The 451,473-nt window shown below is 59.1% G+C and carries 453 protein-coding genes, 8 tRNA genes, 1 other RNA gene, 13 pseudogenes and 2 riboswitches (2 of these 477 only partly in view); of the genes and pseudogenes, 203 read left to right on the top strand and 272 right to left on the bottom strand.

Annotated features, from left to right (window positions below):
• From ABQ278_RS06710 to ABQ278_RS06695, 4 genes and pseudogenes are all read right to left on the bottom strand, one after another.
• Nucleotides 1-177 (bottom strand): annotated as a pseudogene (locus tag ABQ278_RS06710) (DUF3422 family protein) (its annotated part extends 663 nt beyond the left edge of the window); the annotation flags it as partial.
• A 153-nt stretch (nt 178-330) separates the two neighbouring features.
• Nucleotides 331-1,347: a cupin-like domain-containing protein gene (locus ABQ278_RS06705; RefSeq protein ID WP_349321789.1), complete on the bottom strand. Its 1,017-nt coding sequence runs from the start codon at nt 1,345-1,347 to the stop codon at nt 331-333.
• Between the two features lies 1 nt (nt 1,348).
• Nucleotides 1,349-2,149, bottom strand: a complete 801-nt coding sequence (locus ABQ278_RS06700; protein ID WP_349321788.1) for a GDSL-type esterase/lipase family protein — start codon at nt 2,147-2,149, stop codon at nt 1,349-1,351.
• A 17-nt stretch (nt 2,150-2,166) separates the two neighbouring features.
• Nucleotides 2,167-4,563: a glycoside hydrolase family 3 N-terminal domain-containing protein gene (locus ABQ278_RS06695; protein WP_349321787.1), complete on the bottom strand. Its 2,397-nt coding sequence runs from the start codon at nt 4,561-4,563 to the stop codon at nt 2,167-2,169.
• A gap of 179 nt (nt 4,564-4,742) precedes the next feature.
• Between ABQ278_RS06695 and ABQ278_RS06690 the strand changes: the two genes are divergently transcribed.
• The 3 genes from ABQ278_RS06690 to ABQ278_RS06680 are packed head-to-tail and all read left to right on the top strand — an operon-like array spanning nt 4,743 to nt 8,087.
• A complete protein-coding gene (locus tag ABQ278_RS06690; RefSeq protein ID WP_349321786.1) occupies nt 4,743-5,819 on the top strand; it encodes an endo-1,4-beta-xylanase in 1,077 nt (358 codons plus the stop codon).
• Between the two features lie 4 nt (nt 5,820-5,823).
• On the top strand, nt 5,824-7,491 hold the full coding sequence (locus ABQ278_RS06685) for a family 43 glycosylhydrolase (RefSeq protein ID WP_349321785.1): 1,668 nt from the start codon (nt 5,824-5,826) through the stop codon (nt 7,489-7,491).
• Between the two features lie 44 nt (nt 7,492-7,535).
• On the top strand, nt 7,536-8,087 hold the full coding sequence (locus ABQ278_RS06680; protein ID WP_349321784.1) for a hypothetical protein: 552 nt from the start codon (nt 7,536-7,538) through the stop codon (nt 8,085-8,087).
• A gap of 13 nt (nt 8,088-8,100) precedes the next feature.
• Here the strand turns inward: ABQ278_RS06680 and ABQ278_RS06675 are convergent, their stop codons facing one another.
• From ABQ278_RS06675 to ABQ278_RS06665, 3 genes are all read right to left on the bottom strand, one after another.
• On the bottom strand, nt 8,101-10,215 hold the full coding sequence (locus tag ABQ278_RS06675; RefSeq protein ID WP_349321783.1) for an exo-alpha-sialidase: 2,115 nt from the start codon (nt 10,213-10,215) through the stop codon (nt 8,101-8,103).
• A gap of 142 nt (nt 10,216-10,357) precedes the next feature.
• Complete coding sequence (locus tag ABQ278_RS06670) at nt 10,358-11,014, bottom strand: OmpW family outer membrane protein (protein ID WP_349321782.1); 657 nt, start codon at nt 11,012-11,014, stop codon at nt 10,358-10,360.
• Between the two features lie 101 nt (nt 11,015-11,115).
• Nucleotides 11,116-11,442, bottom strand: a complete 327-nt coding sequence (locus ABQ278_RS06665; protein WP_349321781.1) for a metalloregulator ArsR/SmtB family transcription factor — start codon at nt 11,440-11,442, stop codon at nt 11,116-11,118.
• A 96-nt stretch (nt 11,443-11,538) separates the two neighbouring features.
• On the opposite strand from ABQ278_RS06665, the gene ABQ278_RS06660 reads away from it, so the two are divergent.
• From ABQ278_RS06660 to ABQ278_RS06650, 3 genes are read left to right on the top strand one after another with little or no spacing between them, the layout of a single operon-like run.
• Entirely contained in the window at nt 11,539-12,159 is a 621-nt protein-coding gene (locus ABQ278_RS06660) for a DUF4166 domain-containing protein (RefSeq protein WP_349321780.1), read from the top strand.
• Nucleotides 12,160-12,200: 41 nt separating this feature from the next.
• Nucleotides 12,201-12,521: a rhodanese-like domain-containing protein gene (locus tag ABQ278_RS06655; RefSeq protein WP_349321779.1), complete on the top strand. Its 321-nt coding sequence runs from the start codon at nt 12,201-12,203 to the stop codon at nt 12,519-12,521.
• A 56-nt stretch (nt 12,522-12,577) separates the two neighbouring features.
• Nucleotides 12,578-13,750: a cellulase family glycosylhydrolase gene (locus ABQ278_RS06650; RefSeq protein WP_349321778.1), complete on the top strand. Its 1,173-nt coding sequence runs from the start codon at nt 12,578-12,580 to the stop codon at nt 13,748-13,750.
• Between the two features lie 10 nt (nt 13,751-13,760).
• Here the strand turns inward: ABQ278_RS06650 and ABQ278_RS06645 are convergent, their stop codons facing one another.
• Complete coding sequence (locus ABQ278_RS06645) at nt 13,761-14,024, bottom strand: hypothetical protein (RefSeq protein ID WP_349321777.1); 264 nt, start codon at nt 14,022-14,024, stop codon at nt 13,761-13,763.
• Nucleotides 14,025-14,256: 232 nt separating this feature from the next.
• Between ABQ278_RS06645 and ABQ278_RS06640 the strand changes: the two genes are divergently transcribed.
• The 3 genes from ABQ278_RS06640 to ABQ278_RS06630 all read left to right on the top strand — a co-directional run bounded on the left by ABQ278_RS06640 (nt 14,257) and on the right by ABQ278_RS06630 (nt 17,002).
• A complete protein-coding gene (locus tag ABQ278_RS06640; RefSeq protein WP_349321776.1) occupies nt 14,257-14,970 on the top strand; it encodes a hypothetical protein in 714 nt (237 codons plus the stop codon).
• Between the two features lie 86 nt (nt 14,971-15,056).
• Nucleotides 15,057-16,394: a M48 family metalloprotease gene (locus ABQ278_RS06635; protein WP_349321775.1), complete on the top strand. Its 1,338-nt coding sequence runs from the start codon at nt 15,057-15,059 to the stop codon at nt 16,392-16,394.
• Entirely contained in the window at nt 16,391-17,002 is a 612-nt protein-coding gene (locus ABQ278_RS06630) for a hypothetical protein (RefSeq protein WP_349321774.1), read from the top strand. Before ABQ278_RS06635 ends, ABQ278_RS06630 begins: the two co-directional genes overlap by 4 nt.
• Before the next feature lie 72 nt (nt 17,003-17,074).
• Here the strand turns inward: ABQ278_RS06630 and ABQ278_RS06625 are convergent, their stop codons facing one another.
• Nucleotides 17,075-18,256, bottom strand: a complete 1,182-nt coding sequence (locus ABQ278_RS06625; protein WP_349321773.1) for a hypothetical protein — start codon at nt 18,254-18,256, stop codon at nt 17,075-17,077.
• Between the two features lie 213 nt (nt 18,257-18,469).
• Here ABQ278_RS06625 and ABQ278_RS06620 point away from each other — a divergent pair, with 213 nt between their 5' ends.
• From ABQ278_RS06620 to ABQ278_RS06605, 4 genes are read left to right on the top strand one after another with little or no spacing between them, the layout of a single operon-like run.
• Nucleotides 18,470-18,859 carry a hypothetical protein gene (locus ABQ278_RS06620; protein ID WP_349321772.1) on the top strand — a complete coding sequence of 130 codons (390 nt, stop codon included), beginning with the start codon at nt 18,470-18,472 and terminating at the stop codon, nt 18,857-18,859.
• Entirely contained in the window at nt 18,856-19,068 is a 213-nt protein-coding gene (locus ABQ278_RS06615) for a helix-turn-helix transcriptional regulator (RefSeq protein WP_349321771.1), read from the top strand. Before ABQ278_RS06620 ends, ABQ278_RS06615 begins: the two co-directional genes overlap by 4 nt.
• A 26-nt stretch (nt 19,069-19,094) precedes the next feature.
• Complete coding sequence (locus ABQ278_RS06610; RefSeq protein WP_349321770.1) at nt 19,095-19,277, top strand: hypothetical protein; 183 nt, start codon at nt 19,095-19,097, stop codon at nt 19,275-19,277.
• Between the two features lie 11 nt (nt 19,278-19,288).
• Nucleotides 19,289-20,200, top strand: a complete 912-nt coding sequence (locus ABQ278_RS06605; RefSeq protein ID WP_349321769.1) for an alpha/beta hydrolase — start codon at nt 19,289-19,291, stop codon at nt 20,198-20,200.
• Here ABQ278_RS06605 and ABQ278_RS06600 read toward each other — a convergent pair whose 3' ends face one another.
• Nucleotides 20,201-20,641, bottom strand: coding sequence for a GNAT family N-acetyltransferase (locus tag ABQ278_RS06600; protein WP_349321768.1), 441 nt, complete (start codon nt 20,639-20,641; stop codon nt 20,201-20,203).
• A 151-nt stretch (nt 20,642-20,792) separates the two neighbouring features.
• Between ABQ278_RS06600 and ABQ278_RS06595 the strand changes: the two genes are divergently transcribed.
• Entirely contained in the window at nt 20,793-22,280 is a 1,488-nt protein-coding gene (locus ABQ278_RS06595; RefSeq protein ID WP_349321767.1) for a catalase, read from the top strand.
• Between the two features lie 41 nt (nt 22,281-22,321).
• Here the strand turns inward: ABQ278_RS06595 and ABQ278_RS06590 are convergent, their stop codons facing one another.
• The 3 genes from ABQ278_RS06590 to ABQ278_RS06580 all read right to left on the bottom strand — a co-directional run bounded on the left by ABQ278_RS06590 (nt 22,322) and on the right by ABQ278_RS06580 (nt 23,893).
• Nucleotides 22,322-23,122: a hypothetical protein gene (locus ABQ278_RS06590; protein ID WP_349321766.1), complete on the bottom strand. Its 801-nt coding sequence runs from the start codon at nt 23,120-23,122 to the stop codon at nt 22,322-22,324.
• A gap of 8 nt (nt 23,123-23,130) precedes the next feature.
• Nucleotides 23,131-23,364 carry an alkylphosphonate utilization protein gene (locus ABQ278_RS06585; protein ID WP_018083646.1) on the bottom strand — a complete coding sequence of 78 codons (234 nt, stop codon included), beginning with the start codon at nt 23,362-23,364 and terminating at the stop codon, nt 23,131-23,133.
• Between the two features lie 61 nt (nt 23,365-23,425).
• Nucleotides 23,426-23,893, bottom strand: coding sequence for a hypothetical protein (locus tag ABQ278_RS06580; protein ID WP_349321765.1), 468 nt, complete (start codon nt 23,891-23,893; stop codon nt 23,426-23,428).
• Nucleotides 23,894-24,062: 169 nt separating this feature from the next.
• Here ABQ278_RS06580 and ABQ278_RS06575 point away from each other — a divergent pair, with 169 nt between their 5' ends.
• From ABQ278_RS06575 to ABQ278_RS06565, 3 genes are all read left to right on the top strand, one after another.
• A complete protein-coding gene (locus ABQ278_RS06575; protein WP_349321764.1) occupies nt 24,063-24,497 on the top strand; it encodes a GNAT family N-acetyltransferase in 435 nt (144 codons plus the stop codon).
• 66 nt (nt 24,498-24,563) lie between these two features.
• Nucleotides 24,564-24,648: transfer RNA gene (locus ABQ278_RS06570), tRNA-Leu, on the top strand.
• Nucleotides 24,649-24,829: 181 nt separating this feature from the next.
• Nucleotides 24,830-26,143 (top strand): integrase arm-type DNA-binding domain-containing protein, encoded by a 1,314-nt coding sequence (locus tag ABQ278_RS06565; protein ID WP_349321763.1) that lies wholly within the window; start codon nt 24,830-24,832, stop codon nt 26,141-26,143.
• Nucleotides 26,144-26,270: 127 nt separating this feature from the next.
• Here ABQ278_RS06565 and ABQ278_RS06560 read toward each other — a convergent pair whose 3' ends face one another.
• Entirely contained in the window at nt 26,271-26,543 is a 273-nt protein-coding gene (locus ABQ278_RS06560) for a hypothetical protein (RefSeq protein ID WP_349321762.1), read from the bottom strand.
• 11 nt (nt 26,544-26,554) lie between these two features.
• Between ABQ278_RS06560 and ABQ278_RS06555 the strand changes: the two genes are divergently transcribed.
• The gene (locus tag ABQ278_RS06555; RefSeq protein ID WP_349321761.1) at nt 26,555-26,800 is read left to right on the top strand and encodes a hypothetical protein; all 246 of its coding nucleotides are present in this window, start codon (nt 26,555-26,557) and stop codon (nt 26,798-26,800) included.
• Nucleotides 26,801-27,056: 256 nt separating this feature from the next.
• Nucleotides 27,057-27,335 (top strand): excisionase family DNA-binding protein, encoded by a 279-nt coding sequence (locus ABQ278_RS06550; protein ID WP_349321760.1) that lies wholly within the window; start codon nt 27,057-27,059, stop codon nt 27,333-27,335.
• Nucleotides 27,336-27,500: 165 nt separating this feature from the next.
• On the opposite strand, the gene ABQ278_RS06545 is transcribed toward ABQ278_RS06550, so the two are convergent.
• Together ABQ278_RS06545 and ABQ278_RS06540 are read right to left on the bottom strand one after the other, a co-directional pair.
• Nucleotides 27,501-28,379: a sigma-70 family RNA polymerase sigma factor gene (locus ABQ278_RS06545; protein WP_349321759.1), complete on the bottom strand. Its 879-nt coding sequence runs from the start codon at nt 28,377-28,379 to the stop codon at nt 27,501-27,503.
• 450 nt (nt 28,380-28,829) lie between these two features.
• Nucleotides 28,830-29,480 (bottom strand): HAD-IA family hydrolase, encoded by a 651-nt coding sequence (locus ABQ278_RS06540; protein ID WP_349321758.1) that lies wholly within the window; start codon nt 29,478-29,480, stop codon nt 28,830-28,832.
• A gap of 63 nt (nt 29,481-29,543) precedes the next feature.
• On the opposite strand from ABQ278_RS06540, the gene ABQ278_RS06535 reads away from it, so the two are divergent.
• Nucleotides 29,544-30,077 (top strand): hypothetical protein, encoded by a 534-nt coding sequence (locus ABQ278_RS06535; protein ID WP_349321757.1) that lies wholly within the window; start codon nt 29,544-29,546, stop codon nt 30,075-30,077.
• 228 nt (nt 30,078-30,305) lie between these two features.
• Here the strand turns inward: ABQ278_RS06535 and ABQ278_RS06530 are convergent, their stop codons facing one another.
• The 10 genes from ABQ278_RS06530 to ABQ278_RS06485 all read right to left on the bottom strand — a co-directional run bounded on the left by ABQ278_RS06530 (nt 30,306) and on the right by ABQ278_RS06485 (nt 43,576).
• Nucleotides 30,306-31,268: a hypothetical protein gene (locus ABQ278_RS06530; protein WP_349321756.1), complete on the bottom strand. Its 963-nt coding sequence runs from the start codon at nt 31,266-31,268 to the stop codon at nt 30,306-30,308.
• Nucleotides 31,268-32,812 (bottom strand): restriction endonuclease subunit S, encoded by a 1,545-nt coding sequence (locus ABQ278_RS06525; protein ID WP_349321755.1) that lies wholly within the window; start codon nt 32,810-32,812, stop codon nt 31,268-31,270. The genes ABQ278_RS06530 and ABQ278_RS06525 overlap by 1 nt, the downstream gene beginning before the upstream one ends.
• The gene (locus ABQ278_RS06520; protein ID WP_349321754.1) at nt 32,809-34,269 is read right to left on the bottom strand and encodes an N-6 DNA methylase; all 1,461 of its coding nucleotides are present in this window, start codon (nt 34,267-34,269) and stop codon (nt 32,809-32,811) included. The genes ABQ278_RS06525 and ABQ278_RS06520 overlap by 4 nt, the downstream gene beginning before the upstream one ends.
• The gene (locus ABQ278_RS06515; protein ID WP_349321753.1) at nt 34,270-34,908 is read right to left on the bottom strand and encodes a hypothetical protein; all 639 of its coding nucleotides are present in this window, start codon (nt 34,906-34,908) and stop codon (nt 34,270-34,272) included.
• Nucleotides 34,909-34,921: 13 nt separating this feature from the next.
• The gene (hsdR, locus tag ABQ278_RS06510) at nt 34,922-36,511 is read right to left on the bottom strand and encodes a type I restriction-modification system endonuclease (RefSeq protein ID WP_349322118.1); all 1,590 of its coding nucleotides are present in this window, start codon (nt 36,509-36,511) and stop codon (nt 34,922-34,924) included.
• Between the two features lie 10 nt (nt 36,512-36,521).
• On the bottom strand, nt 36,522-38,318 hold the full coding sequence (gene hsdR, locus ABQ278_RS06505; protein WP_349321752.1) for a type I restriction-modification system endonuclease: 1,797 nt from the start codon (nt 38,316-38,318) through the stop codon (nt 36,522-36,524).
• Nucleotides 38,319-38,932: 614 nt separating this feature from the next.
• Complete coding sequence (locus ABQ278_RS06500) at nt 38,933-40,216, bottom strand: hemolysin family protein (RefSeq protein ID WP_349321751.1); 1,284 nt, start codon at nt 40,214-40,216, stop codon at nt 38,933-38,935.
• A gap of 269 nt (nt 40,217-40,485) precedes the next feature.
• Nucleotides 40,486-41,100, bottom strand: a complete 615-nt coding sequence (locus tag ABQ278_RS06495; RefSeq protein ID WP_349321750.1) for a hypothetical protein — start codon at nt 41,098-41,100, stop codon at nt 40,486-40,488.
• A 153-nt stretch (nt 41,101-41,253) separates the two neighbouring features.
• Nucleotides 41,254-42,117: an S-formylglutathione hydrolase gene (gene fghA / locus ABQ278_RS06490; RefSeq protein WP_349321749.1), complete on the bottom strand. Its 864-nt coding sequence runs from the start codon at nt 42,115-42,117 to the stop codon at nt 41,254-41,256.
• Between the two features lie 349 nt (nt 42,118-42,466).
• Nucleotides 42,467-43,576, bottom strand: coding sequence for an S-(hydroxymethyl)glutathione dehydrogenase/class III alcohol dehydrogenase (locus ABQ278_RS06485; RefSeq protein ID WP_349321748.1), 1,110 nt, complete (start codon nt 43,574-43,576; stop codon nt 42,467-42,469).
• A 225-nt stretch (nt 43,577-43,801) separates the two neighbouring features.
• Between ABQ278_RS06485 and ABQ278_RS06480 the strand changes: the two genes are divergently transcribed.
• From ABQ278_RS06480 to ABQ278_RS06460, 5 genes are all read left to right on the top strand, one after another.
• A complete protein-coding gene (locus ABQ278_RS06480) occupies nt 43,802-45,475 on the top strand; it encodes a methyl-accepting chemotaxis protein (RefSeq protein WP_349321747.1) in 1,674 nt (557 codons plus the stop codon).
• 196 nt (nt 45,476-45,671) lie between these two features.
• Nucleotides 45,672-48,017 (top strand): glycoside hydrolase family 31 protein, encoded by a 2,346-nt coding sequence (locus tag ABQ278_RS06475; RefSeq protein WP_349321746.1) that lies wholly within the window; start codon nt 45,672-45,674, stop codon nt 48,015-48,017.
• 19 nt (nt 48,018-48,036) lie between these two features.
• On the top strand, nt 48,037-49,557 hold the full coding sequence (locus tag ABQ278_RS06470) for a carboxylesterase family protein (protein ID WP_349321745.1): 1,521 nt from the start codon (nt 48,037-48,039) through the stop codon (nt 49,555-49,557).
• A 105-nt stretch (nt 49,558-49,662) separates the two neighbouring features.
• A complete protein-coding gene (locus tag ABQ278_RS06465) occupies nt 49,663-51,714 on the top strand; it encodes a phosphocholine-specific phospholipase C (RefSeq protein WP_349321744.1) in 2,052 nt (683 codons plus the stop codon).
• A 27-nt stretch (nt 51,715-51,741) separates the two neighbouring features.
• Nucleotides 51,742-53,184: a glycosyltransferase family 39 protein gene (locus tag ABQ278_RS06460; RefSeq protein ID WP_349321743.1), complete on the top strand. Its 1,443-nt coding sequence runs from the start codon at nt 51,742-51,744 to the stop codon at nt 53,182-53,184.
• 32 nt (nt 53,185-53,216) lie between these two features.
• Here the strand turns inward: ABQ278_RS06460 and ABQ278_RS06455 are convergent, their stop codons facing one another.
• On the bottom strand, nt 53,217-53,651 hold the full coding sequence (locus tag ABQ278_RS06455) for an OsmC family protein (RefSeq protein ID WP_349321742.1): 435 nt from the start codon (nt 53,649-53,651) through the stop codon (nt 53,217-53,219).
• Between the two features lie 138 nt (nt 53,652-53,789).
• On the opposite strand from ABQ278_RS06455, the gene ABQ278_RS06450 reads away from it, so the two are divergent.
• On the top strand, nt 53,790-55,046 hold the full coding sequence (locus tag ABQ278_RS06450) for an MFS transporter (protein ID WP_349321741.1): 1,257 nt from the start codon (nt 53,790-53,792) through the stop codon (nt 55,044-55,046).
• 110 nt (nt 55,047-55,156) lie between these two features.
• Here ABQ278_RS06450 and ABQ278_RS06445 read toward each other — a convergent pair whose 3' ends face one another.
• The 4 genes from ABQ278_RS06445 to ABQ278_RS06430 all read right to left on the bottom strand — a co-directional run bounded on the left by ABQ278_RS06445 (nt 55,157) and on the right by ABQ278_RS06430 (nt 58,770).
• Complete coding sequence (locus ABQ278_RS06445; RefSeq protein WP_018081520.1) at nt 55,157-55,732, bottom strand: YSC84-related protein; 576 nt, start codon at nt 55,730-55,732, stop codon at nt 55,157-55,159.
• Between the two features lie 128 nt (nt 55,733-55,860).
• Entirely contained in the window at nt 55,861-56,991 is a 1,131-nt protein-coding gene (lldD, locus tag ABQ278_RS06440) for an FMN-dependent L-lactate dehydrogenase LldD (protein ID WP_349321740.1), read from the bottom strand.
• The gene (locus ABQ278_RS06435) at nt 56,988-57,815 is read right to left on the bottom strand and encodes a kinase (protein ID WP_349322117.1); all 828 of its coding nucleotides are present in this window, start codon (nt 57,813-57,815) and stop codon (nt 56,988-56,990) included. The genes lldD and ABQ278_RS06435 overlap by 4 nt, the downstream gene beginning before the upstream one ends.
• A complete protein-coding gene (locus ABQ278_RS06430) occupies nt 57,799-58,770 on the bottom strand; it encodes a D-glycerate dehydrogenase (RefSeq protein WP_349321739.1) in 972 nt (323 codons plus the stop codon). The genes ABQ278_RS06435 and ABQ278_RS06430 overlap by 17 nt, the downstream gene beginning before the upstream one ends.
• A 181-nt stretch (nt 58,771-58,951) precedes the next feature.
• Between ABQ278_RS06430 and ABQ278_RS06425 the strand changes: the two genes are divergently transcribed.
• Both ABQ278_RS06425 and ABQ278_RS06420 read left to right on the top strand, forming a co-directional pair.
• Nucleotides 58,952-60,628: an alkaline phosphatase D family protein gene (locus ABQ278_RS06425; RefSeq protein ID WP_349321738.1), complete on the top strand. Its 1,677-nt coding sequence runs from the start codon at nt 58,952-58,954 to the stop codon at nt 60,626-60,628.
• Nucleotides 60,629-60,675: 47 nt separating this feature from the next.
• Nucleotides 60,676-61,374: an SDR family NAD(P)-dependent oxidoreductase gene (locus tag ABQ278_RS06420; RefSeq protein ID WP_349321737.1), complete on the top strand. Its 699-nt coding sequence runs from the start codon at nt 60,676-60,678 to the stop codon at nt 61,372-61,374.
• Here ABQ278_RS06420 and ABQ278_RS06415 read toward each other — a convergent pair whose 3' ends face one another.
• The 3 genes from ABQ278_RS06415 to ABQ278_RS06405 are packed head-to-tail and all read right to left on the bottom strand — an operon-like array spanning nt 61,375 to nt 62,659.
• Nucleotides 61,375-61,995 (bottom strand): pseudouridine synthase, encoded by a 621-nt coding sequence (locus ABQ278_RS06415; protein ID WP_349321736.1) that lies wholly within the window; start codon nt 61,993-61,995, stop codon nt 61,375-61,377.
• Between the two features lie 13 nt (nt 61,996-62,008).
• On the bottom strand, nt 62,009-62,287 hold the full coding sequence (locus tag ABQ278_RS06410; protein WP_018081528.1) for a hypothetical protein: 279 nt from the start codon (nt 62,285-62,287) through the stop codon (nt 62,009-62,011).
• A 15-nt stretch (nt 62,288-62,302) separates the two neighbouring features.
• Nucleotides 62,303-62,659 carry a DUF1304 domain-containing protein gene (locus tag ABQ278_RS06405; protein ID WP_349321735.1) on the bottom strand — a complete coding sequence of 119 codons (357 nt, stop codon included), beginning with the start codon at nt 62,657-62,659 and terminating at the stop codon, nt 62,303-62,305.
• A gap of 96 nt (nt 62,660-62,755) precedes the next feature.
• Here ABQ278_RS06405 and ABQ278_RS06400 point away from each other — a divergent pair, with 96 nt between their 5' ends.
• Entirely contained in the window at nt 62,756-63,301 is a 546-nt protein-coding gene (locus ABQ278_RS06400) for a glutathione peroxidase (protein ID WP_349321734.1), read from the top strand.
• On the opposite strand, the gene ABQ278_RS06395 is transcribed toward ABQ278_RS06400, so the two are convergent.
• Nucleotides 63,298-64,461 (bottom strand): HAMP domain-containing sensor histidine kinase, encoded by a 1,164-nt coding sequence (locus ABQ278_RS06395; protein ID WP_349321733.1) that lies wholly within the window; start codon nt 64,459-64,461, stop codon nt 63,298-63,300. The genes ABQ278_RS06400 and ABQ278_RS06395 overlap by 4 nt on opposite strands.
• Before the next feature lie 211 nt (nt 64,462-64,672).
• Between ABQ278_RS06395 and ypfH the strand changes: the two genes are divergently transcribed.
• The 6 genes from ypfH (at nt 64,673) to mutL (ending at nt 72,374) form a co-directional block, all read left to right on the top strand.
• Entirely contained in the window at nt 64,673-65,305 is a 633-nt protein-coding gene (ypfH, locus tag ABQ278_RS06390) for an esterase (protein WP_349321732.1), read from the top strand.
• Nucleotides 65,306-65,425: 120 nt separating this feature from the next.
• On the top strand, nt 65,426-67,573 hold the full coding sequence (locus ABQ278_RS06385; RefSeq protein WP_349321731.1) for a TonB-dependent siderophore receptor: 2,148 nt from the start codon (nt 65,426-65,428) through the stop codon (nt 67,571-67,573).
• Nucleotides 67,574-67,827: 254 nt separating this feature from the next.
• Nucleotides 67,828-68,658, top strand: coding sequence for a hypothetical protein (locus ABQ278_RS06380; RefSeq protein WP_349321730.1), 831 nt, complete (start codon nt 67,828-67,830; stop codon nt 68,656-68,658).
• Nucleotides 68,659-68,943: 285 nt separating this feature from the next.
• Entirely contained in the window at nt 68,944-69,978 is a 1,035-nt protein-coding gene (locus tag ABQ278_RS06375; RefSeq protein WP_349321729.1) for an IS110 family transposase, read from the top strand.
• A gap of 9 nt (nt 69,979-69,987) precedes the next feature.
• Nucleotides 69,988-70,416 (top strand): pyridoxamine 5'-phosphate oxidase family protein, encoded by a 429-nt coding sequence (locus ABQ278_RS06370; protein WP_349321728.1) that lies wholly within the window; start codon nt 69,988-69,990, stop codon nt 70,414-70,416.
• Nucleotides 70,417-70,487: 71 nt separating this feature from the next.
• Nucleotides 70,488-72,374 (top strand): DNA mismatch repair endonuclease MutL, encoded by a 1,887-nt coding sequence (gene mutL / locus ABQ278_RS06365; protein WP_349321727.1) that lies wholly within the window; start codon nt 70,488-70,490, stop codon nt 72,372-72,374.
• A gap of 105 nt (nt 72,375-72,479) precedes the next feature.
• On the opposite strand, the gene ABQ278_RS06360 is transcribed toward mutL, so the two are convergent.
• The 3 genes from ABQ278_RS06360 to ABQ278_RS06350 form a co-directional block, all read right to left on the bottom strand.
• Nucleotides 72,480-72,629, bottom strand: coding sequence for a hypothetical protein (locus ABQ278_RS06360; protein WP_164468325.1), 150 nt, complete (start codon nt 72,627-72,629; stop codon nt 72,480-72,482).
• 204 nt (nt 72,630-72,833) lie between these two features.
• Nucleotides 72,834-73,409: a 16S rRNA (guanine(966)-N(2))-methyltransferase RsmD gene (rsmD, locus tag ABQ278_RS06355; protein WP_349321726.1), complete on the bottom strand. Its 576-nt coding sequence runs from the start codon at nt 73,407-73,409 to the stop codon at nt 72,834-72,836.
• Nucleotides 73,410-73,420: 11 nt separating this feature from the next.
• Nucleotides 73,421-75,673, bottom strand: coding sequence for a pseudouridine synthase (locus tag ABQ278_RS06350; protein WP_349321725.1), 2,253 nt, complete (start codon nt 75,671-75,673; stop codon nt 73,421-73,423).
• A 56-nt stretch (nt 75,674-75,729) separates the two neighbouring features.
• On the opposite strand from ABQ278_RS06350, the gene tadA reads away from it, so the two are divergent.
• Nucleotides 75,730-76,191, top strand: a complete 462-nt coding sequence (gene tadA / locus ABQ278_RS06345) for a tRNA adenosine(34) deaminase TadA (protein ID WP_349321724.1) — start codon at nt 75,730-75,732, stop codon at nt 76,189-76,191.
• Nucleotides 76,192-76,248: 57 nt separating this feature from the next.
• Complete coding sequence (locus tag ABQ278_RS06340; RefSeq protein WP_349321723.1) at nt 76,249-77,121, top strand: mechanosensitive ion channel family protein; 873 nt, start codon at nt 76,249-76,251, stop codon at nt 77,119-77,121.
• Here ABQ278_RS06340 and ABQ278_RS06335 read toward each other — a convergent pair whose 3' ends face one another.
• The 5 genes from ABQ278_RS06335 to ABQ278_RS06315 form a co-directional block, all read right to left on the bottom strand.
• Nucleotides 77,122-77,775: a hypothetical protein gene (locus ABQ278_RS06335; protein WP_349321722.1), complete on the bottom strand. Its 654-nt coding sequence runs from the start codon at nt 77,773-77,775 to the stop codon at nt 77,122-77,124. It abuts the gene before it with no gap.
• A gap of 99 nt (nt 77,776-77,874) precedes the next feature.
• Entirely contained in the window at nt 77,875-78,834 is a 960-nt protein-coding gene (locus ABQ278_RS06330) for an acetyl-CoA carboxylase carboxyltransferase subunit alpha (RefSeq protein ID WP_349321721.1), read from the bottom strand.
• 95 nt (nt 78,835-78,929) lie between these two features.
• The gene (locus tag ABQ278_RS06325; RefSeq protein ID WP_349321720.1) at nt 78,930-79,292 is read right to left on the bottom strand and encodes a type II toxin-antitoxin system VapC family toxin; all 363 of its coding nucleotides are present in this window, start codon (nt 79,290-79,292) and stop codon (nt 78,930-78,932) included.
• An 8-nt stretch (nt 79,293-79,300) separates the two neighbouring features.
• Nucleotides 79,301-79,492, bottom strand: a complete 192-nt coding sequence (locus tag ABQ278_RS06320; protein WP_349321719.1) for a type II toxin-antitoxin system VapB family antitoxin — start codon at nt 79,490-79,492, stop codon at nt 79,301-79,303.
• A gap of 49 nt (nt 79,493-79,541) precedes the next feature.
• On the bottom strand, nt 79,542-80,483 hold the full coding sequence (locus ABQ278_RS06315) for a tyrosine recombinase (RefSeq protein WP_349321718.1): 942 nt from the start codon (nt 80,481-80,483) through the stop codon (nt 79,542-79,544).
• 78 nt (nt 80,484-80,561) lie between these two features.
• Between ABQ278_RS06315 and ABQ278_RS06310 the strand changes: the two genes are divergently transcribed.
• From ABQ278_RS06310 to ABQ278_RS06295, 4 genes and pseudogenes are all read left to right on the top strand, one after another.
• Nucleotides 80,562-81,143, top strand: coding sequence for a shikimate kinase (locus ABQ278_RS06310; protein WP_349321717.1), 582 nt, complete (start codon nt 80,562-80,564; stop codon nt 81,141-81,143).
• A pseudogene (aroB, locus tag ABQ278_RS06305) lies at nt 81,140-82,280 on the top strand (3-dehydroquinate synthase). The gene ABQ278_RS06310 and the pseudogene aroB overlap by 4 nt, the downstream one beginning before the upstream one ends.
• Before the next feature lie 12 nt (nt 82,281-82,292).
• Complete coding sequence (locus ABQ278_RS06300) at nt 82,293-83,561, top strand: HlyC/CorC family transporter (protein WP_349321716.1); 1,269 nt, start codon at nt 82,293-82,295, stop codon at nt 83,559-83,561.
• Nucleotides 83,491-83,980, top strand: a pseudogene (locus tag ABQ278_RS06295) (GxxExxY protein). Before ABQ278_RS06300 ends, ABQ278_RS06295 begins: the two are co-directional and overlap by 71 nt.
• A 65-nt stretch (nt 83,981-84,045) precedes the next feature.
• Here the strand turns inward: ABQ278_RS06295 and ABQ278_RS06290 are convergent.
• Together ABQ278_RS06290 and ABQ278_RS06285 are read right to left on the bottom strand one after the other, a co-directional pair.
• A complete protein-coding gene (locus ABQ278_RS06290; RefSeq protein WP_349321715.1) occupies nt 84,046-87,168 on the bottom strand; it encodes an efflux RND transporter permease subunit in 3,123 nt (1,040 codons plus the stop codon).
• Between the two features lies 1 nt (nt 87,169).
• Nucleotides 87,170-88,288: an efflux RND transporter periplasmic adaptor subunit gene (locus ABQ278_RS06285; protein ID WP_349321714.1), complete on the bottom strand. Its 1,119-nt coding sequence runs from the start codon at nt 88,286-88,288 to the stop codon at nt 87,170-87,172.
• Nucleotides 88,289-88,607: 319 nt separating this feature from the next.
• On the opposite strand from ABQ278_RS06285, the gene ABQ278_RS06280 reads away from it, so the two are divergent.
• A complete protein-coding gene (locus ABQ278_RS06280) occupies nt 88,608-89,459 on the top strand; it encodes a neutral zinc metallopeptidase (protein WP_349321713.1) in 852 nt (283 codons plus the stop codon).
• 112 nt (nt 89,460-89,571) lie between these two features.
• A complete protein-coding gene (locus tag ABQ278_RS06275; protein ID WP_349321712.1) occupies nt 89,572-90,039 on the top strand; it encodes a YaiI/YqxD family protein in 468 nt (155 codons plus the stop codon).
• Here ABQ278_RS06275 and ABQ278_RS06270 read toward each other — a convergent pair.
• Entirely contained in the window at nt 90,036-91,343 is a 1,308-nt protein-coding gene (locus ABQ278_RS06270; RefSeq protein ID WP_349321711.1) for a hypothetical protein, read from the bottom strand. The genes ABQ278_RS06275 and ABQ278_RS06270 overlap by 4 nt on opposite strands.
• A gap of 226 nt (nt 91,344-91,569) precedes the next feature.
• On the opposite strand from ABQ278_RS06270, the gene ABQ278_RS06265 reads away from it, so the two are divergent.
• The 3 genes from ABQ278_RS06265 (at nt 91,570) to ABQ278_RS06255 (ending at nt 93,875) form a co-directional block, all read left to right on the top strand.
• Nucleotides 91,570-92,463, top strand: coding sequence for a DUF2336 domain-containing protein (locus ABQ278_RS06265; protein ID WP_349321710.1), 894 nt, complete (start codon nt 91,570-91,572; stop codon nt 92,461-92,463).
• 66 nt (nt 92,464-92,529) lie between these two features.
• Nucleotides 92,530-93,288, top strand: coding sequence for an NAD kinase (locus ABQ278_RS06260; RefSeq protein ID WP_349322116.1), 759 nt, complete (start codon nt 92,530-92,532; stop codon nt 93,286-93,288).
• A gap of 89 nt (nt 93,289-93,377) precedes the next feature.
• Nucleotides 93,378-93,875, top strand: coding sequence for an Hpt domain-containing protein (locus tag ABQ278_RS06255; RefSeq protein ID WP_349322115.1), 498 nt, complete (start codon nt 93,378-93,380; stop codon nt 93,873-93,875).
• Nucleotides 93,876-94,035: 160 nt separating this feature from the next.
• On the opposite strand, the gene ABQ278_RS06250 is transcribed toward ABQ278_RS06255, so the two are convergent.
• Nucleotides 94,036-95,220: a DUF2336 domain-containing protein gene (locus tag ABQ278_RS06250; RefSeq protein WP_349321709.1), complete on the bottom strand. Its 1,185-nt coding sequence runs from the start codon at nt 95,218-95,220 to the stop codon at nt 94,036-94,038.
• A gap of 252 nt (nt 95,221-95,472) precedes the next feature.
• Here ABQ278_RS06250 and ABQ278_RS06245 point away from each other — a divergent pair, with 252 nt between their 5' ends.
• Nucleotides 95,473-97,329: a HAMP domain-containing sensor histidine kinase gene (locus ABQ278_RS06245; protein WP_349321708.1), complete on the top strand. Its 1,857-nt coding sequence runs from the start codon at nt 95,473-95,475 to the stop codon at nt 97,327-97,329.
• Between the two features lie 6 nt (nt 97,330-97,335).
• Here the strand turns inward: ABQ278_RS06245 and ABQ278_RS06240 are convergent, their stop codons facing one another.
• From ABQ278_RS06240 to ABQ278_RS06150, 19 genes and pseudogenes are all read right to left on the bottom strand, one after another.
• A complete protein-coding gene (locus ABQ278_RS06240) occupies nt 97,336-98,265 on the bottom strand; it encodes a transglycosylase SLT domain-containing protein (RefSeq protein ID WP_349321707.1) in 930 nt (309 codons plus the stop codon).
• A gap of 61 nt (nt 98,266-98,326) precedes the next feature.
• Entirely contained in the window at nt 98,327-99,373 is a 1,047-nt protein-coding gene (locus ABQ278_RS06235; RefSeq protein ID WP_349321706.1) for an FAD-binding oxidoreductase, read from the bottom strand.
• 87 nt (nt 99,374-99,460) lie between these two features.
• Nucleotides 99,461-99,537 (bottom strand) — tRNA-His (locus tag ABQ278_RS06230).
• A gap of 97 nt (nt 99,538-99,634) precedes the next feature.
• Entirely contained in the window at nt 99,635-100,396 is a 762-nt protein-coding gene (locus ABQ278_RS06225; protein ID WP_349321705.1) for a M48 family metallopeptidase, read from the bottom strand.
• A 140-nt stretch (nt 100,397-100,536) separates the two neighbouring features.
• On the bottom strand, nt 100,537-101,235 hold the full coding sequence (locus tag ABQ278_RS06220) for a hypothetical protein (protein ID WP_349321704.1): 699 nt from the start codon (nt 101,233-101,235) through the stop codon (nt 100,537-100,539).
• A gap of 258 nt (nt 101,236-101,493) precedes the next feature.
• Entirely contained in the window at nt 101,494-101,943 is a 450-nt protein-coding gene (locus tag ABQ278_RS06215) for a TonB family protein (RefSeq protein ID WP_349321703.1), read from the bottom strand.
• A 270-nt stretch (nt 101,944-102,213) separates the two neighbouring features.
• Nucleotides 102,214-102,648, bottom strand: a complete 435-nt coding sequence (locus tag ABQ278_RS06210) for a biopolymer transporter ExbD (protein ID WP_349321702.1) — start codon at nt 102,646-102,648, stop codon at nt 102,214-102,216.
• Nucleotides 102,649-102,653: 5 nt separating this feature from the next.
• Nucleotides 102,654-103,535 (bottom strand): MotA/TolQ/ExbB proton channel family protein, encoded by an 882-nt coding sequence (locus ABQ278_RS06205; RefSeq protein WP_349321701.1) that lies wholly within the window; start codon nt 103,533-103,535, stop codon nt 102,654-102,656.
• A 642-nt stretch (nt 103,536-104,177) separates the two neighbouring features.
• Entirely contained in the window at nt 104,178-104,858 is a 681-nt protein-coding gene (locus tag ABQ278_RS06200) for a response regulator (protein ID WP_349321700.1), read from the bottom strand.
• Nucleotides 104,855-107,578, bottom strand: coding sequence for a sensor histidine kinase KdpD (locus ABQ278_RS06195; RefSeq protein WP_349321699.1), 2,724 nt, complete (start codon nt 107,576-107,578; stop codon nt 104,855-104,857). Before ABQ278_RS06195 ends, ABQ278_RS06200 begins: the two co-directional genes overlap by 4 nt.
• Nucleotides 107,575-108,162 carry a potassium-transporting ATPase subunit KdpC gene (gene kdpC, locus ABQ278_RS06190; RefSeq protein ID WP_349321698.1) on the bottom strand — a complete coding sequence of 196 codons (588 nt, stop codon included), beginning with the start codon at nt 108,160-108,162 and terminating at the stop codon, nt 107,575-107,577. The genes ABQ278_RS06195 and kdpC overlap by 4 nt, the downstream gene beginning before the upstream one ends.
• Before the next feature lie 74 nt (nt 108,163-108,236).
• Nucleotides 108,237-110,328 (bottom strand): annotated as a pseudogene (gene kdpB, locus ABQ278_RS06185) (potassium-transporting ATPase subunit KdpB).
• A gap of 4 nt (nt 110,329-110,332) precedes the next feature.
• On the bottom strand, nt 110,333-112,063 hold the full coding sequence (gene kdpA, locus ABQ278_RS06180) for a potassium-transporting ATPase subunit KdpA (RefSeq protein ID WP_349321697.1): 1,731 nt from the start codon (nt 112,061-112,063) through the stop codon (nt 110,333-110,335).
• 12 nt (nt 112,064-112,075) lie between these two features.
• A complete protein-coding gene (gene kdpF / locus ABQ278_RS06175; RefSeq protein WP_018081574.1) occupies nt 112,076-112,168 on the bottom strand; it encodes a K(+)-transporting ATPase subunit F in 93 nt (30 codons plus the stop codon).
• 225 nt (nt 112,169-112,393) lie between these two features.
• On the bottom strand, nt 112,394-112,516 hold the full coding sequence (locus ABQ278_RS06170; protein WP_349322114.1) for a hypothetical protein: 123 nt from the start codon (nt 112,514-112,516) through the stop codon (nt 112,394-112,396).
• Between the two features lie 61 nt (nt 112,517-112,577).
• Nucleotides 112,578-113,648, bottom strand: a pseudogene (locus ABQ278_RS06165) (gluconate:H+ symporter); the annotation flags it as partial.
• 361 nt (nt 113,649-114,009) lie between these two features.
• Nucleotides 114,010-116,994, bottom strand: a complete 2,985-nt coding sequence (locus tag ABQ278_RS06160; RefSeq protein WP_349321696.1) for a TonB-dependent receptor domain-containing protein — start codon at nt 116,992-116,994, stop codon at nt 114,010-114,012.
• A gap of 417 nt (nt 116,995-117,411) precedes the next feature.
• Nucleotides 117,412-119,025, bottom strand: a complete 1,614-nt coding sequence (locus ABQ278_RS06155; RefSeq protein ID WP_349321695.1) for a glycoside hydrolase family 43 protein — start codon at nt 119,023-119,025, stop codon at nt 117,412-117,414.
• The gene (locus ABQ278_RS06150) at nt 119,022-120,287 is read right to left on the bottom strand and encodes an MFS transporter (protein WP_349321694.1); all 1,266 of its coding nucleotides are present in this window, start codon (nt 120,285-120,287) and stop codon (nt 119,022-119,024) included. Before ABQ278_RS06150 ends, ABQ278_RS06155 begins: the two co-directional genes overlap by 4 nt.
• Before the next feature lie 498 nt (nt 120,288-120,785).
• Here ABQ278_RS06150 and ABQ278_RS06145 point away from each other — a divergent pair, with 498 nt between their 5' ends.
• Nucleotides 120,786-121,571 (top strand): FadR/GntR family transcriptional regulator, encoded by a 786-nt coding sequence (locus tag ABQ278_RS06145; protein WP_349321693.1) that lies wholly within the window; start codon nt 120,786-120,788, stop codon nt 121,569-121,571.
• Between the two features lie 230 nt (nt 121,572-121,801).
• On the opposite strand, the gene ABQ278_RS06140 is transcribed toward ABQ278_RS06145, so the two are convergent.
• Nucleotides 121,802-122,752 (bottom strand): LacI family DNA-binding transcriptional regulator, encoded by a 951-nt coding sequence (locus ABQ278_RS06140; protein WP_349321692.1) that lies wholly within the window; start codon nt 122,750-122,752, stop codon nt 121,802-121,804.
• Nucleotides 122,753-123,236: 484 nt separating this feature from the next.
• Between ABQ278_RS06140 and ABQ278_RS06135 the strand changes: the two genes are divergently transcribed.
• The 10 genes and pseudogenes from ABQ278_RS06135 to ABQ278_RS06090 all read left to right on the top strand — a co-directional run bounded on the left by ABQ278_RS06135 (nt 123,237) and on the right by ABQ278_RS06090 (nt 140,131).
• A complete protein-coding gene (locus tag ABQ278_RS06135) occupies nt 123,237-126,317 on the top strand; it encodes a TonB-dependent receptor domain-containing protein (protein WP_349321691.1) in 3,081 nt (1,026 codons plus the stop codon).
• Nucleotides 126,318-126,576: 259 nt separating this feature from the next.
• Nucleotides 126,577-128,103 (top strand): tryptophan halogenase family protein, encoded by a 1,527-nt coding sequence (locus tag ABQ278_RS06130; RefSeq protein ID WP_349321690.1) that lies wholly within the window; start codon nt 126,577-126,579, stop codon nt 128,101-128,103.
• A gap of 89 nt (nt 128,104-128,192) precedes the next feature.
• Entirely contained in the window at nt 128,193-129,704 is a 1,512-nt protein-coding gene (locus ABQ278_RS06125) for a glucoamylase family protein (protein ID WP_349321689.1), read from the top strand.
• Nucleotides 129,705-129,763: 59 nt separating this feature from the next.
• Complete coding sequence (locus ABQ278_RS06120) at nt 129,764-130,471, top strand: alpha/beta hydrolase-fold protein (RefSeq protein WP_349321688.1); 708 nt, start codon at nt 129,764-129,766, stop codon at nt 130,469-130,471.
• 14 nt (nt 130,472-130,485) lie between these two features.
• The gene (locus tag ABQ278_RS06115) at nt 130,486-132,756 is read left to right on the top strand and encodes a glycoside hydrolase family 3 N-terminal domain-containing protein (protein ID WP_349321687.1); all 2,271 of its coding nucleotides are present in this window, start codon (nt 130,486-130,488) and stop codon (nt 132,754-132,756) included.
• A gap of 79 nt (nt 132,757-132,835) precedes the next feature.
• A pseudogene (locus ABQ278_RS06110) lies at nt 132,836-134,164 on the top strand (glycoside hydrolase family 3 N-terminal domain-containing protein); the annotation flags it as partial.
• A gap of 148 nt (nt 134,165-134,312) precedes the next feature.
• Entirely contained in the window at nt 134,313-135,104 is a 792-nt protein-coding gene (locus tag ABQ278_RS06105) for a glycoside hydrolase family 3 C-terminal domain-containing protein (RefSeq protein WP_349321686.1), read from the top strand.
• 2 nt (nt 135,105-135,106) lie between these two features.
• Nucleotides 135,107-136,951 carry a family 43 glycosylhydrolase gene (locus ABQ278_RS06100; RefSeq protein ID WP_349321685.1) on the top strand — a complete coding sequence of 615 codons (1,845 nt, stop codon included), beginning with the start codon at nt 135,107-135,109 and terminating at the stop codon, nt 136,949-136,951.
• Nucleotides 136,952-138,355: 1,404 nt separating this feature from the next.
• Nucleotides 138,356-138,619: a hypothetical protein gene (locus ABQ278_RS06095; RefSeq protein ID WP_349321684.1), complete on the top strand. Its 264-nt coding sequence runs from the start codon at nt 138,356-138,358 to the stop codon at nt 138,617-138,619.
• A gap of 207 nt (nt 138,620-138,826) precedes the next feature.
• A complete protein-coding gene (locus ABQ278_RS06090) occupies nt 138,827-140,131 on the top strand; it encodes a DNA cytosine methyltransferase (protein WP_349321683.1) in 1,305 nt (434 codons plus the stop codon).
• Here ABQ278_RS06090 and ABQ278_RS06085 read toward each other — a convergent pair.
• The 7 genes from ABQ278_RS06085 to ABQ278_RS06055 all read right to left on the bottom strand — a co-directional run bounded on the left by ABQ278_RS06085 (nt 140,066) and on the right by ABQ278_RS06055 (nt 148,108).
• Complete coding sequence (locus ABQ278_RS06085) at nt 140,066-141,028, bottom strand: hypothetical protein (protein ID WP_349321682.1); 963 nt, start codon at nt 141,026-141,028, stop codon at nt 140,066-140,068. The genes ABQ278_RS06090 and ABQ278_RS06085 overlap by 66 nt on opposite strands.
• On the bottom strand, nt 141,025-143,382 hold the full coding sequence (locus ABQ278_RS06080) for an ATP-binding protein (RefSeq protein ID WP_349321681.1): 2,358 nt from the start codon (nt 143,380-143,382) through the stop codon (nt 141,025-141,027). Before ABQ278_RS06080 ends, ABQ278_RS06085 begins: the two co-directional genes overlap by 4 nt.
• 354 nt (nt 143,383-143,736) lie before the next feature.
• Nucleotides 143,737-145,338, bottom strand: a complete 1,602-nt coding sequence (locus ABQ278_RS06075) for a hypothetical protein (RefSeq protein ID WP_349321680.1) — start codon at nt 145,336-145,338, stop codon at nt 143,737-143,739.
• Nucleotides 145,339-145,683: 345 nt separating this feature from the next.
• Entirely contained in the window at nt 145,684-145,893 is a 210-nt protein-coding gene (locus ABQ278_RS06070) for an AlpA family phage regulatory protein (RefSeq protein WP_349322113.1), read from the bottom strand.
• A 221-nt stretch (nt 145,894-146,114) separates the two neighbouring features.
• Nucleotides 146,115-147,056: a HEPN domain-containing protein gene (locus ABQ278_RS06065; protein WP_349321679.1), complete on the bottom strand. Its 942-nt coding sequence runs from the start codon at nt 147,054-147,056 to the stop codon at nt 146,115-146,117.
• 442 nt (nt 147,057-147,498) lie between these two features.
• Nucleotides 147,499-147,762 carry a conjugal transfer protein TraD gene (locus tag ABQ278_RS06060; RefSeq protein ID WP_349321678.1) on the bottom strand — a complete coding sequence of 88 codons (264 nt, stop codon included), beginning with the start codon at nt 147,760-147,762 and terminating at the stop codon, nt 147,499-147,501.
• A 16-nt stretch (nt 147,763-147,778) separates the two neighbouring features.
• Nucleotides 147,779-148,108: a conjugal transfer protein TraD gene (locus ABQ278_RS06055; protein WP_349321677.1), complete on the bottom strand. Its 330-nt coding sequence runs from the start codon at nt 148,106-148,108 to the stop codon at nt 147,779-147,781.
• A gap of 171 nt (nt 148,109-148,279) precedes the next feature.
• On the opposite strand from ABQ278_RS06055, the gene traA reads away from it, so the two are divergent.
• A complete protein-coding gene (traA, locus tag ABQ278_RS06050; RefSeq protein ID WP_349321676.1) occupies nt 148,280-151,204 on the top strand; it encodes a Ti-type conjugative transfer relaxase TraA in 2,925 nt (974 codons plus the stop codon).
• Between the two features lie 16 nt (nt 151,205-151,220).
• The gene (locus ABQ278_RS06045) at nt 151,221-151,907 is read left to right on the top strand and encodes a DUF6118 family protein (protein WP_349321675.1); all 687 of its coding nucleotides are present in this window, start codon (nt 151,221-151,223) and stop codon (nt 151,905-151,907) included.
• A gap of 243 nt (nt 151,908-152,150) precedes the next feature.
• On the opposite strand, the gene ABQ278_RS06040 is transcribed toward ABQ278_RS06045, so the two are convergent.
• Nucleotides 152,151-152,411 (bottom strand): hypothetical protein, encoded by a 261-nt coding sequence (locus ABQ278_RS06040; protein WP_349321674.1) that lies wholly within the window; start codon nt 152,409-152,411, stop codon nt 152,151-152,153.
• A gap of 158 nt (nt 152,412-152,569) precedes the next feature.
• On the opposite strand from ABQ278_RS06040, the gene ABQ278_RS06035 reads away from it, so the two are divergent.
• Together ABQ278_RS06035 and ABQ278_RS06030 are read left to right on the top strand one after the other, a co-directional pair.
• Nucleotides 152,570-153,043 carry a DUF4760 domain-containing protein gene (locus tag ABQ278_RS06035; RefSeq protein WP_349321673.1) on the top strand — a complete coding sequence of 158 codons (474 nt, stop codon included), beginning with the start codon at nt 152,570-152,572 and terminating at the stop codon, nt 153,041-153,043.
• A complete protein-coding gene (locus tag ABQ278_RS06030; protein WP_349321672.1) occupies nt 153,040-153,522 on the top strand; it encodes a hypothetical protein in 483 nt (160 codons plus the stop codon). The genes ABQ278_RS06035 and ABQ278_RS06030 overlap by 4 nt, the downstream gene beginning before the upstream one ends.
• A 246-nt stretch (nt 153,523-153,768) precedes the next feature.
• Here ABQ278_RS06030 and ABQ278_RS06025 read toward each other — a convergent pair whose 3' ends face one another.
• Nucleotides 153,769-154,875, bottom strand: coding sequence for a hypothetical protein (locus ABQ278_RS06025; protein ID WP_349321671.1), 1,107 nt, complete (start codon nt 154,873-154,875; stop codon nt 153,769-153,771).
• A 447-nt stretch (nt 154,876-155,322) separates the two neighbouring features.
• Nucleotides 155,323-156,219 (bottom strand): GH25 family lysozyme, encoded by an 897-nt coding sequence (locus tag ABQ278_RS06020; RefSeq protein ID WP_349321670.1) that lies wholly within the window; start codon nt 156,217-156,219, stop codon nt 155,323-155,325.
• Between the two features lie 113 nt (nt 156,220-156,332).
• On the opposite strand from ABQ278_RS06020, the gene ABQ278_RS06015 reads away from it, so the two are divergent.
• The gene (locus tag ABQ278_RS06015) at nt 156,333-158,195 is read left to right on the top strand and encodes a caspase family protein (RefSeq protein WP_349321669.1); all 1,863 of its coding nucleotides are present in this window, start codon (nt 156,333-156,335) and stop codon (nt 158,193-158,195) included.
• A 131-nt stretch (nt 158,196-158,326) separates the two neighbouring features.
• Here ABQ278_RS06015 and ABQ278_RS06010 read toward each other — a convergent pair whose 3' ends face one another.
• The 11 genes from ABQ278_RS06010 to ABQ278_RS05960 form a co-directional block, all read right to left on the bottom strand.
• Nucleotides 158,327-159,541, bottom strand: coding sequence for an integrase arm-type DNA-binding domain-containing protein (locus ABQ278_RS06010; RefSeq protein WP_349321668.1), 1,215 nt, complete (start codon nt 159,539-159,541; stop codon nt 158,327-158,329).
• A gap of 161 nt (nt 159,542-159,702) precedes the next feature.
• Nucleotides 159,703-159,778: transfer RNA gene (locus ABQ278_RS06005), tRNA-Phe, on the bottom strand.
• 108 nt (nt 159,779-159,886) lie between these two features.
• On the bottom strand, nt 159,887-160,123 hold the full coding sequence (yacG, locus tag ABQ278_RS06000; RefSeq protein WP_349321667.1) for a DNA gyrase inhibitor YacG: 237 nt from the start codon (nt 160,121-160,123) through the stop codon (nt 159,887-159,889).
• Nucleotides 160,120-161,127 (bottom strand): ribonuclease E/G, encoded by a 1,008-nt coding sequence (locus ABQ278_RS05995; RefSeq protein ID WP_349321666.1) that lies wholly within the window; start codon nt 161,125-161,127, stop codon nt 160,120-160,122. The genes yacG and ABQ278_RS05995 overlap by 4 nt, the downstream gene beginning before the upstream one ends.
• On the bottom strand, nt 161,124-161,723 hold the full coding sequence (locus ABQ278_RS05990; protein ID WP_349322112.1) for a Maf family nucleotide pyrophosphatase: 600 nt from the start codon (nt 161,721-161,723) through the stop codon (nt 161,124-161,126). The genes ABQ278_RS05995 and ABQ278_RS05990 overlap by 4 nt, the downstream gene beginning before the upstream one ends.
• A 7-nt stretch (nt 161,724-161,730) precedes the next feature.
• Nucleotides 161,731-161,952, bottom strand: a complete 222-nt coding sequence (gene infA / locus ABQ278_RS05985) for a translation initiation factor IF-1 (protein ID WP_018081608.1) — start codon at nt 161,950-161,952, stop codon at nt 161,731-161,733.
• A 168-nt stretch (nt 161,953-162,120) separates the two neighbouring features.
• Entirely contained in the window at nt 162,121-162,639 is a 519-nt protein-coding gene (locus ABQ278_RS05980; protein ID WP_349321665.1) for a porin family protein, read from the bottom strand.
• A gap of 300 nt (nt 162,640-162,939) precedes the next feature.
• Nucleotides 162,940-163,404, bottom strand: a complete 465-nt coding sequence (locus tag ABQ278_RS05975) for a UPF0262 family protein (protein ID WP_349321664.1) — start codon at nt 163,402-163,404, stop codon at nt 162,940-162,942.
• Between the two features lie 83 nt (nt 163,405-163,487).
• Nucleotides 163,488-163,946: a DUF2948 family protein gene (locus tag ABQ278_RS05970; protein WP_349321663.1), complete on the bottom strand. Its 459-nt coding sequence runs from the start codon at nt 163,944-163,946 to the stop codon at nt 163,488-163,490.
• Nucleotides 163,947-165,239, bottom strand: coding sequence for a UDP-N-acetylglucosamine 1-carboxyvinyltransferase (gene murA / locus ABQ278_RS05965; protein WP_349321662.1), 1,293 nt, complete (start codon nt 165,237-165,239; stop codon nt 163,947-163,949). It lies immediately after the preceding gene.
• 90 nt (nt 165,240-165,329) lie between these two features.
• Nucleotides 165,330-165,521 (bottom strand): hypothetical protein, encoded by a 192-nt coding sequence (locus tag ABQ278_RS05960; protein ID WP_349321661.1) that lies wholly within the window; start codon nt 165,519-165,521, stop codon nt 165,330-165,332.
• A gap of 158 nt (nt 165,522-165,679) precedes the next feature.
• On the opposite strand from ABQ278_RS05960, the gene ABQ278_RS05955 reads away from it, so the two are divergent.
• Nucleotides 165,680-165,755, top strand: a tRNA-Thr gene (locus ABQ278_RS05955).
• 86 nt (nt 165,756-165,841) lie between these two features.
• Here the strand turns inward: ABQ278_RS05955 and ABQ278_RS05950 are convergent.
• Together ABQ278_RS05950 and ABQ278_RS05945 are read right to left on the bottom strand one after the other, a co-directional pair.
• Nucleotides 165,842-166,306, bottom strand: a complete 465-nt coding sequence (locus ABQ278_RS05950) for a D-Ala-D-Ala carboxypeptidase family metallohydrolase (RefSeq protein ID WP_349321660.1) — start codon at nt 166,304-166,306, stop codon at nt 165,842-165,844.
• A gap of 1 nt (nt 166,307) precedes the next feature.
• Complete coding sequence (locus tag ABQ278_RS05945; protein WP_349321659.1) at nt 166,308-167,129, bottom strand: hypothetical protein; 822 nt, start codon at nt 167,127-167,129, stop codon at nt 166,308-166,310.
• A gap of 48 nt (nt 167,130-167,177) precedes the next feature.
• On the opposite strand from ABQ278_RS05945, the gene ABQ278_RS05940 reads away from it, so the two are divergent.
• Complete coding sequence (locus ABQ278_RS05940) at nt 167,178-168,215, top strand: IS110 family transposase (RefSeq protein ID WP_349321658.1); 1,038 nt, start codon at nt 167,178-167,180, stop codon at nt 168,213-168,215.
• Between the two features lie 235 nt (nt 168,216-168,450).
• Here ABQ278_RS05940 and ABQ278_RS05935 read toward each other — a convergent pair whose 3' ends face one another.
• Nucleotides 168,451-168,891, bottom strand: a complete 441-nt coding sequence (locus tag ABQ278_RS05935; RefSeq protein WP_349321657.1) for a DUF2793 domain-containing protein — start codon at nt 168,889-168,891, stop codon at nt 168,451-168,453.
• Between the two features lie 121 nt (nt 168,892-169,012).
• A complete protein-coding gene (locus tag ABQ278_RS05930; protein ID WP_349321656.1) occupies nt 169,013-169,522 on the bottom strand; it encodes a DUF4112 domain-containing protein in 510 nt (169 codons plus the stop codon).
• A 93-nt stretch (nt 169,523-169,615) separates the two neighbouring features.
• On the opposite strand from ABQ278_RS05930, the gene ABQ278_RS05925 reads away from it, so the two are divergent.
• Complete coding sequence (locus tag ABQ278_RS05925) at nt 169,616-170,560, top strand: endonuclease/exonuclease/phosphatase family protein (RefSeq protein WP_349321655.1); 945 nt, start codon at nt 169,616-169,618, stop codon at nt 170,558-170,560.
• Here the strand turns inward: ABQ278_RS05925 and ABQ278_RS05920 are convergent.
• The 5 genes from ABQ278_RS05920 to ABQ278_RS05900 form a co-directional block, all read right to left on the bottom strand.
• On the bottom strand, nt 170,535-171,089 hold the full coding sequence (locus ABQ278_RS05920; protein WP_349321654.1) for a hypothetical protein: 555 nt from the start codon (nt 171,087-171,089) through the stop codon (nt 170,535-170,537). The two genes, ABQ278_RS05925 and ABQ278_RS05920, sit on opposite strands and share 26 nt — an antisense overlap.
• 147 nt (nt 171,090-171,236) lie before the next feature.
• On the bottom strand, nt 171,237-172,085 hold the full coding sequence (gene rlmJ, locus ABQ278_RS05915) for a 23S rRNA (adenine(2030)-N(6))-methyltransferase RlmJ (protein ID WP_349321653.1): 849 nt from the start codon (nt 172,083-172,085) through the stop codon (nt 171,237-171,239).
• A 94-nt stretch (nt 172,086-172,179) separates the two neighbouring features.
• Nucleotides 172,180-173,073 carry a class I SAM-dependent methyltransferase gene (locus tag ABQ278_RS05910; RefSeq protein ID WP_349321652.1) on the bottom strand — a complete coding sequence of 298 codons (894 nt, stop codon included), beginning with the start codon at nt 173,071-173,073 and terminating at the stop codon, nt 172,180-172,182.
• A 29-nt stretch (nt 173,074-173,102) separates the two neighbouring features.
• Nucleotides 173,103-173,459: an MmcQ/YjbR family DNA-binding protein gene (locus ABQ278_RS05905; protein ID WP_349321651.1), complete on the bottom strand. Its 357-nt coding sequence runs from the start codon at nt 173,457-173,459 to the stop codon at nt 173,103-173,105.
• 14 nt (nt 173,460-173,473) lie between these two features.
• Nucleotides 173,474-175,144 carry a homoserine dehydrogenase gene (locus ABQ278_RS05900; RefSeq protein WP_349321650.1) on the bottom strand — a complete coding sequence of 557 codons (1,671 nt, stop codon included), beginning with the start codon at nt 175,142-175,144 and terminating at the stop codon, nt 173,474-173,476.
• A 156-nt stretch (nt 175,145-175,300) separates the two neighbouring features.
• Between ABQ278_RS05900 and ABQ278_RS05895 the strand changes: the two genes are divergently transcribed.
• The 3 genes from ABQ278_RS05895 to ABQ278_RS05885 are packed head-to-tail and all read left to right on the top strand — an operon-like array spanning nt 175,301 to nt 177,255.
• Nucleotides 175,301-175,981, top strand: a complete 681-nt coding sequence (locus ABQ278_RS05895) for an acyl carrier protein (protein ID WP_349321649.1) — start codon at nt 175,301-175,303, stop codon at nt 175,979-175,981.
• 26 nt (nt 175,982-176,007) lie between these two features.
• Nucleotides 176,008-176,922 (top strand): DMT family transporter, encoded by a 915-nt coding sequence (locus ABQ278_RS05890; RefSeq protein WP_349321648.1) that lies wholly within the window; start codon nt 176,008-176,010, stop codon nt 176,920-176,922.
• 12 nt (nt 176,923-176,934) lie between these two features.
• Complete coding sequence (locus ABQ278_RS05885) at nt 176,935-177,255, top strand: DUF6968 family protein (protein WP_349321647.1); 321 nt, start codon at nt 176,935-176,937, stop codon at nt 177,253-177,255.
• Between the two features lie 4 nt (nt 177,256-177,259).
• Here the strand turns inward: ABQ278_RS05885 and ABQ278_RS05880 are convergent, their stop codons facing one another.
• Nucleotides 177,260-178,123, bottom strand: coding sequence for a DMT family transporter (locus ABQ278_RS05880; RefSeq protein ID WP_349321646.1), 864 nt, complete (start codon nt 178,121-178,123; stop codon nt 177,260-177,262).
• A 109-nt stretch (nt 178,124-178,232) separates the two neighbouring features.
• On the opposite strand from ABQ278_RS05880, the gene ABQ278_RS05875 reads away from it, so the two are divergent.
• The 4 genes from ABQ278_RS05875 (at nt 178,233) to ABQ278_RS05860 (ending at nt 182,923) form a co-directional block, all read left to right on the top strand.
• Nucleotides 178,233-179,633, top strand: a complete 1,401-nt coding sequence (locus ABQ278_RS05875) for a PLP-dependent aminotransferase family protein (RefSeq protein ID WP_349321645.1) — start codon at nt 178,233-178,235, stop codon at nt 179,631-179,633.
• 47 nt (nt 179,634-179,680) lie between these two features.
• Nucleotides 179,681-179,787, top strand: a riboswitch (SAM riboswitch).
• 70 nt (nt 179,788-179,857) lie between these two features.
• Nucleotides 179,858-180,841: a homoserine O-succinyltransferase gene (locus tag ABQ278_RS05870; protein WP_349321644.1), complete on the top strand. Its 984-nt coding sequence runs from the start codon at nt 179,858-179,860 to the stop codon at nt 180,839-180,841.
• A gap of 1 nt (nt 180,842) precedes the next feature.
• The gene (gene metB, locus ABQ278_RS05865; protein ID WP_349321643.1) at nt 180,843-182,012 is read left to right on the top strand and encodes a cystathionine gamma-synthase; all 1,170 of its coding nucleotides are present in this window, start codon (nt 180,843-180,845) and stop codon (nt 182,010-182,012) included.
• A 35-nt stretch (nt 182,013-182,047) separates the two neighbouring features.
• Entirely contained in the window at nt 182,048-182,923 is an 876-nt protein-coding gene (locus ABQ278_RS05860) for a TIM barrel protein (RefSeq protein WP_349321642.1), read from the top strand.
• On the opposite strand, the gene ABQ278_RS05855 is transcribed toward ABQ278_RS05860, so the two are convergent.
• Nucleotides 182,920-183,345, bottom strand: coding sequence for an organic hydroperoxide resistance protein (locus ABQ278_RS05855; protein WP_349321641.1), 426 nt, complete (start codon nt 183,343-183,345; stop codon nt 182,920-182,922). The genes ABQ278_RS05860 and ABQ278_RS05855 overlap by 4 nt on opposite strands.
• 103 nt (nt 183,346-183,448) lie before the next feature.
• On the opposite strand from ABQ278_RS05855, the gene ABQ278_RS05850 reads away from it, so the two are divergent.
• From ABQ278_RS05850 to ABQ278_RS05840, 3 genes are all read left to right on the top strand, one after another.
• Nucleotides 183,449-183,892: a MarR family transcriptional regulator gene (locus tag ABQ278_RS05850; RefSeq protein ID WP_349321640.1), complete on the top strand. Its 444-nt coding sequence runs from the start codon at nt 183,449-183,451 to the stop codon at nt 183,890-183,892.
• 116 nt (nt 183,893-184,008) lie between these two features.
• Nucleotides 184,009-185,589, top strand: a complete 1,581-nt coding sequence (locus ABQ278_RS05845) for an alpha-L-arabinofuranosidase C-terminal domain-containing protein (protein ID WP_349321639.1) — start codon at nt 184,009-184,011, stop codon at nt 185,587-185,589.
• Between the two features lie 270 nt (nt 185,590-185,859).
• Nucleotides 185,860-186,447 (top strand): hypothetical protein, encoded by a 588-nt coding sequence (locus ABQ278_RS05840; RefSeq protein ID WP_349321638.1) that lies wholly within the window; start codon nt 185,860-185,862, stop codon nt 186,445-186,447.
• Between the two features lie 203 nt (nt 186,448-186,650).
• On the opposite strand, the gene ABQ278_RS05835 is transcribed toward ABQ278_RS05840, so the two are convergent.
• From ABQ278_RS05835 to ung, 4 genes are all read right to left on the bottom strand, one after another.
• Nucleotides 186,651-187,559, bottom strand: coding sequence for a DUF1080 domain-containing protein (locus ABQ278_RS05835; RefSeq protein ID WP_349321637.1), 909 nt, complete (start codon nt 187,557-187,559; stop codon nt 186,651-186,653).
• A gap of 20 nt (nt 187,560-187,579) precedes the next feature.
• Nucleotides 187,580-188,389, bottom strand: coding sequence for a PhzF family phenazine biosynthesis protein (locus tag ABQ278_RS05830; protein WP_349321636.1), 810 nt, complete (start codon nt 188,387-188,389; stop codon nt 187,580-187,582).
• A 122-nt stretch (nt 188,390-188,511) separates the two neighbouring features.
• Complete coding sequence (locus ABQ278_RS05825; RefSeq protein ID WP_349321635.1) at nt 188,512-189,156, bottom strand: DUF3617 family protein; 645 nt, start codon at nt 189,154-189,156, stop codon at nt 188,512-188,514.
• Between the two features lie 187 nt (nt 189,157-189,343).
• Complete coding sequence (ung, locus tag ABQ278_RS05820) at nt 189,344-190,036, bottom strand: uracil-DNA glycosylase (RefSeq protein ID WP_349321634.1); 693 nt, start codon at nt 190,034-190,036, stop codon at nt 189,344-189,346.
• Between the two features lie 258 nt (nt 190,037-190,294).
• On the opposite strand from ung, the gene ABQ278_RS05815 reads away from it, so the two are divergent.
• Together ABQ278_RS05815 and ABQ278_RS05810 are read left to right on the top strand one after the other, a co-directional pair.
• Nucleotides 190,295-191,821 carry a S10 family serine carboxypeptidase-like protein gene (locus tag ABQ278_RS05815; protein WP_349321633.1) on the top strand — a complete coding sequence of 509 codons (1,527 nt, stop codon included), beginning with the start codon at nt 190,295-190,297 and terminating at the stop codon, nt 191,819-191,821.
• Nucleotides 191,822-191,830: 9 nt separating this feature from the next.
• Nucleotides 191,831-193,768 carry a CocE/NonD family hydrolase gene (locus ABQ278_RS05810; protein ID WP_349321632.1) on the top strand — a complete coding sequence of 646 codons (1,938 nt, stop codon included), beginning with the start codon at nt 191,831-191,833 and terminating at the stop codon, nt 193,766-193,768.
• Here ABQ278_RS05810 and ABQ278_RS05805 read toward each other — a convergent pair.
• Nucleotides 193,736-194,548, bottom strand: coding sequence for a YafY family protein (locus ABQ278_RS05805; RefSeq protein WP_349321631.1), 813 nt, complete (start codon nt 194,546-194,548; stop codon nt 193,736-193,738). The genes ABQ278_RS05810 and ABQ278_RS05805 overlap by 33 nt on opposite strands.
• A gap of 152 nt (nt 194,549-194,700) precedes the next feature.
• Here ABQ278_RS05805 and ABQ278_RS05800 point away from each other — a divergent pair, with 152 nt between their 5' ends.
• The 4 genes from ABQ278_RS05800 (at nt 194,701) to ABQ278_RS05785 (ending at nt 199,142) form a co-directional block, all read left to right on the top strand.
• Nucleotides 194,701-195,306, top strand: a complete 606-nt coding sequence (locus ABQ278_RS05800; protein ID WP_349321630.1) for a TetR/AcrR family transcriptional regulator — start codon at nt 194,701-194,703, stop codon at nt 195,304-195,306.
• Nucleotides 195,307-195,421: 115 nt separating this feature from the next.
• On the top strand, nt 195,422-196,309 hold the full coding sequence (gene prpB / locus ABQ278_RS05795) for a methylisocitrate lyase (protein WP_349321629.1): 888 nt from the start codon (nt 195,422-195,424) through the stop codon (nt 196,307-196,309).
• A 20-nt stretch (nt 196,310-196,329) separates the two neighbouring features.
• Nucleotides 196,330-197,484, top strand: a complete 1,155-nt coding sequence (gene prpC, locus ABQ278_RS05790; RefSeq protein WP_349321628.1) for a 2-methylcitrate synthase — start codon at nt 196,330-196,332, stop codon at nt 197,482-197,484.
• A 206-nt stretch (nt 197,485-197,690) separates the two neighbouring features.
• Nucleotides 197,691-199,142, top strand: a complete 1,452-nt coding sequence (locus ABQ278_RS05785; protein WP_349321627.1) for a bifunctional 2-methylcitrate dehydratase/aconitate hydratase — start codon at nt 197,691-197,693, stop codon at nt 199,140-199,142.
• Between the two features lie 10 nt (nt 199,143-199,152).
• On the opposite strand, the gene ABQ278_RS05780 is transcribed toward ABQ278_RS05785, so the two are convergent.
• Nucleotides 199,153-199,650 (bottom strand): CAP domain-containing protein, encoded by a 498-nt coding sequence (locus ABQ278_RS05780; RefSeq protein ID WP_349321626.1) that lies wholly within the window; start codon nt 199,648-199,650, stop codon nt 199,153-199,155.
• A gap of 167 nt (nt 199,651-199,817) precedes the next feature.
• On the opposite strand from ABQ278_RS05780, the gene ABQ278_RS05775 reads away from it, so the two are divergent.
• Entirely contained in the window at nt 199,818-200,249 is a 432-nt protein-coding gene (locus ABQ278_RS05775; protein WP_349321625.1) for a GNAT family N-acetyltransferase, read from the top strand.
• 104 nt (nt 200,250-200,353) lie between these two features.
• A complete protein-coding gene (locus ABQ278_RS05770) occupies nt 200,354-200,659 on the top strand; it encodes a hypothetical protein (protein WP_349321624.1) in 306 nt (101 codons plus the stop codon).
• 13 nt (nt 200,660-200,672) lie between these two features.
• On the opposite strand, the gene mmsB is transcribed toward ABQ278_RS05770, so the two are convergent.
• From mmsB to ABQ278_RS05745, 5 genes are read right to left on the bottom strand one after another with little or no spacing between them, the layout of a single operon-like run.
• Complete coding sequence (mmsB, locus tag ABQ278_RS05765; RefSeq protein ID WP_349321623.1) at nt 200,673-201,551, bottom strand: 3-hydroxyisobutyrate dehydrogenase; 879 nt, start codon at nt 201,549-201,551, stop codon at nt 200,673-200,675.
• Nucleotides 201,548-202,576: an enoyl-CoA hydratase/isomerase family protein gene (locus ABQ278_RS05760; protein WP_349321622.1), complete on the bottom strand. Its 1,029-nt coding sequence runs from the start codon at nt 202,574-202,576 to the stop codon at nt 201,548-201,550. Before ABQ278_RS05760 ends, mmsB begins: the two co-directional genes overlap by 4 nt.
• The gene (locus ABQ278_RS05755; protein WP_349321621.1) at nt 202,576-203,700 is read right to left on the bottom strand and encodes an acyl-CoA dehydrogenase family protein; all 1,125 of its coding nucleotides are present in this window, start codon (nt 203,698-203,700) and stop codon (nt 202,576-202,578) included. The genes ABQ278_RS05760 and ABQ278_RS05755 overlap by 1 nt, the downstream gene beginning before the upstream one ends.
• A 35-nt stretch (nt 203,701-203,735) precedes the next feature.
• Nucleotides 203,736-204,800 carry a Glu/Leu/Phe/Val dehydrogenase dimerization domain-containing protein gene (locus tag ABQ278_RS05750; RefSeq protein WP_349321620.1) on the bottom strand — a complete coding sequence of 355 codons (1,065 nt, stop codon included), beginning with the start codon at nt 204,798-204,800 and terminating at the stop codon, nt 203,736-203,738.
• Nucleotides 204,793-208,188 carry an indolepyruvate ferredoxin oxidoreductase family protein gene (locus tag ABQ278_RS05745; protein ID WP_349321619.1) on the bottom strand — a complete coding sequence of 1,132 codons (3,396 nt, stop codon included), beginning with the start codon at nt 208,186-208,188 and terminating at the stop codon, nt 204,793-204,795. Before ABQ278_RS05745 ends, ABQ278_RS05750 begins: the two co-directional genes overlap by 8 nt.
• Nucleotides 208,189-208,406: 218 nt before the next feature.
• Between ABQ278_RS05745 and ABQ278_RS05740 the strand changes: the two genes are divergently transcribed.
• Together ABQ278_RS05740 and ABQ278_RS05735 are read left to right on the top strand one after the other, a co-directional pair.
• Complete coding sequence (locus ABQ278_RS05740) at nt 208,407-208,826, top strand: Lrp/AsnC family transcriptional regulator (RefSeq protein WP_349321618.1); 420 nt, start codon at nt 208,407-208,409, stop codon at nt 208,824-208,826.
• A 91-nt stretch (nt 208,827-208,917) separates the two neighbouring features.
• The gene (locus ABQ278_RS05735; protein WP_349321617.1) at nt 208,918-209,382 is read left to right on the top strand and encodes an META domain-containing protein; all 465 of its coding nucleotides are present in this window, start codon (nt 208,918-208,920) and stop codon (nt 209,380-209,382) included.
• Here ABQ278_RS05735 and ABQ278_RS05730 read toward each other — a convergent pair.
• Nucleotides 209,379-209,612: a BolA family transcriptional regulator gene (locus ABQ278_RS05730; RefSeq protein WP_349321616.1), complete on the bottom strand. Its 234-nt coding sequence runs from the start codon at nt 209,610-209,612 to the stop codon at nt 209,379-209,381. The two genes, ABQ278_RS05735 and ABQ278_RS05730, sit on opposite strands and share 4 nt — an antisense overlap.
• Before the next feature lie 388 nt (nt 209,613-210,000).
• Here ABQ278_RS05730 and ABQ278_RS05725 point away from each other — a divergent pair, with 388 nt between their 5' ends.
• The 5 genes from ABQ278_RS05725 (at nt 210,001) to ABQ278_RS05705 (ending at nt 214,187) form a co-directional block, all read left to right on the top strand.
• Nucleotides 210,001-211,608, top strand: coding sequence for a porin (locus ABQ278_RS05725; protein ID WP_349321615.1), 1,608 nt, complete (start codon nt 210,001-210,003; stop codon nt 211,606-211,608).
• Between the two features lie 72 nt (nt 211,609-211,680).
• Nucleotides 211,681-212,430, top strand: coding sequence for a molybdate ABC transporter substrate-binding protein (modA, locus tag ABQ278_RS05720; RefSeq protein WP_349321614.1), 750 nt, complete (start codon nt 211,681-211,683; stop codon nt 212,428-212,430).
• Nucleotides 212,427-212,789, top strand: a complete 363-nt coding sequence (locus tag ABQ278_RS05715; protein ID WP_018081664.1) for a VOC family protein — start codon at nt 212,427-212,429, stop codon at nt 212,787-212,789. The genes modA and ABQ278_RS05715 overlap by 4 nt, the downstream gene beginning before the upstream one ends.
• Complete coding sequence (gene modB / locus ABQ278_RS05710; protein ID WP_349321613.1) at nt 212,786-213,463, top strand: molybdate ABC transporter permease subunit; 678 nt, start codon at nt 212,786-212,788, stop codon at nt 213,461-213,463. The genes ABQ278_RS05715 and modB overlap by 4 nt, the downstream gene beginning before the upstream one ends.
• Nucleotides 213,453-214,187 (top strand): ATP-binding cassette domain-containing protein, encoded by a 735-nt coding sequence (locus ABQ278_RS05705; RefSeq protein ID WP_349321612.1) that lies wholly within the window; start codon nt 213,453-213,455, stop codon nt 214,185-214,187. The genes modB and ABQ278_RS05705 overlap by 11 nt, the downstream gene beginning before the upstream one ends.
• A 119-nt stretch (nt 214,188-214,306) precedes the next feature.
• Here ABQ278_RS05705 and ABQ278_RS05700 read toward each other — a convergent pair whose 3' ends face one another.
• Entirely contained in the window at nt 214,307-214,963 is a 657-nt protein-coding gene (locus tag ABQ278_RS05700; RefSeq protein WP_349321611.1) for a peptidoglycan DD-metalloendopeptidase family protein, read from the bottom strand.
• Between the two features lie 55 nt (nt 214,964-215,018).
• Here ABQ278_RS05700 and ABQ278_RS05695 point away from each other — a divergent pair, with 55 nt between their 5' ends.
• Nucleotides 215,019-215,780 carry a pseudouridine synthase gene (locus ABQ278_RS05695; protein ID WP_349321610.1) on the top strand — a complete coding sequence of 254 codons (762 nt, stop codon included), beginning with the start codon at nt 215,019-215,021 and terminating at the stop codon, nt 215,778-215,780.
• Here ABQ278_RS05695 and ABQ278_RS05690 read toward each other — a convergent pair.
• Complete coding sequence (locus tag ABQ278_RS05690) at nt 215,770-216,357, bottom strand: alpha-ketoglutarate-dependent dioxygenase AlkB (protein WP_349321609.1); 588 nt, start codon at nt 216,355-216,357, stop codon at nt 215,770-215,772. The two genes, ABQ278_RS05695 and ABQ278_RS05690, sit on opposite strands and share 11 nt — an antisense overlap.
• Nucleotides 216,358-216,507: 150 nt before the next feature.
• Between ABQ278_RS05690 and ABQ278_RS05685 the strand changes: the two genes are divergently transcribed.
• Entirely contained in the window at nt 216,508-217,281 is a 774-nt protein-coding gene (locus ABQ278_RS05685; protein ID WP_349321608.1) for a class II glutamine amidotransferase, read from the top strand.
• Between the two features lie 112 nt (nt 217,282-217,393).
• Here the strand turns inward: ABQ278_RS05685 and ABQ278_RS05680 are convergent, their stop codons facing one another.
• From ABQ278_RS05680 to ABQ278_RS05670, 3 genes are all read right to left on the bottom strand, one after another.
• Complete coding sequence (locus tag ABQ278_RS05680) at nt 217,394-218,752, bottom strand: IS1182 family transposase (protein ID WP_349321607.1); 1,359 nt, start codon at nt 218,750-218,752, stop codon at nt 217,394-217,396.
• A gap of 130 nt (nt 218,753-218,882) precedes the next feature.
• A complete protein-coding gene (locus ABQ278_RS05675) occupies nt 218,883-220,037 on the bottom strand; it encodes an alpha/beta hydrolase (RefSeq protein WP_349321606.1) in 1,155 nt (384 codons plus the stop codon).
• 87 nt (nt 220,038-220,124) lie between these two features.
• Nucleotides 220,125-221,663, bottom strand: a complete 1,539-nt coding sequence (locus tag ABQ278_RS05670) for a DHA2 family efflux MFS transporter permease subunit (RefSeq protein ID WP_349321605.1) — start codon at nt 221,661-221,663, stop codon at nt 220,125-220,127.
• Nucleotides 221,664-221,948: 285 nt separating this feature from the next.
• Here ABQ278_RS05670 and ABQ278_RS05665 point away from each other — a divergent pair, with 285 nt between their 5' ends.
• Nucleotides 221,949-222,503, top strand: a complete 555-nt coding sequence (locus ABQ278_RS05665; protein ID WP_349321604.1) for a TetR/AcrR family transcriptional regulator — start codon at nt 221,949-221,951, stop codon at nt 222,501-222,503.
• A gap of 97 nt (nt 222,504-222,600) precedes the next feature.
• Here the strand turns inward: ABQ278_RS05665 and ABQ278_RS05660 are convergent.
• Nucleotides 222,601-222,677: transfer RNA gene (locus ABQ278_RS05660), tRNA-Arg, on the bottom strand.
• A gap of 208 nt (nt 222,678-222,885) precedes the next feature.
• Between ABQ278_RS05660 and ABQ278_RS05655 the strand changes: the two genes are divergently transcribed.
• The 4 genes from ABQ278_RS05655 to ABQ278_RS05640 are packed head-to-tail and all read left to right on the top strand — an operon-like array spanning nt 222,886 to nt 226,045.
• Nucleotides 222,886-224,658 carry a gamma-glutamyltransferase family protein gene (locus ABQ278_RS05655; protein WP_349321603.1) on the top strand — a complete coding sequence of 591 codons (1,773 nt, stop codon included), beginning with the start codon at nt 222,886-222,888 and terminating at the stop codon, nt 224,656-224,658.
• 10 nt (nt 224,659-224,668) lie between these two features.
• Nucleotides 224,669-225,355, top strand: a complete 687-nt coding sequence (locus ABQ278_RS05650) for an NAD-dependent deacylase (RefSeq protein ID WP_349321602.1) — start codon at nt 224,669-224,671, stop codon at nt 225,353-225,355.
• 58 nt (nt 225,356-225,413) lie between these two features.
• Nucleotides 225,414-225,701, top strand: a complete 288-nt coding sequence (locus ABQ278_RS05645; protein WP_349321601.1) for a CopG family transcriptional regulator — start codon at nt 225,414-225,416, stop codon at nt 225,699-225,701.
• On the top strand, nt 225,701-226,045 hold the full coding sequence (locus tag ABQ278_RS05640; protein WP_349321600.1) for a type II toxin-antitoxin system RelE/ParE family toxin: 345 nt from the start codon (nt 225,701-225,703) through the stop codon (nt 226,043-226,045). The genes ABQ278_RS05645 and ABQ278_RS05640 overlap by 1 nt, the downstream gene beginning before the upstream one ends.
• Here the strand turns inward: ABQ278_RS05640 and ABQ278_RS05635 are convergent.
• On the bottom strand, nt 226,032-226,553 hold the full coding sequence (locus tag ABQ278_RS05635) for a hypothetical protein (protein ID WP_349321599.1): 522 nt from the start codon (nt 226,551-226,553) through the stop codon (nt 226,032-226,034). The two genes, ABQ278_RS05640 and ABQ278_RS05635, sit on opposite strands and share 14 nt — an antisense overlap.
• Before the next feature lie 17 nt (nt 226,554-226,570).
• Nucleotides 226,571-228,163 (bottom strand): HAMP domain-containing sensor histidine kinase, encoded by a 1,593-nt coding sequence (locus ABQ278_RS05630; RefSeq protein ID WP_349321598.1) that lies wholly within the window; start codon nt 228,161-228,163, stop codon nt 226,571-226,573.
• 161 nt (nt 228,164-228,324) lie between these two features.
• Between ABQ278_RS05630 and rpmH the strand changes: the two genes are divergently transcribed.
• The 5 genes and pseudogenes from rpmH to yihA all read left to right on the top strand — a co-directional run bounded on the left by rpmH (nt 228,325) and on the right by yihA (nt 231,491).
• Nucleotides 228,325-228,465 carry a 50S ribosomal protein L34 gene (rpmH, locus tag ABQ278_RS05625; RefSeq protein ID WP_018080783.1) on the top strand — a complete coding sequence of 47 codons (141 nt, stop codon included), beginning with the start codon at nt 228,325-228,327 and terminating at the stop codon, nt 228,463-228,465.
• A 93-nt stretch (nt 228,466-228,558) separates the two neighbouring features.
• Nucleotides 228,559-228,966, top strand: a complete 408-nt coding sequence (gene rnpA / locus ABQ278_RS05620; protein ID WP_349321597.1) for a ribonuclease P protein component — start codon at nt 228,559-228,561, stop codon at nt 228,964-228,966.
• Nucleotides 228,963-230,117 (top strand): annotated as a pseudogene (gene yidC, locus ABQ278_RS05615) (membrane protein insertase YidC); the annotation flags it as partial. The gene rnpA and the pseudogene yidC (ABQ278_RS05615), both read left to right, overlap by 4 nt.
• A complete protein-coding gene (gene yidC / locus ABQ278_RS05610) occupies nt 230,086-230,832 on the top strand; it encodes a membrane protein insertase YidC (protein WP_349321596.1) in 747 nt (248 codons plus the stop codon). The pseudogene yidC (ABQ278_RS05615) and the gene yidC (ABQ278_RS05610), both read left to right, overlap by 32 nt.
• Nucleotides 230,829-231,491 (top strand): ribosome biogenesis GTP-binding protein YihA/YsxC, encoded by a 663-nt coding sequence (yihA, locus tag ABQ278_RS05605; RefSeq protein ID WP_349321595.1) that lies wholly within the window; start codon nt 230,829-230,831, stop codon nt 231,489-231,491. The genes yidC (ABQ278_RS05610) and yihA overlap by 4 nt, the downstream gene beginning before the upstream one ends.
• Nucleotides 231,492-231,545: 54 nt before the next feature.
• On the opposite strand, the gene ABQ278_RS05600 is transcribed toward yihA, so the two are convergent.
• Nucleotides 231,546-231,863, bottom strand: a complete 318-nt coding sequence (locus tag ABQ278_RS05600; RefSeq protein ID WP_349321594.1) for an endonuclease domain-containing protein — start codon at nt 231,861-231,863, stop codon at nt 231,546-231,548.
• A 147-nt stretch (nt 231,864-232,010) separates the two neighbouring features.
• Here ABQ278_RS05600 and ABQ278_RS05595 point away from each other — a divergent pair, with 147 nt between their 5' ends.
• The 7 genes from ABQ278_RS05595 to ABQ278_RS05565 all read left to right on the top strand — a co-directional run bounded on the left by ABQ278_RS05595 (nt 232,011) and on the right by ABQ278_RS05565 (nt 236,820).
• A complete protein-coding gene (locus ABQ278_RS05595; RefSeq protein ID WP_349321593.1) occupies nt 232,011-232,613 on the top strand; it encodes a hypothetical protein in 603 nt (200 codons plus the stop codon).
• A 112-nt stretch (nt 232,614-232,725) separates the two neighbouring features.
• Nucleotides 232,726-233,670, top strand: coding sequence for an acetylglutamate kinase (gene argB / locus ABQ278_RS05590; protein WP_349321592.1), 945 nt, complete (start codon nt 232,726-232,728; stop codon nt 233,668-233,670).
• A gap of 156 nt (nt 233,671-233,826) precedes the next feature.
• The gene (locus ABQ278_RS05585; RefSeq protein ID WP_349321591.1) at nt 233,827-234,474 is read left to right on the top strand and encodes a pyrimidine 5'-nucleotidase; all 648 of its coding nucleotides are present in this window, start codon (nt 233,827-233,829) and stop codon (nt 234,472-234,474) included.
• Between the two features lie 89 nt (nt 234,475-234,563).
• On the top strand, nt 234,564-234,914 hold the full coding sequence (locus ABQ278_RS05580) for a hypothetical protein (RefSeq protein WP_349321590.1): 351 nt from the start codon (nt 234,564-234,566) through the stop codon (nt 234,912-234,914).
• Entirely contained in the window at nt 234,914-235,750 is an 837-nt protein-coding gene (locus ABQ278_RS05575) for a DUF2145 domain-containing protein (protein ID WP_349321589.1), read from the top strand. Before ABQ278_RS05580 ends, ABQ278_RS05575 begins: the two co-directional genes overlap by 1 nt.
• A 68-nt stretch (nt 235,751-235,818) precedes the next feature.
• On the top strand, nt 235,819-236,676 hold the full coding sequence (gene dapD / locus ABQ278_RS05570) for a 2,3,4,5-tetrahydropyridine-2,6-dicarboxylate N-succinyltransferase (protein ID WP_018080793.1): 858 nt from the start codon (nt 235,819-235,821) through the stop codon (nt 236,674-236,676).
• 69 nt (nt 236,677-236,745) lie between these two features.
• Nucleotides 236,746-236,820, top strand: a tRNA-Glu gene (locus tag ABQ278_RS05565).
• Nucleotides 236,821-236,978: 158 nt separating this feature from the next.
• On the opposite strand, the gene ABQ278_RS05560 is transcribed toward ABQ278_RS05565, so the two are convergent.
• The 3 genes from ABQ278_RS05560 to clpB all read right to left on the bottom strand — a co-directional run bounded on the left by ABQ278_RS05560 (nt 236,979) and on the right by clpB (nt 240,342).
• Nucleotides 236,979-237,161: a hypothetical protein gene (locus tag ABQ278_RS05560; RefSeq protein WP_349321588.1), complete on the bottom strand. Its 183-nt coding sequence runs from the start codon at nt 237,159-237,161 to the stop codon at nt 236,979-236,981.
• 7 nt (nt 237,162-237,168) lie between these two features.
• Nucleotides 237,169-237,588, bottom strand: a complete 420-nt coding sequence (locus tag ABQ278_RS05555) for a YiiX/YebB-like N1pC/P60 family cysteine hydrolase (RefSeq protein ID WP_349321587.1) — start codon at nt 237,586-237,588, stop codon at nt 237,169-237,171.
• Nucleotides 237,589-237,759: 171 nt separating this feature from the next.
• Nucleotides 237,760-240,342: an ATP-dependent chaperone ClpB gene (gene clpB, locus ABQ278_RS05550; RefSeq protein ID WP_349321586.1), complete on the bottom strand. Its 2,583-nt coding sequence runs from the start codon at nt 240,340-240,342 to the stop codon at nt 237,760-237,762.
• A 174-nt stretch (nt 240,343-240,516) separates the two neighbouring features.
• Here clpB and ABQ278_RS05545 point away from each other — a divergent pair, with 174 nt between their 5' ends.
• Together ABQ278_RS05545 and ABQ278_RS05540 are read left to right on the top strand one after the other, a co-directional pair.
• Nucleotides 240,517-240,777 carry a hypothetical protein gene (locus ABQ278_RS05545; RefSeq protein WP_349321585.1) on the top strand — a complete coding sequence of 87 codons (261 nt, stop codon included), beginning with the start codon at nt 240,517-240,519 and terminating at the stop codon, nt 240,775-240,777.
• On the top strand, nt 240,774-241,625 hold the full coding sequence (locus ABQ278_RS05540; protein WP_349321584.1) for an SDR family oxidoreductase: 852 nt from the start codon (nt 240,774-240,776) through the stop codon (nt 241,623-241,625). Before ABQ278_RS05545 ends, ABQ278_RS05540 begins: the two co-directional genes overlap by 4 nt.
• A 3-nt stretch (nt 241,626-241,628) precedes the next feature.
• Here ABQ278_RS05540 and ABQ278_RS05535 read toward each other — a convergent pair whose 3' ends face one another.
• Both ABQ278_RS05535 and ABQ278_RS05530 read right to left on the bottom strand, forming a co-directional pair.
• The gene (locus ABQ278_RS05535) at nt 241,629-242,510 is read right to left on the bottom strand and encodes a hypothetical protein (RefSeq protein ID WP_349321583.1); all 882 of its coding nucleotides are present in this window, start codon (nt 242,508-242,510) and stop codon (nt 241,629-241,631) included.
• Nucleotides 242,507-243,274 carry an alpha/beta hydrolase gene (locus ABQ278_RS05530; RefSeq protein ID WP_349321582.1) on the bottom strand — a complete coding sequence of 256 codons (768 nt, stop codon included), beginning with the start codon at nt 243,272-243,274 and terminating at the stop codon, nt 242,507-242,509. The genes ABQ278_RS05535 and ABQ278_RS05530 overlap by 4 nt, the downstream gene beginning before the upstream one ends.
• Before the next feature lie 41 nt (nt 243,275-243,315).
• Here ABQ278_RS05530 and ABQ278_RS05525 point away from each other — a divergent pair, with 41 nt between their 5' ends.
• The 3 genes from ABQ278_RS05525 (at nt 243,316) to ABQ278_RS05515 (ending at nt 245,573) form a co-directional block, all read left to right on the top strand.
• Nucleotides 243,316-244,500 (top strand): glycosyltransferase family 4 protein, encoded by a 1,185-nt coding sequence (locus ABQ278_RS05525; protein ID WP_349321581.1) that lies wholly within the window; start codon nt 243,316-243,318, stop codon nt 244,498-244,500.
• A 131-nt stretch (nt 244,501-244,631) separates the two neighbouring features.
• Entirely contained in the window at nt 244,632-245,153 is a 522-nt protein-coding gene (gene infC, locus ABQ278_RS05520; RefSeq protein WP_026172629.1) for a translation initiation factor IF-3, read from the top strand.
• A gap of 69 nt (nt 245,154-245,222) precedes the next feature.
• Nucleotides 245,223-245,573 carry a cupin domain-containing protein gene (locus ABQ278_RS05515; RefSeq protein ID WP_349321580.1) on the top strand — a complete coding sequence of 117 codons (351 nt, stop codon included), beginning with the start codon at nt 245,223-245,225 and terminating at the stop codon, nt 245,571-245,573.
• Here the strand turns inward: ABQ278_RS05515 and ABQ278_RS05510 are convergent.
• Nucleotides 245,560-246,453 carry a DMT family transporter gene (locus ABQ278_RS05510; protein WP_349321579.1) on the bottom strand — a complete coding sequence of 298 codons (894 nt, stop codon included), beginning with the start codon at nt 246,451-246,453 and terminating at the stop codon, nt 245,560-245,562. The genes ABQ278_RS05515 and ABQ278_RS05510 overlap by 14 nt on opposite strands.
• A 116-nt stretch (nt 246,454-246,569) precedes the next feature.
• The gene (locus tag ABQ278_RS05505) at nt 246,570-247,862 is read right to left on the bottom strand and encodes a DNA-directed DNA polymerase (protein WP_349321578.1); all 1,293 of its coding nucleotides are present in this window, start codon (nt 247,860-247,862) and stop codon (nt 246,570-246,572) included.
• A gap of 109 nt (nt 247,863-247,971) precedes the next feature.
• Between ABQ278_RS05505 and ABQ278_RS05500 the strand changes: the two genes are divergently transcribed.
• Entirely contained in the window at nt 247,972-249,309 is a 1,338-nt protein-coding gene (locus ABQ278_RS05500) for an MFS transporter (RefSeq protein WP_349321577.1), read from the top strand.
• Complete coding sequence (locus tag ABQ278_RS05495) at nt 249,302-249,961, top strand: hypothetical protein (RefSeq protein WP_349321576.1); 660 nt, start codon at nt 249,302-249,304, stop codon at nt 249,959-249,961. Before ABQ278_RS05500 ends, ABQ278_RS05495 begins: the two co-directional genes overlap by 8 nt.
• 2 nt (nt 249,962-249,963) lie before the next feature.
• Here ABQ278_RS05495 and ABQ278_RS05490 read toward each other — a convergent pair whose 3' ends face one another.
• The gene (locus ABQ278_RS05490; protein ID WP_349321575.1) at nt 249,964-250,434 is read right to left on the bottom strand and encodes a GFA family protein; all 471 of its coding nucleotides are present in this window, start codon (nt 250,432-250,434) and stop codon (nt 249,964-249,966) included.
• 164 nt (nt 250,435-250,598) lie between these two features.
• Between ABQ278_RS05490 and rpmI the strand changes: the two genes are divergently transcribed.
• The 9 genes and pseudogenes from rpmI to ABQ278_RS05445 all read left to right on the top strand — a co-directional run bounded on the left by rpmI (nt 250,599) and on the right by ABQ278_RS05445 (nt 258,803).
• Nucleotides 250,599-250,796, top strand: coding sequence for a 50S ribosomal protein L35 (gene rpmI, locus ABQ278_RS05485; protein WP_018080810.1), 198 nt, complete (start codon nt 250,599-250,601; stop codon nt 250,794-250,796).
• 15 nt (nt 250,797-250,811) lie between these two features.
• Nucleotides 250,812-251,171 (top strand): 50S ribosomal protein L20, encoded by a 360-nt coding sequence (gene rplT, locus ABQ278_RS05480; RefSeq protein WP_018080811.1) that lies wholly within the window; start codon nt 250,812-250,814, stop codon nt 251,169-251,171.
• A gap of 135 nt (nt 251,172-251,306) precedes the next feature.
• A complete protein-coding gene (pheS, locus tag ABQ278_RS05475) occupies nt 251,307-252,380 on the top strand; it encodes a phenylalanine--tRNA ligase subunit alpha (protein WP_349321574.1) in 1,074 nt (357 codons plus the stop codon).
• 17 nt (nt 252,381-252,397) lie between these two features.
• The gene (locus tag ABQ278_RS05470; RefSeq protein ID WP_349321573.1) at nt 252,398-252,637 is read left to right on the top strand and encodes a hypothetical protein; all 240 of its coding nucleotides are present in this window, start codon (nt 252,398-252,400) and stop codon (nt 252,635-252,637) included.
• A gap of 83 nt (nt 252,638-252,720) precedes the next feature.
• Nucleotides 252,721-255,120, top strand: a complete 2,400-nt coding sequence (gene pheT, locus ABQ278_RS05465; protein WP_349321572.1) for a phenylalanine--tRNA ligase subunit beta — start codon at nt 252,721-252,723, stop codon at nt 255,118-255,120.
• A 146-nt stretch (nt 255,121-255,266) separates the two neighbouring features.
• A pseudogene (locus tag ABQ278_RS05460) lies at nt 255,267-256,538 on the top strand (DUF1800 family protein); the annotation flags it as partial.
• A gap of 52 nt (nt 256,539-256,590) precedes the next feature.
• The gene (locus ABQ278_RS05455) at nt 256,591-257,076 is read left to right on the top strand and encodes a DUF1800 family protein (RefSeq protein ID WP_349321571.1); all 486 of its coding nucleotides are present in this window, start codon (nt 256,591-256,593) and stop codon (nt 257,074-257,076) included.
• Nucleotides 257,077-257,086: 10 nt separating this feature from the next.
• Nucleotides 257,087-258,520: a DUF1501 domain-containing protein gene (locus ABQ278_RS05450; RefSeq protein ID WP_349321570.1), complete on the top strand. Its 1,434-nt coding sequence runs from the start codon at nt 257,087-257,089 to the stop codon at nt 258,518-258,520.
• A 67-nt stretch (nt 258,521-258,587) separates the two neighbouring features.
• Nucleotides 258,588-258,803, top strand: coding sequence for a flagellar basal body rod C-terminal domain-containing protein (locus ABQ278_RS05445; protein ID WP_349321569.1), 216 nt, complete (start codon nt 258,588-258,590; stop codon nt 258,801-258,803).
• Between the two features lie 117 nt (nt 258,804-258,920).
• Here ABQ278_RS05445 and ABQ278_RS05440 read toward each other — a convergent pair whose 3' ends face one another.
• The 4 genes from ABQ278_RS05440 to ABQ278_RS05425 form a co-directional block, all read right to left on the bottom strand.
• A complete protein-coding gene (locus tag ABQ278_RS05440) occupies nt 258,921-259,634 on the bottom strand; it encodes a cell cycle transcriptional regulator TrcR (protein WP_349321568.1) in 714 nt (237 codons plus the stop codon).
• Between the two features lie 166 nt (nt 259,635-259,800).
• Nucleotides 259,801-261,429, bottom strand: coding sequence for an ABC-F family ATP-binding cassette domain-containing protein (locus ABQ278_RS05435; protein ID WP_349321567.1), 1,629 nt, complete (start codon nt 261,427-261,429; stop codon nt 259,801-259,803).
• A 154-nt stretch (nt 261,430-261,583) separates the two neighbouring features.
• Nucleotides 261,584-261,724, bottom strand: coding sequence for a hypothetical protein (locus ABQ278_RS05430; RefSeq protein ID WP_349321566.1), 141 nt, complete (start codon nt 261,722-261,724; stop codon nt 261,584-261,586).
• A gap of 35 nt (nt 261,725-261,759) precedes the next feature.
• Nucleotides 261,760-262,767: an NAD(P)H-quinone oxidoreductase gene (locus tag ABQ278_RS05425; RefSeq protein WP_349321565.1), complete on the bottom strand. Its 1,008-nt coding sequence runs from the start codon at nt 262,765-262,767 to the stop codon at nt 261,760-261,762.
• 100 nt (nt 262,768-262,867) lie between these two features.
• Between ABQ278_RS05425 and ABQ278_RS05420 the strand changes: the two genes are divergently transcribed.
• The 4 genes from ABQ278_RS05420 (at nt 262,868) to hisN (ending at nt 265,483) form a co-directional block, all read left to right on the top strand.
• Complete coding sequence (locus ABQ278_RS05420; RefSeq protein ID WP_349321564.1) at nt 262,868-263,083, top strand: DUF1192 domain-containing protein; 216 nt, start codon at nt 262,868-262,870, stop codon at nt 263,081-263,083.
• 148 nt (nt 263,084-263,231) lie between these two features.
• Entirely contained in the window at nt 263,232-263,765 is a 534-nt protein-coding gene (locus ABQ278_RS05415; protein WP_018080821.1) for a DUF1465 family protein, read from the top strand.
• 221 nt (nt 263,766-263,986) lie between these two features.
• Nucleotides 263,987-264,370 carry a helix-turn-helix domain-containing protein gene (locus tag ABQ278_RS05410; RefSeq protein WP_018080822.1) on the top strand — a complete coding sequence of 128 codons (384 nt, stop codon included), beginning with the start codon at nt 263,987-263,989 and terminating at the stop codon, nt 264,368-264,370.
• 288 nt (nt 264,371-264,658) lie between these two features.
• Nucleotides 264,659-265,483: a histidinol-phosphatase gene (hisN, locus tag ABQ278_RS05405; protein ID WP_349322111.1), complete on the top strand. Its 825-nt coding sequence runs from the start codon at nt 264,659-264,661 to the stop codon at nt 265,481-265,483.
• 25 nt (nt 265,484-265,508) lie between these two features.
• On the opposite strand, the gene ABQ278_RS05400 is transcribed toward hisN, so the two are convergent.
• From ABQ278_RS05400 to ABQ278_RS05380, 5 genes are all read right to left on the bottom strand, one after another.
• On the bottom strand, nt 265,509-266,675 hold the full coding sequence (locus ABQ278_RS05400; protein WP_349321563.1) for an alpha/beta hydrolase: 1,167 nt from the start codon (nt 266,673-266,675) through the stop codon (nt 265,509-265,511).
• A gap of 16 nt (nt 266,676-266,691) precedes the next feature.
• Entirely contained in the window at nt 266,692-267,624 is a 933-nt protein-coding gene (locus tag ABQ278_RS05395) for a methyltransferase (protein WP_349321562.1), read from the bottom strand.
• Between the two features lie 161 nt (nt 267,625-267,785).
• A complete protein-coding gene (gene bfr / locus ABQ278_RS05390) occupies nt 267,786-268,271 on the bottom strand; it encodes a bacterioferritin (RefSeq protein ID WP_349321561.1) in 486 nt (161 codons plus the stop codon).
• A 144-nt stretch (nt 268,272-268,415) separates the two neighbouring features.
• The gene (locus tag ABQ278_RS05385) at nt 268,416-268,601 is read right to left on the bottom strand and encodes a (2Fe-2S)-binding protein (RefSeq protein ID WP_349322110.1); all 186 of its coding nucleotides are present in this window, start codon (nt 268,599-268,601) and stop codon (nt 268,416-268,418) included.
• Nucleotides 268,602-268,730: 129 nt separating this feature from the next.
• Nucleotides 268,731-269,432, bottom strand: coding sequence for a glycine zipper 2TM domain-containing protein (locus tag ABQ278_RS05380; RefSeq protein WP_349321560.1), 702 nt, complete (start codon nt 269,430-269,432; stop codon nt 268,731-268,733).
• Between the two features lie 200 nt (nt 269,433-269,632).
• Here ABQ278_RS05380 and thiE point away from each other — a divergent pair, with 200 nt between their 5' ends.
• The 4 genes and pseudogenes from thiE to ABQ278_RS05360 all read left to right on the top strand — a co-directional run.
• Entirely contained in the window at nt 269,633-270,259 is a 627-nt protein-coding gene (thiE, locus tag ABQ278_RS05375) for a thiamine phosphate synthase (protein ID WP_349322109.1), read from the top strand.
• 205 nt (nt 270,260-270,464) lie between these two features.
• Nucleotides 270,465-271,814, top strand: a complete 1,350-nt coding sequence (locus ABQ278_RS05370; RefSeq protein ID WP_349321559.1) for an IS1182 family transposase — start codon at nt 270,465-270,467, stop codon at nt 271,812-271,814.
• A 96-nt stretch (nt 271,815-271,910) separates the two neighbouring features.
• Nucleotides 271,911-272,323 (top strand): annotated as a pseudogene (locus ABQ278_RS05365) (transposase); the annotation flags it as partial.
• 65 nt (nt 272,324-272,388) lie between these two features.
• Nucleotides 272,389-273,152, top strand: a pseudogene (locus ABQ278_RS05360) (IS630 family transposase); the annotation flags it as partial.
• Between the two features lie 101 nt (nt 273,153-273,253).
• On the opposite strand, the gene ABQ278_RS05355 reads toward ABQ278_RS05360, so the two are convergent.
• Complete coding sequence (locus tag ABQ278_RS05355; protein WP_349321558.1) at nt 273,254-273,934, bottom strand: hypothetical protein; 681 nt, start codon at nt 273,932-273,934, stop codon at nt 273,254-273,256.
• A gap of 66 nt (nt 273,935-274,000) precedes the next feature.
• On the bottom strand, nt 274,001-276,304 hold the full coding sequence (metE, locus tag ABQ278_RS05350) for a 5-methyltetrahydropteroyltriglutamate--homocysteine S-methyltransferase (RefSeq protein WP_349321557.1): 2,304 nt from the start codon (nt 276,302-276,304) through the stop codon (nt 274,001-274,003).
• A gap of 97 nt (nt 276,305-276,401) precedes the next feature.
• A riboswitch (cobalamin riboswitch) is annotated at nt 276,402-276,612 on the bottom strand.
• A 148-nt stretch (nt 276,613-276,760) separates the two neighbouring features.
• Between metE and ABQ278_RS05345 the strand changes: the two genes are divergently transcribed.
• From ABQ278_RS05345 to ABQ278_RS05330, 4 genes are all read left to right on the top strand, one after another.
• The gene (locus tag ABQ278_RS05345; protein WP_349321556.1) at nt 276,761-277,885 is read left to right on the top strand and encodes an acyltransferase; all 1,125 of its coding nucleotides are present in this window, start codon (nt 276,761-276,763) and stop codon (nt 277,883-277,885) included.
• Between the two features lie 179 nt (nt 277,886-278,064).
• Nucleotides 278,065-278,631: an elongation factor P gene (efp, locus tag ABQ278_RS05340; protein ID WP_018080833.1), complete on the top strand. Its 567-nt coding sequence runs from the start codon at nt 278,065-278,067 to the stop codon at nt 278,629-278,631.
• A 113-nt stretch (nt 278,632-278,744) separates the two neighbouring features.
• Entirely contained in the window at nt 278,745-279,545 is an 801-nt protein-coding gene (locus tag ABQ278_RS05335; RefSeq protein ID WP_349321555.1) for an inositol monophosphatase family protein, read from the top strand.
• 112 nt (nt 279,546-279,657) lie between these two features.
• A complete protein-coding gene (locus ABQ278_RS05330) occupies nt 279,658-280,608 on the top strand; it encodes an SMP-30/gluconolactonase/LRE family protein (RefSeq protein WP_349321554.1) in 951 nt (316 codons plus the stop codon).
• On the opposite strand, the gene ABQ278_RS05325 is transcribed toward ABQ278_RS05330, so the two are convergent.
• The 3 genes from ABQ278_RS05325 to ABQ278_RS05315 form a co-directional block, all read right to left on the bottom strand.
• Nucleotides 280,605-281,042 carry an SRPBCC domain-containing protein gene (locus ABQ278_RS05325; RefSeq protein ID WP_349321553.1) on the bottom strand — a complete coding sequence of 146 codons (438 nt, stop codon included), beginning with the start codon at nt 281,040-281,042 and terminating at the stop codon, nt 280,605-280,607. The genes ABQ278_RS05330 and ABQ278_RS05325 overlap by 4 nt on opposite strands.
• Nucleotides 281,032-281,370 carry a helix-turn-helix transcriptional regulator gene (locus tag ABQ278_RS05320; protein WP_035423247.1) on the bottom strand — a complete coding sequence of 113 codons (339 nt, stop codon included), beginning with the start codon at nt 281,368-281,370 and terminating at the stop codon, nt 281,032-281,034. The genes ABQ278_RS05325 and ABQ278_RS05320 overlap by 11 nt, the downstream gene beginning before the upstream one ends.
• Before the next feature lie 132 nt (nt 281,371-281,502).
• A complete protein-coding gene (locus tag ABQ278_RS05315; protein WP_349321552.1) occupies nt 281,503-283,353 on the bottom strand; it encodes an ABC transporter transmembrane domain-containing protein in 1,851 nt (616 codons plus the stop codon).
• A 139-nt stretch (nt 283,354-283,492) separates the two neighbouring features.
• Here ABQ278_RS05315 and rpmE point away from each other — a divergent pair, with 139 nt between their 5' ends.
• The 5 genes from rpmE to ABQ278_RS05290 all read left to right on the top strand — a co-directional run bounded on the left by rpmE (nt 283,493) and on the right by ABQ278_RS05290 (nt 286,160).
• Nucleotides 283,493-283,717, top strand: coding sequence for a 50S ribosomal protein L31 (rpmE, locus tag ABQ278_RS05310; protein ID WP_018080839.1), 225 nt, complete (start codon nt 283,493-283,495; stop codon nt 283,715-283,717).
• 133 nt (nt 283,718-283,850) lie between these two features.
• Complete coding sequence (locus ABQ278_RS05305; RefSeq protein WP_349321551.1) at nt 283,851-284,264, top strand: hypothetical protein; 414 nt, start codon at nt 283,851-283,853, stop codon at nt 284,262-284,264.
• Nucleotides 284,265-284,268: 4 nt separating this feature from the next.
• Nucleotides 284,269-285,162 (top strand): DUF3445 domain-containing protein, encoded by an 894-nt coding sequence (locus ABQ278_RS05300; RefSeq protein ID WP_349321550.1) that lies wholly within the window; start codon nt 284,269-284,271, stop codon nt 285,160-285,162.
• A gap of 60 nt (nt 285,163-285,222) precedes the next feature.
• Complete coding sequence (locus ABQ278_RS05295; protein ID WP_349321549.1) at nt 285,223-285,687, top strand: hypothetical protein; 465 nt, start codon at nt 285,223-285,225, stop codon at nt 285,685-285,687.
• 89 nt (nt 285,688-285,776) lie between these two features.
• On the top strand, nt 285,777-286,160 hold the full coding sequence (locus tag ABQ278_RS05290; protein WP_349321548.1) for a hypothetical protein: 384 nt from the start codon (nt 285,777-285,779) through the stop codon (nt 286,158-286,160).
• 68 nt (nt 286,161-286,228) lie between these two features.
• Here ABQ278_RS05290 and ABQ278_RS05285 read toward each other — a convergent pair whose 3' ends face one another.
• The 7 genes from ABQ278_RS05285 to flgB form a co-directional block, all read right to left on the bottom strand.
• On the bottom strand, nt 286,229-288,394 hold the full coding sequence (locus ABQ278_RS05285) for a cell cycle histidine kinase CckA (RefSeq protein ID WP_349321547.1): 2,166 nt from the start codon (nt 288,392-288,394) through the stop codon (nt 286,229-286,231).
• A gap of 198 nt (nt 288,395-288,592) precedes the next feature.
• A complete protein-coding gene (flhB, locus tag ABQ278_RS05280; protein WP_349321546.1) occupies nt 288,593-289,669 on the bottom strand; it encodes a flagellar biosynthesis protein FlhB in 1,077 nt (358 codons plus the stop codon).
• A 3-nt stretch (nt 289,670-289,672) separates the two neighbouring features.
• A complete protein-coding gene (locus tag ABQ278_RS05275; RefSeq protein ID WP_349321545.1) occupies nt 289,673-290,503 on the bottom strand; it encodes a flagellar biosynthetic protein FliR in 831 nt (276 codons plus the stop codon).
• Nucleotides 290,504-290,505: 2 nt separating this feature from the next.
• Entirely contained in the window at nt 290,506-290,769 is a 264-nt protein-coding gene (fliQ, locus tag ABQ278_RS05270; RefSeq protein WP_023447319.1) for a flagellar biosynthesis protein FliQ, read from the bottom strand.
• Nucleotides 290,770-291,111: 342 nt separating this feature from the next.
• Complete coding sequence (gene fliE / locus ABQ278_RS05265; RefSeq protein ID WP_349321544.1) at nt 291,112-291,423, bottom strand: flagellar hook-basal body complex protein FliE; 312 nt, start codon at nt 291,421-291,423, stop codon at nt 291,112-291,114.
• Between the two features lie 11 nt (nt 291,424-291,434).
• Entirely contained in the window at nt 291,435-291,860 is a 426-nt protein-coding gene (flgC, locus tag ABQ278_RS05260; protein WP_349321543.1) for a flagellar basal body rod protein FlgC, read from the bottom strand.
• 11 nt (nt 291,861-291,871) lie between these two features.
• Nucleotides 291,872-292,288, bottom strand: a complete 417-nt coding sequence (flgB, locus tag ABQ278_RS05255) for a flagellar basal body rod protein FlgB (RefSeq protein ID WP_349321542.1) — start codon at nt 292,286-292,288, stop codon at nt 291,872-291,874.
• A 148-nt stretch (nt 292,289-292,436) separates the two neighbouring features.
• Between flgB and ABQ278_RS05250 the strand changes: the two genes are divergently transcribed.
• From ABQ278_RS05250 to ABQ278_RS05240, 3 genes are read left to right on the top strand one after another with little or no spacing between them, the layout of a single operon-like run.
• Nucleotides 292,437-292,769: a flagellar biosynthetic protein FliO gene (locus tag ABQ278_RS05250; RefSeq protein ID WP_349321541.1), complete on the top strand. Its 333-nt coding sequence runs from the start codon at nt 292,437-292,439 to the stop codon at nt 292,767-292,769.
• Between the two features lie 58 nt (nt 292,770-292,827).
• Nucleotides 292,828-293,577, top strand: a complete 750-nt coding sequence (gene fliP, locus ABQ278_RS05245) for a flagellar type III secretion system pore protein FliP (protein ID WP_349322108.1) — start codon at nt 292,828-292,830, stop codon at nt 293,575-293,577.
• Nucleotides 293,578-293,931 (top strand): hypothetical protein, encoded by a 354-nt coding sequence (locus tag ABQ278_RS05240; RefSeq protein WP_349321540.1) that lies wholly within the window; start codon nt 293,578-293,580, stop codon nt 293,929-293,931.
• A 94-nt stretch (nt 293,932-294,025) separates the two neighbouring features.
• Here the strand turns inward: ABQ278_RS05240 and ABQ278_RS05235 are convergent, their stop codons facing one another.
• The 6 genes from ABQ278_RS05235 to ABQ278_RS05210 all read right to left on the bottom strand — a co-directional run bounded on the left by ABQ278_RS05235 (nt 294,026) and on the right by ABQ278_RS05210 (nt 301,986).
• Complete coding sequence (locus ABQ278_RS05235; RefSeq protein ID WP_349321539.1) at nt 294,026-294,898, bottom strand: SPFH domain-containing protein; 873 nt, start codon at nt 294,896-294,898, stop codon at nt 294,026-294,028.
• A 413-nt stretch (nt 294,899-295,311) separates the two neighbouring features.
• Nucleotides 295,312-298,392: a tetratricopeptide repeat protein gene (locus tag ABQ278_RS05230; protein WP_349321538.1), complete on the bottom strand. Its 3,081-nt coding sequence runs from the start codon at nt 298,390-298,392 to the stop codon at nt 295,312-295,314.
• 68 nt (nt 298,393-298,460) lie between these two features.
• Complete coding sequence (locus ABQ278_RS05225) at nt 298,461-299,327, bottom strand: magnesium transporter MgtE N-terminal domain-containing protein (RefSeq protein ID WP_349321537.1); 867 nt, start codon at nt 299,325-299,327, stop codon at nt 298,461-298,463.
• 15 nt (nt 299,328-299,342) lie between these two features.
• Complete coding sequence (locus ABQ278_RS05220) at nt 299,343-300,065, bottom strand: DUF6468 domain-containing protein (protein ID WP_349321536.1); 723 nt, start codon at nt 300,063-300,065, stop codon at nt 299,343-299,345.
• A gap of 9 nt (nt 300,066-300,074) precedes the next feature.
• On the bottom strand, nt 300,075-301,250 hold the full coding sequence (fliM, locus tag ABQ278_RS05215; RefSeq protein WP_349321535.1) for a flagellar motor switch protein FliM: 1,176 nt from the start codon (nt 301,248-301,250) through the stop codon (nt 300,075-300,077).
• A gap of 52 nt (nt 301,251-301,302) precedes the next feature.
• A complete protein-coding gene (locus ABQ278_RS05210) occupies nt 301,303-301,986 on the bottom strand; it encodes a flagellar basal body-associated FliL family protein (protein ID WP_349321534.1) in 684 nt (227 codons plus the stop codon).
• A gap of 351 nt (nt 301,987-302,337) precedes the next feature.
• Here ABQ278_RS05210 and flgF point away from each other — a divergent pair, with 351 nt between their 5' ends.
• From flgF to ABQ278_RS05180, 6 genes are all read left to right on the top strand, one after another.
• On the top strand, nt 302,338-303,087 hold the full coding sequence (flgF, locus tag ABQ278_RS05205) for a flagellar basal-body rod protein FlgF (RefSeq protein WP_349321533.1): 750 nt from the start codon (nt 302,338-302,340) through the stop codon (nt 303,085-303,087).
• Between the two features lie 146 nt (nt 303,088-303,233).
• Nucleotides 303,234-304,031, top strand: coding sequence for a flagellar basal-body rod protein FlgG (gene flgG / locus ABQ278_RS05200; protein WP_349321532.1), 798 nt, complete (start codon nt 303,234-303,236; stop codon nt 304,029-304,031).
• A gap of 4 nt (nt 304,032-304,035) precedes the next feature.
• Nucleotides 304,036-304,656, top strand: a complete 621-nt coding sequence (locus ABQ278_RS05195) for a flagella basal body P-ring formation protein FlgA (RefSeq protein WP_349321531.1) — start codon at nt 304,036-304,038, stop codon at nt 304,654-304,656.
• 14 nt (nt 304,657-304,670) lie between these two features.
• Entirely contained in the window at nt 304,671-305,408 is a 738-nt protein-coding gene (flgH, locus tag ABQ278_RS05190; RefSeq protein WP_349321530.1) for a flagellar basal body L-ring protein FlgH, read from the top strand.
• Between the two features lie 187 nt (nt 305,409-305,595).
• Nucleotides 305,596-306,651, top strand: coding sequence for a hypothetical protein (locus ABQ278_RS05185; RefSeq protein ID WP_349321529.1), 1,056 nt, complete (start codon nt 305,596-305,598; stop codon nt 306,649-306,651).
• A complete protein-coding gene (locus ABQ278_RS05180; RefSeq protein ID WP_349322107.1) occupies nt 306,536-306,904 on the top strand; it encodes an O-antigen ligase family protein in 369 nt (122 codons plus the stop codon). Before ABQ278_RS05185 ends, ABQ278_RS05180 begins: the two co-directional genes overlap by 116 nt.
• On the opposite strand, the gene ABQ278_RS05175 is transcribed toward ABQ278_RS05180, so the two are convergent.
• From ABQ278_RS05175 to ABQ278_RS05165, 3 genes are read right to left on the bottom strand one after another with little or no spacing between them, the layout of a single operon-like run.
• Entirely contained in the window at nt 306,901-307,971 is a 1,071-nt protein-coding gene (locus ABQ278_RS05175) for a quinone-dependent dihydroorotate dehydrogenase (RefSeq protein WP_349322106.1), read from the bottom strand. The two genes, ABQ278_RS05180 and ABQ278_RS05175, sit on opposite strands and share 4 nt — an antisense overlap.
• Nucleotides 307,971-308,459 (bottom strand): histidine phosphatase family protein, encoded by a 489-nt coding sequence (locus ABQ278_RS05170; protein WP_349321528.1) that lies wholly within the window; start codon nt 308,457-308,459, stop codon nt 307,971-307,973. The genes ABQ278_RS05175 and ABQ278_RS05170 overlap by 1 nt, the downstream gene beginning before the upstream one ends.
• Before the next feature lie 51 nt (nt 308,460-308,510).
• Nucleotides 308,511-309,269 carry a methyltransferase domain-containing protein gene (locus tag ABQ278_RS05165; protein WP_349321527.1) on the bottom strand — a complete coding sequence of 253 codons (759 nt, stop codon included), beginning with the start codon at nt 309,267-309,269 and terminating at the stop codon, nt 308,511-308,513.
• Nucleotides 309,270-309,357: 88 nt separating this feature from the next.
• Here ABQ278_RS05165 and ABQ278_RS05160 point away from each other — a divergent pair.
• Nucleotides 309,358-309,849, top strand: a pseudogene (locus ABQ278_RS05160) (MBL fold metallo-hydrolase); the annotation flags it as partial.
• Entirely contained in the window at nt 309,810-310,106 is a 297-nt protein-coding gene (locus ABQ278_RS05155) for a hydroxyacylglutathione hydrolase C-terminal domain-containing protein (RefSeq protein WP_349322105.1), read from the top strand. The pseudogene ABQ278_RS05160 and the gene ABQ278_RS05155, both read left to right, overlap by 40 nt.
• On the opposite strand, the gene ABQ278_RS05150 is transcribed toward ABQ278_RS05155, so the two are convergent.
• The 3 genes from ABQ278_RS05150 to ABQ278_RS05140 form a co-directional block, all read right to left on the bottom strand.
• On the bottom strand, nt 310,103-310,897 hold the full coding sequence (locus tag ABQ278_RS05150; protein ID WP_349321526.1) for a DUF4908 domain-containing protein: 795 nt from the start codon (nt 310,895-310,897) through the stop codon (nt 310,103-310,105). The genes ABQ278_RS05155 and ABQ278_RS05150 overlap by 4 nt on opposite strands.
• Nucleotides 310,898-311,141: 244 nt before the next feature.
• A complete protein-coding gene (gene phbB, locus ABQ278_RS05145; protein ID WP_349321525.1) occupies nt 311,142-311,864 on the bottom strand; it encodes an acetoacetyl-CoA reductase in 723 nt (240 codons plus the stop codon).
• A 26-nt stretch (nt 311,865-311,890) separates the two neighbouring features.
• Entirely contained in the window at nt 311,891-313,072 is a 1,182-nt protein-coding gene (locus ABQ278_RS05140; protein WP_349321524.1) for an acetyl-CoA C-acetyltransferase, read from the bottom strand.
• Nucleotides 313,073-313,499: 427 nt separating this feature from the next.
• On the opposite strand from ABQ278_RS05140, the gene phaR reads away from it, so the two are divergent.
• The 4 genes from phaR to map all read left to right on the top strand — a co-directional run bounded on the left by phaR (nt 313,500) and on the right by map (nt 315,709).
• Nucleotides 313,500-314,135, top strand: coding sequence for a polyhydroxyalkanoate synthesis repressor PhaR (phaR, locus tag ABQ278_RS05135; protein ID WP_349321523.1), 636 nt, complete (start codon nt 313,500-313,502; stop codon nt 314,133-314,135).
• Between the two features lie 81 nt (nt 314,136-314,216).
• Nucleotides 314,217-314,486: a hypothetical protein gene (locus ABQ278_RS05130; protein ID WP_349321522.1), complete on the top strand. Its 270-nt coding sequence runs from the start codon at nt 314,217-314,219 to the stop codon at nt 314,484-314,486.
• Nucleotides 314,487-314,732: 246 nt separating this feature from the next.
• Nucleotides 314,733-314,945 carry a ParD-like family protein gene (locus tag ABQ278_RS05125; protein ID WP_349321521.1) on the top strand — a complete coding sequence of 71 codons (213 nt, stop codon included), beginning with the start codon at nt 314,733-314,735 and terminating at the stop codon, nt 314,943-314,945.
• Complete coding sequence (gene map, locus ABQ278_RS05120; protein WP_349321520.1) at nt 314,942-315,709, top strand: type I methionyl aminopeptidase; 768 nt, start codon at nt 314,942-314,944, stop codon at nt 315,707-315,709. Before ABQ278_RS05125 ends, map begins: the two co-directional genes overlap by 4 nt.
• Nucleotides 315,710-315,771: 62 nt before the next feature.
• Here the strand turns inward: map and ABQ278_RS05115 are convergent, their stop codons facing one another.
• Both ABQ278_RS05115 and ABQ278_RS05110 read right to left on the bottom strand, forming a co-directional pair.
• Nucleotides 315,772-316,290: a hypothetical protein gene (locus ABQ278_RS05115; RefSeq protein WP_349321519.1), complete on the bottom strand. Its 519-nt coding sequence runs from the start codon at nt 316,288-316,290 to the stop codon at nt 315,772-315,774.
• Nucleotides 316,291-316,313: 23 nt separating this feature from the next.
• Nucleotides 316,314-317,045: a glycosyltransferase family 2 protein gene (locus ABQ278_RS05110; RefSeq protein WP_349321518.1), complete on the bottom strand. Its 732-nt coding sequence runs from the start codon at nt 317,043-317,045 to the stop codon at nt 316,314-316,316.
• 126 nt (nt 317,046-317,171) lie between these two features.
• Between ABQ278_RS05110 and ABQ278_RS05105 the strand changes: the two genes are divergently transcribed.
• Nucleotides 317,172-318,890 (top strand): glycosyltransferase family 39 protein, encoded by a 1,719-nt coding sequence (locus ABQ278_RS05105; protein WP_349321517.1) that lies wholly within the window; start codon nt 317,172-317,174, stop codon nt 318,888-318,890.
• A 6-nt stretch (nt 318,891-318,896) separates the two neighbouring features.
• Here ABQ278_RS05105 and ABQ278_RS05100 read toward each other — a convergent pair whose 3' ends face one another.
• From ABQ278_RS05100 to cysS, 6 genes and pseudogenes are all read right to left on the bottom strand, one after another.
• Complete coding sequence (locus ABQ278_RS05100) at nt 318,897-319,907, bottom strand: glycosyltransferase family 2 protein (protein ID WP_349321516.1); 1,011 nt, start codon at nt 319,905-319,907, stop codon at nt 318,897-318,899.
• Nucleotides 319,904-321,839: pseudogene (thrS, locus tag ABQ278_RS05095) on the bottom strand (threonine--tRNA ligase). Before thrS ends, ABQ278_RS05100 begins: the two are co-directional and overlap by 4 nt.
• A gap of 141 nt (nt 321,840-321,980) precedes the next feature.
• Nucleotides 321,981-322,220 (bottom strand): membrane protein insertion efficiency factor YidD, encoded by a 240-nt coding sequence (gene yidD, locus ABQ278_RS05090; protein WP_349321515.1) that lies wholly within the window; start codon nt 322,218-322,220, stop codon nt 321,981-321,983.
• Between the two features lie 128 nt (nt 322,221-322,348).
• On the bottom strand, nt 322,349-322,771 hold the full coding sequence (locus ABQ278_RS05085) for an iron-sulfur cluster assembly scaffold protein (protein WP_349321514.1): 423 nt from the start codon (nt 322,769-322,771) through the stop codon (nt 322,349-322,351).
• Between the two features lie 39 nt (nt 322,772-322,810).
• Complete coding sequence (locus tag ABQ278_RS05080; RefSeq protein ID WP_349321513.1) at nt 322,811-323,368, bottom strand: SRPBCC domain-containing protein; 558 nt, start codon at nt 323,366-323,368, stop codon at nt 322,811-322,813.
• Nucleotides 323,368-324,801: a cysteine--tRNA ligase gene (gene cysS, locus ABQ278_RS05075; protein ID WP_349321512.1), complete on the bottom strand. Its 1,434-nt coding sequence runs from the start codon at nt 324,799-324,801 to the stop codon at nt 323,368-323,370. Before cysS ends, ABQ278_RS05080 begins: the two co-directional genes overlap by 1 nt.
• A 308-nt stretch (nt 324,802-325,109) precedes the next feature.
• Here cysS and folE point away from each other — a divergent pair, with 308 nt between their 5' ends.
• From folE to rpoH, 5 genes are all read left to right on the top strand, one after another.
• On the top strand, nt 325,110-325,766 hold the full coding sequence (gene folE, locus ABQ278_RS05070; protein ID WP_349321511.1) for a GTP cyclohydrolase I FolE: 657 nt from the start codon (nt 325,110-325,112) through the stop codon (nt 325,764-325,766).
• A 158-nt stretch (nt 325,767-325,924) separates the two neighbouring features.
• On the top strand, nt 325,925-326,362 hold the full coding sequence (locus ABQ278_RS05065) for a biopolymer transporter ExbD (RefSeq protein ID WP_349321510.1): 438 nt from the start codon (nt 325,925-325,927) through the stop codon (nt 326,360-326,362).
• A 287-nt stretch (nt 326,363-326,649) separates the two neighbouring features.
• Nucleotides 326,650-327,096 carry a biopolymer transporter ExbD gene (locus tag ABQ278_RS05060; protein ID WP_349321509.1) on the top strand — a complete coding sequence of 149 codons (447 nt, stop codon included), beginning with the start codon at nt 326,650-326,652 and terminating at the stop codon, nt 327,094-327,096.
• A gap of 92 nt (nt 327,097-327,188) precedes the next feature.
• Nucleotides 327,189-328,235 carry an RluA family pseudouridine synthase gene (locus ABQ278_RS05055; protein WP_349321508.1) on the top strand — a complete coding sequence of 349 codons (1,047 nt, stop codon included), beginning with the start codon at nt 327,189-327,191 and terminating at the stop codon, nt 328,233-328,235.
• Between the two features lie 318 nt (nt 328,236-328,553).
• Nucleotides 328,554-329,564: an RNA polymerase sigma factor RpoH gene (gene rpoH / locus ABQ278_RS05050; RefSeq protein ID WP_349321507.1), complete on the top strand. Its 1,011-nt coding sequence runs from the start codon at nt 328,554-328,556 to the stop codon at nt 329,562-329,564.
• Nucleotides 329,565-329,613: 49 nt separating this feature from the next.
• On the opposite strand, the gene ABQ278_RS05045 is transcribed toward rpoH, so the two are convergent.
• The 5 genes from ABQ278_RS05045 to ABQ278_RS05025 form a co-directional block, all read right to left on the bottom strand.
• Entirely contained in the window at nt 329,614-330,294 is a 681-nt protein-coding gene (locus ABQ278_RS05045) for a DUF6445 family protein (protein ID WP_349321506.1), read from the bottom strand.
• A 79-nt stretch (nt 330,295-330,373) separates the two neighbouring features.
• Entirely contained in the window at nt 330,374-331,171 is a 798-nt protein-coding gene (locus tag ABQ278_RS05040; RefSeq protein WP_349321505.1) for a response regulator, read from the bottom strand.
• 134 nt (nt 331,172-331,305) lie between these two features.
• Nucleotides 331,306-332,595 carry an adenylosuccinate synthase gene (locus ABQ278_RS05035; RefSeq protein WP_349321504.1) on the bottom strand — a complete coding sequence of 430 codons (1,290 nt, stop codon included), beginning with the start codon at nt 332,593-332,595 and terminating at the stop codon, nt 331,306-331,308.
• A gap of 169 nt (nt 332,596-332,764) precedes the next feature.
• Nucleotides 332,765-333,172: a DUF559 domain-containing protein gene (locus ABQ278_RS05030; RefSeq protein ID WP_349321503.1), complete on the bottom strand. Its 408-nt coding sequence runs from the start codon at nt 333,170-333,172 to the stop codon at nt 332,765-332,767.
• 68 nt (nt 333,173-333,240) lie between these two features.
• Nucleotides 333,241-334,428, bottom strand: a complete 1,188-nt coding sequence (locus ABQ278_RS05025) for a phosphoserine transaminase (protein WP_349321502.1) — start codon at nt 334,426-334,428, stop codon at nt 333,241-333,243.
• Nucleotides 334,429-334,730: 302 nt separating this feature from the next.
• Between ABQ278_RS05025 and ABQ278_RS05020 the strand changes: the two genes are divergently transcribed.
• Both ABQ278_RS05020 and ABQ278_RS05015 read left to right on the top strand, forming a co-directional pair.
• Nucleotides 334,731-335,135, top strand: coding sequence for a hypothetical protein (locus ABQ278_RS05020; RefSeq protein WP_349321501.1), 405 nt, complete (start codon nt 334,731-334,733; stop codon nt 335,133-335,135).
• A gap of 346 nt (nt 335,136-335,481) precedes the next feature.
• A complete protein-coding gene (locus ABQ278_RS05015; RefSeq protein ID WP_349321500.1) occupies nt 335,482-335,880 on the top strand; it encodes a hypothetical protein in 399 nt (132 codons plus the stop codon).
• On the opposite strand, the gene thiD is transcribed toward ABQ278_RS05015, so the two are convergent.
• The gene (gene thiD, locus ABQ278_RS05010; protein ID WP_349321499.1) at nt 335,881-336,660 is read right to left on the bottom strand and encodes a bifunctional hydroxymethylpyrimidine kinase/phosphomethylpyrimidine kinase; all 780 of its coding nucleotides are present in this window, start codon (nt 336,658-336,660) and stop codon (nt 335,881-335,883) included.
• Between the two features lie 106 nt (nt 336,661-336,766).
• Here thiD and ABQ278_RS05005 point away from each other — a divergent pair, with 106 nt between their 5' ends.
• The 12 genes from ABQ278_RS05005 to ABQ278_RS04950 all read left to right on the top strand — a co-directional run bounded on the left by ABQ278_RS05005 (nt 336,767) and on the right by ABQ278_RS04950 (nt 346,076).
• On the top strand, nt 336,767-337,027 hold the full coding sequence (locus ABQ278_RS05005; protein WP_349321498.1) for a DUF1653 domain-containing protein: 261 nt from the start codon (nt 336,767-336,769) through the stop codon (nt 337,025-337,027).
• Complete coding sequence (locus tag ABQ278_RS05000) at nt 337,024-337,377, top strand: hypothetical protein (RefSeq protein WP_349321497.1); 354 nt, start codon at nt 337,024-337,026, stop codon at nt 337,375-337,377. The genes ABQ278_RS05005 and ABQ278_RS05000 overlap by 4 nt, the downstream gene beginning before the upstream one ends.
• Before the next feature lie 310 nt (nt 337,378-337,687).
• Nucleotides 337,688-338,212 (top strand): YcxB family protein, encoded by a 525-nt coding sequence (locus ABQ278_RS04995; protein WP_349321496.1) that lies wholly within the window; start codon nt 337,688-337,690, stop codon nt 338,210-338,212.
• Between the two features lie 81 nt (nt 338,213-338,293).
• Nucleotides 338,294-338,596 carry a YerC/YecD family TrpR-related protein gene (locus ABQ278_RS04990; protein WP_349321495.1) on the top strand — a complete coding sequence of 101 codons (303 nt, stop codon included), beginning with the start codon at nt 338,294-338,296 and terminating at the stop codon, nt 338,594-338,596.
• 79 nt (nt 338,597-338,675) lie between these two features.
• The gene (gene hisG, locus ABQ278_RS04985; protein WP_349321494.1) at nt 338,676-339,557 is read left to right on the top strand and encodes an ATP phosphoribosyltransferase; all 882 of its coding nucleotides are present in this window, start codon (nt 338,676-338,678) and stop codon (nt 339,555-339,557) included.
• A 172-nt stretch (nt 339,558-339,729) separates the two neighbouring features.
• Nucleotides 339,730-341,028, top strand: coding sequence for a histidinol dehydrogenase (gene hisD / locus ABQ278_RS04980; RefSeq protein WP_349321493.1), 1,299 nt, complete (start codon nt 339,730-339,732; stop codon nt 341,026-341,028).
• A 1-nt stretch (nt 341,029) separates the two neighbouring features.
• A complete protein-coding gene (gene hisB / locus ABQ278_RS04975; RefSeq protein ID WP_349321492.1) occupies nt 341,030-342,514 on the top strand; it encodes an imidazoleglycerol-phosphate dehydratase HisB in 1,485 nt (494 codons plus the stop codon).
• Between the two features lie 166 nt (nt 342,515-342,680).
• The gene (hisH, locus tag ABQ278_RS04970) at nt 342,681-343,274 is read left to right on the top strand and encodes an imidazole glycerol phosphate synthase subunit HisH (RefSeq protein ID WP_349321491.1); all 594 of its coding nucleotides are present in this window, start codon (nt 342,681-342,683) and stop codon (nt 343,272-343,274) included.
• Nucleotides 343,271-344,002, top strand: coding sequence for a 1-(5-phosphoribosyl)-5-[(5-phosphoribosylamino)methylideneamino]imidazole-4-carboxamide isomerase (gene hisA, locus ABQ278_RS04965; protein ID WP_349321490.1), 732 nt, complete (start codon nt 343,271-343,273; stop codon nt 344,000-344,002). Before hisH ends, hisA begins: the two co-directional genes overlap by 4 nt.
• Before the next feature lie 5 nt (nt 344,003-344,007).
• Nucleotides 344,008-344,775 carry an imidazole glycerol phosphate synthase subunit HisF gene (hisF, locus tag ABQ278_RS04960; RefSeq protein WP_349321489.1) on the top strand — a complete coding sequence of 256 codons (768 nt, stop codon included), beginning with the start codon at nt 344,008-344,010 and terminating at the stop codon, nt 344,773-344,775.
• A gap of 80 nt (nt 344,776-344,855) precedes the next feature.
• Nucleotides 344,856-345,500, top strand: coding sequence for a bifunctional phosphoribosyl-AMP cyclohydrolase/phosphoribosyl-ATP diphosphatase HisIE (gene hisIE, locus ABQ278_RS04955; protein ID WP_349321488.1), 645 nt, complete (start codon nt 344,856-344,858; stop codon nt 345,498-345,500).
• Between the two features lie 57 nt (nt 345,501-345,557).
• On the top strand, nt 345,558-346,076 hold the full coding sequence (locus ABQ278_RS04950) for a DUF805 domain-containing protein (protein ID WP_349321487.1): 519 nt from the start codon (nt 345,558-345,560) through the stop codon (nt 346,074-346,076).
• Between the two features lie 138 nt (nt 346,077-346,214).
• On the opposite strand, the pseudogene ABQ278_RS04945 reads toward ABQ278_RS04950, so the two are convergent.
• Nucleotides 346,215-347,340: pseudogene (locus ABQ278_RS04945) on the bottom strand (IS5 family transposase).
• A 170-nt stretch (nt 347,341-347,510) separates the two neighbouring features.
• On the opposite strand from ABQ278_RS04945, the gene ABQ278_RS04940 reads away from it, so the two are divergent.
• The 4 genes from ABQ278_RS04940 to dgcA all read left to right on the top strand — a co-directional run bounded on the left by ABQ278_RS04940 (nt 347,511) and on the right by dgcA (nt 352,171).
• A complete protein-coding gene (locus ABQ278_RS04940; protein ID WP_349321486.1) occupies nt 347,511-347,963 on the top strand; it encodes a DUF805 domain-containing protein in 453 nt (150 codons plus the stop codon).
• A gap of 100 nt (nt 347,964-348,063) precedes the next feature.
• Nucleotides 348,064-348,249, top strand: a complete 186-nt coding sequence (locus ABQ278_RS04935; protein ID WP_349321485.1) for a hypothetical protein — start codon at nt 348,064-348,066, stop codon at nt 348,247-348,249.
• A 173-nt stretch (nt 348,250-348,422) separates the two neighbouring features.
• A complete protein-coding gene (locus ABQ278_RS04930) occupies nt 348,423-351,194 on the top strand; it encodes a tipN (protein WP_349321484.1) in 2,772 nt (923 codons plus the stop codon).
• The gene (gene dgcA, locus ABQ278_RS04925; protein ID WP_349321483.1) at nt 351,194-352,171 is read left to right on the top strand and encodes an N-acetyl-D-Glu racemase DgcA; all 978 of its coding nucleotides are present in this window, start codon (nt 351,194-351,196) and stop codon (nt 352,169-352,171) included. Before ABQ278_RS04930 ends, dgcA begins: the two co-directional genes overlap by 1 nt.
• On the opposite strand, the gene ABQ278_RS04920 is transcribed toward dgcA, so the two are convergent.
• The gene (locus tag ABQ278_RS04920; protein WP_349321482.1) at nt 352,168-353,382 is read right to left on the bottom strand and encodes an MFS transporter; all 1,215 of its coding nucleotides are present in this window, start codon (nt 353,380-353,382) and stop codon (nt 352,168-352,170) included. The genes dgcA and ABQ278_RS04920 overlap by 4 nt on opposite strands.
• A 50-nt stretch (nt 353,383-353,432) precedes the next feature.
• Between ABQ278_RS04920 and pip the strand changes: the two genes are divergently transcribed.
• A complete protein-coding gene (gene pip, locus ABQ278_RS04915) occupies nt 353,433-354,428 on the top strand; it encodes a prolyl aminopeptidase (RefSeq protein WP_349322104.1) in 996 nt (331 codons plus the stop codon).
• 124 nt (nt 354,429-354,552) lie between these two features.
• On the opposite strand, the gene ABQ278_RS04910 is transcribed toward pip, so the two are convergent.
• The 6 genes from ABQ278_RS04910 to murC form a co-directional block, all read right to left on the bottom strand.
• Nucleotides 354,553-354,870, bottom strand: coding sequence for a hypothetical protein (locus tag ABQ278_RS04910; RefSeq protein ID WP_349321481.1), 318 nt, complete (start codon nt 354,868-354,870; stop codon nt 354,553-354,555).
• On the bottom strand, nt 354,867-355,706 hold the full coding sequence (gene folP, locus ABQ278_RS04905) for a dihydropteroate synthase (RefSeq protein WP_349321480.1): 840 nt from the start codon (nt 355,704-355,706) through the stop codon (nt 354,867-354,869). The genes ABQ278_RS04910 and folP overlap by 4 nt, the downstream gene beginning before the upstream one ends.
• Nucleotides 355,707-355,947: 241 nt before the next feature.
• On the bottom strand, nt 355,948-356,856 hold the full coding sequence (gene murB, locus ABQ278_RS04900; protein ID WP_349321479.1) for a UDP-N-acetylmuramate dehydrogenase: 909 nt from the start codon (nt 356,854-356,856) through the stop codon (nt 355,948-355,950).
• 40 nt (nt 356,857-356,896) lie between these two features.
• A complete protein-coding gene (locus ABQ278_RS04895) occupies nt 356,897-357,202 on the bottom strand; it encodes a hypothetical protein (protein WP_349321478.1) in 306 nt (101 codons plus the stop codon).
• A gap of 18 nt (nt 357,203-357,220) precedes the next feature.
• A complete protein-coding gene (locus ABQ278_RS04890; RefSeq protein ID WP_349321477.1) occupies nt 357,221-357,985 on the bottom strand; it encodes an acyltransferase in 765 nt (254 codons plus the stop codon).
• An 81-nt stretch (nt 357,986-358,066) separates the two neighbouring features.
• Nucleotides 358,067-359,506: a UDP-N-acetylmuramate--L-alanine ligase gene (gene murC / locus ABQ278_RS04885; RefSeq protein ID WP_349321476.1), complete on the bottom strand. Its 1,440-nt coding sequence runs from the start codon at nt 359,504-359,506 to the stop codon at nt 358,067-358,069.
• Nucleotides 359,507-359,644: 138 nt separating this feature from the next.
• Here murC and ABQ278_RS04880 point away from each other — a divergent pair, with 138 nt between their 5' ends.
• Both ABQ278_RS04880 and ABQ278_RS04875 read left to right on the top strand, forming a co-directional pair.
• Nucleotides 359,645-359,875 (top strand): hypothetical protein, encoded by a 231-nt coding sequence (locus ABQ278_RS04880; protein WP_349321475.1) that lies wholly within the window; start codon nt 359,645-359,647, stop codon nt 359,873-359,875.
• Complete coding sequence (locus tag ABQ278_RS04875; RefSeq protein ID WP_349321474.1) at nt 359,868-360,131, top strand: type II toxin-antitoxin system RelE/ParE family toxin; 264 nt, start codon at nt 359,868-359,870, stop codon at nt 360,129-360,131. The genes ABQ278_RS04880 and ABQ278_RS04875 overlap by 8 nt, the downstream gene beginning before the upstream one ends.
• Nucleotides 360,132-360,154: 23 nt before the next feature.
• On the opposite strand, the gene ABQ278_RS04870 is transcribed toward ABQ278_RS04875, so the two are convergent.
• From ABQ278_RS04870 to murF, 7 genes are all read right to left on the bottom strand, one after another.
• Nucleotides 360,155-361,225, bottom strand: a complete 1,071-nt coding sequence (locus ABQ278_RS04870; RefSeq protein ID WP_349321473.1) for an AI-2E family transporter — start codon at nt 361,223-361,225, stop codon at nt 360,155-360,157.
• Nucleotides 361,222-362,280, bottom strand: coding sequence for an undecaprenyldiphospho-muramoylpentapeptide beta-N-acetylglucosaminyltransferase (gene murG, locus ABQ278_RS04865; RefSeq protein WP_349322103.1), 1,059 nt, complete (start codon nt 362,278-362,280; stop codon nt 361,222-361,224). The genes ABQ278_RS04870 and murG overlap by 4 nt, the downstream gene beginning before the upstream one ends.
• Nucleotides 362,281-362,450: 170 nt before the next feature.
• Nucleotides 362,451-363,554 carry a putative peptidoglycan glycosyltransferase FtsW gene (locus ABQ278_RS04860; RefSeq protein WP_349322102.1) on the bottom strand — a complete coding sequence of 368 codons (1,104 nt, stop codon included), beginning with the start codon at nt 363,552-363,554 and terminating at the stop codon, nt 362,451-362,453.
• Nucleotides 363,555-363,863: 309 nt separating this feature from the next.
• The gene (locus tag ABQ278_RS04855) at nt 363,864-365,837 is read right to left on the bottom strand and encodes a methyl-accepting chemotaxis protein (protein WP_349321472.1); all 1,974 of its coding nucleotides are present in this window, start codon (nt 365,835-365,837) and stop codon (nt 363,864-363,866) included.
• 288 nt (nt 365,838-366,125) lie between these two features.
• Nucleotides 366,126-367,529: a UDP-N-acetylmuramoyl-L-alanine--D-glutamate ligase gene (murD, locus tag ABQ278_RS04850; RefSeq protein ID WP_349321471.1), complete on the bottom strand. Its 1,404-nt coding sequence runs from the start codon at nt 367,527-367,529 to the stop codon at nt 366,126-366,128.
• Nucleotides 367,530-367,541: 12 nt separating this feature from the next.
• Nucleotides 367,542-368,654: a phospho-N-acetylmuramoyl-pentapeptide-transferase gene (mraY, locus tag ABQ278_RS04845; protein ID WP_349321470.1), complete on the bottom strand. Its 1,113-nt coding sequence runs from the start codon at nt 368,652-368,654 to the stop codon at nt 367,542-367,544.
• Nucleotides 368,655-368,693: 39 nt separating this feature from the next.
• Nucleotides 368,694-370,091 (bottom strand): UDP-N-acetylmuramoyl-tripeptide--D-alanyl-D-alanine ligase, encoded by a 1,398-nt coding sequence (murF, locus tag ABQ278_RS04840; RefSeq protein ID WP_349321469.1) that lies wholly within the window; start codon nt 370,089-370,091, stop codon nt 368,694-368,696.
• A gap of 188 nt (nt 370,092-370,279) precedes the next feature.
• Between murF and ABQ278_RS04835 the strand changes: the two genes are divergently transcribed.
• Nucleotides 370,280-370,552, top strand: a complete 273-nt coding sequence (locus ABQ278_RS04835; RefSeq protein WP_349321468.1) for a hypothetical protein — start codon at nt 370,280-370,282, stop codon at nt 370,550-370,552.
• A gap of 8 nt (nt 370,553-370,560) precedes the next feature.
• Here the strand turns inward: ABQ278_RS04835 and ABQ278_RS04830 are convergent, their stop codons facing one another.
• From ABQ278_RS04830 to ABQ278_RS04805, 6 genes are all read right to left on the bottom strand, one after another.
• Nucleotides 370,561-371,988: a hypothetical protein gene (locus ABQ278_RS04830; protein WP_349321467.1), complete on the bottom strand. Its 1,428-nt coding sequence runs from the start codon at nt 371,986-371,988 to the stop codon at nt 370,561-370,563.
• Between the two features lie 173 nt (nt 371,989-372,161).
• Nucleotides 372,162-373,619, bottom strand: coding sequence for a UDP-N-acetylmuramoyl-L-alanyl-D-glutamate--2,6-diaminopimelate ligase (locus ABQ278_RS04825; protein ID WP_349321466.1), 1,458 nt, complete (start codon nt 373,617-373,619; stop codon nt 372,162-372,164).
• Nucleotides 373,619-375,373, bottom strand: a complete 1,755-nt coding sequence (locus ABQ278_RS04820) for a penicillin-binding protein 2 (protein ID WP_349321465.1) — start codon at nt 375,371-375,373, stop codon at nt 373,619-373,621. Before ABQ278_RS04820 ends, ABQ278_RS04825 begins: the two co-directional genes overlap by 1 nt.
• Nucleotides 375,373-375,810 (bottom strand): septum formation inhibitor MinC, encoded by a 438-nt coding sequence (locus ABQ278_RS04815; protein ID WP_349321464.1) that lies wholly within the window; start codon nt 375,808-375,810, stop codon nt 375,373-375,375. Before ABQ278_RS04815 ends, ABQ278_RS04820 begins: the two co-directional genes overlap by 1 nt.
• Before the next feature lie 8 nt (nt 375,811-375,818).
• Nucleotides 375,819-376,793, bottom strand: a complete 975-nt coding sequence (gene rsmH / locus ABQ278_RS04810) for a 16S rRNA (cytosine(1402)-N(4))-methyltransferase RsmH (protein ID WP_349321463.1) — start codon at nt 376,791-376,793, stop codon at nt 375,819-375,821.
• Between the two features lie 96 nt (nt 376,794-376,889).
• Complete coding sequence (locus tag ABQ278_RS04805) at nt 376,890-377,249, bottom strand: division/cell wall cluster transcriptional repressor MraZ (RefSeq protein WP_349321462.1); 360 nt, start codon at nt 377,247-377,249, stop codon at nt 376,890-376,892.
• A gap of 495 nt (nt 377,250-377,744) precedes the next feature.
• Between ABQ278_RS04805 and ABQ278_RS04800 the strand changes: the two genes are divergently transcribed.
• Together ABQ278_RS04800 and ABQ278_RS04795 are read left to right on the top strand one after the other, a co-directional pair.
• On the top strand, nt 377,745-378,788 hold the full coding sequence (locus ABQ278_RS04800) for a hypothetical protein (RefSeq protein WP_349321461.1): 1,044 nt from the start codon (nt 377,745-377,747) through the stop codon (nt 378,786-378,788).
• Between the two features lie 46 nt (nt 378,789-378,834).
• A tRNA-Cys gene (locus tag ABQ278_RS04795) sits at nt 378,835-378,908 on the top strand.
• Nucleotides 378,909-379,030: 122 nt separating this feature from the next.
• On the opposite strand, the gene ABQ278_RS04790 is transcribed toward ABQ278_RS04795, so the two are convergent.
• From ABQ278_RS04790 to ABQ278_RS04520, 55 genes are all read right to left on the bottom strand, one after another.
• Entirely contained in the window at nt 379,031-380,284 is a 1,254-nt protein-coding gene (locus ABQ278_RS04790; RefSeq protein ID WP_349321047.1) for an IS110 family transposase, read from the bottom strand.
• Nucleotides 380,285-380,632: 348 nt separating this feature from the next.
• Nucleotides 380,633-382,243 (bottom strand): hypothetical protein, encoded by a 1,611-nt coding sequence (locus ABQ278_RS04785; protein WP_349321460.1) that lies wholly within the window; start codon nt 382,241-382,243, stop codon nt 380,633-380,635.
• A 4-nt stretch (nt 382,244-382,247) separates the two neighbouring features.
• Nucleotides 382,248-382,715 carry a hypothetical protein gene (locus ABQ278_RS04780; RefSeq protein WP_349321459.1) on the bottom strand — a complete coding sequence of 156 codons (468 nt, stop codon included), beginning with the start codon at nt 382,713-382,715 and terminating at the stop codon, nt 382,248-382,250.
• A 40-nt stretch (nt 382,716-382,755) separates the two neighbouring features.
• Nucleotides 382,756-383,484, bottom strand: a complete 729-nt coding sequence (locus ABQ278_RS04775) for a hypothetical protein (RefSeq protein ID WP_349321458.1) — start codon at nt 383,482-383,484, stop codon at nt 382,756-382,758.
• 3 nt (nt 383,485-383,487) lie between these two features.
• On the bottom strand, nt 383,488-384,081 hold the full coding sequence (locus ABQ278_RS04770; RefSeq protein ID WP_349321457.1) for a putative phage tail protein: 594 nt from the start codon (nt 384,079-384,081) through the stop codon (nt 383,488-383,490).
• A complete protein-coding gene (locus tag ABQ278_RS04765; protein WP_349321456.1) occupies nt 384,081-385,136 on the bottom strand; it encodes a baseplate J/gp47 family protein in 1,056 nt (351 codons plus the stop codon). The genes ABQ278_RS04770 and ABQ278_RS04765 overlap by 1 nt, the downstream gene beginning before the upstream one ends.
• Nucleotides 385,133-385,594, bottom strand: coding sequence for a phage GP46 family protein (locus ABQ278_RS04760; RefSeq protein WP_349321455.1), 462 nt, complete (start codon nt 385,592-385,594; stop codon nt 385,133-385,135). Before ABQ278_RS04760 ends, ABQ278_RS04765 begins: the two co-directional genes overlap by 4 nt.
• A complete protein-coding gene (locus ABQ278_RS04755; protein ID WP_349321454.1) occupies nt 385,591-386,148 on the bottom strand; it encodes a phage baseplate assembly protein V in 558 nt (185 codons plus the stop codon). The genes ABQ278_RS04760 and ABQ278_RS04755 overlap by 4 nt, the downstream gene beginning before the upstream one ends.
• Nucleotides 386,145-387,239 carry a phage baseplate assembly protein gene (locus ABQ278_RS04750; protein WP_349321453.1) on the bottom strand — a complete coding sequence of 365 codons (1,095 nt, stop codon included), beginning with the start codon at nt 387,237-387,239 and terminating at the stop codon, nt 386,145-386,147. Before ABQ278_RS04750 ends, ABQ278_RS04755 begins: the two co-directional genes overlap by 4 nt.
• On the bottom strand, nt 387,232-388,455 hold the full coding sequence (locus ABQ278_RS04745; RefSeq protein ID WP_349321452.1) for a DNA circularization N-terminal domain-containing protein: 1,224 nt from the start codon (nt 388,453-388,455) through the stop codon (nt 387,232-387,234). Before ABQ278_RS04745 ends, ABQ278_RS04750 begins: the two co-directional genes overlap by 8 nt.
• The gene (locus ABQ278_RS04740; RefSeq protein WP_349321451.1) at nt 388,455-390,227 is read right to left on the bottom strand and encodes a tape measure protein; all 1,773 of its coding nucleotides are present in this window, start codon (nt 390,225-390,227) and stop codon (nt 388,455-388,457) included. The genes ABQ278_RS04745 and ABQ278_RS04740 overlap by 1 nt, the downstream gene beginning before the upstream one ends.
• A gap of 105 nt (nt 390,228-390,332) precedes the next feature.
• A complete protein-coding gene (locus tag ABQ278_RS04735; protein WP_349321450.1) occupies nt 390,333-390,644 on the bottom strand; it encodes a hypothetical protein in 312 nt (103 codons plus the stop codon).
• Nucleotides 390,644-391,003: a phage tail tube protein gene (locus ABQ278_RS04730; protein ID WP_349321449.1), complete on the bottom strand. Its 360-nt coding sequence runs from the start codon at nt 391,001-391,003 to the stop codon at nt 390,644-390,646. Before ABQ278_RS04730 ends, ABQ278_RS04735 begins: the two co-directional genes overlap by 1 nt.
• 11 nt (nt 391,004-391,014) lie before the next feature.
• A complete protein-coding gene (locus ABQ278_RS04725) occupies nt 391,015-392,493 on the bottom strand; it encodes a phage tail sheath subtilisin-like domain-containing protein (protein WP_349321448.1) in 1,479 nt (492 codons plus the stop codon).
• 3 nt (nt 392,494-392,496) lie between these two features.
• Nucleotides 392,497-392,721 (bottom strand): DUF2635 domain-containing protein, encoded by a 225-nt coding sequence (locus ABQ278_RS04720; protein WP_349321447.1) that lies wholly within the window; start codon nt 392,719-392,721, stop codon nt 392,497-392,499.
• Between the two features lie 12 nt (nt 392,722-392,733).
• Complete coding sequence (locus ABQ278_RS04715; protein ID WP_349321446.1) at nt 392,734-393,324, bottom strand: phage protein Gp37; 591 nt, start codon at nt 393,322-393,324, stop codon at nt 392,734-392,736.
• Entirely contained in the window at nt 393,321-393,818 is a 498-nt protein-coding gene (locus tag ABQ278_RS04710; protein WP_349321445.1) for a phage virion morphogenesis protein, read from the bottom strand. The genes ABQ278_RS04715 and ABQ278_RS04710 overlap by 4 nt, the downstream gene beginning before the upstream one ends.
• A complete protein-coding gene (locus tag ABQ278_RS04705; protein WP_349321444.1) occupies nt 393,818-394,243 on the bottom strand; it encodes a DUF1320 domain-containing protein in 426 nt (141 codons plus the stop codon). Before ABQ278_RS04705 ends, ABQ278_RS04710 begins: the two co-directional genes overlap by 1 nt.
• Before the next feature lie 72 nt (nt 394,244-394,315).
• On the bottom strand, nt 394,316-394,570 hold the full coding sequence (locus tag ABQ278_RS04700; protein ID WP_349321443.1) for a hypothetical protein: 255 nt from the start codon (nt 394,568-394,570) through the stop codon (nt 394,316-394,318).
• Between the two features lie 72 nt (nt 394,571-394,642).
• Complete coding sequence (locus ABQ278_RS04695) at nt 394,643-395,263, bottom strand: hypothetical protein (RefSeq protein WP_349321442.1); 621 nt, start codon at nt 395,261-395,263, stop codon at nt 394,643-394,645.
• Nucleotides 395,264-395,273: 10 nt separating this feature from the next.
• Nucleotides 395,274-396,089 carry a Mu-like prophage major head subunit gpT family protein gene (locus ABQ278_RS04690; RefSeq protein ID WP_349322101.1) on the bottom strand — a complete coding sequence of 272 codons (816 nt, stop codon included), beginning with the start codon at nt 396,087-396,089 and terminating at the stop codon, nt 395,274-395,276.
• Nucleotides 396,090-396,170: 81 nt separating this feature from the next.
• The gene (locus tag ABQ278_RS04685) at nt 396,171-396,617 is read right to left on the bottom strand and encodes a hypothetical protein (protein WP_349321441.1); all 447 of its coding nucleotides are present in this window, start codon (nt 396,615-396,617) and stop codon (nt 396,171-396,173) included.
• Nucleotides 396,614-397,714 (bottom strand): phage protease, encoded by a 1,101-nt coding sequence (locus ABQ278_RS04680; protein ID WP_349321440.1) that lies wholly within the window; start codon nt 397,712-397,714, stop codon nt 396,614-396,616. The genes ABQ278_RS04685 and ABQ278_RS04680 overlap by 4 nt, the downstream gene beginning before the upstream one ends.
• 118 nt (nt 397,715-397,832) lie before the next feature.
• Nucleotides 397,833-398,942: a phage minor head protein gene (locus ABQ278_RS04675; RefSeq protein WP_349321439.1), complete on the bottom strand. Its 1,110-nt coding sequence runs from the start codon at nt 398,940-398,942 to the stop codon at nt 397,833-397,835.
• Nucleotides 398,943-398,950: 8 nt separating this feature from the next.
• Entirely contained in the window at nt 398,951-399,907 is a 957-nt protein-coding gene (locus ABQ278_RS04670) for a LamG-like jellyroll fold domain-containing protein (protein ID WP_349321438.1), read from the bottom strand.
• Between the two features lie 13 nt (nt 399,908-399,920).
• A complete protein-coding gene (locus ABQ278_RS04665) occupies nt 399,921-401,942 on the bottom strand; it encodes a hypothetical protein (RefSeq protein WP_349321437.1) in 2,022 nt (673 codons plus the stop codon).
• A gap of 4 nt (nt 401,943-401,946) precedes the next feature.
• Entirely contained in the window at nt 401,947-404,205 is a 2,259-nt protein-coding gene (locus tag ABQ278_RS04660) for a DUF935 family protein (RefSeq protein ID WP_349321436.1), read from the bottom strand.
• On the bottom strand, nt 404,205-405,695 hold the full coding sequence (locus ABQ278_RS04655) for a hypothetical protein (RefSeq protein ID WP_349321435.1): 1,491 nt from the start codon (nt 405,693-405,695) through the stop codon (nt 404,205-404,207). Before ABQ278_RS04655 ends, ABQ278_RS04660 begins: the two co-directional genes overlap by 1 nt.
• On the bottom strand, nt 405,692-405,862 hold the full coding sequence (locus tag ABQ278_RS04650) for a phage protein Gp27 family protein (RefSeq protein WP_349322100.1): 171 nt from the start codon (nt 405,860-405,862) through the stop codon (nt 405,692-405,694). The genes ABQ278_RS04655 and ABQ278_RS04650 overlap by 4 nt, the downstream gene beginning before the upstream one ends.
• Nucleotides 405,813-406,277: a phage protein Gp27 family protein gene (locus ABQ278_RS04645; protein ID WP_349321434.1), complete on the bottom strand. Its 465-nt coding sequence runs from the start codon at nt 406,275-406,277 to the stop codon at nt 405,813-405,815. The genes ABQ278_RS04650 and ABQ278_RS04645 overlap by 50 nt, the downstream gene beginning before the upstream one ends.
• 3 nt (nt 406,278-406,280) lie before the next feature.
• Entirely contained in the window at nt 406,281-406,583 is a 303-nt protein-coding gene (locus tag ABQ278_RS04640; protein ID WP_349321433.1) for a hypothetical protein, read from the bottom strand.
• Nucleotides 406,580-406,948, bottom strand: a complete 369-nt coding sequence (locus ABQ278_RS04635; RefSeq protein ID WP_349321432.1) for a hypothetical protein — start codon at nt 406,946-406,948, stop codon at nt 406,580-406,582. Before ABQ278_RS04635 ends, ABQ278_RS04640 begins: the two co-directional genes overlap by 4 nt.
• Nucleotides 406,948-407,184, bottom strand: a complete 237-nt coding sequence (locus ABQ278_RS04630) for a TraR/DksA C4-type zinc finger protein (RefSeq protein WP_349321431.1) — start codon at nt 407,182-407,184, stop codon at nt 406,948-406,950. The genes ABQ278_RS04635 and ABQ278_RS04630 overlap by 1 nt, the downstream gene beginning before the upstream one ends.
• The gene (locus ABQ278_RS04625) at nt 407,177-407,413 is read right to left on the bottom strand and encodes a hypothetical protein (protein ID WP_349321430.1); all 237 of its coding nucleotides are present in this window, start codon (nt 407,411-407,413) and stop codon (nt 407,177-407,179) included. Before ABQ278_RS04625 ends, ABQ278_RS04630 begins: the two co-directional genes overlap by 8 nt.
• Entirely contained in the window at nt 407,403-407,900 is a 498-nt protein-coding gene (locus tag ABQ278_RS04620) for a hypothetical protein (RefSeq protein ID WP_349321429.1), read from the bottom strand. The genes ABQ278_RS04625 and ABQ278_RS04620 overlap by 11 nt, the downstream gene beginning before the upstream one ends.
• 75 nt (nt 407,901-407,975) lie before the next feature.
• Nucleotides 407,976-408,233: a hypothetical protein gene (locus ABQ278_RS04615; RefSeq protein WP_349321428.1), complete on the bottom strand. Its 258-nt coding sequence runs from the start codon at nt 408,231-408,233 to the stop codon at nt 407,976-407,978.
• Nucleotides 408,226-408,861, bottom strand: a complete 636-nt coding sequence (locus ABQ278_RS04610) for a glycosyl hydrolase 108 family protein (protein ID WP_349321427.1) — start codon at nt 408,859-408,861, stop codon at nt 408,226-408,228. Before ABQ278_RS04610 ends, ABQ278_RS04615 begins: the two co-directional genes overlap by 8 nt.
• A gap of 48 nt (nt 408,862-408,909) precedes the next feature.
• Nucleotides 408,910-409,101: a hypothetical protein gene (locus ABQ278_RS04605; protein WP_349321426.1), complete on the bottom strand. Its 192-nt coding sequence runs from the start codon at nt 409,099-409,101 to the stop codon at nt 408,910-408,912.
• The gene (locus tag ABQ278_RS04600; RefSeq protein WP_349321425.1) at nt 409,101-409,460 is read right to left on the bottom strand and encodes a hypothetical protein; all 360 of its coding nucleotides are present in this window, start codon (nt 409,458-409,460) and stop codon (nt 409,101-409,103) included. The genes ABQ278_RS04605 and ABQ278_RS04600 overlap by 1 nt, the downstream gene beginning before the upstream one ends.
• A complete protein-coding gene (locus ABQ278_RS04595; RefSeq protein WP_349321424.1) occupies nt 409,453-409,695 on the bottom strand; it encodes a hypothetical protein in 243 nt (80 codons plus the stop codon). The genes ABQ278_RS04600 and ABQ278_RS04595 overlap by 8 nt, the downstream gene beginning before the upstream one ends.
• A gap of 2 nt (nt 409,696-409,697) precedes the next feature.
• Nucleotides 409,698-410,216 carry a regulatory protein GemA gene (locus ABQ278_RS04590; RefSeq protein ID WP_349321423.1) on the bottom strand — a complete coding sequence of 173 codons (519 nt, stop codon included), beginning with the start codon at nt 410,214-410,216 and terminating at the stop codon, nt 409,698-409,700.
• Entirely contained in the window at nt 410,213-410,452 is a 240-nt protein-coding gene (locus tag ABQ278_RS04585) for a hypothetical protein (protein ID WP_349321422.1), read from the bottom strand. Before ABQ278_RS04585 ends, ABQ278_RS04590 begins: the two co-directional genes overlap by 4 nt.
• Nucleotides 410,453-410,566: 114 nt before the next feature.
• Complete coding sequence (locus ABQ278_RS04580; protein ID WP_349321421.1) at nt 410,567-410,809, bottom strand: hypothetical protein; 243 nt, start codon at nt 410,807-410,809, stop codon at nt 410,567-410,569.
• Nucleotides 410,806-410,961, bottom strand: a complete 156-nt coding sequence (locus tag ABQ278_RS04575) for a hypothetical protein (RefSeq protein ID WP_349321420.1) — start codon at nt 410,959-410,961, stop codon at nt 410,806-410,808. The genes ABQ278_RS04580 and ABQ278_RS04575 overlap by 4 nt, the downstream gene beginning before the upstream one ends.
• Nucleotides 410,958-411,680: a DUF3164 family protein gene (locus tag ABQ278_RS04570; RefSeq protein ID WP_349321419.1), complete on the bottom strand. Its 723-nt coding sequence runs from the start codon at nt 411,678-411,680 to the stop codon at nt 410,958-410,960. The genes ABQ278_RS04575 and ABQ278_RS04570 overlap by 4 nt, the downstream gene beginning before the upstream one ends.
• A 4-nt stretch (nt 411,681-411,684) precedes the next feature.
• Nucleotides 411,685-412,119 (bottom strand): hypothetical protein, encoded by a 435-nt coding sequence (locus ABQ278_RS04565; protein WP_349321418.1) that lies wholly within the window; start codon nt 412,117-412,119, stop codon nt 411,685-411,687.
• Nucleotides 412,116-412,433 (bottom strand): hypothetical protein, encoded by a 318-nt coding sequence (locus tag ABQ278_RS04560; protein WP_349321417.1) that lies wholly within the window; start codon nt 412,431-412,433, stop codon nt 412,116-412,118. Before ABQ278_RS04560 ends, ABQ278_RS04565 begins: the two co-directional genes overlap by 4 nt.
• Before the next feature lie 71 nt (nt 412,434-412,504).
• A complete protein-coding gene (locus tag ABQ278_RS04555) occupies nt 412,505-413,080 on the bottom strand; it encodes an AAA family ATPase (RefSeq protein ID WP_349321416.1) in 576 nt (191 codons plus the stop codon).
• Nucleotides 413,081-413,164: 84 nt separating this feature from the next.
• Complete coding sequence (locus tag ABQ278_RS04550) at nt 413,165-415,114, bottom strand: transposase domain-containing protein (protein WP_349321415.1); 1,950 nt, start codon at nt 415,112-415,114, stop codon at nt 413,165-413,167.
• Between the two features lie 101 nt (nt 415,115-415,215).
• Nucleotides 415,216-415,545: a hypothetical protein gene (locus tag ABQ278_RS04545; protein WP_349321414.1), complete on the bottom strand. Its 330-nt coding sequence runs from the start codon at nt 415,543-415,545 to the stop codon at nt 415,216-415,218.
• Nucleotides 415,542-416,015, bottom strand: a complete 474-nt coding sequence (locus ABQ278_RS04540) for a hypothetical protein (protein ID WP_349321413.1) — start codon at nt 416,013-416,015, stop codon at nt 415,542-415,544. Before ABQ278_RS04540 ends, ABQ278_RS04545 begins: the two co-directional genes overlap by 4 nt.
• On the bottom strand, nt 416,008-416,391 hold the full coding sequence (locus ABQ278_RS04535; protein WP_349321412.1) for a helix-turn-helix domain-containing protein: 384 nt from the start codon (nt 416,389-416,391) through the stop codon (nt 416,008-416,010). The genes ABQ278_RS04540 and ABQ278_RS04535 overlap by 8 nt, the downstream gene beginning before the upstream one ends.
• A complete protein-coding gene (locus ABQ278_RS04530) occupies nt 416,391-417,440 on the bottom strand; it encodes a DNA-binding domain-containing protein (RefSeq protein WP_349321411.1) in 1,050 nt (349 codons plus the stop codon). Before ABQ278_RS04530 ends, ABQ278_RS04535 begins: the two co-directional genes overlap by 1 nt.
• A gap of 82 nt (nt 417,441-417,522) precedes the next feature.
• Entirely contained in the window at nt 417,523-418,551 is a 1,029-nt protein-coding gene (locus tag ABQ278_RS04525; RefSeq protein ID WP_349321410.1) for a ParB/RepB/Spo0J family partition protein, read from the bottom strand.
• A gap of 2 nt (nt 418,552-418,553) precedes the next feature.
• A complete protein-coding gene (locus ABQ278_RS04520; protein WP_349321409.1) occupies nt 418,554-418,850 on the bottom strand; it encodes a hypothetical protein in 297 nt (98 codons plus the stop codon).
• Here ABQ278_RS04520 and ABQ278_RS04515 point away from each other — a divergent pair.
• From ABQ278_RS04515 to ABQ278_RS04505, 3 genes are all read left to right on the top strand, one after another.
• On the top strand, nt 418,836-419,561 hold the full coding sequence (locus ABQ278_RS04515; RefSeq protein ID WP_349321408.1) for a S24 family peptidase: 726 nt from the start codon (nt 418,836-418,838) through the stop codon (nt 419,559-419,561). The two genes, ABQ278_RS04520 and ABQ278_RS04515, sit on opposite strands and share 15 nt — an antisense overlap.
• A 422-nt stretch (nt 419,562-419,983) precedes the next feature.
• Complete coding sequence (locus tag ABQ278_RS04510; RefSeq protein ID WP_349321407.1) at nt 419,984-420,769, top strand: DUF4352 domain-containing protein; 786 nt, start codon at nt 419,984-419,986, stop codon at nt 420,767-420,769.
• Between the two features lie 58 nt (nt 420,770-420,827).
• Nucleotides 420,828-421,382, top strand: a complete 555-nt coding sequence (locus tag ABQ278_RS04505) for a hypothetical protein (RefSeq protein ID WP_349321406.1) — start codon at nt 420,828-420,830, stop codon at nt 421,380-421,382.
• A gap of 643 nt (nt 421,383-422,025) precedes the next feature.
• Here the strand turns inward: ABQ278_RS04505 and rnpB are convergent.
• The 6 genes from rnpB to ABQ278_RS04475 all read right to left on the bottom strand — a co-directional run bounded on the left by rnpB (nt 422,026) and on the right by ABQ278_RS04475 (nt 425,422).
• Nucleotides 422,026-422,408, bottom strand: an RNA gene (gene rnpB, locus ABQ278_RS04500) — RNase P RNA component class A.
• Between the two features lie 110 nt (nt 422,409-422,518).
• Nucleotides 422,519-422,878, bottom strand: a complete 360-nt coding sequence (locus ABQ278_RS04495; RefSeq protein WP_349321405.1) for a hypothetical protein — start codon at nt 422,876-422,878, stop codon at nt 422,519-422,521.
• A gap of 52 nt (nt 422,879-422,930) precedes the next feature.
• A complete protein-coding gene (locus ABQ278_RS04490; protein ID WP_349321404.1) occupies nt 422,931-423,395 on the bottom strand; it encodes a L,D-transpeptidase family protein in 465 nt (154 codons plus the stop codon).
• Nucleotides 423,395-424,144, bottom strand: coding sequence for an N-acetylmuramoyl-L-alanine amidase (locus tag ABQ278_RS04485; protein WP_349321403.1), 750 nt, complete (start codon nt 424,142-424,144; stop codon nt 423,395-423,397). Before ABQ278_RS04485 ends, ABQ278_RS04490 begins: the two co-directional genes overlap by 1 nt.
• A 93-nt stretch (nt 424,145-424,237) precedes the next feature.
• Nucleotides 424,238-424,555 carry a hypothetical protein gene (locus tag ABQ278_RS04480; RefSeq protein WP_349321402.1) on the bottom strand — a complete coding sequence of 106 codons (318 nt, stop codon included), beginning with the start codon at nt 424,553-424,555 and terminating at the stop codon, nt 424,238-424,240.
• Nucleotides 424,556-424,741: 186 nt separating this feature from the next.
• Entirely contained in the window at nt 424,742-425,422 is a 681-nt protein-coding gene (locus tag ABQ278_RS04475) for a TerB family tellurite resistance protein (RefSeq protein WP_349321401.1), read from the bottom strand.
• Nucleotides 425,423-425,647: 225 nt separating this feature from the next.
• On the opposite strand from ABQ278_RS04475, the gene ABQ278_RS04470 reads away from it, so the two are divergent.
• A complete protein-coding gene (locus ABQ278_RS04470; RefSeq protein WP_349321400.1) occupies nt 425,648-426,547 on the top strand; it encodes a hypothetical protein in 900 nt (299 codons plus the stop codon).
• Between the two features lie 146 nt (nt 426,548-426,693).
• Nucleotides 426,694-426,879, top strand: a complete 186-nt coding sequence (locus ABQ278_RS04465) for a hypothetical protein (RefSeq protein WP_349321399.1) — start codon at nt 426,694-426,696, stop codon at nt 426,877-426,879.
• Here the strand turns inward: ABQ278_RS04465 and ABQ278_RS04460 are convergent, their stop codons facing one another.
• The 10 genes from ABQ278_RS04460 to ABQ278_RS04415 form a co-directional block, all read right to left on the bottom strand.
• On the bottom strand, nt 426,880-427,164 hold the full coding sequence (locus ABQ278_RS04460) for a type II toxin-antitoxin system RelE/ParE family toxin (RefSeq protein ID WP_349321398.1): 285 nt from the start codon (nt 427,162-427,164) through the stop codon (nt 426,880-426,882).
• Nucleotides 427,161-427,394, bottom strand: a complete 234-nt coding sequence (locus ABQ278_RS04455; protein ID WP_349321397.1) for a ribbon-helix-helix domain-containing protein — start codon at nt 427,392-427,394, stop codon at nt 427,161-427,163. The genes ABQ278_RS04460 and ABQ278_RS04455 overlap by 4 nt, the downstream gene beginning before the upstream one ends.
• 68 nt (nt 427,395-427,462) lie before the next feature.
• Entirely contained in the window at nt 427,463-430,123 is a 2,661-nt protein-coding gene (metH, locus tag ABQ278_RS04450; protein WP_349321396.1) for a methionine synthase, read from the bottom strand.
• Nucleotides 430,120-430,512 carry a DUF4259 domain-containing protein gene (locus ABQ278_RS04445; RefSeq protein ID WP_349321395.1) on the bottom strand — a complete coding sequence of 131 codons (393 nt, stop codon included), beginning with the start codon at nt 430,510-430,512 and terminating at the stop codon, nt 430,120-430,122. Before ABQ278_RS04445 ends, metH begins: the two co-directional genes overlap by 4 nt.
• Nucleotides 430,512-431,501: an ATP-grasp domain-containing protein gene (locus tag ABQ278_RS04440; RefSeq protein ID WP_349321394.1), complete on the bottom strand. Its 990-nt coding sequence runs from the start codon at nt 431,499-431,501 to the stop codon at nt 430,512-430,514. Before ABQ278_RS04440 ends, ABQ278_RS04445 begins: the two co-directional genes overlap by 1 nt.
• A gap of 97 nt (nt 431,502-431,598) precedes the next feature.
• Nucleotides 431,599-432,276, bottom strand: coding sequence for a type 1 glutamine amidotransferase domain-containing protein (locus ABQ278_RS04435; protein ID WP_349321393.1), 678 nt, complete (start codon nt 432,274-432,276; stop codon nt 431,599-431,601).
• Nucleotides 432,277-432,336: 60 nt separating this feature from the next.
• Complete coding sequence (locus tag ABQ278_RS04430) at nt 432,337-433,401, bottom strand: homocysteine S-methyltransferase family protein (RefSeq protein WP_349321392.1); 1,065 nt, start codon at nt 433,399-433,401, stop codon at nt 432,337-432,339.
• Complete coding sequence (bla, locus tag ABQ278_RS04425; RefSeq protein ID WP_349321391.1) at nt 433,398-434,276, bottom strand: subclass B3 metallo-beta-lactamase; 879 nt, start codon at nt 434,274-434,276, stop codon at nt 433,398-433,400. Before bla ends, ABQ278_RS04430 begins: the two co-directional genes overlap by 4 nt.
• A complete protein-coding gene (gene metF, locus ABQ278_RS04420) occupies nt 434,273-435,190 on the bottom strand; it encodes a methylenetetrahydrofolate reductase [NAD(P)H] (RefSeq protein WP_349321390.1) in 918 nt (305 codons plus the stop codon). Before metF ends, bla begins: the two co-directional genes overlap by 4 nt.
• Before the next feature lie 37 nt (nt 435,191-435,227).
• Nucleotides 435,228-436,199 (bottom strand): metalloregulator ArsR/SmtB family transcription factor, encoded by a 972-nt coding sequence (locus ABQ278_RS04415; RefSeq protein WP_349321389.1) that lies wholly within the window; start codon nt 436,197-436,199, stop codon nt 435,228-435,230.
• Between the two features lie 135 nt (nt 436,200-436,334).
• On the opposite strand from ABQ278_RS04415, the gene ABQ278_RS04410 reads away from it, so the two are divergent.
• The 6 genes from ABQ278_RS04410 (at nt 436,335) to ABQ278_RS04385 (ending at nt 441,491) form a co-directional block, all read left to right on the top strand.
• A complete protein-coding gene (locus tag ABQ278_RS04410; protein ID WP_349321388.1) occupies nt 436,335-436,697 on the top strand; it encodes a DUF983 domain-containing protein in 363 nt (120 codons plus the stop codon).
• Between the two features lie 59 nt (nt 436,698-436,756).
• Entirely contained in the window at nt 436,757-438,040 is a 1,284-nt protein-coding gene (locus tag ABQ278_RS04405) for a M20/M25/M40 family metallo-hydrolase (RefSeq protein ID WP_349321387.1), read from the top strand.
• Between the two features lie 91 nt (nt 438,041-438,131).
• A complete protein-coding gene (locus tag ABQ278_RS04400) occupies nt 438,132-439,043 on the top strand; it encodes an SIMPL domain-containing protein (protein WP_349321386.1) in 912 nt (303 codons plus the stop codon).
• A gap of 75 nt (nt 439,044-439,118) precedes the next feature.
• Nucleotides 439,119-440,297: a patatin-like phospholipase family protein gene (locus ABQ278_RS04395; protein ID WP_349321385.1), complete on the top strand. Its 1,179-nt coding sequence runs from the start codon at nt 439,119-439,121 to the stop codon at nt 440,295-440,297.
• A 130-nt stretch (nt 440,298-440,427) separates the two neighbouring features.
• A complete protein-coding gene (locus ABQ278_RS04390) occupies nt 440,428-441,240 on the top strand; it encodes a tetratricopeptide repeat protein (RefSeq protein ID WP_349321384.1) in 813 nt (270 codons plus the stop codon).
• 176 nt (nt 441,241-441,416) lie between these two features.
• Nucleotides 441,417-441,491 (top strand) — tRNA-Val (locus tag ABQ278_RS04385).
• Between the two features lie 166 nt (nt 441,492-441,657).
• On the opposite strand, the gene ABQ278_RS04380 is transcribed toward ABQ278_RS04385, so the two are convergent.
• On the bottom strand, nt 441,658-442,014 hold the full coding sequence (locus ABQ278_RS04380) for a response regulator (RefSeq protein ID WP_026172656.1): 357 nt from the start codon (nt 442,012-442,014) through the stop codon (nt 441,658-441,660).
• 131 nt (nt 442,015-442,145) lie between these two features.
• Here ABQ278_RS04380 and ABQ278_RS04375 point away from each other — a divergent pair, with 131 nt between their 5' ends.
• Nucleotides 442,146-443,042: an N-formylglutamate amidohydrolase gene (locus ABQ278_RS04375; protein WP_349321383.1), complete on the top strand. Its 897-nt coding sequence runs from the start codon at nt 442,146-442,148 to the stop codon at nt 443,040-443,042.
• Between the two features lie 237 nt (nt 443,043-443,279).
• Here ABQ278_RS04375 and ABQ278_RS04370 read toward each other — a convergent pair whose 3' ends face one another.
• The gene (locus ABQ278_RS04370; protein ID WP_349321382.1) at nt 443,280-444,104 is read right to left on the bottom strand and encodes a DUF599 family protein; all 825 of its coding nucleotides are present in this window, start codon (nt 444,102-444,104) and stop codon (nt 443,280-443,282) included.
• Nucleotides 444,105-444,275: 171 nt separating this feature from the next.
• Here ABQ278_RS04370 and ppa point away from each other — a divergent pair, with 171 nt between their 5' ends.
• On the top strand, nt 444,276-444,812 hold the full coding sequence (gene ppa, locus ABQ278_RS04365) for an inorganic diphosphatase (RefSeq protein WP_018080968.1): 537 nt from the start codon (nt 444,276-444,278) through the stop codon (nt 444,810-444,812).
• A 465-nt stretch (nt 444,813-445,277) separates the two neighbouring features.
• Entirely contained in the window at nt 445,278-445,553 is a 276-nt protein-coding gene (locus ABQ278_RS04360; protein ID WP_349321381.1) for a hypothetical protein, read from the top strand.
• A gap of 68 nt (nt 445,554-445,621) precedes the next feature.
• Here the strand turns inward: ABQ278_RS04360 and ABQ278_RS04355 are convergent, their stop codons facing one another.
• From ABQ278_RS04355 to ABQ278_RS04345, 3 genes are all read right to left on the bottom strand, one after another.
• Nucleotides 445,622-445,801, bottom strand: coding sequence for a DUF1508 domain-containing protein (locus tag ABQ278_RS04355; protein WP_018080970.1), 180 nt, complete (start codon nt 445,799-445,801; stop codon nt 445,622-445,624).
• 90 nt (nt 445,802-445,891) lie between these two features.
• Nucleotides 445,892-446,761: a tetratricopeptide repeat protein gene (locus ABQ278_RS04350; RefSeq protein ID WP_349321380.1), complete on the bottom strand. Its 870-nt coding sequence runs from the start codon at nt 446,759-446,761 to the stop codon at nt 445,892-445,894.
• A gap of 29 nt (nt 446,762-446,790) precedes the next feature.
• Nucleotides 446,791-450,150 carry a transglutaminase family protein gene (locus ABQ278_RS04345; RefSeq protein ID WP_349321379.1) on the bottom strand — a complete coding sequence of 1,120 codons (3,360 nt, stop codon included), beginning with the start codon at nt 450,148-450,150 and terminating at the stop codon, nt 446,791-446,793.
• Nucleotides 450,151-450,408: 258 nt separating this feature from the next.
• On the opposite strand from ABQ278_RS04345, the gene ABQ278_RS04340 reads away from it, so the two are divergent.
• Nucleotides 450,409-451,473 carry the 5' portion of a class II glutamine amidotransferase gene (locus tag ABQ278_RS04340; RefSeq protein ID WP_349321378.1) on the top strand. It continues 828 nt past the right edge of the window, so the window shows 1,065 of its 1,893 coding nt (coding positions 1-1,065); it begins with the start codon at nt 450,409-450,411; its stop codon lies beyond the right edge, outside the window.

Here is a 451,473-nt window from a genome sequence, read left to right as displayed (position 1 = left end):
CTCCCAGATGCTGCCGTGGGTTTCGCCGATTCGCGCCAGCCGCCAGCGATCTGCCTCGCCCGGCTCAAGGCTGTCGATCCACGCGGTCTCGGCCTCACGCTGGTCGTCCGGCACCAGATAGACCCAACTGCGCACAGCGACGGGCGTCTTGTAGATGGGCAGGCTGCGCTCGTGCATCAGGTCACTGAGCGTGCGTCTCAGATTGTGGTCGCTGGGGGACATCATGATCAGGCCGTGACAGGTTTATAATTGCGGTTAACATAGCAAGGTTCGCTTATCTGCGTCATCACTTCCCGCTTCCAATTCTGACACTTATCCGAGGCGTAATCTTTACAGCCTCAGCGTCGTCTTGATCAGACCGCGCAGACGCTCACGTAAAGCCTTGGTCATCTTACCGAACGCATAGCGTCCGCTTTCGGGCAGGTGCGCCGCCGCTGCTTCAGGATCATCGAAGACATAGCGCTGCATGACCTTCTGCCAGAATTGCTTTTCGGCCGACGGCAGATCGCGCACGGCCAGTATCGCGGCGTAAAGCGCGCCAACCGGCGATACCCAGTCCGTCATATTGCTGTTCCACCAGTAATTGACGAGGACATTGAAGCCGGTCTGCGACTGGACGTGGTGCCACCAGGCATAGGGGATGAAGATGGCGTCGCCCGGTTCGAGATCACCGTATTGCGCATGCTTCAGCGCCTCTTCCAAAAGCGGGTAGCGCTCGAAATCCGGCTCCTCGATCGCGGCCATGCTGACCGGGATATTGCCAGGCGCGAAGTCAAACGGGCCCGGATAGAGATTGTCGATCTGTTCTGGTGGGAACAGGGTGAAGCGACGTTTGCCGGCCACCAGACAGGCGATATTGTGCGACGGATCGAAATGGGTCTGGGTGCGAACCTTGTTCCCCACCCACATCTTGGCGCCGAAGGTCGGACTGACCAGATCCATCGGGTTGGCGCGGTCAAAAGCCGGCATCAGTGATGTGAGTGGAATGGCCTGCGCATAGAGCGTCACCATATCCTCGCGCTCGCCATTTTCCAGCAGCCAGCCCAGCAGGTTGCTGATACGATTGCGATCACCCATGAAGTTATAGCCGGACAACTCGTCATTGTAGAAAAACCGCCCCTGCTTTGTCGCCGACAGCACGCTGATATTGACCATTTGTCCGGTCGTATCCATGGCCGAGATGTACTCTGCCACCGCGCGGTTGGAGGTTTGCGCCGCCTTGACCGCTGGCCACTCGGCGACCAGCCCCTTCATGATGACAGGCTTGCCGCCCGGAAATATCTCATTTTCAAAACGTGCGCGGTCGATCCCCTCGATGACAGGGAGTTGCTGGGTGATGAGACTCATATCAGGCCAGCGCGGCAGCGATGGCGGCCAGGGTATAGGGTGCCATGGTGGCGTAGGCGCGCGCGTTCGGGTGGACGCCATCACCGCCGAAATCCGGGCGCAAGGCACCGGCCTCGGTGGCCAGGGCGGGCCAGTAATCGACATAGGTATAGCCCTGCGATGCGCACACCGACTTGATCCACGCATTGAGCGCCACGAACTTTTCGTGCGGATTGCCGACTTCCGGCCGCCAAGGGAAATGATCGGCCGGCGGCACCGAGGCCATGATGACCTTGATGCCATAGATGGTGGCGAGATTGGCCATGGCCTGCAAGTTATTGGTGGTCGCCACCGGATCGTAAGGGTCCTGGTTTTGCGCCACGTCATTGGTGCCGGCCATGATGTGCACGGCCTTGGGGCGTAGCGCCACCACGTCAGCCATAAAACGGACGAGCATCTGCGCGCTCACCTGGCCGCCGATGCCGCGCCCGATCAGACCGTTATCGCCATAGAAGGCGCCGGACTGGCCCGGCCAGCCGTCGGTGATGGAATCGCCCATCATGACGACCTTGCGCTGCGCTTCCGGCAGATTGACGGTATCGGCATTGGCCTGACGGTAACGGCGCATCTGGGCCCAGTCCTGACCGACCGGCTGGACGGTCAGGGTCTTGGGATCATGATAATCCTGCAAGGCGGCCTGGATCGCCTGCGCCTCCGCCGTATCCTGCCCCTTGTTCTGGGCCGATGCCGCCGAAGCCAGGCCAAGCGCAGCCGTGCCCGCCAGAGCGCCGGTCAACAGATGGCGCCGTTTGATATCCGTCATGTCACTATCCCGCCCGTTTAGATGACGGTGAGAGTCGCCGTCTTCAGGTCGACACTATTCGGTCCTGCGGAGATCGTAAAGGTGCCGGGTTCGACAACGCGCTGCATATCCATGTTGTAGAATTGCAGGTCAGCCGGGGTGATGTCGAAACTGACCGTCTGGCGCTCACCCGGACTGAGGGTGATGCGCTTGAAACGCTTGAGTTCCTTGACCGGACGGGTGACCGACGAAATATCATCGCGGATATAAAGCTGCACCACTTCGTCGCCCTTGACCTTGCCGGTATTGGCGACGTCGATCGAGACCGTGACGGTCTCCGTCGTGGCGATGCTGGCCTTGGCCAGTTTGGGCGCCGAGATATCGAAGGTAGTGTAGCTCAGGCCGTAACCGAAGGGGAACAGCGGCGAGGTTTCGCCATCGAGATAGCCGCGGCGGGCCGTTGGCTTGTGATTGTAGAAGACGGGAAGCTGGCCGACGCCGCGGGCGATCGAGACCGGCAGCTTGCCGCCCGGATTGGCGCGACCGAACAGGATGTCGGCGGCAGCCCAGCCGGTTTCCTGGCCCATATACCAGCCCTCGACCAGCGCATCGGCCTTTTCATTGAGCAGGTTGACCGACAAAGGACGGCCATTGAGCAGGAAGACCACGGTCGGCTTTTTCAGCGCGAAGATGGCGGCGGCCAGATCGTTCTGGCGGCCCATCAGGTCGAGCGAATCGCGGTCGCCCAGGTGGTTGTCGGCCCAGGCTTCGCGCGAAGTCTGTTCGTTATCACCCAGCACCAAAAGGATGGTGTCCGCCGACTTGGCGGCTTCCACGGCGTCGGCGATGAGCTTGTCATTGACCGAATCCGGCGTGAAATTGATGACGTCCTGGCCCCAGATGCGTTGCTCGGTGATGCGCACGCCTTCGCTGTAGGCGACTTCGAAACCGGCCTTCTTGCCCTCGGCGGTGACGCCTTCGAGGATCGAGACGACATGGCGCGGCACGTCGGAATAGCCACCGATCGGCGTGTCCTTGGCGTGGGTGCCGAGCACCAAAAGCTTGCCGACCTTTTTCGCATCAAGCGGCAGTACGCCATTGTTTTTCAGCAGCACCACCGACCTGGTGGCGGCCTCATGCGCCAGGGCCACAGCGTCCGGCGTGGCGGTCAGGGCGTCGGCCTTCTTGGCGTCGACATACGGATTTTCAAACAGGCCCGACTGGAACTTCATTTCCAGAATACGGTGCACCACCGCATTGATCTCGTCCTCGCTGATGCGGCCGGCCTTCACCAGCTCGATCAGTTGGCCATAGGTCTGATTGTCCGGCGTTTCGATATCGACCCCGGCCTTGAAGGCGCGATAGGCCGCCTCGGTGACATTGGGCACCAGCTTGTGGCGCGAGATCATTTCGTTGATGGCGAAATAGTCGGAGACGGTGACGCCCTTGAAGCCCCACTCATCGCGCAGGATGGTGGTCAGGAGCCACTTGTTGGCGTGGCTCGGCACGCCGTCGATTTCGTTATACGACGGCATGACGGCGCGAATCTGGGTTTCCTTGACGATCTTTTCGAACGGAGGGAAGAAGTCTTCGCGCAGGGTGCGCTCGCTGACCTCAGCCGGCCCGACATTGGTGCCGTTTTCCGGCTGGCCGTGGCCGGTCATGTGTTTCAGGGTGGCGAACACCTTGTCCTTGGCCAGGGGCAGGGTCTCGCCCTGGAAGCCGATAACAGCCGCCTTACCCATTTCGCCGCAGAGATACGGATCTTCGCCATAGGTTTCCTCGATACGGCCCCAGCGCGGTTCGCGGGCGACATCGACCACCGGCGCCAGCGCGAAATTGGCGCCGCGCGCGCGCATTTCACGGGCCGCCACCGAGAAGATCTTGGTGGCCATGGACGGATCGAAAGACGAGGCCAGACCGATGGCCTGCGGGAACGAGGTGGCGTCCTTGGCGACATAGCCGTGCAGCGCTTCTTCGTGCATGATCATCGGGATGCCGAGGCGGGTCTCTTCGATGGCCCACTTCTGCATGGCATTGACGTGACTGGCGGTGTTGAAGGCGTTGCGGTTGCCCATGGCGCCGGAATCACCCGCGCCGGTCGTGGTGGCCAGGCCCTGCTGGTCGGAGGGGCGCGCCACCATGCCGAGGCCGTTCGGATAGACCTTCGACGCCTTGGCGGGATCGAACTTGCCGGTTGCGTCCTGAATATCGCCCTTTTTCTGCCAGACGCACAGGAGCTGCGCCACCTTTTCTTCCAGCGTCATCCGACCGAGCAGATCGGCAACGCGGGCATCGATGGTAAGGCTGGCGTCCTTATAGGGCAGCGTCTCTTTCTTCGCCTTGGCGGCCATGGCCGTTCCGGCGACAGCGCTCAGGGCCAGGGTTGAGGCGCCGAACAGGCGGCGTGTCAGGACGGGGGTCTTCAGCTTCATGGTATCGTTTCCCTGTTTCTACTCGGCCACCGGCCGATATCGGCGTGGCGGCCAACCCGCGCTTGACGGCGGAATTGAACGATGACACTGTTAGCGCTAACAGAATAAAATTCAACAGGGAAAATACCATGAGTTAAAATCTGTCGCGACGGGCGGCCCTGAGTCTTGGCGCCGCCACTGTGGCTGCCGGAGCCCTTGCCGGCAGCGCCCTCCCCGCCACCGCTGCCGATACCGCCACATCCCTCAAGGATTTGGCCGCTGCCAAGGGGCTGCGTTTCGGCACCGCCATTGGCATGCGGATGCTGGCCGATCCGCGCGTGCGTGAACTCGTTGTCCGTGAGTGCAATATCATCGTACCGGAAAACGAGCTGAAGCTTTACGTCACCCACAATAACGGCCCGACCGAATACAACTTCAAGCCGGCCGATGACTTGCTGGCTTTCGCCGAATCCCATCACATCGCCATGCGCGGACACAATCTGTTCTGGGCGCGCGACGAATACACCCCGCAATGGCTGAAAAGCTACGATTTCGGCTCGAAACCCAAGGTGGCCGCCGAAAAGCTGCTGCGCGACTATATCGCCAAGGTGGCCGAGCATTATGGCGAACGCCTGAACTCTTGGGATGTCGTCAATGAGACGATCGACCCCAAGACCGGCGAGGTGCGTGAAAACGCCTTCTCGCGCGTGCTCGGCATGGACACCCTGCGCATCGCCTTTGAGGCCGCGCGCGAATACATGCCAAAGACGCAACTGGTCTATAATGACTATATGAGCTGGGAAGCCGGCAACGAGAACCACCGCAAGGGCGTGCTCAAGCTGCTGCACTGGTTCCGCGACAACAAGGTACCGATCGATGCGCTGGGTGTGCAGTCCCATATCGGCAACGGTTATGATCTGCTCGGCGGCCAGGTCAATGCGTGGAAAGAGTTCCTCGATGAAACGGTGGCGCTCGATCTCGATCTGCTGATCACTGAGTTCGACGTCGACGACCAGACCATCCCGACCGGCGATATTGAGCAGCGCGACGCCATCGTCGCTACGGTCGGCCGCATCTATCTCGACCAGATGCTGAGCTACAAGCAGACCAAGGACGTGATCTTCTGGGGCATGCCCGATCAGTACAACTGGTTGCAGGGTTTCACCCCGCGCGCCGACAAGCTGCCACTGCGTCCGACGCCCTACGACGCCGATTTCAAGCCCAAACCCCTGCGCGAAGCGATCGCACAGGCCTTCAAAAACGCATCGGCAAGGTAACATCATGAAAACTCTGCTGCCAGCCCTCACCTTGCTCCTCGGCCTGTCCGGATGTGCCACCCTGCCCGCCACCGCACCGGCCGGACAGGCGGTCTTTTCTGCCATCACGCTCGATAGCCAGCGCACTGACCTGAACAAAAGTGCCACGCCGGTTTATGAAAACCCGATCCTGCCGGGCTTCTATCCCGACCCCTCGATCACCCGTGTCGATAACGACTATTACCTGATCAATTCGACCTTTGCCTACTATCCCGGCATTCCGGTCTTCCACTCACGTGATCTCGTGCACTGGCGGCAGATCGGCAACGCCATCGACCGTCCGGACATGCTCGATTTCTCCGGCCTGGCCACGTCGCGCGGCGTCTTCGCGCCCGCTATCAGCCATCACAACGGCCTGTTCTACATCATCAACACCTGCGTCGACTGCAAGGGCAATTTCGTCATCACGGCGAAGGACCCGGCCGGTCCGTGGTCCGATCCGGTGTGGCTGCCGTTTGGCGGCATCGATCCGTCGATCTTCTGGGACGATGACGGCAAGGCCTGGATCGTCTGGAACGACGGCCCCGAAGGTCAGCCGCTCTACGACGGTCACCGCGCCCTGTGGCTGCAACAGTTCGATCCGGCCACGCGTCAGATGGTCGGCGAGAAGCGCGTCCTGGTCAATGGCGGCGTCGATATCTCGAAAAAGCCTGTATGGATCGAGGGGCCGCACATCTACAAGAAGGACGGTCACTATTACCTGATGGCGGCCGAAGGCGGCACCTCGGTCAATCACTCCGAAGTCATCCTGCGCGCCGACAAGGTCACCGGCCCTTACCTGCCCTTTGCCGGCAATCCGATCCTGACCCAGCGCGAACTCGATCCGGCACGCGCCAACCCCGTCACGTCGGCGGGCCATGCCGATCTGGTCGATACGCCCGATGGCAAGTGGTATGCTGTCTTCCTCGCCACCCAGCCCTATGAGGGCGATCTCTACAATACCGGCCGAGAAACCTTCATGCTGCCGGTCGAATGGAAAGACGGCTGGCCCATCATCCTGCCGCACGGCCAGCCGATCTCGCGCACCGTCGCCTTGCCTGACCTGCCCGGCCAGCTCAAGGAATTGCACTACACCGGCTATTCGCATCACTTCGGCTACAGCTACGACTCCCGCACGCCGCTCGACTGGCTGCAGATCCGCACCCCCAAGACGCCTTTCCTGACCGTGAACCATGCCGAGACGGTCGCCTTACGCGCCCTGCCCGAAGCGGTGGGTGACAAGACCTCGCACCCGGCCTTTATCGGCCTGCGCCAGCGTCACGCCAACGCCGCCTTCACCACCACGGTCAGCTATCAGCCGACCGCAGAAGGCGATCGCGCCGGCATCATGGCCGTGCAAAACGATGACTTCTACGTCTTTTTCGGACTGGCCATGCGCGACGGCAAGCCGGTGCTGGAGGTGACGCGACGCTCAGGCCCCAATGATCCGCGCGATGGCGTTGTGGTGGCGTCGATCCCCGCCCCCGCCGGCGCCGTCAAGCTCAAGGTCGAGATCAAGGGCGGCACGGCAAGCTTCACCAGCGGTTCGACCATGGTGGCGAAAGACGTCGATGTGACAAATCTGTCAACAGCGAAGGCCGGCGGCTTTGTCGGCACGCTGATCGGCCTCTATGCCTATGGAAAAGCACCATAATTCATGTAAGCTCCCTGAAAATAAAGACGATCAGGGAGACTATCATGAATCGACGCCACCTGCTCAGGGGGGCTTGCGCCCTCATCTGCGCGCCCGCCAGCCTTTTGACCCTGCCCGCTTTGGCCCAGGACGACGATATTGCCAAGAAGCTGATCAACGATCCCGGCGGCTGGAATGTTTACGGCACCGCCCAGACCAACAAGCGCATCAAGGATGCCAAGGTCCAGGGCGGGGCTGCGCTGGAAATCAAAATCCCCGGCAACAGCGGCAATCCCTGGGACGCGGCGGCCGAAAGCCAGATCACCGGCCAGATCAGCAAGGGCGACAAGCTCGTCGTCGCCGTGTGGATGCGCGCCAAGACCGACGGCAACACGCCCGCCAATCTGACGCTGCGCCTTCAGATCAGTTCACCTCCCTATGCCTCCTTTGGTGAAAAGCCGGTCAGCGTCGGGGCTGACTGGCAAATGCAGGTCATGGAAGTCACCGCCAGCGAAGACCATGCGCCCAAGACCTCCGGCCTGAGCGTCCATCTCAACACCGGCAAGCAGACCATCTATCTCGGCCCGGCGTTTATTCTCAACATGGGCGCAACGTAAAAAACTGGCGACCTTAGTTGCCTTTCCCGACCATGACGCCGCGCCCGTCCGGCGCGACATAAAGCGTGCCGTATTCGCGCGGATCACCGGCGATGGCGCGCATCTGGCCAAAGCGGTGCGCATCATCATTGATGCGCACCCAGGTGACGCCGGCATCGTCGGAACGCCACAGGCCTTCCTCGCCCTTCACCTTACCCCACAGAAAAACCGCCGGATAATCCGCGCCGGGCGCGGCCTTGCCAAACGTCACCTGCCAGGCGACATCGACACCGGGCACCGGCTTTTGGTTATGATAAAGTGCGGCCGGGGTGGCCAGCCATAGATCGCCTTCGCGGCCCGGCACGGCGCGCAATTGCCCGCCGCCAGCCGCCACCGTAAACAGAGGCGCGAACGATGCCCCGCTATCGCGGCTGACCAAAACCGTCCCCGTGCCGCGGTCATAGGCGTAAAATACCGCGTCATTGACCTTGTCGGCGATGGCTTCCAGATCGCGCGACGGCTTGGGCCAGCCGGTCGAGAGCGTCCAGGTCTTGCCGAGGTCGTGCGAATACCAGGCGCCTTCATTTTCCGGCACCCAGACAAGAGCGCCGGCCTGACTGGAGATGGCGATCTTTCCGGCACGATGGGCGTGCCAGTCCGGCGTGTCGAGCGGCTTTGGCGCGGCAATGGGCGTCCAGCTTTCGGCGCCATCGAGCGAAATATAGCCGCGCGTATCCTCGGAATCGACGCTGCGCACGATAATGTTCGGCTTCAGGGCGGCAAAGGCGACCGACTGATTGGTCTTGTTGGTCGGCGAGAAAAGCCCGTGCGACGGTGTCTTCGTCAGGTCGGTAAAGGCCGAGCCAGCGACATCACCCGCCGCCATCAGCACCTTCGGCCCTGCGGAAGGACTTTCCAGACCAAGAATAACGGTTTCTTCGAGATTATTGTTTTCAAAGGTGAAATCGACCTTCTGCTGACGCGCCAGATTATCGAGATTTTGCGTCATCCAGACGCCATAACCGGTGCCGTAGAGCAGTTCTTTCGGATTGAACGGATTGATCTTCACCCCATCCATCCAGTGCCCCATATTCTGGCGGGCTACTGCGTCTTCATCATGCCCCCCCATATAGTCGCGCAGCCACGGATGGGTTTGGCTGTGATGCACGGCCTGCGGCCCGACTGGTGTCCAGCGCGCGCCGCCATCCGTGCTGATGTAGAGGTCGTCACCGCTGCCGCTGTAGCGATCCGACGTCGAGACGATCAGCGTGCCCTGCGGCGACAGATCGAGACCGGAATAGCCGAAGGGCGCTTCCTTCGATGGCTTTGCCGGCGTGATGTCGCGCCACGTATCACCCGTCAGCTTCCACACCGCGCCATCGGTGACGCCATGCGGGCCGAGATTGTCGCTGAAAGTGGCATAGAGGACGCCGTCGTTACTCAGCGCCATCTGGTGCGGGATCATCTTCGGCGAACCCGGCACGGCGGCAAAGGTATGGCCGCCATCGCTGCTGCGGTAAAGCCCCTCGCCGACCTCGCCTGAGCCGATATAGAGTGTCTTGCCGGAGACCAGCATGGTCGTGACTGATTTTTGCGCATAGCTCGTGCGCGTAAAGCTGACGCCGCGATCATGGCTGACCCACAGCCCGTCCTGATTCGTGCCGAGCCAGAGCGTGTCGCTGTCAGACGGATCGACCTGCAAGCGCTCGCCCGTGCCACGCCCCATGGCATTGCCGCCAAGCTTGAACGGCAGGCGCGTGATGCTCCAGGTCGCGCCCTGATCTTTGGAACGCACCACGGCACCATTGGGGACGCGCGCATTCAGATAAAGCCCGCAGGTGGCGTAAAGACGCTCCGGCTTCTGCGGGTCAACGGCCATGGTCATGACGCCCATGCAGTCCCAGTCGTCCTTGCCGAAACCGTCCATCAGCGGAACCCAGCGCTTACCGGCATAGTCGAAACGGTACATGCCGCCGACATCGGTGCGGGTATAAAGGATACCGGCTTTTTTCGGATGGTAGAGGAAGCCATCGACGAAGCCCCCGCCCTGAAAGGGTATGGTCTTCCACTCATAGGGCCGGGCATTGGCCGCGCCACCTGCAGCGATCAAAACCGACAGAATACCTGCGAAAAGGTGCTTCCCCATCATGTCCTGCTCCCTGACCATTATCGTTGTTCAGGGCATGTTAGCGATACCGTCACAATTTGCCATATAAAAAGGTGCTTCACCCATAAAAAAACGGCGGCCTGCTCGAACAGGGCCGCCGCAGTCTGAGGGACTTTAAAACGGGTTAGAAGCGATAGGCGATACCGGCGGACGCCACGATGGGATCAAGATCGACCTTGGAGACCAGAGCGCCGTCATTGATGCGGGCGTCGGTGTTATAGAAGACCTTCTTGACGTCGAGATTGAGCGACCAGGGGCCTTTCAGCGCCACATCGACACCGGCCTGTACCGCCGTGCCCAGACCGCTCTTCAGGCGCACCTTGAAGCCGTTCTGATCCTTGCCACCGTACCAGTTCATATAGTTGACGCCGGCGCCGACATAGGGGCTGACCTTACCGGCCGGATTGAAGTGATATTGCAGGGTCACCACCGGCGGCAACACCCAGGTTTCGTGCACTTCGACGTCGGTAGACGGCCCAACGGCCTTGATCTGGTGCTTCGAGGTGCCAAGAATGCCTTCGACCGCGATGTGATCGGTGAAGAAATAGCTGAAGCCGAGCGTCGGCACGGTGCTGTTGTTGACATCGACGTTCAGGCCGGAATCAACGCCCGCCGCCGTCTTGATGTCGCCGCTTTCGTCCGGCGCCACCGTGGTGATGCGGGCGGCGACAATGATGGTGCCCTTTTGCTTCGGCTTGAAATCGGCCGCGTGGCCTGCGCCTGCGCCGGCGGCCAGCGCCAGAATACCAAGGCCTGCGAGTGTTTTCAGAATATGTGTCATGACAGCCATTCTCCTTCTTTGCTGAGGTGATGGCGATCATATATCCACAAATTTTCTATGGGTAACCTGCGCATTCTGACGCGCGTCAGGCTGTCGCAGGTCTAATCCTGATCGCTCTTCGCCTTGGCGGCGCTTTCCTCGCGCAAGGGTTTGCGCGTCGGGCAAACCTCCTGCAGGTAGCCATCGAGCGAATTGACGATATGCTCTTCCACGATGCTGTAATGGATAAACTTGCCCTTCTTGACGCTGGAGATCAGGCCGGCGTTTTCGAGGATGCTCAGGTGCTTGGAGAGCGACGGCTTGGCCATGTCGAAGCGCTCGGCGATTTCCCCCGCCGTCATGGTCGATTTCGACAGATAGGCCAGGATCTTGAGCCGTGGCTCGGAGGCCATGGCCGCGAAGATTTTAGCCGCTTGTACCGCACGCATTACATTTAGCCTATTGACGAATTGTTTTTGACATTATAACGATTAGATTATTAGCTAAATGTAATTCAATTCGCAGAAAAAGTCAAGGGTACGCGGATGTTGGCGGTACGCAAAAGCCAGGTTTTACAGGATGAGGAAGGCCTTTTGCCAAGGCTTCTGGGGAACGCATGGCGACGCCTGCATCCATCGGTCCAGGCGCGCTTTGCCCACGAACCGGAACACCCCATCCTTTATGAGGGCGTGATGGAGACGGTCCATTGCTCGCGCGCCGGCTGGCTGTTCGCGCAACTGACCCGCCTGATCGGCAATCCGCTGACATCCCGTCGCGGCCAAAAGGTGCCGATGCAGGTGCGCCTTACCCGGCGCGAAGGCGGCGGGGTTTGGTGGCAGCGCACCTATGGCTTTGCCCGCCCCTTCACGGTGGTTTCCGCCAAGCGCGAAAACGCCCGGGGCCAGCTTTGCGAATATGTCGGGCTCGGGTTCGGCATGCGGTTGCGCGCCTATGAGAAGGACGGCGCCCTGCATTTCACAAGCGAGCGCTATTTCTGGGAACTCGCCGGTGTGCAAATCCCCTTGCCGCACTGGCTGTCACCGGGTGAAACCCATGTTAGCCACACCGATCTTGGCGGCGGCGACTTCCGCTTCACCATCGCCATGGATCACCGCCAGCTCGGCCGCACCTTTTACCAGACCGGCATCTTCCGTCAGGTGCTCTAAGGTGCCATATGTGGCCGAACTCACTCTGAATGGCCCATTCCATGTCCACACCGATCCGCAATATGACGCCTGAAGAGGTCAGCGCCGCCCTGAGCAACGATGACATCCTGCTGATCGATGTGCGTGAACCGCATGAGTTCGCCGACGCCCGCATCGAAGGCGCGGTCAACTATCCGCTGTCGACGCTCGATCCCGCAGCCCTGCCCTCAGCCGATGGCAAGTATGTCGTGCTGTCGTGCGCCGGCGGCGTCCGTTCTGTGACGGCGGCCCATGCCTGTCAGGCGGCGGGCATCGATATCCACGACCACCTCGCCGGCGGCCTGCGCGCCTGGGTGATGGCGGGCCTGCCGGTCGAGCGCTAGGCTCTGGTATTCGGCCGGCGTTTGCGGCACTCTCTCTTAAAAAAGGGAGCCCGATCATGAAACGCCTTATCGCCGCGGCCGCGCTGGCCCTTGGCCTCGCCACGCCGGTCTGTTCCGCCGATCTGATCACCTTCTGGGACACGCCGCAATATGGCGGCAACAGCTTCCCCGACGAGGCCTATTTCCGCGCGCTCAAAGCGACTGGCGCCACGTGGGTGCGACTGACCTTTTCCAAATGGAAGGGGGAAGGCAGGGATTTCCTGATCGGCAATGCCGACGCCTATAAGGGTATGCCTGCCGGCGATCTGGCCAGGCTGATCAAGTGTCTGGATGCGGCCCAGGCGGCCGGCATCAAGGTCGTGGTCGTGCCGCTCTCACTGCCCGGCGATCGCTGGAGCCAGCAGAATGAGGGCAAGATGGACGACCGCCTGTGGAAGGATCGCGCCTATTGGGATCAGTCGGCCGCGTTCTGGCGGGATCTGGCGATGGCGCTGAAAGATCATCCGGCCATGGCGGGCTATAACCTGATCAACGAGCCAACACCGGAAAAGGGCATGGGGCTCGATGAACAGGCGACGCCGGAGGTCCGTCAGGCCTGGTATGCCAAATATAAGGGCACGACGCATGACCTGCCGGGCTTTTACGAACAAGTCATCAAGGCGGTGCGCGCGGTCGATACGGTGACACCGGTCATGGTCGATGGCGGCTGGTACGCCAATGCCGGCAGCTTCAGCTACTGGCCGTCAAAACTGAGCGACGACAAGGTGCTCTACGCTTTTCATATGTACGAACCCTACGAGGCGACCAGTTCGCCCAATCTGAAACGCAAGCCGCAACTGCGATATCCTGGCGTTGAATCGTGGATGGGGGCGGAAAAGGTGACGTGGAACAAGGCGGTGATGACGCGCTTCCTCGCCGTGCCGTTTGACTGGGCAAAAACGCATGATGTGCCAGTGAATCGCATGGTGGCGGCGGAATTCGGCTGCGTGCGGCAATGGGTCGATTGCGGCGCCTATATGAATGACGTGCTCGATACGCTCAACGGTTACAGGGCACACTGGGCCTTTTACGGTTACCGCGAGGACGGCTGGGACGCCATGGATTACGAACTGGCGCCGAGTGTGACGCAGGGCCAGTTTTATTATCTGCGCGAACAGGGTAAGGCCGATCAGCTCAAACGCAACCCGCATCCGCTGCTTGATGTGATTACGTCGCACATGAAGAAATAGGCTTAAGAGCCTAAGCATAGCGTAAGGTTTGCGGTCCGACCATCCTGATCGTCACCGGCGTAAACAGGCCGAACGATACTGTGCCATTGCAGTGGAAGTTCGAGCAACTGAACGCCCATTCGATCAGATCGAGATACATCGCCCCGACCCTGGCTTCATTGACCAGTTGACGCACCAACTCCTCACGCTGGCGCCGGCATTTGTCGCACGTGATCATGATGCGCGTATCCTGAGGCAGATCCTTAAGCTGCGTATCACAAAACCACGAAGACATAGGCCACCTCCACAAAGAATGTTCTCATTTTGTTCCAGGGCATCATCAAAGTCAAGCTGCACTTTCAGAGTGTCCACTGTTCCTCAGCAAGGGTGCATAAGGCATTGTGTCAAATCTGAAATAATCCTGCTTGCCGGAATTTTCCGAACGCGATATGAGTGTTCAAAATCGTTTTTGCATTGCTTGGTTGTATGTATTGAAAACGATTTATTGATTTTAGGGGGGAACTTCCATGAACCGTATCATTACGGTGAGCCTGCTTGCGCTCGCCATTTCGTCTGCCACACTGGCGCCTGCCATGGCTGAGGCACCCGTCAACTACGTCAAGATTGCCAAGCCAGAGGTCGGAACGCCGGTTCTGCTGGTTCAGCCGGAAGTGTCTCTGGCCTTGCTTACGGCCGGCGGTTCTCAAGACCCCAAGGAAGAGTGGTCCCAATCGGCGCGCAAGTTCATCGGCGAGAGCCTGAACACTGTGCTATCGAACCGCAAGTACAAGACCTCAACCATCGATCTGACCACCTATGAAGACCCGCGCGCGCTCCAGATTTTGAAGCTGAACGATGCCGTCATCAATTCGATCGCGCTCAACCAGATCATCACCTACAAGATGCCGACCAAGGTGGGCTTCGACTGGACGCTCGGTGACGGCGTCACCACGCTGGTGCCGGCCGATGCCACCGCCGATGCGCCGCCGGCCTACGCCCTGTTCGTCCGCGTCAAAGGGAGCTATTCGAGCGGCGGCCGCGCCGCTATGATGATCGGCATGGCCGCTCTGGGCGCCGCCATCCCCATGGGCGGCCAGACCATTCAGGCCTCGCTGATCGATCTCAAATCCGGCAAGGTGGTGTGGTACAATTTCATGGGTGTCGCAGCCGGCACCGATATCCGCACAGCCGAAGGCGCCGCCTCCGCCGTCAATACCCTGACCGCCAACCTGCCGCTGTAAGGCCGACATCATGTCAGCTTTAAAAACGATGCGGGCGGCGCTTCTGTCGACAGTGGCCCTGTCGATAGCGTTACCGTGCGTGACGCATGCCCAGGATGCGACACCGCTCATCGCCGATCTCGGCAGCGATTCGCCTGAGCGCATCCCCGGCCAGAAACCCGATCCCAAGAACTCTCGAAGGCGGTGTCTGGGCGGAAACGGCCAAGGTCGAACATGACGCGAAGACCTCGGGGGAGCGCAATACCGATCCGGCGCTTCAGGCCTATGTCGGCAACGTTGTCTCCCGCGTCGCCGGACCGTTTTCCGGCGATGTTCGGCTCTATGTCATGGACCGGCCGTTCTTTAACGCCAGCATGGCCTCCAACGGCTATACGGAAGTCTGGACCGGCCTGCTGCTGCGCTGTGAAACCGAGGACGATCTCGCCTTCGTTGTCGGACACGAGGCCGGCCACTTCCGTCATTCGCACGTTATGCGCCAATATCAGGCCATGAAAAACGGCCAGAACGCCGCCCTCGCCGCCACCATCCTGATCAGCGCCGTCGCCCTTGGCGCCTCGCTCAATGCCAACTCCTATTCAGCCATCCGCGACATCAACAATGTCACCAGCGGGCTGGTCAACCTGACCTATCTCGGCACCATCGCTGCACTGATGAACTATTCGCGCGACATGGAAGCTCAGGCCGACGCCTACGGCATGATCTACTCCAAACAGGCCGGCTATTTCGTCGGCGGTAACGGCGATCTGTGGCAGGAACGCCTGAACGAAACCGCCGCCTCGGACTATGAGAAGGTGCGCCGTTCGCCATCGCGCATCAATGTGTTTGGCAACCACCCGCTCGAAGTCGATCGCATCATCGCCCTAAATGCGCGCGACAAGACGCTCAACGGCGGCAAGGCCAGCCTGCGCACCGAAGCCGAGGCCAGGGCCGCGCGCACCGCCTATCGTGACCATATCCGCCCCTGGCTTGGGGCCTGGCTGAAAGACGATCTGCGCCGTCAGGATTACGGCCAGACGCTGTATCTTGTTGATCGCCTCAGCATCGACGGTCAGGATCTGGGCCTGCTCAACTTCTACAAGGGTGAGGCCCTGCGCCTGCGTGACAAGAACGGCGCCGATGGCCCCGACATGGAAAACGCTATCACCGCCTACAGGACCGCTTTGCAAAGTGCCGATGCGCCCAAGGAAACCTGGCGTCAACTCGGCGATGTTTACCGCCACTTCAATATGAATACCGAAGCGGTCGACGCTTTCAAACACTATGTCACGCTGGCGCCTGACGCACAGGACGGCTGGATGGTGCAGGACCAGATCGACACCCTGTCGAAAGACCTGCATCCCGCGCCCGACGTTCAGCCAACGCAATCACCGCCCGACGCGCCACCGCCCGTACCGGCCACACCATCTTCAGGGGGAACCACATGACCATCAAGACGCTTTTAAAACTGGGCGCTTCCGCCGCCCTCACTGCCACGCTGCTCACAGCCTGCGCCTCGGCGCCGCCACTTGTGCCCGCGGGCAATTTCGCTGTCGCCGGCGCCTACAATATCAAGCTCGACCGCAACTGGGCCGATGTCAGCAAGCTGTTCTATCGCCGTGCGCCCAAGGTGCGGATCCTGTCGATCGACTGCATCCTGCTCAACCGTCTCTACGTATCAGAAGGCCTGGGTGCCGCCGATCCACTGATGGTCAGCGTCACACAAGGTGACACGGCCAACCATCCGGCGCCGCGCGGCAAGTCGGGTATGTCGCTGTCCGAGCAGATGGAATTCGTAGCCTCTTCAGTTGCCGAACTCGATTATCAGAAGGTCGAGACACGTAATCCCCAGCCTGTCAGCATCGGCGGCAATAAGGGCGTGCGCTTCGAATTCACCGCCCGCACCACCGATGGCCTCAACATGCGCGGCTTAGCCCAGGCGGTTTCCGATAAGGGCCTGAGCTACTACATCGTCTATATCGCGCCGGAAGAGCACTATTACGACGCCACCCTGGCCAATGTGAAGTCAGTCATGGACAGCCCCAAGCTCCCGTAAACCACCATCTCGCATAAAGAAAAGCGCGCCGATCAGACCGACCGGCGCGCTTTTGTTGTATCAGGAGATTGTCTAGATCTTGAGGAAGATCTTCCTGAGATAGAAGGGCAGCACCACCAGCCAGCACACCATCAGCACGCCGAAGGCGAACAGGAAGGACATCAGGTAAGGATCGCTGATCACGCTGTGCATCCAGGCCGTGATCATGCGGGCCAGACCGGTGACATCGAGGAAGACCGAGAACAGCCAGGCAAAGACGTAGGCCAGGATGGCGTTGGTGCCGAAAACACGGATCGGCATGGCCCACGTCACATAGCCGAGACGGTCCATGACCAGCATCAGGAGGGACAGCAGCATCAGGGCCAAACCACTCGTCAACACTGCGAAGGACGAGGTCCACAGGTTCTTGATGATGGGGATCTGCGCATCCAGGGCCAGCGCGCACAGCACCAGGATCAGGCCCGCCAACGCCACGCCGCCGACCGCCCTGGCAGGCGTCTGTTTCTGGATGAACAGGCCAATCAGGATGCCGGCGAGGATATTGAACACCGCAGGTAAGGTGGAGAGCAGGCCTTCGGGATCATAGACCACCTGCCCGGCTTCATTCTTGCCGCCTTGATAGAGGTGCTGGATACCGGGGATGATGCGGTCGATATAGGACGGCCACGCGCCTTCCGGATCGAAGCGATTGACGCCAAAGCCCGGCACCGGCACCAGCTTCATCAGCAGGGCATAACCCAGCACCAGACCGATGGCCCAGAAGGCCAGAGGCCGGGCGTGCAGCACCAGCTTGCCGTTTTCGACATGACTGTGCAGGAACACCAGTCCGGCCGCCAGAGCGTAGCACAGCCCAATACGCTGCAACACGCCGGGGATGCGCCAGTGGGCAAAGTCGAAGTTCGGCAGCAGGTTGAGGAACAGACCGATCCCGATCAGGATGGCAGCGCGGCGCAGCACATGCGCGGCCATGGCCGGTTTGCCACCTTCGCCCATGCGGCGGTTCATCGAAAGCGTCATCGAGATACCGACGCAGACCAGAAAGCCGGGGAACACCAGATCGGTCATGGTGAAGCCATGCCAGGCGGCGTGTTCAAAGGGCGGCCAGATATGCGACCAGTCGCCGGCATTATTGGCCAGCAGCATGCCGATGATGAACAAGCCGCGCAGGATATCCAGCGCTTCGAAGCGCGGGGACTTGGGCGTCACCACGACCGGGGCCGGCCTCTTTTCAAACTTAAGTATCTCGGCAGCCATGAAGCCCCCCTGTTGTTTTCAGCCGACACTCTCACAGCTTGACGCCCGTGCCAAGCGCGCCCGGCTTTCATCCACATGATGCCCCAGACCGCGGCCTAAAAAAAATGTCAGGTCAGGCTTACATTTTTGCCAATGTCAGGTTGACATTACATTTTTACGATGTAAGGTCAGCCTTACACCGGTGCCGTATCAACTCAATCTGGAATCCGACACATGAACCTGAAATCTCCCGCCGCCCGTTACAGTTTGGGCATGGCCATCTGGATGGTGCTCTATGTAGCCGCCCTGTTTGGCTCCATTCTGCTGATCAAGGCGCAAAACCCCACCGGCCCTTTGCTATATGGCCTTGCCGTCCTGCCCGCCCTGCCTATCGGCGGCACCATCCTGACATTCCTCGACTATATCGAGCGGGTGGATGAATATCTGCGCGCCATGCTGGTCAAGCGCTTCATCATCTCCACCGGCCTGACCCTGTTTCTCTGCACAGCCTGGGGCTTTATGGAAGAAAACGCCGGCGCCCACCATTTCTCGCTCTATCTCGTTTATCCGCTGTTCTGGGCCCTGTTCGGCCTGACAAGCCTGATCATGAGGCAGGCAGCATGAAACAAAACCTGCGTGAGTTGCGTACCCTCAAAGGCCTGACCCAGGCCGACCTCGCCACCCAGCTCGGCGTTTCCCGGCAAGCCGTCATCGCTCTGGAAACCGACAAGCACTCGCCGTCACTGGACCTGGCCTACAAGATATCGAGCGTCTTTGACCTGCCGGTTGAAGCCGTCTTCGAGAACCCGTACCGCCCGTCCCAGGGCGACTAAACCTCTCACCGAAAAGGCATTTTCCCATGTCCCTGCGCATCCCCATGGAGCGTATCAGCCCTCTTGCGCTCTGTTTACAGGCCTTACGCTCCGTCATCTGCGGCGCCGTTATCCTTATCGCCTTTTTCAGCCTCGTTCAGACGGATCCCGATCAGACATCTGTCGCCACAGCCTTGCGGGACGGAATTCACGCCGCCCTCAACCTTTAAGGACCATCACCATGCTCATGCCCTTCTGCGGCAAGCCCGCCCGTTATGTCGCCATCATCGTCGCTGTCGTGGTCGCCATCTGCGTCGCCGTCAGCCAGTCAAAGGCCGCCACGCCTTATCCTGATGCCGCCTCGGCGCGCTTCTCGGTCAGCGTCACCGGCAGCGGCCCCGACATCATCCTGATTCCCGGTCTCGCCTCATCGGCGGCGGTCTGGGACGGCACGGTGGTCCACCTGAAAGATCACTACCGCCTGCACGTTCTCAATCTGGCCGGTTTCGCCGGTGAACCGGCCGGCGCCAATGCCACGGGCGATGTGCTCGCCCCCTCGGTCGCGGCGCTCGATGCCTACATCAAGGCCAACCACCTGCAAAAGCCGGTCGTGATCGGCCATTCGCTCGGCGGCCTGATGACCCTGATGCTGGCGAAAGCCCATCCGGAAGACGCCAGCAGGCTCGTCATCGTCGACGCCCTGCCCTATGTCGGCGTCATCTTCAATCCGGCCGCCACGGTGGATATGCTGAAACCCACAGCGACCGCCCTGCGCAACGGCATGATCAGCACACCGGTCGAGGTTTTCAAAAGCCAGCAAAGCCAGACGGCGCAAAGCATGGTTACATCAACCGCCGATCAGGCCCGGGTGCTCGACTGGTCCATGACCTCCGATCGCCGCGTCCTCGCCCAGAGCTTTTACGACGACCTGATGATCGACCTGCGTCCCGATCTGGCCGCCATCACCACGCCAGCCACGCTGCTCTATCCCGTCAGTGCCGGTCAGAACGCCGAGGCCACCGACGCCATCTACAGAAGCAACTATGCGGCCAAACCGGCCATGACCTTTATCCGTATCGACAACAGCCGCCACTTCATCATGCTTGATCAGCCCGAAGCCTTTTATCAGGCGCTGGATGGCGCGCTGAAATAATCACAGATCGCGGCGGAACTGGATAAAGTCGGTCTTCGTCGCCACCTTTTCATACAGCGCCTGAGCGGTTGTATTGGCCTCATCCGTGACCCAATAGAGCCGTTCGGCGCCTTTTTGCCGGGCGGCCTCCGCCACCGCGGCGATCAGCGCCTTCCCTACGCCCTTGCCGCGTCCGGCTTCATCGACGAACAGGTCTTCGAGATAACAATACCAGGCCCGCGCCCAGCTTGAGCGGTGCATCACATAGGTGGCGAAACCGATGACTGTGTCGCCTTCCTTCGCCACCAGCAGATTCAGGCTCTCCCCGTCATCGAGCGCGCGTGCGAAGGTCAGGTCGGTGATGTCGTCATCCAGCGCCTGTTTGTAGAAATCGAGATAGGCCCGCCACAAGGGCAACCAGGCCGCCTTGTCATTCTCTGTCGCTGCGCTGATCTGCATCATTCCCCCCACATCATTATTGTTCAAGACCATAAGGCCAGCTTATGCAAAATAAAAATACAATCAATTTTTCTTTGGCCGCGCTGCCGTTTAACCTGAGGTCATGACGGCGCTTTCCTTGCCATCTTAAACGCCACTTCAGGGGAGACAATCCATGTCCGAACAAAAATGCCCTTTCCACCAAACCACGACAGCAGGCGCGCCGATCGCCGACAACCAGAACTCATTGACCGCCGGTCCGCGCGGTCCGGTGCTGCTGCAGGACTATCAACTGATCGAGAAGCTGGCGCACCAGAACCGTGAGCGCATTCCTGAGCGCGTGGTCCACGCCAAGGGCTGGGGCGCGCACGGCACCTTCACGGTCACCCACGACATTTCAAAGTACACCCGCGCCAGGATCTTTTCCGAGGTTGGCAAGCAGACGCAACTGATCACCCGCTTCTCGACCGTGGCCGGCGAACTGGGCGCAGCCGACGCCGAGCGCGACGTGCGCGGCTTCTCGGTGAAATTCTACACCGAGGAAGGCAACTGGGACATGGTCGGCAACAACACGCCGGTCTTCTTCATCCGTGATCCCTACAAATTCCCCGACTTCATCCATACCCAGAAGCGCCACCCGAAGACGCACCTGCGTTCGGCCACCGCCATGTGGGACTACTGGTCCTTAAGCCCGGAAGCCCTGCATCAGGTGACCATCCTGATGTCGGATCGCGGTATTCCGGTGTCTCCCATGCACATGGACGGTTTCGGCTCGCACACCTACAGCTTCATCAACGCTGACAATGAGCGCTTCTGGGTCAAGTTCCACTTCAAGACCCGCCAGGGCAAGGTCAATCACAGCAATGCCGAGGCGGCGAAGCTGATCGGTGAGACGCGCGAATCCTACCAGGAGGCTTTGTTCGGCGCCATCGAGGCGGGCAACTTCCCCAAGTGGGATCTGAAGGTGCAGATCATGCCGGAACTGGACGCCGACACGACGCGCTACAATCCGTTCGACCTGACCAAGGTGTGGCCGCACGCAGACTACCCGCTGATCCCGGTAGGGGTCATGGAGCTGAACCGCAATCCGGATAACTATTTCATGGACATCGAACAGGCGGCCTATTCGCCGAGCAATATCGTGCCCGGTATCGGTTTCTCACCCGACAAGGTGTTGCAGGCGCGTATCTTCGCCTATGCCGATGCCCACCGCTACCGCCTGGGCACGCACTACGAGGCCCTGCCGGTCAATGCGCCGAAGTGCCCGGTCAATCATTACCACGCCGATGGATCGATGCGCTTCTTCGACAACTTCAAAAACCCCGATGCCTATTACGAGCCCAACAGCTTCGGCGGTCCGGCACAGGCGCCGGAATACCGTGAACCGCCTTTGCGCATCTCCGGCGATGCCGATCGCTGGAACCACCGCGAGGACAATGACGACTACACGCAGGCTGGCAATCTGTTCCGGCTGTTCGATGCCGGTGAGCAGCAGCGCACCTGTGAGAATGTCGCAGGCTCTATGAAGGGCGTGCCGACCTTCATCATCGATCGGGCGCTGGTCCATTTCGACCGGATCGACCCGGCCTATGGCGCCGGCATCCGCAAGGCCCTTAGCCATGGCGGCGACGCCAAGGTGCAGGCCACCCGCGATCTGCCATAAGGATTATAGCCCTCTCCTGATGCAGGAGAGGGCTTTTCTAATCAGGCGCTTTCGATGCGCTGGGCTTTGGGAACGAAGGGCTTCATCACCATGGTGACGATGCGCATGGCCACCACGGCGACGATACCGAAACCCGCCAGCCACACCATGACAGGTTCGTGTTCGCGGTGCAGGTTGGCCATCAGGATCCAGAACAGAGCCCATACCAGCGCTATGGCATAGACCGAACTGCAGATCACCCAGACCATGTAACCGCCAAAGGCGATCAGGGCCACGAGGAACAGCGCCGACACCCACAGCTCCGTCGGGTCGAGCCCGATGCCGGTGCCCAGCATGGCCGAGGTGAAGTTGACGAAGGCCGCGGCCGTCAGCCAGCCGGTCACCAGCGCCAGAGGGCTGTAGATAAAGAGGCGTTCACGCCGGGTCAGACCGCCCAGCGCCTTGAGCTGCAACAGGCCATTGATGCCAAAGAACAGGCCGATGACGATCAGCGCCACGCTGATCCAGTCGATATCCATCACCGGCACCCAGATCTGCCATATGCAGTTGACCAGATAAACCCCGGCGATATTCCACCCCGTGGCCAGCAAAGCCGTGTCATGCCTCTGACGCGGCAGCACCTGCCAGATAGCGGCGACCAGACTGTAAAAATAGATAAAGCCCCAGATGATAAAGGCATATTTCCATGGCACCAGCGGGTGCCCCAGCACGGCTGAACGTATCTCTACCGCCTGGCCGATGCCGAGAAACTCAGTCAGCCGCGCCGTGGCAATCTGGCCGATGGCCAGAGCCAGCAAGACGATAGCCTGAAAAAGCCTGTGATGGCGCCCCGCCTTTTCCATGAGGTTCTTTAAGCCTTTTTGACAAATTCCGTGCGCAGCACCAGCCCCTTGACCTTGTCCGCGTTACATTCGATTTCATCCTCATCATAGGTCAGGCGGATGTTCTTGATCAGCGTGCCACGCTTGAGGGTCACGCCGCCGCTGCCCTTGACCTTCAGATCCTTGATCAGGGTAACGCTGTCGCCGTCATGCAGTTGCGTTCCGTTGGAGTCCTTGACTACCAGTTCGTCTTCGTCGGCCATAATATCTCTCGCATAGGGGTAAGACTTCCGCCCTACCCTATGCGAGGCCTTACGACAATCGTTAATCTTTACAATAGCCTTCATTGGCAGCCACGACGAGGCAATCCTTCTTTTCCGCCAGCCATTTCATGCCCGTGGCCTGACCATCGCCCTTGTGAATGACCAGCGGCGCCGCATCACGCACAATATGGATGCCGTCGCCTTCCAGCGTACCGGTGAAGGTGCGCGGACCGTCGAGATTGGTAATGATCACCTCATAGGTGGCGCCCGCCGGGGTCACGGTCAGGGACGTGCCTTCCGGCCCCGTCCACTTGCCGACATAGCCTGTGGCATCGACGCTGGCCATGGCACCGGCCACGGCTTGCGATGCGGCTTCGGCGGCGGTGATCGACATGGCGGCCGATTCGGAAGCCTGCGAGGCGGCCATCTGCGCTTCGCTTGGCTTTGGCGAACAGGCGCTGAGCGCCAAAACGGCTGCCAGGGCAGTCATCACGCTGGCCATAGCCGCCATTTTACCAAGGTTTTTCATCGTCTCTATCTCCGCTTGCAGGGCATTTGAGCCTCAGCTTTAGTGAGACCAATCTTATAAAGATATGCCCTGTGCAGGCCGTATTTGTAAATTGCTCATCATGGCATGGGCGCAACTTGCCAAGCCTATGGCACGGGCTTAGACACCTGATCTGTTCAAGGAAAATGCTATGGCAGTCACCATCCGTCACATCGCCCACGCCTCCCATGATTACGCCATGGCGGTCAATCTGCGCCGCGCCGTTTTACGCACGCCTTTGGGGCTCGATTTCACCTCGGCGCAACTGGCGGCCGAAGCGACCGACACGCATTTGGCCGCCTTTGAGGGGGAAGACCTAGTCGCCACCGTGGTGTTGTCGCCCTATGACGAAACAACGCTGAAACTTCGCCAGATGGCGGTCGATGACAGCCAGCGAGGCGCCGGTATCGGCCGGCACCTGCTCGCCGCCGCCGAAGCCTTTGCCGGGACGCAAGGCAAGTCGCGGATCACCTTGGCGGCACGCGTCACTGCGCAGGCTTTCTATGCCGCAAACGACTATGTGGCCGAGGGCGAGGTTTTCGAGGAGGTGACGATCCCGCATATCACCATGAGCAAGACTCTTTGATGTCTGAAGGCGGTTTTCGGGCTTGCACCCATGCGCGAAAGCCATTATCAAACCTCCTTCCTGCAGGCCCCTGTGGTGGAATTGGTAGACGCGCCGGATTCAAAATCCGGTTCCGCGAGGAGTGTCGGTTCGAGTCCGACCGGGGGCACCATTTGCAGTTTTTTGCATTCGCAAAAATCTTGAAAAACCTCTTAAAATCTGGTAGTTTATACGTGTAACAGGCCACGGCCGTCCACCCGTATCCGCCAGCATCCACCGTGATTTTGGGGGTATAATGGGGTATCGCCGCCCGACTGTCGCACGTATGTCGCTCATACGTTCCAGGAGGGAACATGGCTCTATCGGATATGACGGCGCGCTTGGCGAAGCCGGCAACTAAACCCTACAAGCTCTATGACGAACACGGTCTTTATCTCTTTGTGACGCCGGCTGGCGGCAAATTCTGGCGGCTGAAATACCGATGGCACGGTGTTGAAAAGTCGTTGTCCATGGGTTCGTATCCCGAGATCGGCCTGGATGAGGCGCGACAACGGCGGCACGACGCCCGCGTCCTCTTGGCTCACGGTGTCGATCCAAACGAGGAACGTAAGCGCCAGGAGAAGGCAAAAATTCTGGAGAAGAGCAGCACCTTGCGGGTGGTGGCTCTGGAATTTATCGAGAAAAAGCGCAAGGACGGCTTTTCAGAGAAGACCTTGTACAAAATGGCCTGGTTCTTTTCCCTTGTCGAAAAAGACCTTGGTGACCAGGCGCTGAACGATCTCATGCCATATGAGATACTCCAGGCCATTCGTAAGGTTGAAGAAAACGGACATTATGAGACGGCCAACCGCATAAGAGGCTTTATCGCGCGCGTATTCCGCTATGGAGTCCTTACGGGCAGAGCCGCAACCAATCCTGCGGCGGAGCTGGGCGAAGCGCTTATCAAGCCAAAGGTACGCCATCACGCGGCCATCATTGATCCAAGTGCGTTTGGTCAGCTCTTGCGGGATATTGACAATTACGGCGGATACATCGGCACTCGCCTTGCGCTCAGGCTAGCGCCTCATGTGTTCGTTCGTCCCGGCGAACTTCGCAGTGCTGAATGGACGGACGTGGACCGTGACAACAGCGTGTGGAAAATACCGTCTGAGAAAATGAAGATGCGGGAACCTCATTCCGTGCCCCTATCTCGCCAGTCGTTGGCAATTATCAATGAAGCACATGTCAGGTTCGGCAATTACAAACTGGTTTTTCCGGCGCGTAAGAGTTGGCGAAAGCCCATGTCCGACGCCACCTTGAACAAGGCTCTTCGGACGATGGGCTATCGTAACGAAGATATGGTGTCACATGGCTTCCGCAGCACAGCCAGCACACTCCTCAACGAATCAAGGCTGTGGGCACCCGAGACAATCGAACTGGCCCTGTCACATGTGGACGATAGTGTACGCGGCATCTATCAACGTAGCCAATTTTGGGATGAACGGGTGGAAATGGCCCAATGGTGGTCCGACTATCTCGATCACCTGCGCACGGGCATCGATATTCTTTCTCCCAAGCAGTTCGCGCAAAGGCAGCGAAAAGCGGCCTCTCGGCCCATCGAGCCAACGACCGGATATTCTTCAAACGTGACCATGCGAGTGAATTTCCCCGGGCAGAGCTATCGTTAAACGGCTAAGATGTCGGACAACAAAATTCCGCACCCGGATCATTTGAATACTACAGCAGCGGATCGCCACCAGCGTCAACTTCAAGACGCGTCCCTACGAGATACGATTTGTGCCTAAGAAAGCCAATTCAACGGGTCTGCAACTGGCGGATTTCGTTGCGCGTCCCGTCGGCCTGCACTGCCTGAAACCCGGCCAGGCCAACCGAGCTTTTGACGGCCTGAGAGGGAAAATCAAATTGCTGAAATTGTTTCCATAAACAAAAGGCCCCGGATAAACCGAGGCCAAATGCCGACTGGGAACTCCCTGTCCATGCAAGAGGAATAGCAAAAAAAGGCAAAAAAGCAATTCCGCTTTCGCAATTTGGCCGCCTGTTGAAATATACCGCTCCCTGTAGCGTCAAACAGTCCTCTGGTGAAAGAAGGCAAGGAAAACCATTTTGTGAATACGGACGTACTTTGCCAGGCGTATGAGGTGGCAGATCATTTGAACAATGTGTGCGGCGCACAAAATGTGGTGACAGGACACCTCAGTGAAAATGGAACGAAAAAGGTACGTAGTGAAGGCAAGATAAAGGCTCAACTCCCGTTTCGCGTAAGTCATTGTCTGCACATCGTTTATCAGGATTTAACAAAAAAATTAGGAGTTATTTCGCAGTAGTCGATTGTTTTTGTTAATTTAATTTACTTTTGCGCACCGCACAAAAAAATGTCTCCCAAAAGGGCTCCTGCAGGTCCCCGGCCTATGGTTGGCCGGACCTGCAAGAGCCCCGATAACGCGGTCTTTCGCCTCTCGAACCAATTTCGTCGGCATTCGCTAGGTGCGCCGCCTGACCTCATTTGGCGCTGCCTGTCCCTCCTGGGACTATCAGTGAAACCGGCTTGGCATGGTATTATCCGGCCAGGAGGGCTTCCACATGCCAGATACCAACGACAAGATTTCATACCGCATAGACGAGGCAGTGAAGGCGTCGGGCCTGGGCCGGTCATTCCTTTACGAGAGGATCGCCGAAGGGGCCTTGCGGTCGGTGAAGGTTGGCGGGCGGCGTCTGATCATGCGCCGGGACCTGTTGGAGTTTATCGACGGCGGGAATTCAGCGAAACCCGTCACGCCCGCAAACGTGCCCACGAAGCCCGACGTCACCGGGCTTCCAATGGGGACACAGCTCGAATTGCCGTTGAAGAAGCGTAGTTAAGCCTCACTCGTAATAGGGCCGCAGCAAAAGCGGCAGCCGACTCCCGACAGCGGTGCTAGACTCCGATTTCCACCTTACAGGAATCTCGATGCTGGCCGATCAGCTCTTAAACTTGCCAGACACGAAACGCCGCGATTGAGACGGTGACTGACGGCCATGCACCACCTATCGTTCATTCTGATCACGGATGGAAATGTCGGCGGCGCTGTCTTGGGTATACAGGATCGCGTTCAACCCCACCCCCACAGCGTCTGCCTCTAAATGTTTGTTGAGGGCGACCATGCCTCGCGTCAGGTGGATCTCTACCCCCTTCAAACTGATGCCCAGCCGCTTGGCGATTTCTGGTCCCGACAATCCCTGAACCTTCCGCATGATCATGACACGCCGACTTTTGGGGGGCAGCTTGTTCATCGCCGCCAACACACGACGCAAATGGTCCCTTTGTTCGGCTTCAACGTCCGGACCTGGCAGTTCGTCCTTCACATCGTCTTTGACATCGTCGCCGCGCGCTAAGGGCACCAGGCGGCTCTTGGCCAGAAAAGCATAGGCCGCATGGACGACCGATTTGCGAAGGTAGGCTTTCGGGTTCTCAATCGTGCGCCACCGGTCGCCTGCGAGAACCTGAGCATATACATCGTGGACCAGATCGCGCGCCGCGCCCTTAGAGCCGATCAGGTCTTTCGCCACGCTCAGGAGCAGATTTTCGTAAGGTGCCACCCGGTCGCGGAACCAGCAATCGACCTCGCGCAGCCAGCCTGGCCTTCGTGGCGCCCCGTCAGGTGTCTCCAGAAAATCCAGAAAGAAATACCTGTCGGCCACATCCAAGGCAGCCCCGATAAACGCTAAACGCCGCGGCCCGATTCGCATCGCGCCAGCCTCCATGGCCTCCAGCTCATCAAGCCTCAACCCCAAGGCATCGGCCAGCCACCGCTCAGACATCTGGAGCAAAATCCGCCGCGACCGCAATCGCGCACCGATGTGACGATCCAGCGCGCCAACAGCGCGGGCATTTATATAGAACTTTTCAAGTTGATCGATATCCATGGACAAACCCCGAAAGGCTCGTTCGCGGTGCGCCCCCGCATTTGAGCCTCCATTGATCCTGGTGATCGGGGAGTTCGTAACCGCACCTAGATACGGCCCTGTGACCTTTAGCCGGAGCCTGTTTTATACGTCACAGGCTCCCCAACCGCGTAGGTCAAGGAGGTGTGCCGGAATGGCCGACAACAACCATCTAGGAAAGGGGTTACGACGCCCCGGAGCCGCGCGTACGGCTCCGTCAACGACTATAGCGCGAACCGGTATGATATTCCAGTTTGATTTTTCAGCGCATTCGGCTTGGCGCCGATGCAGACATTGAACTGATGATGTATCGGTTTGCGATTTTTTGCCCCGAAGCGGACGTTGAAGCGGGGCCTATGCTCGATGGTGCAATAAGCAGCCGTTTTGAATATACTGGTCGCACGGCCATTCGGTGATAAAATTGCGACTAGCTTATGTGGCGAGAAACTGCGTTATCTCATCGTAAGATGTGGCAACAAACGTAGCGCCTGCTGCAATTAGCCGGTCTTTATGCCCGACCTTGATGTGACTTCCTGCAAGCAAGCCGATGACAGCCATATCCGCTGCCCTCGCCGCGATAACGCCTGCAACACTGTCCTCTATTACCAAGCAATCCGCCGGCTGCACTCCCATCTGGGAAGCGGCGTAGAGAAATATATCAGGAAATGGCTTTCCTCTATCGACTGATTCCGCGCTAAAAACATTCCGTGCAAACGTGTTACTCAAGCCCAGTACGTCAAGGCTGGTTTTTAATCGCACTGGCGAACTTGACGACGCGATGCAGTATTGCGTGTTTCCGAGGGTCTGCAGGAAACCGCCAAATCCTCGAACTTCTTTCAGGTCTGCGCTAAATGCTGACAGTGTCGATTGAGCTATCAGATCTGAAATTCCAGGAATGGTGCGCCCCAAGCGTACCTCTAAAAAGCTGACTACTTCTGACAGGCGCTTCCCAACAAATTTGTCGACTGCCTCATCTACCGTAAGGGTAATACCAAAATCGCCTGCAACATTCACCAAAACCATGCAGGCGAGTGACTTGCTATCGGCGATAACGCCATCAAAATCGAAGATGATTAGTTTCATAGTTGGAAATTGTGGTTGAAATAGCGTGGATTTGGAGTGTATCCGTTAAAGTGTCAGGGGGAAATGATGAAACTCAGATTTGAACAGAAGCTCGCAATTGCCAACACAATCGCTGAGCAAATCTTTCGTGAGCAGAGCTTAACGGCAAACCGGATGAATTGGAATCTGACGTTCCAAGGTTTTATGATTGCCGCATTCGCCCTAGTTGCCGCGGCCGAACTCACACAACCCGCCAGGATTTGGTTGGAAGTGGCAATATGTGTCGCGGGTAGTGTCGTTGCCGGGGTCACAATTGTCGGTATTCGTGCTGCACAAACCCAATCCTCTTACCTAAAAAATGAATTCAGAAGACAATTTATGCTGAATGAGTTTGTAAAGCCGGATTTTCCCTATCCCAGGCCGTTCTCGGCTGATCGAAATTCAAAGAACGCACGTTTTGTGTCGATTTCGATCCTTGGGGTGCTAATCCTGATGTGGGTTTCTCTCTTATCCGTCGTTGTCTATGAGCACTCAACAAGCCCGCGCCCAGTCTCGAACGCGATTTCAATCAAGACGACGGAATTGCAAACACACATAGAAATTCAAAAAACAAAATGACCGTACCAATTGGGTGTCCCTCGCGGTGAACTGTACCTTTAGGACGGCAAGGCACGCCGCCTAGGCTAGGACCGTCAATGTCGTCTTAGGGCCAAAACCAAAGGGGCGTCTTGGCGCCCATTGCGGTCATACCAATTTATTTCCCCCCCGAGCCCGAAACCGGACATAGACGACACCAAGCACCCTACTCTGCACTGCTGGATTAAATTCCGGGGGCAACGTCGGGTATTATGCGCGAAGGACTTCAACCAGGCGCTTGAACTCGGCGTCGTTGCTATCGCTTTTCCATCGGTTGAGGAACCGGCAAACGATCTGAAGATTTCCGCGTTCATAATGGCCGTCACTGTCGATCCGATCGAGCGAGGCCAGCAATTCAACGTCCTCATGAGAGCCCCGGAATTGCAATGGCAACCCGCTGATTGCGCAAAGCCCGTCTTGCGACTTGATAAGGGCCATTATGTATTCCTCCAATTCCAGAGGAGACATGCGCAGGTCTTTGTTTTTCAATATGCGCTCGACCGTCTGCCCATTGGAATTGGCAGTGGTCTTCAAAGCCGTCTGCACCATCTCATAGATCGACTTTTCCGTCGGATTTAATATTTTACCGGGGGACCGGCCGCCGCCTTGCTTGGTTTTCCATTCAGGCCGTGAGTGCCACACCGCCAAAGAGTTGCCATTTATCATGGCGCGTGCATAATCGGCATAGTCTGGGTTTAGTTGCTGGAGCGTGCTTTCGGTAATCAGGAAATCCTTCGCTTTGACGTGCATAGCGCTCCAGGCGAGACCGTTGCCGCTTTTCGTGGTCTTGGACCAAGGCAGAGCAGGCTTGTAACAGATGACGACTTCGCCACGCTCGCCAACGGGTTCCACCATAGTTTCAAAGGTGCCCGGCTGATCCGTCGAAACAGTCCACCAAATATCGTTACCGGCACGGTGAATCCAGATGTCATCTACACTCTCGGTAATGATGGTCATAAGATTGAACCACCGCGACGCCACGGCCTTAGGGGGAAAGATGCCCGCCCACGTTTTACGGGCCATACGTTGCGCGCAGTAACTTTCCCTGTCGTTCGCTAGCCAATAGCCGTGGTCTTCGACAGCGTTCATGGTGGCGATACAGGAACGCTTTAGACATGCGTCCCACGCATAGTTCTCGCGGCCAAAATTGGCGATGTAGACCTTGCCAACCATCAGGCCAATTTCCGCCGTCCCCGTTTAACGACCGGGGTTGAGGCGCGTTCGGCACGTATACGCTCCAGCAATACCGAGGCCGGTTCATCGTTCGGGTCCTGGGGGACCAATTCGCCACGAAAGGCTTTTGACAGGATGGCCTGATCCAGATGGTCGATCAGCTTGCGAGCGCTGGTAGCTTCGGAGGCCAAACGGTCGATCCACGCAAAGGCGGATTCGATGCGGCGGACAATTTCAATTTGTTCGCCATGGGATGGCAATGCTACCGGAGTGGATCGAATAGCTCCCATTGAGAGGGAGGGTTGCGCCACAGCCTTTGCCGATAAAAGCAGTAGGCTTTTGCCCGCATCTGACCGTAAAAAAAGTTCCAAATAGCGCGGCGAGACGGACTGAGTGTAGGGCCTAGCCATGCCGATGTTAGGCCCAAGGAAGAATTTATCGTTCTCTGGAACAAGCGCCACCTGTCCAGTTCCGGCCCCAACGAAGACAACAAGCAGTTCACCGCCCGTCAAAATAGAACGCTCTAAGTGAGCCACGCTACTTGATTGGATTTTTGAAAAATCTGTCGGTTTAAATCCATTCAATCCCGCATTTTCCGCTTTGATGACTTTCAGGTCACCTGTCGGATCATACTTCACATAATCCGTGTATTCGAACCCTGCCAACTTGGTCACGAAGGCAAAACATCCAATTTGAAGCCATTGCCATTCAGGGGGTAACGACCATAGCTGGGCGAATTGATCACTGCTAACAGGATCGGGGACAGTTAGCTCCCTTGGTTTCGTAACTTTTTGCCCGGCCCGTTTCTTGCTTTCGAAGGCTCTCATGGACTGAGACATAAATAAGAGCTTGTCGCTTTCGATTTGCTGCACGACCTTTTTGGCGTCGAGAACACAATCCGGATTTTCCTCGCGCCAACGCGAAGTCATCTGGCCCGAGAAGCAACGTGCCAGTATCGCCTGTTTGTATTTTTCGACAAGGCGGGGGACGTATTTAAGGTTGTCGCGGGCGCGTTTGGACTTGGCAGTCAGGCTGTCGATTTTGCTGACAATCCGTCTCTGCTCCAAAAAAGGGGCCAGCGGAAAGGCCATATCAGCAGCCCGCGCACCCGAAAGCTCTTTAAAAGTGGTGCCGCTGGATAGGCTCTCTGCGTATGCAGTTGACGCCAGAAGATAGTGCCGTGCGTATTCTGGGCTACTCTCTGCCACTAAAATGAAGCTTTTAAAGCCTTGATTGGTGCAAAGTTCATTTGACGCAATCGCACAATACCCTATGGGCGCACGTGAGCTAAACAGTACGGCGCCGGGGGGCAACAGTTTAGCCGCGCTTTCAGAAAATCCTTTCACGCTAAGACTTCGCCTACCCTTAGCGATATATGTACCCTTGTATCCGGTCAGGTCTGCCGGTGTTAGCCATGAGATGCCTTGGTCGTCGAAATTGCTTTCGTCGCCCGCAGAAGGTGTACCACCTCCAACGATAGTCGAAACTTCACCGAAGGTTGACCAGAGCCATGTTGGGGGCAAATCCCATCTTTGCTCACTCATTCCGCGACCTCGGGTACCGCCTCAAGCTCGGGCTCAAGCTCCTCGGACAGGGCCTCTATGTCCTCCAATGCGGCTTTGAGATGGCCGATGATCGCGGCGGCGATGTCGTCCGGTTCTATTAGGCCCTCCTCGCCTTCTTCTTCATCATCGCGCAGCCAAGAGATATCGAGATTGTCATTGCGTGCCGCGATTGTGGCACGGTCGAAACTACGCCAACGGCCTTCCTCGCCTTCGGCAACACGCGGCGAGAGACCGTTCGGATTTTGGCCATAGGCAAGTTCGAACGCCTTGAAGTCCGAAAGTGTTAGTGGCCGGGTCTTTCCAAAAGCAGGCATATTGGCGCGCAAATCATAGACCCAAACGGTCTTGGTGTTGGCTTTATCCGTGTTGCCTCGGCGCAAGAACAGGACATTGGTCTTGACGCCTTGGGCATAGAAGATGCCTGTGGGTAGACGCAGGATGGTGTGCAAATCGCACAGCTCCATGAGCCAGGTGCGCAGGCGTCGGCCCGTATTGTCTTCAAATAGCACGTTATCCGGCAAGACCACGGCCGCGCGTCCGCCCGGTTTCAGAGCGCGAACAATATGTTCCACAAAAGCCAACTGCTTATTGGAGGTGTCCGCCGTGATGGAAAAATCGTTGCGAGTTGGGCGCCCCCCGCCCTTCTTTGTACCAAAAGGTGGATTGGTCAGGATAAGGTCGGCCTTGTTCAGGGCCTCGCCATCTGGAGACAGGGTGTCCACACTGTCTACACCGCCCTCGATCCCGTGCAGAATGAGGTTCATCAGGCACAGGCGATGGGTGTCTGGCACAAGCTCCGCGCCTTCATAGGCATTATGGCGCTGGAAAAAGGCTTGCGCCTCATTGAGCTTATAGAGATCGTCGGTATTGGATTTGATATAGTGGTCCGCCGCGACCAGAAAGCCCCCGGTGCCTGCCGCCGGGTCTTGGATAACCTCACCCGGCTGCGGCTTCATCAAGCGCACGATGGCGTCAATCAGTGTTCGGGGCGTAAAGTATTGACCGGCACCAGACTTCTTGTCTTCGGCGTTCTTTTGCAGCAAGCCTTCGTACATATTGCCCAGGCCCTCTTCACGGGCTGAAAACCAATCAAGCTGGCTGATATTTGTCGTCAGCGTCTTGAGATTGGTCGGCTTACGCAGGCGGGTTTGTGCATCGGTAAAAATGGCGTGGATGATCGGGTCCTTGACCTCAGGCTTGCCCAGGTCAAGCAACAAGCGCTTGTAGTAGTCGAGTTGGTCTATGCCCTCGCGGTCGGCCAATTGCGCCCAGCGATAGGCTTCCGGCAGACGATCCTCGCGGCCTGTTTCCTCAAGCATTTTGAGAAACAAAAGGTAGGTGAGTTCGGTGACGTACTCATTGTAGGTCACGCCGTCATCGCGCAAGACGTGGCAAAGGCCCCAGAGCTTAGCAACGATATCGTTAGTGGCGGCCATTTACCAAACCTCCGTAAGGCTCTGCCCGTTATCAAGGTAGTACATATTAAAACCCAACTCATTAAATACCGTAGGCATCAGCCGTTTCATCTCGGACGATGCTAAAATTGCTATTTGCAAATCGCTTATCTTTCCCCTTCTCCTTCTTTGATTCACCCCCCTTTCTTTGATGAAATATGACCAAAAAATCATATCAACGCAGGATGAAACCACCCAATCGACACTTTTTGAATAACCCGCGATCCAATTCACACCAATCCCGTTGACTGGATCGAAAAGGAACCGCGCATTATTTTCATTGCATATTAAACAACTGCCAAAATACAAACCAGTGATGACGTTGCTGGTATTTGCAATGCGAATTGTATTTCTTAGAACTGTACGTGAAATGTCGTGCCCAACACTTCCTTGCAGACTATTTTCATCACCATGGGCAGCCAAATATATTGAGTTAAAACCTCCCTTTCGGACGATATTTTCAATATTTATTCTCAGTGAAACGGCATCACAAAACATATCATATCTAAATGAAAAAGGGTTGTCGGTAGCAAGACCGCATACACTTTCAAATAAATTTTTCACGCTATGGTTTCCGTCAGACCACCATCGCGCCTCTATTACTGCCAAGCCTGTATTCATTCGTCACTCGCCCCTATGCTACCGCCCAAAGTTCTTCATTGATCAGCGCAAGGATGTTTGCAATCTCGCCATTAAAAACCTTGTTCATACGATTGAAGCCGCCGTCCCTCACGAAGGGCTCCTTATCCAATGCTTCGCTATCCACGACAATCTCTTTGGCGACTTGTTCACCGATGCGCGTCAGCCAACGCTTTTGCGGCTCTGTCCAGGTCTTTGACGACATGATGCGCCGCATGGCAGCACGCACACGATCTTCATAGGGAATGAGCGGGTCGCCTAAGGCCGCCTGGCGAACAAACCCGATAATGGAGGCTGCGATATCTTCGTTTTTGCTGTCGGCCCACGCGCGCTTAAGATTGGTCTCCGAAAAGCCGCTTCGGTCCAGCGCCATCCGCAACTCTTTGAGATCAGCGCGCGTCAAGTCACGCGGGCGCTGCACCACCAGTTTCAGCGCGGCAATGGTGTTGAGATTGTCGCGAACAAAAGTCGAGAATGTATCGAGGTAATCTTCCGGCCTTTCTGAAGCGCCATAACCGCGCGTAACAGACACCAATTCGTCTTCGTGATTAGATATTGGCACATAGCGCGGGTTGTCTCCCTCTGACTGCCAATCGAGCACTGGTCCAACCGCCGGGTTATCCCGCAACCATTGCCGAAGTATCACTGGGTCTGCCTGTTGAAGCCTTTCAAGAGTGCGCTCAGGCGTTTCTCCGGTTTCGGCCTCAAAGCGCTCACGGGCTTCATCTGGCAGCCGAGACAGACGTCGACGAAGCTTGACGATTAGCTGGTCGCGAATGGTGTCGCGCTCAAGGTCGGTATCTACGGACAAATATTCTCGGACAAGCTGGTCAAAGCTGATCGCCGGATTGACCACGATAGGCCGCATGTCCGTCAAATCCTGTAGGTGCGGATACAGGTCAACCGGATCAAAGATCCTGAATACCTCTTTGCCAATCTCATCACACTTACGGGTTGCGCGCCCGATCATTTGTTCATAGAGAATGCGGCTGTTCACGCGGCGCAGGAAAACCAGGTTTGTTATCGACGGCACATCAATGCCGGTAGTCAGCAGTTCGACCGTCACCGCGATTTTCGGGTTGGTGTCGTTTCTGAACGAACGGATCAAGTCTTTCACCCGGTCCACGCTACCCGTAATCTTGCGAACGGCGGCATCGTCAATTTCGCCATAGGCTTCGGCAAAAGCCTCTTTGAGAAGGCGGACAACAATATCCGCATGTGCGTCGGTGACCGCAAAAATTAGGGTTTTTCCGGGCAACGCGGGATCGATATGGTTGGTAAGCTCTTCGGCAACGACGCGATTAAAGGATTCCGTAATGACCTGACGGTTGAACTTTTCGACAGCGAAATGAAATTCATCCGGTGCATTGATTAAATCCACCTCGCCTGTTTTCGTATTTATGACCTCAAGCTCTTCGCCCCTCTCAAAGGTGATTCCGGCACGGGTCAATGCGGTTTCAATACGGATAGGTGGCTCGTGGTCGATCAAGAAACCATCCACGACAGCTTCACGATAGGAATAGCGATAAACCGGCTCCCCAAATATCTCGGTGGTGTGAAGAGCGGGTGTCGCGGTGAGTCCGATCTTGACCGCATCAAAATAATCCAGGAACTCGTCGGTACTTGGAGATATAGTCGTCCTGGCTACGGAAACTCAGTTCTTCATTCGACATTTCACGGTCTAGCAGATAACCCCTGTGACATTCGTCAATGACCATGAGGTCATATTGATCGACGGCGGGGGTGTTGGCCGGATCGCCGGCGTACAGAACCCGCTTCACAAGGCCCTGTATCGTGCAAATATGCACCTTGGTCTCAAGCTCCGGGGTTGTATCCTCCAAGCCCTTCAGGCCGTATATGTCGGCAAAGGTCTTTCCAGACACAACCTTAGTGGTTGAAAACTCACCCTCAGTCTGCGTTCCCAATGCACTGCGATCCACTACAAAGCAAATTCGCTTGAACCGCTTGGCCGTTAGCAGTCGGTACAGCATGGCTATAGCCAGCTTAGTTTTACCGGTTCCCGTTGCCATGGCCACGAGCATCTCACGGCGACCAGCCGCCAAACCGGCTTCAACCGCACGAATGGCGCCTTCCTGATAGGGGCGCAGGGGAAAGCCAAAATCGAACGGCATGGATTTCAGTTCGGCATCAGCCTTGTCCTGCTCGATATCTAGCCAACCAACCAAGCCTTCCGGTGTCGGCCAATCAGGTAGAGCCCGCCGATGATTGGCGGTGCGGCGGGTATCACGAAACCAAATGCCACTCGCCGTCTGAATTTGGCGAAGAAAGGCGCGACCATTAGTGGCAAATACGAACGGAACGTGGTGGCCATCTGCCAAGCCCTCTACGCCGACAAAGTCATGACCGCTCTTAATGCCTTTGGAATATCGTTCCGCTTGATCTATCGAGGCTGACACATTGCGACTTTGGCGTTTAGCCTCAACAATTCCCAACAGGCTTGTGCCGACGAATAAGGCATAATCCGCAGGACCGCTTTGAGTCGGCCATTCGGCAATCGCCAAGTTGCGTCCCTTTGCAGGCCTGACACCTTGACTATAACGTATGCTTTTTGTGTCAGCTTCCCAGCCTCGTAGGGCTAGTTGCTGATCAATGAGTTCGCGGGTGGCCGCTTCATCTAGCTCAATGCGCGATGCAGCTTGTTCGCTGCGGTTAATAGCGTCGAGGCGTTCGGCTCGCTCTACGGGCGTTGCGTGCTCGGCCGCCGTTTGAATAGCCTGTAGCTGATCAGCTAAGGCCAGTTTTTGCGCCTCGCTTTCTTCCGCCAAAAGCTGCCATTGTTCCCGTTCGGCCGCTTCGCGCTTCAGACGGTCCTCTACCGTTTCACGAGCTTTTGCTTCGTCTTCAGCGCGCTGATGCGCCCGGGCGGCCGCGTCTTGAGTTTCGGCTACCTTTGCGCGCAACGCCTCTATTTCGGCCTTGAAAGGCTCCGAAGCGTCAACAGGCGGGGGCGGCGGAACAAATGGTCCGGGATCAAAACTCAGATCGCGCGAATAGACGCGATGATACCAGATCGCTAATTGCCTTGCGAATTTGAGAGCGCTTAGCGCTTCGGTATAGCCGCCTTTATTTTCGTGCGCAGCCACGTTGCCGAGACGCCGCAAAGCGTGAAAAATGTCAGCAGCCTCTTTGGGAATTATGCTGTCATAAGTTAGCCGGCGGAGCGTTTCCTCGAAGGTTTCCCGCGCGCCCTTGTATTGAGCATGTCGCGCAGCAATCAATTTTGCCATTAGTTCGGCAAATTGCCGCAACTTGAATATTGCGGTTGCTGGATCTTCCCGAAAATAGCGTTCAGACAGTGCCCCCAACGCTACAAGCCTAGCCTCATGCACCTGCAAGAAATCAAAATTTACTGAAGTCAGAGTTCCACCCATGCGCGAACCTACCATTTTTTGTTTTAATGCCAATACCCGCTTTCAAATTAGCTTGTCCTTGGCGTCCTGCTTTAACGAATTGGCCGGAGTACGCAGTCTCTGCGAAGTGGTTTCCGTTCTCGGAGGTTTAACCGACCCTAGGTTTCGCGGCTTGGGCGGATTTCCGAAGTCTCGTCATCCGGCATCGTTCGGTTAATTCAGTCCAAGATCTCAATTCTAGCGAAATTTACTACCCCAGACCCAATTGCCCAGCATCAGGCTCGGGCATCAGAAAATGCTTCCCATCCGCGCATGTCCATAGTAATCCATTTTCACTTGACAACATTCACATTTGAATTAAAAGTATAAAAACTTCGAGTCCAAAATTGTTTGGGGCATAGGCGGGGGCATCTCCAAATATCCACCAAGCACTCATCATCAGATTTCAGATGGTTATTCTTGATGTTGCTTCCCGACCGGGGGCACCAGGAGCACGTTCACGAATGTGCGTAAATGTTTGAAAAATCCTTTAAAATCTGATGTATTTAAGGCTGTGACGTTCACAGTTGCTCACCCCCGTTCGCCCGTATACGCGCGCTTTAGTATCCCACCCCAGCAAAGCGATCCCCCTCCCTTTAAGGGTTATGGAACAAAAGCTTGTCAATCCGGCGTTCGTCCATATCGACAATCTCGACCTTGAAACGACCGAGTGTGACGATCTCGCCTTCCTTGGGGAAGCGCGCCAGCTTGTGCAGGATCAGTCCCGCCACCGTATGATAGCCCGGGCCGATCTCGAAATCCTCGCCGACGACATCACCCAATTCGACCAGATCGGCGCGGCCATCGACCAGGAAGGAACCGTCTTCACGCCGCACAATCATCAGGCGTTCGTCGTCGTGGGCCTCGTTCAGATCACCGGCGATCATTTCCAGCAGGTCGGTCGGGGTCAGCACACCCTCAAAGCCGCCATACTCATTGACGACGAAGGCCATATGCAGGGGCAATTCCTTGAAAAGCTCCAGCGCCTGCAACAGCGAGGTGGTGAGCGGAATGAAGATCGGCTCCTGCACCAGCACCGTCAGATCGAGGACATGGCCGCCCAGCAGCGCATCGGCGATATCGCGCTTGTGCGCCACACCCACAGGTTCCTCCATATCCTGCCCGCGCGTCACCACGAAGCGCGAATAGGGACAGTCGCGGATCTGGCGGGAGATGGCGGCCGCGTTATCATCGAGCGACACGCGGTAGACCTCGGTGCGCGGCGTCATGGCCACGCGCACGGTGCGGTCGCCCAGGCGCATGATCTCGGTCATCATCTGCTTCTCACCGGGCTCGATCAGGCCGGCGCCCATGCCTTCGGCCAGGGTCAATTCGACCTCTTCCTGCGTGATCGCCTCGCCGCTTTGATCGCGGATGCCGAGCAGCCTCAGCACCAGCGAGGTCGAGCCGGTGAGCAGCGTCACGAAGGGCCCCAGCGCCACGGATAGCAGGTGCAGCGGCCGCGCCACCACGCTGGCGATGCGTTCGGGGAACAGCATGGCCAGCCGCTTGGGCACCAGTTCGCCGATGATCAGTGACAGATAGGTCAGGATAACGACGACGACGCCGGTGGAGATCACTTCGGAATAGGGCGCCAGCAGCGGGATGGGGTTGATCAGCTTGTCGAGTTCGCCCGCCACCGTGGCCTGACCATAGGCGCCGGCCAGAATACCGATCAGAGTGATGCCCACCTGCACGGCCGACAGGAAGCGATTGGGATCGTTCGACAGCTTGAGCGCTTCGGCGGCGCCCTTGTCACCGCGTTCGGCACGGCTCTGCAACTTGTTGCGCCTGGAGGACACCACGGCCAGTTCGGACATGGAGAAGATGCCGTTCAGCACCACAAGGAGCAGGACGACGGCACCGGCAAAGAGCAACATGAGGGGAAGAATCCAGACGAAGCCTTGTGCGGCCACGCTTGAACGTTAACGGCATTGCAGTTGCGGTGCAATGCAAACGCCCTGACATCTGCGTGATGAAAGGCAAGATTTTACCCCGGATAAGGCACGGATTCAGAGTAAGGCCTAAGGGCAAGGCCAGCCACTCTCCGTGACCGACGGCAAAGCCGTCATTCCCCCGTCGCCAGGTGAACCGCTTTTGGCGGTTAAGCCCTAAAATCCGTGCCTTATCCGTGGCTCAAATTTTACGATCAGGGCGGTCCCCGAAACGGCGGGCGCGAAGCTTGCGCTGATTTTGCCGCCGTGCGCCTTTGCAAGGCCAGATCCGCCCGCGCCGCTTCGATACCGTCAGTATAGTCGACATAGGTCACTTTGGACGTAACCGATGCCGCTTCGGCGGCGTCACCCAGGATCCCCGCCGGGGCTTCCTGAACGACAGCGATCTGCGGCGCCGGTGTTTCGGCCACTTTCTGTATCGGTTTAACAGGGCGGTTGTGATCCTGAGGGATTGTCGTTGTGGCGTTTTGGGCGGCATCCCACCATTGGCCGAGATCGCGGCGGCGCTTTTCGCCCCATTCCAGCGTGTTCGCCAGCGACACGCGAGCCTTGATGGCCTCGATCTCGTGGGTGGCGCGTTCGGCTTCGATCTTGCGCGGATCGGGGGCGTGGCGCTCGGCGCGGTCGCAGCGGCTGTAGAGACGCTCGATCACGGCGGCCACGCGCACGGCGCGCTCGACGCCCGGCATGTCTTCGGGATCATCCATGGCGGTGATTTTTAACAGCATCCGGTCGGCAAAGGCGCGCAAAAGCCCGCGCCGTTCCTCGGGTGAAAGCTGTTCCTGTGCTGTGCGGTCATCCAAAGCCATCCGGATAGAATGCACCGGGAAATAAGGGCGGGGATAGATTGGGGCTATCAGGATCGTGGCAAACTGCGCGATTGCTCCCAAAAAAACTAATTTAATTTGCCCTCGGCAGATAAATCAGCTTCATCGTCTTCTTCACTATAATTAAATTCGACATTACTTTGTATATGCCAACCGCTCGGCGTGGAAGGCGATATGGTCGTCGATAAAGCTCTGGATGAAGTAGTAGCTGTGATCATAGCCCTCATGATAGCGCATCATCAGCTTCTGACCCGCCGTGGCGGCCGCCTGTTCGAGCAGGTCCGGCATCAGTTGCGTTTCGAGATAAGGATCACTCAGCCCCTGATCGATCAGGATCGTATCGAACGGCAGGCCCTTGCCTTGCGATAGCAGGAGGGCGGCGTCATAAGGCTCCCAGGCCGTATGATCCTGCCCCAGATAGGCGGCCAGCGCCTTTTGCCCCCACGGCGCGCGGCTGCTCGAGGCAATCGGGGAAAAGGCCGAAACCGACCTGTAGAGATGCGGATGGTTCATGGCGAGGGTGAGCGCGCCATGCCCGCCCATGGAGTGACCGAAGATGCCGCGTCGCTTGGGGTCGGACGGGAAATTGGCCTCGATCGCCTCGATCAGATCATGGGTGATATAGGTTTCCATCTGGTAGTTCGGCTTCCACGGCGCTTGCGTGGCGTCGACATAGAAGCCGGCGCCCTGCCCCAGTTCGCCGGTGTTGTCATCGGCGGCGACCGCACCGCGCGGGCTGGTATCGGGCGCCACGATGACAAGCCCCAGTTCGGCGGCCTTGCGATAGGCGCCGGCTTTTTCGGTAAAGTTGCTGGCGTTGCACGTCAGGCCCGACAGCCAGTAGAGCGTGGCGAAAGGCGCGTCCGTGCGCTTTTCCGCCACATCGGGCACAAACACGCTGACGCTCATCGGCGTCTGCGTGGCGGGACTGTCATGGCGGATAAAATAGAGAATGCCGTCGTAGAGACGATGCTGAGCGACGAAGTCCACTGAATACATCCCAATCCCTGCTATGTTAGCCTCAGAACGAAGCGGATCATGACAGGGACGGGATAGGGTTTTCAGACGCTTTTCAGGCTGGAATCATAATTTCTGATAAAGACGAATACTTAGATTTCAATAATTGGCTCACAATACAATAACTGACGACCAACCTTTGCTTTCATAGTGTCCGGAAGGCAATCAGAATGAGCATAAATAATAACCTCGATATTTCGATCCTCTACAAAATCTTCATACTCAGAAAGACGTACAAAACTAATAGCCGCAGATTGCTCTATTTGAGATTTTAAAATGCCCGCTTCACACAAGCTACAGATGTAGTAGACGGAATCCGAGGTTATTTCCATCAGAAAACCACAACCGAACGGATGCTTTCGCCCTTGTGCATCAGGTCGAAGGCTTCGTTGATGCGTTCCAGCGGCAGGGTGTGGGTGATCATCGAGTCGATCTCGATCTTGCCGTCCATGTACCAGTCGACGATCTTCGGCACATCAGTGCGACCGCGCACGCCGCCAAAGGCCGAGCCCTTCCAGACGCGGCCCGTCACCAACTGGAACGGACGGGTGGAGATTTCCTTGCCGGCCTCGGCCACGCCGATGACGATGCTCTCGCCCCAGCCGCGGTGGCAGGCTTCGAGCGCCTGACGCATGACCGTGGTGTTGCCGGTGCAATCGAACGTGTAATCGGCGCCGCCACCGGTTAGCTCGACCAGATGGGCGACGATATCGCCGTCGATCTCTTTCGGATTGACGAAGTGGGTCATGCCGAAGCGCTCGCCCCATTCTTTCTTGGCGTTGTTGAGATCGACACCGATGATCTTGTCAGCACCGACCATTTTCAGGCCCTGAATGACATTGAGGCCGATGCCGCCGAGACCGAAGACGACCGCGTTGGCGCCAGGTTCGACCTGGGCGGTATTGGTCACCGCGCCGACGCCGGTGGTCACCCCGCAGCCGATATAGCAGGCCTTGTCGAACGGCGCGTCATCACGGATCTTGGCCAGGGCGATCTCCGGCAGGACGGTGTGGTTCGCGAAGGTGGAGCAGCCCATATAGTGATAGATCGGCTGGCCCTTGTAGGAGAAGCGCGTGGTGCCATCGGGCATCAGGCCCTTGCCTTGCGTGGCGCGGATGGCGGTGCACAGGTTGGTCTTGCGCGACAGGCAGGATTTGCACTGGCGGCATTCCGGCGTGTAAAGCGGGATGACGTGATCGCCCGGTTTCAGCGAGGTGACGCCCTCTCCGACCTCGATCACGATGCCGGCGCCTTCATGGCCCAGGATGACCGGAAAGATGCCTTCTGAGTCGAGACCATCGAGCGTGTAGGCGTCGGTGTGGCAGATGCCGGTGGCCTTGATCTCGACAAGCACTTCGCCATAGCGCGGCCCTTCCAGATCGACTTCGACGATTTCAAGTGGCTGATTGGCGGCAAAGGCGACGGCGGCGCGGGTCTTCATGGCAGGGCTCCTCAATTTGTGGTGCCTTTGTGCGAAGCTTTGCGTCGTTTGACAAGGCTTAAACGACACCCCAACCGCCTTTGATATGAGGCAAGCTCCTGATCCATGGCGATATTTTACCCCGCGCAACCCATCCGTCAGTCTTTTTACAGGATGCTTACAGTCCGTTAACCGAACAAGAGTAAAACCTGTTTATTATCAGATGGATAAGTATCGGAGTACCACATGACCATTAAGGCGCGTATTCTCGCTCTCGTCGCTTGCTTTGCTATCATGGCCGCAGCCGTCACCGGGCTGGGCCTGATGACGATCAATGATTACAATAAGATGCTGCAAACCGCCGACAAGGCGCAGGACAACGCCTATCGCGGTGAACACCTGAACCGCCTGGTCACCGCAGCGGTCATGGAATCGCGTGGCGTCTACATGGCCAAGGATACCAAGGAAGCGACCAAATATGCTGACGGTATTGACAAACAACTTGGTGACATCAGCGAGCTGATGACCGAATGGAAGGCCGGGCTGGCGCCGGGTGAACTGCCGGAATTCGCCGCTGTCGAGGGCAAGGCAAACGAGTTCATCAAGATTCGCCGCGAAACCGCGCGTCTGGGCCGTGAAGTATCGCCGGAAGCCGCCAGCGAACAGGGCAACAACGAGCCCAACCGGGCGAACCGCAAGGCCTTCCAGGCCACGATCGACGCCATGGTCAAGCATATCAAGGCCAATCTCGAAGTCTCCAAATCCGAGATGGAAGACTATAAGAACACCCGCGTGTGGCAATTCCTCCTGATCGCCGCCACCGGCATCATTGCCCTGATCGCCGCCTCCTTGTGGGTCGCTATCAAGTCGATCTCGCGCCCGCTCAATCATGTCGCCGAAAGCGTCATGCTGATCTCCGAAGGCGCCTACGATACGCAGGTGCCCGATGCCAAAGGCAAGGACGAGGTGTCGTCCCTGTGGCGCTCGATCCGTACCCTGCGCGACCGTGCCGCCGAAGGTGAGGTGCTCAAGGCGCACCAGCAGGAAGAAGACATGCGCATCGCCGACAATATGCGCAATGAACGCAACCGCATCGCCTCAGAGTTCGAACAGAGCATGGGCGACCTGGCCAAGCGCTTCGCCGTTTCCTCGCGCACCGTGGCTGAATTGGCCAGAGGCCTGAGCCATAACGCCGACGAAGCCTCCGCCCGCGTCAACTCCGTCAATACCGCCGCCATCGAGGCCGCCAACAACGTCCAGAGCGTCGCGGCCGCCACCGAGGAACTCTCGGCCAGCGTCAACGAAATCAACGAGCAGGTGACCCGCACATCGCAGGTCACGCAACTGGCCGTGGACGAAGCCGCCAAGACCGAGGCCGCCATCCAGACCCTGAGCACCGCCGCCCAGCAGATCGGCGAGGTCATCAACCTGATCCAGGCCATCGCCGCCCAGACCAACCTGCTGGCGCTCAACGCCACCATCGAGTCGGCGCGTGCCGGTGACGCCGGCAAGGGCTTCGCGGTCGTCGCCTCCGAGGTCAAGCAACTGGCCCAGCAAACTGCCAAGGCCACCGATGAGATCCGCAGCAAGATCGGTGAAATCCAGTCGGCCACCACCGAAACGGTGTCGAGCATCGACACCATCGTCCGGACGATCGAACAGATTGGCGGCCTGACCACCGCTATCGCCGCCTCGGTCGAGCAACAGGGCTACGCCACGCAGGAAATCGCCAGCAACACCAACCGTGCGGCTGACGGCACCCGCGAAGTGACCGGCCACATGACCGGCGTGGGCGATGCCGCCCAGCAGACCGGCGAAGCGGCGCAAGCCTTGCTCGGCCTGTCCTCCGATCTCGAACACCGCTCGGAAGACCTGCAAACCGAAGTGATGAGCTTTGTCGGCCGCCTGCGCGCCGCTTAAAGATCCTCTATAACCCTGAAAAAGCCCGGTCAGTTCTGCTGACCGGGCTTTTTTATAGCCTCTACTGTATGCCGCCAAGCGTGGGCAGCCTTATTTTCACATACATCAGATTTGTATGATTATTGGCCTTGACGATCCGCGCGCCAGGGCTTAGCCCTGAGTGAAAATGATAACGTTGTCATACAGAGAGATGTTCATGCGCCCGATTCTCAAGACCGCCTTTATGGGCCTGGTCTCCGCCCTAGCTCTGGCCACGGCCGTCCAGGCGGCCCCGATTGCCACCCTGGACCGCAACGGCGCCTGGGTTAGCGTCGAGGCCTACGGCCCCAACGTCATCCACGTCACCATCGCCGCCGACAAGGCCGAAGCGCTGAAAGGCCCCGGCTACGGCATCCTGGCCGATCACGCCGATAACGGCGCCTTCAAGCAGAGCAAGGACGCTGGCGGCGACCTCTTCGCCTCCAGCGGCCTGACCCTGCAGGTCAATCCCGCGCCGCCGGCGCGCACACCGAGCCAGGGCGAAAAGTATTTCGCCCCGTCGCTGGCCCCGGTCGGGCTGCTGATCAAAAACGCCAAAGGCGAGACCGTCCTGACCCTCAATAGCTGGGAAATGTCGCCGCATGAGGTGGCCGGTGAAAAGACCTATCAGGTCGGCGCCGCCTTTGCCGCGCCGGAAGGTGAGCACTATTACGGCATGGGGCAGAACCAGGAATCGCTGTCAGGCCTCGACCTGCGCGGCCGCGTGCTGGATTGCCAGCACTGGTATGACGCCCCGGCCGGCGAAACCGTCTGTGTGCCCTTCATGGTCTCGTCCAAAGGCTACGGCATCGTCTGGGACAACGCCTCGCAGACCCGCTTCATTGGCGGTGTCAATGGCAAGCTCGGCTTCCAGTCCAAGGTCGGCGAACGCGTGTCGTTCTTCGTTATCACTGGTTCGACGCCGGAAGAGATTTACGCAGGCTATGCCCGCCTGACCGGCAAGACGCCGATCCCGCCCAAGTCGGTGTTCGGCCTTATCCAGTCCAAGGCACGCTATGACAGCCAGGCGGAAATCCTGCGCGTGGCCACCACCTACCGTGACAAGAAGTACCCTCTCGACGTCATGGTCCTTGACTGGTTCTACTGGACGCGCATGGGCCAGATGGACATCAATCCGGCTGAATTCCCCGACCCGGACGCCATGAACAAGCAACTGCACGACATGGGCCTGCAGTCGATCGTCTCGATCTGGCCGCGTTACGAGACCTCGGGCCGTTACTTCAACGAACTCGACCACAAGGGTTTTCTGCTCAAGGACAAGGACGGCAAGACCGTCGATGGCCTGCCCTTCCGCTCTGACCGCACCGGCGGCCTGATCGATTCGACCAACCCTGAAGCGCGCAAGTGGTTCTGGGAGCACGCCCGCGACAACATCCTGTCGCACGGCTTCGATTATCCCTGGCTCGATGAGACCGAGCCCGACCTGGTGCCGGATGGTTTCCACTATTCGATCGGCACCGGCGACCGCTATCACAACCTGTTCCCGCTTGTTCACGTCGAGGGCGTGCAGCAGGGCATGCGCGAATGGAAACCGAACAAGCGCGCCCTGATCCTGTCGCGCGCCGCCTATCTCGGTTCACAGCGTACCGGCGCCCTGTTCTGGTCGTCCGACATCCAGCCGACCTGGGAAGCGCTCCAGCGCCAGATACCGACCGGCCTCAACATGACCGCGTCCGGCATCGCCTATTGGGGCAATGACATCGGCGGCTGGCAATGGCTGCCGCAGACCACCAGCTTCACCGGAACGCCGCTGCTCGATCCATCGGACGCGCGCGAAACCGTGGGCCAGAACAACGACTATCCGGAACTGTTCACGCGCTGGTTCCAGTACGGCACCTTCCTGCCGACCTTACGCCTGCACGGCGACAAGAAGCACACCGAAATCTGGGCCTTCGGCAAGCAGGCTGAGGCGATCCTGGCCGATTACGATCGCCTGCGCTACCGCCTGATCCCTTATCTCTACAGTTCCGCCAAGACGACCTACGACACCGGCGCACCGTTCATGCGCGCCCTGTGGATGGACTTCCCGAACGATCCGAACGTCGCTGATATCGGCACGCAATACATGTTCGGCCCGGCCTTCCTCGTCGCCCCTGTCACCAAACAGGGTCGAACGGAAAAGGACGTCTACCTGCCGGCCGGCACCGACTGGTACAACTACTGGACCAATGAAAAATTGACCGGCGGCCAGTGGGTCAAGGTGGCCGCGCCCATTAACCAGATTCCGGTGTTCGTCAGGGCCGGATCGATCGTGCCGGTGGGTTCGGATATCCAGTCGACCGCCACGAAACAGGCCATCACCGCGCTCAAGGTCTATCCCGGCAAGGACGGCGATTTCAGCCTCTACGACGACGATGGCGTGAGCTACGACTACGAAAAGGGCAAGGGCGCGGTGACCACCACCCTGCACTGGAATGACGCTACGCAAAGCCTGACCGCGACCGGTTCGGACAAGGCATTCGCCAAGTCAGCGCCCGGTCTGGTGCAGATCGTCGGCAAATAACAACGGCGGGAGGAACATCATGCGCGTACTGAACAGCCTTATCGTTCTTGGTGTCGCGCTGCTGGCGCTTCCCGCTTTTGCTCAAAAGGCGACCCCGCCGGTCTCAGTGACCGGCGGGCAGATATCCGGCACGGATACCGGCGAGGTGCGCACCTTCCTTGGCGTGCCCTTTGCCGCCCCGCCAGTGGGTGAATTGCGCTGGCGCGCGCCGCAAGCGGTCGTGCCTTGGAGCGGCGTGAGGGCAACCACGACGCTTTCGGCGGCCTGCGCTCCCAATGCGGACTGGCTGCCCAACCCCAAGAGCGAAGACTGCCTCTATCTCAATGTCTGGGCGCCAGAACAAGCCGATCGGGCAAAGGCCGAAAAGCTGCCGGTCATCGTCTGGATTCACGGCGGCGGCTATTATGGCGGCACAGCCGGTCAGCCCCTTTTCGATGGCGGCAACCTGGCCCGGCATGGCGCTGTTGTCGTCACCCTCAACTATCGACTCGGCATATTCGGCTTCTTCGCCCATCCGGAACTGACCGCAGAATTGCCCGATCAGTCTTCCGGCAACCAGGGCATCGAGGACCAGATCGCCGCTCTGCACTGGGTAAAGGACAATATCGCGGCCTTCGGTGGCGATCCCGAACGCGTCACCATCATGGGCGAATCCGCCGGAGGCGAATCCGTGGCGATCCTGGTCGCGTCACCGCTGGGCAAGGGGCTTTTCCAGCGTGCCATCGCTGAAAGCGGCAATGACGCCCTTCCCCTTGCCCCCAGCGAGAACGCGCACTTCGACCGCACCGCTGCCGAAGCCAAGGGGATGGCTTTTTCAAAGGCGGCCGGCGCGCACCACCTCTTCGACCTGCGCGCCATGAGCCTTGAGACCTTAGCGAAGCAGCCGTGGTCGCCGGTGCCGATCGTCGACGGGCATGTGCTGCATGAAGACCTGACCACGACCTATCAGAACCATCGCCAGAACGACGTCCCGATTCTGGTCGGCTGGAACGCAGAGGAAGGCAAGGACCTGGCGCCCGAAATCCTGGGCACCAGTGATTTTACAGCCGCCAACCATAGAGACCTGATGGCCCGGCTCCTCGGTCATGCGCCGACGGATGCCCTCTTGAAAACCTATCCCGGCGCCACCGATGCACAGGCCAGGGCCTCCATCAACCAGTTGACCAATGACTGGTGGGGCTGGCGGATGCAGTACTGGGCCAATCTGCAACGACAAAACAGTCATTCGAAATCTTACGTCTACTTCTTCGCCCATCGCCCGGCAGAACTGCCCAATTGCGGCTATGGCTGCGGCATAGGTCATGGGGCGGAAATCCAGTACGTCTTCGATCATCTCGATTGGGAACAACGTCCCTGGACGGCCGAAGACAGGCGTTTGGCCACTGAGCTATCCGACCGATGGGTAGCGTTTGCCGCGACCGGTGATCCAAACCGCAGGTCTTTGCCCGTCTGGACGGTGTTCGATGGCTCTAACGCTTCGATCTTCCGGATCGGCAGCGACACAGACAGGTTGCCAGATTTCGACCTCTTCATCCCTTAAGTTCGCCTGATGGCGCCGGCGTCTGCTTACCAGGGGCATGCAATTTCTGTCCGGCCTTGATAAAACCGTCACATTGCCCTGATACTCCCGGCGGATTAAAAAGGGATGCCCATGACCATCGACCGCCGCCGCTTTCTGCTCTCCGCGTCTCTGGCCGCCTCTCTGGGCAGCCTGCCCGCCTCGATCGCCCGCGCGCTCGATATTCCGGCGAAAAGCACCACCGGCACGATCATGGATGTCGAGCACATCGTGATCCTGACGCAGGAAAACCGCTCGTTCGATCACTATTTCGGCACGCTCAATGGTGTGCGCGGCTTTTCCGACCGCTTCCCGATCCCTACGGTGAACGGCACGGTGTGGTCGCAGCCCGATGAGCACGACAAGACGCACCTGATCGCGCCTTTCCGGCTCAATACGGTGCAGGACTTCAAATATATGCGTACCGATGGCACGCCGCACAGCTTCCCCGATGCGCAGGCCGCCTGGGATCTCGGCCGCCTGTCCAACTGGCCGCAGGCCAAGCACAATCACAGCCTGGGCTATTTCACGCGCGACGACATTCCCTTCCAGTTCGCCATGGCCGAAGCCTTCACGATCTGCGACGCCTATCACTGCGCGATCCATACCGGCACAAATTCGAACCGCCTGTTCATCTGGACCGGCACCAATGATCCTTCGGGCGCGCATCATGGCCCGGCGATCGACAACGGCTACGACAACCTGAAAAGCGATCCTCAGGGCCACGGCGGCTACACCTGGGTGACCTACCCGGAGCGCCTGACCTCGGCTGGCATAAGCTGGCAGGTCTATCAGGACATGGACGATAATTTCACCGACAACCCATTGGCCGGCTTCAAGCTTTACCGCATGGCCGACAAATCGAAATCGCCCGCGCTGGCCGAACTGGCGGCGCGATCCTTGCGCACCCGCGCGCTCGACAAGCTGAAAGACGACGTGCTGACGGAAAAGCTGCCGCAGGTGTCGTGGATCGTCGCCACCGCCGAGGGTTCGGAGCATCCGGGGCCGTCTTCGCCGGCGCAGGGCGCGGACTATACCGCCCGCGTGCTCGATGCCCTGACCGCCAATCCGGCGGTATGGGCCAAGACGGTCCTGCTGATCAATTTCGACGAGAACGACGGCTATTTCGACCATGTGCCGCCGCCGTCAGTGCCCGCCAAACTCGATGGCGTGCCCTATGGCGAGAGCCAGGTTGACACCGCCGGTGAATACCACAACGACAAAAACTGGAAGGACCGGCCCTATGGTCTTGGTCCGCGCGTGCCGCTCTATGTGATTTCGCCATGGAGCAAGGGCGGTTTCGTCAATTCGCAGGTCTTCGACCACACCTCGGTCATCCGCTTCCTTGAGGCGCGCTTCGGCGTTCACGAACCCAATATCAGCGCGTGGCGCCGTGCGGTCTGCGGCGACCTGACGACCTGCTTTGATTTCGCCAACCCAAACAGCGAAGCCTTCTTCCAGAAACTGCCCGAGACCGCCGCCACCGCCGAGCGCGCCCGCAAGCTCTCCGGCCAGCCCAAGCCACAGCCGCCCGAACAGATAAGCCCGCCGGTGCAGGAAAATGGCCAGCGCCGGGCGCGGCCCCTGCCCTACCGCTTTAACGTCCAGGTCAAACCATCCCCCATCGGCCACGGCATATCGCTCGAATTCGTCAATGACAGCATCGACACAGCGGTTGTTTTCCACGTCTATGACCGTAATGCTGTGAAAAACCCTCCCAAGCGCTATACAGTCAAGGCCAACGGTCAACTGTTTGCCACGATATCTGCGACGGATGACGGCAAGTTTGACTACGACATCCTAGGGCCAAATGGCTTTTACCGCCATTTCGCCGGAACGGGTGCTTGTCCGGTAACGATCGAGAGCGGCAAGGTTTTGTCCCTGCATGCGTTCGGTGGTGAGACGCTCACCGTTACAGTCACCGACAATGCTTACGGTCAGCCAGCGCAAAGCTTGACCACGGCGAAAGGCCTCAACGTCAACCTCATGGCCTTCGATCTGGCAGTCAGTGATGGCTGGTACGATATCACGCTTTCAGGTGACGGCTTCAGCCACCGTTTCGCCGGTCATATTGAAAACGGCCAACCGTCTATGACCGATCCGGCGCTCGGCGGGCCGGCCGTGATGAAACTTGTCTGAAACCACAAAACCGGCCAATAAGGGCGGATGACGCTGACAGCCCGCCTTCGCACTCTCCCCTACCTGCCCCTGCTGACCGGACTGATGGTCCTGCGGCTGGTGACGTCGTCACGCGCCGGTCTGGTGCCGGACGAGAGCTATTACTGGCTGTGGGCGCAGCATCCGGCGCTTGGCTATTACGATCACCCGCCCATGGTGGCGTGGTGGATCGCGGGCTTCACCGCCCTCGCCGATGTCGCCGTGCTGGTGCGCCTGCCGTTTATCTTAAGCTTCGTGGCCTTGAGCTGGCTGATGTACGATACGGCGAAGGTGTTGTTCAGCGCCTCCGTGGCGCGCCGCACCCTGCTGTGGCTCAATGCCTGCGTGCTCCTGAGTGTCGGTTCGGTCATCGCAACGCCCGATCCCCCGTCGGTGCTGATGTGGGCGTGCGGCCTGTGGGCGCTGGCGAAGCTGCATACCACCGGCAAGGGCTGGTGGTGGCTGGTGTTTGGCCTGTTCGCCGGTCTGGGTTTCGAGGCGAAATACACCAACCTGTTCCTTGGCGTCGGCGTCATCGCCTGGTTGGCGCTCGACAAGGATGCCCGCCGCCACCTGCTGACGCCGTGGCCGTATTTTGGCGGGCTGATCGCCGCGGCCGCCATGGCGCCCAACCTGATCTGGAACGCCCACCACAGCTGGATCACCTTCGCCAAGCAGTTCGGGCGCATCGAAGGCAGCCACTTCACCGCCAAATACCTGATCGAATTCCTGATTTCGCAGCCCTTGCTGATCAATCCGCTGATCTTCGTCTTCGTCGTCACCGGCGTCATGATGTGGTGGCGTAACCGCCATGACAGCCGCCTGACCCTCCTGATCGCCCTGCCCCTGCCCTTGCTGGCCTATATGCTGGTGCACGTCTTCCATGACCGCATCCAGGGCAACTGGCCGGCGCCGGTCTATCCCGGCCTGATCGTGCTGGCGGCGGCGGCCTCCGAGACCGTCACCGGCAAGTGGTTGCCGCGCCTGCGCGCGTGGTCGGCACCGTTCGGCATTGGTCTAAGCGTCATCGCGCTGATGTATCTGGCGCTGGGCAATCTGGGCCCCAGCCTTGCCGGCGCAGCGGGCCTCAGTCAGGGCTGGAAGCCGCTCACCGAGACAATCGTGGAAAAAGCGGCTAAGCTCGATGCCGACTGGATCGCCACCACCGATTACAACACACAGGGCGAACTGGCGCACGCCATGGGCGGCAACACCTTCTCACCGGTGCCGCTGGTCGAACGCGAACGTTATGGCTGGCCGACCTATGAAAATATCCTGTTCCGCAAACGCGCCCTCATCGTGGTCGATGCGTCACACAGCCCCGATCTGGCGAAGTGCTTCAACGACCTGACCGATCAGGGCACGGTTTCACGCCTGAAAAAGCCCGGCAAGAAGTCAGATTTCCGACTCTATACCGGGCGTCTCAAATATGTCGGCTGTAATCTGGATTAGGTTAGGGTAAGGGAATCCACAGATAAGCCTTCTTAAGCCAGGGTCGCCTCAAGCGTGATCGGCACCGATGACAGCGCCTTGGAGATCGGGCAATTGGCCTTGGCGCCGGCGGCGATAGCGTCGAACTGTTCCTGAGAAATACCGGGGATTTTCGCGGTCAGTTTCAGCGTGATGCCGGAGATGGCAAAGCCGCCTTCGGCCGGATCGAGCTTCACCGAGGCTTCGGTGTCGATGCTGTCAGCGGTGAAGCCAGCCGCGCCGAGCGCGAAGGCCAGCGCCATCGAGAAACAACCCGAATGGGCGGCGGCGATCAGTTCTTCCGGATTGGTGCCTGACTGGCCATCGGCGTTTTCAAAACGGAGCTTGAAGCTGTAGGGCTGGCTGTTCAGCACCTTGCTTTGCGTCGTCAGCGTGCCTTCGCCTTGCTGGCCATTGCCGGCCCAGTGCGCCTGTGCGGTACGGATCATGCGGAACTCTCCTGTTTGATGTGGGAAGACCTTTTTTTATCCCCCTTTGTGCGACAACTCAATGAAGCCCTGCCGCTTTTCCTTTGTCCGAAATGTCGGATACGCCTATGAAGGCGGTCTGATATGGGGAGACGGCATATGCCATCCGATACTGCACCCGCAAACGGGCGTTCTTTCACGCTCTTTCTGCTGATCATCGTCTATGCGCTGAACTTTCTCGACCGGCAGATCCTGAGCATCCTGAAAGAGCCGATCGCCGCCGAACTGCACCTCAATGATGCCCAGCTCGGCTGGATGGGCGGCCTCGCCTTTGGACTGCTTTACAGTGTGCTGGCTATACCCGTCGCCTGGCTCGCCGATCGCTATTCGCGCGTCACAATCATGGCCGCCTCTCTGGCCATCTGGTCGGGCTTCACGGCGCTCTGCGGACTGGCGACCTCGTTTCCGCAGATGTTTCTGGCGCGGATGGGCGTCGGTGTGGGCGAGGCCGGCGGCGTGCCCCCCGCCTACAGCCTGATCTCGGATATGTATCCGCAGAAGCAACGCGCCCGTGCCATGGCCGTCTATTCGCTGGCCATCCCGATCGGCAGCGCGGCCGGTATCCTGTTCGGCGGCCTAATGGCGGCGCAGGTCAACTGGCGCTGGGCGTTTCTCGTCATCGGCGGCATCGGCGTCCTGCTGGCGCCGGTGTTTCGGCTGCTGGTGAAAGAGCCGGTACGCGGCCGGTTCGATGCGCCGCGCGAGGGCCAGCTCAGCCTGATCGAGGTGGTCAGGCTGGCGGCCAGCAAGTCCAGTTTCTGGCTCATGGCCTTTGGCGCTTCCTTCGCCTCGCTGGTAGGATATGGCTTCCTCTACTGGTTCCCGACGTTTCTGGCGCGCAGCCTGCATATGGATATCGTCAGCCGCTCGCAGCTTTTCGCCGGCGCCTTTCTTATCAGTGGCATCATCGGAATCTTAAGCGGCGGCATACTGGCCGATAAGCTCGGCACGGCGCGCAAAGGCGCCTATCCGCTGGTTCCCGCCATTGCTTTTCTGTTGTCGGCACCGCTTTACGCCCTGTGTATCATGGCCAAGACCCCGCACGCCGCGTTTTTCCTGATACTGATCCCGCAGGCGCTGGGTCTGATGTGGTTCGGGCCTCTGCTGACGGCGGTCCAGCATCTGGCGCCGGCGTCCTCACGCGCGCTGATAGCGGCTTTGTTCCTGCTGATCACCAACCTGATCGGTCTCAGCGCCGGGCCGTACTTCTTCGGCAAGGTGTCGGAACTGCTCAAGCCGGAGTACGGCGCGGACTCGATCAAATGGGCCTTTGTGATCGGCCTTGGCTTCTATCTGGTGGCGGCAGTTCTGCTGCTTCTCGCCTCGCGCACGATAAAAAGGGACTGGGTGGACTAAATCGGCCTGTCCCTTCCAGCGCATTTTGGACCTAAGTCAAATAAAAAGAGCCCTTCGGTCAGGGGAAACCGAAGGGCTCATGAACAAGATCAGAAAGCTTAAGGGGAAAGCTATTGCTTGATCTTGGATATCTTGGTGCCTTCAATCGAGACACCGGCCATCAGGCCCTTTTGATCGAAGACGAAGGCATAGGCATCGTCTTTCAGGGTCGAGGTCGACAGATTGCGGGCCACGCCCTCGTCCACCACAACCACGGTCGGGCCCACGCCGATTTCAAGACCGGAGCTTTCCTTGAGGTATTTCACGGCGTTATCGGACATCAGGAAAACGGCGTAACCGTAGGACTGCGCGCCGGCCTGAAGGCCCCACGAACCGGAGAAGGAATTGTAATAGTCGGCCACGCCGCCATCGGCCAACAGTTCGCCTTCACCATAGGCGCCACCGAAGACCAAACCGGCCTTGACGATGCTGGGGAAGATCAGGATGGCCTTGGCGCGCGAACCGATCAGCTTGGCGGTCGGGTTGCCGGCATAAAGCGAGTTGAGCGCAGCTTGTGAGTCAGAATTAATATCGGCCTTGCTGGCGGCTTCCGCGACCTGCGGGGTGAGCGCGGGCACCATGGCGGTCGTGGTCAGGGCCAGGGCGAGCGTAAAGCCACTTGCGGTCAGTTTGGGAAACTTGAACATTATAGCACCTCAGATAACGGAGCATGATCGCCCGGTGAGTTCTATCTAGCGGCGTCACCCGTTGCGTTGCCATGCGGAGGCAACGGGCAAAACATCAGGATCATATAAGGTCGCTGGCAAACCTCGCCTCAGGCCAGCAGGTTGCGATTGATTTCCGCGATGGTCTTGACGCCCGTAAGCGCCATGGCCGTGCGCATTTCCTTCTCGATGAGGCCCAGCAGGTTGGTGACCCCCGCCTCGCCACCGGCGGCCAGCGCATAGATATAGGCGCGGCCCAGCAGAACGCCTTTGGCGCCGAGCGCCAGCATCCGCACCACGTCGAGCCCCGTACGGATACCGGAATCGGCCAGAAGCGTCAGGTCATCGCCCACCGCGTCGGCGATCGCCGGCAGGGCCTTGCACGTCGAGAGCGCGCCATCGAGCTGACGGCCGCCGTGATTCGACACCACAAGGCCGTCGGCGCCGAATGTCACCGCGTCCTTCGCGTCTTCCGGATCGAGAATGCCCTTGATGATCATCGGGCCTTTCCAGACGTCACGAATCCACTCCAGATCCTTCCACGAAATGCTCGGATCGAAATTGGCGCCCAGCCAGCCGATATAGTCCTCAAGCCCCGTGGCCTTGCCGAGATATGTCGACACATTGCCCAGATCGTGCGGCGTGCCGCGCAGGCCAACGTCATAGGCCCATTCCGGCTTGAAGATCGCCTGCACCATGCGGCGGATCGGCCCGAAATCACCGCTCATGCCCGAATGCTTATCGCGGTAGCGCGCGCCCGGCACCGGCATATCAACGGTAAAGACCAGCTTGGTGACGCCCAGGGCCTGCGCGCGTTCGAGCGCGTGCTTCATAAAGCCGCGGTCCTTCAGCACATAGAGCTGGAACCAGATATCGCAGCCTGACTTCTCAACAATTTCCTCAAGAGGGCATAGAGAAACCGTTGAAATGATATAGGGAATGTTCGCCTTCTTCGCGGCTTTCGCCACCTGCACTTCGCCGCGGCGCGCGTACATGCCGCCCAGTCCCACCGGCGCCAGCGCCACCGGCATCGCCATCTTTTCACCGAACAGCTCGGTCTCCAGCGACAGGTCGGCCACATCGCGCAACACGCGCTGACGCAGCGCCAGCGACGACAGGTCGCTGACATTGTTGCGCAGGGTCATCTCGGCATAGGAGCCACCGTCAAGATAATCAAACAGGAAGCGCGGCAGTTTGCGCCGGGCGGCTTCGCGGTAATCGGTGGCGGCGGAAATGATCATGGGACTCTCGATGCGGACGCAGGAACAAGACGTGTGGCTGACGTCATATGCCGCGCGGAATCAAGTTGCAAGGTCAGGTCGGCATAGGCGGGCATGGTGCGCAGAATATGACAGGTCAGGCGCTCGTAAGACTGGATGAAGCGCCCCACTGCTTCATCGCTCATAAGGTGCGTGCCGGTGCGCCCTTCGGCCTGCAAGCGGCGACGCAGGCTGTTTTCCTGTTCGATTCGCCAGTCGCGGACGATTGCGAAACCGGGTGCCGCCAGCAGCACCAGTTTGTCGATAGGGGCAAACAAGGTGGCGTAAGCGCCTTTCAGCGCTTCATTGACCGCACGCCGCCAGACGCCATTATCGCTGCGTTCCAGATCATTGACCGGCCTCGCCAGATCCTCGTCGGCCTGCGGACGCGCGCCCACACACCAGCCCTCGAAAATAATGAGGTCCGGCGCTGTTATCTCCGGCCATTGTTCTTCCGGCACGGGTGAGTCGGTCGCCTTGTCGAAGCGCGGCAGGCGCGTCGGCTCGCCGGACAGCAAGCCTTTGAAGGTACGCTCGCCCAGGGCGACATCGTGTGTGCCCGGCACGCCGCGCGTGGCGAACAGCGGAGAAATATCGACCGGACGGGCTTCGCGCGCCAGATAGAGATCATCGAGCGAGAGCAGCGCCACGGTCAGGCCCCTGGCTTTCAGACGGGCCTCAAGGCCTTCGCTCAATGTTGATTTTCCGGAACCTTGCGCCCCGCAGACGCCCAGCACGAGGGGTTTGCTGGCCGTTTCCAGCCAGTCCACCACCTGCGCGGCAACGAGATCAAGCAACCCGATCACGCACGGGCTGACCGGCAAAGAAAAGATCAACATTGACCGCCGCGCGCATGCCCATGGCCTCGCGCGTCTCGACCGTGGCGCTGCCAAGGTGTGGCAGCAGCACGGCGTTCGACAGGTCGAGCAAGGCCGGATGCACCACCGGCTCGGCCTCATAGACATCGAGCCCCGCCGCCCAGATCGTGCGGGCTTTCAGCGCTTCGGCCAGATCGGCCTCATGCACCACCGAGCCGCGCGCCGTATTGATCAGGATCGCGCTCGGCTTCATCAGCTTAAGCAGACGCGCGTCGACCATGTGCCTTGTCTCCGCCCCGCCCGGCGTATGCAGCGACAGGACATCGGCCTCAGCCGCCAATTGGTCGAGCGACGGCACATAACGGGCCTCCAGCGCGGCCTCGATATCAGCGGCGGCCTGATGGCGGCTGTAATAGGCGATCTTCATGCCGAGCGCGCTGGCGGCTTTGCGGGCGGTCGCCTGGGCGATGCGGCCAAAGCCGACCAGACCCAGCGTCTTGCCTTCCAGCGATTGTCCCATCAGCGCCGTCGTGCCCCAGCCCTTCCACGCACCGGCGCGCAACTGGCGCTCGCCCTCAGAGGCGCGGCGCGAGGTCATCAGCATCAGCATCAGGGCGATATCGGCCGTGGCCTCGGTCAGGACGTCGGGCGTATTGGACACAGTGATGCCGGCGGCCTTGGCGGCGGCGACATCGATATTCTCATAACCGGCGCCATAGTGGCCGATCATCTTCACGCGCGCCCCCGGCACGCCGAAGACGGCAGCATCCATCGGATCGCCCAGCGATGAACACAGACAGTCATACGCCGTCATCGCCTGCATCAGTTCGGCGTGCGTCAGGGGCTTGCCGGTGTCGTTGACGGTCGCGTCGTAGTGCGCCTGCATATAGGCCTGCGCACCGGTGGGCCAGGGACGGGTGATCAGGATCTTGGGACGAGTCATTAAGCGAATCTTTCGGTTTTTTAGTCTTTTAGCGCCTGTTAAATACCGGCGCACGCTTTTCCTGATGAAAGTGGCTATCGCGGCACGTTAAGGTTTTCGCGTAAAAACCGTCATTTAACTGCCAAACGGCTGTCATCAAATCCCCCTAAGCGCTGGTTTTATCGGAAACAGCGGGAGCCTAATGGGGATGGTCAGCCGCCGGAAAGTTATGTTCGCCGTGGGTACGGTCGCCGCCGTGCCCGCCCTTGGCGCCTCCGCGCTCCCGGAAACCCCCTCTCAGGTCCGGTTCGAGCATGGCGTGGCCTCCGGCGATCCCCTCATTGACGGCTTCATTCTGTGGACCCGCATCAGCGGCCTGGAACGCGGCGCAAATATCGCCTGGCAGATCGCCAGAGACGACAGCTTCAACACCGTAGTGGCCGAGGGCAAGGTCTACACCGACGCCGGCCGCGACTACACGGTCAAGGCCGATGTGCGCGGCCTGACACCCGACACCGACTATGTCTACCGCTTCCTCGCCGGCCCGATCCCCTCGCCGGTCGGCCGCACCCGCACCCTGCCGCTGGAAACCGACAAGGTGGTGCTGGCCGTGGCCTCCTGCGCCCTGCATCCCAACGGTTATTTCAACGCCTATCGCGCCATTGCCGACCTGCCGCGCGTCGATGCGGTCGTTCATCTCGGCGACTATATCTATGAATACGGCGCAGGCCTGACCGATTACGGTATGGGCAATGGCCGCATGCTGATGCGTCTGCCGGAGCCGGCGCACGAGATCGTCACCTTGGCGGATTACCGGATGCGCCACGCCCAGTACAAGCGCGATGAGGATTTACAGGCCGCCCATGCCCGCGCGCCATGGATTTGCGTCTTCGACGACCACGAGATCTGCAACAATCCATGGCGCGACGGCGCCGAAAACCACAATGCCGGCGAAGGTGACTGGGGCGTGCGCAAGGCGGCGGCGCTCAAGGCCTATTCGGAATGGATGCCGATCCGCGATCCGGAGCCCGGCCGCCTGCGCGAAGCCATCTATCGCAGCGTCCGCTTCGGCAAGCTGGCCGAACTGGTCATGCTGGAAAGCCGTCTGCTGGCGCGCACCAAGCAGCTCGATTACGCCGAAGACCTGACCTATATCGACGGCAAGCCCGACAAGACCGCTTTCCGCGCCAAGCTCAACGCGCCCGAACGCGAACTGCTGGGCGCAGAGCAGCGCCAGTGGCTGCAAAACACCCTGACCGCCTCGGTACATGACGGCGTGACCTGGCAGGTGCTGGGCAACCAGATCGTCATGGCCAAGGTCAATGGCCCGGATATCGTCAAGCGGCTCGGCCCTGATGCGATAGCAGCCCTGCGCAATCTGACCCCCGAAGGCGCGCGCCAGAAGCTCGACACCTTCGTGGCCCTGTTCGACAGCGCCGATCCCCTGCCGCTCAATCTTGATGGCTGGGACGGCTATCCAGCCGAACGCGAACGCGTCTACGCCATGATCAAGGCAGCCCAGGCCCGCACCGTGGTCGTCTCCGGTGACAGCCACTGCGCCTGGGCCAACCAGCTTCATGACGTGACCGGCCAGACCATGGCCGTTGAGCTCGGCGTCACGGCGATCAGCAGCCCGACACGCTGGTTAAATTCGTGGCTGCCAGACCTGCAACTGGCCGAGACGCTCGCCGATCAGAACACCGAGGTCGTGGCCGCCGATGACGCCTATAACGGCTTTGTCCGCCTGACCCTGACGCCCGATGAGATGACGGGCGAATGGATGTCGGTCAGCACGATCACCTCACGCACCTTTACCTGCTTCCCGCAGCGCCGCTTCTCGGCGAAGGCGAAGGATCTGCTGCTGAAGCCCGGCGCTTAACCGGAGCCAAAGATAATCCAAAAGCCCGGCGAAACCGTAAGAAGGGCATGAACACACCCCTGAACGGCAACGCGGTTATCATTGGCGCCAGTGGCGGTATCGGCAGTGCGCTGCTGGAAGCCCTTCGCGCGCAGGGCCATTATGATCTGTGTCTGGGCCTGTCCCGGCATTCCGATCCACCGCTCGATCTGACCGACGAAGCGAGCATCGCCAGCGCCGCGCAATGGGCGGCGTCGCAGGGCGATATCCGGCTGGTGATCGACGCCACCGGCTTTTTGCATGACGCATACTTCGAACCGGAAAAGAGCTGGCGGTCGCTCGATCCTGAGCATATGGCCAGATCGTTCGCGCTCAATGCCATCGGCCCCGCCCTGCTGATGAAGCACATCCTGCCTCTTTTGCCGCGTCAGGGGCGCGCCGTCTTCGCCACCCTGTCGGCGAAGGTCGGCAGTATCGGCGATAATGAACTGGGCGGCTGGTACAGCTACCGCGCCTCGAAAGCCGCGCTCAACCAGTTTGTCAAAACCGCCGCGATCGAATTGCGCCGGCGCGCGCCGCAAGCCGTCTGCGTGGCGCTTCATCCCGGCACGGTTCAGACCCACCTGTCGGCGCCTTTCCACAAGACCGGCCTGGACGTGCGACCTCCCCTCGATGCCGCCACACACCTGCTGGCGGTTATCGACGGTTTGAGCGCCGAACATACCGGTGGTTTCTATGATTATCGCGGCCAGTCCCTGCCGTGGTGATCAGAAAGGCGCCGCCGAATGGAAGTCTATGCGCGCGCCGCTGACGGGGTGCGGCAGGCTCAGGTGTTCGGCGTGGAGCAGCAGGCGCGGGCTCAGGGCTTCGATCTCCGGCGGCGCATAGAAATCATCGCCCAGAATCGGGTGACCGATCGCCATCATATGCACCCGCAACTGGTGCGTCCGCCCGGTGACGGGCTCCAGTTCGATCCGCGTTGTGCCCTCCGCGCGCCCGAGGATGCGGTAGCGTGTCAGCGAGGGCTTGCCGGTGGCGTGATCGACCATCTGGCGCGGGCGGTTGGGCCAGTCCTTGATCAGCGGCAGGTCGACCTCGCCATCCGCGCTGAGGTCACCCGCCACCACCGCGATGTAACGCTTGTCGACCTGCCGGTCAGCGAAGGCCTTTGAAAGCGTGCGGTGGACCTCTGGCCCACGCGCAAAGACCATCAGGCCGGACGTCGCCATATCGAGCCGGTGTACGGTCAGGACGTCAGGATAGAGGCTTTGCAGGCGCGTGATCAGGCAGTCCTTATGCTGCGGCAAGCGTCCGGGCACACTCAAAAGGCCCGCTGGTTTTTCCGCCACCAGCATATGATCGTCGACAAAGATGACGCTTTCAGACATGTCGTCGTTAAAGCTACAGACTAAGTCGATAGGCCTTGTCCGCCAGCGTGCTGTCTTCAAGCCGGGCGTCCGCGATGATCTTGAGCGCATCCTTGGCGCGACCGGATTCGATGATGCGGCGGCCTTCCCTGACGCGGGTGCGCGCGCCGGTCTGTTCGTAGCCCTGATCATCCATCAGGAACTGCATCGCGTCGAGATCGGAAATAGCTGCATCGCTGAACAGTTCGAAATTCTTGACGAAGCAGGACTTGCCGATGGATTGCAGGCTTTTGCTGAGTTGATGATCTTCCATGGTACGCGTCCTTGTTTACGGCAGATGGAGCAGTATCAGAGCCACCAGCGCAGGCAAGGCCTGAATGACGAGGATTGACTTTTTGACGGTAAAGCCGCCATAGAGCCCCGCGACGATCACGCAGCTCAGGAAGAAGACCTTGATATAGAAGCTGTCATGGCCAGCCAGCAGTCCCCAGACCAGGCCGGCGGCGAGGAAACCGTTATAAAGCCCCTGATTAGCCGCCAGCTTGGCGGATTCGGCGGCGAACTCCTTCGTCAGCCCGAAGGTCTTGCGACCGAACGGCGTCTGCCACAAAAACATCTCAAGAATGAGAAAGCCCAGATGCAGGACGGCGACGAGGCCGACGATAAGATTGGCGATGGTGTGCATGTCAGGCTTCCTTTGTTGTTGACAATAGGGTGCCTCCGCCCTTGCAAAAGCGCAAGGAAGAAAGCACTTAAAAGCCTACAGACGAAGGAGTGCCCCATGACCGACATCTATAACATCCCCCTGAAACGCATTGATGGTCGGCCGACCACGCTCGAAGCGTTCAAAGGCAAGGTGCTGCTGGCGGTGAATGTCGCGTCGAAGTGCGGCCTGACCCCGCAATATGAAGCGCTCGAAGCGCTCTATCGTGAAAAATCAGGCGAAGGGCTGGAGATTCTGGGCTTCCCCGCCAACAATTTCCTCTTCCAGGAGCCCGGAACTGACGAAGATATCGTCACTTTCTGCTCGACCACCTATGACGTCACCTTCCCCCTGTTCAGCAAGATCAGCGTCGTCGGCGCCGATAAGCACCCGCTCTATGATGTCTTCACCGAGGCCCGGCCGAACGCTGTCAGCGCCGGCCCGATGCGCGAACGTCTGGAAAAGTTCGGCATCCCGGTTAGTCCGGAAGGCGAAGTGCTGTGGAATTTCGAGAAGTTCCTGATCGGCAAAAACGGCGACGTGGTCGAGCGTTTCGCGCCCGACGTCACCGCCGATGATCCGCGCCTGGTTGCCGCGATAGAGCGCGAACTGGCGAAAACCTAACGCCGGAAATGGGCGCTGAAGGTCGTGCCGTCCGTCTCGGATGAGGTAACGCTGATCGTCCCGCCGTGGGCCGTGACGATTTCCTTGGAGATATAGAGCCCCAGGCCGAGATTGACCGACAAGGCGCCATGGCCGCTTTCGTCATCGGCGTGCGGTTCGACGCGCGTCAGCGAACTGAAGATCGTCACCATGTGCTCCGGCGAAATCGGTACGCCCTCATTATGCACCGACACCACCACTTCGCTTTCGAGCCCCTCGACCTTGATGGTCACCGGCGCGTCGGTAAATCCATACTGCACCGCATTGCCGATCAGGTTCGAGAAGACCTGACCGATGCGCGCGCGATCCCAGATCCCTTCAAGATCGCCTGTCATGTCCAGCGTAAATTGCCGATTGGGATGGATGGCCCGCGCCTCATCGACCAGCATCTTGCTGATATAGCCCATATCGACCGGCTCCTTGATCAGCGGCAGGCCTGATCCCAGACGCGCCCGCGTCAGGTCGAGCAGATTGGTGACGATATCCCCGGCGCGCGCCGTGGAATTGGCGATCTGCGACAGCAGCATGGTCTGACGCTCATTGAGATGGCCGATCTTCACCGCCAGTTGCGCCGACATGGAGATGGCGCTCAAGGGATTGCGCAGATCGTGGCTGAGGATGCCCAGGAAGAGATTACGCGACATTTCAAGCTTGACCGAATAGTCGCGGATAGATTCCGTCAGCGCCTGATCAACCGCCTCATTGAAGCGGATCATGTCCTTGACATCAACCGCCTGCATATCGCGGTCCATGCCCCAAAGTTTGAGCACACTGGCGCGCAGAGCCCGATATTCCGAGACCATCTGATCCATATTGAACCCGCCGGCGTGGCGCAGCGAGGCGTGCGTTTCGGCGGCACTCGGATAGAAGGTCCGCGGCTTTTCACCATGCGACTTTCTGATCTGCTCGGAATCCGTCTGGGTGGTTTCGATGTCCTCGACGATAAAGCCGAGAATTTGCCGGATATGATTGCGCAAGGCGAGCGGCGTCATGCTGCCGGCGGCCGGCACGAACGTCTTGGCGAAGTTTTCCCACTCAGCAATGATAGGCGCCGTATTCGCCCTGATAAACTCAGCCAGTCGCATGTGGTTTCCAGAAATTTTGAGAACGTCTTCAGTCATGATAATCCTGAAAGTTCGTTTTTAACCTAAGATATTTTCAATTTTTTACTAAATATGAGCAATATTTACAGTCAATAAAACTGCACAATCCGCCGATCAAAGGCCATCACGGCTCATCATTCGCACCTTATTACTGCGATAGATACTACAATATTTGATTCTTTATTTTACCGCTCAAATCACGGGTTGATGGAGCGATCATAAGCCATATATGAGCCTTATAACCCATTCCCTGCCTGTTCACACGCCGCCCTCACCGAAACACCTTGTATTGCTTTTTCATGGCGTTGGCGCCCTGCCGCAAAACATGGTGACGCTGGGCCAGGCCATCGCCGAGGCGGATCCGCAAGCCGCCGTGATCAGCGTCGCCTCACCTGATCCCTCAGAGACGGGCGGAGGCTTCCAGTGGTTTTCCGTGCGCGGCGTCACCGAGGACGACCGGCCGGCGCGCGTGGCCGCGGCTATCCCGGGCTTTATCGCCTGCGTGCAGGCCTGGCAGGCGAAAACCGGCGTCGACGCCCAGGCCACCACCCTGATCGGCTTTTCGCAAGGCGCCATCATGGCGCTGGAATCGACACAGCAGCCAGTGCCTGTCGCCAGCTGTGTCATCTCCCTGTCAGGCCGGTTCGCCGCGCCGCCACATGCCGTCCCCGCCTGCCCCATCCACCTGATCCATGGTGATGCCGACCCGATCATCGCTGCCGCCCATGCGCAGAGAGCCTATGATGACCTGATGGCGCTCGGCGCACATGTTACACTCGATATCCTGCCAAGGTTAGCGCACACAATAGATTCGGCGGCCACCCGCCTTGTCCTTGGCTATCTCAAACGACCTGCGGCATAAAGTCCACGCACGGACACTCCATGCGAATAGTTCGCATTGCCAGTTGACCCGCCCGCAACACCTGCTAAGAAGCGCGAATTGATAATTATTCGCATTCTTAATGTGCAGGAGTTTTCTGACATGACCGCCCTTCGTTCCAACCGCCTTCGCGTCTTGCTGACAGCCACATCGTTGTTCGCCATGATGGCTGCTGGCGCCGCCCACGCCGAAGCGCCGGCGGACGCCCCGGCCGACAGCGAAGCCAGGGAAGTCGTCGTCATCGGCAAGCGCGTGATCAAGGGCTCGGCCGGCGCCACGGGTCTCGACCTGTCCTTGCGCGAAACGCCGCAGTCGGTCACCATCGTCACCGCCGCGCAGATCAAAGACTTCGCCCTGACCGACGCCAACCAGCTTCTGGCCACGATCCCCGGCATCAATGTGGAGGCCGATGAAACCGACCGCACCTATTACAATTCGCGCGGCTTCGACATCATCAACTTCCAGGTCGACGGCGTCGGGCAGCCGCTCGACTGGGGCCTGCAGGTCGGTGCACTGGATACCGCCCTTTATGAGCGTATCGAAGCCATTCGTGGCGCCACCGGCATGCTGACCGGCACCGGCAACCCGTCGGCCACCATCAACTATATCCGCAAGCGCCCCACCAAGGCGTTTCAGGCCTCGGCCTCGGCCAGCTATGGTTCGTGGGACAACAAACGCGTCACCGCCGATGTGTCGGGGCCGCTGAATGAGAGCGGCACGGTCGCCGGACGCTTCGTCTACGCCAAGACCGACACGGATTCCTATCTTGACTATTACGGCGTCGACCGCAGCGTCTATTACGGCGTCCTGTCGTGGGATATCACACCGAAGCTGAAGGCCACCGCAGGTTATTCGCAGCAGGACAACCTGGCGGACGGCGTTACCTGGGGCGCCCTGCCCCTGACCTATTCCGATGGCACGCCGATCGACTATGATGTGTCGGCCACCTCGTCGGCGCCGTGGACCTATTGGAACACCCACGACCACCAGAGCTTTGGCGAACTGTCCTATGGCTTTGACAATGGCTGGACGATCAAGGGCATCTACACGCGCAAATCCTATGACGAAGACGCCAAGCTGCTGTATCCGTCGGGTACGCCCGATCCCGACACCGGCCTGGGCGTCGTCGCCTACAGCGGTATCTACCCGTCGATCATCAAGCAGGATATGTTTGATGTGGTGGCCAGCGGCAAGGTCAGCCTGTTCGGCCGTGAGCATCAGGTCGTGCTCGGGGCAAATTCCACCCACGCCGCCAGCTACAAGTGGGAGCGCTTCGCCGACCTGCTCAGCTACGCGCCGATTGTGGACGGTCACATCACGCCACCGGCGGAACCGACCTACCCTGATGCGTACCTGTCGGAACAGATCAAGACCGATACAACCCGCATCTATGGAGCCATCCATCTTAACTTGACCGACAAGCTGACAGGAATCGTTGGTTTTAATGCCGTCGATCTCAAGGCGATCGGCGCTTCCTATGGCGTTTCACAAGACCGCTCAGAAAACAAGATCAGCCCCTATGTTGGCGCTGTTTATGACGTTAATGAGCATGTTTCGCTCTACGCCAGCTATACCGACATTTTCGATCCGCAATCGCAAAGCGACGTCAATTTTATCCGCTTCAATGCCGCCACCGGCAAAAGCTACGAAGCTGGCATAAAATCGGAATGGCTCGATAATCGCCTTTACGCTACGGCGTCTGTCTTCAAGTCGGAACAATATGATCTGGCTGAGTTTACCGGCTACCTGCAAAATACGGATGCCAGTCTTCCCGGCTATACCACCAAGCCTGAGCTTGTTGGAAAGTCCTATTATACCGGCATCGACACCTTTGTTGAAGGCTATGAACTGGAAGTCGCCGGCAAGGTTACGCCGAACTGGGGCGTCAATGGCGGCTGGACCAGCCTGTCGATCAAAGACCGTGATGGCAACAATGTCCGCAACTATCTGCCGCGCCAGACGCTTAAACTCTCCACCACCTACAGCCTGCCGCAATACCGTGACATGAAGCTGGGTGCCTCCGTGCGCTGGCAGAGCGATGTGTCGACCACCAGCGCGGGCACGCTCTTCACCCAGGACGCCTATTCTGTCGTCGACCTGATGGGCAGCTTCCGCCTGACCGACCGTGTGCGTGCTTCGCTCAACCTCAAGAACGCTCTGGATGAAAAATATTTCGGCGGCCTGCAGTGGGATCAGGCCTTCTACGCCGCGCCTCGCAGCGTCATGGTCACGCTCGACTGGACCTACTAGGCCTATCAAAACTCCATAAATTAAGCCACCGCGTGAAACCTCATGCGGTGGCTTTTCACATTTAGCTTATGACTTCATTACAGGTTTCCGCCCTCTCCGACATTTCTAAAAAGCCCGCAGCCACCCTAACCTGACCTCACAAGTCAATTTCAGGAGGTTACGATGGGTAAAGGTATTCTGCTCTGGCTGCTGGGGGTTCCTATCCCCGTCATTATTCTGCTCGCGCTTGTTTTCCGTTGATCGGGGGCTATCACATGGCGCTCCCCGATCCCATCACCCATACCGACGGTCCTGATCTGGAATCGTCCAAATCCGGCATCCACTGGGGTTCGATCCTCGGTGGCGCCTTTGTCGCCGCCGCCATATCGCTGATCCTGCTGCCGCTCGGTTCGGCGCTCGGTTTCGCCTCCGTCTCGGTCTTCAACGCCACCAAAGCCAGCCTCGTCACCTTCACCGCCGGCTGGGCCATCTGGCTGGTCATCATGCAGTGGGTATCCTCCGGCATCGGCGGCTATATAGCCGGCCGTTTGCGCGTCAAATGGGCCGATACGCACAGCGATGAAGTCTTCTTCCGTGACACCGCGCACGGCTTTATCGCCTGGTCGGTCGCCACCGTCTTCACCCTGGGTCTGGCCGCCATCGTCGCCGCCGGTGCGCTCACTACCGGCGTTCAGGCCACGGCGACCGTCGCCGCCGGCGAGACCGACGAGGTCGGTTACTACACCGACAGCCTCTATCGCATCACGACCCCTTCGGCGACAACGCCAGCCGCCGATATCACCGCCGAAACGACGCGTATTCTCGTCAATGGCGCCAGAAACGGCTCCGTTCCCGCGGCTGACAGAGCCTATCTGTCATCTCAGGTCGCCGCCCGAACCGGCTTGTCGCAGGCTGAAGCGCAAGCCCGCATCAACACCACGCTGGCTGAGATCGACGCCGCGAAGCAAAAGGCTGCGCAGACCGCGGAAGCCGCCCGCAAAACCCTGGTCGCCTTCCATATCGGCCTGTTCCTTTCCCTGCTCATTGGCGCCTTTATCGCCAGCGTAGCGGCCGCCCTCGGCGGTAAACTTCGTGACCATTATTAGGAGACGGTATGAATTGATTTGCCAGCTTTGCTGGATCTGGGAAACTGCTTTCCAGGGTGGATAGGCGGCAGGGTGCATTGCTTGTTGAGTCCCCGCGAGCGCTGGCAACGGCGGGAGCGGGATCAGACCTCGTTTAGGAGACTGCCCGCCCCTGCCACTGAATGGCCGCCGTGAGGCTCACAGCTTAGTTTTACCAGAACTAACTGTGATGATCTCGAATAGGAGAATGGAGCCATCCTGCTGAAGCATCTACCCCAATCTGTATCACTCATACTGGAGATAATCATGACGCGTTATATCGGTGTAGACCTACATACAAATAGCCTGACTGCGTGTTTTTTACAAGACGGCGTGCCGGATCGCTTGCTCACGCTTCCGGTTCAAGGCGGGGGTCTTGAGCGCCTGATTTCTCAACTGGAGCCAGGTGATGAAGTGGGTGTTGAGGCCACGGGCAACTCGGCGCATTTCTGCAAGATGGTGTCCCCACACGTGAACCGTGTCGTGGTGATTGCGCCTTGGCAGTTCGAAGTCATCCGTCGCTCGGTAAAGAAAACCGACAAGCATGATGCCCGTGCCATCGCCTTCTTTTTGTCCAAGGACATGCTTCCCGAAGCGCGCTCAAGGGATGAGGGCCACATCGAGCTATCGTCACTTATCGCCACCCGTGAACAACTGGTCAGGCTGCGTGTCTCGTTGATCAACAAGGTTCATGGCATGTTTGTGCGCCATGGCTTGAAGGTGAGGCGCGAGGTTCTGACCACGAAGGTCGGCTTCGAACGGCACGTCGCAAGCCATACCTGGACCGCTATCGAACAAGTCGAGATCGATGTGATTGCTGGCCAGTTGGAGGCCCTTCGCGCGGGCGTGAAGCGCCTTGAAGCCGAGATCGCCGTCTTCGTCAAATCTCTACCGGGCTACGACAACATTATCAGCATCAAAGGCATCGGCCCCTTGTCGGCGGCAACGCTACTCACCCATATTGGCGATATCGCTGAGTTCAAAGATACGGGAAAGCTCGCCGCCTATTTTGGTATCGTGCCGCGCATCTCGCAGTCGAACGATAGCCTGCATAGCGGACATATTACCAAGCGCGGCAACAAGCTCGCCCGCAAAACGCTTGTCCAATGCTGCCTGATCGCGAAACGCTACAGTCCCTATTTCCATGAGTTTTATGAGCGTGTGAAGGCCTCACGCGGCTCAGGCAAGGCCATCATTGCCACGTCTCGCAAGCTCCTCAACACGATATTCCATACGCTTAAGAACAACTGGATCTTTGAAGATTTTACAAAATTCCAGATCCAAACTTGCAAACAATCATAGGAGATAGCGATGAGCCTTACGCTCGAAGAGATCAGCAAAACCATGCGCCATATCGATCTGTGCATGATGACGACCAAGACGGCCGATGGCGCCCTTGAATCCCGCCCGATGAGCAACAACAAACAGGTGGATTATGACGGCAACTCGTACTTCTTCGCCACGGCGGACAGTTCAGCGGCGCAGGAGATCGCGGCCGATCCACAGGTCAATATCGCCTTCACGCAACTCCCTTCCCTGATCAGCGGCGGCTTTTTCCTGTCGGTGACGGGCAAGGCCGAACTGATCGATGACAAGCCTTTGTTTGAAAAGCACTGGGTCAAGGATATCGAGGTGTGGTTCAAGGACGGTATTGATACGCCGGGCCTTCGCCTCATCAAGGTGAAGGCCAAGGTGTTGAAATACTGGCACAATTACGAAGAAGGCGAACTCTATCTCTGATCGCCTGTCCTTACGCCGATGAATCCCCAAGGCCTCCTGACATACGCATCGACTCCCGCTATATTCAGCCCATGCATATTCAGCGCCTGCCTCAAGACACCATCAACCGCATCGCCGCCGGCGAGGTCGTCGAACGCCCCGCCTCCGCCGTCAAGGAACTGGTCGAAAACGCTATCGACGCCGGCGCCCGCCAGATCGACATTCGTGCCGATCTGGGCGGGCTGTCGCGTATCCTGATCGAGGACAATGGCTCCGGCATGGGCGCGGAAGATCTGGAACTGGCGATCGAGCGCCACGCCACCTCCAAGCTCAAGCCGCAGGCCGACGGCACCTGGGATCTGCTCCATATCAAGACGCTCGGTTTCCGCGGCGAAGCCCTGCCCTCCATGGGATCGGTAGCGCGGCTCAACATCACCTCGCGGCCCCGCGATGGCGAGGCGCTCAACATCCGCGTCGATGGCGGCGCCATTTCGCCGATCCGTCCGGCGGCTTTCGGCGGCGACCACGGCACGCGCATCGAACTGACCGATCTGTTCTACGCCACACCGGCGCGTCTGAAGTTCATGAAATCCGAGCGCGCCGAGAACATGGCCATCGCCGAAGAGGTCAAGCGTCAGGCCATGGCGCATGAAAATGTCGGGTTTTTACTCGAACTCGACGGCAAGAAGCAACTCAAGCTCTTTGCCGAACAGGTCGGCTTCGAAGGCCGGCTCAGGCGCCTGTCGGCTTTGCTTGGCGCCGATTTTTCCGACAATGCCCTGCTGATTGATCAAATGCGCGAAGGCGTGCGGCTGACGGGCTATGCCGGCCTGCCGACCTTTTCACGCGGTAATGCGGCGCATCAGTATCTCTTCGTCAACAACCGGCCGGTGCGCGACAAACTGCTGACCGGGGCCCTGCGCGCGGCCTATGCCGATTTCCTGGCGCGCGACCGCCATCCGCTGGCGGCGCTGTTTGTCGAGATCGATCCCGAAGACCTCGATGTCAACGTCCATCCGGCCAAGACCGAGGTGCGCTTCCGTGATCCCAACCTGGTACGCGGCCTGATCATCGGTGCTCTGAAGCACGCCCTCGCTTCGGCCGGCCACCGCGCCGCCACCACGGTGGCGCACACCGCGCTCAGCGGTTTCCGCACCGATGTGCAGCCGCTGCTCGGCCTCAATCGCCCCTATAATCCGGTGTCGGCGTCGCAGATCGCTGCCGTGCGTCCCTATATGACGCCCTATATGCCGGATGAGGTGCCGTTTTCGCCGACCGCGCGCGTCGAGACGATGCCCCCGTCTTTTGACGCCTATCAGGGCGTGGCCGAATCCTATGCGCCGGTGATGGAAGCGCCACTCGACGCGCCCATTCCTTACGCCCCTACGCAGGCCGAAGCCTTCCCGCTTGGCGCGGCACGGGCGCAGATCCACGAAACCTATGTCATCGCCCAGACGGCCGATGGCCTGGTCATCGTCGATCAGCACGCCGCCCACGAACGCCTGGTCTATGAACAGATGAAGGTGGCCATGGCCGCCGGCAATGTGCAGAGCCAGAGCCTGCTCATCCCCGAAATCGTCGATCTGGAGCGCGAAGAGGTCAGCCGCCTGATGGCGCGGCGCGAAGATCTGCTGGTAATGGGACTGGGTGTCGAGGCCTTTGGCCCCACCAGTGTGCTGGTGCGCGATATCCCGACCCTGCTGGGCGATTGCGATATCGGCGGACTGGTGCGTGATCTGGTCGATGACCTGACCGAACACGGCGAACTGCTGGCGCTGAAGGAACGGATGGCGGAGATTTGCGGCGATCATGCCTGCCGCCACAGCGTGCGCTCGGGCCGCCGCCTCACCGCCGATGAGATGAACGCCCTGCTGCGCCAGATGGAAGCCACGCCGCATTCCGGCCAGTGCAACCACGGCCGCCCGACCTATGTCGAGTTAAAGCTCAAGGATATCGAGAAACTGTTCGGACGGCGCTAAAGCCGTCATAGATTAAGCGCAACACCTTACGGTCTTGCGCTTATCGTCTGTCAGCACTTGGCCATTAAAAAAGCCTGCAATCGCCGGATTGCAGACCCAAAAGGTTTAGTGTGTCAGATTGAGGATGATCAGGCCCAGGCCCATCACCACGCCCCAGACCTGAACGCTCAGGCCAGCCACCAGAAGCAGCTTCAAGCCGTCGGGACGACGCTTCGATGCCCGCGACTTCATGGCTTCTACAGTTTGAATTTCCATCACTTGACCCCTAATTTTAGCAATAGTTCTAACTGGCGATGAGCAATTTTTGTGCCTTGTTACCGGCCTTGCCTGTCTTTTACGCCTTGTTAAGGACATATTGTGGATAAGAGTTAAGAACCGTCAATAGAGAATTTTTAACGGTGCGTTAAATATACCACTTGGGCGTTCTTTATGGATTTTTTATGTAATGAATTCCGTAATTTACGGATTAAGAATTTTTTTCTTCAGAAATAAAACCTGCGCTGCGCCATAGGTTTTTTCGTTGATTTTTTGCCACACATCTGTGACAAAAACGTCCTCATCAGAGGCACGCTCGAACACGATCAGCGCGTCTTCCGTCAACCAGTTACCATCGATCAGAGCGGCCAAAGCCTTCTCCCCCAAGCCTTTGCGATAGGGCGGATCAAGGAAAACAAGATTGAAGGCCTCGGCTTGCGACCCAGGACGCAGCCCAAGCTGGGTGGCGTCCCGTCTGTGGACGCGGGTTGTGCCAAAAAGACCGAAGGTTTCGACATTGTCCCGGATTGCACCACGTGCCGCATCGTCGGTTTCGACAAACAGGCAGAAGCGTCCGCCGCGCGACATGGCTTCAAAACCGAGCGCGCCCGAACCGGCGAAGACATCGAGCACACGCGCGCCTTCGAGGTTGGGCGCCCAGTCGGCATGGGCCAGGATATTGAAAATAGCCTCGCGCGCACGGTCGGAAGTCGGGCGCGTGTTCTGCCCGTCCGGCGTAACGATCGTACGCCCTTTGAATTGACCACCGACTATGCGCAACGGCTTACCCCTTAGCTATCGCGGCGGGGCTTGAAGGGGGGACGACCCGCGGAAGGCTTGCCACCGGAAGGACGATCGCCAGACGGACGGCCCTTGAAGCCACCGCTGGACGGACGCTCACCCGAAGGCTTCCCCTTGTAACCACCGCCCGCAGCCCCGTCACGCGAGGCGTAAGGCTTTTTGAACGCCGGCTTGTCACCGGCAGGACGGTCACCATAGTCACGCTTGGGGCGATCGCTGTAGGCGCGTTCACCACCGGCATTGTCACGCGAAGCATAAGGCTTCTTGAACGCAGGCCTGTCGCCGGCCGGACGGTCACCGTAGTCACGCTTGGGGCGATCGCTGTAGGCGCGTTCACCACCGGCATTGTCACGCGAAGCATAAGGCTTCTTGAACGCTGGCCTGTCACCGGCCGGGCCGTCGCCGTAGTCGCGCTTCGGGCGATCATACGACTTGGCACCCTGCGGGCTGCCCTCACGGTTCGGCTTCATATAGGAGCGGCGCTCGCCCCCCTCGGCGCCTTCACGAGCGGCGTAGGGCTTCTTGAAGGCCGGGCGATCGCCTTGAGAACCTTCGTTCCGAGGACGATCACCGCGCGGCGCGAAATCACGCTTCGGACGTTCCTCGCGCGCGCCGCCGAACTCACGCTTGGCGCGTTCATAGGCGCCCGCCTCACCCGCCGGCACACCGTCATCGCTGCGCGCCGCATAGGGCTTCTTAAAGGCCGGCTTGTCGCCGTAGGATCTATTTTGCGGGCCATCTTGACGAGAATTGGCACCATAATCACGCTTCGGACGATCCTCGCGCGGCGCGCCGTAAGCCTTACGCTCACCACTGCCTTCAGGACGCGGCGTCCAGGCTTTCTTCTCTCCGCCCTCGGCGCGGTCACGACCTTCCGGACGCGGCTTCCACGTCTTTTCACCACCCCCGGCACCACCGAATTCGCGGCGCGGACGGAACTCGCGTTCCGCCGCCGGATTGCGGTCACGGGCCTCGCCGTCGCCTTCAAAGCGCGGACGCTGATCGAAATCGCGTTCCTTGAATTCACGCTTTTCGGCCACTTCACGCGGCGTCCAGGGCTTGTTGCCACCTGGCTTATCGCCAAACTTCTTGTCCCCGAACTTCTTGTCGCCGAACTTTTTGTCGCCATAGGCGGGCTTGTCACCAAAGCGCGGTTTCTCGGCGAAGCGATCACCACCGCCCCGACGACCGGCCGGCGCGGCGCCACGTTCGGCGCTGCGGCCAGGACGCGCCTGGGTTTGCGAGGCGCCTTCGACCGGCAGATTGCGCAGTTGCACCACATCGGCCAGCATTTCACGGATGACGCGCGGGCCGATTTCCTCGACATCGCCCGGCTCCAGATTGCCGAGCTGGAACGGACCATAGGCCAGGCGGATCAGGCGGTTGACCTTGAGACCGATCGATTCCAGCACACGGCGGACTTCGCGGTTCTTACCTTCGGTAATGGCAACCGTGATCCAGCAGTTGGCGCGGCCATCGGCCTTTTCCGCCATCTTGTCGAGCGTGGCTTCGATCGGGCCATAGATGACGCCTTCGACGGTCGTGCCGTCGCGCAAACTATCGAGACGGGCCTGCGTGGTGTGGCCGAGCGCACGGGCGCGATAGCGTCGCACCCAGCCGGCGGAGGGCAGTTCCAGCGCACGGGCCAATTCGCCGTCATTGGTCAGCAGCAGCAGACCTTCGGAGTTGAGATCGAGGCGGCCGACTTTCAGCACGCGCGGCAGATCGGCCGGCAGCTTGTCGAAAACGGTCGGGCGGCCTTCGGGGTCGCGTTCCGTGGTGACCAGACCGACAGGCTTGTGATAGCGCCACAGGCGGGTCGGTTCGGCGGCGCCGATCACCTGACCATCAACCGTGATGACATCCGTACCGGACACCAGCACAGCCGGGGTTTCCAGGATACGGCCATTGACGGCGATCTTGCCGAGGCCGATCAGGCGCTCGATTTCACGGCGTGACGCCAGACCGGCGCGCGCCAGAACCTTGGCGATACGCTCACCGGAACCGGCGGCATTGTCTTTCAGCGATTTGGCGGGCTTCTTCGGGCGCTCGGGCTTCTTGCCGGCGGCTTCGCGGGCATCACGCATTTCCTGCGGCATGTAACGGTGACCGTCAGCGATTTCCTGCATTTCCTTCGCGTGCTGCAATTCTTGCGGGGTCAGCTCACGGGGGGCTTCGGGTTCGAAATTGTCAGGCTGAGCTGCGGGTTCGTTACGCTCTCCAGCGTTACTGTCTTGGGTCACGGTCGATCTTTCTAAATTTGCTTGACGCCTGTGCGTTGGGCCGTCTTTAAGTCCGTATGACGCAAGACGATGAATCCTTCATGCAGGAGGCGCTGGAAAAAGCGCGCGAGGCGGCCTTGTCCGGTGAGGTGCCGATTGGCGCTTTAATCTTCGATCCGTCAAGTAAAACTGTGTTAGCGAGTGCAAGAAATTCGCCGATTGCGCTGAATGATCCGTGCGCCCACGCCGAAATACTGGCCTTGCGCGAGGCCGGCGCCAAACTTGGCAATTACCGTCTGACCGATTTGTGGCTCTACGTCACGCTAGAGCCCTGCGCCATGTGCGCCGGCGCCATCAGCCACGCCCGTATCGGCCGGCTGATCTATGGCGCGCCCGATGCCAAGGGCGGCGCCATAGAGCACGGGCCGAAATTCTTCGCCCAGCCGACTTGTCACTGGAAGCCCGAGGTGACCAGCGGTGTTCTGGCCGAAGACAGCGCCAGCCTGCTCAAGGCGTTTTTCAAGGCGCGGCGAAAATAGCTTCTCACCGGGGGGCTTTCTGCATTAAGAAAAGCCGGATCTGGTAAGAGGTGCCCTATGACAAAAACAAGCGGTTTCAATCTCGGCCCTTTGCAGCCGCTCGCCGATGAGGTCGTCCGCGAAGCCGGCATTGTGTGGGCGAAGCTCAGCGAACATCCCGACATGATGGCGAATATTGGCTGGGCGGCGCTGATCTTTGCCATTACCCTTGTGCTCTCCGGCATGGCGTCGGATGGGGTCAAGCGCGCCTCGCGCCGGCTCGTGCACAAGGATGGCGACCGAACCCTGCTGGAGTTTTTCTCGCAGGTGGTGCGCTGGCTGATCCTGGCCGTGGGGCTTGTGGCGGTGCTGAACCGGCTGGGCGTCCAGACCGCTTCGCTGCTGACCGTGCTGGGTGCCGCCTCGCTGGCGATTGGTCTGGCCTTGCAGGGCACGCTCGGCAATGTGGCCGCGGGCCTGATGATCCTGCTCAACAAGCCTTACCGCATCGGCGATACCGTCCATGTCGGTGAGATCAAGGGAACGGTGCATCGCCTCGGGCTGTTCGCCACCGAGATCAATACCGGCGATAATGTCCGGGTCTTCGTGCCCAACACCAAGGTGTTTTCAAACGAAATCTACAATATCAGCACCAATGCGGCGATGAAGATCGAACTGGCGTTTGAAGTCCACCGCGACAGCGACCTGCCGGCGGTGCTGGCCTTGCTGACCGATATCACCAACCGCCAGCCCAGCCGCCTGAGCCTGCATGAGCCGGTGGTCGGCTTTCAGGATTTCACCAGCAATGGCGTCATCGTCAAGGTGTTCATCTGGGTGCTGCCGGCGCAGGCTTTTAGCGCCCGCACCGCGCTGGTGCTCGATATCAAGAAGCATCTGGATGCGGCGGGGGTGGAAATTCCCTATCCGCACCAGATCGCGCTCAACAAGTAATCAGAACGTGTAGCGCAGGCCGAGTTCGACCACGGGATAGGTCTTGAAATCCTTGATATCGTCTTCAAGACTCTTCCGCTCGGTTTCCAGCGCCGCCTGAACTTCCGGCGTGTCGGCATAGATGCTGTAGGAGGTCAGGGTCACACGCGGGCTGTCCTGAAAATAGGCGCCGGCTTCCAGGTTGATCTCCACCTTGCCGATCGGCCAACGCGCACCGAGGCCAAGATAGGGCACGGTCTTGTCGAAGGTAGCGCGGCCTTGCAACGTCCCCACCTGGGCTTCGGTCAAGGGCACCCCGCCGACGATCACCGTTCCTTTGGCGCGGCCGGTGGCCACAACCTTGTTGTCGTTCTGATAGACGCCGGCGGTGACATAAAGCGGCCCGGTTTCGCTGAAGCGGTAATCGAGTTGCGCGCCGTAGGAGGCCAGTTTCAGGTCACCTTCATAACGGATATCGTCGGTGGTGTCGTCGTAACCAAAATTGGCGCCATTGGCGACGGCCCGCGCCGTGACGTGCGGGCTGAGCTTGACGCCAAACTCGACGCCACCGCCGAGTGTACCGGCGCGGACGCCGACAAAATCGGCTTCGACCGCGTGGGCGGCCGCTGGCGCCAGCGCCATGAGAGCTACGGTGGAAATGAGGAGGTGACGCATGATAAGCTTTCCGAGTGTGAATTTCGGTCAGCTATAGTAATGTCACCCTCTACCTCACAAGCCGATTCGGGTGCGAACAACATCAAGGGCGTGTAAGACTTAAATAAGGCCCTTGCGGCCGATATCATAGAAACGCTGGGCGCGCTGCTCGATCAGTTGATCCTCGGTGAGGAAACTCAGGGCCTGCAATTCGCTTTCCAGCACATCGCCCAGTCTCTCGATCATGTTTTCCGGATCGGAATGCGCGCCGCCGGCGGGCTCCTCCACGATGCGGTCGACAATGCCCATCTTGAGCAGGTCGGGCGCGGTGATCTTCATCTGGTCGGCGGCTTCCTTGGCGCGCGAACCATCGTGCCACAGGATCGAGGCCGCGCCTTCCGGCGAAATCACCGAATAGATCGAATGTTCGAGAATCAGAACGCGATTGGCGGCAGCCAGAGCGATGGCGCCTCCGGAACCGCCCTCGCCGGTCACCGTAGCGATCATCGGCACCTTGAGGATCAGGCCCTTTTCGGTCGAGCGCGCGATGGCCTCGGCCTGACCGCGTTCTTCGGCGCCAATGCCGGGATAGGCGCCGGCGGTATCAACAAAGGTAAGGACCGGCAGGCCGTATTGCTCAGCCATCTCCATCAGGCGGACCGCCTTGCGGTAACCTTCGGGGCGAGCCATGCCGAAATTGTGCTTCAGGCGCGTGTTGGTGTCGTGGCCCTTTTCATGGCCCATAACGACCACCGACTGACCGCGGAAACGACCGAGGCCACCGACAATCGCCTGGTCATCGCCAAATTTGCGATCGCCGCGCAGTTCGACGAAATCCTCGATCAAGCCGCCGATATAATCGACCAGATGCGGGCGCTCGGGGTGGCGCGCCACCATCGTCTTTTGCCACGGATCAAGGCGCGAATAGGTCTCACGGCGCAGCACCTCAGTGCGGTCACGCAGCGCGCGCAGTTCGACATCGAGGTTCGCACCGCCGCTTTGCGACAGTGAGGACAACTCTTCGATCTTGGCTTCCAGGTCCGCAATCGGACGTTCGAATTCGAGATAATGTCGCATCAATGTCGCTCTTAACTGGCCTGAACTGTGCGGGTGCACCGCATAAACCTAGGGGACAAGCGCTTTAACAGCAAGTGCGCTCAGGTCAAAGCGGATTTTTAGGCGGCCGCCAAACCTAATCGAACGGCGGTTTCGTGAAGATGCCGGTCACGTGTCCACAATATTGCGTCCTCTGTCAAAGCCGTAGATACCAGCAGGTGGGCATCGATCCAGCCAAAACCGAGACCAGACAGGCTATGAAGACGTATAAAGGTCATAACCTCATCATCCGCAGCCCGGATCGCTTGAGGCATATTTTGCATGGCGATTATGGTCGGGTGATGTGGGCGAAGGCTGCCGAGCGCTAACTCTCCGATCACAAACGCATGCCCCAAGACCTGCGTTTCATCCAACAGAAGCGCCATCCTGGCATTCGGCATGCGAAGATGATCAATCCAGACTGAAGTGTCCGCCAGTATCATGAAGAGACTTAAGCCGGGCGACGACGTGGTGCAGCAACAGCATCGGGCATACTGCCACCCAGCCGGGCAAGCCTACGTGATGCTTCACGCTCGACCAAGGCTTTCAAAGCCTCACGCAAAAGCGCGGACCTTTCCTTTATGCCGGTATATTCCTCGGCCCTGGCCATCAGCTCATCATCCAGAACCACAGTCGTACGCATGATGGAAACTCCCTCTAAGGCACAAATTTATCATCATTTGATGCTTAATTCAATGCCTCCCCTTGCCGGCGTATTGAGCCAGGGGGTGATGGCTCTCAACCACCTCGCGCAGGCGCTCGCCGGCCACATGGGTATAGATCTGGGTCGTTGAGATATCGGCATGGCCCAGCAGGGTCTGGACCGTGCGCAAATCAGCCCCGCCCTCCAGCAGGTGAGTCGCAAAAGCATGGCGCAAAACGTGTGGCGACACGCGGGCGCGGTCGATGCCGGCCTGATCAGCCGCCTCATCGAGCAATTGCCCAACCCGCCGGCGCGTCAGGTGGCCTTCGGCGCCGCGCGAGGCAAACAGGAACGGATTGGCCTGATCCTTCGACGGCAGGAAGGCACCGCGAATATCGAGATAGGCCTTGATGGCCAGCCGCGCCGAGGGATTGAGCGGCACCAGCCGTTCCACCCCGCCCTTGCCCTTGATAATCAGGAAGGCCGGATCGCGCTGCACCGCATCGAGCCGCAGACTGACCAGCTCGGAAATGCGCATGCCCGACGCATAGGCCATCTCGATCAGGCATTCGAGACGCGTCGCCTGATCCGGATTTTTCGCCTCGCAGGCCGTAATCAGGGCCTCCACCTCATCGCGCGACAAGATCTTAGGCAGGCTCAGGCCCTTTTTGGCGGCTGCGATCTTGCGGCTGGGATCAGCGCTGCTCAGGTTTTCCGCCACGCAGAAACGATAAAACTGCCGCACCGCCGAACGCTTGCGCTGTGTCGTGGCCGGCGACAGGCCGCGTTCGCTCAAAATCGTAAAATAGCGCGCCAGACCCGCCTCACCCAAACCAAGCAGGCCGGTGGGTGTCACCTCCAGCGTCTCGGCCAGATCACTCAGATCGCGGCCATAGGCCTCCAGCGTCGGTTTCGCCGCATTGCGCTCCACCGCCATCATCTGCAGGAACTGTTTTACCGGATCGAAACGGGCGTTCGTGGTCTTTGGCATAATGTTGGCGCCAACTCTCATAAGGTTTCACGTAATGACTCTGGCAAAGTCACCCTAATATCGTGTAAAGCAAACCCTATGACCGCCGAGCCTGAGCCTTCCGCGACTGATTCCAGTACGCGCCCCGTCTTTATCCTGCCGAAAACCGTTGCGCTGGTCGGCCTGATGGGCGTGGGCAAGACCACCATCGGCAAGCGCCTGGCCGATCATTTCGGCCTGCCCTTCGTCGATGCCGACGAGGAGATCGAAAAGGCCGCCGGCATGACCGTCGCCGACATCTTCGCCAACTATGGCGAGCAGGGCTTCCGTGACGGCGAGCAGCGCGTCATAGCCCGCCTGCTCGACGGCGAACCGCGTATTCTGGCCACCGGCGGCGGCGCCCTCACCCATCCGCTCACGCGCGAACGCCTGAAAGACAAGGCGATCACCCTGTGGCTGAAAACCGATCTCAAGGTGCTGGCCCGTCGCGTCGCCAACCGCCCGCACCGCCCCTTGCTCAAAGACCGCAACCCGATGGACGTCCTGAAAGAACACGTGAAAACCCGTTATCCCCTTTATGAAATGGCCGATGTGACGGTCGACACCGGCGATCAAAGCCACGTCAAATCGCTCGATCAGGTTTTGAGCGCCCTTCACGCATACGTCACAGGTGGACAATGAGCGCGTATCGCCGCATCCCGGTTTCGGGCGAAGGCTTCAAGCCCTATGACGTCATCGTCGGCGCCGGCCTGCTGGAAGACGCCGAAACGTGGGTCGGCCCGTTCCTCGTCAACAAGCGCGTGGTCATGGTCACCGATTCGAACGTCGGTCCGCTGCACGCCGACCGCATCTTGGCGCAGTTCGAAGCCGCCGGCCACAAGACGCACAAGATCGTGGTGCCGGCCGGCGAGGAAAGCAAATCCTATGACGGCCTGAAATTCGTCGTCGACGCCATGCTCGACTATGGCCTTGACCGCAAGGACGTGGTGATCGCGCTGGGCGGTGGCGTGATCGGCGATCTGACCGGCTTCGCCTGCGCCATCTATATGCGCGGCATCGACTTTATCCAGATCCCGACCACCGTTCTGGCCCAGGTCGAATTCGTCCGTCGGCGGCAAGACGGCCATCGACCACGAAAAGGGCAAGAACCTGATCGGCGCCTTCTGGCAGCCGCGCCTGGTGCTGTGCGATCTGGATATCCTCAAAACCCTGCCGGCGCGTGAAATCAAGTGCGGATACGCCGAGATCATCAAGTACGGTCTGCTCGGCGACAAAGTTTTCTTCGACTGGCTGGAAGCCCATGACAGCGACGTTCTGGCGCTTGAACCCGCCGCCATCCTGCACGCCGTGGCGCGCTCGGTCGAGATGAAGGCCGAGATCGTCGCCGCCGATGAACGTGAAGGCGGCCAACGCGCCCTGCTCAATCTGGGTCACACCTTCGGCCATGCGCTCGAAGCCGAGGTCGGTTTTGGCGATACCCTGCTGCATGGCGAGGCCGTCGCCATCGGCATGGCGCAGGCCTTCCGGTACAGTGCGCTGAATGGCGAATGCACCGAGGAAGAAGAGGCCCGCGCCGTCGCCGCCATCCGCCACGCCGGTCTACCGACGCGCATGTCCGACATTCGGAATGAACCTTTCGACGCCGACCGCCTGATCACCCACATGGGCCATGACAAAAAGGCCGAGGGCGGCACCCTGACCTTTGTTCTGGTCAGCGGTATCGGTCACGCCTTCGTCGCCAAGAAGGTCAGCGCCGAACTGATCGCCGAATTCCTCGTCCTCGACGGCGCCGTTTCTGCCGTTTCCGCGCCCGCTTAAAGGCCACATCCCATGCTGATCGCCGCGCTGATAACCCTCGTTCCGGTCCTGATCGTTATCCTGGGGGTGTCCGCCCTGTTCAGCGCCGGCGAAACCTCGCTGACCGCCGCGTCGCGCGGCCGGATGCACCAGCTTGAGCGCGACGGCGACAAGGCGGCCAAGCGCGTCAACAAGCTGCTGACCAATCAGGAAAAGATGATTGGCGCCATCCTGCTGCTGCAGAATGTGCTCAATATCGGCGCAGCCGCCATAGCCACCATCTCGATCGACCGCGCTATCCCCGGCCCCTGGGGCGCCGCCATCTCGACCGGTGTCATGACCGTGCTTGTGCTGGTGTTCGCCGAGGTGCTGCCGAAGACCCTGGCCATCATGCGCCCGGAAGATACCGCGCGCTTCATGTCACGGCCGGTTATGTGGATCGTGATCGCCTTTGGACCGGTGATCAATGCCGTGCAATGGTTTGTGCGCGCCGTGCTCGGCCTTTTTGGCGTCAAGCTCTCGATGGCGGTTGACGTTCTGGCGGCGCACGAAGAGATCCGCGGCGCGGTCGAATACCATCACGACGAAGGCGCCGTGCAGATCGACGATCGCAATATGTTCCGCGGCGTGCTCGATCTGGCAGAACTCGATGTTAGCCAGATCATGGTCCACCGCAAACAGATCGACATGATCGACGCCGATCTGACGACGGCCGAGATCATCGAGGCCGCGCTCAGTTTCAGCCATACCCGCCTGCCGCTCTACAAGGACAACACCGAAAACATCATCGGCGTGCTGCACGCCCGCGACCTGATGGCGGCGGTGGCGCGCTCCAGGGGCGATGTCAACAGCGTCGATGTCATGGCGATTATCCGCGAGCCGTGGTTCATCCCCGACACCACCAATCTGAAGGATCAGTTGGCGGCCTTCCTCAAGAAGAAGTCGCACTTCGCGCTGGTGGTTGATGAATACGGCGCCCTGCAGGGTCTGGTGACCCTGGAAGATATTCTGGAAGAGATCGTTGGCGAAATCGACGATGAGCACGATGCCGTGCTGACCTCACTGCGCAAGCAGGCCGATGGTTCGATCCACGTCGATGGCGATATGCCGATCCGCGATCTCAACCGCGCCATGGACTGGGATCTGCCGGACGACAACGCGGTGAGCGTGGCCGGACTGGTCATCCACGAGGCCCGCACCATTCCCGAACCCGGCCAGACCTTCATCTTCTATGGCCGCAAGTTCCAGATCATGCGCAAGCAACGCAATCAGATTATGGCGATCCGGATTTCGCCGGTTTGAGAGGACGAAGAGGATCACAGAAAGGTACGGAAAAAGACGGAAAGGCACGGAATTCTGTATGGATAAGCTCCTGTACGAAAATGAAGTTTTCCAGATACGCGGCGCCATATTTGAAGTTTATAAAGAAATGGGCTTCGGCTTTCTCGAACCTGTCTATCAGGAGTGTCTTGCCAAGGAATTCCAGCGTACAGACATACCTTTTGGCGCTCGCCTATAAAGGCGAGCCATTGGTTCAAACCTACCGTCCCGACTTCATCTGTTTTGATAAGATCATTGTCGAGCTCAAGGCCTGCGAAGCCATTGCTCCGCAGCACAAATTGCAAGTCTTAAACTATTTGCGTGGCCCCCATCTCAGACTTGGCTTGATTGTGAATTTCGGGTCGGCAGCGAAAGTGCAGATAGACTGCGTCATTCTCTAATTCCGTGTCTTTCCGTGATCCCCTAAAACAAAACCCGCCGGAGCGATCCGGCGGGCTTTCAGGTTTTAGAACCGGCCCTCATAATGACCTTTATCATCCGGCGTCGGCGGTTCAGGATCGTCCTTACCCTCGGCCCTAATATTGATGAACTTGCCAAAGAAGTTCGATGCCTTATCGACCAGTTCATAAGCCACAGGCACGAACAGCAACGACAGCAGGGTCGAGGTGATCAGGCCGCCGATCACGGCCACGGCCATCGGCTGACGGAAACTGTCAGACCCAACAGCCACCGGCAACATGCCGGCGCCCATGGCGACCGTGGTCATTACGATCGGACGCGCACGCTTGTGAGCTGATTCGATCAGGGCCTCAGCGCGCGACATGCCTTCCTTCATAGACATCATGGCGTATTCGACCAGCAGGATCGAGTTCTTCGCCGCGATGCCGGTGAGCATGATCAGGCCAATCAGGGATGGCATGGACATGCTCATGCGGCAGGCGATCAGGGCAATAAACGCCCCCCCGAAACATAGAGGCAAGGCCAGCAGGATGGTAATCGGGTGGCTGAACGAACCGAACAACAGCACCAGAACGACATACATCAGCAAGATGCCGGTCAGGATGGCGATGATAAAATTCGGAATCATTTCCGCGAAGTCTTCGTTGTTCGGATTGACCACGATGTGGACGCCCGGAATCTCGCCGGCCTTGATCTTCTTCATGATCGGAGTGGCCAGAACCGCCGCATCCGCGATCCCGTTAGGCACGCCGTTCAGATCGGCATTGACCGTGGCCGAACGGGTCCGGTCGATGCGGTTGATGGCGATAGGACCGGCGCCGAAGGTGATATCCGCCACCGCCGACAGCGGCACCGAGGTGCCATATTTGGTCGGCACCATCAGGGTTTCGAGATTGGTGACGTTCGTGCGGGCGTCTTCCTTGAGCAGGACACGGATCGGAATCTGGCGGTCGCCGTCATTATACTTGGCCAGGATCTGATCGATATCGCCCATGGTGGCGACGCGCGCAGCGGAAGAAATGGTGCTGGTGGATACTCCCATTAGCGCCGCCTGGTCAGGCTTAGGCGTGATGATGATTTCCGGACGCACCAGATTATCCGCCGAGTGGACGTTGGTGAGCGAAGGCAGGGCCGACATTTCGCGCAGCAGTTGCTGGGAGGTGGTCCGCAGCAGTTCTTCATTATCCGAAGCGAGGATATAGGCCACGCCGGTGCCGCCGCCGCCATCCTGCCCAAAACTGCTATGCAGGCCGGGATAATTTTTCAGCGTCTCGGAGAACTTCTGCTCGAACTGGGCCTGGGTCAGCTTGCGCTTACTCTTCGGCACCAGATTGATGGTGATCGTGGCGCTTTCCATATCTTCCGTCACATAGGTGCTGGAAACTTCCGGATGAGACTTGAGGTCGCCGAGGATGCGCTTCACCACTGCGTCGGTTTCCGCGAGCGTAGCCCCCGGCGTCAGTGACAGGCTCATCACCGAACGACTTTCGTCGCTGGCCGGGATGTTATCGCTCGGAATGGTGATCAGCATGCCCGCCGATCCGATGAAGAACAGGATCGAGCAGACAACGACCAGAATCTTGTGACGCAGGCAGAAGCGCAGCATCTTCAGATAACTCTTCATCCAGAAGGGTTCGTCATCCTTATGCTTGGTATTGGTACGCAGCAGATAGGCGCCCATCAGCGGTGTCAGGGTCCGCGCCACCACCAGCGAGAAGAAGACGCTGACGCACGAGGCGATAGCGAAACTCTTGAAGAACTGGCCAACGATGCCCGGCATGAAGCCCGTCGGGGCAAACACGGCGATCAGGGTTGCGGTGGTCGCCACGACGGCCAGGCCGATTTCGTCGGCAGCCTCAATGGCGGCCTGATAAGGCTTCTTGCCGGCGCGGATGTGCCGGACGATATTTTCGATTTCGACGATGGCGTCATCGACCAGAATACCGACCGTCAGCGACAGCGCCAGCAGCGTCACCACGTTGAACGACTGGTTGAAGATGTGCATGACAAAGAAGGTCGGCAGCAGCGACATCGGCATGGCGATGGCGGAGACGAACGTCGCCCGCCAGTCGCGCAGGAACAGCCAGACCACCAGCACGGCCAGGGCCGCACCGATCAGCAGGGCTTCCATCGACGTATCGAAACTGCGCTGCACCTCGTTGACGCTCGATGACACTTCCTCGATCTGCACGTTCGGGTTAGAGGCCTGCAAAGCCTTGATGGCTTCGCGGACGCCTTCGGCGACGTGGACTTCCGATGTGCCGCGGGTGCGCTGGACGCTGAAGCCGACGACCTCATTGCCATTGTGACGCGCCCGGACGCGGGGCTCGGACCAGGTGTCGGAGACGGTTGCGATATCGCCGAGACGGACCGTGCCGCCATTGGACAGGGTGATGCGCGTATCCGACAGTTGCTGGATACTGTCGGCGCCGCCAACGGTACGGATCGTCTGTTCTGCGCTGCCGGAATTAAAACGGCCGCCCGGCATGTTGACGTTGAACGAACGCAGTTGCTGGCTGACGTCGCCGGCGGTCACGCCCTGCGCCGCCAGTTTGGACGGATCGAGTTCGATGCGGATTTCACGATTGACGCCGCCATCGCGGGTCAGACCGGACACGCCCTTGACCGCCAGGGCCTTCTTGGCCACGTCGTTATCGACGTACCAGCTCAGGTCTTCCGGCGACATATTGGCGGCGCGAATGGTGTAGCTCAGCAGGGGCTGGCCTTGCGCGTTCTCGACGCGCGAGACGATGGGGTCCTGCACATCGGACGGCAGGTTGCCGCGCACGCCGGCCACGGCGTTGCGCACATCGTTGGTCGCTTTTTCAAGATCAACGTCAAGCTGGAAGGTCACCAGCGTCGTCGAGGCGCCTTCATTGACGACGGACTGGATATGGCGCACGCCGCCCAGGCCTGATACCGAATCCTCAACGATGCGCGTGACCTGATTTTGCAGTTCGGTCGGCGCCGCACCCGAACGGATAACCGTGACGACCACGATCGGGAAGTCGATATCCGGCCAGTTGTTGATGCGCAGTTGCTGGAAGCCCAGAATGCCGGCGACGGTCATCACCAGGAAGAAGACGAGCGTGGGGATGGGGTTGCGGATCGACCAGGAAGAAATCTGGAAGCCGCCCCCGCCTTGAGGTGAGGCTGCTTGAGATGACATCTTAGTGCTCTCCGCCGGTTTGCGCGGCCGTGGCCTTCACGCTATCGCCGTCGTTCAGGAAGCCGGCGCCCGTGGTGATGACGCGATCACCGACCGACACGCCATCACGAATGATGATGTCCTTGGTGGGCGTCGTAGGCCCAACGGTGACCTTGCGCAGATGGACCTTGTTGTCCGGACCGAGCAGATAGACCTGCGGCACGTTTTCGTTATAGACAATGGCGCTTTGCGGCACGAGCATGACGTTCTGCGCACCGGCATTGATGGTGCCGGAGGCGAACATGCCGGGACGCAGGCCCGATGACCACGGCACGCTGATGCGCGCATAGCCCAGGCGGGTGGACGGATCGACCATCGGCGTGACGATACGGACCGTGCCGCTGACCGGACCGGTCGACTGGCTGGTCACGGTGGCCGGGAGGCCGGCCGAAATGCCCTTGAGGTCGGTTTCGACGACTTCCATGTTCAGTTCGATGCGGCCATCACGGACAATTTTGAACAGTTCCGCGCCTTGCGAGATGTTCTGGCCGAGCACGGCGGTGCGATGGGTGATGATGCCGGAGACCGGCGCGCGCACGGTCGCCATATTGACCTGGGTCTGCGCCGTCTGCATGGCGGCCTCTGTGGTCAGCTTGGAGGCTTCGGCGTTATCGAGCGCCGAAGCCGACAGATAGCCCTGCTGGAACAGGGTCTGGGCGCGCTGATAGGCCTTGTTGGACTGGTTATAATTGGCCTGCGTCTGCTTGAGCTGGGCCTGCAGCAGCACATCGTTCATTTTCAGCAGGGGCTGCCCCTGCTTGACGGTCTGGCCTTCGTCGGCCAGAAGGGCGACGGCGGTCAGGCCACCGGTTTCGGCGCCGACAGCCACTTCCTGCCAGGCACTGACCGTACCGGTACCGCTAACAAGAACCGGCGCGTTATCATTGCGCACCACAGCGAAATTGACCACCGAGGCGTGGCCTGCCGCAGCATGAGCCGCCGACTTGCCATCCTTGGCCTCCCCCTTCTTGCCGGAACAGGCGCTGACGCCCAAAGCCATCACCAAAGTCGCCACCAAACCCGCCACCATCAACGGCGACCGGGTTTTTAAACCACCCGACACCCTGAAATCACCCGTCATGCCCATTGATCCTACTTTTATCGCTTCGCCCTTATGGGTCGAAAGTCGTTGTTTCTTACGCTTCACTCTGATGTGCTACCCGTTGTGAGTCAACGAATCGCTACATTACAAATCTTTCATCACGCGCACAGAACAAGGCGGATGCGCCCCGCACATTCCGCTACATATTTCGGTATAGCACAAATCGACAGAAAACTGTCAGTAGCCAAACAGCATCACCGCTTGAAAAGAAGGTTAACAGCGGTGATAAGCTTTTAAACCTAAGTGCAATTTTACAATATTGCCGTCAGGTTGAGATGAAAAGCTAAAGGAGAGCGCGATGAGATGGCAGATGGGGCGACGTGGCGGCGTTGAAGACCGTCGCGGGGGCGGAGGCGGCATGGGACCGGTCGCCGGCGGCGGCGGCGTCGTTCTGGTGGTCGTGGCCCTCATTGGTTATTTCGTTTTCGGCATCGATCCGCAGCAGATCATGAGCGCGGGCAACCAGATCGGCGGCTCGCAGCCGGTGGCGGAGAGCCAGGCCAGCACCGGCACGCCCTCCGATGAAGAGGGCCAGTTCGCCGACGTCATCCACACCTCGGCCAACGACACCTGGGCAGACCTCTTCAAGTCAGGTGGCGAGCGTTACCGCCCCTCCACCATCGTGCTCTATAATCAGGGCACCCAAACCGGTTGCGGCTATGGTGAGGCGGCCATGGGCCCCTTCTATTGCCCCGGCGACGAGAAGGTATATATCGACCTCGATTTCTTCCGCACCCTTGACGGCCAGCTTGGTGCGCCCGGCGATTTCGCCAAGGCCTATGTCATTGCCCACGAAGTGGGGCACCACGTCCAGAAGGTGCTCGGCACCAGCGACAAGGTGGCCCGCGAAGAACAGCGCCTGAGCAAGACCGGCGCCAACGCCCTCTCCGTCAAGCTCGAACTTCAGGCTGATTGCTACGCCGGTGTCTGGGCCAAACAGTCGAACGCCAAAAACAACTGGATCGAGGCCGGTGATATCGACGAAGCGCTCGGCGCCGCCACAGCAGTTGGCGATGACACCTTGCAGGAACGCGCCCAGGGCCGCGTCGTGCCCGATAGCTTCACGCATGGCTCGTCGGCCCAACGCGCGCAGTGGTTCAAGGCCGGTTTTGCCAGCGGCGATCCGAACTCATGTGATACTTTTTCTTGAGCTCAAGCGCCGCATGGCTTACGCGCAAACTTGCGCGGCGGCCAGTCGGCCTTGCCAAAGCGCGTAATTCACGCTTTGGAATTGTACAAGGTATTCAGTGTCTGCTTCTCCCATGATCCCTGACCTTCCCATGATCTATGTCGATGCCGACGCCTGTCCGGTCAAGGACGAGGCGATGCGCGTCGCCGCCCGCCACAAGCTCATTCTGACCATGGTCAGTAACGGCGGCATCCGCCCGTCACGCGATCCTCTGGTGCGGGTTTTCACCGTGGCCGAAGGGGCTGACGCCGCCGATGACTGGATCGTCGAACAGGCGCGCCCGAACGACATCGTGCTGACGGTTGATATTCCGCTGGCCGGTCGCGCGCTCGATAAGGGCTGTCATGTGCTGGGTTTTACCGGCAAGCCTTTCAGCCAGGAGAGCATCGGGATGGCGCTGGCCATGCGTTCGCTCAATCAGCACCTGCGTGAAACCGGCGAGAGCAAAGGCTATAATGCAGGCTTTAAGCCGGCGGATCGCTCGGCCTTCCTCAATGCGCTGGAAAACCTGATCGTCAAAGCTAAGAAGGTCGTCGCCTAACCGTCAACCACCTGTGACACGGGCGCTTTCGGCGACATCAGGGCGGCGGTCTTCATGCTGGCGTGGGTAACCCCGGCCAGACGCGCCACCGCCATCTGGCGGTAATTGTCGAAGCCCTGCACCATGCAGGCGCCCGCGGACAGCTTGGCCGCGGCGGCCAGACCGCTGAGGTAGTCGCGCATGCTGTCTTCATCACGCTTGCCCCCGTCGTATTCGATACAAACGCCCGACAAACCACATTTGGCCAGGGTGGCGATCATCTTGCGATCGGCACTGACCGAGCCCACCACCGTCATGCAGAAAGGCTTGATCATCGACACGATTTCAAGCACGCGGTGCGGCGGCACGCCATCGAGCCCACGCACCTCGAACAGGACTTTCAAACCCATTTCCGCGGCGGCCTTCTGAACCTCCAGCGTGATTTTCTGACGCGCGCGCGCCGAGGCGAAGGTCGAGAAAGCGGCTGGCACCACCATCATCATCTTGCGCTGCTCGGGCGTGCGCAGCTTCAGCAGCTTCAGGCCCTGGTCAATATTCATGATATCGACCATTTCACGCAGCCCCCAATCGAGATTGGACAGCGCCTTGCGATCCAGAAGCGTGTTGTCGGCGGCTTCCATCACCATTGCTTCCAGGCGATGACCGATCAGGATCATCTTTTTCATCTCGAACAACGGCTCGACCGAGCTGGCAACCTTGAGATTGCGCCCGCCGAAATTGAGGATGCTGGCCACCATCACCGGCCGCTGCCCGTTATTGGCATTAGCACCGTCGTCGGAAGCCCCGTGGCCGCGCGCTTTCAGCGGTCCATTATCGGCCGATTGCAGATCGAAAAAGGTCTTGAGATCGACTTTCAGCAAGGACAGGCGATCGACATCCTCGACCAGTACAGCATACAGCGGCACCTCAATGGCCGACATGTCACCCACGAAGAAATTACACAGTTCGTGCCACACCTCGGTCATGAACTGCGCGCCCTTACGTGAGCCCACCTCGGGTAAAATCCCCATCCACGAATCCTCATGGATAGGAATGCACCAGTTGGGTTCAGGGTGAACACGTTCAAAAGCGGTTTTTAGGTGGTCGAAGACCAGTTCGGCCTTGCTGTCCCACTTGGCGCCAAGGCGGACGATCAGGGTATCGAGCTTGAGCAGGAAGGCGTGACCGGTTGAATCAGCGTGGGTTTCACGCAGGCGTTCCACGATCACGACGGCATCGTCATGCTCCAGCATGAAGGGTTCGCGGCCATCGCGCAGCGGACCCGCAGACTGTGCCTTGAAGGCTTCCTGATGCAAATCGGACATGGATGCCCTTTTGGTTATGGGTACGCACTACCCGATCATCGTAAAGCTGTGCCATTGAGACAAGATTAACAGCCGCGCCTTTCGGGAACAAAAAAGCGTTACACTACCGTTACGTGCGGGCCGAGTATTATTAAGCAAGTGTTCACCCTGTCGGGGCAAAGTCGGCGCAAGCCTGTGATTCTGCAGCTTTGCCGGCTTCACCCTCTGATTGGAACCTGACACGCCCTTGCCCGCCCTGCCGCTTGCCCAAAAACCAGTTGTCACGACCGATGCGCCAAAGCCTGCGCGCCTGGCGGCGCCGCGCCCCGTGGCCGCCACCGGGCGTGACTTCCATATTGCCGGTGACAGCATCGTGGCGCGCAAGCCCTTGTGCGAGACGGCGGAAACCGAGCGCGTTCCGGGTGGCGACCTTATCCGCTGCGATGAGGATCTGGTGGTACGGCTGTGCCGCATGCCGGTCAATCTTGCCGCGCCGCTGCTGCGCGCCTCCCTGCCAAGCCTGACGCCGCAAGCCCTGCTGGCACTCATTGTCTCCACCGGCGAGGCGCACCATCTTCTGATCGCCAGCCGGCCCTACCTTGACTGGCGTGTCGTCAAGGCCTTGCTGCGCACCCAGTCGGACAAGGTGCTGATCGCCCTCACCAACAATCCCACGCTCGATTTCGACGATGACGATCAGGCCTTCATAGCCCGTCGCGCGCTTGAAAATCCGGCGGTGCGCGCCGCCGTTCTCGGCAACCAGGGCCTCATCTTCGCCAAGTCGTACCTCCGCCAGCAGCGCGGTGAAGATGTCAGCCACAGCAATCTCAAACTCATCGCCCTCTTGCGCGGTGGCGAAACGGCCGGCTTTGTGCGCGAACTGGCGCGGCGCCTGAGCTTCGATACCGCCACCCTTAGCCTGGCCCTGACCACCGCCTCGCCTGTACCTCTGGCGCTTGTCATGTGCGCCGCCGGCCTCGACCGCGCCCTTTTCCAGCACCTCCTGTCGCTGTGGCAAAAAGCATATGGCGGTGAACCCTATATGGCGGAAAGCCAGCGCGCCCTGATCCTGTCGGTTTTCAACCTGACGCCGGCCGCAGCCCGCCAGAAGTTAGCGGTGCTTATGAATTCGGCGCACTGATTTCCTTAGACTTATCCGCCTAAAACAGCGTAGATAGATGGAGAATCCAACCGAGCATCGGTGAATATGTCCCTACGCCTCGATTTCACCGCCTCCGATCGCCCCGAAGCGCAAGCCGCCTGCGCACGGCTGAAAGCGCTTTATGGCTCGGCCGCCAGTCCTGACGTTGTGGTGGCCCTGGGTGGCGATGGCTTCCTGCTGCAAACCGTCCACCGCTATCTGAAAGACCAGATTCCGATCTTCGGCATGAATCGCGGCAGCGTCGGCTTCCTGCTCAATGATTATGCCGAGGAGCGCCTGATGGAGCGCATCCTGAAAAGCGAGAGCACGCTGATCACACCGCTCAGCATGACCGCCCGCACCAGCGCCGGCACCGAACATACGGCCCTGGCCTTCAACGAAGTGTCGCTGCTGCGCCAGTCGCATCAGGGCGCCAAGCTGCGTATTATAATCGATGGCAAGGTGCGCCTTGATGAGCTGATATGCGATGGCGCCATGGTGGCCACCCCCGCCGGCTCGACCGCCTATAATCTCTCCGCCCACGGTCCGATCATCCCCCTCACCGCCAAGGCCCTGGCCCTGACGCCGATCAGCGCCTTCCGCCCCAGGCGCTGGCGCGGCGCCATCCTGCCCCATACAGCCAAGGTCCGCATCGAAGCGCTGGAAGCCGAAAAACGCCCGATCAGCGCGGCGGCCGACACCTTCGATGTGCGCGATGTCATCAGCGTCGATATCGCCGAAGCCGAAGACCTGAAGGCCACCCTCCTGTTCGATGCCGGCAACGGTTACGATGAGCGCGTGCTGGCGGAGCAATTCGTCAGCTAAAAAAGCCAGCGCATTAGCTGTTCTTAAATCACCTGCGTGTAGGATGGGCCTCACTTAATATCCGCGCAGAAGGTCTTTCCCGCATGTCCATGCCTGAAAAAGCTCAAATTATTCAAGTGCCGAACACGCTTCGCGCCAAGGTTGGCGGCCGTCTCGGCGCACTTGATAATGAAGCCATCGCCAAGGCCGAGGCCGCGCTGGCCGATCTTTCGACCCATTTTGAAACTTGGCTGATGGACGAGATCAAGAAGCTGGAAGACGTCCAGCTTGTGATCAAGGAAGAAGGCCTCAACCCGATCAACGCCGATCAGCTCTTCTATCGCGCCCACGACCTCAAGGGCTTGGGCACGACCTACGGCTTCCCGCTGATCACCCGCATTTCCGGCTCGCTGTGCAAGATGCTGGATGAAGAAGACAAGCGTGCCATTGCGCCGTGGAAACTGGTCGAGGCTCATATGGACGCCATCCGCGCCGTGGTGCGTGGCCAGATCAAAACCGAGGATCATCCGGTTGGCAAGGTTCTAACGGAAACACTGGAAGCTCGCGTCAAGGAGCACCTGGAAGCGCACAACCTGATGACGACGTGATCATCGGATAGCAGATACGAAAAAGGCGGCCCTCACCGGCCGCCTTTTTTATTGTCTCAAGTCCAGATCTTCTCAGATTGGCAAGGGCGCCATTCTTTCTGAAGAGAATACTAGCAAAATACGCGCGTTAGAAAAGCCGCGCGGAACTTGAGCTCATAAGTCAAGCGGCCTTGAGCATATCCGTACCCGACGCTTCGCTGACCCTGGTCCAGCGGCGGCCGCGGGAATCGCGATCAAGACGCTCATACAGATAGATCAGGTCTTCGCGTGGCGCGAAAGGCGCCTGCGTCAGAAAACGCTCGATCAGGCGCTCCTGCATACGCAGCGGATCGAGATGACCGGCTTCCGCCTGCAGACTGTGATAGATGTCGATCGCCATGCGGAAGGTCTGGAACATGCGGGCCGGCAGCCCGGCACGGTCATAGATGGCGCGCAGGCCGAGCGACCCGGCATCGTGCACCATCAGCCATGTGCGCTCATGCGGCACGCCGGACAACTCGGCCAGGGCATGTTCGAAGAAGCCCATATGGCCGCGCACCAGGGCGCGCAGGATAAGCGATGGCGTCAGGCGTTCCGAGGCCATGAGGTGGCGCGCCAGGCCTTGCGGATCGAAGCTGGCGCCAGCCTGATCGGCCATATCGACCGTGACGCGTTCCTGCGTGGCCGTGACGATTTCGATGGCCGTTTCCGGCTTGATGGCGTGATGCGAGATCAGTTGTTCGCGCAAGGCGGCGCTGACGATCGTCACCAGGCGTTCGCTCACCGATACCGGCAGAACCTTGCGATTGATCAGTACGCTATGCACCACTTCCGATGTGCCGAAGCGGTCCATGACGCGGTTCATGCCGCCATCGGAAAACCGGGCATTGTCATTGGCGCAGGCGATGACCACCGCTTCCTCGACGCCGTTATCGGCCAGCGACGCGGTGACAACTTCGGACAGTGTTTCGCGCTTGGCGATAGCGACCTGACGCACCGAACCGCCGGAGCGGATGATATCGGCAAGATCCTCATCGCTGAACAGCGGCGAATGCGTCAGCACCGGCACGGCGACCGTGACGACATCCTGCGCCAGCTTGAGCGCGACATCGTGGGGTAACAAGTCGGACGTCCGCAGGGTGACGGCCAGGGCGCGGCGCACCAGTTCGGCGGCGTCCTGTGCCAGCATACGGATGATTTCCTGCGCGGCCAAACGGTCGCTGTCCGTCAGGTCTCCGCGTTCCATGACGCGGCAGATCTTGTGGGTGGCGACGGCGCGATCATCGGCGTTGTCGCTGCGCACCATGCGCTGGATATCCGCCTCGGAAACGGCGGGGCGCTGAGTAAGGTTATAGCCTGACGTCATTCGGGCGAATCCTTGAAGAAGCTTAGAGAATCCTTGCGAATCCGGAACCTGTGAAGTGTCGCGCGGTAACCCTAACGAAACCTTTATTCGCTGCGTTATCCCTCTGTTTACCAACAAAATTAACCCGAAAATCCGCAATCAGCGTCGCACGACTCCCCTCAAGGTTGTTCTATTTTTCAAAAACGCATCAAAAATTTATATTCAGCCTCAGCGGGTAACCGTGCGGCAAGGTCTCTGTGCCATGGTGGCAGCATGAACAGTCCTCAGCGTACCCCAGCCGAACCCGCCTCGCCCTTGCCGCGCCACATCTCGCGCGACTCCGTCGTGCTCGATTACGGGCTGCTGGCCCAATGGCGGCTGTCGCCCTATGCTCTGGGCTTCTTCGGCATAGGCCTGCCCCTGTTCATCTGGGCGGCAGCACTCGCTGTTTCCGGCTGGCTTCTGGCCATATATCTGATGGTGTTTCTGATCAATTGGACGGTCTTCATGATCATGAAGAATCAGTCCGCCAAGCGGATGACCGCCACACAGATGCCGGATCCGGCGCTTCGCTATACCCTGATCCGCGAACGTCGCCTGCGTCAGGGCGCGGCCGGCGCGCTGTGGACGCTGACACTGCTGATGATATCCTTAAGCGTCAGCCTTAGCGGTCAGGGCCAGCATAACGAATTCATGCTGATGATCTGTGGCGGCGCGGCCGTCGGCGTCATCTTCTTCTGCGCGCCCGTCCTTCTTTTTCTTTTGATCCTGGGGCCCATCGCCGTCGCCGGCCCGATTTTTGCCATGTATCACCTTCACCCCGGCGGTGAACTGAGCCAATTCATGACCGGCGGCATGGCTCTGACCCTCGCCATGGGCTTTGTGCTCAACCGTCACATGCAGGAGCATTACCTGCTCCAGCATGGCCAGCTTGAAGCCGCCTCTGAGCGCGAATCCGCCCGCGCCGAAGCCCATGCGCTCAATGACGCCAAGATGGCCCTGATGGAAACCCTGTCACGCGAAGTCCGGACCGGCCTCACAGGCATCGAGCAAAACCTGCTGCAGGGCCTGACGCACCTGTCGCGCGCACCGGCGCCGCGCCAGTACGTCGATGCTGCTCTGAACGAGGTCGGCCACCTGCAATCGATCCTGGTTACCACACTCGATAACGATACCGCCGCCGCCGGACAGATCGAGATCGACGTCAGGCCGCTCGATATCGACCTGCTGGCCCAGCGCATGATCGGCCAGTTCGCCCCCCTGGCGCACAGCAAGGGGCTGAGCCTCAGCTATAACACATCCAGCCTGCCAGAAGGCACCCTGCCCGGCCTTAAGGGCGCCGCCCTGGGTGACGAACATCGTGTCGAGCAGATCCTGGCCCACCTGCTCAGCAACGCCCTGCTCTACACGCAACAAGGCCGCGTCGAACTCAAACTGCTGTTGCTGCCGGAAGGTTTCCTGCGCCTCGAAGTGGTCGATTCCGGCCCAGGCCTCAGCCCGGGCGAACTCGAACAGGCCTTTACACCCCATGCCCGCATCCTGCGCACCTCATCCGGTCAGTCGGGCGCCGGCCTGGGCCTTAGCCTGTCGCGTTCTTTGAGCGCCCTGATGGGCGGACGCACCGGCGCGGAAAGCACGCTCGATGTCGGCTCGAAATTCTGGCTCGACCTGCCTTACGATTCCAGGGCCGTGCCGCCACCGCGCCCCATCGCCTCGGACGATGCGCCAAGACCCGCTCATGATCACAGCCTGCGCGTCCTGCTGATTTCCAATGACAGTCTGCGCTCGGCACAACTGCGCGACTCGCTCGAACATCTCGGCCACAAGTGCCTGACCTCGACCTCTCGCGAGCGCGCGCTCACCCTGGCCAGGAAGGCGCCGATCGACGCCTGCCTGATCTCGACCGGCGCCCTTGATGTGCTGGAAGACGCCGATCATCGCGGGAATTTGGAGCGTTTCCTGAACAGCCTGCGCCAGACGCAGGAAGACGCCCGCCTCACTATCGTGGCCTTGCTGCCCGATGGCCAACAAGCCGAAGCCCTGCATGATCTGGGCGTGACCTCGCTGCTGATGCCGCTGAACCGTGAGGCCCTGTCACGCGCGCTGGCGCAAGCGCCTAGCCTGGCCTAAACCAGCTCAACCCAGAAGGTTCCCGAAGGCTTTCGCATAGGCGTTATCCGGGCTCTTGCTGTCCGTCCCCTCGTCCTCGCCCGGCCCGAAGGCGGCCATCAGTTGCGTGGCGAAGAGCATGCCCTTCTGGCCATCGTCGCTGCCGAACATCATGTCCAGTATGGCCTGATCCGAACGCACCTTTTCCATTCGCGACGCGATCATAAGACGCCCGTCATCCGTATCGACCGGCGCTGTCGCCGGCACCGCCATGGTGGCCGAATTGCCGGTTTTGGTCAGGTTGGCGACCACATCGCTGACATTCAGCGCACGACCGGCCTTATAGAAAATAGTGTGATTGGCCCGCGCCGCGGCCGGAAACAGGTTGGCAGCAATGGCTGTGGGTCGCTGCTGGCTGGCATTGATCAGGCTGGCGGCGCCAGCAGGGCCCAAAAAGTGCGCCGCGTAGAGTTCGCCCTGCGTCGGGTCACGGCCAATGCGGCCCTTGAGATAGGCGGCGTGGCCGGCGGTCAGTTCCGCCCCCATGACGGCGCTGGCCATCGCGTCATAGCGCAATCCCAGCACCTGTTTGCGCGCAGCCGGATCATTGACATGGTAGCGGCCATCGCGGCCCTTGGTGATCTGGTCGGCAAAGGCGCCATAGCCATGCTTGGCGCCATGCGTCTTGACCGTACTCAGCCAGGTCTGTTCGATGAACTGGAACAGACCCGCCGCCGACGAGGTCGGGGCCTTGGCGCCGGGATTGAGCGAGCTTTCGCGCGTCGCCGTCTTGACCAGATAGTTGAAATCAACCCCCGTAGCGTCGGCGGCGCGTTGCAGCGCCCCCATGACGCCGGTGCCGACACGCTCGGCGCCACGCGTGACCGTATCGGCGACCTGATCCATACGGTTCAGGAAGGTGGGCGACGGGGCATCTGTGGCAATAAACGTACGCATGATACAAACCTCACATAGGCAGATTTTGCCCCACACGTGGTTAATATGCGCTTAACTTTGGTTAAAAGCGGTCCGGGCGATAGATGCCTTCGTCGGGCGAGGGCCGGCCTTCGATCAGCGCCAGAATGATTTTGGCCGCGAACGGGGCGAAAATATAGCCGTTGCGCCGCATACCCGCGGCAACCAGCACGCCCGAGGCCGGGTCACGCCCGATCAGCGGCCAGCCGTCCGGCGTGGCGGCGCGGATGCCGGTTCGGGGAATGGCCGTTCCAATGTCAATGTTCATATCGGCAGCACGACCGATCAGAGTTTCGACCACATCAGGCTCGACGCGCAGGTCCGCCTGCCCCATCTGCATGGTCGCGCCAAACTTTGCAATTCGTCCGTAATCGGCAAGATAGCCCGTCGCTGAGCGCAAAACACCAAACCCGCCCTGCCCTTCGATATCGAGCAGATGCCCCTTGATGGGCGTAAGTGCCGAAAGCCCGGGGATGCTGTCAGCCAATCCCTTGCTGTCATAGCCAGCCGCCACAACAACCGCGTCGGCCGTCAGGATCTCGCCGCTATCAAGCCTTACCTGAACGGCCGAAACCTCTTTGACGCTCGCTCTCAGGCTTACACCGCCGAGCGTATCCAGATGAGTTGCCAGGGCTTCAAGCATTGGCCCGGCTTCCACCAGCCATTCATCATGGATACTGGTAGCGCTGGAAGCCTCCGGAATTGACTTCGCAAGGACTGAGGCATGGTTCGCGCCCATTGCGGTGAATGTATCCGCCGATGCGGCCGGCGTATCGCTGATATAGATTGCGTCGCCCGTCTGGGCCTTCACCAGGGTCTGTTGCAGCGCTTCCGGCCATAGCGCGTTAAGATCGAGCCAGGCGCCTTGAGCGTGCTTGAAACGTCGATAACTGAACTCCGGATCGGGATCATTCATCGCCTCCATGGCGGGCGCGATCATGCCGGCCGCTACCCCCGAAGCGGTCACCTCGATATCATCGCGCGTGATCAGCGTAACCTTGTGACCGGAAGCCCGAGCCGCCACGGCGATCGTCAGGCCGACAATGCCGCCACCGACGACGATCAGGGAATGAGAAGGGCTGTGGACCATGACTTCGACCTACGCGATTCCACTCTGTGGCGCCATGCGACACGACAGCTTTTTACGCGCTAAATTGTCCGGGAAAGGATCTTGTGATGGTACCGCCTCTCAGGCTTGAACTGAGGACCTCCGGTTCCACAAACCGGCGCTCTAACCAACTGAGCTAAGGCGGCAAACCATCACGAGGGGCATCCTCTAATATGGCCGTAGCCATGGATCAAGCCTAAAAGTATGAAATGGCGCAATTCTTGTGGATTTGCGCTACGCCACCTACTTGTAGCCCTTGGCGGCGATATAGTCCTGCAGGTCCTTGATCCGCGTCTTGTCCGACGGGTGAGTCGACAAGAGTTCCGGCGGCGCGCCAGAATTGAGCGCCATCATGTTCTGCCACACCTCGATAGCGGCGCTCGGACGATAACCGGCCTTGGCCACCAGATCGACACCGATACGGTCGGCTTCGGATTCATGCTTGCGCGAATAGGGCAACAGAAGGCCAAGCTGCGCGCCGAGGCCACCATAGCTGGAAATCGCCTTTTGCGTATTGCCCGAGGTCGCGCCTACCGCCGCACCGAGCACACCCTGCGCCGCCATCTGTTGCGACGCGCGCTCAGCGGCGTGCTTGCCCAGAACGTGCGCCGTTTCATGGCCGATCACGGCGGCGAGTTGGTCGTCATTCTTCACGACCTTGAACAGGCCAGTATTGATCCCGACCTTCTTGCCGGGAATGACAAAGGCATTGGGCTGATCATCCTGAAACAGCACATATTCCCAACCGCTGGCGCCAAGTCCTGACGCTGCGGCGATGCGCGCGCCTACAGTCTGGATACGCTTGTTGAGTACCGGGTCCTTCGAGACTTTCGCCGTCTTGAGCTGTTCCTGCCAGGCGGTCGCGGCGCTTTGCTCCAGAGCGACGTCATCGACCAGCAAAAATTGCGAGCGGCCAAGCGTCTGGTTGGTTTCACAGCCACTGAGGCTCAACCCGGCCGCCAGTACAATTATTCCTGAAGCCGACAATTTTCCGAAGCGTCCCATACTATTTCCCTAGCCCTCGACATACAGCGCAACCATGAACCGCGCTTTGTAAAATATATCACGTAAATAGGACACATTTCAGGCGGAGAAAAGCCCTCCGGATACGATCCGAAGGGCTTCTGCACGTCTCAAAGTCTTGCTTAGTTCAGCGACCATTTCACCGTTTGACGCAGCACAGAGCCGATTTTGATGTCGCCCTTGCTGGTATCAACGCGGCCCTTATCCTGAACCATGCTGACGGTGGCCTTGCCGAACCCGTAATTGCCGGGGATTTCCGACAGGGCCGAGCAACGCACACGGCCAGCGGCATCGAGCACGGTACATTCGACCGTGGCCGAGCCTTCGATTTCGTCATTGAGCGCACGCGGCGGATAATAGGCGCCCAGGGCATCGGCATTGGGGAAGCGCGACCAGCGTGCCGCCACATAGACAGGCTCATTCGAGACCACAGGACCTGGCAGGGTCGGCTCGACGGGCAGCGTTACAGGCCCAGGGGCTGTGGGCGTCTTGTTGACCACCGGATCGACCGGCAGGGTCTGAATATCATCCGGCGCCGCGGTGACCGGTGTGTGCGGCGTGACCGGGTTGTTATGGGCTGTGGTCGGGGTTGGCTTCGGCGGTTCGGGCCTGATCCGCTCCATGGTCATATCGATAGGCTTGTCGATCTTTGGCGATTCAAGGATCGGCGGCATACCGAAGGTTTGATTGAAGATACAGTACAGCAGCACCAGATGCAGCAGCACAGCAAACAACACACCCCAGTAGAAAGATGGCGGCAGTTTTTTAAGTTTCGGATTGTCAAATATAGGCGAGTGGTAGCCGTGGACAGCATCTGTCATAATAAATCTCCTCCATGATTATAGTATCACGCAGAAGGTTTTACAGCTTTCGCATCGGCACCAGCCGCCAACAATACAAAGCTGTACGCACCTGCATCAATGAGTAGCGTTTGATTACTTTTCTTGTCTTACTAGGAGCATACTACCATCTCCGCCTTCACGCAATTGACAAAATTGCGCCCTCCCCTTGCCTCTCAAATACAAAAAACGCTCCGGACCTGGGCCCGGAGCGTTTCTTTATAGGTCATGACGGATGGGTTAGCCCAACTGCCACTTGTAGGTAAACTTCTTACGATCGCCTTCTCTGAGTTCGCCACCGACCGAGCTAGGCTTGACCTTGGCATACTTGACGAAAAGCTTGACCGTAGCAGCACCAAAGCCGTAGCCCTTGGGGCTTTCGCTCAGGATGTTACAGCCCGTAACCCGACCGGCGGCGCTAACGGTGCAGTCGATCGTGACCGTACCTTCAACTTCGTCACTCGCGGCACGATCCGGATAGGAATTGGCCATTTGATCGGTGCCGGGATAGCTCCAGTCACCCGCCACGTAGCGAGGACCTGCAGCGACCACCGGAGGCGGCGTACCTGTGTTCATCACCGCGGGAGGTGCCGTATATTCCTGACGCTTTTCCTGCGGAACAGGTGGCACCGGGATGGGCGGCGGCGGCGTTACGCTTGGAATAGGCGGCGTCTCACGGGGCTGAACCACGGGAGGCGGCGGCATCTTCGTCGGCGGAGGCGGAGGTGGCGGCGGGGGTGGAGGCGGAGGCGGTGCGACCAAGTCGACATTCACCTTCTCATCCGTAAACTTAACTTCCTTCAGCTCAAAGCGCGTCTGGAGGAGGTAGTAACCCACGCCTATGTGGATAGCAGCGGCGACACCAACACCGACCCAGAGAGAGGCGGAAGCCTTCTTTTCGGGCGGATCAAGAATAGGGTCCCGTTTCCTATGGGGAGTTTCTTCCATAAATAGACCCTCTTACTTTGCGTCGTCTTCGCCCTGAAGAGCGACACTGTAGAAACCATTGTCCTGCAGCTTATTCATCACCTTCATAAACTCGGCGTAACGCGTTTGTTTATCAGCGCGGATGAAAATACGTTCTTCTTCGGGGTTACGTGCACCGACTGCCTTCTTGAGGTCATCCCCAAGGGCGTCGAGCGACGTAGGTTCGTTACCGATGAACACGCTGCCATCTTTTTGCAGCGATATATAAACCGGCTTCGGCGGATTCTGTATTGGCTTGGCGACGGCTTTTGGTAGCGTCACTTCTACCGACACAGTGGCGAGCGGCGCCGCCACCATGAAGATAATAAGCAAGACAAGCATAACGTCGACGAACGGGGTAACGTTGATTTCCGCGTTGGCTTCGACGTGAAACTTCGAGCCGCCACCACCTGATAGCTTGGCTCCCATATCGCTTACGCCCCTTTGTCGAGTTGACGCGACAGAGAGTTCATCAGTTCGGAGACGAATTGCTCTGAACGGGTGCCGTAGTTCGTGATGCTGGTGTTGAAGATGTTGTACATGACAACGGCCGGAATAGCGGCGATCAGACCCAGGCCGGTAGCCATAAGGGCTTCAGCGATACCCGGCGCCACAACGGCCAGGTTGGTCGTGTGCGACTGAGCGATACCGATGAAGGAGTTCATGATACCATAAACCGTACCGAACAGACCGATGAAGGGCGAGGTCGAACCGGTCGAAGCCAGGAAGGACAGACCACCCGAGAGACGCTTGGCCAGGCCGGTTTGAACAGCGGCAACCGAAGCTTCGGCGCGGTGAAGAACGGCGTCGCGGTGTTCGCCCGAGATCGACAGGCCGGCTTGCTTGGACAGTTGAATTTCTTCGGTGGCGACAGCGGCCATATCTGCCAGCGGGTTGCCTGCGAATTCGTCGGAGACAGCAATACGATTTATGTCAGCGATCGAACGGGCGCCACGATAGGCTTCCAGGAAGTTCGTGGTGACGCGGTTGAGGCTGGAGAAGTCCATCAGTTTCATGATGAGCAGAACCCACGAAATCACCGACAGAACAATCAGCAGCCCCATGACGAGCTTAACGACAACCGTCGCGCCCATGAACATGCTGACGAAGTCAACGTCGGCGGACGGCGCGTGGCCAGCGGCAGCGCTGGTTTCATCGGTAGCTTCAGCCGCAGGGGCAGTCGCTTCCGGGGCGGCAGCCGGGGCGGCAGCCGAGGTGGGCGCCGCAGCCGCTACGGCCATGGCGGGAGCGCTCATGAGAAGCGCGGCAGCGCCGAGCAGAGCAATGAGCGGATTAGATTTCTTATGTTCGAGCATTTTTCGCCAATTCCTGAATATGGACTTCACCCACCAAAGGGTTGACCAAGGACTAAAGGGGAAGCGTTTACCCCATGTTAAAAACAATAAGACCCAACTGAAAGTCTTGGCCAGGGCCCTCAACTTTCAACAAGCCTCTCATGCCTGAGCACAGCGCGCACAGAATCTAACGTCTGCATCACACGTGCTTCGGCACAAACTCAGCCAATATGAACCAGAATGGCTCAAAAGGCGACCGCTTTGTTACAGGCTGTTACACCCATGACGTAGCGGTTTGGGCCTAAATGATCCGGCTAATCCTAAAACGTCAAGGTGTCAGTTACAGACTTTTCACGACGGCGTGACTTATAAGGCGCATCGCTTAACAAAAGTGCCTCTAAAAGTTCAAACATGTCCGATAGTTAATGTTGCAAAGACGGAGCAAAAAAAAATACCTGCAGGTTAAAAAAAAATGCCCATGCCGCTGAAATAGCTGGGCAAAACGCCTGATAAGAGAATCTGAAACCGGTTTCGTTTGTTAAGATACCCGCATTTTCGTGTTAGCGCTCCCAAATATGACGCCAAAAGGCAAAATGAACGCCCGATAGCCCCGTGACGGACGTGATAACCACGCCCGTTTCGAATAACGCAGTTCGCAAGATTTCAGGGCTTTAGCCGGTAACCTATGCCTGGCTCCGTGACGATGAAGCGTGGATTGAGAGCATCGTCCTTCAGTTTTTCGCGCAGGTGCTGGGTGTGGATACGCAGATAGGTCTGGCTGTCCTGCGAATGCTTACCCCAGACTTCATTGAGAAGGGCGCCGTGGGTAAGCACCTTACCGGAATTACGCGCCAGAACCGCGAGCAACTTGTATTCGATCGGCGTCAGGTGGACATCCTCGCCATCCAGCCGCACCCGGCGCGCCGCCGCATCAATAGAGAGGCCGTCATATTCATAGGTGAAGGGCATATCGCCCTGCGGCCGGTTGGCGTGACGCAGCGCGACCTTGATGCGCGCGATCAGTTCGCCGGCTGAGAACGGCTTGGTCAGATAATCATCAGCGCCCCGTTCAAGCGCCTCGATCTTGTCACTCTCCTGCCCGCGCGCCGACAGCACGATGATCGGGATACGGCCCCATTCGCGCAGTTGGCGGATGATGTCCATGCCATCCATGTCGGGCAGGCCGAGATCGAGCAGGATCACATCCGGTGACTGCGAACTGGCCTTTTGCAGGCCCGCCTTGCCGGTTTCGGCTTCGATGACAGTCATGTCGTTGGCCCCCAGCGTCGTGCGCAGGAAACGGCGGATATCGTGCTCGTCTTCGATGGTCAGGATACGGGTCATAGGGCGCTTTCAGGCAGGTTGCCCTCAGGCAAGGCCGGGGCGATCGGAAGGGTAAAGATAAAGCTGGCGCCATGGCTGCCGGCATTTTGACCAAGCGTACGGTTGTTCTTGGCATAGATCATACCGCCATGCGCCTGCACAATACCCCGGCAGATGGCGAGGCCCAGGCCCGTACCGCCGGAGCGGTCCGAACGCAGCGTCTGTCCCTTCTGGAACTGCTCGAAGATGCGCGCTTCATCGCCGTCTTTCAGGCCGTCGCCATCGTCGGAAATGCGCACGCGCAGGCGGTCAGCGTCTTTTTCAACGTAAATATCGAGACGGCCATTATCTTGCGTATGTTGAAAGGCGTTTTCGAGCAGATTGATAAACACCTGCTCGATCAGGCCGCCATCGATCCTCACCATCGGCAGGTTGCCCGATATGTGTGTTCCGATCGTCCGGTTCTCTTTCGTGGCCTGCACCTGACCGAGCGCGGCACCGATGATTTCCTGGATCATATAGGGCTGGAAATTGAGCTTCATATGACCGGAGGTGATCGCCGCCATATCGAGCAGATTGCCAACGAATTTTTGCAGCCGCGTTAACTGGCTCCACAGCCCGGTCAGCTCATCCATCGCTTTGCGCGGCAGTTCCTTGCGCATCCGCAACAGCGTACTGACCGAATTGTTCATGACGGTGAGCGGCGTACGCAGATCGTGCGACAGCGACGACAGCAGCACATTGCGCAGTTTTTCATTTTCGGATTCGACCTTCGATTCCGCCGCCTCGTCCGAACGGCGCGCTCGCTGCAAGGCGCCGGCGATCAGGCTGGCGAAGGCCTCGAATTGCAGGATCTCCGCGCCGGTGAAAGAATGGCCGGCATCGCGCGACGTCAGGCCCAGCACGCCGAAGGCTTCCTTTTCCGCCAGCAGCGGCAGGTAAAGTCCTGTAGCCGAGGGCATGGTGTCGGTATCACGCCCCGCCATCAGGCCATTGGCCGACACCCAGTTGACCGCCCCCATCTCGCGCATATCGTTGGTGATGATACCTTGAGGATAGGGTTGCAGACCGGAGGGGGTGCGGACAAACACCGTCACATCGAGGCTGAAAGGGCCACTGAGATGACGAATCGCCACCTCGCAGATAGCATCGATACCGCGCACGGCCGACAGGCCGCGTGTCAGACCATAGAGGATTTGGGTTTCGCGTTCACGGTTGCTGACAAGGCGGGCATGGCGCGACAGCCGCGCCGTCAGCGAGCCCACCACCAGTGAGGTCACCAGCATGAAGGCGAAGGTGACGTAGTAATAACTGTCGTAGAAATTGAAGGTGTAATAAGGGTCAGTAAAGAAGAAGTTGAACGCCGGAATACTCAGCATCGACGCCAGTATCGATGGCCCCAATCCTAACCGCGCGGCCACGATGACCACGACGGTGAGGTAAATCATGGCCAGATTATTCGAGGGGGTCACATCTCGGAAAGGAAAAGCGATGGCGGTGCCGAGCGCCACACCCGCCACCGCCAGGCCATAGTCTAACGGTCGCGCCAGGAAGGGTCGGATGATCGCCCCCGCCGTCACAGATTCGCGGGTGTTGCCTGTCGCGCCATGCACGACGGTGATTTCGATGCCGTCGCTGGCCTCGATCAGGTGTTGCGCAAAGGTGCCGCGGAAGGGGCGCAGCCACCATTTGGGCCGGCGATAACCGACCACGATGCGCGTAAAGCCATTCTGCTGCGCATAGGCGAGAATATCCTCTGCCGGCCGCATACCGGACAGGCGCACGATCTGGGCACCCAGGTTTTCCGCCAGCCGCAGATATTGCTCGATGCGAGTCCGGCCCTTTTCATCGAGTTGTTCGTGGCGCTCGCTTTGCAGATAGACGGCGTACCACGGCGCCCTGCCCCGTGTCGCCATACGTTTGGCATGACGAATCAGGCGGGTGGAGAGCGGGTCAGGTCCGATCAAAAGCATGATCTTATGGCCGACCTGCGCTTCGTTTTGCCCCATGGCGGCATTCAGTTCGTCGCTCTGGGCGTCGACGCGCTCGGCGGTGCGGCGCAGCGCTATTTCACGCAGGGCCAGCAGGTTGCTCTTCTTGAAGAAATTTTCGGCGGCGCGTTTGTTGGCGCCTTCGGCGACATAGACCTTACCCTCGGCCAGACGCTTCAGGAGTTCATCGGACGGGGTATCGATCAGAGCGATCTCGTCGGCCGAATCGAAAATGGTGTCCGGCACCGTCTCCTTGACCCAGATGCCGGTCAGGCGCGCCACCTGATCATTGATGCTGTCCAGATGCTGCACATTGAGCGTGGTGTAGACATCAATGCCGTTATCGAGCAGCTCCTCGACATCCTGCCAGCGCTTGGGGTGGCGGGAGTTTGGCGCATTCGTGTGCGCAAACTCGTCCATCAGGATCAGCGATGGCCTGCGCGCCAGGGCGGCATCGAGATCGAACTCATGCACGGTAACGCCGCGATGGTCGATGGCCTGCAGCGGCAAAACCGGCAGGCCTTCGACCAGCGCTCTGGTTTCGGCGCGGCCATGGTGCTCGACGACGCCGATCATCACGTCGCGCCCTTCCGCCTGACGCCGGCGCGCCTCGGTCAGCATAGCGAAGGTCTTGCCAACGCCTGCCGACGATCCGAAGAAGATCTTCAGATGGCCGCGCGCACGCTCGCCCTCATCCTTGCCGATAAGGGCGAGCAGTTTGTCAGGGTCGGGTCTTATGTCGGGACTCACTTAAGCTTTCCATCAAGCCTCAGATTGAGCTCTAACACATTGACGCGCGGTTCGCCCAGAATGTTGAAGGTGCGGTTATAGGACGACTTGCGGATCAGAGCTTTCACCTGATCGTCGGTCATACCGCGCGCCTTCGCCACGCGGTCGACCTGATAGAGCGCCGCCGCCGGTGTGATGTCCGGATCGAGGCCGGAGCCGGACGCGGTGACCAGATCGACCGGGACCGGTGCGACATTGTCGGGATCGGCGGCCCTCAGCGCGGCGATGCGCGCCTTGACCGCATCTGTCAGCGCCGGATTGTTGACGCCGAGGTTGGAGCCGGAAGACCCGCCGGCGTTATAGGGCGCCGTGCCGGTGGCGGACAGGCGTCCCCAGACATATTGCGGCTGGTCGAAATTCTGTCCGATCAGGCGTGAGCCGATGACACGACCGCTTTCTTCGCGGATCAGGCTGCCTTCGGCCTGGCTTGTAAAACCGAAGTGCAGTATGCCGGTGGTCAAGAGCGGATAGCCGACACCCAGCAGGAGGGTGAGCAGGACCGTCAGGGTCAGGGCCGGCCGCAGGTTTGAAACGAGGGTTTTCATGTTTGAGGTTCCTTATGCCAGACCGCCGCGCTCAAGCAGCGCAGCGGTAGCGCAACTAAAATCTGTTGGAGTGGCTAAGCCAGGCCAACAGCCGCCAGCGCCATATCGATCAGCTTGATGCCGATAAAGGGCGCGATGATGCCACCGAGGCCATAGACGAACATATTGCGCGAGAGCATTTTGGCGGCCGGTTCGGCGCGGTATTTGACGCCTTTCAGGGCCAGAGGCACGAGCGCGATGATGATCAGGGCGTTGAAGATGACCGCTGCCAGGATGGCGCTTTGCGGCGAGGCCAGGTGCATCACATTGAGCGCGCCAAGCACCGGATAGGTGGTGGCAAACGCCGCCGGAATGATGGCGAAATACTTGGCCAGATCGTTGGCAATCGAGAAGGTCGTCAGCGAACCGCGCGTCATCAGGAGTTGCTTGCCGATCTCGACGATCTCGATCAGCTTGGTCGGATCAGAAGTCAAGATCGACCATATTGCCGGCTTCCTTCGCGGCCTGAGTGCCGGAATTCATCGCCACCGCCACGTCGGACTGGGCCAGCGCCGGGGCATCGTTGGTGCCATCTCCCACCATGGCGACCAGTTCGCCGCCCTCCTGCATCTGCCGGATATATTTAAGCTTGGTCTCCGGCGTCGCCTGGGCGAGGAAGTCATCGACACCCGCTTCGGAGGCGATGGCGGCGGCGGTCAGGGGATTGTCGCCGGTGATCATTACCGACTTGATGCCCATCTTGCGCAGGTCGGCCAGTCGCGCCTTTATGCCCGGCTTGACAATGTCCTTGAGGTAAACCACGCCCAGCACCTGATTGCCCTCGGCGACGGTCAGCGGGGTGCCGCCCTTGCGAGCGATATCTTCGATCTGGACGGTTACTTCGTGCGGTATGTGGCCACCTTTCAGGGCCACCAGCTTGGCAATGGCGTCACCGGCGCCTTTCAGGATATGACGTTCATTGATGACGATTCCCGACACGCGCTGTTCGGCGCTGAACGGAATGAACTCGGCCTTGAGCGACTGGATATCCTTGTCGGGCAGGCCAAACAACTTGCGCGCCAGCACCACGATGGAGCGGCCTTCCGGCGTTTCGTCGGCCAGCGATGACAGCTCGGCGGCTTCGGCCAGTTGTTGCTGGGTGACGCCAGGGCCAGCGAAGAACTCGACCGCCTGACGGTTGCCGAAGGTGATGGTGCCGGTCTTGTCAAGCAGCAGGACATTGACGTCGCCGGCGGCTTCGACGGCGCGGCCGGAGGTGGCGATGACATTGGCCTTGATCAGGCGCTGCATCCCCGAAATACCGATGGCTGACAGAAGCCCGCCGATGGTGGTCGGGATCAGGCAAACCAAAAGCGCGATCAGGACGGTAATCGTGATGACCGTACCGGAACCGGCGCGCTCGACGCCGAACAGAGAGAACGGCAGCAGGGTCGCGCAGACCAGCAGGAAGATGATGGTCAGCGCTGCCAGCAGGATCGACAAGGCGATCTCGTTCGGCGTTTTCTGGCGCTTGGCCAATTCGACCAGGCTGATCATGCGATCGAGGAAGCTTTCACCCGGATCGGAGGTGACGCGCACTACGATCCAGTCAGACAGCACGCGCGTGCCGCCGGTCACGGCATCGCGGTCGCCGCCCAATTCGCGGATGACAGGCGCCAACTCACCCGTCACGGCGCTTTCATCGACCGAGGCTATGCCTTCAATGACCTGACCGTCGGACGGCACGAAGTCACCGGCCTCGACAACGATGATATCGCCTTTGCGCAGGGTGTTGGCGGCGATCGACTGGAACTTGCTGCGATCCGTGCCCTTGACCAGCTTCTTGGCCGGCACATCGCGGCGCGATTTCTTGAGCGAGTCGGCCTGCGCCTTGCCCTTGCCTTCGGCAATAGCCTCGGCAAAGTTGGCGAACAGGAGCGTGAACCAAAGCCAGAAGGTGATCAGACCGACGAACCACAGGGGCTGGCCGCCACCGATCACGCTGTCGGGCTTGACGAGCATGACGGCGAAGATGCCGGTCGTGATGATCGAGCCCACGAACACCAGGAACATGACCGGGTTACGGGCCTGATAGACAGGATTGAGACGGAGGATTGAGTTCTTGAAGACGGAGCCGAGGTCGGCTCCCTCAAATAATCCAGTCTTTTTGGTTGATGTAGCGGACATGGGATTAGCCCTTGATCATATTGAAGTGTTCGACGACCGGGCCAAGCGCGAGCGTAGGCGCATAGGTCAGGACACCGACAATAAGGATGATGCCGACCAGGACCGCGATAAACAGCGGGGTATGGGTCGGCAGCGTGCCGGCAGACACAGGCACGGTCTTCTTAGCCGCCAGCGAACCGGCGATGGCCAGAACGGGGATGATGATGAAGAAACGGCCAAACAACATGCAGAGACCGAGCGCCGCATTGTAGAAGGGCGTGTTGGCACTGAGGCCGGCAAAAGCCGAGCCATTGTTGTTGGTGGCCGAGGTGAAGGCGTAAAGCACTTCGGAGAAGCCTTGCGCGCCGGGATTATAGATGCCCGCCTGCCCGTCCTTGCCCATGACCGCGATGGCGGTGCCGATGAGGACGAAAACGCATGGGGCCAGCATGGCGACCGACGCCATCTTGATCTCGAACGCCTGGATCTTCTTGCCGAGATATTCCGGCGTGCGCCCCACCATCAGGCCGGCAATGAATACCGACAGGATGACGAAGATCAGCATACCGTAGAGGCCTGAACCGACGCCACCGTAGATGACTTCGCCGAACTTCATCAGCAGCAGCGGTACGAAACCGCCCATGGGGGTAAAGCTGTCGTGCATGGCATTGACCGAGCCATTCGAGGCCGCTGTGGTGGCGGAGGCCCAAAGGGCCGAGTTGGTGATGCCAAAGCGCGTTTCCTTGCCTTCCATATTACCGCCGGATTGAACAGCACTGGCAACCTGATCGACATGCAGGGCATTGAAGTGCGGATTGCCCGATTGTTCGGCCGAGACGCACAGCAGCACCAGAGGCACGAAGATGATAGTCATGGCGGCCAGAACGGCGAAGCCCTGACGTTTGTCCTTCACCATCACACCAAAGGTATGGCAGCACGCCGCCGGAATCAGCAGGATGGCCAGCATTTCGAGGAAGTTGGTGAGAGGGGTCGGGTTCTCGAACGGATGGGCGGAGTTGGTGTTGAAGAAACCGCCGCCATTGGTGCCGAGCATCTTGATGGCTTCCTGGCTGGCCACCGGCCCCATGGCGAGGGTCTGGTCGGCGCCTTGCAGGCCGTGCGCGGTGACATAGGTGCCGAAATTCTGGATTACGCCTTGTGAGCCCAGAATGACGGCGAGAACCAGCGCCAGAGGCAGGAGCACATAGAGATTGGCGCGGACCATATCGACCCAGAAGTTGCCGATACCTGCGGCCGATTTGCGGGAAAGTCCGCGGATCAGCGCGATCATGACCGCCAGGCCGACGGCCGGGGTGACGAAGTTCTGCACGGTCAGGCCGACCATCTGGCTGAAATAGCTCATGACGGCTTCGCCGACATAGGATTGCCAGTTGGTGTTGGTGACGAAGCTGACGGCCGTATTGAACGACAGGTCCGGCGTCAGACCGGGCAGTTTCTGCGGGTTAAGCGGCAGCAGGTTCTGGAAGATGAGGATCAGGTAGAGAACAACAAAACTAAGCGCCGAAAAGACAAGCGTGGCGATGGCATAGTCTTTCCAGCTCATATCCTTATCGCGATCAATGCCGCTTAAGGCGTAGAAACCGTTTTCCAGCCAGCCGAGCACCGGCGACATAAAGGTCTTTTCACCCTGGAAAACCTTGGCCATGTAGCCGCCCAGCGGCACAACGCACGCCAGCAGCACGACCATATAGAGGGCAAGCTGCAACCAGCTATTGCCCGTGATAAATTGGGACATTGTCGTCTCGATTTAAGGGAAAATTTCGGGTTTGATGAGGGCGACCAGCAGGTAGCCCAGCAGGGCCACGACGATGACCCCGGCGCCGATATAGAGCGCGGTCATTGGCCGCTCTCCCGCAGGCGTTCGCACAGGCCCACAAAAAGGGCGCAGACGACGAAAAACGCCACCCCGCCCGCGAGATAGATAAAAGTCATGACGAAAGCCTCCTGGAGGTCTGATGGACTGCAGGTGCTTTAGACGCGATCACATATAGGTAGTGTATAAAGCCGGATCGGCCGCGTATAGATTTTGTATAGGTGTCACGCGCCCTGTGCGGGCCTTGTTATGTCATCCGACAAACTGGTTCAGCACGAGAACGCAGATCAATCCGACAATGCCCACGAGCCCCTCCATCAAGGTCCAGGTTCTGAGGGTGTCCTTGACCGACAGGCCGAAATATTCCTTGAACATCCAGAAACCCGAAGTCATTGACGTGGCTGAACATCAGGCTCCCTGCGCCTACGGCCAGAACCATCAGGTTCGGGTTGACGCCGGACGACGCCACCAGAGGCGCCACAAGCCCGGCCGCCGTCAGCCCAGCGACGGTCGCCGACCCCAGCGACACGCGGATGGCGCCCGCAATCAGCCAGCCCAGAACAAGAGGCGGCAGAGGCAGGGTCTGCATAACGCTGCCGAGCACCGCGCTCACGCCGCTGTCGATGAGGATTTGCTTAAGCGCCCCGGCGCCGGCAATAATGAGCAGGATCGGCGCGATTTCACGTAGCGCGCTCCCCGATTTTTCCATCAGGTGTCGGAACCCTGTTCCCCGGCACATGCCCAGGCTGAGACTGGCGACCATCACCGCAATCAGCATGACGAGGATAGGATGGCTGACAAAGGCGACAAGGGGTTTGTAAGCCTCCGCCACCAGCCCTGAATAGCTGAGCGCGGTCGCGCCGGACAACAGCACCACCGGCAGGAGGGCTGTGCCGAACGCATTGAAAGCGCTTGGCAGATCCTGATCGCTTACAGGAGGGCTTACGAACAATTCAGGCGGATGGGCGGCAATTTTCCCAACCGTCATGGCAAAGGCCGGCCCGGCGATCAGCACCGTCGGGATGCCCACAGCCAGACCGTAAAGCAACGTCAATCCCAGGTCGCCCCCCAGCATGGGCACGATGGCGGTGGGGGATGGGTGCGGCGGCAGGAAGCCGTGGGCCACCGACAGGCCAGCCATAAGCGGAATCGCGAGCCACACCAGGGACTTACCCGACTGCCTGCCGAGCGAGAAAACCAAAGGTGCCAGCAACACGAAGCCAACATTATAAAACAGGGGGATGCCAACCACAAAACCCGTCAGGGCCAGGGCAAGGCTCATGCGCGATGCGCCAAAGGCCTTGATCAGCACGGAGGCTATTTTTTGCGCCGCGCCGGAATCAGCAATCATTTTACCGAAAATGGCGCCCAGGGCCAAAAGCACGGCCAGCGACCCAAGCATTTCGCCAATGCCTTTTTCAATCGACTTGGGGATAGTGTCCAGGGGCATCTGCAAGAGTAGCGCTGCGCCAATCGACGCGATCACAAACGCCAGGAGCGGCTGCATCTTGCCCCACCCTATCATGGCAACAAGACTCAGGACCGCGATCACTACGGCCGTCAGTTGCCAGACCGTTCCTGAAGTGTCTGTGGTGATGGAGATGATCATTCAGGCGCTCGCTATTGGAAGTCCAGGACGTTGCAGGCGGTTTGTTTGAGTCGGCGGTAAAATGTCTGACAAGGGGTATGGCTTGATCAACGGCCACATGCCCCGATCGAGGTAATAACTTTCATGACGTACAAAAATATCTTGCGCTCCAGACTTTACGTCTGGAGCGGCAGTCAGACATCAAACAGAAAGGGCATGCTATCCGCTTGCCACATAAGGTCAATCTCCGCCGCGCGTTTGCGGCGGAGATCCATCCAGGCTAGAACGTGAAGCGCAAGCCGGCATGATAGAAACGGCCGACCGTATCGTAAAGTGCCGGGTTTACATCGAGACCTGTATTCGTCTGAGGCGATGGAACAGGCGCAACATCAAACATGTTATCGATCTTGAAATAGGCCACGACGCCTTTGCCAATATTGTAGGAGCCGGCAAGATCCACATAGGTTGCCCCTTTCATCGTGTTATTATCGATGGTCGGGTTGTTAGACGTCGAAACCGGGCAAGCCGTAGAGCAGACCACGTATTGGTTGCCATATACACCATCACTAAACCAGCGTTCCTGAAGCGTAAGGCTATAGGTGTCGGTCGTATAGCTTTGAACGAACAGGGCTTTCCAGTCAGGTGTCGCCCCCGTATTCTGCCCGGCCGATTGCGTGGCGACGGTGCCTGGCAAGCCGGGAGTGGTTGTGAAATCACGGACGTTGGTGGCCAGTCCCCGCAATACCAGACTGCCTTGAAGGCCCAGGGGCTGAGGCACCTGATAGCTGATTTCGTAATCAACACCACTTGTTCTGATAGAGGCGGCGTTGATGCTGCCCACATTGACGTAAGGGTTGGGGCCCGTCAGATCGAACGTGTCACAGGCGGCCGGGACGGAGCCGTCAAAGCAGTATTGCACCAGTTGGGTCGCATTCGGTCCGGAAGAGATCGCGTCGGTTACCTTGATATCATAATAGTCGATCGAGGCATTGAAACGCGGCGCCCAGGAAGGATTTGCCAGAACAACGCCGAAGTTGAAGTTTTGCGCAATTTCCGGCTTGAGGCTCGGGTTCGAGCCCGAGTTCTGCGATACACTCAGGGTCGTGTTGTTGAAGGGGTTTGTGAAGTTCGGCAGGTTGGTTGAGGTTGTAGGACCGAACAGATCATTCAGGTTAGGTGCCCTGACGTCCTGGGACCTGACGGTGCGGAATCGCAGTCCGCTGAAAGGCGTATCCCACGTAAATCCGACCTTCCAGGCCTCAGCGTTCCCGGCGGTGCTATATTTTTCCGCGCGACCGGCGGCGTTCATGTTGAGTTGGCCCAGCGCATCCGAATTGAGCAGCGGCACATTAAATTCGAGGAAAGCTTCAACGACATTGTAGCTGCCTGTGCCGTTGCGGTAATTGCCGGCATAGAAATTGCCGCCACTCGTGCTCAGCAAAGGATCAGCCGGATATTCGTCGTTGTAGGGACTGGTGGTGCCGTTACCGTAAGGGTCGGCCACGGCACGATACCATTCGCGACGCCCTTCTGCACCAAACGCCACCGAGACGGGGCCTGCCCACAGCGAGAACGGTTCACCCGACACGCTCACAGCGGCGACGTCCTGGGTTTGGACGGTGTGCTGAAAGGCGCCGACAGCCGGCTGGAGGTAAGCAATCGCCGATGCGCTTGGCGTCTGATTGCCAATCACATTGATCGGCTGGCAGCCATTGGCGCGCGCGACAGGATCGGCGCAAACAATGGCGCCATCAAGAGTGATAGCATTGATAGCCGCCGTAAAGCGGGCTTTCAGCAAGAGATTGTGGACATTGATATCCGACGTTTCCTTACCGTGGGTGTAATAGGCATCATAGTTCCATGTCGTTCCCAAGGCATCGAACTTGCCATCCGCCCCTATGACGAAGCGCTCCTGTTGACGCTGGGTATTGACCCGGATGCTCGGCAGGAACGGCGTCACCGTTCCCAGCTTGAAACTGGTGATGCTGTTCGAAGCACACTGGGCCGAGATGGAGGCCGGCACATACGGATTTGAACACTGTATGGTCAGGCCAGGCTCCGTAAAGCCTGGGTTGGGCTGGTTGTGCGTATCCACCTTGGCCATGTTGATGGTGAAATAGATCTCATTGTCCGCATCGAGATCAAAGGAGGTGCGGTTGTAGAAATTCGTACGAATGATGCCCGATTGAAGCGTAGCCCCCACCCCGACATTGGCAGAGGTATCCCCGCCGACGCAGAAGCCGACGTAGCACCCCGTGACGCCGCCCGCGGCATTTTTTTGTGGCACGCCGTTTGAGCCGTAGACGAAGTTGTAGGGATTGCCGTTCTGATCAAAGGCAATGCCCTGCAGGGGGCCCGACGTGATGAGGCCGTATTTGGAATAGGTGATCGATTGCGCATGATCCACCGATACAAATTGCGGCGACCCATTGTTGGTAATGCCCGTATTGACCAGGGTCGAGCTGCGATACCAGTCGCGGCCGTTGGCCGCCTTCTCGCCAAAGTCGCCGGCCGGAACACCATCTTCACGATGATATTCCAGGGCAAATTCGGTGTGCAGCCGCTTGTTCAGGAACGACTTGCCAAAAGCGACCTGGAACAGACCCTGCTTGTCATCGCCATAGGTCGTCTCGCCAATCTCGATATTACCCTTGAAGCCCTCGAAATGCTTTTCCGTGATGAAGTTGACTACTCCGCCGACGGCATCCGAGCCCCAGGACGCGGAGGCGCCACCATTGACAACATCAACGCGCTTGACCAGTAATTGCGGGAACAGGCTCACGTCTGGCGCACCCGTACCGATATTGGCCGCCACAACGCGTTGCCCATCGAGCAGGGTCAGCGTGCGGCTGACGCCGAGGCCACGCAGAGCAAAAGAGCTGAGCCCTTGCTGACCGCTCGACGTGCTGAACGTATTGGTGGCCACGCCGCTCGATCCCTGCAGCGACGGTAATTGCACGATCGTGGTGAAAATATTGGGCTGCGCCTGATTGGCGATATCGGTCGCACTGATGGATGTCGTTGGCGTGGGTGCCTTAAAACCACGCGATACGATGCGGGAGGCGGTTACGACAACGACCGTGCCGTCATCGGCTTTCGCGTCCGGCGCGGCAGCCGGGTCTGCCGCCTGAGCGTAGGCACAGCCGGTCGCCAGGGCAAGCGCCACAACCGAAGCCGAGGCAAATTGCAGCGAACGTTTCAGCAAATACTTGGACACCCCCGGCATTTCACGAACGGGATTCCTGGTTACATGTGTCTTTGTCATAGCGGTTTCCTTCCCTTTGCCTTTTTGGCCCTTTGCCTTTTGGCAATTTTCATTATCGGCGCGATGGCGGCTAACCGGTTCTTACGTCCAGCACACCACCAGTTTTACCGGGCATTATGTCTGACCATAACGAGGGTATTTTTGGAGTGCAACAGGCAATAGGACAGACATATCAAAATTGCCGTTACGTGGCGCATTTGCAACAAGGCCACCAAACAGCTCGTAAAGGTCGCCGCAAACAGATCAGACGACCCTAGAGTGAAGAAATTTACAATTTAATTCAATTAGTTGTTAGGATTCAAAACATACACTGAAGTGGACAAGCGCAAAGCTCACAAGCGCAGCCCGGCCCGACATCAAGCCACCACAATCCTCAATATAGGTAAGACATATTTTGCATTAAATCGATCAAGCAGCTTAAAGGTCTTGTGCCTGATAGCTAAACCCGTCGAAATCGGCCGGCAAACCTTCGCCGGACACGTCCTGACACGCCATCCCGACAAATGTACCGGTAAAATTCGGCAGATCTTGCGGTCCCGCTTCATCCGACAACTGGGACATGTCCAGCACCTGACCGAACCACGTCCAGGCGTCGTTATCCTCCTGGCGAAACCCGAAGCGCAGCCGTTCATTTTCAACCCTGGCCACAACCTCGACCGGGCCAGGCGCCAGGGGATAAAGGACAGGATCGGCGCGCATGCCTTCCGCCTCTGGCACACAGGACATAAGCCGCACATGTCGCCCGACACCCTCATCGTAGGTGACACAACAATAATGGTATTTGGCGGCATTATAATAAACGACCAGCCCGGCCGATTGCTGAAAATTCCGCGGCTCATACTCCAGCACCGTCGTCGCATCGAAACAAAAGTCCTGCACGCGGCGAGCCACAAGGGCCTGCTCGAAATGACTGCCCAGACTTTCACGCCCGTAAAGGCGCAAGAAGCCCGGCCGCTCCGTCAGAGTGAACAGCCGGTCCGGATAAGGCGACCGCAACCATTGAAATTCTGCCGGAAGATCGACAGCGTCAAAATCCTGCCGGACGCTGTCGGATTCGGCGGATACCGATACAGTTTCCGGACTTTGCGAGACCAACTCGGGCGTGCCCTTGCCATCACTGGTCTCCAGCCAGCCATCGTCGCGCCAGCGCATCGGCTGCAGGGCGGTTTCGCGCCCCATGACACAGTGACGCCGGCCAGGCAGCGGGCGTCCGCACAGATAGGCGATGAGCCAACTGCCATCCCTTGCCTGAACCAGATCACCATGCCCTGCCCTTTGCAACCCGCTCTGCGTCCGGCCGCGGCTTGTCAGGATCGGGCCGTGCGGACAGGTTTCGTAGGGGCCATAGATCTGACGTGACCTGGCCATAGTCACGGCGTGCCCCCAACCCGTCCCGCCCTCCGCGACGATCAGGTAGTACCAGCCGTCGCGCCGGAGTAAATGCGGCCCCTCGGTGAACCCCAGCGCCGTCCCTGCATAGATTATACGGCGCTCGCCCGTCAGCTTTTTTTCAGCCAAATTATAGGGCTGCAGCACGATACCGCCAAAATGTTGCCGGTCGGGACGATGGTCCCACAGCATGTTCAGCAGATAGGACTGGCCATCATCATCATGGAACAGGGACGGGTCAAATCCGCTGCTGTTGAGCAAAACAGGGTCCGACCATGGCCCCTCCACCGAACTGGCCGTGATCAGGAAGTTATGGAAGTCGCGCAACGCCAGCCCGTTGGCGCCGCTAACCGTGGTGCGCCCGTATCTCAGCACAACCGAATAGACGAGGTGGAAAAGACCGTTCGTATAGGTCAGGCACGGCGCCCAGATACCGCAACCGTCCGGCACGCCGCGTAAATCCAACTGGGAGGGACGCTGCAAAGGCCGGTTGACCAGACGCCAGTTCGCCAGGTCACGCGAATGGTGAATCTGAATGCCGGGAAACCATTCAAATGTGGAGGTGGCTATAAAATAGTCCTCCCCGACCCGCACAATGGAAGGGTCAGGATTGAAGCCCTTGAGAACAGGATTACGGATCATGCACCGGCCTCCGCGCTGGCCGGCCCTGGCTTGACCAAAATCCAGAGCACGGCGGCGCCCACAAGATCCAGTCCGCCAATCAGGATGAAAAACGGCGCATAACCGATCTTTGCAACGAGCAAGCCAATGGCCAGAGATATCAGCAGCGCGCCAAGATTGGCGGCGGTGCCGACCATGCCGGCGACCGTTGCGACCTCGCCGCGGGGAAACAGGTCCGAGGCCAGGGTAATCACGTTGACGGACAGGGTCTGGTGGGCAAAAGCGCCAACGCACAGCAGGGCAATCGCCATATAGGGGCTCGCCACATAGCCGACAAAGGGCACGCACGTCATCATGCACGCGCCAATCGTGAAGGCCCACCGCCGCGCGTTAATCAGGCTAACGCCCATGTTTTGAATCCATAAGGCCAGCGCCGGACCGAACAGGCAGCCCAGGTCCGCTGCGGCGAACGGCAGCCAGGCAAAAAGAGCAATATGCTTCAGATCAAAGCCGCGCACCGAACTCAGATAGAGCGGCACCCAGAAAACCAGTGTGCCCCACGTCGGATCGGCGAGAAAACGTGCAATCGCCATCCCCCAGAAATTTCGCTGCCTCATAATGCGCAGGGGCGACGGTCTTTGTGCGCGGGGCTCCAACTGGCTTTCCTGTCCGGCCTTTATGTAATCGTGTTCCGCCGCGGACAGCCGCTTATGCCGATCCGGCGATTGATAGCAGACATACCACAGTGCTGCCCAGACAAGCGCCAGTCCGCCGGAGATGATAAAAGCGGCCTGCCAATTGTATTGAAGAATGGCCCAGGCCACCAGCGGTGGCGCCAGCATGGAGCCAACCGACGCGCCAATATTGTATATCCCGCTCGCAAATCCGCGCTCCCTGGCCGGAAACCATTCCGCCACAACCTTCAGCCCGCCCGGCTGCGCGATTCCTTCGGCAAACCCCTGCAGACCGCGCAGAAGGGCCAAACCCTGCCAGTTGCCCGCCAGGGCATGCGCCATCGTGATAAGCCCCCACGCCACGGCGAACAGGGCCAGGCCCAGCTTTAGCTTCACGATATCCAGTATGTAACCCGCGATCGGCTGCAGCATGATGCCAAATTGAAAAACGCTGGTGATCACCCCGTAGTTTTTTTCTGTCATGTGTAACGCAACCATCATGGTTGGCGCGGCAACGCTGAGCGTACTTCGGGTCAGGTAGTTGATGATGGTCCCCAGCATGACCAGGCCTATGATTCCCCACCGGGTCATCCCTACGTATTTCGCCATTCCGCCTCCCCTAGGCCTTTGCGATGCCGGCAAGACACGGTCCGCATCCGGCTCAAAGCACGCCAGACAGAACCTCACCTCGATGTCGGAATTTTCGCCGCTTCCACTACTCTGTTTTCACTACGGCTAACACATTATGTCAGGCCTTATCAAGAGAGGCACATCAAGTTTTAAAAGCCTGAAGCTACACCACTGACAGCGTACACATCGCCCAGCCCCACAAGGACAGTGCCACAAGAGATGCACTTCTGATCGAAACGCTATATATTTATCAATAATTTATCGGCAAAATGAAGCGCCAATACCAAGCACCACATCAGGAGCAAGCGCAGACAATACCTAAAGCCGGACTTGAAACGACGCCACCTCCAGACTGGAAAAGCCTCATAAATGGTCTTACATAAAAAATGGCACACCCTAACGCTGCCCTCGCGCGGTCTTTTCATATCCATCAATCGAATATAGCGTAAGAGTTAAACGATGAAGAGAGAGCCACATATGTACAAGCCAGGCCGCGAACGGCTGGCAGCCGTCAACAAGGGGGACGGGCTGGAGTCAGGCAAACCGGGTGAATTGCACACGCAGTTAGCGCAAAAGCTGGGCATAGATATTCTCGGGCGGAAGTGGCTGCCGGGCGATATCCTGCCAAGCGAAGTCGACATCGCCAATACCTACGCGATTTCACGGCCAGCCGTGAGAGAGGCCATCAGAACGCTTGCGGCCAAGGGTATGGTTGAGCCGCGCCGCCGGCGTGGCACGTGCGTGACCGAGCGCGCGAAATGGAACATGCTGGACCCGGACGTGCTCAGTTGGATGTTTGCGTCGAAGCCCGACGAAACGCTTGTTAAAAACCTCTTTGAGATGCGCCTGATTCTGGAGCCGGCCGCCGCCCGGCTGGCGGCACAAAGACGAACCGAAGCGCACTTGGAAGCGATGTCGAACGCTTTGACGATCATGGGCCGGGAGACGCTTTTGACAGAGGTGGGCCTCCAGGCCGATATCGACTTCCACGCAGCGCTGATGGCAGCAGCAGGAAATGAACAGCTTGGCGCTTTAAACGCATCCATCGGCGCGACAGTCGCTCTGTCAAACCGCTACAAGATCGCACATGATATTTTGGGCCGCGATCCGGTGCCGGCACACAAGGCCGTATATGAAGCTATTCTGAACCGTGACGCAGAAGAGGCGCATTGGTGCATGCAATACCTCGTAAGACTGGCGGTTAAGGATCTGCTGCATATGGATGCGATCGAGGACTTGCGGGCAGAAACGATCATGCCATAACGCCCCAGCCTTGCCGCGGCATATTTAAAGATGTGCCGCCGCAGAAGCGGCATATAAGCGCCGCCAAAGTGTTCCTTTAAGGAATTCTCAACAAGCGGAGACTTGGCAAGAAAAAGTGTTGCTGAAGCCGAAATCTGCCGCCCCGGCTTATTGCCTTTGATCTGGCCACAACTCAGCCTCCGCAGGAGCCCCTTACAATCAGTTCGGTCTGCAGCCTTTCGGATGGAGAATTATGACCGGAAATCTGGCGCATGACCTTTGTCACGAGCAGATGACCAGCCTTGAGGACATCCTGACGAATGGTTGTAAGCGCCGGAACTCGAGAAACTTGCGACATCTATATCATCATAACCGACGACGGACACATCGTCGGGCACTTTTATACCGTGCGTGGCTAAGGCACGCATGGCACCAATGGCCAGCATATCCGACGCGGATACGATGCCGTCAAATTTCACGCCGCGATCTATCAGATCATTCACGGCTTCAAATCCCGAATCATAGACCAGCTTCGAGTGCTGTATCAGAGACGTGTCGAGTTCAACGCCATGGTTTGAAAGCGCGGCCTTGTAGCCCGCCAGGCGCTGTTCAATTTCAACCACATCGCAGGCGCCAAGAAAGGCGATGCGACGCCGCCCCAATCTCAACAAGTGGTTCGTAGCCCTCTGTCCGCCGAAGACATTATCCGTGCCAACCGAACAATAGGCCTGATCCTCAAGTTGCGCCCCCCAGACCGCGAGGGCCCGTCCCTGCCGGCTAAATTTGTTCAAGGCCTCATGATACTGGCTCTGTCCCAAAAAAATGAAACCTCCAGTCGGATGCGCCGCCATCAACTCAGCCAGGCCCTCAGCACTTCTGGGCACACGATGAGAGATCGAAAAATCGAAATGACGCTCTCGCATGGCGCTGCCAATACCGCCGAGCAGGCGCAACTGGAAAGGTTCCGCCATCTGGGTGCTGATAGCCGGAACCGCCATAACCACCGTAATCTGGGCCTGATCAGCGCCCTGCCGCCGTTTGATGTCGTAATTGCTTTCCTTTGCCAGCTTCAGAACGAGTTCACGCGTCTCCTCGCTAATCGCGGGATGGCGGGCCAGCGCTCTGGATACGGTGGATACGGATACGCCAGCCTGATGAGCTATCTGCTGTAATGTCACGGGGCGCGTGGCTTCTTTTTGCATACGTTTATGTACCTTACGCGGGCATTATCCGCAAATTACATTCAATTTATGCAAACTTTGCACTAAGGTCAAGCCCTTAGGGATTCAGCAGTGAGAGGGCGCTGAAAGACTGAAATTTAAGCAAGCCATTAATTAATAATAGCTTTAAAAACTTTATTCGGCATTTCTGGCGGGCAAATCCGGTAAAATGTCAAGCGGACGGATGTCTCAAAATTGCAACATGACGCAAATTTGCAGTGCAATGCGCGCAAGATGGCATTGCCTTCGTCATTAATAGTGATATTTTGCGGCACACTGCGACGCCTCGAACATAAAAGATCCCGACAGGGGAACCTGTGGGGACCGACCGAGTCGGAGCGGCCCGACAGAGCCAATAAAGTCGCAGTACGTCGGGCCCCTTATGAGCGCACGACGTTCAAAAAAATGACTTACCCGGAGGAAGTGGAACCAGATGAAACAAACAAGCAAAAAAACGATATCCAGCATGGCCAGACTAGGCAGTTCATTGGCAGTGCTTGCCATTGCGGCTGCACTAAGCGCGCCAACAATGGGCTGGGCGCAAACGGCTGGGTCCACCTTGCGCGGCACGGCGCCGGCGGGCGTGACCGTCGTGGCCACTGACGTGAATTCCGGCGCGGTGCGCCAGGCCAAGGCCAGCGCCGATGGCACCTATGTCATTGCAGGCCTCCCCTCGGGCAGCTACCATGTAACGGCGGGTGACGCTGAATCGGCTGACGTTTCGGTCGCCGTCGCCTCGGTGGCCGTTTATGACTTCGGGAATGGTAAGGGGGACGAGGCCGGCACGACGACGGTCACAATCACTGGCCGCCGTCCGAGCGTTGAAATGCGTTCGTCCCAGGTCAACCAACTCGTCAGTCTGCACGATATCCAGGCCTTGCCGCAGACCACGCGCAACTTCATGGAATTCGCCGACACAGTTCCGGGCGTGCAATTTTCCGTAAACGACCACAAGACCTCGCTGCGAGGCGGCGCCCAGTTGAGCTCCGCGGTCAACGTCTATATCGATGGCGTCTCCCAGAAGGACTTCGTCCAGGGCGGTTCCGGTTTTGCAGGCAGCGCCGGCGTGACAGGGTCGGGCGATCCGGGCAATCCGTTCCCGCAACTCGCCATTGGCGAATACAAGGTCGTCACCTCCAACTACAGCGCCGAATATGGCGATGCCGCCAGTGCGATTATCATTGCCCAGACCAAGTCGGGCGGCAACAAGTTCCACGGCGAGATTTTCGGCACCTACACCAACGAGAATTTACGCGCCAAGATGCCCTCTGAAAAGGCATCGGCCAGCAAAAAGGGGCGCGCGCCAAGTCAGGAGTACGGCCTTGCTTTCAGCGGCCCCATCATCAAGGACCGCATGCACTTTTTTGTCACCTGGGAACATAAGGACCTGTCGAACCAGGGAGACGTATATCCAGGCCCGGGAGTTTCATTGTCAGCGGCTCAGGCCTTGCTGCCCGCTGATGTATCGAGCCAGTACGGCCCTGTGACCAATCCCTTCACCGAAGATCTCTATTTCGGCAAACTCGACTTTGAACCCACGCCGAATGACCGGATTGAAGCCAGCTTCAACTATCGTCTGGAAGATATGTATACCGGTGGGAGCGGTCAAAACGCGAAATCGACCCAGGCGCCCTATACCAATGATGTCAAGCGTTCGGATATCCGCTGGCAGCACAGCACGGATCTGTGGGTCAACGAACTGCGCCTTTCCTATCAGGACACCAATGCCTCTACCTCGACGACAACCGGGTCACCGCAATTCGCTTACACCTACTATCCTAACCCATCGAACTTGAGCAATCCCGCCGCTGGCGCCGTTGGGCTGATCAATGTCGGCGGTCCGGGGTCAGGGGTCGGCAAGGTGAGCTCTCAGAAGGGCTTTACCATTGCCGACAATCTTACCTTCGCCAACTTCGAAGCCTACGGCAATCATACGATTAAGATGGGCGTCAGCTACGGCACCATCGATCTGTTCACGCAGGACGGCAGCTCCGATAAGTCCAATGCGACCTATTACTATGCCGTAACGGCGGATGGCGTGGCCGCAACGCCCTATCTCGTTCAGTATCCGAACATTGTGCCCGGCTATACCGATACCAGCGTCAGCACGACCGACAAGCAATTCAGCGCCTATATTCAGGACGACTGGCAGGTCAATGATCGCCTGGAACTCAATATCGGCCTGCGCTGGGATCACGAAGAAGTGCCGGCCTATCTGAACTATGTCACGCCGGAAGATGTTGTCGACGGTATTAACAGCCTGTTCCCAGGGACGTCTTTGACCTACAAGCAGGTTCTGGCTCTGCAGATCTCGGACGAGCCCGGCTCTCCCGGCATCAATCTCGACAACTATATCAGCACAGGCTCGAACCGTAAGGCGCCGAATAATTTTTCAACGCGTCTGGGCTTCTCCTATGATCTGACCGGTGATGGTCGTCGCATCCTCTTCGGTGGGTATGCCCGCTCCTATAACCGCAACGTGTTCAGTACCCTAGCCCTGGAAACCACCAAGGTGGCCCTGAACAACAACCCGCAGATTTACTTCCCCTCTGCGATCAATCAGGATGCGTTCGGTCCCTGCTTCACGGCCGCCGATGTCAATCCCGCCAACCACTGCTATGCCTGGGACCCGGCTTATCTGACACCGGAAGGTCTGGCCACCCTGCAAACGGATGCGTCTTCACATGAAGTGGATTTGCTGAACAACAACATCAAGACGCCGTATTCGGATCAGTTCAGCTTAGGGATTCGCAACACCCTGGGCGAATGGAATACGCAAGCCACCCTGTCCTATATCAAGAGCTACGATACGATTATAGGTCGCCTGGGCAACCGCTATTCGGATGGTTCCTACTTCCAGAATGGCAGCCAGTGGGGCGCCCAGGGCGTGCCAGGTGTTGGCGGGCTGATTCTGTGGGATAACGGCGGTGAAGACGAAAATCTGCAACTCGGTCTGGCAGCGCAAAAACCTTATACCAAGGAATCCGGCTGGAGCATGACCGTCTCCTATACCTATTCGGATGCCAAACAGAACAATGTCGCTGGTATCAACCCGTATTCGGTCGGCTACAACCAGTATCTGTTCGACTATCCGAATGTCAGCGATTACCCGCTGCTGGATTCCACGGCGGTGTCAAAGCATCGTCTGGTCATGACCTATACGCGCGATCTGCCGTGGGATATGTCGATGGCGGCCAAACTTTCACTGTCCACCCCGACATCGGCCATGCAGATTTATGGCTGCCAGACAGCCGGCGTATCCGTCTGTAACAGCTATGGCGGCAGCGTCCAGACCATCGTCAGCGAACGGCCCAAGGATACATTGGGGTACAAGGACATTGACCTGCAAATCTCGAAGAACTTCAAGCTGCCCAGCGGCGTTGACGGGTATGTGCGGGTTGACGTCCTGAACGTCTTCAACTGGGTCAACTACGATCCGAACTCGGTCTACTTCCCGAGCTATGGCGCCGCGCCTGTTTACACCAAGGACGGCCCGATCACAGGCTCGCCCTTCACGGTCAAGCTCTCGACCGGCGCGAAGTTCTAGGACCGCAGTTGGTTCGGGCATCTGCCTTCGTGCAGATGCCCGAACCAACACCCTGGCTTTTAGCGGCTAGAGCGCCCCTCTTTGACGGCGGCCAAGCGCGGCGATTTTTCGTTGTGCGCCCTAAAAGGTGGGCGAGTCCGCCCTTTTATACGCTCTCTGCTGGTGAGACGCAGAGTCTCGAACTATCATCCGCCGCATGGCGCTTTCACTTATGCCTAAGCGCTGACCATTTTTTCTCACTGCCTTCGTTGGATGTCCAATGCCTCTGCCTCAGCCCAAGCGTCCCATAAAAACGATCGCGGTTATCGGCGGCGGCACCGCAGGATGGATGAGCGCTGCGGCCATCTCCAAGTCCTTCGGGCGGAAGATCCAGGTCCAGCTCGTCGAATCCGAAGAGATAGGCCTGATTGGCGTTGGCGAAGCTACTGTCCCGCACATTTCAGCCTTCAACCGATTGTTGAACATTGATGAAGCCGAGTTCGTCCGCGAGACTCAAGGGACCTTCAAGCTTGGCATCCAATTCAAGGATTGGGGCAAGATAGGCGATTCCTATATCCACGGTTTCGGCACGATTGGCCGCGACCTGGGCTTAATGCCTTTCCATCAATATTGGCTGAAGGCACGTGCCGCCGGCAAGGCCAAGGACATCGGGCTGTATTCCCTCAATACGGTCGCCGCGCCACTGGGCAAGTTCATGGCACCGCCGCGCGATGCCCCCCCCCATTCGCCGTTGGCCGAGATCGCCTATGCTTATCATTTCGACGCGACCCTCTACGCACGCTTTTTACGCAAACGGGCGGAAGCCCAGGGTGTAACGCGTAAGGAAGGTAAGGTCGTAGCCGTCACGCAAAACAGCGAGAGCGGCTTTGTTGAGAGTGTAACTCTGGAGAACGGCGCGGCGATTGCGGCCGACCTGTTTATCGATTGCACCGGTTTCCGGGCCCTGCTGATCGAAGACACTCTGCAGGCGGGCTTCGAGGATTGGACACATTGGCTGCCCTGTGACCGCGCCCTGGCCGTGCCGTGCGAAAAGGTCGAGACGCCCACGCCCTACACACGCTCCACCGCGCGCAAGGCGGGGTGGCAATGGCGCATTCCATTGCAGCATCGTACCGGCAACGGTTATGTCTACAGCAGTCAGTTCATGAGCGATTCCGAAGCCGCCGATGTGCTGCTTCAGTCACTGGATGGTCGGCCGCTGGCCGATCCGAAAGCTATACGCTTTACAACCGGCAAGCGGCGAAAACTGTGGGATAAGAATGTTGTCGCGGTTGGGCTGGCCGGGGGCTTTATCGAGCCTTTGGAATCGACCGCCATTTTCCTCATTCAGTCCGGCATATCGCGATTGATGAGCCTCTTTCCCCACGCGGATTTCGAACCGGTGCTGCAGGAGACCTACAATGCGCAAATGCAGTTTGAGTATGAGCGGATCAGAGACTTTATAATCCTGCATTATCACGCCACGGAGCGGAGCGATTCCGAATTCTGGGATTACGTGCGGACCATGCCTGTTCCATCATCCTTGAAGGCATACATGGATCTGTTTGCCGCCGATGGTCAGTTCTTCCGGGAAGGTACGGAGTTATTTGGCTTAACCAGTTGGGTTCAGGTGATGTTGGGTCAGGGCCTAAGCCCGCGCAGCTATCACCCTGCGGTTGATTGGGTCAAGGACGACGACATGCTGTCCCTCATTGACCACGTGGAAAAGGTGGTGGCGTCAAATGTGGCGCTGATGCCAAGACACGAAGATTTCATCGCGCGCCACTGCGCAGCCCGCTCTGTCTAGCGCATCGGCAAAACACCCATGCGCGCACCTGCCCATCTGGAAAGCAAGACCATTCTTGCAGACGTCACCTTTTCGAGGAAGCGTTTCACATGACCCTTTACCCTCACCTTTCCCGACGCGCCTTGCTCCTTGGCGGCGCGACACTTGGCGCCTGCCTGAGCGCGGGGATGCCGTCTACCCCGCTGGCGCGGCCGCGTCAGCATGCACAGGCTCACGCAACTGATCTTGGGTTTAATCCGGTGCTGACCGATCTGCACCGGCGCACCTTCCACTGGTTCTGGGATACCGCCAACCCTGCCAACGGTATGGTGCCTGACGCCACGCCGGGCCCCGCCTTCGCCTCGATCGCGGCAATCGGCTTCGCCCTGACCGCCTACTGCATCGGCGTCAAAAGCGGCTATGTCACGCGTCAGGCCGCGGCGGCGCGCACGCTCACAACTCTGCGCACCTTGTGGAATCTGCCGCAAAGCCCCGAAGCCACCGGCGTCTCCGGCCACAAGGGATTTTTCTATCACTTCCTGCATATGGACAGCGGCCTGCGCTACGACCGCTGCGAGCTGTCTACTGTTGACAGCGCCATGCTGTTCCTTGGCGCGCTCACATCAGCAGCCTTCTTCGATGGTCCCGCCGCAGAAGAAGCCGAAATCCGCAAGCTGGGTCTCGCGCTTTACGAACGTGTCGACTGGCACTTCGTGGCCCATGACAATGGCTTGATCAGCATGGGCTGGCATCCCGAGCCCAACCTGCCGGATCATGATGCCCGCGGCCTGATAGAGCGGGACTGGAGCCGCTATAACGAAGGCATGATGGTCACCCTGCTGGCGCTGGGGTCACCCACGCATCCGGCGGGTGACTGGAACGCCTGGATGGAAACGATCGGCGGCACGTGGGGCCCGAATTTCGGTGAGCCGCATCTTGGTTTCTCGCCGATGTTCGGACACCAGTACTCGCACGTCTGGTTCGATTTCCGTGGCATCGCCGACACCTTCATGCGCGGTAAGGGCATTGATTATTTCATCAATTCACGCCGGGCCACCTATGCCCAGCGCAACTACGCCATCCAAAATCCGGGCGGCTTCAAGGACTATGGCGCCGATGTCTGGGGGCTGACGGCGTGCCGCGGGCCAGCCGATGTCGAACTAACGATTGGCAATCGCCAGGTATCGTTCCATGAATATGGAGCGCGCGGCCCCCAAACCGGTGATAACGAGTCCTTCGACGATGGCACCATCGCCCCGACGGCAGGCATAGCCTCAATCGCCTTCGCGCCGGACATCTGTATCCCGCTGATCCAGAGCCTGCGCAAGAAATACGGCTCTGATCTTTATGGCAAATACGGCTTTGCCGACGCCTTTAACCCGACCTTTCCGGCAAGCTATGAAACGCCCACCGGCCGGCATACGCGGCGCGCCGGATGGGTGGCCAAGGACTATCTTGGCATCGATCAGGGACCGATCCTGTGCATGCTGGAAAACCACCGCTCCGGCTTTGTGTGGGATCTGTTCAATCGAAGTTCGGTCACTGGCGAAATTGCCAAACGCGCCTTTAGAATCGCCGGTTTCGAAGCCGTGGCCCCCAACGGCCAGTGGCTAAGCGCATGATGACGAACAGGCGCACTTCGGATTCACATAAGGAGGCTGCTTGCGGGCAGTGTAAAGGGATGAGATTTTTTCTGCTGGCCTTGGCCGCTCTCGTGCTCACGGGATGCGCCACCACCTCGGGCGATATGCTGAAAAGCGGCGCCACGCCCCAAGTGGCCACGCTGCGCGACGGTTCCACCGTGCAATACATGGAATATATCCCGCCCAGTTATCACGGCGGCAAGGTGCCGGTGATTGTCTTCCTGCATGGCTCCGGCGAAGCGGGCAGCGATGTCACGCGCGTCATGGGGCCGGGGCCGTGGGCCTACGCCACCGCGCATCCGGACTTCCCGTTCATCATCCTGGCGCCGCAGCAACCGCGTGATGAGGAATGGGAGCCGAAGCGCCTGAAAGAGTGGCTCGATATCGCCGAGGCGCGCCTTCCGGCCGATAAACACCGCATCTACCTCACCGGCCTGTCGCTCGGCGGCGGCGGCGCGTGGGCCTGGGGTATGCACCAGCCGAGGCGCTTCGCCGCGATTGCGCCGGTCTCTGGCTATTCCAACGCGAAAACGCCCTGCGCCCTCAAGAACAATCACATCTGGGCCTTCCACGGCGAAGCCGACGATGTGGTGCCGATCACCGATGAGCGGCCGCTCGTCGATGCCGCCAAGATCTGCGGCGCCGATATTACCTACACTGTCTATCCCGATGGCAACCACAATGCCTGGGATGCCACCTATGCGAATCCGGCGCTCTACGCCTGGTTCCTCGACCATAAGAATTAAACAGGAGTACGCCCATGACCTCTTTTACCCCCTCCCGCCGCTTCTTCCTGCGTGGCGCGGCCGCTACCGCCGCCTTCCTGCCCGTGGTGGCGCCGGCGCTCGCCAGGGTGAAAAAGGTCGCTGATCCGTTTATCGAAAAGCTGATCGCCGGCATGACCCTGGAAGAAAAGGCCGGCCAGCTCAGCATCTATGGCGACACCACGCGTTTTGACGGGCCGCCGATCAACCCGACCTCAGCACAGGCGCAGGGCAAGGAAAAGGTCAAGGCCGATATTGCCGCAGGCCGCATGACCGGCCTGTTCAACGGCATCGGCGTGGCCGGCGGCCGCGAACTGCAACAGGTCGCTGTCGAACAGTCGCGCACCAAGATTCCGCTGATCTTCGCCGGCGACATCATCCACGGCGTCAAGACCGCCTTCCCGATCCCGCTCGGTGAATCGGCAAGCTGGGATACCGACCTGGCCATGCGCACGGCGCGCGCCGCCGCCCTTGAAGCCACCGCCAAGGGCCTGCACTGGACCTTCGCGCCCATGGTCGATGTGGCGCGTGATCAGCGCTGGGGCCGCGTCGCCGAAGGCGCTGGCGAGGATACCTATCTCGGCATCCAACTGGCCGTGGCGCGCGTGAAGGGCTTCCAGGGCGATGACCTCAAGGCTGAAACCTCCGTTCTGGCCTGCCCGAAGCATTTCGCCGCTTACGGCGCCGTGCAGGGCGGCATGGAATATAACACCGTCGATATCCCCGAAACCACCTTGCGCGAGATTCACCTGCCACCGTTCAAGGCCGCCTTTGACGCCGGCGCCATCACCACCATGTCCTCGTTCAACGATATCGCCGGCGTGCCCTCGACCGGCAGTCCGTATCTGCTGACCGATATCCTGCGCGGTGAGTGGGGCTTCAAAGGGCTGGTGGTTTCCGACTACACCTCGGAAGAAGAACTGATCCTGCACGGCTTTGCCGCCGATGGCGCCGACGCCACGGCGAAGTCGATCAAGGCCGGTTGCGATATCTCGATGCAGAGCGGGCTCTATATCAAGTACCTGCCCGAACTGGTGAAGGCCGGCAAGGTCAGCGAGGCGGTGGTCAATGAAGCGGTGCGCCGCGTGCTCTATGTCAAGAAGGCGCTGGGGCTGTTCGAGAATCCCTACCGTTCGCTCGATCTCAAGCGCGAGCAGAGCGACATCCGCCGGCCGGACACCATCGCCCTAGCGCGCGAAGCCGGCCGCAAGTCATGCGTGCTGCTGAAGAACGATGGCAACCTGCTGCCCCTGCCGAAATCCGGCAAAAAGATCGCCCTGATCGGTCCCTTCGGCAACGATAAAGAGAACTGCCCCGGTCCGTGGGCGGTCTTCCCCGACATCGCCTCGTGCGTCACCTGGGAGGCAGGTTTCCGCGCGGTGATCGGTGACGCCCTGACCGTGGTGAAGGGTTCGGACGTCGAGGCGCCGATCGAAGGCGGTATTGAAGCGGCGGTCAAGGCGGCCAAGGCGGCGGATATCGTTGTGCTGGCCATCGGTGAGGCCGGCAATATGTCGGGCGAGGCGCAATCGCGCGTCGATATCTCGGTGCCGGCGCCGCAACTGGCTTTGGCCGAGGCGATTGCAGCCACCGGCAAGCCGGTCGTCGTCCTGCTCAAGCATGGCCGTGCCCTGGCGCTAACGGGCGCGGTAAAGGACGCGCCGGCGATCCTCGCCACCTGGTTCCTTGGCTCGGAAGAAGGTAACGCCATCGCCGATATCGTCTTTGGCGATTATGCGCCGCAGGGCCGTCTGCCGGTCAGCTTCCCGCAGGCGTCAGGCCAGGAGCCCTTCTATTACAGCCACCGCATCACCGGCCGTCCCCAGATCAGCGAAGACAAGAACTTCAAGGCGCGTTACCGCGAAGTGACCAATGACGCGCTCTATCCCTTCGGCCACGGCCTCAGCTATTCGAGCGTCGCCTACGGCGTGACCACCGTTTCGGCCACGACGCTGAGCATGACCGGCACGATCAAGGTCAGCGCCACGGTCACCAATACCGGCGCGCGTCGTCTGCATGAGGTGGCGCAGCTCTATATCCACGATAAGGTGGCGAGCCTGGTCCAGCCCATCCGACTGCTGAAGGGCTTCCATCACCTCGATCTCGAACCGGGCCAGAGCGCCACGGTCGAATTCACCCTGACGCCGGCGGAACTGGCCTTCGTTCATCCGAACCTGAAACCCATGGCGGAAGCCGGCAAGTTCGACGTCTGGATCGCACCATCGGCTGTCGGCGGCACACCAGCGAGCTTTGACCTGAAAGCATAAGGCATGCCCCAATAATAACGTTACACAAGACGCTATTAAGTCGCTGTTTTTATGATTTTCTATTCAGAAAGCCCGAACGATGTCCCAGCCTCTTTCCCGACGCGCCTACATTAAGGGGGTGGCCTCGACGATAGCCATGGCCGGCGCAGCCTCAGCGTTTGCCCCCGCGATCGCGGCTGCGAAGGATGCTTTTGTCGAAAGCCTGATCGCCAGGATGTCGCTGGAAGACAAGGCCGGACAACTGAGCCTTTACAGCGACTCCGTTCGTACCGAAGCTGCCTTTTTCAATCCAACCATTGCCAGCGAGTCAAAGGACAAGGCGCTGGCCGATATTGCCGCCGGGAAAATCACCGGTCTGTTCAACGGTCGTGGCGTGGGCTTAAGCCGTGAGTTGCAAAAGGTGGCGGTGGAAAAATCGCCGCATGGCATTCCGCTAATCTTCGCGGCTGACATCATCCACGGCATGACAACCATCTTCCCGATCCCGATGGCCGAGGCCGCCAGCTTTGATCCGGAGTTGTCACGTCGCACCAATCGGGCAGCGGCGGTGGAGGCGACGGCCTCGGCCATTCATTGGACCTTTTCACCGGCGGTTGATGTGGTGCGCGACCAGCGTTGGGGGCGAGCGGCCGAGGCGGCGGGAGAAGACACCTGGCTGGCCTGCCGCTTTGCCGCCGCCCGTGTGCAGGGCTTTCAGGGGCCGGATCTGAAGGCTCAGGATTCGATGCTGGCCTGCCTGAAGCACTTCGCCGCCTATGGCGCGGTCGAAGCCGGCATGGATTACAATACGGTCGAGATTACCGAACCCACCCTGCGCCAGACGCACCTGCCACCTTTCCGGGCCGGTATCGATGCCGGCGCGCTGACGGTGATGAGCGCATTCAACGATATCGGCGGCGTGCCATCCACCGGCAATCGCAGGCTGCTGAGCGGAATCTTACGCGGCGAGATGGGCTTCAAGGGTTTTGTGGTCTCCGATTTCACCTCGGAAGAAGAACTGATCGCCCACGGTTTCGCCACCGATGGTCGTGACGCCGCGAAGAAGGCGATCCTGGCCGGCTGCGATATGTCGATGCAATCGGGCATCTACATGAAATACTTGCCGGATCTGGTGCGATCAGGCGAAGTGCCCGTCAAGGTACTGGATGAGGCTGTGCGCCGGGTATTGCACATCAAGAAGGCCATAGGCCTGTTTGATAATCCCTATAAGTCAATGGATGCGGCGCGAGAACATAACGCTATGCGCCGGCCCGAAACCATTGCCCTGGCGCGCGAGGCAGCGCGGCGCGCCTGCGTACTGCTGAAAAATGAGGGCGATGTGTTGCCGTTGAAAAAGTCTGGCCAGAAGGTAGCCTTGATCGGGCCACTGGCTTCGGATCAGAACCAGCTCAACGGTTATTGGGTGGTCTTTTCGGATACGAAAGACAGCGTCACGGTCGAGATGGCCATGCGGGGCGTGATCGGTAACCATCTGACCGTGGTACGCGGCTCGGATATCGAACTCACCGATCGCCGGCGGCATCGACGCAGCGATAAAGGCGGCCCGGGCGGCCGATGTGGTGGTGCTCTGCATCGGCGAAGGGCAGGAGATGTCGGGCGAGGCGCAATCACGCACCGAGATCACCGTGCCCGGGGCCCAAGTTGCGCTCGCCGAGGCTATAAAGGCAACGGGCAAGCCAATGGTGGTCTTGCTAAGTCATGGCCGTGCCCTTGCCCTGGAAGGCGCCATAAGAGACGCCGACGCCATCCTCTGCACCTGGTTCCTTGGGTCAGAGGCTGGAAACGGCATCGCCGATATTCTGTTTGGCGATTACAGCCCGTCGGGCCGCTTGCCATGCAGTTTCCCGCTGAAATCGGGACAGGAGCCGTTCTATTATAATCACCGCACCACCGGGCGCCCGCAGATCGGTGACGATGCCGGCTACCGTGCCCGCTGGCGCGATGCGCCGTTTGAACCGCTCTATCCCTTCGGCCACGGATTGGGCTATGGCAAGGTCAGTTATAGCGCCACGCAATTGAGCGCTGACGCGCTGCCGTGGTCTGGCAAGGTGACGGTATCGGCCGAGGTGAGCAATACCGGCGCGCGTCCGGTGCATGAGGTTGCGCAACTCTATATCCATGACCGCGTGGCCTCGATCACTCAGCCGGTGCGTTCTCTGAAGGGCATTCGCCACCTCGATCTGAAACCCGGCGAAACCCGCACCGTCAGTTTCGACCTTTCCCGCAGCGATCTCGCCTTTGTCGGGCCTGAGCTAAAATGGGAAGCTGAACCCGGTATGTTCGATATCTGGATTGCTCCATCCTCGGCCACCGGCGTGCCGGCAAAACTGACACTACTCAAGGCCTGACCATGAAAACGCTTGTCCTCACCGTTTCGCTTATGGCTTTAGCCACGGCGGCTCACGCTGAACAGACCACCTATGCCAATCCGGTCGATATCGATTACCGTTATAATTTCGAGCAGCAGAACGAGAGAATTTCCTATCGCACCGGCGCCGACCCGGCGGTGGTGCTCCACCAGGGGGCCTATTATCTGCTCCAGACCCTGGCCGATGGCTATTGGCGCTCGGAAGACCTGATCCACTGGAATTTCATTACGCCGTCGCGCTGGCCGTTCGAGAGCATTGTGGCGCCGGCGCTCGTGTCTGATGGCAAGACGCTCTACATCATGCAGTCGCATACCCGCCAGACGGCCCTGTTGAAGAGTGACGATCCGGCATCGGGCAAGCTCGATTTCTGGGTGCGCCGTACCCCGGCGGTGCCGACCGCCGTTGGCGAGGGGAAAGACGACAGCCACCTCGGACCGGATCAGGTGCAACCCAGCCCGTGGGATCCGGGCCTGTTCATCGACGATGATGGCAAGTGGTACATGTACTGGGGCTCGTCGAATATCTATCCCATCTACGGTATAGAAATGACACCGCAGCCCTTTGCCTACAAAGGCAAGCCGAACCGCTTTATTTATCTTCAGCCGGAAAAGCATGGCTGGGAGCGTTTTGGCCAGGATCATTCCGGCAAGCTGCCCAACGGCACGCCCATTGCCCCTTTCACCGAAGGGGCGTGGATGACCAAGGTCAATGGCAAATATTACCTGCAGTACGGTGCGCCGGGCACGGAATACAATGTCTATGGCAATGGCACCTATGTGGCCGATAAACCACTGGGGCCCTTCACCTATGCCGACTATAATCCGGTCGCCTACAAGCCGGGCGGCTTTGTGAATGGCGCCGGGCATGGCTCCACCTTCCAGGACAAGTACGGCAATTACTGGAATACCGGCACCCCGTGGCTGGGTTATAACTGGACCTTCGAGCGCCGCATCGACATGCTGCCAGCGAAATTCTATGCTGATGGCCAGATGGCGGTGTCGGCGCGTTTCGGCGACTTCCCGCATTATGTCCCGACTGCGAAGATAGACGACCCGGAAAAGCTGTTCACCGGCTGGATGCTGCTGTCCTACCGCAAGCCGGTGAGCGTGTCTTCGCAACACACGACGGTCGAAGGCCAGAACTTCGACTCGAAGAACGCTACCGACGAAAACCCCCGCAGCTTCTGGCTGGCGGCGGACAATAAACCCGGCCAGACCCTGACCGTCGATCTCGGTGCGGAAAAGACGGTGCGGGCCATACAGGTCAATTATGCCGACTACAAGTCGGGCCTCTATGCCGATAGCACCGATATCTACACCGAGTTCACGCTGGAAGCCTCAGCCAATGGGCGGACCTGGACAAAGGTCGCTGAAACTGAGCCGCCGCGCCGCGACCGGCCCAATGCCTATTTCGAGCTGCCCCAGCCCGTCAATGCGCGCTATATCCGTTATGTTCATGGTCATATAGGGGCGCCGAACCTGGCCATTGCCGACCTGCGCGTGTTCGGCAGTGCCGATGGCAAGGCACCTCGCAAACCCGCCGGTGTGATGGCGAAGCGCGATACCGATCAACGAAATGCCCATATTGTGTGGAAACCGGTGCCTGGCGCGGTCGGCTATAATGTCCGCTGGGGCATCCGACCGGACCGCCTTACCCTGACCTATCAACTCTTTGCGGAAGATGACGACACCGAATTCGGTGGCCGCCAGCATGGCAATCAACTGGATTTGCGCGCCCTCAATGTCGGCGTCGGCTATTATGTAGCGGTTGAAAGCTTCAACGAAAGCGGTGTGTCGACGCTAAGCCAGGTGATCAGCCTGCCTTAATATCCACGGACGTAAAGGTTTGAGGCCGCTATCGCTTGTCGCTTGAAACTCAGATCGACGCCCTTGCAAAGACCTTTTTAACCTCATCGCACCGCCCCATCGGCAAGTTTGTAATCCTTGTCTGAATTGGGCTTAGCTGCTTTGATTGTTTGGTCAAAGAGAGACATGTGGTTAGCGTCCAAGGCGTCCTCGGCATTACCCACAAATTGTACCCAAAAACCGGCGGATATTCTGGTATCTCATGGGACGCCACTATAAGTGGTTTGCTAGATTTTGGCTGATGTCTTGGGAGGGAGGAATGGTGCCTGGAGCCGGATTCAAAGCGATATACAAGAATTTGTTTTTATTGCATAAAATGCGCTTCAACTAGCTCCCTACCCGCACCTCAGCCCGCTTGCCGCAAAATTTAATCCACAGATTTAATTTGGCTCATTCTGCGGTTAATCACTTTACCTCGATGAGCTCCGTAGCAGCATCTGCACTCAAAGCTTCGTCATAATTTGGTTCAACCTCCACCGACAATTGCAACGTCAATATACTGACAGATACTTCAAGGATAAGCGTTTCTTAGAGCGTATTCTGCCGCCCCCGACTAAGATCAAACTGCCACCGCAGCGGCGAGATGAGCCCCCCTGCCTGAACAAGTCGCGACCGCAGCCAAGGCGCCTGCCACGCAGCGATACGATCGGTTAATGGAGACGCTAGGACAGAGGCTGGCCGCCAATACCAAAATGCCAGTTCGTGTGGAGGGCGATGAAACTCTTGGACACTAAGGTTAGGGTCCGCAAGGGGCCGGGGCTTACGATTTGCCACTCATCGCATCGCCACTTGGACTTAACCTCACTTATTTGGCCAGAGATATACCCAAGGGTATATCTACGGGACAATTTTCAAGGTAACTTACACCCACCAGATTCCACTACATCGAAAATTATGCTATGGATATGCCATGAGTATATCTTGAAGCGAAAAACTAAGGTTACTGCCAAGCCCGTGGCAGCAGCGGACCATAGAGACAACCCAGTACTCAAATGCGCTGGCATAGCGTCCCATCACGCTCAAAATACGTCGCCAATGACTGGCTGGAACGTCTGGGTTCAGGCGTGTTCAAACGTCCGAACGAAATTCTGGTCTGGACCGGCGCCCTTTATATCCTGCAAAAACAGCTTTGTTTGCAATTCGATGTGAGGCGACCGGGCGTCTGCAACGCCGGCTCAACAACATGGACCAAAGGGTATTTGGTCGTACTCATGACTGCTGCTAGCGCCCAGGCCAGGGTCTGTAAATAGGGCGAATACTTTACCAATTTGTATGTTCGGCGTACAAACTAACAGCCTGACTTTAAAAATTTCGCACTGCGTGATATTCTTCTACCCAACACGCCGACCTACCGAGGACATTGCCATGACCGTTGTTGTCGACATCGAGGACCGTCAGTACGACTACACTGATGAAGAAAAGGCAGCGCAAGTGGTTGCTGACTTCCAAGCGGAAACCGGACTTGGTGACGAATTTGTGATCGATCTTTGGAATAGTGATTCGACGCCACAGCGAAGCCTGCTGGAACAACGCATAATTGCCGCCGTTGATCTAAATGGCTCCGCGAAACGTGCCCAGGAAACAGTACCCGCAGGCATCACTTTATATTTAGAGACAGAAGAGGCTTGAGTCTCAAAAGAGGGACAGCTGCAAAATGTGGGCGGGCTTGCATTTAGTGACATTATTCGTTATTTATGGAACGAATAGTGAACGAAAACCGCTAAAGATCTATTTTTGCCTGCTCAAACGCGGCATGGTGGAAATTGTCAACTTATGGTAGCCTTGGGGGATTGTTAACCAACTTCGTCCAAGATCATCACTAAATTAGGGCGTTGCATGTTCGACAATTTAGACCGACCTGGAAATATTGCATGTGATGCGCCCACATTTGTCGACATCTTTGCTGGATGTGGCGGCCTTAGCCTTGGGCTAAAGCGAGCGGGATGGCGAGGCCTATTTGCGATCGAGAAGGATGCCTTTGCGTTCCAAACAATGTCCAGCAATTTTCCAGACAATGCTGGCTGGCGCTCATATGATTGGCCTGAGAGTATTGAACGGAAACCGTGGGATATAAACGAGCTGCTCACCCAAAAAAAGGACGCTTTAGATGAGCTGTCCCAAAGAGTAGACCTATTGGCTGGCGGTCCGCCCTGCCAAGGCTTTTCACATGCCGGGCGTCGCCGCCCTGAAGATCCCCGCAATCGTCTTTTTGAAGCCTATTTGGACTTGGTTGGAATCATTAAGCCGAAGATCGTTCTTATTGAAAACGTTCTGGGCTTCACCTCCGACTTCAACAATATCAAGGAAGGGAACATCAAGAACTTTGCCCAGGCACTGATTGATGCTCTTAGCACTGACTACAATACGGTTTTCTCGATTATCCGAGCTAGCGAATACGGTGTTCCCCAAAATCGAATGAGATTTTTCCTGATCGGAGTACGAAAGGAATGTGATTTGGGGGGCAACCTCGATGTTTTCTTTCAAAAGCTTGAAAAGGAAGCAGGCGGCTTCCTCGCCAGCAGAGGCCTTTCACGTACACCGTCTGCGAAGGACGCGCTTAGTGATCTCGAATTGACGTACAACGGGACGATCGCCTGCCCAGAGTGCAAAGGGTTCCGAGCATCAGATTACAAGGCTCCTCGGACGCCATATCAGCAAGCAATGCGGGATGGCCTTCGGGTCGCTCCTTCCGATATGCGACTTGCTCGTCACCGTCCGGAGATTGCAGCGCGATTTAAGGCGATAATCAAAGCTTGCCGTGATGACGGCACGATCAAATTATCTGCAAGCTCGATAATACGGACGGCGCACAATTTGAAGAAAATTGCGATCAGGGTTCTGGACCCTCTTGCTCCGGCGCCAACCATTACCAGCATGCCGGATGACCTTTTGCACTATTCCGAACCCCGGACGTTGACGGTACGAGAAAATGCACGTCTTCAATCTTTTCCTGATTGGTTTGAATTCAAAGGAAAATATACGACCGGAGGTCACATGAGGGCTCGTGAAGTGCCGCGCTTCACTCAGGTCGCAAATGCAATACCCCCGCTCTTGGCCGAGCAACTTGGTCTTGGCTTATTTCGCTTGCTGGGTCGCAACCCCTTCAACATAGGCGTGAAGAGCGAGACAAGCCTCCGTTAGTGCAAGCTTCTGTTTTAGCAATTTTGTTCTAAAATCCGTCATCCACTGCTCGGTTATCACTACGTCTGCATGTCCGCGCCGTATTGACCGTAAACTGATGGAGCCATCAGGTGCCTCTGAACCTTTTGCATGGGCTAAGGCGTTCCTATTATGAATTACGTCGTCGACAAAATCTGCCAGCGGGGAGGCGGCGAGGGGCACATTTTCCAAGCAACCGAGTACACGCTGGATTCCCTTATATCTCTGCATCGATGTGAAATAGGCGGGATTTGAAACCAAATCTAGTATGAGACCAGACTCAACGATTTTCTTCAATTCAGCCAGAGATTCTTCTGCTCCCGCAATCAACTTGTTCATAGTGCGCGTGGCCTTGCTTGCCATCTTTGCATCCCCAGACGAGAAGACTTTAAGCAAAATGTCCTCCATCATAACGTCCATGTCAGCAACTTCGGCCATTGCAATACCGCGCATGTGACTTACATCGACAACCTTACCAATCACGGTGTCAGCTAGTCCCCGTAGAGAACGCCCAAGATCATTCCGCTCGCCGATAAAAACGCTAGTGACTTTTTCACGCGCGAGTTCGTCGTAAAGATTTACATTGGGTTTGGATGAATAGAACAGAATGTCTGTAAAGCCCAATAGCGTCCGCATAGCGGCCGCTTGTTTCGCGCCGTTCGTGTCATCTCGACTTAGGTGATAGTCGATAGCCACAAGATCGAAATTGCGTCCTTCTTGCCGTGCAAGCTTCCGTAGCCCGGAGGGTGACAGGTCATTTGCGATCTGTGTATTCAAAACGAAACCTTTTCCGGCAAGATGATCCTTAAGAGATATAATTGACTGATTTATTGTAGTGGGATCGTCATCTACTACTAATAGGTTGAAATTTAGCCTCATTGAGCTATCCTTACAAGTATATTAGCACCATCTAGCTCAGCCGAATAAGCTTCTTCGTGGAGTTCAACGACCCCCTTTAGACTGCCGATCACTCGACGAATGTGGTGAAGGCCCAGCCCTGATCCGTCTGTACTAGTCACGCCCTTCTCGAACAATCGCTCTAGAGGTCTAATATTAGGCCACCCTAAGCCATCATCGGCGACGGCAACCATTAGTTCGGCCTTGGCCCCCTTTGAGACAGAAATCTCGAATCCAACGTTAGACGCGTTCGCTTTCTTCGAATTTGAAATGAAATTGTCGAGAACAATTCCAACCTCGATTGGCTTAAATTTCTTTGTGAATTCTCGGGCGTCAGAGGCCACATGAACACTCATGCCTTGAGGTGCCCAAAGCGTCGATATTGTTTCAATGTAATCAGAAATGTACAAAGCAAGATCTGCCTCGATTAGCGTGGACTGCTCTCGGTATCCGCCTTTGGTTGCGAAGCGGGCGGCTGTAAGGATCTGACTGTTTCGGTATGACGTACTTTCCAAAAAGTCGACCCAATCTTCCTTTGCGATTTCTCCATCAGCGCGCAGGCGAACCATCATACGCTCGACACCGTTTTGCACGTCGGCCGCATGAATGATAATTTGATGGTGTAGGTTCAGGATCGTGTCTTCGTCCAGGGACGAAGCGGCGACCAGAAAATCGTTGCGCTTTCTTTCGTCCGTAAGTTGCTCAACAGCGGCAGCTCTGGACGCTTCTGCCAGAACGGCTCGTTCTTCGGCGCGACGCTGCGCTTCACGTGCTTCCGCCTCAGCAATTCGCAGAGCGTAAATTCTAGCTTTTGCCGCATCCACTTGTGATAACAGCGTGGAATTGCCTGTTTCTTCGGCTAGAAGTTCAAGCGCCTTCAATGAGCCCTCAAACTCATCAGAGATGTCTTCGATGATTCGAACGATCTCAGGATTATATTCAACCAACTCAACGCCGCTGGTCGCGGCAAGACGCGAAATTAGCTTTGTAACTTTCGCGCTATTTTCATCCATCATTATCCGAGATGTGTCGTCCACCTCTTGGTCAAATTTATCCATCCAACTGATATCGACGACATATCGTTCTAATCTTTTGACGCACTTTTCCTTTATAAATTCTATTAATTCTCGGACCTGTGGGGTTTCTATTAAGCCCTGATTTCTACTCGTCGCTTCGTCAAAACCTGACACGCCCTTGATCTCGACGCGCCCAATTAAGTCTCGGCCGCCCAAGAAACGACGAACGCCCTGTTGCTTTCGTTGATTAAGAAGGAAGAAGTCGTCGTCAGGTGCGCCAATAGGGAATACTCGAAAACCATTTCGAAACAGAAATATCGATCCAAATTGAACCGACGGAAGGCCCATCCTGTTTGCAAATACTACTTTCGCGCTTCTATTGAGGTAATAGATATCAACATGAATGCAAGTCTCAGCCAATCCGGCGTAGGGATTCTCTTCGCGGATCTTATATATTAGCTTACCTCGGTCCTCCAAGGTGGTCGTAATAGTTTTGCCGTCATTTGACAGTGCAATTTGTATCGCCGTAGTACGTTCGCCGATGGCGTCCATGATGGCATTGCCAATAATGCCGTTGACCAGAAGCCGTTCAGGCTTTTTTCCAGCATTTTCCTTATTGTACTCAGCATCCCTTTCATCCGCCTCAAGTTCTGCCAACGCAACAATTTCAATCAGAAACGTGCGCGATGCGCCGGAAAATGGATCGATAAGTTTGGTCAGCTCTCGTTTTAACGACTGGAGTTTCGGCCTGTTCCATTCGCTTCGGAGATTTCTGATCTCCAGAACGGTCCCGGTCTCCCCGTCCAAGCTCTGTTTTGTCGCTGGTAGACGTGCCAGAGACGATGTCTCTACATGTATATTTGTGAACTCTTCCTTCGGGTTGACTTCAAAAAGTGTCCAATCAACTTCCACCACTTGGGCGCTTGCGCTGGAGGCTTTGCTCGTCAGAACTAGGCTAGAGCCTAAACGATCGCAAGAAAACCGACCCACTCCCTTCGCGCCCGCATATGCACGACTCCGTTCGCCGATGTGCTCCCGATAGTCGTCATCCTCAGTGCCTTCTTTTTTTGCAGAGTACGCTACAACCAACCATTTATTGAGGATGTCATTATCGGACATGCCCTTGCCATTGTCGCCAATTATAATCCTGTCTTCCTCAAAAGTAAGCCTGACGGATGTGGCGTGCGCGTCGAATGCGTTTTTGACCAATTCGAAAACGGCGACAAAATCATCGGTGATCAGGTCGCGTCCGATCAAGTCTTTTAGACCGGTGCTAACCCGGAACGATTTTTTTTCAGGTAATGCCACCGCTACCGCCATTTTGATTCCCCACTAAAATGGTCGCACGCGGAATCATAAATGGTCAAGGAAATTAATACCCTAGGTTGCTCGGGTGGGTTTGACGCCAAAAAACAACGGCCCGAACCGATTTTGATGCAAAGCAAACGACAATACAGTCGTTTCCTGACCGAGACCTTACTTCCAAGCAGTGCCCTAATCGACGAATTGTTATGAACGCAGATGGATTCACAGTCAAAACGATATAGCCTAATAAGGTCTTAGACACTAGCACGCTTGTCTGGGGGAATATTTGGGGGTACTTTCGCCCTCACGCTTTTTCAATAGAAAATTGATTCAATTGACTATTTTAAAGATCCGCGTCCTTTCATGGGCTTAGTAAAGACCGGCGCAAGTCGTTGGCACATCGGGCCTGCGTTTGTCAGCCATCGTTTCCAAAACAGCCCCTAATGCATTGGCGTCATCGGCGAGGTATGAGCTCGTAAAGAGATCCTTGTCCGCAAAGGCTGCGTAAGCCGGGTCCGAGAACACTCCAAAGCGGTGCTGCACCTTTTCGACCAACTGGGTCAGTAGCACCCCGTGCTCGGCCGGCTGCAACGCGATCTTCCCGCCAGCCATCGTTACTCCGGCTTTCCAAGCCTTGGCTAGACCAACCGTCGCGAACTTTGCCTGCTGATCAACGACATCCGCCTTGGCAATGGTCGCTAGCATCGATTGCCATCCGACCTTACAAAGCGCGCGAGCCTCTTCAGTCGTGCCTTGAGCTTTGTAGTCGGCAAACTGCAGATAGTCAGTCGTGCCGGGCGTCCCATTTGGTATCATGGCGAACGCTGACCATTTTTGCACAACCGAGTCACTGAGTGCATTCAGAGTGTTCATCGTGTTGACAGAGACACGGGTCGTAGTAGCTGTCTTGATGACTTGATTTAGTTGGGCTGGGGGAAGCGTCGGATCTTCCAGAGCCGCATCGATTTTTTCCGAAGTCTGCGCCCAAGTTTCGTAGGCATATTCGCCAACAATACCGTTCTGACCATGATTGATGACATTCACGGTAAAGTACGATTCGAGCGTATATGGCACCCGGATCATGCCTGGATTTACGGCTTCATTCTTAACTAGCTCCCTTCCTTGTTGCGGCACTTGCCCCTTGTAGCTCTTGCCGTCCGCCCAATAGAAAAGAGCCCCGGTATTTTGATCTAACCGCAGGTTATTCCAGATCATGGGCCTCTCACGATGCTGGACGCGTCTGTAAACGTACCGGCCTTCTGTAAAGGTTGGTGTGATTTGATCCTTTAGGTCGTCTGCGTTATCCAGCAACATCCTGTATTCGAACAGCACGTCGTCGCGATTTCCATCGAGCAAGCTGGTTCCCAGTGTGACAAGCGTATCATTGACTACTGAAGGGGCCACGTTGGCCTTTCCCAGTTCCGCCAAGCTTTTTAGCAAGGACTTTGTGGACGCACTGACCCTGTCCAACTCCAGCACGATGATCTGAATGCCGACTGGCCGGCCGTTATATTTGACCGGCCCGCTAATGGGTATATTGCTAAAATTCAGGTCCTGCCCCTCTTCGACATCGGAACTGTAATAGACGACCCGCGCCTTAGCCAGCGAAGGAGCCCCCTCCCGGTCATCTTTCAAGACATCGATAAAGTGGACATCTGCAACGTTGGCGGCCGTGTCCGCGAATTCGAAAGCGTTCACAAGAATTACAATTTCCCCGTTTTTTGGAGCGCCTAGTCGCTTAAAGCTCCGGCTTTCGGAAAATTGCGCAATAAGACCATGATCTAGTCTAATGGAGTAGACATCTCCTGGTTTCACAGGCGGTTGGCCGAGGGAAAAGTTCTTATCAGTCAAGCGCGAGGGAAGCATGAAAGAGCAATTGGGATCGTCGGAGACATTTTCCGCAAGCGGCTCTTCTTTCCAGCACTCGTCCATATGCGATGCTCTAAAGTTGAGTGCAGCCTGATGCTGCATGAACTCACTCTTACGATAATCAATCTTACCACTGTCATAGGTTGCGCACCCGGCCAATGATGAGACAACACAGGCAGTTAAAATTACTCCAAATCCGCGCATAATGCCCCCAAGACGTCAGAATTAATTGTTATGAAAACACAATCAGAAGTAAGCCACTTTAGGACTGCGAACGCAAGAACTCGCACGCAAAACTTGCATACCGTTGCCATCATGTAACGCCGTTGTCGGATATTGGGTGATTTTTCAGTCCGTTGCGACCCGAGAGTTTACGCGAACGTTCGAAACGCACTCACGTGAAGTCTAGGTTATCGGGCGCCACATCGGGAACAACGGGTCGGGTATTCATTTTCCGAGCTCCTGGAGATCATGCCAGCCAACCGGGTCCAAGATCCAGCGATTGACGCTCAATTCATGCCAACCGGCCCCATGGACGCTAATCTTCAGTTGCTGCGGAAATGTTCCCTCTGTGATCTTGCGATAGAGGCTCGAACGACTGAGACCCGTGCGGTCCAGAACGGTTTTCAATCGTATTATACGGTCGGCTTGGGACATCAATGGACTTCTCCAATTTCTCACCAGATGCGCAGATACCTGACAAGTAAATTGATAGAAATCTTGCGAAAATTCAAGATGGCGGAGAGCCTGCTTAGGGTGATAAGCCGCGAAAGTCTTCCAACGGGAATGAAAAGGATGCTGTAGCAAAGAATATACAATAATAGGAATGTTAACATTGTCGTGAAGCATTGTCCCACCACGTCCCAACATTCTACGGCTTACTTCAAATGGCTTGAGTTTAGCTGTGAAGGCTGAGTGTCCAGCCCGGCAAAATGTCGCTTACAGGCAACTTTGACCGCTTCCTGAAGCATCGACACACGCTCCACCAGCCAGTTCAACTCTTCATCGGTGACCTGGTAGTCGGAAGAATACCTGGCCTCAACGTAAGCCCTGCGCAGTCGATCGAACGCCTGGCGATGGAGGCGGCTTTCGGACGGCCATATGCCTCTCAGATGGTCGTCGAGATTTTCCGCTTGAGAGCGAAGGACAGAGATGCGGTGGCTCTTGGGACTATACAAAGTCATTGTGAGAAGCAGGCAGTGGTAAAGTGCCTCTACCGTTTGGTGAAGAAGAAAGGCAGCATGCTTCAATTCATCGTCGGCTAAGCTGTAATTGGCTAGCTGGAAATTGTACCCCGCTTTATGTATCCACTGGTCATAGTATGCCTTTGCCTCTACTTTTATTTCCGTCGGCGTCAGTGGCTTAGGCTTGGCTAACAGATGTCCCGGCGCGTCGTAAAGCAGGATGCCATCGCGGGCGATATCCGAGAAAAACGGTCGGCCTCTGGCCAACTGATCATTCACGTCATCGAGGCTGTGGACTATAAAGTTCACCGGCGTCTTGATATGCTGGGTGACGGTCAGTTCCTGGATGAAGTGCTGATCAGCCTTGTCCCAGTAGGTATGCAGGTCGGTGAAGTCCTGGCCATTGACCACCACCAACAGGTCGTAATCAGACCGGTAGCCGCTGAGGCGATCTTCGACCCAGTCGCCACGGGCATAGGAACCGAACAGAATGACCTTGAGGATGCGCCCGGCCTTGCGCTTTGCGGACAGCGCCGTCTTGGTCGCATCCTCAAACTCGTCGAACAGGATCTTCACCACGCGTTCGAGTTCGCGTCGTTTGGTATCCGGCAGGTGATCGAGTTTGTCGGTGTTCATGGCTGTCTCTGTGTTGGATTCTTTGTGCACCACTTCGCCTAATGGATCAATGCAGTGGTATTCCATTCCTGTGGTGCGGACGCATAACGCTAGCCGACGCCACCGAATAGACACCCAACCGTCAGGGCGCAAGCGCACACCGTGTCACAAGTTTCTTCGTCCAAGGGCTAACCGCAATTAGAGGCACCTGTATCCATTCTGACGCCGCGTCACCGTGACGCCCTGGCACAATGACATCACCATCTATCTTGTCATTCATTGTCCGTAAGCGGGCAGTCTCCCGCTTACGGACATGGTGGCCCCTTGTCGGGCTGGCTGGCGTGGGTCAAGCCCTTTACCGTCAGGCGGATTTACCGACCCTATCGGTAAATCCGGGGCTTGAGGCGCGACAGACGGCCCGGCACTTTGCAGGCAGTTTCCAAGAGACTGACCTGCCGCCCCTTCACCGTCGACGCCGCTCATAACGCCGATGCGCGTCACCTGCCCTCGCCGCAATCTCTTCCGCCTCGGTGTCAAAGGCTCGCTTTCCCGTTTTGCGCCAAACCTCGATATTGGCTGCCCCCTCCCCGCTCTTGAGCTTCGTGGCCAGGGTGAGGAACGCTCCGTACAGAACCGTGCGATCATCCATGGTCAGATCGTCGAGCTTCGCCTTGATGACCAAGCCACCGAGCTCGATCAGATGACGGGTCCGTTCGCGTCGCTTCATCACCCAATCCCGCGTGTCAGTTCTCGCCTGCTTTAAGTTCAAACGGTTGCGTAAGGCCGTCAGCTTCTGCTGTCGCCGCAGGGTTCGCTTCAGTCCCTCTCCCAGATTCTTCCGGTCCCCCTCCCCGAAAAAATGCCGCCCCGGTTTTGCGCAATCCCTCCTTCCGTTCAGCCTTGATGTCTTTCACCATGGCCAGCAATCCGCCCGCCAGTGTGTCGATGTCGAGCGCGTCGGCACCGGTCGCGATGACCAGCTCGCCCAGTTGTTTTACCTTTCTGTCCTTCAACGTTCTGGCGCGATCATTCAGTGCCTTCAGTTCCGCGTCGAAGTCCCTTGGTTTACGCATAGCCATCTCCTGCATTTGAGCTTGAGACCATTATAGGATAGGCTGCCTGGATATGCTCCAATGTTGCCGAGACCGGGTGAGACAGCCCGGTCCATCCCGAGATTTAATCTTGGGAGGGCGCGCTTATACGTCGTGCCGACGTAGGCTTTTCGGCGTAATTGGTATGTCGCCATGGCGATATATCATCTCTCCGTCAAAGTGATTTCCCGAGCGGCCGGATCCAGCGCCGTGGCGGCCGCCGCCTATCGATCGGCGGGCCGATTGTTTGACGAGCGGCTGGATCGCGCCCAGGACTTCACCAACAAGACCGGCGTCGTTCATTCCGAGGTCATGCTCCCCGACAACGCGCCGCCGGAATGGTCGGACCGTGAGCGGTTGTGGAATGACGTCGAAGCCTTCGAGAAACGCAAGGATGCCCAGCTCTCCCGTGAGGTCGAGTTTGCCATTCCGCGTGAGATGAACCAGTCACAAGGCATCGACCTGGCCCGCGACTTTGTCGAGCGTGAGTTTGTCGAACAGGGCATGATCGCCGACCTCAATGTGCATTGGGACATCGGCGCAGATGGCCAGGCCAAACCGCACGCCCACGTCATGCTGACCATGCGCGAGGTCAGCGAAGACGGCTTTGGACCCAAGGTGCGTGACTGGAACCGCGTTGAGCTGGTCGAGCACTGGCGTGAGACCTGGGCCGAGCATGTCAATCAGCGTCTTGCCGAGCTCGATATCGACGCCCGTATCGATCACCGTACACTCGAAGAGCAAGGCATCGACCTGGAGCCGCAAAGCAAGATCGGCGCAGCGGCACGCCGCATGGAAAGCCAAGGGCTTGAGGCCGAGCGCATCGAGGACCATGCCGATATCGCTTACCGCAATGGCGAGAGGATACTCGGCAACCCGAAGATTGCCTTGGACGCCATCACCCACACTCAGGCGACCTTCACCAAGCGTGACCTGGCCATGTTCGTGCACCGTCATTCCGACGGCGCCGATCAGTTCAACGCTGTCATGACCGCCGTACGGCAATCACCTGATCTGGTGGAATTGGGCAACGACGGGCGTGGCGATGAGCGCTTCACCAGCCGCGACATGATCGAGACCGAACAGCGTCTGCAACGGGCGGCGGACCTGATGAAGGCGCGCGAGCACCATCGCGTCTCAACAGCCAGCCGCGACATGGTGCTGGGGCGGGCCGAGGCGCGCGGGTTCACCCTATCAGGTGAACAGAATGCCGCATTGGCGCATGTCACAAAGGCCGACGGTCTTAGTGTCGTTGTCGGCTATGCCGGCACCGGCAAGAGCGCCATGTTGGGCATAGCAAGAGAGGCGTGGGAGGACGCCGGCTACACGGTCAGAGGGGCCGCCTTGTCCGGCATTGCCGCCGAGAACCTTGAGGCAGGTTCCGGCATTCCATCCCGCACCATCGCCAGCCTGGAGCATCAATGGGGCAAGGGCCGTGAGCTACTGACGTCGCGCGATGTCCTGGTGGTCGACGAAGCCGGCATGGTCGGCAGCCGCCAGATGGAACGCGTGCTGTCGGCCGCCGCCGAGGCCGGTGCTAAGGTCGTGCTGGTCGGTGATCCGGAACAGCTGCAAGCGATTGAAGCCGGCGCCGCTTTCCGCGCGATCCATGAGCGCCACGGCGGTGTTGAGATCACGCAGGTGCGCCGTCAGCACGAAGACTGGCAGCGCGACGCCACCCGCCATCTCGCCACGGGCCGGACGACGCAAGCTCTGCATGCCTATTATGATCACGGCCATGTCCATGAGGCGGAAACGCGCGAGGATGCCAGGCAGGAGCTGGTCGAGCGCTGGGACAAGGATCGGATTGATAACCCCGAAGCCTCACGGCTGATCCTCACGCACACCAATGACGAGGTGCAGGTCTTGAACGCCCTGGCGCGTGATCGGCTGAAAGCCAGAGGTGAATTAGGCGATGATGTAGAGATGAAGGTCGAGCGCGGCGATCGCACCTTTGCAGCCGGAGACCGAGTTCTGTTCCTCAAGAACGAACGCGGGCTTGATGAGCATGGTGGCGTCAAGAACGGCACCTTGGGGACGGCGGAAGTTGTTGATGTAAACCGAATGTCTGTGCGCCTCGACGATGGCCGGTCGGTAGCGTTTGATCTGAAGGACTACAACGCCATCGACCACGGCTACGCCGTCACCATCCACAAGTCCCAGGGCGTGACCATCGACCGTGTGCATGTCCTGGCGACACCGGGGCTTGATAGCCATTCGAGTTATGTCGCCCTCTCCCGCCATCGTTACAGTGTCGACCTGCACTATGGCCGCGACGACTTCGACGATCTGAACCGGCTTAGCCGTACCCTGTCGCTTGAGCGCTCGAAAGATATGGCACTGGACCACGACGGGGCCAAGGCCTTCGCTGAACGACGCGGCATAACTTTGCGCGAACGTGTGGTCGAGATCATCCGCCAGGTGCCGGAGAAGGTGCGCGGCATGTTTGATGGCCTGGACCTAGGGCAACGATCCAACACACCGCAACCAAAGCCGACCGATTACCGGGAAGACCGCGATGCTTTGCGCCGCAGCGCCATCCAGCGCCATGCCGGGGCGGTGCGCGATATCTTCCGTATGCACGACAAAGACCTGCCAGTTCTGCCACACCAGACCACGGCCCTTAAGAAGGCCCGTGAGGGATTGAGCGCCTTCGACAAGCACGCCGTCCACGACTTAGAGCGGGTCTATAGCGCTGATCCCTCCATGGCCAGCGAGGCCGCAAGCGGACGCACAAATCGATCCATCCAAACCCTGCGGTTGGAAGCGGAGATTAGGGCAGATCCGGTGAAACGCGCGGATCGCTTCGTCGATGACTGGACGCGGACGGATGCGCAACGGGTCGGTGCGGAACGGTCGGGCGACACCGCTACGGCCAACCGCCTGCGCGATCAGATGGGCGCCATGGCCAAGACCATAGAGCGCGATCCACAGATGGAGTCGCACCTGCGCAACCGCCGATCGGCCCTGGGCCTCAGTCGTAGCGGCTCCGGATGGGACATGGAGCGGAGCCTGTCGAGTGAGCTTGGCGCCAGCATCGGGTTTGCGCCTTCACGCGGCATCAGCATTGGCATGTAGCAGAAAGGAAACAGACATGACTGAGAATACAGAGCTTGAGCCGGAGCCAAAGTCGCCGACAGAGGCCTTCGATGACTTACGCCGCGAGGTAGCGTTGATGCGCAAAGTTATCGAGCGCATGGCCGACGACCAGCGCGCCGCGCCTGATTACAGCGAGACTTTGGGTATAATGGCAGATGGCCTGACAGTGGCGTCGACGTCATTGGACTGGCTGACACAGCGCCCCATCGTGAACACGACCGCTGAGCAAATCGCGCAAGAGATGAGCAAGGCCGGGAACCAGGCCCGGGCTGAAGACCAACGGACCATCGCGGATGCGGCTAAAGCCCTGAAGGACACGACTTATGATTTGTCGGCGTGGATTGCGGGCGCTCGAAAGGCCGACGACCAGGATCGAGAGGTTTTGCGGTTCAGCGCCGTTGCAGCGGGCGCGGGTGCTTTTGTTGCCATTATACTGACGATTGGATGCTTAAGGCTATTCCCCGAGCATGGCGCGGCTTGGCTTTTAGGTAAAGATCGATGGGAGGCTGGCCAGCAATTGATGGCATCTGCAAATCCTGAGCAGTGGGCGGCAATACAGCAAGCCGTCAACCTGGAACGCGACAACCATCAGTCAATCATTGATTGCCAAAAGAATGCTGAGCGTACAGGTCATGACCAGCGATGCCGTGTGACGGTGAAGGCATCGGCGAGTAAAAATTGATCGTAGAGTGTTTACCGTTCGGGTCACTTTATCGTACTTCATAGACCCCAACCTCGGTTGGACGGCTGCCGCTGATCCCCAAAAATTATCGGTCCTACGGCCTTCGCTTTGATATGAAACGGGCACTTGAGAGTGAACCAACGTTCAAGCATCGCGTAAATGCGGAGGAAGTGGCTCCAGCAATCGCCGCCCCGTAAAGGCGACACCGGATGGATGCTCGGCTCAAAGCTGGTGTCGGCCGGCTCAATCCGTTCCGACATCTGGACGGGTGTAGGGGCAGAATTGGCCCTTCGCAACATGATTTGCATCAAACCAGTATTCGGATGGTGGAGGGAGCGTCGAAACGCTCAAATTTATGCGCTGCGTATCCGATATTCCTTGATGGTGACCATAAAAAGCGATGGTCTCGACTTTAACATCCACACGCCTATCCCAGTTGCTGTCCATACGATGCTGCGACAACAGATAGAACAGCAGATTGATATCCAACGACATTGAGGCCACAGTAAGCTCCTGTACGATTTTAGACGGTCGCTTACAAAATTGGTCCTCAGCTTCACTCTCCCATGTGCAGCCATTTAACGTCATTTGCCTAAAAATCTGGCTATTGCCAGATCATCAATTTTATCGCAAAAGTTGAGGGATAAATGTGGGCGAACTTAATGGATATTTTTGAACTTCTTGGCGCGACTATTTCCATTGGGGGAACCTTGGCGTCCATGATCATTGCGTTGGTAGCATTGAGATTTACGCAAACCTTTTCTGCATGGCGCCAGGAACAACGCCTCGCAAAGACCGTAGATATCCTTACTCAGTATCGCGATATTCGAATATTTCCAATAGAGGTTTTTGCCGAATTAACGCCCGAACAGTTTTCGAGCTCCCACAATGAATTATCAACAAATATTTATAGAAGAAAAGCCATCGAATATTTAAATTCTATGGAATTTATCGCTCTTTTGATAAACAGCAAAGCAATAGATGAAGATATATGCTTTAAATTTATGCGACCAACAACAATATCATCGTTTAGCAGACTGCTCTCTTATATACTTTCCGCCAGAGAACACGCAAATAATTCTGATTTATATTCTGAGTTTGAAGAACTTGCAAGAAGATGGGGCGGAGATCGGTGATTTCGGATGCTGCGTTCAATGCAATTCAGAGTGAGATACAGCGACGCGGGTTGACCGAGGGTGTGCTTGGCGAAGCTTTGTCGCTATATCAAGCCAACCATAGCGATCTTCGCTCCTCAGATCCGTCTCTCAACGCACGAGAATTGGAACGCACGCTGCTGGTTCAGACTTCTATTAATAGCCTTGTCTCTGTTGCGGACAAGAATTTTCTGAATAACGCTCGTAAAGCTGTAAAACCAGATCAAATAAAAAATTCCCTATCCAGTTTTGGTTGGAATATTCTTATTGGCTTAATAACTAATTTTCTATTCCTCATAATTATGATTTCTATTTACCTAACTTCTCAAGATACCGCCCAAAGCCTATTCAAATCCTTGGGGGTGAACTTGGTGACAGATCCTAATTCAAAGACGGCCGTCTTGCCTGCTCAAAGCCCATCAGCCACTAATGTCGGCTCTTCTAGTGCCACAGTTAAATAAATATCGGACAATAGCTCCGATTGTCGCCCTCAACTCCCAATCATAACGGTTGGTGATTTCACATAGAGTGCATAGCGCGAAATCTGAAGAGTTTGCCGCCCTTCACTGTAGGTGATAGTCAACAATGACTGATTTAGATGAATGGACGGGGGGCAAGCGCTATTTCTCTGCCAGTCCAAAGCAATACAACTGGCGCAAAATCTTGATAATAAATAAGGGGGCGCTAAATTGGCATTTTGTTGCGCACTATTTTGGTCCACCAACGCGTATAAAAATGTCATTACCTGCCCGCGAAGTGACCGTAAAAGCACCGTCCGTTTCCCGCCCTAGCTTACATTTATTACCTTCCGGAGTTTCCGCCGCGGCAAACGAGGCATAGGCCTCTGGAGGTTTTGGAACGAGTGTATTCACGGTCGGGGGCGAAAAACGGACGTTAGATATCGGCACGTCCTGGCATTGGTCTACGTGCGCTCCGTAATAGGTATTTGAGTTTTTTAAGGACACAGGGTCTACGCCTACCGCCCCTTTGGGCAATTTGATCTGGCCGATATAGGTATTAACATCTTTGCCGTCTGCGCCTTTTTGGTAAGCAGACGCGTACCACCACTGACCATCTTGATCGGTATGGTTTTTCCAAAGTCTGAACGTGAATGCGCTGCCGGGCAGAAGCGATAGCGTTGCTGTGCAAGACCCCGACTTCCCGTCACCACCTTTACTGCACGTGGCCCCCTTAAACTCCAATGCATTGGGAACGGCAAAGACCGCCGCGTACTGATCGCCAGAAGTGTGGCGTAACGAAAGCGAGGAGTAGTTCTCCGGCAAGTCTGCCCATTGCCAGTGAAGCGATATTGTGTTCGATGACGAGGATTCCACAATAGAAATAGCCTGATCAACATTCCACACCGCGGAAGGTGGCGCTTTAAACTTCCAGTTTACGTACGAGGTCGCCCAAGACTGAACCACTTGAGTATGTGCCTTGCCATTATCTACGGCTGCGTGCATCTCGATTGGCACGGCCACAGGAATAATTCGGCTGGTTGTTTTGGTTGGCTGTACGAGTTTAACGTCCGGCTTCCTTTCTGACGAGCTCGCTGACTCAGCCGCAGCCTTGCGATTATCATTATTGGACTTCTCAGGATCCGACTTAGTGAAAAGCGCCGGAAATATCTCTGGCGACACGAAGATTAGGCACCCGGCAATAAACACCACAATCGCTGGCGGCGCCGAGATCTTCACCTTGACGCCCGGCAGCTCCATTTCATGGTCGGTCACAGTTCGCCGATGGAAAATAAACAGCCCCAAACCTACAAGCGCGATAAATGCGCCGAATGCCATTACCAGCTTATGGTCCATTATTGCCCCCGTGATCGATCCAAAGTAGCTTAATTTACGCTCTTGTCTATAGGTTGCCATTCGTCCCGGCTTTCCGAGCAACAGTTTCCCGTTTCAGAGCTTCATCTGGTCAGACTTCGAGGCGTGGCCTGGCACCACCTACATCTACTTCGTTGCGCCCATGTGCAGGACTCCCGGCAAACCCAGACGCGAACCTGCACCTGCTCTATCCGTCGCCGTTCTCCCACCGTCCAAACAGGCAGGTTACCGGGAATATGGATTATCTTTCAAGCGAACCTGATGCGATTGTATGCCCGGTTGATCGCATCCGTCGGTGACGGCCCTCCCGAAAATTCTCGACCTCGTCAAGACCCTATTCGAGGACGAATAAGTCACGGCGGGTGGAACCACAATACACTTAGACTGCAAGTATGATGTTGGCACGAAACCGGCTGGTGAATGGCTAGCTCAATTTGCGTCAGGCCACACGGGTACATCCTGCTCAAACGAGATGTTTGAGAAATCAGCATCCAAGAGCTTGTTTGCATCGAATCCCTGCTTTTCGACAGTAGCGATGCTTGTAAATTGCCAAGCCCGCACGGGATGCTTCGCCACAGACACTGGGTCTTTCTTCCGGTCCTGCTGCAAGTTGACATCGACAATCCAAATACCGACGTCCTGTAGTCTCTTGTCTTTTCCGACGTGCACATCCCACCAGGATTTTGCAGTATAGATCACTGGCGTCTTGCCTGTGAACTGTTTGACAGCCTCAACCCAGGCCGCTGCAACATCACCGGCCTTCCCCTTATTTTCAGGACAATCCCAGCGATCAGCAGTCTTGCTTCCATCTGCACAGGTACCCACATCCCATTCCATATCGAGGACTGGTACAAGATCGTCTTTTTTCAAGCCGCCGACGGATTTCAAATATCCTAGAAAATTCCCGGCCTGCGCCTGTCCATCTACCCCGGCACTTAGAAAATGATAGGCGCCGTGCCGGATACCGGCCGAGCGAGATGCCGACCAATGTGCGGAAAAAGTGCGGTCGCGATATACAGCACCTTGGCTAGCTTTTATGTAGGCAAACTTGACGCCAGACTTGGCTAGGGTTGGCCAAGTCACTGTGCCGTTGTGGTGTGACACGTCAACGCCATAAACCGCATCATTCGCATCGGCAGGGAACACAAAGGTGCTTTTCACCTGTTTATTGGCTTGTAAACCGCGCACCTCAAGGTCGTACTCAGCCAGTTGCTCTCTCGATTGATCGTCCATTAAATCCTGATACTGAACAGTTTGCGCGTGGGCGCCATAAGTCACTGACAAAATAGCACTTATGCATACACTCGCCCAAATATTGACCTTCATAGCAATCCCCAATCAGTTATTTCGAGAAAAGAAAACGTTGTTATATGCAACCAAAGAACGTATTAAACTCGCGTTAACCTTTCGTCAATGCTCAACCGGGGGCAAATCCGAACATGACTTTTCGCGCATGCCTTTGTGCTCTTTTCGCCATCGCCTTTATGCTTACTGACAGCGCCAGCGCCGACCCGGAACCAGACGCCGGCGCGTCTGAGTTGCTGGAGCCAAACCGGTTCGCACTCATTATCGGAGTTGGCCCAAAATACACGGAGTTGGGAAGCCTCCCAAGGCTGGAGAACTCCTGCAGCGAGGCTCACGCTGTAGCGGAAGCCTTAAGAGCGAACTATTGGACAGACGTGTTTGAACTACCTTGCGATGCCACGAATGATCAGATCTACGAAGCCATCCAGAAGTTTAAGGACAAGGTTAATTTGACACCGCGCGCTTTCGCTCTGATTTACTACACCGGCCATGGCATCCAGGCCGGCAATAAAAATTATATTTTCGGCGCGAATACCGATATCGACGCCGTCAAGCTAGCTGCCGAAGCCGTGGCGACAAAGCGGATCAGGTTTGATACGACCGACCCGGATACGCATCAGTACGTTCGAAACAGCGTCGATATCGCCGAGCCGTTTGCTCACCTGGAGAGCCCATACTCAAAATCTGTCATCATTCTGCTCGACGCGTGTCGAGACAATCCGATCGAGGAAGAGCTTCACAGAGTAGGGATAAAGGTGAGTTACCCGACAAAGGTCCAGAAGGATGCAGGGGTGAGCTACCTATTTTCCACTCAGGACGGCACGCCTTCACGAACAGGGGTGGGGAAAGAGTTGTCACCTTTTACAGCTGAATTGATCGCTACCCTGGATCAAATTCGAAATTCGCTCGCCATCTCCAAACCGGTAGACACCAACAACTTGATCGTGTTCGGTACGAAAGTAAAATCGAACGTATTGCGGCGAACAGGGTACCATCAAGATCCAGATTGGGTTAATCAAATAATTGATCCGCCAACCTACTGTATTCAGGGGTGTCCCAGTGCTCGCGCAGAATGGGATCAGAATGTCGCCGAGACGATCATTTTAGGCTTCGGCTCGACGGGCGCACCGCCATTGGCGCGGGCTACACGCGCTCATCCTAAACTCATGTATGTAAGCAATCCCTCCTCAAAACCAGTTGATGGGTCAGTGCGCCTGATCAAGTTGAACTTTCAAACAGCCCCGGCATCAATTCAACCAGTGAATAAAACGGCACCGCCCCATACTGAACCGAACGACATCAGTTTGCGGCCGATGAACTTTGACGTCTTCTGGTGTGACGGCGATCCAAGGTCCGCGGCCCGGAAAGATGAGGCCTTAAAGATTGGCCAGGGCCTCGTTGAACGGGCACGATCACCGTTCAGCTTATCTGGATATAGACTTGGTCTTGTCCGTGTTCGCTCCCTGCCAGCCGCAGTCAATGCCAAACCAGGCTATCGCCGGAGCGACACCGGAATCTTTGTTGATTCCAATAATCCGGCGGAAAAAGAATGGGCAACAATGGTTATGTCGGACGTCAACACGACTTTGAGACGTCATATCACCACAAAGCAAACGAAAGAATATGTCAGCATCGTCGTGTGCGAAGGTTACAAGGCCTCAGACACTCTGACCACAGTCTATATCCAAGTCGCAGTTAAAGACCAGACAATAGCGGCAGCACAAATTGGTGATAAAATCAGCGAAACACTTTCAGGGATTAAGGTCATCAGCGGTATTCAGGTGGTAGCAAATTCACCTGATGAGACGGTCGTGCGTTACTTCAACGCCGCACAAGCCACAAGCGCCCGGCAAGTGTCAACGGAACTGGAAGGCCTTTTGCTCCATCCGGTCAATGCAACTCTTATAAAGGGCTACAAGGGCGCACTAAAGGGTGTTCCTGTAATGGAGGTATGGTTCGGCAAAAACGACAAAGCTCTGAACTCGATCGTGAAGTGACAGCAGATGGCGCGGGTCTCATTTCACGCGGTCAACTTGGGTCTTTGTCTTTCGAGACGTTCTCCTTGTACCTCATTGTAAAATAAATTTTTTTATACGCGGGTACGTTACGTGCCGCCGCCCACCTTTGTTTAAGCGATCCGCCTTTTAGTTGAGTTTCCCTCGCGCAAACTGTCTAAATAATCTGACCACCATTGCGCCATAGCCACTCGCTCAGCCCAATATTGGCCCCGGTTGTAACTGCTTCGCACCTTGTTTTTGTCCTGATGCGCCAACGCGGCTTCAATCGCATCGGGCTGCCACTTCCCCGATTCATTCAACAAGGTGCTGGCTGTGCTTCTGAAGCCGTGGCCGGTCATTTCGTCCGATGTGTAACCAAGACGGCGTAGTGCAACGTTTATTGTATTTTCGGACATGGGGCGATCGCCCGTCCGAATTGACGGGAATACATATTTTTCCTCGCCCGTGATTTCACGGATCGCCAGCAAAATCGCCGTAGACTGTCGTGAAAGCGGGACAACGTGCTCTATTCCCATCTTCATCTTCGACGCCGGTATCCGCCAGCAGCACTTGTCAAAATCAAATTCGGGCCATTCTGCATGTCTGAGTTCACCAGGGCGCACAAAGACATGCGGAGACAAGCGAAGAGCTGCATGGGTCGTCATGTGCCCCTCAAAACCTTCGATGTCCCTCAAAAGCCCTCCCAGTCCTTCTGGCGTGAGGATAGCGGCGCGATGAACGACCTTAGGCGATTTTAGCGCACCGCCGACGTCCGCCGCAGGGTCAACCTTGGCGCGTGCCGTCCATATGGCAAATTTGAAAACGCGACTTGCGAAAGATCGCGCACGTTTTGCGCTCTCGTAATTGCCTCGTTTTTCAATTTTCTTCAGGGCCGAGACCACTTCATAGGGTTCAATTTGTGCAATCGGACGGCTCCCGAGGTCTTTCTCCAACAGCGAAGCCAACCAATTCGTTTTCTTTCTGGTCGCCTCGGCGATACCATCAGCTTCGAGTTTTTCGATATATTCTTTGGCGACACCCATGAACGTACTGTTCGCTAGGATTGAGGCTGCGATCGATTGCCGCTTGCGTTCGAAGCTCGGATCGACGCCCGTCGCAAGGACCTTTTTAGCCTCGTCGCGGCGCTCCCTTGCAGCCTTCAGACCGACGTCTGGATAGCTGCCCAGACTGAGCATTTTTTCTTTACCCATAAACCGGTAGCGAAACCGCCACAGTTTGCTCCCTGATTTAGAAATTATCAGGAACAAGGCGCCCCCATCGGCAAGTTTGTAATCCTTGTCTGAATTGGGCTTAGCTGCTTTGATTGTTAGATCGGAGAGAGACATGTGGGTAGCGTCCAAGGCGTCCTCGGCGCTACCCACAAATTGTACCCAAAAACCGTCGGATCTTCTGGGATCTCGTGGGACGCCACAGGACTGTTAAGCCCCACAATACCATATTTTATAAGGGTTTGCTAGATTTTGGGGGATGTCTTGGGAAGGGGGAATGGTGCCTGGAGCCGGATTCGAACCAGCGACACGCGGATTTTCAATCCGCTGCTCTACCAACTGAGCTATCCAGGCCTTCAAACGAGTAACTTTAAATCAGCGTCACCTCGGTCGGGAGGCAGGTCTATAGGTGAGCTAAATCGGCTTGTCCAGCCGAAAAAGGCAAGGATTTCCGAAAAATAGTCATTCATCCCCATCATCGTAGGGCAGATGCGGCGAAGTGGGCGCTGCGCCCTCGTCTTCCTCGCTGACGGTAAGGCCGCCGGCGCCATCAATCACGTAGTCGCCCTTCAGCCAATGGACCAGATCGACATCGGCGCAACGCTTTGAGCAGAAGGGGGCATAGCTGGGTGCGACGCTGACCACGCCTTCGATGGCCTCACCATAGGGCTTCTGGCAGCGGGTACATTTGCGGATCATACGATAACCTCGGACTTGGCGGCCGCTTCCAGACGCAGGATCGCCGATAGCGGATCATGGGAAGCCGCCAGCAGCGGACGGATAATATCTAGTGTGCCGACCGGCGCGCGCAAGGTCAGCAAGCGGCCAGGCTCGCTCTGTGCGCGCTTCACAGCCTCGCGCAGCAACCTGTGCGCGGCGCGCAAGCCCGGCTTTGCGTCCATTAGCGGACAGGCGCCCCACGGACGGACAAATTCGAGCGTGCCGAACTTGCCAACGGGGCCAATGATAAGGCGATCGGCCTCAGGCCCAAAACCGGATTGCAGAAGCTGGCGCAGACGATCGGCGTCATGGCGCTTGCCGATCAGGTCGATCACCACCAGACCTGCCAGACCGGACAGGCGCAGGCGGCGTGAGATATCGCTGGCCGCGCGTTCATTGCAGGCCTTGGCGAAGGCCTTGGGCGTGGCCATCCCCTCCCCACCGGCCGAATCGATATCACATGCGATCAGGGCGCGGGTGCGCTCGACGCTGAGGTAGCCGCCTTCGGACAAAGGGCCGGATGGATTGAGCGCCGCGTCTTCGGCCTCGCCCAGCGTATCCGGATCATCGACGGCTGCAACAGGCAGGTCACCGAAAGCGGCCGTGGCGCGGGCCAGCAGACGCTCTCTCAAACTCAGCACCGGCGACAGGCGGCGCGGTGAACCTTCAGCAGGCGCGAGCAGATTGGCGCGGGCCAGTTTGTCCTGGCGGGCCTCGGCGATGATGGTGACCTCAAGGGCGTCCCCTTCATTGAGCTTCGCCAGCGCCTCCTGCGGGGCATCCAGCACCGCTTCGGCGCCATCCGCAAGGGTCAGGAAAGCGACGCCGCCCGACTTGCTTTTCAGACGCGCTACCGAACGCACACCGAGCAGATTGAGCGCGGCGTCCTGGTCATAACCTTCGAGATAGATATGAGGCCGGCCATCAAGGCAGATGGCGCCGCGCGCCAGTCCGAAGCGGCTCTCGTGGTGGAGCGTAATCACGCCTTAAGACCCGCGCCTTCGAGCAGGCCAGAACCTTCGAGAAGACAGCGCGTCTCATAGAGGGGTAGTCCCATGACACCGGTATAGCTGCCGACCAGATGGGTGACAAAAGCTCCAGCGAGGCCCTGGATGGCGTAACCGCCCGCCTTACCGATGCCTTCGCAGCTGGCCAGATAGGCGGCTGTATCGGCGGCGCTGAGGCGTTTGAAGCTGATGCGCGTCTCGACCAGCCGTGATGACAGCTTGCCGGCCGGGTTCACCACCGCCACGCCGGTATAGACGCGGTGGCCACGGCCAGACAGCAGCTTGAGGCAGGCGGCCACATCCTCGGTGGTTTCGGCCTTATCGAGCACACGGCGGCCGACGCAGACCACCGTATCGGCGGCCAGCACAAAGCCAGGAGTCGAGCTGGCTACGGCCTGAGCTTTCGACACAGCGAGACGCAGCGCCAGTTGCGCTGGTGTTTCATCTTTAAGGGGAGATTCGTCAAGATCCGCCCCCACGATCTGATCAGGCACAAGCCCGATCAGAGCCAGAAGGTCGCGACGGCGCGGGCTGGCGCTGGCCAATATGAAAGGAACGCGCTCAGCCACGATATCAGGTTTACTTGAAGCGGTAGGTAATACGACCCTTGGTCAGGTCATAAGGCGTCATTTCGACCAGAATGCGGTCGCCGGCCAGCACGCGGATACGGTTCTTGCGCATCTTGCCCGCAGTGTGGGCGATAATTTCGTGGCCGCTTTCTTCCAGCTTCACGCGGAACGTCGCGTTGGGAAGCAGTTCGATCACAGTACCCGGAAATTCTAAAAGCTCTTCTTTTGCCATACGGCCTCTCTGTTGTGACGCGGCAGTCTCATAAAGACTCAAACGGCGTCAAAATATGCGATTGCGCCCTTTATACCCAAAGGCCAGATGTGGAAAGCCCTAAAACGAAAGCGCCCCTTGCCACAGGGGCAAGGGGCGCATGCGTTGAAGCGTTCCAGGGAGGGGGAACTAGAACTGCTTCACGAGGCTGAGGGTGGCCGTATCGGCGTTACCCTTGTCGCTTTGGAAATCCGAGCGCGTGTAGTCGGCGCGGACGGAATATTCCGGATTGATGTGGTACTGGCCACCGACACCGTATTCGAGGGCCGTACCCTGCTCGAACTTACCTGCCGAGGCCGGAGCCTTCAGGTCGGTGTCGGAAACGCCAACGCGACCAATCAGATCAAAGCTCGGCGAAACCGGCAGATAACCTACGCCGTAAACAGCGGCCTTGTTGGTCAGCTTGTACTTGTTGCCGGCAATCTTGTCGTCGTTGGTGCCGAAACTGGCTTCACCTTCAACGCCGAAGTGCGGGGTGATCTTGGTGCCGACGCGGGCATTGAGGCTGCCGAGATTGGCGCCGGTCTTGTCATTGTCGGTTTGCGAATAACCAACCGAACCGTACACCTTGCCGACCTCCTGAGCGGAAGCAGCAGTGCCGATTGCCAGAGTAGCGATAGCAGCGGTAGCGATAAGAAGGGTCTTCATAATATGTGCTCCAAAGTTTGAACTGGTCACGCATCGGGGAGGATGCGGGCCGACGATCATGTTGTCGTCTGGAGCTAATATGGTGATATGAACGGGCCTTCGTGAGGCGATTACGGGGTCTTTTTGAGGTCTTTGCGGCCGATTAAGGCCATATGAACACGGTCCGGCCCCGTATAAGGCGAACCGCGTTTTAATCGTCCGTATTCAGACGTAATTCAGCCCTATTGATGAACCAGCATGAATGACAAAAAAGTAATGAAAACATAATCCTAGGTAAAATGTGCCCAGCAGGGACTGATCTTAGCTGCGCACCAAGGCATTAACAAGCGTGAATAACCGCCGCCCTGTCTCGTGGTCAATAGCTACCTTGCCCTTAAGGCGCTCAGTCAAAAGCTCGGCACCTTCGTTATGGACACCGCGACGCCCCATATCGATCGACTCGATCTGCGCGGGCGTGGCATTTTTTAAGGCTTCGTAATAGCTCTCGCAGATCATGCGATAATCGCGCAGCATGGTTTTGAAGGGCGCCAGGGACAGCATGATCTTGCGGGCGAAGTCAGGGCCGGTAATATCGAAGACCAGCCGGTTGTCTTCCAGAGCCAGCCGCAGATCGAAGGGGCCTTCCGAACCGGCTTCGACGGCGCCTTCAGGCTCGAACCTGTTCTTCTCAATCAGATCAAACATCGCCACCTTGCGCTCGTGCTCGACCTGATCGGAAGGGGCGCTCAGAGAGGCTTCGTCGATATCGATACGGGCAAGGCGCATGGCATTTCTTTCAGGCAATTGGGCAGTCAGCTCAGAACGCAAAGGATGCGCGACTCACTCTGTTTTGGCAAGCGCCCTAAACCTCAGAGTTCGTGAAGCGGCGTGCTCTTGGCGCTGCGCGGCGCGGCCAGATCAAGCAGCAGGACATCGAGACACTCGACCTCAAGGCGGATATCCTTATCCGTCCCGCCGGCAAAGCGCAGCGTCAGGGCGAAGGCGGGCGCTTCCAGCGCTTCGGCGGATATATCGAGCAGGCTGAGCGCACCCTGGGTTTGCGTCAGATCGATGCCGCGCCGCTTAATGGCGGTGACATCGCTGATGCGCAGAACCGAGGGCGCTCGCAGGGGCATGGCACCACCGGCTTCATGGCAAAAGCAATTCATACGCAGGGTCAGATGGCGGCCCGTGGGGTCATAGGCAATATCGCCGACACGCAGGGCCGCATCCTGCACAAGGGCGGAGATAGCCGGCAGGTCATCTGCCTCATGCGCGATCAGGCGCAGAGGCTTGGCAGGCGCCTTACCTAGCCCGAAAAGTCCCATCTATTCGTCTTCCATGATGGGCTCATCACCCTTGAGACGCTTGATCACCGCGCCACAGGCCGACAGCTTGCCTTCGAGATTTTCAAAGCCACGATCCAGGTGATAAACGCGATTGACGATGGTTTCGCCACGCGCCGCCAATCCGGCGATCACGAGCGAAGCCGAGGCGCGCAGATCGGTCGCCATCACCTGTGCGCCACGCAGCTCGCTGACGCCGTGGACGCGCGCCTCATTGCCAGTGACGCGGATATCTGCGCCAAGACGGCCCAGTTCCGGCACGTGCATGAAGCGGTTCTCGAAGATGGTTTCGCGGATGACGCTCTCGCCCTCGGCCAGGGCCATCAGCGCCATGAATTGCGCCTGCAGGTCGGTGGCAAAACCGGGATAGACGTCGGTCGTGACATCAACGGGGCGTATCTTGCCCGAACGCCGGATAGTGACGGTATTATCGCCGCGCTCAACGTCGCAACCGGCTTCGACCAGCTTATCGAGCAGGATGGAAATAAGTTCGGGGCGTACCTTGGTCAGGCGTACTTCGCCGCCGGCCATGGCGCCGGCCACGGCATAGGTGCCGGCTTCGATACGATCGCAGATCACCGACCAGTCGGCGCCCTTGAGGCTGGTGACGCCTTCGATGACGAGGGTGCTGGTCCCTGCCCCGCTGACCTTGGCGCCCATGGCGTTCAGGCATTCGGCGAGATCAACAATTTCTGGCTCGCAGGCGGCGTTGTTCATCACGGTCGTGCCATGGGCCAGGACGGCGGCCATCAGGGCGTGCTCGGTGGCACCGACCGAAACGAAAGGAAACTCGATCTCAGCGCCTTTCAGGCCACGCGGTGCCTGGGCGAAGACATAGCCTTCGTGCATGTCGATATGGGCGCCAAGCGCTTCCAGCGCCTTCAGGTGCAGATCGACCGGGCGCGCGCCGATGGTGCAGCCGCCGGGCAAGGACACCTTGGCGTGGCCGGTGCGGGCGATCAGAGGCCCCAGCACATTGAAGGAGGCGCGCATCTGGCGCACCAGATCATAGGGTGCGAAGGACGAGGTGATTTCAGGCGTATGCAGCAAGGTCTGCGGACCGTCCGGCCCGTCCGATTCAGTAATCTGGGTGCCGAAGCGTTGCAGCAGGCGGCCGAGCAGGCGCGTATCGGCCAGACGCGGCATATTCGTCAGTCGCACGGGTTCGGAGGTCAGCAGCGACGCAGCCATCAGCTTGATGGCGGAGTTCTTAGCGCCTGAAACGGGGATGTCTCCGAAGAGCGGGTGGCCGCCCTCAATAGCAATGCGATCCATAATGTGTCCGTGAACTCGAAACCAATGTCCGCAAACTGCGGATAGGCGGTTCTACATGACATTAGGCCCTGCGCAACACCCCGTCCGTCTTTACACGTCGTTTTGAACCGGTTTTTCGGCAATATCAGCGTCGCTCCCGGTTGGTGACACGCTGGCCGGTGTGTTGGCGGCCTTCCGCCGGCGCAGGTTTTCACGCAAAGCCGCCTGCAAGCGCTCGGCCTTGATCTCGGCTTGCGTGCGCTGCATACGTTGGGCGGCGGGTTTTTCCGGGGTATCATTCATGACGGGATGACATTTCACTGCGACTTGCAGGCTCTGACTTAAGAAATCAGGGGATTAATTGCAAGCACGGCGATTTTTCGCGTTTGTTCGTCACTTTTCGCTTTGTCTTCTGCAAAACTTTGGCTATAGCCCCGCCCTCGGTTACTTTTTGTAGTCGGGCCGCGTTAGCTCAGTGGTAGAGCGCATCCTTGGTAAGGCTGAGGTCGAGAGTTCGAAGTCTCTCACGTGGCACCAGCGGGGCCCCTGTTTTAAAGACAGGGGCCCCGACCACTTTAAACCCTACATTTTTAGCTTTGGCTCAATCGACAAGGTGCTGTCGGTCAAGGATAGGACATCCATCTTGTCATGCCTCCAGTGTTGTAATCCCATTGCGCCGGACGGGTGCGCGGCGGGGTCAGCCGCCGGCGATCCAGGTGCAGAAAATTCGTGCCGTAGCCGAAACCGGTAAATCCCGCCGCCAGAGCTTCTTTGCGCAAGGCGCCGCGCGCCCTATCGCCCCAGCCGGCCACGTCGATATCGACCGCCAGAGCGACGCGATGCTGCGATAACGGCGCCCCGCCCACCGCCGCGTTATGCAAGGCGCGGCGTCGTGCTGAATTGATGCGTAAAGGCAAGCCGATCCTGACACGTACCGCTTCCAGCGCATCGAGAAAATCCGGGTCATGAAAATATTCACCACCACAGAATTTACCGCAACGGCAGGCCAGTTCGAGCGGCGTGAAATGCGGCCACACCCAGCGGTCAAGCTTGAAGGCCGAGGCTTTCGGATAAAGTCCCCGCTCCATATCAGCCCACCAGAAGCGCCGGCGCCGTGCCGGAAAGGGCGGTGTAGACCTGCGCGCTTTCATCGGCCGGCAAGGCGGCATAGGTGAAGGCGCGATAATAGCCGGTTACGGTCGCGGACGTCGCGGACGCCGAATCGTGCCCCATGGCGGCGCTCACGGCCATATTGACTGAGGGTGCTGCATTGAAAACCGCCGCCAGCCAATAGATGCCAGCGCCCAAGGGCTGCGAAATGGCCAGCGCCAACACGCCTGCCGTTGTGGTAGTCAGCGTGCCCGCGTCGACGACCAAGGCCCCCGGCTGCCCCTGATTATCGGCATAGATACCCAGGCGAACAGTACCGCTCGCCCCCGTCGTCACCCGCACATTCAGCGCCACTGTCAGATCATAGGGAACAGCCACCGGCACAACATAGAGCCGGTTGGCGGTCACCGCGGCATTACTGGTGGTCGTCATGCCGATAGGCCCGATGCGCTTGCCGCCTGCGCCGAGCGTGCTTTTCATCGGCCAGGCCGGCGGCTGAATGCCCCAGCGCGCTGAAATCCTGCCATTATCGGCGGCGGTCAGGGCGGTCGTCCACGCCGCACCATCGGGCGATACCTTGAGGCTCAGCGTGTTATCACCGAGCAGGCCTAGAATGGCCCGCGAGCTATAGCCCTTCTGGAGCAGGATCTGCGCCGTATCGCCATCGCTTTCCTTGTTGAGGCTAAGGCTGATATCGCCGCTGCCGCCCTCAGACGCCGGTTTGGCGCTTAGCAAGGCCGCCGCCCCTTTGACGGCCAGCACATTGTAAGCGATGGGGTGGACGCCCCCACTCGACGGCATCAAAGTGCCAGAATGGTCATTGGGGACCAAGCAAGAGAGGAAGCGTCCGTGGAAAAGTTTAACATTGTTGGTCTCGATTTGGCAAAGAATACGATCCAAGTTCATGTGGCGGATTTCAAGGGCGCCGTTCTGCTTCGTCGTAAGATTTCCCGCAGCCAGTTGCTTCCCTATCTTGCGGGCTTGGAGCGATGCATTGTCGCTATGGAAGCCTGCGCCGGCGCCCACTATTGGGGACGGGAGATCGCGAAGCTGGGACATGAAGTCCGCCTGCTTCCAGCCGTTTACGTCAAACCATTCGTAAAGCGACAGAAGAACGACGCGGCCGATGCCGAAGCCATTTGCGAGGCAGCGATGAGGCCGACCATGAGGTTCGTTGCAGTCAAGAGTGACATCAAGCAAGCGGCGTCCATGGTTTTCAAGGTCCGGGATTTGTTTGTCCGCCGGAAAACTCAGTTGATAAATGCTCTTCGAGGGCACATGGCTGAATTCGGGATTTACGTTCCTGCTGGTCCGGCCCACGTCGGCAGCTTGATCGCCAAGCTCGATGATCCGGCGTGCGACCTGCCAGAGCTGGCAAGGGCGACCTGCGCGCCTCTAGTTGAGATGTTGTGGCAGTTAAAAACCAAAATTAAACAGCTGGATGCGGAGATCGCACGCCGTGCCAAAGAAGATGATATCGCGAAGCGCCTGATGACCATTCCGGGGATAGGACCAGTCATCGCTACGGCCCATGAGGCGTTGGCTCCGCCTTCAGCGAGTTTTACAAAGGGCCGCGATTTTTCGGCATGGTTGGGACTGACGCCCAGGCAGAATTCTAAGGGTGGCAAGACGAAACTCGGTAAAACATCCAAGATGGGCCAACGAGATTTGCGCCGATTATTGATCATCGGCGCGGCATCCGTTGTCCGATGGGCTGCCCGCCATGGCGCTCCCGAGGGATCTTGGCTAAGCCGTATGTTGGGCAAAAAGCATCCCATGCTTATTACGGTTGCACTTGCCAATCGAACGGCTCGTATAGCCTGGGCGTTGATGACGAACGGTGGGATATACAGTGCCAATGGTCCATTGGGCGTCAGTACGAAATGAAATTTAGTCGGTGACATGGGCACATGATCAACGACTAAATAATGTGGGCAGGGTCAAAGGAGATTACGGACAAGCGGTCGACTAGACAGGTCAGGAGACTCAGGCGCCGGATGTGCACATCGAGTGCGGGTAAGCGTATTGGACCAGATCTGCGAACTTCCATAAGGGCCCGCGACGTATGAAGGTCGCATCTTGAGGCCGGACACACGTCAGCACCCGACCATATTGTTCATGATCAACAGAGATTTTGCTTGCATTTTAGGGGGCGTCCAAACACGTCCGGCGCGGTGCCGACGCCAAGACCCGTCAGGTTCGACAATTGCCGCAGAACGTCCTCAAACGGCGCCCAGCCTGTAGCGGTACGGATCAGGAAGATGTGCTCGTCGCGGATATGGACGATGGCACCCTCCGGAAAGATCACCACTTCCCAGGTGCCACCCTCCGCGCGCAGAAAACTGCCGGCCGTGAAAAGGCTCCAGAAGGCGCACGTCGGGCTGGTCGGCAGGATATAGCTGTCGCCATCAAGCGGACTTGCGGGTTGAGCGGCTGTGGTGCGGCTCATCACTTGCGCCTGCACCAGCGCTTCCAGCTTCATCAGCACGGCGTTCATGACGATGCGCTTCTGGGTGTGATCGCCGATCAGCGGCAAGGATAGTCTGGGGGTCGTTTCGCTCACGGCTCACCTTCGCTTTCAGGGTTAGCCCCGAAAGCATGAAGCACCCGAAGCGGAAGGGGATTATTTAAACTTTTTTTGCTCAAACGCCGCAAGGCCAGCCGCAACAGCGGCGGCGGGCTCGCTAACCCAGATAAACGATGCGCTTCTTGCCCTTGGTGACGCGCATATCAGCGACATGGTCCTGATGGCTGCCGTCGCGCATGGCGTCCGCAGCCTTGCCTTCAACATAGGTCGTCAGCTTGATGTCCTTCTGGATCAGGTGCGCGGCGTAAAGATGCCCCTGAAAGATGGCGTCAATACCGCCGGGTATAAGGCCGAGCAAGGCGCCGGCGCCGGGTATCATTTTCACCACATCCTCGACCGTTGTCAGGCCGCTGTCGATCAGCAGAATAACCACCGAGGTCGCCAGCGTGCCGGCGGTGACCCGCGCGCGCAGACCTTGCGTGAGGAGGATAAGCCCTGCCCCCACCGAATAGACCGTCGACAAACCGGGGATGGGCAGCAGCGCCAGTATACCATCGAGGCCGATGATATTGATCGGCCCAATGCCGATAATTCGGTCCGACAAGCGCTTGACCGTCTCGACCGTGTCATAGATACGACGGATATCGTCGTGTGTTTTTGCCAGCATGACCCTTGCCCCCCGAGACGAGACTATTTACCATATTTTTAAGGTGCGGTGCGAACGCCGTTCTTGTCAATACCGATTGGAAAACGCCGCCCGATGCGCCTGCTCAAGCTGTTGTGTTCGTTCCTGTGTATCTGTATCAGCCTGTCGGCCTTGATGGCGGCCAGTCTCTGCGTAACCAACTCTCATCATTCCTTTTTCTATCTGCTCGATATCTTCACCCTGCCCGTGCTATCCGCCACTTTGGTCGTCACCTTGGCCTTTTACTGGGCAAGGGAAAAATGGGCCGGGCATATCGGGTTGCTGGCTGTGCTGATCGGTCTGTGGGCGCTGGCGCCACAGGCCTTCATCTCGCAAAAACCCGCCGATAAAAGCGTGCCGCCGGTGAGGCTGATGTTCGCCAATCTCTACATCATGAACAAGACGCCGGAGCATTTGAAAATCTGGATCGATAAGGAGAAGCCGGACATCGTCGCCAATGTCGAAAACTTCCGCGGCGCCGCCGAGAACCTGACGCCGCTAATGAAAAGCCAGTACCCTTATCAATACAGACACCGCGACGCGGTCTTGTATTCGCGCTATCCCATTGCCGGTGATCGCCATGGAAAGACGCGCTACAGTTTCGATCAGGTCGATATCCAGACGCCGCAAGGCTTGCTGCATGTCGCCATAGTTCACCTGTGCCAGCCCAAGCCCCTAGATCATACCTGCCAGGTGTCACAAATGGCGCGGCTGCGCACGGACTTAAGGCCGGAACAAAACGCCAAAACCGTTATCGTCGGAGACTTCAACAGCGATCTCAGCGCCTATCTGCTGCAGGACTTCGCCCGCGAGCACAACTTCCGCCCGCTGGCGGCCCCGACCGGCACCTGGCCGGCCTTGCTGCCCGGCGTTTTCCGCATCGCCATTGATAACGCGTTCGCCGGTTCAGGTTTAAGCCTGCAAAGACGCAAGGTCGGGCCGGACAATGGCTCGGATCACCGGCCGATCGTCATCGATATCTACCCGGCGAAACTCAACCCTTCTTCACAGGCTTCCTGACCGCCGAAACCGCCTTGGCGATCGGCTTGGGCTCAACCTTCACCGTTTCTTTTGCAGCGCTCTCACTGGCCTTGACGGCTTCTTCAGCCGCCATCTTCAAACTGCCCGCTTCCACCACGACCGCATCGGCCACAGCCACCGGCGCCTCAATCACCCGGTCCAGCACGACCTCGGGCTCCGGCACGGCCTGAACCGCTTCGGCAACCGCTTCCTTGGCGGCTTCGACCACGGGCTCGGTCACGGCTTCAGCGGTCTTGACCGCCTCGTCCTGAAGGTTAGCCGCCGCCCCCCACACGCCATTAAAACCGGGCCACCTACCGGCCAGCGGCATATCCTTAAGCAGGCCTTCGCTCTTGGCGAGGTTTTGCGTCATTGCCCAGGCGCTCAGGCCAAAGCTCGATGCTGCCCAGAACGGCACCCACATCGGCGACAGCGCGCCCACCCAGAAGTTCATCACCTTCTCCGATGCCGCCTTCATCTCTTCGGGCGTGGCGACGGGCGGGAATTTCGGCGTTTGAAAATCGGTCATGCTCAACATCTCAGCCTCTGTTTGGTGCGGGTTAGAGTTTGCATTTACGCGCTTTTTGATCCGAAAAGTGCGTCACACTTTTCGGAAAGCGCTCTTATTGCAACGCAACATAACACATCGCGCCGAACTCGCCAATCAGGCGTATGATCACAATATCCTGACAACCGCCTTGCCGTCAGCCTCACCAAAAGTCCTGACCACGTCTTCGGAGATGGTTGTGAACACGGGCAGGAAACCGGCCGGCGGATTGATCGCCACCAGAGCGCAGCCATTCATCTTCATCGGGTTCCACAGCGAGCGCAGGCGCAATTCCGACACCAGAATTTCAGGCGCGCCCTCCAGATCGCCTTCGCTGACCTCGCGCTCCATATGGCGCAACCACGAATTGAAGGTCTCCAGATCCTTGAGCGGCAACCAGATCAGGAAGCGCGCCTCTGGCCGCAGGGTCAGGACGGCGTGGACCGTTTTGGTGATGCGGTCATAGTCGTCCGCCTTCTCAAACGGCGGATCGATCAGGTAAAACAAGTCCTTGTTGTCCTGCGCCGCCTCGACGGCGATAAAATAGCCATCGGCCTTGACCGCCTGACCGCGCGGCTCGATGCGCTCCTGTAACAGCTCAAAGTCATCGGGCCGCAGTTCGCAGCCGACATACTCATCCCCCGTGCGCTGGTGATCGAGCACAAGCGTCGGCGATCCCGGATAGATACCGACGCGGTCCTTGAAACCGGCCTTCAGGTTCTTCGCCCTGACATAATCAGCCAATGGCTTAAGGCTTTCCGGCACATCACGGCTCATCAGGTACTTGATGCCGGCCTCGGCCTCTTTCGAGCGCGAAAAGTCCGGATTGGAAAGGTCATAGTAGCCGGCGCCGGCATGGGTATCGACCACCATCAGCGGCTTGTCGTCCTTGCGCATCAGGCGCAGCAGGGTCAGGACCGCGGCGTGCTTGGCGAGATCGGCGAAATTTCCGGCGTGAAAACCGTGGCGATAATTCATGTACTGGACTTTGTTCTTTGAACCACATTGTGTTGGCGCTAACCCTTCGCGCCTTGAGCCCAGACTTCATCTTGAGTCCAGAGTTCATAACAGCCTAATCGCGCGCTTTCACCGCCAGGATCAAGAGAGATTGTCCCAGAAGTCCGGTTTTTTCGACAAAAGCATTGGGCAGGGGATAAACAACAAAGCGTTTCAGCCAGGTCAACGCCTTGTTCAGGCCTTGCGAAAAGTCATTACGCCCAAAGAGTTTCAACACAGCGCGCCGGCAGCCAAAGCTGATCGCCACGCCGTAAGGCGGTGGAGATCCGGTATAAAGCACCTTGAAACCGCAATCCTCGAACAGCTTCTTCAGGGTCGCAGCAGTGAACTGATTGACATGCTCCGGGAAGATCAGCGCTTTAGAGCCGGCGCCCAGGGTCAGCCGGTCCAGACTGTTGAAGTTCGGCACCACCATCAAACAGCCCGCTCCGACTTTGAGCCGCGTTTTCGCCGTTAGCAGAAAAGCTTTCGGATCGAGCATATGCTCCAGCACATCAAACAGACTAAGAAAACTGAGCGATTTGGCGTCAAATGCTTCCAGATCGCCGCCCTGCATCGGCACATCGAACAGCGCCTTAGCCGCCACGCGCGCCTTTTCGCTGATCTCGACACCCACCGCATCGAATCCGAGCATGGACAGCGCCTTGACCGTCGCCCCCTGCCCCGCGCCGAAATCGACCGCCTTGCCGGACCGCAACACCAGTGGAAAACGCTGTAGGAAGCCGCCGATCAGCGCGACCTTGTCGTTGATGGCGTTGGCATAGTCCTCCGCCACGGCTGATTCATAACTATAGACGGCGGCCTGATTGTAATAGGTGTTGAGATAGTCTTCGGTCGGGCGTGGCGACATGAAGACAAAGGCGCAGGCCTTGCAGCGCCGCGTCGTATAACCTTCTTCCAGCTTGTAAAGCGTATCGCCCTCGGCGGAGCCGCATAACGGACAAATCATGGATCACCTCAAGGTCAAGGTGAGGTGATTCAGCCCTTAAGCAAACCCAGCTCTCTTTGCGTCTTTTTCGGCAAGGCACGGGCTATGATGTCATAGGACGCGCGCACATGGTCCATAAGATCCGCATCGGCGATATCGGTCGCCTGAATCCACGTCATGCCACGCGAAGCCAGATAGGGCGCAGGGCGGCATCCCTCGGCATCGCTCAGAATTTCGAACCCGATCGGGGTCACCTTGAAACTGACCGATAACCCTGCGCCGTCATTCCAGCCGGCGATAGCAAACACCTTACCACCCACCTTCCAGACATCCGCCCCGCCCCACTGCACCACGTGGGTCGAGTGCGGCAAGGTCGCGCAGAAGGCGTTGAAGGCGGCGGTGTCCATCTTATGTCATGTCATTACTTCAGGGGCATCTCGCGGGCGATTTGCAGCGTATCGGCCAGCAGGGATTCCGAGGTTGGCCAGGCGCCGGCGCCCTTGCCCGTCACATACCAGGTCTCATCATTATCCAATTCGATGATGGCGCGGTTCTGTTCGCCACGGGCACCGACAAGATAATGATCGGCATCCAGCACTTCCAGCTTCATCGAGCCTTGCAGGCCTTCCGGCGTCGGGTAGGCGCGCGCCACATAGCGCAGGCCCTTGCCCGCAGGAATAACCAGCGAGTCCTCGGTGATCTGACCGACTTCAATATGCTTGGGCGACTGGCCGGGGAAGGCGATGTCGCGCAGCAGTTTCAGCTTGGCGCCGACATCGGTGCCGTCGAGATCGGCGGTCGAATCCGGCTCGGCGAAGCCCAGACGACGCGCTTCATCCATGGCGGCGTCGAAGGTCTTGCCGGCTTCGACCTGATCGATGACAAAGTTCGACGTGCCATTGAGCACGCCCGCCAGCGACTTGACCTTATGACCGGCGGCCACGGCGCGTTTGAGCGCCTCGATGATCGGTGCCCCGCCACCGACCGAGGCCGAATAGGTCAGCATAGCGCCCGAGGCCTTGGCGGCGGCACGCAGCTTGTCGGCCGATGCCGCCACAGCCTGCTTGTTGGCGCTGGTGACCGACACGCCGGCCTTCAGGAAGCCTTCGAGCAGTTCGGCCGAGGGCGATACGCCGGTGCCGATATCGACAAACACATCGACATCGTTACGCACGAAAGAACGCGCATCGGAGGTGAACTTGGCGGCCAGCGGATGATCGCGGCGCTTCGAGGCATCGCGCACAAGAATGCGGTCGACCTCGATCAGTTCCGGCCATTCCAGGCAGCGCTCGAGGAATTTCGAGCCGACGCCACCGGCGCCCATGACCGCGATGCGGATGGGCCGCTTGAGCACCGACGCCTTGCGATAGGCGGTCGTGGTGCCGAGTGTGGTTTCGTAACCCTTGGCAAGGCCCGCGACCTGTACCGTCAGGCCGTTATCGGCGGCGAAGCGCATGGCCTTGCCCTGCACCACCGGGAAGGCGATCTTGAGGGCTTCGTCCCAGCTTAAGGATTCGTAGGGTCGGACGGAATCGCCTACTGTGGCAGGATCGCCGTCATAAACCGCGTCCACATCCTTGATCAGGCGGGCATCGATGCCGAGCGCCTGGGCGATATAGACCGCCGTCAGGTCGGAACCGCCGCGGCCCATCAGCACCGGCTCGCCGGCAGCATTTTCCGCCACATAGCCCGGCACCACGACCAGATCGACCTTTTCCAGATCACCGGTCAGGACCTCAGCCCGGATCGACACCGGATTGGCGTTGAGGTGCTCACCCTCGGCGATCAGCCCGATCTCGTTGGCCGAGCGGAACTGCGTCACGATGCCCGAACGCTCGGCGGCCATGGCCAGCAGGGTGGCGGCGCGCATTTCGCCGGTCGCCACCAGATGCGGTGTGGCCGAAGACACCGAGGCCTGCGTGTAGCTGCCGGCCAGGCGCAAAAGCTGATCGGTCTGGCCTTTGAAGGCCGAGACCACGGCGATCACCTTGTGGGCGTCACGCACATAGCGATAGATTTCCGCCACAGCGCGTTGCAGAGCACTTTCGCTCGTGAGAACCGAACCACCAAATTTAATGACGAGGACAGACATAATTCACCCGTTTCAGACCAATTTGCACGGTCGCTATAAGACTTTGACGCCGGAGCCAAGAAAAAACGTCTTTAGCGTTAAGATTCTTGGCGTTGGTTTCGAGCGCAACCGTTTCGGCGGCTTGACAACAGCTCCCGCCGGGGATGTCCTGCCTCCATGCAGGAATATGCCAGGATCATTTACGACATAGATATGGACGATGATTTCATCGACGTTGTTATAGCAATCGAAGAGTCCCTCGGCGTTAAATTTCCTGATGAAGCTTTCGCGCACATTCACACCTTGGGTGAGTTGCATGATCTGATCTACCAGGAAGCTAAAAAACTTAACAGAGGCGGAAACAAGTGCGCGACCAGCATGAGTTTTTATCGACTTAAGGCCGCCATCCATCGCACCGGTTCACCTCGCAGACTTTCACCATCAACACCGTTGCGCACGTTGACCGACCTTGATTATAGAGCCGTCACGCACCGGCTCGGAGACTGGTCGGCACCAGAATTGTCGATAAGCGGTTTCGGCTGCCTGATGGCTGTGGCCCTTGCCTTGTTGATAAATGTCCCTGTGTTTTTCGCATTCGGTGGTTGGGCGTTTTTAACAGGCTTATTGAGCGCCATCTTTCTGCTTGCAATCGCCGCGCGCTTTTTCCCGGCCCGCTTGCCTGAGCAAAAGACGGTCGGCGAACTGGCTTCCAGTCTGGCGGCCAGAAACCTGCATCGGCTTGCCACAGAGGGCGCAGCCCTTACACCACAAACTGTCTGGAAGGCGATCACCCAGATCGTGGCCGATCAAATGGGCATTGAACCCAAACGCCTGTCCCGCAAATCCCGCTTTATCTGACAAGCACTTACCGTTATGAGCGGTTCATGCACAACCGTCCCGCCCTTCTGCAAGCATATGGCCTTCTGATCCTGACCAGCCTGATCTGGGCCGGCAACAGCGTGGCGGGCAAGATCGCCGCCGGGCATATCGATCCCATTCTGCTGACGGCCTTACGCTGGTCGATCGCGGCGCTGATCATCACTGCCTTGTCGATCAAACACCTGAAAGCTGACTGGCCGGTCATCGTCAAACACTGGCCGCTCCTGATGGCCTATGGCGTCAGCGGTTTCGCCCTGTTCAACATCTTCCTGTATTCGGCCCTGACCCAAACCAACGTCATCAATGTGATGATCGAACAGGCCGGCATCCCCTTCATTATCTTCCTCGGCAACTACCTGCTGCTCCGCACCCGCGCCACGGTAGCGCAACTGATCGGCTTTGCCCTCACCCTGTCCGGTGTTATCCTGACTGCAACCCATGGCGACATCGCCCAGTTGCTGCGCCTCCAGTTCAATATTGGCGATATCATGATGCTGCTGGCCGTGCTGATCTATGGCGGCTACTCGGTCAGCCTGAAATGGAAGCCCGTCATGCACTGGCAGAGCCTGCTGGCCATTCCCTGTATTGGCGCGGCCATCACGTGTGTGCCTGTCCTGATCTGGCGCTTCCTGACGCACCCCTTCCCCGCCCCCGACGCCACCGGCTGGGGCGTGGTCGTCTACGCCTCTGTCTTCGTGGCCCTGATCGCCTCAGCCACCTATATCGCCGGCATCGAGCGGATCGGCGCCAACCGCGCCGGACTGTTCATCAACCTGCTGCCGATCTTCGGTGTGTTTCTGGCGGTCATTATCCTGCGCGAACCGCTGCATACCTATCATCTGATCGCGCTTGGCCTGGTGAGCGCCGGCATCATCCTGTCGGAATGGAGCCGGCTCCGGCCAGCCAAGGCCACAACATAGAGAGGATCAAATATGCAAGCAGATCGCCTTGGAAAACCTCTGTTCACAAGAACCTACCACTATGGTGACGGGCGAAAACTCGTCGTCAGGATTTGGAATCCGAACAAGACCCAAGCCCCCATGTTCTGCTGGTATCAGATGGGTGACGGAAGCCTTCAGCGCGTCCCAGGCGTGGACCCGTTAGGCGCTCTTTTTACGGCCATGAGGGCCATAGAGATGCACCTTAGCTACATCCGGAAAAATACGGATAAAGAGCTTCATTGGAAAGGCGCGCTGCCTGAAGGCGAACTTGGCTTACCCACCTTCTATCCAAACGACGAAAAAAAGGATTGAAAGATCAAGACGCGAACCGCTTCGCCCCTGCCACGCAGGCCACGATGGCGATCATCACCCCAACCACAGCCCCTCCGATCGGCTCTTTCAGCAGACACGCCGCCAGTATCAGCGCCAGAAACGGCTGCAACAGTTGCAACTGACCCACAGCCGCGATCCCACCCATGGCCAGTCCGCGATACCAGAACATGAAACCGATCAGCATGGAAAACAGCGAGACATAGCCAAGGCTCAACCAGGCGGGCCAACCGATCACCGAAAAATCGGCCGGCTGTGTCATCAATCCCAGCACCAGCATGACCGGCGAGGCCACCAGCAGCGCCCAGCAGATGACCTGCCAGCCGCCCAGCCGGCGCGATAGCCGCGCGCCCTCGGCATAGCCGAAACCGCACACGGCGATAGCGGCCAGCATCAGCAGATCCCCCACCGGCGATACCGCGAAGCCTTGCGTCAGGGCGTAGATCACGATGCAGGAGCCACCTAAGCCCGAAAACAGCCAGAACAATCGCGGCGGATGCTTTTCGCCCAGCAGACTGGCGCACACCGCCGTCGAGATCGGCAGCAGACCGGTGAAGACGATCGAATGGACCGAATTGATGTGTTGCAGCGCCATGGCCGACAGCAGCGGAAAACCGACCACCACGCCCAGCGCCACCAGAATAAGCGACACAAGATCGCGCTTTTCCGGTCGCGCCGCACGGAACACCACCAGACAGACAGCCGCCAGCATGGCCGCGATCACCGCCCGCGCACTGGTCAGGAACAGAGGCGACATCACCTGCACCGCCACCTTCGTGGCCGGCAATGAGCCGCTAAAAGCCAGTATACCCAGCCCGCCATTGATCCATCCGATTGTCTTCTTATCCATCACAGCCTCACTGATACGAACCGGCTCTATGCAAAAGAAAGACTGGCCTTAACAGGCAAGGTCCAGTAAAATTTCATCAAACCGTTATGGTACGGAGACCAGTACAGTTATGAGCGCAACCGCCACCCTGACCACGCACGTCATGGACCAGATCCGTGACCGCATCACGCGCCAGCAATTGTCGCAAGGGTCGCGCCTGCCCTCGATCCGTGCCATGGCGGAGGCGCAGAAGGTCTCGAAATCCACCGTAGTCGAAGCCTATGACCGTCTGCTGGCCGAAGGCGTGATCGCCGCGCGGCGCGGTTCCGGCTTTTTCGTCGCCGCTTCTCACGCGCCTCTGGCCCTGGCTGACATAGGTCCGAAGCTAGATCTTCAGGTCGATCCTTTGTGGGTCTCGCGGCAATCCCTGGAAACCGAGACAGATTACCTCAAGCCTGGATGCGGCTGGCTGCCGGCGTCCTGGATGCCCGAGGATGACATCCGCCGATCTTTGCGCACACTTGCGCGCAGCAGCGCCACCAACCTCACCGAATACGCCACGCCGCTGGGCTATGCCTCCTTGCGGCAGTTGCTGTCCCGCCGTCTGTCCGAACACGGCATCGAAGCCGCGCCCGCTCAAATCATGGTGACCGGCTCTGGCACCCAGTCGATCGATCTGGTGTGCCGTTTCCTGCTCAGCCCCGGCGATACGGTGTTGGTCGACGATCCCTGCTATTTTAACTTTCTCGCCCTTCTGCGTGCTCACCGCGTCACCGTCGTGGGCGTGCCGGTAACGCCGAGCGGCCCCGACATCAATGCCTTCGCCGACGCCCTGATCACGCACAAACCACGCCTCTACATCACCAACAGCGCCCTGCATAACCCGACCGGCGCCACGCTTTCGCCTGTAACCGCCCATCGCCTGCTCAGGCTGGCGCAGGCGCACGACCTGCTGATTATCGAGGACGATATCTACGCCGATTTCGAGCATACGCCGGCGCCGCGCCTTGCGGCTTTCGACGGCCTTGAACGCGTCATTCATATCGGCAGTTTTTCCAAAACCCTCTCCGCCGCCGTGCGCTGCGGCTTCATCGCTGCGAAGCCTGAGTGGATCGCGCCACTGATCGATCTGAAAATCGCCACCACCTTCAGCCATGAACCTCTGGCGGCAGAACTGATCTACCACCTGCTAAGCAGCGGCCACTACCGTAAGCATATCGCCGATGTACGTGAAAAACTGGCGGTGCTGCGCCCGGTCGTGGCCGGCAAACTGGCGAAGATCGGTATACAGCCATGGCATATGCCGCAGGCCGGCATGTTGCTGTGGTGCCAGTTGCCGGAGGAGATCGATGCGTCCGAAGTGGCGCGGCTGGCACTGACTGAAAAGGTGGTTTTGGCGCCGGGCAATGCCTTCAGCCTGTCGCAGGGCGCGCGCAGCTTTATGCGGTTCAACATCGCCCAGATGCAGGACGCGCGCGTCTATGATACGCTTGAGCGGGCCATGAGCGAAAGCCATTCACTCACCTCTTGACGAAACTGACCTCTTGACGAAACTGGGGTTTTTCCGCATAAGCGAACCACTCATCGAGACCAGCCGAGGGAAAGGCCCGACGACGCTGGGGCAACCGCCAGATTTCTGGTATGGTGCCAACTCCTACAGGGCTCATTTCCCTGACAGATGAGACGGAAGCCCAACGCCCATGAGGCGTATTTTCCCGTCTGGTCCGGTGAGATTTTGTAGCGACCGGACACACCATGAATGCCCTAAATTTCAACGCGCCTGATCTGATCGGGACCGATATCACCGCCCCCCTGCCCGCTGATTTTCGCCTGCAAAGCGGCATGAAGCTCGAACAGGAAGATGTGGTGGCGCGGCTCTATGGCCCGAAGGATGCGCCCGTGGTTGTGGCCGCCGGCGGCATCTCGGCCGGTCGCGTGCTGTTCGCCAAGGAAGACGCTACCGATACCGCGCCCGGCTGGTGGGAAGGCGTCGCCGGCCCCGGCGAAGCGCTCGATCTGAACTGTTATCGCGTGCTATCCATCGAGTTCGCGCCGCGCCTGCCGGCCTCGCATATCTACACCATCACCACCCATGATCAGGCCAGGCTGGTGAAACTGCTGCTCGACCAGATCCATGTTGATAAGATCTATAGCTTCATCGGCGCTTCTTATGGCGCCATGATCGGCCTGGCCTTCGCCGAACTCTATCCCGATGCGGTCGAGCGCCTGTGCGTTATCTCGGCGGCGCACCGCGCACACCCCATGGCCACCGCCTTCCGCGGGCTGCAACGCCGCCTGTTGAAATTCGGCGCCGAAAACGGCAAGCCGGCCGAAGGGATTTCGCTGGCCCGCCAACTGGCCATGACGACCTATCGCTCAGACGCCGAATTTTCCGAGCGTTTCGACGGTCCGCCGCCCGCCATCGCCGGCGACAACTATGTTGTCTGCCAGTACCTGCGCGCCCGTGGCGACGCCTATTCCGCCACCGACGTCAACCGCTGGATCTCGATGTCGGACAGCCTCGACCGTCACCGCGTCGATCCGTCGAAGATCAAGGCCAAGGTGTTTCTTGCCGCCGTGCCGACCGACCGACTGGTGCCCTATGGCGACATGAAGCTGCTGGCGGAAACCCTGGCCGACAGCGTCTTCATCGACTTTCCCTCACTTTATGGCCACGATGCTTTCCTCAAGGAAATCAAACTCGTGTCTGATATCGTTCGCACCTCACTAGAAGTATAAAATGTCCAAAGACTATCTCAAAGACGCCAAGCTCGGCACCAAGGTCATCAATATCGGCATCGATTCCGATCCGGCGCATGGCGCGGTCATGCCGCCGATCTACCTGACGACCAACTACACCTTCGAGGGCTTCGGCAAGAAGCGTTCATATGACTATGCCCGCTCCGGCAACCCGACGCGCGAAATCATCGCCGAGGTCATCGCCGAGTTGGAAGGCGGCGTCGGCGCGGTCATGGTCGCCTCCGGTCTGGCAGCGCTCGATCTGCTGTGGCAAGATCTGCCCGGCAATAAGCGCGTTGTCGTGCCGCATGATTGCTACGGCGGCACCCAGCGCCTGCTCAATGCCCGCGCCAAACAAGGCCTGATCGATCTGGTCTATGTCGATCAGGGCGATGACGCGGCTATCGAAGCCGCCCTTTCCGAGCCAACCGCCCTGCTCCTCCTTGAAACGCCGTCCAACCCCTTGATGCGTCTGATCGATCTAGAAAAGCTTATCGCTATGGGCCACAAGGCTGGGGCGAAAGTGGCGGTCGATAACACCTTCCTGTCGCCCGCCCTGCAAAACCCGATCAAGTTCGGCGCCGATTTCGTTGTCCATTCGACAACCAAATATATCAACGGCCATTCCGATGTCATCGGCGGCGCGCTCGTCTGCACCACCCCCGAAGACGTCACCACCTATCGCTGGTGGGCCAACTGCGTCGGTGCTACGGCCGCACCGTTCGACAGCTACATGACCCTGCGCGGCGTCCGGACCCTGTTCGTCCGCATCCGCCAGCAACAACAATCAGCGCAGGCGATCGCCGAATATCTGGCCGGTCATGCCAAGGTCAAAGCCGTCCATTATCCCGGCCTGCCGTCGCATCCCCAACACGAACTGTCCAAAAAGCAGCAGGCCGGCCCCGGCGCCATGATGAGCTTTGAACTGGCCGGCGGTGTCGAAGCCGTGAAACAGTTGTTCGATGTCATCGACCTGTTCTCGCTAGCCGAATTGCTCGGCGGTATCGAAAGCCTGATCGTGCATCCGGCCTCGATGACCCATGCCGCCATGTCGCCGGCCGCCCTGGCGACCGCCGGCATCACCGATGGCCTCCTGCGTCTCAGCATTGGCCTGGAAGATTCCGAAGACCTGATCGCCGCCCTCGATCGTGGGCTGGCGCAAATCGCCTGATTGTCATAGACTTCCCTCAAACAAGGGAAACGCACATGACCAAAATGACACGTAGAATGGCGCTGCTGGCGGCCGGTATCACCGCCGCCGCCAGTGTGGCGCCTGCCAGCGCTAAAACAGACACCAAGGCGGCGCTGCGCCCCTTCGCCTGTAATCTCGACACCTGGTATAATGACGTGCCGTTCAACGAACGCTTTGCGCGCGCGGCGGCGGACGGATTTATCAATGTTGAATTCTGGCCCGTGCGGCGCGATGGCCTGGACGCCAGAAAGGCCCGCGCACTGCTCGATACCAACGGCCTGACGCTGACGCAATACGCACCGGCCGCCCCCAATTTTTCGGACCCGGGGCAGCACGACGCCCTGCAGGAGATGATCCGGCAGGCCATTAGCGATTCCGCCATCATGGGCAATAAGCAGATCACACTCGTCGGGCACCACATCGTGGACGGTATGACCCGCGAGGCCATGCTGGCCGGCTATACCGCAGGCCTGATGCGCATTGCGCCGCTGCTGGAACAGGCCGGCCTGATGGCGCTGGTCGAGCCCTTCAATACGGTCAACCACCTGGGGCACCTGCTCAACGGTTCGCGCCCGGCCACCGCCATGCTGCGCGCCGTCCATTCGCCGATGATCAAGCTGCAATGGGATTTTTATCATATGCAGCTTGAAGACGGCGACCTGATCGAAAAGTTCACCGCCGGCATCGATCAGGTCGGCTATGTTCAGTTGGGCGATGTGCCCGGTCGTCATCAGCCCGGCACCGGGGAGGTCAATCACGTCAACCTGCTCAAGGCCATCCGCGCCGCTGGCTATAAAGGCCCGATGGGTCTGGAATATTACCCCATCGACAATGACCACGGCCGCGCTGTCCGCGATGCCGTGGCCCTGTCGTTAGCGGCTAATCTTTAGATACGCGACAGCTTGACGTCGATATTGCCGCGCGTGGCGTTCGAGTACGGGCAGACCTGATGGGCGTCGGCGATCAGCTTGTCGGCGACGTCAGGCGCCAGGCCCGGCAGCGACACCTTCAGTTCCACCGCGATGCTGAAGCCGTGTGAAATCTTACCGATCGAAACGCTCGATTCGATGCTGGTATCGGCCGGCACAGCGATCTTCTGACCGGCGCCAACCGCCTTGAGCGCGCCAATGAAACAGGCGGCGTAGCCCATAGCGAACAGCTCTTCCGGATTGGTGCCCTCGCCGCCGGCGCCGCCCAGTTCCCGCGGCGTCGAAAGCTTCAGATCTTGATTGCCCGATGTGGCGGTGCCTTCGCGGCCGCCGGTGGCCTTGCCGTGTGCGGTGTACATCGGGGTGATGGTTTCGATGGTCATGATCAGTCTCCTTGATAAATTTCAATAATGCACAATTATATTGTACACAATTTGATGTCAAGAAGATTGTGCGCTATCTTTCTCAAAATTTTGCGAGTCACCCATGCCCGATACCTCCCCACCCGAACTCAAGCTCGAAAACCAGCTCTGCTTCTCCGTCTATTCGGCGGCGCACGCCTTTGCGCAGGCCTATAAACAGCACCTGGAGCCGATGGGCCTGACCTATCCGCAATATCTCGTCATGCTGCTGCTGTGGGATCAGGATGGTCGCTCGGTCAACGCCCTGGGGCAGCCCCTTCACCTCGATTCGGGCACCCTCACCCCCCTGCTCAAGCGCATGGAAAAGGCCGGCTTCGTGACGCGCCAGCGCGACGCCCATGATGAGCGCATCACCCGTATCTACCTGACACCACACGGAAAATCGTTACAAGACAAGGCCCGTGCCATTCCCGAAGCCCTGCTGTGCGCCTCGGGTTTAAACCTCGACAGCCTGTTCGACCTGCGCGACCAGTTAACAGAGGTCGGTCGAAGCCTGCGTGAAAAATAGCCGTACCTTCGCACCTCAAAAATAAGTCGGACTCTTAGAAAGCGGCCACTTGTCAGCCACATTCAATTGTCCTACAAAATCTCCAAACCCCAAAATGGGCCTTAGGGAGATCCACTATGCACCACCGCGCCATGTCACGGACCAAGTCCGTGGTCATTTCCTTGTCAGCCATGAGTTTACTGGCTTTTGGCTGGGCCCATGCCGCCACGCCGACCTCAAAGCTGACCGTGGACACCACCAAATCCGGCGCTGTGATTGATCGCCATATCTTCGGACAATTCGCTGAACACCTCGGCACCGGCATCTATGGCGGCATATGGGTCGGCACGGATTCCAAGATCCCCAATACCAACGGCATCCGCAACGACGTCGTGACCGCACTCAAGGCGATCAAGGTGCCGAACGTGCGCTGGCCCGGCGGTTGCTTCGCCGACGAATATCACTGGGAAAAAGGCATCGGCAAGGGCAAGCGCCCGGTCACGCTCAATTCCAACTGGGGCGGCGTGATCGAACCCAACACCTTCGGCACCGATGAGTTCATGGAATTCACCCGCCAGGTCGGCACCGAGGCCTATGTCTCGGCCAATGTCGGCTCCTCCACCCCGCAGGAAACCGCCGAATGGCTGGAATACATGACCTCGGAAAAGGAAACGAGCCTGGCCATGGCGCGCCGCGAAAATGGCCACCCGGCCCCCTATTCGGTCGCCTTCCTCGGCATAGGCAATGAAAGCTGGGGCTGCGGCGGCAATATGACGCCTGAGCACTACACCGACGAGTACCGCCAGTTCTCAACCTACGCCAAGAACTACAATCCGGCACAGACCGGCGACAAGCGCATGAAGAAGATCGCTTCGGGCGCCAACGTCGATGACTACAAATGGACCGAAGTGTTCATGAAGAACAAGTCCGGCGATGTCGATGCTCTGTCGCTGCACTACTATTCCGGCTTTGAAGCCTGGCCTCCGTACCAGCCGGCGTCGGGTTTCGATGAGACCGAATACGCCGAGGTGATCAAGACCGCCCTGCGCATGGAAGAGCTTGTCAGCAAGCATTCGGCCATCATGGACAAGTACGACCCGCAGAAGAAGATCGCTCTGGCGGTCGATGAATGGGGCGCCTGGTACAAGGGCGAACCCGGCACCAATCCGGGCTTCCTCTATCAGCAAAACTCGCAACGTGACGCCATCCTGGCGGCCGTCTCGATCAACATCTTCACGCGCCATGCCGATCGCGTGCGCATGGCCAATATCGCCCAGATGATCAACGTCCTGCAGGCCATGATCCTGACCGACGGCGACAAGATGATCCTGACACCGACCTATCACGTCTTCAAGCTGTACGTACCTTTCCAGGACGCCACGGTTATTCCCGTGACCTATGAGGCCGGCACCTATACGCACGGCGGCATCACCCTGCCACGCGCCGATATCATCGCCGCCCGCGGCAAGGACGGCAAGGTCTACCTGTCGATCACCAATATCGACCCGACCCAGCCGCTCGAAATCGACGCCTCCGTGCTCGGCCTCAAGGCGAAAAGCGCCACCGGCGAAACACTGACCGCGCCGAAGATCGACAGCATCAACACGTTTGACAATCCGAATGTGGTGACCACAAAGGCCTTCTCGGCCACGGCCAGGAACGGCTCGCTTATCCTGAAGGTCGCCCCTGAATCGGTGACCGTGGTATCACTCGATTAAGCCCTCTCAAAACGCCTGATAACCGACCCCGCCGGACCTGTCCGGCGGGGTCTTTTCTTGCCCGGAAGCAGCAGCAATATCGAATGGCCGCAACCAGAGATTACCTTATACCTCCCCGACTTGTCGGGAGGGGGACCGCACGAAGCCGAAGGCTGAGATGCGGTGGTGCGGATTTTTGCTTCTCCCCCGCCATGTAAGACACGGAAGAATAAGATAAGGTGCGAAGCCCAAATCTATTCCCCCGTCCTTTTCCCGGTGCATACTGTAACGATGTCTCAGGATGACCGCACAGCACAGGCACACTTGACCCCGGATGAGCGGCGTACGCTTTTGCGCGCCTTCGCCGACCGGATGCTGCTCAAGGTCACCGCTATGGACGATCCCGAAGATATGCCAGGCGTCGAGAAAGCCGTGCGTGTGGCCGCCGGGATCGAGCGCGTCTACAGCCGTTGCGATCGCGCCGAGCGCCAGATACGCGATCAGACGCCCAATCCGCGTAAACTCGAAGCCGAACGCGCCAGCCATGAAGAAGAAGCGATCAAGGCGCGCGTCAGTCTGGCCAATACTTTGGAATGGGGCGAAAAACGTCGCCGCGATCTCGGAAAATGGTGGGACGCCGCAGAAGAACGCACTCGGGAACGCATTCTGGCACAACCTGCCCAGCCTCAGGCCCAGACGTCGGTTGAGACCTTACCTCAGGAAGACCTGGCCTCGCAGACGGTCGCGTGCAGGCAACCGACGCCCGTCGTCAGTTACGTCGATTATACCGAGAGCATTCTGAAAGCGCGCGCGGCCCTGGGATTAAACACTATAGAGGTCGAAACGCCGGCGCCGGACATCCTCGCGCCAGAGCCCTGAATAAAAAAACAGGCATATCCGCGGACGACACAGGGGCGCGAGTTCCTAACCCTCATGGGCTTCAAACGAACCACAGGCCCATCGCTGACTTTCCTGATCTGTGTAAATCTGTGCAATCTGTGGATAACCCTCCTCCTGCCCGAATCCCGGATCGCGGATCATGGCGATGCGTTTCCATGTCTCCGCCATCCGGAAGACTGCGCTTACTTCACCACCTCAATCGCCGGCAGGCTATTGATCGGCTCCAGCGTGATATTGCGGAAGAAGGTCTCCGCGCCTTCCGACTGTAACTGGATGGCGCCGTGGATCAGCGGTTCGCAAACCGACGTTTCGGTCGCCTTGTCGCACAGGCCCCAGACCTCCATCACCGGCACACCGTTGACCACATGCACCGCATGGTTGGCGAAGACGTAGAGGTCGAGCGTATTCCATTCGCCGACCGGCTTATCGGCATTGCTGTTGTTTTCGATGTTCCACAGCGCGGTGTTACCGACCGCGCTGCCCAGTGGCGCCCCCGCCATGAAACGCTGCTTCGGATCGATGATCGAGGGATCAATCGCCACGCTGGAGTCAACCTCCAGACCGTTACCGACCGGCACCACCATACCGACGCTTCCGGTCATGATCTCGAACTCTACCGACCGCGACCATGTGCCCCACACAGCGCCGGGATTGCCGTGGGTATGATACAGGAGGCCGTTGTTCTCCGGTTCATTGAGGCGCGGCGCATGGCGCTTGCCGCTCCACTTGTATTCCAGACGCAGGTGATAGTTCCTGAAGTCGCCCTTATGGACAAGGCTGCCCCAGGTTTCACCGCTCACCCGCAAGGCCGGGGCGCCGTCCTCGGTCACCACCGTGAAGATCGACCCTACGCCACCCGCCCCGATCGGTTTGGCGTCACCGGCATTATAGGTGCGTGACGGATCGGGATAGCCCAGCCAACCGCTCCAGTCGTTGAGATCCTTGCCATTGAATATCGACACCGCCGGCCCGGCAGCCTTTGGAATGTTCTTCAGAACAAGCGTTTGTGGCTTGAAGACGGGCGCTTCCGCATGGGCGGCGGAAACGGCGAACACCGCGCAGGCGGCGGCGATAAGGCTGGCTTTGAACATGGATCTTCCCGAATATATTATTATAGTTTGAGGTCCGACATCATCACAGTGACGGCCTGACCGCGCAGCTTGACGCGATCCCCCACCACTTCGCATTGCAGGTGCGCGCCGCGTCTCGGATAGGCTTGATAGTAATCGATTACAGGCTTTCCGGTCAAGGCGGCAAAGAGCGGCGCCAGCATACAGTGCATCGAGCCGGTGGCCGGATCTTCGTTGATGCCCATATCGGGCGCAAACAGCCGGCTGACCACGCTGTAAGGCTTATCCGCATCGGCAAAGGCCGTAACGATCAGATGGCGATCGGTATAGGCCGTGCCCTGATAGGCGGTCAGCTTGCTGAGATCCGGCATGATGTCGCGCACGGTCTGCTCGCTGTCCATGAAGGCGATCAGGGCCGGTCCGCCATAGCAGCGCAGCGGTGCCACGCCCAGCACGGCCTCGACCGCCGGCACTAGCGCGATCTCATGCGGCGGATAGGACGGGAAATCCATTTCCAGCCGATCCTCAAAGCGACGGACGGTCAATTCGCCCGACAAGGTGTCAAAGCGCAGCCCATCGGCCGCCACACCAAACTCATGGAAAAGCGCATGGGCCGAGGCCAGGGTGGCGTGCCCGCACAGCGGCACCTCCATGGCCGGCGTGAACCAGCGCAGACCAAAGCGCGAGGGATCACCGGTGCGCAGCAGATAGGCGGTTTCCGCCTGATTGTTCTCCATGGCCAGCGCCTGCATGAAGTCCGCGTCCGGCCACACGGTGAAGGGCTCGACCACACAGGCGGGATTGCCCTTGAACGGTGCTTCTGCAAAGGCGTCGATCAGATATTGTCGCATAGGCTTCCCTGACATAGGTGCGATGTGAAGACGAACGCCCATTTCCAGGCGTCTTACAGGAAGCTTAGTAGCATCAGATCGTCCGGTGTCGCCAGTTATGAGGCCACTGTCGGCTGGCGCAATCAGCTGAATTTCGCCAGAACCTTGCCGACCTTCATCTTCACGCCGTCACCGTTGACGTAGTCGCCCGCCTTCATGCCATCCGGACAATCGCCAAGACGCTTGCCATCGGTCACCGTGATCTGGCGGCCATGACCGGCAAAGGCCGGCGAATAGCGCGTTTCGGCCGTTTGGTGGAACGCCTCGTTGCCGATGATGTCGACATGGATATGACTGGTCAGTGTGGTGTCATTGACCTCACAAACCGTATCGATATCGGCGCCGGAGGCCAGCCGCACCACGCTGCGCGTCATGCACGACAGGTCATCCATTTCCGGTTTGCCGAGCAGATCCTGACCGATCACCGCCAGACGCTCGCCCTGATCTTCATCGACGCAGATCCTGGCTACCGAACTGCCGCCCAGTTGCGGCAAGGTCTGCGTCAATTGCCACAGGCCCTCACGCTGGCTCTTGCGAGGCGGAGGCGTTTCGCTGCTGGCCACGCTTTCCGAAGCCTGCTCCGCGGTGGAGTCGTACATCGACGACGCCGATTGCGCGGTCGCGCTGCCGGAAGGTGCCACGGGCGGCTTGTCGGGCTTGTCACAGGCCACCACCGCCAGGCACGCCAGAAGAGACAAACTCAAAGAAACGTGCCGCATAGTGATCATGTCGCGCTGACGCCCTGGCGATTACCGTTCGTTGCCGGGGTGATAAAGCCCCTTTTCATACCGACCGCACAAATGACCAGACTGGTCGGGAATACATACACAAGCGGCTTCATCAACACTCTCCCGTAACGCCCCTTCAACCTAGTTTTGAAAATATAAAGACGAAATTAGGAAGTCGATCCGGTGATCATTCTGCTGGATTGGCCGGCAGCGTCCAGTCGATCGGCGCATGGCCCTTCGCCACCAGAAAATCATTGGCGCGCGAGAACGGTTTGGTGCCGAAGAAGCCGTTATGGGCTGACAGCGGCGACGGATGCACCGATTTGATGACCAGATGCTTCGAGGTATCGACAAAAGCGGCCTTTTTCTGTGCGTAAGCGCCCCACAGGATAAAGACCACCGGCTGCGGCAGGTCATTGACCGCGCGGATCACCGCATCGGTGAACTTTTCCCAGCCCTTGCCCTGATGCGCCGCCGCCATGCCCATCTCGACCGTCAGCACACTGTTAAGCAGCAATACGCCCTGCTTTGCCCAGTGCTCCAGAAAGCCGTGCTTCGCCGGCGCAATACCAAGATCGCCCTGCAATTCCTTGTAGATATTGACCAGGGACGGCGGAATACGCACGCCCGGTTTGACCGAGAACGACAGACCATGCGCCTGGCCTTCGCCATGGTAAGGGTCCTGCCCCAGAATCACCACGCGCACCTTGTCCGGTGGCGTCAGGTCCAGCGCGCGGAAATAATCGGCGCCTTTGGGGAATACGCGCTTACCTGCCTCACGCTGCGCACTCAGGAAGGCCTTCAGCTCAACCATGTAGGGCTTTGAAAACTCCGGCGCCAGAAGCGCCTTCCAGCCGTCGTCAAGCTTAATACCATTCATGGTCGCGATCCCTTTTTTACGCCGCGCATGGGGCCGCGACTCTACGCTTTAGTCAATCAGGATTTGGTGCATATGCCAGTGATCTTGCCGGTGACATGGATCGTGGCATCCTGCCCCTCGCAGGGCGAGCCGGTAACGCTGATTTTGTTTTTTGTCCCGATCCGGATGCAAATGAAACCGGCGTATATTGTATCAGATTTGCAAGTGTGTATTGTCAGCTTCCAGATAATAACCCCCTATAATAAAAGGGCCTCCTCCGTGACGTTTTCCCTCCGCCCCTCCCGCGCGCTCCTCACCGGCCTGGTCTGTGTTATGCTCGCCGGCAGCCCCGCCCTGCCCGCCTTTGCCGGTGACAAGCCCAAGGCCGAGCCTGAGAAAACCGCCGATAAACCCGATGGCGATAGTTTCCCGGCCCTGCCGGACGACAAGACCATTCGCCAATCCATCCAGCTCGAAGGCAAGGCGCTGAGCTATGACGCCACCGTCGGTAAGATCGCCGTGCGCGACGCCAAGGGCAAGGTCATCGCCGAGGTCGTTTACACCGCCTATATCGTGCCCGACAAAGATCCTAAAAGGCCTGTAACCTTCGCCTTTAACGGCGGCCCTGGCGCCTCTTCCGTCTATCTCAACATGGGCGCCATTGGTCCGAAGCGCGTGCAGTTCGGCGATGAAGGCAACTCACCCTCCGATTCCAGCGTTACGGTCGATAACGCCAGCACCTGGCTCGATATGAGCGATCTCGTCTTTATCGATCCGGTCGGCACCGGCTATTCACGCGCGCTGGAAGAGTCCGATGCCGCCAAGAAGGACTTCTTCTCGACCGAGGCCGATATCCAGTACCTGTCGCGCGTCGTCTACGACTGGCTGGTCAAGAACGGTCGCCTGCGCTCCCCCAAATACATCATGGGCGAAAGCTACGGTGGCTACCGTGCCCCACGCATCGCCAACACCCTGCAAACCCGTATGGGCGTCGGTGTTTCCGGCCTGATCATGGTGTCGCCCTATCTCGACCCCGCCGCCGTCGGCTCCGAAACGGCTCTGTCACCGCTGCCGTGGATGATCAACCTGCCCTCCATGGCCGCCGCCAATCTGGAAAAGCAGGGCAAGCTGACGCCGGAGGCCATGGCAGAGGTCGAGCGCTATGACCGCACGCAGTTCGTCACAGATTTCCTCGCCGGTCGCTCCGATCCGCAGGCCGTCAACCGCCTCGTCGCCAAGGTATCGGAATATACCGGGCTCGATCCGGCGCTGGTGGCGCGCATGGATGGCCGCGTCGACACGATGACCTTCGTGCGCGAAAGCCACCGCGATCAGCGCAAGATCGGTAGCTGGTACGATTCCAACGTCACCGCCTACGATCCTTTCCCCGAAGCGTCGAGCCAGAAGTCGGGCGATCCCATCCTCAACGCCCTGCTGGCGCCTACCACCAGCGCCATGGTCGATTTCGTGACGCGCGAGGTCGGCTGGAAGACCGATGCCCACTATGAGGCCTTGTCACCACAGGTCGGCGAGGACTGGCAGCAATACCCGACCGCCGACAAGCCGGTCAGCGACCTGCGCCAGGCCATCGCCAACGACCCGAAGATGCAGGTGCTGATCGTCCATGGCTATAACGACCTGTCGTGCCCCTTCTTCACCTCGCGCCTTGTCATCGACCAGTTGCCGACCTATGGCGGCACCGCCAAGGTCAGGCTCGCCGTCTATCCCGGCGGTCACATGTTCTACAGCCGCGCCGGCAGCGCCACCGCCTTTAAGGCCGACGCCAAAGCCCTTTACACCCGTTAGGAATTAGAGATGACCTTCCGCACCCTCACCTGCGCCGCTGCCCTGCTGTCGCTGGCCCTTGCCGCCCCCGTGCTGGCCAAGCCGAAGCCGGCTGCCCCTTCCACCGCCGTCACCCCCATGACGCCGGATGTCTTCGACAGCTATGACAAGGTTCGTCCGGATGCCGATTTTGTCCGTCGCGTCATCATGGTGCCAATGCGCGACGGCACCAAGCTCTATACCGTGATCGTATTCAAGAAGGGCACGAAGGACGGTCCGATCCTGCTGTCGCGCACCCCCTATGACGCCAAGTCCACCATGGCGAGATCGGCGAGCCAGACGATCAAGGAAGTCCTGCCCGCGATGTACGATCCGTTCGTTGATGACGGCTACATCATCGTGACGCAGGATATCCGCGGCATTCATAATTCTGAGGGCGTCTACGTCATGAACCGCCCGCTTTCGGGTGCACTCAACGACACCGGCATTGATGAATCGACCGACGCCTATGACACGATCGACTGGCTGGCGAAGAACATCCCGGAATCGAACGGCAAGGTCGGTATCATCGGCTCGTCCTATCTCGGCTTCACCTCCCTGCTGGCCGAGATCAACCCGCATCCGGCCCTGAAAGCCGCCGTGCCGCAAAGCCCGATGGTCGATGGCTGGAAGGGCGACGACTGGTTCCACAACGGCGCCTTCCGCGTCAACAGCCTGAGCTATGCCCTGGGGCAAAGCACCGGCAAGGCCGATGCCGGCGCCGACATACCGGATGGTGTGGGCGACGATTATAATCGCTATCTCGAAGCTGGTTCGACGGGCGATTACGCCCGCAAGTGGGGCATCGATCAGGTGCCCTTCGTGCGCAAGCTGATGGAAAATCCGGCCTATACCACCTTCTGGTCGGGCCAGGCGGTTGATAAGTGGATGGCCGCCGCGCCGCTGAAAGTGCCGACCATGCTGGTCGTTGGCCAGTGGGATCAGGAAGATTCCTACGGCGCACCGGCGGTCTACAAGGTCATGGAGCCCAAGGACACGAACAACGACATGGTGTCTCTGGTCATCGGGCCGTGGCGTCACTCCGGCGTCAACCACTATGGCTACGACCTCGGCGCCCTCACCTTCACCGGCGACACGGCGCAGGAATTCCGCGTCAAATACATGAAGCCCTTCTTCGATCACTATCTCAAGGGCGCACCCGATCCGAAAACCCCGCCGGTCCTGACCTACGCCACCGGCGCGAACCACTGGAACGAGTTGCCGAAATGGCCGATGGGCACCCTGACCCCGCTCTATATCAGTGAAAACTTCACCGCCAGCTTCACCAAACCCGCCACGGACGGCCACGACAACTACGTCTCCGATCCGTCGAAGCCCGTGCCCTTTATTCCGCGCCCGATCAGCATGGCCAATTCCAGCCAGTGGAAGCCCTGGCTGGTCCACGACCAGCGCTTCGTCTCCGATCGTCCCGATGTGCTGACCTATACCTCCACCGCGCTCGACAAGCCGGTGCATATCATGGGCGCGCCTGTGGTCGATCTCTACGCCGCCACCTCCGGTACCGACTCCGACTGGGTGGTCAAGATCATCGACGTCTATCCCAACGAGTTGCCGGAAGGCGCCGCGCAAGGCTCGAAGCCCGGCATGGCCGGTTATGAACTGCCCATCGGCATCGAGATTTTCCGCGGCCGTTACGTGCACGGTTTCGACAAGCCTCAGGCCCTGACGCCCGGCAAGATCGAGCAGTACAAGTTCGAGTTGCCCAATGTCGATCACGTCTTCCTGCCGGGACACAAGCTGATGATCCAGGTGCAGTCATCGCTGTTCCCGCTCTATGACCGCAACCCGCAGACCTATGTCGACAATATCTTCAACGCCAAGCCGGCGGATTACAAGGCGGCGACCGAAAGTATCTATCGCACGCCGACAGCCGCCTCAGCGGTCTGGCTGCCGATTGTGAAGGAATAGCAAGCCCCCTCTCCCCGCTTCTTGCGGGGAGAGGGGAATTATTGCAGAAGTCACAACCGGCTGCTTCTTCGCCGGCAGGCCCGCCTCATACTTGGCGTGTTCCTCGTTGCGTTCCGCCTTCCACGCCTTGAGCAAGACGGCGCGGCGCTTGGGGTAGCGGTTTTCTAGCGGTGACCACGACACGATACGGTCGGCGCGCAAGTGGCGGAAGGCCTGCCGCATCTCGCACCACACCACAACGATGCGAATGTGTTCGAAGAAGCCCAGCGCCACCGGCCAGACCACGCGGTCGGTGGTGACCTCCTTCAGGTCGGTATAGCGCACCTCGACGCGGCATTCGCCACGAATGGAGGCGCGGATATCACCGAGATCGATCCGGCTTTGCGGCGATGACCAGCTTGGCACCACCAGAAGCCCGGAGGTCTCGATTTCATCGGCCAGATCCTTTGGCAGCACGGCGGTGATCTTGGTCAGGGCGTTCTGCGCCGCCTCACCCAGACGGGCATCGCCCCGGTCAGCCACCCAGCGCACGCCCAGCACCAGCGCTTCCAGTTCTTCCTGGCTCAGCATCAAAGGCGGCAGCATATAGCCCGGCCGCAGCACATAACCCACGCCTGGCTCGCCTTCGATATGCGCGCCCTGCGCCTGAAGCGCGCCGATATCGCGGTAAAGCGTCCGCAGCGAAATATCGAGTTCGCGCGCCAGTTCGGCGCCGGCCACCGGATAACGATGGCGTCGCAACAGTTGCAAAAGGTCAAGCAGGCGGGTGGCGCGCGACATGATGGCGTCCTTGGTCAGGTAGGTTCTCGAATACGCGGCACTGATGAAACCCTAGCATCCTCCTCATGCCAAGTTCTGTCAGCATAAATCCGGCGACGCCGCAAATATTGTGGATACTTGACTTTAGGCCAGCATCATACATACTGGTTGGTATGTCAGTTTCAGTCCCCCGCCGCGCACCGGTCCAGACCCGCGAACGCCTGATGAACGCAGCGTTCGAGGAGGTGTATCACAATGGCTTTCAGGGCAGCGACCTCAAGGCCATCCTCGCCAGGGCCGGTGTCACCAAGGGCGCGCTCTATCATCATTTCGATGGCAAGGAAGCGCTGGGCCATGCCGTCATCGAACACGTCATCGCTCGCATAACGCAGGACAAGTGGCTGGCCCCGCTCGATGATGTTGATGATCCGATCGATGCCCTGCTCGGCATTCTCGACGACACCGGCACCTCTGACGCCGAGGTCAACGGTGGCTGTCCGCTCAACAATCTGGCGCAGGAAATGTCGCCGCTCGACGAGGGTTTCCGCCGGCGCCTGTCGGAGATCTTCACCAACTGGATCGGGGGGGTCAGCGATGCTCTGCGGCTTGGCCAGATCAATGAAAAGGTGCGCAACGACATCGATGCCCGCGACACCGCCACCTACCTCGTCGCCACCTACGAAGGTTATATTTCCCTGGCCAAGACAGCACAGGATAGCCGCGTCCTTATCTCTGGCATGAAGCAGTTGCGCCTTTACCTGGAGTCGTTGCGCGCCTGATCAATCGCACGTGAATTGACGCCGAGGTTTACGTGAGCGTAAATGATTGCGCTTGACCCAATTGGTTTCACTTGATACCTTTCGGTTGTAAGTCGTAAAGACAGGGAAACGCCACATGATGACCTCCGCAGGCGCGAAATTTCGCGCGGCTCTGGCCGCTGAACAGCCTTTGCAGGTGGTGGGTGCCATCAATGCCAATCATGCCCTGCTGGCCAAACGTGCCGGTTACAAGGCCATCTATCTGTCGGGTGGCGGCGTGGCGGCCGGATCGCTGGGGCTTCCCGATCTCGGCATCAATACGCTTGATGATGTGCTCACCGATATCCGCCGCATCACCGATGTCTGCGACCTGCCGCTGATGGTCGATATCGATACCGGCTTTGGCCCCTCGGCGTTCAACATCGAACGCACGATCAAGTCATTGATCAAGTTCGGCGCCGCCGCATGCCATATCGAGGACCAGGTCGGCGCCAAGCGCTGCGGCCACCGTCCCGGCAAGGAGATCGTTTCGACCGCCGAAATGGTCGATCGTGTGAAAGCGGCCGCCGACGCCAAGACCGATCCCGATTTCTTCCTGATCGCCCGCACCGACGCCATTGCCGTTGATGGCGTGGAGGCCGCCATCGAACGCGCCATCGCCTGCGTTGAGGCCGGCGCTGACGGCATCTTCGCCGAGGCCGCCTATGATCTGGACACCTATCGCCGCTTTGTCGACGCTGTAAAGGTGCCGGTGCTGGCCAATATCACCGAGTTCGGCAAGACGCCCCTCTTCACCCGCGAGGAACTGGCCTCGGCCGGTGTCGCCATCCAGCTCTACCCCCTGTCGGCCTTCCGCGCCATGAACAAGGCGGCGGAGAACGTCTATACCGCCATCCGCCGCGACGGCAATCAGAAGAATGTGCTCGATACCATGCAGACCCGTGAGGAACTGTATGACCGTATCGGTTACCATGCCTTTGAAGAGCGCCTCGACGCGCTTTTCAACACCAACAAACAAAAATAACAGGAACAAGGAAATGCCTCATGGACGGAGATACACCGACGGGCTTTAAGCCCAAGAAATCCGTGGCCTTGTCCGGTCAGATCGCCGGCAATACCGCCCTGTGCACGGTCGGACGCACCGGCAATGACCTGGCCTATCGCGGCTACGATATCCTTGATCTCGCCGCCACCTCGGAATTTGAGGAAATCGCCCACCTGCTGATCCACGGCAAGCTGCCCAATCTCAGCGAACTGGCCGCCTACAAGACCAAGCTCCGATCCCTGCGCGGCCTGCCCGCCACGCTGAAGGCCGTGCTGGAAAGCCTGCCCTATTCGACGCACCCGATGGACGTGCTGCGCACCGGCGTGTCCGTCCTTGGCTGCCAGTCGGCGGAGCGCGAAGACCACAACCATCCCGGCGCGCGCGACATTGCCGACAAGCTATTGGCCAGCCTCGGCTCCATGCTGCTCTACTGGTATCAGTTCAGCCATAACGGCAAGCGCATCGAGGTCGAGACCGACGACGACAGCATAGGTGGCCACTTCCTGCATATGCTGCACGGCAAGCCGCCGCCTGAGTCGTGGGTGCGCGCCATGCACACCTCGCTGATCCTCTATGCCGAACACGAGTTCAACGCCTCAACCTTCGCCGCCCGCGTGATCGCCGGTACGGGTTCGGACTTTTATTCCTGCATCATCGGCGGCATCGGCGCGCTTCGCGGCCCCAAACATGGTGGCGCCAACGAAGTCGCCTTTGATATCCAGAAACGTTACGACAATCCGGACGAGGCCGAGGCCGATATCCGCGCCCGTGTTGACCGTAAGGAGGTCATCATCGGCTTTGGTCATCCGGTCTATACGGTGGCCGATCCGCGCAATGTGGTGATCAAGGAGGTGGCGCGCCGCCTCTCCGCCGAGCAAAATTCCATGAAGATGTTCGCCATCGCCGAGCGGCTGGAAAGCGTGATGTGGGACGCCAAGAGGATGTTCCCCAATCTCGACTGGTTCTCGGCGGTTTCCTATCACATGATGGGCGTCCCGACCGATATGTTCACGCCGCTTTTCGTGATTTCGCGCACCTCCGGCTGGTCAGCGCACATCATCGAACAGCGCCAGGACGGCAAGATCATCCGCCCCAATGCCAACTATACCGGCCCGGAGGATAAACCCTTCGAGGCCCTGAAAGACCGTCCATAATTTAAGGAAGGTTTATCCACAGATTACACAGATTACACAGATTTTTCTGAGTTTAATGGCCATCGCAGTTTATGAGATTGAAAAGGCGCTTTGCGCCAACAGGCCCTGACAACAAAAGCGGATTTGACCACTAAGGCTCTGAAAAATCTGTGTAATCTGTGTAATCTGTGGATCACCTTTCTTGTCTTCCCTCAAGAAAGCCCGCTATGTCCGCCCATATCCCAAACGAACGTCCCGCGCCGGACAGTGTCCTCACCGACATCGTCGATTATGTGCTTGATTATGAGATCACCTCCGACCTCGCCTATGAAACCGCGCGCAACTGCCTGATCGATACCCTCGGCTGCGGACTGGAGGCGCTCGACTATCCCGCCTGCGCCAAGCTGCTGGGCCCCATCGTCCCCGGCACCGTCGTTCCCCACGGTGCAAAAGTGCCCGGCACGCAGTTCCAGCTCGACCCCATACAGGCGGCGTTCAACATCGGCGCCATGATCCGCTGGCTCGATTTCAACGACACCTGGCTGGCGGCCGAATGGGGCCATCCGTCCGATAATCTCGGCGGCATCCTGGCCACCGCCGACTGGCTGTCGCGCAACGCCATCGCCGCCGGACGCAAGCCGCTCCTCATGCGTGATGTCCTGACGGCGATGATCAAGGCGCATGAAATCCAGGGCTGTCTGGCGCTGGAAAACAGCTTCAATCGCGTCGGCATCGATCACGTCGTGCTGGTCAAGGTCGCTTCCACCGCCGTGGTGGCGCAGATGCTGGGTCTCGACCGCGACGAGATCATCAACGCCGTGTCACTGGCCTGGGTCGATGGCCAGGCCTTACGCACCTATCGCCATTCGCCCAATACCGGATCGCGTAAAAGCTGGGCCGCCGGTGACGCCACCTCGCGCGCTGTGCGTCTGGCGCTCATGGCGCAAAAAGGCGAGATGGGTTATCCCTCGGTGCTCACCGCCAAGACCTGGGGCTTTTACGACGTACTGTTCAAGGGTCAGCCGTTCAGGTTCCAGCGGCCCTATGGCGCTTACGTCATGGAGCAGATCCTGTTCAAGATCAGCTTCCCGGCCGAGTTTCACAGTCAAACCGCCGTCGAAGCCGCCATGATGCTGCATCATAAGCTGGCTGCGCTCGGCAAGACGACCGAGGACATCCGGCGCGTCACCATCCGCACCCATGAGGCTTGCATCCGCATCATCGACAAGAAGGGGCCGCTCGATAATCCGGCCGACCGCGATCACTGCATCCAGTACATGGTCGCCGTGCCGCTGATCCATGGCCGTCTGACGGCCGCGGACTATGAAGACGGCGTCGCTGGTGATCCGCGTATCGATGCCTTACGTGACAAGATCACTTGCGTCGAGGATACCGCCTTCACCGCCGATTACCACGACCCTGACAAGCGCAGCATCGCCAATGCCCTGACCCTGGAACTCAACGATGGTACGGTCTTGGATGAGATTGTGGTGGAATATCCGATCGGCCACAAGCGCCGCCGCGCCGACGGCATACCTCTGCTCGAAGCCAAGTTCCGCACCAATCTCGCGCGCCGTTTTCCGTCAAAACAACAGGCGGCCATCCTCAAGGTCAGTCTCGACCAGCAGGCGCTGGAAGCCATGCCCGTCAATGACTATGTCGATCTGTATGTGATCTAGTCGCCCAGTTTCATTTGCCGAGATTAAGCGGCATGGCAAAGACCTGCGTCCAGTAGGCGCGAAACTCGGGCGGCACGCCGGGCACCGGCTGGTCATCCTCCTGCCAGGCAACGGCGATGCCGGTTTCCCGGAACGCACACATCAGGATGTTATCCCGGTGGCCTGGACTGTTCATCCACGCGTCAACCACCGCTTCGGGTACGTCCGAATTGACCTCGATGTTTTCGCCGACCATCTGGTAGACGTAGCCGGTATCCCGTACCCGACGCCCCGGCGTCGAGCCATCGGGCGCGGTATGGCTGAAATAATGGCGCTCCACCATCTGACGGCTCTGGCGCTGCGCGGCTTCGGTCAGGCGCGCCTCAACATGCAAGGGCTGGCATCCGTGCGCCGCGCGTTCGGCGTTGATCATCTCGAGCACTTCGGCCTCGGTGCTGCGCGGTGCTGCCTGCGCCGCAGTGGCGCATAAGCCTGCCAGCAGAACAACAGCAGATGATAGTCGGCGCATGATACGTCCCAATCCTGATTGACTTTGACCATGCGCCGGCTTCGTTAAATTTTTTCCAACCGAATGGGTTATGCGGCGATTAAGGATGGCCTATATCAGCGCCATGCAGATCAGAACTCGCCACCACCGCCGACCATGACGCCATCTGGGCCATCCTGAAACCCACCTTGCGTGCCGGGGAGACCTACACCCTGCCGCGTGACTGGGACCGCGACACCGCGCTCACCTACTGGTTCGCCGCACCGCATCAGGTCTTCGTGGCCGAGGTCGATGGCACGGTATTGGGGCACTATTTCCTGACACCTAATCGGCAAGGCGGCGGCGCCCACGTTGCTAATTGCGGTTTCATGACCGCGCCTTCGTCCACAGGCAAGGGCGTGGCCAGCGCCATGTGCCGGCATGCTATGGAGGTGGCCAAGTCGCGGGGCTTCCGCGCCATGCAGTTCAATTTCGTCGTCAGCAGCAATGAACGCGCCGTCGCCCTGTGGCAGCACATGGGTTTCGAGATTGTTGCTCGCCTGCCGGGCGCCTTTGCGCATCCCGAATTAGGTTATGTTGATGCTTTTGTGATGTTTCAGGATTTTTCCGGTCACGATTGATCAAATTTTCGCTGATCTGGATGCCGCTGAAGTGAGGAAGCGTTAGTTGGCAAGGCGCGGCGGCTGTGAAATGCTTAGAGCCTGGCTTTTCAGGAGTACGCCTCATGCCCCTCAATCCCTTTAATGAAATCGCCCGCCACGCCTTCGTGACCGAGCAGATGCAAGCGTTCAAGGTCGGGATTCGCGAAGGCCGCGCCGCCCGCGAAAAACTGCAGGCGCGCACTGAAGCCATGACCTCGGTGCGCTTCGGCGAAGACGACAAGGTGGCGCTGCGCGATTACCTGCGCAAGCTGTCGTGGATGTACCGCAAGGGTGAAATCGATCAGCGCACCACCGAACAGGGCCTGAACAAGGTGGTCATGGCCGCTGCCGCCAACAGCCCGGACGTACTGCATTATATCCGGGCTTAAGCGCCGCGAAATCTTAAGACCCCCTGCGTATCCGTTCCATCATATAGGAGAAGTCCTGCGCCGCGTAGCCCTGACGGCACAACGCCTCATAGAGCGTATGCGCCTTGGCGCCGAGTGGCGTGTGGGCGTCATTCTGCGCCGCCGCCTGCATGGCAAGGGTCAGGTCCTTCAGCATCAACGCCGCCGCGAAACCCGGCTGATAATCGTTATTGGCCGGCGAGGTGGGCACCGGCCCCGGCACCGGGCAATAGCTGGTCATCGACCAGTTCTGACCCGACGCCTTCGAGGCAATGTCGAAAAACACCTGATCATCGAGCCCGAGCTTTTCCGCCAGGGCAAAGGCTTCGCAGGTGCCGATCATGGTAATGGCCAGCAGCATGTTGTTGCACAGCTTGGCCGCTTGCCCCGCGCCCGCGCTACCGGCATGGATGACGGCCTTGCCCATAGCTTGCAGCATCGGTTCCGCGCGGGCAAAAGCCGCTTGCGGGCCACCGCACATAAAGGTCAGGGTGCCGGCTTTCGCCCCCGCCACACCGCCCGAAACCGGCGCATCGACCATGGCGAATCCGGCGCTTTCCGCCTGTCTGGCCACCTTGCGGGCGCTCTCAACATCGATGGTCGAACAATCGATCAGCAGCGCGGAGGGCTCTGCCTGTTCCATCACCTGCGCATAGACCGACAGGACGTGCTGTCCTGCCGGCAGCATGGTGATCACGGCCTCCGCATCCTGACAGGCCTCGTTGAGCGAGGCCACACCGATGCAGCCCTCGGCCACCGCCTGGGTCACGGCCGCTGCGCTCAGATCATAAGCGCGCACCTCATGCCCGCCCTTGACCAGATTGGCCGCCATGCCCGAACCCATATGCCCCAGACCGATAAAGGCGATTTTCATAGCGCAAGCTCCTCGTCCACGGCTGCGAACATCGCCTCAACCATCTGCGGCGTGACACCCGACAGACTGGCCGGCGACCACGTCGGCGCATTGTCCTTGTCCTCGATCACCGCCCGCACGCCCTCGGAAAAATCGTGGCTGCGGATGATATGACAGGCGATGCGGTATTCCATACGCATAACGTCTTCAAACGATGCCATGCGCGCCCCTCGCCGCAACTGTTCGAGCGAGACGCTGAGCGACAAGGGTGAGCGGCTCTTGAGAATATCGGCCTGCGCGGTAGCCCAATCGTCATCGGCCATTTTCAGCGCCAGACAGATGTCGGTGATCGTGGGGCGTGAAAAGCAATGATGAATGACATCCAGATGTTCGGCATAGCCGGCCCTGACGGGCATCTGCGTACAGTCGGCCAGGACATCATCCAGAGCTTCGCCCGCCAGTATCCGCGCCTTCACATCCGGCAGGTTTTCAGAGGTAACAAAGTGCGTAGCGAGGCCGGCCGCCACAACATCCGAACCTTTAAGGCGCGCACCCGTCAGCGCCAGCCAGATACCAAGCTGTCCCTCCAGCCGCGGCAGGAACCAGCCGCCGCCGACATCCGGAAACAGGCCAATACCGGTTTCCGGCATGGCGAAGAGGGTGTTTTCGGTGGCGATGCGGTGCGATCCATGGATCGAAATACCCACGCCGCCGCCCATAGTCACGCCATCCAGCAAAGCAACATACGGCTTTGGGAAGCGCTTTATCTGTGTGTTGAGGCGATATTCGATGTTGAAGAAGGCTTCCCCCGCCTTGCCATCAGCGCGACCGGACTGCGCCACCATGCGGATATCACCACCGGCGCAAAAGCCGCGCGTGCCCTCGGCATGATCGATCATCAGCATGCGCACGCCATCATCCGCAGCCCACCGGGTGAGCGCATCGCTCATCGCCTGACACATCTCCGTCGTCAGGGCATGCAGCGCCTTGGGTCGGTTCAGCGTAATCCGGCCGACACCGTTTTCTACACGGACAGATACGTCCATCACGACCCTTTCAGCATATCGCGCGCAATAATAACGCGCATGATCTCGTTGGTGCCTTCCAGGATCTGATGCACCCGCAGGTCACGCACGATCCGTTCGACACCATAGTCATGCAGATAACCATAGCCGCCATGGATTTGCAGGGCCTCATTGGCGATTTTCGAGCATGTATCGGTGACGAAGCGCTTGGCCATGGCGCACCATTTCGTCGCGTCCGGTGTGTGATCATCCAGCCGCGCCGCCGCCTCATAGAGCATGGAACGCGCCGCCTGTAACTCAGTCTCCATATCAGCCAGCTTGAACTGCGTCACCTGAAACGCATTCAGGTGTTGGCCGAACTGGCTGCGTTCAGAGGCATAGGCCATGGCGCGATCCAGCGCATCCTGCGCGCCGCCAAGCGAACAGGCGGCGATGTTGAGACGTCCGCCATCCAGCCCCTTCATGGCGAATTTGAAGCCCTGTCCCTCATCGCCAATACGATTGCCCACGGGTATCTGCACCTGATCGAACATGACCTGTCGCGTCGGCTGGGCGTTCCAGCCCATCTTCTTCTCGACGGCGCCGAAGCTTAACCCCGAGGTCTCTTTCGACACCACAAAAGCGGAAATGGTCTCATCCGTATTGGCCATGACGACATAGATATCCGAGACGCCAGCGCCGGAGATAAAGGCTTTCGAGCCATTAAGCACATAAGCATCACCCTCTCTCACCGCACGCGTTTTCATGGCGGCGGCGTCGGAGCCGGAACCCGGTTCGGTCAGGCAGTAGCTGGCGATCGTCGCCATGCCGGTCAGCTTCGGTACGAAACGCGCCCGCAACGCATCTGAACCAAAGCTGTCGATCATCCAGGTGCACATGTTGTGGATCGACAGAAAGGCCGCCGTGGCGATGCAGCCGCGCGATAACTGCTCAAAAATCAGCACGGCATCGAGCCGCGACATAGCCGCCCCGCCGTGCTCTTCACCTGTGTAGATGGCGGCGAATCCCAGGCCCGCCGCCTCGCGCATTACATCAACCGGGAAATGCTTTTGCTCATCCCACGCACCGGCGAAAGGCCGCAGTTTGTCATAGGCGAAGCGCCTGGCCGCCTCGCTTATCATCGCCTGATCGTCGTTGAGTGGCATGATCGTCCCTGTTATTTAGTCCCGTTTCGGATCGTTTAAGCCGCCTCGGTCACCCTGGCGCGCGCGGCCGCGATCTTATCGCGCGCCATCGCATCGGCAATCACATTGGTGAGTGCGTTGGCGCTTTTTGCCTTGGTGAAGATATCAAACAGGCGCGGACCGATGGCGTCGACCTGCGCCAGAATATCGGCCTCATCGTTACGGCCCGAGATTTCACCGGCCACCATGATGATGCCGCCGGCATTGATCACATAGTCCGGCGCATAGAGAATGCCGCGCTGGCCTAAGATACGCCCAGCCCCCGGAGTCAATAGTTGATTATTGGCCGCGCCAGCGACGATCGTGGCTTGCAGACGGCTAGCCACATCCTCGCTGATCGCGCCACCAAGCGCGCACGGCGCCACCACATCGACCGTCTGCAACAGGATGTTGTTGACCGATACGCTCTCGGCCGCAAAGCGATTGCAGACCTCTTCCACCCGCTCCGGATTGATATCGGCCACCACAAGCTTGGCACCGAGACTGAACAGTTCTTCGCAGAGATAGGTGCCGACATGGCCGAGGCCCTGAACGGCGACCTTGATACCGGCGAGATCAGAACGACCGAGCTTGGCCTTGACCGCGGCTTCGATACCGACGCGCACGCCACGCGCCGTGAAGGGCGACGGATCTCCGCCAGACTTGCCCACAGCCGCATCCAGCCCGGAGACATAGCCGGTGGTGCGCGCCACGATCTTCATGTCAGCGACCGAAACCCCGACATCCTCGGCGGTGATATACTGACCATCCAGGCTATCCACGGCGCGACCGAAGGCTTCCAGCACGGCTTCGCGGCGATCAGCCGGCACAGGTCCTAAAATGACCGCCTTGCCGCCCCCCATCGGCAGATTGGCCATGGCGTTCTTGTAGCTCATGCCGCGTGACAGGCGCAAAGCATCGCTGAGCGCGCTCACCCCGTTGTCATAGGCCCAAAGGCGGCAGCCACCGGCGGCCGCGCCCAGCGCCGTGGAATGGACGGCGATAATGGCTTTCAGGCCAGAGGCGGCATCCTCCACCATGAGGACTTTTTCGTGGGCGTCATAATCGGGGTGGTCAAACATTTAGCAATACTTTCGTTTCAGGCTTTAGGGGGAGAGCGGGTTGGGCGGCCTCAAATTGCACAATGAGGTCGGCTTTTTTGACATTGGCCTTGTCGAGATTGGCCAGCTTGATGTGGCCGAAGCCACGGATCTCTTCCGGCAGTTTGGCCAGGGCCACCGCCAGATCGAGATTATGGGGACGAAGATCACGCGCCAGACGTTCGATCAGATGCACGTAGTCGATGATGAGCTGGCGCTCGGTGCGGCGCTCGCGGGTGTAACCAAAGAGATCGAACGGTGTGCCGCGTAAGGCCTTGGCGGCCTTCAACATAGCGAAGGCCTTGAAAACCCACGGGCCGAATTTACGCTTCTTCGTGCCCATCATGGGCGGCGCGAGGTAGACCGAGATTTTTTTTGTATCTTCAAACTGTTCGGCCAGGACTTTGCGGAACTCCGGATCGCAATAGAGCCGCGCCACTTCATACTCGTCCTTGTAGGCCATCAGCTTATAGGCGTTGCGCGCCACTGCCTCGGCAAGGCGTGGTTCGTCCCTCACCCGATCAACCAGCGCCCTGTAGCGCGCGGCGTAGGCGGCGTTTTGATAGTCGGTCAGATCGGTCATGCGGGCGCTGACGAAGCTATCGAGATCAAAGACGGGCGTCTGCGCAGGCGCCGCTTCCAGCCGGCCTTCCGCCCAGGCACGCCCCAGGGCGAAAGCGCGCAGATTGGCCGTCACCGCGGCACCGTTCAGGGCGATGGCGCGTTCGACCGCCGCCAGTGACAAGGGCAATACGCCGGCCTGCCAGGCCGCGCCCCACATGATCATCAGGGCATAGACCGCATCACCCATATAGGTGCGGGCAAGGCCAGCGGCATCGAAGGTCTCCAGCGTGCGCGCGGCGTTGCGCACCTTGCGCACCATGGAAAGCTGGTCGAACACGGTGTTGGTGTTGAGGGTGAATTCACCGCTCGGTGTGAGGGCGCTGTTGAGAAAGCCTATTGTGCGTTCCGTATTCAACAGCGGCAAGCAGGCCTTGCCGTGCGCCGTGATCATGTCGGCGGCAATCATGACATCGGCCTCACCGAGCGGGATACGACCGCCCGGCACCATCACGCCGGGGGCGGCAAAACGGACATGGGCATCAACCGCGCCGCCACGCTGCGCCAGACCGATCTGATCGACGCAGATCACTTCCACGCCGTCGATATGCGCCGCCATGCCGATCATGGCCGAAAGCGAGGTCACGCCCAGACCGCCGATACCTGTGAGCAAGAGGTTATAGGGCTGCGCCGTCAGCGGCATCGGCGTCGCCTCAGGCAGATCATGGATCAGATGATCGATGGCGGCGGGCTGCACCTTCTTTATCTGCGCGCCTTCCAGTGACACGAAGCTGGGGCAGAAGCCTTTCACGCATGAGGTATCGAGATTGCACGCCGACTGGTCGATCTCGCGCTTGCGGCCGAGTTCGGTGTCCTTTGGCCCCACCGCGATGCAGTTCGATTTGACCGAGCAATCACCGCAACCTTCGCATACCTTGGCGTTGATAAAAATTCGCTCTTTCGTCTGCGGCGCCAGACCGCGCTTGCGGCGACGGCGCAGTTCGGTGGCGCACATCTGATCATAGATCAGCACGGTGGTGCCGTGCGTCGCCTTCAGTTCGGCCTCGGCCACCTCAAGCTGATCACGGTGATAGAAGCTGACCTTGGCCGGCATTTTCGGGTGGTTCTGCCAGCGCTCCGGATGCGGCGATACGAGGATGATCCGCCGGACGCCTTCGGCCGCGACCTGCTGCGCCACCGTCACCGGATGCAGCACGCCATCGACATGCTGGCCACCGGTCATGGCTACGGCGTCATTATAGAGGATCTTGTAGGTAATGTTGACGTGCGCCGCCACCGACTGACGGATAGCCAGCAGGCCGGAATGGAAATAGGTGCCGTCGCCCAGATTGGCGAAGATGTGGTGCTCGTCGGTGAAAGGCGCCTGCCCTACCCAGGTCACGCCCTCGCCACCCATATGGGTGCAGATTTCCGAATGACGATCGGGGATAAACTGCACCATATAGTGACAGCCGATCCCGGCTGTGGCGCGTGAGCCTTCCGGCACGGTGGTCGAGGTGTTGTGCGGACAGCCGGCGCAGAAAAACGGCTTACGCGTATGAAGCTGGACGACGTTTTCTTTGGCAATCGCCTGTTCAGCATAACGGGCGATGATCGCCTGACGCGCCTCGGTGCGGGCTTCCGCCGGCAACACCTCGAACAGGGCCATGGCGACGCTGACCGTATCAAGATCAAGCACATCGCGGACCACGTCCTTGCCGCGCATACGCGGTCGGCGCGAATCCGGCAGGCCATAGAGCGCGTTCTTGAGCTGGTATTCGATCAGGTTACGGCGTTCCTCAACCACCAGCACGGTTTCCAGCCCGTCAGCGAAGGCGAGCGCGCCCACCGGATCGAGCGGCCACACCATGCCGACCTTCCAGATGCGAAGCCCCATCTGACGCGCCCCGGCCTCATCGATCTGCAACAGGCGCAGGGCATCGAGCACATGCAGGAACCCCTTGCCGGAGGTGGCGATACCCAGACGCGCGCTCGGCGCATCCTGCATCAGTGGATTGAGGCCGTTATGGCGGGCGAAGGCCTGCGCCGCCGGCAAACGGAAATGACGGTGCAGCACTTCCTTTTGATCGGGCGTATGGTTGAGGCGGATATTCAGCCCGCCTTCCGGCAGGTCGAAATCTGGCAGGCTGGTTTGCCAGCGCAGCGAGTCGATATGCGCCGAGGTCGAGGCGTCCATCAGGTCGGAAATGGTCTTGATGCCGATCCAGCAGCCGGAATAACGCGAAAGCTGTATCCCCTTCATGCCGAACTCGATCACCTCATCAATGGTCGATGGCGACAGGGTCGGCATTTCGGCGTCGGCGAAGGCAAATTCCGACTGGTTCGGCAGGGTCGATGACTTGCAGTTATGATCGTCTCCGGCCAGGGCCAGCACACCGCCGAGCGCCGAGGTTCCGGCGAAGTTGGCATGCTTGAACACGTCTCCGGTCCGGTCAACACCCGGCCCCTTGCCGTACCATAGGCCGAACACGCCATCCTTCCTGTGCCCGTTAAACAGCGGCACATGCTGCGTTCCCCACACCGCCGTGGCGCCCAGGTCTTCATTGATGCCGCGCTGGACAACGATATCGTGGTCATCGAGGCGCTTTTGTTCCTGCGCCAGTTGCATATCGTAGGAGCCGAGCGGCGAGCCGCGATAGCCGGAGATAAAGCCTGCCGTGTTCAGCCCGGCCTCGCGATCCCTGTCGCGGATCAGCATGGGCAGCCGGACAAGCGCCTGAACGCCGGTCATGAAAGCCCAGCCGGATGTCAGTTCATATCGGTCGGCAAGGCTTACCTCGGCGCGCATCAACATATCCCTGTGGCATAGTTATTTTCTAATGATACTAATCCTGAAATGTGAGAAAGTGCTTCCGAACTGCGGATGCGTAATCCACGTTTTCAGCTATAATTTCTGCAATGACGCAAAACGGCAGAATAAAACTCTGGTGCAGGGCAATATAAGCGAATGAACAAGAGCAAGGACCTCCGCGCCCTCGATGAGATCGACAAGAAATTCTTCGCCTGTTGCGCGAAGACTGTCATCTGACGACGCAGGAGGTCGCCGACAAGGTGGGGCTGTCGCAAACCCCCTGCTGGTCGCGCATCAAGCGGCTGGAAGACACCGGCGTGATCACCGGCTATGTGGCTCTGCTCAATCCGGAAAAGGTCGGCAAGCCGCTCTCTGTCATCGTTGAAATGACGCTGGAGCAACATGATGATGAGAAGATCGAGAACTTTTCCCGCCATATCGCCACCCTGACCGAAGTGACCGACGCCTATCTCACCACCGGCGAATACGATTACGTCATCATCGCCGCCGTGGAGGACACCGAGGATTACGAGGTTTTCCTGCGCAAGAAATTGCTGAAATTCCCCGGAATCCGCCACACGCGCTCGACCTTTTGCCTGCGCCGCCTCAAGCGCGATCCATCGCCGTCACTCTAGGCTACCCGCCTACCGGAGAATTATAGCCGGATGCTTCCCGTGACGGTTGATCTTTGCTAGGATGGGTAACTGTTTCAGCAAAGGCGCACAGATGACCCAAAATTCCACATTCCTGATGGTTGCCGGCGCGTGTGCCGCGCTTACGCTTACCGCCTGTTCGACCTTCCCGGTCGGCAAGACAGCCGAAGCGCCACAAACCCTCATCGGCACCTGGCAACTGGTGCAGTTCCTGCCCAAGGGCGGTGCAGCGCCAGTCAAGCCCGATGCCGCCGATCGCTATGAAATTACCTTCGTCGATAAAGGCCGCGTTGCCCTCAAGGTCGATTGCAACCGCGCCACCGCAATCTGGGAAACCACGCCGACCGATGGCACCCACGGAAGCCTGACCTTCGGCCCCATGGCCATGACGCGCATGGCCTGCCCGACCCCGGCGCTCGATACAGGCTGGGAACTCAATGCCAATTCAGTCGCTAACTACGCCGTCGCCGGTGACAGCCTTGTGCTGGGCCTGAAAGACGGCAAGGGCACCTACGAATGGGCGCGCAAGAAAGACTAGACTTTAGCCACTGTTTCCAGCGCCAGGGCATGCAGCGGACCGCTGAGCAGATCGGCCAGCGCCCTATTGACCAACTGGTGCTGGCGCACGCGCGGCAGGCCATTGAAGGCCTCTGATACGATGCGCGCCTTATAGTGATCGCCGTCCCCGGCCAGATCGGTGATGGTGATCTCCGCGTCCGGAAAAGCGGCAGCGATACGCGCCTCAAGATCGCTCTGGGCGATGGCCATGGCAAAACTCCTCAATAAACTGCCGGTGGCTTAGCCGGTTTTGCAGCGGTTGGGTAGCCTCCCCCCCCCTGTCCGAGATAATACCAAGCGCGGTCTGGCGCCATGGATCTTCATGCACACCCCAAAAAAGCGTCTTTGCGGCCAAAATTTGTTCTTTATTCAAAAGACGAAAAATGCACTCAGCGGCAAAATATTACATCAAGGCCAAACTCAGCCCTATCAATATTTTAAAAATTATCCATACAAATTCAAATACTTATAATTCTGATGAAATTTTCATTCTCAGCTCAGAAAGCACGCCTCCTTGGTGCTGAAAGTGCGTTTTCATCCTAAACGCGCAATTAACTCATAGGGGTTAGGATAGCCGCATTGTTCACAGGAGTAAGACATGCGTACCCCCACCCGCCGGACATACCGGAATGTTTGCCTGGCCGCCGCCAGCCTGCTGACGCTCAGTGTAGCCGCCGCACCGGTTATGGCCAAGCCCGCCAAACAACTGACACAGGCTGATATCCACGATCTGATCATGGCGGAAGCCCATAAGCTGATCGCTATCCAGAAGTCCAACGACGCGGTTTCAGAAGCTCAGAAGCAGGCGCAGATCGATGCCCTTCAGGCCGAAGTGCGTAACCTGGCCGATCAGTTGCGTACTCTGCAAGCCCAAGCACAAACTCAGGCCCAAACCCTGGCTGTCGTAACCGCGCCGAAGCCGGCACCGGCCGCCCCCACGGCTTCGGTCTCCATCAAGAACGGTACACCGACATTTGCCTCCAGTGACGGCGCCTTCACGCTCAGCATCAATGGCAATATCCAGGCCGACGCCGCCAGCTACATGCAGGACGATAATCTGTCCGCCGCCATTACGGGCGCCGCGCGCGACCTGAACAGCGGCACCAATTTCCGCCGCGCCCGCCTGGGCTTCAAAGGCAAGGTGTTCAAAGACTTCGACTACAACATGGTGTTTGATTTCGGCGGCGCCGGCGCCGAGGATGTCGGCCGCATCCACGAAGCCTGGATCCAGTATTCCGGCTTCAAGAACGCCAAGATCCGTGTGGGTGAATTCGCGCCTCTGGCCGGCATGGCCGACGCCGCGTCACAAAATGCCTCGCCCTTCATGGAACGCGCCTCCTCGGCCGAACTGGCGCGTAATTTCGCCGGCGGCGACACACGCATGGGCGTTGGCATCTTCAATACCTATGATCGCTGGCTCTATTCAGCCGCCCTAACCGGCGGCACGGTCTCGGCGCTCAATACCGCGGCGAGCGGTTTCAACACCGTCAATAACGATGAGCAACTGGGCGTCGTCGCCCGCGTGGCAGGTACGCCCATTAAGGGCAAGAACTCTCTGATCCACGTCGGCCTCAACTACAACGCCATCATCAATCCGGGCGATGCCGGCGCCAGCGCCGCTACGCGTTATCCTGTGCAACTGCGCGACCGCCCCGAACTCCGCGTCGACGGCACCCGCCTGATCGACAGCGGCGCAATCAACACCCAGTCCGCCTCTGCCACCGGCATCGAGTTCGGCGCGCAGTACAAGAACTTCTACCTCGCATCCGAAGCCTTCCAGTACAAGATCAAACGCTTCGGCGCAGCGGCCGGTGTCACCGACCCTGACTTCACCGGCTGGTATGCCGAAGGTGGCTGGGTCATCACCGGTGAAACACGCAAGTACAACACCCAAACCGGCGCCTTCGACGGCATCGTGCCGGCCCACAACTTCGATCCGAAGACGGGCCAGTGGGGCGCCTTTGAACTGGTGGCGCGTTACTCGACCCTCGACCTCAACTACCACGCCGACGCCCTGCTGGCGGCCGACCGCGTGCGCGGTGGTCAGCAGGACATCACCTCCCTCGGCCTCAACTGGCAACTCAACCCCAGCATCCGCTTCATCTTTGAGGGCCAGGATGTCAAGGTTGAACGTCTGAACGCTGCAGGCGCCTCGATCGGTCAGGACTACACGACCATCGCCGCTCGCGCCCAATTCAACTACTAAACTCCAAACATCTTTTCTTTTCGGGCCGCAGTGCGTAAAATCGCTGCGGCCCTTTTTTATGAGAGATATCCCATGACGATCAGACGCGCACTGCTGACGGGCCTTGCACTCCTGGCCCTTGCCTTGCCGGCCGTCGCGTCAGCAAAAGACCTTCAGGTGGCCGTGGCTGCCAATTTTACCGACGCCGCCAAGGACGCAGCCGCCGCTTTCGAGAAAAAGACCGGGACGCACGTGAGCTTGAGCTTCGGCCCCTCCGGCGGTTTTTACAGTCAGATCCAGCAAGGCGCCCCCTTCGACGCCTTCCTGAGCGCCGACGCCGAGCGCCCGACCAAACTCGAAGCCGAAGGACTCGGCATCAAGGGCACACGCTTCGTCTATGCCTACGGCACGCTGGTGCTGTGGAGCGCTACGCCCGGTTTTGTCGATAGCAAAGGCGCGGCTATCGCCAAGGGCAGGTTCGAGCACCTCGCCATCGCCGACCCGGCCTCGGCGCCTTACGGCGTCGCCGCGGTCGAATATCTGAAAAAGCGCGGCCTGTATGACGCGGTCGCCGCCAAAATCGTCAAGGGCAGTTCGATCGCGCAGACCTTCGGCTTTATCGATACCGGCTCAGCAGAACTGGGCTTCGTCGCCCTGTCACAGGTCTACAAGTCGGGCAAGGGTTCGCGCTGGATCGTGCCGGCGGGTGATTACACCCCCATGGATCAGCAAGCCATCCTGTTGAAAGACACCCCGGAAGGCCGCGCCTGGCTGGCCTTTTTAAGGTCACCCGAAGGCGTCAAGATCATCACATCTTACGGCTACAAGGTACACACATCATGATCGACCATATGGGACTGCTGGTTTCCGACCGCACACGCAGCAAGGCTTTCTACGCCGCAGCCTTCGCACCGCTTGGTTATACCGCGGTCATGGACGGCCCCTACGGCACCGGATTTGGCATAGGCAAACCGGATTTCTGGCTACAGGATGGCGCGCCGACCGACCATCTGCACGTGGCTATCAAGGCTGAAAACCGCGCCGCCGTGGATGCTTTTTACAAGGCCGCCATGGCGGCCGGCGGCCGCGACAATGGTCCGCCAGGCATCCGCGAGCACTATCACCCCAACTATTACGGCGCCTTCGTGCTCGATCCCGATGGCCATAATATCGAAGCCGTCTGTCACAAGCCGGAAGCATGAACGATATCGGCAGCGCCATCTGGGTGACGGTCAACCTGGCCGCCACCACCACGCTCTGCCTGCTGGTGATCGCCACGCCGATCGGCTGGTGGCTGTCGAGACGCCGCAACCTGTTCAAGGATATCGTCACGGCGGTCATAGCCCTGCCCATCGTCCTGCCGCCGACGGTGCTGGGTTTCTATCTGCTCGTGGCCATGGGTCCGAAAAGCCCGCTGATGGACCTGCTCCACCCCTTCGGCGTCCACACGCTCAATTTTTCCTTCGCCGGGCTGGTCATCGGTTCGATCATCTATTCCCTGCCGTTCGCCGTGCAGCCGATCCGTAATGCCTTCGAAGCCCTGGGACAGCGCCCGTTCGATGTCGCTGCCACCTTGCGCGCCTCCCAACTCGACACGTTTTTCAATGTCGCTCTGCCTATGGCGCGCAAGGGTTTCCTGACCGCCGCCCTGCTCGTCTTCGCCCATACGGTGGGCGAATTCGGAGTGGTGCTGATGATCGGCGGCGCCATTCCCGGCAAGACCGAGGTCGTTTCGATCCGCATCTGGCAACTGGTTGAGCAGATGGACTGGCCGAGCGCCCACCGGCTGGCCGGCGGCCTGTTGGTCTTCGCCTTCGCGGTTCTGCTGTCACTGCTGGTGATCGACCGCCGCTTGAGCGCCAAACATGCCAAATGACATGATTGACGTATCGCTGAAAGGCTCGGCGGGTGCGTTCGTTCTCGATGCGGCGTTTTCCGTGCCGGCGCAGGGCGTCACCGCCATCTGGGGACCGTCGGGTTCGGGCAAGACCACGCTCCTGCGCGCCATCGCCGGCCTGACGCGGCTGGACGGCCATGTGAAGATCGGCGCCGATATCTGGCAGGATGGCAGCACCTTCGTGCCGGTGCATAAACGCCGCGTCGGCTATGTCTTTCAGGAGGCCTCGCTGCTGACGCATCTCACCGTGCGCGGCAATCTCGATTTCGCCCTCAAGCGCAACGGCGGCCACACGGTCGATTTTTCGGGCCTGGTGGCGCGGCTGAAACTGGAGGGCTTGCTCAAACGCTCGGTCACCCAACTTTCCGGCGGCGAACGCCAGCGCGTCGCCCTGGCCCGCACCCTGCTTAGTGCGCCGGAAATTCTGCTGATGGATGAGCCTTTGTCCAGCTTAGACAGCGAGGCCAAGGCCGAGATCGTGCCGATGATCGCCAGCCTGTCGCGCGATACGGGCGTGCCGGTCCTCTATGTCAGCCACGATGCCTACGAGGTCGAGCGCCTCGCCGACCGTACCCTGCGCATGGCCAGAGGGCGGATCATCGACGCGCCGGCTACGACCTTCGACACCTCGCTCGATGGCCTGAGCGAGGCGCAGGTGCGTGCCCTGGCTGAGGCGGCTTTGAAGGCCGGCATTAAGGTTTAAGGGAAACCACAGATTTCACAGATGGCGCTTCGCGCCTAAGAGAAGGCCGCCGCGTTTGGCCATGATCCACTTAAAAATCTGCGCTTATCTGGCTTATCTGTGGACCACTTCTCTTATTTTTAGATACCGAGTAAACCCGCCGAATCGGGACAGATGCGCTTCCACCGTTCGCGCTCGCTCTTGCGGAAGACGCCGGGATAGTCGCCCGTCTTGCCCTGCATATCGAGAATGACCTGAAAATGCAGATGCGGCGGCCAGTCGCCATTGACCTCCGCCGCGCCAAGCCGCGCGATCTGCTGCCCGCGCGCCATCCCTTGCCCCACCTCCAGCCCCTCAAGACTGTCGCGGCTCAAATGACCGTAGAGCGTATAGAATGTCAGCGCCTCAGTGACCGCGTGCGCCATAATAATGGTCGGGCCATAGTCCTTCGGGTTGGCATTATCCTGAAAGCTGTGGATGCGCCCGTCCAGCGGCGCGAAGACCGGCGTGCCGGCCACGGCGAAGATATCAAGGCCCAGATGGAGGGTCCGCGCTTCAGCGCCTGCCGCCGGCGTGAATACCGGACCGGAATAGATGGCGCGTTCCTCATCATAACCACCGACCTTCAGCCGCGGCGTCTCGATCACATGACTGCCCGGCAAGTCATCGGTCAGGCCCAACTGGCGCGCGCCTTCGGCATCGAGCCGGATCGGATCAAAACCGGCATGTAACCCCGCCATGAGCTCGGCCCGCGGCGCGGCGGTCTTCAGCCAGTCAGTATAAAGCGCGTAGGTCATGCGACCAAACCTAGCCCAGACTTGAACCGCCGTCGATAGCGCTGTAGGAAGCGGCATGTCCTTAAGCAAAACATATGATGGTGATGAGCCCGTACGGGTCAACAAGTGGCTGGCCCAGACCGGCGTCTGTTCACGACGCGAGGCCGATGCCCTGATCGAGAGCGGCCGTATCAGCATTGATGGCGTCGCCTTCACCGATGCCGGACGCAAGATCGAGCGCGGCCAGACCCTGACGATGGACCAGGGCGGCGCCGAGGTGCTCGATTCGCGCATGACGGTGATCTATCACAAGCCCGTCGGCATCGTCTCCGGCCAGCCCGAGCCCGGCGAAACCCCGGCTGTGCGCATGATCAAACGCGCCAACGTGTTCGGTCCGGCCAATGTCTATCCGGATCAGGATACCAAGCTGGCGCCGGTGGGCCGGCTCGATAAGGATTCGCGCGGCCTGCTCATCCTGTCGGGCGATGGCGTGCTGGTGAAGGCCGTCATCGGCCCCGAAAGCGATCTGGAAAAGGAATACCACGTCCGGGTGCGCGGTGAGATTTTCGAGGAAAAGCTGAAATGGCTGCGTCACGGCCTTGAACTCGATGGTCGCAAGCTCCGCCCCGCCAAGGTGGTGCAAACCGGCGAGCAAACCCTGACCTTTATCCTCAAGGAAGGCCGCAACCGCCAGATCCGCCGTATGTGCGACATGTGCGAACTGCGCGTCACCGATCTCTATCGCCCGCGCATCGGCGCCGTCAAAATCGGCACCCTGCCCGAAGGCCAGTGGCGCGTGATGACGCCCGAAGAACGCACAGCGCTGATCAAGGGCTAACAGCGTCGATATAACGGAAGGTCAGCGACAAACGGCGCTGACGCGGCACGATCAGGCCGCCGACCTTATCGGTTTTTCGCCCGACAATGCCATGCATCCACATGTCACGCGCCTCGCCACGCATGATCAGCAGGCTGCGCGGATAGAGATATTGAGCGCGCGTCGGGTGATCCATGCGGGTGAAATCCATCATGATCGGCGAACCGAGACTCACGATAGCCACCGCCTTGATGCGCTCGATATCACGGTCCTTATGCGCACCGATCCCCTGCCCCGGATGATATTCGTTGATCAGTGCGCGCTGCGGAACGCCCTTGAAGATGCCATCCCGATGCAGCCGCTCGCCTAGCCAGCGCAGCCAGTCCGGCATGGGCTGCGGTTGATACTCGCCCGGATGACCATAGGCGCTGTCATCGGGCTTCCAGCCGTACCATTGCCGTCGGCGCAGCAACTCCATCGACCATGGCTGCTGGTCGATCCATGCGATCAAAGCCGCCTCCTCCGCCGGCGTGATATAGTCGTCCCGATAGGTCAGGCCGGAGAGCAGCGGTTCTTCAAACAGGGAAAGGATCGACATAGCGTCACTTTACATCAAATAGAACATAAAGAGAACATTAAAGGCGCCCGGTCGAACAGTGTAGCGGGCCTGCGCCAATGGCGAAGCAATTATGGTTTTACTTTCGCGACATAAGGCGCGACACCGGACGCTTCCTTACACGAGGCTTTCATGTGTGAACTGCTGGCGATGAGCGCCAATGTACCAACGGACGTGCGTTTCAGTTTTGCCGCCTTGTCGCAACGCGGCGGCGCGACGGGATCGCATACCGATGGCTGGGGCATCAGCTTTTACGAACAAAAAGGCTGCCGCAGTCTCCATGATCCGAACCCCAGCGCGCACTCCGAGCTGGCGAAGTTTATCCGCTCTTACCCGATCAAGAGCCTTATGGTCATAGCCCATGTGCGCAAGGCCAATCGCGGCCGTGTAGCGCTGGAAAATACCCATCCGTTTGGCCGCGAACTGTGGGGCAGCGCCTGGAGCTTTGCGCACAATGGCCAGCTCAAGGGCATAAAGACCCGCAGACTGACCCACTACGCGCCCATCGGCACCACCGACAGCGAACACGCCTTTTGCTGGCTGCTCGACCGCCTGCGCACGCTCTATCCGCAGCGGCCCTCCGATCACAAGCTCAGCCTGGCCATCTCTGAACTGTTCGGGGATTTGCGCGAACTGGGCGTTTTCAATGCCCTGCTGAGCGACGGACGTTCACTCTATGCCAGTTGCTCGACCAAACTGTGCTATGTCGAACGCCGTGCGCCGTTTGGCCAGGCCAGCCTGATCGACGAGGATCTTGAGGTCGACTTTGCTCAGGAAACGACGCCGAACGACCGCGTCATTATATTGGCGTCAACGCCCCTGACCCGCAATGAGACCTGGACACACGTGCCGCCCAAAACCACTCTGGTCGCCCGCAAAGGCGCTATTGTGAAATCTTTTGCCTAGGAGCCCGTCCGAGTAACCAGTTTTGGGGTTAGGTATTTTCTGATTTGGTTCGGCAATATCGGGCCCGGCCATTTTTTCGTTGCTGCCAGTCTGTTCAGAAGGTGTTTTGTCTTTAGGTTGCCTTGGCGAGCTTCAGGATGTTGTGAACGGTACAGATCATTGCCCATTCGGCGGATACGTTTTCTATGCCTCGCATTAGAAACTGACGGAAGCCTCTGGCGTGTTTGATCTGGCCAAACACAGGTTCTACCGTCTGCTTTCGTAAACGGTATGGACTTTCATAGCCGCCTTCGCGCAATCGTTTGCGCATCTCTTCCGTTTTGGGCGTTTTGGCCCGGCCGCCATCCGCAGCCGGGCTGTTATGCTTTTGACGTCCGGTTGCAATAAAGGCGTCTATTTTCCGATTTTCCATGGCCGCTATATTGGCTTCGGAGCAATAGCCTGCATCAGCCGATAATTCGTCTGGAGCCTTGCCAGTATTGGCAATAACGGCGTCAACCATAGGCACCAACTGGGTGCAGTCGGCGGCGCAGTTGTTTAAGTCATGCGCCAATATGATCTGAGCCCTGGCGTCCACGGCCACCTGGGCATTATAGCCTTGGATAAATCCATCACGTCCCAGCATGATTTTGCTATCAGGGTCAGTGAAGTTCCGTTGTGTCTTATCGGATGGCATACCTTCGGGCGTTTTCGGCTTGGGGCCACGCTTCTTCCCGGATGATGCTGGTGGGTCATCTGGATCTTCCGGGTCTTTTCCGGACTTTGCCGCTTCAGCCTTTTTGTTCTCAGACTTTGCTTTGGCCTCGGCCTCAAGGGCGGCTCGTGCCTCCTTGATTTTCGCCAGCCTCTTTTCCTTCGAAGTCATCCAGTCTGGCGTTTCATCGCCACGCTTGTCACCAAACTCTGCATCTTCAGCGGCATCTGCAGCTTCTGCGGACTTAAGCCAACGCGCAACCTCAGCTTCCAGGTCAACCTCGGCGGTCTTCATCCGACCGTAGCTCATAGCCTTATTTTTTGACGCATTGGCCTTCATCTTCGTACCGTCCACAGACACATGGTTTAAGGCAACAAGACCAGCCTTACGGCACAGCGTCAACACCTGCAGGAATAGGCCGGACAACGCGCTCAAGTGACGTTTGCGAAAATCGGAGATCGTCCGATGGTCAGGACGGTTCATCGCAGTAACCGCCATAAAATCTAACCGCTCATCACACGACCTTGCCAGGCGACGAGACGAATAAACACCCCGGCTATAACCATAAAGTAGCAGGGCCGTCATCATGCGAGGATCATAAGGTGGATAACCGCGATCCTCGCTGTAAACATCCAAAATAGAAGACAAATCAAGATCTTCCCTGACCATGTCTCGGATAAAGTGAGACAGGTGACCTGCGGGAACGAATTCGTCCACAGAAGGTGGAAGAAGCTGAAGTTGGTCAACTAGCCAGGGCCGGAATGTCTTGGTGCTCATAGGAAATGAGTGAATCACCAAGACACACAACTGTCGACCAAAAACCTCAAAAAGGCTGATTACTCGGACGTGCTCCTAGCCGGGCTTTATACTTCCGGAGGCGACATCAAGGCAAAAGGCAACCCTTAAGCTAAGGCTGACCACTTGTAATCGTTTTAGCCGTTTCGACCCCAAGCCGACTCCCGCCAATCACAAGAATGCCCATACTTTCATATAATGATGGCGGATTATCGTCAAGAGACTGGCCACCTATAAGGGCATTGCCTATGACACTGACAATATCGGGATTTTCCGAGAATTTCAGATGATCCGAATCGTCATCCCCATGAACATTGGAGAGATCGACGACATGTATGCCAGCTTTGTCTATGGCCGAGCGATAGGGCTCACGGCTAAAATCGGCGGCGCCTAATCTGTCAACATTCCCGCCCAGGAACCGCGATAGTTTAAGCGCCTTATCGTCCTTGGAGACAAAGAGCGTTATCGAGGGCGGTTGCGAACCGAGATCCTCAAATTGCTTACGAAAGACATTTACATCTATATCCGGCGAAGCCAGGATGACATTGCGGATTTTGGCGGGTACCGCCCCATGCGTCAGGGCCAGGGTGCGCAAGGCTTCCATAGTCAAATCGGTGCCCATCGAATGCGCCAGTATGGTAATGTCTATCACCTGGTTTTGCGCAACCGCCTCTTCAAGAACACGCGCGAAATCGGTCCTGGAGGCCATGGCGCTTTCCCGATCGTATCCATAGGCCAGGGTTTCCCCCCGTGACGGCCACGAAAACAAGACCGGCGCTGCCCGTATGCCGGCATCATTGAAAACCTGAGCGAACAGGTAAACACCCCTGTCGAAGGGCGTATTATAACCATGGACAAAAATAATCACGTGCCCACGGTTTTCGGCGGGTATCCTGGAGAGCCAGTCGTCTATCTGAGCGGTCGTTATAGGCGTGGCGCTCACCGTCGCAAACTCTTTGTCAGGGTCCGCTTTACGATGCCTGGGCCACTGAACCTCTCCACGTTTACGGTTCGCGGCCGGCGGTATGGAGATAACCACATTAGAAAGGGCGATCCGGTCGTCGCGCTCCCCGGTATAAAGGATAGCGGGCTTGTCGCTGGACTTCCGATCGGTTGCGACGATCATGTCTACAGTTTGCCCGCCTTTCACAGGGGGGGCTACCGGCTGCATCATGCCTTTAACCTGCGTGGCGCAACCAGGCAGTGCGAACACCAGAAACAACAGCAAGACATACTTACACGTTGAGGCTTTTACGTTTGTCATCATCCCCCCCTCCTGAGTTAACGCCTGTGCCAAGGCATGAGCCATACTGACCGGCAAATGGATCACGCGCCGCAAGTTCAAGTCATAAGGCTAGTGGACGGCAGACGTATCTGCCACGCGGGTCGGACGCGGCGCCAACCAGATGACAAACGCTGACAAAACGAACAGAATAGCGATCACCGTGAAAACCTGATTGGTCGCCAGCATCACGCTCTGGCTCTGAACTAGCTGATCAAGGGTTCCCCGTGCCTGCTCCAAGCTCATGCCCTTGGCGGCCAGATCATTCATCATATCCGATGCCCCATTGAGTACGCCCACCAGTTCGCTGCGCTGATAGGTGGCGTTGTCTGCCCATACCGTATTGACGATCGAGGTGGCTATAGCCCCGGCCATCGTCCGGGAAAAGTTCATCAGACCCGCGGCGCTGGCGGTTTCCGCCTCGCTGACGCTGGACAGGGCGAGCGCGGTCAGGGGAACAAAGAAAAGCGGCATGCCAAAGCCCTGCAGCAGCAGCCAATGGCCGATATCAAAGAAACCCATGTCGGAATTCGCCAGACTGCGCATAAAGGTCATGCCGCCCATCCATATAAGGCCTAAAAAGACCAGCCGGCGTGGATCGACCTTTGCCGAAAGCACGGAGGCGAAGGGCGCTGCAATAACAGCAGATACGCCCAGCAGGGCCGTAAGATAGCCGGCCCATGTGGCCGTATAGCCCATGTTTTGCTGTAACCAAAGTGGCGTCAGCACATTTATGCCAAAGAAAGCGCCAAAGGCGACGCAAAGCGTCAGTACGCTGGCGCTGAAGCCACGGTGACGGAACACCCGCAGATCAACGATCGGATTAGCTTCTGTCAATTCCCAGATGAGAAAGGCGATAAACCCTATCAAGGCGACCAGCCCGAGGCAGACGATCATAGGCGATGAGAACCAATCGTGCTCCTTGCCCAGATCGAGCATGATCTGTAGCGCGCCGACCCAAACAATCAGCAAGCCCAGGCCAACCATATCAATGGATGATTTTACCGTCGTACTTTCATGCTTCCACAGTAACTGCATCGCAAACCAACTGCAGACAATGGCAATAGGCACATTAATCCAAAAAATGGATGCCCACCCAACATTATCGCACAATATGCCCCCCAGAATAGGACCCGCGATGGGTGCGATCAGCGTGGTCATAGCCCAAAGCCCCGTGGCGGCCGTGGCGTATTTCTTTGGAAATACACGCAACATAAGCGTTTGCGACAGCGGCATCAGTGGCCCGCCGCACATCCCCTGAAGGATGCGGAAGAGAACAAGCAAGCCTAGCGAAGGCGCAAGACCGCAAAGAAAGGAAAAGACCCCAAACCCGACCATACCCAATACAAAGACTTTTACCGTGCCGAAACGCGCCGACAACCATCCTGTCAGGGGAACCACGACGGCCTCGGCAACCGCATAGGAGGTAATGACCCAGGTCCCCTGGCTGGGCGAGACCGCCAGGGCTCCGGAAATATTGGAGACCGACACATTCGCGATGGTCGTATCCAGAACCACCAGAAAATTGGCAATAGCCAGGACTAACCCTGACAATATCATCGCCAGCCCCGAAAGGGGCGCGGGTTCAGCCTTGCTGGATGTGCTAGCCATGGTGATTATCCTTGCGCTACGTTTCAAGCGCCTTAAGGCCGCCTCCCGGTACGAACCTGTGCGCGCGCAACGCGACTTAGGCATTTCACTGAAAGACGGGGGTAATAAACGAAACGACGGTAAGATGGCCAGCCCTTTAATGGACTGTACAGTACGGTTCATTTATAATTTGCACGTGACCTCGTCAAGCAGAAAGTGTACAGGCCGGTCCAGATATAAAAAAGAAGATGGACGGCTATGCGGACCAAAAGCGAGACCAAGCGCCTCACTATCCTAGAGGCAGGCATGACGGTGTTTATCGAACGCGGATACGAGGCCGCCAGCATGGCCGAGGTTGCGGCCCAGGCCTCATGTTCCAAGCAGACTCTTTACAGCTACTTTTCATCGAAGGATGACCTGTTCGTCGCCGTCATGCTCGAAAAAGGCGCGGCACTGGCTGACCCGGCCTTTATAGTTTTGGACGAAGATCGCGATCTAAAGGACGCCCTTAGAGAATTCTCCATCCGCTTTCTGCGCTTTATAACGAGTCCCGAGGCGCTCGCCATACGCCGCATCGTCTACGCGGAAGGCGCACGTTCAAACCTTGGCAAACTGTTTTACGAGCATGGCCCCAAGAAAGGATATGTGCGGATGGCCGAACATCTGGCCCACGCGATGGATAAAGGCCAGATCCGACGATCTGATCCCTGGATCGCCGCGCAGCAATTTTACGCCCTGTGCGAAGCCGGCCCGGTCCAAAATCTCCTGGAAGGCGCAGTTAAAGCCGTGACGGATGAAGATCTGCTGAAGGCAGCTACGACGGCAACAGACGTATTTATTCGCGCCTATCATCCGACCTGACAAGCCCTATGCTCGCTTCGCATACTTTCAGTTGCCAAAAAGATAAAAAAAAGACCCTGACGCTTTGCGGCGTCAGGGCTTCTTTATTGTTTTGTGGTGGCGCACTCGGAGCGATTCGAACGCCCGACCCTCAAATTCGTAGTCTGATGCTCTATCCAGCTGAGCTACGAGTGCTTACCACAAAAGTTCACCGCGTCGGCCCAACCTAGTGTCGGCAGTGCCTTGCAGCGAGGGGCGGACATTTAGTTGACCTGTTTCGATAAGGCAAGGCTTGATTGGCACTTTTTCCACCGTTTTGATGTTTTTTTGTTGATCATCCTGTCGCAACCCCGCCAAACCCCTATATAAAACCGGCCATTGCTGCCCTTCAGGAGTACCCGCTGTGATCCATACCCCAATGAAATCCCTGATTTTCACGGGGCTGGCTGTCCTTTTCACCTCTACCACGGCTTGCGCCACCCTTCCCGCGTATGAACCCCCTCGCGTTCAGCCGATCGTCGTGGCCGCCGAACCGGAAGCGGCCCAGGCCGGTATGGATATTCTCAAACTCGGCGGCACCGCCGCTGACGCCGCCGTGGCGGTCCAGACCGTGCTGGGACTGATGGAGCCGCAAAGCTCCGGTCTCGGCGGCGGCGCCTTCATGCTCTATTACGATGCCAAAACCGGCGAGATCACCGACTATAATGGCCGCGAAACTGCGCCGGCCGCCGCCACGCCCGATCTCTTTATGGGCGCCGATGGCAAGCCGATAAGCTTTAGGGATGCGGTGCTTTCAGGCCGCGCCACCGGCGTGCCCGGCGCCATGCACCTGCTCGATCGCGCGCAAAAAGACCATGGCAACCAGACTTGGGACAGTCTTTTCACCGCCGCCACCCAATTGGCCGATGATGGCTTCCGCGTGACGCCGCGCCTCGGCAACTATCTGCAAAACGTCGACTTCCCGCAAAAACACACGGCTGACTTCATCGCCTATCTCGGGGATGGTCAGGGCGGCTACCACAAGACCGGCGATATCCTCAAGAATCCGGCCTATGCCGGCAGCTTGCGCGCTTTGGCGGCCCAGCGCGGCGACGCCTTCCGCAAAGGGCCGATCGCCGAGGCCATCATCGCCAAGACCCACGAAGCACCGCTGGCCGGTGGCATGACCTTGGCCGATCTGAGCGGCTATCAGGTCAAGACCAGCACCACCGCGCCTTACGCTACGGTTGGCGGCTATGCCGGCAAGCCGGTCTGCATCACCTACCGCATCTATATCGTCTGCTCGAACAACACGCCTTCGGGCGGCATCGCACTGCTGCAGGGTCTGAAGATCGCCGAATTGCAGCCACTGGACCAGTGGGGCGTGCACGATCCGCGCGCCTGGCAGGCGCTGATCGAGACCGAGCGCCTGATGTACGCCGACCGCGACCAGTATGAGGCCGATACGCCCCTCTTCAACCGTCAGCAGGACGCCTATCTGAACCCTGCTTATCTGAAAGCCCGCTCGGCCCTTATCAAGATCGGCACCGCTAACGCCGCACCCAAGGCCGGCGTGCTGCCGATGCAGGTAGCGACGGACAGGACACTGGAGCCTGCCGGCACCAGCCACTTCGTCATCCGCGATTCCTACGGCAATGTGCTGAGCATGACGACAACGGTCGAGAGCTATTTCGGCACCGGCCGCATGGTGGGCGGCTTCTTCCTCAACAATCAACTCACCGACTTCTCGTTTAGCCCGCAGACGGCCGATGGCCTGCCGGTGGCAAACAGCGTGGCCGGGGGCAAGCACCCGCGCTCGTCCATGAGTCCGGTGATCGTGTTTGATCAGACCGGCAAGTCGGTGATCGCGGCGGTCGGCTCGCCCGGTGGCTCGGCTATTTTGTCCTATAATCTCAAGGTGCTGATCGCCGTGCTCGATTGGAAGCTCTCGATGCAGGACGCCATCAACCTGCCCAATGTGGTGTCGCGCGGCAACAGCATTCGTGTCGAGCGCGCCCGCATGGAGCCAGCGGTCTGGGATGGTTTGACGGCGATGGGCTACACCCTCACCGCCACGAATGGCGAAGAATCGGGCCTGAACGGCATCCTGCGCCAGCCTGACGGCACCTTTGACGGCGGCAGCGATCCGCGTCGTGAGGGGGTTGTTATAAAGAGCCCTCAAGCAGCGAAGCGGTAGGGCACAGAAAATGAACATCGTCATCCTGACCGGCGCCGGCATTTCAGCGGAATCGGGCGTGCCAACCTTCCGTGCTTCCGATGGGCTATGGTGCGGTCATCGCGTCGAAGCCGTGGCGACACCGGAGGGGTTCGAGGCCGATCCGGCCCTGGTGCAGGATTTCTACAACCAGCGCCGCCGCCAACTGGCAGAGGTTAGGCCCAATGCCGCCCATCATGCGCTGGCGCGACTGGCCGCGGAATGGACGAAGGGCGACGTGCTGCTGGTGACGCAGAATGTCGACGACCTGCACGACCGCGCCTATGCCGAACGAGGGGTGGATGGCGCGAACCTCATCCATATGCACGGGGAACTGCTCAAGGCGCGCCACGTAGATACCGGCGCGGTGCAGGACTGGCATACCGACATCCCGGTCGAATTGGAGTTGCGTCCCGATATCGTCTGGTTCGGCGAAATGCCTCTGGCCATGCCGCGGATCGAACGCGCGCTTGCTGCCTGCGATCTGTTTCTCTCCATCGGCACATCCGGCAATGTCTATCCGGCGGCCAGCTTCGTATCGGCCGCACGCCACGCCGGCGCCCATACAGTCGAACTTAACCTCGAACCGTCAGTGGGCCACAGCCTGTTTCAGGAAAAGATACTGGGCCCGGCCACGCAGGTGGTGCCAGATTATATAGGGCGACTTCTGTCGCAATAATGGCGACAAACTTGACTTTCATGGCGACAGATATAGATTATCGCCAAGGAGACTCGTCATGATTTCTGACCGTATCAATGCTCGTCTGTCGGCCCCTTTGGCAAAATTTGTCGCGCGCATGGTCGGCGAAGACGGCCTCTACGAAACGCCCAGCGAATATGTCCGCGATCTGATTCGCCGAGACATGGAAAAGCGCAACGACATCGATACGCAGGCCAATCAGCTCGGTGAAGCCGTCTTGCAAGGCTATCGTGACATCAGTGCTTGCCGATATATCGACTCTATGGGTGACTTCAAAAGTGATATGGCGCTGTTTGAAAAGCGCGAAGCCGAAGGCTGGAAGTAGTGTCAGTCCAATATCGCCTGTCACGTCGTGCCTTGGCGGACCTGCGTCACATCTTCAACCATTCGACGGAAAGATGGGGAGAGCCGCGCGCCAATCTCTATATTCAAGCTTTATACGAGACGTTTGGAAAAATCGCTGCCGCGCCTGACCTTGGTGTAAAACGGCAAAAACGCGCCTGGCCCTTCTTGATGATTGAGGCACAACAGCACTTTATCATTTATGACGTCACGCCGGATGCCGTGCTCATCCTGACCATCCAGCATCAAAGGCGTGAGATTGAGCGCCCGATCCAAGCCATGCATCCGGATTTACTGCAAGACATAGCTAAACTCAGCTCACACTAAGCGCGCGACACCCCAGGCTTTCAAAGCGCATCAAGAGGTCGGCCAGGGCCGTGATCGGCGCGGTGCCGAAATCGACCGACACCCCCGCCTCATCGACCCGCAGCGAATGGATGCAGGCGGAGAAGCGTGTATCGGGATCGAAGGTCGTCTCTTCCGGATCGAACCAGGTCTCGAACCACTCGCTGAAATCATCGCCTGACACGGCCTTATCACCGGCCTTGATGGTGATATCGTCCCAGACCAGCCGGCTGATGACCATATCCATATCACCGAGGGTGACCTCAATCGTATCGAAGGTCACTTCTTCCTCGGACTGCAGTTCCAGCATCTCGCCGTCTGTGGCGTAATCGGCGCAATAATAGTTGCGATAAAAGCCGCCCTCTTCCGGCACTTCCAGCTTAAGCTCGATCGTGCCTTTTTCGGACAAGGTCCGCTGCTTGTCGACAAAGGTGGCGAACTGTTCGAGATAACTATCCCGCGCCAGTTCCAGCAAATCCTCGAATTCCAAACTCTACTCCGTCAGTTTTACGGCTTTAGGGGCAGGCGCACCTCGAAGGTCGTGCCTTCGGCGCCGCTGCTCACCAGCCGGACATCACCGCCATGCAGTTGCGCCAGTTCGCGCGCGATGGCAAGCCCAAGGCCCGAACCGCCGGGCGTGGTGCTGGAGGTAAAGGGCTGAAACAGCTTGTCGCGCAACTTCTCCGGAATGCCGGGGCCATTGTCGTTGACGATCAAAAGCACCTCTTCCGAGGTCTTGACCGCCGTCAGGGTCAGGCGGCCGCGCGCCTTGCGGTTCGGCTGAAGCTCAATAGCCTGACGGGCATTGCGCATCAGATTGACCAGCAGACGGTGCAGTTGTTCCGGATCAGCTTCGAGATTGAAGCCCTTAGCCACCTTGGAGATGAAGCGCACCGCTTCCGGCCCCTGCGTCGCCAGCCCAAGGCCGGCGTCTTCCGCAGCCGCCTCAGCCAGCGCTTTCAGCTTGACGATCTGGATCTGCGGCGTCTGCTCATCGGACTTGCCGTAGGTCAGCACGTTTTGCGCCAGCGCCACAGCGCGATCGAGCGCGCGCTCCAGACGCGGCAGCGCCTTGGCCACGATCGGATCCGCCGAATTGGCCAGCCGGTCCGAGGCCATCTGCGCCGAGGTCAGCATGTTGCGCAGGTCGTGATTGATCTTGGACACCGCCTGGCCGAGCGCTGCCAGACGTGCCCGCGAGCGCAGAGCCTGACGCACCTCTTCCTGCATCGAGGCCAGTTCGGCTTCAATATGGCCGATCTCGTTGAGCTGGCCGGAGGGCCGGGTGACCGTCACGTCTTCCGGATTGGTCTTGAAGCGCTGGATCGCCTGGGTAAGGTTCTGGATAGGGCGGACGATAAAGACGGACAGGGCGACGAAGACCAGAAAGCCGGCCAGAAAGGAAATACTGAGCGACACACGCAGCATGCTGAGCAGGCTGGCCTTGAGATAGGCTTTCAGCGGATCGGCCTTGACCACGATCTCGATCACCTCGCCAGACCGCACGCGCGGCTTGGCGACGATGTGCAGCAGCCGATCGGGCTGGCCCATGAAGGTCTCCCACGGCGCCCACAGATAGGTAATGTCGTGCCATATGTTGGTGTGGGTCTGGCGCAGGTCCATGACCTTTTCCGGCACCACCACATTCTGATCGAACAGCACGTAATCGCGCACGCCCTCGTTCTGGATGGCGAGATAGAGCACGCCGGCGCTCTTGCGCAGTTGCGACGACACCGGCCTGGACACAGCGTTCTTTTCCGAGGTGTCGACCGCCTGCGAGGTCAGTTCGGCCTGGCGCACCCGATCGGTCAGCCAGCGTTCCTGATCGGAGGCGAGCGATGGAATCAGAATCACGATTTCAACGATCATCACGAAGACGAAGGTCAGGATCAGCAATTGTCCGGAGAGGCTGAGCAGGAAGTTACGCGCCAGATTAAAGGCGACCATGCCGTATTTCAGCGAAAAAGCGGCCACTATAGAGAGGGCGTGCGCCAGCCGTTCGGCATAGAAGCCCTCACGGCGTATCACCTTGAGAGTCTTTGCCCGCCTGTCGGATGCGTCTGATTTGCCCTGATCGAACACGTAAACCTTTGGCTTCACTACTGCTTCGTTGTATATATAGCAGAATTACGTCGCAACCGCTTCATTTTAGCCAAAGCGGCCTAAATATTATTGACAAGCGTCTCTGGCCGGACTATCCACGCGCCTCTTTACGCAATTCCGGCCCTCAAAGGGGCCCGCTACACCAATCGGAGCCCCCTATGGGAACGAAACGTACCTATCAGCCGAGCCGCCTTGTGCGCAAGCGCCGCCACGGCTACCGCACCCGCATGGCCACCAAGAACGGCCAAAAGATCGTTGCGCGCCGCCGCGCCAAGGGTCGCAAGCGCCTGACGGCCTAATCGCGTCAACGCACTGCTGAATTTTAAGAAGAGTCCTTAAGTCGCTTAAGGACTCTCTTGTATTTCCGGCATAGGGCACCACATCAGCATCCAATGATTCCCCGCCTCAAAATCCGCGCAGAGTTTCTGGCCGCCGCCAAGGCCGCCTATCAGGCCCGCCCCGGCGTGGTCGTGCAGGCAAAGACGCGCGAGGACGATGCGATCAAGGTCGGCTTCACCGCCACAAAAAAGATCGGCAATGCCGTTGTGCGCAACCGGGCCAAGCGCCGCATGCGCGAAGCCGCAGAGGTCATGATTCCCCAGTTTGGCCGCCCCGGCCACGATTATGTGCTGATCGCCCGTGCCGATACGGTTTCGCGCGATTGGAATGCTTTACTTGACGATGTTAAAGCCGCCCTGATAAGGCTCGCTGCGAAGTCAGTGGCGCGCCCCAAGGCCCCCATAACCACAGACGTCATAAAGTCCGAAGATACTCCTCAGGAAACAAAGACCGTTCGATGAATAAAGATACCGACAACCGGAATATGATCTATTTCCTGATCGTCAGCATGGCTTTGCTGGCCTTCTATCAGTTCTTCGTCTTTGGCCCGCAACAGAAGAAGCGCGAGGCCGCGCAAGTGGCCGCTGCCGCCGCCTCTTCCAGCGCCGCTATCGCCGCCGGTCTGCCGGTTGGGGGCGTCGTCGCGGTGCCGCTGACCCGCGAGCAGGCCCTGACCCAGACGCCGCGCGTCGCTATCGACACACCTTCGCTCAAGGGCAGCCTGTCGCTGAAAGGCGCCTTGATCGACGATCTCTATATGATCAAGTATGACCGCACGGTCGAAAAGAAGAACGATCCGGTCGAACTGCTGACCCCCGCCAACAGCAAGAGCGCTTACTACGTGGTGTCGGGCTATAATTTCCAGAACATCCCCAACGCGCCGACGATCGATACGGTGTGGACGGTGGCTTCCGGCACGACCTTGAGCGTCGGCAAGCCGGTCGTGCTGACCTATAACAACGGTGCCGGCCTGACCTTCACGCGCACCCTGAGCATCGACGCCAACTACATGATCACCGAGGACAATGCGGTGGCCAATGCGACGCCGCAGGCCATCGCCTTCGCCCCCTATTCGATGGTCGTGCGCAACGGCATGCCCGAACACGCCGGCAAGGAAGCCGTGGTCCATGAAGGCGCCATCGCCACCTCCTCCAAGACCCTGGCCAGCCCGAAGATGGGCGACTACCGCACCAACTCCTTGAAGTACAAGGATATGGCCAAGCCGAAAGACGGCAAGAAGCTGGAGAAGAAGGATTCCATCGGTGGCTGGTACGGCATCACCGACAAGTACTGGATGGCGGCCGTTATCCCCAATCAGTCGCAAGCCGTGCAGTATACCGCACGCGCCGATCTGCTCGATGGCGTGCCTGTATTCCGCAGCGGTTATGTCGATAACGCCGTCACCCTGGCGCCCGGCCAGACCTGGAAAGCGGAATCGCATGTCTTCGCCGGTGCCAAGCAAAACACCCAGCTCCAGGTCTACGAAGACACCCTGCATATCCCGCGTTTCCACTGGGCGGTGGACTGGGGTATGCTCAGCGTCCTGACCTATCCGATGTACTGGCTGCTTGATAAGCTTTATGCCCTGGTTGGTAACTTCGGCCTTGCCATCCTGTCGCTCACCGTCATCGTCAAGCTGGTCTTCTACCCGCTGGCTCACAAGTCCTACGAGTTCGATGACCAAGATGAAGCAGGTGCAGGAGCGCCTGAAGCCGAAGCTCGACGCCATCAAGAAGCGTCACGAAGGCGATCCGCAAAAGACGCAGGAAGCGACCATGGCCCTCTATCAGGAGGAAAAAGTCAACCCGATGGCCGGTCTTGGCGGCTGTCTGCCCATGCTCCTGCAATTGCCGGTTTTCTGGGCGCTCTATAAGGTGCTGATGCTCGCCATCGAAATGCGCCACGCCCCCTTCTTCGGCTGGATCAGAGATCTGTCGGCACGCGACAGCACCACGATCTTCAACCTGTTCGGCGCTATAAATTACAACCCCGCAACCGTGCCCCTGATCGGTACCGTGCTCGATGGCCCGCTACATATCGGCATCATCGCCATCCTCTACGGCGCCTCGATGTGGCTCAGCCAGCAAATGACGCCGATGACCGGCGTTGACCCGATGCAAAAGAAGATGATGAGCTTTATGCCCATCATGCTGACCTTCTTCATGACCCAGGTTGCTGTCGGCCTGATCATCTACTGGATCTGGTCGAACATCCTGACCATCCTGCAACAATACTCCATCATGCACCGCCTCAAGGTCGAAAACCCGATCGATACCGGCATCAAGAAGGTGCGCGAAATGATGGATAAGGGAAAGAAGGCGGCGTGACCAACTCTGTAAAGACCGAAGCCGAACTGCAGGCCGAAGCGATCGAAACCGCGCGGGTGCTGTTTGCCCGCCCGGTGTCCTTCGTCATGGGCGCGGTCTCGGTCGATCAGTTGCCGTCCGACGAATTGCCTGAAGTGGCCTTCGCCGGCCGCTCCAATGTCGGCAAGTCGTCGCTGATCAACGCGCTGGTGAGCCATAAGCATCTGGCGCGCGCCTCCAATGAACCCGGCCGTACCCGCGAGCTGAACTTTTTCCGCCTCAACGACGCCATGCACATGGTCGATCTGCCCGGCTATGGCTGGGCGCGCGCGTCCAAGGTGGCGGTCAAGAAGTTCCAGAATCTGGGCCGCGATTACCTGCGCGGCCGGCCTAACCTCAAGCGCGCCTATCTTCTGATCGATGCGCGCCACGGCCTGAAAGACGTCGATAACGAGCCAATGGACGCGCTCGACAAGGCCGCCGTCAGCTACCAGATCGTGCTGACCAAGGCCGACAAGATCAAGCCGGCCGAACTGGCGAAGGTGATCGCCGCCACGCAGGCCGGCATCAAGAAGCGCCCTGCCGCCCACCCGATCGTGCTGCCCACCTCGTCCGAGGTCGGCTTCGGCATCCCGGAATTGCGCCTTGAGATCATGCAGACCTGCGGGATCACTTTGTAAAGACATGAACCTCCCCTGATCTCAGGGGAGGGTGGCGCGCAGCGCCGGGTGAGGTTAGATGGCTTGCCGCATACGTTCTGTTGCTAATCTGATCACGCCATCTGCGACATCATCCGGATCAGCAAGAACTTCGGCCGCTGCTATCCTCAATACCTCAAATCCTCTCAAGCGCAGATATTGATCACGTGCCTCGTCCTTGCGTGCTTGATCAGAAATATCGTGGCCCATACCATCAATCTCAATAACCAGCTTTATGCGTGCACAGTAGAAATCAAAGACATACGGCGCATAGGGATACTGGCGGCGAAAGACAGGGCCATTCGGATATCGCTTTTTGATACGGCTCCATAACAAGATTTCATGCAGCGTCATCTCATGCCGCAATTGCCGTGCAAATTGAATTCCGGGTTGCCTAACCATAGGACAGGCGTACCATATTGACTGACAGAAATTAACCCCACCCGGCGCTGCGCGCCACCCTCCCCTGATACCAGGGGAGGTTCTTTATCAGGTGCCGACATGGGTCTTGAAGCCGAAAGCGAAGTACGGGTCGGGCGCGAAAGCCACTACGTCAAGGCGCTGCTCGAAAGCCGGGACCTGATCTTCCGCGGTGCCTTCCGCAAGACCCTGCCCATAGCCGACCTGAAAGACCCGCGCATCGTCAATGACGCGTTGTTATTCGAGCACGAAGACTTGTCGTATGCCCTCGCCCTGCCCGCCGGACAGGCGTCGAAATGGTTGAAAAAGCTCACCACCGCACCACCGACCCTGGCCGCCAAGCTCGGCATCGACAGCGATCACAGGGCGTTTGTTACGGGCCATGTCGATGATGCCGCGCTCGAGGAAGCCTTGCTGGACGCCGTCACCACCGATCCCTTGCAAGCCGCCGTTTCCGTCATCATCGCCCGCGCACCCGATGAACTGAGCGCTGCCCTGGCCGAGGTGACACAACGCCTGCCGCACGCGCCGATCTGGGTCGTCTACCCCAAAGGCCCGAAATCGCCCCTGCCCGATTCCACCGTCCGCACCCACATGCACGCGCTGAACCTTATCGACACCAAGAGCAGCGCCGTCTCGGATAGGCTGACCGCCACGCGCTTTTCCCTGCGTAAAGCGCGTTAGGCCGAAAAAATTCATGACAGCGACACACATATCCGCTAATGCGCAGGGGCTGTCTTTTGTCGCATTTCGAGCGAGAAAAGTGGCAGCCACTTTTCTCTGAAATGCTTAACTGATGATCATTCAAACTGAAATCAACTCCTCCGAAGAACGCGGCTGGGCCACGGCGAAACAGCTCGCTGAAGCCCTGCCCTATATCCAGATCTACGACCGTGAGATCGTGACGATCAAGTACGGCGGCCATGCCATGGGCGAGGCCGAAACGGCGCGGATTTTCGCTTCGGATATCGTGCTGCTCAAACTGCTCGGCATCCATCCGGTGGTAGTGCATGGCGGTGGGCCTCAGATCTCGGCCATGCTCGGCCGCGCCGGAGTCAAATCGACCTTCATCGATGGCCTGCGCGTCACCGACGACGCCACCATGGAGATCGCCGAGATGGTGCTCTCCGGCGCCGTCAACAAGGAGATCGCCAACTGGATCACCCAGGCCGGTCGCGAGGCCGATGTGCGTGGCGTCGGACTGTCTGGTAAGGACGCCGGCCTGATCACGGTCGAAAAGGCCACCCGTATCAAGCGCGATCCGGATTCGATGATCGAACAGGTCGTCGATCTCGGCTTCGTGGGTGAGCCCAAGAATGTCGATGACAAGCTGCTGCGCACCCTGATCGACGATCCGAACCACGACTACGTGCCGGTCATCGCCCCGATCGGTGTGTCGGATGACGGCCATACCTTCAATATCAACGCCGATACCGTGGCGGGCGCCGTCGCCGGCAAGCTCAGCGCCAAGCGCATGCTGCTGCTGACCGATATCGCCGGTGTCATGGACGAAAACAAGAACCTGATCCGCCAGATGACCATTTCGGAAGCCAAGGGGCTGATCGAATTGGGCGTCGCCGTTGGCGGCATGATCCCCAAGCTGGAAACCGCCATCATGGCAGTGGAAGCCGGCGTCGAGGCCGTGGTCATTCTCGATGGTCGCCGTCCGCACGCCATGCTGGTCGAGCTCTTCACCGAACACGGCGCTGGTACGCTTATTCAGGCCGATCCGGAACCGTAAACCTCTCTTCCCCTCTCCCTGTTTACGGGGAGAGGGTGCCGCTTCAGCGGCGGGTGAGGGGCTTTTTCTAACGGTCGTACTGCCCCTCATCCGGCCCTCCGGGCCACCTTCTCCCCGCAATAAGCGGGGCGAAGGGTGCTACTCATAAGGCTCCCAATGATTCTCGCCCTCGCCCACATCGATACCTGGATCTTCGATCTCGACCAGACGCTCTATCCGCATGAGGCGAACATCATGTCGCAGGTGGAAGAGAAGATGGCCGCCTACATGATCCGCGAAACCGGTCTGCCGCCCATCGAAGCTGCCCGCCTGCGCGACCAGTATCTCCATGAACACGGCACCACCCTGGCCGGCCTCGTCGCCTATCACAACATCGATCCCTATAGCTTCCTCAACGAGGTGCATGACGTCTCGCTCGACACGCTGGCGCCCGATGAAGACCTGAACCGCCTGATCCACGACCTGCCCGGCCGCAAGCTGGTCTTCACCAATGGCGATGAACGCCACGCCATCCGCCTGCTGGCCCATATGGACATGGCGGACCTGTTCCACGGCGTTTTCCATCTCGAACACGCCAGCTGGATTCCCAAGCCCGCCCTGGCCACCTTCGAGAAGATGATGGCGGTCCATGCGGTGCGCCCCGAAACTGCCGCCTTCTTCGAAGACAGCTCAAAAAACCTCAAGCCGGCGCAGGCGCTGGGCATGAAGACCATCCTTGTCGGCCCCACCGCCCTGACCAACAGCGACAACCACGTCGATTTCCGCAGCCCGTCGTTGAAAGCCTTCCTCTCCGCCCTTACCTAAAAGTTTCCACAGGCAGCAGATACAGACTTGACGACGGCCCATTTTTGAACGATGTTCATATTGAACATGGTTCAAAAATGGAGAGACACATGCCCAAGGCCCTTTTCCTTACCGCGTCCCTGCTGACAGCCGCTGCCGCCAACGGCGTTCATGCGCAGGACAGCCTCGCCAACGCCTCGCAGGCTTCGGCTGAGTCGCTTGTATCCACCGCACGCCTGTCCGAAGCCGGCGTCAAGGTCGTGGCCGGCGCGGTCGCCCTGCCCTTCGTGGCCGCCGGCGCCGTCATCGAAGGTTCCGGCAGGGTGGTGCGCGATTCCGCAGGCGCTGTGTGGGACGAAGCCAATGGCCCGCTGGAGATTTCACCGGAAACCGTGGTGGCCCAGCCCGCGCCGCAGGTGCCGTACGATACCGGTCGCCGGCGCGATAATACGGGGCAGTGATGCGCCACCTTGCATTCGTGAGCCTGGCGGCCTGCCTGATGGCGACGCCGGTGATGGCGGCACCGCAAGCGACCGATGTCCCCAAGCCCGTGGCGGATTCCGGCCAAAGCGGCCGGGCACCCAAGGCGCACTATACGCCGGTGGAAGCCGCCAGCTTCGCCAAACAGATCGAGCGCGACTTGGCCAGCCGTCAGGCCCGTGTAGCGCTCGTCTTCCGCGCCGGCAAACCGCGCGATCAGTTGCCCGACAATGTGCCCTATACCCATGGCGCCTTCTGGGTCTATGGCGATATCAAGGGACCGGATGGCAAGATCTATAAGGGCTACAGCTCGTACAACCTCTATCAGGGTGACGGCGTTTCAGCCCCGCTTGACCAGTCCTATCTGGCGCAGGATTTCCCGCTCGATTTCATCAGCGCCAATCAGGTCGATGATGTCGGCGTCATTATCCCGTCGCCGGAGATGCAGCGCCGTCTGCTGGCCCTGATCGCCTCGCCGACCTATGAGCGCCTGCATGTGCCCAGCTATTCGCTGGTGTCCAATCCGTTTTCCTCAGAGCACCAGAACTGCACCGAATTCCTGCTCGATGTCATCGCTTCGGCAGCTTGGGAGACCAGCGACTACACGCAGATCAAGGCCGATCTTGGCGCCCATTTCAAACCCACCGTGATCCGCGCTAATATCTTCGCGCGCACCTTCGGCCCCATGATCAACCCGCGTCTGCGCCTGGATGACCAGCCGGGCCGCATCGAAACCGTTACCTATGAAAGCATCCGCGTCTTCATGAGCGACAATCACCTGTTACAGACCGCCTATGTGATCCCGCGCCAGAATTAACGCTTGATCGGAAAGCCTTCGCGCCTTAAGGCCTAGCCCATCTTTCTCCCTTCCAGATGAGCAAACCCATGTCCGATCTCGCCGCCTTCAAAGATGATATCGAAGCCGCCTGGGAGGTTCGCGACACGCTCAATCCTGCCTATCACGGCCCCTACCGTGAAGCCGTCATGGGCGCCATCGAGCTGATCGACAGCGGTCGTTTTCGCGTCGCCGAAAAGAAGGACGGCCAGTGGATCACACACGACTGGCTGAAAAAAGCCGTCCTGCTGTCCTTCCGCCTCAATGGCAACGAACTGATGCATACCGGCCGCGGCCTGTTCGAGCAGGCACCGATCGGTCCTTTCTGGGACAAGGTGCCGAACAAGTTCGCCAAGTGGGGCGAGAAGGAATATACCGAAGCCGGCTTCCGCTCGGTGCCGGGCGCCATCGTCCGCGCCGGCGCCTTTATCGGCAAGAACGTCGTGCTGATGCCGTCCTTCGTCAATATCGGCGCCTATGTCGATGAAGGCACCATGGTCGATGCCTGGGCCACGGTCGGTTCCTGTGCGCAAATCGGCAAGAACGTGCACCTCTCAGGCGGCGTCGGCATCGGCGGCGTGCTGGAACCCCTGCAGGCCAGCCCCACCATTATCGAGGACAACTGCTTCATCGGCGCGCGCTCGGAAGTAGTCGAAGGCTGCATCATCCGTGAGGGCTCGGTGCTCGGCATGGGCGTCTATATCGGCAAGTCCACCCGCATCGTCGACCGCGCCACCGGCGAGGTCTTCTACGGCGAAGTGCCGCCCTATTCGGTGGTCGTGGCGGGCTCTATGCCCTCCGCCAATGCGGCCCCTAACGCGCCGCACCTCTATTGCGCCGTCATCGTCAAGCGCGTCGATGCCCAGACGCGCTCCAAAACCGGTATCAACGAGCTTTTGAGAGACTAAGCTGTGGAAATTCCACGAGGAGCCTTGACCGAAGCGAAATAATCGGTCAAAGGCTCCTCTCCCGATTACGGTCCCTTCGTCTATCGGTTAGGACGTCAGGTTTTCATCCTGAAAAGAGCGGTTCGACTCCGCTAGGGACTGCCATCGGATCTCCCCCCTCACACATAGTTTGTCCTGCCGTACTGCGATGCGTGTCGAGCGATGCCTTAAGACCGTTAGGCCGAGTGCTCCCAGCACGAGCAGGCTTCGGCCCCATGGTACAGCCTTCAGGCCGAGGCTCGACGCCATGCCAATCTGCCATATTAAAATGGATAGTTCGAATAGACCTGCTGCACTTTTGGGTCCTGAGCAATACTGATCGGAGTAACCAACTGACGCTTCATGATCAGATCAACACAATCCGCCCCCAGCAATCCCTTCGTCCGGCATTGCGGATCGGATAAGGCGCGCCTCTTCAACAATTTTTTTGCCGGCCCCGTCAGCATGATCAACTCATCGAACTCGTTGTCTTTTGCCTAGCTTAATCTTAGCGGCACTAAAGGCGTACTCGGCGAGTTCGCTACAATAGATGGCGGAATTATCAAACGAAAAATAGGGATCATAGGGCCTGCCGTAGAGCCCGCGGGAGGCTGAAAAGACTTTGTCTGTCTGAGACCTTTGCAGTTTGGGCAATCGATAAACAGCGTAGCGGCCGAACCGCCCTCGCTTAATCCAGCTTTTTAGCGGCGTTTCTTTGACGGGGCCTACGGCTTCAATAACAAATGTGCCGTCGCCTGTCCGTTTGATAATCCCCATATGCGTATAGAGGCTAAGACTGGCCACGCCGATGGCTGTCGATTGACGGCTGCGGGAAGTCTGGAAGATCAGGTCACCGTCCTGTAACACCGGTGCAAAAGATAACCAGCGCCACATAGACACCATCGCTTATAAAACGACGATGAAAGGCAATATACGCTTGGTCAATCTATATTTCATAAAGCCCCCTGCACACAGGCTAGCACACTCCGGACAAAAGAAAACGCCTCTCCATGTTCGAAGAGGCGTTACTTAGCATTGTCGAGTTATGGTCCTAGGGGCTTGCCCCTAGTTCACGGTTGGCTTGCCGATCGCCAGTTCCTCGCCATCGAAGCCGACATGGATGACGTCGCCATCCGTGACCGTGCCGCTAAGAATCTGGCGAGCGATGCCGTCAACCAGCAGCTTCTGGATCACCCGCTTCAGGGGCCGTGCGCCATAGGCCGGATCATAGCCCTTGTCGGCCAGATAGGTCAGCGCCGCGTCATCGATGCTGAGCGTCATGTCGCGGTCTTTCATCAGCTTTTCCAGCCCCTTGAGCTGGATGCGGACGATGTCGTGCATGTGCACCTTGTCGAGGCGATGGAACAGGATCGTCTCGTCGATACGGTTGAGGAATTCCGGCCGGAAATGCCGGCGCACCACCTCCATCACCAGCGGGCGCACGGTCTCGACCGGCGTGGCATCATCGATATTGACCAGGATATCCGAGCCGAGATTCGACGTCATGACGATCAGGGTGTTGCGGAAATCGACCACACGCCCCTGCCCATCGGTCAGGCGGCCGTCATCCAGCACCTGCAACAGGATGTTGAACACGTCTGGATGCGCCTTCTCGACCTCATCGAACAGCACGACCTGATAGGGCCGGCGCCGCACAGCTTCAGTCAGAGCCCCGCCTTCGTCATAACCGACATAGCCCGGAGGCGCGCCGATCATGCGCGAAACGGAGTGCTTCTCCATATATTCCGACATGTCGAGGCGCGTAATCGCCGTCTCGTCATCGAACAGGAACTCCGCCAGGGCCTTGTTCAGCTCGGTCTTGCCAACGCCCGTAGGCCCCAGGAACAGGAACGAACCGATCGGGCGGTTAGGATCTTTCAAACCCGCCCGCGCACGGCGCACGGCATCGGCCACGGCAGTCAGGGCTTCATCCTGACCCACCACACGGCCGCGCAGCACGTCTTCCATGCGCAACAGCTTGTCGCGCTCGCCTTCCAGCATCTTGTCGACGGGAATACCGGTCCAGCGCGACACGACCTGCGCGATCTGCGCCGAATTGACCACTTCCGGGGTCAGCGGCGATTGCTCGCCCTGCGGCGCGTTTTCAGCGCGTTCCAGCGCCTTTTCGAGCGCCGGAATGATGCCGTACATAATCTCGGACGCCTTTTGCAGATCGCCGGCGCGCTGAGCATTGGCCAGGTCGATACGGGCACGCTCAAGCGCCTCACGGGACCGGGCGGCCGAGCCGACCTTGTCTTTTTCTGCCTTCCAGCGCGTGGTCAGGCTAAGCGACTTTTCTTCCAGATCTTCCAGTTCTTCGGAAAGCTTTTCCAGGCGCGTTTTCGATCCGGCATCGGTTTCCTTTTGCAGGGCTTCGCGCTCGATCTTCAACTGCACAATGCGGCGATCGAGTTCATCGAGTTCTTCCGGCTTGGAATCGACCGCCATGCGCACGCGTGACGCGGCCTCATCGATCAGATCAATGGCTTTATCCGGCAGGAAGCGGTCGGCGATGTAGCGGTTGGAAAGCGTGGCGGCCGACACGATGGCGCTGTCCGAAATACGGACGCCGTGGTGGACCTCATACTTTTCCTTCAGGCCGCGCAGGATCGAGATGGTGTCCTCCACGGTCGGTTCGGTCACGAACACCGGCTGGAAACGCCGCGCCAGAGCCGGGTCCTTTTCAACGTGCTTGCGGTATTCATCGAGCGTGGTGGCACCGACGCAGTGCAGTTCGCCACGCGCCAGCGCCGGCTTGAGCAGGTTAGACGCATCCATGGCGCCATCGCCCTTGCCGGCACCGACGAGCGTGTGCATCTCATCGATGAACAGCACGATCTGGCCTTCGGCCTGCGTCACCTCGTTGAGCACGCCTTTGAGGCGTTCCTCGAACTCGCCGCGATATTTCGCACCGGCGATCAGTGAGCCCATGTCGAGCGAATAGAGCTTCTTGTCTTTCAGGCTTTCCGGCACATCGCCATTGATGATGCGCTGCGCCAGGCCTTCGACGATGGCGGTCTTGCCGACGCCGGGTTCACCGATCAGGACGGGATTGTTCTTGGTGCGGCGCGCCAGAACCTGAATGGTACGGCGAATTTCTTCGTCACGGCCAATGACCGGATCGATCTTGCCATCGAGCGCAGCCTGGGTTAGGTCGCGTGCATACTTCTTGAGCGCGTCAAAGCCATTTTCAGCCGAGGCGCTATCGGCGGGCTTGCCTTTGCGGAAGGCGGCTTGTGCGTCCTTCAGCTTGCCGAGCGAAATGCCGGCGGCTTTCAGCGCTTCGGCGCCTTCCTTGTTATCGACGGCGGCGATCAGCAGGCGGTCGGCGGTGACAAAGCTGTCGCCCGCCTTGTTGGCATCGTTCTCGGCGTCGTTGAAAAGCTTGTTGGTTTCGTTGGCCATATAGAGCTGCGCGCCACCGGTGACGGCGGGCAGCTTGCCAAGCGCCAGATCGACGGAGGCGGCGAAAGCATCGGCGCGGCCGCCAGCCAGCGAGATCAGTTGGCTGGAAAGCAACTCCTTGTCCTCGGTCAGCGCCTTGAGCACATGGATCGGGCTGAAATACTGATGATTGCGCGCCTGCGCGATACCTTGGGCGCTTTGGATAAGCTTTTGAGTCTTTTCGGAATATTTTTCGATATTCATGGTGTAGGGTTCCCCATTTCGGCGGATTGAATGTCCGGCCGCCCCTCACAAGGCAACGGCCTGATAGCACCGATATGGTGTGACCTTTGCATCACACAAGGGGGCGACTTCGAGAATAAAAGGAACTGGAAAAGGGGCTGGCGCCTCTGCGCCGAATTGCCTATAAAAGCCGTCATGAACGCCAAAATCTTCTATCCCGCCGCGGCCCTGATCGCCCTCCTGCTGATTGGCCTGAGCTTTGTCTGGCCACAGGGTCAAGGCGCACGCTCGCCGGCGCCCTTTGGCCACGCTATTGAAAAACCCGACTATTTCCGCATGGTAAAGGAACGCGACGCGCGCCAGAAGAAAAAGGCGGAAGATGAGGCCAGACGTCAGGCGGAAGCCGACGATGCCAGCGCCGCGGCGGCCGAAGCCTCCGCCTCCGCCGCCCCTTGAAACCCAAGGCCCTGATCTTTGGCTACGGTTTTATCGGCGACGCCTTCGCCAGATCCGCCCGCCATGCCGGTTATGCTATCTCCGCCACCGCGCGCGCGGCTGAAAAACGCGAAGATCTTGGCGCTTTGGGCGTTATCCCCGTCGATCCCACCGATGCAGAACACCTGCAGCGGGCTTTTGCCGGGGCTGACGCCGTCCTGATCACGCCTGCGCCCGGCGATGACGGTTGCCCGGCCTTTGCCGCGCTCAAACCTTCAGCCGGTCAGCAAAAATGGATCGGCTATCTTTCCACCACCGGCGTCTATGGCGATCGCGGCGGCGGCTGGGTGTTCGAGGATTCAGCGCTTACCCCCACATCGGCCGAGGGTCGCCGGCGCGCACTGGCCGAAAGCCAGTGGCTAAGCGTCGGCGCGCAGATCTTTCGTCTGCCGGGACTTTACGGCCCCGGCCGCAACGTGATCGAGCGTCTGATGGACGGCACGGCACGACGTATCCACAAGCCCGACCACGTCTTTTCCCGCCTCCATCATGATGATTGCGCTTCGGCCCTGCTGGCCAGCCTGGCGCGTCCGCGTGCCGGTGGCGTCTATAATCTCTGCGATGATGAGCCCGCGCCGGGCGATACGGTTCTGGCCTGGGCGGCAGAGCTTTGCGGCCTGCCGTTGCCACCTTCAATCACCTTCGATGATCCCGGCCTTAGTCCGAACATGAAGCGGTTTTATCAGGACAATAAGCGCGTCTCCAATGCGCGTGCCAAGGCGGAACTCGGCTGGCAATTGCGTTACCCGACCTACCGCGAGGGCCTTGCGGATATCTATCGGTCTCTGCAACGTGACACAACACAGTAGTCTTTAGCAACCCGACGGCGCAGCCCCGTCTGTCCGCTTCGCCGACGCGACAAGCGCAGCGACACCCCACCACCAGCCGATGACATAGCTTAACCCGTATCCCGCCAAGGGGACCGGGAATTTGCCCGACAAGCAGGCGAGCAGCGACACCAGCCCATAGAGGCTGAGCGCCACGGCAGAGGTCCGCGCCTCCCTGACGGGCCATAGCGCCAAGGGGCTTAGCGCCGCCATGACGATGGCAGCCACCATAAGGACGGCTATCGCCGGCTGGTGCGCCCAAACCATGGACGCGATGCCTTCGACATGGCCGACAGCCTGCAAGGGATCGGCCCGTGATAAACAGATGATCGCCGCCGCCAGACACCATAGAGCGGCCGCCCATCCCTTCACGCCAAATTTCGATACACACAGAACAACAAAGGCCACACCAAAAGCCCCCAGTTGCGATGCATCCGGCTGGATAGCCAACAGGATGGACAATAAGGCCAAACCGATGAATGCGATAAGATGGCTATCCCTGCGGGTTGTGGCGATCACCACAGGCAGGATCAAGGCGGCAGCGTTAAACTGGATCGGCCCTATGCCAAGCCAGCGATGGACGCCGGCCTGGCCCGCACTGGCAAAACACGCCATGAGCAAAACAAGAGATATGGGGATGATGACAAGCGAAGCTGGCTTGCCCCAGAGGGAAAATCTGCCCCAGCGCACCATCCCTAAGCCCGTCATTCCAGCGATAAACCAGGCCAGCAGATTGCGCAGCCACAAAGACGGAGGGAGATCGGATTGCGACATGCCCCAGGCGCCCGCCGCAACCGCCAGAAAGGCGGCGGTAGCAAAGACCAGCAGGACACGTCTGCCTGCCTCAGCGGTGGACAGAGTTGTCATGTCACAAGTAACTCTGCCACCATATTCACCAGCAGGTCGAGGTCCTCCGACCGTGACAGGCGGTGATCGCCGTCCTTGATCAGGTGCATATGGGCATCCGGCGTGGTGAAGGCTTCCAGCAGCCGCACGCCGTGCCGCCATGGCACCACAGTATCCTTCATTCCGTGCAGGATACGCACCGGGCCGTCGAACAGTATCGGCCCACCCAGCACCTCATGCTGCGTCGCCTCATCAAAAAACGCCTGCGACAACGGCACCGGACGGTCATAGCCCGGCATCATCCAGACGCCCGACACCTCCAGTTGGCGGCGGTCTTCGGGTAAGAGGCCCGGCAGCATCAGTGCGGTGACGAAGTCGGCCGCCGGCGCCAGAAAACCGGCCGCCTTGAGGCGCAGCGGACGCGCCTTACTCAGCAGCGACAACATGTGCCCGCCCATGGACGAACCCACGCCCACAAGAGGGCCCTGCGTCAAATGATCGACCACCGCCAGCACATTATCAAACCACCTGCCGACACGCGCCTCATCGAAAGCGCCGCCGGTCTCGCCATGAGCGAAATAGTCGAAACAGAGGAAATCCCAGCCGCGCGTTTGCGCTTCGCGGGTCAGGCGGGTGATTTTTGCGCCGGTCATATCCGACAGGAAACCACCCAGCCACAGCACGGTCGGGCCATCGCCGCGCACATGACGATACGCGATGCGGTCGCCACCGGGCACCTCGAGAGAAGACGCAGGCTCTTGATTTGGCACAGCTTCCATGGTCATTGCACCATGCTACCTTTCCTAAACCCTTCGTACAAGTCAACATGTCGCCTTCCCCCTTCACCGCGTGCGTTTTGCAGGTCGTCCCCGAACTCGATACCGGCGGCGTCGAGCAGACCGTGGTGGATGTCAGCGAAGCGATCATCTCAGCCGGCGGGCGCTCGATCGTGGCGACTAGGGGCGGACGGCTGGAAAAACGGCTGGAACGCGGCGGCGCTCAGGTCATCCACCTGCCGGTCCACAGCAAAAGTCCGCTGGTGCAATGGCAAAACTATCAGGCCTTACGCAAGATCATCCGCACCGAGCACGTCAATATCGTCCATGTCCGTTCGCGCGCCCCCGCCATGGCCGCGATCGGCGCCGCCAGAGCCGAGGGCATCCGCAGCGTGGCCACCTACCACGGCATCTATAATGCGAAATCGGCCCTCAAGCGCTGGTACAACAGCCAGATGACGCGCGCCGACATGACCATCGCCAATTCCGACTTTACACGCGCCCATATCCTGCAAACCTATCCTGACGTGCCGTCAGAGCGCATCATCAGCATCCCGCGCGGGGTCGATCTCAAGCGTTTCGATCCCGAAGCCTTCGATGTGCGCAAGATCATGGAGCTGGAAGAGGCCTGGGGGCTGCCGGAAAAAGATCAGCGCATCCGCTTTCTGCTGGCGGCGCGCCTGACGCGCTGGAAAGGGCAAGCCTTCATCATCGAGGCCGCGCATCTGCTGAAAACGCAAGGGACGGATAATTTCGTGATCCTGCTGGCCGGTGACGATCAGGGCCGCTGCGATTACACTCAAGGCCTGCAAGCCAGCATCGAGACTTACGGTCTGGGCGACCATGTCCGGCTGGTAGGACACTGCGCCGACATGCCCTCAGCCTACAGCGCCTGCCATTTCGCGCTGGCGCCCTCGCTCGATCCGGAAGCGTTCGGCCGCACGGCGGTGGAGCCGCAGGCCATGCAGCGCCCGCCTTTAGCCGCCGCCCATGGCGCTACGGTCGAGACCGTTCTGCCCGGCGATACCGGCTGGCTGGTGACAGCGGGCGATGCGCAAAAATGGGCAGATGCGCTGAAAGAAGCCATCGATATGCCGGAGAAAGCGCGCTTCGCCATGGGCCAGCGCGGGCGCGAACATGTGAAGGCCTTGTTCGGTTTGCCGCTGATGTGCGAACGCACCCTTGATGTTTATCGCGCGCTGCTTATCTCAGGCGCACGGCAAATTCGCGGTTAAAAGCGCCATAGCTTTGTAAATTCCTGAAATTTTAACCGATCTGCCCTATTGGGGATTGCTAGTTAACGCCCCTTTCGGCATAATCCGCGCACTTTTAACAAACTCAAGGAGAACGACCTATTCGTCGCCCAATCCAAACCCCGCCTCCCAAAGACGGCCCCCGCATCAATCAGGACATCAAAGTCCCTCGCGTCCTGTTAATCGACGCCGCCGGCGAAAAACAAGGCATCATGCCGACTTCGTCCGCCCTGGAAGCCGCTGAAGAAGCTGGATTGGACCTCGTCGAAGTCTCTCCTACCGCTGACCCGCCTGTTTGCAAGATCCTCGATTACGGCAAGTACCGTTTCCAGGAGCAAAAGAAAAAGGCCGAGGCGCGCAAGAAGCAGAAGGTCGTTGAAATCAAGGAAATCAAGCTTCGCCCCAATATCGATATCCACGATTACGAGGTGAAGGCCAAGGCCATGACGCGCTTCTTTGAAGAAGGCGACAAGGTCAAGGTGACGCTCCGCTTCCGCGGCCGCGAAATGGCGCACCCCGAACTGGGCATGAAACTGCTCAACAAGGTGAAAGCCGATTTCGAGCCCACCACCAAGGTCGAATACGAACCGAGGATGGAAGGCAAGCAGATGATCATGATTTTGGCGCCCAAATAGGTCGCCAGCCTCATAAGAAGCCCCGCCCGCGCGGGGCTTTTTTGTTATTCAACGCCCCGAAAGCTCGTCATGTCCCGTTTTCTTCACTTCGACCGTTCACTGGTCACCCCCGAACAGGAGCGCCCCGTGCCGGAACGGGTGATCGACGGCGACCCGGTTTTCACCACATGGCTGCTGGAAACAACGCCGGACGAGAAAACCTATGCCGGTTATTGGGCCGCCACACCCGGCACTTGGCGGGTCAGCTACGACGAGTGGGAATATTGCACGATCCTCGAAGGTCATGCGGTCGTCACGGAAAACGGCAAGGCGCCGGTCACCTTGACAGCCGGTGACCACATCATCTTCCGTGCCGGCTATCAGGGGCAGTGGCAGGTGATCGCGCCGGTGCTGAAAACCTTCGTGATCATTCTGCCGTAACCGCGCGGCGCTTCATCAAGGCCGATGGCGAAAAGCCGGTGATCAGGGCCACGCCCGCAATGATCAGCGCACCGCCGACAAGGCTGACCAGGCCGACATGCTCATGCAGCACCAGACGGCCCCAAAGGGTGCCGAAGATCGGCACCAGGAAGGTGACCGTCGTGGCCGAGGCCGCCCCCACCTCGTCGATCAGCTTGAAATAAAGAATATAGGCGATGCCACTGCAGACGATGCCGAGCATGGCCACACAGATCATCACCCACACATCCGGCATGGCGGCGGCGGGAAAAAACGGCGCGGCGGGCAGCACCATAAGCGTGGCAGCCCACATGCTGCCGTGCGCGTTCGAGAAGGCATCGACGCTCTTGGCTACCTTGGAATAGAGCGCGGCGATGGCGTAACAGGCGGCGGCGATCAGACCTGCCCCAACGCCGAGTAAAGCCAGCGGCGACAGGTGCGCGCCATCAAGACCGACCAGAACCGCCACGCCGGACACACCAAGCGCCAGACCGATGATCGTTTTCACCGATAGCCGGTTGCGCATCCAGATGGCCCCGAAGAGCGCGCCCCAGATCGGCGTGGTGGCGTTCAGAACCGACATCAGAGACGCCGGCAGGCTCTTGGCCGCCCAGGCGAACAGCAGAAACGGTACGGCCGTATTGAACAGGCCCAGAATGACGAAGTGCTTCCAGTCGGCCTTGATATCCAGCTTCTTCTTCCACAGCAGCGCCAGCCCGAGCAGGAAGACCGCCGCCAGCGCGACACGCAGTTCGATCAGCAGCACCGGCCCCAGAACCGGCGCCGCGATACGCATGAACAGGAACGACCCGCCCCAGATGGCGGCAAGCCCGAACAATTTCAACAGACTGGACAAGGGCATGGCGTAACTCCTGAGATCGATCGGCGATATGCCATGAGATAGGTCTGGCGTCCCTCCGTTTCTTGTTGTCACTATGAGTTTGTCAGGATCGTTACGGCGGTTGGCAGTTTCGCTTCCTACTCCCAAAATTCCGGTTGTTCCGGGATGCGGTTGAAAGCGATCTTGGCCCCGACAAAGCCGTGCATCTTTGTGGGCGGGCCGATGGTCACCTTATCCTTGCCAAACCTCTGATTTATACCATCGAGCGCCGACAGCAGGTTCATATGGCGGCCATCTTCCTCGCCTTCCGGTCTCCAGCCAAAAAGGTCCGGCTTCATGCCCGCTTCAAGGAGATGGAGACAGGTGACAACGATCTGCTTCACCCGCGGGCCTTTAAGTTTACGCGCGCATTGCGCCCACAACTCATCGCAGGCCTGCAGCATACGGAAACTGTCCGAGGTGACGGAAAAGCGCGTCGCCGCCTCCAGCTTTTCGCCATCCGCGCCGCGCAGGTAGATATGCAAACCGCCGCACTTATAGCCCATGCGCCGCAGCCGCGAACCGCACTTGGCCGTCAACCGCCGTGCAACGCCGCGCGCGTGCTCCACCGGACGCAGTTCCTGCGCCAGAACATGACCGTGGGTGATGCTGGCGCGCTGGGTTTCGATCTCGGGTGGATCGGTGCCATGGAGGGCATACCAGAAGTTTTCCCCCATGATGCCGCGCCACACCTGGCGCATCCGTGACGGGCTCATATCCCACAACTCCCGCACCGTCTCGACGCCCACCTTGTTCAGCCGCAACTTCATCGAGCGTCCGATACCGGCGAACTCATCAATATCGAGACCAAGAAGCGCGCCGGGCAGTTGATCCTGCCGCAGCACGGTCAAGCCCAGCGGCTTTTTCATATCGGCCGCCGTCTTGGCCAGCAGGCGCGACGGCGCGATGCCGATGGAAGAGGTCAGGCACTCGCCGACATTCTCCAATATGCGCCGCTGGATGCGATGGCCGAGCGCGCGTGCCGGCGCTTCCAGACACTGCGGCCCCATCAGCCGGCACACGACCTCATCGATCGAACACACCTTTTCGACCGGAATGACGTGGTCGATCTGCTCCAGGATCTTGTTGTGCAGGTCGACATAACGATCCGGTCGGGCCTCACGGACAATTAGCCCCGGAATCTTCTCCCTCGCCTCCTTGACCTGGGTGCCGGTTTTGACGCCGAGCGCCTTGGCCTGATAGCTGGCGGCAATGGCGCAGGTGTAATCCGACATCACCGGCACCACGATTACCGGCCTCCCGCGTATCGCCGGTTCGTCCTGCTGGGCGCAACTGGCGAAATAAGAGTTCATATCGAGGTAGAGCCAGCGCAGTTCCGCACCGTCGCGCCAGCGTTCGTCGAGTTCTGTCGTGTCTGCATTCTGCGCCATGCAAAGAACATAACAAGAACATTCTTGCCGAGTCAACCCCTCAGGGCCATTACGCACTTGCGATAAAGAAACTGTCGCAATCGGTCGCAAATCAGTTATAAAACCGCGCATGTCAAAAGCCGATACCTCTGTTGCGTCCACGGACGAAGCCCTGCTGTCCGAAGCGGAACCGGTAATCCCGCCCGAGGCCGACGATCCGCGTAACGAGCGCACCTTTTTTCGCGGCAAGCTGTTACGTAAAATCCGCCATTTCATGAACGAAAACGGCCCTCTGGCGGCCATGTTCGCCGTGGTGTTCGTCAACCTGGTTGGCTTCGGCATCGTCGTGCCGCTGATGCCGTTCTTCGCGCAAAGCCTGCACGCCCAGGCCTGGCAGGTGACCCTGATGTTCACCACCTATTCGCTCGGTCAGTTCTTCGCCGAACCTTATTGCGGCCGCCTGAGCGATCGCATCGGCCGCAAGCCGATCCTGATCGTCACCACGGCGCTGAGCGTGCTCTTCTATATGCTGCTGGCCTTTTCGCCCAATATCTGGATCGCCATCCTGATCCGCTTTTTCGGCGGCCTGAGCTCCGGTAATATCTCGACCATTCAGGGCTATGTCTCGGATGTTTCCCCGCCGGAAAAGCGCTCCGGCCGCATGAGCCTGATCGGCGGCGCCTTCTCGCTAGGCTTCGTCATCGGCCCGTTTATCGGCGGGATGCTGAGCCATGAAGGTGGTGGTGGCAACGAATTTCGCCTGCCGCTGATCGGTGCGGCCGTGCTTTCGGGTATCGCGTGTCTGGGCGTTATGCTGTTCATCAGCGAAAGCCGTCAGCGCCGCAGCAAGGTCGAAGCCGCCCAGCCCAACATCCTGAAAACCGCTCAGGAAGCCTGGCGCAATCCGGTAATGGTGCGCCTGATCCTCGCCACGCTCTGTTATATGGCGGCCTTCGCGGGTCTGGAATCCACCTTCGGCCTGTGGGCGGAATCGCGCTTCCACTGGGGTCCAAAAGAGATCGGCGCTATCTTCCTGTTCATCGGTCTCGCCGCCGCTCTGATGCAGATGGTCTTCATGCGCCCCCTCACCCGCCGCTATGGCGAAAGCAAGGTGCTGGCCGGCGGGCTGTTCGTCTTCGGCCTCAGCTTCGCGCTGCAAGGCATCAACCACATCAACTGGCTGATCACGCCCATTGTCATGCTGGGCACGCTCGGTCAGGCAGTCATCTTCTCATCGATCTGCGCCATTATTGCCATGTCGACCTCCCCCGACAAGCAAGGCGCCATGCTCGGCCTCAACATGTCGACCGGCGCCATCGCCCGCATCACCGGCCCGATGCTGGCCGGCTACCTGTTTAGTTGGCTCGGCCCCGATGCGGCCTTGTGGATGGGAGCCGGCCTCACCCTGCCCGCCGCTCTCCTGGCCTTGCAGGTCGGCAAACAACAGAAGCGTCACGCCCATGGATAGATTTCAGTCGGACTGGCAAAGCTTTCACCCGCGCACCACCCCGGTCGGGCATCTGCTGCGCGACGCCGAAGGCTGGAATGTCACGCGCTTTCACCTGCTGCCGGATGGCCGCAAAACGGCGCACAACCGTGACGAACTGCACAGCCTGCTCAAGCGCTTCAATACCATCGCCACGGCCACGCTGGGCGAGGATGCGCCTTGCTATCTGATCGCGCTGCAATCGCCCAATCAGGACGCCCGCCATCGCCAGCGCTTCGAGCGCCTGAAATCGCGCTATAGTCTGACGCCCGGCTGGGAATTCCATCAGGCCAGCGACAACCTGACCTATACGGTGTGCAGCGGCGACGTGACGTGGAAGACCAACGGCTTCAACCGCATTCTGCTCCATATCTACCAGACCGACCTGTGGGACGTGATCTGGATGAACAAGGCCACCGGCGCGGTTTTCCGCCCCTATGACGCCGGCGCCGATATATCGCAGCCGACGCCGAACGACCTGATCGCGCGCATCTCGTCCTTCTATGGCTGGATGCCGCAAAACGGCCTGGGCTTCATCCGCTTCAATCAGGCGCAGATGGCGACGGCGAAGTTTCAGGTCACCAAGCCTTGCGCCGAGGCCATCCAGAAGGTCATCGCGGCGCAGCAGAAATAACTCTATGTCCCGATCATCTCACGCCATCTTTCACTTAGCTTCGCATAATCCGGATCAGCAGGATAAGCCAGTTCATCCGGACTGATAACGAAAAACGCTTGTTTCGAGGCTGTCCAGATATGTCCGGCGGGTCGGAGCCATGAGGCGTCGTCCAGCGTACCGCCTTTGATATTGAAGGTCTCGGCACCTACGAACCGCCCATGAAACAATCGTGTTCCGCATTCCGGACAAAATTCGCAGCGCTTGGTTTTACCACTGTCTGCGGTCACCATGAAAACAGCCGGTTCCCCAAAAACTTCGACATCGCTGGCACGCACCTTTACGGATTCACCGAACGCCGAAGAGGACTGCTTTTGACAATGCGTGCAGTGACATAGATAAAAGACCACCGGCGCGGCATACAGACGATAGCGAATGTGTCCACATTGGCAGGCGCCATGGACTGGGAATCGCGGCAACTTGACCAAGGGCATGATATATCTCCTGGATTGAGCAAACCCTTGTACCGATTTAGCCCTTGCGCTTCCAACCCTTTTCCTGTAACACCCGCCGTTCTTATTGACCCGACAGGCTAAAGGCATGCCTAGGCGGGTCTTAATTTCCTATAGAGGGCGGCTTTAACCAAGCCGTACATGAAATGCCCAAGTTGAAGACCAAGTCGGGCGCTAAAAAGCGTTTCCGCATCACTGCCTCAGGCAAGGTAAAGGCCGGCGTTGCCGGTAAGCGTCACCGTTTGATCTCTCACAACGCCAAGTACATCCGTCAAAACCGGGGTACCGAAGTGATGTCCAAGCCGGACATCGTGAAGATCAAATCCTACATGCCTTACGCCTAAGAGGAACAGACACATATGGCTCGTGTTAAAAGAGGCGTAACTTCCCACGCCCGTCACAAAAAAGTTCTGAAACTTGCCAAGGGCTTCTACGGCCGCCGCAAGAACACCATCCGCACCGCCAAGGCGGCCGTTGACCGTTCGGGTCAATACGCCTACCGCGACCGTCGCAACAAGAAGCGTTCGTTCCGCGCCCTGTGGATTCAACGCATCAATGCGGCTGCCCGCATCGAAGGCTACACCTACTCGCAGTTCATCCACGGCCTGAACGTTGCTGGCATCGACATGGACCGCAAGGTTCTGTCCGACATCGCCATGCACGACATGCCGGGCTTTAGCGCCATCGCCGCTAAGGTGCGCGCAGCCTTGGCTGCCTAAGGCTTTTCAAGTTGACGAAAAAGCCCCGCACCTTCACCGGTCGCGGGGCTTTTTTATTGTCCAAATTTCCGCTTTCCGCGCCTCGCAACATCGCCTAAACACTCGCCAAAGCTTCTCCACTCAAAGACACGCAAAATGACCGTTTACGCCGAACTCCAGAGCGAAATCGCCGCTGAAATCACCGCCGCCACCGATCTGGCCGCGCTCGACGCCGTGCGCGTATCGGCGCTGGGCAAGACCGGCCGCATTTCTGGCCTGCTCAAGACCCTGGGCGCCCTGCCACCGGAAGAGCGCAAAACCACCGGCGCCGCCATCAACGCCGTGCGCGATGTCATTCAGTCGGCGCTTGATGACCGCAAGGCGACGCTTGAAGCCGCTCATCTGGCCGAGCGTCTGGCCAGGGAACATATCGACCTCTCCCTGCCCTCCGCACCGCGCCCGAAAGGCGGCGTTCACCCAACGCTTCAGGTCATGGACGAGATGATCGCCATCTTCGCCGACATGGGCTTCGAGGTCGCCGAAGGGCCGGATATCGAGGACGACTTCCACAACTTCACCGCCCTGAACTTCCCCGAGAAGCATCCGGCGCGCGAAATGCACGACACCTTCTTCTTCAACCCCGACGAGAATGGGGTTCGCAAGCTGCTGCGCACCCATACCTCGCCGGTGCAGATCCGCTCTATGATATCCGGTAAGCCGCCGTTCCGTCTGATCGTGCCCGGCCGCGTCTTCCGCTGCGACTCAGATCAAACCCACACGCCGATGTTCCACCAGATCGAAGGTCTGGTGATCGACAAAACGGCGCATATGGGCCATCTGAAATGGGTGCTGGAAACCTTTATCTCGCGCTTCTTCGAGACCAACGACGTCACCACCCAGTTCCGCCCGCACCACTTCCCGTTCACCGAACCCTCGGCCGAACTCGATGTGCGCTGCTCGTGGGAAAAGGGTGAACTTAAAGTCGGCTCCGGCAACTCGTGGCTCGAAGTGCTCGGCTGCGGCATGGTCCATCCGAACGTGCTGCGCGCCTGCGGCATTGATCCCGATGAATATCAGGGCTTCGCCTGGGGCATGGGCGTCGATCGTCTGGCCATGCTGAAATACGGCGTGCCCGATCTGCGCGACATGTTCGCCGCCGATACGCGCTGGCTTGGCCACTACGGCTTTAGTGGTTTTAGCGCCCCGAACAGCGGCAGTGGGTTGAGCTGAATTTTTAGGATATTAACATGGACAAGCAGATTGCAGAGTTTGCGGTCATTGCCGCCTATCGGGCATCACGCGAACTAATAAGCTTATTAGACACAGCCCGCGCACATTGTTCTGAAGCAAACTATGATGATCTGCAATCAAAAGTGGCAACGACACTGGGCGAGATGAATGAAATCAATCACTGGGCGTTTACAGCTTATCCTGAACTGAAAACAGCAATTGATGAGCGGATCGAAAAATACGGCCGCGTTTCCTGATGCTGATGCAACAAAACAAGACAAGGAGGCCCATTATTTCTTAGGAAAAATTGGCTCCTTGACCTCATGATAAAGATAAGAACATGAAATTCTCGCTCTCCTGGCTTAAAGCTCACCTCAAGACCAGCGCCGATATCGACGCGGTGGCCGCCGCCATGACCATGGCCGGCCTCGAAGTCGAGGACATCCACGATCCCGCCAAGGCGCTCAAGCCCTTCACCGTCGCCAAGGTGATCTCCGCCGCCCAGCACCCCAATGCGGACCGCCTGCAGGTACTGCAGGTCGATACGGTTGACGGCCTCAAGGAAATCGTCTGCGGCGCCCCCAATGCCCGTGCCGGCCTGACCACCATCTACGCCCCGATCGGTGCCTATGTGCCCGGCCTCGGCGTCACCCTCGTTGAAAAGCCGGTGCGCGGCGTCGTCTCCAACGGCATGATGTGCTCCGGCGCCGAATTGGAGATCGACAGCGACTCCGACGGCATTCTGGAGCTCTCCGATGATCTGGCCGTCGGCACACCCGCAGCCCAGGTTTTCGGCGCCGAGCCTGTCATCGACTTTGAAGTGACCCCCAACCGCCCCGACTGGCTGGGCGTTCACGGGATCGCCCGCGATCTCGCCGCCACCGGCCTTGGCACTTTCACCGAAACGACGCCCCCCCCGGTCAAGGGCAGCTTCCCCTCATCGATCACAGTCAAGATCGATGGCGACGCCTGCCGCCACTTCACCGGCCGCGTTATCCGCGGCGTGAAGAACGGCCCGTCGCCGAAGTGGCTGCAAGACAAGCTGAAATCGATCGGTCTCAAGCCGATCAGCGCGCTGGTCGATATCACCAACTATCTGTCGTTCGACCGCGCTCGCCCGCTACACGTCTATGACGTCGCCAAGCTCGTCGGCACCACGCTGGAAGCCCGCCTTGGTCATCATAAGGGCGCAAACGATGAGCAACTGATCGCGCTTGACGGCAAGACCTACGACATTGGTCCCGACATGTGCGTCATCGCCGATGCCGGGGGCCAGCGCCCCATCGGTCTTGGCGGCGTCATGGGCGGCGAAAGCACCGGTGTATCGGACGACACGACTGAGGTCTTCCTGGAATGTGCCTGGTTCGAGCCCATCCGCATCGCTCAGACGGGCCGCACCCTAAGCCTCAATTCCGACGCTCAATATCGCTTCGCGCGCGGAGTCGATCCGCAATCCACCCGCCCCGGTCTCGAACTGGCGACACAACTGATCCTCGATCTCTGTGGTGGTGAAGCCTCCGACGTCGTGGAAGTAGGCGCCGCCATCGAAGGCCGTCCCGATGTCGCCTTTGATCCGGCCTATGTGGCGCAACTAACTGGCCTCGACGTGCCGACCGACAAGATCGAGCACATCCTGACCGCGCTCGGCTTTGGTGTCACCACCGGCGCAAGCTGGACCGTCAATGTGCCGTCGTGGCGTCGTGACGTGGAGGGCAAGGCCGATCTCGTCGAAGAAGTCGCCCGCATCTACGGTTTCAACCATATCCCCGCCACGCCCCTGCCTTCGGTCGGTTTGCGTCCCGGTGGCGTGCTGACAGCACAGCAGGCCAAGGCACGCACCGCCCGTCGCGCCCTCGCCGCCTATGGCTATTCCGAAGCCGTCACCTGGTCGTTTATGCGGCAGGACTGGGCAAAACTGTTCGGCGGCGGTGATGACAAACTGGTGCTGGCCAACCCCATCGCCTCCGAACTGAACTGCATGCGTCCCTCGGCCTTGCCGAACCTGCTCGAAGCCGCCGGCCGCAATGCCGCCCGCGGTCATACCGGCGCGCAACTGTTCGAAATCGGGCCGATCTATCTCGGTCTGGAGCCCAATGACCAGAAGCCGACCATCACCGTACTGAAAGCGCCTGGCAAGGCGCGGAGCTGGCAAGCGCCTGGCGAAGACGCCCTGTTCGCGCTCAAGGGCGACCTGATGGCCCTGCTCGACGCCATTGGCGCCCCCGTCGCCTCGCTGCAACTGGTGCAGGGCTCAAACGCCGCGCACTGGCACCCCGGCCGTTCGGCGCGCCTGCAACTTGGCCCCAAGCAGATCGTTGCCGAATTTGGCGAACCGCATCCGGCCGTGCTCAAGGCCATGGACCTGAGCGGCGCTTACGTCGGGTTTGAAATCCGCATCGATAATCTGCCGGCGCCTAAGGCTAAGTCCGGCAAATCGAAGGGTGCGCTCAGCCTGTCGAACCTGATGCCCCTCACCCGCGATTTCGCCTTCCTCAGCGATGAAAAGCTGGCCGCCGGGGATCTGGTCCGCGCCATCAAGGGGGCTGACAAAACCCTGATCGGCGAGGCGCAGGTCTTCGACGTCTATCGCGGCCAGGGTGTGCCCGAAGGTCAGAAATCGCTCGCCATCGAAGTGACCCTCACCCCGACCGACAAGACCCTGACCGAGCCTGAAATCGAAGCGATCAGCAGCAAAATCATCGCTGCCGCGCAAAAAATCGGGGCCACCCTCCGCACCTAGACCAGACAGAGACGCCATTTGCGCACAATATGCTCACGCAAATGGCGTCTCGTTTCGCGATTATGTGCCTGTCGACGCCCCTCTTCTCCGCATTAGGAAATCGTTAACACCTTGCCAACATAGCTTGTCAGATAGTTAAATTGGCGATGGACCGGCACGTGGATTTTCATAACCCAAGCGATGAACGCATCCTGCCCTCAACCGTGACGGACGAGGCTGATGATTTGCCAAACAACACTTCCCGCATTCCCGAAGTAAAACCCGCAGCCGCAGGGGCGATCGCTCTGGCGGCCATTGCCCTGAGCGCCTGTGGTGGCGGCAGTTCCAGCGGAGGCGGAACCTCAAGCGGCGGCACGGGCGGCGTAACAGTTGCGCCTGCCATCCCTCTGAGCAATGTTCAGGCCGCGCGGTTTCTGCAACAGGCCCAGTTCTCCTCCACGGATGCGGAAATCTCCGCCGCCATGCCCCTCGGCATCATTGGATGGCTCAATCAGGAATACAACACGCCGGTTGGCCAGACCGGCTGGGATTGGCTGAACGCGAAAGGCCACAACGCCATTACCGCCGAAGAGCACTATTTCGACAGTTATCAGGGCGATTTCATGATCTGGAATCAACTCCTGTCGGGGAACAATCAGTGCCGCAAACGCCTCTCGCTGGCCTTGTCTGAAATGTTCGTCATGTCGCTTGATAACCTGGATGGCTTCTGGCCGTCCTACAAGGCGGCAGGCTATTGGGATATGCTGATGGCCAATGTCTTCGGCAATTTCCGCACCTTGCTGGAAGCCGTAACGCTGAACCCGGCGATAGGACAGTTTCTCAACTCCCGCGGGAACCTGAAAGAAGACGGCAAAGGGCGTGAGCCCGATGAAAACTACGCCCGTGAAGTCATGCAGCTTATGACCATCGGACTCTATCAGCTTAATGTCGATGGCAGTTACAAGACGGACAGTTCCGGCAATCCCCTGGAGACCTACACCCAGAGCGATATTTCCAATCTGGCACGAGTCTTTACTGGCTATAATGACGACATGGCAGGCGTTGCCCGGACAAATGTTAGCTGGGTAAGCTATCCTATTCCGGCACCAGATTACTGCCGCAAACCCATGTCAGTCACGGAAAGCAACCATTCGACTCTGGCAGCGACCTTTCTGGGCACAACCATCGCGGCAGGCACGGACTCGAAGGCCGCTCTCAAAACGGCACTGGACACCCTGTTCAATCATGCCAATGTCGGGCCGTTTTTTGCCCGTCAGATGATTCAGCGGCTGGTGACCTCAAACCCCAGCCCTGCTTATATTGGCCGGGTCGCTGCCAAGTTTAACAACAATGGCTCAGGCGTGCGGGGTGACCTGAAGGCGGTCTGGACCGCCATCTTTACAGATTCTGAGGCCACGACGGTTTCGGGTGCCGCAACCGCCGGCAAGCTGCGTGAACCCATGATCCGCTTCATCCAGTTCTGCCGGACCATTGGCGTCACCAACAGCAGCGATAAGTGGACACTCTATAGCTGGGATCTCGTTCTGCCGACGAGTTCTCGGACAGAGCCCTTTACGATCTCCATCGGTTTTCAATTTCTTCCGACCGGGCTATGTGCCCCCCAACACGGATCTGGCCAACAACAGCCTGGTGGCGCCGGAATTCCAGCTCGTCAATGAGAGTACCGTTGCCGGTTATCTCAATTTTATGATGAATTTCATGCGCTACGGCTATTACGACCTCATGCCGGACTACTCTCAAATTCAACCCACGGTCAGCGACAGCGCCGCTCTGTTGGCGAAGCTGAACCTGAATCTGTGCGCCAACCAACTTTCCTCCGGGACGGTGGCGACCATCAAGGCGGCGCTCGATCCGGCACAGTATGAAGTCGACCGTCAGGATGCCTACAAATATGATCGCGCCCTGTCCGCTCTCTTTCTGGTCATGGCCAGCCCCGAATACCTGATCCAGAAATAGGCGTAACTCCATGGCATTTATCGGAAAAGCTAATCTACTCAGCCGCCGCGCTTTCCTGCAGCGCGCGGCACAACTGTCCTTCCTCGGAACAGCCGCCCCCCTTGCCATGAATTTGGCCGCTTTTGGGGAAGCCGCCGCCTTCGACACCAGTGACTATAAGGCGCTTGTCTGCGTTTTCCTCAACGGCGGCAACGACCACGCCAATACGGTTGTCCCCTACGACACCACAAACTACGATCTTTACAGCGCCATTCGCGGCGGTGGCAGCGGTCGCACCCAGGGCGGGGCAGCCCTTGCACGTGCCGATCTGGCGGCCACGGCCCTGACGCCGCTCACCGCCCAGACCCTGACCGACAATATGCAGTATGCTCTGGCGCCGGAACTTACCTCCCTCAAGTCGCTGTTCTCGGCGGGCAAGCTCGCCGTCCAGCTCAATGTCGGGCCGCTCCTGACGCCTTTGACCTTAGCGCAATACAATAGCTCAAACCGCACCGCCTATCCTCTGCCGCCTAAACTCTTCTCGCATAACGACCAGCAATCGATATGGCAGTCCCTGGCCAGCGAAGGCGCCAGGGCCGGATGGGGTGGCCGCCTCGCCGACCTCGCCTTGTCCGGTAACAGCACCAGCAGCCTGACCTGCATCAGCGCCTCGGGAAACGCCGTCTATCTGTCCGGTAAAACGGCGGTTCAGTACGAAATCGGCACAGGCGGCGCCACGGCCATCAACGGCATCGTTGGGCCAAAGTTTGGTCGCTCGGATCTGTCAAACGCGCTCAGAACCATGATCACCAGCTCCAGCGCCAACCTTATGGAGAATGAATACAATAAGGTAACGACACGCTCCATCGCCTTGCAAAGCGTCGTCACGTCAGCGCTGAGCGGAGTCAATCTGACCACCAACTTCCACCCCAATGGTGGCGCCAACAAACTGGCGGACCAGTTGAAGATCGTAGCGCGCCTGATCGGCGCCCGCACAGCCCTGGGGGTGAAACGGCAGGTTTTCTTTGTCTCGCTCGGCGGCTTCGACAACCATGATGGGCTGATGACCAATCACCCGAGGCTGATGGGGCTGCTTAATGAGGCCATGGGTCAGTTCTATCAGGCAACCGTGGAACTGGGTGTCGCCAGCAAGGTGACCACCTTCACCGCCTCCGATTTCGGCCGCACCCTGTCCTATAATGGCGACGGCACCGATCACGGCTGGGGCGGCCATCACTTCGTCATGGGCGGCGCGGTCAAGGGCGGCCAGTTCTATGGCACCGCGCCGCACGTAGCCATTAACACGGATGATCAGGTCGGTCAGGGCCGTCTGCTGCCCTCGACCTCTGTGGATCAGTTGGCGGCAACCCTGGCAACCTGGTTCGGTGTTTCCGCCTCGGAATTGCCGACCGTGCTCCCCAATATCGGCCGCTTCGCCACGTCCAACCTCGGCTTTATGGCCTGACATGCCTAATCGCTGTTAACCCATTCCTTAAAAACGGCATTAAACTTTCGCGCGCATACTTATCCACATGAACGCGATCAGTACAGCATATCAGGGCATCGTTTCCGCCAGCAACCGCTTCGACAAGGCGGCCAGCAGCACGGTAAAAAATGCCAGTGACGGCAAGGATATCCTGAGCGACCTGGTTGAACAGATCGATTCACGTACAGCCTTTGAAGCCAATATCAGCGTCTTCAAAACCGCCGACGCCATGCTTGGCAAACTGCTGGACATCAAGACCTAATGCACCCTGGCCAAATCTAAGACGATTTGGAAATTTCCTGACCAAGTCCCCCCCCCTGAAACTTAAAAAGCCCGCCGGAACTACGACGGGCTTTCTTTATGTCTGCTATGGCGAAGCTTAGAAGTCGTCGTCGTCTTCCGGTTCGGACAACTTGCCACCGCCCTTGCCGAAGACGTCTTCGAGCGACAGGTCGTTCTTCTTGGCATAGGGGCTGTCGTCTTCTTCCTCAAAGGCAGGCTGCACGGTGACGGCCGGCTTGAGCGACGGATCATCGAGCGGGATGCCGAGCTTTTCAGCCTGCTTGCGCTTGGCGTCGGCGCCCTTCTTGACGGCGGCGTCCAGTTCGATCTGGCCGATCAGGCCGAGCGTCACCGGATCGACCGGCTTGATATTGGCCGAGTTCCAGTGGCCGCGCGAACGGACCTGCTCGATGGTCGACTTGGTGGTGCCGAGCAGCTTGGAGATTTGCGCATCGGTGATTTCCGGGTGGTTCTTTACGAACCAAAGGATCGCGTCAGGGCGATCCTGACGACGCGACACCGGCGTGTAGCGCGGAGCCTTCTTGGTCGGCTTCAGCAGTTCGGCGTGACGCGACACGAGAGCCTTCATGCGGTAGGTCGGGGTCGTCTCGGCCTTGGTCAGTTCTTCGCGGGTCAACTGGCCATTGGCGATCGGATCGGCGCCGCGGATGTCGCGCGCCACTTCGCCGTCAGCGATGCCCTTCACTTCGAGCAGGTGCAGGCCGCAGAAATCGGCGATCTGGTCGAAACCGAGCGAGGTGTTGTCAACGAGCCAGACGGCGGTCGCCTTGGGCATCAGGATGTCGGACATGGTGTGTATCCTTGGTTGGATGGACGGCCGTAGCGACCCTCCAGAAATGGCTACGCCCGGCCTTTTCGGCCGGGCGCGTGTGTTGTGAGGATGGTATAGAGCGATTTCGAGCGGAAGGGAAGAGGCGAACTCAAGCGTAGACAGACACGACGCTTTATTCTTTTAACTAGCCGCCCGGATGCAGGCCCGGCGCTTCCTGACCCGTACGGGCCACATATTCGCTATAGCCCCCATCGTAGCGATGCACGCCCTCGGGCGTCAGTTCCAGAACGCGATTCGAGAGCGCCGACAGGAAATGGCGATCGTGCGAAACAAAGAGCATGGTGCCTTCGAAATCGGCAAGGGCTGCGACCAGCATTTCCTTGGTCGCCATGTCGAGGTGGTTCGTCGGTTCGTCAAGCACCAGCAGATTCGGCGGATCGAACAGCATCTTGGCCATCACCAAACGCGCCTTCTCGCCACCGGAGAGCACGCGGCAGGGTTTTTCGACATCGTCGCCTGAGAAGCCAAAACAACCCGCTAATGTGCGTAGTGCCCCCTGACCGGCCTGCGGGAACGAGCTGTCGAGCAACTCGAAAATCGTTTCTTCGCCATCGAGCAGGTCCATGGAGTGCTGCGCGAAATAGCCCATCCTGACACTGGCGCCGATGCTGACCGTTCCCTGATCGGGCGTCGTATCGCCGGCCACCAGCTTCAGCAGCGTGGATTTGCCGGCGCCGTTGGCGCCCAGCACACACCAGCGCTCCTTGCGGCGCACCAGAAAATCCAGCCCGGAATAGATCGGCTGGCTGCCGTAGCCCTTATGGACATTGCGCAGGTTGAGAACGTCATCTCCCGAGCGCGGCGGGCTGCGAAACTCGAAATGAACCGACTGACGGCGCCGGGGGGCCTCGACGCGTTCGATCTTGTCGAGCTTCTTCACCCGGCTCTGGACCTGAGCCGCGTGCGAAGCCCGCGCCTTGAAGCGCTCGATAAACTTGATTTCCTTGGCGAGCATGGCCTGCTGGCGCTCGAATTGCGCCTGGCGCTGCTTCACGGTGAGCGCCCGCTGTTGCTCGTAGAAATCGAGGTCGCCCGAATAGGTGATGAGCGAGCCGCCGTCGATCTCGACGACCTTGCCAATAATGCGGTTCATGAAGGCGCGATCGTGCGAGGTCATTAGCAGGGCGCCGTCATAGTTTTTGAGGAAGGCCTCAAGCCAGATCAGGCTTTCGAGATCCAGGTGGTTGGAGGGTTCGTCGAGCAGCATGCCGTCGGGTCGCATCAGCAGGATGCGGGCCAGGGCCACGCGCATCTTCCAGCCGCCCGACAGAAGTCCAACATCGCCATCCATGCGGGCCTGCGAGAAGCTCAGTCCCGCCAAAACCTCGCGCGCCCGCGCCTCCAGCGCATAGCCGTCCAGCTCCTGAAAACGCTCCAGCACATCGCCATAGCGTTCCATGGTGGCGTCCAGGTCGTCGGCCTGATCCGGATCGACCATGGCCGCCTCCAGCTTCGCCATTTCGGTGGCGAGCGCGCTCACGGGCCCCACGCCATCCATCACCGCCGCGACCGCGCTCTGACCCGACATCTCGCCGACATCCTGGCTGAAATAGCCGATCGTCATGCCGGCATCGATGCCGACCTGCCCGTCATCGGGTTGCTCCTGGCCGGTGATCATGCGGAAAAGCGTCGTCTTGCCGGCGCCATTTGGCCCCACAAGTCCGACCTTCTCGCCCTTCTGAATCCCCATCGAGGCGTCGATGAACAGGATCTGGTGGCCATTCTGCTTGCTGATATTATCGAGACGGATCATGCGGTTCTACTACTGACAACAGGGATTTAGGCGCGACCGTCAGGCTTATGGCATCCTGGCTGCGACATTTGGCAGGGGTCTACAATGGCGCGGCCGGTTTGGGAAGGGCACGCACGGATTTAAGAAGACCCAGCCAAAGAGTAAGCCCCGTGGCTCAATACTCGCAATGCTGCTCTGTCCACCGCCCACCGCTATCAACGCAAGCGTCATGCGGATCGAACCACTTGCCCACACCCAGGACGGCGCCCACCACGATAACGACGGCCAGACCCAGCCAGATCATCCACTTTTTCATAAGATCACCAGTTTTGAACAATGTTCAATTCAATATCATGCCTGTAAGTCCAGCACAACCTTTCCTTTGTGATCCCCCTTATCCATCCACGCATGCGCGACCGCGGCATCCGCGAAGGCAAAGCGCTCCGCAAGGATCGGCCTGATCAGACCCTGTTCGATCAGCGGCCACACGCGCTCATGCACCTTGGCGGTGATCCGCGCCTTTTCATCGGCGGAACGGGGCCGCAGCATGGATCCGGTCACGATCGCCTGTTTCGCCATGATGCGGCGCAGGTCAATCTCTACCGTTGCGTCCTTGCCGAAGCCAACCTGAACAATGCGGCCGCGCATATTGAGACAGGCCAGGTTCTTGCCAAAAAAATCACCGGCCACGATATCCAGCACCACATCGGCGCCGCCAAAAGCCTTTACCGCCGCCACGAAATCTTCCGTATCGGTATCGATGACCAGATCGGCGCCCAGGGATTTTGCAAAAGCGCATTTATCCGCCCCGCGCGCCGTGGCGATGACCTTAGCGCCACCAATGTCCTTAAACATCGCCTTGGCCATCTGGATCGTCATCGCGCCAATGCCGGAATTGCCGCCATGCACCAGCACGGTTTCACCCGCCTGCAAGGCGCCATGTTCCATCAGGTTGGCGTAGACGGTCAGGATGTTTTCCGGCAGGGACGCCGCCTGCGCCAGATCGAGCCCTTTCGGGATCGGCAGCAGGTGGCGGATATCGACCGCCACGAACTCAGCATAGCCCCCGCCATTGACGAGTGCGCAAGCCGGATCACCGATTTTCCAGCCGATATCGTCACCATAGTCCGCCGGAAGATTTATGCTTTCAATCACACCCGAAATCTCAAGTCCCAGGACCTCCGATGCCCCCGGTGGTGGCGGATAGACACCTCGCCGCTGCAGGATATCCGGGCGGTTGACGCCGGCGAAGCTGGTCCGAATTAGCACATGCCCAGGCGCGACTTCGGGACGCGGCTTGTCGTCAAGGTAAAGATCGGCAGCACTCTGGCCGCCGCCGCGTATCGAAATGACTTTCATGGCTGATTCGTTTTCCTTGATTTCTTCGCGTAAGAGGCGTTTCATCTTTGACCGGACGATGGCCCGGAACGTGAATGACTGTCTACACGGGATATATAGGATGGCGATCTTAGACGACAATGAGGCGCTGGCGCTGCGCAATGGCGGTCCGTTGCACACTCTGGTTCACGAAGACCTTGATCCTTACAGTGTCGAGGACTTGCAGGTGCGTATACAGACCCTGGAGAGCGAGATCGTGCGGGTGCGCGAGATCATGGAGCGTAAAAAAAATCGCCGGTCGGCGGCCGACGCTTTATTCTCTTTTAAGGATACTTAACGATAACTCAACGTCATGGGTTCAGCACGAATGGCACAAGCGTTGCAGGGCCGGGTGAGACGTTTTCATGATGGCACGCGCACCAGATGGTGCAAAAGCGGGTCAGAACAGACTTCGCCGATATAGTTTTAGCATAAGGCTCCATAGTATGTCCGACAGCACGGCCCCCACCCTGAACGCACGCGTCTCCATTGTGCGCGATTTCGCTTCTTCCGATCTGTTCGACCGGACGTTCAAGGAGGGCATGGCGCTCGTCGAGGAAACCGCCGCCTATCTCGATGGCGATGGCCGCCGCGATTCCCGCCTGCTCAGCCGCGAAGATGCCCTGCTCTACGCCGGCGAAAGCATGCGCCTGACCACCCGCCTGATGCAGATCGCCTCGTGGCTCCTGGTGCAGCGCGCCGTCCGCGAAGGCGATATGGATGCCAATGACGCCTGCGACGACAAGTACCGCGTCGCCGCCCTGGCGCTCGAAGCCGGCGACAAGGCCCCTGCCCTGCCCGGCGGCCTGCTCAACCTGCTTGACCGTTCCAACCGCCTGTACGAGCGCATCTCCCACATGGACAAGCGCATGTTTATCGATGGCGAAGACGACGAGCCCAAGGTCAATCAGGTCATCAGCCAGATGGCCATGTTGCAAAACGCTTTTGGCGCTGAAAAGTTCTCCGGTCTCGAAGCGTAACCCAGGCGTTCCATTCTGAAGTTTGAGGCGTGCATTCCGGTGCACGCCTTTTTCATGCGCCCACCGTAACAATGTTCGCAAAGCCTTGTTCCGCAAGGACTTCTCCCCGTTTAAGCGAGTCCTTTTGGACACAAAGTCGCTTATGGCATGAGGTTTGAAACCCATAAGGCGAGCTGTCTCACTTCGACACAGCGCCACACACGAACCAGGGGTTTGAAATCATGGCTACCGATATCGATCTGCATCTGGGTAAGCGTCTGCGTCGTCGCCGTCGCCTGCTCGGTTTGACGCAACAACAACTCGCCCTCGCTGTCGGCATCCGCTTCCAGCAGATCCAGAAGTACGAATGCGGCGCCAACCGCATCTCGGCCGCCCGCCTGTTCCAACTGGCCAAGGCGCTGGAAACCCCGATCAACTATTTCTACGACGGCCTGACCGACGAGAAGACCGAAGTCGCCGCCGTGAACAACGAAGGCATCGAGGTGTTTTCGCGCAAGGAAACGCTAGACCTGATCCAGGCCTATTACCGCCTGTCAGAGCGTCCGCGCCGTCGTCTGCTCGATCTGGCGAAATCGCTCAATGGCGAGAATGAGCAAGCGGCTTAAGCCGAAATGCTTGGCATTTCAGCTTAAGCCTTGTTCGCAAGAGATACCTCGCAACGGCTCGGGCGCGCTTTGCGTTCTCCCCGCTCGTCGGTGAGCCGGGCGGCCGGTGCCGGTGCCGGTGCCGGTGCCGGTGCCGGTGCCGGTGCCGGTGCCGGTGCCGGGGACCGCGAGTTGACTCGAAATAGGACACGCAACGAATGGCTCGTGGGGGTGGGGTTTCTGACTTTACCAAAGCACACCTGCTACAAACCTCTGGACCCGCATGGCCGCTCAGGCTATGCGGGTTTCATGTCTCAAAATGCCCCCGATTACGCCGTCCTCGAAGCCTTTGCGCTCGAATTGTCCGCCGCCGCCGCCAGCGCCGCCCTGCCCCTGTTCCGCCTGCGCGACTTGAGCGAAATCAACAAAGGCAATGCCAGCCGCGCCGATGTCGACTTTGATCCGGTCACCGAAGCCGACAAAGGCGCCGAACGCGCCATCCGCGCACTGATCAACGCCTGCTATCCCGATCACGGCATCATCGGCGAGGAATACGGCAGCGAGAACACCGGCGCCGACTACATCTGGGTGCTCGATCCGGTCGATGGCACTCGTGCCTTCATTTCCGGCCTGCCGCTATGGACCACCCTGATTGGCCTGCGCTATCAAGGCCGCCCCGTGCTCGGTATCATCGCTCAGCCTGTGCTCGAAGAGATCTATATCGGCTCGCCGCTCGGTTCGCGCCTGATCACGCCCAAGGGCAGCACGCCGCTGGCCGTCCGCGCCTGCTCGGGCCTTGCCGACGCCGTGATCGGCACCACCGACCCGCATCTCTACACCGGCGCCGAGGTCGACGCCTATGCGCGCTTACGCACCACAGCGAAGCTGGTGCGCTATGGCTGCGACGCCTACGCCTTCGCCATGGTGGCGGCGGGTACGATGGATATCGCGCTGGAAACGGGCCTCAAACCCTGGGATATCGAAGCCATTATTCCGGTCATCGAAAACGCCGGTGGCGTCGTCACCAACTGGCACGGCCAGCCGGTGGGGCCCGAAGCCGGACAGGTGCTGGCCGCCGGTTCGCAAGCCCTGATCAATGAGGCTCTGACGCATCTGCGCGTAGCGGCTGATTAGAGCGTCACACTTTTCGGAAAGCGCTCTAAGCCAGTTTGTGATCATCCCGGGGCGCCGGATCATCCAAAAACGGTGCTTCTTCCGGAATTAGCGCCTCGGGTGAGATGCCTTCGGGCAGCTCGGAAGCCACCTCGGCGATGTCTGCCGCTGGCAGACCCACCGCGATATTGTCCTGAACCAGCTTGCGCGCCTGCCCTTCAAGAATACGCGGTGCCACGAAATCCGCCAGTTCGTCAAACGCCTCTATCGTCTGCTGACGGTAGGTATCGGCCTCGATCAGCAGTTCATGCTCGGCCCCGACAATCTCGATATATTGCGCCTTGCCGAGTTTCTTGGCGAACAGCTTGGACGGCTGCTTGTTGATGACATGGTCATCACCCGAACAGATGATGGTGATCGGCGTCTTGATCTTCTTGAGGCCCTTGTCCTTATCCTTCAGCAGGGTCTCGCCCAGCTTTAGCGCAAACTGCAGCCAGCCCCAGGTCGGCGAGCCGACCGCCAGGTGCGGACAGGCGAACAGTTGTTCGCGCCACAGATCATAGCGTACCGGATCGTGAGTCAGGGCGTCTTCCTCGAAGGTGTTCATGAACGGATCATCGAACAGTTCGGGGATATAGTCGGTGCCGCGGCCATGATTGACCTGCCAGTTGGTCTGGAAATTGACCGACCACAGGCTGTGCTTGCCGGTTTTGACGCGCAGCATAGGGTTGGTGAAGCAAGCGCCGGCGATACGCGTCTCGCCCTTCACCAGGGTGGCGAGGTTGAGCGCCGCGCCCATCGAATGCCCCAGCATGACCCAGGGTTTCGGCGCACGCTCCTCAAAGGCATCGAGCAGGCGCTGAAAATCATCAAGGAATTCATCGAACGAGCGCGCATGGCATTTCAGGCGATCCGGCAGCAGGCGCGCCGAAAGGCCCTGCCCGCGCCAGTCATGCGCCACGACGCAGAAATCACGGCTCAAAAGGTCGCTGATAACTTCATAATATTTTTCGATCGGCTCGGAACGTCCCGGCGAAATAAACACCGTGCCGCGCGCCGGACGATTGGTGTGGTGCGACACATGCCAGAAGCCGAGGCGCAGGCGCAGGCCACCCGCGCCGCGGAACCATTCACCCACGCCGCCTTCAGGCACACGCGATTCCGGCGTGAACATAAGCGGTGCGCTGGTCGAAAGGGCGGCTATACGGCTCACGTCGGTCTGGTCCCCATTATTGCGGCTTCCTGAATTTCAGAATCATCCGGTCGCTTTCGCCGATTGATTCGTACAGGGTGCCATCGAATTCCGGATTAGGCGCCTGTCCGCGCGGCGCTGTCAATCGCTGTGGTGGCAAGGTCCACACCCCAAACGGATGATCCTTGTCATCTTTCGGATTGGCGTTGATCTCGCTGGCGGCCACGAACTGGAATCCGGCCTCGGTGGCAAGTTGCCGGACGAAAGGTTCCTGCACATAGCCATTGGTGGCGCCGGGGTCCTGCACATTGCCGATATCAGCGCGATGCTGCTCAACACCCAGTATACCACCGGGCCGCAAGGCCGCATAGGCGTCAGTAAAGGCTTTTTCGGCGATGCCCTGCGCGATCCAGTCATGGATCACCAGCAGCATCAGCACACAATCGGCGCTGTCGGCCTCGGTCAGGGCTGGGCTTTCCGGCCCGAAAGCGGTGTATTTCGGCGTGCCATAGAGTTTCTTGTTGCCGTCGAGATGGGCCTTGTACTTCTCCATCAGGGTGGTGGCGGCGGCTTCCGGCGCCTGACTCTCGAACAGGGCGGCGACATACTGGCCCTTGCCGTGCTCAAGGAAGGGCGCCAGAATCTCGGTCGTATAGCCTGCACCCGGCCACATATCGATGATCTTGTCGCGCGGCTTGACCTCGAAGAAATTCAGCGTTTCGAGCGGATGACGGTATTTGTCGCGCGCCTTGTCGGCGCTGTTGCGCCAGTTGCCAGAGACCGCCCATTCGAGTGTGCCTTCCTGCTGCGCCAACTTCTGATCAATCACTTCCGACGGATCAGCATCCGGATCGATGGCGACATTATTGCCCGGTTTGCGCCCGCAAGCGGACAGGCCTGTACCCAGTCCGAGCGCAAGCGTTGCGCCCAGTCCGAGCCGGGTAAAATTTCTGCGACTAATAAGGCTCAAACATCCGGTCCCAGCTTATGGCAAATCACTCGTGGTGACCGCGAGGGCAGGTTAGGAGGTTCAATCTCAAAGGTCAAAGAGGAATTGGACTTTTTACGCAAGCCAAGGCGCAACAGCGCCGGCGGGCACTTGCCCTTACCACAATGAAGGCCTTGTGGACTTTACCCTTCGCCCTCAATTTCCTTCATGGCACTCTGGATGTAGTTCGGCTCCCCCATCAGCTTGATGAGGCCAAGCTGAGTTTCGAGGAAGTCGATATGATGCTCTGTGTCTTCCAGAATACGGCGCAGCAGTTCGCGGCTGACATAATCCATGTGGTCATCGCAGTATTTAACGCCGGCCACCAGCGTGGCGTGACCACCGGTTTCCACAGCCAGATCAGAGGTCATGCACTCGGTGATGGTCTCACCGATCCGCAGCTTGTTGAGGTCTTGCAGATTGGGCAGGCCATCGAGAAACAGGATGCGCTTGATAAGCATATCGGCGTGCTTCATCTCCTCGATCAACTCTTTGTAGACGATGCGGCCGAGGTGATACATGCCCCAATTTTCAATCATGCGCGCATGCAGGAAGTACTGATTGACGGCGGTCAGCTCATTGGTGAGCACCTTGTTCAACAGCTTGATAATTTCGGGTTGACCCTTCATGGCGCGCTCCTGTGTGTGGTATAGTGTAGCGAGCATCATAAAGGCCGCCTTCGCGGAAGTGAAGTATTTTTTTGAATGAAATCAAAAACTTGCTGCGAATGACAATAAGACATATTCGCAAATTTAACAGTCTGAAATGACTGACTATTCGGCCGCCATCGACATGGAGATTTGCGCGTCATCGATCATCTGGCGGATATCGCACACACACTTGGCGCACTGAGGGCGCGTGGCGCAGTGATCGAAAACGGCCTTGACGGTGCTGGCGCCAGACTCAATGGCGTTGCGGGCGTCGCGTTCACGGATAGCGTTACAGTTACAGACGTACACGGGCAACTCGGCTGGATGACAATGCGAATACGTCTCAAGTAACATCCCGTTAAGCCTATTGCAAGTCATTCGCACAATAAAAAGCCCTCCGGTACAAACCGGAGGACTTTTCAGATCGGTCGCTAAAGTTTAGCGATTGCTGTTGTAGCCGCTCTGTGAGCTGCTTTCGCGCCATGTGCCGTTACGGTCCTTGTAGCCATAGGCCTGAAGCTGACCTTCGTGCCAGCGCCCCCTGCTGTCTTTCCAGCCAAACGCGACCGGACGGCCTTCACGCCATGTGCCGGTGTTGTCACGCCAGCCCTGTACGCCCTGGTTATAGACCTGACCATTGCTGTAAGGTTGCCCGTTTTGGCCATTGTTATAACCGCCCTGGGTGCCTTGATTATAGCCATAGCCCGGCGTGGTGCGGCGTTGATTGTCGTAATAGACGACATCGTACATCTTGGTGTTGGGACGGCTCTTGTAATAGACGACGTTATAATCGTCCGGCGCATAGCCCGGCTGATAATAGCCGCTCTCGTAGGAATAATACTCGCCGTTCAGGCAGCGGTCATTGCTCTTGCCGACCTGATTACCGATCACGCCGCCCAGCACGGCGCCAGCGACAGTGCCAAGACCGCGCTCGTTCTTCGAAACCTGGCTGCCGAGGGCGCCGCCCGCCACCGCGCCAACGACGGTCCCGGTGGTGTTCGAGCCCTTTTTGACGTAGCAATAGCCGTCATATTCGGATGAATTCTGATATTGGCTTTGAGCCTGCGCCGCGGTTGAGCCGACGGTCATGCCCAGAATAAGCGCCGCCCCCGCCATTACTTTGGTTTTGGTGTGCGTCATGGGGGTAATCTCCTTCGTTATGCCTTGAGGGTCGCGCGTGCGCGCCTCAGTGAATTGGCAATATAATCCGCACCTTGAAGGGAACAATGCGGAACGCTGCCCCACAGGTAAGGACGCGATAAGCAAGTCTCCTTAGCGCTTCCTTGCGTTTGCTTGCCTCCGGCCTTGCCCTGACAGCACATTTCAGGCAAACCACCGACATGACCAAGACCCGCCTCTATCTCATAACCCCGCCCGCCATTCCCGACGTCGACGCCTTCGCCCGCGAACTCGAAGCCGCGCTTAAGGCCGGCAGCGTCGCCGCCCTGCAGATCCGTCTGAAAGACATCAGCGATTACGATCTTATCAACATCACCAAGGTGATCGCGCCGATCGCGCAAAACCTCGGCGTCGCCGTGCTGATGAATGACCGCGTGCAACTGGTGAAATCGCTCAAGCTCGATGGCGCCCATATCGGCCAGTCGGACATGCCGCTGAAGGAAGCCCGCGCCCTGCTCGGCAAGGAGGCCATGATCGGCGTCACCTGCCATAACAGCCGCGACCTGGCCATGGACGCCGCCGAGGCTGGCGCGGATTACGTCGCCTTTGGCGCCTTCTACCCGACCACGACGAAAGAGGTCGAGCACATGGCGGATCTGGAAACGCTCAATATCTGGCAGGAAACGATCGAGATTCCGTGCGTCGCCATCGGCGGCATCACAGCGGAAAACGCCCGCGACGTCGCCGAGGCCGGTGCTGACTTCATCGCCGTGTCCGGTGCGGTGTGGAACCATCCCGAAGGTGCCGCCGCCGGCGTGAAAGCCCTTCTGGCGGCCATCGCGGGCTAAATTACGACGATGTAACTTTGTTATTTCGTTGCGTATGGCATAGTCGGCCCTCTTCTGCGGGGCCGGTTATGACTGTCAAAACGAAATATACTCTGGGCTTTGCCGTGCTGGGCCTTGCCTTCATCGCCACCATGGCCTTCGCGGCAGCGATGGTTCTTTGCTAGCAGTCTGTCGGATTTAGCCAAATCCGTGTATGTTTTTTGGCATGGCAAATTTCAAGAATAGTGACCGTAGCCAAGCTTTTTTGCTTCCTCCCGATCTTCGGGATTGGTTGCCGGAAGACGATTTGGCGCATTTCGTGATCGCTGCCGCGGAGCGCGTCGACTTGTCGCTTTTCAAGATCAACGACCGCGGTTCGGGCAAAGCGCAATACCATCCCCAGATGATGTTGGCGCTGTTGATCTATGGCTACGCCAATGGGATTTTTTCGTCTCGACGCCTTGAGCGAGCGACTTATCGGGACATCGGCGTTCGCTTTGTTGCGGCGAACACCCATCCGGATCACGATACGATCGCGGCGTTTCGGCGAGACAACCAGACAGCTTTCGAGCGGGCGTTTTTGCAGGTTTTGCTTATGGCGAAGGAGACGGGTCTGCTCAAGGTGGGCACCGTTTCGATCGATGGCACCAAGATCGACGCCCATGCCTCCAAAATCCGCTCTGTCCGGTACGATCGCGCCCAGGTCTTGCGTGAAAAGCTTAAGGCCGACATTGCCGAACTGACGGCGAAGGCTGAAGCCGCCGACGCCTCCGATACGCCAGATCCGCAAGCCCTGCCTGCCGAAATTGTCCGTCGCGAGGCGCTGAAGTCCAAGCTCGATGCCGCTTGCGAGAGGCTTGAGGCCCAAGCCAAAGAAGAGGCGGAGCGTGTGGCTTATGAAGCCAAGAAGGCCAAGTATGATGCCAAGCGCGGCCGGCGTGGCAATCCGCCTGTTCCCCCCGACGACGATGCGCCACCGCCTCCCGAACGGCAGACAAATCTGACGGATCCGGATTCGGGCCTCATGCGCAAATCCAAACATCACGAATACCGTCAGGCCTATAATGCCCAGGCCGTTGTCTGCGCCGAAGGCACCCAGTTGATCCTCTCAACCGAAGTCTCGGTAACACCCTCAGACCAACCGACCTTCGTAGATACGATCCAGGCCATGCAGACCGGTATCGGCCTGCCAACAACCGTACTTGCCGACGCCGGCTTCGCCAGCGGTCCCGCCGTCGCCGCTATCGAGGAGATGCAGATCGAGGCTTTGGTTGCGATTGCCAAGACCCAGCCTCAAAGACCTTACGACTTCCGCCCGCCGCCACAGACTCCAAAGCCAGAGCGTCAAATCCTTGAACCGTGGAGGCTGAAAATGAAAGCAAAGCTGGAAACCGAAGACGCCAAAGCCAAATACAAGCTCAGAAAGCAGACCCTAGAACCTGTCTTTGGAATCATCAAATCGGTCTTGAAGTTCAGGCAGTTCTCCCTGCGAGGACTGCAAAAGGTCAAAAGCGAGTGGAAGCTTATCGCCCTGGCATACAACTGCAAGCGAATGGCTGCGCTCAAACCAGACTGAGACACCTAGAGCGGGATGACGTAAAATTGAATCGATTAGAGATTCCCCGTGAATCCAAATCATGATTCATTGGTTGGACATGATGGAGAGATGTCCATGCCCCGAGCCTATTCAATGGATTTGCGTGAGCGTGTTGTTGCGGCGGTAAATGATGAAGGTATGTCTCGGCATGAGGCTGCCCATCGGTTCGGCGTCGCGGTGAGCACCGCAATCAAGTGGGTGACGCGAACCAAGGAGACCGGCAGTCCTGCCCCCAAGCGAATGGGCGGTTATAAACCCAGAGTCCTCTCAGGATCTAATCGAGATTGGCTCTTGGAACGTACCCAAACTCCGTTCACGTTACGCGGTTTGGTCCGCGAATTGGGTGAGCGCAATGTTCGTGTGGACTATCGATCAGTTTGGCGGTTCGTTCACTCAGAAGGGCTGAGCTTCAAAAAAAAACGATAATGGCGAGCGAACAGGACCGGCCCGATGTTGCGCGTCGTCGAGAGCAGTGGCGCAAATTGAGGTGGTCCCCGAAAACTGGACAGCTGGCTTAGATATAATCTTGCCCCTATAGTGGCCACCGGCCAAGGGGTTTATCCCTGCCGTAGATGGTGTTGTCCGGTGGCGTCTGATCGATCTGGCCGGATGGATCCGCGATGAGTGGGGTATTTCCATCGCAGAGAACAGCCTGAGCCGTATTGTCCGTGATCTGGGGTATCGGAAGCTGTCTGCAAGGCCGAAACACCATGGCCAGAATGAGTACGCGCTTGAAGACTTTAAAAAAAACTGCCTGCCGAACTGGCAAAAATTGAATCAGGGTTCCCTAAAGGAACAAAGGTAGAGCTCTGGTATCAGGACGAAGCCAGGATTGGTCAAAAGAACAAGATCACAAGGCGTTGGGCTTTGCGCGGCACCAGACCAAGCGCGCCAAAAGATCAAAGAACCAAATGGGCCTATATCTTTGGTGCCATCTGCCCCCAAAAGGGAAAGGGAGCCGGCATGGTCATGCCCTTCTGCGACAGCTTCGCCATGGCCCAGCATCTTCGTGAAATTAGCGCCAATGTCGACACTGGCTGTCATGCCGTTCTGATACTCGATCGTGCTGGATGGCACACATCACAGAAGCTGGACATCCCCGAAAACATAACTTTGTTGCCCTTGCCTGCAAAGGCGCCGGAGCTCAACCCAGTAGAAAATGTCTGGCAGTTCATGCGCGAAAACTGGCTGTCCAACCGAATTTTCAAATCCTACGACGATATAGTCGCCCTGTGTTGCGAAGCCTGGAACAAACTTATCGACCAGCCATGGCGCATAATGTCCCTTGGCATAAGGGAATGGACAAAGGGGTACTAATCAGTGGAGGTTGGTATCAGTAAGATTAGGGCGCTTTCCGAAAAGTGTGACGCACTTTTCGGAAAGCGCGTCAAAACATAAAATTAGAGCGCCTACCTGATTTAAGCGGCGGGCTCCGCAACCGACCAGCCGATGGTCATTTCCTGCACCACGGGTGATGCCTTTTTCAAAACCGGATCGCCGGAATCCAGCGTGCGCTCGCCGATCAGCGAATCCGGCACAGGGTTGGTGTTGTCTTCGGCAAAGCCCATTCGCAGACCGAACATGCAGCCGCCGGGGATTTCCGCCAGCCGCCCGCCCTTAAGATCGCTGACATAACCGCCGTAATCCCAGTCGAAACCGCCGACAGTGAAGGCCCGGCCATTGGCTAGTTCGATGTCACCCAGCTTGCTGCCAAGGTGCAGGCCTTCCGGCCCCTTCCAGGCGGTTGACGTGCCGCGCGCCATGACAAGCGATACCTGCGTCATCGCTTCATCGGCGAACAGAACCTCCAGCCGGTGCTTAGAGTCCTTGTCGAAGAGGATAAGCCCCTTCTCTTCGGTGCCTTCGGCGCCGGGGATCATGCCCAGAGTTGCATCCTTGCCGTAGGTCGCCATCAGGCTCTTGGCTGTATCGCCCTGCTTGACCGGGCCCGCGCAGGACAGGGTATCGACCGCCATCGGCGCTGCCGACGCTACCGCCGAAGACGCCGGGGCCTGCGGCGCCTCATCTGTCTTCTTCTGCGGCGAACAGGCAACCAAAAGTCCCGTTAGAATAACAACGCTCGTAGTCTTGCGGATCATCAGGCTGCCTTAAAAGATTTCAGGCCCGCATCTTAACGACAAGAGGCGGGCCTGACCAGTAGGGCTTTACACCCAGACCGGATGCGTGGCGCGCAGGGCCTTGGCCGCGGCGACCATGCGCTCCAGCGCCGGTCTGGTTTCGGCCCAGCCGCGCGTTTTGAGGCCACAGTCCGGATTGACCCAGATCTGCTCGGCCTTGAGACGCTGACCGGCCTTTTCCAGCAGACGCTCCATCTCCGCCTTTTCCGGCACGCGCGGGCTATGGATGTCATAGACACCTGGCCCGATCTCGTTGGGATACTTGAAGTCGATAAAGGCTTCCAGCAGTTCCATGTTCGAGCGTGAGGTCTCGATGGAGATCACATCGGCATCCATGGCCGCGATGGCCCGGATGATATCGTTGAAATCCGAATAGCACATATGGCTGTGGATCTGGGTTTCGTCGGCCACGCCGGCCGAGGACAACTTGAAGCATTCCACCGCCCAGTCGAGATAGGCGTCCCATTTGGCCGGATCGATCGGCAGGCCTTCGCGGAACGCCGCCTCGTCGATCTGGATGATGCGGATGCCGGCGGCTTCGAGATCGAGCACCTCGTCACGGATCGCCAGCGCGATCTGGCGGCAGACGGCGCTGCGCGGCAGGTCATCGCGCACGAAGGCCCATTGCAACATGGTCACCGGACCGGTCAGCATGCCCTTCATCACCCTGGTGGTCAGGGATTGCGCATAGACGGCCCAATCGACCGTCATCGGTTTGGGACGCGACACGTCACCGAAGATCACCGGCGGACGGACATAGCGGGAGCCATAGGACTGCACCCAGCCGGACTGCGTGAAAGCATAGCCGTCAAGCTGCTCAGCGAAATACTGCACCATATCATTACGCTCGAATTCACCATGCACCAGCGCATCAAGGCCAATCTCTTCCTGCCAGGCGATCGCTTTGGCCGTCTCCGCCTTGAGGAAGGCGTCATAGTCGGCATCACTGAGCTGGCCTTTGCTGTGTTGCAGGCGTGCGCTGCGCACCTCGGCCGTTTGCGGAAAAGAGCCGATGGTCGTGGTCGGATAGAGCGGCAGATTCAGGCGCTTGCGCTGCTTGAGGATGCGCTCGGCAAACGGGCTCTGGCGCTCGCTCATCGGCAGCGTCAGGCGAGCGATGCGGTCGGCCACGCCCGCATTATGGATACGCGTCGAGACCTTGCGCGCCGCAAGGGCCTGCGCATTGACCGCCAGTTCAGCACTCACATCCAGGCCGGACAGCGCCGCCTTCAGCACGGAAAGCTCGTGCAGCTTTTGCGCCGCGAAGGCCAGCCAGGATTTCAGATCGGCATCCAGCTTGTCCTCTTGTTCCAGATCAATCGGCACATGCAGCAACGAACAGGACGGCGCCAAGATGACGTCGTTCAATTGGCTGATGACCGGCGCCAGACGGGCCACGAGCGCGTTGAGATCGGCCTTCCAGATGTTGCGGCCATCGATGACGCCAAGCGATACCGTCTTGCCATCCGCCAGTTCCGGCAGGCGTTCCAGCAGGGCGGGCCGCACGGTCAGGTCGACGTGGACACCCGCGACCGGCAGGGAGAAGGCCAGGTCGATATTGGCGTCATACGCATCAAAATAGGAGGTCAGCATGAGCTTCAGGCCCGGCACTTCACGCGCCAGATGGGCATAGGCCTCGGTCAGGGCCAGGGCCACCTGTCCGTTCGGCGCATTGGCCAGCACCGGCTCATCGATCTGCACCCATTCGGCGCCGGCGTCTCGCAAGCTTCGCAGCACCTCGGCGTAGACCGGCAAGAGACGCGGCAGCAGGCTAAGCGTATTGAAACCGCCGATCGCGGCCTTGGCCTGCTTGAGGAAGGTCACCGGCCCGACCAGCACCGGCCGGGTCTGGTGCCCCAGGGCCTTGGCCTCGTTATAGTCGCTGAGCGGCTTGTTATACGCCAGTTCGAAGGTCTGGCTCGGCTTTAGTTCGCTGACCAGAACGTGATAATTGGTGTTGAACCACTTGGTCATTTCCAGCGCCGGGACGCTGCCATTGTGGTTATGACCGCAGGCCGACACCTCGCCGGCGCCGCGCGCCATACGGAAATAGGTGTCGAGATCGCTGGCGCCCTTATAGGCTTCAGGTATAGCCCCGACCATAAAGGCGGTATCGAGCAAGTGGTCATAGAGTGAGAACTCGTTCGAGGGCAGGATATCGACCCCCAGTTCTTTCTGGCGCAGCCAGTTTTGCGCGCGCAAGGTCCTGGCCGCTTCCAGCAGGGACGCTTGATCCGTCTTGCCGGACCAGTAGGATTCGAGCGCGAACTTCAGTTCGCGCCGCAGGCCGATCCGGGGGTAACCGAGATTGGCAACGTGTAGAGTAGACATGGTTTGATCCCATAAAGGGAGCAAAGGTTCATTTGAACGCATGACAGAGGGCGAGCGAAAAGCCCGTCAGCCCGCGCCCCACTGGAAACCCCGCCCGTGGTTGATATGCGACCGGGGCAGGTCTCCTGGCTCACGTATCATCGCTCCGAACCGACCTTCCCAGGCTGTCACCCAGTGGCTATTGCGGTTCGCAGCTCCTCGCTCACAGTTGCGGGAACAGCGCCGGATTTCCCTATGACGGGGCACCGGCTTCCCTCTTAGCTCCCGGCGCAAACCGGCACCGGCAGACCTCAGTCAACGTCAAAACTATACCGTTACGGAAACCAAGTCAATAATCATATAAAGATATCTTTATATGATTATACAAATAATCTCGCACTTGCGAGAAGAAGCCGTTGACGGGCCTCTTCAATTCCTGTGTTTGTTAGCGATACGTAATGCTGCCAAGAGATCATGATGTCCGAAAAGCCCGCCACAGAGCCCATATTCGGTCTGGATTTCATCCGCTTTTTTGCGGCGTCGGCCGTCTTTTTCTATCATATGGGTTTCAAGTTCTTCGTTTTCCCGATCCATACGCCACAAGGGCACGATCTGCTGACGGTTATGCCTGGCTGGGCATCGCAGGGCGGATGGGGATGGGGCTGGATCGGGGTCCAGATCTTCTTCGTGATCTCGGGTTTGGTGATTGCCTATTCCGCCGAAGGGAACACGCCTTACGCTTTCTTCCGCAGCCGCGTGGCGCGTCTTTTCCCGGCTATGTTTATCTGCGCCACCCTGATGGCGGTGATCGCTCTCGTCCTGAACTACTTCCCGCCCGCGCAGCTTGCCTTCCTGTGGCTGAAAAGCGTGACCTTCTTCCCGATCGGTCCATGGATCACCGAGCAGATATGGACACTTCCCGTCGAAATCGCCTTCTATGGCCTGATCTGGCTCATGATCCTGACGCGGAACCTGAAACATCTGGAGCTTTTGGCCTATGTTCTGGCCGGTTTAAGCCTGATCTACTGGCTGATTTTCACCTTCTCAGGCGCGGAAGATCCCTTTATCCGCCTGACGCAACTCACGCTTCTGCAACCCGGCTGCTATTTCGCCCTCGGCATGTTGATTTTTATCGTCGATCGCTCCGGCCTGACGCTTCCGCGTCTGGCGCTCGGCTTCGTATGTGCCGTCACCGCCGTTTTACAAATCTACGCGACAGCGCGTATCGAACGCGAAGGCATGGCCCTGCCCGATGTCACGGTGCTCGCCTACATCATCTGGATAGCAGCCATGGCCATCATCATCGCGTCCCTGCGCTGGAAGAGCGCCATCGCGGCCGCTCTCAAACCCTACGCGCTAGTGATCCGCACGCTCGGCATGATCACCTATCCGGTCTACCTCATCCATATGCACACTGGCATCCCGGTCTATATTTTCTTGCTGAAAGCCGGCTTTCCGGCATTTGCAGGACTTGTCGTGACCTATGTCATGACTCTGGCCGTGGCCCTCGTCATTACCTTATGGCTGGAACCACCGCTGCACCGGCTGGTCAATAGCTGGTTGAAAATAGCCGGCGATTTGCTGCCCGCAAAAGCCGCTTAGCCCGCCTAACCGGGAAGGCGGGCCATCCTCTATCCGACAGAGGGTTACAAGTGCGCCCTGGCCACACCTTGCGGAATTGGCAAGGCCCAGGCCGCGAAGTTTCCTGCCCCCTTGCCTTTCGCAGTCGTTGCGCGTAGTAACGCCGCCAACCTATTCTCCTCTTTGACAAGTCGTATTCCATGAAAATCAACGTTAACCAGATCAAGCCCGGCATGGTGCTCGAATATCAGAAGGGCCTCTGGTCCGTCGTTAAATCGCACCACGTAAAGCCCGGCAAGGGCGGCGCCTTCGCCCAGGTCGAACTGAAGAACCTGATCACCGGTACCAAGCTCAACGAACGCCTGCGCTCCGAAGAAACCGTCGAGCGCGTCACCCTTGAGCAAAAAGACCACCTCTATCTCTACACCGAAGGCGACATGCTGGTGTTCATGGATCAGGAAAACTACGAGCAGATCTCCCTGCACGAAGACTGGGTCGGCGAAGACCAGATCCAGTACCTGCACGACGGCATGGTCGTCACTCTGGAATTCCACGACGAACGCCCGATCTCGATCACCCTGCCCGACACCGTCGTGCTCGAAGTGGTCGAAACCGAGCCCACCATCAAGGGCCAGACTGCCTCGTCGTCCTACAAGCCCGCTAAGGCCTCTAATGGCATGCGCGTCATGATCCCGCCGTTCATGGGCGTGGGTGAACGCATCGTCGTTTCGACCATCGACGGCGAGTACATGAAGCGCGCCGATTAATTCTTCCCCTCCCCTGCAAAACGGCAACGCCGTTGTGGGGGAGGTGGCCAGCTTGCCTGGCCGGAGGGGGCTTCCCCCGCAATACATTGTAAATCCAGTTAAGAGGCCCTCCCATGGTTGCCGTACTTCAATCCTCACTCATTCAGGTTATGGTCGGCGCGGTGCGCAAGGGCTGCAAGGGCGTCGCCCGTGATTTCGGCGAAGTGGCCGAACTGGTGGTTTCCAAAAAAGGTCCGGGTGATTTCGTCACCGCCGCCGACAAGCGCGTCGAAGCCGCGCTGAAGGAAGAACTGCTGCGCGTCCGTCCCGGCTACGGCTTCCTCGGTGAAGAATTGGGCGAGGTCATCGGCTCCGACAAGACCCACCGCTGGATCGTCGACCCCATCGACGGCACCACCAACTTCATGCACGGCATCCCGCACTTCGCCTGTACCGTGGCGCTGGAGCGTGATGGCGAAGTCGTCGCCGGCGTGACCTTCAATCCGGTCACCAACGATCTTTACTGGGCCGAAAAGGGTAAGGGCGCCTTCCACAACGACCGCCGCCTGCGCGTCAGCCAGCGCAAGAACCTCGATGAATGCCTGATCGGCACCGGCCTGCCCTTCATCGGCAAGCCTGGCCACGCCCAGGCACTGAAAGAACTGCATCAGATCATGCAGCGCACCGTCGGCATCCGCCGCAACGGCGCCGCCTCGCTCGACCTCGCCTATGTCGCTGCCGGTCAACTCGACGGCTTCTGGGAACGCGGCCTGAAGCCCTGGGACATGGCGGCCGGTCTGCTCTTTATCCAGGAAGCCGGCGGCAAGTTCGGCTCGATCGACGGTGAAGGCAGCCCGCTGCATAGCGGCGATTTGATCTGCGCCAATCTCGACCTCTATCCGGTGCTGCTCGACAAACTCCACCTGGCTAAGTAGCAGGGGTTTGGCCCCTGCCGCCCGGCATCTCAGCGTGCAACGACGAATGGAATGACTTGACGGCGGGTGATCTTCATGACGCTATTCTCTCAAAAAACAGAGAGAAGACGCCATGAAGATCACTCGCCGTTTAGCGCTGATGAGCGCGGCCGCCGCCTTCGCCTTGCCGTCCGTGGCAAACGCTAACAGGGTCGTTGCGCCTTCGCCGCGCTCCGGTCCAGGCGCCATTCTTGGCGAGGGACCGCTGTGGTCACCGCGCGATAACACGCTCTATTGGGTCGACATTCGCGGTAAAAAACTGCACGCCCTGCGCCTGGCCGATAACAGCGCACAGAGCTGGGATATGCCCGACCTCATCGACTGGATTGTGCTGCGCCAATCGGGTGGCTTCCTCGTCGGCATCCTGCGCACGGTGCATACGCTGACGCTTGAGCCGTTCAAACTGACTCCGCTGTTCGAGATTGAGGCCGACAAGACCGACAACCGGCTTAATGACGCCAAGGTGGATGCCAAAGGCCGGCTGTGGACCGGCACCATGCATATGCCGTTCAACCAAAAGACCGCCGCGCTCTATCGCATCGACGCCGACCTGAATGTGCACCAGACGGATGCTCCCTATCTTTGCACCAACGGCCCTGCCTTCTCGCGCGACGGCACGCGCATGTATCACAACGAAACCAGCGAAGGCCTCGTCTATGTCTTTGATATGGCGGCCGATGGATCTTTATCGGGCAAGCAAGTCTTCACCAAGTTTGCGGAAGGCGTCGGCTCGCCGGACGGCCTCACGGTCGATGCTGACGATGGCATCTGGGTGGCGCACTATAACGGAAGCCGGATCAGCCGTTATACGCCCGATGGCAAGCTTGATTTCGATATCCGGATTCCGGCGAAACAGGTTACCAGCGTGACGTTTGCCGGCGCTGGACTTGATCGCCTCTTCGTCACCACCGCCGCCCAGCCGCCGGTGGATGCCGATGATCCGCAGGCCGGCACCTTGTTTGAGGTGCCGACCCTGCTTCTGCGCGGTCACAGAGGCCTGCCGACCAACGCCTTCGCCGGTTAAGCCGTCACAAGGCTTCCATCGAGATAACCGAGGATTGCCGTCCAGCCGCCAATATGACCATCGCGCGCCTGCTCGCTGCGGAACTTCACTTGTTTCAGGATAATCTCGGTCTGGCCGGGAACGGGCTCATCGAAGTCGATCGTCACCACGCTGTCATCAAGCGAATGCGGCGACTCCCAGGTGAAGGACAGACGCGAGAAGGGCGTGATGTCGAGATAGGTGCCGGAATGCGGAATTTCGCGCTCTGGCGTCACCATGACGATCATAAAGCGACCGCCCTTCACCGGATCGGTGGTGACGTTACGCGCCTCGACGCCATCGGCGGCGGTGCGCATGAAGGTCGCCAGCGTCACCGGCGAAAGCCAAGCGTTAAAGACGATCACGCGTGGTGCGGCGATGGTACGGGTTACAGTCAGTTCAAGTTCATTCAGCATTTTGCTCATCCTTTGAAACAAGTAGATTGTCCAGCGCCGCAAGGCGCAGTTCCCAGATAGATTTCAGTTTCCCGAACCAGCTTTCGGTCAGGCTTAACCGTCCGAGTTCGGCCGCGATGAAGTGCTCACGACCCAGGGTCTTTCGGGCGACAAGCCCCGCCTCTTCCAGCACCTTGATGTGCTTGGAAACGGCATTGAGGGACATGTCGAAATGCGCGGCGAGCGCCGTCACTCTCATCGCCCCCTCCTGAACCAGAAGCGTGAGGATATGCCGTCGCGTGGTGTCGCCAACAGCTTTCAGAATGCGTGACAGATCATCGTCGTTCATATATTCACCCATAAGGTTGAATATATGAATACAACCCAATAGTCAACCATTTGGATGAATATAATGATTGGGGCACAAAATTCCCTTTCCCTGTTCAACCGAAGAAGGGAAAGAGATCGATATCTTCGCGCCCTAGCTGTTAAACTGCAGGTGCGCCAGACGGGCATAGAGGCCGCCGCGCGATACCAGTTCGTCGTGGGAACCGATATCGACCACGCGCCCCGCCTCCATCACCACAATGCGGTCAGCCTTGAGCACGGTGGCCAGACGGTGAGCGATCACCAGCGTGGTGCGCTCGGACATGGCCTCGTTGAGCGCGATCTGCACCAGACGCTCATTTTCGGAATCGAGCGCGGAGGTGGCTTCATCGAGCAGGAGAATCGGCGCCTGGCGCACCAGGGCGCGGGCGATGGAAAGGCGTTGCTTCTGGCCACCGGAGAGCGACTTGGCGCGTTCGCCGAGCGGCTGCTTGAAGCCTTCCGGCAGGGCCTCGATAAAGGCGCGCGCCTGCGCCTTGTCCGCCGCCACGCGAATCTCGGCATCGGCGGCATCGGCGCGGCCAAAGCGGATATTGTCCTCAGCCGAGCCGGAGAACAGCGCGGCATCCTGCGCCACCAGCGAAAGGCGTTCGCGCACCGCCTTCGGATCCGCCTTGCGGATATCGACATCATCCAGCTCGATAATGCCGGAGCTATAGTCATAATAGCGCAGCAGCAGCTTGAAGACGGTTGATTTCCCGGCGCCCGAAGGCCCAACCAGCGCCACCGTCTCGCCCGGCTTGACCAGCAGCGAGAAGCCATCGAGCACAAGCTGATCGGGGCGTGACGGGTAGGCGAAGCTGATATCCTGAAAACGGATTTCGCCGCGCGCCGGCACGGGGAGCGTCAACGGATGCGCCGGCGTGGTGATGCCGGGTTCGGAGAGCAGCAGTTCGTCGATACGCATCATGGCGCCGGCAGCCTTCTGCACATCGCCCCAGGTTTCATTGAGATTGGCCACCGAACCGCCTGTCAGAATGGCCAGCATGACGAACTGAACCAGCGTGCCATTGCTCATGCGGCCATGCAGCACGTCCTGCGCGCCCAGCCACAGCACGAAGGCGATGCCGCCGAAGACGAGCGTGATCACCATGGCGGTCATGGTGGCGCGGGTAGCCATGCGGCCGACCGAAGTGCGGTAGGTCTGCTCGACGCCCTCATCAAAGCGCTTCTGCGTGAAGGATTCGCGCACGAAGGCCTGAACCGTCTCCAGCGCATCAAGCAATTCGCTGGCAAAGCCGACGGCGCGGGCGAAAGCATCCTGCGTATCACGCGTGGCGCGCCCCACCTGCCGGCCAAACGTGATCAGGGGCACCAGCACGAACGGGAAGACGCAGAACACCAGCAGGGTCAGTTTCGGGCTGACGAAGCTCATGATGATCAGGCCGGCGACAAAGGTCAGCAGGTTGCGCAGGGCGATCGAGATCGACGACGAGACCAGGGTTTCGATGATCTGGATATCGGCGGTGAGGCGCGAAATCACCTCGCCGGTGCGGATTTTGAGGAAATAGGCCGGATCGAGCTTGAGGATATGCGCAAAGACATCCTCGCGCAGATCGGCCACCACGCGCTCGCCCATTCGGGTGATGAAGTAGTAGCGCAGGGCGGTGGCCAGCGCCAGCACCAGCGCCACGCCACCCAGCACCATGAACCAGCCATTGAGCACGACGATATTGCGCGAGCCAAAGCCCTGATCGATCAGTTGCTTGGCAACGAAGGTCATGGCGGGCGTGGCGGCGGCCGACAGCAGCAGGAAGGCGATCATGGCCGCGCCAGTGGCCTTCTGCTTCAGCAGATAGGGCACCAGCCGCACCAGCGGCCGCAGATTGCGCGTCTTGCCGCGGTTGCTGGCGTTCTGGTGGATGCTGGCGACCAGTTCAGCGCCGGAACTCGGGCGATCGGTGGGCGCGGCGTCGGTCGGGGTCTGCGGGGATGAATTGGCCATATTCCCGTTCTTACAGAGGAAAGGGTTGCGCCACAAGGAAGCTTGATGTATGAGCGCCACCTTCGGCTTTACTCCAAAGCCTCAACGCTTTTTTCGCGTCCGCACAGATGCTGGCCGGACGTACTTAAGGAACAGATCGATGAAAAAAGAAGGTCACCCCGATTACCACTGGATCACCGTCACCCTGACCGACGGTTCGACCTATCGCACCCGTTCGACCTACGGCAAGGAAGACGCCGTGCTCAACCTCGACATCGATCCGCGCACCCACCCGGCCTGGACCGGCGGCACCGGCGCCATGCTCGACCGCGCTGGCCGCGTTTCGCGCTTCAACAACAAGTTCGGCGGCTTCCTCAAGAAGTAGGTGTCACGGACACCTCTGGAATGTGTCAGAGTTTGAAAATCCGGTTTGGGGCAACCCGAACCGGATTTTTTGTGCTCAATTGTCAGCCTCATCTTACTATGGCATGGTCGGTCGGTCCAACGGGGGAGCTTCTATGCAACGCTTGCTTTTCATAGCCATGATGGGGTTTTCCCAGTTCATACCTATGTCGGCGCATGCAGCCATTGTACAAACTTTCCCCATTACGGAAGCCACTGACCGCGGCATAGATGGGTGCGGATATGCTTTTACTTTGCCCGCCGATTATCGTGACGCGAAAATGTTCGTCTTCGTGAACGATGGCGACAAGGGCATAGTGAAAATTGATGGTCAGATCCTTGATCTCGTTTCTGCCGATAATCAGGGAAAAGGCTCATATGAAAGCCGGGATCGCAGCATCCTTGTTGAGCCTCAGGTTCAAATCGGTCAAAAGCAGGGGATGGAATTATGGGATGTCACCGGCAAACTCGTCTTCACGATCAATGGCAGGCAACAAAGCCTGAAGGTCAAAGGTAGCATGGGCTGCTGACACAATGACTGAACGCCCTTTCCACACTCCCTACGACGGCTCGCACAAGCTATTCACCATCGGCGTCAAGCCGCTCGATCCGGCCGACTGGATCGATGTCGACGACAAGCTTCTGGCCTATCTCGATGAGAAGGACCGGCTGGCCGAACGCGTGCCGGAGAAAATTTTCATAGCCGAACTCGGCAGCGAGGACGCGCAGGCCGAGGTGCTGGCCCTGCTGGCCGATCACTTGCCGCAGCGCTTCCCCGACATCTATCAGCGGCTGGGGCCGCAGATAGATATCATTCCTGCCTTCCGCCGCGTGCGTATGGATACGCCCTACCCGCCCCTGCTGATCGCTGGCGGGCTGGTGCAGGAAGATCTGGTGCTGATGCGCAGAGGTGAGGATGGCTGGCGGCTGGCGGCCGGGCATCTGTGCTTCCCGTCATCGTGGCGACTGCATGAGAAGTTCGGCAAGGCCCTGCAGGACATACACGCGCCAGTGCCCGATTTCGGCCGCGATACCCGCAACGCCAATGTCATCGAGCGCATGTTCGACAATCTGCGTCCTGAACAGCCCGTCATGCGCTGGAACTGGTCACTGCACGCCGACGACACCCTGCATCATCCCGATTCTGCGGGCCAATGGCGGTTTGGTGACGAAAAAATCGACACGCTCTACTTCCGGCTGGAGCGCCAGACCCTGCGCAAGCTGCCAGAGAATGGCGATATCCTCTTCACCATCCGCATCTATCTCGACCCGCTTGAGGTGATGGAACAGCAGCCCAACGCCGCCGATCTGGCGCGCGCCCTGATCGACCAGTTGCGCGCCTATTCGCCTGCCCAGCTTGACTACAAGGGCCTGACACTGGAACGCGATCGTCTGATCGCGCGCCTGGAAGAGATCGCCACCGCCTGAGCCACATTGTTCGCTTACAAAAAGCCATGATAGCCTCGTGCAAACCTTTGCGGAGACCCCATGTCGAAGCTTGCCATACCCATTCTTATGTGGGCTTTCGCCCTCACCGGCTGTCACCAGCCGACAGCGGCGGAAAAAGCCGCCGGCGCTTTCACCGTCGACAATCTGCAACCGGGTGACGGCGCCGACCTGACGGGCTGCATCACCAGGGTGGGCCGTGCCGGGGTGACCGGCGCCCGCATCTTTATCGAGGATTCGCTGCAAGGCGGCGCCAACGGCTATATCCGCCTCAATGGCCAGTTGACCAGGGTCACCATGGTGACCGGCGGGGCCGATGCAGTGCACAGTATCCGCAGCTTTGTCGATACTACGAAAGCCCTGTCCGTCGTTGAGTCTTATAATATCGGTGAAGCCGCTGCCGGCACGACCGTGCGCCCTGTCACCGGCGAACTGATCGTCACCTGGAAAGGCGGCACCCAACGCATTCCTATCGGTGGCGCGCGTAACTGTATTGACGCGCCGTAGTCGATCAGTTCCATCCGTGGTATGCTTGATGCTATGTATGGGAGGGGAACACGCAATTTCGCAAACTATGGCTGTGCGGAGCTTTGCTCTTGCCCAATAGCGCGACCGCCGCGACTTTTCACATTGATGACATTTTCCCCGGTGAAGGTGTTGAAAGTGATTGTTTTACCGTGTCTCACAGAGTGAATGCTAAGCCACCTTCCGGTCAGGATAAAGTGCTGAATATTTTCGAAAGCACTGGTCACTACGCTTTCATCAAAATAGATGGCCACATCCATGAACTTAGTTATGCGCCAAACACGGGCGGCGACAGTAAGGCAACCGCTTATACGGCTGAGAACCTTCTGGTCACGGAAAACCATATCGTGAGTAAGGTCGAAAAAGCTATCGACGGCAATACCTACTACCTTAAAGGCAGCCTGACCGTAGCCTATAAGGGCCAAAGCCAGAACTCTCAAGGTGCAAGGTATTGACTACTGTTACAACGGACCCGACTAAGTGGAGCGGTTGAGCCCGTCAACTTCGCGACAATTGGTAGTTTTTATGCAGCGAGTTGTTCTTTGACCCGCTCCGCCAGCGTTTTGATATCGAGTGGCTTGGGCAGGAACGAGATGTTCTGCTCTGCCTCCAGCAGGTCGGAGAACTCCGATTCGGCATAGCCCGAGATAAACATCACCGGCACATTGCCCAGGATCGGACGCGCCAGCTTGAGCATCGATGGACCATCCATGCCCGGCATGATGACGTCGGAGATCAGCAGGTCGAAGCGGCCATTCTCGGCTTCGATAATCGCCAGTGCCTCCTCGCCATCCTCGGCTTCCAGCACCTCATAGCCGCGCTGACGCAGCAGGTGCGCCGCGATGCCGCGCACGATCTGCTCGTCCTCGACAAACAGGATGCGGCCAACGCCCGAAAGGTCCTTCGGCACCGGCTTGGCGGCGACCGGCTTCGGCTCGGCGCGTTCTTTTTCGGTCTCGATCCACACCGGCAGGAAGATGCGGAAGGTCGCGCCCTTGCCCGGCGGCGATACGATGGTAATATTACCGCCGGCCTGATTGATGATGCCGTGGACGGTCGACAGGCCAAGGCCGGTGCCCTCCCCCAGCGGCTTGGTGGTGAAGAAGGGCTCGAACACCTGCGCCGCGATCTCCGGCGGAATACCGGGGCCGGTATCGGAAACTTCGATCAGGGCAGCGCCCTGCGCCGGTGCTTCCGGCCAGCCATACGCCTTGGCCTCTTCCTGCGTCATGGCCTCGGCACGGATATTGACCCGGCCGCCACCCTGGGCGCGCATAGCGTCGCGTGCGTTGACCACAAGGTTCATCATGACCATTTCCATCTGCCCTTTATCAACGTGGACATTGGGCAGGTTGCGGCCATAGGCGGTTTCCAGCTTGACGTCTTCGCGCACCAGACGGCGCAGCAAAACCTCGGCCTCGGAGACCATTTCGCCGACATTGAGCGTGACGCGCTTGACCGTCTGCTTGCGGGCAAAGGCCAGCAGGTTGCGCACCAGATCCTCGGCGCGGGCGATGATCTGCCGAATACCGTTCAGGTCTTCGTAAGACGGATCACCGAGCGGGTGATTGAGCAGGAGTTGGTCGTTGCGGAACTTGAAGCCGGTCAGGAGGTTGTTGAAATCGTGCGCCATGCCGCCGGCCACCTGACCGATGGCCTGCATCTTCTGCGACTGCACAAGGGTTTGTTCGAGCTTCTTCTGCTCCGACACATCGAACAGATAGAGGCTGAAACCGCCGGCGACGTCCGATACATAGATCTGCACGGCGCGCTCGGACTTGACCGTCAGGCTGATATCGAACGGCCCGCTCTTGCCGGTGCCCAGTTTTTCTTCCAACGCGGCGCGCGAGTTCTCGGTGACCAGATCGCCGAATTCCATACCGCTCAGCTTGTCCGGCACCTGTTCAGTCAGGGCGGCGAAAACCGTGTTGAAATCCTTGACGCGGGCGGTGAAAAGCTCATCGCCCATCACCAGCGCGGCACCAAACGGGGCGGCCTCTGCAAAGGCGTCCATCACCGCCGCGGGCATATCGCTGCGCACGACCGATGTGGCCTCGTCCGGCAGGAAAGCGTCATCCTGCACGGCGAGCGGGTTTTCATGCTTGAGCATCAGGCCGTTGCCGAGCACGCCCTGGGAAGCGGCGCGCACCAGTACGAGATCTTCGCCAAGGCGCGACACCACCATTTCGTAATCGAAGCTGCCAAGGCGGACGAGCGCGCGGCCAATGCCCTGCGCCCTCGCCTCACGCAGCGCCACGAACAGCGCCGGGGCGTGTTCGCCCTGCGGCAAACGTTTGGCGCCGCCGCCGGCATCCTGCCAGGCCGGATTGACCGCCAGCACATGACCATCGAAGGAAGCGATCGCCGCGGGCTCGCTTAAGCACTTGACGATATCGAGCGCCTTGAAGCCTTCCTTGTTGAGAATATCTTCGTCGGAGGAAAAGGCGAACATGCCCATGAAGACGACGCCAGCAAAGGCGACAACGATAATGGCGAGCACGACGCCGACCGGCAGGCGTCCGGCCACCAGCCAGACGGCGATACAGGCGCAAACCACGATGACAGCCACGATGCCGAGCGTCCAGGCATTGGCCACGTTTTTCAGGTTCGGCACAGCCTTGAAGCCACCGGTCTTTTCAGATGTTCCGGCCTTGGCGTCAGCCGGCTGGGTGATCGAGGTTGCGGACAAGGGGGCACCTTTCAGGAAACTAAAACGCGGACTGGATGAGAGCGCTTGACGCTATCAGGCAGCGAATCACCGCCCGATATTAGCCCATTTTAGATACTGTGCGCAGTTTAAGAAAACCCAAGCTATTGCAAAGGCTTGACGCGTCATCTTTTCCACACCCGCAGGGGATAAGCACGCCCAGGCCTGTGCAGACTTTGATCAGAACCCGCGCTTTTTGCGGGTGATGACGAAGCTGATCAGCTTGGCCACGGCGGCGAAATGCTGCTCGGGGATGACATCGTCGATTTCCATACTGGCAAAGAGGGCCCGCGCCAGCGGCGGGTCTTCGACGATCGGCACATTGTGTTTGCCGGCTTCTTCGCGGATTCTCAAGGCCACGGCATCCATGCCCTTGGCGACGCAGACCGGCGCCGACATTTCGCCCATCTCGAAATGCAGGGCCACAGCGTAGTGGGTCGGGTTGGTCACCACCACCGTGGCGGTGGCGACGTTCTGCATCATGCGACGGCGGCCCTTTTCCATGCGGAGTTGGCGCAGCTTCGCCTTGATGTGCGGATCGCCTTCGGTCTGCTTGTATTCTTCCTTTTGCTCCTGCTTCGACATTTTCATGCGTTGCAGGAAGCGGAACTTTTGCAGAGCGTAATCGGCCGCGCCTTCGACGAACAGGAAGATACACACGGCCAGCGCCAGGGCAATGGCCGCCTCATGGATATAGGGCAGGATGAGCAGCGGAGAGGCGTCGGCCAGGGCCAGCATGTCGTTCAGGCGGTTTTTCACCACCAGATAGACGATGAAGCCGGTGACGATGAGCTTGAGCAGGGTCTTGCCGAAGGTGATGAAGGCATCGACGCCGAACAGGCGCTTGAGACCGGCCATCGGGTTCAGCTTGGTAAAGTCAGGCGCCAGTTTTGACGGGGTGAACATCAGGCCGGTCTGCATGACATTGCCAAAGACACCCAGCGCCATGGACGCGCCCATGACCATCAGCAGCACGGGGATGATATCCATGATAACGGCGCGCGCGATGGCGAGGCCGCCGTCACCTTCCAGAGAATTCAAAAGCTGATCGGGATGGGCTAAAAAGGGCAGCAGATCGACCGTTAACGAGCGGCAGATGTCCGGCCCCTTGATGGCGACGATGGCGCAGGCACCGATCAGCGATAAGGCTTGCGGCAGGTCTCCGGATTTGGCGACATCGCCTTTTTCCCGAGCCTGCTGGAGTTTACGTCCCGAGGCCTCTTCTGTTTTGTCCTCGGCATCTGTTTCATCAGCCATGCTTTACGCACCTGGCCGGATGAAGAAACCAAGAAGCTCCTGGTAATGCTCGATGAAGACCATCCCCATGGTACCGAGCGACAAAGCCAGCAAGGCGAGGCCAAACAGCACGCTTAAAGGCGTAGCGGCGAAGAAGATTGGAAAGGCGGGCATCATGCGCCCGACAAAACCGGTGGCGATATTGAACACCATGGCAAAGACGATGACCGGCGCCGAAAGCTGGAGCGCCAGCACAAGGCTTTCGCTTAAGATGCGCAGCATCATGGCGCCGGCATCGGCGACCATCACCTGCTTCATCGGCGAGAAAACTTTGTAGGAATTGACCATGGCGCGGATGAACATATGATGGGTGTTGGTGGCCCATATCATCACCAGACCGAACATGGCCAGAAAGGCCCCGAGACTGGTGCTCGATTGCGCTTCGGTCGGGTTGGCGGTCTGGGCGAAGGACAGAGTGGTTTGCAGCGAGAGGATTTCTCCGGTCGTGATCAGGGTAAACAGCAGGATGCGCATCAGGGTGCCCAGCATCAGGCCGATCACCGCTTCGTGGATGACAATACCAACCAGATCCCCCAGTCCGGCAGGCATCGGCGGCAAGGTGGGGCTGACGATCGGGGTGATGATGATGGCCAGGAGAAGCGCAAAGCCTATTCGCAGGCGCGGCTGCACCGACGGATCGCCCAGCCCCGGCACCAGCATGACCAGGCTGGCCAGGCGGATAAAGATCAGCCCAACGGCCCAAAGCTGCGCCGAGGTGCCGAAAAAGGAACTGATATCCGCCCCCCCGGTATCAGGCAGGCCGGTACGAATTTGCGCGGCCGCCTGCAGGAACATGCTTACATCGCCGCTATCTTGTTGACGATCTCGTGCATGAAGCCGGCCAGCAGCGACCCCATCAAGGGCAGGAGCAAGAGCAGAGCCAGAAAGACAGCGATGATTTTGGGAGCGTAGATCAAGGTGGCTTCCTGAATCTGCGTCAGGGCCTGAAACAGGCCGATGGCAACACCGACCACAAGGCCCACAAGCAGGATCGGCGTACAAAGCTGAATGGTCAGCCAGATCGCATCACGTCCCACGTCCAAAACTTCTGCACCGGTCATCTGTTCTCGTCCAAACCGTTAATATTTACAAACGCACCCGGCAATATTTGCCGCACAGCGGGCCGAATTTGCCGCCCTAACGGTTAATTTCGCCTTAAGCTATGGAGAGATTCTGACGGTAAGCGCAACTGCCCTTAAAGCAGAAAGCAAGAAACCCCACCACCGCATCGCTACGCTCGCGGTCCCCCTCCCCGGCAGGCGGGGAGGTACAAGTAAGCATTGCCCTTGATTCTACGGGCGCTTAAGGCCGTCAATTCGGATGAGATGCTAGCCGGCTAGCGACGCAGGTACACCTCGTACCTGCAAGCGACGACTGCGACGCAGATCGCCAAATTCACGGCCTTAAATAGGCATGCGCATGATTTCTTGATAGGCACTGATCACCTGATCGCGAACGGCGATGACGGTCTGGAGACTGGTCTCGGCGCTGGAGATGGCGGTCACGGCATCGATCAGTTCGGCCTTCCCCTGCGATTGCTGCACCATCATGTTTTCTGCCCCCTCGGTCGATTTGACCGTCTGCTGGAGCGCGCCCTGCAACATCTTGCCGAAGTCCGGCGCACCAACAGCCTGGCCGTCTTCCTGGCCCTTGGTCAGGTTCTGAGCTTGCTTCACAGCGGCGCCATAGGCGCGTGCGGCCATCAACGGGTCCATGGTTCAGGTCCTTACTTTTGCAGGATATCGAGTGTTTTTTGCGTCATGGCGCGCGCCGTCTCGATCACGTTCAGATTGGCTTCATAGGAGCGCTGCGCCTCGCGCATATCCATGGTTTCGATCAGCGGCTGGACATTGGATTTCTTGACATAACCCTTGGCGTCGGCCGCCGGATGGGTTGGGTCATACTCCAGTCCAAAGGGCTGCATATCCGGCGTGACGCTGGCCAGCTTAACGCCTGTAGCGCCATCGATCGGCGCGGAGGTAAAGACCGGAGTCTGGCGGCGGTAAGGATCAGAGCCCGGCGTCTTGCCGGTCGAATTGGAGTTGGCGATATTTTCCGCGATAATGCGCATGCGCGCCTGCTGCGCCTTAAGCGCGCTGGCAGCCACCGCAAGGGTCTGATTGGAATTGATCGGCTTGTCGTTATTGATCACCTAAGCCTCCTTTATTTGCCCGGCGCACGGGCGGCCATGCGCACCATGGCCATCGATTTTTCGTAGAAGCTGACGGCCGCCTGGAACTGCATCCGGCTTTCCGACATCTTGATCATCTGTTCCTCCAGCACGACGCTGTTGCCGTCCATGGTGGTTTCCGAATCGGGCGAGACCACTTCTTTACCATGCTTTACGCCGCCGCCATCGACCGCCATGTGCATGGCGTTGGTCTGCGTCATGCCCAGATTGTCGTTGCCTTCCGTGGCACCGGCTACCAGCGCACCAAAATCCTGCGCCCTGAGATCGCGTGGCTTGAAGCCCGGCGTAGAAGCGTTGGCCACGTTTTGCGCCACAACCTTCTGGCGGTCGTTGAGCCAGCCCATGCGCTGCTTCAGCGCCGACATCAGCCCTATATCCTGCGTGCTCATGGATCATGCCTTTTCAGTTAACGTTCGCCCTCGACTCAACCTATGTACAGGCAGGCTCCGGGTGCATGGGGCAAATTATGCCCACCTTTTGGTTAACGAAGGCTTTAAGTAAACGCCGCGTTAACCGGGATGGTTCAGTAAGGATCGTATGGACGTTATCAGTACCCTCAAGGCCGTGTTCGCCCTGACCATCGTGGTTGGGCTGATACTGGGGCTGGCCTATCTGCTGCGCCAATTCGCACCGGCGCTGATGGCAAAAATGCAGGCGCAGCGCGGCGCCCGTCGGCTTCAAGTCGTCGAAACCCTCGTGCTCGATCCGTCGCGCCGTCTGGTGCTGTTGCGGCTCGATGACCAAGAACGCCTGATCCTGCTCGGCGAAGGCCGCGAACTGGATGCGCCTTCAGCCTTGCACACAAAGACATTAGAACGGTCGATTTCACCGACGAAAGCACCTCTGGACCCCAATGATGACCTGTTCTAAGTCGCTTTCTTCCGAGGTTACCGAGACGCCGAAGCACAAGGGCATCGGCCCGAAGACGATGAACTTTATCGTGCTGGCGGTGTTCACCCTAGCCTTCACCCTGATGATTCTGCCCTATGGCGCGCTGGCCCAGTCGGTGAATGTCGATCTCGGCAAGGGCGGTACGCTCAGCGCGCGCGTGGTACAGCTTATCGGCCTCATGACCGTGCTGTCGCTGGCGCCCTCCATCGTCATCATGAGCACTTCATTCATCCGCATTGTTGTGGTGCTGTCGCTGCTGCGCACGGCGCTGGGCCTGCAACAGAGCCCGCCCAATGCGGTGATTATTTCGCTGGCCCTCTTCCTGTCGGCCATTGTCATGGCCCCGACCTATGAACTGGCCTACAGTCAGGGCATCAAGCCGCTGATGGATCAGGAAATGGAGTTGCCGGCCGCTTTCGACGCCGCCAGCCAGCCGGTCAAGGCCTTCATGCTGGCGCAGGTTGATCCGAAAGATCTCGATCTCTTCGTGGGCCTGTCCAAGATCGAAGCCCCGGCCGACAAGATGGACCTGCCGGTGCGCGTGGTGACGCCCGCCTTCATGATTTCCGAACTGAAAAAGGCCTTCGAGATCGGCTTCATGCTGTTCGTGCCGTTCCTCGTCATCGATCTGGTGGTGGCGTCGGTGCTGATGTCGATGGGCATGATGATGCTGCCACCTGTGGTCATCTCCCTGCCCTTCAAGCTGATCTTCTTCGTGCTGGTCGATGGCTGGCATCTGGTCGCCGGCTCACTGGTGCAGAGCTTCCATCAAGTGCCGGGGGGGTAGATGAGCCTGCTCGACAAACTGACTTCGCCTTTTCTCGGCAAAACGGCCGATGGCGTTGTTTATTACCGTTTCGCCAACCGCGCGCAGGCTCTGCAAGTTAAATCACAACGGACTCTCGCCGAAGTGCGCAACCTGATCCTCGTCATGTATGGCATTGTTTCCACCATGACCTTTGGTGGCCTCGCCTTTGCCGGCGCCCTGACGCTGATCATCGCCATGTCTGAAACGACTGTGGCGCTGAGCTTCGATCTGCGCTGGCTTTTCCTGGCTGAATTGGGACAAATACTTCTGATCGTAATCGTCATTTGCGTTTTCGACGGCGTTATCTCGCGTCTTTTACGTCGTCAGCCCTAACGGCATCGACCTCGTCAAAAACGTCTTAATATTGTATCTCATCATATTTCCGGCAAAGAAAAAGGGAGACCGCAAAGCCTCCCTTCCATTGTCGTTAGCGCTTGTTGATGTCGATGAACGGCACCGCGCCGCCGGTCGTTGTCGGCAGCTTGCCGTCCCATTTCTCGATGGCGCGCAATTGCACCACTTCCGGCGAAGACGATATCGACTGCGCCAGCATGCGGTTCGATTCGGCCTGACCACGTGCCTGTTCAATCAAGGCATCGGCCTGAGCCTTGGCCACGGCAACCTGTGCCTGAGCGGCCGACGCATCGGCATCGGCCTTGGTCTTCATCTGGATCGAATCGAGAATCACCTGCGGGTAGCGGATGGTGCCGATCCAGTCGAGCTGGCTGATATTGACGCCTTGCGCCTCCCATTTGCGATTGACGCGCGCCAAGGCCTTCTGGATGACCTGCTGGCGACCGCCGCGATAGAGGAATTCGACGCTGACCAATTCGGTTTCCGCCGCGATGGCCGAGCGGACATCATTACGGATCGGCCCTTCAAACAACTGATCGAAGGTCAGGCGATAGCGTGTATAGAGCGCTGGCGCCTTGGAAGGGTCTATGCGCATCACGAGTTGCACATCGGCGGTCATCGGCAGGGCGTTGTTGTCGGAGAAGGTGACCTCCTCATTCTCTGGCCCACGCTCATCCTGTTCGCGGGTATAGGTGTAGGTGCGCTGAATCACCGGAAATTCGGCGATACGCTCTCCGGGTAGGTTTATATGCCAACCCGAGGACAGAGGCGTCTTGTCGACGCCGGCATTGGGCCCCAGCGTCCTGATCTTGACACCCACATTGCCCGGCTGGATGGTCTGACCACACGACACAAGGCCTACAAGAGCCAGGACGACAACACCGGCGGCTATACCGGCGAATTTAAGGTTTTTAGGCACGGCGATGCCGTTTCTATAGTCTGCCATAATGATATCTCGTGCTCTGCGGTCACGGGTTGCCCCCCGAAGGCGCAGAACGACGCCTTTCTGTTTTCAAGAGTAAAGTGAGTGAACCAAGCAGATGCGCGTTCTCCTTTGACGGAGAGTTGGAAGGGTCATGGTTTCGGGGGCTTGATCGCGTGTAAGCAAATATGGGCTGGTGCCGAGATTTCGACTTTCGCCGCGCATAGACTTGCGGCTTAGCTTATTTAACTGACGATCATGTTCCTTCATATACTTCCATCCTCGTCATAAGACTTCGTTTGTCTTCGAGGACAGACAGATATTACACGGAAGCCGGAAAGCTTAAAAGCGAAACACGACAAGGATCACACGGATGTGACTTTGTTACTGTAAGTGAAGCGGCTGCGGCGCGGCTCTTGCCGCCCCTCAAGAACTCATCACGCCGTCTTGGCGGCTGGCGCAGGCGGCGCTTTCGCAGCCTTGGCTGCGGCGTCATCCTTCTGGCGGAAGCGCTTCTTCATGCCGCTCACCCAGCCGGAGAAGGTATCCGTGGCAGCGGCCGAAGCCGCGAAATCCTTGGCGCTCAAGGTACCGCCATCGAGCGGCGCCAGGGCCACGCGCAGAGCGTCCGGCGACGACGCCGTCTCCGAGAACTTGGCAAAGCGCGTCGATAACCGCGTCAGGGCCGGCTGATCCTTTTGCAGGCTGTAGGCCACCGCCGCGCGGATCACGCGGGCTTCATCGGCCGGGCTCAGGGGCTGCTCACTCTTCCAGCGATCGCCAAGGCGCTTTTCCAGCAGGGCCGCGGCAAGGGCATAGTCCTGCTTGTTCCAGTAGATGTCGGCGCGCACCTCGTCGGCTTCCGGCGACTTGTCGCTGCCCAGCACGTCCAGCGCCTTGTCCGGTTCGTTCAGTTCGCTGAGCGCGCGCGCTTCCAGAATACGGCGCTCGGCCATGACCGATTTCGGCAACAGGGTGGTGCGTGTGTTCCACAGCGCGCCCAGCGCCTTCTGCGGATTCTGGTCCATCAGGTAGATGGCAGCCAGATCGGCGGCCACCGACGATTTCGCCACGCCATCAAGACGGTTATTGACCTGATATTCCAATAACTCGGCGGCCTGATCGAGCAGATCGACATCGACCAGACGGCGCACGATCCGGCGCACCATTTCGTCGCCATCGGCGCCGATCGGGGTCAATTCCTTGAAATCGTTGAACAGGCCAAGCGCTTCGACCGGCTGGAGACCATCGGCCATGCCGCCGAGGAACAAACCCCGGAACGCCTGATTGAGCGAAGTCTGGATCTGCGCTGACTGCGGATTGCTCATGAACGCCTGACCGCCGCCCTTCAGCACCATCAGGGCCTCACGGTAACGGCCTTCGCTGAGATAGATCTGGCCCATATTGGCGATCAGTTGCAACTCGGTATCGTCGCCGCGCCAGCGGAAACGCAGCGTGTCAAGCGCCGCCAGGGTCTGGGTCGAGGTCGCTTTTTTGAGATCGTAACCGAGCATGGCGGCGTGCATGGCAGCGGGAGCAGCGATCTCATCATCCGAAGCCCGCGCCACGGCCTGATACACCTTGAACGCGCGGGCCTTGTCGCCCTGGGCCTCGATGATCTGGGCGCTGACCAGATAGGCGGAAAGCTTTTCCAGCGGGGTCTGCGCCTGCGCCAGAGCATAGCCGATCATGGCCTCCGCCGTAACCAGATCCTTCTGCTGCAAGGCTGAGAAGGCATAGGCCGTACCGATGCGCACGCGCCATTCCGGGGGGAACTGATCGAGCGCCCGCAGGCCCGCCTTGAAATCCTTGACCGCATCGGCGTGGTGACCGTCATGCATTTCACCGTAGCCTGCCCACAGGCGCGACGCCGGATCGTTGATCAGTTGTGACGATGACAGATCGGGCACCGCCTGAGTGTAGCGTCCGGATAACATCCGCGCCACCACGCGCAAGCCGCGTACCTGAGGGTCTTCCTGCGCGCGCGCATTGGTCTTGACCAGCAGATCGAGCGCGCCTTGCGCTTCATAATAGAGCCCCTGCCCGACCAGGAAACGCGCCATGGCCAGACGCGCCTTGGTGGGGGCAGCCGAACCGAGGCTGCCCTCGTCGGCGGCGGCCACCTGCAAGGCATTGTAGCGCGCCAGGAACCCTTCGGCCGGCCTGGCCGACCAGTCCGCATTCATCATGCCAGGATAGAGCGCATTCTTGTAAACAAGTGTGGCGTCGCTTGGCCGCGCATTGGGATCGGTCGGCGACAGAGTGAGGCCAGCTGGACGCGACACCTCGATCAGATCACTGGAAGCGGTGACCTTCACATCCGGCGCCATGTGGACAATGACAGCGCCCTGCGCCGTCGAGCTCAGCGTGGCCTCCAGAAGGGTGCGCGTCGTGGAAAGCTTCTTCACCGGCCCGCGTGCCGGAATCACCGCCATGCGATCGCCAACGCCCGGATCACGAATCCAGGCGACACGCGAGGCGCCGGCGAGGTTGAGATTGAGGCTCGGCACACCGGTCGAATTGTCGCGGATGACATCAACTTCGTTCGCGCGATCATCGAGCGCCTTGCCACCAAGACGCACCCGCCACACCAGTCCGTCATTGGCCACGGACAGCGCCCCCACCGTCGGCGCCTTCAGGCGCAGCGCGGTGAAGCCGTCATTGCGTATCCATTGCGCATCCTGAACGATCATGCCGTCCTTGAGTGTGGGCGGCAGACGCAGTTCGACTTCGGAATCGAAAACCACCCAGACCAATTCGCCGCGTCGGAACACGGCGGTGGCCACCGGCCCGGCGAACGGGAAGGCGATATCCTTGCCGCCATCAATCGCGCTGACCTCAAGCGCCACCACCGGCGCGCTGGGAGCGGGGTTGACGCGCGCCTTATCGGCCTCCGCCGCCGGCTTCGGATCGCCCTTGATGATATCCTGCAAATTGACGACAACCTTGCCGTCTTTCTTGCCGTCGGTCGGCTTGGCGTCATCCATGGCGGCCGGATTGATCTGCACGAAGACAGCGCCGTCTTCGCGGCCGAACCGGGTTTCGAACCCGTCGCTGACCGTCAGCCACAACTCGCTGGCGCGGGCGTCGGATTTAAGCTCGACCGACTTGATGCCGACTGGCGGATTGGCACGGATATCACCAAGATCGGGCTTGGCCTGCCCCGGCAGGCGGATCACCACCTGGCCCTTGTCACGCCGCACCGAGGCACGGCTGCCGATGGCGCCGTAAATCTCGATCCGGCCCGATTTGGCGTTACGACCGACACGGATATCGATATCACCACGCGAAGCGATCTGTGGGGCGGCAATCGGATCACCCAGCGCCAGACTGGCCATGCCCATGCCAACCGTCGCCGCCACAATGGCGCTGGTGCGCAGGGCGCGGTTCATCGAAAACGGCGGTTTTGGCTTTGGCGCTTCAAGCAAACGACGCGCAAGCTCCATCATCCGCGCATGCGGTTCGGGGTGCGCAGGTTTGTCCGCGGCTTCAACAGAGGCGTTATGATCTCGAATCATGAGCCCTTAATGTGGCGCATGACGGGTTTAACCAACGTTAATAGGACTGTAATTTAGAAGGTTAACGCTTACTTTTTGGCCGGCATCGGTTTGGCCGCAGCGTTAGCGGCAGGTTTGGCGTTCGCCGCCTGCGGGCCGCTGGCCGCCGGGCCACCTGTGGTCGCCTTATCAAGCTGCTGTTGCAGGCCATCGGCGCGCTGCATCCGCTTGGCCAGCTTCTCGGTCAGGTCACGCGCCGCATCCGGCGTCATGGCACCCAGAATGGCGGCCAGACCGCGATCCTTCATCTTAGCGGCGATCGGCAGGCGCACATCGTCGCTCATCGTGCTCAGAATAGCCGCAGCGTCCTTCGGCTTCATCGCCGAATAGACAGCGATGAGGCGATTGGTGTCGTCGTCCTGCACCTTGGTGGCCTGGTCGAGCAGGCCCTGAATCTGCGTTTTCAGCGAGCTCAGTTGCTGAATGCGGGCATCGAGCTTGGAATCCGCCGCCTCAACCAGTTGCGTGCGCGCGTTAAGCTGTTGTTCGCGCTGGTCCAGTTCGGCGCGGCGCGTGCCCAGGCTTTGCAGGATGTTGAGCTCGTTGGGCGACATGCCGGCCTGTTTGGCTAGGTCATTGACCGAGGTGGCGCAGATCGGCGCCATCGGGGCCGGGGTGGCCGCATCCTTGGCGTGGGCCGCCGCATCGGCCGCCATCAGGGCCGGATCAACACCATAGGTCTGGGTCGGGTCATCTGGCCGGTCGGTCTCACCCTTGGGTGCCGCGCCCTTTTTGGTCGCTGACTTTTCGGCTTTCTTGTCACCCTTGACGTCGGCTGCGAAGGCTTCGGCAGCATGAAACGCGCCCGGCACCAGATCAAGGCTGGTGATAGCCTTCATGGCAAGGACGCCGGTGACGGCGACAGCAACGAGCGGCAGGAAACGGGGCAAGGCCATACAGGTCTATCTCTACTAGCGTTTACGCAAAGACGGCACATCGGCGCCGCCAAATAACTCATCCTCGACCGACACAGCCTGCCGGACCGGCAGGTTGAGCGAACGGATCATTTCATTGAGATTGGCGACAACCAGTTCTGACATCTGAACGGCGTCGACCATCTCGCTTTCATCTTCCGGAGTGATCTCCGGCAGCAGGCTGGGGCGCCCGCGCGACAGATCCTTGCGGGCGTAAGGCGTCTGGCTCGGCCGGACGATATCGTTGGTAAAGGCCGTCCGGTCACGCGCTCTGGGTGTTGCCGCCTCTTCGTGGATCGAGCGGATGATTTCCGGCGCCGGTTCGGGACGAGGCGCTTCACGGACAAGCTCCGGACGCACAGGTTCAGGACGCATCATCGACAGGCTGCGCGCCGCCTCGAAGCTGACCAGCCCCTTGTCCAGTTCGCCCTGCACGCGCTCGGCGCGCGCCACCTGGAGATCGAGCTTTTGCAGCACATCACGCGCCGCCAGGATGCGGCCATGCAGCAGATCCTGCAATTCGTCAGCGTTGGAGCGCAATTCCTTCAGCGAGTTGTGGGCGCGAATGGCGGCGTCATCGAGTTCATGCACAGCCTTGGCGAAGCCTTCGTGCGCCGCGCGCAGGGCCTTGAGGCGTTTATCGAGACGCATGCCGAACCACAGCGCCGCCACCAGCAGCGCCATCAGGATCACATTCATGATGATGTTCGCCATGCTCATGTTCGCCCCCTACTTTTTCAGGCCCTGCGTCAAACGACGCCGCGCCGCAGAGGCGAGCGGCGCATCGACACGCACAGCGATATTATGTCCCTTGCGCCCCATGCGTCCGGTCGTGAGCGGAATAGCGCCGCACTTCAACTGTATCGGCGATTCGGCATTGGCATGCAGCATCAGCGTTTCGCCGACCTGCAAATTCAGCACCTTGGACAGCGGCACCTGCTGCTCATCGAGCACGGCGCGCACCTCCATCTGCGTGGTCCACAGTTCGGTGGCCAGGTGGCTTTCCCAGATGTTGTCGCGGCCGAACTTCTCCCCCATGAACTGCTGGAGCAGCATCTTGCGGATCGGTTCGAGTGTGGCATAGGGCAGCAAAAGCTCGACACGGCCGCCACGGTCTTCCATGTCGATGCGCAGCTTGACCAGGATGGCGGCATTGGCCGGACGCGCGATGGCGGCGAAACGCGGATTGGTTTCCAGGCGATCGAGATTGAAACTGACCGGCGTCAGCGGCTCAAAGGCGGCCTTGGCGTCGGCCAGGATGACCTCGACCATGCGCTGCACCAGCACGCGCTCGATCGTGGTGTAGGGCCGGCCTTCAATGCGCAGCGCCGCTGTGCCGCGGCGACCACCGAGCAGAACGTCGACGATGGAATAGATCAGGTTGGAATCGACCGTCAGCAGGCCATAATTATCGAGTTCCTCGGCACGGAAGACGGCCAGGATGGCCGGCAGCGGAATCGAGTTGAGATAGTCGCCGAAACGAATAGACGAGATGTTGTCGAGCGAAACTTCGACGTTGTCCGAGGTGAAATTCCGCAAGGAGGTCGTCATCAGACGGACCAGCCGGTCGAAGACGATTTCGAGCATCGGCAGGCGTTCATAAGACACCATGGCCGAATTGATGATCGCCCGGATACCCGAGCGTTCGTTATAATCGTCTTCCGAGAGATCGAAGCCCAGCAGGCTGTCGATTTCGTCCTGGTTGAGGATACGCTCGGCACCGGCGGGCATATTGAAACGCTCGCCCATCCCGCCGCCGCCTACCATGGCCTCCCATTCGGCCGCAAGGTCACCGCCGGAGTCGCCGCCACCGCCACCTGGGGCGCCCGAGACGGCATCGGCTTCAGCGGCAAGCTCCGCCTCCCACGCCGCCATCATGGCTTCCTGATCGACTTCATCCGCCATCAGGTCACCGCCTTGCGGGACTGGGTTTGCAACAGATACGCGGCACGCTCCATCAGGTCACCAACATGTCAACAATGAGCACAGCGTTGATCTTGTGCGGCGCCAGTATCAGGTTGACCCGGCGCAGAATTTCGAGACGAAGCTGCATATTACCCTGCGATCCGGCGAGGTCTTCCGGCCGCAACTCGCGCAGGAAACCCTGCAGCACGTCATTGATGCGCGGCTGATTCTCGATGATCAGTTCCGAGGTCTCCTCGTCCGGACATTCAAAAGTCAGCTTCATCTTCAGATAGGAGGCGCGACCATCGGGCGACTGGATATTAGCCACCATGCCAGGCATGGCCAGATAGGTGATGCCATTCGGCCCTTCGGAAGCGACCGGTGTCGTTGCCGGATCAGCCTTGGCCTCGCCACCTTCCTTCTTCTCGCCGTGACCGCCTTTTTCCTTTTTTTTCTTGTCGTCCTTCTTCTCGCCGTGGCCACCCTTTTCGGCGTCCTTGCCGTGCTCACCTTCCTTGCCATGCTCCCCCGCCTTGGCAGCATCCGCTGGCGGCTTTGGCGCCAGAAGCAGGAAATAGGCCGCAGCACCGCCGCCGCCCAACAGCAACACGGCCGCGGCGATAATGACGATCAGCATAGGGAACTTCTTTTTCGGCGCAGCCTCGCCTTCAGCGCCCTCGGCGCCGTCGACCGGCGGGGCTTCCGCGTCTTTGGACTTCTTTTCTTTCTTGGCCACTTTCGCCCACCCGTCAAATACACACCAGAGCCGGATGGCCGATCATAGCCCCAACCCTTAAATAAACCTTACACGCGCCCCACGCGGGGCGCCTGCCGCCACTATCGCCAAACATGGTTAACGATTACTTGTTAGGAACGCCCCGGCGCGGCATTTTTTGCCGCCCGCTGATCTGGGCAGATTCGCGCTGGAAAGCCAAGTTTCCTTATCGAACAAGCCTTTCCGACCGTTAACCATCTTTGGCACGGCCTTTGCATACTCTTAAAATCATGGTTAACGCGCATTTCCGGCGGATTGTTACGCATTACCCATAAGCCTTTGAAGATGAACCTCTAATTCGGGAGCCCGCGCATGGATAATACCAGTTACATCGCCCTGTCGCGCCAGATCACCCTGCAAAGAGAGCTGGATATCAGCGCCAACAATCTCGCCAACATGAACACTACGGGCTACAAATTCGAAGAATTGCTGATCAATGCCGAGCCTGGCGCCCCTGCCTACAACACGCCGATCCGCACGCCCGCCAACTTTGCCGTGGATAACGGCGTCGGCCGTAACTTCGCCCAGGGTACGATGAACCAGACGGGGGCACCGCTTGATGTGGCGCTCAGCAGCGAAGGTACTTTCTTCGTGGTCAATACGCCCAGCGGCACGGCCTATACCCGTGACGGCTCCTTCACCCTGTCCGGTGACGGCACGCTGATGACACAACAGGGCTACGTCGTTCAGGGTGACGGCGGCGCCATTGTGCTCGATCCGAAAAAGGGCGAACCGACCATCTCCGCCGACGGCATCATCTCGCAAATGTCGCAGGGCCAGACCGAACGCGTCGGCCGGCTGAACGTGGTGCGTATCGCCAATATGAGCGACCTGTCCAAAAATGGCGACAGCACCTTCACCCTGACCAGCAACGCCGCTGCCCTGCCCGCCACCAACGCCTCCGTGCGTCAGGGCTTCCTCGAAGCCTCCAATGTCAATGCGATGAGCGAAGTGACCAATCTGGTGCGCATAAACCGCGCCTATGCCAGCGTCGCCTCCGTCATCGAACAAAATTCACAACTGAACCGCACCGCCGTCGAGCGGCTCGGTCGCGTCGCGTGATGACGATGACAGGCATCACCATCACGCTTTCTTTTACGTTCAAGCGCCACGCAGGCTTTGCCTCGCAACGGCTCGGGCGCGCCGTCGCGCTTGCCGGATCTTGGGATCCGGAATGCGTAACCCTTTCGAATACCGGAGTATAACCGATGCGTGCTTTGAGAACCGCGACTACGGGTATGGCCGCCCAGCAGATGAACGTCGAAGTCATCTCCAACAACATCGCCAACATGAACACGGTGGGCTTCAAAAAGCAGCGCGCCGAGTTCCAGGACCTGCTCTACCAGAACATCGAGCGCATGGGCGCCCAGTCGTCAGATTCCGGCACCGTCGTGCCGACCGGCATCCAGATCGGTTCTGGTGTGAAGACCGGCAGCGTCTACCGCATCATGACCCAGGGCAGCGCCACCCTGACCAGCAACGATTACGACCTGTCGATTCAGGGCAAGGGCTACTTCCAGATCCTGCTGCCATCCGGCGAAACCGCCTATACCCGCGCCGGCAACTTCTCGGTCGACGATCAGGGCCGCATGGTCACCACCGAAGGCTACCTGCTCCAGCCCAACATCAATATCCCGCAAGGCACGACGGACGTTACGATCTCCAAAACTGGTCTGGTGCAGGTCTCGACCAAGGGGTCCGGCGCCACCGCCGCCACCACGGTCGGCCAGATTCAAATCGCATCGTTCTACAATGAAGCCGGCCTTGATGCCCAGGGCGACAACCTGTTCTTAGAGAGCGGCGCGTCCGGCGCCCCCAATATCTCGACACCCGGCGATGTCGGCTACGGCACCCTGCTGCAAGGCTATACCGAAGCGTCGAACGTCGATTCCGTATCGGAAATCACCGCCCTGATCGTGGCCCAGCGCGCCTACGAAATGAATTCCAAGGTCATCACCACGGCCGATCAGATGCTGCAGACCACCAGCCAACTGGCGAGGGGATAACTGAATGAAAGCCCTTAAGCTCCTAACCCTGGCCTCCATCCTGATGCTATGTGCTACGGGTGCGCACGCCCAGATGGCCACCACCTTGTCACTCAAGTCCTCCGTCACCGACGGCGACGGCCGCATCACCATCGGCGACATCTTCGATAATGCCGGCGCCAGCGCAGGCGTGCTGCTCGGCTATCGTCAGGGTGCCACCGCCGTGCTTGACGCCGCCATCGTCCAGACCATCGCCGCCCGTGCCGGCGCCTATTGGGACAATCCGCGCGGCCTGCGCCGTATCATTGTCGCCAACGGTCAGGAGACGTCCTCCGCCAATGCGCCGCTGCTCGCCACCATCCCGAGTGGCCAGGCCAACGCACCGGTTGCTGCCGGCTGGTCGCAACCGTCCGGGCCGGTCGCGGTCAAGCGCGCTCAACTGGTCGCCGTGACCTGGACGCAAAATGGCCTGAGCCTGACACTGTCAGGTCTGGCGCAGAAAGATGGCGCCATTGGCGATGTCATCCAGATTCAAAATACGTCCTCCAAAAAACTCATCGACGCGGTGATCACGGGGCCCGGCGCGGCCGTCGCGGGTCAGGCCGCTACCCAGATGCGTAATCAAACCTTCCTGTCTTCGCGCTAGTATTGGTGTTTCACATGTCCAAAACCGCCTTTATCGCCCCCGCCCTGCTCATCAGCTTGATCGCCCTTGGCGGTTGCGGCTCCGTGCGTGAAACCGTCGGCGGCCCGCAACTGACCTCCATGGCCTATCCGGCCGCCCTTGTGCCGCAACAACAGGCGGTCATGTATCCGGCGCAAAACAACACGCCGGCATCGAGCAATTCGCTATGGCGCGTAGGGGCCCGCACCTTCTTCAACGACCAGCGCGCCCGTTCGGTCGGCGATATCCTGACCGTGCAGGTCGATATCGATGACAGCGCCCAGACCAGCAATTCGACCGATCGTACCCGCACCAACAGCTTCAGCGCCGCGACACCCAGTATGTTTGGCCTGGAATTGTCGCTCGGCAAGATTCTCCCCAGCGGCTATGACCCGACCAAGGCCCTGGGTAATGACAGCACCTCGACCGGCGCCGGCAGCGGCTCGGTCAAGCGCTCTGAAAAAATTTCCGTTACCATCGCCGCGATCGTCACGGGTGTGCTGCCGAATGGCAACCTAATTGTTCAGGGTACGCAGGAAGTCAAAACCAACCGCGAGGTCCGCGTGCTGAGCGTGGCCGGCATCGCCCGCCCGGAAGACGTGTCCTCGACCAACACCATCAAGCACACACAACTGGCTGAGGCGCGTATCTCTTACGGTGGCCGTGGCGATATCACCAACATGCAGGCGCCACCCGCCGCCCAGGCTCTGATGGAAAAATACTCGCCGTTTTAGATCAAAAAGAACGTAAAAACAAAACTTAGAGCGCCGGTCTGATTGAATCAGATCGGTGCTCTAATGGCACATAGGCAGATCGCTACGCGTGCGGCAAAATTTGCCGCGCGCCTTTGACTCAATTTTGAGACTTTTACCTTAAGCTGCGGGCAAGGCTCCAGACGTGGAGCCGCCACTTTCAGGTTCCATGCCCGTAACTACGCCTGCCCGCCGTGATGACTCCCAGCGCCGAGAGACGCGATCGCTGGCCCTTGCCACGAAGGCGCTGACCTGGGAGCAGATCCTTGTCTATGCCGAAGTCGCGCTGACCATCTTCTGTATCCTGATGTTCTCAAACGCCCTGATCGGCCCGCTGTTCGCGCCACAAACCACCGATGCGGCGGCGGCGGAAAGCGATTCCGCTATCTTGCGCCTGATGTGGCTGCCGGTTTATGGTGTCACTCTGGCGCTGGCCGCCTTTCGGCTGACCCGCTTTATGTGCATTCTGCCGGGCCTGTTCATGACCGGGCTACTGGTCGGCTTATGTCTGGCCTCGAGCTACTGGTCGATCGCCGCCGATATCACCTCCCGGCGCACCATTGCGGTCGCCGTCACCACGATCTTCGGCCTCTATCTCGCCGCCCGTTATCGCGGCGAAGACCTTGTGCAGATCATCGCTTTCAGCTTCGCGCTTCTGGCTTTTGGTTCCTTTTTCGTCTGCATCTGCGTGCCCTCGCTTGGCATTCATAACGATATCAACGCCGGCGCGTGGAAAGGCGTGTGGTACGAAAAGAACCAGATGGCCGCCATGATGGTGCTGGGCTTTATCGCCGCCTGCGCCTCAGCCTATATTTCGCCGGAACGCCGCAGGATGTGGATCGGACTGGCCATCACCATCTTCGTACTGGTCATCCTGTCGCGCTCCAAAACCTCGCTGCTCGCCTGCATGGCCAGCGCGCTCGCCATTCCTGTCCTGATGGCCTTGCAACGCGGCGGCGTGCTCAGCGTCATCTTTGTCTGGCTGGCGGCCACAGCTGCCCTGGTCGGCGGCACGCTCTTCTATGTCGCGCCCGAGGTGATCTTCAAGGCGCTCGGCAAAGACCCGAACTCTGACGGGCCGCACCGAAATCTGGGCATCACTGATGCGACTGTCCGACAAACATCCGTGGCTTGGCTACGGTTACAAGGCCTTCTGGACGCCGAGCTCTGTGCCGGCCGCCGTGGTGCGGGCCGAAACCCACTGGGACGTGCCTTCGGCGCATAATGGCTGGCTCGACCTGCTGATTCAGCTTGGCTGGGTCGGTGTCATCATGTTCGGACTGGTGCTGGCGGCAGGCTTTTTCTGCGCGCTCTTCCGCTTCGCCCGCGTCAAGGATGGCTTTTTCTCGGTGTTGATCCTGCTACTGTTCAGCTTCCTGATCTTGTCGGAAAGCTTTATTCTGTCGCAGAATTCGCTGATCTGGGCGCTGTTTGTCTGCGCGCTGGCGCGGCTGACAGCCAACGCTCTGGAGGATTAGCCCGCCCCAACCGCTTCGGACACCGAACGGAAACCATCGGCTTTCAGGCGCGACACCAGATCGCGGCGCACCTCGTCCGCCAGACGTGGCCCCTTGTAGACCAAAGCCGAATAGAGCTGGACCAGCGAGGCGCCGGCGCGAATCTTGGCATAGGCCTGTGCACCCGACGACACCCCACCGGCGCCGATCAGCACCAGTTTGCCGCCCGACGCTGCATAGGCAACCCGCAACGCCCGAGTCGACAGCTCGAACAACGGCGCGCCCGACATGCCGCCGCTTTCTGACGCATGGGCGGAGATGAGACCGTCACGCGACAAGGTGGTATTGGAAACAATCAGGCCATCCAGCTTGTGCGCCAAGGTCGAAGCCACCGTATCCTCGATTTCGCTGTCATCGAGATCCGGCGCGATTTTGAGAAAGATCGGGTAGTTGACGCCCGACGCCTTGACCAGAGCCGCGCGGGTTTCGGCGATCTGCCCCAGCAGGTCATCGAGATGCGACTTGCCCTGAAGCGCGCGCAGACCCGGCGTATTAGGCGATGAGATGTTGATGGTGAAATAGCTGCCCAGCCCCCACAGGCGCTTCAGACCGGTGACGTAATCTGCCATGCGGTCGGTCGCGTCCTTATTGGCGCCGATATTCAGCCCCACCACTGGCTTTTTACGTCGCGCATGAACCGGCTCCAGATGGCGCGAGAAGACTTCGAGCCCCTTGTTGTTGAAGCCCATGCGATTGATGACCGCCTGATCCTCTGTCAACCGGAACAACCGCGGCTTGGGATTTCCGCCCTGCGGCAGGGGCGTCACTGTACCGCATTCGGCGAAACCGAAACCGGCGCGCGTCATGGCCACCGGCACATCGGCGTTTTTATCAAACCCCGCCGCCAGCCCGATGCAGTTGGGGAAGCGCAATATCCCGCCGTCAAAGGCGACCTCAATCGCCAGTTCCGGCGTGCTGAGGTGTGAAACAGGCCCCAGGCCAGCCTTGAGCAGCAGCACCGTCAGGGTGTGCGCGTCTTCCGGCGGTAAAATGTGCAGGGCTTGAGTGGCGAGGGTGTAGATCATGATTATTTCGCCAGATAGATGCCGTCATAGATCGGACGGCCCGCCGCATCGATTTCGAAAACCGTGGCCGTGGCCGTGGGATAATTGCCGCGCACCTTGTCGGTGATGTCCGGTCCCGCCGCACCTTCAAAGAGATATTCGGCTACGAGATATTGCAGGCCAGGATTATGCGCCACCACGATCAGGCACTGGCCATCGTTTTCGTGCGCCTCGACCGCGCGGCGCAGCGCTTCGGAGCCCGCATTATAGAAATCTTCCGAGACCAGCGCCGGAATATCACCGAGCACCGCCTTGACCTCCTCAAACGTGCCCTGCGTACGGGCAGCGCTGGAAACCAGAGCGAAATCAGGCTTTACGCCATAGGCTTTCAGGGCCTCGGCGACGCTGCGTGCCTCTTCGCGACCGCGTGGCGCCAGAACACGATCGAAATCCTCACCGGATTCGGAGTCTTTTTCCGCCTTGGCATGGCGCATGAGAATAAGCTGTTTCATGCCGTTTCTATGGCCCAGAATTGCCCGACCGGCAAACCTGAAATCGCCACTTTACGCGATTTCGTGATCCTTATGGGGGAGCCTTGAGGTCGGCACCGGCTGCGGCGGTGTCAGCACACCACGCAGTTCCTGCAGGATCGATTTCTGCGGCCGCGGCGTGTGGGCCACGAACGGACGGCGCCCCGCCTCCATAAGTATGAGCCCGCCGGTCAGCGGCCAGATGCGCGGCAACACGTTTTCCAGCGCCCCTGCCCAGCGCAAAAGGCTGCGCAAGGGCGGTGCATAAAGAGCATAGGACCAGGCCAGCGGTTCCAGCTCGGCGTCACGCAGCGCGCTTTCCAGTTGCAGCCGACTATAGGGCTGGCCGTAGCCGAAGGGCGTCTTTTCAGCATGGGCCCAAAAGCCGCCACGCGCCGCCACGCCGAGGATCAGCTTGCCATTGGGCGCCAGAAGCCGCGAGGCTTCGAGCAGAAGGCCTTGTGGCGTGGGCAATTCTTCCAGCGCATGCACCATCAGGATGCGATCGAACAGCCCGGTCGGGAACGGCAGAGCCTCTTCCTCGACAAGCGTGGTGCGGACACGCATATCGGCGGGCCAGATTTCGGCGCCTTGCGCCGCCGGCATGGCCGAAAGGACGCGGCGCGCCTCATTGAAATGATCAAGATAGGGCGTGCAGTAGCCAAGACCCAACACATCGAGACCGCGCACATCGGGCCAGGCCTCGGCCAGCTTGCGCGCGATCAGGCGTTTGGCTACCAGCCCTTCGGGCGATGTGTAAAATCGGTTGAGGTCTTGGACCGGACGACGCAAGAATTTCCCTTATGAGGCTACAGCCTGTAAGATATAGACCCGTTTCGGGAAATTATCAGTGTAAATCCTAAGATCGGCCTAAAATACCATGTCCCTGATCATCGACACCTTCCCCGCCCTGCAGGACAATTACGGCTTCCTGCTCAAGGATGAGACCAGCGGCCAGGTGGCGATCATCGATGCGCCTGAACCACGCGCCATCACCGAACGGCTGAACACGTTGGGCTGGGACCAACTCGATCATATCCTCAACACCCACTGGCACCCCGATCATACCGGTGGCAACGCACTTTTGAAAAAGCGCTTCGGCGCCACGATCCATGGCCCGCAGGAAGTGACGCGCATCGCACCGCTCGATGAAGTGCTAAAGCCCGGCGATGTCTTTATGCTTGGTGAAACGCGCCTGGAGGTCATCGATCTGGGCGGCCATACGCTCGGCCATATCGGCTACGTCGATCGCACGGGCGGCAATTCCTTTATAGCCGACACCCTGTTTCCGCTCGGCTGTGGCCGGCTGTTCGAAGGCACGCAAGAGCAGATGTGGGCCAGCCTGCAACGCATCGCCGATCTGCCGGAGGAGACGATCCTCTACAGCGCCCACGAATATACTATGTCGAATTTGAAATTTGCCGAGAAGTTCTTGGAGAAGACGCCACTTTGGCCGCACGCGCCGCCACGATCCGTGCCTTGCGTGACCGCGGCGAACCGACCGTCCCGTCGACCGTGGCTGAGGAAAAGGCGACCAATCCGTTTCTGGTCTATCCGTTACGGGAAAAGGATTTTGCCGCGCAGGCTGCGAAATTTGGCGAGTTGCGCAAGGCAAAAGACCGGTTTTAGCGTCCGCCGGCTGTGTAGCTGGCCAACACCACATTGAAGATGCGCTTGGAGGAAACTCGACCGCCCCAGGTGCCGCGCGAGGTATCGAGCTTCATCACCAGCACACCATTTTGCACGGTGGCGCTCGGCGGCCGTCCTTCGACAAACTCAACCGAGCGGATGGGCTCAAGGATCTTGCGGCCGCGATTCTGCTGGGACACGCGCACCAGCGCCTGAGCGGTGACATCGGCGGCGTCGGCATAGAGGTAATCGGCGCCGGGCGTCACATCCGGGGCATCGAAACGGAAATTGCGGCCTACGGCCAGGCTGACACGCCGGCTGGCGCGCACCAGGGATTGAAACAACAGACCCGGCGACATCTTTCCGGGTGTAAAGGATTCGGCCTTGCCGGTGACAGCCACTGGATCGCCGGTCGGGCGGTCATCGCTGAACAGGATCATGCCGCCCCAGCGCGTCGATTTCAGAACCGGCTCACCGACATCATTTTTGTAGATGACATCGCCCTTGGGACCTTGAGTTGGGGTCAGGAGCCAGACTTCATCGTCGCCATCGAAGCGGACAAAGACGCTTTTTCCAGACTGATCGAGGACGAAGCTTTCGCCATCTTCAGAGGTAAAGTGCGCCACTGAGGGAGCCGAGGACGATTTCGCATCCTTGCCCTTCTTGCCGAACATGGCTTCTTTGAGCGAACGCGGCCCTTCCGCCATCGCGGTGCCGGATTGGGCTACGCAGATCGTCAGGATCAGGGCGCTTAAGAGTTGTATCAGGAGGTGTGCCGGGGACTTCTTCATTGAGTTGATGTCTAAGGTCCGACTTGGGCAGATTTAAGACGCGCTTCGACATAAATTAAGGCGAAAAACGTATACAAAAAAGGCGCCTGCGAGATCGCAAGCGCCTCTAAAATCCTATTACCGGCGGCTAAGCCGCTATGGTGAGACGAAAGTATTAACGTTTGAGCACCTGCCGCGACGTGTACTTTGGTACACGAGCAAGGGCGCGCAAAACGATGATACTTTGCAGACCACCAGAGCGTGCTTAGAGCATGTGTTGGCCGCCGTTGACGGCGATGGTGGCCCCCGTAATAAACGACGCCATGTCGGAGGCCAGGAAGGCGCAGATTTCGGCGACTTCTTCCGGCGTACCCAGACGGCCGACGGGAATACCGGCAACGATCTTTTCCAGAACGGGCGCGGCAATGGCGGAGACCATTTCGGTGCTGGTATAGCCCGGCGCCACGCAATTGACCGTGATGCCCTTGTTGGCCGATTCCATCGCCAAAGCCTTGGTAAAACCGATCATGCCGGCCTTGGCGGCCGAATAGTTGGTCTGGCCCGCCTGGCCCTTTTGGCCATTGATCGACGAGATATTGATGATGCGGCCGTAACCGCGCTCTCGCATGCCTTCGATGACTTGGCGCGTCATGTTGAACACGCTGTCCATATTGGTGTGGATGACGTCCTGCCACTGCTCTTTCGACATTTTGTGGAAGAAACCATCGCGTGTGATGCCGGCATTGTTGACCAGTACTTCGATAGGACCGAGCTTGGCCTCGACCTCTTTCACGGCGCGGGCGCAATCATCGAAATTGTCGACGCTGCCCTTGACGATAGTGACGCCATATTCTTCGGCGATCTTCCGCGCCGCCTCTTCGTTACCGGCGTAACCCGCCGCGACCGTCAGGCCGGCATCCTTCAAGCGCTTGACAATCGCCTTGCCAATACCGCGCGTGCCACCGGTGACCAGTGCTACTCTACCCATAAGAAAATCCCTCTCTGTAAAATTTTTTAAATTGATTCAACGGCCAAAGCGACACCCATGCCGCCGCCGATACACAGCGTGGCGAGGCCCTTTTTCGCGCCGGAACGCTGCATTTCGTGCAGCAGGGTCACCAGAACGCGGGCGCCGGAAGCGCCGATCGGGTGACCAATGGCGATCGCGCCGCCGTTGACATTGACCTTGCTGACATCCCAGACGAGTTCACGATTGACCGAAATGGCCTGCGCAGCGAAGGCTTCGTTGGCTTCGATCAGGTCGAGATCGCCGACCGACCAGTTAGCCTTGGCCAGAGCCTTGAGCGTGGCCTGGATCGGGCCGGTGCCCATGATAGCCGGATCGACACCGGAAATGCCGGAAGACACAATTCGGGCCAACGGCTTGAGGCCGCGCTTGTCGGCTTCGGCGCGCGACATCAGCACCACGGCGGCAGCGCCGTCGTTGAGGCCAGAAGCGTTGGCGGCAGTGACGGTGCCTTCCTTGTTGAAGGCCGGCTTGAGACCGGAAATGCTGTCGATGGTGACGCCGTGACGAATGAATTCATCCTTGTCGACGACCGTATCCCCTTTGCGACCCTTGATGGTATAGGGCGCAATTTCGGCGTCAAACTTGCCGGCCTTCTGCGCAGCCTCGGCCTTATTTTGCGAGGCGACAGCGAACTCATCCTGTTCCTGACGCGAAATGCCGAACTTCGTGGCGATGTTCTCGGCCGTCTGGCCCATGTGGTAGTTGTTGAAGGCGTCCCACAGGCCGTCTTTGATCATGGTGTCGATCATGGAGAGATCGCCCATCTTCTGGCCGGCGCGGATATAGGCGGCATGAGTCGCCATCGACATGCTTTCCTGACCACCGGCAACGACAATGGCGCTTTCACCGAGCGCGACCTGGGCTGCTCCCAGAGCGACCGCGCGCAGGCCGGAACCGCAGATCTGGTTGAGCGACCAGGCCGGGGCTTCATAAGGCACGCCTGCCTTGACCGAAGCCTGACGCGCCGGCCCCTGCCCTTGCGCGGCCTGCAAAACCTGGCCGAGAATGACTTCGTTGATGTCCGCTGGCTGAAGACCGGCGCGCTCGATCACAGCCTTGATGGCATGGGCGCCCAGATCATGCGCGGGAATGGCGGCGAAACTGCCAAGGAAAGAGCCCACGGGTGTGCGGGCGGCGGAGACGATAACGACTTCATTAACGGACATATTGGGTTTCCTTGGTAGTTTTTACGGTAGTCTTCTGGGTATCGTTTTCCGGAGATGAAAACACTTATTGCTAAGGGACTTAAGACACCTGACAGGCGAAATCAAGTTACACGGTTATGACGGTTCCTGAATAGTGGTTTCACTTTATGACCGTATGGGAGCCCTAACGTGAAGGCCGCGTCACGCACCAATTCGCCATGACAAAGCCTTAAGCCTTCAACTTTTTGTGCGCAATAAACAGCGCAACACGCCGGTAACCGCTATTGCGCAGGACACAATAGGTGGGGCCTTGTTTTAAAGGCGTTTGCGGCATTTCAACGCAGCCCCTTTACGCACAAGCAAAAAAGAGCTTATGTTGTGGGTGCGAAATGAATGCAACATAGCTTGCAGCGCAATAAACACATCAGGACGAGTCCAGGAGGCATCTATGGCAGAGACCAAGACACGGGCAAAACGCGGCGAAGGCGATCGCGTCATCATCAAGAAATACGCCAACCGGCGTTTGTACAATACTGCCACCAGCTCCTACGTCACGCTCGACAACCTGTCGGACATGGTCCGTCAGGGCGTTGACTTCGTGGTCTATGACGCCAAGAGCGGCGACGACATCACCCGCACCGTTCTGGCGCAGATCATCTTTGAAGAAGAGAGCCACGGCCAGAACCTGCTGCCGATCCAGTTCCTGCGCCAGCTCATCAGCTTCTATGGCGACAGCATGCAGAACCTGCTGCCGACCTACCTTGAAATGTCGCTCGATGGTTTCGCCAAGCAGCAGGAGCGCTTCCGCTCGCAATTCTCAACCGCTTTTGGCGGCACGCCCGGCCTCGGCTTCTTCGATGAGCAGGTGTCGCAAAACCTGGCCATGTTCGATCGTGCCATGCGTATGTTCTCGCCGTTCTCGTTCGCCAACACAGCCGGTCAGACGGGCGCAGCCGCACCGGATTACGCCGCACCATCGGAAAGCGCCCCTGCCGCCAAGCCTGAAACCGATCAGGTACGCGAACTGCGTCAGCAGATGGAAGCCATGAAGGCCCAGATCGACCAGTTGGCTTCAAAAGGCTAGGTGATACAGCGACTGTTCACCATGTGCGCGACAGTCGCACCTCCACATAGTTTTTTAGCAAAGATGCTGTAGGTTATGCCTATGAGTTCTGATAGCAAATTACCGGTGCCTGCCGGTCCCGTCATCGAGCACGAGCCCGGCTATACGCCGCGCGGCCGCAAACGCCGCGCGGCTACCGAAGCCGAGGATGCGACCTACGCGGCGCAAATGTTGAGTGGCGGCGAGAAACGCGGTCTGCGCGGCGGCCCCGAAACACTCGGGCGGGCAAAATCGACCTATCTCAAGTCGGAATATTCCGGCCCGAACGACCGCCGGCCGCAGCCAGGCCGCGTCACCAAGACTGAAATCTAACACTATTTTAGCGGCACGCTCTTTGCAGAGTGCAAGGCTCCTTACCAGCGGAGCCTTACGTGTTTTCCTTTACAAAAGCCCACAAAAGCCGCGGCCAGTGGACGCGCTTCGCGACGCGCGCCTTTGATATCTTCACCGTGACACTGATCTTCGCCGTGTTTGGATAGACACCGCCTAAGCATAATCACTGGATTATCCCGCAAGAAAATATATGTTTCATATACGAATCATATATGAGAATGGTCCATGGGTATTGTAAATATTGATGACGAGTTGCACGATCAGTTGCGCAGAGCGAGTACGGTTTCGCTGCGCTCGATCAACGCCCAGGCCACCTACTGGATCAGGATGGGCATGCTGTGCGAAACCAATCCCAGCTTAAGCTTCCAGGATATTGTGCAGCGTGAACTCAAGGCCGCTGGCGTAACAGCCCCCGCCCTTTCGGACAGCGCGGCATGATCAAGAGCCCAGAAGAGGTGCGGCTGATGTCTGAATCGGGCCGCCTTTTGGCATCCGTTTTTGGGTTTCTGGATAGAGTTTCTCTGGCAGGCCTGTCCACGCTGGATGTGGATACCATGGTCGAGCGCTACATAGTGGATGACCTGCAGGCCCGACCGGCCAGCAAGGGGCAATATGGCTATGGATTTGCGCTAAACTCCTCCATCAACGATGTGGTCTGCCATGGCGTGCCATCTGCGTCGGCTATCCTTAAGGACGGCGATATCGTCAATCTTGACATCACGCTTGAAAAGAACGGTTTTATCGCGGATTCGAGCAAAACCTATCTCATCGGCGCGGTAAAGCCGGCAGCCAGTCGACTGGTAAGCACTACCTATGAAGCGATGTGTATGGGCATTAAGGCGGTGCGCCCCGGCGCACGACTTGGTGATATTGGCTGGGCGATTGAGCGCCACGCCAAACGCAACGGCTATTCCGTGGTGCATGATTATTGCGGCCACGGCATCGGTCGGGATATGCACGAAGATCCGCAAATCCTTCACTTTGGCAAACCGGGAACAGGGCTGATGCTACGTGAAGGCATGGTTTTCACGATCGAGCCGATGCTTAATCAAGGCCGGCGCGGTGTAAAAACCGAAGCGGACGGCTGGACTATCAAGACAAAGGACGGCGGATTGTCAGCGCAGTTTGAACATACTGTGGCCGTGACAGCGTCCGGCGTATCGGTACTCACGTTACGCACGGACGAGACCTGCCCTCGATAGGGGTAAGACAAAACCCCGCCGGCAGCTCCGACGGGGTTCGTGATCTTGAAAGCTGTCCGAGCTTAGTGGCCGAAGTCGATATCCTTGCGCGCCGAGATGGCTGTGACAATAAAGCCGGCCAGAACGTCCATCAGCGTCATGAAGGTCAGCAGGAAAAAAATCGAGGTGGCAAAGGGCCGGAAGAGCAGGAACTCGACCAAAGAAACAATAAACAACACCATCGACAGCGAGTGGTTGACGATGGCGACGCTGTCGGACTTGGTCGATTTGAGCAGTTCAAAAAACAGACAGATCAGGGCCCCGAAGAGGATGATATCGCCAATGCTGATGGCCCAGCGCGTACCAGGCGACGGCATGGGCATATTAATCAGTATCTGCGTCGAAGCGTTATAGGCCGACGCCGGATCGGTGCCGCCAAAAAGCGAAAACAGCGCCAGAATATTGTAAACGGCGAACGGTATAACCAATAAAGGAAATGCGGTAAGCAAGCTGAACCCCTTCTTGTGCTCTGTGGCCGGCGGTTGTTTATCGTACATGCCGATAGCCGCTTCCTGAGCAATGAGATCGCGGTCGATAGCCATACAACTTCTCCCTTTATGCCGTTTCAGCTTTCACTGACGTATCCAGGCCGACGTAAACGACGATTTAACCACATTACACCCGGTAAATCAGAAAGCGCTACAGCTAAACGTCCGATATTGGTATATTTGGACTGACCTGTGGTACGTAAGCGATCATCGACAGGTTCAAATAAAATTTCAAAGCCTTCCCGCGTCACCAGCGATGGCAGGTAGCGGTGCATCTGATCGAAGTAGGGCAGACGCAGGAAAACCTCACGACGCAAGGCTTTCAGGCCGCAGCCTGTGTCATCGGCCTTGTCGTTGAGCAGTCTCTTGCGGATGCTGTTGGCCCAGCGCGACGCCCATTTCTTTGACGCCGTATCCTGACGATTGCGACGCTGACCGGCCACCATGCCGATATCCGGCGCCGCCTCACTCAGGATTTTCGCCATGCGGGCGGCATCGGCCGCCGGATTCTGACCGTCGCCGTCGAGCGTGACGACAATATCGCCCTTTGCCGCGAAAAAACCGCTGCGCATGGCGCCGCTCTTGCCGACGTTCTTTTCGTGACGCAGCACGCGCAAAGCCAGGATATCGGCCTTCGCCGCCACCAGACGCGCGTGGGTGTCGTCGCGGCTAGCGTCATCGACCATGAGGATCTCGTAGCCACCGACGCCGAAGAGCTTTGAAAACTCCGCCTCGATTTCTCTGGCGACTTGTACGCAAGCGCCTTCTTCGTTATAGACGGGCACCACGGCAGAGACGGTTACAGGCATGTGAAGCTCGTATCGGGAGTTAGGGCAAAGGCTTGAAACCCATTGGGTTTTGAGCCGTCATAGGCTCTTTGACCGCTGACGTAAATAGTTATCGCCCGCAAGCTGTCGCGGTCTTTGAGGGGTTTCATGGCCGGCATCACTTTACAAGGCATGATCCAGCTTCTGCAAGGCCCCTTTGTCCGCATGGCCTCGAAGGGCCGACGCGGGCCGCTGCTGGCCGCCCTGCTCGCATTTATCGTCGCCCTGCCCTGCGCCCTTATGCTGCCGCCGCTCGACCGAGATGAGTTGCGTTTCGTGCAGGCCTCGGCGCAAATGATGGAAACGCACGACTTTATCAAAATCAACGTGCAGGAGGTGCCACGCTACAAGAAGCCGGTCGGCATCCATTGGCTGCAGGTGGCGGCCGTCAAACTGACCTCCAAGGTGGCCAAACGCGATATCTTTCCTTACCGCCTGCCCTCGCTGCTCGGCGCAGCGCTGGCGGCGTTTGCCTGCGCCTGGGGCGCTTCCTATGCCTTCGGCACCCGAATAGGCACCAAGGCCGGGCTTCTTTTCGCCGTTACCTTCATGCTGTCGACAGAAGCCTTCTGGGCCAAGACCGACGCCGTTCAGTGCGGGCTGGTGACCCTGATGATGGCGTCGCTGGCGCAGATCTACCTGCGCACCCGTGACCTCGGCATGGATGATCCGCGGCCGAAAATGCCCTGGCTTAAGCTGGTGTTCTGGTTGGCGGTCGCCGGCACTATCCTGATCAAGATCATCATCGGCCCGATGATACTGGCCGCAACCCTGCTGACGCTCTTTGCCTGGGACCGCAAGGTGCGCTGGGCGCGCAATCTAAGCTCGGGCTGGGGTCTGATCCTTGTCCTGCTCATCTGCGGCCCGTGGTTTATGGCGATCACCGTGGCCACCGACGGCCAGTTCTGGGTCGGGGCGGTTGGCAAGGATTTCGCCGACAAGATCAGCGGCGGCTCCGAAGGCCATGGCGGCTGGCCGGGCTACCATCTGGCCCTGTTGCCCATTACCCTGTTCCCGGCGGCCTGGTTCCTCGGCGGCGCGCTGCAGACGGCGATCTCGCGTCGGCATGAGGCGGCCATACGCTTTGCCATCGCCTGGTTCCTGCCGGCCTTTATCATCTTCGAGCTGTCGCCGACCAAGCTGCCGCACTACACCCTGCCGGCTTTTGGCGCCTTGATCTGGCTGTGCGCCGTCTCGATGGATGTGCCGTTGAAGACCTGGGCCAAGGCGCTAAATGTCACCGCAGGAACCATCGGCGGGCTGGTGATCTCCGTGATCGCCATCGCCGGCTACCATCTCTACGGCGCCTCCGATGCCCTGATTTTCGTCGTCGCCGTGGTGTCGTCGGCGCTTGCACTTGCTGTCCTCGGTGGCTGGCTGATGTGGCGCAATCGCCAGCGTGCCGGTTTCGCTTTCCTGCTGGCGGCCGGCATATTGACGCATCTCAGCTTCGTCAGCGAGCTTGCGCATCTGAAGCCATTGTGGATTTCAAAGATGCTGGAGACGGCGCTGGTGACGGCGCATCTCGATCCGCGCCAAGGCGTAGCGCCCGGGCCGGTGGCCATCATCGGCTATGCCGAACCGAGCTTCGTCTTCGCTATGGGCACCAAAACGGAGTTGCTCAACGAAGACGCCAAAGGCGCCGTCGCCGCCCTGCGGGAAGGCCGGCCAGTCTTTGTTGAATCGAAGTTTGAAAAGGCGTTTCAGGCGGAAGCCAAGGCTGCCGGTATCGTTCCGCACGCGGTCAGCCAGATCAAAGGTCATAACTATAATGGCCATGATCAGGCGCTGACGCTTTACAGCAACACGCCCACTGTCAGTAAATAGCAGGCCTTATTCGGCCGGCAGATCGCTATCCTCATCGTCCCTAAGGCGCTTGCGGGTCATGGCACGCGCCACCGACACGGATACGATCACGGGCGACAGCAGCCAGACATAGGCCATGCGCCATATCCCCTTACCCTTGGCGCGCTTCTTGAAATAGTAGGTCAGGCCATTGCCCTTGTTACGTTCGACAAACATCGGTTCGACGCGCGAGGTATGACCTTCGTGAACCACCTCAGCCTGAGGATGGAACAAAACCGTGCCGCCCATCTCACGAGCACGCCAGCACAGGTCAACGTCCTCAACATGCAGGAAGAAATTGCTGTCAAAGCCTTTCAAACGGGCGAAATCTCGCTTCGAGACCGCGAAACAGGCACCGGAAATCGTCGGGACAGGCGCAGGGCCCGCCGGTAGCGGCTGATCCTCATAGTGAATTTCGTACTTTTGCAAGGCCGGTATCCATTTGAAAAGATGCAGCAGTGACACGAGTGTTGTCACCGGCGTTACCTCGCCGCGTCTGGCACCGCGCTGCTCGCTCATATCGGGGTTCAGGAGACGCGCACCGACGATGCAGGGCGACGGCTGATTCCTGGCCGCCTCGATCAGGCGGCGTGTGCAATCATGCTGCAGCATGGCGTCCGGATTAAGGAAAACCAGCCACGGCTGATTGGCGAGGATAGCGCCCAGATTGGCAGCGCGGCCAAAACCAATATTGCCATGCCCCTGAACCAGCAGGATGTGATCATGATCTTCCTTAAGGTCACGCAGCATCTGTGCGACCTTCTCGGATGAACCATTGTCGATAATAATAAACTGGGTCACATGCGGATCGTTCATCACCCGGTTTATGCTGTCAAACAACACTTTGCCAGTATGGAAAACGATCATGATGACCGTGATGCCGTCTGCCGCATTCGCATCGCCCCCCAAGTCCAGATGCTGGACGAAGTAATTCGCCTCACTGGTGGCGAGCTTGCGCTCCTTGAGCATGTCGATGATGGAGGGCGGCAGATGGTTCATGCGTCACGTGTCCTTAGATCTGGGGGCGTGGCTTCTGCCGACAGGCGCGCGACGGCATCCGCCACGCTCAGAATGGTCTGGCCTTCGGAGCCGAGGAAACGCAGGGCGACTTCGCCCGTTTCGGCTTCCTTGCGACCGACGACGGCGATCACCGGCACCTTGGCCAGCGAGTGCTCGCGCACCTTGTAATTGATCTTTTCATTGCGCAGATCGGTATCGACGCGCAGGCCCGCCTTGCGCAGGGCCGCCGCGACGGTCTCCGCGTAAGGATTGGCGTCCGAGGTGATCGGCGCGATGACGACCTGAACGGGGGCCAACCAGATCGGGAACTTGCCTGCGTAGTTTTCGATCATGATGCCGATGAAGCGCTCGAACGAGCCTAAGATCGCGCGGTGAAGCATGACCGGACGCTGGCGCGAACCGTCTTCGGCGACATATTCGGCATCGAGACGTTCGGGCAACACATAGTCGAGTTGCAGGGTGCCGCAGGTCCATTCGCGGCCGATGGCGTCCTTGACAATGAAATCGAGCTTGGGCGCATAGAAGGCGCCGTCGCCTTCGGCGATCACCACCTCGACGCCGGCCTGACGCGCGGCTTCCGCCAGCATGCCTTCGGCCTTGTCCCAGAATTCATCCGAACCGGCGCGGTTTTCAGGGCGCGTGGCCAGGTTGATATAAGCCGTTTCCATGCCGAGATCGGCGTGGATCATGCGGGTCAGGCGCACGAACTTCTCGGTTTCCTCAACGATCTGGTCTTCGCGGCAGAAGATGTGGGCATCGTCCTGCGTGAAGCCGCGCACGCGCATCAGACCGTGCAGCGAACCCGACGGCTCATAGCGGTGACAGGCGCCGAATTCGGCCATGCGCATCGGCAGTTCCTTATAGGAACGCAAACCGACCTTGAAGATCTGGACGTGGCCGGGGCAGTTCATCGGCTTGAGCGAAAGCGTTTCAGCTTCAACCGTTTCGCAGACGAACATGTTGGGGCGATACTTTTCCCAGTGACCGGACTTTTCCCAGAAGGAACGATCAAGCACCTGCGGCGTCTTGACCTCAACATAGCCGGAATCATCGAGACGGCGGCGCATATAGGCCTCAAGCGTGCGCCAAAGCTGCCAGCCCTTGGGGTGCCAGAACACCATGCCGCGACCCTCTTCCTGCATGTGGAATAGATCCATGGCGCGACCGATCTTGCGGTGATCGCGCTTTTCGGCTTCCTCGATGCGGGTGATATAGGCTTCGAGATCAGCATCCGTGGCCCAGGCCGTACCATAGATGCGCTGCAATTGCGCATTGTTGTGGTCGCCGCGCCAGTAGGCGCCGGCTAGCTTGGTCAGCTTGAAGGCCTTGCCGATGAACTTCGACGACGGCAGGTGCGGCCCGCGGCACAGATCCTTCCAGCTATCGCCGTGGCGATACATGGTGATGGTTTCCGTACCCGGCAGATCCCGAATAATCTCGGCCTTGTAGGCCTCACCGATCGATTTCGAAATGTTTGATGGCGTCGTCGCGGTCCCAGACCTCGCGCACGATCTTCTCGTCGCGGTCGACGATCTCTTTCATCTTGGCTTCGATTTTGGCGAAGTCGTCGGTGCTGAAAGGCTCGTCGCGGGCGAAATCGTAATAAAAGCCGTCCTCGATCGATGGCCCGATGGTCACCTGCGTATTCGGGAACAGTTCCTGAACCGCCTCGGCCAGGATGTGGGCCGTGTCGTGACGTATGACTTCGAGCGCCTCAGGGGCGTCGCGCGTCAAGATTTCCAAAGCCCCCCCCTCTTCCAGTGGCCGGTCGAGATCAAGCAGCGTACCATCGAGCTTGATCAGAACGGCCTTCTTCGCCAGCGATTTTGACAGGCTTTCGGCAATGGCCCTGCCGGTTGTCCCCCTGTCGAAGCTGCGAACGGCGCCATCGGGAAACGTCAAGTCTATCATCATCTTAGTCACTCTCGTCTCGCGACCTGTAGCCCTTACGGCGGGCTTCATCGCGCAATAAATATAATAAGGTTTCGATGTGGTCTTGGAAAACCAGCACGAAACCGGGTTTGATGTGCCGCGAAAACGCCACACCAGACCTTACTCTTTGGGTTCCTTCGGCAGAACCGGATCGTAGCCGCTGCCGCCCCCCGGCCGACAGCGACAGATACGCTTAAACCCCATCCATGATCCTTTTATAGGGCCGTGGATAATCATGGCTTCAGCAGTATATTCCGAACAGGTCGGCCGGAAACGGCAGCCCTGACCGATATAGGGCGACAATGTGAGCTTGTAGGCCCTCAGCGCCGCACGCACGGAACGTTCGTAAAGAGCGGTCATGTGCCATCGAATGGAGAAAAAGTTGAACCGCGTCAACCCTGCAAATATCCGCCCCCGCGTTAGGGATATTATGGAGCTTATTTTCGCCTGAATGGCAAGCGCGTCAGAGCACAACCTGACATTTAATTTTACAAGCGTGACGAAATAGCCGCAACTGTGGCATCAAACGCCAGCAGGGTCGAGGCGTGGCGCGCCGGGAAGTCCTTGACAGAAGAGAGAATTCTCAAATCCTCGAAACGTAGCGGAAAGTCTGTCGGCTCACCTTTAAGGAGATGACGCAGGGCATCGCGCGCTTCTGTCACCTCTGCGGCGGTAGCGCCGATGACATGCTGACTGAGAATCGCCGCACTGGCCTGACCGAGCGCGCAGGCCTGCACCTGCTGGGCGAATTCAGTGATCACTTCGCCGTCCATATTCAGCTCGATATGGATGGTAGAGCCACACAGCTTGGCGACCTTATCGGCCACGCCTTGCGGCGTCGCCAGATGACCGACGTGCTGAAGCTGCGTGGTGCTGCGCAGGATTTCGCGGGAATAGAGGTTGTCGATCATGAGGCCTAGATGGGTTGCGCGCCGAACATGCGCAAGGCGCTACTTGCTGCCGAACGGGCCAAACAGTTTCGGACCGCGCCAGTTGGGTTTTTTCTTGGCCAGGGGTTCAGCATCCGGGTTAGCCTTGGCGGCCTGTGGCGCGGGCGTATACGGATTGGCGGCAAATTGCGCCTCGGCCTTGTTTTTCAAGGCCTCGCCAAACGCCTCGAAACCCGTACGGATAAGGCTGCGATAGCGCTTGCCTTCGCGTTCCGACAGATAGCCGTTGAACATGGCGCCAATCGAAAAGCCCGCGCCGGTATCACTCAGAATATCGAACTCGAAATAGCGCACCAGGGTGCCGGCATAGAAGGGCTTGGGCACGCTGACATGGATATGCGACAGCGGCGTCCAGTCGGCGATAAAGCCGTCCGTCTCCCAGGTGCCCAGGCCTTCGTAATACTCCTCAAGGTGGACCGGCGCGCCAAAGGACAGCCTGGCGTCCGTCTTTTTGTGGATCGGGCTCCATTGCGGCCAGGCATTGATATCGGCGATGATGGCATAGACATCATCGACGGGCGCGGCGATGCCGACGCGGTGTTCGATCTTCAAACCCATCAGTTCGTCGCCTTTACTTTCCAGCTTGCACCGCCGGCGCTGTCCATGACCTCGATATTGAGCGCATCCAGTTCCTTGCGGATGCGATCGGCTTCCGGCCAGTTCTTTTCCGCCCGCGCCACCGCACGCGCCGCGATCAGGGCTTCAACCTGCGCCGTCAGATCGTCACCCGCGCCCTGCTTGAACCAAGCCTCGGGGTCTTGTTGAAGAATGCCGAGGACAAGGCCCATTTCCAAAATATTGCTTTTAAGATCGGACGCAACCGCCAGATTTTTTTCGCCTAAAGCCTTTTCCAAACTATTTGCCACAAAGAAAATATTACTTATTTGACCGGGGGTATTCAGATCTTCAAGCAGGCTCTGATGGTTGACATAAGTGTATTGTCCGCGACCTTTAACTTCTACAACGGGAACATCAACCGCTCTACGCAGCAATCCATATAGCTTATCGAGGTTGTTCCGACTCTGCTCCAACAGTTCCGGGGTCCAGTTGAGCGGAGACCGATAATGCCCGCTTAACAAGGCCCAGCGGATCACTTCACCCGGATAATCCTTAATCAGGTCATGCACGAGCACAACATTGCCCAAGGACTTCGACATCTTCTCACCGGAGAAATCGAGGAAGCCGTTGTGCATCCAATAACGCGCATAGGCCGCCGGATCAGAGTGACCGTGGGCGGCGCAGGACTGCGCGATCTCGTTGGTGTGATGCGGGAAGATCAGATCCTGACCACCGCCATGGATGTCGATCGGCAACTGCAAGACCGCCTCGCTCATCGCCGAACATTCGATATGCCAGCCCGGACGACCCGGCAAATCTTGTGGCCCAGGCCAGACCGGCTCACCGGGTTTGGAGGGTTTCCACAGCACGAAGTCAGCGGCGGCGTCCTTATTTTCGGCCACCTCGACACGCGCCCCGGCGATCATATCGTCAAGCGAGCGCTTGGCCAGCTTGCCATAACGACCTGATCCACCATCGTAATCGGCCACACGGAACAGGACTTCGCCGTCGTCTGTGACATAGGCCGCTTTCCGCTCGATGAGATCTTCGATCATCGCCACCATGTCGGGCATGTGGTCGGTGGCACGAGGCTGATAGGTCGGCGGCAGCGCATTCAGCGCCGCCATATCGGCATTATAGATGTCGGCGTAACGGTTGGTGATCACCGAGATATCGACGCCCTCGTCCATGGCCTTCTTGTTGATCTTGTCATCCACGTCGGTGATGTTGCGGGCGTAAACGACATGGTCTTCGCCATACAGATGACGCAACAGACGAAACAGCACGTCGAAAACCACGACCGGTCGCGCGTTACCAATATGAGCGTAATTATAGACGGTCGGCCCGCAGACATACAGCGTCACACGCTCAGGATTGTTGGGCTTAAATTCGACCTTTTGGCCGCTCAGCGTGTCGTGAATATGCAGTTTCATCAGCGTTTTTGGAGAATTTCGGTTGTAATCAAATGGCTCCCACCCATATAGACGCGGCAAGCCCCCAATGCCACGTAAAATCTGCACCATGTAAAATCTTGGCCAGAGTGATCCAATTTTCGCAAGGACGTAGTATAAGGGGCTCTAATGTTGGTTTTTGGTACTGCCATAAACTGACCGGCCCACATGCAAGAACGCCACGGCACGCGCCGGCTGATTTTATGCGGGTTATATTGTGAGGGATACCGCGCGTCCTTCCGGAACCGTCGTTCCGGCGCCACTGGGTAGCCCTGGGAACCGAATGTATTATGGATAGCCTTGATCCTGTGTCGAACCTGACCACCGAAGCGAACAACCTGCTCAACACCTCCAAGCCCAAGAGCGTCGTCACCTACACCAACCGCCCGTCGCGCGAAGAAGCGATGGCCGCCGTCAAGACGCTGCTGGCCTGGGCCGGTGACGATCCCGAACGCGAAGGCCTGCTCGATACGCCCAAGCGCGTCGTCGATGCCTACGGCGAATGGTTCCAGGGCTATACCGAAGACCCAGCCAAGGAACTGTCGCGCACCTTTGAGGACGTGCAGGGCTATGACGATATGGTCATGCTGCGCGAAATCGATGTCGAATTGCACTGCGAGCATCACATGGCGCCCTTCCTCGGGAAGGCCTGGGTGGCCTATATGCCGACCTCCAAGGTCGTCGGCATTTCCAAGATCGCCCGCGTTGTCGAAATCTTCGCCAAGCGCCTGCAAACGCAGGAAACCATGACAAAGCAGGTGGCGGACGCGCTGGAAGAGTCGTTGGCGCCGCTGGGGGTCGCCGTCCTGATCGACGCCGAACACCAGTGCATGAGCACGCGCGGCGTCCACCACAAGAACGTCACCACGGTCACAACGCGCTTCACCGGCGTGTTCAAGACGGATCAGGCCCTGCAAGATCGCTTTTTGCGCCTGATTCATCGCTAAGCCTTATCTCTTTCTGAAAAAAGCGGCCCCGCTCCGGCAGGGCCGCTTTTTTATGCCCCTCATAGCCGCCCCTCATTATATTTAATTGCTTTGCTTTACAAAGCATCATGTAAGGCATAATTTATGGCCACGCAATACGTATTATGGAGGAGAAGACCATGGCCATGAAACTCGGTGGCAAAAGCGGCCGCTACAGCGTCGCGCAAAATTCCGACATCAACGTCACGCCCTTCGTGGACGTCATGCTGGTTCTGCTAATCATCTTTATGGTATCGATTCCGGCCGCCACGGTCTCGATCAAGCTTGATATGCCACCGGCTGAAGGCCCGACAAGCCAACGTCCAGACCCGGTGTTCATCTCCGTCATGGGACCGGACGACATCTATATCGGCGCGCAGAAGACCAGCATGGCCACCCTGATCAGCGATGTGACGGCGGCCTTGCGCGTTTCAGACCCGAACACGCCTCTGAGCGAACAACGCGTGCTGGTGCGCGGCGATAAAGATATAAGCTATGCCGACTTCATCGCGGTGATCAACCAGCTCCAGCAGAACGGCTACGTCAAGATCGGCCTGATCAACGAAGACATTGTCTAAGCGTCCTTGGGTATAGGCGTCCTTGGCGCTGGCTGTCCGTGGCACCGGTGAACGCCGGAAGCCGTTCGGTTTTCGGCGTTTTTAATTGAGAACGGCGCTCCGGCATGAAATATTCTTAATCTCTGCCTCTTATGACCGCCTTTCAGGCTTTACATTTAACTCTGACTTGTCCTAAATCGCTACCGACAGGTCAGACAGGCAGCGCCACCCGTGCGCCGTCCGTGGCCTAACGGCATATGTTTGTCCCCTGCGGATCGCGTCCGCGGAGGCTTTAAGGGAGTTAAACTATGGGCGCTAAGCTCGGTGGCGGTGGCGGCGGTAAGTATACGGTCGCGCAAAATTCGGACATCAACGTCACGCCTTTCGTGGACGTCATGCTCGTTCTCCTCATCATCTTCATGGTGTCCATCCCGGCCGCCACGGTGTCTATCAAGCTCGACCTGCCGCCCGCAAAGGCGCCGCCCACGAACGAAAAGAAGCCGGATCCGGTCTTTATCTCGATCATGGGCCCTGAAGACATCTATATCGGGCCACAAAAGACCAGCATGGACCGCCTGATCGGCGACGTCGCAGCTGCCCTTCGCGTCACCGACCCCAACACCCCGCTCAGCGAGCAGCGTATTCTGGTGCGTGGCGACAAGGACATCAAGTATGATGACTTCGTGAAGGTGATCAACGAGCTGCAACAAAACGGCTACCTCAAGATCGGCCTGATCAACGAAGACATCGAATAGTCTTTGGTCTACCCCTTCGAAAAACCCCGGCAGGTTCTCCTGCCGGGGTTTTTTATTGTGTCATACCGCCATAGGGTGTTAAGGCCAGCCCCATGACCTCACCGACATCAGCCGAAGACTTTAGCGACGACATCGACGACCTCCTGGACGACAGCGCGGATGTGGTTGGTGACGTTCAGACCCTGGCCACCACAATCGATGCCGACAGCAACGATCTGGGCGACCGGCTAGACCGCGTGCTCGCCGGCCACTTCCCCGATCTATCGCGCGCACGCCTGCAGGCCCTCATCAGCGAAGGCCGCCTGAGTTTTCAGGGCAAGGTGATCAGCGACGGCAAGCACAAGGCGAAGGCCGGCGACTACAGCCTCATCATCCCCGCCCCGACCAACGCCACACCCGAACCGCAAGACTTGCCGCTGGAAATCCTGTTCGAAGACGAACACCTGATCGTGGTCAACAAGCCGGTCGGCATGGCGGCGCACCCGGCACCCGGCACACGCGACGGCACCCTGGTCAACGCCCTGCTCTATCATTGCGGCGATTCGCTATCCGGCATCGGTGGAGTACTGCGTCCCGGCATCGTCCACCGCCTCGATAAGGACACCTCCGGCATTCTGGTCGCCGCCAAGTCCGATGTGGTCCACCGCGCTTTGAGCGAACTGTTCGCCCGCCACGATATAGACCGCGAATACCGCGCCATCGTCAGAGGCTCGCCCAAATATATGACCGGCACCGTGACGACGCGTCTTGGCCGTTCACACCACGACCGCAAGAAGATGGCCGTCTTGCGCGCCGGCGGCCGCGAAGCGATCACGCACTATCGGCTGGAAGAGGTCTATGGCGACGACAAGCCCTTGGCCGCGCTGCTGACCTGCCGTCTCGAAACCGGCCGCACCCACCAGATCCGTGTGCATATGGCACATCTCGGCTGCCCGTGCCTCGGCGATCCAGTCTATGGTTCCGGCGCGCCGGCTAAAGAGGTTCAGGTTATTCTGAAAGAGCTGGATTTCAACCGCCAGGCCCTGCATGCCGGCCTGCTTGGCTTTGTGCATCCGGTGACGGGCGAAAAACTGAAATTCAAAGCCCCCCTGCCCGACGATATGCAGGAACTGGTCGATGCCCTGGCGGATATGAACTGAATTAAATCACAGGGGCCGACCGGCCCCCGCCCGACGTTTCGGGCGAGCCTGACGACGTCTTGGTCGTCGCGGCGCTTGAGCGAAAAAGCACAATGCCTCCTCTTCGAGGCATTGTGCAGCGCACTCACCGAACTGTGATCCTGTAACACCGTGCGTTTATGATAGATTTGCCCTCCCAAATCGCTTTTGACTCGGATTTTAACGTTTTACCTGAGCGGGGGTCTTTTTTTCGTCAAAAGGCTTCCTAAATCTACACACAGTTGTCGGGCATGTTACCCCCTCCAGTGTGTCCCCCTCACACGACAAGGCGCTGGTCTCATGTCCGACACGATCTCCTATTCTGACCTATCGTCAGAGTCCCAATCCGACAAGGCTTCACCAGAAAGCGATAAACCGATGAGTTCTCTTGCCCTGACCTCTTCATCCAATCTTGCTACGCGCGACGGCGCCAGCCTGCCGGCCCTCACCCCGGACGGCGGCCTCAATCGTTATCTGTCTGAAATCCGCAAATTCCCCATGCTGCCCAAGGACGAAGAGTTCATGCTGGCCAAGCGCTGGGCCGAACACCAGGACCCGAAGGCCGCGCACAAGCTGGTCACCTCGCACCTGCGCCTCGTCGCCAAAATCGCCATGGGTTATCGCGGCTACGGCCTGCCGGTCGGCGAAGTGATCTCCGAAGGCAATGTCGGCCTGATGCAGGCGGTCAAGAAATTCGATCCCGATCGCGGCTTCCGCCTCGCCACCTACGCCATGTGGTGGATCAAGGCCTCGATCCAGGAATACGTCCTGCGTTCGTGGTCGCTGGTCAAGATGGGCACCACCGCCGCGCAGAAGAAGCTGTTCTTCAACCTGCGCAAGGTGAAGTCGGAAATCTCGGCGCTGGAAGAAGGCGACCTGCGTCACGAGCACGTCGAACAGATCGCCACCAAGCTGGGCGTATCGGAAACCGACGTCATCAACATGAACCGCCGCATGTCCTCGGCCGATTCGTCGCTGAATGCGCCCTTGCGCGCTTCAGAAGGCGATTCAGAGTGGCAAGACTGGCTGGTCGATGACAAGCAACAGAGCCAGGAAACGGTTCTGGCCGACAATCAGGAATACGGTCAGCGCATGGACCTGCTCCAGGCCGCCATGGGCGAACTGAACGAGCGCGAAAAGGAAATCCTGACCGAGCGCCGCCTGAAGGATTCGCCCACTACGCTGGAAGACCTGGCCGAGCGCTTCGGCGTTTCGCGCGAACGCGTCCGCCAGATCGAGGTGCGCGCCTTTGAAAAGCTGCAGAAGGCCATGGTCGCGGCCTCTATCGCCGCTACCCCCATTTCGGCCTAAGTCTGCTTGCCGTTTGAACGCTAAAAGCCGGTCCGCAAGGGCCGGTTTTTTATTGCCCCCGCACAAATATATTGCCGGTCAGTCGTCCGACCAGCGGGTCTTCGCTAAACACCATGTCATCCGGAATAATACCGGAATGCAAGAGATTGCCCTGATAGATGATCAGGCGATCAGCCGCGCCTTCTATGAAGCCGGTCCGCTCAAAAAAGGATGTGGAGCCCGACATATAGCCACGTGCGGCCTGTTCCGCCTCGCTTTGCCGTACTGCACTGTAAGCGTCACGATTGCCCTCGGTAACCTGCTCGATACCCGTGGCGCGATGACGGTAAAAGGCGGTTCCTGATCCGGGCGTGTCGCTCAGATAATGCAGAACCGCCAGATAGCCGGGATGTGTTTGATCGAAATGCGGCGCCTTCTGTCCGGACAGAAGGCTTTCCGGCGACGTCGTCACCATGGAAAAGCTGGCTTCCTGAAGTGAGAATCCTTTAAATCCAAACACCTCGCCAATAAAGGGGACGCAAGCCTCAACCGTGCGTGCAACATAGCCAAAGCCGGCAGGGTCCGACGGCAGCAAAAGGCGGCGCAGGCCCGGATAGCGTGTGGTGCGCTCGGCAGGAAACGGCGCCAGAGTCTTGGCCAAGGCACGTATCTCCTGCAAGGCGCCCGAAAAATCATCGAGAATCAGGATGGGCGCCTGGGACTGGCCAAAGGTTAGAACTTGGGATTTCATGGACGATCAGGCTGGAGATGGGAATGACCGCCAGACTACGTCATTTCGCCGACAAAGAAACGCTATAAAGCGCGATATGTCAGGCGGCCTTACCAGCGCCAGGCGCATCTTCAATCTTGAACAGCCTAGCCAGCACGGCCACGGGCGCTTTCAGCATGTCGCCGGTCATGCTGGAGGACTTGTAGGCCTGGAAGATTTCGGTCACGGCGCCTTTAAATTCCGGATGGGGGATCGCTTTACAGGCCGGCACCAGAACTTCGAGCTGGGCCGTGATGGCGCGCCTCGCCTGTTTGCGATCCGTATCGAATTGCTGGCTGGCAGCGCGCAGGATGCGCACACTCTGCTCAATCCGCTTCATGCCATCCGACATGGTCTCCGGTGCGCGCGTGCTGGGGCCGGAGCCGGAATTGAAGCGTCGGCGATCGGGCCCGACATACATCACCGCCTCGATCCACGGCGGAGACTTGGTGACGACGTGTTCCAGGCGCTTGAGCAGGTCGCCCGAGGCGAACGGCTTCTTCATGATCTCATCACTGCCGCAATCGCGCGCTTCCTTCAGCGTTTCCGGCAGTTCATTCGGCGCCATCATGATGACGGGAATCTTGCGGCATGGCAGGTCGGAGCGACGCAGGGCGGTTATAAATTTGGCGCCTTCAAGTTTCGGTCCCTTAAGATCACAGAAGATAATCTGGGGATCGAAGGTCTCGCACAGGACCTCGGCGCGGCGGTCGTCGTTTTCGACCTGGACCTTCTCGACGCCCAGAACGCGCAGCATATCCATCAGGATGCGCGCATAGGCGGGATTGCTCTCAAGCACCAGCACCCGCTTGAGATGCGGCTTCAGTTTGGCGGCCAGTTTTGGATCGAGCGAGAACAAGGATGACTCACGACAGGAATGATTATCATGAGCGTACACCCTATTGGTAAAAATAGATTTTACCGTGCAGTGCAAAAGGCCACAAAAAATAAGGCGCCGATTGCTCGGCGCCCTTTGGATTTTTTTCTGGCCTGTTAGTCCTGAAACGGATCACGCATCAGGATGGTGTCCTCACGCTCCGGCGAGGTCGACAACAGCGCCACCGGCGCGCCGATTAGTTCTTCGATGCGGCGGACATATTTGACGGCGTTACCCGGAAGGTCTTTCCACGAACGCGCGCCTTGCGTGCTCTCGCTCCAGCCTTCGATCTCCTCATAGACCGGCTCGATGCCCTGCTGGTCCTTAAAGCTGGCCGGCAGATAGTCGAGCACCCGTTCACCGACCTTGTAGCCGACACAGACCTTGATGGTTTCGATGCCGTCGAGGATGTCGAGCTTGGTCAGGGCGATACCATCGATGCCATTGATGGCGATCGACTGGCGCGCCAGAACCGCATCCAGCCAGCCGACGCGACGGGCGCGGCCGGTAACCGTTCCGAATTCATGACCGCGCGTGGCAATGCCCTGCCCAATCTCGTCAAACAGTTCGGTGGGGAACGGGCCGGAACCAACGCGGGTGGTGTAGGCTTTCAGGATGCCGAGAACATAGCCGACCGACTTCGGGCCCATGCCGGAACCGGCAGCGGCCTGGCCAGCCACGGTGTTGGACGAGGTGACGAACGGATAGGTGCCATGGTCGATATCGAGCAGAGCACCTTGCGCGCCTTCAAACAGGATGCGCTTACCTGCTTGCTTGGCCTTGTCGAGCACATACCAGACCGGCTGAGCGAAAGGCAGCAGACGCGGCGCGATGTCCTTGAGCTTCTGGGTCAGGGCGGCCACATCGACCGGCTCGAGGCCGAGCCCCGAACGCAGGGCGTTGTGGTGCGCCAGCAGGCGATCGATTTTCGATTCCAGCGCATCGAGATCAGCCAGATCGGCGACGCGGATGGCGCGACGGCCCACCTTGTCTTCGTAGGCCGGACCGATGCCGCGGCCGGTGGTGCCGATCTTGCCGGCGCCGGCTGCGGCTTCGCGCGCGATATCGAGTTCGGAGTGGATCGGCAGAATCAGGCATGCGTTGTCGGCCAGCACCAGAAGTTCAGGCGTAATCTTGAGGCCCAGCGCTTCGACGCGGCCGATTTCATCGAACAGCGCCCACGGATCAATGACCACGCCATTGCCAACAATGCTGAGCTTGCCCTGAACGACGCCGGACGGCAGCAGGGAGAGCTTGTAGACCTTGCCATCCACGACGAGCGTGTGGCCGGCATTGTGACCGCCCTGAAAACGCACGACGACATCGGCACGGTTGGAGAGCCAGTCGACAAGCTTGCCCTTGCCTTCGTCGCCCCATTGAGCGCCAATTACGGTTACGTTTGCCAAGATGATTGCTCCGGTCACAGAATATTGCAGCGCAGGTCTTAAGCCATGCGCGTGTTAGCCGGTGGCACCCTATAGAGGAGGAATCAGCGCTTGTAACCCTCTAATTTGGGTAATGATCACGCTGTCACCCGGCAGCAAAACGAAGCTTCCCATACTTTTCCTTCTCCGTTTACGGGGAAGGTGGCATTTGCGGAGCAAATGACGGAAGGGGGACCTTCAAACATTCCATCCTCGCTAAAGTAAATTCAATTACTCCCGCGATAGTCTCATCGGGACTCATCAATAAATCTCGCGCAATGATGCGGTAAGTCTCAATACCCAGACCTGTAAAATAAGCATCCCGGACTTCATCTTTGCGACGCTGTTCGTCTCGTGAGTGAACTTCACAATCCACCTCGACGGCCAGTTTCGCCTTTACGCAGTAGAAGTCCAGAACATATGGCCCGATAGCATGTTGGCGCCGGAAAACAGGGCCGGTTTTGTGCTGACTTTTCAGCCCACCCCACAAACAGATTTCCGGCTTGGTCATCTGCTTGCGCAAACGGCGAGCCATTGAGATTTTAGCATCTGTACGCATATCCCCCTTCCGTCATTTGCTCCGCAAATGCCACCATCCCCGTAAACGGGGAAGGAAAAGATGAAACGCTATGCCATTTCCAGTGCGGCCAGCGCCTCGGCATAAGCCCATTCCAGCCATGGCAGCAGCGAATCGATATCATCGGCTTCGACCGTACAGCCGCACCAGATGCGCAGGCCCGGAGGGGCCGCGCGATAGCCGGTGACATCGAAGGCCACCCCCTCGATCTCCAGCAGCGAGCCGATCTTCGCCGCCAGCTTGGCCTGCACCTCGGCCGGTTGCGCCTGCACAGCCGGATCAACGAACTTGAGACACACCGAGGTGGTCGAGCGCTGATCTTCGACCTCGGCGACGAAAGCGATCCACGGCGTCGCTTCGACCCATTCGCGCAAGGTATTGAAGTTGCGGTTGCAGCGATTGATCAGGCCTTCGAGACCGCCCTCGAGCGAAGCCCAGCGCAGGGCATCGAGATAGTCCTCGATCACCAGGAAGGAATAGGTGTTGATGGCGTCGCCACCGATAATCTTCATATCCGCTATTTGCGTGTTATTTGGCCCCTTAGCCTTAAGGCGCAGCACCTTTGGGATCGGTCGGCCGGAGTCCCAGGTATTCAGGCGATCAATAGCCTTGGGCGACAACACCAGCACGCCGAAGCCCGCCTCACCGCCCAGCGCCTTCTGGAAGGAGAAGGTGACGACGTCGAGTTTTTGCCACGGCAACTCCATGCAGAAGGCCGCCGAGGTGGCGTCGCACAGCACCAGCCCCTTATGACCATCGAGAAAATCCGAATTGGGCACGCACACGCCCGACGTCGTGCCATTCCACGGGAGGACCAGATCGGCCTGCGGGTCGATCTGGCTCAGGTCGGGCAACCGGCCGTAGGGCGCTGACAGCACTTCGCAATCGAGCTTGAGATGGTTGACAGCATCATCGGCCCACAACTGTCCAAAGCTTTCAAAGGCCAGAAGCTGCACCTTGCGCTCACCGAGCAGGTTCCACATGGCGGCCTCGAAGGCGCCGGTATCCGACGCCGGCATGACCAGCACATGATAGTCCGCCGGGATTTGCAGGATCGAGCGTGTCAGATCAATCGCCTGATTAAGCCGCGCCACCGTCACCTTGGAGCGGTTCGAGCGCCCGACCGGCGCCCCCGTCAGGGCAGATACGCTCCAGCCCGGACGCTTCGAGGTCGGCCCGGATGAAAACCACGGACGTTCCGGGGCACGAGCGGGTTTGTTGGCGGAAAAAGTCGACATATTAGCCCCCAAAGGTACGGCACAATTCTTGTGCGCTCTTTGCGCTTCTGTCCTTGCGAGGGCAAGCCTTTTTTGCCGATCCTCCCTTAACAATCGGCGTGATCAAACAAAATCGCATTTTATGACGCGCGCTCATAATGTTTTGCGGCCGCCGGCTATCTATCAAACTGATTTATAAGGGAAAAAGCCCGCCAAGATGAACCGAATATGAACCGCGCCGTTCAGGTAAGGCTCAGGCGCCGCATGTTTATATAGGTCCAACGCTAAGACATAGCGTGAGACACATTTAACGGAGAAAGACGATGAAAAAGACACTGATTACCCTGGCTGCCATTGCCGCCACCCTGACCACCGTCGCCGCCCCGGCGATTGCCACAGCCGCCCCGCGTCACGCCACGGTCATTGTGGTTGACGATCGCGACCGCGGTCCGGCCCATAACAATTTCGGCGCTTCCGCCGAACTCAACAACCGCATCGCCCGCCTGGACAGCCGCATCGACCAGGGCCGCCGCACCGGCGCGCTCAGCGCCCGCGAAGGTCGCCGCCTCGATAGCGAACTGCGCAACATCATCGCTTTGAAACGCGGTTATGAGCGTTCGGGTCGCGGCCTGAACCGCAACGAAATGGCCTCGCTCGATAACCGTCTGGATCGCCTGCAAGGTCAGATCCGCTTCGAGAAGCGCGACGGCGATAACCGTCGCTGGTAACGGCTGAGGCTGACGGTCGCCTTTAAGACCGTTCGTCTCCTATCCCTTAAGGCGCAGAACTCAGGTTCTGCGCCTTTTGTGTGGGCGAAATAGGCACCTATCTTTTTGAATATAAATAATTTTTTATTTTTTCGCCTTTTGGAATGTATCACGGGCGCAACACTCCGCCCGTTCGCAACACCTTACCCGATAAGACCCCGCAACGCCGTTCGGTGTAATCGGGCCAAAAGCCGGCGCTCAGCTAAACGCCACCTGAACCGCGCCGTTCAGCTTAGGCTCAGCCGCGGGGGCTTAGATTGGGTCCATCGCTGATCAACGGCGAGGCACATCACAAAGGACCACTGCTATGACAACCGCATCGAAAACCACCAAGACCCTGTTGGCCACCCTCATAATGAGCGCCGGACTAACCGCCATGAGCCTGCCGGCAAGCGCCGCCCCGACGCACCCGCCGATCCACGCCAGCTCGCAAGCCGACCGCCAGGACATGCGCCAATCCACCGATCTCAATGACCGCATCACCAGCCTGCGCAGCGACCTAAACCAGGGCCAGCGCTCCGGCCGCATCAGCCGCAAGGAAGCCGCGCGCCTGACCGGCAGGCTGGACAATATCACTACCCTGAAGCGCAGCTACGAGCGTTCCGGTCGTGGTCTGACCCATAACGAGATCCGCACGCTCAATGCGAAGCTCGACACCCTGTCAGGTCAGATCCGCACGCAGAAGCTCGATCATAACCGTCACTAGTCACAGCAGCCAGTTATGGCGCAGGGGGCCATGGCCTTCGCCTAACCCCGGCGCCATCAGGATCGCGCCCCCGACATAGTCACGCGCCAGCCCGACCGTTTCATGAAGCGGCCGGGCTGCCCGCGTCAGGGCCGCGCACGCGCTGGCAAGCGTGCAGCCGGTGCCATGGGTATGCTTTGTCTCGATGCGTTCAGACGTGAAGCGATGCTCCCCTTCGGCGGTGAATAGGAAATCGACGACTTCCGGCCCCTCCAGATGCCCGCCCTTGATCAGCACGTTCTTCGCGCCCATGCCAAGCAATGCCGCACCGGCCTTGCGCACATCGTCTTCGTTTTCGATCCTGAGCCCGGTCAGGGCCATGGCTTCGGGCGTATTGGGGGTCAGCAGATCGGCCAGCGGCAGCATCAGCGCCTTCATGGCGTCGACCGCGCGGTCCTTCATCAGGGCGTGGCCACCCTTGGCCACCATCACCGGATCGACCACGGTAAAGATGTGCGCGCTTTCCAGCACCAGCGACACCGCCTCCATCACCTCGATATCGGCCAGCATCCCGGTCTTGATAGCATCGGCGCCGATATCATCGAGGCAGGCCATGGCCTGCGCCGCGATAAAATCGGGCGGCACCGCCATGACATCGGAGACGCCAAGCGTATTTTGCACAGTCAGGGCGGTGATCGCGGTCATGGCGTAACCGCCCAGGCAGGTGACCGTCTTGATATCGGCCTGGATGCCCGCCCCGCCGCTGGGGTCGGAACCGGCAATGATAAGAACGCGGTGCATAAGAACTCCGGGGCTTGGGTTTACGCGACTTAAATCACCGGACACTTGTCCTTGATGGCCAAATCGGCGCATTGTGCTCCCCACCAAATTCAAATAGGAGGTGTCCATGCCCCTGACAACCTCGTTTTACAAAAGCGCCATCGCGCGCGGCACCTATCGCCACTACAAGAACAAGCTCTATCAGGTCTTGGGCACCGTCACCCACTCGGAAAGCGAAGAGATCATGGTGCTGTATGCGCCTCTCGATCAGCCGGCCGGAGAGGCCCGCCTGTGGGTCAGGCCGCTCGATATGTTCACAGAAACGGTCGGGACGCCGGAGGGCACCGTGCCGCGTTTTGCCCTTATAGAAGCGGATGCCGAATCGTGAGCGACTCCGACCGCTGGATAGAGCTTGAGCCTGAGGCCTTCGCCGAGCGCGATCATCCGATCCTGAAAGCGATGCGCGGCACGCTGATTCTGGTGCGGCTCAATCAGATCGACGCCAGTGACGAGATGACAAGCTTTGAAATCCTGGCCGGGCAACTGATCCGCGCCAACCGCTCGGAAGGCTTCGTGTTGTCGCTGGTGGGTAAGAAATCCGGCGAACTGCTGTTCCTGCCGCTGGTGCCGGCGGCCTTCAACCTGCAACCGCCGGGGCAGTACAGGCTGAGCTGCGGCACGGTCATTGAGGATCCGGTGTTTCTGGGCGCCTTTGATATCTATGCGGCGGCGCACTGATGACGATTCCCTGGGCCGACTTGCTGCGCGATCCGTTCCTGCTGATCACCGGCGGGCTGTTCATCGCCATCGCCGCCTTTATGCTGGTGCTGAAACTGCGCCAGAAGCCTTGAACGTGTAGACCGCGTTGATATCCGACGGCTTGACTGCTCTATCGGCTTTGAAGCCGCTATGCAGGCGGCGTTTCCGAAGGTCCAGATGAACTATGGCGACCGTTTCTGGCCCGTTGTACATGGCTTGGGTTTGGCAGCCAAGGAGCGGTACCATTTCACTCTGAAATGATCTAAGAACGAGACTGGGGGAGAATTAAATGACTGAACATTTTCAAGCCATTGGCTACAAGCTCAAACTTGAGAACTACAATGGGTTCTTCAAAGCGTGGCTTAAGAAAAATTATGTCACCAAATTCAAGCTGCTTATGGTCCTTGCATATGCTGCTTTTCTCGCAGCCATCCCGTGGACCAACAGGGGATGGGCGCATTTCGATGTTGCCAGCATAATCACCTGTATATTGTTCTCAGCCCTTCTTGTTTTCGTGACTATACCCTTGGTCACCTATCTTTTGACCGTCGCTCAATATTTCAGTGGCGGAACTTCAAAAAAAGAAAACTCCATAGAAATTTCTTCTGCCGGCGTTGTTAAATCATCTGATACGACCCAGATTGAACTCAAATGGACTGCAATACACGACGTGATCGAGACACAAAAAACCATCCTCCTGTTCACGAACCGAAAGTGTGCGCTGATTATTCCCAAGCACGCCTTTACATCTGAAGAAGAGGTTACAGCCTTTACAACGGCTGCCAGGAACTACTGGGCCCAGAACAAAACCTAAATAGAATTCCTACATTTTCCGCCTTGCGTCTCAGCCCACCTTACTGTATCAGCACGATAACACACTACCACAGTGACACAGATGACGATTGACACCAAAATCAGCCATACGGATTCCGACGCCCTTGCCGAAGCGCTGCTCGGTCTGGAGTCGATCGAAGAGGTGAAAGCCTTCCTCGATGACCTGTGCACGCCTTCGGAACTGCGGGCCTTCGCCGAACGTTTCAAGGTGGCGCGCCTGCTCGATGAAGGCCAGTTGTCGTATCGCGAGATTTCCGAGCGCACCGGCGCCAGCACCACCACCGTCACCCGCGTGGCGCGTTTCTTACGGGAAATGCCGCATCAGGGTTACCGGCGCGTGCTGGACAAGATGAAGACCAAGTAAGAAACCCCACCACCAACGCGCAAGCGCGCGTCGGTCCCCCTCCCCGGCAAGCGGGTAGGTACAGACACAAGAGTACGTTATGACTGAGCCACGCTTACGCATTGCTGTTCAAAAATCCGGCCGTCTGGCGGATCGCTCCGGCGAGCTGATCTCCGGCGCGGGCCTGCGCATCATCAAGGGCGCCAACGAACTGCTGTATCGCATCGAAAGCCAGCCGATCGACCTGCTGCGCGTGCGTGACGACGACATCCCCACCTTCGTGGCCGATGGCGTCGCCGAACTGGGCATTGTCGGTTACAATGTGCTGGCCGAGCACTTTCCGGACCGCGATCTGGAAGGCATGATCGTCCAGCGCCTTGGCTTTGGCTCCTGCACGCTGAAAGTGGCCGTGCCGAACGATGTCGATTATACTGGCCCGAAATGGCTGGAAGGCAAGCGTATCGCTACGTCCTACCCCAATATCCTTGGCAAGTGGCTGAAGGATCATGGCGTCACGGCGGAAATCGTCGAGATGCGCGGCGCGGTCGAGGTGGCCCCCCGCATGAAGATCGCCCACGCCATCTGCGATCTGGTCTCGACCGGCGCAACCCTCGAAGCCAACGGCATGAAGGCCACCGATCTGGTGCTGAAATCCGAGGCCGTGCTGATCAAGGCGCCTCACGCCCCCGCCCCCGAACTGGCGCATACCTATGACATGCTGCTGCGTCGCTTCGATGGCGTAACGGCCTCCACCGGCGCCAAGTACGTCATGATGAACGCCCCGCGCGTCCATCTCGATGAGATCATCAGGATGATCCCCGGCGCCGACGCCCCGACGATCATGCAACTGGCTGGCCGCGAAGACACGGTCGCCGTCCATGCGGTCTGTCAGGAAAACGTGTTCTGGGAAACGCTCGACAAGCTGAAAGCGGCGGGCGCCTCGGCGATCCTGGTGCTGCCGATTGAAAAGATGATGAAGTAAGCGACGTAAGACACCCCACCACCACGCCTTTCAGGCGTGGTCCCCCTCCCCAGTAAAACTGGGGGAGGTATAAGAAAGAGACAATCTCTCTTGCACCTCCCCGCTTGTCGGGGAGGGGGACCATGAGCGTAGCGAATGGTGGTTGGGTTTCTGGCTGTCTTTGGTGAATAATATGAAGACCTTTGTTTGGAAAAATCTCAGCGCGGCGGAACGGAAAGCAGCCCTCGCGCGTCCGGAAAACCGCCGCGATCCGCGCGTGGCCGAGACCGTGCGCACGATCTTTGATGACGTCGAAGCCCGCGGTTTTGCCGCCGTCTCGGACTGGTCGGTCAAGCTCGATGGCCACGCCCCGCGCTATGTAAAGCTTGGCCAGGACACGGTCGATGCCGCCCGCGCACAACTGGCGCCCGAAGACCTGGCCGCCATGGAACTGGCGGTCGACAACGTCCGCGCTTTCCAGCAAGCCGAACTGCCGGCCGATGGCCCGCTGATCGCGCCGAAGCCCGGCCTCAGCCTGCAGCGCGTCTATCGCCCGATCACCACCGCCGGCCTCTATGTGCCCGGCGGCACCGCGCCCTTGTTCTCGACCCTGATCATGACCGCCGTGCCCGCACTGGTGGCAGGTGTCCCTAACCGCGTCTGCGTGATGCCGCCGGCGCGCGATGGCTCGATCGCGCCCATGATAATCGCCACGGCCGCCGCGTCCGGACTGGAATCCATGTGGCTCGTCGGCGGCGCGCATGCCATAGCCGGTCTGGCGCTCGGCGCTTTTGAAGGCATCCCCGCCGCCGACAAGCTGTTTGGTCCGGGCAACAAGTATGTCGCCGAAGCCAAGCGTCTGGCCACCGAGCGCGTCTCCGGTCTGGCCATCGACATGCCCGCCGGCCCTTCGGAACTGCTGGTCATCGCCGACGACACCGCCAACGTGAAACTGGTCGCCGCCGACCTGCTCAGTCAGGCCGAACACGATGCCGACGCTCAGGTCATCCTCGTCGCGCTCTCCGCGGACATTGCCGCCAAAATCGCCGCGGAGGTCGAACTTCAGGTGTCGCGCCTGCCCCGTGAAACCATCGCCCGCGCGTCGCTCGAACAGGCCCGCCTGTTCATCGTGACCTCCATCGCGGAGGCCGCCGAGGTCTCCAATCTCTATGGCCCGGAACACCTGGCCCTCCAGATCGCCGATGTCGATGCCATCATCCCGCAACTGACCGCCGCCGGCACGATTTTCGCCGGAGCCTATGCTGCGGAAACCTTCGGCGATTATGCCGCCGGCCCAAGCCACGTCCTGCCGACCGATGGCGCGGCGCGTGCCTGGGATGGCATCACCGTGCGCTCGTTCCTGACCAGCTTTGTCGTGCAGAAGGCGACGCGCGAAGGCGCTGCCGCCATCGCCCCTGCGGCTGCACGCCTCGCCCGCCTCGAAGGCCTCGAAGCCCACGCGCTTGCGGCTGATTTTCGATTGGAAGTTTAAGATGTTTAACTCCCCCTTCTCTTCCCTGAATGCGTCCGGCGCGGGTCTTGAATCCCTGCCGCCATCGCTGGAACCCTTGCGCGAGCGCATGGCCGATTATTACGGCGTGGAATCGCACCAGTTACAGGTGACGCGCGGCGCCTCGCACGCCATGGAAATCCTGATGCGCCGCCTGCGCGTTCATGGCCATGAGTTCGTCTGGGCCGGGCCTGACCACTATCTCGAAGATATGTGCAGCGTCTACAATCTCAGCATCCGCAAGCCGCCGGAAAAAGCGCCCTTCACCAAGGGTGGCGGCTTCTGCCTGGTTCACAATCCGCGCCAGACCGATGGCAAGGCATGGGACCTTATCGCCGCCCGCACGCTTGCGGTCGATCTCTTCCCGACGATCCTGGTCATCGACGAGAGCTATTTCGATGCCTGCACGGCGGACTCCATGGTCGAACTGGCAACTACCGAGCCGAACGTGGTGGTGTTGAAAAGCCTGTCCTACCTCTTCGGCATGGCCGGTGCGCGCGTCGGTGCTCTGATCGCCAACACCAAGACGCTGCAAGGCCTGCTGAAATTCTGCGAACCGCACCCTTTGCCCACGCCTTCGGTGCGCGCCGCGGAGGCTGCCCTGTCGCCATCGCGCGCCCTGACCGTGCAAGGCCGCGTCGATATGATCCGCACCGAACAGGCGCGCGTGCGCGAGGCCTTGTCGCGTTCAAAGCACCTGGACAGCTTCGATCTCAACGACGGCCCCTTCATGCTGCTGCGCCCCAAGGCCCTGCTGCAAACCCAGACCGCGCTCAAGCGCCTGGGCCTGGCGCCGCAGGTCACGCCGACCGGCCTGCTGCTGGCGCTCGGCGATATCGCCACCAATAACCGCATCCTGAAGGCGCTCGATGTCGCGCCGGCCGACAAGGCCCCGCGCGTTGGTGAAATCCTGCGCGACACCAAGGAAACCAGGATCTCGGTGCAGGTCAATCTCGACCAGCCCAAGCCGGTCAAGGTCCATACCGGTGTCGGCTTCTTCGATCACATGCTCGATCAGGTGGCGACGCACGGCGGCTTCTCGCTGCAACTGGCCTGCGAGGGTGATCTGGAGATCGACGCTCACCACACGGTCGAGGACTGTATGCTGGCCTTCGGTCAGGCGCTGAAGATCGCGCTTGGCGATCGCGTTGGCATGGCGCGCTTTGGCTTCGTGCTGCCGATGGACGAAACCGAGGCGAAAGTCTCGATCGATCTGGGCGGCCGGCCGTTCTGCGTCTTCAAGGGCGAGTTCCAGTCCACTCACATCGGCGATTACCAGACCGAGATGACAGCGCACGCCTTCCGCTCACTGTCGGAAACGCTCGGTGCCTCGATCCATGTCGAGGTCAGTGGCGGTAATGATCACCACAAGACGGAAGCCTGCTTCAAGGCGCTCGGCCGCGCCCTGCGTCAGGCCACGCGCGTCGAAGGCGACGCGTTGCCCTCCACGAAAGGCATGTTGGCGTAATGGAAATGGAGGTTATTTTTCCTTCTCCGTTTACGGGGAAGGTGGCATTTGCGCAGCAAATGACGGAAGGGGGAGCTTGCGGAACGCGATCACTGCCCCTTCCGTCGTCGCTTTGCGCCGACACCTTCCCCGTAAACGGGGAAGGAAAAGAAAGATGCGCCCTCCTATGATTACCGTTATTGAAATCGGATGCGCGAATACCGCTTCCGTCCTGTTCGCACTGGAACGGCTGGGTGCAAAAGCGCGCCTTAGCGCCGATCCGACCGAAATCGCCGCCGCGACTAAGGTCGTTCTACCCGGCGTCGGCGCTGCGGGTTTCGCCATGTCGCGAATACGTGAGTTGGGGCTCTATGACACCATTCGCGGCCTGAAAGTGCCGCTGCTCGGTGTCTGTCTCGGCCAGCAACTGCTGTTTGAAGGGTCAGAAGAAGGCGATGTCGAATGCCTGGGCCTGATCCCCGGCCGGGTCACAAAAATGACCGCCTCTCAGGATTTGGTGGTGCCGCATATGGGCTGGAACCAGCTTGAGGTCATCAAGGCCGATCCGTTGACTGCCGGTGTAAATGATGACGACTACGCCTATTTCGTTCACAGTTTTGTCTGTCCGGTCAATGAGTTTACGCTCACGACCAGCACCTACGGCGCCCCGTTCGCCGCCATGGTGCGCAAGGACAATGTATTCGGCTGCCAGTTCCACCCGGAACGTTCCTCGGCCATCGGCGCCAGGATTTTAGAGAATTTTCTGCGAGTAAGCCTGTGATCCTTTACCCCGCCATCGACCTGATCAACGGCGAATGCGTCCGTCTCGCGCAGGGGCGTTTCGACGCCGTGACCAAATACGATTCCGATCCCTTCAAGCGCCTCAACCTGTTCAATGAAGAGTTTGCCCAATGGGTGCATATCGTTGACCTCGATGGCGCCAAGGCCGGCTCGCCCCAGCAGCACGAACTGATCGGCCGTCTGGCCAGGGCATCACGCGCCAGAATCCAGACCGGCGGCGGGGTGCGCTCCCGCGAACACGTCCAGACTCTGCTTGATACCGGCGTCTCGGCGGTCGTGGTCGGCTCGGCGGCAGTAAAGAACCCCGAAGAAGTACGCGGCTGGCTGCGTGACTTCGGCAAGGACCGCATCACCCTGGCGCTCGATGTGCTGCCGACGGCCGATGGTGATTTCGACGCCGCCCTGCATGGCTGGGTCGAAGGCTCCGGTATCTCGCTGTGGGATGTGCTCGACTATTATCCCTTCGGCGTGGCCCAGCGCATTCTGGTTACCGACGTGTCACGCGACGGCATGCTGATGGGCCCCAACATGGACCTGATGAAGGCCCTGCGCAAAAAGCGTCCCGACCTCGAAATCCAGGCGTCCGGTGGCGTGAAATCAGTCGAAGACCTGTATGATCTCAAGGCACTGGGCGTGCACGGGGCCATCGTCGGCAAGGCGATTTACGAAGGTCTAATAGATTTAAAGGCGGCCCTCAATGTTGGATAAAAAGCATGTTGGCTAGACGCATTATCCCCTGTCTCGATGTCAAGGACGGCAAGGTCGTCAAGGGCGTGCAGTTTGTCGGCCACGAAATTCTCGGTGACGCCGTCGATATGGCCCTGCGCTACCGTGATGAAGGCGCCGACGAACTGGTGCTTTATGACATCACGGCATCCAGCGAAGGCCGCACGGTCGATTACAACTGGGTGTCGCAGATCGCCCGCGCGCTCGATATTCCGTTTTGCGTGGCCGGCGGCATCCGCAGTGCTGAGCAGGCCGTGAAATGTCTGAACAGCGGCGCCGACAAGGTGTCGATCAATTCCCCGGCGCTGGAACGTCCTGACCTGATCAACGAACTGGCCGAGATGGCCGGCTCGCAGTGCGTGGTGGTCGGGATCGACAGCCGCGAAACCGATGGCGACTATTTTGTGCACCAGTATTCCGGCGATCCGGACAAGATCCGCACGGTGGGGCGTCGCACCCTCGACTGGGTGGTCGAGGCCAAACAGCGCGGCGCCGGCGAGATTGTGCTCAACTGCATGAACCAGGACGGCGTGCGCAAGGGCTATGATATCAAGCAGTTGCGTCTGGTGCGCGATCTGATCGACATTCCTCTGGTGGCTTCCGGTGGCGCCGGCGCCCTGGAACACTTCGAGGACGTATTCAACCAGGCCGACGTGTCCGGCGCGCTGGCCGCCAGTGTGTTCCACAAGAAAATTATTGCCATTCCGGATTTGAAGCGTGATCTTCGCGCCGCTGGAATTGTGGTACGACTGTAAGCAAGACACCCCACCACCACGCCGCATGTGCGGCGCGGTTCCCCTCCCCATCAGAGATGGGGAGGTATAAGAGAATGAACATGCCCGAAGCTCACAAACTGCCGAACGCCCTGACCATCAAGGATATCGACCAGATCGATTTCGCCAAGGAAGGCGGACTGGTGCCCGCTGTCGTGCAGCACGCCGACACGCTCCAGGTGCTGATGCTCGGCTATATGAACGCCGAAGCGCTGAAAGCCACCCTGCAAGGCGGTCTCGTCACCTTCTGGTCGCGCTCGAAAAACCGCCTGTGGAAGAAGGGCGAGACCTCCGGCGACACGCTTGAGCTCGACCACATCCTGACCGATTGCGACGAGGACGCCCTGCTGGTCTATGCTCGTCCGAACGGCCCGACCTGCCACACCAAAACCACCTCCTGCTTTGGCACCGAAACCGCACCGGGTATCGGCTTCATGGGCCATCTGGCGCATGTGGTGAAGGATCGCGCCAAGGCGCCGCCCGCCGATAGCTATACCGCCCGCCTAATGCAGAAGGGCGTCGCCAAAATCGCCCAGAAGGTTGGCGAGGAAGGTCTGGAGACGGCCCTGGCCGGCCGCGCCGGTGATCTCGACGAACTGCACAACGAAGCCGCCGACCTGCTTTATCACCTCGAAGTTCTGTTGATGGCGCGCGACACCAAGCTGGAAAACGTGCTCGAAACCTTACGCGAACGCCATCGCGGCTAGGATTTACATGCGCCCGTTTTTGTGATGACATTGCTCTCAAACGGGGGATGCGGCGTGATGGCCCAACATAGGTATCTTGTCGGCGCCAACGCCCTTTTTTCGCCGTCCGGGCGGATCAACCGGCTGCAATTCGCGCTCAATTTCTGGATGTTCCAGATCATCTATCTGCTGATCCTGCTCGGCGTCGACATGCTGCCCGACGCCGTGAGCGACGAACTTATGTCAAAGATCGACCAGCCGGTCACCTGGCTGACCATGGTACTGACCGTGCTGCTTTACTACGCCATGTTCTGCCTGATGGCGATGCGCTTGCATGATGTCGACCTGACCGCCTGGCTGGCGCTCGTCCTCTTCGCCGGTATCGCCCCCAATCTGATCGGCGTGTTCGGCGGCCCGGCTTTGGCCGCCAACGAAGACCTGATGATCAACCTTTCCAATCTCTCCACGCTCGGCAATCTAGCGGTGCTGATCTCCGGCCTTCTGCTGACCTTCTGGCCAGGCATGGCGGGGGCCAATCCTTATGGGCAAAGCCCGAACGAAATTACTTTACCGAGTTGCGAAATTTCTGACCGTTAACAGGCTGCGGAAATAGCGCCAATTTTTCCACCGATCATCGCTAGGCGGTTCGAAGATGAGCCGTGATAAGGCCTTTTCAGCGGCCTTCTCGGCCGATTTTGTCTTAATCCGGCTTCTTTCGTCGGATTACGGGCGCGATTATGCTGTCGTCAGCAACTTTGGTAGCCTCACCAGATTATAAGCGGTGGCTGTGAGGGTGAACATCCAGCCGACGCGATCCTTTCCGCGATGGCGTGTCTTGCGTATTCCGCCGCTGGTCTTGGCCCAACCGAACACTTCTTCGATGCGCTTGCGGACGCGCTGACTGACGGCGTAGCCGGAATGATGGGTGGTCCGACCGTCTATGGCCGAGCGTCGGTTCGTCGTGTTCTGCGCGACGTGTGGCGTAACCTTTATGTCCCGCAAGGCGGCAACGAAGTCGGCCGTATCGTAGGCTTTGTCTGCAGCCAATGTGATGCGATGACGCCCCTCCATGCGGCCAAGCATATCCAGTGCGGCCTCGCGCTCCGCGGTTCCGCTTGCTTGGGTCAGCGTGGCGTCGACGACCAGGCCATTGCGATTTTCCATTGTCACGTGACCCATATGGCAAAGCTTGGCCGCCTGGCCACGGGGCTTCTTATAAAGCCTGGCATCCGGGTCGGTGGTCGACGCGTGAGTTGCGTTGCTGCGCTTCTCGCCGTGGAAATCGCGATCGGAGTTGCGTGCGGTGGCCTTTGGCGGCTGCTTCGCTTCAGCGCCAGAGCCGCTGCCGTCAGCGTCGCCACTATCGGTCTCGTCCTTGGGCTTGAAGCTCTTCATGCTCGCCCAGGCTTCGATCAAGGTGCCGTCGACCGAGAAGTGCTCGTCTGACAAGAGAGCCTTAACGCGCGGCTGGCTCAGCAAGGCGGCCAGGAACTTGGCGGCGATGTCGGCAACCAAGAGCCTATCACGGTTCTTGGTGAATACCGTGACGTCCCAGATCGGTGCGTCCATAGACAAGCCGACGAACCATCGGAACAGCAAATTGTAGTCCATCTGCTCCATCAGCTGGCGCTCCGAGCGGATCGTGTAGAAGGCCTGCAACAACAGGGAGCGCAGCAGCTTCTCCGGCGGGATCGATGGGCGGCCGATGGCTGAATACATCGCCTCGAAATCAGGGGGACAGAACTTCCAACGCCTCGTCGACAATCGCGCAGATGGACCGCAGCGGAGGGTTTGTCGGGACGCGTGCTTCGCAGCTCACATAAGAAAACAGACCCGCCGTCTGGATATCACTGCCGCGCATGTCTTACTCCTGCAGACCAACCACTAAGGCATGGAATCACGGCAATACGCTCGCAGCAAGCGCCTTTTTCCGCTTCCTAAGCCTGTGGTTTCGAAAAAAGAAGCCCCCGACAAACGCTTTACAGCCTCCCCGCGGCGGCTTAGGCTTGGGGTCTACGGATGGAGCTTTGTATGATCGGTTTTCTCTTTTCCCCGACCGGCCGCATAAGCTGCACGCAGTTTTTCAGCGCCATCGCGCTTGTCATGCTGACCATGCTCGTGATCGGCTTTGGCCTCGGCACCCTGCCGGCGCTAGATGCGCCCCTGATCCTGAGCGCCCTGTGGATCGTGCTGACCTGGCCGCTGGCCTGCGCCCTGATCAAGCGGCTGCATGATACCGGCCGCTCAGCCACATGGCTCTGGCTGTTGGCCCCGCAGGTCGCCATGGCGATCGCCTCGCTGGCCGTCGGCGGATTCATGCCGGGTTTTGTTCTGTGGATCATGAATATGATAGGCATCCTCAGCAATACCCTGTGCTGGGGCCTGATCCTGTTCCTGGCGGTCCGCACCGGTGACGTCGGCGATAATGCCTATGGTGCCGATCCGCACGACCAGCGTGGTGCAATTGCCGCAAATCTACAATAATCCGCAACCGCACACATAAATTACCCGCATGTGGATTGCCACGGGGCGCGGTTCGGATCATGGTTACCGCCTTCATTCGCCGCTTCCGAGGTTCGATCCTGTGTCGTCTTTTTTTGACATGCTCACAGCCCTGATCGCCCTGATCATTTCGGCGGCCTTCCTGCATTTTGGCGGCGGTGAAAAGACGAACGCCCCCGACCCGGCGTCAGCCAGCCCGTCACAGCAGGAAACAGTGATGCCGTCGGACAATCACGCGGCCTCAAAGAATGACGACCAAAGGTCGTGAATCTAACCTCGTCCGACAAAAAGCTTTGCTAAAAGCGTAAGTTGGCGATAACTTTCTCCTTCAGGGAGAAACCCGCTCAAATCTTAAATGCCGACACGCGATGGAGGATGCGCAAGCGCCCGCACCGCATGGGAAGCTCGCAGCCGGAGACGTCCGGCTTCAGGATCACTTGGATGAAATCACGCCGCCCCCCGCTCAATCTGACCGAGCCGAAACTGAAATCGGCCGAAGCCCGCCTCAAGGCTGCGGATGGCCTGTCAGACGATGCGGCGACATCAGACATGGACATAGCCGCCCGCATCGCCGGGGAAACCTTGCGCGCACGCGATATCCTTGATGCGCCTCTGGATGCGCCGGATGTCCGGCCTGAGACAAGGCTGGAAGCGCAGCCGAGTTACCACTACAAGCCGCGTCTGCGTCCGTTCTTCCCTGAAGCGCCTCCCGTTCATGAAACGCCACCTGAGAGCCAGATCATACCACCGCCCGAAATCACACCGCCCGTAACGACCGCGCCCGAGGAAAAGCCTGCCGAGACAAAACGTGATCTCAGCACACTCAAGGTCAAGCCCGAAGGCATCATGAAGATCACCGGGATGTCCGGCGCGCTGTTCTGGAGTCTCACCCTCTTTGTCAGCCTCCTGTGGGCGTGCGGCCTGACCGCCTTCGCCTTCGGGGCACAGAGCAATCTCAGCGCCATGCTCTACGCGCCGTTCCGCATCGTGGTTCTGGCCTTCCTGGCCCTTTTCCCGGCGGGTCTGATCTTCGCCTCGGCCTTTGCCCTGCGGAACGCCGCGGCCCTGTCGCGACAAGCCAGCCGTACCGCCGCACTGGCCGACGCTTTGCTGGCGCCCGCCGCCGCTGCCGCGCATCAAACCGGTGATCTGGTCGATACGTTGCGCGGTCAGGTCGATCACGCCGTCCGCGCCGTCCGCCTTGCCCACGCCGATATTTCCGATCTCAGCGCCAAGCTGAAACTCGAAACTGAACGCCTGCAGGACGCAGCCCAGATCGCCCGTGCCGCCACGCAGTCGGTGACGCGCTCGCTCGAATACGAACGTGAGGCCCTGGGTGCGCTCAGTGACTCGCTCGGGACGCAGGCCAACGGCATTATCGAAGCCGTCGATCGCCAAGCCCGCATGGTGGCCGATGCCTCCGACCTGGCTCAGACCCAACTGCGCGAAGCCGAGGCCAGCCTGGCGTCCAGCGCGGGCACCATGGTGACCGCCGCCGCCGATGTCTCCGATGCCGCCCGCACCGCCAGTGAAGATCTTGACCGTCAGGCCGTGCGGCTTGAAACCGCCGGCGCCGGCGTCGTCGATCAGATCCAAACCGTCGAGGAAGGGCTGGCACAACAGCGCGCCGGTCTTGTCTCCGCCGCCCTGTCCTTGCGCGCCGATCAGGACGATTTCGCCGTCCACATCGAAAACCAGCGCGCGCAACTGACCGAAGCCCTGTCGATCACCCGCCTCGCCACGGTCGATCTCGGCGAAACCTCGGCGCGCGGCATTGATGTGCTGCGCGATATCGTGGTGTCGGCGCAGGAGCATTTCCGCGCCGTCAATGGCGCCGCCGAGAACGAACGCACCGCCTTCGAGACACGCATCCACGGCACCTTGTCCAACATCTCGGTCATGGCCGCCGATGCGCGTGACGATCTGGTCGATGAAACCCGCCGTGCGCTTGAGCAGCTCAATGTCGCTGCCACCGAGGCAAGGCGCGCCGCCGATCAGGCCGCGCAAGCTGCGCAAGGCCGTGTCGATCGCCTAAACGAAACCATCTTCGAGGCCAGCAAGAAGGCCGACGAAGTGTTCGACGCCCGCTTCTCCGTTGCGCGCCGCCTGATCGAGGAATCCTCCGATCTGATCAGCGAAGCCGGTGACCAAACAGCGCAAAAAATCGACACCAGCTTCGCCAACACGCGCCAGACCCTGGCGGAAATGAACAGCGCGCTCATCGAACTCTCCAGTGGCGCCGATCAGTTGCCGAGCGTTGCCCAGGCGCGCATTGCCGAAATCCGCCAGAGCGTGGAAGACGGCATCAACGCCATGATGGCCGCCGCGCAAAAAGCCGCGCAGGAAACCGAGGCGGTCGATACCGCCTTCCAGGAGCGCGTGAAGCGCAATTACGATATGCTGACCGAGGCCGTGCGCCTGATGGGGGTGATCGCCAACGACCTTCCGCCACCGCCGGTCGCAGTGGCACCGGCCACGACAGCACCTGCACCACGCGCCGAAGCCCCGGCACCTCAGCCGGCGCCGCAACCCGTGCCCGCCAGACCCGCTGCACCGCCCCTGCGCCTGCGCCTGACGCCGCAGACTTCGCCGCTTAACAATGGCGCCGAAACGCGCCCCTCGCCCGGTCCCCAACAAGCCCCCCAGCCCGCGCCCCAACCGGCTCCGAAACCCGTGGCCAAGCCCGCTCCACCGCCGGTCTCCAAGCCATCGCCGGCGCGCGCCAACGCCAACACTCAAGACGGCTGGTCATGGCGGGAGTTGCTGAACGGCATGGAGGGACGTGAACCCGCCCCTGCACCCGCCACCTCCGCCACGCCGGCGACCGGTGCTCAGCCGCCGCTCGATCCGGAGTTCGACAGCCTCGATGATCTGATGATCGCCGAGGTCAACGCCATGGGGGTTGATGCCGCCTCGCTGCTCAGCCGTGCCCGCATAGAGGAAACCATCGGCGCGATCATCGCCGAGGACAATGAAGGTGCGCGCATGGTGGTCCGCCGCGTGGCGCCCGCCGCCATCCGAAGACTGAGCCGGCGGCTGCTGTCCGATGCGCAATTGCGCCAGCAGGCCAATGATTTCGCCACCTTCTACGACCAGCAGATCAATATGGCACTGATGTCGAAGGACGTCAGCAAGGCGCTGAATGAGGTGCTGTCGAACGATTCCGGCCGCGCCTATCTGTTGCTCGATGCCGCCATCAGTGACCTGATCTGATGCGCCTTATCATCCGCGACGAAACCTTCCCGATTGCCGGGCGCTTCACCATTGCCCGCGGGTCGAAAACCGAGGCGCGGGTGATCTATGTAGAGCTGGAAGACCAGGGCCACATCGGCCGTGGCGAGTCCGTGCCCTATGCGCGCTATGGTGAGAGCATCGAGCAATCCCTGGCCGATCTCGAACGCGCGCGTCACCAGATCGAAGCCGGCATCGGTTTCTCCGACCTGCACGATGTGTTGCCGGCCGGTGCGGCGCGCAATGCGGTCGATTGCGCCCTGTGGGATCTGAACGCCAAGCTGACCGGCATCCCGGCCTGGCAGACGGCGGGCCTGAAACGGCTTGATCCGTTGAAAACCGCCTACACGCTCAGCCTCGATACGCCCGAAGCCATGGGGGCTCAGGCTTCCGTCAATGGCCGCCGTCCGGTGCTGAAGCTGAAAATCGGCGGCCCGAACGATCTCGATCGTGTCGAGGCCGTGCGCAACAAGGCCCCCCACGCGCGCCTGATCGTCGATGGCAATGAAGGCCTGTCGTTCGAGGATCTGCAACGCATGGCGCCCGAAATGAAGAAGCTTGATGTCAAGCTGATCGAGCAGCCGCTCAAGGTTTCCGAGGACGAGCAACTCCTCGGCTATGACAGCCCGGTGCCTTTGTGCGCCGACGAAAGCCTGCATACCCGCATGGAACTCGACCGCTGCTCGCGGCTTTATACCTACGTCAATATCAAGCTCGACAAGGCTGGCGGCCTGACCGAAGCCCTGGCGCTCAAGGCCGAGGCGAGAGAGGCCGGACTGGGCATCATGGTGGGCTGTATGGTGGCGACGTCGCTTTCCATGGCGCCGGCGATGATCGTGGCGCAGGGCGCGGACTTCGTCGATCTCGACGGGCCTTTATTATTAGCCCGAGATCGTGAACATGGTTTGGAGATCACCGGCTCGATCCTGCATCCGGCCAGGCCGGAGCTTTGGGGCTAAACGCTTGCCGCCATCAGCCGCTCGCGCTGGCTGTAAAGCCTTAGCCCGCAAAGCAATCCGACCAGAGCCGCAACCGCCATCACGCCATAGCCGCGCCCAGCCAGCAGCGTATAGATGCCGCCCGATGCCAGGGTGCCGACGCCCATCATGACGCCATTGGCATAGGCGGCATTGACCGTCTGGCCAAGGCTCTGATAGCCCTTTGGCGTCAGGCGATGCACCAGTTCCAGTCCGGCCAGATAGGTGACCGCGAACGAAAAGGCGTGCAGGCACTGCAGCGGATACAGCAGCCATAGCGGCGGCGAAAACGCCATGATGCTCCACCGCAGCACCGAGAAGACGCCAGCAATCACCAGCATGCGCCATGGCCCCACCTGGCGGCGCAAACCTTCGCCGAAGGCCATGAAAGCCACCTCCGCCACCACGCCGATCGCCCACAAATAGCCGCAGGTGTCCGAGGACAGGCCGCGCTCTTTCCAGATGATCGTCGAAAAAGCGTAGTAGAAGCTGTGCGAGGCCTGCAGGCAGCCGACCGCCAGCAGCAGCCAGACATAGCCCTCATCGCGCATCAGCACTTTCAACCGGGCCACGCCGCCTTCGCGCTGCGTATCTTGCGCGATGTCAGGCCGCGTATGCTGCCCCAGAAGAAAGCTCGCGCAAAGACCGCACAACAGCGCCGCCACGACAATCCAGATCAGAATGGCATCGCTGGGCGCCACCAGCAGCAGAAAGCCGATTGTGATGTTGGCGACAATGAACGACGCCGAGCCCACCGCGCGCGGAATAGCGTAGGTGAACTCTTCCTTCATCGAGAGCTGCATGGTCATGGAATCGATCAGCGGCGCGATGCTGGTCATGCAACTGAAGGCCAGCGCGAACAGGCCAAGATAGATCGGGAAACGCGCCGTCGGAAACAGATCGCCAAGACTTATCAGCGCATAGAAACAGCCGCCGCAGAGGGCAAGTCCGATGATAGGCGTGCGATAAAGCCGGAAGTTATCCGCCCATAAACCGCTGACCGGGCCGCTAAAGGCGCGCAGCAGCAATGGCAGGGCCAGGATCGCGCCGATCTGGCCGGCGCTCATACCGTGGGCTTTCAACCATAGCGGCATAAAGGGCAAGGAGGCCCCTGTGCCGGCGAACAGAAGGCCATAGAATACGGCCTGACGACGAAGGGTTGTGAGCGGGAAAGGGGTTGTGACAGCGGGCATTTTACGTCTTAGTAAGTTTGGACAACTCTACCACCCTGAACCTGAAAATGATGACCGATTCCATAAATTCCAAGCCAGCACGCGGCCTATATCCCGATATTGAGCCCTATGACAGCGGTCATATGCCCACCGGCGGCAAACACAAGATCTATTATGAGCAATCCGGCAATCCGGCCGGTATTCCGGTCGTGGTGCTGCATGGTGGCCCCGGTGGCGGCACCTCGCCCAACCTGCGCTGCTATTTCAATCCTGACGGCTATCGCATCATACTGCTGGATCAGCGCGGCTGCGGAAAATCGACGCCGCACGCCTCCGAGGACGTCTCGCTCGAAGACAACACCACCTGGCATCTGGTGGCCGATATCGAGGCGCTGCGCGAAAAACTCGGCATCGAAAAATGGGTGGTCTTTGGCGGGTCGTGGGGCTCCACCCTGGCCCTCGCCTACAGCCTGAGCCATCCCGATCGTGTGGCCGGCCTGATCCTGCGCGGCATCTTTCTTGTGCGGCCCTCAGAGCTTGACTGGTTCTATCAGGATGGCGCCAGCCATATCTATCCCGACATCTGGGACAAGTTCATCGCCCCGATCCCGCAGGAGGAACGCGGCGACCTGCTCGGCGCCTATGTCAAGCGCCTGAACGGGCCCGACAAGGCCATGCAGGTTCGGTGCGCCCTGGCCTGGAGCGGTTGGGAAGGCGATACCCTCTCCATCGATGGGCCAAGCGACTCAGCATCGAAATTCTCCGATCCGGCGTTCGCGCTGGCCTTTGCCCGCATCGAAAGCTGGTATTTCAAGAACGGCGGCTTCTTTGAGAGCGACAACTGGGTGCTGGAGAATATCGGACGTATCCGCGCCATCCCCGGCTGGATCGTGCAGGGCCGCTACGACGTGGTGACGCCGATGACGACCGCCTGGGAGTTGAAGAAGGCGTGGCCGGAAGCGAAGTTCAACCTGGTGCGCAAGGCCGGGCACTCTTCGAGTGATCCGGGTATTCTGGAAGGGCTTGTGGCGGCGGCCGATGAGGCGCTGGTGGCCTTGACCCGCTAATACCAAGCGTCATGACGTTTGGCAAGGGCGACTGCCCGCCGCCTAAGCGGCGAGCAATGCGGCGTTTGAGCTGAAAAAAGCGAATACCAATGAAGCGGTTCTACACCACGCATGTTGGTATAAGTCAGGGCTCGTCGTGACGCACGCCGTCCCACGGCTCGCGTCGGGTCAGATATTGCAGCGGCCAGACATTTTCGCGTGTCCGTCCGCAGCGCGGGCAGTCCAGCTCATGCTTCTCGAAGACGCCATAGAAAAGATGGCCCTTGTCGGCGCCCTTGGTATCGACATGTTTGCCGCAACGCGGGCACAGGAAGAAGAACTGCGACACCGCCACAAAGAAAAAGGCGAACGACCAGAACAGGCGCGCGGAGCCGCTCAGGGCGCCGATCAGACAGACCGGCAGCAGGATAAAATAGACAGCGGCGCGCGTTCGGTAGCTCATGAAGGTTCCAGGGCAGTCCAGAGACGCAAGGCCTGCTTCATGGCCAGAACGTCATGGACTCGCACCATTTTTGCGCCTTTTGCGATAGAATGCAAATGCACCGCCAGCGTGCCGCCGACGCGCAGCTCAGGATCGGCGGGCTCGGCGCCCTCGCGTTCTTCGAGGGCTGCGATAAAGCGCTTGCGGGAGGCCGCCATCAGCAGCGGGAAGCCATGCGAGGCCAGGCGATCCGTAGCTCTGATCAGCGCCAGATTATGATCGAGCGTCTTGCCAAAGCCGATGCCGGGATCAAGCCAGATATGGCCGCGCGCGACGCCGGCGCGAATGGCGACTTCGGCACGTTCGAGCAGATAGGATTCGACCTCGGCCACCACGTCCTCGTAATAAGGACTGGCCTGCATGGTGCGTGGCTCGCCCTGCATGTGCATCAGGATGACCTCGCGGCCGCTGCGCGCAGCAGCCTCCAGACTATGCGGCGTATAGCTGAGCGCGCTGACATCATTCCAGATGCTGGCGCCGGCCTTGACGGCTTCCTCGGCCACTTCGGGTTTGAGTGTATCGATACTAATGGGGGTATCGCTGAGGCCGGAGAGCACGGCGATCAGCGGCACGACGCGGCTGATCTCTTCCTCCAGCGTCACCGGATGGGCACCGGGACGGGTCAATTCGCCGCCGATATCGAGCACATCGGCGCCTTCGGTGATCAGTTGCCGCGCGTGGCTGAGCGCGTGTTCAAAGCCGATAAAGCGCCCGCCGTCCGAAAAGCTGTCCGGCGTAACGTTGACGATGCCCATGATCAGCGGGCCTTTGGCGGCATGGAGGTCGAGTAAGGTCATGGCTTACTATATCCTCCCTTGCGAAGCGGGGGAGGTGGAGCGGCGAAGTCCGTAAGGACACAGTCCGCGACGGAGGGGGCTTGCTGAAAGCGTTCCCCAGATCGCGCATTTACCTTCCGTCATAGCTTAACCTCCCGCCTATGTCCGCCACCTCCGTCAGCGACACCAACCCTGCGGGCTTTGCCCGCAAGAACTGGGCGCTGCCACCTCCCCCGCTGCGAAGGGGAGGATCAAGGAGTGCCTACGCCTTGCCCAACCGTTTGATTTCCCAGTGCAGGTCGATGCCCAGCTTCGTCATGACATCGGCGCGGACGGCCTCGCCCAGACCTTCCAGTTCGGCCGCCGTGGCGTCGCCGGTATTGATCATAAAGTTGGAATGCAGTTCGGAGAACTTGGCGGCGCCGAACAGCTTGCCACGCCAGCCGGCCTCATCAACGCACTGCCAGGCGCTCTTGCCCTCCGGATTCTTGAAGGTCGAACCGCCGGTCTTTTCACGGATCGGCTGGGTCTGCTCACGGCGGGCGGTGATGGCTTCCATCCGCTCGGTGACCGCCGACGCATCATCAGGCGTGCCTTGGAACAGCGCGCCGGTATAGATGACGCCTTCGGGTTCCGAATGGCGGTAGCGGAAACCCATCTCGGCATTGGAGATCGTGATGCGCTCGCCAGAGCGCGTGATGGCATAGGCCTCGATCAGAATGTCCTTGGTTTCCGAGCCGTAGCAGCCGGCGTTCATGGTGAGCGCCCCGCCGATCGTGCCCGGCACGCCACGATAGAATTCCAGACCGGCAATGCCGTTTTGCGCCGCCACCTTGGCGACATGGGCATCCAGCGCCGCCGCACCGGCTTCGATACGCCCCTCGCCGCGCGGCGTCACATCGGCGAAATTACGGCCGAGGCGAATCACCACGCCATCGATGCCGCCATCGCGTACCAGCAGGTTCGAGCCAACGCCGATGGTCAGGGCCGGAATGCCGGGATCCAGGTTTTTCAGGAATTCGCACAGGTCGGCGGCGTCTTCCGGCAGGAAAACCACGTCGGCCGGTCCGCCGACGCGAAACCAGGTGAAGGGCGCCAGATCAGCGCGATACATCATCTTGCCGCGCACCGGCGGCAGGTCGGCGATCCAGGCGTGGGACTGTTGCGTCATAGCGGTTCCGTCATCATCTGCACGCTCCAGGCGGCAAATGTCAGAAGGGTGATCCGGCCCTAAAAGTCAAGCGCGAACTCGACAGGAAGCGTTGCGACAGAAATTTCCTGACAGGCTCATCGATAAATTTAAGCGCCAGATAGCTGGCGACAATAACCACAACAAAGATGATCGCCCCTTCAATCAGGGCGTTGCGCTGATGTGTAACGGTCTGGTAGACGCCGTTGACCCAGCGAAACAGAGGATAGTGCATCGCATAGACAGGGTAGGACAAGGTGCCCGCCAGCACGGCAGCCGGGCTTATGGCGGCCTGCAAACGGACCTTGGCGCCGCAGAGCACGAGCAAGGGCGAAACAAGCGGGACCTACAGCCATTGGCTCAGCGCATGAAGCGGTACAGGTGTGTAAAAGATGACCACCATGGCCACCACGCTGATCCAGAACAGCCAGTGCCAGAGACGCGAACCTGCCGCCCGTCCCTGAAGAAAACGTGCATCGGCAAAGAACAGCGCAACACCCAGACAGAAGGACGTGCAGACGCGCGGTATGCCTTGCCAGAAGGTGGCCGTTTCATCACCGCCCCCTGGGAAAAGCAGCATTAACGCAAAGGACACCACCGTCAGGCTCAGCGACAAGACAAGCCCATCGATCCGGCGCAGCAAAGCCCAGACAAAATTCGCTGCCAGTTCAAGGAAGAGCGAATATTGTGGCCCGTTGAGCGGAAAGACTTGGGGGCCGCCGATGCTCGTCGGAGCATGGAGATAAGGCAGATTGACCATGGCCAGCAGAAAAGCCAGGGCCAGCGCTAGCTGATCTACGGGCTCATGCTTCGCGAAGATGCTTATGACGCTGTAAAGTATGCTGATAAGCAGTCCAAGCAGGATCATCGGCATCAGGCGCACAAGGCGAACGCGGGCAAATTTCGCCAGTGTCATGCTCTCCTTCAGGCACGCGCCATAGGCCAGCACCATAACATAGCCGCTCAGGCAGAAAAACAGATCGACCGCCAGACCGCTATTGGTGGCCAACCAGGGCACGCCAAGCCAGTGACCTATGTGAAAAAGAACAACTGAAATCGCCGCAAAGCCTCTCAAACCATCGAAGGCCTTGTAGTGGTTGGACTCACTCACGAATTTCAGCTTGAAGACTGCGCTTATGCATCGACAAAACTTATTGCACTGCACAAATTTATTTTCAAGATGAGTCGGGGTTTAGCTCTTTAACGCTTCAAGCTGCGATGGCAGGGCATAGGCCCACTGCGTGATATCGCCGGCACCGAGCAGGACGACGATATCGCCAGGCTTGGCCTCAGCCGCCACCAGACCGGCCAGTTGCGACGGGCCATCGAGCGCTATGGCGTTGCGGTGACCGAAGCGGTGCAAACCTTCGACCAGATGGGTCTTGTCGACGCCCTCGATCGGCAGTTCGCCGGCGGAGTAGACGTCGGCCACGATCACCGTGTCGGCGTCATGGAAGCACGACGAGAACTCGTTCATCAGATCGCGCAGGCGGGTATAGCGGTGCGGCTGGACCACGGCGATGACGCGGCCGGAACTGACCTGACGCGCAGCTTTCAAAACGGCGGCGATCTCGACAGGGTGGTGGCCATAGTCATCGATCACGCGGATACCATCCACCACGCCGGTGGTGGTGAAGCGGCGCTTGACGCCTCCGAAAGCCCCCAGGCCACGGCGGATATCGTCCTCACCAATGCCCAGTTCACGGGCGATGGCGATGGCGGCGGTGGCATTGGAGACGTTGTGGTTGCCGGTCATCGGCAGCTTGAGCTTCTCCCAGGTGAAGGGCTCAATGCCCCCCAATTGACTAGAGGGCGGCGAGAAGACGACATCGAAAACCGCGCCTTCGGGGCCAAATTCGATATTGGCGCAGCGCACCTCGGCCTGCGGGCTCGTGCCATAGGGTATCAGGCGGCGGTTGTCGATCTTGGCGGCCAGGGCCTGCACTTCCGGATGGTCGATGCAGACGGCGGCGAACCCATAGAAGGGAATATTTTCGACGAAATCGACAAAGCCTTTTTTGACGGCTTCGAAATCGCCCCAGTGATCGAGGTGTTCGGCGTCGATATTGGTGACGATGGCCAGGGTCGATTTCAGACGCAGGAAGGAGCCGTCGGATTCATCGGCCTCGACCACGATCCAGTCACCATCCCCCACCTTGGCATTGGTGCCGTAGGCATTGATGATGCCGCCATTGACCACGGTCGGGTCCTTGCCACCGGCATCGAGCAGACAGGCCACCATGGAGGTGGTCGTCGTCTTGCCGTGGGTGCCACCGACCGCAATGGAGAATTGGAGGCGCATCAGTTCGGCCAGCATTTCGGCGCGTCGCACCAGCGGGATACGGCGGCGGCGCGCCTCGACCATTTCCGGATTGTCCTGCTTCACGGCGGTGGAATAGACGAGGGCACAAACGCCTTCCGAGACGTGCGAGGCTTCATGACCGATGAAAATCTGCGCACCCAGCTTTTCGAGACGCTCGGTATTGGCCGAGGCCTTGGCGTCGGAACCCTGCACCTTGTAGCCGATCTTGATCATGATTTCGGCGATGCCGCTCATGCCGATGCCGCCAATGCCAACAAAATGGACGGGACCGAGATCGAAAGGCGTCGGGCGCTTGGTGTGAAGGGTCATGCAGGGGTCGTTTCACAGAGAAAGAAATGGGAAGGGAACAGGGTTTAGACCATCCTTGCGGGCCTGTCACTGATCCTTTTCAGCCTTTCACAGCCGCGGCTTTTATGGCAATAATGACGTCAACAAAGAGGTTCCGCCATGGGCAAGATGTCGATATCGCTGGATGAGCAATCCCGGTCGTGGATAACCGGGCAGACGGACGATGCCGAGACCTATGTCAATGCGCTGGTCCATCAGGATCAATTGCACAAGGCGGCTGAGGCTAAACTACGTAATATGCTTGACGAAGCCGATACCAGCGGTGTCAGCGAGGCGACAGTGGAAGACATCTGGGCCAAAGCCGAAGCAAGACATCTCTCTAGTGGCTGATTACAGGTTAAGCCGAAAAGCTGAAGCTGATCTCGCCGCTATTGCCGATTACAGCCTTCAGGTCTTTGGCATTCAACGCGCTCGCAGCTATCGTGATGATCTGCTTAAAGCTTTTGCACACATTGCAAGCAACCCAAATCTTGGCACTTATTATGGCCACATTGCACCTGACACGCGCAGGTTCGTCACCGGTTCGCATGTCATTTATTATCGCATGCTGCCTGACGGTCTGCTTATACGCCGCATCCTGCATTAGTCGCAGGACCCGATGCGCCACCTTTAATCCGCTTTTGCCGCCTTCGGTTTGAGCAGACTACGCGCAGGCCCCTTCCCCTTCCCTTGCGTCACATCTTCACCATCATAAAGCTTGCGCACCAGGGTGTAGATGATCACGGTCAGCGGCATAGCGAACAGCACGCCCATAGTGCCAAGCAGTCCGGCAAAGCCAACCACCGCGAACAGGGTGATGATCACCGGAATAGAAGCGATCTGGCGCTGAACCGCCGGCGTGATGAAATTGCTCTCCATTTGCGATACGCCGACATAGATCACCAGCGCCCAAAGGAAAGTCTGCCACCCGGACACCGCCGCCAGCAACAGACCTGGCCCCGCCGAAACCACCGGCCCTACGATCGGCACGAACTGCGCCAGACCCGACACCATGCCCAAAGCTAGCGCCGACGGCACATGCAGGAACCACAGACCAAAGCCGGTCAGGGTGCCAACCAGCACCATCGAGATAAACTGACCGATGAACCACAGGCGCAGGGCGCGGCCGGCCACGTTCATGGCGTCGCGCACCTTCTCCTTATGATCATCGGCAAACAGGAAGACCACGCCGTCACGATACTTGCCGGGGTCTATCGCCAGAATGATGCCGGCGATCGTGGCGACCAACAGGTTGGCCAGCGCCGAAAAGATGCTGCCAGCAATGAGCGGAAGCTTGGACGCCAGACCGCTGGCCTGCTGCCCCACAGTAGCCATTTGCTTTTGCACTTCGTCATTAAGGCCCAGTTGCTGCAGGCGTACCTGCAAGGCAGCCCAGGCCACCGGTATCTGCTTGGTCAGGTTTTGCGTCTGCGCCACCAGTTCGTAGCCGAACAGGAAGAAGGTCAGCGAAATCAGCGCCAGAACGGCGACCAGAACGGTCAGGATGGCCAGGGTGTCATTGAGCGGCGTATATTTGATCAGCGGTTCGGCCAGGGCCCGCAGCACGGTAGCGATCACGATGGCACCGAAGATCAGCAGCCACAGGCTGAGCAGCTTGAAGATCAGCAAACTCGCCGCGATGGCCAAAATAATAAACAGCACGCGCTGAATGAAACCAATGTCGAGTGCCTTTTCGGTCATGACCCATCCTTGATTTTGGTTACGGTGCGTTCCACCAGATCGGCTAAAAGTTTGGCCGCATCAGGGCGCGCCACCGATTTCGCAGCACCAGCGCGCATCGGCAGCATCGATGAGGCCTCGATCATCAGGCGGATCTCTTCGCTCAAGCGTTCGGCGGTAAAGTGTTCCTCGCGGATGACGATGGCCGCCTTGGCCTCTTTCAGCACCTCGGCATTGTAGGTCTGGTGATCGTCAGCCGCGATCTTGAGCGGAATCAGCACCGAGGGCTTGCCGGCCACGGCCAGTTCGCAGACGGTCGACGCCCCGGCCCGGCCGATAACGATATGGGCGCGGCCGAGGCGTTCGGCCATGTTGGAAAAGAACGGCGCCACCTCGGCATCGATCTCCGACAGCGCATAGACCATCCGCGCCTGCTCGACCTGCTCGTCGCGCGCCTGCTGCTCAACGTGCAGATTGATGCGCAGCGACATCGGCAGCATGGCCAGGGCCTGCGGCACGGTTTCGGACAGGATCTTCGCGCCCTGCGACCCCCCGGTCACCAGAATATTGACGGTTGGATCAATGGCCGGATAGGGCTCATCATACAGCGCGCGGATATCCGGGCGCACCGGATTGCCGACCACCTGCACCTTGCCCTCGAGTTCATCGGGCGCCATGCGCAGGACAGGGAAAGCGCAAGCGACGGCATCGACCTTCTTGACCAGTTGACGATTGGAACGACCCAGCACGGAATTCTGTTCGTGGATCAGGGTGACATCCTTGCGACCAAGCGCGGCCATCAGCGCCGGATAGGACGGATAGCCGCCAAAGCCGATCACCGCCCACGGCTTGAGCCGCGCAAAGGCCTTGCGCGCCTGCAGGATACCCTGCCCGATCTTGATCGCCGCCTTCGCCATGCCGATCGGATCGCCGTTCCTGAAGGTGGCGGCTTCCAGCGACAGGCGCTCGATGGCGGGAAAATTCTCGGCATAGGCGGCGCCGCGCTTGTCAGAGGCCAGCACCACATCCCAGCCGCGGCTGATCAGCTCACGCGCCAAAGCTTCGGCGGGGAACATATGTCCGCCGGTGCCGCCCGCCGCCACGATGGCTAAAGGTTTGGCGGCAAAGGAAGAGGCCTTACGGCGCGGTTTGGGTGGTTTAGGCGTCGCCAAGTGGAATCCCCGAAATCATCGTCGTCTGACCATAACGGCTCAGATATAAAAAGCTAAGGCCTTTTCGACGACATTTACCACTTCGTCGGATCGTCCTGTGGAATCTCTTCCTGACGCTTGCGTGTCAGGGCCAGGATAAAGCCAAGCGTGACGCCCAGCGCCAGCATGGAGGAGCCACCGTAGGAAATAAACGGCAGGGTCATGCCCTTGGGCGGAATGAGGCCGAGATTAACCGACACATTGATCAACACCTGCGTGCCCAGCATGATGTAGAGGCCGGAGGTGGCGATCTGGCGGAAAGGGTCCTGCATCGCCATGGCCTTGAGCAATCCGCGCACAATGATAAAGGTGAAGATGCCGATGATGATCAGGATCAGCCACAGGCCGTACTCTTCCGCCACCACCGAATAGATAAAATCGGTATGGAGGTCGGGGATATAGCGCTTCATCGTGCCTTCATTGAGGCCGCGACCGAACAGCCCGCCATTGGCGATGGCCGCCTTGGCGCGCGCCACCTGAAAGCCGGAGTCGGCGTCAGGCGAGATAAACCCCATGATGCGGTTGCGAAAGTGCGGCTGGATGAAGAACAGGCCGACGAGGCCGACGCCGGCGGCCGACAACATGCCGATGATCCAGCGAAAGGGCACGCCGGAGATAAAGAAACAGGCGCCAAAGGCAATGGTGATCAGGATCGATTGCCCGACATCGGGCTGGATCAGCAACAGGACGATGGCCAGCGCATAGAGGCAAAAGGCGACGGTCACGCCTGGCACGCCCTTGCCTTTTTGCCCTTCGCAGAACATCCAGGCGATCAGCACGATCAGGGCCGGCTTGAGGAATTCCGATGGCTGCACCGCGATCGGCCCCAGTTCGAGCCAGCGCCGACCGCCCTTGGCCGCGTGACCAATCAGCGGCAGCATGGCCATGATCGAGATGGCGCCGCCATAGATCAGCACGCTGACGCGCTTGATGCCCTTGAGCGACAGCATGGAAATCATGATCATGCCGGCCGCCGTCATCAGGGCGAAGACGAAATGGCGCTTGGTGTAATAGAAGGTGTCGTAATGGCTGACGTGCGGTGCTGCCACCGGCGACGACGAGAACGAGAAGAAGAAGCCAAGCACCAGAAGGATCAGCGCCAGAGTCAGGGTGACGCGATCAAGCGTCCACCACCAGATGGCAGTTGGCGAGCGATCGGTGCGCGTAAACGGATGGGCATAGGCTTAAGTCATGAACGCATCCTGAGGCGGGATATGACGATGGGAACTGACAGACAGGATTCACCAAAACGTGGTTAAGATCAGCTTAAGCCACGTGTCGATTCGTAAGAGATTCTTAAGATGCTGGAATTCAGTGACCCGGGTTCGCGCGTCTTTAAGCGCGCCCGTATGACACGACTTAACCTACACCCGGTCAAGCCCAGGCTAATCTCGGCAACGGCGTCGCAACGTGCCTCGACTTCAGCGCTGCCCACGCCTGTCTAGCTTTTAAACATTGGCACGGGCATCAAGTTCCCTCAGGAAAGCGACGCTGTCGTTCATCTGGTCAATGCCGTGGCGATGTTCGGCGGCCATGGCGCTGAGCCCGTTCAGCGAGCGCTCGATATGGCCACTTTGGGCGAAGATATCTTCAACCCTCAGCACCGTGTCCTGATAATGCTGGCTCTCATCCTTGAATTGCAGACGGGTAGCCTCAATAATACCGCCGAGCTGCTTTAAGGACAACTCGATCTCCCCGATTGCCGCCTGAGTATATGTCAGGGTAGATTTGGTGTCGCTTGCCAGCTTTTTGACTTCGCCCGCCACGACACTAAAACCACGGCCGGCCTCCCCCGCACGCGCGGCCTCGATGGTGGCATTGAGCGCCAGAAGGTTCGTCTGGGATGTTATGCCATCAATAACGGACAAGACCTGACGCAGGTTGGCAAGCGCCGCGTTCAGACTGGTGAATTTCTCGGAAAGCTGTTCTGTATTTGAATCATCCCCCGTCGCACGTTGCTTCTGATCGCTCTCCATCGCATGACGGATGCCATCCATAATGCCGCCGATATCGCCGACCTCGGTGAGGACGGTTTCTATTTTGGCCGCGATGCCGAGATGGTTCGAGATTCCGTCAATAACGCCACCGCGCAATCTGTTGAGGATTTCCGCCCGGTTCAGTTGACAGCGCGCGAAGTAGTTGACGAATTTGGCGTATTCGATCGGAAACTGATCAATAAAATCATCCTTGTAGTCCGAAGTCCCCGTTTCAAAAAACGCCACGGCGGTCAGGGTCTGATTGACATTGATACCGAAGAGCTCTCCGAACGTTGAGAAGCCAACGGCCGGCGCCGGCCATATGTTTTTCGCGTTTTTGAGGGTGGTCTCATTCGAAAGGCGGCGCAGGATACAGTCATTCAGCAGCACGCCGAGCAAAGGCGGCTTATCCTTCAGGAAGGCATCGACGTCACGGCGGGTCTGATCAATAAAATCAGTCGCTTCCAGAAGGATAAGGTCGTCACCGGAGCCGACATCGCAATAGAAAGTCACCGTTTCCGTATTGAAATCGATGCCCGCGACGGAGCGTACAAACAGCTCCCCGTCAATTTCGATCCCAAAGGCGCGGCCTTCAAGGGCCTTCTCCAAGCCTGAGGGCTGAACGCGCAGCGCGTCACAAAGCGCGCTGACAAACGGCACGACCTTGTTGGCGCTGGCATCATAGATGGCGCTGACGGTGCGCTTGTTCGGGTCGGCATCGACCACAACGAAATCATATCCGATTTTGCGGAAATTCTGGCTTTTCATTACGCTATAGCGCTTGTCCTTCGCCACCTTGACAAAGGCGAGAACCGCATGGTTCTCGACAACCTTGTCACCGTCGAAGAGATAGGTGTTCTTGAAATCGAGCTTACCGCCGGCAGAGCCGCCAATAAACAGGCAGGGGAAGCGCGCGGCCTTATAGACCCCTTCCATGAAATAGCTTTCCGATTTGGAAACACCGTCGACAAAGGTCAGCGTGAAAGTGTCACGCGCATCAATGGACAGTCTGGGCCTGACATTTTCCAGGGATTTAACGATCCGCGAGACACGCTCTTGGCGCAGCAGAGCGGGCTGTCCTGAACGAATATCTTCGCAGTGAAGGGGTACGCTGAACACTTCGACCTGCGACAGCAACTCCGGCGAGAAAATCTGCAACACGACATTGTCCCATGCGCCGCTCGCAGAACAGTAAAGCCCTTTTTCCGGATCGTCGCACAACTCGCCGGCTGTGGTAGTGGCGATGACGGGCGCCTGCCCGACAAGCTCTTTCAGTGCTTTGCAGGTTCGGGAGAAATCCACATGAGGTGAAATATAAGCCATAACAAGCGAGGGCGCCGCCCCCTTGAAATCGAAATCAGAAGCGGTGACCCCGGCAAAATCAGCATTGGTCCTGAGGGTGCGTATCCAGTTCGATACAGGCACGGCCTCAAGTTTATCAGCCATGGCAAGAGGGGCTTGTGCCACGTGATCAATTTTAACGGATGTCTCGTGGTTCCTGAAAAACATATTCGTCCTGCCCCGATCGCGTCGACTGAAAGTCCACTTTTGAGCAAGTCTTGTTTAAAAACCTTAACAACCCTATAAAATTTATGGCCTTGAGGTTGTGGTTGTGACAGCGCTGAAACACCTTACGGACAAAGCAGATCAGGCAAGCACTTTCACAGCAAAAGGCGCTCTGGATGTGACGGTAAAAGGTTAAGGTTCAGATCTTAGGGTCTCAGGCCCCAGGTCTCAGGCCTGGACACCCAGCTTGATCTCAGACACGGCATCACGGAAGGCATCGCCACGCGCCTCGAAATCGGTGAACTGATCGAACGACGCGCAGGCCGGCGAGAACAGTACTATCTCTTCTTTGCCGGACTTTTCCGCCTCGGCATAGGCCTGCGCCACCGCGGTAAACAACAGGCGCGATTGCGTGCAAGGCGCCGACTTGCCGATGGTGACCTCGAAGAGTTCCGCCGCCTCACCGATCAGATAGGCGTGCTTGACACGCCCGAACAGGTCGCGCAGCTCATCAATGCCGCCCGCCTTGGCCACACCGCCGGCGATCCACAGGAATTTATCGAACGACGACATCGCCTGACGCGCCGCATCGGCATTGGTCGCCTTGGAATCGTTGATGAAGCGCACCTTGCCGATGCGGCCGATTTCCTGCATGCGGTGCGCCAGGCCGGGGAAGGTGCGCATACCGGCGACGATCTCTTCCATCTCCAGCCCGAGTGCCTTGCAGGCGCTATAGGCGGCGGCGGCGTTTTGCCAGTTGTGACGTCCGGTCAGGGTGCGGACCTCCTTGAGATCGATCACCTGACGGGCGCGCACGCCCGTGCCATCATAGAGCACGCCATTCAGCGCATAGACACCCTGGCCAAGCGTGCGGCGTGACGAGATCGAGATCAGCTTGACCGGCGAATTGACGCGCATGTCCGAGATCAGGGCCGCGGTGTAATCGTCGTCAGCGCCGATCACCGCCGTCTGTTTCGAGCTTTGCGCCATGAAGATGCGCTTCTTGGCCTTGATATAGCCTTCCATACCGCCGTGGCGGTCGAGGTGATCGGGCGTGATGTTCATCAGCACCGCCACATCGGGCGAAAAGCTCATGGTCAGATCAAGCTGGTAGGAAGAGGTCTCGATGACATAGATGCTGCCGGCATGCATCTCCGGCAGGTCGAGGATGCCGATGCCGATATTTCCACCGACATGGACGTCCCTGCCTGCCGCCTTGAGAATGTGCCCGATCAGCGCAGTCGTGGTCGATTTGCCGTTGGTGCCGGTAATGGCCACCGTGCGCGGCCGCTTATGCGCCGGCAGCACCGCCAGGGTGCGGGCGAAAAGTTCGATATCGCCCATCACCGGCACGCCGACGCTCTTGGCCAGCGGCACGGTCCAGTGCGGTTGCGGATGGGTCAGCGGCACGCCGGGCGACAGCACGAGCGCGGCGAATTCGCTCCAGTCGGCGTTCTTCAGGTTCTCAACCGTAAAGCCCGCCTTGGTGGCTGGCAGCAGATTGGACGGCTTGTCATCCCACAGCACCGGCTCGGCGCCGCCGGCCTTGAGCGCGCGCGCCGCCGACAGGCCCGAACGGCCCAGTCCGAAGATAGCGACACGTTTGCCTTCAAAGCCTTTTACCGGGATCATGACACGTACTCTCTAGCGTAGTTTCAAGGTGGCGAGGCCCACCATGGCCAGCATGGCAGCGACGATCCAGAAGCGGATCACCACCGTCGATTCCGGCCAGCCGAGCTTTTCAAAATGGTGATGGATCGGTGCCATCAGGAACACGCGCTTCTTGGTGAGTTTGAAATAGCCGACCTGAATCATCACCGACAGCGCCTCCATGACGAACAGCCCGCCGATGATAGCCAGCACGATCTCGTGCTTGAGCGCCACGGCCACGGCACCGAGGCCACCGCCGAGCGCCAGCGAACCGGTATCGCCCATGAATATCTTGGCCGGCGGCGCGTTGTACCACAAGAAGCCCATGCCGCCGCCGATAATCGCCGCCAGAATGACCGCCACCTCACCGGCGCCCGGCACGTAGTGGATGATCAGATAGTTGGCGAACTTGGCGTTACCGACGAGATAGGCGATCAGGCTGAAAGCGCCGGCCGCGATCATCACCGGCACGATGGCCAGGCCATCGAGACCATCGGTCAGGTTGACCGCATTGGATGCACCGACGACCACCACCGCACCGAAGACGATGTAGAAATAACCGAGATTGAAGATGAAGTTCTTGAAAACCGGGATGACCAGCGAGGTTGCCAGATGCGGCGCATCGGCCGGCACCGGCGAATAGTACATCAGCACCAGCACGGCCACGACGGCGACGGCGACCTGCGCCACCAGTTTCTGGATCGAGGTCAGGCCGGCCGAGGTCTGCTTGGTCACCTTGGCGTAATCGTCAATAAAGCCGAGCAGGCCATAGGCCATGGTGACGCCGAAAACGACCCAGGCGGCCGCCGAATGCGGATCGGCCCACAGGATGGTGCCGACGGCTATGCCAGCCAGGATCATCAGCCCGCCCATGGTCGGCGTGCCCTTTTTGGTCAAAAGGTGGGTCGAGGGGCCATCTTCACGGATCGGCTGTCCCTTGCCCTGACGGGCGCGCATCCAGCGGATAAAGCGCGAGCCCATGGCGACCGCAACGATCATGGCCGTGATCATGGCCAGGAAGATGCGTACGGTCTGATATTTCATCAGATTGATCAGGGGCCAGTGCTGGTGCAGGCTGGTGACGTGCTCGTACAGCAGATAAAACATGAAACGCCTTCTTAGAGGGCAGCAACGCGCCCGTGAAATCTACTCTGCCAATAATGCTTTTGCGATCAAACCGGCTTTAGAGCCGTTGGAGCCCTTTATCATGACCACATCCCCCCCTTGCAAGTCCTCAATGACCCGCGGCAGCAATTCGGCGGCGGTGTCGGCATGGCCACCGCGCAAGGCGGGCGGCAGGGCATCCCACAGATGACGCATCAAAGCCCCTGCCAGATACACCTTATCGATGTCATTGGCCGCGATAACAGGGGCCAGCGAGGCATGCAGAGCCGCCTCTTCCGTGCCCAGTTCGAGCATATCGGTCAGGACGACAACTTTTCGTGAGTCCGCCGCTTTGGGATGCTTACCGAGCGATTGCAGCGTGGCGGTCATCGACACCGGATTGGCGTTATAACTCTCATCGATGACGGTGATCTGGCCGCCCTTGAACGTCTTGCGCGTAACCTTGCCGCGACCGTCGAGCGCTGCCGCCCCCTCCAGCGCCGCGATCGAGGTTTCCAGATCGACATCGAGCGCTTCCAGCATCAGCAGCACCGACATGGCGTTCATCGCCTGATGCTTGCCGGTGTGGGAGAGCGAGAAGGCGATCTCCTTGCCATGGAAACGCGCGGTGATCTCGGCGCGATCGCCATTAATGACGTGCGAGACCAACTTCGCATCAACCCCACCGGCCTCACCAAAGGCCGCCACCAGCGCACCGGCCCCACGGGCTTCGCGTTGCAGGAAATCGAACCAGACATTATCGGCGTTGAGAATGGCGAGCCCGCCCGGTATCAGACCATCAAAAATCTCGGCCTTGGCGCGCGCCACCCCTTCGTCGCCATCGGGGAAGTTTTCGGTATGTGCGCCGCCGACCGTGGTGATGATGACGGCGTGCGGCGCCACGAACTCCGACAGGGGCGTGATCTCGTCAGCGTGGTTCATGCCGATCTCGAAGACGGCGCGCTCCGTATCGGCCGGCATCCGCGCCAGGGTGAGCGGCACGCCGATATGGTTGTTGAAGCTCTTGATGGCGGAATGCGCGGGGCCGGCGCGCGTAAGGCCCTGCATGACCATCTGGGTGACGCTCGTCTTGCCGACCGAGCCGGTCACCGCCCCGCGTTTGGTCCTCACCGCGCGATCGCGGGCAAAGACCGCCATATGCTCCAGCGCTTTTTGCACATCGGGCACCAGCAGGCAGGGACCGCCCTCAATGGGCCGGCGCGTGACGGCGATGGCCGCGCCCGACTGGAAAGCCTGCGCCACGAAATCATGACCATCGCGCACGCCTTTCAGCGCCAGGAAGATATCGCCCGGCTGCAGGGCACGGCTGTCGAAATTGATGCCGGATGCGGCGCCAGAAGCGCCTTCGCCAACACCAGTCAGGGTGCCGCCGGTGGCCTTGGCCAGTTCGTCAAAGGTCCATAGAGGCGTAGGTTTCATGGCTCACGCACGCAGTTAAAACAGCAAAACGTCATTGAACCTGACTCACGGCTTTAGGCAAGCAAGAGTGTGTTAATAGTCTTTATTCAGGATCATCTCAGCGAGATTTTCGTTCACATCGCTACCGCGCGAATTGCCATTACGGCAGGGCAGGACTATAATATTCAGGACAACAGAGGGAGGCTCTCATGTCCCGTAATACCGCAAAACCCTGGTTTGCCCCCAAGCGTTATGGCTATGGTTCAGGCCTGCCGATTGCCTGGCAGGGATGGGTGGTGTTCCTGGCCTATATTGTGGTTTGCGCAGGGGCCGCCTCGGCCCTGCCATTGATGCTTGACAACACTGCCCTTTCCGGTTGGGCACCCCTTGCGATCATTTCCACGGCAACGATCATCTTGGTGATTATTTGCGCCCGGAAAACAAAAGGCGGATGGCGCTGGCGCTGGGGTAAGGACGAGTAATCTCGCCCTCAATAAACCGGGCAACTCATCCAGTGGTAAGCCCGCGCCCATGAAATCCCCATCGAGCGGACAATGACGAAACCTTTCGATTCCGACGGCCCGCTATCGAGCGTCAAACAGCGGCTCATATAGATGCCGGAAGGATCGTAATAGTCGAGACGACGGGCCGACAGGGTTTTGTCCGGGTTGACCCGCACCTCGGCGACATCGTAGCTGATATAGCTGCCGGCATAGAGCCGGTCATCGACGCGGGCGCGCTCGTTCAGCACCACCACCGTGGCGGATGACCTGCCGGTACGACGCAGATAAGCACCGGCGCTATCGAAACACTCAGCCGCCTGCGTATCGTCATCGTCTTTCCTGCCGTCCTTGTCATCATGCGGCCCCGGACGGCCTTTGCGCCAATCCCGCCCACAGTCGACGATAAAATAATCATCGCCATAGGCTTCCCAGATCTCGGTCGGGATCGGGGCCAGGGGCGCACCGCAGCGATTCAGCGCCCGCTCATTGATGTAGAGCCCGTCGTTCTGGCCGGTCACCCACCAGCCGATACTCTCCATCGGCACACAGCCCTCAACGCCGACCAGCAGCGATTTGTTGATCCAGCGGCTATCGGCCTTGAAACTGTTTTTCTTGCTTTTGCGCTTTAAGACCCACTGATCGATCTCTTTCTCGGTCAGGACGTCCCCGGCCTTGACAGGCTGACGCGCCGCCACCAGATCGAGCTCCTTCACATCGGGATTATTGATCAGGTAGCTGACCGCCGGTTGGGCGCACCAGGTGACGCGGATGCTGTACTGCTCCTCGCATTGCCCTGGCACGGCAAGATAGCGCATCGTGCCCTGCACACGCAGCCTTTCCGTCCGGTGCCAGCCACCATTCGGACCGGGCGTCAGGGGCGGGCCTTCCGGCGTATAGGGTCCGTGTGCCTGACGCGGTCCGCCACCGCAGGCAACCGTCTGGCTCTCAACGGCCACATCGCCGCCCTTGCGATGCTCAATCGCATAGCCGACGTCCTCTCCGGCGAGCGCATAACAATCACGCGGCACGATGACATCGGAGCTTTCGAACTCAAGCTCACGCGCCTGAAACCCTTCGGCGGTCGGGAAAAGATCGTAGAGCCGGTAATCGCGGCCATAGGCGCCGGAAATCCAGTCCTTGCCTGTCTGGGCGGTGATCGGCGTCAGCACGCGGGTTTCGCCCTGCGCCGCCGGTTTCAGGGTCACCTTGTCGAAGCACGGCCCCTCCTTGAGCGGCTGGAACTTCGCCGGACAGTTGGTGCGCGGCACCGCTATCTGCAGCTCGGCGCCCAGCACCTCATGGACCGTGCCGAAATGTGCCTCATCGACCAGAATGGGTTGCGCCGATTGCGCCATGGCGCTCACCGGCAATAGTCCCACGACAACTGCCGCACCGGCCCACAGATATGCTCTCATGATATGCCCCTCCGCATCCACCCCGGTTATTCATACCGCCGGACGCGCAAAATGCCAAGGGCACGCGTCGGGGTGATACCGTAAGGACAGAATGCAAGCGCAGGTATGAACCGGCGCTGAACGGGGACTGCCCGCTGCTGATGCGGCGCAAAGAGACTAGCGGCGCTTGAGCTTTACTTTAAAGCGCTCTTGACCACGCTGACGTCATCGAACGGCAGAACCACGCTGCCGACGATCTGGCCCTGTTCGTGGCCCTTGCCGGCCACCACCAGCACATCGCCGGTCTTGAGGCCTGCCACCGCCTCAAAAATGGCGGTCTTGCGGTCGGCGATCTCGACCGCGTCCTTCGCCATGCCGGCCAGCACCTCGGCGCGGATGGCGGCCGCATCTTCGGTGCGCGGATTGTCATCGGTGACGATGGCGCGATCGGCCAGTTTCTGCGCGATGGCGCCCATCTGCGGACGCTTGCCGCGATCACGGTCACCACCGCAACCGAATACGCAGACCAGCTTGCCCTGCGTATGCGGACGCAGCGCCTTCAGCACCGTCTCCAGACCATCGGGCGTGTGGGCGTAATCGACATAGACCTCGGCGCCATTGCCCTTGGTGCCAGCGCGCTCCAGACGCCCCCGCGCGCCTTGCAAGGTCGACAGGGCGTGGATCACCGCGCCCGGGTCCTCGCCGGCGGCGATGGCCAGACCGGCGGCGACCAGAGCGTTGGATGCCTGGAACAGACCGGCCAGCGGCAGCTTGGTCTCATACTTTTTGCCCAGGTATTCGAGATAGAGAATCTGGCCATCGACAGTCAGGTCACGGCCGGTCATGCACAGGTGCGACGAGCGCTCGCCGACGCTCATGACATTGAGGCCCGACATGATCGACATGGCGGCAAAGGCGTTATAGGCGTCGGAATCGGCGTTCAGCACCGCTGTGCGGCCACGCGGCAGGAGCTGTTCGAACAGGCGCAGCTTGGCCGTCCGGTAGGCCTCCATGGTGGCGTGATAATCGAGGTGATCCTGCGTCAGGTTGGTGAAACCCGCCGCCACGAGCGACACGCCATCAAGGCGGCGCTGGTCGATGCCGTGCGAAGAGGCTTCCAGCGCCAGATGGGTAACGCCATCGGCGGCCATGTCGGCCATGTGCTTCGCCAGATCGGCGGCGTCCGGCGTCGTCAGGCCGGGGCCTGTGATGGCGTTTTCGACGCCGGCGGCATCTTGCATGACCACGCCGAGCGTACCCACGCTGGCTGACGTGTGGCCCAGACGGCTGAAAATCTGGCGGCAGAAGGTGGCGACGCTCGTCTTGCCATTGGTGCCGGTGATGGCGACACAGGTCTTCGGCTGCGCGCCGTAAAAGGCCTTGGCGGCCAAGGCATAGGCGCGACGGACATCGGAAACATTGACCACGACCGAGCCGTTTTCGCTGACCGTGCCTTCGGGCGCCAGGATCGCGGCGGCGCCTTGCCGGATCGCCTGCGGAATGAACTGGCGGCCGTCCATGGCATTACCCGGCAACGCGCAGAACAGCACGCCCTCGCCCACCTTGCGGCTGTCGGCGGTGACGCCCGTGACCATGGGATCGTTATCCAGGTCGCGGCGCAGAATATCCGACAGGCGTAAGGCGCGGCTCATTAGTGTTCGTCTCCGGTTACGTCTTCGGCCGCTATGGGCGCCTTGTCCCACTCCGGCCCGGTGAATTTGTCTTCCTTGCGCGCCACGCCAAGGAAGGGCGCGATGCGTTCGATCACATGGCCGGCCACGGGGGCGGCGACATAGGCGCCGGTTTTGACGCCGCTGCTCTCAGGCGCACCTTGCGGCGAGTTGAACGTGACCAGAATAGAGTATCTGTCGCCATCCACAGGTCCGTCGGTCGGGAAGACCGCGAAGAAGGACGACACACGGTCTGACGTATAGCGACCATTGACCGGCTTTTGCCCGGTGCCGGTCTTGCCGCCGACGCGCAGACCCGGCGCATTGGCGCGCGTGCCGGTGCCTTTCAAGGCGTTTTCACGCATCAGCTCCAGCATGGTGCGCGAGGTGGCGGTCGAGAACACCTGCGTGCCGGCCAGAGGGGACTTGCCATCATATTTACGAATGGTCAGCGGGCGCAGATAGCCGCCATTGAGCGTAGCGTTTGCGGCCTCCACATAAGACAGCGGTGTGATCGCCATGCCCTGACCGAAGGCGGAGGAGACCAGCGAACTGTCCGACCAGCGGCTGGGCAGGAGCGGCGATGCCGGCTCGGAAAGCTCGATATCAGCCGAGCGGAACAGGCCGAGCGCCTCGTAATAGCGCGTCATGGCCGTGGCGCCGACATCGAGCGCCAGACGCGACGTGCCGATGTTGGACGAGTGGATGAAGACGTCCGTCAGCGTCATCAGTTCCTTGGATTCGTGGTCATCGTGGATCAGGCGGCTGCCGAGCTTCAGCGGCTGGCGACCGTCATAGACCGAACTGAGCGACGCCGTGCCGGTATCGAGGCCGATGGCGATCGAAATCACCTTGAAGACCGATGCCACTTCGTAGCGATCGACAGCGGCGTGGTTGCGCTTGGCCTGTTCGCTAAACGAACCCGGGCGGTTAAGATCGAAATCGGGCCAGCTCGCCATGCCCAGCACCTCGCCGGTGCGGACATTGGTGACAATGCCGATGGCGCCCTGCGCACGCTGCGCCTCGGCCATGGCGCGGACTTCATTTTCAAGCGCCCCCTGCACGCGCAGGTCCATGGCCAGCATCACCGGCTGATTATGGATGGCGTTGCCGACGATCTCGTCCTGCAAGGCCTTTTCAGCGCCGGAAAGACCTTCGCCGCCGCGCTGGGTCATGCCGATATAGGCCGAACCGGTATTGGCCAGCGGATAATCACGGACGCGGTGAGCCTCGAAGCTGATGCCCGGCAGGCCGTAGTTGAGGATCTCGTCACGCTTGGCGGTCTTAAGATTGCTGGTCAGCAGAACGCGGTTGCCGGTCTTGAAGGCCTGATCGACCTTATCACGCGGCAGGTCAGGGAAGATCTGGAACAGGGCGCGGCGCACCATAGCGCGGTCTTCGCCGGTCATGTCCTTCGGATCGACGAAGATGTTGTAATCGTTGACATCCGACGCCAGAAGCTGGCCATTGCGATCAACAAGCTGGGCGCGGGCATTGGGCTCGCCGGTCAGGGCCTGGATATCACCGCGCCCCTGCAACGAGGCACGCGTGGCGAAACCGGCCAGGCAGACATAGGCAAAGCTCATACCCACCAGAATACAGAAGATGCGCATGCGCGTGCTTGACGCCTTGACGCCGGCGGCATTGGCGCGCTCAAAGGCGTGCTCCACTTTCCAGACGCGGTCAGCGACCCACTGAAAGCCGGATTGGGTGGTTTCCAACAACGAAATGCCCATCAGTGCGCCTCGCTCTTAACGGCCGGTTTGACGGCGATCAAATCGTCCTGGCTGCCGACCTGAACCGTGGCGGTAGCCGCCGGTGCGGCCGCAGGCGCCGCGACATTGCCGGCGACCGGACGGGCGGTGGCGCGGGAAATCTCGCCCAGGCTTTCCAGGCGCGCTTCATGATTGGGCTCGACCGGCTTCATGCCAAGATAGGTGACGGCCAGTTGCTCAAGGCGGCCCGGACGCTCCAGTTGCGCCACCTTGATCTTGAGGGCGCCAACAGCTTCCTGTTCCTCGGCGATCTGACGATCCAGATCGCTGATGCGGCGGATGTCCTCGCCTTCGCGCGCCTTGCTGACGCAGACCCAGAAGATCAGGGCGAATACCAGCACCACCCCGACCAGTTCGATCAGGCGGATACCCCGGACACGCTGTTCAAAAAGTCGCATAAAGCCGTTCATGATCTTGCCTTCTTGAGCGGTAATACGGTGGGGACGAGCGGCGCAGAGGTGCGGCGCACGGCGCGCAGCTTGGCCGAACGGGCGCGCGGATTGACGGCGGTCTCGGCCTCACCGGCCTGCACAGCCTTGGGCGTGACAAGCGTATAAACCGACTGCTTGGCCTCGATCTTGTGCGGCGCATAGCGCGAACCGGATGAAACCTTGCCGGCGCGTTCATTAAAGAAATTCTTGACGATGCGGTCTTCAAGCGAGTGGAAGGTCACCACCGCCAGCACGCCCTCAGGCGTCAGCAGACTTTCGGATACGTCAAGCGCGCGCTCCAGTTCGCCCAACTCGTCATTGACTGCGATACGCAACGCCTGGAAGGTGCGCGTCGCCGGATGGACCGGGGCGCCACGACGGCCACCCAAGGCGCGCTCGACCACCTCAGCCAGATCGAGCGTGCGCTCAAACGGCACTTCGTTACGGCGCTTGACGATGGCGGCAGCGATGCCGCGCGACTTGTGTTCTTCGCCATAGAGCCAGATGATGTGGGCGATATCGTCCTTGTCGTCCTCGTTGACGATGTCGGCAGCGCTGCGCCCCTCCGTGCTCATGCGCATATCGAGCGGCCCGTCGCGCATGAAGGAGAAGCCGCGCTCGGCCTCATCAAGCTGCATCGACGATACGCCGATATCGAGCACGATGGCATCGCAGGTGTCATGACCCAGATCGGCGAGGCCTTCCTTCATTTCGGAGAAGCAGCGATTGACCCACTGGAAGCGATCCGGGAACTCGCTTTTAAGCGCATCGACATAGGGCCTGACGCGGGCATCGCGGTCAAAAGCGATAACGTGCGCACCGCGTGACAGGATGGCGCGCGAATAACCGCCGGCGCCAAAGGTGCCATCAACGACCAGCTTGCCCGACACATCGCCAAGCGCGGCCAGCACTTCGGGCAGCAGGACGGAGGCGTGCGCTTGCTGGCTCATATTTGACCCTCACGCCTGGCAAAGGCGGCCTCGACCAGCTTGTCCTGCTCCATGGCGTAGGCGGCATAGGCCGCAGGCTCCCAGATCTGGAAGCTTTCACCGAGTTCCCGCGATCACCACATCGCCACTCAGGCCGAACTGCTCGCACAGCTTTTCCGGCAGGGTGATGCGGCCGGCCGTATCGAAGCTCAGGCGGTGCATCGAAGCGTAAAAGCGGCGTTGCATCGCCGTGCGGGTTGGAGACATGGGCGGATACTCGTCAATCACGTCGCGGTACATGGCGAAGAACGCGCCCCCCCCACATTCGAGACAGGCGGCGTTGATCGCGGCGAAACAATACAAACCTTCAAAGGGCTCGACACCCGAATGGGGGGCCAAAGCGGCGGCGCGGAAGTCCTGCGGGACCAGAAGTCTCCGTTTCGCATCCATTTGCTTCTCGTGGGTCGAGAGAAACACGCGCCCGCCTCAGGCCGTTTTAGCCTGCTCCTCTGTCCATCGAAATTCTTGGCCAGCCCTCCCGGCCAAACTGCTTCGGGACGCATTAGGGTTAACATGGGATTAAATGGGACGCAATGACTCTGAATGACACAGACATCGTATTTTGCGTATAAATACGCCCAGAGGCGGATAAGTGTAGAACACATGAAGAACATTCTGTATGCTTTACTCTTGTAGCGGGACAAAAGGTTCTGGAGTGCGGGACAAGAGGTTTTAGAGCAGTTTGAAACCGTTGACGGTTCGAAGCACGACACCGAGCAGGCTTGGTCCAGCCAAAAGAGACCTTACGACAGCCAAATTAAGGAGGTATTAGGACGCCATTAAAAGGCGTGAAAGAGGCTCCTAATTGCCCCCTAACGTTAATCCAAGCCCTCCTTGTTTTGAAGTTAGAACTCGTCCTCCTATCGATCTCCAGCGGCCGGAAACACGGATGCATAGAAATGGAGAGGCAGCATGACGATCATAGCAGGGTGGACGGATCCTAAAACTAGTGAGTGTGTGTGCGTAGCCGACATCCTCCTCACGCGCCCCACCCCTGGCGAGGAGGCACTTGTTGACCTTCCGTTTACCGGCAAGCGCCCTGAACAGTTGGGCGTCCATCATGCGGGTGGTATGGGACAAAAACTGATCCTTCTAACGCCGAATGACGCAATTTTATGGGCGGGTAGTCAGATAGTGGCTCACGCAATTATCGATGCCGTCAGAGAAGCGCTGGCACTCGGCCGCGACTTTCTCTTAAGCGAGATCATAAAAGAGATGGGATTGGCTCAACACGAGGTCGAAGCCATCGCACTTATTTATTACAAATTTCGGACCGAATCGGGCCTCAGCCGCAACGTGATACACGCTGAACGCGTCATGAAAGATGATCTTTCCTTGGCATATGCCGGAAGCGGAAAGTTTGATTTCATTTCCAATATGGCAATAGCCCTGCCCGATGGCACCTCAATGACTATGTTCAACAGAGCGCTATCCTATGTCTGCTACACCAGCCTTGCGGAGCAGCATGACGATGACCCGAAAAATTTCGCTTACGGCGGATGGTTTGAAATATGCCGGTTTGGCGGATATTTTCAAAAGGTGCCCTATCGAATACACCTTTGGAGTATGGAGAGCGGAAAGCTGTCGTCCGGTGCCGTTTTAGAAGCCTGGTATGTGGGTCACGACCTGTTTATCCGCCGATTTAATACAGGCGGAAGACATGATGCCCTGTTCCATCTGTCCGACCCGTTGCGCCGCGAGCAGATAACTTTTGAAGCGGATATCAACCCCACCCGGCCGCCGAAGTTCCAGTATCACTCCTTTTTCGACGCTAAGGGCATCAGCACAGGGATGGTCATGCCAGGCGACTCTCCAGACTGTTATGTGAACTATGGTAGCAAAGGCCGCGAAATCCATATCAACCAGGCTTTTCTAGATGAAGCTAAAAAGCACATCGATGCTGATGTCAAAGACCGCCCGTCTGTGTCGAAGCCCTTCAACATCTACCCAGGCTAACCGGATTTATTTTTGAAATGCTCTCTCCACCGCTTCGCTCTTATGAGGCCTGATGGCGGAGCGGTTACGCACCGGATTGCAAATCCGTGAAGCCCGGTTCGACTCCGGGTCAGGCCTCCAACAGCAAACCCTTTACCTACAACAGAAACGGCCCTGTCCCTTTTGGAACAAGGCCGGAACTTTATCCGATGTGTGAGCCTCACACATGCGGGAGGTGTGAGGGGGGGGGGACTCCCCACCATTTAGCAAGCTGCAAGTTGAGGGCTTCCGATAGAATTTCGCTTAGCTGGATCGTAGGTAGTTTTTGTCTCCAGCATTGCGCAAGCGACCGCCAGTAGTCGGTCGGCGACACCTCTTAACGCCCTTCCGTGACTGTGGCCGCGACTTCGCAAGGCGCTATATTTTGCTCTGCTTGGCAGGTCATGTTGTGTTGCCACTCTCGCCCAGTGATAGATCGCGGTTCTCAATCGGCGGGAGCAAGCTTTCCGCATTTCTACACGACAGGATTTTCCGCTCCTCTTGGTAACCGGGGCTATGCCGGTTAAGGTACGCAAAGCGTGATAATCTCTCGCTCGGATGGCGTAGTGGGCCTCCGCGAGCAGCGTGGCGACGACGATCCTTCCCACTCCCGGCAAAGAGCGTAGGATCGCCGCGTCAGGCTGCTCGTTTAGCTGCCCCGGCTCGGCTTCCTGTTCGGCGAGCTTTGCGACCAGGATATCTAGCCGACGGGTGGCTTCCTTGAGCTGATGATTGACCAGCTTAACGCGCTCAGAGATCGCGGTGATGTGAGCGCTGGCTGCTTCTGTCGTACCCGGTGCGACAGTCAAGGCTGGCCGTTTTAGGATTTCCAGAACCTCGAACGCGGAGATCCTTCGAATGCGATGTGCGCTCAAGATCCTGGCAATCTTCTTCTGTTTAAGGGCTTGCGCATGTATCGGCGTTGGCGCCAGAAGAAACAGATCCAGGAACCATTCCATCCCTACATCTTCAGTCAGATCAAGTGCTTGAGGGTAATAACGCCAGAGCTGTTGACGGATACGGTTCGTAAGTTTGACGCGTTCTTCCTTCAACTCATCATTTATCCGGGACCATTCACGAAGCTCAACGATGGTTGGGTCCATGCTCTCCAGATGACGAAAGCAATGGCGATCGGTCTTTAAAGATGATGCCAGAACCAGGGCGTCTCTTCGATCATCCTTAGCACCAGCCGGAGAAAAGCGATCCCTAAAACGGTCGAGCTGCTTTGGATTGACCGAAAAAGCGAGTATCCCACGGTCCATTAGGGCTTCCACCACTGGGCCATGCGGCATCTCTATGGCTACCGCAATATCGGTTGGGTTTGGGGCATGCTCAAGCAACCAGTCAACCATAGCCCCAAGACCCAATCCGTCATGAGCGAAGGATTTTTGTATCGGACCTGAAGGTCCCAAAATACAAACTTGATGTTCTGTGCTTGCCCAATCTACACCGACAAATAAAGTCGGCTCGTCTAACATTTGCGCCTCCTGTCATGTCGAGTTGCTGCGTCGCTTCGCCGTTCCCTGTACTGGCGCTCCAGGCTATATAGCCTTGGCGCAACTCCCCACTGGGCGTGCTCCGCAGTCAACCGATCGAGGTGCATGTCCCCCCCAGGCGTTCAAGGACGCAGGGGGCAAAAGGCTACTCTCGACCAGCCGACCCGTGACGGCTAGAATAATCCAAACCGCTGAGAAAGGGTACAGGGGGCTTAGTGCGCCTTCCATCAGGGCCATGTGTGACCTGTTTTGAAGTGCCAGGTGTGACCTAGGGGCTATAGCTCCTCCTGATCTCCCCAGTTGGGGAGAAGGGAGATAAGGAAAAGGTGATCAGTTTAAATACCCCCCGTACCATTGCCCTGCAACCTCACTGCTGTAGACGCCCTTTTTTCCAGCCGGTAGGGAGACGCCTGTGGCGGTAGCTACACCGTTGATAGTGTCAGTGCCATTACCAAAGACTTGAATTGCGTTAGCAGTAGAGTTTGTGATCGAAACCTCCATTCCAGGTTCTGAAAATGGGAGCCGTACCGAATTGCCCGCAGATGCAGCGATGGTTACACGGTTGCGAGTGTATAACAGGGGCCTAGCGCTCGCTTGTCCACCACCTGCAAACGCCGTTATTCCAGTTTCAGAGCCAAGAACCAATTTCGTAAGTATGCGAAGGCCGTACCCTATAGAAAGCGCCTTTGAATTCGTCGGCGTGGCAGGGCTTGATGTAGGAACAAAGCTATAGAAATCAGCCGGAACTTGAGGCCCCCTAGCTTCAATAGTAATGGGAATGTTTGCAGTTGATACATTGATATCAAAATATAAAATCTGCCCTCCATTATTGCCAACACGAATTTGACTAATCGCGCCGGATTGAAAGCTAGACCATCTGCGCTGGATGATATCACCCACATTTGTCGCTGAAAAAGAGTTGATTGAGATATCAACTTCAATATCAGTTGCATGATCTCCCGCCCCATCCGCCCCAATAGGCGATGAGAATAAAAAAGTTCCGCCAATAATGTTGACTGGATCGGTGTATATGCGCCACCAGCCTGTTGCATTTGGCGTGAAAGTTTTGACCTGGCGCGGAGTGAGTGCGCCAGTTAACATTTTGTTTGACCACGAGACCGCTTTAATCAAATCTGAATTTTTGGGAGAAGCTGACTCGCCTATGCTGCCACTTGCCGTGGTAAGCGATAGACTTACAAAGCGAGGATCAGCCTCAGTGGCATTATGGCGGATAACCTGCCAGTAGGCGCGCGATCCAACAAGGGCCGTAGTTATATTGGCATCCGTTACAGATGCTATGGAGCCGTCAGGAAATGATATTAACGCTGTATTGGTGAGCGGGAACGCCGTCATCACCACACGATGTATCGTGTTAGAATCGGCCGCAAGGGGCACGTCAAATTTGCCAGACGCCCTATCGATAATTGCCCCGTGAGCCAATCGAGTTTGTAGCGTCCAGCCATTTTTGTTTATAATCAAGTGCAGCAGATTGTCCAAAGCGGTCACGGTAGTGTCGCCAGTAATAACAATGGCGATGGTAGCCGTAGTTACACCCGGATCGCCGGGCACCTCAGGCTCCAGAGTGAACTCCCCAACGATGCTTTGGATTGTCCCGCCAGCATCCAAACTCATATATGCATTGCCGTAATTTGCTGAGGCCTGACCTTGCGCGCACTTGCCCGAGACGATGCGAAAGAGGGCTGCCGCATTATCGCCAGATTGTTGATATGTCTGACCATCGCCGGAAACTGTCAGCGCGCCATTTGCCCTATTACAAGTATCCCAAGCGCTTAACTTTTGGCGACTAAGCGCCCCGCCCGCATTAGCGATGGACGCAGCATTTGGAAGCGATGGCGGAATAGCCGGTGGCCCTGCGAACGCATTGGCGAAGGTGAGCAGGCCGAACAGCCCGATGAAGAAACCAGCGAGTGTCTTGTTCATGATCTTAATTCCCCGTCACTCCGACCTTGTCGGCCGCATTGGTGCAGATGATATAGCCCTGGCTGGCATTGGCCGCGCCGTAAGCGATGGACTGGCCAGCAACCAGCGGATAGCCCGTCGAGGCTGACACGCCAGAACCGCCGATGTAGACCGTGCCCGTGTTGGTGCTCAGAGCCGTGACGACAAAGCCGTTGCTAAAGTCGTTGGCTGCCAGGGCGACGGCCGAGGTCGTGCAGGTCTGCTGGAAGCTGACAACGGCATGACTGCCATCGATCGGTGTGCCGTCGGCGTTATAGAGCACCATTCCGGGTGCTGTTCGGCCGTTGTTGTTGCCGCTGGTAAAGGTATGCAACAGGGTCTTGAGCGGCCCTGCCGTGCTTTGTGTGTCGGTGCTGACAGATGTCGCCTGGGCCTGCACCGGTGCGGACAGGCAGATGGCAGACAAGGCCAGGAGGTAAATTAAGCGCTTCATAAGTGGTCTCCGAAGGCGGTTAAAGGATGCGGGCGGTCCGCTATTTCATGCGAATGACGTAGCGGAGTGAGGTGTGATCAGGGTTGGCTTCGTCGCCGCCCTGGGCGCCGGTGAGTGGGGCGTGGTCGATGCTACCGCCATCCGAGTTGGCGATGCGGTTGGGGCCGCTCCCATCGGCCTCATCAGACGGCAGGGTGTGGGTGTGGCTGGCGTTCTGGTTGGCCTTGTAACCGCCCAATACCGGGCCGAGCGCGCCGGCTTTTCCGTCATTATCGACGCGGCGGAACAGCGCGCGCAGATCCTTCATATTGAAGTGCGTGGCATCGACGCCGGGCCCCCACAGGGTCGGGGTAGCCAGCCAGGCCGCATGGCTGGCGGCAAGTTGGCCGGATGTCTGGATGGCCGCCCAGGCGGCCGGATAATCCGCTCTCAGAAGCGATGCGCCGTCAGGCTTTCGGTAATGCACGGTGTCGTAGAGCGTCGTGTGCAGTTCCTTGCCTTCCAGCAGCTGGGTGACATGCGGTCCGCTGTCACCGGCTGCCGCGATCAGCTTGTTAATCGCCTGAAGGAGGAGATCATGATGCTGATCCACGACAGGCGTGCCTGGCGGGTCAAGCGCTATACTACCCGCCGCCGTCACCACAGCCACAAGCTCATCCTGGAGCATATTCATATAGGCCGGGTTGATCTGGGTAGCGGCCTGACCGTTCTGAGGATCACCCGCCACAAACTTGCCTGCGATGGCGCTTGGGGTATCAATCTTATGCACGGCTCAAAACCCTTGTGTGAAATCGAAATAAAGCGTGGGAACCGGCGCAGCCGGATAGTCAAAGAAGGTGGCTGTGTGGGAGGGGGCGGACCGGCTGATGATGCATTCCAGCCCAGGAATCGTGGCGCCCAGCTCGGGCGTATCCTCATCAACCGGCTTAACCACCACGGTCCAGGCAAACGCCCAGCCGCTATCGCGCACGAAGTCCCCACAGCGCGACTCGCAGCTGAAAACCTCGTACTGGATGATATCGACGTCATAGCCGAGACCGGAGGCGACGGCCTTGAAGTGTTCGGGGCTTTGGCCGCCACGGTCCGTATATTTCTGCCACACGGCCGCGCGGCGATCGTCGAGATCGGTCAGCTCACCGGTACAGGCATCAGGCAGCCCTACCAGCGTTTCCCACGCGGCGATCGTATCTGCTGCAGTGCGCGGATCGGCCTCTTCCAGGAGCGCCATCATGCGGGCATCGACGCGCGCCATACCGTCTGAGAACGCCAGCAGCAGCTTGCCCATGATGGTGTCGGGCGTGACCTGCCAGACCTTGCCCTGAGGCAGCAGCTTGACGGCTTGATCGAGATATTCGAGCGCGTTCATCAGGCCACCCACGTGATGTCGCCCATCACGGCGATATGGCTGGCGGAATGGGTGACAGCAGCGACAGGTGCGATCAGGTCATGATCGGTTTCACCCTCGGCCAGCGAGATGGCTTCGTTAATCTGGCTCAGCGTTTCGGTGCCACCGGGGACAGCCTTGGTGCGCAGATAATCGGTGAGTTGCGCCAGCACGGCCGCCTTCACGGCCGTGGTTGACGGCGTGATCCGGATGCTCGGATTAAAGGCATCGGCAATGGTTGCAAAAACGTAGATTCTTGCGCCGACCGGTGCAACCTCGTCGAGATAGTCCTGGACGGCCTGGACCTCATCTTCGGTTGGGATGATATCCGATCGTCCATCCATGACGAAGGTAACGCCGACCGAGCCCAAACCCATCCAGGCATTGTAAACCCAGACGCGGGTGTCACCCACGATCTCCTTAGTCCAGAGCTTATAGTCGGCATTGCTGCCACCTTGCGGAGTCACACGGATACGCTCGAGCGTGCGGGCTTTTAATGCGTCGAGGCTCTCGATATCAGCGCCGGCCGTGATGCCGCCGCTCGCCACGGTAGCTTCAGACGAAATGCCTGAGACCGGAGAAATAAAGCTGAGTGTCGAGCCTGTCGGCGTATTGCCAGCGGCGCCAGGTGTGACCGCCGTCACCGCGACAGTGCCGGTTGCACCGGTCAGGGTCACAGCTGCTTTCGTGGTGAAGGTGGCACCATCGGAACGCTGAAGCACTGTGCCGGCATCGATTGTCTTACCGGCGCTTCCCGACACAGTTACATTGCCCGATGCCGAACTGGCGGCGATCTGGGTCAGCTTCCAGATCGAAGCATGACGTAAGCGCCAGGCCTCGGCCGTATCCGGCATGAGTTCACGCGAGAGCCAGTCGATAAAGCCATAGAGGCCGTGTGCGATCGCAGCCCAGACCACAGCGAGGGCGCCGACGACAGAACGCGCCAGGAAGCTGTCGGCCCCTTGCAGACGTCCCTTCAGGTCGTTGCGGGCTTGCTCGATCAGCTGGGATAAGGTGGGGCGGGTAAAGTCGCTCATGTTTGCAATCCGCTGAGGTTGTCCCAGACAAAGTCATAGGTACCGGCGCCACCGGCCGGCCGGGTGAAGGTGACCTTGATGCCCACGGTGTTGGTGTCGAGGCGCGAGACCGTGGCATCGACGGTGGAAGCGATGCCCGACCGGGTGAGCCAGGCCAGCGCTTCAAGGATGTAGTCTCGGATCAGGCGCAGAGTTTCCGGGTTGATCTTGGCGCGATTGAGCAGCCACAGGCGCGATCCGAACCGGTCACCCGGGATCTCGGCAAATTCATCACCCCACCAGCCGCGCCGGTCGGTGGAACCATCGGGCAGGATGTCATCCTTGTTGGCGCGGCGGTCCGTCCACAACGACAGGAGAATAGCGGTATAGAGCCCCGTCTCTGTCTTCAGGTCGACGCCGTCCAGGGCAATATCGCCGGCAAGGTTTTCACGGTCCCAGATCAGGGCGAGATCGATCATTTCGCCTTCACCGTGGTTGCGTTGCTGTTATCGGCGAGCTTGACGAACTTGGTTGCGCCGTTTCCGAGGTCTGAGTTGCCATCGACATCGAGGTTGCCGCCGATCGACACGTCACCGAAGAATGAGGTCTGATCGGCGTCGACGGTATAGACATTGGTGGTCACCGTGACTTCCGGCAACTCGATATCGATCTTAAGCGGGCTCGTAATGCGAAGCCCATCCCGTGTGAGATAGACCACCTGGCCCAGATCATCAGCCAGAGCCACTTCGCCGGCCGCCATGCCGGTCAAGCGATAGCGACGATCCTCGCAGGCAATGACAACACCATGCGATCGACTACCGCCTAGCGACGCCACGATCGCCTCCGCGCCTTCGTGCGGCACACTGTGAAAGCCATACCAGCCAAAGCGCTCCAGATCGTCGGCCGGTTCGTCGGCCGATCGGTCTGCCTGGATCAACTGAAGGGCACCGCTATCCTTGACCAGGCGCACAATGGCGCGGCCTAACATGAGGTTAAGGCGGTCTTTAATGGGCCTTAAGAGACGGTCGTTCATGCGCCTGCCCCTGGAGTGGTGGTCCAGTCGGAGTCGTCCTGTTTCGACTTGCCCGTCTTGCGGCTCTTCTTTGCCTTCGGTACCGGGATCACTTCCGTGGTGTAGGCTTCCGGACGGACAAATCTGAGACTGGAAGTGGTAGACTCGGCCAGACGGAAGCCAATCTCGGCCAGCATGAAATCTCGATTGATATCAATACGCGCGGCGACGATGCGCGCCAGTTGGTCGGGCGTCAGGAGCTTGCCGTCCGGATCGCGCCAGCCCACCACGTCGAAGGTAACCCCTTGCGAACGACCGAGCCGCACCGTGGCCTCAAAGGCGGCGCGCGCCTTCAGGCCTGCCAGCGTAACCTGATCGTCAGCAACCAGGGTAATCGGGCGATGACGCTTGACGCCGGCATCGACGGCCGTGCCCTTGGAAAGCGCCGCATCATTGGCCGACATACCGTAAGCACCCGAGTGCTGGCCCTTCACAGTATACTCGCTGAAGCGATCGGCACTCGACGTGGTGCGGCGGACGCGCTTCATATCACGGCCGAGCACATAGGTCAGTTTGGCCGCGCCGGTCGATGGTGTGAAGATCCGCAACTCACCAGCGGCATTGGTGCCCAGCATGACACCGCGCAGGCGCGCCGCACGCATCAGGGCAGCCGAAGCCGTTTCACCTGGCTCCACTGCGAAACTGGCGAAGGGCGCGCCGATCGCCGTCTCGATCTTAAGCTCGATGCCGAAGGGTTTGCAGATATCGGCCGCGATGACGGCCAGCGTCTGGTTCTTCCACGACTTGGAAACGGCCGAACAATCAACCAGGTCGCCGGTCTTTGTGCGGCCACTGACGACGATATCGTGATTGCTATCGTCAATCTGCTCGTCCACATCGTCGATATAGCCGGTCAGGAACAGATCGCCGGAGACCCAGACCTCGCAAGAAGCCCCATCGGTGATGAGGCTGCGATCCGTCTGACCGGGCGCCTTATCGACCAGGCTAAGGCGGAAGCCCCAGCACATGTCCATCATCGCTGCCCGAAGGTCGATCGAAGTCCAGCCATCGAACACCTCGCCAGAGATTTTGAGGGTCACCGTCTCAGACATCGTTGACGACCTCGAGCGTCACGCCGGCAGGCACGAAGCCGGGATGCGTGATACGATTCCGGGCGATGATATCCTCGGCGTGCTCCTCGATGCGCGAGACGTCATCATAGAGGCGATAGGCCAGCACAAGGGCGGGCACGGTCACCAGGGGCACAAAGCTGCGGAGGCGTGCGAGATCCCCGCCACGGGCCGTCACGTCCTGGATCATGCTCAGGCGGGCATCGGCGATCGCGCGGTAAGCCACGTCATTGCCACCGTCAGCGGCCGCCAGAGCCAGATTGTCCAGCCGATCCGCCATGTCATCGCGCACAGCGACGGCGTCATCATAGGCGGCGAAGTCCATATCGGCGATGGCCAGAACGGATTCGGCAGCCGCTGACTGGCGCACAAAGTCGAAGAGGGCCTGGCGATTATCGGCCTGGACCTGACGGGTCGGTGTGGTCACGGATACCTGACGGTAGGTTTCACCAAAACGCAGGAGGCCTTTTAGGGCTGTCAGGGCATCGGCCGGCGTGGCAGCAATCGTGCGGATACCGCGGATCATACCGGAGAGCTGGGCTGCGAGCAAAACGGGCTTGGTGACCAGACCAACGATATCAGAGCGCAACGCCAGTCCCTTAGCAATGAAGCTGTCCAGCGCGGCACCCTGGGCCTTAAGCGGCGCCGTCAGATCGTCGAACTGCTCGGACAGATCAGACACCAGGGCCTTGGCGTCATCGAGCACGATATCGAGCTGATCAAGCACGCTGAAGGTTTCGGTCAGGCTGGTCGTTGCCTGGGCGTGAAGATCGGCAGCGGTTTCTGACACGGCGGCGGTTGTGTCGGTAAACTGCACCGGCTTGGCGGTTTCTGGCTCTTCAACGAAATCGAGCGTAAAGCGGCAGATGCCGCCTTCGCGCGTCGATTCCGATAGCTGTGCCGGCGCGGTCAGGGTGACCCGGCGTTGGCCATACCAGGGATGGATCAGGATGCCGGGCCCAGGCGTTTCCAGCGCTGCGACCATCGCGTCGCGGCCGGTCATGTAATCCGGACCTATGATGAAGCCGTCGATCGAGAAGGTACGCGCGGCCTGCCCCATGTCTTCGGTCGACGCGCTGTCACGCAACGGGAAGTCATGGACGGCCACTTTGCGGCCGAATTCACCGGAAGAGCCCTCGACCTCAAAAGCCACACCACGGAAGGACGCCGGGCGCAGGTTGTCACGCCAATAGGCCATTAGCCGCCTCCCTGACGTCCGTGCATGAGATTGGTAACAAAGTCGGGACTGCTCGTAGTGTTCCGCTCAATTGTGTAAGGAACGTCAGATTTGAAGCGGACATCCAACTGGGCATTAAGCGACTGACCACGGCCGCCCGCATTGCCCTGGAGCGGCGGTGCGAACATCTGGGGCGCCAATGCCGGCGCCAGCAAACTGCCACCCGGTGTCATGGCAATCGCTCCGAGCGCACCGCCTTTCAACATGTTACGGAACCACTCAGGCATCGAGTCCCACCATTCCTTCGGTTTCTCGATAAACCATTTACCGAGGAAATCGCCGAAGTCGGTGAACCACTTTTTCAGAGCATCCCACGCCTCGACAAGCAGTTCCGGGAGCTTCATCAGCGGTTCGAACCATGAGCCGATGACGCCTGTCTCGCGCTTAAGTTCAACCCACCAGTCGCTGAACCACTTTTTCACGGTGTCCCAATTAGCAATGACTAAATAAACGCCGGCTGCCAAAAGAGCGATAAGCCCAATAATGAGCGTGATAGGCCAAGCTGCAATCTCTAAGCCGAGCAACGCACCACCCACAGCCACGATGGCGGGTGTTAGGGCATTCAGACCGAAGACGAAGGATGCAATCCAGGCCGCAATACCGATGTTGACGAGGTTTTGCAGCCCACCAACCTTGTCGATCAGATTACCGAGCCACTTGACGAAATTGGTCAGGCCGTCAATGAGTTTGACCCACTCGATTTTTGTGACGAGATCCGTGAAAGCATCAAACAGCTTGCCCAGGGCATCGCTGATCTTGGTGGACCATTCGTCGATTTTGCTCTGATTTTTGGGATCGTTAAGCCAGTCGAGAAAGCCGCCAAGCTTCGTTTTGACCTTATCGAAGACGCCCTTGTCACCGATCTTTTTCTGAAACCCGGTCCAGAAGTCCATAAGGTTTGACCAGATACCAGAAAGCGTCTTCGACTGGCGATCCATGCCGCCCATGAAGCGCGCATCAAAAATGTTCAAAAGCGCGTTTTGGACGTCTTCTGCCGTCTTCTTAACAACGATAGTGGTTGCCTTACCCGCCTTGGTGTAGGTGAAGCGAACCTTGTCGGCCTGTTGTTGTGAGGTAATGCCGAACTCTTTCAGCCGCTCAAACTCAAATGTCCGAGCGTCAGCCATGGCTTCAACGGCCTGATCGAGCGACTTGTTCATACCGGAGGCGGCATTGCCTAAAGTCTTGAGCGCACGTACCTGCGGGTCGATGCCATAGCTCGACAGTTTGACGAAGGCATCGGTGACCTGGTCAAGTTCGTAGGGCGTATCCTTGGCAAACTTCTGTATCCAGACCAGCGCCGATTTGGCGCGGCCGGCATCGCCGTCATAGATCGTTTCCAGCGTTGCCTGGAACTTCTCGAACTGCGAGTTGACACCAATAATACCGACGCCCAGGGCGATGAAGGATACGCCACCTAACAATCCTGTCAGGCCAGCCGTCAACCCACCAAGCGTGCTTAAAAGGCCACTCGACTTGCGCCTCGTCTTCTCCGCCTCTTCACCGAATAACTGAAGCGCAGCAATACCATCGCTGATACCGCGCTTTGCCTTCTTAAAGGACTCGCCTGAGCGTTCTACCAGCTTACCCAGGATACCGGTCTCATTGCCCGTCTTTTTGCTTTCCGTTCCAACGTCCTTGACCGACTTCTTCAGACCACCAAGCGCCGCCCCGATCTTCTTGACCGGGGCGGTGATTTTATCGATGGCTTCAAAGACGGCACTAATTTTCATTGGACTTGGCTACTCGATCGGCCTGTTGGAACCAGAATGTCAGGGTGGGAAGATCCATGCGGTCCAGTTCGGAGGGCTGGATGCCGCATCGCAAGGCAAGGTCGCCTATAACGACTCGAATGTTGCTCGGAACCCCTGCAAAAAATCGGTCGAAATCTTGATGACCTCCGCCACGTCCTCGGCTTCGAGCTTGTCGAACACCCGGTCGGGCTGACCGGTCAACGAGGAGGCGAAGGCGAACATCATGCCGATCTTGCCGTCCGAGCGATCAAGCGCCCGGAAATCAATGCCGGTAGGCTTCTTGAAGTTGAGCACAGCGATCTCGTGCTCGTCTTCTTTGCCGCTGGCATCCTTGACGAGGATCTTGACTGGCGCCTTGAGACTGTAGACGCGCGGACCATTAGTGATCTCGGCCATTACAGCATCTCCTGGGCTGGGGCGGACTCGTAGACAACCTTCAGCTTGCCGCCTTCGGCAATATCAGGCACGTCAGTTGACCAGGCGTCGGCCATGATGAAGGTCTGACCACTGTCGCAATTGACCTGGATGGAAAGCCCGGCGCCGACATAGTCGTTCTTCGAGTCGCCAGCGCCGAACGGCAGCTCGATGTCGAGCTTCGCTTGCATGATCTTCTCGACGAAGCGCGCACCGTTGTTGGTCACGACAGTTTCGCGCGAAACGCCGCCGGGGTTGATAGTGCCACCGGGAAACGGGTCGTAGGACCGGCCCTGGATGACGACGCTTAAAACGCGCCCAAAGAGTTTCTTATCGGCCACTTAAGTGCCTCCTAAAGGATCGGTTGAATGAGCCCAGCCGTGACGTGCAGGCCGTTGATGAGATCCGGACGGATCGACCAGTTGACGCGGTTGCGATCGGTGGCGTCACGCTCGACGATGATGGCGTCGATGAAGGTCTGAAGGTTCTCGATCAGGCCGGCCTCGTACCACTCGCTGGTAGCCAGGGCGGCGAGTTCGGCCTTGATCATGCGCGGGGTGACAACCTTGGCACCCGGCGGATAGGTGTTGCCGTCGCTGGCCAGCTTGTAGCGCGGGAAGCGGCTGGAGATACGGGCGCTGGCGGAGCGCGACAGATAATAGAGGGTCAGCACGCTGTTGAGATCATGCAGGCCCTTGTCCGGCAGGTTCGACGCATTGCGCTTGTACGTGGTGACGATTCGCTCGATCGACATGCCGCCAGAGCCGTTGACCACCAGCGTGGCGCCACCGGCCTCCAGCAGGAACTGGCGTTCCTGACGGGTGAACCAGTTGCCTTCCTGCGGCGGCAGGATGTCCTTAAGCGCCAGGGTATTGAACGGCAGGGCCGGATCGTTTCGGGCCGAGAAGGCGATCTGCGCCAGGATTGCGGCCGCCACGCGCCAGGGGGCGTGTGGCAAAGCACCAGCCTTCAGGCAGAAGATTACGCCGAACTCGCTGTTGCGATTGCCCAAGGCTGTGATCAGTGCCGAATAGGTCGCCGCCTGAGCTACATAGGCCTCGGAATAGTTCATCTTCAGCGGATCGGCGCGATCAGCCATGGCCGTCTCAAAGGCAGCGACGTTGGTGGCGTCGGTCCACGGATGCAGGATGGCGGCGAAAGGCGCGTCAGCCAGGGCGGTGAAGACGGCCGTGGCGTCGGGGTTTGTGGCACCCGCCGTGCCCGCGGCGATAGTAATGCCCAGGCCGGCCGGGGTCACATCGCCCTGGTCGTAATTTTCCTTCACGTAGAGGCTGTTGAACTCAGCCCCCTTGTGCTTCGCCGTCAGGGTAACGACGCCGGCAGCAGCGGCGGCCGTGTAGGCCAGATCGGTGAAGGTATTGATCGCTGCCACCAGCGCCGTGGCGGCTTGAGTGGCGGTCATGCCGACATTGACATTGATCTGCACGCGGCGATGCTGAACCCGCATCGAGAGCGTGCCGGCGAGTGTTGCCGGACCTGTCAGCGTGATCGTCTTCGTCGCCACGACACCGGCGGCATTATCGGCCACGCCCATGGCCCAGAGCTCTAGCGTCTGGTCGTTGCGCTTAAAGCCAGCGATCATATCGGCGAGCTGCGAGCCCTGACCGAACAAGGCGATGCCTTCATTCTCACCATCGACACGGTAGGCCGTCAGGGCAGACGCCGTGCCGGTAAGCATCTGGCCGACCAGAAGGATGCGAGTGACGCCTTGCGCGCCGACCGCCAGCATCTGTGACGTATCCAGCTCGATATAGGTGCCGGGCGTCTCAAGGTTGAGCGGGATTTTGGAAAAGCCGATATCATAGCTCATGGATCAGGACTCCTTCGCGGTTTTGGACGCCTTGCGGGTGGCGGCCTCTTCAGCAGCTTCCCGCTCGATCTGCGCTTCGCTGTCATCGACGACGTCGCGGTCAGCCAGGCGGTTAGCCCAGTAGATCGAGGTTTCCACCCAGCCGCCCTCGGCCGGCAAAGGCTTGCCGCCATGGTCGGGAGATGGAATGTTGAGCCCGTCATTGGGCTTCAGATATGTGCGCGCCACGGTCAGCTCTCCTTAAGTGGGCAGGGTGGTTTGAGTGCGGAGATCCACACCGGTTACAGGGGGTAAGTCCCAGTCGCCGGCAAAGGTCTCGAAGTCGCCGATATCGTCGGCCGGGTTGAAGTAGGTGCGATCGACCCACCATTTCGTGGTGAGCTGGAGCGCCAGCATGTTGAGGCCCTTCTTGCGAAGCAGTTCGCCCAGCTGGGCATACTGGCAGGCGCCGATGTCGAAGCCCTCAATATCGAGACCGAGCGTCTGGCCGAGCAGCAGCTTGGCCGCGTCCTCGACAAGCTGAAAGGAACCCACTTCGCCGGCTGTGCCGCCATGGCGTTGTTCACGCTGGTTCCGCAGGTTCTTGGCGGCCACGACCAGGCCAAACGTCCCTTCGACCTGAAGGCGACTGTTGGTTTGCTCGAGCTTGCGCCAGCCGCCAAAGGTCACCCATGCGCCAGGTGATTTGATGATCTTGGTCGAGTTGGCGCCCAGATAGGTCTCCCAATCGTCGGGGAAGCTCTCCAGCGTCTGATAGTCGTAGCCGAGCAGGGCCACGCCACCGGCATTCTTCAGAAGATCGAGGATGCCATTTTCGATAGCGCCGATCATGACCAGGGCTCCGCAAAGTAGGCTTCACCCAGATCAGCGATATCGGCCTGGTCGGCCTTGTTGATGCCGAGATAAGGCCTGGCCGGAATCGTCACCTGTTGGGCCGTGCGAAAGCCGATACCTGGCAAAAAAAACTTGAGGGCATTGGCCACGACCGGGCGGATGACCGCGCCAAACTGGTGGACGGCCGCGTAGATCTTGTTGGTGCCCCAGGCGGCCGTATGGGCCGTATGTTCAGACGAGATCGAGTTGCGAAGCTGGGCCGACTTGATGAGGGTCTGGCCACCGGTCTCTTTGGCACGGAGCGACGGCAGCCATGCGGCGCCATCAGGACCAATGCCGGCATTAAAGCGCGCCTTGGTCGTGTTCTCGCCCAGGAAGGCGATATCGCGCATCAAGGGCGACATGTCGGCGCCACGGCGGGCCGTCTCGTTGAAACGGCTGACCAGGAGCGGAAAATCGCTGAGATTGACCGAGAGTTGAACGCCTTCCATCACAGCCCCCTGTACTTGTCGCGCATACAGGCGACGATCGAAGGTGCTGTCTGGATGGTGTTGACGGCCGGCGCCACTTCAATGCCGCCAACGTCCAGTACTGTGGTGCCGTCAGCCAGGTTCTTCAGCCATTTGATGGCGGCGTTATATGCGTCCTGGACAACCTGCGGCATCTCGCCCTTGCGCTTGAACAGCTCATAACGGGCGATATCACAGCAGACATTGGTCAGCATGGGCGGCATGGCGGCCAGGAGCGCGGCCGGCGCGTACTTCCTGCCGGCATAGGTGTTGATTTCTGTAGTGGCATCACTGATGGCGGCCAGCACAACAGCCTCAACGATCGCGCCGGTACCATCCTGGTCAGTGACCTGGACAAGCTCGGCCTCTTCGAAGCGTGAGGTCATGTCGGAAACGGCGGCGTACATCAGAAGGGCTTTCTAAAAAAACAGGGCAGCGGGGTTGCGGCTGCCCTGTTTTCGTTTCAGGGCGTGGTAAATTTAAACGGTCGCGAGGACTTCCTGACGGAAGGCGCGATCGCGAACACGAAACAGAGTTTGGACAGCGGCCAGCACGCTGTGGCGGGTCAGGCCGCCGAAGAAGAGAACGGCGGTGGCCGAGGCCACGAAGACGGTGGCGAAGAGTGCGGGCGCATGACTGATGCCAGCGATGACGACGGCAGGGTCGGCGAACAGGAAGGCCGACACGGCCATCACGGCCAGGGCAATAAAGCTGTAAAAAGATCGACGGTTCACTTGGGTAGCCTTTTAAAAAACGGGGCGGCCGGAATTGGCATAACGACCGCCCCAGTTTACAGGGAGGAACGCCTAGCGCCTCGGCTTAGGGGTAGCCTTGGCATTGGGCTTGGTTTCCGTCTTCGCGGGCACAGCAGCTTCTTGCACCGTGACCGTTGCCGGCTCAGGGTCACCGTTAAGGACCGTGGTCGGCGTCGAAGGCGGAATATCGGAGACCACCGGCGGCGGGGGCGGCGTGAGTTCTTCAGCCGCTTCGCCCAGATCGGACGCATTCGACGTCGTCTTCGCTTGGGGGTCTATTTCGGAGGCGTCGCGCTCGAGCGTGGGCTCGACGGACGGCAGTTGGGTGTTCGCACGTTCGGCAAAGCCCTTCAGAAGTTCAGCGGCTTCTTCGTCGCTGATTTCATCCTTCTCGGCGGCTTCGGCCTGGAAATGCTCGATCATGGCGCGGACATCCTCAATCGAGGGCGCCTCGTGCCAGGTGAAGTTTTCCAGCCAATTGGTGGTTTCTTCCGCCTTGGGTTCGCCGACTTCGACGGTGACCTTGGCATCTGACAAGAAAGACAGCAGGGTCTGCGCACCTTCCAGGTCTCGGGTGACGTGGGTCTGATGCCACTGGCCGAGGGGCAGGAGCGATACACCGCCACGGCGGGCCGCTCCTGTTGATTTGACGCGAAGCGTGATCGTGAGCATCAACGCGCTCCTACAGCAAGCGCGGAGCTTCTATGATCTGGAGCTCCCCGTCATAGGTGTTGCTTTCGCCGCCAGCGAGGTTCTGCTTCTTGAAGAGGTTCTTGGCGGCGGCGGCGTTGCTGGTGCCGACGACAATGTGCGTCGGCTTGATGCCCAGATTTTCGCCGTTGTCATCGGTCCACGAGGCCATGGCTTGCTTGGCAATCTCGTAGTTGGCGGCGTTGAGCGTCTTACGGCTGCGGTAGGCAAGCTGCCAGTAGGTGTAGCCAGCCCCACCACGCGCTTCTGCGCCGGCCAGGTACTCGCCCGTCTTGAAGACGTGGCTATCGGTCGGATCGGTGACCATGTTGAAGTCGGCTTCCTGACGGGTCTGGTACAGGATCGGCTTCATCGGCTTCGACAGGTCCATCAGGAACCACGGCTGGACCGTCGTGTCGGCGTCCGTGTTGGCGAAGGTGACACCGTTGATGACGTGGTCGGTGTCGAAGAAGAACTGCCCGTCGTAACAGGTGTTGAGGTGGCCATTTTTCAGGGCATCGAAGATCAGGCGATCCTTCAGAGCGCCAGCTTCCTGACCCCAGCCCTGGAACATCGGACCATAGAGGCCGAGATTATCGTCCCTGATCTTGTTCTTGTGGATACCAATGGTCATTTCGTAGTCGTCGTTGACCAGTTGATAGGCCTTTTCCTCAAGCGACTTGACGCGCTTTTCGCCAATCCACTTGCGGAAGATCGGCATGTCGCCGAGGAAACCGTAGGTCTCGATCTTGGTGGTCGAGGTGACGGGTGTGTAAAGCCCTTCAGAGGCATTGCCGGCAAGGCCCAGACCAGCCTGGAACTGAGTTCTGGAAGCCGGTGCGGAGAGCCTGAAGGGAGGCGGCGGTGATAAGCATGTCTGTGGTGCTCCTTAAGCAGCGAGGCCGGGGCCGACGCGGACCCAGACCGAACCATCAGTGTCAACACCGGTGATACGGCCCGCGATGCAGCGGGTGTTGGTGGCGGAAGTCTTGGCGACGGTCTGATCGTCGACGACATAACAAACCTTGCCGATGTCAGCCCTGGTGATCAGGTCGCCAGAGGTCGAGTTGAAGAACTTGAACTCACAGCTCTGGACCGGGACAGTGACATCACCGTCGGCGGCGCCGCCCGTGACCCCGTCGGTGGCGACACCGACACAAACCATGTTGCCGGCTTCAGTCGAGTCGACGCCGGTGCGGCCAGCGATGGCGTATCCGGACAGAAGAATGACCAGGGCGGACTGTTTGATGGCGGCAGCCGCCTTGACCAGTTCGCCGTAGTTGTTGACCGGGCCGCCACGGCGCTCGATCTTGCGGGGGGACGTCATGGCAGTCATTGGCCAGCCTCCTGCTGATCTTGCAGCGTTTTGAGGTAGGCGTCATGCGAGACGCCGACCAGCGTGGCCACCTGCTTCTGCTCGGCAGACAAGGCGGTGATCTTGGTATTGTCAGGCTTTTCGCCACCGAGCAGCTCGCCACCGGCGACACTGGTCGAGTTGGCCATCAGGCGCCGGGCGCGGTCAGGGTCCGTCGCCATGAGGGCGACGTAGTCATCACGTTGCGCCAGGGTGATGTTGCCCGCAGCGATGTAGTCATCGACCGAGCGTACATTGTCCTTCGCGGACAAGGCGTTGACGGTAGATTGAAGGCCGGTCACCAGTTGGGTGATAGCCGCCTCGCCCGCAGCCGTCGCCTTCAGAGCGGTGGCAGCGGAGAGCGCGGTCGTGGCGTCGGCAGCACCGAGCGCGGTGCTCAGAGCAGTCAGATTGGCCTGGGCGGCGCTAAGTGCGGTCGCCTGAGCCAGCTGGGCGGCCATGATCTCTTCCAGCGTCGCCGTAGCGGGCAGGTTGAGACTGGCCGCGAGAGCGGTCAAGTCCATTGGATTTTCCTGGTTGAGGTTGAGTGAAGCGCTGGCGGCCAGAGTGGTCAGGCCGTCAATCGCCGGGTAGATCGTGAGGGCTGCGTTGAGGATGGCCTTCACACGTCCGTTGCTCTCATGGTCGATGACCGGGCTGAGATAGCGATATTTCTTGGTTTTGATCTTGTCAGCCGCTTCGGCCGTCCATTCGATCACGGCATAGATGCCGGTGCTTTCGGCAGACAGACTGGCAGGATTGATCCAGCCTGACGCCTCGGCACGCTTGCCCTTCAGTTCCAGGGCGGCGATGATCTGGTGATCATAGTCAACGGGGATATCCTGAGAGCCTGACCAGGCCGCACTGGTGGCAACGATGGCCTGGGCGTGGGCAAGGTCCGCCACGAGATAGCGACCCTTGCCGCGCGTCTGAAAAGGACCCATGGGCAGGATCCGGACGCGCTGGGTGGCCGAGCCATCTTCAGCGAAGACCAGTTCGCCTGCCATCGCCGAACCCGCCGACAGAGCGACGGGCGCGGCAAATGCGGCGGTTACATGGGAAGCTCCCTTGGTGGTCACGAAATCAGCCCCTAAGCCCTTGGCTCAAATGAGCCTCTTCAGTAGGGGTCAGATTAGGGGTAACCGTTTGGGCGATCTCACCTGAACACGTTCGGTTCAGAGACGCTTTAAGCGGGTCTTAGCCGTCGCTTAAGGCGCGGACATCATAGGTCCAGGCACCGTCGGAAAAATCGATGGTCACCAGCGACTTGTCAAGCCGCTTTGTGTATCGGCGGATAAGGACGGCCTTCTTAGCCGCGTTCTCGCCCCACAACCACTCGACCGAATCGTAACGCAGCAAGGCGTTGGCGACATCGAGCAGATAGCCTAACAAATCCGGACGCGGCGTTTTCAGTTCGCCCTGATCATCCTGGAACAGCTCACGGCCGATAGCCAGGGGCCAGTTGTCGCGCTGAAGAATGCGCCCTTTAGCTTCAGCTCCAAATGACTTGAGGAAGCTCTCAACGGCCGGGGCAAGCTGCTTCTTAGGCACTGCCGGCATAGAGGTCGCCATCGGCTGCGCCGTTATGGGGCGAAGGGGTGATTTGCCGATATTAAAGTTGAACGCAGGGTCGATACCCTGTTCGACGCGCGATACCTCGCCCGTGCGCGGGTTCGTCACCTCGTCCATAGGGAAGCGTGGCGCCGGCGCGGTCGGGTCAATGCCCTCACGTTTCACCTGGGCGCGGGTCAGCGAGCGCGTGCCGCATCGGCATTTCCAGCCGCAGGGTGGATAGTGCGTATCCCAGAACGGATCATCGACCGGGCGGCATACGCCGTGCCAGGCGCGGTGCTGCGGCCGCGTCCGGCTATCGAGCACGCACACATACATAAGATAGGGGAAGGCGCGCTTTGAGGCTTCGATACGTTGCCAGTTGCCGTGTGCGTAGGCTGACTGAAGGTTGACCTCATAGATGGTTCGTAACCGCCGCGACGATCCGAGCTGGGCCAGCTTGGTTTCGCCGGTCAGTGGATCGGTGACCTCTTGTCTGCCCCACCAGCCTTTGGCCTGAAGGATGGGGCTAAGTTCCTTTTTGAACTGCTCAAGGGTCTTGCCCTGGGTCATAGCGTCATCGAGCGCGCGGCGAATATCCGTCAGGATATCGACCTGCATGGCCTTGGCCACAGTAAAGCCCTGGGCGTGTTCCTGCTGCCAGACATCGCGGTAATCAAAGCCTGTCCGCATCCCCTTCGACCGGAAGAAGGCGATAGCGTCTTTCGGCTGAAGGGAAAGCGGTGACACCGGCATAGACAGGCCTACTTCTCGGCCATGACGGCGCGCACAAGGTTACGATAGGTGACGTTACCGAGCGACTGGTTGGGCAGGAAGGCAAGGAAGGACACCAGACCACCAAATCGGATATCGGGACCACCGGCCGTGCCACCCAAACCGCCGATCACCATCTTGTCACATCCGGTCGCTCCGCTGATGTCGTTGGGGTAAGGCGTCGTTGCATTGGCGATAGAGACGCCGTCAATGTAGGCGGACATGGAATGCGTGCCAAAGTCCCAGGCCAGCACATAGTCGTGCCAGTTGCCGTCACGCAGATCGGTGTTGTTGCGATAGAGGGTGTAGTCCCGACGGTTGTAGGCGATGAGGTGACCGTTGGCCTGGTCGATCTCGACCGAGAAGCCGTCGGTGCCCAAGGTCTTACTGCCAAGCACCGCGCCGCCTGGAATCCCCGTTGGATAAGCTGCAAAGGCTACGCCATTGACCGTCCCGCCCGGCGCCGGCACACGCGCCTTGAAAGCCACTGACCAGCCGTTGGTCGGCAACAGGATCGGCGTGTCATTCACTTCCTGGCTGCTCTGGATTTGGGATGCAAAGGTCAGGGCACCATTGTTGATATTGCTCAGAGCATTCGCACCGGACCCACCGGCTCCAAACAACCAGCATGGCTTCCCCGTCACTTCGTCTGCTGGAATATAGATCGGGTGATGCTGACGCACCGGATCCGGCGTCAGGAGGCGCGCAGGCACGGCGGCGCTATCAAAGCCCGTACGCTCATAGGCCTTGAAGCCTGCCGGGTCATCACCTGGGCCGGAATTGGCATAGTTGGCGGCGACAGAGGCATCGAACCATAAGCCCCGGCCACCCGTTGCGGGTGCGGTAAAAAGGGCGGTATAGGCGGCGCGCTCCGCCGCCGAGGGCAGATACACGCCGCCATTTGGATCGGCGGACAGGCCGGACGTAGTGAGGATTCGGGTGGACATAATGGACTTCCCTTTAATTGAACAGGTCGATGGCCAGCCTGGCGGCCATGGTCAGTTCCCGGACACCCGGGTGGTTTTGCTCCGTCGCCTGGCTGAGCTCATCCTTGGCTAACCACTGAGAGAGTTTGTTGTCGGACCACATGTGCGCGGTCTGCACGCAGGCGCAGTCTAGATCGACGGCAGCCCGTTCGATCTCGCCACACGTGAAGGCCCATTCGGCATGGAGATCCTGATAGACGGGATCTGGGCGCACCGGCGTACAGAAGATCGGGACCGTTTTGGCAGCGGAGCTTTTGAAGGCCGTCCCGATCGCCATCAGATTGTCGTAGGTATAGAGCTGGCCCAGCTCATTCATGCCGGTCGCGATGTTCACGACGTCAAGGTTGTCGGCGAGGATGGCATTGAGGCGGTCGGGGTAGCGCATATTCATTGCACCGCCGCCCTCGATGCTATTCTGACTGTTGGTGCCGCCAATCCCCCAGTTCCGATAATGCACGGTGACGCCGTAGTTTTCCTTGATCCATTCGACCAGGCCCCAGTGCTGGCCCTGCTTGACGTGGGTGTGACCATAGACATCCTGATAGTGACCGCCGGTCAGGGTGAGATAGCCTGCGGCTGTCAAGGCCGCCACGTCCTCCGGATGAAGATCGTCATAGTAGAAGACAGGAATATCTGACCGTGCCGTCGTGTCATAATCGGCGAAGTAGCCGTCGGTGTCGCGATGCACATTGGGGTTCAGGTTGATGTTGTCGACTGTGCCGCCAGTGAAGATGGCATAACCGCCGCCCATAGCTGTGATCGAATCGCCATAGGCGCCCCAGCGGACCGTGTCGCCAAACTTGAGCTTCGTGCGCTTCAGGCGGCTAAGACAGCGGCGGGAACGTTCAATCTGGCCGTAATAGGCTTGCGGTTCAGCCGCGCGGGCAGCACCTTGATAGGCATGAACGGCCTGGATATCGGCATAGGTGCGCGTGCGATAGATCCGGAAGAGCTTGCGCAAAGGCGAAGCGACGGCTGGTTCCTTCGCGATGCGCGGCGCCTCGGTGCCCTGGATCAACGAGATCTGACCGGCCTGGTCGCAGACGACGAAGTCAACCCGGACCTTGTAGGCGTTATACTGGATATGACAGGCATAGTCGCCAGTGTTGATCAGACCCTTGACCTTGCCGGTCGTTCGCTCAACCTGATAGTGCGTGCCTTCCACCAGGAGCGCATTGTCTGAGGACCGATAGACATTCATCGGACCATTGATCGTGGCATAGGCGAGGAAGCGATAGGTGTTGTAGCCGAGATTGAAGGCTTCGCTGGCAATGGCAGCGGCGCCCGTCACGGGCGATACGACCGATCCGGACGACAAAAGCGTGGTGCCGTTTAGATTGAGGATGCGCACGCGTGGCAAGGACAGGACCGGGCCAGGCTGGCGCATTGGCAGATTGTCCCAGGACTCGGTGCGTGAGACGATGCCAGCCGGTGTCACCTGGAGGACATCACGTTCGGTCGCCATCACGGCTGACATACCCTCCACGAAGCGCCCGCTTCGATCGAACACGGCCGATGCCATGGGAAGCCCTGAAGCAGACGCCACGGGACCGACGGCCGGGCCGGGCACGCCCAGGGCCGCATCTTCCGCGCGCTGGTCGCTAAATGCCAGAGTGCCCAGCGGCGTCATGACACGCTGATTATGCTGCGCGTCATAGGATGACAGGAGATGCCCGTTGATATCGACCACTACATTGGATGGCGGCATTGGATCGCCGGGTAGAATGCCGACTGCCGGGCCAAGATTGCCCAGGCTGTAGATGCTGATAATGGCGGCAGAAGCTGCAGCCTCTGCCGCTGCTTCGGTAGAACTGACGGCCGCCGCCTCGACGATCGCCGTGATATCCGCATTAGCCTCGGTCAGGAAGGCGGAGGCAGGATAGCGCCCGATCGGCGAGCCCTCCCGCACAACGACGATGTAATCGTCATCCTCGAGCACATTTAACAGGCCCAGTTGCATGCCTGTCTTGGTGGTCAGGTCACTCAGTTTTACCATGGTCTTAAGCCTCGATCATCAGGGTGTCGGGTGAATCGGCCGCTTCCAGGGCCGTATGGGTATCAACCAGAACCAGGCCGGCCATTTCCCAGCTCTCTCCGCCGTAACGGACCGGCGCAGTGGCCGTCATGTTGCTGCGGGTAAGGAACTGCGGGAAAAAGGCGATGCGGCGCTGATGGCCCACCATGTTGAGGCAGGCTTTGATCGTGGCGGCCGGATCGAAGCTGTAGATAGCGCGCATCTCCCTGACGCCATCAGGACGGATGTAGTCGTGCAGAACCGTGCCGTAGGTGGGCGCACCCGGCAGGACCGCCAGGCCGATCAGATCTGCGCGTAAACTCGTCTCCCGCCCTTCGATCAGCAGGCCAAGTGGTTCGCCATCGATATTGAAATCAAGGCGGGGTTCATCGACCGCCGCTTCACGGATACGGCCGTTGGCGCCGATAAAGGGGGCTTTGCGCGCGCGCTGAAAAATAAACAGATCCTGGAATGTCCCGGTGTTACTGGCCATTGCCGCCTCCGAGGTCATAGCCCGCCTCCCCCGCCGCGCAGCAAAGCGCGTACGGGCCAGAAGCGCCGTTAGTTCGGTATCCGGCAGGGTATCAAGCGCCAGCAGAAGCTTCGCCTTGGCGTCTTCAAACGACGACGAAGCCGCCAGCGCCGCCTCAAGACCGTCGATCAAAGGCGCCATGACCGGCGTCCATTCATCCGCCATTTCCTGGACGGCGATATCCACGGCGTCGGATTGAGGGCCACCCACAGAACTTAAGGCGGTCTTAAGGTGGCCTAAGATGCGATTTGAGGCGGCATTCATGGCCGTGGCGGCCTTGGCATCGGAAAGGCCTACATCCGGGTTCTGGGCCGCGTTGTCGGCGCCACTCACCTGAACGCCCTTCGAGCGCGGTTGCAGCAGCTTCACATCAGGACCTTCGGGTGCATCGGGCAGGCCCAGCTTGTCGCCGATGATCGACAGTTCGACACTGCCGCCACGATCGACGAACTCGTAGATCATGTCGGCCTGTTCCTTGGTGAAAGTCTCGGCCTGGCCGAGGCGAAGGACCGGATAGAGACCGGACGGCGGCGCGCCGTGGTTGAGAACGATGATCGGGATGACCAGATCACGGGTCAGGGTGGCACTGAGGGCGCGCTGGTCGGCGCGTTGATAGTCCTGGCGGACGTCATTATGGACGTTGCCCTGACTGCCGCCCAGCCCGCCCGATGTGGCATCAGTCGTTGCCGTCTGGCCGAGAACCAGCTTCGAGACCTGCTGATCGAGATATTCGCACAGAGCCTTGTAGACATCGGGCGACGCGCTCGCCATGGCATCAACGAAGTCAATCACCATCGAGTTGGGAATGATGGCGGCAGCATCGGTACCGATATTGACGACGGCATTGAGCAGCGCGTTGCGGTCGGTTTCGGTGGCGTTACGGTCATATTTACCGATACGGACCGGCATGCCGTAGACCTCGGCCAGGATCACCCAGTCCTTCAGCGCCATATTCTGGAAGAGATAGGCCCAGGCAACAGAGCGCGCCAGACCACCGCGAACCGTCAGCCCCGTCTTGCCCGCCGCCCTACGGATAATGAACTTGTAGCCGGGCAAAGGTACCGGCAGCGCGCTTGTGCCAACTACGCCGCCCTTCAGGAGAAGTGTCTCACCATCGACCTGGTCGAACTGGAAGAACTGCTGGGGCCGTGTCTTCAGGCGGGGCAGCATCGGATACTTCAACCGCGCTGTGCCTTCTGGCCAGACAAGCTCCGTAGCACTCCAGCCTTTGCCCTGGGCGTCCTCGATGTCGTACATCTCAAGCTCAAGGTCGCCGCGCTTCAGATACTCGCGGATCAACTCGGCATCTTTCTGCGAGCGTGGATCATCACCGGCCGCCTCGACCGTCGTCTCGCTCTGTGTCACAGCCAGCTTGCGGGTCTTAAGCGTGGCCTGATAGTGCGGGTACTTTTCCTCCATCTCTTCGGCGAGCTGGTAGAATTCATCGGCCTGGCCCTGCACGGCAGAATTAAGAATGCGCTGGAGCTTGAACGGATCGAGCCCCCCCGTCACCCCGTTGAACAGGATCGAGCGCACACCGCCGAAGGTCGGGGCGGCGATCTCCTGGGCGAGCACGGCCTTGTCGATGACGCGGCCTTCAGCATCAAGCGGGCCTTCAGCAACCGGCCGGCTCTCCAGTTCGAACGCACGCGGCGTCTCCGATCTCTTAGCGCCCGCGAACAGCGCCTTTATCGGGGAAAGAAAATCAACCATCAGAAGCCGCCTCCGCGCGTCATGCCATGCCGCGTCATGCCCACATCGAGATGCCCGCCCTTGCGGCCACCGAAACCATCGTCATCATTGCTGCCGGGGCGCGGCGCGGGCGTGTAGCCGTATTCAATGACCACACCGAAGGCGGACAGGCCCGCCAGTCCCACCGCCCAGAACCTGTCGGGGTGAACTTCCTTGGCCTCGGCCAGAACCTTATTGTCGTTGCTGGCGCGCTTGATACCGAGCAGGTCAGTGCGCATGGCCGGGTCACGCCGGATGCGGATTGTGCCGTCCTCGAAGCGCTGGCGCACAATGGTGGCCATGGTAATGCGGTTAGGACCTGTCAGCAGCACGCCCTTGACGCGGTTCACGCCATGCCGGCCTTGAGCGTCCTCAACCACCTTTTCGCCCATGCCGGTCTGGTCGATGCTGGCTTCAACGACCCTGTACCGCTTCATCATGTCATCCATGACAGCGTCCTGGTCGGCGAAGGATGCGCCGATCGCTTCCCAGCGCTCGCGCTCCCAAAGCACATCGCCGACCATCTCGAAGCAGATAATGACCGAGTAGTCGCGCCGACGCGCCACGTCGCGGCCGATGTAGCAAAGCCCGCCCATGTAGAGCTCAGGCTTGCCAGCATCCTCGTGCTCGCACTTGGTGATATCCTCGGCATTGAGCCAGGAGCCGCCACCCGCCTTGGGGATGCAGTCCAGTTCTTCGCCGGCATTGTCGCCGTAAATGCCGCGGATCTCGGCGATCCACTCTGCTTTCGGTTTCGACGCGGGAACGACAAGTTTGATGCGCTCATAGAGGCCATCGGCCAGGGCGTTATCAAAGGTAATTCGCATGGTGTCGCCACCGCGCTTCTTCGCCTTGATCTCGTCGAGCAGCTTGTTGAAGGCGTTGTCGATGCCGTTGTGCGTCGAGATGACGATGACGCGGCCGCCCCACATCAGGAAAGCCATGGCGGCTTTGAGGATTTCGTCCAGGTCCGTCATGAACGCGGCTTCGTCGGCGATGAACATGCCCTGCATACCGCGAAGGGCGCGGGCGACGGACGGCAGAGCGATGACTTCGAATCCGGACGCGAAGGTGACGCGGAACGTCTTGATGAACTTTTCGGGGTTGTCCGGATCGGGCAAGGCGCGTTCGCCAGACCCAACGATGGCCATGCCGATCGACTTAGCCCACATGCCGACGGTGTCGATGAACTCGCGGGCCATCTCCATGTTGTAGCCCATGTAATAGACGTCCTGGCCGCCCGCCGATTTGATCGAGGACGCCGTGAGCGCAGCGAGAAAGGCGATGCCCCAGGTCAGACCGATCCGGCGCGATTTCTCGATGACCAGGAGCGCAGTATCCAGCGCCTTCCTGATGGCGCCGCCCTGATAGGGCAATAGCAAATGCGCCGGCCCCTTGGCCCGCTCCTGCTTCTTCAAGGTTGCCATGGCTTCATCGAAGGCGTCTGGTTTGGTTTGACCGCGCAAGATCATGTGGCGATCCCCAGGGCGGCTTCCATCAGCGCATTGCGCATATCCTTGCCAAGGCCCTGCTGATTGGCCACCTTCTCAACCGCCTTAGCGGCTTCCCTGGCCATCTCCTGGCGCACCTTAACAACGCGGTCGGCATCGATCTTCTGGGCCGAGGCGAGGCTTTGCAGCGACTTCGCCAGGGACTGGGCTTCCTTGGCACCGAGCAGTACCGGCTTCGAACTCGCCCGTCTCCTCATCGACCTCGACGGCCGTCATGATATCGAAGATGACGGTCTGAAGAACTTCGGCAGCCAGCCGGCCGACCTGGTTGTCGGGGTTTTCACCAAAGGTCGGCGCCAGGGCTTCCGCGATCGCGCGGCTGCGGCCGATCCGCTCCTGGGCGGCGCGCAGGCGCTCGGCATAACGACCAAGGGCAGAACGTGACGGCGCTTCAAAGTCGATCTCGGCGGTGGCCTCCAGTTCCTTCAGCTTGTCGACGATCTGGTCGAGCGTGAAGTTGGAGGCGATCAGACGGCCGACCGTGTGACGGATCGGCTCTGGCAACTTATCGACGCTGGAGGCACGATGGCGCTTTTCACCCATGGGTCAAATCCCCGGCGTCGGGCGATCGACACCCGTGACGGTGGCCGCACCTAAAGCAACATCGATGCCGCGTGCCCTCAGCTTGGCGATCCGGACATTGCCCAGGTCTTCGATCTCGATAAGGCCCTGCTCGCGCAGCCAGTCGAGCGTTGAATGCACCTTGTCGCGGCTGACGTGAAAGCCGAGCGACGTGGCGACACCGTGCAGAACGGCCGAGTTGGCGCGGTAATTCAGGTCCGGATCGGCGAGAACGCGCAGAAGCGCCAAGCGCAGGCTTCGGTCGATAATGTCGGCAAGGCCACTCATTTGCGGGCCTCACTCATCAAAAGCTGCTCGATGCGGATAACGCCGGCATCGACGCTCTTTGTCTGGGCCGCTACGCCTTCGACCTTGGCGCTAAGGGTACTTTCGACACCCTTGATCTCGGCGCGCAGGACATTAATATCGCCCTGGGTGGCGACATGCTCGATCTCGGTTTCGAGGCGGGCCAGACGGTCGCTGTGCTGGCTCTGGACGTCAGTCACCTCCGTCAATCGACTATCGACGTTGCCGATCGCCGTCTTGATTTCGTCGCCATCCTTCCACTTGCCATTACGCAAAAAGGTCAGCCCCGCGATACCAAGGGAACAAAGCGACACAAACATCGGCACATAGAAAAAAATATCCTTCATCAGCCGGCAACCTTTCCGAGATAGCCACGGCGCTCGGCAGCTTCCTGGCACGCAATACAACGGCGGGCTTTCGGCTGGGCGAGCAGACGCCCGATACCGATCTCAGCTTCGCAGTCTTCACAAAACGGGCTCGACGACATCTCATCGACCTCGTGCATGGCCGCCTTCAGGCGATCGAGCGACTCAGCACGGAAGTTTTCGTCGCGCTCCTGGGCGCGGTCGATCTCGTCAGCCATGGGCCACCTTTTCACAGGCGGCCTTGGCATCGGACTCACGGGTGAAGGCATCACGGGCATAGCCGACGATCGCGCTCAGCCAGTTATGGCCGGCATCATTCGCCTCGATCACGGCGCCATCGGGCACGGCCGGGACAACCGGCACGGCCGACTTCACCTCAACAGGGCAGACCGGCACGTTGCGGATGTGCTCGATCGGCGCCGCAGCGACCATGGGTTCAGTCTTCAAAACGGGCGCGCAGGCAGACAGCGTCACAAGTGACAAGGCCGTCAGCACGGCGAGGCGCAAGTGTGAGCGCTTCAGCATCTTTGGATTTCCTCAAGGCGGATTCGGTGGCGCGCTTTTCGGCGCGGATAATGGCGGCGGCCTGGTCTTTGACCGTTGTTTCAAGTTGGCTCTGGAGGTCGGCCTTCTGGGCGAAAAGCCCCTGGACGGCGGGTGAGCAGTCCGAACTGTAGCCATCGAGCACGAGAACCTGGTCACAGCGCTGCGCGGCGCGCGCGCGGTTGGTCAGGTCCACGAGCGCGGGGTCACAATCCTGCTGTGACCCCGCTCTCCCGGTTGTCAGGCCGGTGACCAGATAAGCGGTACATCCATCCTGACGGGCAGCTTGTTTGGTGAGTTTGGCGTTCTCGCCACTGGTCACCGCTGCCCAGCCACAGGCGGCGATGATCAGGGCGACGGCACTTAAGGTCAGGCCGGTTTCAAATTTCATGATCGGGCTCCAGGTGCTCGGTGAGAAAGCACGCCGTCATCACCACAATCAAAATGACGAAGCCAAGGAAACGGATCATGGGCGCACCGCCTTCCAGGCCTTCATGACCTGCTCAAAGGACTTGCCGAACATGAAGGCGATCGCGGGCGCCACGATGATCATCAGGCCCATAAGCGACATGGCGGGGATGGTGATGCCGAATCCGGCCGCGACGGGGATACCGACGCCCTGGACGAGCGCGATCAGGGCCACGACATAAAGATAGATCGACCGCGCACGGTCGACCAAAGGGTCACGGATGGGAGCAGGCTCAACGGGATCAGGCTCAGACATCGCCAAGCCTCCGCGCCCGCTTGACCCAGCCGTCGAGGAAAATAACCTGCTTAGGGTCAGCCCTGGCGATGGCGTTGTAACGGACCTCGGCTTCCTGGCGATAGTTAGAGATCAGCTTCGGAATACCATTGCCAAAGCTCTTGATCTCCCAGAGGCGCGAACGGGTCTTGAAGCCCAGATCGCCGTCAACCTTCAGATCGGGTACGATGGCGAAACGGTTACAGGCGCGCTGGAGCATCTTCACAGCAGCCGAAGCGCCGCCATTGATAGCCTGGTCAAGCACAGCACCGTCGATAAAGGTCGGCAGCGTCTTGAGGCTTAGCCTCTCCCAGAAGCAGAGGTAATAGAGGTTTTTGGCGGCTTCCTTGGTCAGGAGGCGGATATCCGCGCCGTCGATATCGCCATCGAAATCCAGATCGAGATCGGCGCGACCGTCTTGATTGAGGTCAATCAGCTTGCCTTCGCTTTTGAGGAAGCGAAGGGAGATGCCATATTGCGTCTCGCCGCCGTTATCACTCTTATGGTTCGAATAACCGCCCTCGATATCAAGGACGGTCGCCGCCAGGTGAATGAACCTTGCGTCGCTACCGTAGAGCGGTGTCAGAATTGGTGATTTTTTCCCAGCCATGCCCGCCACAATGGGCGGGTTGGCGGCTTCGTTCTAACCTGAACAGGTTCAGGCGAGCGGCCGGAAATAGGCTTTACCGCCTTTGGCAGACAACGGCATAGATAGACCAGCCTGTTCTGCCTCATCAATTGCTGCCGCCAATTCAGCATGAAAAGGCGCGACAACGGCCTCGGACAGAGACTGACCTTCAAACTTAGCGAGGCGAGTGGCAAGGCCTTTCTCAAAATCCTCTCTGGTCATCAGAACAACTTCCCTTGCTTGGCTTCGGCTTCCACCGCCGATCTCGTTGCCTTGATCTTCTGCACGTAGCGCGGGGTGCATAGATAGGTCCGTGCAATCGTATTGACAGATTTGCCTTCTGACAAGGCCCGCTCGACAAGAGCACGTTTTCTGGCTGTCACGGGCACGTCGATGATCGATCCGGCCAGGGCGGCCGAGAGCACTTCACCGGCCTCAATGCCGATGACGTCGCCGATCGGGTGATGGATACCAATCTTTTGCGGAATGACGAAACGACGGCCGCCCAGGACTTCCTCAAATTTGCGGGCTGCGTCCGTACCGATCGCGGCGGCGATATGTTGCATCGAGATATCACCCATTGGCGCTCTCCTTCATCAACCGCGACAGTGTAATCTCCGCCTTCAGGAGCGTGTGAGCAGCACGATAGAACAACGCCCAGCGCGCCTTAACCTTGCCTTGAGGGGCTCTTAAGACGTCACGTTCGGCTTTGTCACGTGCCTCTTCCGCTGCACGCACGTCTTCGCGCGCGACTTCCACCAATTCCTGGTGTGCGTCTTCAGCGATCAGATCGAGCAGCGGTGCGGCGGAGGACATGGCTATTTCCCTTGCTTGGCGCGAATGGCGGCATCTAAGCGCGCCTTCAGCACGGCGGTTTGTTCGGCGAGCGCGATGCCGGCGACGTCCTGGCTCCAGCCATTGCGCTCCGCCATGGCCTTCAGCGCCTCGATCAGCTTAAACATCTGCTGTTGATCCGCCCAGGCCATGCGATCGCAACCGAGCTGGCGGCGCGCGAAGGCCTCCAGCGCCTTTTCGGAACTGTCGGTAATGGCGCCCAGTTGATAGAGCGAGATCCACAACGCACGCGCCTTGCGGGCCGACGGATGGTTAGCGGCGGAGACCTTGCGGGCTGCGGTCGCCTTGCGGCCGCCCTGGACAAGCTTCGGCTTCCAGCCCAGGTGGGTCTTGAATTCTTCCAAAACGCGGCCGGCCTGGGCATCGCTCAGGCCCTTGGCCGTGTTCTGGCCCGTAAGGCGCATCAACAAAGACCGGTAATCATCCTCATGGATGCCGGTCTCTTTCTTGGCGATATGGATTTTGGCGATGGCGGCGCTCATGACTGATGCGCCTTCAAAATTTCAAGGTTGAGGAAGTTCGCACTGGACATGTTGTAATGATTGCGCCAGCCGTCTTTTCCTTTGACGCTACAGGTATAGGTCAGCTTTTTCAGTTGAATGATGACGCTGTAAAAGGCCGGAGACTCTTCGTCTTCATGAAGGTCGAACCACGCACGGCACGACTCTGACCAAGGCATCTGGATCGTGCGCTGCTTAAATTTGAACGGCTTAGCCATTGTGTGTTCCTGATATCTCTGACGGCCTCGTCAGTCCCCGCCTAACGGGAAGACGCCAGTGCCCCTCACGGGGTCACGGCGTTTCGGCCTGGTCTTAGACGACGGCTGGCACCGTCAGGCTGTGTCGGCCGCGAAATGCGTGCCGCGTTCGCTCAGGGCCTTACGAAGCACCTCATGCGCCGTTTCGACGACATGCCACTCTTCGGCTGTTGTCTCCGCGTCCCGCTTCAGCCCCAGGGCACGATCCTTCGCGGTCTGGACAGTCTCAGCCTCGAAGGGGGACAGAACGTCAGGCATGGCCGCCTGAAGCGCGGAAATGCTGACAAGCTGGCAGCACATTTGACGGGTGATTTTCATAACAGAACACTCTGGATGAAGATGACGAAGGAGGCCCAGCTGCCACCGACGATCATGATCAGGCCGAGCCAGATCAGGGCGACGGTAAGGCTAAAGCGGCGGCCGGTGATTTCTATGCCTGCGCGGCGGCGTCTGACGAAGGCCCGGCTCATGACGCAGCTCCCGATGCCAGATCGATGCTGATGGCCACCCACTTGCCGCGTGCGTCCTTTTCATAGAAACGCGGATAGGCCTTACGGGCGACGACAACGATGGCCTCCTGAAGAGCAAGCTGTGCATCCTTCCAGCGCTGATCTTCCGATTGGACCTGAAGCAGGCCAAGCAAGGCTGAGCGGTTGACCTTGCCCTTCGAGAGCTGGAAGCCGCGATTGACCATGGACACCAGCTCGGCCTTGGCGAACTCGCCCCACTCCTGGACGCACTCGTTGAAGAGCGCGCGAGCACTCTCCAACTCCGGGCCGAAGTCGATGAACTCGCCGATCGAGCGCTCGACCTTCATGGTCTGATCGACGGTGACAAGAGACACGTTGCCCTTCTCACCGCCGCGCTTGGCGCCGTACCGCTCGTTAAGAACGTCAACGAAGGTTTCGACCTCGTCGAGCGCATGGTCGCGGAAGGTCTGAACCTTGCCGGAAAGAGCCTTGGCCTCGGCGATCAGTTTGCGCACAACCTGGTCCTGAAGCAGGGACTGCGGACGGATGTTTTCCACCAATTGCAGGCCACCGTTGGCCAGACGCATGTATTTGCGACCCCCATGCTCGACGACACCGTCATCGAGCTTGGGGGCGTTTTCGGTATCTAGTTCGGCAGCAATGCTGGCCATTTCATCAGCCAGGGCATCTTTGCTTGTGATGATTTCGAGATCGTCCATGGATTCAGGCTCCTGTGTCGGTTTCGGGATTAAATTCAGGGCGGACAACGCCCAGCGTCAGGTGTTCCAGCGCGTCCAGGATCACCGCGGCATCCATCTTCATGGCGCAGCGGTCCTGCGGGGTCGCGTCCGGGTGCTTCATCGCCTGAAGCGCCAGGCGCTCGATGGCGCTCATGCCGTTGCGCAGCATGTTTTCGGCATAGGCGGCGTCGAGGCGATCGCCATCACGGGTGGCCGGTGATTTAAGGCCCGCTTCAGCGCGCACGACCGCGAGTTCGCGTTCGGCCAGATCGGCATGAACCGCGCCCAACATCGAAATCCATGTGTCCAGGTGAACGATGGAAAGCGTGGTTTCGTGGTGGTGATCGGCGCTCTCGCGGGTGCGGCGCATGATGCGCAGGACCGCTTCAAGGCTGGATGTGTGTCTGATCTGGCTCATGCGACCGCTCCCGCGCTGAGTTGGTCCCAGGCCATTTTAATGTGGTTGATATTGCGCTCGGCCTTGCTTCCCTGGGCAATGATGGTCGCCAACTCCAGACACTTCGTCATCGAGCGCAGGGCGCCGCCGCCCGGCACCATGGCGATATTCGTCAGGAACTTGGTCTCCATGGAGTTCATGACGCCCCAAGCGGCCAGTAAGACGGTGACATCGCCAGGATGCGGCACCTCAATGATCGTCCGCATCGACACGCGCGAATAACGCTGGGCGAACTGCGCCGAGCGGTTACCTTCGATATTGCGGGTGACCTCCATGTTGCCGGCGAAAACAAGGCCAACCTTGGTGTCGTCATGAATGGCACGGAGCTCTTCCAGGGCCTTTTCGCCTAGGTGCTGAACTCATCGACGATCAGCAGCGCATCGGTGCGGCTGCGAAACTGGCGACGGACCAGCTCGCTAAGCTGGTGCGAGGTGCGGTTCCCAGGCGGCACGTTGAAAGCGTTGAGGATGGCCAGCATAATCGCATTGAAGGTCGAGCGCGACGGCGACGCGGTGACCCTCCAGACGTTCTGGAATTCCCAGACAAAGTGATCCAGGGCCTCAGACTTGCCGACGCCAGGATTGCCCTGGATTGTGTTGAAATTTCCGCGTTTGGCATAGAGCAGGTTGGCGCGGATATTGAGGGCAGTCGGCGTTGGCTGATAGGCCGGGACAACCGACATATCGCTGAAGAACTCCATGGTCTCGGCGTTCTTGAACCACTTTTCGACCTCGGTCGCGACGTTCTGGTTGTTGCCCTTATAGGTGCCCAGCGCAAACGCCTGGATCGTGCTTTCGCCGATACCCGTGGTCTGGTGGATCTCGTACCAGCTTGCGGGCGTCTGCTCTTTGTAGTCGAGCACCCGCTTGCGCAGCTCATCGAGCTGTTCGGGGCTGAAGATTGTTTTGGTAACGGTATTCATGCTAGGGTTCCTGTGTGTGAGGCCAAACACCACTGGTGAGAGGCAAGTTGCGCGGGCGCGGGAGGTGCAAGCTCCCGCGCCCTTTTAGTTTGGCCGTTCTGGCTCTTGGTTTGGGCTAAGCCCACCATCAACAATCGAAAATCGGTGACGCTTCTGGGGTTCCGGCATCTGATCGATGGCGTTCCTGAAGGCGTTCATGACCAAAGCCTGGTCATTCTGGGCAACATCTGGCGCAAGCCGGCGCACGGCATTGCCGCGCGACCGGACGGGTCGGATGATGGGGGTTTCCGGCGCCGGGCCATCCTCAGTATCGAGGGGCATCATGGCGGCCAGGTCAGCAACGCTGATGAGGTTTTGAAGGCGCGTGGCTTCGCGCGTGGCTTTCAGCAGACCGGCGCCGAGCTTGGCGCGATCTTTGGCGGCATCCACATCGTAGAAGCCGACGGCCGCCTGGATCGGAGCCTCACAGACATATTCGCCGGTGGCCTTGTAGATGTAGACCGTCTTCATCAGGTCATCCGGGTCGAAGCGGACGGCGACCATCTGTCCTGCCAGGTCATACAAGGCCGGGGCATAATAGGTGTTGCCATAGAGCTGAACCGCACCTGTCTTGCGGTTCGCCCTGACGTGGTCGGCAGTCAGCAACGCCAGGCGAAGCTGCTCGTCCGTGGCACGGCCGATGGCGCTGACCTTGTAAGAGGCAAAGAAGGCATCATCGAACGATCCGCCTTGGGCGGCTTCAGTGCGGCGCCCCTGCTTGGCGTTGTAAACTTCCATGCCCTTGGCGATCAGCGCCTCAAAAACATCGAGATCGATGGCGCGCTCGGCGTAGTTTTCCGGCTTGGCCATAGGGTTCTTGCCCGTATAGGCGCCCTCGCATAGCGGATGCTTGCTGATAACCTCTTCAAGCGTACCAAACGAGCGCTCAATCGGCTTGGCCTGGCCATGTGCCGGCGTCGCCCAGTGGGTGACAATACCGAGTGCGGTGAGCAGACCCGTCGGGTCGCTGTCCTTGATCTTGAAGCGGAAGCGCGTCTTGGCGCCACCGGTAATCCATTTCGAGGCGAAGGCGCGGCCGTTATCGGACGTCACATGCTTTGGAATGCCCCATTTTTTGAACAGGTCTCCAAAGGTCAGGCGCGTCAGGGTGGAGGTTTCGGCCTCACCCGTGCGCCATGCCAGCATTTTGCGGCTGTAAAGGTCCTGCATGGCGATGGTCATGGGGCGTGCGATGCGCTCTGGCAGACCGTTCTTGGCCGGGAAGCGCACAAACACATCCCACTTGTGGCCGTCGATATTGATGGCCTCCATGGCGTGAAGCCCCAAAATGGTGCGCTTCTGAGACGGTATGGTCTCCTGTAACGCCTTGGTACCTTCACGCATGAACACGATGACGCTGGCGGGCACCTCGGCTTCCAGACGGCGCTGGAGCGTCTTGCATGTCGGAAGAATGAAGCCGGCCTTTTTGGCGCTCTCTTCCAGTCGAGCATAGCAACCCGCATAGGTCGGGGCCGACTTGCGCAGGAAATCCGTCTTGAATTGCTGCCAAAGGGCCTCGTCGATGCCCTTTTTAAGGCCGCCACCCACCCGGCGTGGCGCAAGCGCTGGCAGGCGATCCTGTGCGGCGATGCCGGTCACCAATTGGCGCCAGTTCCAGATGGTGGCGGGGCTGACCTCATACTGCTTGGCGGCTTCGGCCACGGCATTGTTGGCGCCGAACCCGGCCTTCTCCGCCAGCTCGATGCGCTGGAGGATCATCAGGCGGCGCTGGGCTTCTGCCTTGGTCTTATCGGATTGCTGGTCGTACCAAGTCCAGTTCTTGCCGACCGGCGCCACCGCCTCAACCGCGTCATTAACGGGGGCGTAAGAGGCCGCTAAGAGGCCTCTATTGACCAGTTCCGTGATGGCTGATTGGGGCAAAATGCTGAAATGGAACTCCAGACCGCCGCCACGACCGGCGCGCGGCCGTGCCAGCGCCATCCCAGCGCGATCGCACTTCTCAGACCATTTCAGCTCTTTGACCAGGTCAACCATGCGGTTGCGCTTCGAAGACAAACCCGGAAGGTCCAGGTCAGCCAGCTCACCGGTCGAAAACCATACTTTTTCAGGCTCGCCAGCCCGTATTGCCAACTGCACTATGCGGCCCTCCCGGTGAAAGTCTTGACAATATCGCGCTGAAGGACTGCCAGAGCGGCCAGTATCGAGCGCTCGACGTCGAGATCTGCGTCTGAAGGCAGCTCGTTGAGGGCATCTTCGATCAGGTCGCCCCGGTTCTGCATGGCCTGGACCATAGAACTGAGGAACATGACGGCGCGAACGACGCGGATTTCTTCGGCGGCACTGAGACCTTCGTCGATCTCGCCTTCGATATGATCGATCAGGCCGCCTTCCGTCATTTCGACGGTCAGGTCGATGCGGATCGGCGCCGTTATGGTGCGGGTGTAGACTTTGCAGGTCTGGCTCATCGTCTGCCCTTCGTGATCAGGGGCGCGCTGCGCTTCAGCACGGCGATTTCTTCGGCCAAAATCTTCATCTGGCGTTCTTTATGGCCGAGTTGGGCCGTCAGGATTTCCTGACCCACCAGAACAGTCGCGCCGATCTCGCGCAGGAGGCCGTTGAGGATGCCGTAGCCACCTGTGACGGCTGTCAGGGCCAGCAGACGCCCGGCGCTGATGTTGTGCCCCTCGCGGGCTTCACTGGCATAGGCGTCAAGCATGGCCTTGGTGACGGTGTCGTCGAGAACTTCAGACACGTTGATGGCCACCTCATGCCGGCCGAGACCGGATTGCAGGATCATCAGCGCGACCGCCGAGGCCACGCGCTTGTCGATACCGGCCAGCGCACCTTCCCGATCGGCAGGTGGTGTCGGGCTCGGCAGCTCGAAGGCGAAGAAATCTCCCTGGTCAGGATGGAAGGCGGGCTTGCGCTTACCCATGTGCACCCCCGGTCAACTGCATCATGATCTGCCGCTCGGTGAAGCCGGAAGCCAGAGCCTCAGAAGCTTTATCGACGTTTGCTTTGAACAGCGGTTGCTTGGCGCGTAGTACAATCTGGCGGGCCTGACGGCGCAAAGCCGACTCCGCCTGGATTTCTTCCTTGAGGCTGGTCGCCTTCGCTGCCTGCGCCTTCGACATACTTTCCAGCGACCGCGCGGCATAGCTCGCATAACGGCGCGCCAGGGCGCTCTGCGGGTCTTGAGGCACGTGCTTATAAAGCGTCGAAAGCGCGATGCCGTATTTGGATGCAGCCATGCTTACTGGCATACCGCCAATGATTTCCGCGACTGCTGATTGGATGATGGTGACGGCCATTATGAACGATCATCCCCGTGGCGTGTCAGCCGGTCGCGTGTACCTGGCGGAATGAGGATAGTGGCCGGGTGGCTTAGGGGGTCGGCGTCGCGTTTGAAATGGTACCAGGCGTAATCCGTGGCACCGGACTTCTTGCTGATGCGACCGAGCGCGATTGGCACGCGCTCACAAAAGACATACATCGCCTCCAGATGGTCACGCATCAATTCGTACCTTATGGCGGGTGTCAGGAAGGCAAGGCGGCCAAACACAAACACGTCGTTTGCAAGGGTCAAAGCCTTAGCAATGAACTTGTCCGCGATGGTGGGTTCGCCAGGGCGATCTTCGTCAAGCGAGAACGGCGGGTTCATGAACACCGCATCAAAGGGTAAAACGTCGGCGTCGGCTGGATACTCGGCTGTCAGGAAATCCTGAACCGCATAGCCCATGCCATGATCATGAATGTCTGAAGCGGTAACATTGAAACCAAACTCGCGCACCACATCGACCATATGGCAACGTCCGGCACATGGATCGAGAGCAAACACTTCGCCAACAACGTCGGCAAAGAGATCGTCCGGCAATGTTGTGATCAGCGCCCGCGTCGCCCAGGGCGGCGTGGGGAAGTAATTCAGCTTCTTGTAAAGGGCGCGCAACGCCTTTTCTTCCGGCGTCATTTCGACGAGCACGAGCTGATCCGTTTCCTTTTTGAAGCGGTTCTTACCCTGCTGTGTATGGAGGTTGTGGCGCCCCGTCAGGAGGCTGCCCGGCTTGGGATATTTCACCTCGATACCGTCCAATTCCAGATCGCGCTGCTGATATTCAGCCAGGCGCGCGAGGTCAGGCATTGCTTGGCTGCGCTCTGCCCCCATACGCATCTCAAGATGGAGCTGTAGGCGGCGGCGCAGGGTTTCCTTTGATGGCGCGACCATGCCGTTGCTCTCTGCCATCGCCTCAAGGCGGGCGTAGCACGCGGCGAAAGTCGGTGCGCCAGGTCTGAAATAATCCGCCTTGAACGCGTCCCAGAGCGGGTCCGCTTGGGTTAGCGTCGGCGTTTCACGGCTGGTCATACGACTACCGCCACGACAAGGCCGATAAACAGGCCGACGAAGATAACAAGCTGGCAAAGGGTATCAGTACGCTGGTCACGGGTCATTCGGCAGCTCCTCTGATGATGTCTTCGAGATCGACCACATTGGTCGGCCGGTCAGTGACCGGGGCCGCGACGGCGGCGGGCTTGTCGGAGGCGATCAAGGCACTTTCCTTGGCAAACCGCTCATCTAGGTTCTTGTAGAAATAAAGATCGACGCCCTTGGGCAGCACGTTGGAAAGCACCCGCAGGGCCTCCATTTGCTCGGCGCGGCCCATGCGGTTGAAGGTGTCCTGGAAAGTCTTCAGGCGCTTCTTGGCGGCGTCGATCACCGGGGCCCCGCGCATCATCGCCTGCGCGGCGTTGATGTCCTTGGCGCCACCCTCCATTAAGGTTACCGCCCTGATCTGGTCCGACGGCTCCATTTTGGCGAGTGCGCGGAGTGCTGCTGCATTCGTGCCGATCGGGAGCTTGCGCACGCGCTCTGTAAGGGAGGCAGGCAGGCCCGCCACACTCAGGTGACGAGAAACAGAACTGCGGTGCAGACCTAATCGTCCGGCGATGATTTCTTGAAGACCATATGATTTGTGCACGATGCACAGATCATCATCTAACTGTTTTTTCTTAGCATTCTTGCCGTCACGCGCATTTGCCACGCGACCATCCTGATCATCCAGGATGCCAAGACGAAGCTTTTCAGTTTTGATTAGTTCCTGAACAAAGCGCGCCTCGTCGAGTGGACTAAGTTTCGCACGAAAGAAGTTTTCGGCGACCTCGCGGCTACGGCGCTCTAATGCATTGGCTGAGCGAACGACACAGGCAATATGCGTCCAGCCAGCCAAGATGGCAGCGTCAATACGATGGCCTCCGAAGCCCAGCTTGTAAGGCTTACCGCTCTTTTGATTGACCAGCCTGCAAACCTCAATCGCTTGAAGCTGACCATCCACAGCATACGATGCTGCAATACCTTGAACCCAATCTGGATCGGAAGGACGCAGGCGCTCAGAATGATCAATGTCGGCGATCGCCAACATCTCGATAATTTCAGCTTTTGGAGAAAGGTCAGGCGCAATTTTATTGAGAGAAGTCATGTCTATTTCGCCCCCTCATTTAGACGGTGCGAATCCGATTTTTCGGACGTATAGTTAGACAAACTCAGCCGATTGGCCCGCTTCACGGATTTTACAATGATACTGACATCAATGCCCACGGCTGATGCGAGAGCTTCAATAGTGCGCCCTGTCGTCGTGCGCCCCCTCAACACATCGAATGTAGAACCACGTGGCAAGTCGTACCGCTTTTCGAACGCCGTCATATTGGTTTCTGCGATACGCAGTAACGCTTTGATCTCTTCAGGATGCGGGATGCGCGCCATATGACCGACAATCATGTTATTAAATCCGATAACTCGGATCAGAACACGAAAACATCGGACAGTAAAGATGCGAAGACCCTAAAAAGGGAATTTGGCGCTCGACTATTTGATTTAATTCAGGAAAATAATATGTCGCAGGCGGAATTATCCGCCAAATCTCGCATCGCAACCTCCAAAATATCGGATTACGTGAGGGGCAATTTCATGCCGTCGGCCGAATTGGTGGTTGAGTTGTCGGATGCGTTGGGCGTCCGCCCGCAGTGGCTTGTGCTAGGCCGAGGCGAAAAGAAGGAAAGTGGACAAGAAATCTCGGATATCTTGTCCGTTCCTGTCCTCAATATCCGACTAGCGGCTGGCGCTGGCGCTTGGAATTCCGAGACGATGGTTCGCGGCCAGATGCTATTCGATAAAGAGCTGCTCGGCCGTCTTGGTCGAACAAATGTCGAAGGTCTTTTTGTCGCTAATTGCGATGGCGATTCCATGGAACCGCTTATGTCAGATGGCGCACCGGTACTGATCGACGGTAGCGACACTCGAATAAGGGAGGGTATATTTGCGTTCCGCCTCGGCGAAACTTTGCGCATCAAACGCTTACGGCCGGTCGGCTGGAAAGGGATCGAGATGATCTCTGAAAACCCGATCTACCCACCAGAGCGGATTGAGCATGATGACTTCGAACATTTCGAGATCATCGGTAAGGCTATTTGGGCGGGCACCACACTCTGACACCACGCCCAGGGCGGCTTACTCTCCCATATCAATTCGGAACCTCATATCGCCGCCACAGCCCATCCGCTTGCATTTTTCGGTCTTGTCTAAGGTGTCTACGGTCGCAAGCGGACTAACATCCGCCTTCAAAAAGCATCCCACCGATTGCGTACGCTCTGTCCCACAGTCGCCACAGGTCCCGATGATGAGAACATGGTCCGCCATTCGTCTTAGCGGTAAATAGTACCCGACTTCTTTTTTAGCAGTTCCTTTATTTTCCAATGTGTTGCACACGAATTTCGACACATTACTCATTGATGCACTCCCAGCTAGTAACGCCTAATGTTCCCTATTTGTTCCCATTAAATGAGGCGTGTCAACAGAGTTGTGTAATTAAACTTAACCGCTATCATGGCGAGAATTTTTTAGGAGGGGACTTCATGACTGACAATATTCTGAGACTGACTACACTGAAGGGCCATAGCGTCGTTATCGACGGCACAAAGGCCCCAATGAAGGTGGTTGTCACCACTGACACAGGCACTCACAACTTTACCCTGGTCGCCGTCCGCAATAGCCCCGAACTCGGCGACTATCTGGAGGCCCTGCCTAACAGCTCTATACAGATCAGCGCTGATGATGCCGCAAAGGTGAAGGCATTGCTGGCCTCCGCCCCAAAGAAGAAAAGCGCAATGCCCTTTATATTGGGAGGCATTGGTGTCCTCGTCGTCCTGGCCGCGATTGGCGCGATGTCACCAAGCACAACACCCGATGCGCAGCAGGCAGTATCAAATGTTCCTGCGGCTGACACCGCCCCGGTTATTGGCAAAACCGCCATCACAAAAAACGTCGAGGTAACGGTCACTAAGGCGCTAATCCGCGAGACGGTTGGTGGCGACAACCAGTATCTTCAGGAAAGCGCCGCCGAGGGCGGTGTTCTGGTTGTGGTTGAATACAAGATTAAGAACATCAGCGCCAAGCCGATCAAAAGCTTCGAGCAGCCTCGTTTAAAACTGATCGACGAGGCCGGCACAGAATACAATCCGGATAGCGGCAAGTCTGCCAGCTATGCGTCAGAGGTCGATCTGAACCGGAAGATGATGAGCGACCTCAATCCAGACATATCGGTGCTCGATGCCGATGTCTTCGAGGTCTCAAAGACAAAATTCAATCCGGCCACCTGGTATGCCGTGACAGAGGATGGCACGAAGATCAGCCTGCAATAATCCGGTCAGTTCGATTTGGTCAGTTACAACAAGCCACGCTGGCGAAATGGGAGGACCTATGAAGAGATTTTTTTGTTTAGCTCTTGCTTCAATTTTGGCTGGCTGCTCACCTCAACAGCAAGCGGAAGAGCCCTTTTCAAGCGCTGCTGCTTCATATTCTTCACAGTCCCCCTTGCCTTCAGTCGAAGTACCTGGAGCGACGATTGACGCCAGCTTTTACAGAACAATGGATAGAAGAATTGAGCTCGTGTCTGTTGATGGATCTAGGGGCTTTGTTTTGGTCGACATGATTCCAGGCGATCTGGGCGGCATCAAGGAGGCGGCAACGACAATACGATGGGTTTCCACCGCCATGAAGTATGACAAAACACAGTTCGTAAAAGTGAAAAAAATTACGTTCCGTTTTTTTGACGGCGACAATAAGGATTTGGGCGAGTTGGATGTCGATGGTCAGGCGCTTCGAAAAGGCGATGATAAAAGCATGAACTTCGCGGCGGCGGTCGAATACGTCACTGAAGTGCGCCTAACACAACTTGGCCATCAAAAAGCAGCGGAGTTCTGTTCCGAGAGGGGCGCGGAAGCACCGCACTTCTGTCAATTGGCCGGTCAATAGGCTGCGAAATTTTTCCGGTCAGTTCGATCTGGTCAGATACAACAAGCCCCGCTGGCGATCCGTCAGCGGGGCTTTGTTTTTATTGGCTTTATGAAACTGACCAGAAAAATTCAAACTGACCAGACCTAAAGGTCAGTTCCGCATGATGAAGGCGAGCCCGGCTCGGCCGGCGCCGAGGCGATGAACCGCCCGCCCCATAAACAACCCGCCCCATGGAACCCTTATTAAGGCGGGCTAAGGCGCGTTCTAAGGGCCTTTTAAAGCGCGCCTAAGACGATCCTCCGCCAGATCAGGCCAAACCCGCTCAAATGCGCCCCATGCGCCGCAAACCATGTCTAAACGGCCCGCGACTTTAGACATTGATTTTGATCGCCCCGCCAGGACGCATCTTGCCAAAAACCCAATTTTTACAACGGCCCGTCCCGCGATATCCCGTCTGATCTCGGATTATCCCACACCAAATGGCACTTTAATCAGTCCTGTCCCCTTACAACTCTACGCTACTGGGGGCACTGGACATAGGTTACGCCACAACTGTTCAGGCAGACGCACATGACGTCCCCGTGGCGATGAGACACCAAAGGTTGTAAGCCCGTAGGCTTAATGCGATCTTAAGGTTGGGGATGGGCTTTTAAGGCACAGGCGGGCCAGATGACCTGTAAGCCGGGTTCTGTTCAGGGATTGCTCCCCTTGGCGATCATTCCTCTTGGCCGCCCATTGCTGGACGGCTCACGCAACCTACCCGAACGGTCTGGGGCGGTAATGCCCTGCTTTTGTCGCCAAAAGCGCGCCGTTCCTATTTGGTCTTGCTCCGGACGAGGCTTGCCATGCCGTCTCCGTTACCGGACACGCGGTGCGCTCTTACCGCACCCTTTCACCCTTGCCCTGACGGATCAGGGCGGTCTGCTCTCTGTGGCGCTATCTCTGGGGTCACCCCCGGCGGGCGTTACCCGCCGTCCTATTACCGTGGAGCCCGGACTTTCCTCAAGGCAGGTTTCCCCGCCCCGCGATCACCCGGTCATCTGGCCCGCAGGCCTTTTGCGCGTAAATATCCAGGAAATCAAGCTTGAGATGTGTCACTCCAAGTATTGAAGATACCTCGCAAAAGCTCGGGCGCAGGGTGGTGCTTGCCTAAACTACGTTTTGGCGGGCTCAACCAGCGCACCAATCACCACCGCCAACCAGCCCAGAATGGCGATCGTGCCGCCGATCGGTGCCAGACCGGGAATGACGACACCAGCAAGGGAATGGATCAGGATTTCGAGCGCGAAGACGCCGCTACCGGTCAGGAGCAGGGCCAAAGGCAGGGCGCGCCGCCAACCGGTGATCAGGACAGTGCTCAAAAGGCCAACCACCGCCGCAGCGTGAAACAACAGAAACTGCCCGCCGACGGCCAGATTGCCGGTCTGGGGCGGATGCGAGCCGGCCGCCAGCATGATCACGCCGGTCAGGCCCCACAGGCCGGCGATCGCCAGAATGATACGTTGTCCGGTCATAATCTTGTCCTCATGGCTTGATCTCGATAGGCGTACCGTTGGCCACCATCGCTCATAAGGCCTCAATCTCGGCATTGCTGATAGCGATGCAGCCGGCGGTCCAGTCATAGGGGATTTTGAGCTTGCCCGGCAAGGCGCCGTTTGGCTGGTCATGAATAAAGATATCACCGCCGGGCGAAACGCCACGCGCCTTCGCCTGAGCACGATCCGCCGCATTGGGATAGGAAACCCTTAAGGACAAATGATAGGCACTGGTCTTGTTGCGGCCGGATATCCGATAAAGGCCCTCTGGCGTCCTGCCATCGCCCTCTTCCGATTTGTGCCCCCTGGGGCTTGGTCCCAGGGCAATATGGAAAGTTTTGAGCGCGCGCCCGGCAGCATCATAGGCCACCATGCGACGCTCCGATTTCCACACGACAATGCGGGCAACCGTCTGAGGCTGAGTCTGAGCCTGCGCTTGTCCCGCAAGGAGCAACCACGCCGCCGGCAATGCCAGAATCTGCCGCTTGCTAAACATCAGACATCCAGCAAGGTCATATGGCGCAGCAGCGCCATCAACGTCACGCGCAGTTTGGCGTCGGCACGGCCTTCGAGATCTGTGCCGATCTGTTCGGGCAGCCAGTGGCGCTGGAAGGCTGTGACGATGGTGGCGGTCTCGACGTCATAAGGTCCTCCGGCCAGAATATTATAGCCCAGCTTGCCGAGCGCTGATTGTAGCGAGAAAACGCCCAGTCCGGTTTCGCCCATTCCCAGAGGCGGCCCCATCGCGCCCTCGGGCGGCATATCCGGCGTCACCCACAGGCCATGGCCGTGCTCGGCCAGCACCTGCCACGGGAAGCGCTCACCCGGATCAGCTTTACGCGCCGGCGCGACGTCGGAATGACCAAGGATACGCCAGTCGGGAATATCCCAGCGCTCGCGGATGCCATCGAGCAGGCCGATGACCGCATCGATCTGTGTTTGCGGAAAGTCACGATAGCCGAACTCATGGCCGGGATTGACGATCTCGATGCCGATGGAGGCGCCGTTGATATCGGTCTCGTCCTTCCAGAAGCCGACGCCGGCATGCCAGGCGCGCCGTTCTTCGGCCACCAGCCTGTAGATCGAGCCATCCTCTTCGACCGCGTAATGCGCCGAAACCTTCGCTTCGGGATCGCACAGACGGGCGATGGCCTCAGGCCCGCTCGTCATGCCGGTATAGTGCAGCACCACCATGTCCGGCGGGCCCTTGCGTTCATTGAAATTGGGTGATGGCTGTTCGATCATGGGCCTGTCTTAGCGGCATTTTCATCGATTGGACAAATAAAAACGCCGCCATCTTGCGACAGCGGCGTTTTCGAATATCGCGGAAAGACGGGTTTAGTAGACCGTCCAGGTCGAACCATCCTTGCGGGCTTCATAGACGCCCTTGCCGTCATCGGTATTGACGCGCACCTTGGACGGCTTGCGGCGGATCAGCGCCATGGCGCCCATCAGGCTGACCACGACAGCGCCGATCACGGCCACCGACGCGGCGAAGACGGCCAGAAGCGCAACCACGCCCAAAACAGCCAGACCGGCGACGGCCATGCCCATGGCATAGACGATGCGGGCGATCAGGTTCTTGCGGCGGAGCTGACCCCAGGGCTTGTAGGCGCCGGAAGCAAAACTGGCAAAAGACATGTCACGCTTGGTCATCAACTTGATACCTCTAAACGATGGAGACAATACGCGCCTCGCATTAACAGATTGGCATGAATACGTCCCGCGTCAACCTCTGCCACCAGTTGAGGGGATAAATTTTAATAACATTTTAAGACAGAAACCGCGCATTTAAGCGGAAATCATGCCTTCGGAAGACAAAAACTCCGTAAAATTAAGCCGTTAGGCCAGCGCACTCCGTTCCTTCACAATCTGGTCATAAGCCGAATTAATCAGGGCGGTTTTCTGCGTATAAAGCGCTTCAAAGTCGATCGGCAGGCCGCGCGCGCGGATTCTGTCCGGGTGGAAATCGTTGAGGCGCGAACGACGCGCCAGACGGATATCATCGTCCGAGGCATCCGGCATGAGCCCCAGAATGTAGTAGGGATCATCATCACTCAAAGGCACGTAACCGGCGCGCACGCGGCGATAGGCGGCCGTCTTGATGCCGAAAAGATCGGCCACCGTTTCGAGATAGACTTCTTCCTGATGGCTCAGGCGACCATCGGATACGGCGATATGAAACAGGCCTTCGAGCACATCCTCAAGGATTTGCGGGCAACTCGCATAACGCTTGGCCAGACGGCGGGCGTAGGATTCAAAGCCGAGGCTGGTCTGGCGCGCCAGATCATAGAGACGCATCACGTCGCGGCGCGCCTTGTCGTCCGGCTGGAACACATGCAGGAAAGCGGTCTGCTCGACCTCATGCGCCAGGCCATCGGCCATGGCCAGCTTGGCGCCAAGCGCCGTTACCGCCGTGGCGAACGCCGGGTCAGCGCCCGGAGGCCCCTTGGGGCATTCGGTGCATTCCGCGGCGTCGAAACGCCCAACGGCCAGTTGCGCCAGATTTTTCCAGAACGACATTTCTACTCAAAAAAGACGGGTTCAGCGATATAGTTAGGCGTCAATCGTAGCCGAATTACGGCGCAATGTGTTCTTAAGTTTTGGTAAGGCGCTCAAAAAAACATCACACATGGCGATTTTATGCCTTACTTGCTGTATAGATTGCCTTAACCGCAGAAGACATGTGCGCTTTTGCCGCAATATTCCCCAGGGGCGCCTGACGCCTTATGAAGCCCGGAGCTTACCTTGCACCTGCTGAGATCTTCTGTTCTACGCGCCTCCCTTCTGTCTCTGGGCGTTTGCGCCTTTGCCCTGCCGGCGGCTGTACCGGCTGACGCCGCCAAGTCGCGCGCCGCAGCGATCAAGAAGAGCCCAGCCAAGGTCAAGCCCGCCACACCCGCAGCCGATAAGGCGGCGATCACTGGCCGCAATGCCGATGGCAGCCTGCATTCGCCAACCCTCGAAGATGCGCCCAAGGACGACTTCCTGCGCGTCGCCTGGTGCCATGGCATCCTCTCCGGCAATATGGACATGGCCGAACGGGTCGATTCCATCATGCCCATCGACGATCAGATCCAGACCATCGGCCTCTCCTACCTGCGCGCCTATGAGGCGGCCCTGACCCTGTCCGGCAAGGGCAAGGACGCCGCCCAGCACAAGAAGGCCGAAGACGTGCGCGACTACGGTTATAACGAATGGGCCGCCGCCCGGGCTGCGCCGACACCGGAAGCGGCTTACGCCTACGCCAACTGGCAATTGCCGGGCGATTGCGAGCACGCCGCTGTCCGCCTGTCCGGTCACCCCAACCTGTTTGCCGAAATGGCGACCGACAAGGAATTGGATGCCATCGAACTGGCGCTCAAGTCGGGCGGACCGCACGACTACGCCGAAAAGCCCAAACCCGTCCTGACCGCGCAAGCCGCGCCGGTAGATGGTGACGGTCCGGTGGCCAGCAACACCCTGGGCCGCCGCGTCAATGCCGCCACCACCCTGCCCGTCCTGCCGACCGCCGTCAGCGACGAACCGGCAGACCGCGAAACCACCCTGCCCGCTGGCACCGTGCCCAACCCTAACCACGTCGAAAAACGCAAGTGGTCGGAGGGGCTCGGCTATCGTCTCGGCTGGAGCGACAAGCCCAAACAATAGCCTTCAAGCCGGCCTATGTTACCGCAAGACCTTGATATTGCAGCGCAAACCGCATTAACCACATCTTAATCGCCTGTGGATAGACTGCAGCTTGTAAGTGTAGAGTTTTGGGAGTTTAACAGTCTGCGGTAGAAAGCCGGTTTATCATGAGCTCGATCGAAGCCTTAAGTGCGTGTACCTCGCCTCTCCAGACCGCTATCATCTTCAATCCGACCCGACCGGAATATTACCGCGCCGACGAATTGAAAGCCGCCAAGGCTGAGAAGGCCGCTGCCGACCCGGCGGTCACCATCACGCTTTCGGATCAGGCGCAGGCGAAACTGAAACGCTGATCAGCGATCTTCGCGCATATGCCAGATGCACAGAATGACGATCGTATCGCCCGTAATTTCGTAGCGGACTTCATAGTCATCCACCAGTAACCGGCGCACATCTCTCGGACTGTGAATATCGATGATATGTCCTATACGCGGATGGTCTGGTAATTTACGAATCGACGCCACAAGATTCTGAACAATTCGTGCTGCAGCGCGTGGATTGACATCCTTCAGGAAATCATAGAGGCGAACCAGATCACGCTGTGAAACCGATAGCCAACGGATGTGCATGGCCGTCATTCGAGACCTGCCACCCACGTCTCAATAACGTCGTGTTCGACTAAATCTCCCTCATCTGCTGCTTTCAAGGCTTCCAATGTCATCTGGTGGCGCCGCTCTTCCAGACTAATCCAGTTTTGCAGCGCCTGCTTGACGATCCAGCCGCGTGGACGCTCCAGGCGCTCGGCGGCGGCATCGATCTGCTCGGCAAGTTCAACCGGGATATGGGCAGTGACAGTGCGTGTTGACATGACGAAATCTCCAGGGACAGCCTTAATATCCACCCGTCATCAATTTTCGTCAATCTGATTAAATCTGATTACGGCACGTAGTTCAGGATCGGACTGAGCCAGCGCTCGGCCTCATCGACTTGCCAGCCCTTGCGACGGGCATAGTCCGCCACCTGATCCTTCTCGATCTTGCCGACGCCGAAATAGTGCGCCTTGGGATGCGCGAAATACATGCCCGAAACCGAGGCCGGTGGCGTCATGGCCAGCGATTCCGTCAGCTCCATGCCGGTGCGGGCGCGGGCGTCGAGCAGATCAAACAGCGGCCACTTCTCGGTGTGATCCGGCTGGGCGGGATAGCCCGGCGCCGGACGGATACCGAGATATTTCTCACCAATCAGTTCCTCGACCGACAGGGTTTCATCGGCGGCATAACCCCACAGTTCGCGGCGCACCTTCTTGTGCAGCGCCTCAGCAAAGGCTTCGGCCAGACGATCGGCCAGGGCGGTGGCCAAAATGGCGTTATAGTCGTCGCCCGCCGCCTTGAACTTGTGGGCAATCTCCATCTCGCCATGACCGGCGGTGACGGCAAAGCCGCCGATCCAGTCGGGCGTACCTTTCGGCGCGATAAAATCCGACAGCGCCGTATTGCTCTGGTCGGCGCGCGGCTTCTTCATCTGCTGGCGCAGGGTCTGGAAACGCGCCAGCACCTCGGTGCGGCTCTCGTCGGTGTAGAGCTCGATATCGTCGTCATCGGTGGCGTTGGCCGGCCAGAAACCGACGACGCCTGAGGCCGTGAACCACTTCTCTTCCAGAATCTGCGCCAGCATCTTTTGCGCGTCCTTGAAGAGATCGGTGGCCGCTTCGCCGACGATTTCGTCCTCAAGAATGGCCGGATACTTGCCGGCCAGTTCCCAGGTGGCGAAGAAGGGCGTCCAGTCGATATGGTCGGCCAGATCTTGCAGATCGTAAGGGCTGAAGGTCTTCAGACCGAGGAAAGACGGCGCCACCGGCGGCTCGGCAGCGAAATCGATCCTGAATTTGTTGGCACGCGCCTCAGACAGAGACGAACGCGGCGCTGAATTGCCCTTGCCATAGGCTTCGCGCACCTTGATGTATTCGGCCTTGGTGCTGTCCACGAAGCTGTCGCGGTCGGTTTCCGAGAGCAGTTGCGACACCACGCCGACCGCGCGCGACGCATCGAGCACATAAACCACTTGATTGTTCTTGTAGCCCGGCTCGATCTTGACCGCCGTGTGCGTCTTCGAGGTCGTGGCGCCGCCGATCAAAAGCGGGATGTTAAAGCCGGTGCGCTGCATTTCACGCGCCACAAACACCATCTCATCGAGCGAAGGCGTGATGAGGCCGGAAAGCCCGATCATATCGACGCCATGTTCCTTCGCTTCCGCCAGAATCCGGTCGCATGGCACCATGACGCCGAGGTCGATGACCTCGTAATTGTTACATTGCAGCACGACGCCGACGATGTTCTTGCCGATATCGTGGACATCGCCCTTGACCGTTGCCATCAGCACCTTGCCGGCCGCCTGATAGGTGCCACCGGCGGCGACATGCGCTTCCTTTTCAGCCTCCATATAGGGCATGAGATAGGCCACGGACTGTTTCATCACGCGCGCCGATTTCACCACCTGCGGCAGGAACATCTTGCCGGCGCCAAACAGGTCACCGACCACGTTCATGCCGGCCATCAGCGGGCCTTCGATGACGTGCAGCGGGCGCTCGGCCTGTTGCCGCGCTTCCTCGGTATCCTGATCGATATATTCGGTGATGCCATTGACCAGCGCATGCTTCAGCCGCTCTTCTACCGAGCCTTCGCGCCACACCAGATTGACCACCCTGGCCTCGGCCTTGTCGCCCTTGTACTTCGGCGCCAGATCGACCAGCCATTCGGTATTGCTGACATTGTGGCGCTGGGGGCGATTGAGGATAACGTCCTCGACCGCCTCGCGCAGTTCCGGCTCGATGCTGTCATAGACCGGCAGGTCACCGGCATTGACAATGCCCATATCCATGCCGGCGGCGATGGCGTGGTAAAGGAAAACGCCGTGGATGGCGCGCCTGACCGGCTCATTGCCACGGAACGAGAACGATACGTTCGACACGCCGCCGGATACCCGCGCATAGGGCAGGGTCTGCTTGATGGCGCGTGTGCCTTCGATGAAATCGACGGCGTAGTTGTTGTGCTCATCGATCCCCGTCGCCACGGCAAAGATATTGGGGTCGAAGATGATATCTTCCGGCGGGAAGCCGACCTCATCAACCAAGACGCGGTACGCCTTGGTGCAGATTTCGATCTTGCGTTCGGCGGTATCGGCCTGACCAATCTCGTCGAAGGCCATGACCACGACGGCGGCGCCGTATTTCAGGCACAGGCGCGCCTGTTCCTTGAACTTGTCGATCCCTTCCTTCATCGAGATCGAATTGACGATCGGCTTGCCCTGCACGCATTTCAGGCCGGCCTCGATCACCTCCCACTTGGATGAGTTGATCATCACCGGCACGCGGGCGATATCAGGCTCCGCCGCCATCAGGTTCAGGAAGGTGCGCATGGCCACTTCGGAATCAAGCAACCCCTCGTCCATATTGACGTCGATGACCTGAGCGCCGGCCTCGACCTGCTGGCGCGCCACATCGAGCGCCGCGGTATAGTTGCCCTCGACGATCAGCTTCTTGAACTTGGCGGAACCGGTGACGTTGGTGCGCTCGCCGATATTGATAAAGGTAGGGGTCAATTCAAAGCCTCATCGATGGCGGCGATTGTGCCCAGCCATGTGTTGTAGGAACCACTATCGAGATAGAGTTCGCGGATTTCGGAATCGCCCGTGCTCAGGCGCTTCAAAGCGATTTTGGCCACGGCGGCCAGATCTTCGGGTGGCGCCCCCATGGCCTCCAGCGTCATATGGATATCCTGCGCCGACACGTCGCTCTTGCCGAGCGCCACGGTGAGCAAGGCCGCCGCCGCGCAACCGCGTGCGCCTTCGGGCAATTCGACATAGTCCTCATTGGCCATGACATCCGCAAAGGCCAGCCGGACCATCTCCCATGACGGCGCCGCCTCCAGCTCCATCAGGAAGTCGGCGGCGTCATCATTGTCGAACGGTCCGCTGGCCCATGACGCCATTATTTTCCGACCCTCTTCACCGCCAGATCGATCTGGCCCTGCAAAAAGTCGATAAACTCGATGCCCTGCGCCTTGAGCGATTTTGGATAGAGCGACGCTTTGGTCAGGCCCGGCAGGGTGTTGGTCTCCAGATAGACCGGTCCCTTGTCCGAGATGATGAAGTCCGAGCGCGAATACCCCCGGCAGGACATCGCCTTGTGCGCCTTGACCGCCAGACGTTGCAGTTCTGCGTTGATCTCGGGTGCGAAACGCGCCGGGCAGATTTCCTGCGTCGTCGATTTGAGATACTTGCCGGCGTAATCGAAGGCGCCGTCACCCGGCACGATCTCGACCGGCGGCAGGGCGATGATCGAGCCATCAGCCTGTTCCAGCACGCCGCAGGTTGCTTCCGGGCCGGAAATGAAGGGCTCGATCAGATAGGCCATGCTGGCGGATTCACGCCGCACCGCCGCGATATCCTGAGACGAATTGACGTAGATCAGGCCGTAGCTCGATCCTTCCGACGCCGGCTTGGCGATCAGGCGGCCATAGTGCGACAGCGCCTCATCGGCCTCATCCAGCGTGACGGTAGACGGCGAATAGACCCCCGCCAGACCGGCGAACAGCTTGGCCGCCGTCTTGTCGAACGCCAGGTGCGAAGCCGCCGAACCGGAGCCGGTGAAGGGCACGTTGCGCGCCTCGGCCAGCACCTGAAACTGGCCGTTTTCGGCTGTGCCGCCATGCAGGCCCAGCACCAGAACGCGGTCCTCGGCGGCCGCCTTATCGAGCGCTTCAGCTATTGCGCCCAGACGCGCGCCATCGGCCTTGAAAGCCTCCTCGAAAGGCTTGTCATGACCGAGCAGCGCGGCTTGCGAGGTTTCAGACACCGTGCCGTCGAGGTCCCAGAACCACAGGTCCGCCTCAGGCAGAGCCTGAGTGAGGGCCTGTGCCGAAGCGACGGAGACAAGACGTTCGCGGCTGGTGCCGCCAAAAAGGATAGTGGTGTGCATAGATCAGGTCTCAAAAACAATGTCAGCCTTTTACGGCTTGAAGAAGCTCAATGCCGCTAAAGCCCGACCGATGCAACACCCTTTCGCGCTCCAGGCGTCAGGACTGAAGCAGGCCCAGAACAGCCTTGGCGCCCGCCTCGGAAGACGCCGGATTTTGACCTGTGACCAGAAGGCCGTCGGTCACGACATGAACACCCCAGTCAGCGCCCTTTTCATAGAGCCCGCCCCTGGCCGTCAATTCGTCTTCCACCAAGAAAGGCACCACGTCGGTCAGACCGACCGCATCTTCTTCGCTGTTGGTAAAGCCGGTGACGCGCTTGCCCTTGACCAGATAATCATCACCCGCCTTGACATGACGCAGAACGCCAGGCGCATGACAAACAGCGCCGACAGGCTTGCCGGCAGCGGCAAAGGCTTCGATCAGGGCGATGGAGGCCTTGTCCTCAGCCAGATCCCAAAGCGGACCATGACCACCGGGATAGAAAACGGCGTCAAAATCGGCCGCCTTGACGTCGGCGAGCTTGGTAGTGTGCGCCAGCACAGCCTGTGCCGCGCTGTCCGCCTTGAAGCGTACGGTCGCCTCGGTCTGGCCGGACGGCTCATCGCTTTTCGGATCCAGCGGCGGCTGGCCGCCCTTGGGCGACGCGACCGTGATCTCTGCGCCGGCATCGAGGAAGGTATAGTAGGGCGCCACATATTCTTCGAGCCAGAAGCCGGTCTTTTTCCCGGTGTCGCCCAATTGATCATGCGAGGTCAGAACCATAAGTATTTTCATGAAAAACGTCCTTTAAGGCCCCCGCCCTCACCTAGATGGTGACGAAGAAGCGCCACGCAACTAACTTAATTCAAAAGGTTCAAGGCCCGAAAGGCGCAAGGCCTTGGGGCGTTCGGGTATCTGACGAGGCGCCACATCGCGCACCTCGTCCGCCACATGTTTGATGTGATCCGGCGTCGTGCCGCAGCAACCGCCAAGGATATTGACGATACCGTCCTTGGCCCACTCGTGCAGTTCGTGCGAGGTTTCGTGCGGCTGCTCGTCATACTGGCCCATGGCGTTGGGCAGGCCGGCATTGGGATAGGCGGCGACGAGGCAATCGGCGACGCGCGCCATTTCGGCGATGTGCGGACGCATCAGGTCGGCGCCCAGGGCGCAGTTAAAGCCAACGGCGAAGGGCTTGGCGTGCTTGACCGAGTTCCAGAAGGCTTCGGCGGTCTGGCCCGAAAGCGTGCGGCCCGAACGGTCGGTGATGGTGCCGGAAATCCAGATCGGCAGGGTCTCCTGGCCCTCCTCCTCCAGATCCAGAATAGCCTTGATCGCCGCCTTGCAGTTCAGCGTGTCGGTGATGGTCTCGATGAGATAGAGATCGACCCCGCCCTCATAGAGTGCCGCCACCTGCTCACGATAGGCCTGATAGACCTGATCGAAGGTCACCAGACGCGCGCCCGGATCGTTCACATCGGACGACATGGACAGCATCTTGTTGAGGGGCCCGATCGAACCGGCCACAAAGCGCGGCTTGTGCGGCTCTTTCAAAGTCCATTCATCGGCCTTCGCACGGGCGATCTTCGCGCCTTCGCGATTGATGTCAATGACGGCCTGCAGGTCGAGATGATAGTCGTCCTGCGCGATGGTGGTGGCCGAAAAGGTATTGGTTTCCGAGATATCGGCGCCGGCGGCATAATACTGATCGTGCAGATCGGCGATGATGTCTGGCCGCGTCAGGCACAGGATATCGTTATTGCCCTTCATCTGGCCTTTATGGCCCTTGAAGCGCTCACCGAGAAAGTCTTCTTCAGACAGTTCGCGGCGCTGGATCATCACGCCCCACGAGCCGTCGAGAATCAGGATGCGCTCTTTCGCGGCCTGTTTCAGCGCGGCGATATGGTCTGTGCGGTTCATTGTGCAGTTCCTTTTCGGCCGGTCGCCTTACGGCGCGCCTTGGCCAGTTCGGTATTAAAGTCGGCTTCTGATTCCTTGATAAACGCCGGCAGAGCGCGCGGATCGACAAAGGCATCTGGTTTACCAGCCACTTGCGCGGCGCGTTTGACGTCCATATCGGCAAGCTCAGGATGATTGACAAGGAAGACGTCAGCCTTAGTCGCTTTCAAGCGCTTCAAACTGAGCCGATAATCGTCGGCAATGCCCGGATAGGCCTTATTGCCGACCAGCACGTTGCCGGCAATCGAGGTCGAGCCAAAGAAGATCACCGTGCGCGACACGCCCTTGTCGTCCACCACCATGGTCCAGCTTGTACAGCCGCGCGTATGGCCGGGCGTCATATGCGCCGTCAGCACCACGACGCCCAGCGTAAGCGTTCCACCTTCGCCGATCTCACGATCCGCGGCGATGGCCGGAAAGCTGCCCCCACCATAGACATTGTCGCCGACATGGACACCGTGTTCCAGACCGTAGCGGTCGCCGGCGCTGGCAATGAAGATAGCGCCTGTATCCGCCTTGAGCTTTGCCAAACCACCGACATGATACCAATGGGCATGGGTCTCGACGATGTATTTGATATCTTTAAGCTTGAAACCCAGTGAGACGATATTGGCTTCAACCACCTTGGCGCCTTTCTCGGTGGCACCATCGATCAGGATGTGCCCCTGCGGGGTCGTGATCAGGTAAACACCGATACCGCGGGTGCCCACATACCAGACGTTGCCCATCACATTGTAGGGCGCATGCGGATCATCCCACCCACGCTCATCGGCAACGGCGCAAACCGGAACCATCAGGGCAAACAGCAGGGCTATAGCCAGGAAAAATTGCTTCATGCGGTTTGCAATCCCAATATCCGCCCGATGGCAAACACAAGATCGGCGCGATTGAGCGTATAGAAGTGGAAGTTTTCCACCCCTTCGCGCTCAAGCCCCAGACACATCTCCACCGCCACGGCCGAGGCCAGCAGCTTGCGCGTTTCGGCGTCGTCGTCGAGCCCCTCGAACAAGCGCTCCATCCAGCCGGGCACTGCCGCTTCGCACGCCGCCGCCATCCGGCGCAGGCCCTTGAAATTGGTCACCGGCATGATGCCCGGCGTAAGGTCGATACGAATGCCGGCGTCGGCCACCGCGTCACGGTAACGCAGGAAGGTATGCGGCTCGAAGAAGAACTGGCTGATGCCGCGTGTGGCGCCGGCATCGACCTTCTGGCGCAGGACATCGAGATCGAAATCAAGTGATGGCGATTGCGGGTGCTTTTCCGGATAGACCCCGACGCTGACCTCGAAATCGCCGATCTTTTTGATGGCGGCAGTCAGTTCGGTGGCGTTTTGGTAGCCATCAGCGCGTGGCGTGTAATCGCCGAAACCTGTAGGGGGATCACCGCGCAGCGACACGATATGGCGCACGCCGGCCTCCCAGTAGCCACGGATCACCTCATCGACCTCTTCGCGCGAGGCATCGACGCAGGTCAGGTGAGCTGCCGGCTTGAGGTGCGTCTCGTCGAGGATGCGCTTGACCGTGCGGTGCGTGCGCTCGCGGGTCGAACCACCGGCGCCATAGGTCACCGAGACAAACTCAGGGTTTAGCGGCGCAAGGCGTCGGATCGACTCCCACAATGTGGTCTCCATCTCTTCCGACTTGGGCGGGAAAAATTCAAACGACACCTTCAGGTTCTGGCCGCCGCCGGCGAGCGAACGCGCGATCGGGGCCAGATCGGAGGTGAGATTGGGGTTCAGCGAGGGGCTCATAATATTTGGTCTCAATTCAGCCTGTGAAGGCGACAGATCAGAGGGTCTTTTCGGCGAGCCATATCTTGACGGTCAGGCCGACGCGGCTGGGTCCGGATCTGGCTTTCGGCGGCAGGGCGACCGATGCACTCAGCGTCAGGCCCGCGGCGTCCAGCCAGCTTCGCATGTCCTCGTCCAGCATGCCGAGGCGACGGTGCTGATACTGTTCACGCATGATTTCGAAATTATGATGCTCGAAATCGGCGATCAGCAAGCTGCCGCCGGGTTTGAGCAGGCGGGAGGCCTCAGTGATGGCGCGCCCAGGATCGGCCAGGAAGTGCAGCACCTGATGGACCACCACCAGATCGGCCGACTGCGCCGGCAGGCGGGTATCGTAAATATCGCCGTGGCGGAAATCGACGCCCTCAAGCCGGGCCTCGAAGGCCTTCGAGCGGGCGATGTTGAGCATGTGCTGCGACAGGTCGATGCCGATAGCCGATTTTGCGCGGGCCGCCAACAGGGTCAGCATACGGCCGGAACCCGTGCCGAGATCGATCAGGGCATTGATTGGCCGGTCGCCCAGCGCCTTGACCACCGCCGCCTCGACATCGGCCTCGGAAACATAATGGCTGCGAATCTCGTCCCACTTCGGCGCGATCGTCTCGAAGTAACCTTCCGCCGACTTGCGCCTTGATTGCCGCACCGCTTCAAGCTGCTGCAGGTCTTCGCCATAGGCGTCATCGAGCTGATGAAGGATGGCATCGACCAGCGGGCGGATAGTGGGGGCCGACGACAAGCGGTAAAACACCCAGGCGCCATCGGGGAAACGCTCGATCAGGCCGGCCTCGCTCATCAGTTTGAGGTGGCGCGAGATGCGTGGCTGGCTTTGGCTGAGGATCGACACCAGTTCCATCACGGACAACTCCTCACGCGCCAGCAAGCGCAACAGACGCAGACGCGTCGGCTCGCCCGCAGCCTTCAGCGCTTCGAGCAGAGTATTGAAATCGGTTTTGACATGATGAGATAACATATAACCATATAAAGATATCTTTATATGGCATGCAAGCGTTTTTTGGATGCACCCAAAATTAGGTGCGTCAGCTTAACGCATGGCAATTTTGCTCTTTATATACCATTATGAGGTTTCAGCATAGAAAGTATCCCTATGAGAAATGGCGTCAAACTGACCACAGCCCTGTTGCGCGGCCTCCAGCGCAAGTGCCCGTGCTGTGGCGAAGCGCCGGCGTTTCGCGGCTATCTCAAGGTGGTTGATGCGTGCAGCCATTGCCAGACTCCGCTCAGCCTCTACCCCACCGATGACGGCCCGGCCTATGTCACCATGATTCTGGTTGGCCACCTGATCATCGCGCCGGCCTTCATGTTCGGCTTCTTCTATGAATATCCACTTCAGGTCGTGGTGCCCACCATGGTGATCTCGCTTGGACTCGTCACCATGGCCGCCCTGCCCTATGTCAAGGGCGCCTTCCTCAGCCTGATGTGGTATCTAGGCCTGAAACAGGCGCGCTAAAGCTTGCCCATCACTCCTTTATCTGCCAGCTTTATGCAGCAGTTCATCAGGGGAAGCGCATGATCACCGGCAAGTCCATCACACTTATGTGCCTTCTGGGCGTCATCGCCCTGCCCATCCATGCCGCTGATTCTTATGAGGCCGCCGCGAAGCGCCTGTTCGCCAGCCCCGGGATCGCCGCCGCCAAAGCGCACCTGACCAGCGATTATCCCCGCATTGTCGACGATATCGTCACCCTGACCGAAATCCCAGCCCCGCCCTTCAAGGAGCAGGCGCGCGCCGAGGCCTTCATGGCACTGTTGAAATCCCACGGCCTGAGCGATGTCCGCATGGATGCCGAGGGCAATGTCATGGGTCTGCGCAAGGGCACTGGCGGCGGCCCGCTTGTGGCGGTCGGCGCGCACCTCGATACGGTCTTCCCCGAAGGCACCGATGTTAAGGTCAGGCGCACGTCGACCCGACTGAGCGCGCCCGGTATCGGCGACGACACCTCCAGCCTGGGCGTCATGCTCGGCCTGATCCGGGCGCTTGATGCCGCTGCCATCACCACGAAGGGCGACATCCTGTTCGTCGGCGATGTCGGCGAAGAAGGCCTGGGCGACCTGCGCGGGGTCCGCTACCTGTTCACCAAGGGCGATTACGCCGGCAAGATCGACGCCTTCATCGCGCTTGAACCCGGCGGCTTACGCCCGCTGATGACCGGCGCGCTCGGCTCCAAGCGTTACCGCGCCACCTTCTCCGGCCCCGGCGGCCATTCGATGCTCGATTTTGGCATCGTCAACCCCGCCTACGCCATGGGCGACGCCATCACCCGCTTCGCTGCCACGAAAGCGCCTCCCGGCCACGGCACGGTCTTTAATGTCGGCATTGTCGAAGGCGGCACCTCGGTCAATTCGATTCCGTCACAGGTCTCGATGTCGGTCGATATGCGCTCAGAAGACGTAACCTCGCTAAAAGATCTGGAAACCGGCTTCCTCGCCAAGGTCAAGGACGCTGTGACCGCCGAAAACGCCCGCCGCTCAACCGCCAAGGGGGCCATCACCCTCAAGCTCGACGTTATCGGCGACCGCCCGGTGGCCAAGATCGACCCGCAGGCGCCGATCATCCGGACGGCCGCCGCGGCCATCGCCGTCAATGGCGGCAAGGTGGCTTACGAGGCCAGTTCGACCGACGCCAACCTGCCAATGAGCCTCGGCATCCCCACAACCACGCTCGGTTCCGGCTTTTCGGTCAAGGGGATGCACTCGCCCGAGGAAGATCTCGATCTCCAGCCGGAAGCCGACATAAAGGCCATGGTCACCACGCTTGGCACCATCCTCCTGCTGGCCGACAGCAAAAAATAGGACAGCTTTATTCCACGCGTCTGGAAAGGTCTAAGTTTCGCCGTAAGGCGGTGGTGATATGCCTCAAACAACAACCAGAGAGGGCTCATCCATGCGTACATTCCTGCTTTTAAGCGTCACGGCGGGCCTTCTGGCCGCCACCGGCACCACGGCCTTAGCCCAAAGCCAGACCGCGCCTGTCGCCGCCTCGCCCTATGACAAGGCGCCATGGTGGATGAAGGAAAGCGTCATTACCCAGACCGGCTACGTCTATACCGAGGTGCCGGCCAACCGCGCCAGTTTCTCGGCCACCTTCCTGACCGTGGCCGATACGGCGGAAAAGGCCCAGGCCCAGGCGATCGCCCAGACGCGCGGCCTCAATCAGGCCCTGGCCAAGCTTGGCTCCGACAAGGTGCGGATCACCACCAGCTTCTCGATGCGCGCGCTCTATGAGCAGTACCGCGACAAGAACGGCAACAAAATCGAAGACCAGCGCGGCGACAAGATCGACAAGTATCAGGTGTCGCTCAACCTGTCGGTCGAGGTGCGCGACACCGCCCAGTTAGAGAAGGCCTATGCACTGGTGCTGGCGGCGGCCCCCACCTCGTCAACGCCAATCAGTTTCAGCCTGCAGGCCGATAACGCCACCAACACCTGGCTCTATACCGAGGCCACCAAGGACGCCCACACCCGCGCCCTGCAATCGGCGGCGGCGGCGGGTGGCAAGCTCGGCGGCATCAAGGTGATCGACCCGACCGGCCGCGCCTGCGAGACCGATATCCTCGCCCGCGCCCCGGAAGGAAGCTGGGATAATACCCAGGCTCGGGAGGTAGAAGTGATGGTGACTGGCACGCGTGCCAATGCCCCGGCGCCACCACCCGCGCCCATGGCCATGGCCATGGCGGATTATGCGCCCGGCTCGGCTGAATATCTTGAAGCCAAGGCGCTGCAAAACCCGTTTATTCAGGTTCCGCCGCTGCAACGGCTCGACGCCAAGTCCTGCGTGGTCTACGGCCTGAACTGATCGCGCCTTGAATTTAACTTATTGCAGTGCAATATAATCCCGGTATCGCGTTCCTGATATCGGGATTTTTGTGCCATGTCGTTTGAAAAAGACCTCCCCGTTCCCTCCGATCCTGTCGTTGATCAGACCTACGACCAGACCGTGCTCGTGCTGCAAGGCGGCGGCGCGCTGGGCGCCTATCAGGCCGGCGCTTACGAGGTGCTGCACGAAAACGGCGTCGAGCCCGACTGGATCGCCGGCATCTCCATCGGCGCCATCAACGCCGCCATCATCGCCGGCAACGCGCCGGAACACCGCATCGACCATCTGCGCGCCTTCTGGAATGAAATCGGCACCACCGTGCCCGGCGAAGCCCTCGCCAGCAAGCACGATGTCAGCGACCTGAGCTTCCGCCAGATGAGCGGCCTGATGAGTTTGATGGCGGGGGTGAAAAACTTCTACCGTCCATGGTTCTTCCTGCCGTGGTTCAACAAGCGCGGCACGCCCGAAGCCACCAGCTTTTACGACACCGCACCTTTGCGCGAAACGCTTTTGCGCCATGTCGATTTCGACCGCATCAACAACGGCACAACCCGCCTGAGCCTGGGCGCCGTCCACATCCGTTCGGGCAATTTCGTCTATTTCGACAGCCGCGATCAGGTCATACGGCCCGAGCACGTTATGGCCAGCGCCGCCCTGCCGCCCGGTTTCCCGGCGGTCTATATCGATGGCGAGCCCTACTGGGACGGTGGCCTCGTCTCCAACACCCCGCTCAGCTATGTGCTTGATGCCGGCGTGGCGAAAGACACCCTCATCTTCCAGATCGACCTGTTCAGCGCCGAAGGCCCCGACCCGGCCACGATGGACGAGGTGCAGGAACGGATGAAGGACATCACCTATTCGAGCCGCACCCGCCTGAATACCGATGCCTTCCTGGAAAAGTACCGCCTGCGCCAGGCCATCCGCCAACTGGCCGCCCATGTACCGCCCGATTTGCTTGAAAGCATCTGTGGCACGAAGCAGGCTGATCTCAATGGCGGGCGCGTTAGTCTGGTCCACCTCATCAATCGCCAGAACCGTCGAGAAATCCAGTCCAAGGACTATGAGTTCTGGCAGGTATCGATCGACGAGCACTGGAAGGACGGCATGAAGGACGCGCGCGTCGCCATGGCCGAAAGAAGCTGGCGCACCTTCAGCGATCCTGACGCCGGCCTTGCGGTTTATGACTATATCCGTCCGGAATCGCACAAACTGCCGCTCAAACTGTGGCCCTAAAGCCACGCATTGTGACCGAAATGCTTACCGCGGCGCACAATGGCCAAATACCTGCGCGTCGCTACTGGCAGAAATTGACACATCGCTCCATATAACCGGCAGTATCGTAATCGACGGCCGGAGGCGTGTTATGAAGTATCACAGTGCAATCGCCGGCCTTATGACCGCTGCATTTCTGAGCTTAAGCGCCCCCGCCTTCGCGCAAACCCCGACCAAACAAACCTGCGGCACCTCGCAGACCGTAACGCAGGCCGCCGATATCAGCGATCTGAAAGCCCGGGCCGAGGCCGGCGATGCGATGGCGCAGACCGAACTCGGCATGGCCTACTGCATGGGCTACGGCGTCGCGGTCGATACCGACAAGGCGCTAGCATGGACGCTGAAGGCGGCCGAGCAGGGCTATGTCGGCGCGGAATATAATCTCGGCGTCGCCTATGATAATGGCCTGACCGTCAAGGCTGATCCGGCGCAGGCTTTTCTCTGGTACAAGAAGGCGGCCGAACAGGGCTACGACATCGCCCAGTTCAATATCGCCACCATGTACGAGAATGGCGAAGGCGTAACGAGAGATATCGCGCAGGCCGTTGTCTGGTATAAAAAATCGGCGGCGCAAAACTACGCACCGGCCCAGTATAATCTCGGCAATATGTATTTTGTCGGCCGCGATGTGCCGCGTGACGAAGCGCAAGGCGTGGCCCTTATCACCAGCGCCGCGAAGCAGGGCCTGCCGCTGGCGCAGAGCCGCCTCGCCGATCTCTATTATCTGGGCGAAGGCGTCAAACAGGACAAGGTGCAGGCCTATGCCTGGGCGCTGCTGGCTGCCGATGGTGGCGATGAGAATGCCGACAAACTGCTCGATATCATGGACAATGCCCGCGCCCTGAGCGACGACGATCGCCGTCAGGCCGGTGCCTTAGCCGATCAATACGTGGCGATGCAGTAGATCTTAACGTCGGCCGCCTCTGTCTGATGCGGCGCAAACCCTTGCCTGCAAGGAACAGTCCCCTGTTAAAAGGCCCTTTTCGCCTTTTCCCCAAAAAAACTGTTCGAGGCGCTTGCTAACCGGCAAAGGCTTGGCTATACACCCGCTCTCCCTCACGGGGTTCTTCCAATGAAGATGGGCGCTTAGCTCAGCGGGAGAGCACTTCGTTGACATCGAAGGGGTCACAGGTTCAATCCCTGTAGCGCCCACCATCTTCAGTAAAAAAGGCGTCTGGTTCCGACCAGACGCCTTTTTTGTTGTTCTGAGGGGATGAACGCTTAAGCCACTTACACCGCTATAAGACGTTCGACCTTGGTAACGATCTCGCGCACCGCCCTCAAGCAACGCAGCACTAAGGCAAGCAAAAAGCATTTGCGCCTAAGCAGCGATAAGACGCTCGACTTCGGTGACGATCTCGCGCAGATGCACCGGCTTTTCCAGCACCTTGGCGTTCGGCGAAGCCTTTTGCGCATTGAGCGCCACGGCGGCGAAACCCGTGATGAACATGATCTTGAGATCCGGCTGCAATTGCGCCGCGCGCTTGGCCACCTCAATGCCGTCAGCGCCGGGCATGACAATATCGGTCAGCAGCAGATCATAAGGGCCCTGGTCGAGCGCCAGAATGGCGGTATCGCCATCGGGACAACTCACCACGTCGTAGCCGGCGCGCTGCAGAGCGCGCGTCAGGAAGCTGCGGACAGAATCTTCGTCTTCGGCGAGTAGAATTTTTTTCATCACTTCGGTCATCAGGGAGCCCCATGCGCCATTGGCATCATATCCGCGAATGCGCAGAAGTCACTATCTTTGCCGCAGGCGTGTAAATTTGAGGTGAAGACGTGACAGGAATGTCCTACTAAAGTGCTAATATGAGCGCGGTCGAAACCTCCCCCTGGCACCTTGTCCACCATGTCGAACACACCCCCCTGGTCGTCAGGCCGGGTATCGGCGCACCCGCGGGTGCGTCTCGCGTGGTCTACAGCCTGCCGCACAGCGGGCGCTACTATCCGGAAAGCTTTATCGCCGAGGCGCGGCAAAGCCCGCTGGGACTGCGCGCCAGCGAGGACGCCTTTGTCGATGACATGGTGGGGCTGTCGCCGGAACTTGGCGTCTACGGTGTGGCCAGCCGCTATGCGCGCGCCTTTTGCGACGTCAACCGCAGCGCGCTCGAACTGGACGCCCGCCTGATCCGCGGCGACCTGCCCAAGGCGGCCTTAAGCCTTAGCGCGCGCGTCAAGGCGGGTTTTGGCGTCATCGCCCGCCGCCTGAGCGTCGATCAGGACATCTATCGCCAGCCGCTCGACATGGCCGAGGTCAACCGCCGCCTCGACCTGATCCACCGCCCCTATCATTATGCGCTGCGAGCCTTGCTGAGCGAAGCCAAACTGGCACGAAGCGACAGCGCGCCCGTTCTCCTGATCGACTGGCATTCGATGCCGAGCGCCGCGCTCAATCATTTCCGCGCCGGCGAGCCGAAGCCGGACATCGTGCTGGGCAATCGCCACGGCGAAACCTGTTCGGACGGACTGGTGCGCAAGGTGCGAGGCGTGCTGGAAGGCGCAGGCCTGCGCGTCGGCCTCAACAAGCCGTTTGCCGGCGGCTATATCGTTGAGACCTATGGCCGGCCGCAGGCAGGCATCGAAGCGCTGCAGATCGAGATCAACCGCGCCCTCTATATGGATGAAGCGCTTGTGACCCCCCATGCAGGCGCCGAGCGACTCAAGGGCATCTTCCGCACCCTGACCGAAAAACTCATCACATCCTGATCCTGGCCGTAGCCTGAACCTCCCGCGACCTGAACCTTAAGGCAAAAAAAAAGCCGCGCTCTACGGCGCGGCAAAGTCTACAGGGAGGAAACGCCCAGGAAGGGCATCAGCGCCTAAGCGCCGAACAACTTAAATTTAGTTTGCGGTGCGAAAGATTGCAAGTCCAAATATAAGACAATTGGATCACGTATAGTTACAAGACGAAGCGGGCTCACGCTTTGACTGTGAAGACTGGTTTCAATAGCCACCTTTCGCATTGTGCGATGCAGCATTTTCTTTCTTGTTTTGCGCAGATGCGGGATCATCCGGTGAATTGATCGGGCGCGGCGGGGTCGGATACGGGTGCTCCTCCAGCAATTCACGCAACTGGCGCAAGCCGCGCGCCGACTGCGAGCGCGACTGGCGCCATCCCAGCAGAATCACGGCCCCCACACTGGCGATGCTGAGATAGATGGGTCCCCACAGCCAGGCCGCAGCCGCCAGTGAGAAGTAATAGGCGCGCACGCCTTGCGAGAAGCTGGTCATGGCCGGCTCCAGAATATTGGTGACGGCATTGCCGAACTTGGCGGCGGTGTCGGCGTCCATGTTTTCCGGCAGGGATCCCATGGCGGCGGCGCAATAGTTCATCTGGCGCAAAGACCAGATGAAATCGAGCAGACCCCGCGACAGGCAGACCAGCACAAGCGCCAGCTTGATTTGGAAAAGCTGGGTGGAGGAAACATCGAAACCCAGGGCCGTCATGGATTTGAGCGGCAAATGACCACCGAACAGCACGCCGGCGACGGCGGCGATCAGCAGCAGATTGGCCGAGGAAAAGTTGGTGGCCGAATTAACGGCGTGCGCCATCAGGTTGGAATCGAACAGCTTGACCTCACGCACGGTCATTTCCTTCATCCAGGCCCGACGCACCACGCTCATATCCTTGGTGATCAGGCCACGGCTCTTGGAAATGCGGCGCAGGAAGGGTTCATAACCGAGCCAGCAGAAGACGAAGATAGCCAGGCCCGCGATATCAAGGGGGCTGTTCTTCGCCGCGTCGATCAAGGTGTTGAGGAGGGACATGACGATCTCTGGAGCGAATGGAGCAGGAAGCAACACCTATAAGGCGCTTCTACCCCCTCTGTAATAGGTATTGTCGGAAAAGTTTGGCTTTTTATGGTTTCTTCGCTTGTGCGAAACATGCCCAGCGCTTATGAAAGCGCACCCTTTTTGGCTCCAGATCAAAGTCACATAATGAATATCGATAAAATCTCCGTTGGCCCGAACGCACCCTGGGACGTCCACGCTGTTATCGAAATACCGCAAGGCGGTATGCCGGTGAAGTACGAAATGGACAAGGATTCCGGCGCTCTGTTCGTCGACCGCTTCCTTTATACCTCGATGTACTATCCGGGTAACTACGGCTTCATCCCCCACACCCTGGCTGACGATGGCGATCCGTGCGACGTCATGGTGGTGGGCCCGACACCGGTCTATCCGGGCGTTGTCATCCGCGTGCGCCCGATCGGCGCGCTGATCATGGAAGACGAAGCCGGCAAGGACGAAAAGATCCTGGCCGTGCCGGTCGATAAGCTGCACCCCTATTACACCAACGTGCAGAGCTATCGCCAGATGCCGTCGATCCTGATCGACCAGATCACCCACTTCTTTGCTCACTACAAGGATTTGGAAAAGAACAAGATGACCCATGTGACCGGTTGGGTCGAGCCTGAAGAGGCCGCACAACTGATCCGTGACGGCCAGGAACGCCTGGCCCGTAAGGTCGGCTAGGTCTTTTCTGACAAACACACTGAAGCAAAGCCGGTGCGTTCACGTACCGGCTTTGCTTTTGCGGCCCGCTCTGCCCTGAAGAGCGGCGACGACAAAACCGTCCCATATTAAGCGTAGAAAGCGGAATAAGGACACATTTAAGACATATTTGAAAGAACGATCGAAGGGATGCGTTGATAAACTTTCCTAAAATGCAAAATATTATATAAAATGACAGCGCTATCAAACAATAAAATCCATTAAATCATACAAATGAAAAAATATTCTCTCGCCTGGCGCGAAAAAAGCCATGCAATACAGACAGATGGTGTGCAGGGGATACAGAGCGGTAGGGGTGTAATGGCTGCATTTGAACACATTTATCGCTATAATGAGCATGATTAAGCGTATGCGTTTAGGGTCTGGACGTGCCTTGTGTGTTTGGCGTCCTCAGTTTCGGCCCGACTAGAGAGTCCGTATCAACCCATGTCAAAAAAGAAAATGATGGCTAATTCCTCCTCGAATGTGGCCTCGCGTCTCTATGCTCTGGCCGTCGCACGCGACACCGCCAACCTGGTTGACGCCGATGCCGCCCTGGCGCTCGCACGCGCTTCCACCCGCACCCTGATGGCCTTGTCGCCACAGGCGGCGTTGTTGATGCGCAGCTTTGCCCAGGAAGAAATCGATCGTTTGTCGATGGAGTGCACCGAAGAATTGCAAGGGTCGATCGCCCTTATCCAGGATGCGCTCACCATGGCCTGATGGCCGTGCTCAATCGTTTGCCTAAACAAAAGGCGCCTCGTTCACGGGGCGCCTTTGCTCTGTCCGGCTCAGTCGGTCTGATCGTCGACCTCGGCGTTCGGGCCGTTTTTAAGCACCGAATCGATGGCGTTCTTGGCCGAGGCCTTTGAGCTGTAACCTTCGGTCCACCAGATGCTTTCGCCATTATAGGTGAAATAGGCGACGAACTCGCCAGCCTTGTTCTTGCGGATTTCAAACTTGTGGGCCATGTCGCACTCCCTTGTTTTTGCGTAATATGGATCCGCATTTCGTCCAGTGCGCGAAGCCTTGTCAAGGCACTAAGATGTGATGGTTTTGCGTCAGGACGCCTTGGCCGGATGCGCCGTTTTCCACGCCGCAGCGCGCTTTTCACCCTCGGCGACCTCAGCCGGTTTCAACTGCGGCCTCAGCCAGTCCAGCGCCGAATTGACGTCCTCACGCTTGGGATCTGCGAGCAGCAACCACTTATAAGCTTCGGCGCGATCCTGAGTGACGCCGCGACCGCTGTAATACATATAGCTGTAATCGAGTAGCGAGCGCGTATCGCCCTCCTCCGCTGCCTTGCCCAGCCATTGCAGCGCCTTGGTGTCGTCCTTCAGACGGCTGTAATGACTATAATAGAGATTGCCGAGCGCGGCGCTCGAACCTTTGACGCCTTGCGCTGATGCCTTAAGCAGCCAGGTTGCAGCCTCTTCGTACTGCCCTGCCCCCGCCAGATTACGCCCGAAGATCAGTTGCGCCTTGCCATCGCCGGCCGCTGCAGCCTCGCCCATCAGCTTGTCGGCGCGCTGGATATCGGGCTCCCCCTTGCCCCGACCGATGCCGATATCCGCCGCCAGCTTGCGCTTGGCCTCCGCACTGCCGGCATCGCTGGCCTTCTGATACCAGGCAATCGCCTGATCGCCCGCCTCTTCGGTCGTGAGGGTGTCGTAATGGTCACCGAGCGCCAGCATGGCCTTGACGTGCCCCTTGGCGGCGGCTTTTTCAAACCAGGCCACCGCCTTATCGCCCTGCGCCTTGAGGCCGAGTTGATACAAGGCCTCTGGATCACCGGTCTGCGCCTTGATCTGCTGCACGATAGCGTTTTCGCCGGTCTTCCAGTTGTGGCTGGCCGCAAATATGCCCCCTGCCACCACCGCCAGCACGATCAGCGTGATGATAAATCCGCCCGAACCGTTCTTCTTTTTCATGACGTTCCCCCAAACATGGGAAAGTCATATCAAGGCTTCCAGCGCAGGTCCAGTGTATGCGGGTAATCGGGATTGATCACCACCGGCGGCACCTTAATACGGCCAGCCGTATGGGTCGGCGCCTCGAAGCGCGACAGGCGACGCCCTTCGGCCTCGTTCTCGTTGAGCGGCAGGGTGTCGTAATTGCGTCCGCCCGGGTGCATAACGTGATATTTGCAGCCGCCGAGCGACCGTTCCAGCCGCGTGTCGAGCACATCGAATTTCAGCGGCGTATTGATCGGCAGGTTGGGATGCAAGGCAGACCATGGGTTCCACGCCTTGTAACGGATTCCCGCCACCTGAACATTGCCGTCGCGCGTGGGGGAAAGCGGAAGGCGCAGGCCGTTGCAGGTAACGACGTGCTGCGACGACACCGCGCCTTTGAGCAGGATTTCCATGCGCTCGACCGATGAGTTGACCCCGCGCGATGTGCCGCCGGCGCTCGATTCCTCGCCCATTACCGGCCACGGCTCCAGCGCGTTTTTCAGTTCGAGCGTCACCCCGCCGATCTGCACCTGCCCGACGCTCGGGAAGCGGAAATCGAAGAAAGGCACGAACCAGTCCGGCGAGAAATTGAAGCCGCTACGACCGAGATAATCGAGCACCTCGGTCAGGTCTTCATGGACATAATGCCCCAGCATGAAGCGATCGTGCAGTTGCGTGCCCCAGCGCACCAGCGGCGCCTTGTAAGGTTTCTTCCAGAAGGACGCGACAAGCGCCCGGATCAGCAGGGCCTGGATCAGGTTCATCTGCGGATGCGGGCTCATCTCGTAGCCGCGCATTTCCAGCAATCCTAAGCGCCCGCGATCTGAGTCCGGCGAATAGAGCTTGTCGATGCAGAATTCAGCGCGGTGGGTATTGCCGGTCAGGTCGACCAGGAGGTTGCGCAACAGGCGATCGACCAGCCACGGCGCGGTCTCCTCGGTGCCATCCGGCATATTTTTCAGCGCAATTTCAAGCTCATAGAGCGTATCGTGGCGCGCCTCATCAATGCGCGGTGCTTGCGAGGTGGGCCCGATATAGAGGCCGGAGAAGAGATAGCTCAAGGAGGGATGGTTCTGCCAGAAGGTGATCATCGAGCCCAGCACATCCGGCCGGCGCAGGAAGGGGCTGTCTTCCGGTCTTGAGGCGCCCATCACGATATGGTTGCCACCGCCGGTGCCGATGCGCTTGCCGTCGATCATGAACTTGTCGGCGATCAGGCGGGCCTGCGTCGCCTCTTCATAGACAGTGGTGATGATGTTTTTCAGCTCGCTCCATGAGCGCGCCGGCTGGATATTGACCTCGATGACGCCGGGATCAGGCGTGACCGACATGCTCTCGACGCGGTGATCGCGCGGTGGCGAATAGCCTTCGATCACCACCGGGATTTTCAGCGATGTCGCCACGGCCTCGATGGCGTGGATCAGGTCGAGATAGTGTTCGATATAGGTCAGGGGCGGCAGGAAGAGGAACAGCTTGCCGTGACGGATTTCAGCGCAGATCGCCGAGCGGATCAGGCCGTTCACCTCTTTTCCTCCCCTGCTTGCGGGGAAGATGGCGCGCGTAGTCGCGCCGGAGGGGGCCACTTCACTTACGGTCCCCCCTTCCGCCTTCGCCGTAACCGGGGCGGCAGAAGCCAGGCTGTCCCTGTAGGCTTTTACGGTTTTCGCGCTATCCGCCAGTGCCCCGGTTTCGGCAAAAGGCGAGCGCGGCGGGAAGAAATGCTCTTCCGCCAGCACCGGATCCACCACCGGCAGCGCGCCCAGCGGCAGACGCAGGCCCACCGGGGAGTCTCCCGGTATCAGCATCATCTTGTCGGTGCGGAACTTCCAGGCATTGCTGATCCAGCCGTCGGTCTTGGCCGAAAAGGCCAGCGGCAGGACATAGCCGGTCGGTTTGCCGACATTCTCATCCAGTTTGGCCTGCAGGCGCTTGCGCTCGGTCGCTTCAAAGAGATCGGCCTTGAGCATTTCGCCCTCGGCCGGAATGCGCTGCTCTTTCCACAGCAGATAAGGAATATCCTCATAGGCCGACAGCACGTAATCCGCGCCGACGCCCAGCACATCAGCCAGTTTAGCGAGGAAATCCCCCGCCACCGCCGGCTTGAGGTCGCTCCTGGCTTCCGGATCGGCCAGCAAGGCCTGATCGAGCCACACCGGCTGACCGTCATGGCGCCAGTACATGTTCATCGCCCAGCGCGGCAGGATTTCGCCGGGATACCACTTGCCCTGCGCGTGCTGCGCCAGGGCGCCGGTGGCGAAGCGCGCCGAAAGCCGCTGGAAGAGATCGTAGCCCAGCTTCTTTTTGTTGTCGGAAAGCGCCGAGAAATGCCACTCATCGCCCAGACGATCGTCGAGACTGACAAAGGTCGGCTCGCCGCCCATGGTCAGGCGGACATCGCCCTCGACCAGCTTTTGATCGACCTGTTCGCCGAGCGCATCGATCGCCTGCCATTCGGAATCCGAATAGGGCTTGGTGACGCGGCGGCTTTCATAGATGCGCGTGACACCCATCTCGTGCGCGAAGGTCGATTCCGCTCGCTCGTGCGCGCCGGTGATCGGCGCTGCACTGGTCGGGTTGGGAGCACAACAAAGCGGAATATGGCCTTCGCCGGTGAACATGCCCGAGGTCGGATCAAGACCGATCCAGCCGGCGCCCGGCAGATAAACCTCATACCAGGCGTGCAGATCGGTGACGTCCTGCGACACCCCCGAAGGCCCGTCGAGCGATTCGATATCGGCCTTGAGCTGGATCGAGTAACCGGAGACAAACCGCGTCGCCAGCCCCTTGTGGCGCAGGATCTGACAGGCCAGCCAGGCCATATCGCGGCACGAGCCCTGCAAAAGGTTCAGCGTCTGGGCCGAGGTCTGGATGCCCGGCTCCATGCGCAGGGTATAGCCGAGGTCCCGATTGAGCTTCTGATTGAAGGCGACGAGGTAATCGACGGTCGGTTTTTGATCATCCGGAATCGAGCGGACATAGTCCATCAGGACATCGTCATTTTCCTTGATCTCTAAGTAAGGCGCCAGTTCCTCATGAAGCGCGGCGTCATAGGTGAAGGGGAAGGTCTGGGCGCTGTCTTCCAGAAAGAAGTCGAACGGATTGAAGACCTTGATCTCCAGCACCAGATCGACCGTCACCTTGAACGAAGAGGTCTTTTCCGGAAAGATGATGCGCGCCAGATAATTACCGAAAGGGTCCTGCTGCCAGTTGATGAAGTGGCCCTCGGGCTCGACCTTCAGGGCGTAGGACTGCACATGGGCCCTTGTGTGCGGTGCGGGGCGCAGACGGATGACCTGAGGCCCCAGGGTGATCGGATGATCGTAGCGATAATCCGAAACATGATGCAACGCAGCCAGAATACTCATCGAATAGCGTCTCCAGTCAGATTCCGAAGACAGGCCTGTCTTCGGCTAAGGCGGCCGCCGATCGCGCCCTGTGGCGCTACCCTTGCGGTGATTGAGCTATAAAGATTTACGAAATCGCAAAAAAAGTGTCATGTGCAAATCTTTAGGGACTAGACAGCCGCAATTTTAAAAAGTCTAGTTGCATTGCAATATCCCCATGAAAAAGACAGACTTTTCATGCGGGCAGTAAGGAGCGGGCAACATGGAAAGAAATTTCTTTTGAGCGCGATATCGAGTGACATTCTGGCTTTCAGTTTCGACGGTTTGAGTTCGCCGGCGATCGACCTCAAGTTCCGCAAGGCCGGGGTCAAGGGTGAGCACACGCTGGGCTGGGGCCTGACCTGGTATCCGGGCGACACCAAGGCCGCGATCGTGGCCAAGGACCCCTCCGCACGCGACACCAAATCGCTGCATGGCGCCATGCACGACTGGGACAGTTTCCGCTCGACCGTCTTCTTCTGCAAGGTGCGCGGCGCGGCATCCGGCTACACCCATTTAGAGACACAGCCCTTCTCCCGCAGCTTTGCAGGTCAGGACTGGGTGTTCATGCACAATGGCGATCTCGACAAGACCGCCATGACCAAGCTGCATTTCAACAAGTCGATCTTCCTTGAGCCGATGGGCCGCACAGATTCGGAGCTGGCCTTCTGCTTCCTGCTCGGCAAGGTGCAGGACTATGGCGCCCGCGCGCTGGCCGATATCGATCATCAGGTGCTGCTGAGCTGGTTCCTCCAGCTTGACGATATGGGCAGCGCCGACATGGTGATCTCCGATGGCACCACGGTGGCCGCCTTCTACGGCTCGCAGTCGGAAACCCAGATGTTTTACGGCCGCCTCAAGCCGCCGCACGGCGAGCGCGGCTATCATTCCGAGTCCGCCTCCTTCGCGCTCAACAACCCGCGTGACACCTTCCGCACCGCCATGGTGTTCTGCTCCGCGCCCTTCCGCGAAGGCGACTGGAAGCCGATGCAGAAGGCGCAGTTGATCATCGCCCGCCGTGGCAATCTCGTCTGGACCAATAAGAAGGACGACAAGACCCTGCCGGCGCAGCAGCCCCTGCATGAGCAGGAAGGCCACCTGCAGGGCACGCGCACCGTCCAGCCCAATCTCTTCGCCGACCAGCAGGCGCAGGCCCAGCAGCTTTCCATCGTGCAATCGCTGCAGCAGATGAAGACGGTGCAGCACAACATCCTCAATGTGCGCTCCCTGACCCACGCGCCCGATGGCACGCCCCTCACCTACCGCACCTATGACGTAGTGCACTCGACCGAATATAATTATGAG

It is taken from the genome of Asticcacaulis sp. MM231, from assembly GCF_964186625.1.
Lineage (GTDB): Bacteria > Pseudomonadota > Alphaproteobacteria > Caulobacterales > Caulobacteraceae > Asticcacaulis.
The sequence above is the reverse complement of the archived record's forward strand: the minus strand, read 5'-3'. Positions and strand labels throughout refer to the sequence as shown.

Coding starts and splice junctions, on each gene's coding strand:
- ABQ278_RS04735 (WP_349321450.1), bottom strand. CDS start 390,644: ATGGCCGAGATCACTAATGGTCCGCGCGTCTACAGTCTCAAGGCGCCA.
- metF (WP_349321390.1), bottom strand. CDS start 435,190: ATGAGCCCCTCGCTGAACCCCAATCTCACCTCCGATCTGGCCCCGATC.
- ABQ278_RS04405 (WP_349321387.1), top strand. CDS start 436,757: ATGATCACCGGCAAGTCCATCACACTTATGTGCCTTCTGGGCGTCATC.
- tadA (WP_349321724.1), top strand. CDS start 75,730: ATGACGCAAGACGATGAATCCTTCATGCAGGAGGCGCTGGAAAAAGCG.
- ABQ278_RS06370 (WP_349321728.1), top strand. CDS start 69,988: ATGAGCCTTACGCTCGAAGAGATCAGCAAAACCATGCGCCATATCGAT.
- ABQ278_RS06630 (WP_349321774.1), top strand. CDS start 16,391: ATGACCATCAAGACGCTTTTAAAACTGGGCGCTTCCGCCGCCCTCACT.
- ABQ278_RS05895 (WP_349321649.1), top strand. CDS start 175,301: ATGCAGGAATATGCCAGGATCATTTACGACATAGATATGGACGATGAT.
- ABQ278_RS04715 (WP_349321446.1), bottom strand. CDS start 393,324: ATGATCGGCGCTATCGAAAATGGCATCCTCGATCTTCTGAAGAATGCC.
- mmsB (WP_349321623.1), bottom strand. CDS start 201,551: ATGAAAATCGCCTTTATCGGTCTGGGGCATATGGGTTCGGGCATGGCG.
- kdpF (WP_018081574.1), bottom strand. CDS start 112,168: ATGACCGCGCTCTATATCGGCGCCGGGGTCATCGTCGTGGCCCTGCTG.
- hisN (WP_349322111.1), top strand. CDS start 264,659: ATGTCTCAAAATGCCCCCGATTACGCCGTCCTCGAAGCCTTTGCGCTC.
- murF (WP_349321469.1), bottom strand. CDS start 370,091: ATGAAACCTACGCCTCTATGGACCTTTGACGAACTGGCCAAGGCCACC.
- ABQ278_RS05835 (WP_349321637.1), bottom strand. CDS start 187,559: ATGTTCAAAGCCAGCCTTATCGCCGCCGCCTGCGCGGTGTTCGCCGTT.
- ABQ278_RS05535 (WP_349321583.1), bottom strand. CDS start 242,510: ATGACAACTCTGTCCACCGCTGAGGCAGGCAGACGTGTCCTGCTGGTC.
- ABQ278_RS05055 (WP_349321508.1), top strand. CDS start 327,189: ATGACCTCACCGACATCAGCCGAAGACTTTAGCGACGACATCGACGAC.
- ABQ278_RS04755 (WP_349321454.1), bottom strand. CDS start 386,148: ATGAACGACCGTCTCTTAAGGCCCATTAAAGACCGCCTTAACCTCATG.
- ABQ278_RS05305 (WP_349321551.1), top strand. CDS start 283,851: ATGCAACGCTTGCTTTTCATAGCCATGATGGGGTTTTCCCAGTTCATA.
- ABQ278_RS05845 (WP_349321639.1), top strand. CDS start 184,009: ATGCACCACCGCGCCATGTCACGGACCAAGTCCGTGGTCATTTCCTTG.
- ABQ278_RS05800 (WP_349321630.1), top strand. CDS start 194,701: ATGTCAGTTTCAGTCCCCCGCCGCGCACCGGTCCAGACCCGCGAACGC.
- ABQ278_RS05735 (WP_349321617.1), top strand. CDS start 208,918: ATGACCCAAAATTCCACATTCCTGATGGTTGCCGGCGCGTGTGCCGCG.
- ABQ278_RS06315 (WP_349321718.1), bottom strand. CDS start 80,483: ATGCCAAAGACCACGAACGCCCGTTTCGATCCGGTAAAACAGTTCCTG.
- ABQ278_RS06385 (WP_349321731.1), top strand. CDS start 65,426: ATGACCGCCCTTCGTTCCAACCGCCTTCGCGTCTTGCTGACAGCCACA.
- ABQ278_RS05100 (WP_349321516.1), bottom strand. CDS start 319,907: ATGAACCATCTGCCGCCCTCCATCATCGACATGCTCAAGGAGCGCAAG.
- modB (WP_349321613.1), top strand. CDS start 212,786: ATGAACGATATCGGCAGCGCCATCTGGGTGACGGTCAACCTGGCCGCC.
- ABQ278_RS05495 (WP_349321576.1), top strand. CDS start 249,302: ATGGATAGATTTCAGTCGGACTGGCAAAGCTTTCACCCGCGCACCACC.
- metB (WP_349321643.1), top strand. CDS start 180,843: ATGTCCAAAGACTATCTCAAAGACGCCAAGCTCGGCACCAAGGTCATC.
- ABQ278_RS05715 (WP_018081664.1), top strand. CDS start 212,427: ATGATCGACCATATGGGACTGCTGGTTTCCGACCGCACACGCAGCAAG.
- ABQ278_RS06285 (WP_349321714.1), bottom strand. CDS start 88,288: ATGACGGGTGATTTCAGGGTGTCGGGTGGTTTAAAAACCCGGTCGCCG.
- ABQ278_RS04800 (WP_349321461.1), top strand. CDS start 377,745: ATGACGATCATAGCAGGGTGGACGGATCCTAAAACTAGTGAGTGTGTG.
- ABQ278_RS04460 (WP_349321398.1), bottom strand. CDS start 427,164: ATGACGGCCATGCACATCCGTTGGCTATCGGTTTCACAGCGTGATCTG.
- ABQ278_RS05890 (WP_349321648.1), top strand. CDS start 176,008: ATGCACAACCGTCCCGCCCTTCTGCAAGCATATGGCCTTCTGATCCTG.
- rnpA (WP_349321597.1), top strand. CDS start 228,559: ATGATTCCCCGCCTCAAAATCCGCGCAGAGTTTCTGGCCGCCGCCAAG.
- ABQ278_RS06610 (WP_349321770.1), top strand. CDS start 19,095: ATGTCCCTGCGCATCCCCATGGAGCGTATCAGCCCTCTTGCGCTCTGT.
- ABQ278_RS06360 (WP_164468325.1), bottom strand. CDS start 72,629: ATGGAAATTCAAACTGTAGAAGCCATGAAGTCGCGGGCATCGAAGCGT.
- ABQ278_RS05370 (WP_349321559.1), top strand. CDS start 270,465: ATGGCAAATTTCAAGAATAGTGACCGTAGCCAAGCTTTTTTGCTTCCT.
- ABQ278_RS05925 (WP_349321655.1), top strand. CDS start 169,616: ATGCGCCTGCTCAAGCTGTTGTGTTCGTTCCTGTGTATCTGTATCAGC.
- ABQ278_RS04580 (WP_349321421.1), bottom strand. CDS start 410,809: ATGAAAATCACCCGTCAAATGTGCTGCCAGCTTGTCAGCATTTCCGCG.
- dapD (WP_018080793.1), top strand. CDS start 235,819: ATGTCCGATCTCGCCGCCTTCAAAGATGATATCGAAGCCGCCTGGGAG.
- ABQ278_RS04830 (WP_349321467.1), bottom strand. CDS start 371,988: ATGAGAGCATATCTGTGGGCCGGTGCGGCAGTTGTCGTGGGACTATTG.
- ABQ278_RS05980 (WP_349321665.1), bottom strand. CDS start 162,639: ATGAAGACCCTTCTTATCGCTACCGCTGCTATCGCTACTCTGGCAATC.
- ABQ278_RS04655 (WP_349321435.1), bottom strand. CDS start 405,695: ATGATCTTGCGCGGTCAAACCAAACCAGACGCCTTCGATGAAGCCATG.
- ABQ278_RS05115 (WP_349321519.1), bottom strand. CDS start 316,290: ATGGCTATCGACCGCGATCTCATTGCTCAGGAAGCGGCTATCGGCATG.
- ABQ278_RS04525 (WP_349321410.1), bottom strand. CDS start 418,551: ATGACTTCTCTCAATAAAATTGCGCCTGACCTTTCTCCAAAAGCTGAA.
- ABQ278_RS05335 (WP_349321555.1), top strand. CDS start 278,745: ATGGTTGCCGTACTTCAATCCTCACTCATTCAGGTTATGGTCGGCGCG.
- ABQ278_RS04835 (WP_349321468.1), top strand. CDS start 370,280: ATGTCCCGTAATACCGCAAAACCCTGGTTTGCCCCCAAGCGTTATGGC.
- pheT (WP_349321572.1), top strand. CDS start 252,721: ATGAAATTCTCGCTCTCCTGGCTTAAAGCTCACCTCAAGACCAGCGCC.
- kdpA (WP_349321697.1), bottom strand. CDS start 112,063: ATGTCCCAATTTATCACGGGCAATAGCTGGTTGCAGCTTGCCCTCTAT.
- hisF (WP_349321489.1), top strand. CDS start 344,008: ATGTTGGCTAGACGCATTATCCCCTGTCTCGATGTCAAGGACGGCAAG.
- ABQ278_RS04615 (WP_349321428.1), bottom strand. CDS start 408,233: ATGTCTGAGCCTGATCCCGTTGAGCCTGCTCCCATCCGTGACCCTTTG.
- ABQ278_RS05885 (WP_349321647.1), top strand. CDS start 176,935: ATGCAAGCAGATCGCCTTGGAAAACCTCTGTTCACAAGAACCTACCAC.
- ABQ278_RS05730 (WP_349321616.1), bottom strand. CDS start 209,612: ATGGCCATCGCCCAGAGCGATCTTGAGGCGCGTATCGCTGCCGCTTTT.
- ABQ278_RS05130 (WP_349321522.1), top strand. CDS start 314,217: ATGAGTTCTGATAGCAAATTACCGGTGCCTGCCGGTCCCGTCATCGAG.
- ABQ278_RS05065 (WP_349321510.1), top strand. CDS start 325,925: ATGGCCATGAAACTCGGTGGCAAAAGCGGCCGCTACAGCGTCGCGCAA.
- ABQ278_RS05110 (WP_349321518.1), bottom strand. CDS start 317,045: ATGCCTGTAACCGTCTCTGCCGTGGTGCCCGTCTATAACGAAGAAGGC.
- flhB (WP_349321546.1), bottom strand. CDS start 289,669: ATGGCTGATGAAACAGATGCCGAGGACAAAACAGAAGAGGCCTCGGGA.
- ABQ278_RS06290 (WP_349321715.1), bottom strand. CDS start 87,168: ATGTCATCTCAAGCAGCCTCACCTCAAGGCGGGGGCGGCTTCCAGATT.
- ABQ278_RS06085 (WP_349321682.1), bottom strand. CDS start 141,028: ATGAGGCTAAATTTCAACCTATTAGTAGTAGATGACGATCCCACTACA.
- ABQ278_RS05435 (WP_349321567.1), bottom strand. CDS start 261,429: ATGATCCGTCTCGATAATATCAGCAAGCAGAATGGCCACCAGATCCTG.
- ABQ278_RS06445 (WP_018081520.1), bottom strand. CDS start 55,732: ATGTTCAAGTTTCCCAAACTGACCGCAAGTGGCTTTACGCTCGCCCTG.
- ABQ278_RS06525 (WP_349321755.1), bottom strand. CDS start 32,812: ATGAGTGAGCAAAGATGGGATTTGCCCCCAACATGGCTCTGGTCAACC.
- ABQ278_RS06130 (WP_349321690.1), top strand. CDS start 126,577: ATGCCTCTGCCTCAGCCCAAGCGTCCCATAAAAACGATCGCGGTTATC.
- hisD (WP_349321493.1), top strand. CDS start 339,730: ATGAAGACCTTTGTTTGGAAAAATCTCAGCGCGGCGGAACGGAAAGCA.
- ABQ278_RS04410 (WP_349321388.1), top strand. CDS start 436,335: ATGAGAAATGGCGTCAAACTGACCACAGCCCTGTTGCGCGGCCTCCAG.
- ABQ278_RS06530 (WP_349321756.1), bottom strand. CDS start 31,268: ATGGTTGGCAAGGTCTACATCGCCAATTTTGGCCGCGAGAACTATGCG.
- ABQ278_RS04585 (WP_349321422.1), bottom strand. CDS start 410,452: ATGGCTAAGCCGTTCAAATTTAAGCAGCGCACGATCCAGATGCCTTGG.
- ABQ278_RS06450 (WP_349321741.1), top strand. CDS start 53,790: ATGCCATCCGATACTGCACCCGCAAACGGGCGTTCTTTCACGCTCTTT.
- ABQ278_RS05785 (WP_349321627.1), top strand. CDS start 197,691: ATGTCCGCCCATATCCCAAACGAACGTCCCGCGCCGGACAGTGTCCTC.
- ABQ278_RS04455 (WP_349321397.1), bottom strand. CDS start 427,394: ATGTCAACACGCACTGTCACTGCCCATATCCCGGTTGAACTTGCCGAG.
- mutL (WP_349321727.1), top strand. CDS start 70,488: ATGCATATTCAGCGCCTGCCTCAAGACACCATCAACCGCATCGCCGCC.
- ABQ278_RS04765 (WP_349321456.1), bottom strand. CDS start 385,136: ATGAGCGACTTTACCCGCCCCACCTTATCCCAGCTGATCGAGCAAGCC.
- mraY (WP_349321470.1), bottom strand. CDS start 368,654: ATGTTTTATCTGCTGTACGAGCACGTCACCAGCCTGCACCAGCACTGG.
- ABQ278_RS05330 (WP_349321554.1), top strand. CDS start 279,658: ATGAAGATCACTCGCCGTTTAGCGCTGATGAGCGCGGCCGCCGCCTTC.
- rpmE (WP_018080839.1), top strand. CDS start 283,493: ATGAAAAAAGAAGGTCACCCCGATTACCACTGGATCACCGTCACCCTG.
- ABQ278_RS04565 (WP_349321418.1), bottom strand. CDS start 412,119: ATGAGCCAGATCAGACACACATCCAGCCTTGAAGCGGTCCTGCGCATC.
- ABQ278_RS04600 (WP_349321425.1), bottom strand. CDS start 409,460: ATGGGTGATATCTCGATGCAACATATCGCCGCCGCGATCGGTACGGAC.
- ABQ278_RS04995 (WP_349321496.1), top strand. CDS start 337,688: ATGACTGAACATTTTCAAGCCATTGGCTACAAGCTCAAACTTGAGAAC.
- cysS (WP_349321512.1), bottom strand. CDS start 324,801: ATGAAACTGCATATTCACGACACGCTGAGCGGCCAAAAGGTCGAATTT.
- ABQ278_RS06220 (WP_349321704.1), bottom strand. CDS start 101,235: ATGACAGATGCTGTCCACGGCTACCACTCGCCTATATTTGACAATCCG.
- ABQ278_RS04740 (WP_349321451.1), bottom strand. CDS start 390,227: ATGAAAATTAGTGCCGTCTTTGAAGCCATCGATAAAATCACCGCCCCG.
- ABQ278_RS05825 (WP_349321635.1), bottom strand. CDS start 189,156: ATGATCACTATGCGGCACGTTTCTTTGAGTTTGTCTCTTCTGGCGTGC.
- ABQ278_RS04395 (WP_349321385.1), top strand. CDS start 439,119: ATGTCGTTTGAAAAAGACCTCCCCGTTCCCTCCGATCCTGTCGTTGAT.
- ABQ278_RS06540 (WP_349321758.1), bottom strand. CDS start 29,480: ATGAAACTAATCATCTTCGATTTTGATGGCGTTATCGCCGATAGCAAG.
- ABQ278_RS04930 (WP_349321484.1), top strand. CDS start 348,423: ATGAAATCACGCCGCCCCCCGCTCAATCTGACCGAGCCGAAACTGAAA.
- ABQ278_RS05870 (WP_349321644.1), top strand. CDS start 179,858: ATGAATGCCCTAAATTTCAACGCGCCTGATCTGATCGGGACCGATATC.
- ABQ278_RS04445 (WP_349321395.1), bottom strand. CDS start 430,512: ATGGCGTCATGGGCCAGCGGACCGTTCGACAATGATGACGCCGCCGAC.
- ABQ278_RS05780 (WP_349321626.1), bottom strand. CDS start 199,650: ATGCGCCGACTATCATCTGCTGTTGTTCTGCTGGCAGGCTTATGCGCC.
- ABQ278_RS05005 (WP_349321498.1), top strand. CDS start 336,767: ATGCCCCTGACAACCTCGTTTTACAAAAGCGCCATCGCGCGCGGCACC.
- ABQ278_RS06620 (WP_349321772.1), top strand. CDS start 18,470: ATGAACCTGAAATCTCCCGCCGCCCGTTACAGTTTGGGCATGGCCATC.
- ABQ278_RS04590 (WP_349321423.1), bottom strand. CDS start 410,216: ATGAGCGCCGCCATCGCCAAAATCCATATCGCCAAGAAAGAGACCGGC.
- ABQ278_RS04570 (WP_349321419.1), bottom strand. CDS start 411,680: ATGGACGATCTCGAAATCATCACAAGCAAAGATGCCCTGGCTGATGAA.
- ABQ278_RS05510 (WP_349321579.1), bottom strand. CDS start 246,453: ATGCCCTTGTCCAGTCTGTTGAAATTGTTCGGGCTTGCCGCCATCTGG.
- hsdR (WP_349321752.1), bottom strand. CDS start 38,318: ATGGGTGGAACTCTGACTTCAGTAAATTTTGATTTCTTGCAGGTGCAT.
- ABQ278_RS05420 (WP_349321564.1), top strand. CDS start 262,868: ATGGCGATCTTAGACGACAATGAGGCGCTGGCGCTGCGCAATGGCGGT.
- ABQ278_RS04705 (WP_349321444.1), bottom strand. CDS start 394,243: ATGTACGCCGCCGTTTCCGACATGACCTCACGCTTCGAAGAGGCCGAG.
- ABQ278_RS05015 (WP_349321500.1), top strand. CDS start 335,482: ATGACAACCGCATCGAAAACCACCAAGACCCTGTTGGCCACCCTCATA.
- ABQ278_RS05750 (WP_349321620.1), bottom strand. CDS start 204,800: ATGTTTGACCACCCCGATTATGACGCCCACGAAAAAGTCCTCATGGTG.
- ABQ278_RS04370 (WP_349321382.1), bottom strand. CDS start 444,104: ATGTCCCTCCTCAACACCTTGATCGACGCGGCGAAGAACAGCCCCCTT.
- ABQ278_RS06460 (WP_349321743.1), top strand. CDS start 51,742: ATGACGCTGACAGCCCGCCTTCGCACTCTCCCCTACCTGCCCCTGCTG.
- ABQ278_RS05525 (WP_349321581.1), top strand. CDS start 243,316: ATGTCGCCTTCCCCCTTCACCGCGTGCGTTTTGCAGGTCGTCCCCGAA.
- fliM (WP_349321535.1), bottom strand. CDS start 301,250: ATGGCGGATGAAGTCGATCAGGAAGCCATGATGGCGGCGTGGGAGGCG.
- ABQ278_RS06300 (WP_349321716.1), top strand. CDS start 82,293: ATGCTGATCGCCGCGCTGATAACCCTCGTTCCGGTCCTGATCGTTATC.
- ABQ278_RS06600 (WP_349321768.1), bottom strand. CDS start 20,641: ATGATGCAGATCAGCGCAGCGACAGAGAATGACAAGGCGGCCTGGTTG.
- ABQ278_RS05685 (WP_349321608.1), top strand. CDS start 216,508: ATGTGTGAACTGCTGGCGATGAGCGCCAATGTACCAACGGACGTGCGT.
- ABQ278_RS04360 (WP_349321381.1), top strand. CDS start 445,278: ATGTCAAAAAAGAAAATGATGGCTAATTCCTCCTCGAATGTGGCCTCG.
- ABQ278_RS06695 (WP_349321787.1), bottom strand. CDS start 4,563: ATGAAGCTGAAGACCCCCGTCCTGACACGCCGCCTGTTCGGCGCCTCA.
- ABQ278_RS05085 (WP_349321514.1), bottom strand. CDS start 322,771: ATGATCGACAACCTCTATTCCCGCGAAATCCTGCGCAGCACCACGCAG.
- ABQ278_RS04550 (WP_349321415.1), bottom strand. CDS start 415,114: ATGGTTGACCTGGTCAAAGAGCTGAAATGGTCTGAGAAGTGCGATCGC.
- ABQ278_RS04415 (WP_349321389.1), bottom strand. CDS start 436,199: ATGTTATCTCATCATGTCAAAACCGATTTCAATACTCTGCTCGAAGCG.
- ABQ278_RS06565 (WP_349321763.1), top strand. CDS start 24,830: ATGGCTCTATCGGATATGACGGCGCGCTTGGCGAAGCCGGCAACTAAA.
- flgF (WP_349321533.1), top strand. CDS start 302,338: ATGGATAATACCAGTTACATCGCCCTGTCGCGCCAGATCACCCTGCAA.
- ABQ278_RS06310 (WP_349321717.1), top strand. CDS start 80,562: ATGACCGCCGAGCCTGAGCCTTCCGCGACTGATTCCAGTACGCGCCCC.
- ABQ278_RS04490 (WP_349321404.1), bottom strand. CDS start 423,395: ATGTTTAGCAAGCGGCAGATTCTGGCATTGCCGGCGGCGTGGTTGCTC.
- ABQ278_RS05225 (WP_349321537.1), bottom strand. CDS start 299,327: ATGGCCTTGCCCCGTTTCCTGCCGCTCGTTGCTGTCGCCGTCACCGGC.
- ABQ278_RS06495 (WP_349321750.1), bottom strand. CDS start 41,100: ATGGCTTTGGATGACCGCACAGCACAGGAACAGCTTTCACCCGAGGAA.
- ABQ278_RS05185 (WP_349321529.1), top strand. CDS start 305,596: ATGCCCGTAACTACGCCTGCCCGCCGTGATGACTCCCAGCGCCGAGAG.
- ABQ278_RS05410 (WP_018080822.1), top strand. CDS start 263,987: ATGGCTACCGATATCGATCTGCATCTGGGTAAGCGTCTGCGTCGTCGC.
- rpmH (WP_018080783.1), top strand. CDS start 228,325: ATGGGAACGAAACGTACCTATCAGCCGAGCCGCCTTGTGCGCAAGCGC.
- ABQ278_RS05670 (WP_349321605.1), bottom strand. CDS start 221,663: ATGGCTAGCACATCCAGCAAGGCTGAACCCGCGCCCCTTTCGGGGCTG.
- ABQ278_RS06475 (WP_349321746.1), top strand. CDS start 45,672: ATGCGCCCGATTCTCAAGACCGCCTTTATGGGCCTGGTCTCCGCCCTA.
- ABQ278_RS06070 (WP_349322113.1), bottom strand. CDS start 145,893: ATGTCCCAAGCCGACCGTATAATACGATTGAAAACCGTTCTGGACCGC.
- ABQ278_RS06055 (WP_349321677.1), bottom strand. CDS start 148,108: ATGCGTAAACCAAGGGACTTCGACGCGGAACTGAAGGCACTGAATGAT.
- ABQ278_RS05450 (WP_349321570.1), top strand. CDS start 257,087: ATGGCATTTATCGGAAAAGCTAATCTACTCAGCCGCCGCGCTTTCCTG.
- ABQ278_RS05080 (WP_349321513.1), bottom strand. CDS start 323,368: ATGGGTTTGAAGATCGAACACCGCGTCGGCATCGCCGCGCCCGTCGAT.
- ABQ278_RS04910 (WP_349321481.1), bottom strand. CDS start 354,870: ATGAGCTACCGAACGCGCGCCGCTGTCTATTTTATCCTGCTGCCGGTC.
- ABQ278_RS05725 (WP_349321615.1), top strand. CDS start 210,001: ATGCGTACCCCCACCCGCCGGACATACCGGAATGTTTGCCTGGCCGCC.
- ABQ278_RS05840 (WP_349321638.1), top strand. CDS start 185,860: ATGTCTCAGGATGACCGCACAGCACAGGCACACTTGACCCCGGATGAG.
- ABQ278_RS04465 (WP_349321399.1), top strand. CDS start 426,694: ATGAGCTCGATCGAAGCCTTAAGTGCGTGTACCTCGCCTCTCCAGACC.
- fliE (WP_349321544.1), bottom strand. CDS start 291,423: ATGGACCCGTTGATGGCCGCACGCGCCTATGGCGCCGCTGTGAAGCAA.
- ABQ278_RS05315 (WP_349321552.1), bottom strand. CDS start 283,353: ATGGCCAATTCATCCCCGCAGACCCCGACCGACGCCGCGCCCACCGAT.
- ABQ278_RS06550 (WP_349321760.1), top strand. CDS start 27,057: ATGCCAGATACCAACGACAAGATTTCATACCGCATAGACGAGGCAGTG.
- ABQ278_RS04485 (WP_349321403.1), bottom strand. CDS start 424,144: ATGATCGAACAGCCATCACCCAATTTCAATGAACGCAAGGGCCCGCCG.
- ABQ278_RS05030 (WP_349321503.1), bottom strand. CDS start 333,172: ATGCGTACAGATGCTAAAATCTCAATGGCTCGCCGTTTGCGCAAGCAG.
- ABQ278_RS05045 (WP_349321506.1), bottom strand. CDS start 330,294: ATGAAATCCCAAGTTCTAACCTTTGGCCAGTCCCAGGCGCCCATCCTG.
- ABQ278_RS05970 (WP_349321663.1), bottom strand. CDS start 163,946: ATGGGACTTTTCGGGCTAGGTAAGGCGCCTGCCAAGCCTCTGCGCCTG.
- ABQ278_RS05945 (WP_349321659.1), bottom strand. CDS start 167,129: ATGCCGTCGAGTGGGGGCGTCCACCCCATCGCTTACAATGTGCTGGCC.
- bla (WP_349321391.1), bottom strand. CDS start 434,276: ATGAAGCAATTTTTCCTGGCTATAGCCCTGCTGTTTGCCCTGATGGTT.
- ABQ278_RS06275 (WP_349321712.1), top strand. CDS start 89,572: ATGATCCCTGACCTTCCCATGATCTATGTCGATGCCGACGCCTGTCCG.
- ABQ278_RS06670 (WP_349321782.1), bottom strand. CDS start 11,014: ATGACACATATTCTGAAAACACTCGCAGGCCTTGGTATTCTGGCGCTG.
- ABQ278_RS06580 (WP_349321765.1), bottom strand. CDS start 23,893: ATGAAAAACCTTGGTAAAATGGCGGCTATGGCCAGCGTGATGACTGCC.
- ABQ278_RS05380 (WP_349321560.1), bottom strand. CDS start 269,432: ATGACGCACACCAAAACCAAAGTAATGGCGGGGGCGGCGCTTATTCTG.
- ABQ278_RS05600 (WP_349321594.1), bottom strand. CDS start 231,863: ATGACGCTGCATGAAATCTTGTTATGGAGCCGTATCAAAAAGCGATAT.
- ABQ278_RS06410 (WP_018081528.1), bottom strand. CDS start 62,287: ATGGAAGATCATCAACTCAGCAAAAGCCTGCAATCCATCGGCAAGTCC.
- ABQ278_RS04820 (WP_349321465.1), bottom strand. CDS start 375,373: ATGGGCATTTCGTTGTTGGAAACCACCCAATCCGGCTTTCAGTGGGTC.
- ABQ278_RS06465 (WP_349321744.1), top strand. CDS start 49,663: ATGCCCATGACCATCGACCGCCGCCGCTTTCTGCTCTCCGCGTCTCTG.
- argB (WP_349321592.1), top strand. CDS start 232,726: ATGATCATTCAAACTGAAATCAACTCCTCCGAAGAACGCGGCTGGGCC.
- ABQ278_RS04940 (WP_349321486.1), top strand. CDS start 347,511: ATGATCGGTTTTCTCTTTTCCCCGACCGGCCGCATAAGCTGCACGCAG.
- ABQ278_RS06700 (WP_349321788.1), bottom strand. CDS start 2,149: ATGACGGATATCAAACGGCGCCATCTGTTGACCGGCGCTCTGGCGGGC.
- ABQ278_RS05440 (WP_349321568.1), bottom strand. CDS start 259,634: ATGTCCGACATCCTGATGCCCAAGGCGACCGCCGTCTGGCTCGTTGAC.
- ABQ278_RS05505 (WP_349321578.1), bottom strand. CDS start 247,862: ATGGCGCAGAATGCAGACACGACAGAACTCGACGAACGCTGGCGCGAC.
- ABQ278_RS06335 (WP_349321722.1), bottom strand. CDS start 77,775: ATGCGTCACCTCCTCATTTCCACCGTAGCTCTCATGGCGCTGGCGCCA.
- ABQ278_RS05770 (WP_349321624.1), top strand. CDS start 200,354: ATGCCCCTCAATCCCTTTAATGAAATCGCCCGCCACGCCTTCGTGACC.
- ABQ278_RS06100 (WP_349321685.1), top strand. CDS start 135,107: ATGAAAACGCTTGTCCTCACCGTTTCGCTTATGGCTTTAGCCACGGCG.
- ABQ278_RS05530 (WP_349321582.1), bottom strand. CDS start 243,274: ATGACCATGGAAGCTGTGCCAAATCAAGAGCCTGCGTCTTCTCTCGAG.
- ABQ278_RS04640 (WP_349321433.1), bottom strand. CDS start 406,583: ATGAGTGGCCTTGCCGACATTATCGACCGAAGCCTGCGCTTGGCGCTT.
- ABQ278_RS04710 (WP_349321445.1), bottom strand. CDS start 393,818: ATGGAAGGCGTTCAACTCTCGGTCAATCTCAGCGATTTTCCGCTCCTG.
- ABQ278_RS06015 (WP_349321669.1), top strand. CDS start 156,333: ATGACTTTTCGCGCATGCCTTTGTGCTCTTTTCGCCATCGCCTTTATG.
- ABQ278_RS04920 (WP_349321482.1), bottom strand. CDS start 353,382: ATGCCCGCTGTCACAACCCCTTTCCCGCTCACAACCCTTCGTCGTCAG.
- ABQ278_RS06210 (WP_349321702.1), bottom strand. CDS start 102,648: ATGGGAGCCAAGCTATCAGGTGGTGGCGGCTCGAAGTTTCACGTCGAA.
- ABQ278_RS04545 (WP_349321414.1), bottom strand. CDS start 415,545: ATGAGCCAGACCTGCAAAGTCTACACCCGCACCATAACGGCGCCGATC.
- ABQ278_RS04670 (WP_349321438.1), bottom strand. CDS start 399,907: ATGTCCACCCGAATCCTCACTACGTCCGGCCTGTCCGCCGATCCAAAT.
- ABQ278_RS06090 (WP_349321683.1), top strand. CDS start 138,827: ATGTTCGACAATTTAGACCGACCTGGAAATATTGCATGTGATGCGCCC.
- ABQ278_RS04630 (WP_349321431.1), bottom strand. CDS start 407,184: ATGGCTGACGAGATCGACCGCGCCCAGGAGCGCGACGAAAACTTCCGT.
- yidC (WP_349321596.1), top strand. CDS start 230,086: ATGCCCTGGTTGGTAACTTCGGCCTTGCCATCCTGTCGCTCACCGTCA.
- ABQ278_RS04530 (WP_349321411.1), bottom strand. CDS start 417,440: ATGACCAGCCGTGAAACGCCGACGCTAACCCAAGCGGACCCGCTCTGG.
- ABQ278_RS06080 (WP_349321681.1), bottom strand. CDS start 143,382: ATGGCGGTAGCGGTGGCATTACCTGAAAAAAAATCGTTCCGGGTTAGC.
- ABQ278_RS06065 (WP_349321679.1), bottom strand. CDS start 147,056: ATGAACACCGACAAACTCGATCACCTGCCGGATACCAAACGACGCGAA.
- ABQ278_RS04780 (WP_349321459.1), bottom strand. CDS start 382,715: ATGAAGCGCTTAATTTACCTCCTGGCCTTGTCTGCCATCTGCCTGTCC.
- ABQ278_RS06320 (WP_349321719.1), bottom strand. CDS start 79,492: ATGCGTACGACTGTGGTTCTGGATGATGAGCTGATGGCCAGGGCCGAG.
- ABQ278_RS05250 (WP_349321541.1), top strand. CDS start 292,437: ATGGACGTTATCAGTACCCTCAAGGCCGTGTTCGCCCTGACCATCGTG.
- ABQ278_RS05415 (WP_018080821.1), top strand. CDS start 263,232: ATGTCCGACAGCACGGCCCCCACCCTGAACGCACGCGTCTCCATTGTG.
- ABQ278_RS05345 (WP_349321556.1), top strand. CDS start 276,761: ATGTCCGAAAAGCCCGCCACAGAGCCCATATTCGGTCTGGATTTCATC.
- ABQ278_RS05325 (WP_349321553.1), bottom strand. CDS start 281,042: ATGCTGAATGAACTTGAACTGACTGTAACCCGTACCATCGCCGCACCA.
- ABQ278_RS05500 (WP_349321577.1), top strand. CDS start 247,972: ATGTCAAAAGCCGATACCTCTGTTGCGTCCACGGACGAAGCCCTGCTG.
- ABQ278_RS04685 (WP_349321441.1), bottom strand. CDS start 396,617: ATGACTGCCATGACGTCCCCCCGCAAGATCGAGCGCCGTGGCGGCCCG.
- ABQ278_RS06520 (WP_349321754.1), bottom strand. CDS start 34,269: ATGGCCGCCACTAACGATATCGTTGCTAAGCTCTGGGGCCTTTGCCAC.
- phbB (WP_349321525.1), bottom strand. CDS start 311,864: ATGGGTAGAGTAGCACTGGTCACCGGTGGCACGCGCGGTATTGGCAAG.
- ABQ278_RS04770 (WP_349321457.1), bottom strand. CDS start 384,081: ATGAACGCGCTCGAATATCTCGATCAAGCCGTCAAGCTGCTGCCTCAG.
- ABQ278_RS04345 (WP_349321379.1), bottom strand. CDS start 450,150: ATGAGTATTCTGGCTGCGTTGCATCATGTTTCGGATTATCGCTACGAT.
- ABQ278_RS04790 (WP_349321047.1), bottom strand. CDS start 380,284: ATGTTAGACGAGCCGACTTTATTTGTCGGTGTAGATTGGGCAAGCACA.
- ABQ278_RS05555 (WP_349321587.1), bottom strand. CDS start 237,588: ATGTGGCGCTGGTTATCTTTTGCACCGGTGTTACAGGACGGTGACCTG.
- ABQ278_RS05700 (WP_349321611.1), bottom strand. CDS start 214,963: ATGACCTACGCGCTTTATACTGACTGGCTGAAGACCGCCGCGCCGCGG.
- ABQ278_RS05805 (WP_349321631.1), bottom strand. CDS start 194,548: ATGTCGCGCGCCACCCGCCTGCTTGACCTTTTGCAACTGTTGCGACGC.
- ABQ278_RS04660 (WP_349321436.1), bottom strand. CDS start 404,205: ATGGTTGATTTTCTTTCCCCGATAAAGGCGCTGTTCGCGGGCGCTAAG.
- ABQ278_RS04695 (WP_349321442.1), bottom strand. CDS start 395,263: ATGCTCACGATCACGCTTCGCGTCAAATCAACAGGAGCGGCCCGCCGT.
- ABQ278_RS06395 (WP_349321733.1), bottom strand. CDS start 64,461: ATGACTGAAGACGTTCTCAAAATTTCTGGAAACCACATGCGACTGGCT.
- ABQ278_RS05880 (WP_349321646.1), bottom strand. CDS start 178,123: ATGGATAAGAAGACAATCGGATGGATCAATGGCGGGCTGGGTATACTG.
- ABQ278_RS06575 (WP_349321764.1), top strand. CDS start 24,063: ATGGCAGTCACCATCCGTCACATCGCCCACGCCTCCCATGATTACGCC.
- ABQ278_RS04855 (WP_349321472.1), bottom strand. CDS start 365,837: ATGGCTGATAAACTTGAGGCCGTGCCTGTATCGAACTGGATACGCACC.
- ABQ278_RS05695 (WP_349321610.1), top strand. CDS start 215,019: ATGTCCTTAAGCAAAACATATGATGGTGATGAGCCCGTACGGGTCAAC.
- ABQ278_RS04355 (WP_018080970.1), bottom strand. CDS start 445,801: ATGGCCCACAAGTTTGAAATCCGCAAGAACAAGGCTGGCGAGTTCGTC.
- rplT (WP_018080811.1), top strand. CDS start 250,812: ATGGCTCGTGTTAAAAGAGGCGTAACTTCCCACGCCCGTCACAAAAAA.
- ABQ278_RS05950 (WP_349321660.1), bottom strand. CDS start 166,306: ATGGAGCGGGGACTTTATCCGAAAGCCTCGGCCTTCAAGCTTGACCGC.
- ABQ278_RS05690 (WP_349321609.1), bottom strand. CDS start 216,357: ATGTCGATCCTTTCCCTGTTTGAAGAACCGCTGCTCTCCGGCCTGACC.
- ABQ278_RS06415 (WP_349321736.1), bottom strand. CDS start 61,995: ATGTCTGAAAGCGTCATCTTTGTCGACGATCATATGCTGGTGGCGGAA.
- metE (WP_349321557.1), bottom strand. CDS start 276,304: ATGTCTACTCTACACGTTGCCAATCTCGGTTACCCCCGGATCGGCCTG.
- ABQ278_RS05295 (WP_349321549.1), top strand. CDS start 285,223: ATGTCGAAGCTTGCCATACCCATTCTTATGTGGGCTTTCGCCCTCACC.
- ABQ278_RS05760 (WP_349321622.1), bottom strand. CDS start 202,576: ATGGACGTATCTGTCCGTGTAGAAAACGGTGTCGGCCGGATTACGCTG.
- fghA (WP_349321749.1), bottom strand. CDS start 42,117: ATGTATTCAGTGGACTTCGTCGCTCAGCATCGTCTCTACGACGGCATT.
- flgG (WP_349321532.1), top strand. CDS start 303,234: ATGCGTGCTTTGAGAACCGCGACTACGGGTATGGCCGCCCAGCAGATG.
- ABQ278_RS04515 (WP_349321408.1), top strand. CDS start 418,836: ATGACCGACAATCATGTTATTAAATCCGATAACTCGGATCAGAACACG.
- ABQ278_RS06200 (WP_349321700.1), bottom strand. CDS start 104,858: ATGACCCGTATCCTGACCATCGAAGACGAGCACGATATCCGCCGTTTC.
- murG (WP_349322103.1), bottom strand. CDS start 362,280: ATGTTCCCCGCCGAAGCTTTGGCGCGTGAGCTGATCAGCCGCGGCTGG.
- ABQ278_RS05230 (WP_349321538.1), bottom strand. CDS start 298,392: ATGATTCGAGATCATAACGCCTCTGTTGAAGCCGCGGACAAACCTGCG.
- ABQ278_RS05430 (WP_349321566.1), bottom strand. CDS start 261,724: ATGAAAAAGTGGATGATCTGGCTGGGTCTGGCCGTCGTTATCGTGGTG.
- ABQ278_RS06645 (WP_349321777.1), bottom strand. CDS start 14,024: ATGTCTTCGTGGTTTTGTGATACGCAGCTTAAGGATCTGCCTCAGGAT.
- ABQ278_RS04870 (WP_349321473.1), bottom strand. CDS start 361,225: ATGACCGAAAAGGCACTCGACATTGGTTTCATTCAGCGCGTGCTGTTT.
- ABQ278_RS06140 (WP_349321692.1), bottom strand. CDS start 122,752: ATGCAAAAAGAAGCCACGCGCCCCGTGACATTACAGCAGATAGCTCAT.
- ABQ278_RS06655 (WP_349321779.1), top strand. CDS start 12,201: ATGTCCACACCGATCCGCAATATGACGCCTGAAGAGGTCAGCGCCGCC.
- ABQ278_RS05595 (WP_349321593.1), top strand. CDS start 232,011: ATGGGTCTTGAAGCCGAAAGCGAAGTACGGGTCGGGCGCGAAAGCCAC.
- ABQ278_RS05020 (WP_349321501.1), top strand. CDS start 334,731: ATGAAAAAGACACTGATTACCCTGGCTGCCATTGCCGCCACCCTGACC.
- hisH (WP_349321491.1), top strand. CDS start 342,681: ATGATTACCGTTATTGAAATCGGATGCGCGAATACCGCTTCCGTCCTG.
- pip (WP_349322104.1), top strand. CDS start 353,433: ATGACCGATTCCATAAATTCCAAGCCAGCACGCGGCCTATATCCCGAT.
- bfr (WP_349321561.1), bottom strand. CDS start 268,271: ATGAAGGGTCAACCCGAAATTATCAAGCTGTTGAACAAGGTGCTCACC.
- ABQ278_RS05425 (WP_349321565.1), bottom strand. CDS start 262,767: ATGAAAGTCATTTCGATACGCGGCGGCGGCCAGAGTGCTGCCGATCTT.
- ABQ278_RS04760 (WP_349321455.1), bottom strand. CDS start 385,594: ATGATCGATCTCGCCCTGATCTGGGACCGTGAAAACCTTGCCGGCGAT.
- ABQ278_RS05855 (WP_349321641.1), bottom strand. CDS start 183,345: ATGACCATCGAAACCATCACCCCGATGTACACCGCACACGGCAAGGCC.
- prpC (WP_349321628.1), top strand. CDS start 196,330: ATGGACGGAGATACACCGACGGGCTTTAAGCCCAAGAAATCCGTGGCC.
- ABQ278_RS06665 (WP_349321781.1), bottom strand. CDS start 11,442: ATGCGTGCGGTACAAGCGGCTAAAATCTTCGCGGCCATGGCCTCCGAG.
- ABQ278_RS06660 (WP_349321780.1), top strand. CDS start 11,539: ATGTTGGCGGTACGCAAAAGCCAGGTTTTACAGGATGAGGAAGGCCTT.
- ABQ278_RS04950 (WP_349321487.1), top strand. CDS start 345,558: ATGGCCCAACATAGGTATCTTGTCGGCGCCAACGCCCTTTTTTCGCCG.
- ABQ278_RS04880 (WP_349321475.1), top strand. CDS start 359,645: ATGGGCAAGATGTCGATATCGCTGGATGAGCAATCCCGGTCGTGGATA.
- ABQ278_RS06480 (WP_349321747.1), top strand. CDS start 43,802: ATGACCATTAAGGCGCGTATTCTCGCTCTCGTCGCTTGCTTTGCTATC.
- ABQ278_RS04400 (WP_349321386.1), top strand. CDS start 438,132: ATGCGTACATTCCTGCTTTTAAGCGTCACGGCGGGCCTTCTGGCCGCC.
- ABQ278_RS06535 (WP_349321757.1), top strand. CDS start 29,544: ATGATGAAACTCAGATTTGAACAGAAGCTCGCAATTGCCAACACAATC.
- ABQ278_RS05650 (WP_349321602.1), top strand. CDS start 224,669: ATGAACATCGTCATCCTGACCGGCGCCGGCATTTCAGCGGAATCGGGC.
- ABQ278_RS06685 (WP_349321785.1), top strand. CDS start 5,824: ATGAAAACTCTGCTGCCAGCCCTCACCTTGCTCCTCGGCCTGTCCGGA.
- ABQ278_RS04520 (WP_349321409.1), bottom strand. CDS start 418,850: ATGATTGTCGGTCATATGGCGCGCATCCCGCATCCTGAAGAGATCAAA.
- ABQ278_RS06245 (WP_349321708.1), top strand. CDS start 95,473: ATGAACAGTCCTCAGCGTACCCCAGCCGAACCCGCCTCGCCCTTGCCG.
- ABQ278_RS06590 (WP_349321766.1), bottom strand. CDS start 23,122: ATGGAAAAGGCGGGGCGCCATCACAGGCTTTTTCAGGCTATCGTCTTG.
- ABQ278_RS06125 (WP_349321689.1), top strand. CDS start 128,193: ATGACCCTTTACCCTCACCTTTCCCGACGCGCCTTGCTCCTTGGCGGC.
- ABQ278_RS05875 (WP_349321645.1), top strand. CDS start 178,233: ATGAGCGCAACCGCCACCCTGACCACGCACGTCATGGACCAGATCCGT.
- ABQ278_RS05150 (WP_349321526.1), bottom strand. CDS start 310,897: ATGAAGAAGTCCCCGGCACACCTCCTGATACAACTCTTAAGCGCCCTG.
- murC (WP_349321476.1), bottom strand. CDS start 359,506: ATGACCCTTCACACCAAGCGCCCGACGCCTTTCGATCTCGGTCCCGTC.
- ABQ278_RS05960 (WP_349321661.1), bottom strand. CDS start 165,521: ATGAATGATACCCCGGAAAAACCCGCCGCCCAACGTATGCAGCGCACG.
- rlmJ (WP_349321653.1), bottom strand. CDS start 172,085: ATGAATTATCGCCACGGTTTTCACGCCGGAAATTTCGCCGATCTCGCC.
- ABQ278_RS06020 (WP_349321670.1), bottom strand. CDS start 156,219: ATGAAGGTCAATATTTGGGCGAGTGTATGCATAAGTGCTATTTTGTCA.
- ABQ278_RS05580 (WP_349321590.1), top strand. CDS start 234,564: ATGCCCAAGGCCCTTTTCCTTACCGCGTCCCTGCTGACAGCCGCTGCC.
- ABQ278_RS05060 (WP_349321509.1), top strand. CDS start 326,650: ATGGGCGCTAAGCTCGGTGGCGGTGGCGGCGGTAAGTATACGGTCGCG.
- ypfH (WP_349321732.1), top strand. CDS start 64,673: ATGAGCCTTATAACCCATTCCCTGCCTGTTCACACGCCGCCCTCACCG.
- map (WP_349321520.1), top strand. CDS start 314,942: ATGATCAAGAGCCCAGAAGAGGTGCGGCTGATGTCTGAATCGGGCCGC.
- ABQ278_RS06500 (WP_349321751.1), bottom strand. CDS start 40,216: ATGTTGCTCTTTGCCGGTGCCGTCGTCCTGCTCCTTGTGGTGCTGAAC.
- ABQ278_RS06010 (WP_349321668.1), bottom strand. CDS start 159,541: ATGTCTCTCTCCGATCTAACAATCAAAGCAGCTAAGCCCAATTCAGAC.
- ABQ278_RS05320 (WP_035423247.1), bottom strand. CDS start 281,370: ATGAACGACGATGATCTGTCACGCATTCTGAAAGCTGTTGGCGACACC.
- ABQ278_RS06515 (WP_349321753.1), bottom strand. CDS start 34,908: ATGAATACAGGCTTGGCAGTAATAGAGGCGCGATGGTGGTCTGACGGA.
- modA (WP_349321614.1), top strand. CDS start 211,681: ATGACGATCAGACGCGCACTGCTGACGGGCCTTGCACTCCTGGCCCTT.
- ABQ278_RS05850 (WP_349321640.1), top strand. CDS start 183,449: ATGCCCGATACCTCCCCACCCGAACTCAAGCTCGAAAACCAGCTCTGC.
- ABQ278_RS04510 (WP_349321407.1), top strand. CDS start 419,984: ATGACTGACAATATTCTGAGACTGACTACACTGAAGGGCCATAGCGTC.
- ABQ278_RS04665 (WP_349321437.1), bottom strand. CDS start 401,942: ATGGTAAAACTGAGTGACCTGACCACCAAGACAGGCATGCAACTGGGC.
- ABQ278_RS05575 (WP_349321589.1), top strand. CDS start 234,914: ATGCGCCACCTTGCATTCGTGAGCCTGGCGGCCTGCCTGATGGCGACG.
- ABQ278_RS06680 (WP_349321784.1), top strand. CDS start 7,536: ATGAATCGACGCCACCTGCTCAGGGGGGCTTGCGCCCTCATCTGCGCG.
- yidD (WP_349321515.1), bottom strand. CDS start 322,220: ATGACCGCTCTTTACGAACGTTCCGTGCGTGCGGCGCTGAGGGCCTAC.
- ABQ278_RS06545 (WP_349321759.1), bottom strand. CDS start 28,379: ATGGATATCGATCAACTTGAAAAGTTCTATATAAATGCCCGCGCTGTT.
- ABQ278_RS05105 (WP_349321517.1), top strand. CDS start 317,172: ATGGCCGGCATCACTTTACAAGGCATGATCCAGCTTCTGCAAGGCCCC.
- hisB (WP_349321492.1), top strand. CDS start 341,030: ATGTTTAACTCCCCCTTCTCTTCCCTGAATGCGTCCGGCGCGGGTCTT.
- ABQ278_RS05125 (WP_349321521.1), top strand. CDS start 314,733: ATGGGTATTGTAAATATTGATGACGAGTTGCACGATCAGTTGCGCAGA.
- ABQ278_RS06155 (WP_349321695.1), bottom strand. CDS start 119,025: ATGATCCGTAATCCTGTTCTCAAGGGCTTCAATCCTGACCCTTCCATT.
- ABQ278_RS04725 (WP_349321448.1), bottom strand. CDS start 392,493: ATGAGCTATGATATCGGCTTTTCCAAAATCCCGCTCAACCTTGAGACG.
- ABQ278_RS04390 (WP_349321384.1), top strand. CDS start 440,428: ATGAAGTATCACAGTGCAATCGCCGGCCTTATGACCGCTGCATTTCTG.
- ABQ278_RS04440 (WP_349321394.1), bottom strand. CDS start 431,501: ATGCACACCACTATCCTTTTTGGCGGCACCAGCCGCGAACGTCTTGTC.
- ABQ278_RS04535 (WP_349321412.1), bottom strand. CDS start 416,391: ATGGCCGTCACCATCATCCAATCAGCAGTCGCGGAAATCATTGGCGGT.
- ABQ278_RS04825 (WP_349321466.1), bottom strand. CDS start 373,619: ATGAGCCGCGCCTTACGCCTGTCGGATATTCTGCGCCGCGACCTGGAT.
- ABQ278_RS05235 (WP_349321539.1), bottom strand. CDS start 294,898: ATGGCAGACTATAGAAACGGCATCGCCGTGCCTAAAAACCTTAAATTC.
- ABQ278_RS04750 (WP_349321453.1), bottom strand. CDS start 387,239: ATGTCTGAGACGGTGACCCTCAAAATCTCTGGCGAGGTGTTCGATGGC.
- ABQ278_RS06650 (WP_349321778.1), top strand. CDS start 12,578: ATGAAACGCCTTATCGCCGCGGCCGCGCTGGCCCTTGGCCTCGCCACG.
- ABQ278_RS06235 (WP_349321706.1), bottom strand. CDS start 99,373: ATGGTCCACAGCCCTTCTCATTCCCTGATCGTCGTCGGTGGCGGCATT.
- ABQ278_RS06615 (WP_349321771.1), top strand. CDS start 18,856: ATGAAACAAAACCTGCGTGAGTTGCGTACCCTCAAAGGCCTGACCCAG.
- folP (WP_349321480.1), bottom strand. CDS start 355,706: ATGACCTTACTCGACCTCCATGCCGCCAAAGGCCCGCTGATCATGGGC.
- ABQ278_RS05140 (WP_349321524.1), bottom strand. CDS start 313,072: ATGTCCGTTAATGAAGTCGTTATCGTCTCCGCCGCCCGCACACCCGTG.
- ABQ278_RS04350 (WP_349321380.1), bottom strand. CDS start 446,761: ATGAAAAAGAAGAACGGTTCGGGCGGATTTATCATCACGCTGATCGTG.
- ABQ278_RS05220 (WP_349321536.1), bottom strand. CDS start 300,065: ATGAGCATGGCGAACATCATCATGAATGTGATCCTGATGGCGCTGCTG.
- lldD (WP_349321740.1), bottom strand. CDS start 56,991: ATGATCATTTCCGCCGCCACCGATTACCGCGAAGCCGCCCGGCGCAAA.
- fliP (WP_349322108.1), top strand. CDS start 292,828: ATGAACTTTATCGTGCTGGCGGTGTTCACCCTAGCCTTCACCCTGATG.
- ABQ278_RS06280 (WP_349321713.1), top strand. CDS start 88,608: ATGAGATGGCAGATGGGGCGACGTGGCGGCGTTGAAGACCGTCGCGGG.
- ABQ278_RS04555 (WP_349321416.1), bottom strand. CDS start 413,080: ATGAATACCGTTACCAAAACAATCTTCAGCCCCGAACAGCTCGATGAG.
- ABQ278_RS06425 (WP_349321738.1), top strand. CDS start 58,952: ATGGGGATGGTCAGCCGCCGGAAAGTTATGTTCGCCGTGGGTACGGTC.
- ABQ278_RS06375 (WP_349321729.1), top strand. CDS start 68,944: ATGACGCGTTATATCGGTGTAGACCTACATACAAATAGCCTGACTGCG.
- ABQ278_RS04430 (WP_349321392.1), bottom strand. CDS start 433,401: ATGAACCGCACAGACCATATCGCCGCGCTGAAACAGGCCGCGAAAGAG.
- clpB (WP_349321586.1), bottom strand. CDS start 240,342: ATGAATATCGAAAAATATTCCGAAAAGACTCAAAAGCTTATCCAAAGC.
- ABQ278_RS05665 (WP_349321604.1), top strand. CDS start 221,949: ATGACGGTGTTTATCGAACGCGGATACGAGGCCGCCAGCATGGCCGAG.
- ABQ278_RS06120 (WP_349321688.1), top strand. CDS start 129,764: ATGAGATTTTTTCTGCTGGCCTTGGCCGCTCTCGTGCTCACGGGATGC.
- ABQ278_RS05675 (WP_349321606.1), bottom strand. CDS start 220,037: ATGATGACAAACGTAAAAGCCTCAACGTGTAAGTATGTCTTGCTGTTG.
- ABQ278_RS04435 (WP_349321393.1), bottom strand. CDS start 432,276: ATGAAAATACTTATGGTTCTGACCTCGCATGATCAATTGGGCGACACC.
- ABQ278_RS05900 (WP_349321650.1), bottom strand. CDS start 175,144: ATGTCTGTCCTCGTCATTAAATTTGGTGGTTCGGTTCTCACGAGCGAA.
- hisIE (WP_349321488.1), top strand. CDS start 344,856: ATGCCCGAAGCTCACAAACTGCCGAACGCCCTGACCATCAAGGATATC.
- ABQ278_RS06115 (WP_349321687.1), top strand. CDS start 130,486: ATGACCTCTTTTACCCCCTCCCGCCGCTTCTTCCTGCGTGGCGCGGCC.
- ABQ278_RS05170 (WP_349321528.1), bottom strand. CDS start 308,459: ATGAAACAGCTTATTCTCATGCGCCATGCCAAGGCGGAAAAAGACTCC.
- ABQ278_RS06430 (WP_349321739.1), bottom strand. CDS start 58,770: ATGACTCGTCCCAAGATCCTGATCACCCGTCCCTGGCCCACCGGTGCG.
- ABQ278_RS04645 (WP_349321434.1), bottom strand. CDS start 406,277: ATGGGTGAAAAGCGCCATCGTGCCTCCAGCGTCGATAAGTTGCCAGAG.
- ABQ278_RS05975 (WP_349321664.1), bottom strand. CDS start 163,404: ATGCGCCTTGCCCGTATCGATATCGACGAAGCCTCTCTGAGCGCCCCT.
- ABQ278_RS06325 (WP_349321720.1), bottom strand. CDS start 79,292: ATGATACTGGCGGACACTTCAGTCTGGATTGATCATCTTCGCATGCCG.
- ABQ278_RS06075 (WP_349321680.1), bottom strand. CDS start 145,338: ATGCAGCATCAGGCTGCACTCAACTTTAGAGCATCGCATATGGACGAG.
- ABQ278_RS05240 (WP_349321540.1), top strand. CDS start 293,578: ATGAGCCTGCTCGACAAACTGACTTCGCCTTTTCTCGGCAAAACGGCC.
- infA (WP_018081608.1), bottom strand. CDS start 161,952: ATGGCAAAAGAAGAGCTTTTAGAATTTCCGGGTACTGTGATCGAACTG.
- ABQ278_RS06420 (WP_349321737.1), top strand. CDS start 60,676: ATGAACACACCCCTGAACGGCAACGCGGTTATCATTGGCGCCAGTGGC.
- rpoH (WP_349321507.1), top strand. CDS start 328,554: ATGTCCGACACGATCTCCTATTCTGACCTATCGTCAGAGTCCCAATCC.
- ABQ278_RS04575 (WP_349321420.1), bottom strand. CDS start 410,961: ATGAGCCGGGCCTTCGTCAGACGCCGCCGCGCAGGCATAGAAATCACC.
- traA (WP_349321676.1), top strand. CDS start 148,280: ATGGCGATATATCATCTCTCCGTCAAAGTGATTTCCCGAGCGGCCGGA.
- ABQ278_RS06145 (WP_349321693.1), top strand. CDS start 120,786: ATGTACAAGCCAGGCCGCGAACGGCTGGCAGCCGTCAACAAGGGGGAC.
- ung (WP_349321634.1), bottom strand. CDS start 190,036: ATGAATGGTATTAAGCTTGACGACGGCTGGAAGGCGCTTCTGGCGCCG.
- ABQ278_RS05645 (WP_349321601.1), top strand. CDS start 225,414: ATGATTTCTGACCGTATCAATGCTCGTCTGTCGGCCCCTTTGGCAAAA.
- ABQ278_RS06205 (WP_349321701.1), bottom strand. CDS start 103,535: ATGCTCGAACATAAGAAATCTAATCCGCTCATTGCTCTGCTCGGCGCT.
- ABQ278_RS06405 (WP_349321735.1), bottom strand. CDS start 62,659: ATGCACACCATCGCCAATCTTATCGTCGGCCTCGTCGCCGTCCTGCAT.
- thiD (WP_349321499.1), bottom strand. CDS start 336,660: ATGCACCGCGTTCTTATCATTGCCGGTTCCGACCCCAGCGGCGGGGCG.
- ABQ278_RS06705 (WP_349321789.1), bottom strand. CDS start 1,347: ATGAGTCTCATCACCCAGCAACTCCCTGTCATCGAGGGGATCGACCGC.
- ABQ278_RS04990 (WP_349321495.1), top strand. CDS start 338,294: ATGACGATTGACACCAAAATCAGCCATACGGATTCCGACGCCCTTGCC.
- rpmI (WP_018080810.1), top strand. CDS start 250,599: ATGCCCAAGTTGAAGACCAAGTCGGGCGCTAAAAAGCGTTTCCGCATC.
- ABQ278_RS06470 (WP_349321745.1), top strand. CDS start 48,037: ATGCGCGTACTGAACAGCCTTATCGTTCTTGGTGTCGCGCTGCTGGCG.
- ABQ278_RS05585 (WP_349321591.1), top strand. CDS start 233,827: ATGATTCTCGCCCTCGCCCACATCGATACCTGGATCTTCGATCTCGAC.
- ABQ278_RS05705 (WP_349321612.1), top strand. CDS start 213,453: ATGCCAAATGACATGATTGACGTATCGCTGAAAGGCTCGGCGGGTGCG.
- ABQ278_RS04620 (WP_349321429.1), bottom strand. CDS start 407,900: ATGAAATTTGAAACCGGCCTGACCTTAAGTGCCGTCGCCCTGATCATC.
- ABQ278_RS05470 (WP_349321573.1), top strand. CDS start 252,398: ATGGACAAGCAGATTGCAGAGTTTGCGGTCATTGCCGCCTATCGGGCA.
- ABQ278_RS04605 (WP_349321426.1), bottom strand. CDS start 409,101: ATGACCAGAGAGGATTTTGAGAAAGGCCTTGCCACTCGCCTCGCTAAG.
- ABQ278_RS06255 (WP_349322115.1), top strand. CDS start 93,378: ATGCCTGAAAAAGCTCAAATTATTCAAGTGCCGAACACGCTTCGCGCC.
- prpB (WP_349321629.1), top strand. CDS start 195,422: ATGATGACCTCCGCAGGCGCGAAATTTCGCGCGGCTCTGGCCGCTGAA.
- folE (WP_349321511.1), top strand. CDS start 325,110: ATGGATAGCCTTGATCCTGTGTCGAACCTGACCACCGAAGCGAACAAC.
- ABQ278_RS04610 (WP_349321427.1), bottom strand. CDS start 408,861: ATGGCTGGGAAAAAATCACCAATTCTGACACCGCTCTACGGTAGCGAC.
- ABQ278_RS05300 (WP_349321550.1), top strand. CDS start 284,269: ATGACTGAACGCCCTTTCCACACTCCCTACGACGGCTCGCACAAGCTA.
- ABQ278_RS06640 (WP_349321776.1), top strand. CDS start 14,257: ATGAACCGTATCATTACGGTGAGCCTGCTTGCGCTCGCCATTTCGTCT.
- ABQ278_RS06150 (WP_349321694.1), bottom strand. CDS start 120,287: ATGGCGAAATACGTAGGGATGACCCGGTGGGGAATCATAGGCCTGGTC.
- ABQ278_RS05830 (WP_349321636.1), bottom strand. CDS start 188,389: ATGCGACAATATCTGATCGACGCCTTTGCAGAAGCACCGTTCAAGGGC.
- ABQ278_RS05930 (WP_349321656.1), bottom strand. CDS start 169,522: ATGCTGGCAAAAACACACGACGATATCCGTCGTATCTATGACACGGTC.
- yacG (WP_349321667.1), bottom strand. CDS start 160,123: ATGATCCGCAAATGTACCCGCTGCCAGAAGCCCTATGGTGAGGCCATC.
- ABQ278_RS06135 (WP_349321691.1), top strand. CDS start 123,237: ATGGCCAGACTAGGCAGTTCATTGGCAGTGCTTGCCATTGCGGCTGCA.
- ABQ278_RS04595 (WP_349321424.1), bottom strand. CDS start 409,695: ATGTCCTCCGCCGCACCGCTGCTCGATCTGATCGCTGAAGACGCACAC.
- ABQ278_RS06095 (WP_349321684.1), top strand. CDS start 138,356: ATGACCGTTGTTGTCGACATCGAGGACCGTCAGTACGACTACACTGAT.
- ABQ278_RS04560 (WP_349321417.1), bottom strand. CDS start 412,433: ATGGAGGTCACCCGCAATATCGAAGGTAACCGCTCGGCGCAGTTCGCC.
- flgB (WP_349321542.1), bottom strand. CDS start 292,288: ATGAGCACGCAGGATATAGGGCTGATGTCGGCGCTGAAGCAGCGCATG.
- ABQ278_RS06045 (WP_349321675.1), top strand. CDS start 151,221: ATGACTGAGAATACAGAGCTTGAGCCGGAGCCAAAGTCGCCGACAGAG.
- ABQ278_RS05860 (WP_349321642.1), top strand. CDS start 182,048: ATGACCAAAATGACACGTAGAATGGCGCTGCTGGCGGCCGGTATCACC.
- ABQ278_RS05755 (WP_349321621.1), bottom strand. CDS start 203,700: ATGCCACTCAACGACGATCAGGCGATGATAAGCGAGGCGGCCAGGCGC.
- ABQ278_RS06485 (WP_349321748.1), bottom strand. CDS start 43,576: ATGAAGACCCGCGCCGCCGTCGCCTTTGCCGCCAATCAGCCACTTGAA.
- ABQ278_RS05560 (WP_349321588.1), bottom strand. CDS start 237,161: ATGCTGACGGGGCCGGCAAAAAAATTGTTGAAGAGGCGCGCCTTATCC.
- ABQ278_RS04785 (WP_349321460.1), bottom strand. CDS start 382,243: ATGAACAAGACACTCGCTGGTTTCTTCATCGGGCTGTTCGGCCTGCTC.
- ABQ278_RS05275 (WP_349321545.1), bottom strand. CDS start 290,503: ATGTTCCTGCAGGCGGCCGCGCAAATTCGTACCGGCCTGCCTGATACC.
- kdpC (WP_349321698.1), bottom strand. CDS start 108,162: ATGAAAACCCTCGTTTCAAACCTGCGGCCGGCCCTGACCCTGACGGTC.
- ABQ278_RS05810 (WP_349321632.1), top strand. CDS start 191,831: ATGACCTTCCGCACCCTCACCTGCGCCGCTGCCCTGCTGTCGCTGGCC.
- ABQ278_RS06035 (WP_349321673.1), top strand. CDS start 152,570: ATGGATATTTTTGAACTTCTTGGCGCGACTATTTCCATTGGGGGAACC.
- murA (WP_349321662.1), bottom strand. CDS start 165,239: ATGGATCGCATTGCTATTGAGGGCGGCCACCCGCTCTTCGGAGACATC.
- thiE (WP_349322109.1), top strand. CDS start 269,633: ATGACCAAGACCCGCCTCTATCTCATAACCCCGCCCGCCATTCCCGAC.
- ABQ278_RS06605 (WP_349321769.1), top strand. CDS start 19,289: ATGCTCATGCCCTTCTGCGGCAAGCCCGCCCGTTATGTCGCCATCATC.
- ABQ278_RS06270 (WP_349321711.1), bottom strand. CDS start 91,343: ATGTCCGATTTGCATCAGGAAGCCTTCAAGGCACAGTCTGCGGGTCCG.
- ABQ278_RS05910 (WP_349321652.1), bottom strand. CDS start 173,073: ATGATTTGTCCGTTATGCGGCTCCGCCGAGGGCGATACGCTTTACAAG.
- ABQ278_RS06160 (WP_349321696.1), bottom strand. CDS start 116,994: ATGACAAAGACACATGTAACCAGGAATCCCGTTCGTGAAATGCCGGGG.
- ABQ278_RS05680 (WP_349321607.1), bottom strand. CDS start 218,752: ATGAGCACCAAGACATTCCGGCCCTGGCTAGTTGACCAACTTCAGCTT.
- hisG (WP_349321494.1), top strand. CDS start 338,676: ATGACTGAGCCACGCTTACGCATTGCTGTTCAAAAATCCGGCCGTCTG.
- murB (WP_349321479.1), bottom strand. CDS start 356,856: ATGACGCAACAGTCCCACGCCTGGATCGCCGACCTGCCGCCGGTGCGC.
- phaR (WP_349321523.1), top strand. CDS start 313,500: ATGGCAGAGACCAAGACACGGGCAAAACGCGGCGAAGGCGATCGCGTC.
- ABQ278_RS04495 (WP_349321405.1), bottom strand. CDS start 422,878: ATGACCGGACAACGTATCATTCTGGCGATCGCCGGCCTGTGGGGCCTG.
- ABQ278_RS04815 (WP_349321464.1), bottom strand. CDS start 375,810: ATGCGACTTTTTGAACAGCGTGTCCGGGGTATCCGCCTGATCGAACTG.
- ABQ278_RS05745 (WP_349321619.1), bottom strand. CDS start 208,188: ATGCGCGCCGAGGTAAGCCTTGCCGACCGATATGAACTGACATCCGGC.
- murD (WP_349321471.1), bottom strand. CDS start 367,529: ATGATCCCGGTAAAAGGCTTTGAAGGCAAACGTGTCGCTATCTTCGGA.
- ABQ278_RS05920 (WP_349321654.1), bottom strand. CDS start 171,089: ATGACCGATTTTCAAACGCCGAAATTCCCGCCCGTCGCCACGCCCGAA.
- efp (WP_018080833.1), top strand. CDS start 278,065: ATGAAAATCAACGTTAACCAGATCAAGCCCGGCATGGTGCTCGAATAT.
- ABQ278_RS06625 (WP_349321773.1), bottom strand. CDS start 18,256: ATGGCTGCCGAGATACTTAAGTTTGAAAAGAGGCCGGCCCCGGTCGTG.
- ABQ278_RS06240 (WP_349321707.1), bottom strand. CDS start 98,265: ATGCGTACGTTTATTGCCACAGATGCCCCGTCGCCCACCTTCCTGAAC.
- ABQ278_RS06060 (WP_349321678.1), bottom strand. CDS start 147,762: ATGAAGCGACGCGAACGGACCCGTCATCTGATCGAGCTCGGTGGCTTG.
- ABQ278_RS06225 (WP_349321705.1), bottom strand. CDS start 100,396: ATGGGACGCTTCGGAAAATTGTCGGCTTCAGGAATAATTGTACTGGCG.
- ABQ278_RS04475 (WP_349321401.1), bottom strand. CDS start 425,422: ATGTCGTTCTGGAAAAATCTGGCGCAACTGGCCGTTGGGCGTTTCGAC.
- ABQ278_RS05515 (WP_349321580.1), top strand. CDS start 245,223: ATGTCCCGTTTTCTTCACTTCGACCGTTCACTGGTCACCCCCGAACAG.
- ABQ278_RS04380 (WP_026172656.1), bottom strand. CDS start 442,014: ATGAAAAAAATTCTACTCGCCGAAGACGAAGATTCTGTCCGCAGCTTC.
- ABQ278_RS04635 (WP_349321432.1), bottom strand. CDS start 406,948: ATGAAGGATATTTTTTTCTATGTGCCGATGTTTGTGTCGCTTTGTTCC.
- ABQ278_RS04375 (WP_349321383.1), top strand. CDS start 442,146: ATGAGCGCGGTCGAAACCTCCCCCTGGCACCTTGTCCACCATGTCGAA.
- ABQ278_RS04505 (WP_349321406.1), top strand. CDS start 420,828: ATGAAGAGATTTTTTTGTTTAGCTCTTGCTTCAATTTTGGCTGGCTGC.
- ABQ278_RS06025 (WP_349321671.1), bottom strand. CDS start 154,875: ATGGACCATAAGCTGGTAATGGCATTCGGCGCATTTATCGCGCTTGTA.
- ABQ278_RS05195 (WP_349321531.1), top strand. CDS start 304,036: ATGAAAGCCCTTAAGCTCCTAACCCTGGCCTCCATCCTGATGCTATGT.
- ABQ278_RS04745 (WP_349321452.1), bottom strand. CDS start 388,455: ATGGCCTATTGGCGTGACAACCTGCGCCCGGCGTCCTTCCGTGGTGTG.
- ABQ278_RS06380 (WP_349321730.1), top strand. CDS start 67,828: ATGGCGCTCCCCGATCCCATCACCCATACCGACGGTCCTGATCTGGAA.
- ABQ278_RS06260 (WP_349322116.1), top strand. CDS start 92,530: ATGTCCCTACGCCTCGATTTCACCGCCTCCGATCGCCCCGAAGCGCAA.
- ABQ278_RS06340 (WP_349321723.1), top strand. CDS start 76,249: ATGACAAAAACAAGCGGTTTCAATCTCGGCCCTTTGCAGCCGCTCGCC.
- ABQ278_RS06400 (WP_349321734.1), top strand. CDS start 62,756: ATGACCGACATCTATAACATCCCCCTGAAACGCATTGATGGTCGGCCG.
- rsmH (WP_349321463.1), bottom strand. CDS start 376,793: ATGAGCCAGCAAGCGCACGCCTCCGTCCTGCTGCCCGAAGTGCTGGCC.
- dgcA (WP_349321483.1), top strand. CDS start 351,194: ATGCGCCTTATCATCCGCGACGAAACCTTCCCGATTGCCGGGCGCTTC.
- ppa (WP_018080968.1), top strand. CDS start 444,276: ATGAATATCGATAAAATCTCCGTTGGCCCGAACGCACCCTGGGACGTC.
- ABQ278_RS06170 (WP_349322114.1), bottom strand. CDS start 112,516: ATGTTCAAGGAATATTTCGGCCTGTCGGTCAAGGACACCCTCAGAACC.
- ABQ278_RS05025 (WP_349321502.1), bottom strand. CDS start 334,428: ATGTCGACTTTTTCCGCCAACAAACCCGCTCGTGCCCCGGAACGTCCG.
- ABQ278_RS05490 (WP_349321575.1), bottom strand. CDS start 250,434: ATGCCCTTGGTCAAGTTGCCGCGATTCCCAGTCCATGGCGCCTGCCAA.
- ABQ278_RS06595 (WP_349321767.1), top strand. CDS start 20,793: ATGTCCGAACAAAAATGCCCTTTCCACCAAACCACGACAGCAGGCGCG.
- ABQ278_RS06455 (WP_349321742.1), bottom strand. CDS start 53,651: ATGATCCGTACCGCACAGGCGCACTGGGCCGGCAATGGCCAGCAAGGC.
- ABQ278_RS04540 (WP_349321413.1), bottom strand. CDS start 416,015: ATGGGTAAGCGCAAGCCCGCCTTCCATCCTGACCAGGGAGATTTCTTC.
- pheS (WP_349321574.1), top strand. CDS start 251,307: ATGACCGTTTACGCCGAACTCCAGAGCGAAATCGCCGCTGAAATCACC.
- ABQ278_RS06635 (WP_349321775.1), top strand. CDS start 15,057: ATGCCCAGGATGCGACACCGCTCATCGCCGATCTCGGCAGCGATTCGC.
- fliQ (WP_023447319.1), bottom strand. CDS start 290,769: ATGACCGGTGCAGAAGTTTTGGACGTGGGACGTGATGCGATCTGGCTG.
- ABQ278_RS05545 (WP_349321585.1), top strand. CDS start 240,517: ATGAACGCCAAAATCTTCTATCCCGCCGCGGCCCTGATCGCCCTCCTG.
- ABQ278_RS05905 (WP_349321651.1), bottom strand. CDS start 173,459: ATGGACACCGCCGCCTTCAACGCCTTCTGCGCGACCTTGCCGCACTCG.
- ABQ278_RS04675 (WP_349321439.1), bottom strand. CDS start 398,942: ATGCCGGTGTCACCGCTTTCCCTTCAGCCGAAAGACGCTATCGCCTTC.
- ABQ278_RS05445 (WP_349321569.1), top strand. CDS start 258,588: ATGAACGCGATCAGTACAGCATATCAGGGCATCGTTTCCGCCAGCAAC.
- ABQ278_RS06250 (WP_349321709.1), bottom strand. CDS start 95,220: ATGACGTCAGGCTATAACCTTACTCAGCGCCCCGCCGTTTCCGAGGCG.
- flgH (WP_349321530.1), top strand. CDS start 304,671: ATGTCCAAAACCGCCTTTATCGCCCCCGCCCTGCTCATCAGCTTGATC.
- ABQ278_RS06585 (WP_018083646.1), bottom strand. CDS start 23,364: ATGGCCGACGAAGACGAACTGGTAGTCAAGGACTCCAACGGAACGCAA.
- ABQ278_RS04480 (WP_349321402.1), bottom strand. CDS start 424,555: ATGACCAAGCGTGACATGTCTTTTGCCAGTTTTGCTTCCGGCGCCTAC.
- ABQ278_RS06675 (WP_349321783.1), bottom strand. CDS start 10,215: ATGATGGGGAAGCACCTTTTCGCAGGTATTCTGTCGGTTTTGATCGCT.
- ABQ278_RS05355 (WP_349321558.1), bottom strand. CDS start 273,934: ATGATCCGCAAGACTACGAGCGTTGTTATTCTAACGGGACTTTTGGTT.